General features: G+C 39.4%; 387 protein-coding genes, 11 tRNA genes, 6 pseudogenes and 3 riboswitches. Of the genes and pseudogenes, 107 read left to right on the top strand and 297 right to left on the bottom strand.

Annotated features, from left to right (window positions below):
• Positions 1-332: 332 nt before the first annotated feature.
• The 9 genes from JNO66_RS15085 to JNO66_RS15045 all read right to left on the bottom strand — a co-directional run bounded on the left by JNO66_RS15085 (position 333) and on the right by JNO66_RS15045 (position 6,422).
• Positions 333-409 (bottom strand) — tRNA-Ile (locus JNO66_RS15085).
• A gap of 43 nt (positions 410-452) precedes the next feature.
• Positions 453-526, bottom strand: a tRNA-Gly gene (locus tag JNO66_RS15080).
• 19 nt (positions 527-545) lie between these two features.
• Positions 546-619: transfer RNA gene (locus JNO66_RS15075), tRNA-Pro, on the bottom strand.
• Positions 620-645: 26 nt separating this feature from the next.
• Positions 646-719 (bottom strand) — tRNA-Arg (locus JNO66_RS15070).
• A 208-nt stretch (positions 720-927) separates the two neighbouring features.
• Positions 928-2,649 (bottom strand): assimilatory sulfite reductase (NADPH) hemoprotein subunit, encoded by a 1,722-nt coding sequence (cysI, locus tag JNO66_RS15065; protein WP_203089326.1) that lies wholly within the window; start codon positions 2,647-2,649, stop codon positions 928-930.
• A 20-nt stretch (positions 2,650-2,669) separates the two neighbouring features.
• On the bottom strand, positions 2,670-4,496 hold the full coding sequence (locus JNO66_RS15060; protein ID WP_203089322.1) for an assimilatory sulfite reductase (NADPH) flavoprotein subunit: 1,827 nt from the start codon (positions 4,494-4,496) through the stop codon (positions 2,670-2,672).
• Between the two features lie 175 nt (positions 4,497-4,671).
• A complete protein-coding gene (gene clpP / locus JNO66_RS15055) occupies positions 4,672-5,256 on the bottom strand; it encodes an ATP-dependent Clp endopeptidase proteolytic subunit ClpP (RefSeq protein ID WP_203089321.1) in 585 nt (194 codons plus the stop codon).
• Between the two features lie 17 nt (positions 5,257-5,273).
• Complete coding sequence (locus JNO66_RS15050; protein WP_203089320.1) at positions 5,274-5,930, bottom strand: RNA polymerase sigma factor; 657 nt, start codon at positions 5,928-5,930, stop codon at positions 5,274-5,276.
• Positions 5,931-6,017: 87 nt separating this feature from the next.
• A complete protein-coding gene (locus JNO66_RS15045; protein ID WP_203089319.1) occupies positions 6,018-6,422 on the bottom strand; it encodes an Rrf2 family transcriptional regulator in 405 nt (134 codons plus the stop codon).
• A gap of 152 nt (positions 6,423-6,574) precedes the next feature.
• On the opposite strand from JNO66_RS15045, the gene JNO66_RS15040 reads away from it, so the two are divergent.
• The gene (locus tag JNO66_RS15040) at positions 6,575-7,495 is read left to right on the top strand and encodes an NAD(P)/FAD-dependent oxidoreductase (RefSeq protein WP_203089318.1); all 921 of its coding nucleotides are present in this window, start codon (positions 6,575-6,577) and stop codon (positions 7,493-7,495) included.
• A gap of 51 nt (positions 7,496-7,546) precedes the next feature.
• Here the strand turns inward: JNO66_RS15040 and JNO66_RS15035 are convergent, their stop codons facing one another.
• From JNO66_RS15035 to JNO66_RS15025, 3 genes are all read right to left on the bottom strand, one after another.
• A complete protein-coding gene (locus tag JNO66_RS15035; RefSeq protein ID WP_246483297.1) occupies positions 7,547-8,863 on the bottom strand; it encodes a TrkH family potassium uptake protein in 1,317 nt (438 codons plus the stop codon).
• A gap of 64 nt (positions 8,864-8,927) precedes the next feature.
• Positions 8,928-9,584 (bottom strand): potassium channel family protein, encoded by a 657-nt coding sequence (locus tag JNO66_RS15030; RefSeq protein WP_203089316.1) that lies wholly within the window; start codon positions 9,582-9,584, stop codon positions 8,928-8,930.
• 33 nt (positions 9,585-9,617) lie between these two features.
• Positions 9,618-10,028, bottom strand: a complete 411-nt coding sequence (locus JNO66_RS15025; RefSeq protein WP_203089314.1) for an adenine nucleotide alpha hydrolase family protein — start codon at positions 10,026-10,028, stop codon at positions 9,618-9,620.
• A gap of 91 nt (positions 10,029-10,119) precedes the next feature.
• Positions 10,120-10,276, bottom strand: a riboswitch (cyclic di-AMP (ydaO/yuaA leader).
• A gap of 136 nt (positions 10,277-10,412) precedes the next feature.
• Here JNO66_RS15025 and JNO66_RS15020 point away from each other — a divergent pair.
• On the top strand, positions 10,413-10,868 hold the full coding sequence (locus tag JNO66_RS15020; protein ID WP_203089312.1) for an SAM-dependent methyltransferase: 456 nt from the start codon (positions 10,413-10,415) through the stop codon (positions 10,866-10,868).
• On the opposite strand, the gene JNO66_RS15015 is transcribed toward JNO66_RS15020, so the two are convergent.
• From JNO66_RS15015 to JNO66_RS14990, 6 genes are all read right to left on the bottom strand, one after another.
• Complete coding sequence (locus JNO66_RS15015) at positions 10,859-11,059, bottom strand: hypothetical protein (protein WP_203089310.1); 201 nt, start codon at positions 11,057-11,059, stop codon at positions 10,859-10,861. The two genes, JNO66_RS15020 and JNO66_RS15015, sit on opposite strands and share 10 nt — an antisense overlap.
• 119 nt (positions 11,060-11,178) lie before the next feature.
• Positions 11,179-12,207, bottom strand: a complete 1,029-nt coding sequence (locus tag JNO66_RS15010; protein WP_203089308.1) for a LacI family DNA-binding transcriptional regulator — start codon at positions 12,205-12,207, stop codon at positions 11,179-11,181.
• 74 nt (positions 12,208-12,281) lie between these two features.
• A complete protein-coding gene (locus JNO66_RS15005) occupies positions 12,282-13,937 on the bottom strand; it encodes a glycoside hydrolase family 13 protein (RefSeq protein ID WP_203089306.1) in 1,656 nt (551 codons plus the stop codon).
• A gap of 27 nt (positions 13,938-13,964) precedes the next feature.
• Positions 13,965-14,807, bottom strand: a complete 843-nt coding sequence (locus tag JNO66_RS15000) for a sugar ABC transporter permease (RefSeq protein WP_273753760.1) — start codon at positions 14,805-14,807, stop codon at positions 13,965-13,967.
• Positions 14,808-14,812: 5 nt separating this feature from the next.
• The gene (locus JNO66_RS14995) at positions 14,813-16,060 is read right to left on the bottom strand and encodes a carbohydrate ABC transporter permease (RefSeq protein ID WP_203089392.1); all 1,248 of its coding nucleotides are present in this window, start codon (positions 16,058-16,060) and stop codon (positions 14,813-14,815) included.
• Between the two features lie 41 nt (positions 16,061-16,101).
• Complete coding sequence (locus tag JNO66_RS14990) at positions 16,102-17,364, bottom strand: sugar ABC transporter substrate-binding protein (RefSeq protein ID WP_203089302.1); 1,263 nt, start codon at positions 17,362-17,364, stop codon at positions 16,102-16,104.
• 215 nt (positions 17,365-17,579) lie between these two features.
• Between JNO66_RS14990 and JNO66_RS14985 the strand changes: the two genes are divergently transcribed.
• Entirely contained in the window at positions 17,580-19,340 is a 1,761-nt protein-coding gene (locus JNO66_RS14985) for a glycoside hydrolase family 13 protein (RefSeq protein WP_203089301.1), read from the top strand.
• Between the two features lie 18 nt (positions 19,341-19,358).
• Here the strand turns inward: JNO66_RS14985 and JNO66_RS14980 are convergent, their stop codons facing one another.
• The 12 genes from JNO66_RS14980 to nagE form a co-directional block, all read right to left on the bottom strand.
• Complete coding sequence (locus tag JNO66_RS14980; protein ID WP_203089300.1) at positions 19,359-20,090, bottom strand: MerR family transcriptional regulator; 732 nt, start codon at positions 20,088-20,090, stop codon at positions 19,359-19,361.
• 61 nt (positions 20,091-20,151) lie between these two features.
• On the bottom strand, positions 20,152-20,601 hold the full coding sequence (locus JNO66_RS14975; protein WP_203089299.1) for a hypothetical protein: 450 nt from the start codon (positions 20,599-20,601) through the stop codon (positions 20,152-20,154).
• Positions 20,598-20,795: a helix-turn-helix transcriptional regulator gene (locus JNO66_RS14970; RefSeq protein ID WP_203089390.1), complete on the bottom strand. Its 198-nt coding sequence runs from the start codon at positions 20,793-20,795 to the stop codon at positions 20,598-20,600. Before JNO66_RS14970 ends, JNO66_RS14975 begins: the two co-directional genes overlap by 4 nt.
• A 78-nt stretch (positions 20,796-20,873) precedes the next feature.
• Complete coding sequence (locus JNO66_RS14965; RefSeq protein WP_210340888.1) at positions 20,874-21,290, bottom strand: GNAT family N-acetyltransferase; 417 nt, start codon at positions 21,288-21,290, stop codon at positions 20,874-20,876.
• 224 nt (positions 21,291-21,514) lie between these two features.
• Positions 21,515-22,180, bottom strand: a complete 666-nt coding sequence (locus JNO66_RS14960; protein WP_203089295.1) for an HAD family hydrolase — start codon at positions 22,178-22,180, stop codon at positions 21,515-21,517.
• Positions 22,181-22,192: 12 nt separating this feature from the next.
• The gene (locus JNO66_RS14955; RefSeq protein ID WP_203089293.1) at positions 22,193-23,230 is read right to left on the bottom strand and encodes a hypothetical protein; all 1,038 of its coding nucleotides are present in this window, start codon (positions 23,228-23,230) and stop codon (positions 22,193-22,195) included.
• A 23-nt stretch (positions 23,231-23,253) separates the two neighbouring features.
• The gene (locus JNO66_RS14950; RefSeq protein WP_203089291.1) at positions 23,254-24,396 is read right to left on the bottom strand and encodes a hypothetical protein; all 1,143 of its coding nucleotides are present in this window, start codon (positions 24,394-24,396) and stop codon (positions 23,254-23,256) included.
• The gene (locus JNO66_RS14945) at positions 24,386-25,462 is read right to left on the bottom strand and encodes an NAD(P)H-dependent flavin oxidoreductase (protein WP_203089289.1); all 1,077 of its coding nucleotides are present in this window, start codon (positions 25,460-25,462) and stop codon (positions 24,386-24,388) included. The genes JNO66_RS14950 and JNO66_RS14945 overlap by 11 nt, the downstream gene beginning before the upstream one ends.
• A 27-nt stretch (positions 25,463-25,489) precedes the next feature.
• On the bottom strand, positions 25,490-26,029 hold the full coding sequence (locus JNO66_RS14940; RefSeq protein ID WP_203089286.1) for a GrpB family protein: 540 nt from the start codon (positions 26,027-26,029) through the stop codon (positions 25,490-25,492).
• Positions 26,029-26,607 (bottom strand): LOG family protein, encoded by a 579-nt coding sequence (locus tag JNO66_RS14935; RefSeq protein ID WP_203089285.1) that lies wholly within the window; start codon positions 26,605-26,607, stop codon positions 26,029-26,031. Before JNO66_RS14935 ends, JNO66_RS14940 begins: the two co-directional genes overlap by 1 nt.
• Before the next feature lie 181 nt (positions 26,608-26,788).
• Entirely contained in the window at positions 26,789-27,853 is a 1,065-nt protein-coding gene (locus JNO66_RS14930) for a tartrate dehydrogenase (RefSeq protein ID WP_203089283.1), read from the bottom strand.
• Between the two features lie 96 nt (positions 27,854-27,949).
• Positions 27,950-29,419, bottom strand: a complete 1,470-nt coding sequence (gene nagE / locus JNO66_RS14925; protein WP_203089281.1) for an N-acetylglucosamine-specific PTS transporter subunit IIBC — start codon at positions 29,417-29,419, stop codon at positions 27,950-27,952.
• Positions 29,420-29,602: 183 nt separating this feature from the next.
• On the opposite strand from nagE, the gene nagA reads away from it, so the two are divergent.
• Both nagA and nagB read left to right on the top strand, forming a co-directional pair.
• Positions 29,603-30,817: an N-acetylglucosamine-6-phosphate deacetylase gene (gene nagA, locus JNO66_RS14920; protein WP_203089279.1), complete on the top strand. Its 1,215-nt coding sequence runs from the start codon at positions 29,603-29,605 to the stop codon at positions 30,815-30,817.
• A complete protein-coding gene (nagB, locus tag JNO66_RS14915; protein WP_203089277.1) occupies positions 30,804-31,529 on the top strand; it encodes a glucosamine-6-phosphate deaminase in 726 nt (241 codons plus the stop codon). The genes nagA and nagB overlap by 14 nt, the downstream gene beginning before the upstream one ends.
• Positions 31,530-31,537: 8 nt before the next feature.
• On the opposite strand, the gene JNO66_RS14910 is transcribed toward nagB, so the two are convergent.
• The 8 genes from JNO66_RS14910 to JNO66_RS14875 all read right to left on the bottom strand — a co-directional run bounded on the left by JNO66_RS14910 (position 31,538) and on the right by JNO66_RS14875 (position 37,540).
• Entirely contained in the window at positions 31,538-32,143 is a 606-nt protein-coding gene (locus JNO66_RS14910) for a response regulator transcription factor (protein WP_203089275.1), read from the bottom strand.
• Positions 32,140-33,276 carry a histidine kinase gene (locus tag JNO66_RS14905; RefSeq protein ID WP_246483296.1) on the bottom strand — a complete coding sequence of 379 codons (1,137 nt, stop codon included), beginning with the start codon at positions 33,274-33,276 and terminating at the stop codon, positions 32,140-32,142. Before JNO66_RS14905 ends, JNO66_RS14910 begins: the two co-directional genes overlap by 4 nt.
• 25 nt (positions 33,277-33,301) lie before the next feature.
• Positions 33,302-34,336: a Delta(5) desaturase DesA gene (desA, locus tag JNO66_RS14900; protein ID WP_203089272.1), complete on the bottom strand. Its 1,035-nt coding sequence runs from the start codon at positions 34,334-34,336 to the stop codon at positions 33,302-33,304.
• Positions 34,337-34,455: 119 nt separating this feature from the next.
• Positions 34,456-34,632, bottom strand: a complete 177-nt coding sequence (locus JNO66_RS14895) for a DUF1272 domain-containing protein (protein WP_307730747.1) — start codon at positions 34,630-34,632, stop codon at positions 34,456-34,458.
• A 70-nt stretch (positions 34,633-34,702) separates the two neighbouring features.
• The gene (locus JNO66_RS14890) at positions 34,703-35,236 is read right to left on the bottom strand and encodes a GNAT family N-acetyltransferase (protein ID WP_373367178.1); all 534 of its coding nucleotides are present in this window, start codon (positions 35,234-35,236) and stop codon (positions 34,703-34,705) included.
• Positions 35,237-35,304: 68 nt separating this feature from the next.
• Positions 35,305-36,069 (bottom strand): hypothetical protein, encoded by a 765-nt coding sequence (locus JNO66_RS14885; protein WP_203089269.1) that lies wholly within the window; start codon positions 36,067-36,069, stop codon positions 35,305-35,307.
• A 279-nt stretch (positions 36,070-36,348) separates the two neighbouring features.
• Complete coding sequence (locus JNO66_RS14880) at positions 36,349-37,065, bottom strand: Na-translocating system protein MpsC family protein (protein ID WP_203089268.1); 717 nt, start codon at positions 37,063-37,065, stop codon at positions 36,349-36,351.
• A gap of 226 nt (positions 37,066-37,291) precedes the next feature.
• Positions 37,292-37,540, bottom strand: coding sequence for a hypothetical protein (locus JNO66_RS14875; protein ID WP_203089267.1), 249 nt, complete (start codon positions 37,538-37,540; stop codon positions 37,292-37,294).
• 304 nt (positions 37,541-37,844) lie between these two features.
• Here JNO66_RS14875 and JNO66_RS14870 point away from each other — a divergent pair, with 304 nt between their 5' ends.
• On the top strand, positions 37,845-38,096 hold the full coding sequence (locus JNO66_RS14870) for a hypothetical protein (RefSeq protein ID WP_203089266.1): 252 nt from the start codon (positions 37,845-37,847) through the stop codon (positions 38,094-38,096).
• Positions 38,097-38,137: 41 nt separating this feature from the next.
• Here JNO66_RS14870 and JNO66_RS14865 read toward each other — a convergent pair whose 3' ends face one another.
• The 31 genes from JNO66_RS14865 to JNO66_RS14715 all read right to left on the bottom strand — a co-directional run bounded on the left by JNO66_RS14865 (position 38,138) and on the right by JNO66_RS14715 (position 77,232).
• The gene (locus JNO66_RS14865) at positions 38,138-39,163 is read right to left on the bottom strand and encodes a serine hydrolase domain-containing protein (RefSeq protein WP_203089265.1); all 1,026 of its coding nucleotides are present in this window, start codon (positions 39,161-39,163) and stop codon (positions 38,138-38,140) included.
• A gap of 160 nt (positions 39,164-39,323) precedes the next feature.
• Positions 39,324-40,565 carry an alpha-L-fucosidase gene (locus JNO66_RS14860; protein WP_203089263.1) on the bottom strand — a complete coding sequence of 414 codons (1,242 nt, stop codon included), beginning with the start codon at positions 40,563-40,565 and terminating at the stop codon, positions 39,324-39,326.
• Positions 40,566-40,606: 41 nt separating this feature from the next.
• Positions 40,607-41,668 (bottom strand): Gfo/Idh/MocA family protein, encoded by a 1,062-nt coding sequence (locus tag JNO66_RS14855; RefSeq protein ID WP_203089261.1) that lies wholly within the window; start codon positions 41,666-41,668, stop codon positions 40,607-40,609.
• The gene (locus JNO66_RS14850) at positions 41,665-42,561 is read right to left on the bottom strand and encodes a sugar phosphate isomerase/epimerase family protein (protein WP_203089259.1); all 897 of its coding nucleotides are present in this window, start codon (positions 42,559-42,561) and stop codon (positions 41,665-41,667) included. The genes JNO66_RS14855 and JNO66_RS14850 overlap by 4 nt, the downstream gene beginning before the upstream one ends.
• A gap of 24 nt (positions 42,562-42,585) precedes the next feature.
• Positions 42,586-43,575 carry a Gfo/Idh/MocA family protein gene (locus JNO66_RS14845; RefSeq protein ID WP_203089257.1) on the bottom strand — a complete coding sequence of 330 codons (990 nt, stop codon included), beginning with the start codon at positions 43,573-43,575 and terminating at the stop codon, positions 42,586-42,588.
• A gap of 1 nt (position 43,576) precedes the next feature.
• On the bottom strand, positions 43,577-44,476 hold the full coding sequence (locus JNO66_RS14840) for a Gfo/Idh/MocA family oxidoreductase (RefSeq protein ID WP_203089255.1): 900 nt from the start codon (positions 44,474-44,476) through the stop codon (positions 43,577-43,579).
• Between the two features lie 34 nt (positions 44,477-44,510).
• Positions 44,511-45,383 carry a sugar phosphate isomerase/epimerase family protein gene (locus tag JNO66_RS14835; protein ID WP_203089253.1) on the bottom strand — a complete coding sequence of 291 codons (873 nt, stop codon included), beginning with the start codon at positions 45,381-45,383 and terminating at the stop codon, positions 44,511-44,513.
• Complete coding sequence (locus JNO66_RS14830; RefSeq protein ID WP_203089251.1) at positions 45,367-46,716, bottom strand: glycoside hydrolase family 125 protein; 1,350 nt, start codon at positions 46,714-46,716, stop codon at positions 45,367-45,369. The genes JNO66_RS14835 and JNO66_RS14830 overlap by 17 nt, the downstream gene beginning before the upstream one ends.
• A 223-nt stretch (positions 46,717-46,939) precedes the next feature.
• A complete protein-coding gene (locus JNO66_RS20925; RefSeq protein ID WP_203089249.1) occupies positions 46,940-49,213 on the bottom strand; it encodes a helix-turn-helix domain-containing protein in 2,274 nt (757 codons plus the stop codon).
• 109 nt (positions 49,214-49,322) lie between these two features.
• Positions 49,323-51,614: a glycoside hydrolase family 3 N-terminal domain-containing protein gene (locus JNO66_RS14820; RefSeq protein ID WP_203089247.1), complete on the bottom strand. Its 2,292-nt coding sequence runs from the start codon at positions 51,612-51,614 to the stop codon at positions 49,323-49,325.
• 27 nt (positions 51,615-51,641) lie between these two features.
• Positions 51,642-54,737, bottom strand: coding sequence for an alpha-mannosidase (locus JNO66_RS14815; RefSeq protein WP_203089245.1), 3,096 nt, complete (start codon positions 54,735-54,737; stop codon positions 51,642-51,644).
• A gap of 31 nt (positions 54,738-54,768) precedes the next feature.
• On the bottom strand, positions 54,769-56,139 hold the full coding sequence (locus JNO66_RS14810) for an alpha-L-fucosidase (protein ID WP_203089243.1): 1,371 nt from the start codon (positions 56,137-56,139) through the stop codon (positions 54,769-54,771).
• A 78-nt stretch (positions 56,140-56,217) separates the two neighbouring features.
• Positions 56,218-57,816: an extracellular solute-binding protein gene (locus JNO66_RS14805; protein WP_203089241.1), complete on the bottom strand. Its 1,599-nt coding sequence runs from the start codon at positions 57,814-57,816 to the stop codon at positions 56,218-56,220.
• Positions 57,817-57,904: 88 nt separating this feature from the next.
• A complete protein-coding gene (locus JNO66_RS14800) occupies positions 57,905-58,813 on the bottom strand; it encodes a carbohydrate ABC transporter permease (RefSeq protein ID WP_203089236.1) in 909 nt (302 codons plus the stop codon).
• A gap of 12 nt (positions 58,814-58,825) precedes the next feature.
• The gene (locus JNO66_RS14795; protein ID WP_203089235.1) at positions 58,826-59,797 is read right to left on the bottom strand and encodes an ABC transporter permease; all 972 of its coding nucleotides are present in this window, start codon (positions 59,795-59,797) and stop codon (positions 58,826-58,828) included.
• A 259-nt stretch (positions 59,798-60,056) separates the two neighbouring features.
• Positions 60,057-60,695: a YesL family protein gene (locus tag JNO66_RS14790; RefSeq protein ID WP_203089234.1), complete on the bottom strand. Its 639-nt coding sequence runs from the start codon at positions 60,693-60,695 to the stop codon at positions 60,057-60,059.
• A 32-nt stretch (positions 60,696-60,727) separates the two neighbouring features.
• Positions 60,728-61,114 carry a VOC family protein gene (locus JNO66_RS14785; protein ID WP_203089233.1) on the bottom strand — a complete coding sequence of 129 codons (387 nt, stop codon included), beginning with the start codon at positions 61,112-61,114 and terminating at the stop codon, positions 60,728-60,730.
• Positions 61,115-61,131: 17 nt separating this feature from the next.
• A complete protein-coding gene (locus tag JNO66_RS14780; protein WP_203089231.1) occupies positions 61,132-61,656 on the bottom strand; it encodes a 5' nucleotidase, NT5C type in 525 nt (174 codons plus the stop codon).
• A gap of 41 nt (positions 61,657-61,697) precedes the next feature.
• A complete protein-coding gene (locus JNO66_RS14775) occupies positions 61,698-62,105 on the bottom strand; it encodes an NUDIX hydrolase (protein ID WP_203089230.1) in 408 nt (135 codons plus the stop codon).
• A 126-nt stretch (positions 62,106-62,231) separates the two neighbouring features.
• Entirely contained in the window at positions 62,232-63,074 is an 843-nt protein-coding gene (locus JNO66_RS14770; RefSeq protein ID WP_203089229.1) for a carbohydrate ABC transporter permease, read from the bottom strand.
• A gap of 4 nt (positions 63,075-63,078) precedes the next feature.
• On the bottom strand, positions 63,079-63,984 hold the full coding sequence (locus JNO66_RS14765; protein ID WP_246483315.1) for a carbohydrate ABC transporter permease: 906 nt from the start codon (positions 63,982-63,984) through the stop codon (positions 63,079-63,081).
• Between the two features lie 108 nt (positions 63,985-64,092).
• Positions 64,093-65,430, bottom strand: a complete 1,338-nt coding sequence (locus tag JNO66_RS14760) for an ABC transporter substrate-binding protein (RefSeq protein ID WP_203089227.1) — start codon at positions 65,428-65,430, stop codon at positions 64,093-64,095.
• 145 nt (positions 65,431-65,575) lie between these two features.
• Positions 65,576-67,186, bottom strand: a complete 1,611-nt coding sequence (locus JNO66_RS14755) for a response regulator (protein ID WP_203089226.1) — start codon at positions 67,184-67,186, stop codon at positions 65,576-65,578.
• Positions 67,164-68,888 (bottom strand): cache domain-containing sensor histidine kinase, encoded by a 1,725-nt coding sequence (locus JNO66_RS20920; RefSeq protein WP_203089225.1) that lies wholly within the window; start codon positions 68,886-68,888, stop codon positions 67,164-67,166. The genes JNO66_RS14755 and JNO66_RS20920 overlap by 23 nt, the downstream gene beginning before the upstream one ends.
• Before the next feature lie 285 nt (positions 68,889-69,173).
• A complete protein-coding gene (locus tag JNO66_RS14745) occupies positions 69,174-72,662 on the bottom strand; it encodes a hypothetical protein (RefSeq protein WP_203089224.1) in 3,489 nt (1,162 codons plus the stop codon).
• Positions 72,663-72,779: 117 nt separating this feature from the next.
• Positions 72,780-72,956: a hypothetical protein gene (locus tag JNO66_RS14740; RefSeq protein ID WP_203089223.1), complete on the bottom strand. Its 177-nt coding sequence runs from the start codon at positions 72,954-72,956 to the stop codon at positions 72,780-72,782.
• Positions 72,957-73,089: 133 nt separating this feature from the next.
• On the bottom strand, positions 73,090-73,593 hold the full coding sequence (locus JNO66_RS14735) for a GNAT family N-acetyltransferase (protein ID WP_203089222.1): 504 nt from the start codon (positions 73,591-73,593) through the stop codon (positions 73,090-73,092).
• A gap of 18 nt (positions 73,594-73,611) precedes the next feature.
• The gene (locus JNO66_RS14730; RefSeq protein WP_203089221.1) at positions 73,612-74,313 is read right to left on the bottom strand and encodes a class I SAM-dependent methyltransferase; all 702 of its coding nucleotides are present in this window, start codon (positions 74,311-74,313) and stop codon (positions 73,612-73,614) included.
• A 23-nt stretch (positions 74,314-74,336) separates the two neighbouring features.
• Positions 74,337-76,220: a serine hydrolase domain-containing protein gene (locus JNO66_RS14725; RefSeq protein WP_203089220.1), complete on the bottom strand. Its 1,884-nt coding sequence runs from the start codon at positions 76,218-76,220 to the stop codon at positions 74,337-74,339.
• Between the two features lie 164 nt (positions 76,221-76,384).
• Positions 76,385-77,053, bottom strand: coding sequence for a Type 1 glutamine amidotransferase-like domain-containing protein (locus JNO66_RS14720; RefSeq protein WP_203089219.1), 669 nt, complete (start codon positions 77,051-77,053; stop codon positions 76,385-76,387).
• Positions 77,050-77,232 (bottom strand): hypothetical protein, encoded by a 183-nt coding sequence (locus JNO66_RS14715; protein WP_203089217.1) that lies wholly within the window; start codon positions 77,230-77,232, stop codon positions 77,050-77,052. The genes JNO66_RS14720 and JNO66_RS14715 overlap by 4 nt, the downstream gene beginning before the upstream one ends.
• Positions 77,233-77,383: 151 nt before the next feature.
• Here JNO66_RS14715 and JNO66_RS14710 point away from each other — a divergent pair, with 151 nt between their 5' ends.
• Positions 77,384-78,055 (top strand): NAD(P)H-dependent oxidoreductase, encoded by a 672-nt coding sequence (locus JNO66_RS14710; protein WP_203089215.1) that lies wholly within the window; start codon positions 77,384-77,386, stop codon positions 78,053-78,055.
• 44 nt (positions 78,056-78,099) lie between these two features.
• Here JNO66_RS14710 and JNO66_RS14705 read toward each other — a convergent pair whose 3' ends face one another.
• Both JNO66_RS14705 and JNO66_RS14700 read right to left on the bottom strand, forming a co-directional pair.
• A complete protein-coding gene (locus JNO66_RS14705; RefSeq protein WP_203089214.1) occupies positions 78,100-79,221 on the bottom strand; it encodes an NADH:flavin oxidoreductase in 1,122 nt (373 codons plus the stop codon).
• Between the two features lie 140 nt (positions 79,222-79,361).
• On the bottom strand, positions 79,362-79,553 hold the full coding sequence (locus JNO66_RS14700) for a hypothetical protein (protein WP_203089212.1): 192 nt from the start codon (positions 79,551-79,553) through the stop codon (positions 79,362-79,364).
• A gap of 207 nt (positions 79,554-79,760) precedes the next feature.
• Between JNO66_RS14700 and JNO66_RS14695 the strand changes: the two genes are divergently transcribed.
• Positions 79,761-81,974, top strand: coding sequence for an MMPL family transporter (locus tag JNO66_RS14695; RefSeq protein WP_203089211.1), 2,214 nt, complete (start codon positions 79,761-79,763; stop codon positions 81,972-81,974).
• A gap of 32 nt (positions 81,975-82,006) precedes the next feature.
• On the opposite strand, the gene JNO66_RS20650 is transcribed toward JNO66_RS14695, so the two are convergent.
• From JNO66_RS20650 to JNO66_RS14635, 11 genes are all read right to left on the bottom strand, one after another.
• A complete protein-coding gene (locus JNO66_RS20650; protein ID WP_246483295.1) occupies positions 82,007-82,852 on the bottom strand; it encodes a GNAT family N-acetyltransferase in 846 nt (281 codons plus the stop codon).
• 11 nt (positions 82,853-82,863) lie between these two features.
• On the bottom strand, positions 82,864-83,835 hold the full coding sequence (locus JNO66_RS20645; RefSeq protein ID WP_246483294.1) for a GNAT family N-acetyltransferase: 972 nt from the start codon (positions 83,833-83,835) through the stop codon (positions 82,864-82,866).
• 3 nt (positions 83,836-83,838) lie between these two features.
• Positions 83,839-84,258, bottom strand: a complete 420-nt coding sequence (locus JNO66_RS14675; RefSeq protein ID WP_203089210.1) for a GNAT family N-acetyltransferase — start codon at positions 84,256-84,258, stop codon at positions 83,839-83,841.
• The gene (locus tag JNO66_RS14670) at positions 84,255-84,653 is read right to left on the bottom strand and encodes an HIT family protein (RefSeq protein WP_273753738.1); all 399 of its coding nucleotides are present in this window, start codon (positions 84,651-84,653) and stop codon (positions 84,255-84,257) included. Before JNO66_RS14670 ends, JNO66_RS14675 begins: the two co-directional genes overlap by 4 nt.
• Before the next feature lie 106 nt (positions 84,654-84,759).
• The gene (locus JNO66_RS14665) at positions 84,760-85,263 is read right to left on the bottom strand and encodes a GNAT family N-acetyltransferase (RefSeq protein ID WP_203089209.1); all 504 of its coding nucleotides are present in this window, start codon (positions 85,261-85,263) and stop codon (positions 84,760-84,762) included.
• Positions 85,264-85,359: 96 nt separating this feature from the next.
• On the bottom strand, positions 85,360-85,632 hold the full coding sequence (locus JNO66_RS14660) for a hypothetical protein (protein WP_203089208.1): 273 nt from the start codon (positions 85,630-85,632) through the stop codon (positions 85,360-85,362).
• A gap of 153 nt (positions 85,633-85,785) precedes the next feature.
• Entirely contained in the window at positions 85,786-86,658 is an 873-nt protein-coding gene (locus JNO66_RS14655) for a cation diffusion facilitator family transporter (RefSeq protein ID WP_203089383.1), read from the bottom strand.
• A 279-nt stretch (positions 86,659-86,937) separates the two neighbouring features.
• The gene (locus JNO66_RS14650; protein WP_246483292.1) at positions 86,938-87,765 is read right to left on the bottom strand and encodes a carbohydrate ABC transporter permease; all 828 of its coding nucleotides are present in this window, start codon (positions 87,763-87,765) and stop codon (positions 86,938-86,940) included.
• Entirely contained in the window at positions 87,765-88,700 is a 936-nt protein-coding gene (locus JNO66_RS14645) for a carbohydrate ABC transporter permease (RefSeq protein ID WP_203089206.1), read from the bottom strand. The genes JNO66_RS14650 and JNO66_RS14645 overlap by 1 nt, the downstream gene beginning before the upstream one ends.
• Positions 88,701-88,720: 20 nt before the next feature.
• Positions 88,721-90,070 carry an ABC transporter substrate-binding protein gene (locus JNO66_RS14640; RefSeq protein ID WP_203089204.1) on the bottom strand — a complete coding sequence of 450 codons (1,350 nt, stop codon included), beginning with the start codon at positions 90,068-90,070 and terminating at the stop codon, positions 88,721-88,723.
• Between the two features lie 17 nt (positions 90,071-90,087).
• Entirely contained in the window at positions 90,088-92,019 is a 1,932-nt protein-coding gene (locus JNO66_RS14635; protein ID WP_203089202.1) for a glycoside hydrolase family 127 protein, read from the bottom strand.
• Positions 92,020-92,161: 142 nt separating this feature from the next.
• Between JNO66_RS14635 and JNO66_RS14630 the strand changes: the two genes are divergently transcribed.
• Both JNO66_RS14630 and JNO66_RS14625 read left to right on the top strand, forming a co-directional pair.
• On the top strand, positions 92,162-93,088 hold the full coding sequence (locus JNO66_RS14630) for an AraC family transcriptional regulator (protein ID WP_203089201.1): 927 nt from the start codon (positions 92,162-92,164) through the stop codon (positions 93,086-93,088).
• On the top strand, positions 93,081-94,025 hold the full coding sequence (locus JNO66_RS14625; RefSeq protein ID WP_203089200.1) for an arsenic resistance protein: 945 nt from the start codon (positions 93,081-93,083) through the stop codon (positions 94,023-94,025). Before JNO66_RS14630 ends, JNO66_RS14625 begins: the two co-directional genes overlap by 8 nt.
• Before the next feature lie 30 nt (positions 94,026-94,055).
• On the opposite strand, the gene JNO66_RS14620 is transcribed toward JNO66_RS14625, so the two are convergent.
• From JNO66_RS14620 to JNO66_RS14595, 6 genes are read right to left on the bottom strand one after another with little or no spacing between them, the layout of a single operon-like run.
• A complete protein-coding gene (locus tag JNO66_RS14620) occupies positions 94,056-94,463 on the bottom strand; it encodes a PaaI family thioesterase (protein ID WP_203089199.1) in 408 nt (135 codons plus the stop codon).
• A gap of 20 nt (positions 94,464-94,483) precedes the next feature.
• A complete protein-coding gene (locus JNO66_RS14615) occupies positions 94,484-96,163 on the bottom strand; it encodes an AMP-binding protein (RefSeq protein WP_203089198.1) in 1,680 nt (559 codons plus the stop codon).
• A gap of 34 nt (positions 96,164-96,197) precedes the next feature.
• A complete protein-coding gene (locus tag JNO66_RS14610) occupies positions 96,198-97,970 on the bottom strand; it encodes an acyl-CoA dehydrogenase family protein (RefSeq protein ID WP_203089197.1) in 1,773 nt (590 codons plus the stop codon).
• Between the two features lie 30 nt (positions 97,971-98,000).
• Positions 98,001-99,185, bottom strand: a complete 1,185-nt coding sequence (locus JNO66_RS14605; RefSeq protein ID WP_203089196.1) for an acetyl-CoA C-acyltransferase — start codon at positions 99,183-99,185, stop codon at positions 98,001-98,003.
• A gap of 16 nt (positions 99,186-99,201) precedes the next feature.
• The gene (locus JNO66_RS14600; protein WP_203089194.1) at positions 99,202-101,559 is read right to left on the bottom strand and encodes a 3-hydroxyacyl-CoA dehydrogenase/enoyl-CoA hydratase family protein; all 2,358 of its coding nucleotides are present in this window, start codon (positions 101,557-101,559) and stop codon (positions 99,202-99,204) included.
• Between the two features lie 12 nt (positions 101,560-101,571).
• Complete coding sequence (locus tag JNO66_RS14595; RefSeq protein WP_203089192.1) at positions 101,572-103,713, bottom strand: (Fe-S)-binding protein; 2,142 nt, start codon at positions 103,711-103,713, stop codon at positions 101,572-101,574.
• 193 nt (positions 103,714-103,906) lie between these two features.
• On the opposite strand from JNO66_RS14595, the gene JNO66_RS14590 reads away from it, so the two are divergent.
• The 3 genes from JNO66_RS14590 to JNO66_RS14580 are packed head-to-tail and all read left to right on the top strand — an operon-like array spanning position 103,907 to position 106,295.
• Positions 103,907-104,497 (top strand): TetR/AcrR family transcriptional regulator, encoded by a 591-nt coding sequence (locus JNO66_RS14590; protein WP_203089190.1) that lies wholly within the window; start codon positions 103,907-103,909, stop codon positions 104,495-104,497.
• Positions 104,498-104,525: 28 nt separating this feature from the next.
• On the top strand, positions 104,526-105,293 hold the full coding sequence (locus JNO66_RS14585) for an electron transfer flavoprotein subunit beta/FixA family protein (protein WP_203089189.1): 768 nt from the start codon (positions 104,526-104,528) through the stop codon (positions 105,291-105,293).
• 12 nt (positions 105,294-105,305) lie between these two features.
• Complete coding sequence (locus JNO66_RS14580; RefSeq protein WP_203089188.1) at positions 105,306-106,295, top strand: electron transfer flavoprotein subunit alpha/FixB family protein; 990 nt, start codon at positions 105,306-105,308, stop codon at positions 106,293-106,295.
• A gap of 240 nt (positions 106,296-106,535) precedes the next feature.
• On the opposite strand, the gene JNO66_RS14575 is transcribed toward JNO66_RS14580, so the two are convergent.
• The 3 genes and pseudogenes from JNO66_RS14575 to JNO66_RS14565 all read right to left on the bottom strand — a co-directional run.
• Positions 106,536-107,087: a cysteine hydrolase family protein gene (locus JNO66_RS14575; protein ID WP_203089187.1), complete on the bottom strand. Its 552-nt coding sequence runs from the start codon at positions 107,085-107,087 to the stop codon at positions 106,536-106,538.
• A pseudogene (locus JNO66_RS14570) lies at positions 107,084-107,572 on the bottom strand (GNAT family N-acetyltransferase); the annotation flags it as partial. The pseudogene JNO66_RS14570 and the gene JNO66_RS14575, both read right to left, overlap by 4 nt.
• Positions 107,573-107,596: 24 nt before the next feature.
• Positions 107,597-108,067: pseudogene (locus tag JNO66_RS14565) on the bottom strand (GNAT family N-acetyltransferase); the annotation flags it as partial.
• An 87-nt stretch (positions 108,068-108,154) separates the two neighbouring features.
• Here JNO66_RS14565 and JNO66_RS14560 point away from each other — a divergent pair.
• Together JNO66_RS14560 and JNO66_RS14555 are read left to right on the top strand one after the other, a co-directional pair.
• Positions 108,155-108,460 carry a DNA-binding protein gene (locus JNO66_RS14560; RefSeq protein WP_203089186.1) on the top strand — a complete coding sequence of 102 codons (306 nt, stop codon included), beginning with the start codon at positions 108,155-108,157 and terminating at the stop codon, positions 108,458-108,460.
• Positions 108,461-108,534: 74 nt separating this feature from the next.
• Positions 108,535-108,768, top strand: coding sequence for a hypothetical protein (locus JNO66_RS14555; RefSeq protein ID WP_203089185.1), 234 nt, complete (start codon positions 108,535-108,537; stop codon positions 108,766-108,768).
• A gap of 37 nt (positions 108,769-108,805) precedes the next feature.
• On the opposite strand, the gene JNO66_RS14550 is transcribed toward JNO66_RS14555, so the two are convergent.
• Positions 108,806-109,441: a TetR/AcrR family transcriptional regulator gene (locus JNO66_RS14550; RefSeq protein WP_203089184.1), complete on the bottom strand. Its 636-nt coding sequence runs from the start codon at positions 109,439-109,441 to the stop codon at positions 108,806-108,808.
• A 165-nt stretch (positions 109,442-109,606) separates the two neighbouring features.
• Here JNO66_RS14550 and JNO66_RS14545 point away from each other — a divergent pair, with 165 nt between their 5' ends.
• Positions 109,607-111,064, top strand: a complete 1,458-nt coding sequence (locus JNO66_RS14545) for an MDR family MFS transporter (RefSeq protein ID WP_273753732.1) — start codon at positions 109,607-109,609, stop codon at positions 111,062-111,064.
• A gap of 53 nt (positions 111,065-111,117) precedes the next feature.
• A riboswitch (M-box (ykoK) riboswitch) is annotated at positions 111,118-111,284 on the top strand.
• A 122-nt stretch (positions 111,285-111,406) separates the two neighbouring features.
• Positions 111,407-112,336 carry a magnesium transporter gene (locus JNO66_RS14540; protein ID WP_203089182.1) on the top strand — a complete coding sequence of 310 codons (930 nt, stop codon included), beginning with the start codon at positions 111,407-111,409 and terminating at the stop codon, positions 112,334-112,336.
• Positions 112,337-112,377: 41 nt separating this feature from the next.
• On the opposite strand, the gene JNO66_RS14535 is transcribed toward JNO66_RS14540, so the two are convergent.
• From JNO66_RS14535 to modA, 3 genes are all read right to left on the bottom strand, one after another.
• Positions 112,378-113,196, bottom strand: coding sequence for an STAS domain-containing protein (locus tag JNO66_RS14535; protein WP_203089180.1), 819 nt, complete (start codon positions 113,194-113,196; stop codon positions 112,378-112,380).
• An 80-nt stretch (positions 113,197-113,276) separates the two neighbouring features.
• On the bottom strand, positions 113,277-113,951 hold the full coding sequence (gene modB, locus JNO66_RS14530) for a molybdate ABC transporter permease subunit (protein WP_203089178.1): 675 nt from the start codon (positions 113,949-113,951) through the stop codon (positions 113,277-113,279).
• Between the two features lie 2 nt (positions 113,952-113,953).
• Positions 113,954-114,715: a molybdate ABC transporter substrate-binding protein gene (modA, locus tag JNO66_RS14525; protein WP_203089176.1), complete on the bottom strand. Its 762-nt coding sequence runs from the start codon at positions 114,713-114,715 to the stop codon at positions 113,954-113,956.
• A 167-nt stretch (positions 114,716-114,882) separates the two neighbouring features.
• On the opposite strand from modA, the gene JNO66_RS14520 reads away from it, so the two are divergent.
• The 3 genes from JNO66_RS14520 to JNO66_RS14510 are packed head-to-tail and all read left to right on the top strand — an operon-like array spanning position 114,883 to position 116,267.
• On the top strand, positions 114,883-115,326 hold the full coding sequence (locus JNO66_RS14520; protein WP_246483291.1) for a MarR family winged helix-turn-helix transcriptional regulator: 444 nt from the start codon (positions 114,883-114,885) through the stop codon (positions 115,324-115,326).
• Positions 115,327-115,329: 3 nt separating this feature from the next.
• Positions 115,330-115,965 (top strand): nitroreductase family protein, encoded by a 636-nt coding sequence (locus JNO66_RS14515; RefSeq protein ID WP_203089174.1) that lies wholly within the window; start codon positions 115,330-115,332, stop codon positions 115,963-115,965.
• A gap of 5 nt (positions 115,966-115,970) precedes the next feature.
• A complete protein-coding gene (locus tag JNO66_RS14510) occupies positions 115,971-116,267 on the top strand; it encodes a putative quinol monooxygenase (protein ID WP_203089172.1) in 297 nt (98 codons plus the stop codon).
• 408 nt (positions 116,268-116,675) lie between these two features.
• On the opposite strand, the gene JNO66_RS14505 is transcribed toward JNO66_RS14510, so the two are convergent.
• Entirely contained in the window at positions 116,676-117,302 is a 627-nt protein-coding gene (locus JNO66_RS14505) for a pentapeptide repeat-containing protein (protein ID WP_246483311.1), read from the bottom strand.
• A gap of 139 nt (positions 117,303-117,441) precedes the next feature.
• Here JNO66_RS14505 and JNO66_RS14500 point away from each other — a divergent pair, with 139 nt between their 5' ends.
• Together JNO66_RS14500 and chrA are read left to right on the top strand one after the other, a co-directional pair.
• Complete coding sequence (locus JNO66_RS14500; RefSeq protein ID WP_203089168.1) at positions 117,442-117,750, top strand: PadR family transcriptional regulator; 309 nt, start codon at positions 117,442-117,444, stop codon at positions 117,748-117,750.
• A gap of 14 nt (positions 117,751-117,764) precedes the next feature.
• Positions 117,765-118,940 (top strand): chromate efflux transporter, encoded by a 1,176-nt coding sequence (gene chrA, locus JNO66_RS14495; RefSeq protein WP_203089167.1) that lies wholly within the window; start codon positions 117,765-117,767, stop codon positions 118,938-118,940.
• 37 nt (positions 118,941-118,977) lie between these two features.
• Here the strand turns inward: chrA and JNO66_RS14490 are convergent, their stop codons facing one another.
• From JNO66_RS14490 to JNO66_RS14460, 7 genes are all read right to left on the bottom strand, one after another.
• Positions 118,978-119,856, bottom strand: coding sequence for a cation diffusion facilitator family transporter (locus JNO66_RS14490; RefSeq protein WP_203089166.1), 879 nt, complete (start codon positions 119,854-119,856; stop codon positions 118,978-118,980).
• 143 nt (positions 119,857-119,999) lie between these two features.
• The gene (locus JNO66_RS14485) at positions 120,000-120,488 is read right to left on the bottom strand and encodes a GNAT family N-acetyltransferase (RefSeq protein WP_203089165.1); all 489 of its coding nucleotides are present in this window, start codon (positions 120,486-120,488) and stop codon (positions 120,000-120,002) included.
• Positions 120,489-120,512: 24 nt separating this feature from the next.
• Complete coding sequence (locus tag JNO66_RS14480; RefSeq protein WP_203089164.1) at positions 120,513-120,779, bottom strand: hypothetical protein; 267 nt, start codon at positions 120,777-120,779, stop codon at positions 120,513-120,515.
• Positions 120,780-120,870: 91 nt separating this feature from the next.
• The gene (locus tag JNO66_RS21000; protein WP_203089163.1) at positions 120,871-121,179 is read right to left on the bottom strand and encodes a TIGR04104 family putative zinc finger protein; all 309 of its coding nucleotides are present in this window, start codon (positions 121,177-121,179) and stop codon (positions 120,871-120,873) included.
• A gap of 3 nt (positions 121,180-121,182) precedes the next feature.
• A complete protein-coding gene (locus tag JNO66_RS14470; RefSeq protein ID WP_203089162.1) occupies positions 121,183-122,439 on the bottom strand; it encodes a phosphotransferase in 1,257 nt (418 codons plus the stop codon).
• A gap of 10 nt (positions 122,440-122,449) precedes the next feature.
• A complete protein-coding gene (locus JNO66_RS14465) occupies positions 122,450-122,707 on the bottom strand; it encodes a hypothetical protein (RefSeq protein ID WP_203089161.1) in 258 nt (85 codons plus the stop codon).
• Between the two features lie 129 nt (positions 122,708-122,836).
• Positions 122,837-123,421 carry a YdeI/OmpD-associated family protein gene (locus tag JNO66_RS14460; protein ID WP_203089159.1) on the bottom strand — a complete coding sequence of 195 codons (585 nt, stop codon included), beginning with the start codon at positions 123,419-123,421 and terminating at the stop codon, positions 122,837-122,839.
• Between the two features lie 179 nt (positions 123,422-123,600).
• Here JNO66_RS14460 and JNO66_RS14455 point away from each other — a divergent pair, with 179 nt between their 5' ends.
• Positions 123,601-123,804 carry a hypothetical protein gene (locus JNO66_RS14455; RefSeq protein ID WP_203089158.1) on the top strand — a complete coding sequence of 68 codons (204 nt, stop codon included), beginning with the start codon at positions 123,601-123,603 and terminating at the stop codon, positions 123,802-123,804.
• 10 nt (positions 123,805-123,814) lie between these two features.
• On the opposite strand, the gene JNO66_RS14450 is transcribed toward JNO66_RS14455, so the two are convergent.
• The gene (locus JNO66_RS14450; protein ID WP_203089156.1) at positions 123,815-124,654 is read right to left on the bottom strand and encodes a LysR family transcriptional regulator; all 840 of its coding nucleotides are present in this window, start codon (positions 124,652-124,654) and stop codon (positions 123,815-123,817) included.
• A gap of 118 nt (positions 124,655-124,772) precedes the next feature.
• On the opposite strand from JNO66_RS14450, the gene JNO66_RS14445 reads away from it, so the two are divergent.
• Together JNO66_RS14445 and JNO66_RS14440 are read left to right on the top strand one after the other, a co-directional pair.
• Positions 124,773-125,543, top strand: coding sequence for an amidohydrolase family protein (locus tag JNO66_RS14445; protein ID WP_203089154.1), 771 nt, complete (start codon positions 124,773-124,775; stop codon positions 125,541-125,543).
• Positions 125,533-125,982 carry a GNAT family N-acetyltransferase gene (locus JNO66_RS14440; RefSeq protein ID WP_203089152.1) on the top strand — a complete coding sequence of 150 codons (450 nt, stop codon included), beginning with the start codon at positions 125,533-125,535 and terminating at the stop codon, positions 125,980-125,982. The genes JNO66_RS14445 and JNO66_RS14440 overlap by 11 nt, the downstream gene beginning before the upstream one ends.
• Positions 125,983-125,994: 12 nt before the next feature.
• Here JNO66_RS14440 and JNO66_RS14435 read toward each other — a convergent pair whose 3' ends face one another.
• Positions 125,995-126,366, bottom strand: coding sequence for a hypothetical protein (locus JNO66_RS14435; protein WP_203089151.1), 372 nt, complete (start codon positions 126,364-126,366; stop codon positions 125,995-125,997).
• An 87-nt stretch (positions 126,367-126,453) separates the two neighbouring features.
• Here JNO66_RS14435 and JNO66_RS14430 point away from each other — a divergent pair, with 87 nt between their 5' ends.
• Positions 126,454-126,741 (top strand): hypothetical protein, encoded by a 288-nt coding sequence (locus JNO66_RS14430; protein WP_203089150.1) that lies wholly within the window; start codon positions 126,454-126,456, stop codon positions 126,739-126,741.
• Between the two features lie 4 nt (positions 126,742-126,745).
• Here the strand turns inward: JNO66_RS14430 and JNO66_RS14425 are convergent, their stop codons facing one another.
• Positions 126,746-127,051: a hypothetical protein gene (locus tag JNO66_RS14425; protein WP_203089149.1), complete on the bottom strand. Its 306-nt coding sequence runs from the start codon at positions 127,049-127,051 to the stop codon at positions 126,746-126,748.
• A 107-nt stretch (positions 127,052-127,158) separates the two neighbouring features.
• Here JNO66_RS14425 and JNO66_RS14420 point away from each other — a divergent pair, with 107 nt between their 5' ends.
• The 3 genes from JNO66_RS14420 to JNO66_RS14410 all read left to right on the top strand — a co-directional run bounded on the left by JNO66_RS14420 (position 127,159) and on the right by JNO66_RS14410 (position 129,194).
• Positions 127,159-127,878 carry a sulfite exporter TauE/SafE family protein gene (locus JNO66_RS14420; RefSeq protein WP_210340885.1) on the top strand — a complete coding sequence of 240 codons (720 nt, stop codon included), beginning with the start codon at positions 127,159-127,161 and terminating at the stop codon, positions 127,876-127,878.
• Between the two features lie 128 nt (positions 127,879-128,006).
• Positions 128,007-128,879: a glycine betaine ABC transporter substrate-binding protein gene (locus tag JNO66_RS14415; protein WP_203089147.1), complete on the top strand. Its 873-nt coding sequence runs from the start codon at positions 128,007-128,009 to the stop codon at positions 128,877-128,879.
• A 129-nt stretch (positions 128,880-129,008) separates the two neighbouring features.
• The gene (locus JNO66_RS14410; RefSeq protein ID WP_203089145.1) at positions 129,009-129,194 is read left to right on the top strand and encodes a hypothetical protein; all 186 of its coding nucleotides are present in this window, start codon (positions 129,009-129,011) and stop codon (positions 129,192-129,194) included.
• Between the two features lie 81 nt (positions 129,195-129,275).
• Here JNO66_RS14410 and JNO66_RS14405 read toward each other — a convergent pair whose 3' ends face one another.
• The 4 genes from JNO66_RS14405 to JNO66_RS14390 all read right to left on the bottom strand — a co-directional run bounded on the left by JNO66_RS14405 (position 129,276) and on the right by JNO66_RS14390 (position 132,479).
• A complete protein-coding gene (locus JNO66_RS14405; RefSeq protein ID WP_203089143.1) occupies positions 129,276-130,124 on the bottom strand; it encodes a phosphotransferase in 849 nt (282 codons plus the stop codon).
• A 64-nt stretch (positions 130,125-130,188) separates the two neighbouring features.
• Positions 130,189-131,175, bottom strand: coding sequence for an Ltp family lipoprotein (locus JNO66_RS14400; RefSeq protein WP_203089141.1), 987 nt, complete (start codon positions 131,173-131,175; stop codon positions 130,189-130,191).
• On the bottom strand, positions 131,176-131,976 hold the full coding sequence (locus JNO66_RS14395) for a glycoside hydrolase family 43 protein (RefSeq protein WP_246483290.1): 801 nt from the start codon (positions 131,974-131,976) through the stop codon (positions 131,176-131,178).
• A 59-nt stretch (positions 131,977-132,035) separates the two neighbouring features.
• Complete coding sequence (locus tag JNO66_RS14390; RefSeq protein ID WP_203089137.1) at positions 132,036-132,479, bottom strand: ASCH domain-containing protein; 444 nt, start codon at positions 132,477-132,479, stop codon at positions 132,036-132,038.
• A 128-nt stretch (positions 132,480-132,607) separates the two neighbouring features.
• Here JNO66_RS14390 and JNO66_RS14385 point away from each other — a divergent pair, with 128 nt between their 5' ends.
• Complete coding sequence (locus tag JNO66_RS14385; RefSeq protein ID WP_246483289.1) at positions 132,608-133,219, top strand: Type 1 glutamine amidotransferase-like domain-containing protein; 612 nt, start codon at positions 132,608-132,610, stop codon at positions 133,217-133,219.
• Positions 133,220-133,298: 79 nt separating this feature from the next.
• Here the strand turns inward: JNO66_RS14385 and JNO66_RS14380 are convergent, their stop codons facing one another.
• Entirely contained in the window at positions 133,299-134,105 is an 807-nt protein-coding gene (locus tag JNO66_RS14380; RefSeq protein WP_203089135.1) for a methyltransferase domain-containing protein, read from the bottom strand.
• 38 nt (positions 134,106-134,143) lie between these two features.
• Here JNO66_RS14380 and JNO66_RS20470 point away from each other — a divergent pair, with 38 nt between their 5' ends.
• The 3 genes and pseudogenes from JNO66_RS20470 (at position 134,144) to JNO66_RS14370 (ending at position 135,573) form a co-directional block, all read left to right on the top strand.
• A complete protein-coding gene (locus JNO66_RS20470; RefSeq protein ID WP_210340884.1) occupies positions 134,144-134,329 on the top strand; it encodes a hypothetical protein in 186 nt (61 codons plus the stop codon).
• Positions 134,330-134,449: 120 nt separating this feature from the next.
• Positions 134,450-134,618, top strand: a pseudogene (locus JNO66_RS20995) (recombinase family protein); the annotation flags it as partial.
• 187 nt (positions 134,619-134,805) lie between these two features.
• Positions 134,806-135,573 carry a GNAT family N-acetyltransferase gene (locus tag JNO66_RS14370; protein ID WP_203089133.1) on the top strand — a complete coding sequence of 256 codons (768 nt, stop codon included), beginning with the start codon at positions 134,806-134,808 and terminating at the stop codon, positions 135,571-135,573.
• Positions 135,574-135,740: 167 nt separating this feature from the next.
• On the opposite strand, the gene JNO66_RS14365 is transcribed toward JNO66_RS14370, so the two are convergent.
• Positions 135,741-136,160: a GNAT family N-acetyltransferase gene (locus JNO66_RS14365; RefSeq protein ID WP_203089132.1), complete on the bottom strand. Its 420-nt coding sequence runs from the start codon at positions 136,158-136,160 to the stop codon at positions 135,741-135,743.
• Between the two features lie 131 nt (positions 136,161-136,291).
• A complete protein-coding gene (locus JNO66_RS14360) occupies positions 136,292-136,738 on the bottom strand; it encodes a GNAT family N-acetyltransferase (RefSeq protein WP_203089131.1) in 447 nt (148 codons plus the stop codon).
• A gap of 117 nt (positions 136,739-136,855) precedes the next feature.
• Here JNO66_RS14360 and JNO66_RS14355 point away from each other — a divergent pair, with 117 nt between their 5' ends.
• Entirely contained in the window at positions 136,856-137,821 is a 966-nt protein-coding gene (locus JNO66_RS14355) for an ornithine cyclodeaminase family protein (protein ID WP_203089130.1), read from the top strand.
• 18 nt (positions 137,822-137,839) lie between these two features.
• Here the strand turns inward: JNO66_RS14355 and JNO66_RS14350 are convergent, their stop codons facing one another.
• The 12 genes from JNO66_RS14350 to JNO66_RS14295 form a co-directional block, all read right to left on the bottom strand.
• Positions 137,840-139,096, bottom strand: a complete 1,257-nt coding sequence (locus tag JNO66_RS14350) for an MFS transporter (RefSeq protein ID WP_203089129.1) — start codon at positions 139,094-139,096, stop codon at positions 137,840-137,842.
• 21 nt (positions 139,097-139,117) lie between these two features.
• Positions 139,118-139,669 carry a hypothetical protein gene (locus JNO66_RS14345; RefSeq protein ID WP_203089128.1) on the bottom strand — a complete coding sequence of 184 codons (552 nt, stop codon included), beginning with the start codon at positions 139,667-139,669 and terminating at the stop codon, positions 139,118-139,120.
• Complete coding sequence (locus JNO66_RS14340; protein WP_203089127.1) at positions 139,670-140,068, bottom strand: hypothetical protein; 399 nt, start codon at positions 140,066-140,068, stop codon at positions 139,670-139,672. It abuts the gene before it with no gap.
• A gap of 141 nt (positions 140,069-140,209) precedes the next feature.
• A complete protein-coding gene (locus tag JNO66_RS14335; RefSeq protein ID WP_203089126.1) occupies positions 140,210-140,950 on the bottom strand; it encodes a sulfite exporter TauE/SafE family protein in 741 nt (246 codons plus the stop codon).
• 124 nt (positions 140,951-141,074) lie between these two features.
• The gene (locus tag JNO66_RS14330; protein WP_203089125.1) at positions 141,075-141,971 is read right to left on the bottom strand and encodes a LysR family transcriptional regulator; all 897 of its coding nucleotides are present in this window, start codon (positions 141,969-141,971) and stop codon (positions 141,075-141,077) included.
• A 105-nt stretch (positions 141,972-142,076) separates the two neighbouring features.
• Positions 142,077-142,565, bottom strand: a complete 489-nt coding sequence (locus JNO66_RS14325) for an SRPBCC family protein (protein WP_203089123.1) — start codon at positions 142,563-142,565, stop codon at positions 142,077-142,079.
• Between the two features lie 269 nt (positions 142,566-142,834).
• On the bottom strand, positions 142,835-143,254 hold the full coding sequence (gene arsC, locus JNO66_RS14320) for an arsenate reductase (thioredoxin) (RefSeq protein WP_203089121.1): 420 nt from the start codon (positions 143,252-143,254) through the stop codon (positions 142,835-142,837).
• Between the two features lie 17 nt (positions 143,255-143,271).
• Positions 143,272-144,570: an arsenic transporter gene (locus tag JNO66_RS14315; protein WP_210340883.1), complete on the bottom strand. Its 1,299-nt coding sequence runs from the start codon at positions 144,568-144,570 to the stop codon at positions 143,272-143,274.
• A gap of 19 nt (positions 144,571-144,589) precedes the next feature.
• The gene (locus tag JNO66_RS14310; protein ID WP_203089120.1) at positions 144,590-144,961 is read right to left on the bottom strand and encodes an ArsI/CadI family heavy metal resistance metalloenzyme; all 372 of its coding nucleotides are present in this window, start codon (positions 144,959-144,961) and stop codon (positions 144,590-144,592) included.
• Positions 144,962-145,019: 58 nt separating this feature from the next.
• Positions 145,020-145,334, bottom strand: coding sequence for an ArsR/SmtB family transcription factor (locus JNO66_RS14305; RefSeq protein WP_203089119.1), 315 nt, complete (start codon positions 145,332-145,334; stop codon positions 145,020-145,022).
• Positions 145,335-145,853: 519 nt separating this feature from the next.
• Positions 145,854-146,300, bottom strand: coding sequence for an ASCH domain-containing protein (locus tag JNO66_RS14300; protein WP_203089118.1), 447 nt, complete (start codon positions 146,298-146,300; stop codon positions 145,854-145,856).
• A 415-nt stretch (positions 146,301-146,715) separates the two neighbouring features.
• Positions 146,716-147,639 carry a helix-turn-helix transcriptional regulator gene (locus tag JNO66_RS14295; protein WP_203089117.1) on the bottom strand — a complete coding sequence of 308 codons (924 nt, stop codon included), beginning with the start codon at positions 147,637-147,639 and terminating at the stop codon, positions 146,716-146,718.
• Positions 147,640-147,719: 80 nt separating this feature from the next.
• Here JNO66_RS14295 and JNO66_RS14290 point away from each other — a divergent pair, with 80 nt between their 5' ends.
• Positions 147,720-148,169 carry a VOC family protein gene (locus JNO66_RS14290; RefSeq protein WP_203089116.1) on the top strand — a complete coding sequence of 150 codons (450 nt, stop codon included), beginning with the start codon at positions 147,720-147,722 and terminating at the stop codon, positions 148,167-148,169.
• Positions 148,170-148,474: 305 nt separating this feature from the next.
• Positions 148,475-148,600 carry a hypothetical protein gene (locus JNO66_RS20835; RefSeq protein ID WP_273753715.1) on the top strand — a complete coding sequence of 42 codons (126 nt, stop codon included), beginning with the start codon at positions 148,475-148,477 and terminating at the stop codon, positions 148,598-148,600.
• Positions 148,601-148,608: 8 nt separating this feature from the next.
• On the opposite strand, the gene JNO66_RS14280 is transcribed toward JNO66_RS20835, so the two are convergent.
• Complete coding sequence (locus tag JNO66_RS14280; protein ID WP_203089115.1) at positions 148,609-149,091, bottom strand: GNAT family N-acetyltransferase; 483 nt, start codon at positions 149,089-149,091, stop codon at positions 148,609-148,611.
• Positions 149,091-149,525 (bottom strand): HIT family protein, encoded by a 435-nt coding sequence (locus JNO66_RS14275; protein WP_203089114.1) that lies wholly within the window; start codon positions 149,523-149,525, stop codon positions 149,091-149,093. The genes JNO66_RS14280 and JNO66_RS14275 overlap by 1 nt, the downstream gene beginning before the upstream one ends.
• 211 nt (positions 149,526-149,736) lie before the next feature.
• Here JNO66_RS14275 and JNO66_RS14270 point away from each other — a divergent pair, with 211 nt between their 5' ends.
• Entirely contained in the window at positions 149,737-150,399 is a 663-nt protein-coding gene (locus JNO66_RS14270) for a carbon-nitrogen hydrolase family protein (protein ID WP_203089107.1), read from the top strand.
• Positions 150,400-150,427: 28 nt separating this feature from the next.
• Here the strand turns inward: JNO66_RS14270 and JNO66_RS14265 are convergent, their stop codons facing one another.
• From JNO66_RS14265 to JNO66_RS14245, 5 genes and pseudogenes are all read right to left on the bottom strand, one after another.
• Positions 150,428-150,994, bottom strand: a complete 567-nt coding sequence (locus JNO66_RS14265) for a hypothetical protein (RefSeq protein WP_203089105.1) — start codon at positions 150,992-150,994, stop codon at positions 150,428-150,430.
• 126 nt (positions 150,995-151,120) lie between these two features.
• Positions 151,121-151,887 (bottom strand): annotated as a pseudogene (locus JNO66_RS14260) (SDR family NAD(P)-dependent oxidoreductase).
• Positions 151,888-152,031: 144 nt separating this feature from the next.
• Entirely contained in the window at positions 152,032-152,553 is a 522-nt protein-coding gene (locus tag JNO66_RS14255) for a GNAT family N-acetyltransferase (protein ID WP_246483288.1), read from the bottom strand.
• Between the two features lie 461 nt (positions 152,554-153,014).
• On the bottom strand, positions 153,015-153,497 hold the full coding sequence (locus JNO66_RS14250) for a hypothetical protein (RefSeq protein WP_203089104.1): 483 nt from the start codon (positions 153,495-153,497) through the stop codon (positions 153,015-153,017).
• Between the two features lie 209 nt (positions 153,498-153,706).
• Positions 153,707-154,990: a Na+/H+ antiporter NhaC family protein gene (locus JNO66_RS14245; RefSeq protein ID WP_203089103.1), complete on the bottom strand. Its 1,284-nt coding sequence runs from the start codon at positions 154,988-154,990 to the stop codon at positions 153,707-153,709.
• Positions 154,991-155,076: 86 nt separating this feature from the next.
• Positions 155,077-155,183: riboswitch (SAM riboswitch) on the bottom strand.
• Positions 155,184-155,449: 266 nt separating this feature from the next.
• On the opposite strand from JNO66_RS14245, the gene JNO66_RS14240 reads away from it, so the two are divergent.
• Positions 155,450-155,791, top strand: a complete 342-nt coding sequence (locus tag JNO66_RS14240) for a winged helix-turn-helix transcriptional regulator (RefSeq protein ID WP_246483287.1) — start codon at positions 155,450-155,452, stop codon at positions 155,789-155,791.
• A gap of 26 nt (positions 155,792-155,817) precedes the next feature.
• Here JNO66_RS14240 and JNO66_RS14235 read toward each other — a convergent pair whose 3' ends face one another.
• The 3 genes from JNO66_RS14235 to JNO66_RS14225 all read right to left on the bottom strand — a co-directional run bounded on the left by JNO66_RS14235 (position 155,818) and on the right by JNO66_RS14225 (position 157,386).
• On the bottom strand, positions 155,818-156,342 hold the full coding sequence (locus JNO66_RS14235) for an NAD(P)H-dependent oxidoreductase (RefSeq protein WP_203089102.1): 525 nt from the start codon (positions 156,340-156,342) through the stop codon (positions 155,818-155,820).
• Positions 156,343-156,557: 215 nt separating this feature from the next.
• A complete protein-coding gene (locus tag JNO66_RS14230; RefSeq protein WP_203089101.1) occupies positions 156,558-156,980 on the bottom strand; it encodes a hypothetical protein in 423 nt (140 codons plus the stop codon).
• A 13-nt stretch (positions 156,981-156,993) separates the two neighbouring features.
• Positions 156,994-157,386 (bottom strand): hypothetical protein, encoded by a 393-nt coding sequence (locus tag JNO66_RS14225; protein WP_203089100.1) that lies wholly within the window; start codon positions 157,384-157,386, stop codon positions 156,994-156,996.
• Between the two features lie 431 nt (positions 157,387-157,817).
• Here JNO66_RS14225 and catA point away from each other — a divergent pair, with 431 nt between their 5' ends.
• Positions 157,818-158,465, top strand: coding sequence for a type A chloramphenicol O-acetyltransferase (gene catA / locus JNO66_RS14220; protein ID WP_203089099.1), 648 nt, complete (start codon positions 157,818-157,820; stop codon positions 158,463-158,465).
• Between the two features lie 124 nt (positions 158,466-158,589).
• Positions 158,590-159,054: a DinB family protein gene (locus tag JNO66_RS14215; RefSeq protein ID WP_203089098.1), complete on the top strand. Its 465-nt coding sequence runs from the start codon at positions 158,590-158,592 to the stop codon at positions 159,052-159,054.
• A gap of 102 nt (positions 159,055-159,156) precedes the next feature.
• Here JNO66_RS14215 and JNO66_RS14210 read toward each other — a convergent pair whose 3' ends face one another.
• The 6 genes from JNO66_RS14210 to JNO66_RS14190 all read right to left on the bottom strand — a co-directional run bounded on the left by JNO66_RS14210 (position 159,157) and on the right by JNO66_RS14190 (position 162,843).
• Entirely contained in the window at positions 159,157-159,786 is a 630-nt protein-coding gene (locus JNO66_RS14210; protein WP_246483286.1) for a nitroreductase family protein, read from the bottom strand.
• A gap of 186 nt (positions 159,787-159,972) precedes the next feature.
• Positions 159,973-160,515 carry a TetR/AcrR family transcriptional regulator gene (locus JNO66_RS14205; RefSeq protein ID WP_203089096.1) on the bottom strand — a complete coding sequence of 181 codons (543 nt, stop codon included), beginning with the start codon at positions 160,513-160,515 and terminating at the stop codon, positions 159,973-159,975.
• 156 nt (positions 160,516-160,671) lie between these two features.
• The gene (locus tag JNO66_RS14200) at positions 160,672-161,463 is read right to left on the bottom strand and encodes a transglutaminase domain-containing protein (RefSeq protein WP_203089095.1); all 792 of its coding nucleotides are present in this window, start codon (positions 161,461-161,463) and stop codon (positions 160,672-160,674) included.
• 25 nt (positions 161,464-161,488) lie between these two features.
• Positions 161,489-162,232, bottom strand: a complete 744-nt coding sequence (locus JNO66_RS14195) for a DUF5694 domain-containing protein (protein ID WP_203089094.1) — start codon at positions 162,230-162,232, stop codon at positions 161,489-161,491.
• A 129-nt stretch (positions 162,233-162,361) separates the two neighbouring features.
• Positions 162,362-162,487 (bottom strand): hypothetical protein, encoded by a 126-nt coding sequence (locus JNO66_RS20830; RefSeq protein WP_273753707.1) that lies wholly within the window; start codon positions 162,485-162,487, stop codon positions 162,362-162,364.
• Between the two features lie 5 nt (positions 162,488-162,492).
• Complete coding sequence (locus JNO66_RS14190) at positions 162,493-162,843, bottom strand: VOC family protein (RefSeq protein WP_203089093.1); 351 nt, start codon at positions 162,841-162,843, stop codon at positions 162,493-162,495.
• Between the two features lie 88 nt (positions 162,844-162,931).
• On the opposite strand from JNO66_RS14190, the gene JNO66_RS14185 reads away from it, so the two are divergent.
• Positions 162,932-163,444, top strand: a complete 513-nt coding sequence (locus tag JNO66_RS14185; protein ID WP_203089092.1) for a TetR/AcrR family transcriptional regulator — start codon at positions 162,932-162,934, stop codon at positions 163,442-163,444.
• Between the two features lie 24 nt (positions 163,445-163,468).
• Here the strand turns inward: JNO66_RS14185 and JNO66_RS14180 are convergent, their stop codons facing one another.
• Entirely contained in the window at positions 163,469-164,062 is a 594-nt protein-coding gene (locus JNO66_RS14180) for a ribonuclease FAU-1 family protein (RefSeq protein ID WP_203089090.1), read from the bottom strand.
• A gap of 319 nt (positions 164,063-164,381) precedes the next feature.
• Here JNO66_RS14180 and JNO66_RS14175 point away from each other — a divergent pair, with 319 nt between their 5' ends.
• The gene (locus tag JNO66_RS14175) at positions 164,382-164,810 is read left to right on the top strand and encodes a GNAT family N-acetyltransferase (protein ID WP_203089088.1); all 429 of its coding nucleotides are present in this window, start codon (positions 164,382-164,384) and stop codon (positions 164,808-164,810) included.
• 114 nt (positions 164,811-164,924) lie between these two features.
• Here the strand turns inward: JNO66_RS14175 and JNO66_RS14170 are convergent, their stop codons facing one another.
• Together JNO66_RS14170 and JNO66_RS14165 are read right to left on the bottom strand one after the other, a co-directional pair.
• A complete protein-coding gene (locus JNO66_RS14170) occupies positions 164,925-165,692 on the bottom strand; it encodes a helix-turn-helix domain-containing protein (RefSeq protein ID WP_203089087.1) in 768 nt (255 codons plus the stop codon).
• 20 nt (positions 165,693-165,712) lie between these two features.
• Positions 165,713-166,291 (bottom strand): LysE family translocator, encoded by a 579-nt coding sequence (locus JNO66_RS14165; RefSeq protein ID WP_203089086.1) that lies wholly within the window; start codon positions 166,289-166,291, stop codon positions 165,713-165,715.
• 115 nt (positions 166,292-166,406) lie between these two features.
• On the opposite strand from JNO66_RS14165, the gene JNO66_RS14160 reads away from it, so the two are divergent.
• A complete protein-coding gene (locus JNO66_RS14160; RefSeq protein WP_203089085.1) occupies positions 166,407-166,880 on the top strand; it encodes a hypothetical protein in 474 nt (157 codons plus the stop codon).
• A 40-nt stretch (positions 166,881-166,920) separates the two neighbouring features.
• Here the strand turns inward: JNO66_RS14160 and JNO66_RS14155 are convergent, their stop codons facing one another.
• From JNO66_RS14155 to JNO66_RS14140, 4 genes are all read right to left on the bottom strand, one after another.
• Complete coding sequence (locus JNO66_RS14155; RefSeq protein WP_203089084.1) at positions 166,921-167,721, bottom strand: phosphotransferase; 801 nt, start codon at positions 167,719-167,721, stop codon at positions 166,921-166,923.
• 188 nt (positions 167,722-167,909) lie between these two features.
• Positions 167,910-168,647, bottom strand: a complete 738-nt coding sequence (locus JNO66_RS14150) for a class I SAM-dependent methyltransferase (RefSeq protein ID WP_203089083.1) — start codon at positions 168,645-168,647, stop codon at positions 167,910-167,912.
• 48 nt (positions 168,648-168,695) lie between these two features.
• Positions 168,696-169,175 (bottom strand): DinB family protein, encoded by a 480-nt coding sequence (locus JNO66_RS14145; RefSeq protein WP_203089082.1) that lies wholly within the window; start codon positions 169,173-169,175, stop codon positions 168,696-168,698.
• A gap of 199 nt (positions 169,176-169,374) precedes the next feature.
• Complete coding sequence (locus JNO66_RS14140; RefSeq protein WP_203089081.1) at positions 169,375-170,007, bottom strand: DUF1349 domain-containing protein; 633 nt, start codon at positions 170,005-170,007, stop codon at positions 169,375-169,377.
• 134 nt (positions 170,008-170,141) lie between these two features.
• Between JNO66_RS14140 and JNO66_RS14135 the strand changes: the two genes are divergently transcribed.
• A complete protein-coding gene (locus tag JNO66_RS14135) occupies positions 170,142-170,705 on the top strand; it encodes a sugar O-acetyltransferase (protein WP_307730746.1) in 564 nt (187 codons plus the stop codon).
• Between the two features lie 120 nt (positions 170,706-170,825).
• On the opposite strand, the gene JNO66_RS14130 is transcribed toward JNO66_RS14135, so the two are convergent.
• Positions 170,826-171,326, bottom strand: coding sequence for a hypothetical protein (locus tag JNO66_RS14130; protein ID WP_203089078.1), 501 nt, complete (start codon positions 171,324-171,326; stop codon positions 170,826-170,828).
• A 179-nt stretch (positions 171,327-171,505) separates the two neighbouring features.
• On the opposite strand from JNO66_RS14130, the gene JNO66_RS14125 reads away from it, so the two are divergent.
• Positions 171,506-172,315 (top strand): class I SAM-dependent methyltransferase, encoded by an 810-nt coding sequence (locus JNO66_RS14125; protein ID WP_203089077.1) that lies wholly within the window; start codon positions 171,506-171,508, stop codon positions 172,313-172,315.
• An 11-nt stretch (positions 172,316-172,326) separates the two neighbouring features.
• Here the strand turns inward: JNO66_RS14125 and JNO66_RS14120 are convergent, their stop codons facing one another.
• A complete protein-coding gene (locus JNO66_RS14120) occupies positions 172,327-172,860 on the bottom strand; it encodes a hypothetical protein (RefSeq protein ID WP_210340882.1) in 534 nt (177 codons plus the stop codon).
• 134 nt (positions 172,861-172,994) lie between these two features.
• On the opposite strand from JNO66_RS14120, the gene JNO66_RS14115 reads away from it, so the two are divergent.
• The 4 genes from JNO66_RS14115 (at position 172,995) to JNO66_RS14100 (ending at position 176,162) form a co-directional block, all read left to right on the top strand.
• A complete protein-coding gene (locus JNO66_RS14115; RefSeq protein ID WP_210340881.1) occupies positions 172,995-173,405 on the top strand; it encodes an RDD family protein in 411 nt (136 codons plus the stop codon).
• Between the two features lie 165 nt (positions 173,406-173,570).
• Positions 173,571-174,659 (top strand): serine hydrolase domain-containing protein, encoded by a 1,089-nt coding sequence (locus JNO66_RS14110; protein ID WP_203089075.1) that lies wholly within the window; start codon positions 173,571-173,573, stop codon positions 174,657-174,659.
• Between the two features lie 184 nt (positions 174,660-174,843).
• Complete coding sequence (locus JNO66_RS14105; RefSeq protein WP_203089074.1) at positions 174,844-175,017, top strand: hypothetical protein; 174 nt, start codon at positions 174,844-174,846, stop codon at positions 175,015-175,017.
• A gap of 359 nt (positions 175,018-175,376) precedes the next feature.
• Positions 175,377-176,162, top strand: a complete 786-nt coding sequence (locus tag JNO66_RS14100; RefSeq protein ID WP_210340880.1) for an STAS domain-containing protein — start codon at positions 175,377-175,379, stop codon at positions 176,160-176,162.
• A gap of 53 nt (positions 176,163-176,215) precedes the next feature.
• On the opposite strand, the gene JNO66_RS14095 is transcribed toward JNO66_RS14100, so the two are convergent.
• From JNO66_RS14095 to JNO66_RS14075, 5 genes are all read right to left on the bottom strand, one after another.
• Entirely contained in the window at positions 176,216-176,740 is a 525-nt protein-coding gene (locus JNO66_RS14095; RefSeq protein ID WP_210340879.1) for a GNAT family N-acetyltransferase, read from the bottom strand.
• 117 nt (positions 176,741-176,857) lie between these two features.
• Positions 176,858-177,772, bottom strand: a complete 915-nt coding sequence (locus JNO66_RS14090; protein ID WP_203089072.1) for a phosphotransferase — start codon at positions 177,770-177,772, stop codon at positions 176,858-176,860.
• Positions 177,773-178,420: 648 nt separating this feature from the next.
• Complete coding sequence (locus tag JNO66_RS14085) at positions 178,421-178,861, bottom strand: nucleotidyltransferase domain-containing protein (RefSeq protein ID WP_246483285.1); 441 nt, start codon at positions 178,859-178,861, stop codon at positions 178,421-178,423.
• Between the two features lie 355 nt (positions 178,862-179,216).
• Positions 179,217-180,344, bottom strand: coding sequence for a Ger(x)C family spore germination protein (locus tag JNO66_RS14080; RefSeq protein WP_203089070.1), 1,128 nt, complete (start codon positions 180,342-180,344; stop codon positions 179,217-179,219).
• Between the two features lie 146 nt (positions 180,345-180,490).
• Positions 180,491-181,078 (bottom strand): TetR/AcrR family transcriptional regulator, encoded by a 588-nt coding sequence (locus JNO66_RS14075; RefSeq protein ID WP_203089373.1) that lies wholly within the window; start codon positions 181,076-181,078, stop codon positions 180,491-180,493.
• A gap of 123 nt (positions 181,079-181,201) precedes the next feature.
• Between JNO66_RS14075 and JNO66_RS14070 the strand changes: the two genes are divergently transcribed.
• Together JNO66_RS14070 and JNO66_RS14065 are read left to right on the top strand one after the other, a co-directional pair.
• Positions 181,202-182,212 carry an NADPH:quinone oxidoreductase family protein gene (locus tag JNO66_RS14070; protein ID WP_203089068.1) on the top strand — a complete coding sequence of 337 codons (1,011 nt, stop codon included), beginning with the start codon at positions 181,202-181,204 and terminating at the stop codon, positions 182,210-182,212.
• A 222-nt stretch (positions 182,213-182,434) separates the two neighbouring features.
• Positions 182,435-182,953 carry a cupin domain-containing protein gene (locus JNO66_RS14065; protein ID WP_203089066.1) on the top strand — a complete coding sequence of 173 codons (519 nt, stop codon included), beginning with the start codon at positions 182,435-182,437 and terminating at the stop codon, positions 182,951-182,953.
• A 64-nt stretch (positions 182,954-183,017) separates the two neighbouring features.
• Here JNO66_RS14065 and JNO66_RS14060 read toward each other — a convergent pair whose 3' ends face one another.
• On the bottom strand, positions 183,018-183,350 hold the full coding sequence (locus JNO66_RS14060) for a DUF4363 family protein (RefSeq protein WP_203089065.1): 333 nt from the start codon (positions 183,348-183,350) through the stop codon (positions 183,018-183,020).
• Positions 183,351-183,453: 103 nt separating this feature from the next.
• Here JNO66_RS14060 and JNO66_RS14055 point away from each other — a divergent pair, with 103 nt between their 5' ends.
• On the top strand, positions 183,454-184,143 hold the full coding sequence (locus tag JNO66_RS14055; protein ID WP_203089064.1) for a YetF domain-containing protein: 690 nt from the start codon (positions 183,454-183,456) through the stop codon (positions 184,141-184,143).
• A gap of 91 nt (positions 184,144-184,234) precedes the next feature.
• Here JNO66_RS14055 and JNO66_RS14050 read toward each other — a convergent pair whose 3' ends face one another.
• The 36 genes and pseudogenes from JNO66_RS14050 to JNO66_RS13885 form a co-directional block, all read right to left on the bottom strand.
• On the bottom strand, positions 184,235-184,750 hold the full coding sequence (locus tag JNO66_RS14050) for a hypothetical protein (protein WP_203089063.1): 516 nt from the start codon (positions 184,748-184,750) through the stop codon (positions 184,235-184,237).
• 153 nt (positions 184,751-184,903) lie between these two features.
• A complete protein-coding gene (locus tag JNO66_RS14045; RefSeq protein WP_203089062.1) occupies positions 184,904-185,437 on the bottom strand; it encodes a hypothetical protein in 534 nt (177 codons plus the stop codon).
• 480 nt (positions 185,438-185,917) lie between these two features.
• On the bottom strand, positions 185,918-186,247 hold the full coding sequence (locus JNO66_RS14040; protein WP_203089061.1) for an HIT family protein: 330 nt from the start codon (positions 186,245-186,247) through the stop codon (positions 185,918-185,920).
• A 33-nt stretch (positions 186,248-186,280) separates the two neighbouring features.
• Positions 186,281-186,988, bottom strand: coding sequence for a nucleotidyltransferase family protein (locus JNO66_RS14035; RefSeq protein ID WP_203089060.1), 708 nt, complete (start codon positions 186,986-186,988; stop codon positions 186,281-186,283).
• Positions 186,989-187,052: 64 nt separating this feature from the next.
• Positions 187,053-187,325, bottom strand: a pseudogene (locus tag JNO66_RS20640) (DNA mismatch repair protein MutT); the annotation flags it as partial.
• Positions 187,289-187,546, bottom strand: a complete 258-nt coding sequence (locus JNO66_RS20635) for a hypothetical protein (protein WP_246483283.1) — start codon at positions 187,544-187,546, stop codon at positions 187,289-187,291. The pseudogene JNO66_RS20640 and the gene JNO66_RS20635, both read right to left, overlap by 37 nt.
• Before the next feature lie 358 nt (positions 187,547-187,904).
• Complete coding sequence (locus tag JNO66_RS14025; RefSeq protein WP_203089058.1) at positions 187,905-188,921, bottom strand: serine hydrolase domain-containing protein; 1,017 nt, start codon at positions 188,919-188,921, stop codon at positions 187,905-187,907.
• A 581-nt stretch (positions 188,922-189,502) separates the two neighbouring features.
• The gene (locus JNO66_RS20825) at positions 189,503-189,634 is read right to left on the bottom strand and encodes a hypothetical protein (protein WP_273753696.1); all 132 of its coding nucleotides are present in this window, start codon (positions 189,632-189,634) and stop codon (positions 189,503-189,505) included.
• A gap of 2 nt (positions 189,635-189,636) precedes the next feature.
• Complete coding sequence (locus JNO66_RS14020) at positions 189,637-190,353, bottom strand: tetratricopeptide repeat protein (protein WP_203089056.1); 717 nt, start codon at positions 190,351-190,353, stop codon at positions 189,637-189,639.
• 42 nt (positions 190,354-190,395) lie between these two features.
• On the bottom strand, positions 190,396-190,719 hold the full coding sequence (locus JNO66_RS14015) for a response regulator aspartate phosphatase (RefSeq protein ID WP_203089054.1): 324 nt from the start codon (positions 190,717-190,719) through the stop codon (positions 190,396-190,398).
• Positions 190,720-191,018: 299 nt separating this feature from the next.
• Positions 191,019-193,511, bottom strand: coding sequence for an ABC transporter permease (locus JNO66_RS14010; RefSeq protein WP_203089052.1), 2,493 nt, complete (start codon positions 193,509-193,511; stop codon positions 191,019-191,021).
• Entirely contained in the window at positions 193,508-194,179 is a 672-nt protein-coding gene (locus JNO66_RS14005) for an ABC transporter ATP-binding protein (RefSeq protein ID WP_203089050.1), read from the bottom strand. The genes JNO66_RS14010 and JNO66_RS14005 overlap by 4 nt, the downstream gene beginning before the upstream one ends.
• A gap of 301 nt (positions 194,180-194,480) precedes the next feature.
• Positions 194,481-194,699, bottom strand: coding sequence for a hypothetical protein (locus tag JNO66_RS14000; RefSeq protein ID WP_203089048.1), 219 nt, complete (start codon positions 194,697-194,699; stop codon positions 194,481-194,483).
• Positions 194,700-195,637: 938 nt separating this feature from the next.
• A complete protein-coding gene (locus tag JNO66_RS13995) occupies positions 195,638-196,078 on the bottom strand; it encodes a hypothetical protein (protein ID WP_203089046.1) in 441 nt (146 codons plus the stop codon).
• Positions 196,079-196,220: 142 nt separating this feature from the next.
• Positions 196,221-196,721, bottom strand: coding sequence for a GNAT family N-acetyltransferase (locus tag JNO66_RS13990; RefSeq protein WP_203089044.1), 501 nt, complete (start codon positions 196,719-196,721; stop codon positions 196,221-196,223).
• A 428-nt stretch (positions 196,722-197,149) separates the two neighbouring features.
• Positions 197,150-197,392 carry a hypothetical protein gene (locus JNO66_RS13985; RefSeq protein WP_203089042.1) on the bottom strand — a complete coding sequence of 81 codons (243 nt, stop codon included), beginning with the start codon at positions 197,390-197,392 and terminating at the stop codon, positions 197,150-197,152.
• Positions 197,393-198,352: 960 nt separating this feature from the next.
• A complete protein-coding gene (locus tag JNO66_RS13980; protein ID WP_203089040.1) occupies positions 198,353-198,622 on the bottom strand; it encodes a hypothetical protein in 270 nt (89 codons plus the stop codon).
• A gap of 111 nt (positions 198,623-198,733) precedes the next feature.
• Positions 198,734-199,621 (bottom strand): hypothetical protein, encoded by an 888-nt coding sequence (locus tag JNO66_RS13975; protein ID WP_203089039.1) that lies wholly within the window; start codon positions 199,619-199,621, stop codon positions 198,734-198,736.
• Positions 199,622-200,184: 563 nt separating this feature from the next.
• Positions 200,185-202,932: a TrlF family AAA-like ATPase gene (locus JNO66_RS13970; RefSeq protein WP_210340878.1), complete on the bottom strand. Its 2,748-nt coding sequence runs from the start codon at positions 202,930-202,932 to the stop codon at positions 200,185-200,187.
• A gap of 92 nt (positions 202,933-203,024) precedes the next feature.
• Positions 203,025-204,356 carry an LlaJI family restriction endonuclease gene (locus tag JNO66_RS13965; protein ID WP_203089037.1) on the bottom strand — a complete coding sequence of 444 codons (1,332 nt, stop codon included), beginning with the start codon at positions 204,354-204,356 and terminating at the stop codon, positions 203,025-203,027.
• A 5-nt stretch (positions 204,357-204,361) separates the two neighbouring features.
• Positions 204,362-206,293 carry an AAA family ATPase gene (locus tag JNO66_RS13960; protein ID WP_203089036.1) on the bottom strand — a complete coding sequence of 644 codons (1,932 nt, stop codon included), beginning with the start codon at positions 206,291-206,293 and terminating at the stop codon, positions 204,362-204,364.
• 73 nt (positions 206,294-206,366) lie between these two features.
• Positions 206,367-207,434 carry a DNA cytosine methyltransferase gene (locus JNO66_RS13955; RefSeq protein ID WP_203089035.1) on the bottom strand — a complete coding sequence of 356 codons (1,068 nt, stop codon included), beginning with the start codon at positions 207,432-207,434 and terminating at the stop codon, positions 206,367-206,369.
• 33 nt (positions 207,435-207,467) lie between these two features.
• Entirely contained in the window at positions 207,468-208,220 is a 753-nt protein-coding gene (locus JNO66_RS13950) for a DNA-methyltransferase (RefSeq protein WP_273753690.1), read from the bottom strand.
• Positions 208,221-208,539: 319 nt separating this feature from the next.
• Positions 208,540-208,905, bottom strand: a complete 366-nt coding sequence (locus JNO66_RS13945) for a cystatin-like fold lipoprotein (protein WP_203089034.1) — start codon at positions 208,903-208,905, stop codon at positions 208,540-208,542.
• 72 nt (positions 208,906-208,977) lie between these two features.
• Entirely contained in the window at positions 208,978-209,481 is a 504-nt protein-coding gene (locus JNO66_RS13940) for a hypothetical protein (protein ID WP_203089033.1), read from the bottom strand.
• Between the two features lie 11 nt (positions 209,482-209,492).
• A complete protein-coding gene (locus tag JNO66_RS13935; RefSeq protein WP_203089031.1) occupies positions 209,493-210,521 on the bottom strand; it encodes a lysozyme family protein in 1,029 nt (342 codons plus the stop codon).
• 43 nt (positions 210,522-210,564) lie between these two features.
• Positions 210,565-212,958 (bottom strand): CD3337/EF1877 family mobilome membrane protein, encoded by a 2,394-nt coding sequence (locus JNO66_RS13930; RefSeq protein ID WP_203089029.1) that lies wholly within the window; start codon positions 212,956-212,958, stop codon positions 210,565-210,567.
• Positions 212,959-212,972: 14 nt separating this feature from the next.
• A complete protein-coding gene (locus JNO66_RS13925; RefSeq protein WP_203089027.1) occupies positions 212,973-213,299 on the bottom strand; it encodes an STIV orfB116 family protein in 327 nt (108 codons plus the stop codon).
• 20 nt (positions 213,300-213,319) lie between these two features.
• Positions 213,320-215,713 carry an ATP-binding protein gene (locus JNO66_RS13920; protein ID WP_273753687.1) on the bottom strand — a complete coding sequence of 798 codons (2,394 nt, stop codon included), beginning with the start codon at positions 215,711-215,713 and terminating at the stop codon, positions 213,320-213,322.
• Entirely contained in the window at positions 215,703-216,224 is a 522-nt protein-coding gene (locus tag JNO66_RS13915; RefSeq protein WP_203089025.1) for a conjugal transfer protein, read from the bottom strand. The genes JNO66_RS13920 and JNO66_RS13915 overlap by 11 nt, the downstream gene beginning before the upstream one ends.
• Positions 216,225-216,238: 14 nt before the next feature.
• Complete coding sequence (locus tag JNO66_RS13910; protein ID WP_203089023.1) at positions 216,239-216,502, bottom strand: hypothetical protein; 264 nt, start codon at positions 216,500-216,502, stop codon at positions 216,239-216,241.
• Between the two features lie 19 nt (positions 216,503-216,521).
• Positions 216,522-217,565, bottom strand: coding sequence for a conjugal transfer protein (locus tag JNO66_RS13905; protein ID WP_203089021.1), 1,044 nt, complete (start codon positions 217,563-217,565; stop codon positions 216,522-216,524).
• Between the two features lie 4 nt (positions 217,566-217,569).
• The gene (locus JNO66_RS13900; RefSeq protein ID WP_203089370.1) at positions 217,570-217,851 is read right to left on the bottom strand and encodes a hypothetical protein; all 282 of its coding nucleotides are present in this window, start codon (positions 217,849-217,851) and stop codon (positions 217,570-217,572) included.
• A gap of 31 nt (positions 217,852-217,882) precedes the next feature.
• A complete protein-coding gene (locus JNO66_RS13895; protein WP_203089019.1) occupies positions 217,883-218,176 on the bottom strand; it encodes a hypothetical protein in 294 nt (97 codons plus the stop codon).
• A gap of 22 nt (positions 218,177-218,198) precedes the next feature.
• On the bottom strand, positions 218,199-218,471 hold the full coding sequence (locus JNO66_RS13890) for a hypothetical protein (RefSeq protein WP_203089017.1): 273 nt from the start codon (positions 218,469-218,471) through the stop codon (positions 218,199-218,201).
• Complete coding sequence (locus tag JNO66_RS13885; protein ID WP_203089015.1) at positions 218,468-218,662, bottom strand: hypothetical protein; 195 nt, start codon at positions 218,660-218,662, stop codon at positions 218,468-218,470. The genes JNO66_RS13890 and JNO66_RS13885 overlap by 4 nt, the downstream gene beginning before the upstream one ends.
• Positions 218,663-218,767: 105 nt before the next feature.
• Between JNO66_RS13885 and JNO66_RS13880 the strand changes: the two genes are divergently transcribed.
• Both JNO66_RS13880 and JNO66_RS13875 read left to right on the top strand, forming a co-directional pair.
• A complete protein-coding gene (locus JNO66_RS13880) occupies positions 218,768-218,947 on the top strand; it encodes a hypothetical protein (protein WP_203089013.1) in 180 nt (59 codons plus the stop codon).
• A gap of 113 nt (positions 218,948-219,060) precedes the next feature.
• On the top strand, positions 219,061-219,417 hold the full coding sequence (locus tag JNO66_RS13875; RefSeq protein WP_203089012.1) for a VOC family protein: 357 nt from the start codon (positions 219,061-219,063) through the stop codon (positions 219,415-219,417).
• Between the two features lie 244 nt (positions 219,418-219,661).
• On the opposite strand, the pseudogene JNO66_RS13870 reads toward JNO66_RS13875, so the two are convergent.
• The 6 genes and pseudogenes from JNO66_RS13870 to xis all read right to left on the bottom strand — a co-directional run bounded on the left by JNO66_RS13870 (position 219,662) and on the right by xis (position 223,719).
• A pseudogene (locus tag JNO66_RS13870) lies at positions 219,662-220,683 on the bottom strand (replication initiation factor domain-containing protein).
• 40 nt (positions 220,684-220,723) lie between these two features.
• Positions 220,724-222,178, bottom strand: a complete 1,455-nt coding sequence (locus JNO66_RS13865; protein ID WP_246483282.1) for an FtsK/SpoIIIE domain-containing protein — start codon at positions 222,176-222,178, stop codon at positions 220,724-220,726.
• Positions 222,179-222,207: 29 nt separating this feature from the next.
• Positions 222,208-222,393 carry a hypothetical protein gene (locus JNO66_RS13860; protein WP_203089011.1) on the bottom strand — a complete coding sequence of 62 codons (186 nt, stop codon included), beginning with the start codon at positions 222,391-222,393 and terminating at the stop codon, positions 222,208-222,210.
• A gap of 112 nt (positions 222,394-222,505) precedes the next feature.
• On the bottom strand, positions 222,506-222,901 hold the full coding sequence (locus JNO66_RS13855) for a DUF961 family protein (protein WP_203089010.1): 396 nt from the start codon (positions 222,899-222,901) through the stop codon (positions 222,506-222,508).
• Positions 222,902-223,290: 389 nt separating this feature from the next.
• Positions 223,291-223,536, bottom strand: a complete 246-nt coding sequence (locus JNO66_RS13850) for a hypothetical protein (RefSeq protein ID WP_203089009.1) — start codon at positions 223,534-223,536, stop codon at positions 223,291-223,293.
• Positions 223,537-223,719, bottom strand: coding sequence for an ICEBs1 excisionase (gene xis, locus JNO66_RS13845; protein WP_203089008.1), 183 nt, complete (start codon positions 223,717-223,719; stop codon positions 223,537-223,539).
• A gap of 204 nt (positions 223,720-223,923) precedes the next feature.
• Between xis and JNO66_RS13840 the strand changes: the two genes are divergently transcribed.
• The 3 genes from JNO66_RS13840 to JNO66_RS13830 all read left to right on the top strand — a co-directional run bounded on the left by JNO66_RS13840 (position 223,924) and on the right by JNO66_RS13830 (position 225,931).
• Complete coding sequence (locus JNO66_RS13840) at positions 223,924-224,325, top strand: helix-turn-helix domain-containing protein (protein WP_203089007.1); 402 nt, start codon at positions 223,924-223,926, stop codon at positions 224,323-224,325.
• 134 nt (positions 224,326-224,459) lie between these two features.
• Positions 224,460-224,801, top strand: a complete 342-nt coding sequence (locus tag JNO66_RS13835) for an ImmA/IrrE family metallo-endopeptidase (protein WP_203089006.1) — start codon at positions 224,460-224,462, stop codon at positions 224,799-224,801.
• Positions 224,802-224,824: 23 nt separating this feature from the next.
• Complete coding sequence (locus JNO66_RS13830; RefSeq protein WP_203089005.1) at positions 224,825-225,931, top strand: tyrosine-type recombinase/integrase; 1,107 nt, start codon at positions 224,825-224,827, stop codon at positions 225,929-225,931.
• Positions 225,932-226,372: 441 nt separating this feature from the next.
• Here JNO66_RS13830 and JNO66_RS13825 read toward each other — a convergent pair.
• The 8 genes from JNO66_RS13825 to JNO66_RS13790 all read right to left on the bottom strand — a co-directional run bounded on the left by JNO66_RS13825 (position 226,373) and on the right by JNO66_RS13790 (position 227,836).
• Positions 226,373-226,455: transfer RNA gene (locus JNO66_RS13825), tRNA-Leu, on the bottom strand.
• Positions 226,456-226,490: 35 nt separating this feature from the next.
• Positions 226,491-226,572 (bottom strand) — tRNA-Leu (locus JNO66_RS13820).
• A 20-nt stretch (positions 226,573-226,592) separates the two neighbouring features.
• Positions 226,593-226,669: transfer RNA gene (locus tag JNO66_RS13815), tRNA-Asp, on the bottom strand.
• Positions 226,670-226,690: 21 nt separating this feature from the next.
• Positions 226,691-226,766, bottom strand: a tRNA-Val gene (locus JNO66_RS13810).
• A gap of 300 nt (positions 226,767-227,066) precedes the next feature.
• Positions 227,067-227,141, bottom strand: a tRNA-Glu gene (locus JNO66_RS13805).
• Positions 227,142-227,147: 6 nt separating this feature from the next.
• A tRNA-Ser gene (locus JNO66_RS13800) sits at positions 227,148-227,238 on the bottom strand.
• 1 nt (position 227,239) lies between these two features.
• Positions 227,240-227,314 (bottom strand) — tRNA-Asn (locus tag JNO66_RS13795).
• A 72-nt stretch (positions 227,315-227,386) separates the two neighbouring features.
• On the bottom strand, positions 227,387-227,836 hold the full coding sequence (locus JNO66_RS13790; protein ID WP_203089004.1) for a SprT family protein: 450 nt from the start codon (positions 227,834-227,836) through the stop codon (positions 227,387-227,389).
• A gap of 104 nt (positions 227,837-227,940) precedes the next feature.
• On the opposite strand from JNO66_RS13790, the gene cmpA reads away from it, so the two are divergent.
• Positions 227,941-228,075 carry a cortex morphogenetic protein CmpA gene (gene cmpA / locus JNO66_RS13785; protein WP_203089003.1) on the top strand — a complete coding sequence of 45 codons (135 nt, stop codon included), beginning with the start codon at positions 227,941-227,943 and terminating at the stop codon, positions 228,073-228,075.
• Positions 228,076-228,102: 27 nt separating this feature from the next.
• Here the strand turns inward: cmpA and JNO66_RS13780 are convergent, their stop codons facing one another.
• The 15 genes from JNO66_RS13780 to acpS form a co-directional block, all read right to left on the bottom strand.
• Complete coding sequence (locus tag JNO66_RS13780; RefSeq protein ID WP_203089002.1) at positions 228,103-230,283, bottom strand: Tex family protein; 2,181 nt, start codon at positions 230,281-230,283, stop codon at positions 228,103-228,105.
• Positions 230,284-230,376: 93 nt separating this feature from the next.
• A complete protein-coding gene (locus JNO66_RS13775) occupies positions 230,377-230,979 on the bottom strand; it encodes a SpoIIE family protein phosphatase (protein ID WP_203089001.1) in 603 nt (200 codons plus the stop codon).
• Positions 230,979-231,764 carry an RNA polymerase sigma factor SigB gene (sigB, locus tag JNO66_RS13770; protein WP_203089000.1) on the bottom strand — a complete coding sequence of 262 codons (786 nt, stop codon included), beginning with the start codon at positions 231,762-231,764 and terminating at the stop codon, positions 230,979-230,981. Before sigB ends, JNO66_RS13775 begins: the two co-directional genes overlap by 1 nt.
• Positions 231,724-232,212 (bottom strand): anti-sigma B factor RsbW, encoded by a 489-nt coding sequence (rsbW, locus tag JNO66_RS13765; RefSeq protein ID WP_203088999.1) that lies wholly within the window; start codon positions 232,210-232,212, stop codon positions 231,724-231,726. Before rsbW ends, sigB begins: the two co-directional genes overlap by 41 nt.
• On the bottom strand, positions 232,209-232,538 hold the full coding sequence (locus tag JNO66_RS13760; protein ID WP_203088998.1) for an STAS domain-containing protein: 330 nt from the start codon (positions 232,536-232,538) through the stop codon (positions 232,209-232,211). The genes rsbW and JNO66_RS13760 overlap by 4 nt, the downstream gene beginning before the upstream one ends.
• An 82-nt stretch (positions 232,539-232,620) precedes the next feature.
• Positions 232,621-233,634: a PP2C family protein-serine/threonine phosphatase gene (locus JNO66_RS13755; protein ID WP_203088997.1), complete on the bottom strand. Its 1,014-nt coding sequence runs from the start codon at positions 233,632-233,634 to the stop codon at positions 232,621-232,623.
• A gap of 18 nt (positions 233,635-233,652) precedes the next feature.
• On the bottom strand, positions 233,653-234,066 hold the full coding sequence (locus JNO66_RS13750; RefSeq protein ID WP_203089366.1) for an anti-sigma regulatory factor: 414 nt from the start codon (positions 234,064-234,066) through the stop codon (positions 233,653-233,655).
• Positions 234,067-234,069: 3 nt separating this feature from the next.
• Positions 234,070-234,426: an STAS domain-containing protein gene (locus tag JNO66_RS13745; RefSeq protein ID WP_203088996.1), complete on the bottom strand. Its 357-nt coding sequence runs from the start codon at positions 234,424-234,426 to the stop codon at positions 234,070-234,072.
• Positions 234,427-234,444: 18 nt separating this feature from the next.
• Complete coding sequence (locus JNO66_RS13740; protein WP_203088995.1) at positions 234,445-235,263, bottom strand: STAS domain-containing protein; 819 nt, start codon at positions 235,261-235,263, stop codon at positions 234,445-234,447.
• 146 nt (positions 235,264-235,409) lie between these two features.
• A complete protein-coding gene (locus tag JNO66_RS13735) occupies positions 235,410-235,760 on the bottom strand; it encodes a type II toxin-antitoxin system PemK/MazF family toxin (RefSeq protein ID WP_203088994.1) in 351 nt (116 codons plus the stop codon).
• A gap of 3 nt (positions 235,761-235,763) precedes the next feature.
• On the bottom strand, positions 235,764-236,042 hold the full coding sequence (locus JNO66_RS13730) for a CopG family ribbon-helix-helix protein (protein WP_203088992.1): 279 nt from the start codon (positions 236,040-236,042) through the stop codon (positions 235,764-235,766).
• 203 nt (positions 236,043-236,245) lie between these two features.
• Positions 236,246-237,409: an alanine racemase gene (gene alr / locus JNO66_RS13725; protein ID WP_203089365.1), complete on the bottom strand. Its 1,164-nt coding sequence runs from the start codon at positions 237,407-237,409 to the stop codon at positions 236,246-236,248.
• 84 nt (positions 237,410-237,493) lie between these two features.
• Complete coding sequence (locus tag JNO66_RS13720; protein WP_203088990.1) at positions 237,494-238,327, bottom strand: NAD(P)H-hydrate dehydratase; 834 nt, start codon at positions 238,325-238,327, stop codon at positions 237,494-237,496.
• A 128-nt stretch (positions 238,328-238,455) separates the two neighbouring features.
• On the bottom strand, positions 238,456-239,469 hold the full coding sequence (locus JNO66_RS13715) for a LolA family protein (RefSeq protein ID WP_203088988.1): 1,014 nt from the start codon (positions 239,467-239,469) through the stop codon (positions 238,456-238,458).
• A gap of 129 nt (positions 239,470-239,598) precedes the next feature.
• On the bottom strand, positions 239,599-239,949 hold the full coding sequence (gene acpS, locus JNO66_RS13710; protein WP_203088986.1) for a holo-ACP synthase: 351 nt from the start codon (positions 239,947-239,949) through the stop codon (positions 239,599-239,601).
• A gap of 52 nt (positions 239,950-240,001) precedes the next feature.
• On the opposite strand from acpS, the gene JNO66_RS13705 reads away from it, so the two are divergent.
• Both JNO66_RS13705 and JNO66_RS13700 read left to right on the top strand, forming a co-directional pair.
• The gene (locus tag JNO66_RS13705; protein ID WP_203088985.1) at positions 240,002-240,754 is read left to right on the top strand and encodes a rhomboid family intramembrane serine protease; all 753 of its coding nucleotides are present in this window, start codon (positions 240,002-240,004) and stop codon (positions 240,752-240,754) included.
• Positions 240,755-241,057: 303 nt separating this feature from the next.
• Entirely contained in the window at positions 241,058-241,552 is a 495-nt protein-coding gene (locus JNO66_RS13700) for a hypothetical protein (protein WP_203088984.1), read from the top strand.
• 26 nt (positions 241,553-241,578) lie between these two features.
• Here the strand turns inward: JNO66_RS13700 and JNO66_RS13695 are convergent, their stop codons facing one another.
• From JNO66_RS13695 to JNO66_RS13685, 3 genes are all read right to left on the bottom strand, one after another.
• The gene (locus JNO66_RS13695) at positions 241,579-242,430 is read right to left on the bottom strand and encodes a family 1 encapsulin nanocompartment shell protein (RefSeq protein WP_203088983.1); all 852 of its coding nucleotides are present in this window, start codon (positions 242,428-242,430) and stop codon (positions 241,579-241,581) included.
• A gap of 25 nt (positions 242,431-242,455) precedes the next feature.
• Positions 242,456-242,965, bottom strand: a complete 510-nt coding sequence (locus JNO66_RS13690) for a hypothetical protein (RefSeq protein WP_203088982.1) — start codon at positions 242,963-242,965, stop codon at positions 242,456-242,458.
• 102 nt (positions 242,966-243,067) lie between these two features.
• On the bottom strand, positions 243,068-243,373 hold the full coding sequence (locus JNO66_RS13685; protein ID WP_203088981.1) for a DUF2325 domain-containing protein: 306 nt from the start codon (positions 243,371-243,373) through the stop codon (positions 243,068-243,070).
• A 204-nt stretch (positions 243,374-243,577) separates the two neighbouring features.
• Here JNO66_RS13685 and mgtE point away from each other — a divergent pair, with 204 nt between their 5' ends.
• The gene (gene mgtE, locus JNO66_RS13680) at positions 243,578-244,933 is read left to right on the top strand and encodes a magnesium transporter (RefSeq protein WP_203088980.1); all 1,356 of its coding nucleotides are present in this window, start codon (positions 243,578-243,580) and stop codon (positions 244,931-244,933) included.
• A 356-nt stretch (positions 244,934-245,289) separates the two neighbouring features.
• On the top strand, positions 245,290-245,898 hold the full coding sequence (locus JNO66_RS13675) for a YitT family protein (protein WP_203088979.1): 609 nt from the start codon (positions 245,290-245,292) through the stop codon (positions 245,896-245,898).
• A gap of 239 nt (positions 245,899-246,137) precedes the next feature.
• Here the strand turns inward: JNO66_RS13675 and wrbA are convergent, their stop codons facing one another.
• Positions 246,138-246,761, bottom strand: coding sequence for an NAD(P)H:quinone oxidoreductase (wrbA, locus tag JNO66_RS13670; protein WP_203088977.1), 624 nt, complete (start codon positions 246,759-246,761; stop codon positions 246,138-246,140).
• A 257-nt stretch (positions 246,762-247,018) separates the two neighbouring features.
• On the opposite strand from wrbA, the gene JNO66_RS13665 reads away from it, so the two are divergent.
• From JNO66_RS13665 to JNO66_RS13655, 3 genes are all read left to right on the top strand, one after another.
• On the top strand, positions 247,019-247,582 hold the full coding sequence (locus tag JNO66_RS13665; protein ID WP_203088975.1) for an RNA polymerase sigma factor: 564 nt from the start codon (positions 247,019-247,021) through the stop codon (positions 247,580-247,582).
• A complete protein-coding gene (locus JNO66_RS13660) occupies positions 247,575-248,405 on the top strand; it encodes an anti-sigma factor (protein ID WP_203088973.1) in 831 nt (276 codons plus the stop codon). The genes JNO66_RS13665 and JNO66_RS13660 overlap by 8 nt, the downstream gene beginning before the upstream one ends.
• Positions 248,406-248,523: 118 nt before the next feature.
• Positions 248,524-249,411 (top strand): SDR family oxidoreductase, encoded by an 888-nt coding sequence (locus tag JNO66_RS13655; protein ID WP_203088972.1) that lies wholly within the window; start codon positions 248,524-248,526, stop codon positions 249,409-249,411.
• 148 nt (positions 249,412-249,559) lie between these two features.
• On the opposite strand, the gene tnpA is transcribed toward JNO66_RS13655, so the two are convergent.
• From tnpA to JNO66_RS13640, 3 genes are all read right to left on the bottom strand, one after another.
• Positions 249,560-250,030 carry an IS200/IS605 family transposase gene (tnpA, locus tag JNO66_RS13650; RefSeq protein WP_203088971.1) on the bottom strand — a complete coding sequence of 157 codons (471 nt, stop codon included), beginning with the start codon at positions 250,028-250,030 and terminating at the stop codon, positions 249,560-249,562.
• A gap of 175 nt (positions 250,031-250,205) precedes the next feature.
• Positions 250,206-252,098: an LTA synthase family protein gene (locus JNO66_RS13645; protein WP_203088970.1), complete on the bottom strand. Its 1,893-nt coding sequence runs from the start codon at positions 252,096-252,098 to the stop codon at positions 250,206-250,208.
• Positions 252,099-252,423: 325 nt separating this feature from the next.
• A complete protein-coding gene (locus tag JNO66_RS13640; protein WP_203088969.1) occupies positions 252,424-253,299 on the bottom strand; it encodes an STAS domain-containing protein in 876 nt (291 codons plus the stop codon).
• 188 nt (positions 253,300-253,487) lie between these two features.
• Between JNO66_RS13640 and JNO66_RS13635 the strand changes: the two genes are divergently transcribed.
• From JNO66_RS13635 to JNO66_RS13615, 5 genes are all read left to right on the top strand, one after another.
• Complete coding sequence (locus JNO66_RS13635; RefSeq protein ID WP_203088968.1) at positions 253,488-254,477, top strand: Gfo/Idh/MocA family protein; 990 nt, start codon at positions 253,488-253,490, stop codon at positions 254,475-254,477.
• Between the two features lie 65 nt (positions 254,478-254,542).
• Positions 254,543-254,863, top strand: a complete 321-nt coding sequence (locus JNO66_RS13630) for a hypothetical protein (protein WP_203088967.1) — start codon at positions 254,543-254,545, stop codon at positions 254,861-254,863.
• A gap of 220 nt (positions 254,864-255,083) precedes the next feature.
• Complete coding sequence (locus tag JNO66_RS13625) at positions 255,084-255,761, top strand: YesL family protein (protein WP_203088966.1); 678 nt, start codon at positions 255,084-255,086, stop codon at positions 255,759-255,761.
• Positions 255,762-255,914: 153 nt separating this feature from the next.
• Positions 255,915-256,235 (top strand): hypothetical protein, encoded by a 321-nt coding sequence (locus tag JNO66_RS13620; RefSeq protein ID WP_203088964.1) that lies wholly within the window; start codon positions 255,915-255,917, stop codon positions 256,233-256,235.
• Between the two features lie 436 nt (positions 256,236-256,671).
• A complete protein-coding gene (locus JNO66_RS13615) occupies positions 256,672-257,931 on the top strand; it encodes a YeeE/YedE family protein (protein ID WP_203088962.1) in 1,260 nt (419 codons plus the stop codon).
• A gap of 45 nt (positions 257,932-257,976) precedes the next feature.
• Here JNO66_RS13615 and JNO66_RS13610 read toward each other — a convergent pair whose 3' ends face one another.
• Positions 257,977-258,900 (bottom strand): DUF6612 family protein, encoded by a 924-nt coding sequence (locus tag JNO66_RS13610; protein ID WP_203088960.1) that lies wholly within the window; start codon positions 258,898-258,900, stop codon positions 257,977-257,979.
• Positions 258,901-259,080: 180 nt separating this feature from the next.
• Here JNO66_RS13610 and JNO66_RS20820 point away from each other — a divergent pair, with 180 nt between their 5' ends.
• Positions 259,081-259,956, top strand: a complete 876-nt coding sequence (locus JNO66_RS20820; RefSeq protein WP_203088958.1) for a GNAT family N-acetyltransferase — start codon at positions 259,081-259,083, stop codon at positions 259,954-259,956.
• Positions 259,957-260,002: 46 nt separating this feature from the next.
• Here JNO66_RS20820 and JNO66_RS13600 read toward each other — a convergent pair whose 3' ends face one another.
• Together JNO66_RS13600 and JNO66_RS13595 are read right to left on the bottom strand one after the other, a co-directional pair.
• Entirely contained in the window at positions 260,003-261,769 is a 1,767-nt protein-coding gene (locus tag JNO66_RS13600; protein WP_203088956.1) for an ABC transporter ATP-binding protein, read from the bottom strand.
• Positions 261,732-262,484, bottom strand: coding sequence for a MerR family transcriptional regulator (locus JNO66_RS13595; protein WP_203088954.1), 753 nt, complete (start codon positions 262,482-262,484; stop codon positions 261,732-261,734). The genes JNO66_RS13600 and JNO66_RS13595 overlap by 38 nt, the downstream gene beginning before the upstream one ends.
• A gap of 174 nt (positions 262,485-262,658) precedes the next feature.
• Between JNO66_RS13595 and JNO66_RS13590 the strand changes: the two genes are divergently transcribed.
• Both JNO66_RS13590 and JNO66_RS13585 read left to right on the top strand, forming a co-directional pair.
• Entirely contained in the window at positions 262,659-263,723 is a 1,065-nt protein-coding gene (locus JNO66_RS13590; protein ID WP_203088953.1) for an ArsR/SmtB family transcription factor, read from the top strand.
• Positions 263,716-264,927 carry an MFS transporter gene (locus JNO66_RS13585; RefSeq protein WP_203088952.1) on the top strand — a complete coding sequence of 404 codons (1,212 nt, stop codon included), beginning with the start codon at positions 263,716-263,718 and terminating at the stop codon, positions 264,925-264,927. Before JNO66_RS13590 ends, JNO66_RS13585 begins: the two co-directional genes overlap by 8 nt.
• Positions 264,928-265,032: 105 nt before the next feature.
• On the opposite strand, the gene JNO66_RS13580 is transcribed toward JNO66_RS13585, so the two are convergent.
• From JNO66_RS13580 to JNO66_RS13540, 9 genes are all read right to left on the bottom strand, one after another.
• Positions 265,033-265,788 (bottom strand): sugar phosphate isomerase/epimerase family protein, encoded by a 756-nt coding sequence (locus JNO66_RS13580; RefSeq protein ID WP_203088951.1) that lies wholly within the window; start codon positions 265,786-265,788, stop codon positions 265,033-265,035.
• 19 nt (positions 265,789-265,807) lie between these two features.
• Positions 265,808-266,833, bottom strand: coding sequence for a Gfo/Idh/MocA family protein (locus JNO66_RS13575; protein ID WP_203088950.1), 1,026 nt, complete (start codon positions 266,831-266,833; stop codon positions 265,808-265,810).
• 31 nt (positions 266,834-266,864) lie between these two features.
• Positions 266,865-267,833 carry a sugar phosphate isomerase/epimerase family protein gene (locus tag JNO66_RS13570; RefSeq protein ID WP_203088949.1) on the bottom strand — a complete coding sequence of 323 codons (969 nt, stop codon included), beginning with the start codon at positions 267,831-267,833 and terminating at the stop codon, positions 266,865-266,867.
• A gap of 12 nt (positions 267,834-267,845) precedes the next feature.
• Positions 267,846-268,925, bottom strand: a complete 1,080-nt coding sequence (locus JNO66_RS13565; RefSeq protein ID WP_203088948.1) for a Gfo/Idh/MocA family protein — start codon at positions 268,923-268,925, stop codon at positions 267,846-267,848.
• A 131-nt stretch (positions 268,926-269,056) separates the two neighbouring features.
• A complete protein-coding gene (locus JNO66_RS13560; protein WP_203088947.1) occupies positions 269,057-269,899 on the bottom strand; it encodes a carbohydrate ABC transporter permease in 843 nt (280 codons plus the stop codon).
• 13 nt (positions 269,900-269,912) lie between these two features.
• Positions 269,913-270,833, bottom strand: a complete 921-nt coding sequence (locus JNO66_RS13555; protein ID WP_203088945.1) for a carbohydrate ABC transporter permease — start codon at positions 270,831-270,833, stop codon at positions 269,913-269,915.
• A 62-nt stretch (positions 270,834-270,895) separates the two neighbouring features.
• Positions 270,896-272,167, bottom strand: coding sequence for an ABC transporter substrate-binding protein (locus JNO66_RS13550; protein ID WP_203088943.1), 1,272 nt, complete (start codon positions 272,165-272,167; stop codon positions 270,896-270,898).
• A gap of 205 nt (positions 272,168-272,372) precedes the next feature.
• A complete protein-coding gene (locus tag JNO66_RS13545; protein WP_203088941.1) occupies positions 272,373-273,122 on the bottom strand; it encodes a class I SAM-dependent methyltransferase in 750 nt (249 codons plus the stop codon).
• The gene (locus tag JNO66_RS13540) at positions 273,103-273,648 is read right to left on the bottom strand and encodes a P-loop NTPase family protein (protein WP_203088939.1); all 546 of its coding nucleotides are present in this window, start codon (positions 273,646-273,648) and stop codon (positions 273,103-273,105) included. Before JNO66_RS13540 ends, JNO66_RS13545 begins: the two co-directional genes overlap by 20 nt.
• Positions 273,649-273,911: 263 nt before the next feature.
• Between JNO66_RS13540 and JNO66_RS13535 the strand changes: the two genes are divergently transcribed.
• From JNO66_RS13535 to JNO66_RS20465, 5 genes are all read left to right on the top strand, one after another.
• The gene (locus JNO66_RS13535; protein WP_203088937.1) at positions 273,912-275,177 is read left to right on the top strand and encodes an extracellular solute-binding protein; all 1,266 of its coding nucleotides are present in this window, start codon (positions 273,912-273,914) and stop codon (positions 275,175-275,177) included.
• A gap of 28 nt (positions 275,178-275,205) precedes the next feature.
• Positions 275,206-276,087 carry a carbohydrate ABC transporter permease gene (locus JNO66_RS13530; protein WP_203088936.1) on the top strand — a complete coding sequence of 294 codons (882 nt, stop codon included), beginning with the start codon at positions 275,206-275,208 and terminating at the stop codon, positions 276,085-276,087.
• Positions 276,084-276,935: a carbohydrate ABC transporter permease gene (locus tag JNO66_RS13525; RefSeq protein ID WP_203088934.1), complete on the top strand. Its 852-nt coding sequence runs from the start codon at positions 276,084-276,086 to the stop codon at positions 276,933-276,935. The genes JNO66_RS13530 and JNO66_RS13525 overlap by 4 nt, the downstream gene beginning before the upstream one ends.
• Before the next feature lie 29 nt (positions 276,936-276,964).
• Positions 276,965-278,701, top strand: coding sequence for a glycoside hydrolase family 2 protein (locus tag JNO66_RS13520; RefSeq protein WP_203089364.1), 1,737 nt, complete (start codon positions 276,965-276,967; stop codon positions 278,699-278,701).
• Positions 278,702-278,895: 194 nt separating this feature from the next.
• Positions 278,896-279,126, top strand: coding sequence for a hypothetical protein (locus tag JNO66_RS20465; protein ID WP_210340877.1), 231 nt, complete (start codon positions 278,896-278,898; stop codon positions 279,124-279,126).
• Between the two features lie 75 nt (positions 279,127-279,201).
• Here the strand turns inward: JNO66_RS20465 and JNO66_RS13515 are convergent, their stop codons facing one another.
• Complete coding sequence (locus JNO66_RS13515) at positions 279,202-282,003, bottom strand: rhamnogalacturonan lyase family protein (RefSeq protein WP_246483281.1); 2,802 nt, start codon at positions 282,001-282,003, stop codon at positions 279,202-279,204.
• A gap of 188 nt (positions 282,004-282,191) precedes the next feature.
• On the opposite strand from JNO66_RS13515, the gene JNO66_RS13510 reads away from it, so the two are divergent.
• On the top strand, positions 282,192-283,001 hold the full coding sequence (locus JNO66_RS13510) for a PRC-barrel domain-containing protein (protein ID WP_203088933.1): 810 nt from the start codon (positions 282,192-282,194) through the stop codon (positions 282,999-283,001).
• Positions 283,002-283,038: 37 nt separating this feature from the next.
• Here JNO66_RS13510 and JNO66_RS13505 read toward each other — a convergent pair whose 3' ends face one another.
• Genes JNO66_RS13505 through JNO66_RS13475 form a run of 7 tightly spaced genes read right to left on the bottom strand, consistent with a single transcriptional unit; the run spans position 283,039 to position 288,827 of the window.
• Positions 283,039-283,422: a Na+/H+ antiporter subunit G gene (locus JNO66_RS13505; protein WP_203088932.1), complete on the bottom strand. Its 384-nt coding sequence runs from the start codon at positions 283,420-283,422 to the stop codon at positions 283,039-283,041.
• Positions 283,400-283,684: a Na(+)/H(+) antiporter subunit F1 gene (locus JNO66_RS13500; protein ID WP_203088931.1), complete on the bottom strand. Its 285-nt coding sequence runs from the start codon at positions 283,682-283,684 to the stop codon at positions 283,400-283,402. Before JNO66_RS13500 ends, JNO66_RS13505 begins: the two co-directional genes overlap by 23 nt.
• The gene (locus tag JNO66_RS13495; RefSeq protein ID WP_203088930.1) at positions 283,684-284,160 is read right to left on the bottom strand and encodes a Na+/H+ antiporter subunit E; all 477 of its coding nucleotides are present in this window, start codon (positions 284,158-284,160) and stop codon (positions 283,684-283,686) included. Before JNO66_RS13495 ends, JNO66_RS13500 begins: the two co-directional genes overlap by 1 nt.
• Before the next feature lie 31 nt (positions 284,161-284,191).
• On the bottom strand, positions 284,192-285,673 hold the full coding sequence (locus JNO66_RS13490) for a Na+/H+ antiporter subunit D (protein ID WP_203088929.1): 1,482 nt from the start codon (positions 285,671-285,673) through the stop codon (positions 284,192-284,194).
• Entirely contained in the window at positions 285,666-286,004 is a 339-nt protein-coding gene (locus tag JNO66_RS13485) for a Na(+)/H(+) antiporter subunit C (RefSeq protein WP_203088928.1), read from the bottom strand. Before JNO66_RS13485 ends, JNO66_RS13490 begins: the two co-directional genes overlap by 8 nt.
• A complete protein-coding gene (locus tag JNO66_RS13480; RefSeq protein ID WP_203088927.1) occupies positions 286,004-286,429 on the bottom strand; it encodes a Na(+)/H(+) antiporter subunit B in 426 nt (141 codons plus the stop codon). Before JNO66_RS13480 ends, JNO66_RS13485 begins: the two co-directional genes overlap by 1 nt.
• Entirely contained in the window at positions 286,416-288,827 is a 2,412-nt protein-coding gene (locus JNO66_RS13475) for a Na+/H+ antiporter subunit A (protein WP_203088925.1), read from the bottom strand. Before JNO66_RS13475 ends, JNO66_RS13480 begins: the two co-directional genes overlap by 14 nt.
• Positions 288,828-289,453: 626 nt before the next feature.
• Here JNO66_RS13475 and JNO66_RS13470 point away from each other — a divergent pair.
• Complete coding sequence (locus tag JNO66_RS13470; RefSeq protein WP_203088923.1) at positions 289,454-290,155, top strand: universal stress protein; 702 nt, start codon at positions 289,454-289,456, stop codon at positions 290,153-290,155.
• 56 nt (positions 290,156-290,211) lie between these two features.
• On the opposite strand, the gene JNO66_RS13465 is transcribed toward JNO66_RS13470, so the two are convergent.
• Positions 290,212-290,811 (bottom strand): nitroreductase family protein, encoded by a 600-nt coding sequence (locus JNO66_RS13465; protein ID WP_203088921.1) that lies wholly within the window; start codon positions 290,809-290,811, stop codon positions 290,212-290,214.
• A gap of 62 nt (positions 290,812-290,873) precedes the next feature.
• The gene (locus tag JNO66_RS13460) at positions 290,874-291,722 is read right to left on the bottom strand and encodes a VOC family protein (protein WP_203088919.1); all 849 of its coding nucleotides are present in this window, start codon (positions 291,720-291,722) and stop codon (positions 290,874-290,876) included.
• Between the two features lie 121 nt (positions 291,723-291,843).
• On the opposite strand from JNO66_RS13460, the gene JNO66_RS13455 reads away from it, so the two are divergent.
• Entirely contained in the window at positions 291,844-292,194 is a 351-nt protein-coding gene (locus JNO66_RS13455; protein ID WP_203088917.1) for a winged helix-turn-helix transcriptional regulator, read from the top strand.
• A gap of 150 nt (positions 292,195-292,344) precedes the next feature.
• A complete protein-coding gene (locus JNO66_RS13450) occupies positions 292,345-293,352 on the top strand; it encodes a Gfo/Idh/MocA family protein (protein WP_203088915.1) in 1,008 nt (335 codons plus the stop codon).
• Between the two features lie 295 nt (positions 293,353-293,647).
• Here JNO66_RS13450 and JNO66_RS13445 read toward each other — a convergent pair whose 3' ends face one another.
• A complete protein-coding gene (locus JNO66_RS13445; protein ID WP_203088913.1) occupies positions 293,648-294,016 on the bottom strand; it encodes a DoxX family protein in 369 nt (122 codons plus the stop codon).
• An 88-nt stretch (positions 294,017-294,104) separates the two neighbouring features.
• Positions 294,105-295,154: a ribosome small subunit-dependent GTPase A gene (gene rsgA, locus JNO66_RS13440; protein ID WP_203088911.1), complete on the bottom strand. Its 1,050-nt coding sequence runs from the start codon at positions 295,152-295,154 to the stop codon at positions 294,105-294,107.
• 291 nt (positions 295,155-295,445) lie between these two features.
• Between rsgA and JNO66_RS13435 the strand changes: the two genes are divergently transcribed.
• Positions 295,446-296,075: an NUDIX hydrolase gene (locus tag JNO66_RS13435; protein ID WP_203088909.1), complete on the top strand. Its 630-nt coding sequence runs from the start codon at positions 295,446-295,448 to the stop codon at positions 296,073-296,075.
• On the opposite strand, the gene JNO66_RS13430 is transcribed toward JNO66_RS13435, so the two are convergent.
• From JNO66_RS13430 to JNO66_RS13395, 8 genes are read right to left on the bottom strand one after another with little or no spacing between them, the layout of a single operon-like run.
• The gene (locus tag JNO66_RS13430) at positions 296,072-297,082 is read right to left on the bottom strand and encodes an ABC transporter ATP-binding protein (RefSeq protein WP_203088907.1); all 1,011 of its coding nucleotides are present in this window, start codon (positions 297,080-297,082) and stop codon (positions 296,072-296,074) included. The two genes, JNO66_RS13435 and JNO66_RS13430, sit on opposite strands and share 4 nt — an antisense overlap.
• Entirely contained in the window at positions 297,075-298,007 is a 933-nt protein-coding gene (locus JNO66_RS13425; protein WP_203088905.1) for a C40 family peptidase, read from the bottom strand. Before JNO66_RS13425 ends, JNO66_RS13430 begins: the two co-directional genes overlap by 8 nt.
• 5 nt (positions 298,008-298,012) lie before the next feature.
• Positions 298,013-298,942 (bottom strand): S66 peptidase family protein, encoded by a 930-nt coding sequence (locus JNO66_RS13420; RefSeq protein ID WP_203088903.1) that lies wholly within the window; start codon positions 298,940-298,942, stop codon positions 298,013-298,015.
• 58 nt (positions 298,943-299,000) lie between these two features.
• Positions 299,001-300,650 (bottom strand): peptide ABC transporter substrate-binding protein, encoded by a 1,650-nt coding sequence (locus JNO66_RS13415; protein WP_203088901.1) that lies wholly within the window; start codon positions 300,648-300,650, stop codon positions 299,001-299,003.
• A 28-nt stretch (positions 300,651-300,678) separates the two neighbouring features.
• Positions 300,679-301,704: an ABC transporter ATP-binding protein gene (locus JNO66_RS13410; RefSeq protein ID WP_203088899.1), complete on the bottom strand. Its 1,026-nt coding sequence runs from the start codon at positions 301,702-301,704 to the stop codon at positions 300,679-300,681.
• 6 nt (positions 301,705-301,710) lie between these two features.
• Positions 301,711-302,643 (bottom strand): ABC transporter permease, encoded by a 933-nt coding sequence (locus JNO66_RS13405; protein ID WP_203088897.1) that lies wholly within the window; start codon positions 302,641-302,643, stop codon positions 301,711-301,713.
• Positions 302,644-302,647: 4 nt separating this feature from the next.
• Positions 302,648-303,577: an ABC transporter permease gene (locus JNO66_RS13400; RefSeq protein WP_203088895.1), complete on the bottom strand. Its 930-nt coding sequence runs from the start codon at positions 303,575-303,577 to the stop codon at positions 302,648-302,650.
• A gap of 15 nt (positions 303,578-303,592) precedes the next feature.
• Positions 303,593-304,417, bottom strand: a complete 825-nt coding sequence (locus JNO66_RS13395; RefSeq protein WP_203088893.1) for a M55 family metallopeptidase — start codon at positions 304,415-304,417, stop codon at positions 303,593-303,595.
• Between the two features lie 295 nt (positions 304,418-304,712).
• Here JNO66_RS13395 and JNO66_RS13390 point away from each other — a divergent pair, with 295 nt between their 5' ends.
• Positions 304,713-304,943, top strand: a complete 231-nt coding sequence (locus JNO66_RS13390; RefSeq protein ID WP_203088891.1) for a hypothetical protein — start codon at positions 304,713-304,715, stop codon at positions 304,941-304,943.
• Positions 304,944-305,232: 289 nt separating this feature from the next.
• Here JNO66_RS13390 and solA read toward each other — a convergent pair whose 3' ends face one another.
• On the bottom strand, positions 305,233-306,366 hold the full coding sequence (gene solA, locus JNO66_RS13385; RefSeq protein WP_203088889.1) for an N-methyl-L-tryptophan oxidase: 1,134 nt from the start codon (positions 306,364-306,366) through the stop codon (positions 305,233-305,235).
• A gap of 143 nt (positions 306,367-306,509) precedes the next feature.
• Here solA and rarD point away from each other — a divergent pair, with 143 nt between their 5' ends.
• The 3 genes from rarD to JNO66_RS13370 all read left to right on the top strand — a co-directional run bounded on the left by rarD (position 306,510) and on the right by JNO66_RS13370 (position 309,785).
• The gene (gene rarD, locus JNO66_RS13380) at positions 306,510-307,433 is read left to right on the top strand and encodes an EamA family transporter RarD (protein ID WP_203088887.1); all 924 of its coding nucleotides are present in this window, start codon (positions 306,510-306,512) and stop codon (positions 307,431-307,433) included.
• A 30-nt stretch (positions 307,434-307,463) separates the two neighbouring features.
• Positions 307,464-308,501 carry a lactonase family protein gene (locus JNO66_RS13375; protein ID WP_203088885.1) on the top strand — a complete coding sequence of 346 codons (1,038 nt, stop codon included), beginning with the start codon at positions 307,464-307,466 and terminating at the stop codon, positions 308,499-308,501.
• 81 nt (positions 308,502-308,582) lie between these two features.
• Positions 308,583-309,785, top strand: coding sequence for a CynX/NimT family MFS transporter (locus tag JNO66_RS13370; protein WP_203088884.1), 1,203 nt, complete (start codon positions 308,583-308,585; stop codon positions 309,783-309,785).
• A 241-nt stretch (positions 309,786-310,026) separates the two neighbouring features.
• Here JNO66_RS13370 and JNO66_RS13365 read toward each other — a convergent pair whose 3' ends face one another.
• From JNO66_RS13365 to JNO66_RS13245, 25 genes are all read right to left on the bottom strand, one after another.
• Positions 310,027-310,461: an NUDIX hydrolase gene (locus JNO66_RS13365; protein ID WP_203088882.1), complete on the bottom strand. Its 435-nt coding sequence runs from the start codon at positions 310,459-310,461 to the stop codon at positions 310,027-310,029.
• A gap of 116 nt (positions 310,462-310,577) precedes the next feature.
• Positions 310,578-311,696, bottom strand: a complete 1,119-nt coding sequence (gene ald, locus JNO66_RS13360; RefSeq protein ID WP_203088880.1) for an alanine dehydrogenase — start codon at positions 311,694-311,696, stop codon at positions 310,578-310,580.
• Positions 311,697-311,823: 127 nt separating this feature from the next.
• The gene (locus JNO66_RS13355; RefSeq protein ID WP_203088878.1) at positions 311,824-313,020 is read right to left on the bottom strand and encodes a PucR family transcriptional regulator; all 1,197 of its coding nucleotides are present in this window, start codon (positions 313,018-313,020) and stop codon (positions 311,824-311,826) included.
• A gap of 76 nt (positions 313,021-313,096) precedes the next feature.
• Positions 313,097-314,524 (bottom strand): cryptochrome/photolyase family protein, encoded by a 1,428-nt coding sequence (locus tag JNO66_RS13350; protein ID WP_203088876.1) that lies wholly within the window; start codon positions 314,522-314,524, stop codon positions 313,097-313,099.
• Positions 314,525-315,045: 521 nt separating this feature from the next.
• A complete protein-coding gene (locus JNO66_RS13345; protein WP_203088874.1) occupies positions 315,046-316,260 on the bottom strand; it encodes a threonine synthase in 1,215 nt (404 codons plus the stop codon).
• A gap of 81 nt (positions 316,261-316,341) precedes the next feature.
• A complete protein-coding gene (locus JNO66_RS13340; RefSeq protein WP_203088872.1) occupies positions 316,342-317,832 on the bottom strand; it encodes a type VII secretion protein EssB/YukC in 1,491 nt (496 codons plus the stop codon).
• 26 nt (positions 317,833-317,858) lie between these two features.
• Positions 317,859-318,776, bottom strand: a complete 918-nt coding sequence (locus tag JNO66_RS13335) for a serine/threonine protein kinase (protein WP_203088870.1) — start codon at positions 318,774-318,776, stop codon at positions 317,859-317,861.
• 4 nt (positions 318,777-318,780) lie between these two features.
• Entirely contained in the window at positions 318,781-319,716 is a 936-nt protein-coding gene (locus JNO66_RS13330; protein WP_203088868.1) for a PP2C family protein-serine/threonine phosphatase, read from the bottom strand.
• Between the two features lie 6 nt (positions 319,717-319,722).
• Positions 319,723-321,393: a DUF6382 domain-containing protein gene (locus JNO66_RS13325; protein WP_203088866.1), complete on the bottom strand. Its 1,671-nt coding sequence runs from the start codon at positions 321,391-321,393 to the stop codon at positions 319,723-319,725.
• Between the two features lie 31 nt (positions 321,394-321,424).
• Positions 321,425-321,946 (bottom strand): A24 family peptidase, encoded by a 522-nt coding sequence (locus tag JNO66_RS13320; RefSeq protein ID WP_246483279.1) that lies wholly within the window; start codon positions 321,944-321,946, stop codon positions 321,425-321,427.
• A gap of 193 nt (positions 321,947-322,139) precedes the next feature.
• Entirely contained in the window at positions 322,140-322,757 is a 618-nt protein-coding gene (locus JNO66_RS13315; RefSeq protein ID WP_203088862.1) for a DUF4352 domain-containing protein, read from the bottom strand.
• A 31-nt stretch (positions 322,758-322,788) separates the two neighbouring features.
• Positions 322,789-323,499 carry a hypothetical protein gene (locus JNO66_RS13310; RefSeq protein WP_203088860.1) on the bottom strand — a complete coding sequence of 237 codons (711 nt, stop codon included), beginning with the start codon at positions 323,497-323,499 and terminating at the stop codon, positions 322,789-322,791.
• Between the two features lie 14 nt (positions 323,500-323,513).
• Complete coding sequence (locus JNO66_RS13305; RefSeq protein ID WP_203088859.1) at positions 323,514-324,143, bottom strand: DUF4352 domain-containing protein; 630 nt, start codon at positions 324,141-324,143, stop codon at positions 323,514-323,516.
• 18 nt (positions 324,144-324,161) lie between these two features.
• A complete protein-coding gene (locus tag JNO66_RS13300) occupies positions 324,162-324,809 on the bottom strand; it encodes a hypothetical protein (protein ID WP_203088858.1) in 648 nt (215 codons plus the stop codon).
• Between the two features lie 39 nt (positions 324,810-324,848).
• The gene (locus tag JNO66_RS13295; protein WP_203088857.1) at positions 324,849-325,571 is read right to left on the bottom strand and encodes a DUF4352 domain-containing protein; all 723 of its coding nucleotides are present in this window, start codon (positions 325,569-325,571) and stop codon (positions 324,849-324,851) included.
• Between the two features lie 76 nt (positions 325,572-325,647).
• The gene (locus JNO66_RS13290; RefSeq protein ID WP_203088856.1) at positions 325,648-326,295 is read right to left on the bottom strand and encodes a hypothetical protein; all 648 of its coding nucleotides are present in this window, start codon (positions 326,293-326,295) and stop codon (positions 325,648-325,650) included.
• Between the two features lie 139 nt (positions 326,296-326,434).
• Entirely contained in the window at positions 326,435-327,007 is a 573-nt protein-coding gene (locus JNO66_RS13285; RefSeq protein WP_203088855.1) for a TadE/TadG family type IV pilus assembly protein, read from the bottom strand.
• 233 nt (positions 327,008-327,240) lie between these two features.
• On the bottom strand, positions 327,241-327,957 hold the full coding sequence (locus JNO66_RS13280) for a DUF4352 domain-containing protein (RefSeq protein ID WP_203088854.1): 717 nt from the start codon (positions 327,955-327,957) through the stop codon (positions 327,241-327,243).
• A 20-nt stretch (positions 327,958-327,977) separates the two neighbouring features.
• Positions 327,978-330,224, bottom strand: a complete 2,247-nt coding sequence (locus JNO66_RS13275; protein WP_203088852.1) for a TadE/TadG family type IV pilus assembly protein — start codon at positions 330,222-330,224, stop codon at positions 327,978-327,980.
• 31 nt (positions 330,225-330,255) lie between these two features.
• Complete coding sequence (locus tag JNO66_RS13270; RefSeq protein WP_203088850.1) at positions 330,256-330,870, bottom strand: TadE/TadG family type IV pilus assembly protein; 615 nt, start codon at positions 330,868-330,870, stop codon at positions 330,256-330,258.
• Positions 330,871-330,872: 2 nt separating this feature from the next.
• On the bottom strand, positions 330,873-331,061 hold the full coding sequence (locus tag JNO66_RS13265) for a Flp1 family type IVb pilin (protein ID WP_203088848.1): 189 nt from the start codon (positions 331,059-331,061) through the stop codon (positions 330,873-330,875).
• Between the two features lie 29 nt (positions 331,062-331,090).
• Positions 331,091-331,951: a type II secretion system F family protein gene (locus JNO66_RS13260; RefSeq protein ID WP_203088846.1), complete on the bottom strand. Its 861-nt coding sequence runs from the start codon at positions 331,949-331,951 to the stop codon at positions 331,091-331,093.
• A 7-nt stretch (positions 331,952-331,958) separates the two neighbouring features.
• Positions 331,959-332,906 carry a type II secretion system F family protein gene (locus JNO66_RS13255; RefSeq protein ID WP_203088837.1) on the bottom strand — a complete coding sequence of 316 codons (948 nt, stop codon included), beginning with the start codon at positions 332,904-332,906 and terminating at the stop codon, positions 331,959-331,961.
• Positions 332,903-334,153: a CpaF family protein gene (locus JNO66_RS13250; protein WP_203088833.1), complete on the bottom strand. Its 1,251-nt coding sequence runs from the start codon at positions 334,151-334,153 to the stop codon at positions 332,903-332,905. The genes JNO66_RS13255 and JNO66_RS13250 overlap by 4 nt, the downstream gene beginning before the upstream one ends.
• Positions 334,146-335,264, bottom strand: a complete 1,119-nt coding sequence (locus JNO66_RS13245) for an AAA family ATPase (protein ID WP_203088832.1) — start codon at positions 335,262-335,264, stop codon at positions 334,146-334,148. Before JNO66_RS13245 ends, JNO66_RS13250 begins: the two co-directional genes overlap by 8 nt.
• Before the next feature lie 798 nt (positions 335,265-336,062).
• Here JNO66_RS13245 and JNO66_RS20815 point away from each other — a divergent pair.
• Positions 336,063-336,188 (top strand): hypothetical protein, encoded by a 126-nt coding sequence (locus JNO66_RS20815; protein ID WP_273753283.1) that lies wholly within the window; start codon positions 336,063-336,065, stop codon positions 336,186-336,188.
• Positions 336,189-336,193: 5 nt separating this feature from the next.
• A complete protein-coding gene (locus JNO66_RS13240) occupies positions 336,194-336,826 on the top strand; it encodes a protein kinase family protein (protein ID WP_203088831.1) in 633 nt (210 codons plus the stop codon).
• A 35-nt stretch (positions 336,827-336,861) separates the two neighbouring features.
• On the opposite strand, the gene JNO66_RS13235 is transcribed toward JNO66_RS13240, so the two are convergent.
• Positions 336,862-337,065, bottom strand: coding sequence for a hypothetical protein (locus JNO66_RS13235; RefSeq protein ID WP_203088830.1), 204 nt, complete (start codon positions 337,063-337,065; stop codon positions 336,862-336,864).
• A 184-nt stretch (positions 337,066-337,249) separates the two neighbouring features.
• Here JNO66_RS13235 and JNO66_RS13230 point away from each other — a divergent pair, with 184 nt between their 5' ends.
• On the top strand, positions 337,250-338,671 hold the full coding sequence (locus JNO66_RS13230; protein ID WP_203088829.1) for a TcaA 3rd/4th domain-containing protein: 1,422 nt from the start codon (positions 337,250-337,252) through the stop codon (positions 338,669-338,671).
• 164 nt (positions 338,672-338,835) lie between these two features.
• On the opposite strand, the gene JNO66_RS13225 is transcribed toward JNO66_RS13230, so the two are convergent.
• Positions 338,836-339,672, bottom strand: a complete 837-nt coding sequence (locus tag JNO66_RS13225; RefSeq protein WP_203088828.1) for a sulfurtransferase — start codon at positions 339,670-339,672, stop codon at positions 338,836-338,838.
• A 233-nt stretch (positions 339,673-339,905) separates the two neighbouring features.
• On the bottom strand, positions 339,906-342,131 hold the full coding sequence (locus JNO66_RS13220; RefSeq protein WP_203088826.1) for a glycosyltransferase: 2,226 nt from the start codon (positions 342,129-342,131) through the stop codon (positions 339,906-339,908).
• A 224-nt stretch (positions 342,132-342,355) separates the two neighbouring features.
• Here JNO66_RS13220 and JNO66_RS13215 point away from each other — a divergent pair, with 224 nt between their 5' ends.
• The gene (locus JNO66_RS13215; RefSeq protein WP_203088825.1) at positions 342,356-343,687 is read left to right on the top strand and encodes an APC family permease; all 1,332 of its coding nucleotides are present in this window, start codon (positions 342,356-342,358) and stop codon (positions 343,685-343,687) included.
• Between the two features lie 371 nt (positions 343,688-344,058).
• Positions 344,059-344,634, top strand: coding sequence for a M15 family metallopeptidase (locus JNO66_RS13210; RefSeq protein ID WP_203088824.1), 576 nt, complete (start codon positions 344,059-344,061; stop codon positions 344,632-344,634).
• A 10-nt stretch (positions 344,635-344,644) separates the two neighbouring features.
• On the opposite strand, the gene JNO66_RS13205 is transcribed toward JNO66_RS13210, so the two are convergent.
• On the bottom strand, positions 344,645-345,385 hold the full coding sequence (locus JNO66_RS13205; RefSeq protein ID WP_203088823.1) for an NAD-dependent protein deacylase: 741 nt from the start codon (positions 345,383-345,385) through the stop codon (positions 344,645-344,647).
• 414 nt (positions 345,386-345,799) lie between these two features.
• Here JNO66_RS13205 and JNO66_RS13200 point away from each other — a divergent pair, with 414 nt between their 5' ends.
• Positions 345,800-347,038 (top strand): helix-turn-helix domain-containing protein, encoded by a 1,239-nt coding sequence (locus tag JNO66_RS13200; RefSeq protein WP_203088822.1) that lies wholly within the window; start codon positions 345,800-345,802, stop codon positions 347,036-347,038.
• An 18-nt stretch (positions 347,039-347,056) separates the two neighbouring features.
• Positions 347,057-347,197, top strand: coding sequence for a hypothetical protein (locus JNO66_RS13195; protein ID WP_203088821.1), 141 nt, complete (start codon positions 347,057-347,059; stop codon positions 347,195-347,197).
• A 42-nt stretch (positions 347,198-347,239) separates the two neighbouring features.
• Here JNO66_RS13195 and JNO66_RS13190 read toward each other — a convergent pair whose 3' ends face one another.
• A complete protein-coding gene (locus JNO66_RS13190; RefSeq protein ID WP_203088820.1) occupies positions 347,240-348,355 on the bottom strand; it encodes a S8 family peptidase in 1,116 nt (371 codons plus the stop codon).
• A gap of 250 nt (positions 348,356-348,605) precedes the next feature.
• Here JNO66_RS13190 and JNO66_RS13185 point away from each other — a divergent pair, with 250 nt between their 5' ends.
• The 4 genes from JNO66_RS13185 (at position 348,606) to JNO66_RS13175 (ending at position 352,453) form a co-directional block, all read left to right on the top strand.
• Positions 348,606-350,117: an MDR family MFS transporter gene (locus JNO66_RS13185; protein ID WP_203088819.1), complete on the top strand. Its 1,512-nt coding sequence runs from the start codon at positions 348,606-348,608 to the stop codon at positions 350,115-350,117.
• A complete protein-coding gene (locus JNO66_RS20460; protein ID WP_210340876.1) occupies positions 350,104-350,256 on the top strand; it encodes a hypothetical protein in 153 nt (50 codons plus the stop codon). The genes JNO66_RS13185 and JNO66_RS20460 overlap by 14 nt, the downstream gene beginning before the upstream one ends.
• A gap of 18 nt (positions 350,257-350,274) precedes the next feature.
• Positions 350,275-351,609, top strand: a complete 1,335-nt coding sequence (aroA, locus tag JNO66_RS13180; RefSeq protein ID WP_203088817.1) for a 3-phosphoshikimate 1-carboxyvinyltransferase — start codon at positions 350,275-350,277, stop codon at positions 351,607-351,609.
• 88 nt (positions 351,610-351,697) lie between these two features.
• Positions 351,698-352,453 carry a DUF3891 family protein gene (locus JNO66_RS13175; protein ID WP_203088816.1) on the top strand — a complete coding sequence of 252 codons (756 nt, stop codon included), beginning with the start codon at positions 351,698-351,700 and terminating at the stop codon, positions 352,451-352,453.
• 235 nt (positions 352,454-352,688) lie between these two features.
• Here the strand turns inward: JNO66_RS13175 and JNO66_RS13170 are convergent, their stop codons facing one another.
• The 3 genes from JNO66_RS13170 to JNO66_RS13160 form a co-directional block, all read right to left on the bottom strand.
• Entirely contained in the window at positions 352,689-353,576 is an 888-nt protein-coding gene (locus JNO66_RS13170) for an alpha/beta fold hydrolase (RefSeq protein WP_246483278.1), read from the bottom strand.
• 72 nt (positions 353,577-353,648) lie between these two features.
• On the bottom strand, positions 353,649-354,491 hold the full coding sequence (locus JNO66_RS13165; RefSeq protein WP_203088815.1) for a 1,4-dihydroxy-6-naphthoate synthase: 843 nt from the start codon (positions 354,489-354,491) through the stop codon (positions 353,649-353,651).
• On the bottom strand, positions 354,488-355,156 hold the full coding sequence (locus JNO66_RS13160; RefSeq protein WP_246483277.1) for a futalosine hydrolase: 669 nt from the start codon (positions 355,154-355,156) through the stop codon (positions 354,488-354,490). Before JNO66_RS13160 ends, JNO66_RS13165 begins: the two co-directional genes overlap by 4 nt.
• A gap of 352 nt (positions 355,157-355,508) precedes the next feature.
• Between JNO66_RS13160 and JNO66_RS13155 the strand changes: the two genes are divergently transcribed.
• From JNO66_RS13155 to JNO66_RS13140, 4 genes are all read left to right on the top strand, one after another.
• Positions 355,509-356,312 carry a TerC family protein gene (locus JNO66_RS13155; protein WP_203088814.1) on the top strand — a complete coding sequence of 268 codons (804 nt, stop codon included), beginning with the start codon at positions 355,509-355,511 and terminating at the stop codon, positions 356,310-356,312.
• Positions 356,313-356,439: 127 nt separating this feature from the next.
• A complete protein-coding gene (locus tag JNO66_RS13150; RefSeq protein WP_203088813.1) occupies positions 356,440-357,966 on the top strand; it encodes a spore germination protein in 1,527 nt (508 codons plus the stop codon).
• Positions 357,950-359,041, top strand: coding sequence for a GerAB/ArcD/ProY family transporter (locus JNO66_RS13145; RefSeq protein ID WP_203088812.1), 1,092 nt, complete (start codon positions 357,950-357,952; stop codon positions 359,039-359,041). Before JNO66_RS13150 ends, JNO66_RS13145 begins: the two co-directional genes overlap by 17 nt.
• Complete coding sequence (locus JNO66_RS13140; protein ID WP_203088811.1) at positions 359,038-360,159, top strand: Ger(x)C family spore germination protein; 1,122 nt, start codon at positions 359,038-359,040, stop codon at positions 360,157-360,159. Before JNO66_RS13145 ends, JNO66_RS13140 begins: the two co-directional genes overlap by 4 nt.
• A gap of 288 nt (positions 360,160-360,447) precedes the next feature.
• Here the strand turns inward: JNO66_RS13140 and JNO66_RS13135 are convergent, their stop codons facing one another.
• Both JNO66_RS13135 and JNO66_RS13130 read right to left on the bottom strand, forming a co-directional pair.
• Entirely contained in the window at positions 360,448-361,437 is a 990-nt protein-coding gene (locus JNO66_RS13135; RefSeq protein ID WP_203089359.1) for a PTS transporter subunit IIC, read from the bottom strand.
• Between the two features lie 285 nt (positions 361,438-361,722).
• Positions 361,723-362,961, bottom strand: a complete 1,239-nt coding sequence (locus tag JNO66_RS13130) for a helix-turn-helix domain-containing protein (RefSeq protein ID WP_203088810.1) — start codon at positions 362,959-362,961, stop codon at positions 361,723-361,725.
• 385 nt (positions 362,962-363,346) lie between these two features.
• On the opposite strand from JNO66_RS13130, the gene JNO66_RS13125 reads away from it, so the two are divergent.
• From JNO66_RS13125 to JNO66_RS13115, 3 genes are all read left to right on the top strand, one after another.
• Entirely contained in the window at positions 363,347-365,656 is a 2,310-nt protein-coding gene (locus tag JNO66_RS13125; RefSeq protein ID WP_203088809.1) for a S8 family serine peptidase, read from the top strand.
• Between the two features lie 90 nt (positions 365,657-365,746).
• Positions 365,747-366,286: a signal peptidase I gene (locus tag JNO66_RS13120; RefSeq protein ID WP_203088807.1), complete on the top strand. Its 540-nt coding sequence runs from the start codon at positions 365,747-365,749 to the stop codon at positions 366,284-366,286.
• A 1-nt stretch (position 366,287) separates the two neighbouring features.
• Positions 366,288-367,001 carry a hypothetical protein gene (locus JNO66_RS13115; RefSeq protein ID WP_203088805.1) on the top strand — a complete coding sequence of 238 codons (714 nt, stop codon included), beginning with the start codon at positions 366,288-366,290 and terminating at the stop codon, positions 366,999-367,001.
• A gap of 52 nt (positions 367,002-367,053) precedes the next feature.
• Here the strand turns inward: JNO66_RS13115 and ltaE are convergent, their stop codons facing one another.
• On the bottom strand, positions 367,054-368,091 hold the full coding sequence (gene ltaE, locus JNO66_RS13110) for a low-specificity L-threonine aldolase (RefSeq protein WP_203088803.1): 1,038 nt from the start codon (positions 368,089-368,091) through the stop codon (positions 367,054-367,056).
• 194 nt (positions 368,092-368,285) lie between these two features.
• Here ltaE and JNO66_RS13105 point away from each other — a divergent pair, with 194 nt between their 5' ends.
• Together JNO66_RS13105 and aguB are read left to right on the top strand one after the other, a co-directional pair.
• Positions 368,286-369,317 carry an agmatine deiminase family protein gene (locus JNO66_RS13105; protein ID WP_203088801.1) on the top strand — a complete coding sequence of 344 codons (1,032 nt, stop codon included), beginning with the start codon at positions 368,286-368,288 and terminating at the stop codon, positions 369,315-369,317.
• Positions 369,314-370,186 carry an N-carbamoylputrescine amidase gene (aguB, locus tag JNO66_RS13100; protein WP_203088799.1) on the top strand — a complete coding sequence of 291 codons (873 nt, stop codon included), beginning with the start codon at positions 369,314-369,316 and terminating at the stop codon, positions 370,184-370,186. The genes JNO66_RS13105 and aguB overlap by 4 nt, the downstream gene beginning before the upstream one ends.
• Positions 370,187-370,203: the final 17 nt, after the last annotated feature.

The following is a 370,203-nucleotide window of genomic DNA, read 5'->3' as shown; positions in this document are numbered from 1 at the left end:
CATGTATTAGGCACGCCGCCAGCGTTCGTCCTGAGCCAGGATCAAACTCTCCATAAAAGTGGTGAGTTGATTGCTCACTAGCACACGAAGTGCTGGCTTTGATGTTAGACACAGGATGTGTCTGAACTTAATCAAAGATCATTAATTGGCGTTGATGTCTCCATCAACTTTCCAATTGCGTAGCATAAGCTACGACTTTTTTATACTTATGAGATATCGTGTATCTCTTCGTACGCTTGGCTTTTGTTCAGTTTTCAAAGAACTTATGATCGCTTTACCTTAGCGACTTTTCTATTTTATCAAACAATGTTTTGTTTGTCAACAACTTTTTTTGGTGGGCCTGAGTGGACTCGAACCACCGACCTCACGCTTATCAGGCGTGCGCTCTAACCAGCTGAGCTACAGGCCCAAAAAAAGACATAAAAAAAGCACGTTCTGCCAAATATATAATTTGGAGCGGGTGATGAGAATCGAACTCACATCATCAGCTTGGAAGGCTGAGGTTTTACCACTAAACTACACCCGCGTGTTATAAAAGATGATGATCGGGAAGACAGGATTTGAACCTGCGACCCCTTGGTCCCAAACCAAGTGCTCTACCAAGCTGAGCTACTTCCCGAAGTCTATGTAATAGAAAATGATAAGCGCGCCCGAGAGGATTCGAACCTCTAACCGCTTGATTCGTAGTCAAGTACTCTATCCAGTTGAGCTACGGGCGCATGCAATGAAGTGAATCATCGTGCAACCTGTTTAAGATCAGTTGTTATCGTGTCGCTCTTAACGACAAGTAATAATATATCATGTTCATTTAAAAGCAGCAATAGTTTTCTCGAAAAAACTTTCAACTTTTTAAAAGTTTATTAATTCAAACACTTTAAGAATACAGCGCCTTTCGAGAAAGGCGCTGTATAGAAGGCTTTCTACCTACTATTCATGAAAATCCGTTCCTGAATTCACCTTAGCTACATATCCTGCTCGAATCACAAAGTCACCAAAGTGTTCCCCATCCTCGCGATGCTTCGCATAATCAGCAAGGATTGGCTTGAGTTCACTCAGAATCTCAGCTTCTCCAATATTCTCCCTATACAGCTTGCTTAATCTCTCTCCAGCAAACCCTGCCCCTAAATAAACATTGTATTTACCTGGAGCCTTACCAATAAAGCCGATTTCACCGAGCGCTGCCCGTGAGCACCCATTTGGACAGCCAGCCATCCGGATAACGATTTCTTCATCCTTTAAACCGGATTCTTCTAATAAGACATCGATCTTGGTAATAAGCTCTGGCAGATATCTCTCTGATTCTGCCATTGCCATCCCACAGGTTGGTAGGGCAACACAGGACATTGAATTTCTCCGAAGAGCAGAGTATTCTTTGCCATCTGTTAAACCATACTTTTCAACCAACTCGTTTATTTTACGTTTTTTGTGACTTGTCACATTACTAATGACTAGGTTTTGATTTGCACTTATACGGAAATCACCCGTATGAATGGATGCAATCTCTCGTAGACCTGTCATTAGTGGATAATCGTCAGTATCTACAATCCGCCCGTTCTGAATAAAAAGTGTAAGATGCCACTTATTGTTCGTTCCCTTAACCCAGCCATAGCGGTCACCATTATGCTCGAAGTGATATGCACGCTCTGTTTCAAGCTCCCAGCCTAAACGATCATTCAGCTCTTGCTTCACCCATTCAAGGCCTCTTGAATCAATTGTATACTTAAATCTAGCATATTTACGAATCGAACGATTTCCATAGTCCCTTTGAATCGTAATAATCTTTTCTGCTACATCAAGCAGCTGGTCTGGTGTACAGAAACCAATGACGCGTGAAAGTTGGGGATATGTATTCGTATCTCCATGAGTCATACCCATTCCGCCACCAACTGCAACATTAAATCCTTTTAGCTTGCGGTCTTCTACGATTGCAATAAAACCAAGATCTTGTGAGTAGACATCTACATCGTTTGAAGGAGGAATCGCAATACCAATTTTAAATTTTCTCGGCAAATAGTACTTCCCATACATAGGCTCTTGTTCTTCATCAGCTGAGCTATCCACTACCTTCTCTTCGTCTAACCAGATTTCATGGTACGCTCTTGTACGAGGAGACAAATAATCACTTAATTTACGTGCCCATTCATATACTTCCCCGTGTATCTCAGATTGATATGGATTTGGGTTACTCATCACATTACGGTTTACGTCCCCACATGCAGCTAGCGTATCCATTAATGAATCATTAATCTCTTTAATGCTCTTTTTCATGTTCCATTTAAGGATGCCATGCATTTGAAACGCCTGTCGTGTTGTTAATTTTAACGTTCCGTTCCCATACTCTCTAGCTAAACGATCCATCGTTAGCCACTGATCAGGAGTTGCCACACCACCTGGAGCTCTTACTCGAACCATAAATTGATACGCTGGCTCCAATTTTTGCTTACGGCGTTCATTACGTAAATCCCGATCATCCTGTAGGTAACTGCCGTGAAACTTCATTAAACGATTATCCCAATCAGGAATTCCCGCTGAAAGAGGACTCTCCAACGTTTCAGCTAGTGAACCACGCAAATAATGGCTTTCTTCTTTTATTTGTTCTACATCACTTGGAGGACCTTCCTGTGCATGAATCTTATCTACCTTAACCATGATATTCTCCTTCCACCGTCTTAATAGACATCTCTCTGATAACGTTTCTGCTGCTGCATGTCTGCAAGATACGATTCTGCTTGGTCAGAGGTTAATCCACCCTCAGTCTGTAAAATGGATAAAAGTGTGGCATGCACATCGTGAGCCATGTGTGCCTCATCACCACACACATAAACCACAGCACCTGCTTCCAACCATCTAAAAAGCTCTTCCTTGTGTTCAAGCATTTTGTGTTGAACATATATCTTCTGTTCTTGATCTCTTGAAAAGGCGACATCTAGTTTTGTTAATACGCCGTCTTCTAGCCATTTAAGCCATTCGGTTTGATATAGAAAATCAGTCATAAAATGCTGTTCTCCAAAAAATAACCATGATTCCCCTGACACATCACGTTCTTCACGATCCTGTATAAATGAACGGAATGGCGCGACTCCTGTACCAGGACCCACCATAATAACTGGTGTTTGTTCACCTTCTGGCAGCTTGAAGTTTTGATTTCGCTGAATGAAAACTGGAACTGTATCACCAGGCTCTAAGCGTTCAGCGCATTGTACTGAGCAAACGCCAGCTCGATCTCTGCCGTGCGATTCATATCGAAGGGCACCGATGGTTAGGTGAACTTCGTCAGGACTGGCCTCATAACTGCTCGCAATAGAATAGAGGCGAGGTGGTATCTTCCGTAAAATGGACGTAAACTCAATTTCATCTGCTTGGATCGGACCATAATCATTTACTAGATCAATAAGATCTCGTCCAGATAAATACGTTCTTAACTCATCCGCATGCTCCGGATCAAGTAAGCTCTTTAATTCCTCATTCGTTACAAACGGAACGAACTTTTCTAATAAAGGCTTTGAAAGAACTGTAATTTCGTAATGACTGATCAGGGCCTCTCTTAATGAAAGAAGATCACCTTGTTTGTTGATTTGAATTGATAATTCCGGGTTATACCCAGTTACTCGTAATAGTTCATCAACTATGGATACGTTGTTTAACGGGAATATTCCAAGACTATCGCCCGGCTCATAAATTAAACCAGATCCCTCTAATGAGAGTTCAATATGTCTTGTTTCTTTATTGGATCCGCGACCATTAAGGTTGATATTTTCTAATACCTCCGCCTGGAAAGGATTCTTTCTTGAGTAGGATGTTTGATCAGCACTTTGTGTTTGAGTATCAGCTACAGCAACATCCCCTGAAGAACCCACTTCTGTAACATCACTTATTCCTCTAAATACACCTTCAAACCATTCTTCGGCATCATCTGTAAAATCAACGTCACAGTCCACTCGAGGATAGAGCCTTTTACCTCCAAGCTCCTCTAAGCGTTGATCAATATCCTTACCCGTTTTACAGAAGAATTCGTAAGAGGTATCACCCAACGCAAGAACAGAATAATGCAAATTATCTAGCTTTGGCGCTTTTCTTCCATTAAGGAATTCAATAAAGGATAAAGCATTATCCGGTGGGTCTCCCTCACCGTGCGTGCTTGCAACAATTAATAAGTTTGATAGATTCTTTAACTCTTTTGGCTTATACTCACTCATCGAAGAAACAGTTACTTTAAAACCTTTGCTTTCGAGCTTTAATCCAAACTCTTCCGATAAGCTCTGGCCGTTCCCTGTTTGTGAGCCGTATAGAATCGTGATCTCTTTTGATACCGGAGCCACATCTGTTTGCTGTGTAGGCTGCTGGGTCAAAGGCTCAATTGTACTGGCAGTAGCTTGACTAGCTGCTAAAAAGCCACTAATCCAAATCTTTTGTTCAGTTGTTAATGTGGGTATTAATTGATTCAATAAGTCAACTTGCTCTTGAGAAAAAGGACTATTCTGAATATGAAGTTGCAACGATTTCCACCTCACAAAAAAGATAATCTACAATCATCTTATTATTAGTTGAAATTACTATGTACTTTCCCATATTAATCTACTACTTTATCCTAACTTCATCATTCCTATGTGTCAAATAGGTTTTAGTTTTTTAACGTAAAAAAGAGCGCACGTTTAAAGGTGCGCCAATCGCTTATTCGGACGTAATAATTTTATCAATGAGGCCGTACTCGAGTGCTTCTTCTGAAGTCATAAAATAATCGCGATCCATATCTTTGGATACCTTTTCTTTCGCTTGGCCTGTTTGACTTGCTAAAAACTCCTCTAGCTGCTCTCGAAGCTTTATTATACGGCGAGCACTGATTTCAATATCGGCCGCTTGACCCTGCGCACCTCCTAAAGGTTGATGGATCATAATTTCACTATTTGGAAGCGCCATCCGTTTTCCTTTTGTTCCAGCAGTTAAGAGAATTGCACCCATTGAAGCAGCCATACCTAAACAGATTGTTTGCACCTTAGGTTTAATTAAGTTCATCGTATCAAGAATAGCCATTCCAGCTGAGGTTGAACCTCCAGGACTATTAATGTAGAGAGAAATATCTTTTTCAGGATCTTCTGCTGCAAGAAATAATAACTGTGCAACGATACTATTTGCAATTGGGTCATTCACTTCTGAACCAAGAAAGACAACTCGGTCTTTAAGCAATCGTGAATAAATATCATACGTTCTTTCCCCTTGGCTTGTTTTTTCAACAACGTATGGAACCACATTCGTCATGAATAATCCCCCTTCATTTAAGCGGCCATCTGAAGACAACTTGAAAATGATGTAACGGCCATTCTTGGTTGTTTTCTTTGTTTATTCTCTGCAAAATAAAGGCGAAGTAATGTACTCACATCTCCATTTGCTAAGATCGTCCGATACTGCGAAACGACCTCTTCCTCTATCGTTCGCTCATTAAATAAATTAGCATGAACACTCTTCCTTGCTCTGTGTAAGCTCGATTTAATGGACCCTTCAGACATTCCGAGAACACGAGCCGTTTCTTTTAAGGAAAGGCCTAATGCTTCAACAAATAAAAACACGGTTCGTTGCTTTGGTGTACAGGATTTTAGCAATTGTTCAATCGCTTCATCAGCGATGCCAGTTGTCGGACTAGCATCACCTGAAATCACATCCTTATGCTCAGTCAGCACTTCTTCAATCTTCTTTTTGCGTAAGCGATCCGTCCAAGTATTAGAAGCGATCTTGTGTAAGTAAGCTTTGGAAACCGGCACTTGTTTATGGAGTGAATAACGATACAGTTTTTCTAACGTTTCTTGCATCAGATCCTCAGCGTCCCATTTTGTATTGGCAATGTAGTGACAGTATCTCTCTAATGACTTTAGATGCGGAGAAACCAGTTCTTCAAAGTTCCCGATATCCTGAGTACATTGGACTGTTGATCGCATGTCTACCTCCATCTCTTTGACTTCACTTATATAAACGAAAAAACCGTTCATTAAGATACGGTTTTTCAAAAAAAGAATAAAATAAGTTTACTTCTGTGCCAATTTGCCTTTATCTGCAATATCCCCAATCATCTGTGACTGTAAGTATTCATCCATCTTTTTCTCGGAATTCATCATGACGTCTTCGATTAAGCAACCTGGCTTATTACTTTCACAGCCTTTAAATAAGGGAGCGTTCCCTTCAATCGCTTGAATAATCTCCAGAAACGAAATTGTATATTTATCCCTGCTTAGACGATAACCGCCCTGTGCACCTGAGTGAGATTCGATCAGTCCTTGTTTTGTAAGCTTCGTCAATATCTTCGAAAGATAAGATGACGATACTCCTTGATGATCCGCTAGTTCTTGAACTCCAATGATTGGGTTATCGTCCTGCGAAGCTAAATACAACATCGTGTGTAACGCATAGTTTGTTCCCTTTGAATAATTCATTTCATCACCCGGCATTTTAATGTAGTTAATGGTATTATCTCAATTCACAATCGCAAGCGTCAATAAACAGTAGTGTTGCATTTGCTTTTTTAGACGATTTCACCTATTATAGATATACAGTATCTATAATATACGTGAAGGAAGGCGATAAAATGCAACCAGATAAAATTATGGATTGTGCGATCATTGGAGGAGGTCCAGCCGGGCTAGGTTCAGCCCTCGTTCTCGGAAGATCCCGTAGAAACGTTCTGCTATTTGATGATGCAACGAACCGTAATCAAGTGACACATGAATCTCATGGCTTCCTCACCAGGGACGGTACAACACCCTCTGAGCTTAGAAGACTAGGTCGCGAGGATGTAGCGGCATACCCATCTGTTACAATCGTTGATCAGAAGGTTTTAAGCATCACACCTGCTAAAGACGATTCTTTCTTTACCCTTACAACAACTGATGATCAAACCTATTATGCAAAAAAATTAATTCTTGCCGTCGGTTTTAAAGAGTCTCTCCCTTCCATAGAAGGAATACACCACTTTTACGGAAAAAGTGTTTTTAATTGTCCTTATTGTGATGGCTGGGAATTAAAAGATCAGCCTCTCATTATCATTAATGATACAGAGCATGCCAGTCATATGGCGAAAGTCCTCTACAATTGGTCAAAGGATCTAGTGTTAGCGACAAATGGATCCGAATTTAAAATAGAGCCTGACGTAAGACAAAAGCTCGAAGCGAAGGGCATTAGAATCAATACTAAAAAAATTGTGCAGCTTTCAGGAGAAAATGGACAGCTTTCAAGCGTTACGTTTGAGGATGGCACAAAGCTTCATCGTTCTGGAGGTTTTGTGGCGCCTACTTTTATTTTCAACCCACTTAGAGAAAAGATGAACTTTGAGTTAACGGAGCATGGCGCATTGATTATTGATGACTTTGGTCGTACATCAATAAAAAACATCTATGCAGCTGGAGATGCGATTAGCCCCGCCTATTCTCAGCTTATTGTCTCAGCAGCATCTGGACATAAGGCAGGAATTGGCGTGAATTCAGATTTAACAGAAGAATTATTTGCATAGCGACAAAAAAAAGATGACGAATTCCTAAAAAGGATTCCGCCATCTTTTTTCTTATCCAATTAACACATGGTCTTCTGGATATCCAAGCTTAGACTTGCGCTTCTTCTCGGCTAACGCATAAGCAAGCGTCAGTGGTCCTAAGCGGCCTACAAACATCGTGACTGTCACAATTGCTTTTCCTGCATCCGTCAGTTCACTTGTAAGTCCCATGGAAAGTCCAGCCGTACTGAATGCTGATGTCGCTTCAAAAAGAACCTCCATAAAATGCTCTTCGTAGATCCCCTCTGTTACGGTCAAGAGCAATGCGACAATAAGCACACACAAAATGGAACTCATCACGACTGCAAGTGCTCGCATGATTACATCCGTTGAGATCTTGCGTTCAAATGCATGGATTTGGCCTCCACCACGGAATGTGTTAATGGTAGCTAGGATTAACACAAAAAACGTAGTTGTTTTAATGCCACCCCCAGTTCCCCCAGAAGAAGCACCAATAAACATCAGTATGATTAACACAAGCTGAGAAGCTGACAGCATAGAACTGATATCTATCGTGTTAAACCCGGCACTTCTCGCTGTTGCACTTTGAAAGAATCCAGACCAGATTCGTTCAGATACACTTAATTGACCAAATGTTTGCGGGTTTAAGGTTTCTAAAGCAAAGAGAAGAACAAACCCTATCATAAGTAAGCTGCCTGAACTCACTAACACAATTTTAGTGTGTAAGGATAAAGGCTTCCACTTTCGCTTTCGAATTAATTCCACAATAACGATATAACCTAAGCCCCCACTCACAAGTAACCAGATGATTGTAAGGTTCACAATTGGATCGTTTACGTACTCAGAGAGACTATCCGACCAAAGCGCGAATCCAGCATTGTTAAACGCCGAGATCGAATGAAAGATCGCATTGTATAATGCATCAGAAAAACCCATATCTCCCATCCAACGTAAGGTTAAAATCGCTACTGCCACCATCTCAAAAGCAAACGCAATACACACAATGTATAGACATAGCTTTACCAACCCTGAAGAAGACTTAGATTGCGTTGTCTGTTGAATGATCAATCGTTGCCTTAATCCGATTCGTTTTCCGAGCAGAATGGCTATGATCACACCCATGGTCATAAATCCAAGTCCACCAATTTGAATAAGGACAGCTATAACCACCTGACCAAAGGTAGAAAATACAGTGCCAGTGTCAACGACCGCCAGCCCATTTACACAGACGGCAGAAGTTGCTGTAAACAATGCATCGACCAGGCCAATTGATAGTCCACTTGCGGATGAGATAGGTAACGCTAATAACAACGCTCCAATTAAAATAAGAAAAAGAAAGACGAGCATCACAAATTGTGGTGGGCTCATCTTGTTCGTCAACTTTGAAAGTTTAACCTTTAGTACATTCTTTTGATGAATATGGGGCTCCATGTTATTCATACTTACGTTCCAACGCACTAATATCTTCATTCGCTCCGATAATAAGAAGGGTGTCTCCTGTTCGAATCTTATCTTCGGCTAATGGTGAAATATTAATACCGTCTGCTGATTTGATAGCCATAATATTCACGCCATATTTGGCACGAACATCAAGCTGTTGAATCGTATATCCGTTCATTGCAGCCGGTGCATTCAGTTCCACTAAGTTATAGTCAGGAGACAACTCAATGTAATCAATTAAATTATCTGAGCTTAACTGTCTCCCTAAACGAATACCCATATCTCTTTCTGGATAGACCACTTGATCCGCACCAATTTTCGTTAAAACCTTCCCATACATAATGTTCTTTGCCTTGACCGTCACCTTAGGAATGTTCATTTCCTTCAGGAGCAGTGTTGTTAGAATACTCGATTGTAAGTTCTCGCCAATTGCAACAATGGCATGGCTAAAGTTCCCTACTCCAAGTTCCTTCAATACCTCTTCATCTGTCGAGTCGGCCTGAATGGCATGTGTAGCAATGGATGACATACTTTGAACCAAATCAATATCTTTATCTACAGCCAGAACCTCATGCCCAGCCTCAACTAATGTCTTAGTCAGACTGCTACCAAAACGTCCTAGACCGATTACGATAAATTGCTTTTTCAAGAATCTCTCCTCCTACACATCCCTTGTTCCTTATTATCTGCTTGAAGGAACGATATGCAAATCAATGTCACCCATCTTACTTACTAGACGGTTAATGAAATCTCCTTTTTTCAGAAGCTCCCATCTTGATTTACTGCATTCGCTGATCACAAGCTGCGTGATTTTGTTCTCACGTGCTTGATCTAGAATAATTTGCGGAAGCTTATCCTGTCCGTTATACGTTTGAAAGATCGAGTTCATACGTTCATCATCGACCAAATCCTGACAGCCTAATCGTGACAATTGATCCTTGCAGCGATTCTCATCTTCAGACTGTCCACTTAAATACAAAATATATAAAGGAGAATCAAACATTTGTGAAAGCTGTACCCCTCTTTGAACAAGAGGATCTCCGTTTTGATTCTCTGAAATATGGCATACCATAATTTTTTCTTCCATGTTCATTTCTACATACCCTCCTAAGGTCGTTTAACAGCACAAAAAAACTCCAAGAAAAGAGAGCATCATCTAGGAGCTTTTGGCTTCAGCATAGATCGTTCTCTCTCAAATACGCATACGAGGTTAGCTGACGGATTCGGACTTGAGAGTGCCCGTTATTCCTTACACAAAGGCAAGTGAACAATTAACCCCAGAGTTTACAAACTCAATGGTTCCCCCGTTATTTCAATCGAAATATTCTGCGCTCATCTTTTATTTCTAAAGCTGATCATACGCCTCTTAATCAAAGAAATAAAGCATTTTTTTTATTTTTTTCAAAGAAACTTTTAGGAGTATTATGTACAATGATAAGTATACTTATATCTGTATATTTTTAGGAGGAGTGATAAAATGATCAAAATGGAGCCAATCGGCTTTGTAGCAAGCGAAAGAAGCGAAGTAAAAGACGATCATTGGGGAATGGTTCAATCAAAGATTTTGGTTAATCATTCATTTTCAGAAGAATCTTTATTTGAGATCGAATCATTCTCTCATGTAGAAGTAATCTTTTATTTCCATGAAGTGGAAGAGGATAAGATTATTATAGGTGCAAGACATCCACGAAATAATGAAGCTTATCCCTTAACAGGAATTTTTGCTCAGCGAGGCAAAAATAGACCAAATCGATTAGGACTGACGACTGCTCGTATCATTAAACGAGAGGGGCTCACACTCTTTGTCGAAAATCTGGATTGTATTGATGGCACACCTGTCCTCGATATTAAGCCTGTGATGAAGGAGTTTCTTCCAAAGGGTTCCATCACACAACCGACATGGTCTCACGAACTAATGAAACATTATTGGTAGCCTGACACAAACAATCCACCAAGAAGAGGCATGGCAATCAAGATCAGTAATGTGATCAGACCAGAAGATAGCGCCCATTTTTTTATACTTGGCTCTAGTCCAAACAATGTATCTAGGATACCGTTTAAAATGAATACGATAAGATACGTTCCACCAAGGATAATGAGCATATAAGGAAGATAATCAATCATTGTGGTCACTCCTTTTATGACAGTTTTACCCATTGTATCATATGGCATAGAGTACGGACGACCTCATTTACAGAAAAAAAGCCTGAGAATTTGTTTCCCATTCACAGGCTTTTTCGTCTTTATTCTACATATGTTTTACTTGTGGCTCTTCGAATTAAGTGGTGATCTACAATTAGACCTTTGGGCGGTGTCTCGGGATCAAGAATTCGTTGACGAACCATTTGAGCCGCTTTATACCCCAACTCAAAAATACGAATATCTAACGTTGTTAGTGGGGGAGTAGAGAGCTTTGACATCAACACATTATTAAAGCTAACGACCGACATGTCATCTGGTACAGAAATATTCATACTAAATAACATGCGAAGGACACCCAACGCCATTAAGTCGTCTGTAACAATCATGGCTGATGGCGGCGTTTTTCTCGACATCAATTCAATAACGGCTTTCTCCCCACCCTCAAATATTTCATCATGGTACACCATTAATGATTCATCAAGTTCAATTCCTGCTGCTTCTAACGCTTCACAGTAGCCGCTTTTTCGGTCAATCGTTACAAATGCATCACTTCTACCACCAATAAAGGCAATCCGTTTATGCTTTAGGAGCAGCAAGTACTCTGTCATCATTTTTGCTGCTTGAACATTATCATTGTTTACGAAGGAAACCGATTCTCTCAGCTGCGCTGCAGGTTGTCCTACAATTACAAACGGAAAAGACTTTTCTAGAAGAAAGTCGATGACCGGATCATCAATGGTTGAATACAGCAGAATGAGTCCGTCCACGCGACGACTGTGTACCATATCCTTCACTTCATCAAGAATGGCTTCCTCCGTTTGACTTGTAGACAAATATAGTCCATATCTTTTTTCGTTGGCTTCTGCCGTGATACCACGTAAGACTTCAGGAAAAAAAGGATTTTGGAACGGAGCATAGCTTGCACTCGGCATAATTACTCCGATTACATTTGTTCGGTTATTTACGAGGTTTCTCGCATTTACATTAGGATAATAACCGAGCTCCTCCATCACACTTCTTACTTTTTCCTTTGTCCTCATACTAATGTTTGGATTGTTTGCAATGACTCTTGAAACGGTAGAAGGAGCTACATTCGCCCGTTTGGCAACGTCTTTTATAGTGATTGTCATCGTGTGTCCATCCTTTACAAGCAGGCATATATTTACATACACTCTTTCATAATGACAATGAGTACTCTATTTGTCTAGAGTGATTGATAAACTCTTGCTTCGTATGGCTGGAGTTGATTACTTGTATTTGTTTTATAGTTACTCAACACGCATCTCCCTAATGAGATCTTTTCAAATGCTTTGCTTTCTTCTGAAAGGTTCACAACCACTGTAAAAGTGGCTTTCTCGTCTAATCGTTTGTACATATAGATGCGTTCATCGTTCGCATCGCATAATTCATAGGCTCCATTAATGAACGTTTTGTTCTTTTGTCTAAGTTCAATCATCCGACGATAATGGTTCAGAATAGACGAGTCATCCTTCTCTTGCTCTTTTACATTAATCTGTTTGTAATTAGGGTTCACCTTCATCCATGTTTGTTCGCATGTGCTGAACCCCCCATTTGATACGTCTGACCACTGCATAGGAGTGCGCGAATTGTCCCTTCCTTGACTCCAGACAACCTGCATCACTTCTTCATGAGATTTGCCCTTCGCTCGCTCTTGTTTGTAATAATTACGCATTGACACATCATCGTAATCATCAATTGAAGGGAATTGGACGTTCGTCATGCCTATCTCCTGTCCTTGATAAATAAAAGGCGTACCTTTCATAAAGAAATAAAGTGTACCCAATGCTTTTGCACATACATTCCAGTAGTCCGTATCATCTCCCCAAGATGATACGGAACGCGGCTGATCATGATTTTCAATGAAGAGAGCATTCCAGCCAACTCCTTCAAGTCCATATTGCCATTTAGAAAGAGCTTCCTTAAGCGCCTGAACATCAAGTGTTTGTTTAGAATCTTTACTCCATAAACCGAGATGTTCGAATTGGAAAACCATATTAAACACTCCGTCTTCTTCTCCAACCCATGCGCGCACGTCATCAGGATCTTCCATACTTACACCATTTGCTTCTCCTACTGTCATCACATCATATTGATCCAGTGTTTGTTGCTTCATTTCTTGCAGGAATGGTTGAATCCCAGGACGATTCATGTGACCGTCAAAGGATTGAACATAAGGTTCATCTTCGCTTGTTTTCGGGATGTCTGGCAGTCCTTCTACTTTTTTAATATGACTTATCGCATCCACTCGAAATCCATCAATCCCTTTATCAAGCCACCAATTCATCGTTTCGTACAACTGATGGCGTACGTCTGGGTTCTCCCAATTTAGATCTGGCTGTTTCTTCGAGAAGATATGAAGATAATATTGCTCTGTCTCTTCGTCCCATTCCCAAGCTGAGCCATTAAAGATCGATGCCCAATTGTTTGGTTCAGACCCATCTTCTTTTGCGTCTTTCCAGATATACCAATCTCGTTTTTCACTTGTGGTAGAAGATCTAGATTCAACAAACCATTCGTGCTCATCTGAGGTATGATTAATAACCAAGTCAATGATCATCTTCATCTCTCGCTTGTGTACTTCCTCTAATAACTGATCAAAATCAGCCATCGTTCCAAACTCTGTCATAATCGCTTTGTAATCTCGAATATCATAACCATTGTCATCATTCGGTGAGTCATACATCGGACTCATCCAAATGACGTCAATCCCTATCCATTTTAAATAATCTAGTTTCTTAATGACTCCCTGCAAATCCCCAATGCCGTCACCATTTGAGTCATAAAAGCTTCTTGGGTAAATTTGATAGCATACAGCTTCTTTCCACCATTGGTTTTTCATCTCTTTTAACCCCATTTTCTAAGCGTATTAACCCTTCGTTGCACCAGATGAAAGGCCTGAAATTAAATATCTCTGTAAGAATAAGAAAACAATTGAAATCGGAATTGCAATTAAAACGGTCCCTGCAGCAAATCTTGTAAAGTTATTAGCAAACTGGTCACTCACAAAATTAAATAAACCAAGCGCCAGTGTATAATTTTCTGGACTCCTTAAGACAATTCGTGGCAGGATAAAATCCATTAATGGCGACATAAAGTTAAACAGGGCCACCACGGCAAGGATTGGTTTAGCTAATGGCAACATGATGGTGAAGAAAATTCGAAAGTGACCTGCACCGTCCAGCTTGGCGGATTCGTCTAGCTCTTTAGGGATCGTGTCAAAGTATCCTTTTACCAGAAATGCATTCATCGGAATCGCTCCACCTACATAAATCAACACCAACCCAAACAATGAATCAAGCAATCCAATTGTATTTAAGAGAACATAGATTGCAACCATCGCCATAATAACCGGGAAGATTTGTAGAACTAAAAAGAAGTACAAGCCATTTTTTCTTCCTACAAACTTATATCTTGAAAAAGCATATGATGTTAAACAAACGATGATCGTTGCTGAGATCGATGTAGCAAATGCGACAATGAGTGAATTCTTATACCATTGAACGTAGTTGCTTTGTTCATCGAAGAAAAGCCATTTGTAATGCTCAAGAGACCAGTTCTCAGGAATAATGCTTGAGCTATAAAGGTTGGTTCCTTCATTTAAAGAAAGTCCGATTGTCCATAGTAATGGATAACCAATGACAACAAACATACATGCGATGAAGAGATAGATGAACCCAACTTCTATCCGCGATCTTGTCTTTTGTTTCATACTCATTACTCCCCTTCCTTAAATGATCTACTTTTACGAAATTGAAAAACAGCGAATACAGCAACGATCAAACCGATAATAATTGAGATTGCGGCTGCCATACTGTACTGAGAGTTTTCAAAGGCTAGGCTGTATACCCAGGATATGAGGATGTCTGTTCCACCTGCATTTTGCCCTCTTACTGGTGGTCCCCCCTCGTTAAATAGATAAATAATGTTGAAGTTATTAAAGTTACCCGCATATTGCATGATTAGTAGCGGTGCTGTTGCAAACAACACATGTGGCAAGGTAATAAAACGAAACTTTTGGATACGGCTGGCTCCATCCATGTCCGCAGCTTCGTACCAGTCATCAGATACACTTTGTAAAACTCCCGTAAATAAAGCAAATACAAATGGGAACCCGAGCCACGTTTGAATAAGAATCAACGCAATTTTCGCCCAGAATGGATCTGTCATCCATGGAATTGTCGTATTAAATAACGGTTCTAGGAGGTCACGATTGATTGCTCCAAAACCATCGTTAAATAGCGCTGCAAAGATTAGAATCGTCACAAAACTTGGAACAGCCCAAGGCAGAATTAATACCGTACGAATGAGACGTTTAAATTTAACCCGCTTGTCATTCACCATGACTGCAAGAAGCATGGCAAGTACGATTTGTGAAGTTGTCGCTATAGCTGTCCACACAATGGTCCAGGAAAGTACAGAGAAAAATGTATTTCGCCAAATAGGGATCGTCGCTAAATCAATAAAGTTCTGAACCCCTACCCAATCTAGTACATTCCTTGGTGGCGCATTAAACAAGTTATAATTTGTAAATGCAAGAACGATCATAAATAATAATGGAAAAATGACCGCAATAAACAACAGGATTAGACCTGGTGTTATAAGGACATAAGGGAAGCTTTTATCCCACGAGTGTCTAAACCCATCTCTTAGACTTAATGGCTCATGACCTTGCTGTCTGCTTCTGGCAATCCTTCGCGCATCTCTGATGTTTAATATATAAAAAAGAGCTGCAAATAAAGTTAAGAACACGGCCACAATCCCTTGACCAATTAACGTTCTAGAATCATCCACTCCAGGTAAGGTTCCAAGAGTTGCAAGTCCCCAGAATCCAATGTTTAGAATGTCATAGAAGACAATACCAAAGGCGCAAGCAAGCACAAAGAAACAGATTCCTTTTACTTTTTGCTTATTATAAAGTTGCCCTAAGCCTGGTATGATTGACAGTAATCCAGCTGTTCGAATAGAGTTTGCATTCTCTACATGAGGTGAATTGTGAACTGGCTTCACTCCTCACCACCTCCCATAATCTCAATTTCGTCCTCAATCATATCTTGTGTTTCAACAAGTACTTCCTCGGCATCGTCCCCATTACTAATGAAGATTAACGCATCTCCTAACGGCTCCCATACAGCAGAAACTGCCGGTACGTTTGGCATAAATGTCGCATACTCTAACTGTTCAATAAATGCATCATAGACTTCATCTTCAAGGTCAATATCGCTACGCGCAGGAATTTCTTTTGCATAATCAAAGAAAATTTCCGAGCTTTCCTTACTTGTCATATATAACGCAAGCTCTTTTGCCCAGTTAATATGTTCACTGTATTCGTTTACCATCCACCCTTTTACCCCGGCGAATGATTCAAGTCGGTCTCTATTAATCTTTGGAAGAGGTGCCGTACGTAAGTTATCTCCAAGCGCATTGCGATATTCATTTATACTCCAAGGACCAGAAACCACTGCACCAACATTCCCTTGTAAGAACAATCCATTCATAATGTCCCCGTTCAGATTAGAAGGAAGATAGCCTTTTTCATACCAAGAGCGAATTAACTCTGTACCTTGTACCGTTCCTTGGTTCGATATGCCAAGATCGTCTACATCGTATACACCTTGATCTTCACCGAAGAAGTATCCTCCGTAAGCCGCCAAAAATGGATAGGCAAAAAAGGCATTCTGCGCTTCAAGAAGAAATCCATATTGATCACTTGATGAATCTGTTAGGTCTTCACCAATTTGCTCAAGCTCTTCAATGGTTTCTGGTGCTTCGGGTATGAGGTCGGTATTGTACATCAGAGCGTACGTTTCAACCGATGCCGGAATCCCTACCTGAACACCGTTGTAACTTAACGCGTCTAGCGAACCATCAATATAGCCTTCCTTTTGCTCATCTGTTAGCTCTATTTCTGCAGCCACTCCTTGAAGATACGCGTTACCAGTCATATCATGTGGTTGAAAAAACAAGTCAGGTCCTCTACCTGAAGGGGCGTCGAGTGACATCGCTTCCAATTGATCAAACAATCCAAACGGAACAAGCTGTACCTCAATTCCTGTTTCTTCTGTAAATTGCTCAGCGATCACTTTGTAAGCTTGCAGGTACGTTTCCGTGTCATGTACCCAAACTCTCAATGAATCAGGTTTATTCTCTTCCGTCGCTGGTTCTGGCTGCAACTGTTCTAGAACCCCACTTCGATCTGGTCCACAAGCCATTAAAGTAAAAGAAAGACCAATCACAGCAGGCCACATAAATCTCTTTCTTTTTGTCATGTCCCTTCCCCCTCTAGTGTATAGTCAAATCATAAAACCATTTACGCAAACGTTTGCACAAAAAGACACAGGTAAAACTTTTCACTTCAAAATTAGTATAATTAGTACCTTACTATTTAGCAATAGTTTTTAGGAAAACGCTTGCATTTTTTCATTGACAGCTTTAAAGTCATCCTCTACACTTTAGCTATCTTAAGATTTCGGAGGTACCATTTATGATCCTGTCTGCCATTAATCACGATCAAGCGTATTCGGAAGTCTACTCCTCATCTGACAAATCTGTCACGATTCGTATCAGAACAGCTCAGGTTGATGTCCAGCAGATTACATTGTTACATGGTGATCCATATATCTGGAAAGAAGGTAAATGGCAGTTTACACAAAGCTCTATGACTAAGATAGGTAGCGATGGTATACACGATTATTGGACAGTCACTATAGACTTACCTCATTCACGGTTGCGCTACGGATTCTATCTTCAATCCGCCGATGCGTTCATTGTTTATACAGAACGAGGTTTCTTCCAAGAGATTCCTGAACATGTAGCGCCATTCTTTTGTCTTCCCTACCTACATGTAGAAGAGCAGTTCTCTCCTCCAGACTGGGTGAGTAACACTGTTTGGTATCAAATCTTTCCGGAGCGTTTTGCGAACGGCGATCCTTCCATTAATCCCGATAATACACTAGCATGGGGAAGTGAAAAACCAAAAGTAAACTCTTTCTTTGGTGGCGATCTAAAAGGCGTTCTTGATCATTTAGATCACTTAGTTTCTCTTGGCATCACAGGCATATATTTTACCCCTATCTTTAAAGCATTCTCTAATCACAAGTACGATACCATTGATTATATGGAGATTGACCCGCAATTTGGTGATCATCACATGCTAAAAACATTGATTCAAGCTTGCCATGAACGGGGAATTCGCGTCATGCTTGATGCTGTGTTTAACCACAGTGGATATCATTTTGAGCCCTTTCAAGATGTCTTGAAGAACGGGGCGCAATCTCCATACAAAGACTGGTTTCACCCACATAGCTTTCCATTACGCCCTTCTGATAAAATACCAAACTACGAAACCTTTGCCTTTGAAGGGACGATGCCGAAGCTTAACACTTCAAATCCAGAAGTAAAAGACTATCTCCTTCAAGTAGCACGCTATTGGACCCAGCACTTTGACATTGACGGCTGGCGATTAGATGTGGCAAATGAAGTAGATCACTCATTCTGGCGAGAATTCAGACAAACGGTAAAAGCGATTAACCCAGATGTCTATATTTTAGGTGAAATCTGGCATCGCGCTTCTCCCTGGTTACAAGGAGATCAATTTGATGCTGTCATGAACTATCCGTTAACAGATGCGATTCAAGGATTTGTTTTAAACAATCACTCAACCAAATCCTTCAAAGAATCAGTTACAAAACATTTGTTCAGCTATCCACATACCGTCAATCATGTTCAGTTTAATTTGCTTGGGTCCCATGATACGGCGCGTATTTTAACAGAAAGCAAAGGCAACAAACAACATGTAATGCTTCAATACCTGATGCTCTTCTCCATGCCAGGTTCACCTTGCATCTACTACGGGGACGAGATTGGAATGACAGGCGGAAATGATCCAGGCTGCCGAGACTGTATGATCTGGGATGAAGACAAACAGGATCTAGACTTATTGTCCTTTATGAAAACGTTGATACTTTGGCGCAAACAACTACAACCAATGGGTTCAGTTGATTCAGTACAGTTTCATGAATCAGGCGACGATGATGTATTGATCTATTCCACTCATCAAGAGAACGATTTTCTAATTTACCTTTTCAATCGTGGATTGACTTCTGCACAGATCACTGTTCCAGAACACTTTAAAAATGAAAACCTCATAGATATTGTAGACAACAGTCATTTAGACACCCAAAAACCTTTAATCGTAAGTAAAGAGAGCTTTCGAATACTAAAAAAAGCTGCAGATCCAGAATGATCAGCAGCTTTTCTTCTGTTATTTGTTCTGACTTGCATATTCCTTCATTGCATCACGCATAAATGCGGCAAGTCCCTCGCCAAACTGGTCAATATTTTCGGTAAAGCGATCATCAGCGACGTACATCTCTCCGAGTCCTGCAAACGCATCAAGTGAATAGGTTCCAATCTTATTTAGGAACGTGAACCATGTTCCAATAGCCTCTTGCGCTTCCTTACTTGAAGGATCTAGATGACGGATAGACGCGAGGTGGCGATAAATCTGGTTCATTTCTTCACCCATCTCTTTTTCATTTCCAGCTACGTTTGCTGCCGCTTTATCAACTACCTCGTCACCCCAACGATCTCTTGCTTCTTGCTCGTGTTTATTCCATCCTGAAAAATCAAATCCTGCAAATTTTTCTTGATTCGACATCTGAATCTCACCCTTCTTAAATCTGAGCGTCTTATCAATCGTACGAATCATTTGGTCAAGCTGCTTTCTCTTCTCGCTCAACAAAGAGCGGTGAGATTGCAAGGCTTCAACCTGATCAAACGAAGGACGACTCATGATTTCTTTGATTTTTTTAAGAGGGACATCTAGTTCCCTGTAAAAGAGAATCTGCTGTAAGTCATCAAGATTGCGTTCAGAGTATAAACGATAGCCAGAATCGGTCACTTCGTCCGGACAAAGCAAACCGATCTCATCATAGTGATGTAGTGTGCGCACACTAATTCCCACAAGATTTGCTACCTCTTTAATCTTCAGCAACGACTTCACCTCCCTCAAAATCAACCTTAAGCTATTACGTAACGTGAGAGTCAAACGTTTTTTAATCGATAAGTTCTTTATTTTTGGTGTAGGATTTTTTAAGTGATGTGTAGTTTAAGAAAAATAGTATAAGTGCGCCTACTAAAGCAAAAATGATTGTCGTAAACCAGTCATTACTACTTAGGAGTATTGACATCATTGCAAAGATTATAAAATATATAATTGATTGATATACGAGTTTCTTCTGCTGTTTCTTGAAGTCTTTTGATCGTGCAACATCCGTAAATTCAATACCTGATAAACTGTATCGGAGTGTGGTGTATGTAGCATACAAGCCGAGTCCAATTAGCACCACAAGCTGTGTTGTCCAATTCTGTGAGAGAAGTTCATTTATCATTAGAGCAACTACGAAATAAATTAGTAACAGGACTCCACCCTCCGCTAAAAAAAAGATCACTCTCTCTCGTTTGTACTCATCATCTGGTAAAAATACAGAAATCCACGACTTCATTTGTTTACCTCCCAAAATAATTGATCCAATGTCTTATCAAGTTTTATAGCAATCGCTATACACAGCTGTAAACTTGGATTATATTTTCCTTTTTCAATTAGTCCAATCGTCTGCCTTGTTACCTTTACCGCTTTAGCAAGCTGTTCCTGCGTTAACGATTGTTCCACTCGAGCGACTTTAACATTGTTTTGCATCATTATTCACTCCAAAAAGCAATATATACCTTACATAATGTAAAGTATATATTGCAATGCTAGTGAGGTCAAATGCAGTTATTGTTGCTTGATAAATGTAACGATTTCAATACTTTCTGGTGTTACGTGTTCTTCCATTAATACAAAGCCGTTCCTTACATAAGCTTGAACGGCTGGTCTGTTTAATTTAGCAGTGGAGACTTTTAATTGAGTATGGTATTTCAAAAGAGTTCTCACGTGGTTGATTAAAGACGTAGCGATTCCTTTTCTAAAGTGCTCAGGATCAACCATAAGCCTTGTGATGAGTAGAGTGGAACTATCCATTTGAATAGAGATCACAGCTACCAGCTCTTCCTCTTCGAAGAATCCGTAGAAATGACCTAAATCCTTTTTATAATCTTCGACTGTTTCCTGAAGTGGAGGAAATGAATGTACTCCAATTAGGTTCGCCTCCACTTCGTAAGATTTCATTTGGATGTTCCAAACCTCCGTCATAATAGTAGCATCGTTTGTGTTAAGCTGTTTAATCATTCGCATCCTTATGTCGCCGTATACACTAGCGAACCCCGATCTTTAGAATTTGTACTGAAGGTATTGTTCGCATTGATCTTAATGTTTCACTTTACTCTTTAACGCCTCACTTTTACCTCTTACCGTTTCACTTCACTCATTATCGTTTCACTTTTGCCTCTTATCGTTTCACTTTGCGACCTATCATTTCACTTCTTATCTTTACTTCCCCCCACCTCTGAGCACCTTTTCAAATACTCTAGCAACTCAGAGGTACTCAGAAAGACCTCGTCTCCCTTCACTGTAAGGGTTGGTTGATACCCTGGCAGCCAGTGCACTTCACCTGTTTGCACATGCGCTCGCTGTCCAGCTAAGAGATCGGCATCGCTATCGCCGAGATAGATCGCGTCTTCTCTGCGTGCACCTAACGTTTGAAGAGCAAGCTCAATGCCTTCTGGGTCTGGTTTGGGCTTGTTCACATCATCTCCTGAGATTAACACATCGAAATAGGAATGCAGTTCTAATGCTTCTAGGGAGATATCCAAGCTTCGTTGCGCTTTCCCTGTTATAATACCAAGTCGATACCCGGAGGACTTTAGCTTCTTCAACAACACCCGAATCTCTTCATCTTTTTCAACAAGCTTGGTATGGTGCTTAGAGTAACTTGCGTAGTAACGTTCAATCGCTGCTTCTATGTCAGTGTGGTTCAACTGATTTCGGATAATTCCTGTTTCAGATGGACCAAACATCTTAACAATGTCTTCATCTGTTAGCTCTACTTCATCAAACGAATGGAATACGTCTTGAAATGCTTTAAAGCAAACGGGCAATGTGTTGGCTAGTGTTCCATCAAAGTCAAATAGAATCGTTTTCATTCGATCACTCCCTCATCGATTATCTTGTATTGCTGGATTCAATGACATAATGTGCTCAGCGTGTTTCCTTAACTTAGGTAAATACTCTCTCACTGCATTGACTCGTTGATCTAAATCCGTTCGGCCTGTTATCCCTAGATCATGTAATAGCTCGTTAAATCCCTTCATGGATAAAAGGTGGGGTGCATCGAGAGCAAAGACCTGATGGCATCTTGCATAGGTTGCTACCATCCAAAAAATTGCCTCATGATGGTGTCCTTTTTGAATGAGTTCTCGACTTCCCTGTATGGAAATAGCCTTTGCTTCTTGTGTGAGATCTGTGCTGAAAAAGAGGGGTGTTTTGGCTACTGAGGCAGCTGCATCAAATGTTTCTTCAAGTCGTTCCAAATGTAAGGTTATCCTCGTGGGGCCGAGGTGCTGACAGCCTAAAACGGTTAGAAGGTCCATATAGACATGATCTAACTCATAGTATTGCAGCATGTCTTTTACTTTAAGATAGCGCAGACGCACAGTTGGATTTCGCAGATCTGCTACTAACAACACATGAGTCATCACTCCAGTTGCAAATAACCAACCCGTCACTTGTTCAGCCCATGTTTGATGAGAGGGGATTGTGTTTAAATTGTTTGTCATTCTAGAAAATGCATCTTCACACCTTGCTTCTACCCCATTTCGTTTAAAAAACTGGCTCTCCACAAAAGACTGCACCTGCTGTAACTCTCCAGTCGGATCTAGTAAGATCGTATTCTTTTTTAAGCTGTTAGCTAGATGATAGGAGCGTAGTGCACTGTCTGCGTGACTAACGACAGACCAAGGTAGATACGTTACATCCAGACAAACTCCACTAGTACGTATTTTTCCTGGTTTTGGTGGGACAGGATCACTATCTACTACAATGAATACATCCACATCAGAGCTTACGGATAACTCATCCAATTCATTTAACTCCGTAATAGAACCCGCCAGGTAGGCACTGTGGAACGACGGGTGAGTAATAGAAAACTGAGAAATCCATTCGAATGTAATTTGCCTTGCTTCTTTGACATTCATGATTGCACTCACCTCACTAAGCTTTATCGCATAGATAAGACATACTCTTCCCAGTACCCTTCAAATCTCAGCTTTTCCTCCAACGACCATCCCGTACACTCCAGGATGTGAGCTTTCATCTCCTCTACTTTTGAATATTCACCTTGTTTAGCAAATTCGCGAGCGAGTTCAATATAAATTCTCGCTTTAATTGATACGTTTCCAAATGGATCATAATATGAATCAATTCGCTCACTCATCCGACTAAATGATTGAAATAGAAATTGCTCCTTCCATCCAATTTCCTCGGCCAATTCTTTATATTCTCTTATTACATCTGTTTGCTTATTATCCTCTAACAATTGTTGGAACCTTATTTGATAGAGACGTTTTTCAAAGAGGTACTCCGAAGGGACTTTCTTTAATACGTTTTTCAGCCAAGATCTTTCAACAATATATTGAGATTGAATCCCTAACAGATTAAACGCCATGATAAAGGAAGCATCCTTTAATTCGAAATGGTTTTCGATCTCAGCTGCTGATGGATATCCATAGGTTGAAGGTGGGACAAGCTCAATCATCTCAGTTGTCGTTAAAATCTGTTCGATATCTGGCTTGTGAAGATGCCCGACAACAATTAATACAGTTTTTCCCTGAGCAGATTGTGCAATATGTTTGATACGCATGGCTTGCATATACGTTCGATACAGAAAAAAACGCCTCGGAAAATCTGCTTCTCCTACCTCGTTTTTAAACATTCCGTTGATCAAATCAACCGCCTCTTGCTTCTCAGAAAAGAAAAAATCATTTTCATAAGTAAAAGGTTCAGGGAAGGAAAGAAAAGGTTTGAACGCTGAATGCGTACGACTAAAAGGGAGATGCTCACTATCGGCTACTCCCCATGCTAGTTGTTGTTCTTCCATTGAAGCATTCCAATCAAACGGTTGAACAGATATATTATTCTTTTTTGCATACGGCAAAATGATATGCTGCTGTTCATGAGTAAATTCATAAAAGTCAGCCCTTAAAAAGGCTGAAGGCTCTCTTTCAATTCCTATCACATCAGGTTGAACCCGGTCAAAAAAGGCTCGATAGGCAGCCGGTTGACAAACCTCTGAGACCAGTTGATTGGCATGCCCGACTCCTAGGATCACCACTTTGGTCTGATTCCCAGAACTAGACTCCATTCCAAACCTCTTCTGCTTCCTCCATCACACGCTCAATGAGTTCTCCAGCTGATTGAACACTTGCAAGCATTGGACTTTGTCCAGACCAAAGCGACATGTATTCACGATTTTTCCGCTTCACGGATTCCTGACGAATTGACTTGGTGAGAGTATGTTGAATAGGGAACGAGGGTAGGTCCTCTTCATGTTTTTGCATCATCCGAATAAATGTATTGTTAATTCCTCTTGCTTTTTTCCCTGAGAAAACGCTTGTTAAGATTGTTTGACTATCGGTTGCCTTCGTTATCGCTTTTTTATGAATATCTGAGGCTCCACTTTCTGTGCAGGTTAAAAAGGCTGTCCCCATCTGTACGGCATCCGCACCCAAGCAACGGGCTGCCATCAGCGCACGTCCATCCATAATGCCACCCGCCGCAATAATCGGAATGTGAATGAGTCGAATGGCTTGCGGAATAAGCGCCATCAGGCCAATTAACCCTTCTTCCTCTGCATGTAAAAACGTACCTCTATGCCCTCCTGCTTCACTTCCTTGCAGGATTACCATATCAAGCCCCGCTCGTTCAATTTCAATGGCCTCTTTAACCGTAGTGGCTGTGCCGATAACTACAATTCCGTGTCTCTTTAAGCGCTCTATAACGGAATGTGAAGGTATGCCAAACGTAAATGAACACACTGGCACCTCTTCTTCAATGATGACATCAATTAAAGCTTGATATGTACGATGATCTTCTTCTGATTGAGGTAGAGGTACATCATTTTCTTCAATTTCTAGACTTTGATGAATCGATTGAAGCAACGTCTTGGACGTGTGTAACGCACAAGCTTCTACTTGATAGTCTTCTGGAACAAACAAATTGATACCAAACCAATGCTTTGTCTTCTTTTTTACTTCTTTAATTTGTTTTCGGAGTCCTTCAGGTTGGAGGTATCCCGCGGCAATCATACCAAGACCACCATGATTGGAGACAGCTGCCGTTAATTCAGGCGTTGAGATCCCACCTGCCATAGGGGCTTGTATAATAGGATGCGTGAGTTGGAGTCGTTCATAGATGCTTGCTTTCTTCATATTAGGCTCCCCCTTTGTTTAATTCGTTCAGCTTCTGCTGCCCTGTTTAATGACAGATTGAATAAAGGCTGATTTGTTCTTGGTATACAGTTCTCGATCGTGAGAGTACTGCTCAGCTAGCTTCTTCTTTAATGCAGCATACTCCGATACAAGTGTTGGGGAACTGCGCAAGGTATCACGAAAAAAAAGATGCTCATCCCACTTTCTCGAATCCTCTTCAACGATATGAAGATGAGCCATTCGTTTGTTCTTATGTATGTTTATAAAATACTTTCGCCACTCGTGTTCCCCTTCACGAGTTGGGACGTGAATCCAGTTATGCTTTTGCAAAAGATTAATAATCGGTTCTATTTGATTAAAATCCTTCACTTTCGCCATTAAATCAATGATTGGTTTTGCAGCTAATCCAGGTACCGCGGTACTTCCGATATGTTCAATGTCTATTAAGTGATAGGAAGCTAGAAGCTCAACCAAACGCTCCTTTTCTGCTTGAGCTCTAACCTGCCAACATTCATTTGCATCCTCAATAAAGATCGGCTCATTTTCCCAATTAAATGCTTGGCCCATTAGTTCCCCCATTTAGAAATTTCAAGTGGCTTAAATGTTTCCAACCTTTGTAACAAGACGGTTGCATTTGATTCAGATATAATTAAGTCTTGGTAAGCAGGTCTCATAAAGCCTTGATCAACCGTGTGCTTCATCATTTGAAGTAGTGGTTGATAGAAGTTATTTACGTTTAAAAAGCTGCATGGCTTGTAATGGTAGCCCAGCTGCGACCACGTAAATACTTCAAACCATTCCTCCAACGTTCCGGCTCCACCTGGTAAGGCAATAAAAGCATCTGATAGATCAGCCATCATGGCTTTTCGTTCATGCATGGTTTTCACAACATGCTGCTCGGTTAAGCCACTATGTGCAAGCTCAACATTCATCAGTTTCTCAGGAATGACTCCAATGACTTCACCACCAGCTGCCAAACATGCATTAGCAACTGCGCCCATACATCCTACTTGAGCTCCTCCATAAACAAGACCAATTCCACGTTCAGCTAATAACGTTCCTAGTTTGCTTGCCTCTTCCATATAAATGGGATCCGTTCCGGTACTTGATCCACAAAATACAGCAATTCGTTTTAATTGTTTCATAGAATGCTCCCCTTTTCTCACACAAATCTGTCTATTTTATAAGTATTCAATAGTTAGAATTAACTTTCAACCGATAACTCTATTTCTTTTCTCAAAGATTATGAAAAGAAGCACCTAAAAAAAGAAGCCCCCTGTAGGCATATACAACCGTACATAGGGGTCTCATATTGACCTGAGAACCTTACATCTTTATCTTTTGTAATGTGTTAATAATCTCATTCGTCACTTCAGTTGTTGAATGCTTACCACCAATGTCTGGTGTAACAATTCCTTGACTTGTTACGTGTTCTATTGAGTGAAGTAAGTGTTCACCAAGCTCCGTTTCCCCATGATGATCGAGTAACATTTTCGCAGTCCAAATTTGACCAATTGGATTAGCAATTCCCTTACCTATGATGTCAGGAGCCGAACCATGAACAGGTTCAAACATCGATGGGTATTTGCCATTTAGATTAATGTTTGCTGCTGGAGCAACTCCAATACTGCCCATAATGGCTGCACCAACATCTGTTAAAATGTCTCCAAATAAGTTAGAGGCTACGATTACATCAAACGTTTCTGGTCGAGTGACAAAGAAAGCAGCTAAGGCATCAATATGCTGTGAATCAGTTTGTATAGATGGATATTCCTTACTAACCTCATCAAACACCTCGTCCCAAAAAGGCATGGAATAAACAATCCCGTTTGATTTTGTTGCGCTAGTCACATGTCCTCGTCTTGACTTAGCTAGCTCAAAGGCATACCGCATAGCTCTTTCAATGCCCCGTCTCGAAAAGACCGCATTTTGAATGGCAATCTCGTCTTCTCCTTGATGGATTCTTCCTCCAATTGAACTATATTCACCTTCACTATTTTCTCTAACAACTAGCAGATCAAACTCTTTAGGATTAACAAGTGGAGACGCCACTCCCTGTAAAACCTTAGCTGGTCTGACATTAATAACTTGTTCAAACTCACGGCGTATGTTGATAAGAAGTCCCCATAATGACACATGATCGGGAACAAGATTTTGGTTTCCTACCGCTCCTAAGAAAATAGAATCAAAGTCCTTTAGCTGCTCTAAGCCATCCTCCGGCATCATTGTTCCGTGCTTTAAGTAATATTCACAACTCCAAGGAAAAGATGAAAATTGAAACTCAATCCCACCATGTAATTCAGATACCGCTTTCAAAACTCTTTCGGCTTCAGGCACAACTTCTTTGCCAACTCCGTCTCCAGGAATGCTTGCGATCATAAGTTTCTTCATTATTCTCCACTCCTTTTTCATTTCTATCTTTCTATTGTACTATTAGATCTTCTCTTACCTCAAACGTTGACATTGAAAAAACTCTCTGAAATATGTTCAGAGAGTTTTCTCAACGTTGCTTATCCCTTTCATTTCATCAGCGACAAATTGAACCTGCGTTCCTACAACAACTTGGACACTGGTCTTACCTGTAACAATGAATCCTGCAACTCCATGAATCGCTTTTATCTTTGAGGAGTCAATGATAGAGGGATCCTCCACTTCTATTCTTAGTCGTGTGACACAATTATCAATCGAGGTTACATTCTCATGCCCTCCTAATTCCTCGTAGATTTTAGTAGCCATTTCTTTAAATGACTGGTTTTGGTCCGTTGACGATTTTTTTGTCTCAGCAACATCCTCTACTTCTTCGTCTTCTCTACCAGGTGTTTTAAAATCAAACTTTAGAATTAAGAATTTAAAAATAAAGTAGTAAAGGGTGAAGAAGAAAAGACCTTGAATAAGTAGCATAAACGGTTGATTAGCCATTGGTAAACGTGAGCTTAAAATAAAATCAATTAACCCAGCGCTAAAACCAAATCCAGCGGTCCATTCAAAGGAGGCTGCAATGAAAAAGGAAATTCCTGTTAAGAGTGCATGAACGATATACAATAATGGCGCAACAAACATAAACGCAAATTCAACTGGCTCTGTTACTCCGGTTAGGAAGGCTGCAAATCCACCAGCTAGCATAAGTGACGCGACGACCTTTTTCTTGTTTGTCTTAGCAGTATGATACATTGCAAGACCTGCCGCTGGTATCCCAAACATCATGATCGGGAAGAAACCTGCTTGGTACATACCTGTAACACCCTTAACCCCTGTACCTGACCAAAAGTTTCCAATATCATTGATTCCTGCAAGATCAAACCAGAAGACGCCATTCAATGCATGATGTAACCCAATGGGAATGAGTAATCTGTTTACAAATCCATATATGCCTGCGCCTACTGCTCCTAATGTACTAATGGATTCTCCAAAAGCAACAAGTCCGTTGTAAACAGTTGGCCATGCAAGATAAAAGAATACAGATGCAAGAATCATAACCGCCGATGTAAGTATCGGAACCAGTCGCTTCCCACTAAAAAATGCGAGAGCACTTGGTAATTGAACATGACTAAAACGATTAAACATAACAGAAGCAATTAATCCTGATATAATACCGATAAATACGTTTTCAATATTACCGAACGCCATGTTTACATTTGACTCTTCAACACCTTGAATTAACGCAACAGATTCAGTTGACAGCAATGTTGTAATAACTAAAAAGGCGACCAGACCACTAAGTGCAGCGGCTCCGTCTTTTTGCTTCGACATACCTAGTGCAACACCTACTGCAAATAGGATGGGAATATGCTCAATAATGGATTCTCCGGCTGTAATTAAAAAGGCTGCGATCACATTCTCAGAGCCCCAACCGTTCGGATCAATCCAATACCCAATTCCCATTAAAATAGCGGCTGCTGGAAGGACGGCTACCGGTAACATTAAAGAACGCCCTATTCTTTGAAGATAATTCATCATACTTATGTACCTCCTTTTTTAATTTGTACCTCACTCACAAAATATAACTATGTTATGTTTAGTAGGTATATCTCTAAACAATACTAAAAGCTTCTAGTAAATAAAATGGTTTCCTCTAATTCATTCTTTTTTATTTTCAGACAGACTGTGTAAATGCTAAATGGAAGGAAGGAGACAAGCAAAATGCATCACACTCAAAAACCAATCATCCTTAAAGGGGTGGAAGTCTATACTGAAAATCAAATGATTCAGTCTGGCTACATACTCATTAAAAATCAGCACATCGCCGCATTCGGTCCAATTGAAGAATTAGATTCCATTTCTTCAGAGTATGAAGTGATCGATCTTCCAACCGGTCACAAAGCGATACCTGGGTTAATCGACATCCACATTCACGGTGCACATGGTGCTGATACGATGGATGCAACATATGAATCGCTTCAGACACTTGCAACAAATTTACCAAAGGAAGGAACAACTAGCTTCCTTGCTACAACGATGACTCAACGTTCACCAGCTATTGAAAAAGCCTTAATTCGCATAGGAGAGTTTATTCATACACAGCAAGATTCAGGACAAGCTGAAGTTCTTGGCATCCATTTAGAAGGTCCTTTTATTAACTCTGTAAAAGCCGGAGCCCAGCCCATTGAACATATTGTTCCACCATGTATAGAGGTCTTTAAAAAGTGGCATTCTTTATCACGTGAGTCTATTAGAATCGTTACACTAGCTCCAGAAATTGAAGGTGGGTTCGATTTAGTAGAATATTTAGTAGCGCAGAATATTGTTGCTTCCATTGGCCATTCAAATGCCACCTACCTTGAAGTAATAGAAGCAATAAAAAAAGGATCTAGTCAGGTGACGCATCTTTTTAACCAGATGAGTGGTGTTCACCACCGAGAGCCTGGTGTAGTTGGCGCAGCATTCTTACATGATTCACTTCAGGCTGAATTAATTGTAGATGGTGTTCATGTACGACCTGAGATCGTTACGCTGGCTTTTAAACAAAAAGGACCAGAAGGGCTAATACTGATTACCGATGCGATTAGGGCAAAAGGGTTATCCAATGGTTTATATGATTTAGGAGGACAATCTGTTAACGTGAAAAATGGAGAAGCTACCTTGAGTGATGGGACGTTAGCAGGTAGTGTTGTCACACTTAATCAAGCAATCAAAAATATGATGAGCTTTACTGGGTGTTCCTTACAGGAGGCTGTTCAAATGGCTTCTACAAATCCAGCTAAGCAGGCAAACGTAGCTGATCGAAAGGGTAGCATTTCCATTGGGAAAGACGCAGATCTTGTTATTTTAGATCAAGCATGTGAAGTGGTTATGACCTTTTGTAGAGGGAAATGTGCGTTTGTAAGAGAAGGAGGAGTCACAGATGCAAATCATTAAAGCACGGGATTATGAGGATATGAGTATAAAAGCTGCAGAGGTTATGATCAGCCGTTTAAAACAGAACCCTGCTTTAAACATTGGCTTCGCAACGGGTGGAACGCCTATTGGATTATATGAGCATTTAATTGAAGACCACAAGAAACACCAAACGTCTTATCAAGAGGTAACATCATTCAACTTAGATGAATATATTGGTCTCTCATATGACCATCCGCAAAGCTATCACTCCTATATGAAAGAACATCTTTTTAATCATATCGATATACGGCAGGATCAGATTTTCATACCAAAGAGTAACAGCCTAGATCCTGAAACCGCATGCGCAGCTTATGAAGATGCACTCTTTACACATGGGGGAATAGATATCCAAATCCTTGGAATTGGAAGTAACGGACACATTGGCTTCAACGAGCCAGGAACTTCTTTTCAATCCAACACTCATATCGTTCAACTTGAAGAAAGTACTCGTGCCGCAAATGCTCGATACTTTAACACGATTTCTGAGGTTCCGACCCATGCGATTACGATGGGCATCGCAAGTATCATGAGAAGCAAGGAAATTCTGTTGTTAGTCTCTGGTCAAAGTAAGAAGGATGCTCTCTACCACCTTTTACACGGTGAGGAAACAGAAGATTTTCCCGCGTCGATATTAAAGCGCCACCTACGTGTCACAGTCATTGCTGACCATGATGCACGCGGTGAATCGTAAATCGGTAACTAGTTAAACCAGCCCTTTTCTTTTGAATGAGTCACAGCCTCTATGCGATTCTTCACATCTAATTTTTCTAAGATCACAGAGACGTAATTTCTGACTGTACCGATCTTAATGTCAAGCTCCATAGATATTTCTTTTGTGCTCTTGCCTTCAGCAATTAAAGAGAGCACTTCTTTTTCTCGTTCTGTCAATGGGTTCGTTTCACGGAACACATCATCCATTAATTCTGGTGCGAAGACGCGTTTTCCCTCGACAACGTGGCGAATGGCTTGTGCGAGTTCATCGCTTGAACTATCTTTTAACAAATAGGCGCTTACCCCGGCTTGAAGAGCCCGTTGAAAATATCCAGAACGCGCAAACGTCGTTAGAATGACCATCTTCGTATCAAACTCCAGTAGCTTTAATTCATCCGCTGCTTCGAGCCCTGTTTTTGTAGGCATTTCGATATCCATAATACACACATCGGGCTGGTACTGTTTCACAAAGTCAACAGCTTCCTGCCCCGTCTTTCCTTTCCCGACAATCTTCATATCATCTTCAAGGTTAAGCAATGCTTCGAGTGCCCCAAGCAAGAGCTGTTGGTCTTCAGCTATATAGATTGTTATCATGAATTCCCATCCTTGTAGATTATTTTAATATCGTATGGTACCTGGATCCGAAGCTCCGTTCCATTTTCGGAGTTAATCTCAAGGCTACCATCTACAAATTCCAAGCGTTCTCTCATCCCTGCAAGTCCATTCCCCTTTTCAAGATTATTCTCCGTTCCTTTAAATGTTCCGTTATCTTTCACGATCAGAAGAAGTTGACCTTGATTAACCTGGATAGATGCCTCGCAGCTTGTTGCGTCACTATGCTTAACCACATTTGTAACAGCTTCCTTTAAACACATGGCCAATATATTTTCTGTAATTAAGTGTATATTGGATACTAGATCCGTATCTTCCTCATGCCAATTCCACTCTATGTGCGCAGCTTTTAGCATTTGAGCCGATAGCGTTCGCTCATCTCTTAACCTTAATCCCTTCATTGATGAGACTAATTTTCTGACCTCACTTAAAGACGCTCTCGCCGTTTGTTGAACCTCTTTAATCTCTTTCGCTGCTTGCTCAGGATCCTTATAAATTAACTTTCTTGCCAGCTCACTTTTAAGTCCGATCATGGAGAGACTTTGTCCGAGGGTATCGTGGAGGTCTCTTGCAATTCTTTGTCGTTCTTTGACCTTAATTAATTCGGATAATTGCTCATTCGCATTCTCTAGCTTATGCTCCAGAACGTCTCGCTCGTTCTTATTATGTGTGCTGAACGGCAGAAGAATCACACTAATCCAAGCTATAATCACAAATGCTAGCTGTGGTAAAAATAAGCTCGGTTCATTAATAATTCCATAGTTAATCGCGAAAGAGGTTGTCACTAAATGAAAGAAATATAAAAAGTAAAATGACCGCTTGTCCCTTATATTACCAATAAAGTAAGCAACAAAAAAGGCAAAAAATGTGTAACCGAACATAAGAATTGTCGAAGTAGAGATTCCCATTAAAAGAAAGATCCACAGATAGACAAGCCACCCCTTAGAAAGAAAGGCAATTCGATAGAAAATAAAGAAACTAACGACTAGGATGACGCTTGAGATCATATCAACGTCAAATGAAAATTGAAAAATATAATAGAACGGAAGAACAAAGAATACCGCCCATATATAAGGCGATATTCCACTATAGGTATGAAGGTTCAATCTTTGCATTTTTTCTAGCATATCAATCATCCTATCATGTTAGAGAACGGTTCACCGTGTTTTGTGAAACCTGTTTTAATACATTATACCCAACAAATTGTTTTGCTTCAGTATCCCAAAGTCTAAATTTTAAAGAAGTGAGACTTGTTCGTAACGTAATGGTTGGAATATTCTTCAACTGTTCCGTTTGATTATGGGCTTCCGCTAGCTTGTAATTAGGAATTCGTGGGCTAAGGTGATGCACATGGTGATAACCAATATTCCCAGTCAACCACTGCAATAATGGAGGTAGCTTGTAGTACGAGCTTCCTTCCACTGCCGCTTTTACGTAATCCCAATTTTCATCTTCCTCAAAGTACGTATCTTCAAATGTATGCTGCACATAGAACAGCCATATGCCTAACATTCCAGAGATAAAGAAGATTGGAGCTTGTATTAAGAGAAACGCCTGCCAGCCGACGAGTAGACATGTACCGGTTGCTAAAAGTACAATACTTAAATTTGTTACATACGTGTTCATCCGCTCTTTACGTGGTGCTTCTTTTCGATTAAAACGATTCTTAATTAGGAATAAATAGATAGGTCCAAGACCAAACATAACTATCGGGTTTCGATACAGTCGATACATCAACTTTTCCCTTTTAGAAGCTTCCTGATACTCACTAATCGTCATCACCCAGATGTCACCAGTGCCGCGTTTGTCTAAGTTACTGCTTGTTGCATGATGAATTGAATGGTCCCGCTTCCATTGTAAATAAGGAAATAGCGTTAAAACACCTGTTATTGTTCCAAGGATGTTATTCACTTGTTTATTTTTAAAGAAAGATCCATGACAACAATCATGAAAAATAATAAAGATGCGGATGAGAAATCCTGCCGCTACAACGATAAGAGGAAGCGATAGAAAATATGAAACATCCATTAGAAAATATGCGCCTACCCAAAGAGCAATAAATGGGATAAATGTATTCATTAATTGTATAATACTGCTTTTATTTTCACCTTTAGCATATTGAAGAACTTGTTGAGTTAACTTTTTGGTTTTTTGAATGTGGTCAGTGTGAGTCATATATCAGTCTCCTTCGTCACTTATCTATAACGTAACTATAAGCGCGAAAGGGAAAAAGCGTAAGTAGTACTTATCATAGGAGCAGTATGACAAATGTCATACTGCTCCACTCGCCTCCATTAAATTTGTTGATTCATTGGTGGTCTTGGCCTGCGTACAAGTTCTCCATTACAGTTAGGACAAATGTTTTTAACCTCGGTAGTACACCCCTCGCAGTATGTACATTCATGAACACAGATATATGCATATAAGTGATCTTTAAGTGCTTTGTTGCAGCGTTCACAGCTTTTTCTCATCTCTAAACCCATACTCATATACCTCCTCGAGATAGACGAAAAAGAATCGCACAAAGGGTTGGCATTTCTTTTAGTGACTCCATTCTTCTCTTAAGACTCCGTAGCGAATGGAGTCATAATACTCCCCTTGATAAAGCCGACATTTTCGAAGTCTTGCTTCGAGTGTCATACCAAGCTTTTCTCCTAGTCTCATCATCCGCTTGTTTCCAGACCACGTTGTAAAACCAACTCTTACCAAAGACATATTATCAAATAAGTGAGTGATCCATGCTTTCAAACATGGTGTTCCATACTGCTTATCCCATAAAGTAGAATCATAGATGATAATTCCTACCTCTAGCCAATTAGATGGCTTATGCTCCCAATAGTAAGAAACTGTCCCAATTAAACGTTCATTCGCAAAAATCCCATACACGTCATCTTGCTCAAGATACTGAGCACTTACCTTTGTTATAAAATCATCGTACGTAAGAGCTTGATGCTGAAAGTAAGGGGCATCCCATTTCTTCCATTCTGGGTGCGCATCTTTATAAGCAAGCGCCCAAAATAATTGCAAATCTTCTTCCTTTAAAGGTCTCATTGTTAAGTGGTCATTAACGATGATCAAGCTCTCACCTCCACGCTCCATCTGGTTAAATATACCAATAGTCTACCATATAAAAAGAGAGTTACCTAGTCTTTTTTCTCTGGTTTCGTATGGTCGGAGCGTTCTTCTTGATCACGGTCACGATTTTCAATCGTTTCTTCTTGCTGTTCAGTATAACCTTTGTTTATCTCCGAAGAAGGGTGTTCGTGAGTGGGATCCGTATGGTCTTCTCTCGTCTCTTGATCTCGGTCACGGTTTTCAATGGTTTCCTCTTGCGCTTCTGTATAACCTTCTCTATCCTCTTTGTCATTCGATTCATCTGATTTTGATTCGTTCTTCTGCTTTTCTTCTTTCTCTTTTTCAAGTCTTGCCTTTTTGAAATCAGAACGTTCACCATGCCAGATCAAGTCAAAAATGGCCCTTCCATTTGTTGGCTGTCCATCCGGCAAGTAAACAGGTATCACATCGAAGAAAATATAATAGAAGATGTAAAAGAGGAACGTATTCCAGAACACGTTAGATTCAATGACACCATTTGCTAACATCATATTAATGGTCAGCCCCAATAGAAGTGGACCAAATATTGGTGATGCATAAATAAATCCGTGCCAAAACCGATTTTTTGGATTGAGCTCCTCGTATTCTATCCAGCTATACATAAAGAAGTATCTTCTTACCTCAATCGTAGGTAATGAAAATAGAATGGGACCACTTCCAACAATTAATTTCTTTTCCTTTGCCCCAAGTATTGTTACAGCCAAATAGTAACCAGATTCCCTGATTACCGAGGTCAGAGGCAGAATAACGACTGCTGCGATAATTAAACGAAATAAATCATATAAGCCAAACATACGTATCCCTTTCTATAAATCTCTTTTATAAATGGTCGAATAACACCGTTCACATTTTTTGTATTGTTGTTCGTTAATTAGTTTTTGAACATAGATTTCACTATGAGTACTTTCTCTACTTTCAAGTGAAGTTGTATGAAATGCACATGAATCTCTTACAAAGGAGGATCTGTGGATAAGTTTCTGTGTAGTGTCGATTAAATATTTCATGATAATATTCCCCTTTCATTCATAAAAAAACCGAAAAGGAGTGTTCTCCCTTTCGGCTTACGTTCAGCTCTAATTGTCTGAATCGTTACTACCTTGATTTTGAGTTGGTTTTAAAATAAATATGATATAACTTATATCTTCAACGAAATCCCAGTCAACAAAGATGTCCATGATTTCAGCATTTAACATATCATTAAAATCTCCTGTTTCAAGAAGACTCTTCTCTAAATGACGTTTTGTTAACTTTAGTGGCTCTATAAAGCCTCCACGTATAAGCTCTTTTTCAATACGGACCAAAATGCCCTCACGCTTTACAATCAACGTTCGATCATTCAGGTAACATGAATCCACTGCGTCAGGTAATCTTTCAGCCTGCTTACTCACCTGTTCGATTTCACGGTGAATGGATGCTTTATTTGGATACTCCTCCATTACCTTAGTTGACTGATCCTTGCTCTCAATCACACCAAGAATAATCCCAGAACGATTGTGTAGAGACCAGTCATAATACAATTCTGACACTTTAAGATTATGAGTAGCCATGAGTGTAGCCTTTATTTCGGGAAGAAGCTCGTTCATTAATAAATCTCTAATTTCTTCCACCTTCACGTCTTTGTTTTGAGCCATCAAAACCCGTTCCATAGGTGAAAGGAATTCTCTTAAATGCATCGTAATAAAAGGTTCTTTAATCGACACATACACTGAGGATGGACCTTTACCAAAGTTGTCTCTTAATAATTTCCCTACAAAACTAGACATTTCAGCTTGAATGGACCGTTTATTCATTTTTAGACCTTCCTTTTGGAGACAAGAACATTATTTTTCTCGTCCACGTTTAGTATACTAGTCATCGTTTCATATTGAAAGGGATTCACTGGTTTGTATGAGGACGCGACTTCGTTACCATGTGTAATACCCCCATACCGCCAACTTATTCCTCTTCTAGATTGAATTATGTAAAAAACCTCAGGACATGTTAAGGGTACCCCGAGGAAGTTCGTTTTATTCGATGTTATTTCCTTGGGAAACCATTAAAGATTTCGCCAAATTTCATATGATAAATGTCGTTAACCACTGAATTTACTTTTCCTTTATCAGATAAATGTCCTTCAAGTACAATTTCAACTCGTTGATTGTTATCAACTAAAACCGCTTGAACAACAAGAGCATCTAATAAAATTCCAGTAATGACAGCGATTTGTTGTGGAGACAAACTATAATTCGAAAACATGCCATCATATTGATTATTGTCCTTCCCCATTCGCTACTCCCTCCACTTATGATGATATGATTTCATCACTTCCTAAAGTTGAATCAGATCGACCCGCCCCAATGCTAAACAAAATAAAGATTATGACGACAATAAAAAACAACGCCCCTGATTTGAAGGAATGTCCCATTCATGTTCCCCCCACTTTATATAGCCTTATGTACCATATGAAGTTGCCATTGATTGGTGACACTTGAATAAGAAAAACAAACTTCTATTTAATTAATAAAAATCAGTTTGATATAAAAACTCACGGGGAATGGAAATTGTAAGACCATATAGGAGGAGATCACATTTGGAGGCCATTAAAGAAAGAAAGAAGCTTCGAGACACATTATTAGAAGGTTTGTATCAGCATCATTTTAATCATACGGGACAGCCGATGACGATTACTGTCACGGATACAAAGGTTGAAGAAGAGCTAGCATATAAGTATCTTGAGGACAAAGGCCTTATCCATACAGAGAGACAAGGTCGTGATAACTTATGTCTAGAAATTACAACGGCTGGTATTGATCATGTGGAAGACAGCATAGAAACAAAATAAGAAAAGGCCTGCTCACTTCATCGAGTGAGCAGGCCTTTTTCTTATTTCGTACCATTTAGTGTCTCTTGTATTTCTGATAAGATCTCATAAGCTCCGTCTGAAAGATTGGAACAAACAATAATGTTCACACCAGATTGAGGGAAGAATACTGCCCTAAAGTTAACACCTGGGTCGTACCCCATCATAATATGACGACGAATGATGGATTGATCGACCTCCATATAGTGACCATAACCATAAAAGAATCCCTCGTCTTCCTCCACGTGAGGAGTCAGAAAGCGCTTGGTTGCTTCTTCACTTAAAAGCTTATTCCCTACAAGTGCATCCCAAAAGATCTGCATATCCCTAGCTGTGACGAACACGCCACCATCAGACGCACTTTTTGCTGGTAAGCTATAGAGATTGGTACGATAGCCCCCATCCGGCTTTTCGATATATCCTAATGCCGTTCGTTCTGGTAACGAATCAAGCTCAAAATAGCCCGAATCGTTCATACCGAGTTGATCAAAGATCTGTTTTTGAACAAATTGATCAAACGGAACCCCGCTTACTTTCTCCACAACAAGTCCAAGCAAGATATACCCTGCATTATTGTAGTGAAATTGTTTGCCGGGCTCTGACTTCATCTTCTCATCTTGAAATAATGGGAGAAAGTCGCTTAACTCTCGAATCAGATACATTGGGTGTTTCACCCATAGCTCTTCAAAATCATCCATCACATCTTCATCAAAATAATCAGGTACACCGGATGTGTGAGTAAGCAATTGGTGGATTGTGATGGCCTGATCAAAATGTGGAAACGAATGGTCTAAAAGATCTAACAATCGATCGTCTGGCGTTAGTTTCCCCTGATCCATCAACAAGCTAATGGCTGCAGCGGTGATTGGTTTTGATCCAGAAGCAATGCCATACCGTGTCTGGTCCGTGTTATGAATGTTCTCCGCACGATTAGACCAGCCATAGCTTTTTGTCCACGTATCCGTTTTTGTCTTAACTAACACAGTACCTGAAAATTCAATCTCTTTTTGTTTTGCGTCTACCTTTGTTTCTAGCATTTTTTTATCCATAATCACATTCTCCTCATTTATCTTTTTTGATTGATTTCTTATCACTTCAGAGTCAAAAAAGATAAATCAGTAAAGCGTTCACATTTGATGGATTCCAAACATGTGTCACCCCTCCTTTTTTGCTAGTATAGCACATAGGCATTTGATTTCATTAAACGTTTTATAGATTGACAGAATTAAAAGCAGAGAATTCGGTTATTTCAGGTTTTCCTACGGTTTCATCCATTGTCAAACGAAGCTTAGCAGTCTGTATCGCTTGAAAGCTGTGTATTCGCTTATGTCCAATAGCAGTCCCTTCCGTTATGGTATGCCAAGTGTCATGACGTAAGGCTTCGATTTTGTATGACCGGACTCTTTCTCCCATTCGGATCTGTTCTTTAAGAATCACTGCACCTATTTTACTTTCTTTGTCAAGCTCAAGTATTAGCTCATACCCGCTTCCAGATGCTGAGGCTACTGGCTTTGAAAAAGCTTGGTTGATTTTAGTTCTCCATTCATTTAGACGGTCAATATCTATTTCAGGAATAAGCCCATGATGATTTGGAGCCACGTTTAACAGTAGATTTGCCCCTCGACCAACAGACTTCTCATAAATCTCTACCAAGTTAGAAACGGATCTCAACCGCTCCTCATCATGCTCATGCCAGAACCAATGATCTCCCCGTATTGGCACATCACACTCTGCTGGCAGCCATTCAGGAGTTCCGGGTAACCAGGTTGATTCTTCTTTTGAAAACATACTTACTTTAGAAGTCTGTCTTGAGTTCCAGCAAGGATCTGGAGCAATACCCTCTTCATTTCCAGCCCATCTGATTGTTGGCTGACCCATATTAAAAATCATTGCATCAGGCTGATATTTCTTTACGGTACCAATGATTCGTTCCCAGTTGTATTCTCGCCCTTCAGAACCGGCACCATCAAACCATACTTCAACAATAGGTCCATACTTTGTGAGTAACTCTGTTAGTTGTTTACAATAAAACGAATCATAGGCTTCTTTATCTTTATAGCAAGGCTCGTGTCGATCCCAAGGAGAGATATAAAGTCCAAAGGGCATTCCGAGTTGCTCACACGCATCTGCGCATTCTCTTACTACGTCCCCTTCTCCATTCTTCCAAGGGCTGCTTTTTACTGAGTAATTGGTTGTTTCTGTTTGCCATAAACAAAACCCATCATGATGCTTTGCTGTAAGCATAAAGTACTTAAAACCCATATCCTTGGCTACTTTGACCCATTGTTTAGCATCTAAGGAGGTTGGATTGAAGACCTTCGGGGAATCGGTTCCGTCTCCCCACTCCTGGTTTAAGAATGTATTTAAGCCAAAGTGAACAAATAGTCCAAGCTCTAAGTTTTGCCAAGCGACCTGTTGTGGTGTCGGAATAGCTAAATCAAGATTACTCATCAGGCTACCTCCTTATCCAATTAAACGTCTGTAGAAATGCTTTAAAATTGAATTTCTGCACCTGTCTTACTAGAGTCATAGATAGCGGTCAAAATCTTCATGATTTCAACACCATCTTCAACTGGGCTGATCGTTTCTTGCTTCCCTTGTACACACTCTACAAAGTGATTAATTTCATCTTGAAATCCTTTTACAAAATCAAATGTACGACTATCCATTTGAGGGACCAGGTTCAACATCGTATTATGCTTTTCCGTAGCAATTTCGAGAGCTGGTTCAATCTGAGCGCCGCCTCGCTCACCAAATAAATGAATCTCCATCTTCTCTTCTTTAGCGTGGAGAGTAAAACTAACGTCAACCATTAACGAAGCTCCATTTTCAAATCGAATCAGAGTATTAGCTAAGTCTTCTACATCATTCTTATTTGAATCAAAGTCTGCTGCTTTATAGTACGATTTGTTTTGGATATTAGCCCTGTTTCCTAACTTGTTGTAAGTATTACCAGTCACTGACTTCACCTTTGGTTTCCCCATTAAGTACCAACAAAGGTCAATGACGTGAACACCTAAATCAATTAATGGACCGCCTCCGGATCGTTCCTGGTCTGCAAACCACCCACCAGGATTGCCTAAGACTCGTAAGCACGAAGCCTTTGCATAATAAATATCTCCTAAGTCACCAGCGTCAATAAACGTTTTTAATACTTGAGTATTTGATGCAAAACGTCGTACAAAACCAACTTGAAGTGTCTTCCCATTACTTTCATTTACAGCTTTTTGTATGGCCTCTGCTTCTTCTACGGTTTTGCATAATGGCTTTTCAACCAACACATGTTTATCCGCTTTTAACGCACTAATAGCAATCTCTGCATGAGAGTTGTTCCATGTACAAATGCTGACCGCATCCAGCTCCTCTAGAGCTAACAGCTCGTGATAATCAGTCATAACATGTTGTGCCCCAAATTTAATTGCCTTTTCCTCTGCTCTTGACTGATTAAGGTCACATACCGCATAGATTTCTACCTGCGGATTTTTTGCGTATGAATCAAAGTGCATATCAGAAATTGAGCCTGCTCCAATAATTCCAATCTTAATGACACTCATCTTATGTACACCCCTTCTTTTTCATTCGGTAACTCATTCCACATACTCTTCACGTTATTAAGAGATATCGCCGCAGCCTTCTTACATTCCTCTAATCCTTCAAACTCTATTGAAATGAATTCATTGTAACCTGAACGCTTGATTACGTTTAACACATCTCTCAAGCAAATATCTCCGTGTCCTGTAATCGCACCTCTTAGGTAGTTTTGATTCGTGGTCTTGAACCATCCTTCTCCTGGATTAAACTCCGATGCCTTACGTACATAAAAGTCTTTTACATGAATCATCGAGGCTAAATGAACGGTATTTGATACGGCTGCATAAGGACTCTCATCAACACAAAGAAAGTTACCCGTATCCAGTGTTAATTTAAAATTTTCACGATTCACTTCAGAAATTAATCGTTTAACCCGATCGCTTGATTGAATATAAAATCCATGGTTTTCAATACTTGTTGTTATTCCATAGTTAGAGGCATAGTCAGCAATAACCTGGCAGCCTTCAATTAAGGTCGGCAAATCTTTTTCAAATTGCTCAATCGTAGCCTCTATAGGTGGTTTAAAGGACACGTCATGCCTCATCTTCTTCACGCCAAGTCGATTAGCAATGTCTACCTGTTCCTTCACTCGTTTTATTTCTTCCTCAAACGCATGCCTTGATTTTTTTAAGAAATCTGCTCCTATCGCATAATTTGAAAGATCAATTTGACATGCTTTTGCCTTCGCAACGATCTCATCAATTAAATGTTCAGACTCCGTTAGATTAAAACCAATCGGAACAATTTCAACATGCTCCCCTCCTTGTTCAGCTGTCCACTCGATCACATCAACAATCGACAGTTCATTAGACTGAATAGCACCTACTAAACTATAAGAGCTCATTCCAAACTTCATGTTTTAACCACCCATCATATAAAGTTAATACGAAATCCGATTCAGCTTTATTGATTGTTTTTCTTGATCAGACTGGTATGCGGCTTTCACAACCTCTAACGTTCTTAATCCATCCTCTCCACTGGTAAAAGGAGCCCTGCCCGTTTTCACACAATCAATAAAATCATCCACTAGTAATTCATCCATATCAGCTGCCCAAGACTTTCGCTCTATTCGATTGATTTCATCATTATATAAAACAGAATGCTGCTTTAAGGCATCAACGGAGAGGACCCCTTTTGTTCCTACAATTTCTAACGTAACGTCTCCCCATGTAGGAAATGACTTAGGTCTTGACCAGCTTGGGTCTATGGTAACTATAGTTCCTGACTCCATCTCTAGCTGCACCAAACCACAATCCTCAACCTCAATATCATAAAACCGTTGATCAAACTCAGCGTAAACAGATGCCACCTCGTCCTTTAGGGTCCACCTAAGAAGATCCATCAAATGAACAATATGGTCCGTTGCCGCCCCGCCACCTGATTGATCCTTTTCAACAAACCATCCACCTGGCATTTGGCCATGATTGGTCGCATTTACTGCGAGGATATCTCCGATTTCCCCGCTACCTATCATCGCGTTCATTTCTTGGATAGGCTCGGAGAAACGAACTGGATAAGCAACTTGTAAGGTTACTTGATGCTGTTCGCATGCTTGAATCATATCGATCGCATCAGATAGTTCCGTTGCAATTGGCTTTTCACAAAGAATATGTTTTTGGTACTCTGCTGCTTTGATCACATGTTCACGGTGATTTACGTTTTCCGAACAGATAATAACAGCATCAATATTTGATGTAAGCAACTCATCTAGTGAGGCGTAGAATGTGGATTGAAATTCATTCGCTCTCGCTTGGCCTCGTTCACTATTCGCATCCCAAATCCCAGCTAATTCTGCTTCTTTATGTTTATTTAAAGCTGCAGCATAACTATTTGCATGCATATGTGCGAAGCTGATTATACCGATCTTCAACTTATTCACCCCTCACTTCAATTGGTTGACTTAAACGTACGGATTTTTTTGCCGCCTCCAAAATCCTGAGCGCATTCAACATGGACTCACTCTGATAAGACATGATTTGTTCCTTACTTATGGCTAAAGCAAGGTATGACAACTCGCGGTTTACATTTTCACGAGAATCATTTACTTCTCCCATATGGAACACTCTAATAGGTGAGGTGTTCTCACTATGAAAACTCAACATGCCTTTGTTTCCGGTTAATTCAAATGATTGCATCTCTTTGGAATCTATTAAGCACAGATCTAAATGAACAAAAGAATCATTTTCCAACCTTAATGAAATAGAATGGTATTCAATTGATTGTTCTTCAGTAAGATCTTTACGAACTTGCTTAGCCATTACTCGTTTTACAGCCCCAAATGTTTCTAAGATCCATTCAAATTGTCCAATTGCTAATCTATCAAAGGCATGAGTAGATTTTTTGCGAACTGAAAATCGTTGTACACCTGGGTTCCCAAGAGCTCCTCTTTGCACCTCAACTTGAGCTTGCCTACGTTCAGGCAGAAAATGAACCGTATCCCGATTTATCACTTTCACGCCATTCTTAATCGCTTTTTGTAAAATAGATTGAGTTGCTGCCTCTGTCTCAGCAATTGGATAACTTGTTAATACACTGACTTCTTCAACAATAAGTGCATGTAGCAGCTTTTCTTTGTCCTTATCTAAGGTACAGAGATCAACAAGTTGAACATGTTTTGAACGGAGCGTTGAAATGAATTCCTTTAGAGCCTGAGTGCTACTTTCCTCCCCTTGGAAAGAGAACGTCTCAGCAACTTGAATCTCTTTATAATGAGACCAATAGTCTCGTAAAGACTCGAGGTTCCAAGCTTCGGTCATAATTGCGATTTGCATTAGGCATTTCACCTCTTCTTATGTGATAGTAGAGTTATAGCTCTTCCCATAATCTTTTTAAGTTATCAAGACCAATACGGGTTCCTAATCGACATTCTTCCATCCCTTCAAATTCTAGCGTCAGAAAGCCGTCATATCCTGATTGTTTAATTCTCTTTAATAGCTCTCTAACAGGGAGATCTCCCTGGCCAAATATGGATCCTCTTAGATTGTTATCATTTGCCGTCTTAAACCACTTTCCAGCACCAGGGTCCTCATAACTAGGTCGTATATAAAAATCCTTCACATGCACAAGAGAAGCGTATGGTAGATTTTTGGTCACCCCAACTAGAGGATCTTCATCGACACACATAAAGTTTCCAATGTCTAGCGTGGTTTTAAAGTTTGGTTTGTTAACTGCTTGTAAGACCCTCTGCACTCTATCACTATGTTGAACAGCCATCCCATGATTCTCGATTGTTGTTGTAATAGAGAATGCTGCTGCATAATCAGCAATCCGCTGACTTCCTTCTACCATACGTGGAAGGTTATTCTCAAAATACTCAATCGTGCGTTTTTCAGGCGGCAACGTAAAGGCTGTGACATCATGTCTTAAATGCCTAATATCCATAAAGTGCAAGAGATCAACATGCTTTTTCACTCGATCTACCTCTTGCTCAAACTCTTCCTCTGTATCCTTAACAAAATCAGCAGGCATTGAGTAGCTTGATAGCAAAAGACCTAGCTCTTCCGCTTTCTCCCGTACTTTAGCTGCAAGAGATTCGTTATCTACAAGAGTGAAACCGTACGGGACGATTTCAACGTGTTCGCCACCATGATCAGCCGTCCAATGCAAGACATCAAGTATATCCATCTCACCAGATTCAATTGCTTCTAATAAGCTGTACGTGCTAATTCCTGCTTTCATTTAATGATCCCCCATTCATTTCTGATTCAAGTGATCGCTGAAGCGGACTTCCTTTTACTGCATATCCACAATAGGACAATAGAAATTCACTATACATGGAGTTTGCCCACGCAAACCAAGGCCGTGTAAACCTTTCAGGATTATTTACATCAAAACCTTCGTGCATTAATCCTTCATTTGCATCTGTTGCTTTAAATAACGAGAGAATATAGTCTTTCTCCCCTTGATCAGTTGTTGTCATACCTTGTATAGCGAGCGAAATGTGCCAGATATATTGATCAGGGGTATGCGGGCTTCCTATCCCTTTTGCAGCAGTTCCTTCAAAGTAATAAGGATTTTCCTTACTTAAAATAAATGCTCTTGTATTTAGATAAATCGGATCATCAAACGCACAATAACCTAGATAAGGGATAGACAGTAAGCTTGGAACATTGGCATCATCCATTAGGTTTACGTGACCAAGACCATCTACTTCATAGGCGTACATAGTTCCGTACGTAGGATGCTCTACTGTCCCATGCGTTTGAATTCCTTGATCGATTTCATTTGCTAGTTCCATAGCCTCATTCGCTAACCTTTCATCTTTTAAGACCTCTGTTGCAAGTTCATGCAATTGTTTTAAAACGACAACTGCAAACATATTAGAAGGGATTAAATAGCCATATGTACACGCATCATCACTTGGTCTGAACCCACTCCAGGTCATGCCTGTGTAAGCTACCGGAGTTCCTTTTCCTTGATGAGACAATGTATCTTGAGCAGGACAGTTATCACGTTCAAAATAATACGGGGATTTTTCTTGATGGTGTTGTTCTGTTTTCCATACAGATAAGATCTTTTGAATAGCTTCTTGGAACTCTTTATTCATATGCGTCGTTCTTCCAGTTGATCTCCAGAGCAAATATGCTAATTGAATGGGATAGCACAGTGAATCAACTTCATATTTTCTTTCCCATATTAATGGAGTCATTTCTGTACGATCCTCATGGTATCTGTTACCATTATGCTCTTCGTTAAATGCATTTGCATAAGGATCATGATTAATATACATACACTGCTTTAAAATTAATCCTTCAATTAAATCGGCAATGTGAGGATCTTGTTCAGCTAAGAGAAGATAAGGGCGTACCTGAGCACTTGAATCTCTTAACCACATAGCCGGAATATCACCCGTAATAACAAAAGTGGATCCGTCCTTTTGTTTTCGAATGGTTGTATCATACGTGTTAACAAAGCAACGACTAAATAGTTCTTGCGTTTTCTCGTCTAAAGCAAAATGCTTGTTGATTTCTTCAATCCAATTTGTCATTGACTTAGGCACATGTTCCTTCATAATCAAACCCGCCTCTCTTTTAGCAAAACGTAATTTTGTAACTGCTTACAATTTTAAAGTGGAGAAGAGGGTTCTTCAATATGTCGGTTTGCTTATTCTCTGGCCAATCATTCTTTAAACACTCTGTCAAAGCCTACTACAACGTACGGTTCTTTCAAAAAATATGTTAAATCATTAGCTATATGTTTCTTATCTCCATATTCTTTTTTTCCTTTAGGGTGGTCTACTTATGAAGTTTTCGATATTGGCCAGGTGTGACTCCTTCAATTTTCTTGAATTTGCGGATGAAGTTAGCGACATCCTTATATCCAACTTGATCCACAATTTCTTTAATTGGTTGATCCGTTTGTGTTAATTGATTTTTCACATGCTGAATGCGTAGGTCTTGAATAAATTGCGTAAATGTAACACCCGTTTGTTCTTTAATAAACCGGCTAAGATAGGATACAGATAGATAAAAATGATTAGCTACAAATTCCAGCGAAATTTCATACGAGGTATAGTTTTCTCTAATAAAAGTAAGAAGTTCATCTCTGAGCTTGGAATTGTGACTATCCTTCTTTTGCTCAACTTCTTCACAGATCACTTCAACCATATTCATGAGTTGGCTCTTAAGATCACCTATTGATTTAAATTCAACAAGTTGGTTTAAATCAATAAACTGATCTTGGCAGCCGATCTCAGAGATTGTTTTTAATGTTGTATTAATCAGATCAAAGCAAATGCATTTGATTTCATGAATCGATTGATTCTTTTGTTCTAATACATCAAACATATCTCTAAGCATTTCTTGTGCAACCGTAACATCACCTTGTTTTAAGCTTTGTACAAATTTAATTTGTTCTTCTTTAAAATAGCCAATAAGTGGCTTAGATTGTTCTCCAATATCCTTAAAGAATAAAACACTGCCAAGCGGCTTCGTGAATTTGTATTCAGCCGTAGCAAGCGCTTCGATATAAGAACGATTTACTTTTTCTAATGAGCTATACGATTGTCCTACACAAATCGTAGGAAGCTTTTCAAGATACTCCTTAACGAGCGTCTGAATGATTGTTACTTGTTGTTCAATGTCAGAACTACTGCTGTTACTAGAGCGAGCCGACGTACTTACTAAGATGGCAATTGAATCCGAGTTAAGCAGGTCTACTGCGTATACACTTGAATTAGCCAATTGAACCGCATGAAGCATCTTAATAAGTTGATCTTTTTCGCTAATGTTTTCTTCGCAAAACGAGCCTGTCTCAAAATGCAGGGTAGCCACAAAGTGATGTCCTTCTTCAATCGAGATATCTAACGATTCCATCACTGCAGCTAACTCATGGTGATGTTCAAAGGAGCCTCTTAGTAATCTATGTAGAAACTGTTCCTTAGCAAAAGGCTGATGCAAGTAAACGGTCTCATTTAATATTTCATGGTGTTCATACAACGTAGTGAACGATCTTCCGATTGTTTCTAATTCGTTCTCATGAATAATTAAACCCGATGCGGACGTTGTGCTTTCCCCTCTTTTGGCAATATCAGATAAAGCTCTAATTGGCTTATATTGATTTTTCCCTAATAATACAGCTAAAACAAAACCAACAATAAATAAGCCCACCAGAAAAAATGCAACGATGTATTTCATATTAGATAACTTACTAAACAATTGATTGGGATCCATAACTGTTACAAACGTCCATCCGCTCATATCTGATTGAACAGAAACCGTCGAATATTCCTTACCGTTTACTCCAATCGTATCAATTCCATTTGCATTGTTTAACAAGGAAATCACATTAGAGGCATTAATGGAATCATCAAGAATTGTAGAAGCAATCACTTGCCCACTTTCATCAAAGACGTATACATTGCCTTCCATTTCACCAAGAATGTTTTGAATCATACTTATAAGTGTAGACTCTTCTATAAAATACATCGCCGTACCATAAGGTGTAACCGAATTCAGTTTAACGGGTAAATAATACACGATTAAATTCTCATGGGTTTCTGAGTTAATCTCTAGCTCATCAATTGTCCGGATTAGAGGTAAGTCTGTATTCAAATCTGAAAGGATGTTTTCCTTACCTATCCTCTCTAATTGCTTGCTGTTCTGGACTAATGCGTCAATGGAATATAAACCATTTGTCGAATATAACGTTTCATCGTTATAAAAATAGATAAATAACTCTTCAATAATCGCGCTGTTTGCTTTGTACTTCTTTAATTCATTAATTGCTTCTCTACCATAATATCCATGGTTCATCATATATGGAGTTAATCTTGGATCGAATGATATTCGAGTTGTAATCGTCTCAAGTTCAGACAATCTGTCATCTGTTAAGTTTCTTACTTGCTCCAAGTTATAGATATTCGAGCTCTCTATTTCTTCTCTCAAGCTTGAGACGGCGCTGAAATAAATGACAACGCTCATGACAACAAATGGTACAAGAAAAATGAGAAGGTAGGAGATGATGTACTTATAAAGTAGCTTGGATCTATAGTTCGTTTTCCAAAGCACTCTTGTTCCCCTCCTACCAATGATTAGTCTGATTAGCTACAAATTTTATGAAAACCCTTTCACAATGTGTTAAGTATACCTCTTTTTAGATCATTTTTGAACTTTTTTGTTACTCTACCACTGTTAGTTCAAGTTGAATGATTGATTCTACACTCCCACCAAGCATTAGATGGAACACACCAGGCTCAACGACTTCCTTCATCTGTTGATTCCATAAAGACAAATCTTCTTTTCCTATATCTAAAGAGACCGTCTTCTTTTCTCCTGGTGAGAGCTTACATTTCTGAAACCCTCTTAAGGTTTTTATTCTTTGAGTCACACTCGCTTCTACATCTTTGATATACAGTTGAACCACTTCAGACCCTTCTACCGTTCCACTGTTTATTATATCAACATGAATGAATACGCGTTTTCCGTTGTTAAGTTCTTTAACAGTTATTTTTTCTTCGGGTAAGTATGCCTGTTGATAATCAAACGTCGTATAGCTTAGTCCATACCCAAATGAAAACAGTGGTTCTCGCTCCATATCAAGGTACCTAAGTTGGCTACTCTGTTCCTTAGAGTTATAGTAAACAGGCAGCTGTGCGCTTGACCTCGGTATAGAAACAGGTAATTTCCCACTTGGATTGACATCACCAAATATCACTTCACCGATTGCCGTTCCACCTTCTTGACCTGGATACCACCCACAAATAATTGCCTGACAATGCTCTAGAATCGAAGAAATCGCATGAGGCCTTCCTTGTATCAATACAGCTATAACAGGTGTACCAGTTTGTGAGAGTTCATATATAAATTTTTCCTGCACTCCACCAAGTGATAGATCTGCAACATCAACTCCTTCTCCACAATCCATATCTGAAGGATTTCCCGATACAATTGCTGCACCATTGATATCAAAATTGATGTCGAAGTTTCTAGCACTACTGCCCCCAATGACTGCTACCACCACGTCAGCTTCTCTTGCAAGTTGTATCGCTTCTTCAAAGTCTTCTTCAGACGTTCCCCTCACACTACAGCCTTTTGCGAATGAAACATTGCCTTCGCTTTGATCAATAATTCCTTCTAAGATTGTTTTTCCTTTGTTTGGAGCTTGGATGGCCGTATAGTCTCCTAGCTGGTGATAAATTTGATCTGCGTTTGGACCAACGACAGCAATCTTTTTCGTTTTTTTATTTAACGGTAAGATAAGGTCTTGATTCTTTAGAAGAACAATGGATTCGCGGGCTACTTGCAGGTTCACTTTCTTAAATTCATCACTTCCTACCACTACCTTTTTGTTGTTCGTCTCAGAAAATGTTTGATCCATCAACCCTAGAGAAAACTTTAAGGTTAATACTCTGCGTACCGCTTCATCAACGTATTGTTCCTCGACAAAGCCTTTCTTCACAGCACCTGCTAATTGAGTAAAGGAAACATCCCAAAGACTTAAATCGACTCCAGACTGGAGAGCTAACGCACCCGATTTCTCATAGCTCCCAGTCATCATATTTAATCGGTCTACAGCTGTTCCATCAGCCATGACAATCCCTTTAAAACCCCATTCTGCGCGAAGGATCTCTGTAAGTAATCTAGCATTGGCATGACAAGGAACTCCATCAATTTCATTATAGGCAGCCATACATCCTAAAGCTCCCGCCTCTACTCCCGCCTTCATACCAGGCAAATGGATTTCTCGCAGTTCTCGTTCACCAATCGCAACTGTCCCTGCGTTTAATCCTCCTTCGCCAGCCCCTTGAGCAGCGAAATGCTTTAAAACGGCTGCAACTCTAGGATAATCTTCTTCATCAGGTCTGCCTTGAAGTCCTGTCACAGCTGCGCTTGTCATTTTAGAAGCTAAATACGGATCTTCACTATAGCATTCCTCAGATCTACCCCAACGTGGATCTCTTAGCAAATCTAAGGTTGAGATTAACCCTACGTGCGCTCCTCTTGATTGAATTTCTAAAGCCACATGTTTGTAAGCCTTTTCCATCAATTCGGGATTCCAAGTAGCTCCAACTCCTATATTTGTAGGGATCACCGTTCCATCTAACGCTTGATGTCCATGTGGGCACTCTTCTGAAAGTAGGACCGGTATACCAAGTCTAGTATGTTCTTTAACGTATTGCTGTATCATATTAGAAACCTTCACATTATCTTCTGTAGGGATGCCATTTTCATAGGTTACAGCTGACCATGGATCTGATCGAAACAGACCATATAATGCACCCATTCCTTTTCCTTGTGCTACATGCTCTTTAAATGCTTCTGTTAATTCAATGCCGTTTTCTGTTTTCCTATAAGCATCCCATCCATACATCTTTTGGTTCAGCTGACCTACCTTTTCCTCCAACGTCATTTGCTCTAACAAATTTTCTACACGTTCACTGATTGGCAAACGGCCATCTTTATACTTCATTCTCTATTCACCTCTGCTTTAAACGTTTTACTCGAATACAATGGTTTTCACTTCAAAAGGTACTAAGGAATAGTGATCTGACATTACTTCCTGAGGCTGCTCTTCCAACAAATTCGTCTCAAATGCTTTTCCTGCTATGAAATCCGAATGAATTGTGAACGATTCTCTACTCCCACTGGACTCATAAAGTCTTATTGCAATTCCATTTCCGTTTTCAGACTGCTTCACTATATCAATAATTCCATGTGTAGTATCCGTTTGAATAAAGCTTTTTTGTGATGGTAAGGAGCCCTTATGACGATCTGTTTGATAGATTGAAATGGGGTGATTGAGCTCATATCCCTTTCTTGTCACATTTGCATCAATCCAATTTCCCTGATGAGGACAAAGCGAATACGTAAAGTGGTGTTCCCCCTGGTCTGCTGTTGGATCTGGCCATTTAGGTGCTCTAAGAAGTGAAAGACGGATTGTTTTCCCTTTGATATCGTAGCCATACTTACAATCATTTAAGAGGCTTACACCATAGGCTCCTTCGGATAGATCTGCAAACCTGTGACCGCACACCTCAAATTGTGCATGCTCCCAGCTAGTATTTGTATGTGTAGCTCGTTCAATGGCTCCAAACGGGATCTCATATGTCGCTTTAGTCGTTTGAATATCAACAGGGAATGCAACCTTCAAGAGCTTATGTGTTTCTTTCCAATCAACCTTTGTTTGAAAGTCAATTCTTGATGAATGGTGATAAAAGATGACGTCCTGCCAAATAACAGATTCTGATAAGGTCCATTGAAACCGTAGCACATCCTTTGTTTCCCCTTTTAGTGCTACCTCTACGGAAACTAGTTTTGGTTTGTTAGCCTCTTGACTGTTAAATTTAGGATCAATATCCCACGCATCCCAATACGTTGGTTGGTCATGAAACAGCTGGAATTGGTTTGCTAGTTTTCCTTCTAGAAGAACCTCTCTACTCGCTGATTTATCATACAGCCTAGATAATTCTCCATTGTCATTCCACTCTATCAGATAAAATGATGTTTCCCAGCTTCCATCAAAGACAGAGGAATGATCATCTGTTGGTTTGCTTTGAGTAGGACGTAACCACACTGTTTTATAGCCCATTTGTGGGATCTTTGAAGCCATAAATGATAATTGAATATCATCTTCGCTTTTAAAAGTCAGATCACTTTTTAACTCTTGATTATTTTCATCGTAGACTGAAAGATTTAAAAGCTCTCGTCCCCCACTTAGTTCAATGATTTCGTCTCGTTCCCACGACAAGCTATTAAACAATACGTACGGCTGTCCATCTCCCTCCGTATTCATTTCCTTGGCAATATTGGACATAGCTTTATCTTTTAACTTGCTGCCAATAGCGAAAACTTCTTTATAGTCTTCCTCTGATTTCACATAGACTTCCGGAATCGATGTACCAGGGATAATATCATGAAATTGGTTAAATAAAAGAAGTTTCCATCCTTCTTTTAATGTATTTGCTTCCTCTTGTACATCTGTTGGTGAGAACGCCGACCACATTTCAGCCTCTCGATACAACACCTCCGCTTTTCGATTCCAGCGTTTATTCTTCGCATGAGTCGTGTACGTTCCACGATGTAATTCAAGATATAAGTCTCCTACCCATTTTGGTAGACTAGAACTAGCCTTCTCCGCTCTATTAAAAAATTCATGAGCCGTACTATTTATTTGTGACGGTAATCCAGGTAGATTTTCTGAACGCTTAACGTACTCGAGCATTTCCTTCGTTACGCCACCTCCACCATCACCGTGCCCGTACAAAAGCATTTGTTCAGGAAGTTCGTTCTTCTGCTTAAAGCTATCCCAGTGTTCTTTTATTTCTTTTGGGTGAGTATATTCATTAATCCCATGATTAAGGTAAGATAATATGGATGTTCCATCGATGCCTTCCCAGTGAAACAAATCATATGGGAATGGATTCGTATCATTCCAGTTCATTTTAGTTGTCATAAAATAATTCATACCTGATTTCTTTAGCAATTGAGGAAGTGACGCGCAATAGCCAAATGTATCTGGCAACCATTCGATTGTTGGTCTTACGTTAAATTCATCCTTAAAAAACTTCATACCATAGATGAGCTGACGTACCAATGATTCACCGGAAGGAATATTTAAGTCAGGCTCTACCCACATTCCACCTACAATTTCCCACCGACCATCTTGCACGTGCTTTTTCACTCGCTTATAAAGCTCTGGGAAGTATGTTTTAACGTACTCATAGGCCTGTGGCTGACTTTGTGCATATGTAAAGTTGCTGTATTGATCAAGCAGCGTACTCATAGTCGAAAAGGTACGACTCGTTTTTCGCACTGCTTCCTTCATTGGCCATAACCAAGCTAAATCTATATGGGACTGACCGACCATATGCATCGTCCCACGTTCATTTAAATCTAATGTTTCAATAGACTGAAGAAAGTTCTTTTTCTTCTCTTCAATTACACTTGGTTGATGTAGCAAGGTTTCCTTCGGGGTATTTTGAATCCACTCATTTAATTTTAGTAACTCACCTAGCAATGTTTGCTTTGTTAGTCCTTCCTCGGGAAGTAATATGGCAGACTCATAATAGACTTTCATGGTGTAATATAAATCCTCAAGTGCAATATTTGGTTGTACCCATTTACTTTCAAGCAAATAAAGTGGAGCAGGGTCGAATTCTGCAGGCGCATTTTGAAAATTAAGCTGATCCACCACTTGAGCTGTAGGATTAAAAAGTTCGATTTTCAAATGATAAGATTTTTGCTTTGGTAAAGGAATATAGCTACGATTTCGATCAATGCCGTGGTAAGGAACCCCGTCTAGATAAACTAAACCTTCATGATTGGTCGGAATTCCATGTTGTCCCACTTTAAATTCAATGCCATACTCTCCCTCAAATGATGGTGGAGCAATGAGCTCATTCTCTATAAAGAGGGTTTCCCCTGATTCAATTAGCTTATCACCCACTTTTATTGTAAATGGGTTTGGATCCTTAAATTCATATTCTCCAGGTTGTTTGTAATAAGCACGCGTTGCTTGCCAGTTTTCTGTCGTCTCAGTGTGTGTATTTACTAGCGCACCGACATACTGAATACATCTTCTTATATGTTGCATGCGTAACAGCTCCTCTTCTCACGTTGTATCGTTACATTAATTTGAAGGCATATGCATAAGATTTATGCAATTCTTTAATGTCTAAAGGTAGGTTCAGATGAATTCCTTCACTCGTTTGCTTAAATGAAAGGGACAGATTCGGATATACGAGTTCTACATGCTGGACTTCATTAAAATATGGAAGAATAAACTCTTCTTTAGCTGATTCTTTCTCATCCTGTAAGTAAAAGGCATAGATGACGCCCTCCTTCTGAGTAAAGGCAAAGCCATCTTGGAAATAAGGCGCTACTGGTCTAGTCCCATAGATTCCTTCCCCGTAAGTAGATAACCAGGATCCAAGCTTATTCATACTGGATAAGGCTCCTCGTGGCAGTCTTCCATCTGGCTGTGGTGCTACATTGAGGGCCAGATTTCCTCCTTTCGCAACCACCTCTAACAATAAGTGAACAAGCTCTCTCCCTGATTTATAGGTATCCTCATATCTAAAAGAAAAAGCACTTCCCATTGTGATACATGCTTCCCACGGTACATGCATCACTTCTGATGGAACGGTTTGCTCAGGTGTAATAATGTTTTCATACGTACCACCAACTGTCCGATCAGCAGCAAGTAACCAAGGCTGTGTTTCTCTCGCACGCTCAACCACTTCTCCTAATCGGATATCCTGATTATTTTCAGGAGAGACCCACCCTGCATCGAGCCATAAAACCTCAATTCTTCCATATGCTGTTAACAATTCGTTCATTTGTTCATGAGTAAATTGAACAAAGTCTTCCCACAGCTCTTGATGCTCTAATGGGTTATAACTAGGTCCACGCCACATATGTGTCCCTCTTTGCATGTCCTTTGCCCAATAGGTTGGTACATGCCAGTCCGCTTTTGAAAAATAAGCAGAGATTGGAAGTCCCTTCGCTCTAAATGCATTAAAGAGTTCCTTACAAATATCTGCTTTAGGGTGTGTATGAAATGGACACTCGCTTCCTGTAATCTTGTACTCTGTTGTTTGGGTATCCCACATTGCAAATCCATCGTGATGCTTTGTTGTGAACACTAAATACTTAAAGCCATTTTCACTAGCGACATCGGCCCATTTCTCAGGTTCAAACCGTACTGGATTAAATGTTTTGTTTAAGCTCACATATTGCTGCTTAAACACTTCGCTATCTGAAACCCAATCAATCTCATCTCTTGACCACTCTGCATCTTCGTCACTTAATGCCCACGATTCAACGACACCTAACTGAGAGTAGGGTCCCCAATGCATCATAATCCCTAGTTTCTGATCCTTGAACCATTCAATTTGTTCTAAGAGAGCCTCTTCCTTAGGCTTCACCCATCCCTTTTCATTTGTATAAGAATGAATCCCTTCTTCTACTTCTAGTGGTGCTTGTTCTCTATCCATTTGGTCCTCCTTACTGAATTGGAAAAAGCTCGTATTCTACTTAGCATCAAGTATGATACGAGCTTCTTTTTCATCTAATTAACTACTTGCCCAACGATCATATGCTTCTTGATAAATCTCCACATATTTTTCGATATTCATGCCTTCAATCGTCTCTACATAATTATCCCAATTCGAAAGCGGTTCAACGCCAGTGATGAATCGAGCTTCTAATTGTTCAACGTAAGACTTTAGATCCACTTCAATTGTGTTCACGATCTCCTGCTCTTCATTGGTTAGATACAATAATGGAATCGGCACTTCACCGTATGCATCAACTTTTTCGGCTGTTTCTTTATCCAAGAACTGATCGAATTCAGATAATTCATCATCCTCGTATCGCATAACAAGTGTTGGAGTCGGAATGCCGTATGCTGGAGTTAATGTTCCACGGTATTCCTCTGTACTCTCGTAGCCTGCCGGCAGCTCAAGATCAACTTTGTCCCCATTATCATCTAGCTCATATAAATAACCTTCTGGGCCTCTGTTTAGATACTCAGATCCTTCTTCTGAATAGAAGTAGTCTACCCAGCGAATGGACGCCTCTGGATGTTCATTTGAACTTGTAATAGAGAAGGTTCCTCTTGAGATTCCAGGATTAATTGGGATCAATGGCTCATCTGTAATCGGACTAGATAAAGGATGGAACATTGGATTATTCATTGATTCTTCCTCTGTTTCACCTGTTGTAAAGAATGAGAACCAGTCAGGAAATAGACCCAATTTGTTCTCTTGGCCTTTGGCTTTTTTCTGCTCATCAGATTGAGAGAAAGTCTCAGGATCAAGTAGACCTTCCTCATATAGCTTGTTCATATAGGCTAGATACTCTTTGTAATTTTCGGTACTTGGAGCATAACGAATCTTACCGTCAACCTCTTCTACGCCCCAATCCTTCATACCAAAGGCAGCTAAAAACGCCTTACGCGTGCTATTCATTTGAACATCAAGTAAAGGGATTTCATCCGCTTCACCATTTCCATTTGGATCTTCTTCTTTAAAACGAACAAGTAAATCATACAGTTCATCTGTTGTTTTCGGTAATTCTTCAACATCTAATGCATCAAGCCAAGCGCCGTTATACCACATCGGGACTGCCCATCCAGCGTTTGGATGCTGATTTATGGCAGGAAGCGAATAGATATGTCCATCCACTGTAGTAATGGATTTAGCTACTTCCGGATTTTCATCTAAAAGTTTTTGGATATTAGGAGCATACTCGGCAATAAGATCTTCTAACGGAATTAGAATTCCTTGTCTACCGTAATCAACCTCCATACCAGGCGTTAAATTACCACTTCCTGCCCCATAAATAATATCGGCTACATCGCCACTAGCGAATGCCAAATTAAGTCTAGTTCCAAAATCACTCATCGGAGGCGTTGTATAATCAAATTTAATATTCGTTAGCTCACTGTATTCCGTAAGTGTAGGCATATCCTTCCACTCGGCCATTCCTGTACCTGGAGCCATTAGCGAAAGCGTTATCTCTTCATCGACAATCGGAAACCCTTCCTTGTTGATCTCGACATCAGATTTAGTTGTTGAAGAGTTATCCGTGTTAGCATCATCTGAACTACATGCCGCCATAAACCCTAGACAACCAACTGCGGTTAAACAAAGTGTTAACGATTTTTTCATTCTACTAACCCCTCTCAATTTTGTTCATACATTAATTAGTGATACAGGCCCGTTCCCTACTCACCCCCAATTTAACTTAAAGCAAGGTTTAGCCTTTTAAAGACCCTATCATTACACCTTTAACGAAAAATCGTTGTAGGAAAGGATAGACAATGATAATTGGTAATGTACTAACAATCATGACTCCGTACTTCACAATTGCCGCAAGCTGTTGCTTACTATGAAGCGCTTCTGCCATTTCCCCAGTTATCTGAGTATTATTTGATGAAAGTTCATTAAGGACAAGGATTTCCCTTAGTACCATCTGAAGCGGGTACAAGTTACGATCAGACAAGTAAATCAATGCGTTAAAGTAACCATTCCAATGACCAACACCGTAGAATAAAGCCATAACTGCGATAATTGGCGCGGAGAGAGGTAAAATAATCTTCATGAACATCTTGAAGTTAGAGGCTCCATCAATTGTAGCAGCCTCTTCCAATCCTTTTGGAATAGTTGATTGGAAGAAGACTCGTGCAATAATGATATTCCACACCGCGGCTGCATTCGGTAAGACCATCGCCCAAATCGTATCAATCATGCCAAGGTCCCTAACCACAAGATACGTTGGAATTAATCCACCGCTAAAGAACATGGTCAAAACAAACATACCAGTAAAGAAACCTCTACCAAAGAAGTCCCTGCGTGATAAAGCGTACGCGGCAGGAATGGTCACGAGCAGGTTAATAAGTGTTCCAAGACCTGTATAGAAGATGGTGTTTAAATACCCTCTCCAAATTTGACTGTTTTGAAAAATCATTTCGTATCCAGCAAACGTAATATCAACGGGATATAGCCACATTTGTCCACTATTCACTGATGCAGGACTGCTGACTGAAGCACTAATGATATAAATGAGGGGATACAAAACGGCTATCAAAGCAAGAGTCAAACAAAGATAAACAAATCCTTTAAACAGCTTATCTACCTTTGTTTCTTGTATTGACGTTGTATTCATAAGGCTCCCCCTTTACCATAAGCTTGTTTCGCTTGTTTTTCTTGCAATTTGGTTAACAACAATGAGTAAGATTGCGTTAATAACAGCATTGAACAAACCAACTGCTGCTGCAAAGCTATACTGTGCATCTAGAAGTCCAGCTTTGTATACAAATGTCGCTATCACATTTGAGGACTCTAAATTCAAAGGATTCTGGAATAATAAGATCTTCTCGAAACCTAACGCCATAATGTTTCCAACGTTCATAATGAGAAGAATAACCATCGTCGGGAAGATAAATGGAATATTGATATGCCAAATTCGTTGTAAACGGTTCGCACCTTCAACGACGGCCGACTCATGGTGCTGTGGATCTACACCTGATAAGGCTGCCAAATAGATGATGGTACCCCAACCAGTACTCTGCCAGACACCAGAAAATACATAAACCGTTTTAAACCATGCGGGATCTGTCATAAACGCAATCGGCTCGAACCCCAGTAACTGAATTCCGTGATTGATAATTCCTGTAACAGGAGACAAAAATGCGATAACCATCCCCGCAATTACAACAACAGAAATAAAGTGAGGAGCATAGGTTACCGTTTGAACGGTACGTTTGAAAAAGCTGTCTTTCACTTCATTTAATAGAAGTGCCAATATAATAGGTAAAGGAAATCCAACAATTAATTCATACACGCTCAGTCCAAGGGTATTTTTAATTAGATCCCAGAAATAATAGGATTCAAAAAATCGGATAAAATGCTTGAACCCAACCCACTCACTTCCTGTTATTCCCGCAACAGGTGTGAAATCTTTAAACGCAATTTGTAATCCGTATAAAGGCATGTAATGAAAAATAAAGAAGTAAAGAAAAGCCGGTAAAATAAATATGTAAAGCTGCCAGTTCTGTAAGATCTTTTTAGTCTTTTTATTGTTCACTTTTTTTGGTGGAATTGTAGAATGTGTCTTTTCTACAGGTAGCGTTTTTGGTTGTAGTTTCATTGAATACCTCCTTCTCTTAAATTGCTCCAATCGTAGCACTGCCAGAGAAATAGTATCAATATGTTATTTTCAAAAAATTAACACAACATCGAAGACAAACATTGAAATCGCTTACATATTTAAGGCTTATACTACCATTAATATGTGCATCATGATGGAATATGTATCTTATGACATACAGTAAAGAGTCGCTATGTATCAGCATTTCCGACGCTAAATATAAAAAGAAGCTATCTATATAGCCTCTTTTAAATATGGTCTATTTTGTCTGTGTGACGGTGTTATTTAGAACATGTAATTTCTTCTCTTCGACTAATAAACAAGCACGGTATGAGAACCAAACCAACGGTGTAAAAATAATCGAAGAACCCGCAAAGATGAAAAGAACTGGCACAAAGCTAAATAAATAATACAGAATGAATAAGCTTAAAAGAATCGCAATTGTCTCCATTGGTCTGGCTAATGCAATAAACAATGACTGCTTAAAATAAGAGAACAATGGTAACTCATACCTAACGAATATCGTGAACATGTAAATGACTGTCATTAGATACACAAAACAAATAAAAAGAATCACTGCATGTAAATAAAAGGACTGAATAATTTCTTCTGAGATCTTTAGATCAATGTATAGAAACAATCCAAAACCCATTAAGAGTAAACCCAATACGTTGGATTTCTTAAATTGAGCCTTATAGGTTGAATAAAATTGCTTAAATATCGGTAGGTCAAAGTCTTTGTCATACCATTTATGAACAACTGAGCAGAGCGCCATCGTTGCTGGTGTGATGCCAAAAACAACTAAACCAGCAAGCGTGAATACAACCCATAATGTATGAAGATACATAACCTTAGCTAACCAATTGCTACATTCATAAAGCACTTTCATGATGTTCATTGGTATTCACCTCTCATAATTAAACTCTATTTCTAGTTGAGATCGCTAAATAAACTAATCAAGTTTCCATCTGGATCCTTTAAAATGGCATAGTGCTGTCCCCAAAACGTATCCCATGGTTCCTTATGACTAGTGTATCCTTGATCCATTACTCTTTGGTATAACTCATCTAACGCTGTTGCGTTCTCACAAGTAAAAGCTAATTCAATTCGGTGACCTGTTGGTTCTTTCCACGATCCATAGACAGAAGTCGCAACCTCGACCGTATCAAAGGCAAGCCTCACTCCACCCTGGTCAACTTCTACATGGGCCTGACTGTCCCATTCTGAAGAAATCTCAAATCCTAATGTTCGATAAAAATCCAAAGCCCGCTTCATATCCTTAACCACGATACCTACCATATCTAATTTTATCGACATAACGATCCCCCTATTTTTTATAGAAAATAGCTTCGGACTTCCTTCCAGTTGTTCACTCGAACCACACCCGACTCATGTATATTGTGTGGAGCTGTGTAGAGGATTCCTTGTCCTTCAAAGGTCTTAAAATGTCTTGAGTTATCATCAATTAGATAATCAGCTCGAATGATGCTCTTATTTCCGCAAAAGACAATGTTCAAATCGCTTAGAAAAGGGAAGTGCTCTTTCAGCCACTCGTATTTAGCTGTAAATGAAGTTGGATATTCCATAGCAGCGGTTGTGATATATACTTCATAAGAGTGTGTTAATTCTTCAATTACTTGCTGACTATCCTTCATCACTTCAAGATCCCGAAAGAACGTAGGATCTTTTATATATCCTTTGATTTTATCTTCAAGTTCTGGCCTGAGGGATTCTAACGTACACCCATGTAAGTCAGCAATCTTTATATCATCATTATACTCTGTGTTATATAAAGATAAATGCTTTGGGATAAAGTCAGCCATTACTTCATCCATATCAATGGCAATGCGTTTTTTCATTTCATTCACTTCCCGTATCTTTAGTTGCTACCTCTAGTTTATCAAAATGTCACAAAGAAAGGTTGCTCTTCTGAATTTAAACTTTTTTCAATTCGTTCTCTAAAGTTCTTCCACTTAACCATATCCAATGCCTGCTCGAGAGGAAAAAATGCCACTTCATCACTTTCATTCGATGGTCGGCACTCTCCTCCTATAGGCTTTCCTAAAAATAATGTATTACAAATACAACCTTCTACATTTTGAAAAATTCCACAGAAACCAGTAATTTCAATGATGATTCCACTTTCTTCTTCCGTTTCTCGAATGGCAGCATACTCAATCGATTCCCCTTCCTCCACTTGACCACCTGGCATCTCCCAGCCCCTATTCGGGTTCTTTACCAAAAGTAATTCGTTTTGATCATTTAATACAATCGCTGCCGCTGAAACAATGTGTTTAGGTACAGTCATTTGATCACTCCTTTTATTACGCATTCGATACACGTCGAGATATTCCTCTAAAAAAAAGAGCAATGACGCGTGTGCGTGCATTGCTCTCCTTTATTCTCTATTTTATTAAAAGGCAAAGATCTACATTTATTTAAGACCAGTTGTGGCAATACCTTGAACCAGATACTTTTGGAAGAACAAAAAGATAATAAATTGTGGTAATAATGATAGGGTTGACATGGCGAGTAAAGGTCCCCAGGAGCTAGCTCCTTGTGAATCTAGGAAACTTGCAAGACCCAACGCTACAGTATATAATCCTGGATCATTTAAGTAGATTAACGCTCCAAAGAAGTCGTCCCAGCTCCACATAAAAGCAAAGATTGTAACCGTAACGAGTACTGGCTTACAAAGTGGTAGAATGATTCGCCAGAAGATGCCAAAGGTTGAGCAGCCATCAATGAGCGCAGCTTCATCTAACTCCTTTGGTACGCCGCGAATGAACTGCACCATTAAAAAAATAAAGAAGGGCACTCCACCTACAAATGCCGGAACAATTAGAGGCAAATAAGTATTAACCCAGCCAAGTTCATTAAAAAGAATGTATTGTGGAATGAGCGTCACTTGCATAGGCAGCATCAGCGTTCCAATTAAGCACGCAAATAAAGTTTTCTTAAAACGAAATTCTAATCGAGCAAATCCAAAGGCAACAAGAGAGGATGAAAACAAAGCCCCCACAATATTTAAAGTGGATACAAAAAGAGAATTTGCAAAAATTTGATCAAATCCTACACGGCCGAATCCAGCCCATCCTACAGAATAGTTATCCCAATTAAACGAAGAAGGAATAAGAGATGCAGCCTGTTGAAAAATCTCTGTGTGTGGTTTAAATGAGCTAGCAAACATCCATAAGACTGGGTAGAGCATGACTGCGCCAAAAAGTATAACGATAGAATGATATAAGATCGTTCTCATCTTTTTTTGCTTGTCCATGAGATTACCCCTTCTCCGATTCGTAATATACCCACTTCTTTGAGCTATAGAAGATTAAGGCAGTAATAATTGCAACTACCACTAATAGCATCCAAGCCATGGCCGAGGCATATCCCATTTGATAGTTTTGAAAGGCTTTCTCATACAGATACAATGCATAAAATAACGTACGATCAAGCGGCCCACCTTCCGTAGTGATAAATGCCTGAGTAAAGATAAGAAATCCACCAATCATTTGCATAATCAGGTTAAAGAAGATGACAGGTGTTAATAAAGGAAGTGTGATCGATTTAAATTTACGAATAGCTCCTGCTCCGTCTACCATTGCAGCTTCATACAAATCTCTTGGAATCTGCTTAAGTCCTGCTAGAAAGATAATCATAGGTGAGCCAAACTGCCAAACAACTAGCAAAACTAATACCCAAATGGCATGATCGGGACTGGCAATCCAATTTCGGCCCTCTACTCCTAAAAATAACAGTATGTCGTTAACCGCTCCTTGCCCACCAAATAACTGGCGCCACATAACTGCGACGGCAACACTTCCACCAATTATTGAAGGAATATAGAAAACCGTCGTGTAAAAACCTTTTCCTTTGCGTTCATTGTTAAAAAGCATAGCGACAGCTAAGGCAAAAATGAGTTTTAAAGGAGTAGATACCAATACAAAGATTAATGTGACACTGACTGATGTTCGAAAGCGCGCATCATTCGTGAGGAGTTCCGTGTAGTTAGATAATCCTACCCAGTTAGGGCTAGAAAGTAGATCATAATCTGTAAATGAAAAGTAAAGGGAAGCAATCATTGGACCGATAACAAATCCTAAAAAACCAATTAACCATGGTGAAATAAAAGCGTATGCAATGAGCTCCTGCTTTCTTCGTTTCTTCTTTTCTTGCTCCGTCTTCATTGGTTTTTTGGACGAGTTTACTTTAACACTCTCAGTGGTTGCCATTTCATTTGCCTCCTTTCAAAAGAGAAAGAAGCAATCAATCTGCTTCTTTCTAGTGAGTTAGAACTAGTTTTGTAGAATACTCTCTGCCTCTTCTCTGAAACGCTCAGCAAACTCTTCTGGCGTAATCATGTCATAAGAGAGCTCTTCCAATAGACGGGTATAGGCGTCACTAATCTGTCTTGTACCTGGTGGCTCTGGTGGATGGATTGGCGCAGAGTAATCAACAACTAAATCCATATAGTCGAACTGCATTTGCTCTACTTCATCCAAGTCCTCGTAAAGATGGTCGCGAACTACCTGAGAGATTGGCACACCACGCTCTGCATTCAAAATTTCATTTGCTTCCAGATCGTTTGTAATAAAATCAATGAACCTTGCTGCCTCCTCAGATTTATCAGATTGAGAAGAGACAGATAAAAATTGACCAGGCTTTAAAATATGTCCATTGGATCCGCCTTCTACGACAGGGAAGGTTGTCATCTTCAGTGGACGATCTGCTGCTAGAACGTAAGCAATAATAAGATTACTGTTCTCTGGAATAGTTGCTGCATCGCCATGTACAATTAACGAATCCTCTAACCCTTGAATATCAGCCGTTACATCCGGACCTGGTACTAAACCGTCATCCAACATATCCTTGTACATAGTTAGAAAATCAATTAAATACTGATCGTCATAGCCCATCTCAGTGTAATCCTCATTATAAAGCCATAAATCATGTTGTCGTAGATAATGACTGAAGAATGGCATGATTGATATTTCTCCAGAGTAGATTCCTAATTCCTCATTAAGCGCTGCAGCTGTTTCAGCATATTCCTCCCATGTGTATCCTGGTTCAAGCTCCGGAACACCCGCTTCCTCAAAGGCAGCTGGGTCATAAAGCATAAAAAGTGAGTTAGTTCCTAGGTTAACTGCATATAATTCGTCATCAACATATCCACCTTCAATGAGCACTTCATCAACGTCGTCAAAGTTAATAACACCTGAATCTACAAATTGATTAAGTCCTGTTAATAGATCACGCGAGACATATTCATTTAAATATTGTAGATCCATCTGGACTACATCTGGCATATTTCGTCCTGCTGCTTGAGTAGATAACCGTTCCCAATGACTGTCCCAACCACTGAACTCCGTACTAACAGCAATATCAGGGTTCTTCTCTTCAAAAAGCTCAATTGCTTCAATGGTTCGGTTATGCCTTTCCTGACCGCCCCACCATGAAACTCTTAATTCCGTTTGACCTTCTTGAACATCTGCTACTTCCCCGCCTTCATCCGTAGCTCCAGTGCCATCTGCGCTTTCTTCACCTCCAGTATCTGATGAAGAACATGCTGCGAAAACAAGGACAGATGACGCTGTTAAACAACATAGCTTACCCAAATGTTTAATCCTCTTCAATAATGTCTCCTCCTTATTAATAAAGCGCTTTCATTTAGTGTAAACGGTTTCTATATCTGTGAATAGAACACAAATGTTAAAAAAGTTGCACAAATAAAGCATTCTGCGTAAATTCAATAAATGCTTGCATATGATTAGATTTCCTCTATTTTGTCTTAGACTCCTTAAGAAGCATCGTTGGGCTACAGCCAAAGTATTGTTTAAACTGCCTTGTAAAATATGGAACATGAGTATAACCCACAGATTCTGCAACCTCGTATACTAAAAGTTCGTCTCCTTCTACTAAAAGTTGTCTTGCTTTTTCAAGGCGCACCCTTGTAGCGTATGATTTAAAAGATTCTCCAACAATTTTAATAAAAAGCTGACCTAAATAGTTTCTCGAAAGGTTCAAATCATCCGCAATGCTCTGTATAGATAGATCGTTTTGATAGTGATTATGAATATATTCAATGGTTCGCTTAATGGCACGTCTATGCTTAATATTATCGTCGAGCTTATAATAATCAAAAATGCGAATGATTCTTCTTATTAGCCAATCCCTAAGTTCCTCTTGAAATAGGATTCTATTTAAATCCTCGGCTAAATCTATAGTAGAGAAAATATCATCTATTGGCATCCCCTTATGATGCATTGAATACGAAATAGCAGTCCAAATCTCTGTACCACACATACGTAATTGATCTGGGGAGTTAAGCCTTCCTTCCAATTCCAGTTGGTCAAAGCATTGATGCAGCAAACTTTCCACTTCATCCGATCGGCCAAATCGAATTGCTTCAGCCATGCTTAAATAATACCAAGAGGGCTCCTTCTTTTTATGATCAGTTACGGCAGTTGTTTCTTCTCCAGAAATCGCCACGTGTTTTGCTGGTTCCTTTAATGCTTGCATCGCAACATCTGTTGAGGTGGAAAGCTGCCGCCATGTATCGCATGGCTCCCCAATGCCAATTAGGACTTTCAGCTTAAGATATCTTGAAACAGATTCAACGATCTCTGCTGCTATATCCTGTAGTTGAATATATAATTTATCCCAATCACTCTCTTGATCATCATGAATCACAACAGCTGAAAATTCGTTATAAAGGTCCACCCAATCCAACTCAATCTGATGGTTTTTAGCGATCTCTCCAACAATATTTTTTGATGCCACACGTAGGAGAAACCAATCTGTGACGTTTGAAGTCATACTTGGCCTCTGATGAATGGCTAGCACACAGACTACATGTCGCTTATTCTTCCAAGTATGTTGCAATGGGAGAAAGGCTCCTCTCTGACTCGACTCCCCTATTACTGCGTCTCGCAGCCAATTCCGTTCAATAAGGTATTCGTACGATTTTAACTGATCCTCTAGCTCCTCCTGCTTCTGCTGCTCAACATGGTGCTGAGCTAGCTGTTCTGTTACTCGCGCAAGAACTTCTTTAATGGTATCAGATGAAGTTGGTTTTGAAAGATATTCATCGATTCGTAAGCGCAAGGCCTTTCTTGCGTATTCAAAATCAGAATGCCCACTCAGAATCACACACTTCCCTGTAAACGCATGGCAGCTATAAAGTGATTGCATCATCTCTAACCCATCCATCACAGGCATATAGATATCTGTAATCACTAAATCCGGTTCCTTCTCACAAATTACTTTCATTCCTTCCGATCCGTCCCTGGCCTCTCCTACCAGACACATGTTTAAGCTCTTCCAAGGAATAATTGCTTTTAACCCAGCTAATACTTGTGCATCATCATCAACGATCACGGTCCTCCACATTGGTTAACCCACCTTTTATTTGATCATTCAATTGTTTAGCTACATTAATGCTGACAGTTGTTCCTAGATTTCTTTTACTACGGATGATGACACCATATCCCTCGCCAAAATAGGCTTTGATACGTTTATCCACATTCTCAATGCCATATCCTCTTTTTTTCATCATTTTTGTTTCAAATCCACATCCATTATCTGTGACTCGAATGTTCACTCTTTTTTCCTCGACTGTGATCGTCACTCTAATCTTGCCTTGTTCACGTCTATGAAAACCGTGAATGATCGCATTCTCAATCAGTGGCTGAAGTGTAAACTTAGGAATGAAATAGGGCTCTGCATCCTTACTTAGCTTAAATTCATAGGTTAAAGAATTGTGTAGCCGATACTGCTGAATCTTCAGATAATATTGAACGTGGGCTAGCTCATCTTTTATAGGGATTAAACTTTTACCTTCTGATAGTCCAATACGTAACATTTTCCCAATTAATTCAATGACCTTGCTCATCTCATCTTGATTTCGTTCAATCGCCATCCAATTGAGCTGATCTAATGTGTTGTACAAAAAATGAGGATTAATGTTAGCTTGTAATGCACCGATTTCGGCTTTTCGTTTTAAATAGCTTTGGTGTTCAATTTTTTGATGGAGTCTTTTAATCCGATTAGTCATACGTTGAAAGCCATTAAACAGCTGCCCGAACTCGTTATGATAATTCTCCGGCAGAGAAATGGTTTGCCCTAGTCCATATTTCTGCATTGCATGAACTAAAAGTAAAATGGGTTTAGTAAATGTTGAAGAAAGAAAGTACGTCACAAACAGAGCACATATGACAGCAATAAAGCCAATTCCAAATAGGATGATAGCCATACGAGCTCCGCTTCCTGTCAGCTCTCCTCTTGGTGTTAGCTCAACTAATTTCCACCCTGACTCGCTAAGACCAGACCAAACGATTAAGCCTTTATCATTTTCCTGCATACCTTCATTGTTTTCATTATTTGTGAGGTTAGCCATATGTAGTTGTAATTCCAAATTAATTGGAAGGTCTGGGTCTCCAATTGTAGCAATTTGATTAAGAGAAGAATCCAATAGGACACGAGATTTTGATTGTTGATTATCCTTAATCAATGGGACGAACTGTTGAAGAGAAATATTCATAACCAATACACCACGTATTGTTCCTGAAGAAGAATAGATGCTTCTCGTATAGGAGACGATTTCAGCTGACTCCTCTTTTAAGTGCATTTGATGAGGTCCAAGCCATCCCTCATCCAATTGATTCAGTGTTTGGTTCTTGGGATGATCATGTAAATCAAGTATAGATAAATAACGAATAGGCGTTTGTGGATCGTAGGCTGGTGGCTGTTGCATGTAGATATCAATGGATTCTACTAAGGACATACTAAGAATCACTTGATATAAATAAGAATGAACATTGGAGCGTTGATAATTGTAGTAATAAAGTCCAGAATCAGTTGACCCTTGAAGAATTGTTTGGAGCGCACTGTATCTTGATAACACTAAAGACATTTCTTCAACAGCACGAAGCTGATTGTTAATCTCTTTGCTGTACAGAGCCAATGTTTCTTGCTGATGAACTATGGTCTGGTCTGTCATTTCGTTAACCATAGTTCTATAACTTACTAGAATCAGAATAGAGAAAAGGATAATAATAAACAAAGCAAAGCTGCTAAATAGCACAGTTCTCACTTTAAACCTCTTAAACATAAGCCAGCCACCATTGTATAATTGAAATCGCCCTCCTATTTTAAGCGCTTACAAATAATGTACGTTTCATTGTAAATGATAACCTATTATCTTTTCAAATTTTAAATTATGCGTGAAAAAAGCTACCTTTCTACCTCATTTTACTCTAATTGCTAGAATAAAAAAGATGATCCTGTTCATACAGTGATCATCTTTAGAAGTTGCTTAGGCTTTTTTAAATTTTTTTTAAGAAGGAGACATCTTGATTTTGTTCATTGCTCTCATCCCTTATTTCCAATTCGTAAAATAATTCTTCAGCTTCCTCATGAACTGACCCCACTGATCCTTAATTGAAGTGTCTTCTTCGCGTTTCTTAAGCTCCTGGTACGTGGCAAATCCGATGAGAATGGCTCCTCCAGCCATGAGATATACCCACCAAGGGATACTTGACCAAAACGTTCTTGTGGCATAAAGCGTATTGACAAGTAGAGCCACTACACCTGTTATAAAGTAAGCTGCGTATTTCAAATAAAAACCAGCGAGTATGGCAAGAACAGCAAGAATGCTTAAAGTTAAGCTTCCATAAAGCGTTTGATTGGCAAGTGTGGATAAGCTCATCACAATAAACCCAAGGACTACGGTAACCATTTCAACCGGTGGTCTCCATGAATAATCTTTGGCAACGATTCGCAGGAGAATACTCACAAGTAGCATGCATGGAACCGTATAGATAAAGACCATATACTCATCTGCAACTGGGAGGAGCGTTAGGAACAGCGAGTACGGATAATAGAAACCAATTAACAGCGTAGCCGCTTTTACGAATCGAACGCCTTTGTTTTGCTCTTTGATAAAAAGCAGAACAAGATAAGCAAAAAGAATGGTTGCAAGCGTAAGCTCCACAACTGTTCCAATTGTTTGATCCCCACGAAGCTGCAAACTCGCAAATAAAATTAATAGTGTACTAATGATCTGATAGCTGTTCACTCGTTTGCTTGATATGAAGGACCAGCCAACGTAATAAACACCTGTTGCCTTGCCTGCAAACGCTAAGGCGACGAGTAAAATAACTGTTTGAAGCGTACTTTCATTTCCAAAGAGAACGATAAGTGAAGCGAACGCATATGGGATTGCTGTATAGTTGCCTTTTTTAAGCTTCTCTTCAAGGTAATAGATACTCAAAATGCTTACCGCAAAAACAATAGCTATTTTCACGATTCCATAAAGTGTTGCTTCCCAAATAAGTAACGAAAGAGGATAAATATTCAGTAAGACCAACCCAGCGAGGATCCCTTTTCTTTGATAAGACAGTGGTTTCCAAAGCATACAAAGAAGGATGATTCCTCCTGTAAGAAGTAAGCTGTCTGACTCTGTCACAACCGGCAGCTTACTGAACCATATCATGTTGTGTATTAATAGGAAGATTCCTGCGCATAAGCTTTGAGCGAGACGCCACACTCGTTTCTTTGAAAGAATGACTTCTGCAATAAAGAAAACAAATGGTACGAGTAAGCCATGTACACTTAAGTCACTAATAAAGATAAAAAGTGAATAGAAAAGGCCCACGATTAAAAGAAGACTGTGACCTGTAACATAGAACAAGCTTGCTCCCAGTGAGGTGCTTCGTTTGATCCCTTTTCCAATCCATATGAAGATACCACCAGAAAGGAGTAGAATGGTCCAGAAGCCTACTGTCGTCTCAGCAAGTACTGTGTTCAGTAAGCTCATATACGCAAGTAACGCAAAAGCAAGAACACCTACATAATATCCCGATTCCTTAAATATTACGACAGCAGCCACTAGGAAGTAGAGAACTCCAGCGAGCAGATAGCCAGTTAGAACAACAGGGAACTCACTAGCGAACGTGAGATAGTGATACAGGATTGTCATCAGGACGATTAGATAGAGCAAGCCACCAGAAGCATAAGAGACAACGGCTGTCTGCATACCCTGCCATCTTTTGTAGGCGAAATGTAAGCCTGAAAGTAAACCTGCACCTACTATAAAGTGAACGGTTGTATCAAGTGGTGCAAGATAGATGCTTTCATTTGCTCTGGCAAAATAAGATGTAATCACTGCAAAGAATAAGACAATGACTCCACTTACACTCATCACACTCTGATACGCTTTTACTTCATACCTAAACAAAACAGAGGCAACAATCGTTAGACTCAGGAATACAGCAGTTAATAGCCACCATTCTGTATAAGCAGCGAGCTCCAACGAAATCATTCCTAACGATAAAGCAGAAATGAGTTTAATTGGATGGCGTATCAACCTTGTATCAAGCTTCTGAATGAAAATCGTTGCTAGATAAAGAACAACAAAAAGCGTAACAAGTAAAATCGCCCGAGTACTAATGGATTTAAGGTAATGACTGAGTAAATACCAGATTGAATAACTGGCTAACAGATACCCAAAGAACAAAGTCACTCGTTGTTTAGCTAACCATCCGGCCGTAATCAGAAGAACCACAGTTCCACACATGGTTACGCCGTACAAGTTAGGAGCAAAATAATCGTCAAGGAGCATTAGTTGACTAAAGGTATGTGTGAAAAAGATCGTAACAAAAAAGATAACCTGAATCGGCATATACAATAAAACGTCCCCGGTTTTTTTCTTCTCAATCTGATAAACCGCCAGTAAGATCGTAGGTAACACTAACGTAAGTAAGGCATTATACCAATCATATTCATTTGCGTTCCAGAAGATAAAGCCTGTTACACCTATGCTAAAGGTTAAAACGGCAGGGATAGAGAGAATTCTATACACAGGTTGCTTTAAAGCAAACCAATAATAGAGAATACCGAGTAACGCATAGTTTCCAAAGCCAGCGCGACTCCATTCAAATAAAATAAATTGGATAAACGTTGCGAGAATGATCTGCGCGAGTATAAACCATGGCAGATACGCACGATACGACTGCAACGCAGATAAACCCATTGCCTTTTTCCAAACAAGCAGTTGAGCAAACACAAAGATTGCTAGTATGAGTACATACGTCTCAATCGTGGATGAAATAAATCCAGCCGTATACAACATACTTGAAGCTGTTGCGAGAAGTGCAACAATCTGAAATGTCCGGTTCGCTTCAATGCTATATAAAAATGCGTAAAGTACAGCACAAGTAAGAGATGCAAGAGCCGCAAATAACAAACTGCCCTCTCCACCCATAGATAAGTAATCACCAAAAATTCCATAATAACTAATAGAGAAAAAGACAATCGGTACAAAAAACGCAAAAAGCATCAGAAAAGCAAGCATCGTTTGTTTAATCTTAAGACGATGAGCTACATAACTCATTCCTGCAAACAACACCGCAATTCCACTAATTAAGAAAACCTTTGTGATTGGAGCAAGCACTAGCCAATTGGTTAATGCAAGTAGCACTCCACCCAATAGCAACAATGCGACCCCAGACGTCAGAATATACGTTAATCGACGTTTGCGATTTTCCTCAGGAGTACGCTGTTTTTTGACAATTGTTGGACGGACAGGTTGCGTTTGAACTGGCTTATTTATTGCGGGAGGCGCTTGCTCTTGCGATTGAGCAGGAGCAGTTTGAGATAGCTGAAGCTCTTTTTCCGCAACCTCTGCTGCTTTTTGTTTAGCAAGCTCTTCTTTTTCTTGCTCCTCTAAAGCCAGAAGCTTTGCATCAAACCCCTTCTTCACCGCCTCATACGTAGACACATCAATATAATCCTCTTCCGCGAGTAAGAGCACCTCATCGATGGCCTGATCAATCTTTTGATGGGCTTTCTGATTCTTTTCTTTCAAATGAACACCCCCTAATGTCTAATTCTTACTAATTATCTTATACCTAATGTTAGTACCAGGTCATGATTATTTGATATTTTACACAAAGTTCCTTGATATGAGCGATGCGGTTAGGGCTTACTTACTCCCTTTTGCTACACAATCCAGACATTCTAGGCGCTGTAATTTTGCAAACGCCTTTAAATTTGTTACTCCATTTAGCTCTCCTGCCCTAACGAATAGAGCCAGCTTTTCATCTGATTGAAATTCTTTTTTGCACGATGAGCATTGTAACTTTTTTCGCTTAAAGAACATGATTCACTGACCTCCATTTTATACAGATATCCTCTAGAAATGATCTTTCTTCACACTGATTTTAGAAAAAGTTAAGAAATAAAATGGATTCTGTACACAGGCGTATACAGAATCCATCTTTCTACCATGAGGTTCAAGTTTCCTTTTTCCATTCGTAAATAAGCACATCCACATTCTCGCCTCTAAGAGTAATCTGCTCCTCCTGATGAAGAGTTGCCCCCATCTTCTCATAAAAGATTCTTGATTGATTATTCGCTAAGACCTCGACATAGATGGTTGTGCAGCCTAATGTATAGAGTTCCTCTAAAATTTGATTGGTTAGTCGAGCGCCAATTCCTTTTCCTTGTTCCTCTTTAAAAAGGTAAACAGTCGTTAAGTCCCCTACATTCGCATCCTTGCTTTTTTCACGCTTTTCTCCTGAAGCGATACCAATGATTTGGCCATCATCTTTTTCTGCTACATAGATAAATCCTCGCTCATTTTGTATGTTGTTCTCCCATAGCTTCGTTCGTTCATCGTATGAAAGTTTCTCCAACATTTCATCGGGCAATAGTCCCTTGTATGTAGTACGCCAGCTATCAACATGGACTCTTGCCATAGCAGGCGCATCTTCTATAACGGCCTTTCGAATTGACATCGTGCATCCTCTTTTCTCTTATCGTTTAATGACTAACATCGTGTGTGCGTTGCTATGAAATTCATACGTTGTTCGCACTTCTGAAACTGAGAAGCCTCTTTCAGTTAAGGTTGACTTCACTTGATCTAAATGTGCGTATCTTTCGCCTTCAAGGTCTACCAAAGGAAATATTCTTAATTCCTTTTTGGTGACACGTAACAATTCCTTGATTGTCTTTAGGTGAAAATCCTGATCCAGTCGATCACTATACATAAATAAAAAGTGCGCTGAAAGTGTTAGATCAAACTGTTGATCTGCAAAAGGTAGGGCCGGAAGCATCGCCGGTACGTATCGTTCAGGAAATGCTTCCATATGATTTGTACATTCTGTTAATGCCGTGAGACGGTGCACCCTCAAATCCTCAACATCTTTAAAGTAATCCCACTGATACTTGTCCCTAGCTTTTGCTACCCCCTTCATCGCATACTCAACGTCGTCAGATCCTTTCTCGTATAAGGACTGCATCGAATACGTATAGGCCATATCACAGGCTGTAACATCCATACCTAAGGAATGGGCATGAGCAGTAAAAGAACATGCCCCCGCTGGACAATCAAGCACTTTCTCCCGTTGTAGATCTTGCTCATTCAAACCAAACATTTTCATATATTCATCAAACGTTCTTCCAATAAAAATCACTCGATCTAACTCTAAATAATGACTCTTCTCCGCTCTGCTCATCCCAGCTCACCTCTTCTATTTAATTACCTATAAAATTGAAACACACTCATAAGAATGATTAATACCACAATGAAGATTATTGATAACATATACATGATCTTCTCTTTAGTCGTTGATCTTGTTTTACGCCAATTCACAATCATGAACAGCATGGCGATTCCTGCAATACCTGTGACTATGCCATTTAAAACGAGCTGCGGCATGACCTCTGAATACGCCCGCGCGGCATTGATTAACATACGCGCCACAAGGATCAGAAGATTAACTATTAAAATAGTGCCGCTTAAAGCAAGAATTCCATGTCCAATTGATACTTTTGACATACGATGTTTGCTTTGTCTTCTGATACGTTTTATTAATAACATGATGGGGATCACTAGAAAATAGAGTGCAACTACGCTTGCTAGAATCCCGTATATCAAAATATATGGCATACTCTTCCCAGGTGGATACGGTTCATAATCGGATATTGACGTTGAGATCTTGCTGACTTTTGCGTTCTCCATCTGCACAAATAGCTGCTTCATCGAATGAAAGACAAGATCTCCCTCAACCAGCTTATAAGTATTAGGACTTGTTTGCAGATAGGTTCCTGTGAAGCCAGCATATTGCACCTCAATTTTGTCTTCCTCTGAAGGCTTTATTTTAAAAGGCATCAAATCAAAATATAGTTTAATAAAACTATGTTGCGGTCTACGTGTAGCCAGAAAGGACCCTTCGATTGCAGGTGGTAAATCTTGTACCGTTACTTCCTGTTCCACTTGTTCCGCTCCAACAAGAAGCTCTGTTAAACCATAATTTATCTCCATTTCACCCGCTTGATTCGTCAGCACCACTACCGCAAACTCTTCGTCTGGCACTAGATGAACATGACTGGAGAAGGAGTTTGTGTTCCCTCCGTGGTACAAGCCTCGCGCGGCCCCCGCATATTCCCATAAGCCATGAGCGATCCCGTTGATGGTTTCATCAGCTGCATAGCTTTGTGATAAAAACTGATTAAGAGTCTCATGTTCCTTAAATAATGGAGAGAATTCCCCATCCATTGGCAGCAAAGCCTGAACAAATGCGGTCAAATCACTGGCTGTGCCATTCACTCCACCACTCGGATACATTGACATATAGAACCAGTCTGACTCAATGAATACTGAGGGTTCAGTTAGTACATACCCCTTTGCCTTTTTTTCCATCAGATCTTCTTTGCCACTGAATGTAGGATGAATAACTGTATGATTCATGTTCAATGGTTCAAAGATTTCGTTTTCTACATACTCATAAAAAGGCTCCCCTGTTACTTGTTCAACAATAAAAGCGGCAAGTGCAGTTGAGTAGTTTGAATACGCCACCACTTCTCCTGGAGGATACACTTGATTTGGCTCAGCGACCTTTAATCCTTCCTCAAGCGTTGTCACATGCTCAGGTGTAGGAAAGCCTAGATCAAAAACATTGTCTTCAAATCCAGCCGTATGATGCATTAAATCTAGAAACGTAATGGGTTCTTCTCTACTCACTTTTGTAAGGAATCCATCAGGTAAATAGGGTTGGATATCATCTGATAAATCCAATTTTCCTTGCTCAGCAAGCTGCATCAATGAAACCCAAACAAGAAGCTTACTTACAGATCCCCATTCCATGATCGTCTCATCTGGATTCATCTCCACATTCTGATCAATATCCGCAAGGCCGTATCCTTTTGAAAAGACGACTTCGTGATTCTTGATGACCTCGACACTTGCTCCAGCAGCTGTGTTTCCTACCCATTCATCTACATATTCATCAATTGTTGCTTCAATGTCCGAGATCGGAATCCCAGATGGTGTCTCTTGTCCAGTTGCATTGGTGTTCAAAGGAAATAGAAAAATGGATAACCATAAAATGATGAATGCAATTGTTCCTTTGTTTGGCTTCACTTAGCTCTCTCACTTTCTATGATGTCATCATTCATGGGCGGTCCCCCTTATCTATGTATATATTTGACTAATAATTGGTTAATACCTGCTTTTTAACAGAGATTTCGACAAGCAAAAAAAGACAGATCGCTCTGTCTTTTTTTGTCTTACTTACTTTATAGTTCTTATGCGCTGTCAGTTCCTCGCCTTACCCTTTCATATCCTGCACCACTTCTATCTGTTGATTGAATTGATTGGTGTAGTTCCTCATCAATAAAATGGAGTGCGGTGCCGTCATTTATTCCATATCCTTCAAGCATTTCACCCTCATGTACAAACCGCTCATAAGCGGGACGTCTTTTTCTCTCTCCATCATAGTGAGGACAAACACTTCCTTTTAGCAAGCCTAGTCCGTTGATCGGGTAAAGTGACCCGTTTAAGGGATCGGTTAAGCCTTGTTCAAACCAGCAAATGGCACCAGCACTTAAACCTGCGCAAATCAAACCCTTTTGATAAGCTTTTATAAGGATGACATCTAACCCCCACTCCTTCCACAGCACCATCATGTTTCGAGTACTTCCCCCACCTACATAGACAATATCCTGCTCCAGTACAAAGGCTTCAAGGTCTGTAAAGTTTGCGTCAAATAGAGATAAGTGAGTTGGTGTACACGACTTCTCTTTAAAAGCACGGTAAAAGCGCTCGATGTAGCCGTCCTGATCTCCACCGGCTGTAGGAATAAAACAGATCTTAGGCTTGGGCTTAGTTGCTTGAGCCAAGATATAGTTATCAAGTGTTGGATTATTGGGTTCCATAGAGAACCCTCCACCTCCAAGCGCAATGACCTGCCTCACGATTTTGATACTCTTTTGTTTGTTTCTATTCCAAATCCAAAAACAGATGTGACCATGATAAAAAAGAACAAAATTTTAATAATAGGATCCGCTCTCCATGAACCTATGAAATACATAAACACAAGAATGACAAACAAAACCGAAGCGATTCCCTGCGCAATAAACGACCAATTCTTCACCTAAATTCCTCCCGCATACAAAGTCTCTCTACATTCACTTCTACACTACTTGGAAGATCCCTTCCAAAAAGTATAAAACAAATTCCTTGTCTCAAATGATAAACTTCGCTACTCTTAGGCAATGAAACCTATTGCGAGGGGATGATTGGATATGACAACATCAAGAGAGAAGAAACAAGAAATTATCGATGCATTTCACTTCAGACATGCGACGAAATCATTTGATTCAAGCAAAAAAATAGCTGATTCAGACTTTGACTTCATTTTAGAGACGGGAAGACTTTCGCCAAGTTCAGTTGGATATGAACCTTGGAAGTTCTTAGTTGTTCAAAGTCCAGAGCTTCGAGCGAAACTGAAAGAAGTTTCCTCTGGTGCACGTGGTCAGTTAGATACTGCCAGCCACTTTGTTGTCATTCTTGCTCATAAGAATGCACGATATGATTCAGATTACGTCTATAACATTCATAAGAACGTGAAACAAATTCCTGAAGAAATGATCCAAGACATTCTTCCACGTTACAAAGCATTCCAAGATGATAGCCAGAATCTATTTGAATCTGAACGCTCTCTTTTTGACTGGGCAAGCAAACAAACATATATCGCTCTTGCAAATATGATGACTTCCGCTGCACAGATTGGAATTGATTCATGTCCAATTGAAGGATATCTTCCAGAGGCTGTAAACAACATTCTAGCAGACGAAGGCATTGTTGATACGGACACATGGAACGTTTCTGTTATGGCAGCCTTCGGATATAGAGAAACGGAACCAGCTAGAGAGAAAACAAGACAACCACTTAATGACATTGTGAAGTGGGTATAGAAAAAAGCCGTACACATCATGGTAGTGTGTACGGCTTTTACTAATTAGTATAGTGTTTGAACAGACTCTCTCGTATACGGGACCGCTTGTTCTAGGTCATCATCCTTTAACTTTTTCGCCCACTCAGGATCAGCTAAAAGTGCCCGCCCTACAGCTACTAGATCAAACTCATCGTCCGCTATCTTTTCAACTAGCTTCTCCATATTCTCTCTTACGCTTGTTTCATGCGAGGTACCTTGTTCATCTCTAAAAGCATGATCGAGTCCTAACGAGCCTACGGTTATTGTTGGTTTACCTGTTAGCTTTTTCGTCCAAGCAGCTAAGTTTAGCGAATCTGATTCATCATTGAACTCGGCTTCCCAGAAACGTCTTGTTGATGCATGGAATACATCCACACCCGCCTCAGATAATGGTTCAAGTATTTGTTTAAGCTCCCCGGAGGAATGAGCTAGCTTTGCGTCGTAGTCTCCCAGCTTCCATTGTGAAAAACGGAAGACGATAAGAAATTCTGGACCCACTGCTTCTCGGCATGCTTCCACGACTTCTTTTGCAAAGGTTGTCCGTCCCCTTAAGTCTCCACCATAACGGTCGGTTCTCTTATTCGTTTTCTCCCATAAGAACTGATCAATTAAATATCCATGTGCACCGTGAATTTCAATTCCATCAAATCCAACCGCTTTCGCATTTGCAGCCGCTTGTGCGTAAGCCCCAACGAGATCTTGAATCTCATCATTCGTTAACGGTTCAGTGACCTCATTTCCCTCTAGATCTAAACCAGATGGGCTCACTGGTAACGCCTCTTCATTTGGAAGGTCACCTTTCTTACGCGCGCCGCCAACATGCCATATTTGAGGAATGATCATACCACCAGCTTCATGCACCTCTTCAACAACCTTCCTCCAGCCTGCAAGAGCATCTTCTCCGTAAAAGCGTGGGATGTCCTGATGACTGACAGCTGACGGGTGAGGAATGGCTGTACCTTCAGTAATAAGTAGGCCTACTCCATTTTCCGCTCGTCTTCGATAATACGCAGCAACCTCACCATTTGGTATTCCATTTGGTGAAAAAGCTCTTGTCATCGGTGCCATCGCAATGCGATTAGGGATAATGACATTTTTTAATGATACGGGATGGAACAATGTTTCTATACCTTTTATTTGACTCATAACTTATACCTCCAGAAAATAATTCGTTGCCCTACTATAAGGGTGAACGTAACTCTTGTCTAATAGGTTGCTCATTAGTCTATACCCCATATGAAAAACCGTACCCATAATGTCCACGGTTAGTTTGTAAAAACGTTTATCTAAACATACTTTAAACTGACTGCTGTCCAAAAGATGGTGAATAGAAGCGTGATTCCGACGAATAAAGTAAGCTTAGCTGGCTTTGACCAGGACTTTAACCAACCCCATCTTTTCTGATCCTCATCAAAAATCCACACATCAGCAAAAATAACAATTGCAATGAATAACCCTGCAAGAATTGGATGAACCACCACTCTCACTCCTACCCATGGATAATTGTACCTTAAGTGTACATAACCTCCATAATTATTGCAATTGTGTGGAGGGGTTGTTAGTAAAAATAAAATTTCTTCGCATCACACACCTTATCAATTGATAAGTTTTTTCGATCGTGATATAACCCTATTAGACCTTAACCTTATCAATTGATAAGGATTATAAACTAAAAGGAGAAAACCATGAGAAGTGCACTGACAAATATCGTACATGCAATCGTTAGTAAGAAAGGCCGATGGATTACAATCGGGGTTTGGATTTTAGCTATTATTGCATTTCAGCTTTTACTTCCTCCATCAGGAGACTACACAGACGATACAATTGAACCGTTATCTGAAGATCAGCCTTCCATGCAAGCTGCAAGCATAATGGAAGAGTACTTTCCAAATAACGATGGCTTACCGGGATTAATTACATGGTACCGGGAATCTGGTTTAGAAGAAGAGGATTTGGCTGCTATTCAAGAGCTTTCTCAAAGTATGACTGATAATGAAGTGGAAGCCCAAGAAATGGCTATTCCATATCAGGATATTCCGCTTCCTGCTTTACAGGAAAAGATTTCAGAGGATGGAACAACGTTTATTCAAACCATTCTATTTAAAAGTAATGCCACAGCAGAAGACACGAAGGCAGGACTAACTGAAATCGAAGAAAGAGCCACTGAGATATTATCAGATAATCCGTTTAGTGCTGCATTGGATTCAGACGAATTGGTCACGCGCGCCACTGGCCCAGCTGGAATTAGCGTAGATGCAACCGAGTTATTCGCAGACGCAGACGTAACGTTATTAATCGGGACCGTTTTACTTGTCCTTGTGATTCTTTTACTTATCTATCGTTCGCCTATTCTTCCGTTTATCCCGTTGCTTGCTGTAGGTGCGGCTTATGCAGTAGCTACACCCATACTCGGTTGGTTAGCGAAAGAAGGAATCATTTCCTATGATTCACAAGGTATCGCTATTATGACGGTATTATTATTTGGAGCAGGAACAGATTATTGCTTGTTCTTAATCGCTAGGTTCCGTTTGTTCTTATATGAAGAGAAGAGCAAGCTGAAGGCCATTCGCTTAGCATTATCTGATATGGCTGGTGTGATCGGTATTAGTGGATTAACAGTTGTAGCTGCATTAATGTCACTGTTAATTTCGCAATACGCGACGATTACAAACTTTGCTGTACCATTTGGCGTATCGATCTTTATCATGATGATTTCTTCATTAACACTCGTACCAGCACTACTTAGTGTGATTGGCCGCACAGCCTTCTTCCCATTTGTTCCAAGAACAGAAGACATGGAAGAAAAACGTGCGAAACAGAAGAACAAGAAAGTGAAAAAACACAAGCAATCAACCTTCTGGCACCGCATCGGAGAGTTTGCAGCATTTAAACCGATTCGAACAGTGATCATCACGATGGTGCTTTTAATCGGAAGCTCACTATTCATCACTCAAATCGACTTCTCTTATGACACATTGTCTTCCTTCCCAGAAGATACTCCGTCTCGAGAAGGCTTTTCCATCATCAGTGAAGGCTTTGGATCAGGAGACTTAGCACCTGTTCAAGTTGTTTTTGATACGGCAGGTGAAGACGTGGACTTAACAGAGGATTTGGCAAACCTAAGCGGTGTAGCCAAAGTTGAAGAACCTGAAGTAAGTGAAGTGGATGAAAATATTGTGATGTATCAATTGGAATTAGATCAAAATCCATACAGCAATGAGGCAATGGATGATCTTGAATCCATTCAAGCAGGTGTAGCAAATATCAAAGATGACTATGAACTAAGTGATGTCTGGGTTGCTGGTCAAACAGCTGAGCAAATTGATCAACGTTCGGTGATTGAAAAAGATCAAACAAACATCATTATTCTTGTCGTTGTTGTTGTATCCATTTTACTTCTCATCTATTTACGTTCCATTACTGCGATGATTTATCTAGTTGGAACAGTCTTAATCTCTTTCACAAGTGCACTAGGGCTCGGTTGGGCCATTCTACATTATGGCTTTGATGTACCAGCGATCTCAGCCTTAATACCAATCTACGCCTTCGTATTCATCGCAGCTCTTGGTGAAGACTATAACATTTTAATGATCTCAAATATTTGGGAGAAAAAACGTGGACGTCCAATTAAAGCGGCCATCACAGAAGGTGTTGGTCAAAGTGGTGGCGTCATTACCTCAGCGGGGATCATACTCGCAGGAACCTTTGCTGTACTCGTTACTCTTCCTATTCAAGTACTTGTACAATTTGGTTTAATTACAGCCATTGGTGTCTTACTTGATACCTTTATTGTTAGACCATTACTTGTACCAGCTATCACAAGCTTGCTTGGCAAATGGGCATTCTGGCCATCTAAGCAAATGGAAGAAAAATCAGAGTCATTGGACACAGAGAAATAAAACGTACGAACAAGTGAGGCGAGAGATCCGTCTCACTTGTTTTTTGTTTCATCACGAAACGTGCCTTGGTGAAAATACAGCTGCCACCTTCCCTCTATTTGCTTCCAAACAGAGCTACGTAATGTCCACTGGTCTTTGGTACGGTTATGAATATGATAGGTCGTTAACACCACATCATCAGTTACTAGGTTGCATTTGAATTGATGCATGACCATGATATCTTGGCTTATACCTTCTTCAAGACATTTTTTCTTCCCAAAGGCTTTTCCTGAGCTACCAAATTCAAGAAACGCATCAGCTAAGATCAAGTTAAGTTTTTCTGGAGATTTTCGGACGTCCGGTTGTAAATGGCTCTCTTCCAATTCACGAAACTGCTGAATCCTTTCTCCTTCTTCTAGCTGAACAACCATGGTTAAAGACGTTCCTTCCATCCCCACTTGAGCAAATCCCAAGCTCATATAAAGCTCGACTGCAGCTTCGTTCTCGGGATCCACGCTCAATGACAGTGCCTTAAACTGATCGTCTCTAGCCTGCTTCATGATCTGGACCATTAGCGCTCTACCAACGCCTTTTCCACGTGCTTCTTTCGTTAAGACAATGCCAAGCTCCGGTGTCAGATCATCGACATAGTCGTAGCCAGCTTTTTCTCCTTGCAACAAACGATACCAGACCGCTCCAAGTTTTTCGTCCTCTTCGCTAACAGCAACCAGAGCACGGTCCCCTTGCATCCCCCAGTTTACATGGTACTTAAGCAGCTCCTTTGAATTTAAAAGCTCCTCGACCGATGGTTTCTTTGATTCCTCAATAAAGATTGATTCATACAGCATCTCTTTTAAAAAGTCATGTTCGGATGGATGAAGTGTGCGAATCGTATACATATGTTGCCTCCTCATGAGTTGTAATCGCGTGCAAGTATACTGTAAATAAGCGAGTCTCTCCAGCCCTCTGATAGGAGCAGATCTTCTCGTAATCTCCCTTCCCATACCATACCAATTTTCTGCATCACTCGCTCTGATCCTTTGTTACGAGGATCACATTTTGCATAAATTCGATGAAGGTTCATTTCAGAAAACCCGAATGAAAGCATCAGACCTGCTGCTTCCGTTGCATATCCCTTCCCCCAGTAGTCTGGATGAAGAATGTATGATAGCTCTGCGGTTTGATGTTTGACATCTCTTATTGTTAATTCAACAGAGCCAATCAGTGTATTGGCCTCTTTTTCAATGATGGCAAAAGCGAACTGAGATCTAGGTTTTTGTATCGATGCCTTTATTCGTTCTGCTAAAAAATGTTGCGAATCGGTCTCACTTTGAGGTTCCCACACCTGATACCTGCTCACTTCTGGACGTTTCGCATAGTCATGAATGGACTTCCAATCAGAATAAGAGAACTCACGTAGAGAAAGGCGTGTGGACCGGAGACTTTTCATCATTCTTTTATCAAATAAATCTTCACTCGTAAACTGAGAAGTATAAGCATCAAGTTCTGGAGAAGCAAACCAGTCATTATCTAGCTTGTCTTTTACCGCTTTAACGGTATGGATCACACTGTTCTCTGACATAAAAATGTTATGTGGAACCATTGGCCGGACAGTGATCCCTTCCCCTTCTTCTAAAATGGTCAAGTGACATTCTTTTGAAGACGTTTGTTCAGCATAAGCAATCCAGCCGCTTTGCACAACGTACCATTCTGTAACTCCTTTATGGTAATGACTGTTTTGCCACCCAGCGTCAGTTGCTTCTGTCCGACAATAAGAACTTCCATCAACATGGTTCAGCCTAAATCGATGCTCGCCATTTATCATCCTCTCATGATTGGTCGCCACACCGAATGACTTTGCTTCGTCATCTGTTAGCTTCATATGTTACACCATCTTTATAAACACTTTTTGATTCCGAACATGCTCATACCCAAGGTTCAAGTAAAACGTGTGAGCCTCTGCTCGTTGTTCACCAGAACGGAGCCTTACCTCACCTATCTTATTTGCTTTAGCCCACTCTTCACAGGCTTGCATGAGCTTCAACCCAACACCTGATCTCCTGTTATTTTTCTGAACGACGATTCCACCGATTTCGGCATATTCGAGTTCAATTAAACGCTTTATGTAAATATGTGCCCAACCTGAGAGTGAGTTTTTATTTTCAAACACATATAGCGCATGATCAGTTGCACTAAGAAGATGAGTGAGTCTTTTCCGTGCAGTCTCCTGACGTATGTTGTATCCAAGCTGCAATGTTAATTGAGCAATATCTTGGGCATCATCTAATGTAGCAAGTCGAATCATAGACTCCCTCCCTGATTTTTAAACAAATAGCGTATCCCTTTTCCAGCCATTGGTTCATCCTTGTAACGAGGCAATACATGGAGATGCGCATGGAAGAGATGCTGCCCTGCCACTTCTCCACAGTTCCATCCAATATTATAGCCGTCCGGTTTAACTGTTTCATCTAGCTGTTCTTTAACCAATTTGAGAAGAGAAAAGGTATCGTTCCATTCCTCTTTTGTTAAATCAAACGTGTTGTCTCGATGCTGTTTCGGTACAATAACACCCGAACCATTAAGAGGTGCACCTTGCTTTTGAGCGGAATGCAATTGTAAAAATAGACATGTTTCATTACTCATCACGATCCGCTGATCCCTATCAAGCTCTGGATTACAAAACACACAATGATCTCCCACGGCTATTCCCCCTTCCGTTTCACTCCTAATCCCTTCTACATTCCACCTGGTTTCTCCTATATAAAAAACAAAAACAACCCACCAATGGTGAGTTGAAAGAATATATCTATATGTTTTTATAATATAAGTTGGTCGCTTCAAGCTCTCCTTTTTCATTACTTGCAAAGCCAGGTATCGTTCCTGCTAACTGATAGCCTAAGCTGATATAGAGTTTATTTGAAGGATCTCCTTCTCTCGTATCTAACACAAGTAAGCTTCTATTATGATGCTTTGCTATTTCTTCTAGTTCGGTCATTAATTTTCTTGCCACACCTAATCTTCTACCACCCGGGTGGACCATCAGCTTGCAAACTTCAGCGCGATGACTTCCATTCGATTTCTTAATCAATTCAAGACTGACTGTGCCAACAAGGCGCTGCTCTTGAAAGGCGCCTAATGTGACCCGGTACTCGTCCGGTTGATAACTGTCCCAAAACGCCTCTGCCTCTGCCTCCTTCATCGGCAAATGAAAGCCAATAGAAGCTCCTTGATTAACCGTTTCAATTAGTATGGATGAAAGCTCATTTTTATAAGGTTGAATGGATTCAAGTTCTTTAATCTGTAAACTCATCTTGCACCTCCATACCTAGTTTACTAATTAACATTTAGTTCAGAAATAGCTATGTAAGTTTTTCTCACAAAAAAAGACCTTTTAAAAAGGCCTTTTTTAAAACTTTTGTTCGTTTTTAGGGATATGATCATCCAAGTGCTTGGTTTCGTTTTTTTGTTTCTTTATATAGAAAAATGACCAATAGAAGGAAGCAACAATACCAGGTAGTACGGTAACTAAGAAGGTTGTTCCTACTGAGAGATCGGCTATTAAACCGTCCGGCCAAATGGATTCAATTAAGAATAATACACCCGAGCCAACTAGTCCTGTGATGGCCCCTCCACCAATTGCAAAGAGAATGGTTATCCATATTTTTTTTCCTGTGTTCATCTTTATCATCCTTCATTTCTGACTTGTCTGAAGTTGCATCAGCTTGGTCTCTCATTTGTATGAATATAATGTACTGTTCCCACCTAGACGAAAAGAGAAACCCTTCTAGATAAAATTACACAATGCAAAAAGACCAGATGCATGATCTGGTCTCTACTTATTCTCTCGTTCATGTTCTGGCTCTGGGTGAATGAATACCTCAGAGTGAGGAAATTCCTTCTCAATCTTTCCTTCCATTCGGTCACAAAGTTCATGAACATCGCCCATACTTGCATCGGATGGAACTACTAAATGAAAATCAATATACTCCTGAGGTCCGGATCGTCTTGTTCTAAAGTTGTGAACTTCTAAGTATTCTTCCTTAAAGCTCTCAATAATTTTAAGTACAGCAGACTCTTCACTTTCGGTTAAGCGAGAATCAATCAAAGGTGGAAATGTTTCTTTCATTAATTTAAAAGCTTCAATCATAATATAAACAGCAAGGACCATCCCGATAATAGAGTCAAGAATGTACCATCCTGTTAACGTAACTAAGAGTAAACTGACGGCAACGCCTAGAGATGTGTACACATCCGTGAGCAAATGAAGCGCATTTGATTTCATCGCAACCGAATGAACACGATCCGCTTCCTTCCGAACGACCTTTGACACAATAAAGTTAATTGTCGCACCAACCACCATCACAAGCACCCCAAGCAAAGGTAGCTGCAGCGGCTCTGGATGAATAATCTTATGCACACACTCATAAATAATCCAAATGCCTGCAACAAAAATCAAAATCGTCTCAATCGTACCAGACAGATTCTCAACCTTTCCGTGTCCATAAGGATGCACAGAATCTGCAGGCTTCTTAGATATACGAACGGAGAAAAAAGCAATCAATGATGCCATTAAATCAAGCGATGAATGAATAGCTTCCGATAGCACGGCCACTGATCCAGTGATCAATCCCACAACAATCTTCAAAGCCACGACAAATGTATTACTCATCACCGACAAAAACGCAATCCTACTGGTCCTCAAGATCTCACCCTCTTTTATATCTTGCTGTCATACTCCTCCTTATAGTCTATCCGACAGGATCTCATCTGATTCCTTAAGAAATGATTCAGGCTGGAGGGGTGAGGTGATTTGTTCGTTGATTTCCGCTCCTCTTTGTTAATTATTTCCTCTCTTCGTCGATTCCCGCTCCTCTTTGTTGATTCTTTCCTCTCTTCGTTGATTTCCGCCCCTCATCGTTAATTCCGGCTCCTGCAAAATCTAAAAAGGCCACCTTATCATTAAAGGAGGCCTTATCTATATGTGTTACCCTTTGATTCCGGTTAACGTAATTCCTTCAACAAAGTATTTCTGCCCAATAAAGAATAAAACAATCGCTGGAAGCGTCATTACAGCTGCAGCTGCCATGATTAGATTCCAATCTGAGGTGTAGGATCCCTGTAATTGCAGGAGTCCAAGGGCAAGCGTGAATTTTGATTCGTCATTTAAATAGATAAGCGGGCCAAAGAAGTCATTCCAGACGTTTGTAAATGTGAAGAAACCTACGACCAGTAAGGCTGGCTTAACCAATGGCAACAATACTAAGAAGAATATTTGAAAGTAATTAGCACCGTCAATGAGAGCTGCTTCATCTAATTCTTTTGGTATGCTCATGAAAAATTGCCTCATCAAAAAGATGAAGAACCCCCCTCCACCAAAAAAGCTAGGAAAAACGAGCGGCCAAAAGGTGTTGATCCCTCCCAATTCCGTCCATACCATAAAGGTAGGGATAAGCGTAACAGCGGGAGGAAGCATCATGGTTGCTAGGATCATGGCGAACCATATATCTCGTCCAGGAAACCGAAGTCTAGCAAATCCATACCCACATAAGCAGCTCGTTGCGACTGTACCAATTAATACTGGAATCAGGATGAACAATGTGTTTTTAAAATAGAGTCCGAACTGCACTACATCAAAAATCTCAACAAAGTTTCCCCATAACCACTGTTCAGGTAGGAGTTTTGGAGGAAATGCAAAGATTTCGGTTGTTGTCATCAGAGAGCTTCTTATCAACCAAAAGAACGGAATAAGAGAAATTACCGCACCAAGTAAAAGCAAAATCCAAGCTGTTGCCCGAAATAAACTCTTTTGCATTATCTTCCACCTCCATAGTACACCCAGCTTCTTCCCCATTTAAAGATAAAGAGTGTAAAGATGGAAATAACCAGAAAAAGAATCCATGCTAAAGCACTAGCGTACCCCATATTGCTGTTAACAAAAGCCTCGCGGTAAATAAGATAAACATAAAATAGACTTGCATTATTAGGCCCACCACCAGTCATAATATAGGCCTGATTAAATGTTTGAAATGCACCGATCAATCCCATGATTAAGTTAAAGAAAATAATAGGTGATAACGTTGGAATCGTGACATATCTAAATTTATGCCAAACGTTTCCCCCATCTAAATCAACAGCTTCCATTTGATCTTTTGGTACGTCCTGGAGTCCAGCTAGAAAGATTAAAGCAGCACCCCCACATCCCCAGATACTTAGTAAGACGAGGGATGGAATGACAGTTACTTCATCAAAAATCCACATGGAGGTTGGAAGGCCAAAGAGACGTAGAATACTGTTTAATAAGCCAAACTCTGGATTAAACAACCACATCCACAAAATATTTGACGCGACTGCTGGCACTAGAACAGGCAAATAATAAATCGTACGCCAGACAGACTGCCCTTTCACCTTCAAATTCATTAATAACGCAACAAAAAGCGCGGCCCCTAATGTAGCAAACGTACTAACAAAGGCGAAGTAAAAGGTTACGACCACTGATTGTTTAAAGTAAAGATCTTCTGTGAAAATTCGGATATAGTTCTCGAACCCAATCCAACTTATGGATGAGGCAATTACTTTATAATCAGTGAAGCTCAAAATCAGACTGGCAATGATAGGTCCTATCGTCCAAAGGATTAACCCTAGAATGGCTGGAAGTGTAAATAGATATCCAGCAATGCTTTCTTTTCTTCTTAGTGGACTCTTTTTCTTATTGATGACTTTTGAATTGACAGCTGGTTCAAGCTTCATACATACTTTCCCCTTTCTGATCAATACTCATATTTATCACCAAACTGTCTTTCCATTCTAGGCAAAATATCTTCTTCCACTACCTCTTCAGCCGTCTTATTATTCAACCATAATTGGTCCAATGCAGGGCCAATGATATCCCCAGCTTGTTGTCGATCTTCCCAGAAGTAGTTAGCGTTTTGTACAACATGTTCTCTAGCCCAATCGATAACAGCTTCTTCATACTCAGCAGGGTGAATGGGGGTATCAATCCATCGATTAATTTTATCCGTATCTTCATACCAAGCTTTTTCATTTGGCATCCAGAGTCCTTCATTGATAAGCAACATAACATTTTCAGGGTTCATGATAAAAGCTAAAAACGTATCAACAGCCTCTTGATGCTTTTCATCTTTTCCCGTCTCAAAAGCTACAATAGGTGTTCCATAATTTGTTGTTGCATTTTTTTGAAAGTAAGGTAGTACTCCGATTCCTAGGTTCAAACCATCTTCAAGCGTCGCACGTCCTAGCTCCTGCATGGCCCATTGTCCATCAACAACCATCGCTACACGCTTGGTTAAAATAGCAGTGTCTGTAGCAGGAACCGTTGAGGCGTCTGATGGCGTTGGCATTACATGATGAACATACATCAAGTCGGCAACTTCCTGTAGAACCTCAATTGATTCTGGAGATTGAATTAATAGCTCCTTACCGTCTTGGCTTACAAAACCACCATTATTACTATATAGAAACGAATCAATCCAACCAGTGAAGTTACTCACTCCGTATGTTTCGATCCTTGAAGAATCGAAATCAGCATCGTTTGCATTCCGTCCATCTCGATCAACGGTTAGCTCCTTTGCAACTTCTACAAATTCATCCCAGGTCCAGGCATCTTCTGCTTTAGTCGGGGGAAGCTCCACACCAGCCTCTTCAAATAAATCCTTATTGTAATAAAGATTCATCACTTCGTTTGCGACACTGCCTCCTGCAATTGGTCCATCATTAAACTGATATAAAGTGTAATCTAGCTTTTCCTCGGTTTGATCCGACTTTAAGAGGGGAGTTAAGTCCTGAAGCATTTCGTTTTCTACCCATGGATATAAGCTCCCTTCTGGAAAATAGCCCGCGTCAGGTAATGTTTTTGATGCAGCCATCACATTCATTTTTTCCACATAGTTGTTTATTGGAACGAGTTGACCGTGCACTTCGATAGTAGGATGCTTTTGGTTGAAATCATCTATCAGCGTCTCAATCGCTTTTCGCTCGAGCGGTCCGCCCCAATACGTAAACCGAAGAGATGTCTCAGTTGATGAACTGGTGCTAGATGAAAAGCAACCCGTTAACAGAATTAAGATTGAAAAAAGACTTGTCATGTAGACAGTTTTCATACAATCCCCCCTCGATTTTACTTCCCACTCCGAACCCAAACAGTCATCTCACCCTCACCGCGATTCGCCCACGCATAGTAAGGAATGGCGGTAAATGTCGTTTCGCTTGTATTCACATCCTCGGTTCTCATATAGAGCGCTTGACCCACATCACTTGTAACCTCAGTTCTCTTCGCTTTTCCGCTTAGAACCATGACGCCATTTAAAAGCTCTTCCTCAAAACGCTCTTCGATTAAGCTATCTCCATTAATCTCTATACATGCTAGGTTTTCACCGTTATCCACTTGCTCTAAACAGTACACAACCGGACCGCGTTGCAATGCAATCTTACCTGCATTCGCTTTTACATTAGGATGAGCTACCATTCGTTCAATCTCCATGGGAATCTCGAGATGAATCTCATCCCCTTGATTCCACGTACGTGTCACATAAGCGTATCCTTTACTCACTTGAGTATGTGCTTCTTCCCCGTTTACCTTCAGTGAAAATGACCTTGCCCATCCAGGGATTCTAAAAGCAAGTGTGCCTTCAACACTTCGCTCAGGGTTCACAGTAAATTGAATGTCTCCACTCCACGGAAAGTTTGATGTTTGAGCTACCTCCACTCTCGTGTCACCTAGTGTAAATGCCGTTGCACTTGCAATGTACAGGTGGACAAATCCGATGTGATTGCGAACAGAATACACATATGAACCGATGGACGTAATTAAGCGAGCAATGTTTGGTGGACAGCAGGCACATCCAAACCAAGGCTGTCGCTCTGCTTTCACATGCTTATAGTCATGACGATGATTTGCCTGCTTCGGCCATACTTCAAGAGGATTAACATAAAAGAATTTAGTCCCATCAAGTTGAATCCCACTAATGGTGCCGTTATAGATGGCTCGCTCAATCACATCGCCGTATACACCATTCGCTTCAAGTGCAAGCATTTTCTGCGCCCAAAAAACGAGGCCGATTGATGCGCATGTTTCTGTATAGGAGAGGTCATTTGGCAGGTCATAATCAAAACTAAATGCTTCTCCAAACTCAGCTGAACCAATTCCTGCCGTGAGATACATTTGTTTTTGAGTGACATTATTCCATAACGTTTGGCATGTTTTTTTAAGGCTTTCATCATCTAGCTCATTGGCTAAGTCGGCCATGGCTGTATACATGTAAACTGCACGAACAGCATGACCACTGGCAACTTCCTGCTCTCTCACTGGTAGATGGGATTGTGAATAACTGTAGCTGTCATGAAACCAGCGGTGCGGTTTATCTCCACGCTTTTCAGCTTCAAGATTAAAGAAATGCGGTTGTTCACCTCGGATATTAATGAAAAATTGTGCAAGCTTTAAATATCTTATTTCTTCAGTCACACGATATAATTTGATCAATGCGAGCTCTATTTCCTGGTGTCCATCGTACCCACGAATCTGATCTTCTCCGTCTCCAAAAATCGTATCGACATAATCGACAAATTGACACATGATATCCAGTAGCTTCTTCTTACCCGTTGCTTCGTAATAGGCAACGGCCGCTTCAATGAAATGCCCGCCTACATACAATTCGTGGTTATCTCGCAAATTTGTCCAGCGTTTCCCTGGTTCTTTTACGGTGTAATACGTATTAAGATAGCCATCAGGCTGTTGCGCTCTCCCAATTAAATCAATCACTTCATCACATGTTCTCTCAAGCTCTAGATCGCGCTCCGTCTCTAGAGAATAAGCTACCGCTTCAATCCACTTTGCAACATCACTATCTTGAAAGACAAAACCATGGAACTCTCCTTCTTCTTCGCCTGCAGCAATTCTGAAATTCTTAATGGCATGACTTGGCGCCGCACCTTCAATTTGATCGTTTAGTGCCTGCCACTGATAAGGAATAACCTTCTCTCTTACAAGGGATTGATACCTGCACCAAAATGAATCGGTAAGCTTAACCTGCTGTTTTGAATGAACTGTCATATTTATCCTCCTCTAATTGAAATCGCTTACAAAGAATCGTACCAAATCTTTCCTGGCTTGTCGGTAGCACATCGTATAGAATAGGTGGACTTTTTCACATTTCTTTAATACGCTCTAAGAAACCATTGGATGGAGTGATTCGATGACAGCGCATTATCTAACCATTCGAGCAACGAAACCTGTTCAATTTGCGTCATGTGGGCGAGTAGAAACCTCCCGTCCCTTTCGTCATCCAACACGAACACTTGACAGCTACGTCCTTTTAATTGGTATTCAAGGGACACTTGAGATCCAACAAGAAAAACAAGTATACGCATTAACAAAAGGAAAAACGCTTCTATTAAAAAAAGGCGTCCAACATATCGGATATTCTCATAGTCTTTCGCCTCTTTCCTACTATTGGTTTCACTTTTATTTAGAAGATGAACGTGCCAGCTACATTTCAATTGACCATGAGAAGGAACAGCTAGCAAGTATGATTCAAGAGCCTTCAAGTCAGACATTCAGTCCAACCATCTATATTCCTACTTACTCAAAACCACCTAGTATTGAACGACTCAACATTCTTTTTAATCAACTGCTCGATCTGTCACAAGCAGGTGCGCATGCATATCTTGCTGCAAGCTATCTCATGACATCATTATTAATTGAATTGTCCAATCAAACAATTGATTCTTATAGGCAGAAGAAGCGTCCACTTGATCATGAACTTGTACATATCATTGAATGGATTCGCGTAAATGCTGATAGAGAGCAATCTGTCCAAGGGATTGCTGAGCACTTTCATTACAATCCCAATTATTTATCAAGACAGTTTAAATCAAAGATTGGTATGTCCTTGCAGCGATATATTAATCTCGTTAAAATAACAAAAGCTAAAGACCTTCTCTCAAGCACTCGAAAAAGTATACGAGAGATCTCCTTATCCATAGGAATTGAAGATGAAAAATACTTTATGCGATTATTTAAAAAAACCGAAGGCATGACGCCATCGGAATTCAGAAAAGCCTTTTACCGCATTCGGTTAACCGAACTAGGGTCTGTGTTGGAGGACAAGCATCTTGAGTAAACTTGAAAAGTTTCAAACTCTTCTTATTGTATTATCCATCGTACTTGGACTAAGCATAGGAGAGGTTTCGATCATTGCTGAGCATTCCGGGGCTTTTATTCTCCCATTTTTGCTTGTGATGCTTTATGGATTGTTTTTAACGATCCCATTCCATAAATTAAAAAAGTCTTTTGGACATCTTCCGTTCTTGGGGACAAGCCTGGGGCTTAACTTCATTTGGACACCGATTCTTGCCTGGGGATTGGGATATCTTTTTCTTTCAGAACATCCTGCTCTGTGGATTGGATTTATGATGCTCATGGTTACACCCTGCACAGATTGGTACTTAATCTTCACATCAATTGCCAGAGGGAATGTGACACTGGCTACCTCAGTTCTACCTGTAAATCTAATTCTTCAAATCTTGTTATTGCCTTTGTATTTGTGGATATTCGCAGGAACGGAAGGGGCGCTCTCACTTTCGACTATTTTTGAAAGTGTACTTCTTGTTTTTATCCTGCCGTTCGCATTGGCTCAACTCACGCGTTTTCTTTTTAAACATCGTCAAGAAGCATTTGAAAAGCGACTTGTTCCTTTTTTCTCTTCTTCTCAGTTAGTGTGGTTATGCTTAGCTGTTGTCGCAATGTTTGCATCTCAAGGAACGTATTTGTGGACAAACTTGGACGTCTTGTTCCTTTTATTCATACCCATCCTACTCTATTTTTTAATTAACGCGATTCTTGGATATTATGTTGCGAGTTGGATGAAGATGACTCAAAAAGATACCGTAAGTCTGCTCTTTACAACGCTTGCTCGCAACTCTCCCGTTGCGCTTGCTGTTGCGATTACAGCCTTCCCAGATCAACCAGTGATTGCCCTTGCCCTTGTCATTGGCCCACTCATTGAACTGCCTGTTTTAGCTCTGGTTGCGCAGCTTTTACTTCGAATCAAGAAATAGGAGCACCCATGTCTCAGTGCTCCTACCCCTTTAACTTTTTCTGAAGGTTGCCGTTGCCAATGCACATAGATCGCCTGATTCATTCAGTAGTTTTCCTTCCGTTGTCATCATCGACCTTGACTCATGAACAATTTCAGCTTCTACACGCACTCTCTCTTCTTTTGCTTGAGCTAAATAGTGGATATTTAAATTAGTGGTCACCATCTTAGCATCGGAGTGAGCTGCCATTACGAGGATCCCCATCGCACTATCAAGCATCGTCGCATGAACACCTCCGTGAAGAATTCCAATTAAATTTAAATGGTGCGGTTCGACATCGAGCTCAACAACGACTCGTTGCTCCTCGAGCTCTATCATCTCACACCCCACATATCCCCAAAACGTTTTCTCAGCAAGCGATGTGGCTTTTTCTAAAAAGGCTTCTGATGCGCGAGCCATGGCATTCCACTCCTTTCCCTTTACGCGTTTTGCTGCTTGTTTTGCTCTTCTTCTACTACTTTACGACGCAACGTTTTTCCGATTAATGTTTTTGGTAAAGACTCACGCACTTCGTAGCTTCGAGGAACTTTAAAAGCTGCCAGCCGTTCTCGGCAAAACCGGTCAAGCTCTTCTTCATCCATCTGAGCACCATCCTTTAAGACAATAAATGCCTTTACCGTCTCTCCACGGTATTCATCAGGAATACCTGCTACCACTGCATCCATGACAGCAGGGTGTTCAAACAGGACCTCTTCTACCTCTCGAGGATAAATGTTAAATCCGCCTGCGATAATGATGTCTTTCTTACGATCCATAATATAGAAAAAACCATCCTCATCATATTGAGCCATATCACCTGTATAGAGCCAGCCATCCTTGAGCGTTCGTGCCGTTTCTTCCTCTGCATTCCAGTAGCCTTTCATAACCTGAGGACCTTTTACGATGAGTTCTCCAATTTCGCCAACATCGAGTTCTTCACCTGTATCTGATTGAACAACTTTTGCCTCAGTGTCAGGAAAAGGAATTCCAATCGAGCCAAGTTTGCGCTTATCCCATATATTATTTGCATGTGTCACAGGGGAGGTCTCTGTTAATCCGTAGCCTTCTGTCAGCTTCCCACCTGTTATCGCTTCAAACTGTTCCTGAACCTCACCAGGTAATGGCGCTGCTCCACTTATGCAAATGTTAATCGAGGACAAGTCATACTGGCGAAGAGACGGATGATGAAGCAGAGCAATATACATCGTTGGTGCACCTGGAAAGACCGTTGGTTTCTTTTTCTGGATCACCTTTAAGGTAGCTTCTGCATCGAACTTTGGTAAGAGCACAATCATGCCTGCTTGAAGCATGGCGAGATTCATGAGCACAGTCATACCAAATACGTGAAAGAACGGTAGAGCCGCTAGATACCGTTCCTCGCCCTCCTTTGTTTGATACGACCAGGCTTTTGTTTGATGTGTGTTTGCAATCAAATTATGGTGCGTTAACATAACTCCTTTTGACACTCCTGTTGTGCCACCGGTGTATTGTAGTAAGGCTAAGTCATGCTCTGGATCCACTTCGACAAGGACTGGTGAGCTTGTGGACTGAGACAGTAGCTCCTTGAAGGAGTGCTTGGTGTCTGAATAATCCACTTTCATGGTTAAGCCATCCTTTTTAAGCGTAAGCGGATACAATAGATTCTTCGGAAAAGGCAAATAATCTTTGATAGAAGTAAAAATGGTGTGTTTAATACCTGTTTTACCTAGTACATTCCCTGCGCGCCTTCCTAAAATATCTAAGGTGATCAGGAAGGTAGAACCAGAATCATTTAACTGATGCTCCATTTCCCGTTCTGTGTACAGAGGGTTCGTTTGGACAACGATGGCTCCTGTGAGCAGGGCACCGTAATAGGCGATCACGGCTTGGGGACAATTGGGTAGCATAATCGCTACCCGGTCCCCTTTTTTTACGCCGAGCGACTGTAATCCGTTGGCTAACCGATACGTGGCATCAAGCAATTCCTTATACTTCACCGTTTTTCCAAGAAAAAATAACGCTTCCTTCTCAGGATATTTCCTGGCGCTATCTAGCAAAAACTGAGCCAAATGCTGCTTCGGATACTCATACGTTGGTTGAACTTGTTTTGGATAATGGGTTAACCAAATCCTGTCCTGCATGATCAACACCCCTTTTTGGTGTTTTGCTCAAACATTACACAACATACTTCTTTGCATACGCGACTTTTTCGGCGATTTGGCGTTTTCTTGCTGTGACATTGATAGGTGTTCTGCGTCCTAATTTCTTAAGAATGGATGCTTGCGTGCGTAGCATATCACCAGATTCCATCGAGGCAAGTGATTCTTTGGCAAGCGACTCAATTTGATCAAATGCTTCGTGAACAGCAAGCTCTGTCATTGCAATGGCTGTGGCTGCTTTTTCCTCACCTCTTTGATCAATCAATTGTTTGGTGCGCGCATAGGCACTCTCAACCACATAGATCTGGATCATCATATCCGCTAGGTTACTAAGAAGCTCCTGTTCACGCTCAAGCTCAAGCTGGTATTTCTGAACCGCCTGACCTCCTATTAGAAGAAACATTTTCTTAGCCATTTCAATTAAATGAGCTTCCTGCTCTAGCGTTTCATCAAATGTTTGGCCTGGAACCATTGATAATAGCTCGGATTGAAGAGCTTCAGCTTTTTCCATAAGCGGAAGCTGCCCCTTCATCGCTCGTTTAATTAACGTTCCTGGAATCAAAAGGCGGTTAATTTCATTTGTCCCTTCAAAAATACGATTGATACGAGAGTCACGATAAATACGCTCTACTTTGTATTCTTGAATGTAACCGTAGCCTCCATGTAGTTGAACCCCTTCATCAGCGATTAAGTCCAAAGCCTCTGAGCTAAATACTTTATTAATGGAACACTCCAAGGCATATTCAGCGATGGCTTTTGCAGAAACCACACCTGCATCGGGCTTACTGAAATCAATATCCTTCATTGCCTCATCCATTAATCCTGCAGTCCGATACACCATACTCTCAAGCAAATAGGTCTTCACATTCATTTCAGCAAGCTTTTGAGCAACTAATGGGAACGAGGCGATTGGGCGACCGAATTGGGTACGCTCGTTTGCATAATCAGCAGATAGCTCAATCGTTTCCTTCGCTGCGCCCACACTTCCCGCAGCTAATTTAAACCGGCCAATATTTAAAATGTTAAACGCAATTAAATGTCCTTTTCCCACCTCCCATAATAAATTTTCGACTGGCACTTTCACATCCTCTAGAATTAACGGGCACGTAGAAGAGCCCTTAATCCCCATTTTCTTTTCCTCAGGTCCAATGCTAACACCGTCCATCGTGCGTTCAACAATGAAGGTGCTGAATTGTTCACCATCCACCTTGGCATACACGATAAAAACGTCTGCGAAGGCTGCGTTCGTAATAAACTGCTTGGTGCCGTTTAAAATATAATGTGTTCCATCATCCGATAGCACTGCATTGGCCTTTGCTCCTTGTGCATCCGAGCCTGAGGAAGGCTCTGTTAAACAATAAGCCGCAATCTTTCGTCCAGCCGCTAAATCTGGCAGATAGCGTTTCTTTTGTTCTTCTGTTCCAAAGTACACGATTGGGAGCGTTCCAATTCCAACATGTGCCCCTACAGATAAGGCAAAGGAAGAAGCCTTCGACAATCGCTCATTTATTAGCGTAGAACTGACTTTATCAAGTTCCATGCCGTCATACATCTCAGGAACATCTGCACCAAGTAATCCTAAGTCGCCAGCCTTTCGAATCAAATCCACAGTTAATTCGTAATCAAGACCCTCCAGCTGTTCATCGTGTGGAAGAACCTCACGCTCAACAAAATCCTTTGTGGTATCAGCAATCATTCGTTGCTCATCTGTTAATTGATCCGGAGTAACAACTGCTTGATAATCCACTTCTTCAATAATAAATCCTCCGCCAGTCACTGATTTTAACATCACAGACAACCTCCCTAGAATTTGATTACATTATGTTGCGTGAATTTCAAATACACCCGCTGCTCCCATTCCTCCACCGATACACATTGAGACAACACCGTATCCGCCGCCACGGCGACCTAACTCATGAATGAGGGTAGATGTTAATTTTGCTCCTGTACAACCCAGTGGATGCCCAAGGGCAATCGCTCCACCATTCACGTTCACTTTATCTTCATCAATTTTAAGCTCACGAATGATGTGTAAGCATTGAGAAGCAAACGCCTCATTAATCTCAAACAAATCAACGTCTGCTTGAGTGATGCCCGCCATCTGAAGGGCTTTTGGAATAGCCTCCACTGGACCTACACCCATAATTTCAGGCTCGACACCGGCTACCGCAAATGACTTAAATGTGGCAAGGGGGGTTAATCCCAAAGACTCTGCCTTTTCCTTACTCATGACGACACAAGCTGCAGCACCATCACTCATTTGCGATGAGTTTCCTGCCGTGACAGATCCCCCTCTTTTAAATGCAGGCTTAAGTGTAGCCAGAATATCACTTGTTGTGTTTCCTCGAATGCCTTCATCTTCATCAAAGGTATAGGATTCTTCCCACCGTTTCCCATCCTCTGTTACACCACTTTTAGATGTGTGAACAGCGATAATTTCATCCTTAAAGAAGCCATTTACATGAGCTTCATGCGCTTTTTGATGACTCTTGGCTGCAAATGCATCCTGATCTTCTCTTGATACATCAAACTGACTCGCCACTTCTTCAGCTGTGAAGCCCATTCCCATGTAAGCTTCAGACAACTCTTCGGCAATCGTTGGATGAGGCGAAAAGTGAAAGCCTGTCATCGGTACATGACTCATGCTTTCTACTCCCCCAGCAATAACAACCTCTGCGTGCCCTAGCATGACTCGCTCTGCAGCAAACGCAATCGATTGAAGACCAGATGAACAAAACCGATTAATCGTGAGTGCAGGAGTGGTAACCGGAAAGCCCGCATACAAAGAAATAATCCGTGCCACGTTTAGACCTTGTTCTCCCTCAGGCATCGCGCAGCCTAAAATGACATCCTCAACATCCTCTTTTTTAAGCCCAGGTGCCCGCTCAATCACCGCATTAAGCACCGCCCTGCCCAAGTCTTCCACTCGTGTTTCGGCCAAACTTCCTTTTTTCGCTCGTCCAGAAGCCGTTCTAGCCGTGGAAACAATCACCGCTTCTCTCATACCATTCACCTCTCCTCTAATTACGTAGTGGTTTTCCTTTGCTTAACATGTGCTGCATTCTCTGCTGTGTTTTAGGTTCTCCACACAAACTGAGAAAGGCTTCTCGTTCTAAATCTAGCATGTACTGTTCACTCACTAGCGTCCCTTTAGGCACATCGCCACCTGCTAATACATGGGCGAGCTTTCCTGCAATCAACACATCATGGTCGCTCGCATAGCCTGCCATCTGCATTTGTCTCGCTCCGAGCTTCATGATCGCTTTCCCTTCGCGACCCGTTACACGAATGTTCTCGCGGCCCTTTGGCTTATATCCATTTGCAAGCTTGAGTGCTGCTTGTTTGGCTTCATAGATGAGATGTCCTTCATTCATGATAAAATCGTCTGTTTCACGCATGTATCCAAGTTTTTTTGCGTGTGCCGCACTTGTTGAAACCTTTGCCGTCGCAATCGTTTCAAACACACGATTCACATCTGCTTGAATGTCTCGGTCGCGCGGAGCCGATTCTGGACTTAGGCGAAGCATATACTCCTTACATCCGCCTCCAGCTGGAATGAGACCCACACCCACTTCTACAAGTCCATAGTACGTTTCCGCTGAAGCCACCACTTGGTCTGCCGGCAAACACACCTCTACACCGCCACCAAGTGCCATCCGATGAGGTGCTGCGATCACTGGTTTTTCAAAGTGCTTTAAGTTATACATCGTGTTCTGGAACATGCGGATGATCTGATCAACTTCATCCCACTCCTCGTCCTGTGCCTCCATGAGTAGTATCATGAGATTGGCGCCAACACAGAAGTTTCGACCTTGATTCGCAATGACAAGCCCATCAAACTGGTTTTTTACCTCTTCTGTTGATTGCTGAATCATCGTTAAAATATCTGCACCAATCGCATTGTTTGGCGAATGAAACTCCAAGCAGGCAATTCCATCTCCAATATCGATTAAACTCGCTCCACTGTTTGAGCGCACAACTTTGTTTTTGGCTTTAAGCTGCGCAAGGCTAATTTCTTCAGGTGCCGTTTCTAACTTCTGATACTCACCATTTGAAACATAGAAACGCTCTCCCTCTTTTTGCTCATAAAACGACGTATGACCATCTGCAATCCAATCAGTTACCCATGCAGGAACGGTTAACCCTTCAGCTTCCATTCGTTTAACCGATTTCTCAAGCCCAATGGCATCCCATGTTTCAAACGGGCCAAGCTCCCAGTTAAAGCCCCACTTCATTGCTTCATCAATCTCCACTATCGAGTCAGCAATCTCGCCTACTTTTTCTGCAGAGTAGATTAGCATCTGTTTCGTTACATTCCAGGCAAGCTCTGCATACCGGTCACCACCCGCAAGCAATGCTTTTAGTTTTTTGGGTGTACCTTTTGCAAGCTTTGCGGCTTCTAAGGAAGCACCCTTTGGCTTAGACATTGGCTCATAGTCGTACGTTTGGAGGTTAAGGGAGAGAATCTGTTTTCCCTTCTCCGTTTTCATTTTTTTGTAGAAGCCCTGACCTGCTTTTTCTCCAATCCAGCCTTTCTCCACCAGGTCATGTAGGAGCTGTGGCACGTTAAAAATTTCTTTTTCATTAGGAACTTCAAGCTTTTCATAGACATTATTCGAAACAAAATAGAAGGTATCAATACCCACTAAATCAAGCGTACGGAATGTTGCACTCTTCGGTCTGCCCATTGCCGGGCCAGTCACCGCATCAACTTCTTCAATGGAGTAGCCGTTCTTAATCATCTCCTGTAGGGTGACAAGCATTCCGTGTGTCCCTATTCGGTTTGCAATAAAGTTAGGCGTATCCTTACAACGTACAACCTTTTTTCCTAATGTTTTTTCAGAGAAGCGGGTCATCTGCTCCAATATTTCTGGCTTCGTATACTTGCCCGGTATTACCTCAAGTAGCTTCATATACCGTGGCGGATTAAAAAAATGCGTTCCGAGGAAATGCTCTTGAAATTCCTGACTGCAAGCTGTTGCCATCTCGTTAATAGAGATACCCGATGTATTCGAGCTAATAATGGTTCCCTTCTCCCAAAACCCACTAATCTTTTGATAAAGCTGCTGCTTAATTTCCAGGTTTTCCACAACAACCTCAATCACCCAATCTACTTCTTTAATGCGGTGTAAATCGTCCTCCAGATTTAAGGGCGTAATGAGCCTGGCAGCGTGTTGATCATAAAAAGGAGCAGGATTTTGCTTATGAAGCTTTTTAATCGCAGAGATCGCTAATTGATTTCGATTCTTCGTGTCTGAATCTTTTGGAACAATATCCATTAAAAGGGTTGGAATACCGGCATTTGCAAGGTGTGCAGCAATGCTTGCACCCATTACACCCGAACCAATGACAGCTGCTTTTTTTATTTGATCATGCATAAATGTCGCCTCCTATTCATTCTGAACTGATGGTTCACCAAACACCGCAAGATCGAGAATCTCGGCAATATCCTTGGTTTTTACTGTTTCGACTTCTGTTGATTTTGTTCCATCTGCTAGCATAGTAAGACAGAAAGGACACGCGCTGCTGATAACACTCGGATTCACTTCCAGCGCCTGCTCTGTGCGAGCTATGTTGACTCTCTTGCCTGTGTCCTCTTCCATCCACATCATTCCACCTCCAGCGCCGCAGCACATCCCATTTTCTCGACTTCGCGTCATTTCAATTAACTCAACACCAGGTATAGCCCTGAGAATATCCCTCGGCTGATCGTATACGTTGTTATAACGTCCAAGATAACAGGAATCATGGTACGTAATTCGTTCATTCATTTCATGTGTGGGTACGAGTCTTTTTTCTTTAATAAGTTGATCCAAAAGTTCGGTATGGTGCAATATTTCAACACCTTCAAGTCCAAAGTCCGGATATTCATTTTTAAAGGTATTAAATGTATGCGGACAGGCGGTTACAATTTTCTTGACGTTGTATTTTTCAAAGATTGAGATGTTTTCCATACAGAGCTCCTGAAAAAGCAGTTCATTCCCCATTCGTCTTGGCGTGTCTCCTGAATTCTTTTCCTCGTTACCGAGAATGGCAAAGTTTACGCCTGCTTTGTTTAACAACCTGGTAAAGGACTTGGAGATTTTCATGCTTCGGTTATCATAGGATCCCATCGACCCAACAAAATACAGAATCTCAAAGTCAGGATTTTCCTTCACCGTAGGCACATGACCAACATCCTCTTCTTCTTTCCAATCCGCACGACTGTTTCGATTGATCCCCCACGGATTGCTCTGTCTCTCGATGTTTTGCATGGCACGCTGGCCGTCTGTTGGCACGCTACCTTCCATTAAGACAAGATGCCGTCTAAGATCTATAATTTTATCGACATGCTCGTTTCCAACCGGACATTGATCCTCGCAATTGCGACACGTTGTACACGCCCAAATTTCTTCTTCAGTCATCACATCTCCAATTAAGTTCAGCTCATCAACAGGCTTTTCCGTGGCAGTCCACATTTGCTTTTGCCTTTGTAAAGTCGGCTCAATCGTTGTCATTGGCCCACTACTCCAGTCGAAGCCCGACGCACTAACTGCTTGAACACCATGTGTTGCAGGCTGTGGAAAAGCAAAAGCCGGAGTCCAAGGCGTTTTTGAAGTCACTGCCCCTTTTTCAGTCAGATGATCACGAAGCTTTACAATGAGATGCATTGGGGATAAGAGCTTCCCTGTATTTGATGCTGGACAGACATTCGTACAGCGCCCACATTCAACACAGGCATAATAATCAAGCATCTGCTTTTGAGTAAAATCCTCGATCTTTCCAACCCCAAACGATTCAGCATTCTCATCTTCTAGGTCCAGCTTTTCAAGCCTGCCTACCGAATCCGTTCGGCCTAAGAAGATATTGATCGGAGCAACAATTAGGTGAAAATGCTTTGATTGCGGAACATAGATCAAAAAGCTTAAGAGAATAAGCAAGTGAATCCACCAAAATGTGTAGAAGCCAATCGCCCCCACTGTGGTGCCAAAACCTTGGAATGGTGCGGCGATAAATGATGTAATTGGTGCAAACCAGGAAGCTTCTAAGCTATGAAACACTCGTTCAAACGCTAACGTTCCAAGAACGGAAATCATTAACGAAATGATTAAGAAAATGACGATACTCGGCTTCCACCCTTTTTTTAACCTTGGTAGCTTTTCACCATATCGACGATACGCTGCATACCCGATTGCAAGCAGAATGAGAAATACCGTTACCTCTTGAGTCAAAACAAAGACGTCGTATCCTGGGATCGGCAACCCTTCAAACCCAAAGCCTTTGACAATGATGTCCAGGGCACCAAACTGAAGGATAATAAACCCGTAAAAGACGACAAGATGCATAATCCCGCTTTTAGGGTCTTTCATTAGCTTTGTCTGCACAAACACTTGCACAAAAAAGATTTTTAATCGTGTGCCTAACTCTTGATCTAGCTTTTTAGGTTGACCCATTTTTACATTGAGATATCGGTTGTACATAATCACTAAAAAGATATACAAACTGAAACCGCTTACAATAAGAAATGATAAAAATTGAATCCACGCAAGCATTCTGAATCAGTCCCCTCATGGATATTCCATGCAACTCGCTACCCTTACCACCAAGATATTACCTCCCCTCTTCAAAAAGACTACAAAAATCGCGTGTTCACTCGTTGACAGAAGGTTGAAATTCGACTAAGATGATTAAAAATGAATGAGTATTCATTCACTATTACATGAAGCTTAACACCGAGGTGGAACGATGACAAGTAGAAAAAAAGAAAAATATCACCAAATTCTTGAAGCAGCAATTACTGTTTTTGCGGAGAATGGCTATCATAAGTCACAAGTTTCAAAGATTGCAAAAGAAGCAGGTGTTGCTGATGGAACCATTTATCTCTATTTTAAAAACAAAGAAGACATCCTGATTTCATTATTTCGCGAAAAGCTTGGCGAGCTTGTTGAGAAATTTCAAACGAGCCTCGAGCATATAACAAATGCAGAGGACGCCATTCGCACGATTTGTCGCATTCATTACACAGAACTTGAATCCGATGTTGATCTGGCTTATGTCACACAAATCGAGCTGAGACAAAGCAATATGGAAATGCGGGTTGCGATCGGGCAAGTGGTGAAGCCTTATATTCAGCTTTTAGAAAGTGTCATTAATCAAGGTATTGAGTCAGGGTTATTTCGAGCGGACCTTGATACAAAGTTAACTCGCCTCCTGCTATTTGGAGCAATGGATGAAGTTGTGACAACCTGGCTCATCTCAGGACAAAAGTACTCGCTAAGTGAGCAAGTAGACAAAACGGTTGAGTTTTTTCTTAAAGGATTACAGGCACACTCATAAATCTTTTATCTTGAAAGGAGAATGATTGATGAATATGTATGTTCTGTTAAAACAAACCTTTGATACTGAAGAAACCATTACAATTGAAAATGGCACCATCTCAGAGGATGGTGTCCAGTTTGTCATCAATCCCTACGATGAATATGCAGTGGAGGAAGCGATTCAACTTCGTGATCAAACAAATGGAAGCGTTTTCGTTGTTTCGGTAGGTCCAGAGCGCAGTGCTGAGGCCTTAAGAACAGCACTTGCAATGGGGGCAGATGAAGCCATCCTCATCCATGATGACCGAATAGGTACAGACGAAGCGTCAGTTTCAAAGGTACTTGCTTCCTACTTAAGTGATCAATCCTATGATCTCATTTTAGGAGGATATTTTTCAGTTGATAACGGTGCTGGCCAAGTAGGTATCCGTTTAGCTAAGCTCCTGAACATTCCACATGTTGGCTCAATTACAGAGTTAAACGTTGATGCTGGGGTTGCGACTGTGAAACGTGACGCTGAGGGGGATACGGAAGAAATTGAGGTAACTCTACCTGCCTTGTTTACTGCTCAACAAGGCTTAAACGAACCTCGCTACCCTAGCTTGCCAGGCATCATGAAAGCAAAGAAAAAGCCATTCACCACACTTAGTCTAGATGATCTATCTATCTCAGAAGATGCGCTTGTCTCGAAAACAACACGACTTGATCTCGCCCTACCTGAAAAGCGCCAAGCTGGAAAAAAGCTCACAGGTGAGCCAAGCGAACAAGTGAAAGAACTAGTCTCTCAGTTAAAAAGCAAAACCAATCTTTTTTAAGGAGGAGATCATATGACAAAACATGTGTTGGTACTCGCAGAACATCAGAACGGTAACCTTAAACAAGTGACGTATGAAGAGATTGAAGCAGCCCGCTTATCTACTCAGGCTGAAGGAGATGTTTCCATTCATCTTGCAGTAGTGGGTCACGAGCTACAGGAAGTGACAGAGCAACTGAAGAATAGTGGCGCGGCTACTATATATTCCGTAGATCATGAGGATTGTAAGCATTATAATCCTGAGGTTTATGCAGCGGTTCTGATGGAACTCATTGAGAAAGCAGGTGCAGACGGAGTCGTGTTCGGTCATACAACGATTGGAAGGGATTTAGCTCCCCTGATCGCTGCAAAATTAGATGCCGGGCATATTTCCGATGTCATCGCCATTGAACAGTCAGGAGATCAAGTGAGGTTTACTAGACCCATCTATGCTGGTAAAGCCTTTGAACAAAAAACCTTCCGCAGCACCCCGTGGGTATTAACGATTCGCCCCAATAACATCACGGCTGCTGTTGGATCCGATATCGAAAGCACGATTGTAGAGGTAGAATATAATCAGCCAAGTACCCTTCGCACGGTTATTAAAGATGTTGTGCAGAAATCAACTGGCACGATTGACCTTGCTGAAGCAAAAGTAGTGATCGCCGGAGGTCGTGGTGTAAAAAGTAGCGATGGCTTTAAGCCACTAGAAGAGCTTGCAGAAGTACTCGGAGGCGCGGTCGGTGCCTCGCGCGGAGCCTGCGATGCGGATTATTGTGACTACGCGCTTCAAATCGGTCAAACCGGTAAAGTGGTGACACCTGAAGTCTATATCGCCTGCGGAATCAGCGGAGCCATCCAGCACGTAGCCGGCATGAGCCAATCACGCCTGATCATAGCGATCAACAAGGATCCAGAAGCACCTATCTTTAAGATCGCGGACTACGGGATTGTTGGGGATCTCTTTGAAGTGGTGCCATTGCTGACGGAGGAGTTTCGGACGGTGTTATCGATGAAGGCATGAATGGATTGGTGACCTCCACCATGGTAAGGTGGGGGTCATTTTCTTGTGGTGATGTTGGGATGTATTTTTCGCTGAGCCGATGTATTCGCCTTTTTCTCGATGTATTTTTCGCTGAACCGATGTATTTGCCTTTTTCCCGATGTATTTTTCGCTGGGCAGATATATTCGCCTTTTTCTCGATGTATTTTCCGCTGAACCGATGTATTTGCTTCAACCTTCTTACTAACTCTACTCTCTTCCTTACTCCCCCTGCTCGCCCAACCAATCCTCCGTACTAATCACCCTAGCAAACTCCTCATGCAAGGTTGCTAGAGTCAGATTATGCATCCTTTCGGCATCATAGGTTATTCCTCTGTGATCAGTTAACTCAAATGCTGCCGTTGCATCTGCTATTAATGTTGTGTGAAATCCTAGGTTTCCACTCATTCTCGTTGTTGTTGAGACGCAGTGTGGGGTGGTTAAGCCAACGATAACTACGTGCTCAATGTTCATTTCTTTTAAACGATTTTCTAAGTTCGTACCGATAAATGCACTGTTCACTGTTTTTTGTATAACTGATTCGTGAGCCAAAGGTGTGACGATCTCCTTAAACTCAACTCCCTCTTTTTCTATGTAAAAACGAGAATCTGGGTGTGATGATACATGTTGAATATGAATCACTGTGTCTCCTTCACTTCGAAAATACTCTAGAATCCGAGCGATATTCTCCTCAGCATCAGGGTTGTTGCGCGTTCCCCATTTCTTGTCTTCAAATGCCTTCTGTACATCAATGACAAGTAATGCCTTTCTCATACTTCCAACTCCCTCCTAAACAAAACAAACGGCCATTCCTCACCTGCCGCATTCACATACGTCTCTTCACTTACACCCATTTGAATAAATCCATTACTCACTAACACTTTTTGTGAGGCAATATGGTTCGTGGTCGTTTTGGCTTCAAGTGCTCGTACGTCCGGTAGTGTCTTCGCTTCATCAATTAATAGCTTCATTGCTAACGTAGCAAGACCTCGGCCTGCAACGCTACTTGCCATACGGTAACCAATTCCTCCTACTCCATCATCGTCAACGTCAACAAGATTCACCCTACCTATAATGTCACCAGCCCCGTCTTTCACTAGATAAAAATAGGAACGCTGCTCAGCCTGCTCTTGCAATAATGCGCGGTGACTCTTGCAAAATGTCTTATAATCATAATAATCATCACCACGGCCTGGAACCATCTTTTCAAAATAATCACGGTTCTCCACTTCAAATTGATAGAGCGCAGCCTTATCTTCTTCTTTTAACATAGAAATGAAGACTAACCCCTTCTCAAGTTCAAGCTCATCCAACAAAGGAACGCCGTACTCTCCCTTAAGCGGGATCTCAGGCTTATGTTTTCTCGCTTCTGTCACTGCATCCTTGATTATTCGAGTTAGGCGATAACCTCTTCTTTGATAGAATCCGAGCGCCTGCATATTATCGTTTGTTGTAATGATCTTTATCTCGTTGCAGGTTCGCTTCACTTCATACTCAACGGCTTTAAGCAAAGCTGAGCCAATCCCTTGCCCTTCATCTACGCTATCTAAAGAGATTATTTCACAAACTCTATCCTTCACTATATATGTAATAAGACCTCTAATTTCATCTTGATCATTAAATACGATGAATCCATCTAACTCGCTGCAGTTAAATACTCCACTTGATGTGACCATTTCATCTGTACCCCAGTGTTTGATAAAAAAGTATTCTACGTTTTGACGCTGTTTTTCTTTAATTTTATGGACAATCATCTTGATGCCTCCCTTCCATTTATTCTACTTCTTATTGGGTAATTATGGTATAGTATACGCGAACAAATTTAGGAAAGGAGTGGTAGCATGGATTCTGTCTGGTTCGCTATCGCGCTAATTGGATTTGCTTATTTTATCGGAGATGGACTTAAACACTTTAAAAAAGGTAAACCTAAAAGTGGAAACTACAGTGAACTTTTAGATGATGAACTCTGGGGTACTCCTAAACTCGTTAAAGAAAGCAAAATCCACGATTACACAGGCCTTTCAAAAGAGGACGCAAAGACACTCGTAAAGGATTATCCCTCTGTTCCTCACTTAAAAGTGAACGGTCAAATCTATTTTCCTTTGAAAAAGCTAAAGGCTTGGATTGATAATCTACCAAACGCATAATGATGTTTTAAAACCTCCTACACCGGTAATGGCATATACATAGGACATGAATGACTGATTAGGAGGTTTTACACATGAACAAAGTAAAAGAGTTAGAGGTAGGCAATCATTATAAGGCCGCAGACATCGATCAGTTTCTTTCAACATCGGATGTAGTCATATTATCTTCAAACGAAAGTGATGTGTTTTCACATCCGGAACGTGAGTACAAGGTTGTTCAGATGTTTGAGGGTTTGTTTGAGCATTCCTCAAATGATGGTGAAAAGTACTATCGTACAAAGCCAGCGTATGTGCTAGACAAAGTGTAAGCTGAATCGCAAGAAGCCCTCAACCATAAGTTGAGGGTTATTTTTCTGTTATTATATTTGGTTCAATCATCGGCATCATTAGATGGTCAGCAATGTTTTCGATGTATGCTCGGTCGAACGACTTTCGCACTAGAAACAATCGATAGACAATAAGAGCTGGACCAACATCAGCCAGCAAATCTAGTTTTTCCGTGTGCAAGGTATGATTTTCTTTTAAATAAGGTTCAATGATGGTCCAAAGGGCCGTTCTAAGCTTACGGTAAAAATCTTTGTGTAACCCTTGCTCAAGTTCTTTATTATGAGGCATCGCCGAACCGATGGCTGTCATGGCTTGTTGATAGACTTCATGTTCTTCACGAAAGCAAAAACAAAGCAAATCAACTAACTGTTCGCGAAGCTCTTTTGTCTGGTCTATTTCATCTATAATTGATTCAAATGGACTGATCGAGGAAACTGCATGGATCACCAGCTCTTCCTTTGAAGCCCATCTACGATAAATAGTTGCTTTCCCTACCTTTGCTTGGTGTGCAATCGCTTCAATTGTTAATGCATCAAACCCAACCTCTGCAAGAAGCTCTAAGGTAGTCTGAACGATGACTTCGTTACGAGATAAATCCATAGGTCTACCACGTTTCGTTTCCTCTTCAGCACGTTGCTTTACGGAATCACTCATGTTTGATCTCCCCCTTATGAGCTTACCTGTTATTCCATCATACCAGTAATTATCTTTTTTTAAAATAAAAAAACGAAACGATTGCGTTTCATTAATTCTGGTGGTACGATACGTTAGGAAACGATGCCGTTTCGTAAATGAATTGATGTATGGGGAGGAATGTATGTGGACGTAGGACATACAGAGGAAATAAGTGCAAAAAAAGATATGCCGGAGATAAAAGTCGTACCGCTTCTAGCCGTATTGCTTTCTGGTGCATTTGTTGCCATTTTAAATGAAACAATTTTAAACGTCGCATTAAATGCCATTACTGTGGACTTTAATGTTGCGTATAGTACGGTTCAGTGGTTAGTCACTGGATATATGTTGATTATCGGAACGTTAATTCCTATCTCGGCCTATTTCATGCAGCGCTTTACAACACGTCAGCTATTTATTACAGCGATGTCGTTATTTACACTTGGAACGATTATCGCAGGGTTTAGCCCAGTGTTCTCCGTCTTACTAGTGGGACGACTCGTTCAAGCGGTCGCAACAGCGATTATGATTCCGCTACTCACAAACGTCATTCTTTCCGTCATTCCAATTGAACGTCGTGGTGCGGCAATGGGTATGGTGGGTCTTGTGATTATGTTTGCACCGGCCATTGGTCCGACTGTATCGGGGTTAATTGTACAAAGCTTATCTTGGCGCTGGTTATTCTTCATTGTTACACCGATTTCCATTCTCTCACTTCTTTTTGGCATAAAGATCTTAAAGAATGTGACAGAGGTTTCAAAACCAAATCTAGATATTCTTTCTTTTATTCTATCAACACTAGGTTTTGGTGGGATTGTATATGGTTTTAGTGCAGCTGGAAAAGGTGATGCAAGCTTCACCGACCCTGTTGTGTTCGCTTGTTTAATTGTTGGGTTTATTTCGCTTGGTCTATTTAGCTGGAGACAGCTACGTTTAGAGAAACCAATGCTTGATATTCGTGTGTTCCGCTATCCAATGTTTTTAGTGGGATTATTACTTGTTATGCTTGTGATGATGACGTTGTTTGCGATGATGCTTGTCTTGCCTTTATACATGCAAGGAGCTCTAGCATTATCCGCTGTAACGGCCGGACTGGTTATGCTTCCGGGTGGGTTAATTAACGGAGCCATGTCTCCAATTATGGGACGTTTATTTGATAAATTTGGACCTCGCCCGATCTTAATTCCAGGTACGATCCTTTTGGCGATCTCAGTATTCACTTTCCGTTATACAACCCCAGGTGTTCCTGTTTGGGTAATTGTGCTTCAGCATACATTCCTAATGATCTCTGTAGCGATGATTATGATGCCTGCACAAACAAATGGGTTGAATCAGTTACCGACAAAGCTTTATCCACACGGTACAGCTATTGCTAATACGTTAATGCAGGTATCTGGCGCAATTGGTGCAGCATTGTTCATCGCTGTTATGGAAAATGGACAGCAAAATTTCTTAGCGGATATTGCAAATCCAACCGCTACAGACACGATTGATGCGATGACATACGGTTCTCAATTAAGCTTCTCTACTGGACTTTATTTTGCGTGTGCCGCTGTCATCTTAGCTCTACTTGTTCGTCGTAGTAAGCAAAGCGAATTAAAATAAAAAATCAGCATTGACAAATGATGTCATTCGTTTTACGATGGACACCGAACAGAATAAAGGATCGTTAGGTGAGGCTCCTGTGTTGGAGATACGCTGCTGCCCGGAAACATCGAAAGACGCCAACGGGTCAACAGGAACCATCGAGATAAGGTGGTTTTTAACGTAGCTGGTATTATCCTATGCCACACAGTGCTAAAGCTCTACGAATGAGGTCTGCAATCAAGTTGGATTAGATGTACCCGTATGCGTATTAAGCATGCTCTAACCGCTATTTTACAAAGGTATCTTCATTCGTTGAAGGTACCTTTTTCTGTTTCCTAATGTAGAGAGGAGGAAACAGTGATGCACGCAATGACACTTAAATCAATCATGAGCACCGACTTTTTATCCTATGTAGATACGCTCACGGTAAAGGAGGCTCTATACCAATTAAAAACAACAGATCATTCATCTACATCGCCAAATGTGTACGTGGTTAATGCTGACAATAAACTAGTAGGGAGTCTTTCATTTAGAGAACTTGCAACTTCAGATCAACATGCACCAATATCAGATATTATGAGTTCTACTTATTTATCTCTAAGACTGCATGAAGACTTGGATAAGATTTCAGAACGGATCAAAGAAACCAATGATGTTGCGATTCCCATCATAAATGAAAGCAATCAAATAATAGGAGTTGTCACCACAAATGATCTACGGCGGACACTCGAGGTAGACGCAGACTTCGCTCTCTCTCCTTTAGCCGGAGCAGGCAAACGAGCTCCTTGGTTAATCTTATTAATGATTGTTGGCTTGTTAACAGGTGGTGTGATTAAACACTTTGAACAGGCACTGGAATCTGTGGTTCTGCTAGCGATCTTTATTCCTTTAGTAATGGGGTCTGCGGGCAACATTGGTACCCAATCTTTAGCCATTGTTGTAAGAGGACTCTCTTTAGAAACGTTTAGTCGTAAAGCCATCACACGTATGTTAAAAAAGCAGCTTGGAACGGGAATCCTTACAGGTCTGGCATGTGGATTCGTCATCACACTACTCATCCCACTTCTTCCATACTTCGGTGGGAGTTGGCTTATTGGTGGTATTGTTGGAGTCGCAATTTGCCTGTCTTTATCGATTACTTGTTTAATAGGTGCTATAGTCCCTCTCGTTCTCTATCAATTTAAAATGGATCCAGCTTTCGCATCAGGACCTTGTGTCACAGCGATTAGCGATATTCTTAGCTTATTTATCTATTTTTATATAGCAAGTGCCCTACTTGATTATCTATAAGAAAAGGGCGGGCACCCTTTATAGGGCGCCCACCCTCCTTATTAATCAACAAGTTTTTTATGTTCAATTGCTTTTCGTAAACTTGAGTATACCTTTCCTTCAACCTTAATTCCAAGGTTCACCATTGTTTGCGCCACCTCAGGTCGCACCCCACTCAGAACCGAATCAATTCCAATTAACTTTAGCGAAGACATCACTTTAAAGATTTGGCCGGCTACCATGGTGTCCACTACGCTGACACCTGAAAGATCAATAATAATTCGACTCAGCTTTAACTCAGCACCTTGATCTAGAGCATTCAGTAATAAATACTGTGCGCGATTTGTATCAATTTCTCCGATAAGTGGAATGACCCCGGTATCCTTCGTCAGTTGCACGACAGGAACGGAGAGCTCATCGATTGCATATTTTGCCGTCTCAATAGTTCGATGAAACTCTTCCATATATGACCTGCTAACGATTTGCACGGCTTCATCAACGACAGCATCGAACTCCGAAATAATTGAGTAAAACTCTGTTATACTAAGCTCTTGTCGAATCGCTTCATCTCTTACAATCTCACCTATGCTATTTCGATAATAAGAAATTTCATGCAGGCCAACATCCAAAGGAAACTGTAATTGGACAAGTAAGCCTGATACTTCTTTTCCCCACTTTTCAATATTCTGCTTTGATGAATCAGGAGTGGTTAGGATAGAGTTTGCATAAACTTCAATCAACTTTTTTCTCCATGGAGATAAATGCATTATTAATGTATTATCACTGACTATCGAATGACCTTGTGGCATGGAAATCAGTTCATCCTTATGCTTTAAAATCTCGTCTTTTATCGCCCGGAAGCTCTCATTAGAACCATACATATATAATACTCCTAAATAATTCGACTTTTAGTTCTTCCTTAACTGTACCATTCTTTGAATGAATATCAATGAATAACCATCTAAATCGAATGACGATCGATTTTCTTGAGTCTTTGAACAACAGCAAGTAAAACAAAGGCAAATAAAATTATCGAGAACACCCAATAGTAGGCAAGCAGTACATTTCCAGACTCCACTGCGATATAAATGCTTGTCGGGATCGTTCGCGTTAATCCAGCAATACTTCCGGCAAACATTAATGTTGCCCCAAACTCTCCCAGCGCACGGGCAAAGCCAAGCATGTAAGCCGAGACAACCTGGCGCCAAGTCATTGGAAGCGTCACATGATAGAATACCTTCCATTCACTAGCACCCATCTGTCTTGCTGCTTGCTCAAGCTCATCTTCAACGGCTTCAAATCCATTAATCAGCATCTGATAGATTAATGGAAAGGCCACCACTGTTGCGGCAATGACTGCAGCTACATACGAGAATACAATACTCTGGTTAAACACCGCCTCAAACCACTGACCAACTGGGCTTCGCCTCCCAAAAATTACAAGCAATCCAAAACCAATGACTGTTGGGGGCAGAACTAACGGAAGCATAAGTATGGTTTCAACAACAATTTTCCCTTTAAAGGTCCGTTTCTTTAACCACCAAGCGAAAAGGACGGCTAAAAGAAATGCGAGAACGCTGGCAACAACGACAACACGTAGTGAAACAAAGATGGGGGTCCAAAACTCCTCTACCATTTCTATTCGCCTCTACTAAATCCATACGATTCAAAAACATTTAGCGCTTCCTCTGTTTGTAAATACTCATAAAACTCTACTGCCGTGTCCTGACTAGCCGCCTCTTTTAGTAGACCAATCGGGTATTGTATAGGGTCGTGTGTATCTTCAGGTATTGTTTCAATGAGCTCTATACTTGAAGAGGTTTTTGCATCCGTTTCATAAACAAGTCCTGCATCCGCATTCCCGGTCTCAACGTACGTAAGAACCTGACGTACATCTGATCCGTAAATCAAACGATCCTCTAACTCATCCCACAGTCTGAGAGACTCCAAAGCTTGTTTCGAGTATCTCCCAGCGGGCACACTTTCAGGTTGTCCAATGGAAATCTTTTGGAGTTGATCATTTGTCAGATCATTCACTTCTTGTAATCCATCCGCAACCTCAGGTGTGGCAATTAAGACTAATCGATTCATTAATAGGTTTGATGATTTTTCAACCTCACTCTTTTCAATGAGTTGATCCATATCTGATGATGAAGCAGATAGAAACAGATCTGCCGGAGCACCTTGTGTAATCTGTTCTCTGAGCTTACCAGATGACCCGTAGTTAATAACAAGCTTCACATTGTGTTCCTCTTCATACGCTGGCTTCATCTCTTCAAGTGCATCCGTTAAACTTGCCGCTGCCATGACATGAATGTCTTCTGGTTGTGATGAATTTGCATTTGATCCGCAACCAGCTAGCATCATTGTGAGCACTAAAGCTCCCATTCTCTTCTTCAATCGTACCACTTCCAACCTTTTAATTTATTCTATCAATTATAAGGTAAACATTAGAAGAAAGGTATTCCTCTTAAACGAAAATCAATTCAGTTGACAGTTTTCGTTTTTTCGATTATTATTTGATACGTCAATGATTGACCCATCAAATAGTTTGGAGGTGAACGCTTTTGCGGGATCATGAATCTACTCAAGCCACGGCCCTGTTTCGCTTTAACGAAATTAACAAGCGACTGATGCCTAAGTTTGAGCGTTGTACAGGTATTAGTCAGTCTCGACTTGAAGTCATTCATGCCATCTATGAAGCAAACGAATTAAGTCAAAAAGAACTGCAGCAGCGTGTGAATATTGATCATGCAGCGATCACCAGGCATCTTAAGCAGCTTGAAGAAAAGGGTATGGTCACTAGGCGTAAATCAGAAGAAGATAACCGTGTCACCTTTGTCAAAATGACAGAAGAAGGCCTACGCCGTGTTCTCTCATATTGTGATGAACGTACGCATTTTACAGAGCAGCTGTTCAAGGGACTTTCAGAAAAAGACTGCGATACACTGGATCAGCTATTAAGTCAGATCCAACAAAATATTGATTCAATCGAAAAAAAGGAGAAATAACCCATGCAACCAACAAAAACAAATGACTTTTACGAAATCGTACTAGGTCGCCGTTCCATCCGTTCGTACGACCAAAGTGTAAAAATTAGCAGAGACGAATTAAGCGAAATCATTGCTGAAGCATCAAAAGCACCATCTTCAGTCAACCTTCAGCCTTGGCGTTTTGTTGTGATCGACACACCTGAAGGAAAGGAAACACTTACGCCACTCGCAAAATTCAATAAGATGCAGGTTGAAACGTCTTCTGCAGTCATCGCTGTATTTGCTGATATGCAAAGCCAGGAATACCTTGAAGGCATCTTAACAACAGCTGTGGAACAAGGGTTTATGCCTCAAGAAGTCAAAGACCGTCAGTTGAAAACTGTTACTGGATTACTTGCTGGAATGAGCCATGAGCAGCTAAAAGAAATGAATGTCATTGATGCAAGCTTAATCTCTATGCAGCTAATGCTTGTTGCTCGTGCGCACGGGTATGACACAAACCCAATGGGTGGATATGAAAAAGATAAAATTGCAGAAGCATTTAATATGGATAAAGAACGCTACTATCCGGTTATGCTACTGTCTATCGGGAAAGCAAATGAAGAAGGATACTCCTCTTCACGTCTAGACGTCAATCAAATTGTAGAATGGAGATAACACACATGATTATTACACATGTACGTTTTCAAATTAAAGCAGAAAAAGAAGAAGGCTTCTTAGCGCTAATGCACAACCTCGTAGCAGAAACTCGTAAAGAAGAAGGCAACATTTCATATGAGCTAATGAAAAGCACAGAAGAAGACTACACTTACTCCATGATCGAAACATGGAAAGACGAAGAGGCAACGAAAATTCATAACGCGAGCGAGCATTTCACTGCGTTTTTGAAAGAAATCCCCGAATTCTTAGCTGGACCTGCTGAAGCAAAAGCATTCGCTGGAGAACAGCTTGAAATGTAAGTAATGTGATGAGCCCGGTTGAATCTGTTAAAGATTTAACCGGTTTTTTTGGTCGTTTGCCTCTTTTCGTCGATTCAGCCTATTCTTCGTTGATTTCGTCCCTCTCTTCGTCGATTCAGCCTCCTCTTCGTCGATTCCGCCCTCTCTTCGTCGATTCCGTCCTCTCTTCGTCGATTCCGTCCTCTCTTCGTCGATTCCATCCTCTCTTCGTCGATTCCATCCTCTCTTCGTCGATTCAGCCTCCTCTTCGTCGATTCCGTCCTCTCTTCGTTGATTCAGCCTCCTCTTCGTCGATTCCGTCCTCTCTTCGTCGATTCAGCCTTCTCGATGAATTTCAACCTATCCTCTTAGTAATTTCCCGCCACCTACATAAAAAAGAGAGGATCATCACCTGATCCTCTCCACGTCCTACTTCACGACCAGCCCAAGCATCCTTGCAAAGGCAAGGGCTTGCCACTCTGATACGATACAGCCTTTTAAGTCTTCTAGTGAAACAACCAAGGAATCGAATTGCGATGTACTAAGGTCAATTCCTTTTAGCTTCGTGCGGTCAAAGCTGACTCCATCAAGCTTGCTATCTGTATATTCTACTTCTTTTAATTTGCATTGATAAAAATCAGCACTTGTCAGGTTGCACGCATGAAAAACCACTTTCTCCATTTTTGAATCACCAAATTGGCTAAGGTTTAATAAGCATTCATTAAATGTGACATGTCCGAACCGTCCATCCGATAAATCCGCACCCATGAACTTACAATTTTTAAATGTGACGCGGTGGATACTCGCTTCGCTTAAGTCTGCATTCGAAAAATCACAGTGTTCAAACTGTACATCTGTAAGATCAATTCGTTGAAAGCTATTGTTCTGAAACGAACATTTTGAAATGATCATATTTGATAAATGAACTCGGTCTATCGTTTCATTTTCAAAAATGGACCCCGAAATATTCATTTGACTTAGATATGGATCTTCGTCATCAAAGATCTGGCGAAAATCTCCCGTTATCAATCGCTCTGATATGTTTGGTTTTTTCATTTTCAAGATGTAACACCTACTCTAGTTTTTTGCATTCATCTTAAGTATACCATCCCCTTGTCAACCCCCTGACCTGTTGACAAGATTCGAAAACCGATATAGACTTTCGATATCGAAATTAGAATAAGGAGACGAAATCATGGAAGGACGAGTCATTCGAAAGTTATTTCTAGGATTCATTCAGATTCATATCCTCCACCACGCAAAAGAACACCCGGTATATGGCGTGTGGATGGTTGAAGAATTGAAGGAACATGGATATGAGATCAGTAGTGGAACTCTCTATCCCATTTTGCACGGCATGGAATCAGATGGACTCCTAAAAAGAGAAGACCGCAATGTAGAGGGGAAAATCAGAAAATACTACTCCATTACTAAACAAGGGGAAGACGTTCTGGTTGAGGCACGAAACAAAGCATACGAATTATTTAAGGAAATTAAAGAATAATGTAGGAGGCGAACATGACGTATTTTCAGAAGCTACTTGAGATTCTAGTGGTGTCAACGAAACTCGGACTTACTTCGTTTGGGGGACCTATTGCGCATTTGGGTTATTTTCGTGAAGAATATGTAGACAAGCGTAAGTGGCTCACGGATAAGGCTTATGCAGACTTAGTTGCTCTCTGTCAATTCCTCCCTGGTCCGGCAAGCAGCCAGGTCGGGATCGGAATTGGTGTGTCTCGCGCGGGTACACTCGGTGGATTCATTTCATTCATTGGCTTCACCATGCCATCTGTTCTTGCACTCATTTTATTTGTGTTTCTCGCTAATCAATTTAACGTCATGGATGCTGGCTTTATCCAAGGATTAAAGCTGACTGCAGTAGCAGTTGTTGCCCATGCGATTATTGGTATGGCTGCCAACTTGGCTCCTGATCTAAAACGAAAGACCATTGTTTTATTCTCACTGCTCGCCACATTACTCATCCCACATGTTCTTACTCAGGTGAGTGTGATCGTGATCGCAGGTATCATTGGATGGATTCTGTTTAAAGGCATACAAACCAATCACACGGAATCCTTTTCCATCCCTCTTTCTAAAACAGTTGGCGCCGTTTGTTTAGCTCTCTTTTTCATTTTACTAGCTGGACTTCCTTTTCTCGCTACATGGATGTCCTCTACATGGATTAGCATGATTGATAGCTTTTACCGTTCAGGCTCTCTCGTATTCGGAGGGGGACACGTTGTTCTTCCGTTACTTGAAAGAGAGTTTGTGCCAACCGGTCTTATAAGTGAAGAATCCTTTCTTGCAGGCTACGGTGCGGCACAGGCTGTTCCGGGTCCACTCTTTACATTTGCCGCGTACATAGGTGCTGATATGGCCGGTTGGACAGGCGGATTCATCGCAACTGCAGCCATTTTCCTACCTGCTTTCCTCTTAATCTTTGGTACGCTACCATTCTGGTCGTCTCTAAGCCAGAATAAACAAATGAAAGCTGCGCTACTTGGGGTAAATGCTGCAGTGGTTGGGATTTTAATATCTGCTTTTTACCAACCAATTTGGCTAAGTGCCATTGGCTCAACCATTGACTTTGCGCTCGCAGCTCTCCTGTTCTTTATGCTTGCTTACTGGAAACTGCCTCCATGGACCGTTGTTGTTGCTGGAGCCATTGGTGGTCAGCTGTTGTCCCTTCTTTAAACAAAAATCCCGTCCAGGAATGGATGGGATTTTTACATTATTCTATATGACTCTTGCGCTCACTTTCCGGCTCTAGATGAATCAGAATCTCCGCTTGATTAAACTCATTATTGATTCGTTCTTCCATTCTGTCACACAAATGATGCAAGGTTTCAATGCTTTCATGTGATGAAACAACGAGATGAAAGTCAATATATTCTTGTGCTCCGGCACGTCTTGTCCGAAAATCATGCACTTCAATATATTCCTCATCAAATGTCTCAATAATATCTAAAATCTGTTCTTCTTCCTCTTTTGACAACCGCGCATCGAGCAATGGAGGAAAGGCTTCCTTCATTAGCTTCACCGCTTCTACCATGATGTAAATCGCTAGAACAATTCCAATAATCGGATCTAGAAAATACCAGCCTGTAATGGCAACAATCAGAAGTCCAATAGCTACCCCAAGTGACGTATATACATCAGTTAAAAGATGAAACGCATTGGATTTCATGGCTACCGATTGAACACGATCCGCTTCTTTTTTGACTACCTTTGAAACAATGAAATTCACAGTCGCACCAACAAGCATAACAAGAATGGCGAGCATTGGCATCTGAATATCCTCTGGGTGCAAAAGCTTATGAATACATTCATAGATCACCCAAATACCTGCGACAAAAATGAGCAAGGTCTCGATTGTACCTGAAATGTTCTCTACTTTTCCATGACCAAATGGATGCTCCGGATCAGCTGGCTTCCCTGAAATTCTCACAGAGATGAACGCTATAATCGAGGCTAGCATGTCCAATGAAGAATGAATCGCCTCTGATATAACGGCGACAGAGCCAGTCATGATACCAACAATAAATTTTAACGTAAGAACGGACCCATTACTAATAACAGATAAAAGCGCGATGGAAGATGTTCGATTCATTTGATTCCCTCTTTGTATTAAAGTCGAATCACATCTTAACACAGCCGCTTTGAGTGGGTCTATAGCAATATTCTAGCCCATGTAAACATCTTTAAGCTATGCAAAAAAGAATTGCCTCAGGGAAATTCTTTTAGTGCATAGCCTTATTTATGTTCCGGTTCAGAAATCAAGTTGAGTTTCCATTTCTCTTCAACTAACTCTTTGCTTGATTTGACATCAACCCAGCTCTTAACACACTCAAATCCATTTTTTTGATACAGCGTTCGTGCACTAACAAGCTCTTCATTAGTGAAAAGAATGATTGATTGATAGTTTTGATCTATACAAAATTGAATCACTGTTTGAATGAGTTTTTGACCGAAACCCTTCCCCCTCAAAGTTGGATCCATTAAAAATAACCCTAGTTGGGCCATCTCGCCATCTACTTCATTAACAGCAATCGAGCCTTTGTTTTCTCCATCTATTTCTACGATCCATATGGATTCACGCTGATTTCCGCGTGTAAGAAAACCCTCTACCTTACTTTGTATAAAGGCCTTAAACGTTTCATCGTACTGAAATTCTTGGTGATACAACTCATAATGTGAATTCACAATAAAAGGGACATCACGCTTGGTATATGTGCGAATCATAATGTGCTCCTACTGATTATGTTTTTACTGCTTTCTCCTTAAGTCTTGAATTTCCTTCTGTAGTGCAGCAAGCTGGTTCTGAATAGCAGCCATATCCTGCTGTTGCGTTTCGTTCGAAAGTGCCTGGTTCGCCTCTTCAACCTGAATTTGTTCCAAATCAATCGCTACACCTAATGTCGCAATCGCATCACCCAGCGTTACTAAAATACCTCCAAAGTACGCCAGCTGAGTACCAAAATTAGGAGGATAACGACTGACTAATTCTTGTTTTTGCCCGTTGTTTCTCTTCATAAATAGCGCCCCTTAACGTTAATTCATTATTCTATGCGGGACATAGCTTAAAAGAGATGCACGACTTCTGAATTAGGCAGGTAACCGTAGCCTAGAACATGAATTCTTCTTCATTGGAGAGCTCCATGAGGAATGGACAAATGCTAACGAGTAATATGAATAAGCTTGTGTAAAAAAGTAGAATACCTATAAAAGTGGGTTGCAGCATTACCACTATTGGAATTGATAAAGGAGTTACAAAACCCAGTAAGCCGCTTCTCTTTTTCGACCTCTTCGTCACAAATTGTTCTTTCTCACAATGAGGGCAAGGCAAATCCGGACTAATTGTAAATGAACGCTTCACAGTCTGCCACCAAGCCCACTGTGTTCCACAATGATTGCAAGTAGGGATATAGATCACTCCTTAATGAATATGTGTTGTCCACTGGGCACAGTACTCGTTTACGATACGCTTTTTCTCCACGTTTTCAGTAAATGCAGGAAAAATATAGAGTATATGAACAACCAAATAAAAAACAGGTTCTAATTTTTGAATGGCATCAAATTCTTGTTTTAACTGAGAAATAGATCCATACTCTTTCCAAAAGTCTAGATAATGACAAAGTAAATTTTCTGCTTCTGCCTCAGAAAAAAAACTCCTCACTTCCTTAAATAACTGAACCATACTTAAAAAGGGATGCGTAATGGAACTGTCTGACCAGTCAATGATATAAGGGGTATCCTGCTCAATGATGACATTTCCACCAAATAAGTCACCGTGATCAAGCGAAAGTGGTAGCTCACGTAAAAGTGTACGTACCAAAGCTTGAACCTTAGGTATGGACGAGTGAATGAGCTGATATTCGTTTTGAGGAATTTCTTTTTTCAGCAAGCCCATGGCTCTGTTTAAAGATTGTTCACCAAACATATCAGCAAATCGGCGCACTGGAACTTCCACTTGGATTAACAGATCTCCGGTGACATATCTCTTCTGAACAGAAGCCATCTGACTAACTGTCTCGAGCCAATGGTTAAATTGTCTTGAGAATCCTAGTAACTTGCCTTTTAGACCTTTCATTATGTACATAGAAGGGCCATCCTGGATAGAAAAGACTCGAGGGGTGCAACTGTCTAGTTGACGATGAACAAACGGTTCATGTTTAAATAGTTCAGGGACCGCTTTGATGTAATAACAGTCCCTTGCCGTCTCTACCTGATAAAGTGAACACTTTTCCCAATTCCGAATTTGAGTAATCTCGAGCTTTGTTTTCATTAAGATCTGACTAATCCAATTCTCTACACTCTCTCGCCATCCATATTGCATCCATTGTATGTTGGAAGGTTGACTAGTTAACCAGAGATCAAGAATCCATTGTTGATCTTGTGCCAATAAAGTTCTATTCTCTTGGCATGTTGGTGGTGCCCACACTAGGTGTCGATCTTCTCTAAAAATGGGCGTAAGCAGTTCCACTTCGTACACTCTTTGATCAGGACGTTGATCAAGACATCTCACCACATTTGTTTGTAATTGATACTCATTTAAGAGATAGTCGTTGATAATTTTCGCCTCAGCGATATGAAACTCTGAAGTTTTAAAGGATGGAATAGATACCTGTGTTTTTTCTTTAATAAAAAGCATAAAGTCTTTTGTCGGTTGATAAAGTAAAAGCTGGATATCCATATAACTCTCCTCAGACCACAATCACAAGCAAACCAAACAACACAACCGTTAACCCCACCTGCGTGATCGCTAACTTTGCATATTCCAATTGACGGTCCTTTTCCTGATTTTCCTTCAGTTTTCTAAGCAATGCGCGCTCTCTAATCAAACAAAGAGCATTAACGAATAATAAAAAAAGAAATGGAACCCAGAATCCATGATCAAAGAATAATCGAAAACATAGAAGAATGGTTAGACCGAGAAACACATACGAATACCAAATTCTCATAGTTCTCTCCTCTCCATTTGTTTCATCTCTTTACATCCTACCATCTTTATCCAATTAGCTTCAACATTAAATTGACAGCGTCTGCCAATCAAAAAAGGACACCTAATAGTATCCTTAAGATATTCCTTATCAATCCTTTAAACCTTTTCCATCTAAAATAGGTTGAACGTATTTTTCAATTCTTGCCTCTCTTGTCTTTGCCTGCTTTGCCTGTGAAAAGTACAACAGATAGGCTCGCTGTCGTCCTGGGGTCAACTTTTCAAAGGCTTCTTCTAGCTCAGGATTCTCTTGAAATTTCTGTTGAAGTTCCAAAGGAGTTATCTTCTCTGTCTCAAGATTTACTTCCACTTTTAGTCCGGCTTTCTCCACTTCGATCGCTTGATTTATATATGATAATATCTTTTCACTATTGCTTTCGATTTCTTGAAGATTTTTAAATCGAATCTGCCTAGCCGCTTGTACATTTTTCGTTTGTTGAACAAGTAGTCCATCTGAATCTCTAAGTAGGGCTCCTTTCATAAATAGGAGTGCACAATACTCTTTAAATCCGTGAATCAATACGACATTCTTCCCGTTCACTGTATAACAAGGGTTGCCCCATTTAAATTCCTCGACAACTTGAGCTGCGCAAACGATGTGACGAAGCGCGATAAACTCCTCTTTCCATTTGTTATCCTTTTCTAAAAAAGCATCCACCTTCGCATTCTGATTCATGGAATATCCTCCTTATTGACTTATTCTTATTATACGTAAGGTTAACCATCTACACACAAATGACATAAATGAAAATAAAGAATTTATAAAGAATGTTGTACATTTCTATTTGAATCTATAAATGTGATATAATGAGCATTAACATAATCACATAAAGTGAAAGATAGGAGATAACCGTTATGAAAGATGAAACAAAATTTATCCTTCATTTGGTTCTTGTCGCTTTTTCCATTCTTATTATATCAATGGTTCAGCTTAGTATTATTCCTCTAGAAAAAGCACAGAATGTAGTGTTTACAGGAATCTTGATAGGGGCATTATCTACTCGACAATTATACAAATTATTTAAAAAAGACCAAAACCGCACTAGCTCTACGGACTAGTACGGTTTTTTTACTTTTTGTACGAACGAATAAATGTAAGAAATGCTTTTACTTGAGGAAATGACTCGGCATATTTTGCATGACTTATCCATGTTTTTCGAACGATCTGCTCGTCTTCATTCGCTAACATGGTCACATGATAATCTGAAAGATCTAAGTCACCTACAGCAAGCTCAGGTAAAACGGTTGCTCCAATCCCATGTTTAAGCAATTGTTTGGAGGTTTCCATCTGATCAACCTTTACTTTCGTTAACACTTGATGGTCTGGATGCTGGATTAACCATTGGTTCACAATCGTTTGAAAGCTCGAATCCGCTTGAAATTCAATCAGGACGTTTGATTCCGCTCCTTTCTTCCTTAACAAATACAATTGCTCTTCTAAAAGAAGAATAGATTGAGCTGTTGGTTTGTTACCTCGAGTAATGAATACGTGAAATCCCTCATGCTGTCCAATAATGTCACTTGATAGCCCTGTAAAAAGCTCAACGTTCACCCTTGGATAACTCGTCATAAAATCACTGAGCACAGCAGGCAAATAGTATTGGCCGATCGTTGAAGCTACACCAAGTGATAACGTACCTTCAATCGTATCTGAATCTGTCAATAATGCATTCATCACCTGGTTTGTCTCAGTCATCATCTTTTTAGAAAATGTGATGACTTTTTCTCCACTAGGTGTAGGAACTAGCTTTTTAGGTGTTCGAACAAACAACGACTTTCCCCAATAGGCTTCAATGCTTTTTAATCGTTGACTCACTGCGGGCTGTGATATTAAAAGAGATTTAGATGCCTCTTTAATTGTACCTGCTTCTGATAACGCAACAACTAATTGATGATCCTCAACCTTCATATGTACTCGCCCCTATTATAAGTTTTTCTTATTCAAACGAAGAAGTTTTCTGTCTTTTTCTTATTTTATCCCTTTTGATAAGATAAAACTACATTTACATAGAAAGAAGGAAATCAACGTGAAGATATTTGATGCCCATCTACATATCATTGATAAGCGTTTCCCCATTTACGAAAATCAAGGATTTACACCAGACTCTTATACGGTTGCCGACTATGTAGTTGATGCGAAAGGATTGTCCATCACAAATGGTGCCATCGTGTCTGGCTCCTTCCAAAAATTTGATCAGACGTATCTAAAAGAATCACTCAAACAATTAGGTAGTGGATTCGTTGGTGTGACTCAATTACCTCACACAACAAGCGATGAAGAAATACTGGACTTAAACGAAGCGGGTGTAAGAGGATTGCGTTTTAATGTGAACAGAGGTGGCTCAGAGGATTTATCAAAGTTAGAAGCCTTCTCAAACCGTGTATATGACTTAGTTGGCTGGCATACGGAGCTATACATTAACTCAGCGAAATTAGCTGACATCTATGATGTGCTTACAACCCTACCAGCAGTCTCCATTGATCACTTGGGATTATCCAAGTCAGGTTCAGACGACTTATTAAAACTTGTTTCCCACGGTGTAAAAGTAAAAGCAACAGGATTTGGTCGATTAGATTTTGACGCTGGTGACATGATTAAAGACATTTACCAGATAAACAGTGATGCACTAATGTTTGGAACAGATCTACCATCAACTAGGGCACCAAGACCTTTTAAAGACTCAGACATTGATATCGTGAAAAAGTCTTTAATGGATGATCAAGCGATCCATAAGGTACTGTATCAAAACGCCATGGATTGGTATTTCCGCGGAAAGGGTGAAGAACATGCACTTTAGAATTGCAACCAAAAATGATGTACCAGAGATGGTGCGAATGTTAGCTGATGACGTCCTAGGCTCCAAACGAGAATCATACCAGGACCCTCTACCGAATGAATACTATGAAGCATTTAAAGAGATTGAAGAACAAAAAGGAAATTGCATTTTAGTAGCGGTAGAAGAAGATGAACTTCTTGGATTTCTGCAGCTAACTATCATTCCTAGTCTGTCGCAAATGGGTATGAAGCGTGCACATATTGAAGGAGTTCGTGTGGATAAAAAGTTTAGAGGTCAGCGCATTGGCGAAAAGCTTTTTGAATATGCATTTAAATGCGCTAAAGAAGCAAAGTGTGGCATGGTGCAACTAACCACAGATAAAACTCGAAAAGACGCACATCGTTTTTATGAGCGCCTTGGATTTGTTTCAAGTCATGATGGGATGAAACGACGGCTTTAACGCTTCACCCAATCACTCAAATGTCCAACCCAGCTCATGTAACGTATCCAGTTCATCTTGAGGAAGGTCTTCTTCTGTGCCTTCCTCTACAAATTCGAGTTCATAGATGGATGTTTTAGCAGGGTAACTTTCCAAGATCACTTCAACTGTAATATGGATAAGGTCACCACTTGAAAGTCCATCAAATATACCATCTTCTCCCGAATGATTACTCATTATGATCGCACCATCTTCTTCACTCATGATAAAGTGGTCACCAGACAGATCTTTTGCATACCTACCTTCTATTGTTCCCCTTTTAATGTCAGGTTCTGGCTGTTCTGAACATCCAACGGCTATCAGTAAGAATAAAAGGTTTAACAAAACCATCCTAATCTTGTTCATCTAAACATCCCCTTTCAATACCTTTTTAAAATACTTTCCTAAGAAACGGACATCTTATGGGTAAGACGATCTCTAGGAGGGTAATTGATGGATCTGCCTACAATTCAAACAAATATTTGGGATGCGGTTCTTGCTGTACCTGTTGTCTTAATTGTTACCGAGCTTATTAAATGGATTACGCGCATTCCTCATAAATATATTCCTACCGTTGCCACGATACTCGGAGTTTTAATCTCCGTTTTCTACAGTCACCGGCATGATTTACCGGCTGGACTATTTATGGGATTCTTTTACGGGAATGCAGCCGTTGGAACATACGCTGGAATGAAGACGGCTTTGACCGCTTATCGAAAAAGCAATGTCTCATACGACTGATGATCTAGTTAGTATGTAATTGGGTACGTTTGCTGCAATAAGCGTACACAGAATATCCAATGAGCATACCAATAGCCCCACCTAAGCTGATGGCATTTATGAACTCACTAACTATGATTCCAACAACCGTTCCTACTCCTGCGCCTGCAATCATCCCTAATGGAATTACGCTATCTATGAGAGCTTGTTTTTGTTTTGATTGAGATTTGGCCAGTTCCCCTTTTTTATGCATAGACTTGAGACGGTTAATGACAAAAAGTACTATCATTCCAATTAGTAAAAGCGGTCCTACCGCGTGTAAGATATCCATCTTAATCATCTCCTTTTTGACGATATGTTTCATGCTATACTCAGAGTATTGGATATGAAAATCTTAAATTAGGACTGATACGTATCTTATTTATACTCGTTTTTGCCTTGGTCTTTTTGGGTGCTTTTTTGCAAAGTATTAGTGGAATCGGTACAGGGTTAGTTGTGGTTTCAGTATTACCTCTGTTTATGACAGTAAAAGACACAACCTTACTTATTTTAACGATCTTAATATTTGGTGGATTGACGGCTGCCATTAAATATTACCGGTACATTGAGTGGAAGAAAATCGCTGAGTTTTTGATCTATGTATTAATTGGTCGACTCGTTGCCTTTTTTATTTTGACTACCTATGGTGAATTAGATGTGATCAAAGTATGGCTTGGTGGCTTTTTGTTCTCAGTTGCGCTTTATCAGCTACTTCTTCCAAGGTTTTCAAAAAAAGCGAAAGTAGCAAGACAATCCCCAAACCGATTGGTTAGTTTTACTCTTGGTATTCTCGCTGGAATTGTTGGAGGATTGTTTGGCATTGGAGGCATGTTTGTTGCAACGTTTTTCATCATGCTTTATCCAAACCAACGCTTTTCCTATATTGTTAGTATACAAGTTTCAGCTATTATCTCCAGTATTTTTTCAATTAGTCTTCATGCTGCAAATGGAGATATAGAAGCCTCTTTGCTTCCATATCTTATCGTGGGGATTATTGCAGTGATTTTAGGTACTGTAGTTGGCTTTAAGTCACTTGATAAAGCGAAACCCCAAACCATTAAAAGAAATCTGCTTATTCTTATTTTAATTGCTTCGTTAAACCTTATGTTATTTTCTTAGATTGCTTTTTGGAAGCTTGGTATGGAATGCCTCCTTTATTCTAAAAAAGTACTTTCAGGTTAAGCGTTTATTAAAAGGCTAAGACGGGTACAAAGAGACTGGACTTTATAAAGGAGTGGTACATTCTTATGGCAGGTAAAAAGAAACTATTATCCGGTGTCTTAATCACTGCAGCTGTGATGTTGGCAGCGTGTGGAGGTGACGAAACGGGTGAAGGTGGAACGATTACGTTAGGTCATACTACATATTCTGATGGAACAGCTTTTGCTTACGTATGGAAACAGCTACTTGAAGAAGAAGGATACGATGTTAATATTACAACGTTTGAAAAGGCATTCTTATTTGAAGGAACCGTTAACGGAGATTTAGATGTAGCTTTTCCGGCATGGTTACCTTTCACTGATGAGGCCTATGTCGCTTTAGATTCTGATGAGATGGAATTAACTCAGGACCATCTTTTATACGAAGGAGCTCATAGTGGGTTAGTAGTCCCAGCCTACATGGATGATATTAACTCGATAGAAGATCTACCTGATGCAATCGATCAATTTGATGGAGAAATAGCTGGTATCGATCCCGGCTCCTCACTGATGCAAATTATGAATAACGACATCATTCCTCACTATCAATTAGACGCATACGAACTCACTAATTCATCTGAACAAGCGATGATGCAACAGCTTGATACAGCCTATCAAAATCAAGAACCCGTAGTTGTGACTCTTTGGAGTCCCCATTATGCATTTCAGGATTATGATTTAAAATATTTAGATGATCCAGATAACGTGTTTGGAGAACCCGATAGCATCTATTATATGGGACGTAACGGATTTGCAGAGGATTTTCCGAAGGCTGACAGTTGGCTGAAGAACAGTTTCTTTGAAGAAGATCAGCTAGCAGAGTTACTTTCTCTTAGACAGGAGTTAGGTGATGAAGAGGAAGCAGCTGCCAAATGGATTGAAAACAATCGTGAGCTAACGAATGGTTGGTTGGATAGTTAATTGGAAGCCAAAGGGTATTCAACCTTTGGCTTTTTCATATATCAAGATGAAAATTAATTTTTAATAAAAGGTTTAAAAGAAAATGAAAAAGGGTAAGGACTTTTTAGATCTTACGAAGAGGTGCGATGAATGTTGAATCAAAATGACGACCTTTTGTTTACCCAAGAAATTGAGAAGCTCAAAGAAGAAATGCTTTATGCCATTGATGAGTCGCTTAAGTTAACGATCCAAAGTGATATTAGTTACTTGGAAAGAATTCTAAATACAGAAACGAGAAATTGTATTACATTACCTAATGCTTACCTAAACTGTTGATCAGCCACTGTAAAGTTCTGTCTACTTATAAAAAAGAAAGCCGGCACCTCATTCATTCACCTACGAATCCCTTCCCTTTACTTAATCAAAGTAAGCATCTATGATACTGCGCCAATAAGTCCAAGCCTTCAAATAAGTTTCTATATCTTTTGGATGATGTTTAAGACAAGTCGCTAATCTAAGATATAAACCGATTAACACACTTCCATATAAGTGATATGGATCTTTTTTGTGTCCAACACGGAGGAAAGATACTACATCGTCAAAAGTTTCCTTAGTTAAATCCTCAGGAGTTGAGCAAAAAGCGTAAATTAAATCGTATAAAGGTTCTCCAATAATAGGAGTCGGATCAATGACCCCACTTAACTGTTTATTTAAGAAGATAAAATTGTGAAAGCCCAAGTCTCCATGAATGAAGTACGAGTTCGCACCGGAAGATATTCTCCGTACAAGATCCCTTAGAAACTTGTGCTCGTTTGACTTCAATCGTGATCCAATGAAAATCCCTGCTTCTGTTATTTCATTTAGAAGAAATGCTTGCCAGGTATTTGTCGGAGCATCTGCCCATCCCCACCCTCTCAGATCATTATTCGGAGTATAGTGATTGATTAAGTCAACGACTACTGTCTTAAGCACATCTCTTTTTGCGGGAGACTCGTTTGCTATAGATCCCTCAATATGTAGATAAACCAAATAGTCATATGTAGGAGAAACGTAAAGCATCCTAGGCAATAATGTTACTGTCTGATAAGTCTGGAGAAACTCATATTCAGCTTTTGTCACTTGATTACAATTTGCTTTTACTACGTACGTATCATCCAAAATATAGACCTTACTCACTGTCCCTCCAGTCGGCTGTTCAACTTGAGTTGGAATCGATTTAATAATCTTCATTTTCATTAACTCACCAACGATCTGTTGTAGGTCCAACGTTTACACCTCCTTATACAAAAAGCACCAAAGCCTTGTTTCGCTTTGATGCAAAAAGACTTGATTAAAATCCCACCTGAGAGACAGCGTAATTTGCATGCTCAGAGCTAAATCCTTCAAAAATCAATTGATCAATTAGTTCTTGTTTAGAGAATGAGGAGTAATCAAGATAGTTTTGTGCCATGGTCACTGCCTGCTCCTGCCAATCAACCGAGACGCTATCAACAGCAAGAGACGCGTGCTCCTGACTGAATCCTTCAAATTCAAGCTGCTCCACGAGCCCTGACTTTGAAAAGGCCGTATAGTCCAAATAGTTTTCAGCAATACTTATCGCTTGTTGCTGCCAATCTACACTTATCGCCTCTACTGCTTCAGTTGCTTCTTCCTGACTAAAGCCTTCGAATTTGAGCTGTTCTATTAATCCTTGTTTAGAAAAAGCTGTGTAGTTAAGATAATTCTCAGCTGTCTCTATTGCTTGATTTTGAGAGAATGTTGTAGTGCTTTTTTCTTCTTCGGCCTTGCGTTCTTCTTCCTCTTTTCTTGCTTGTTCCTCTGCTTCTTTTTCTTCGGCTTCTTTCTGAGCTAGTTTTTCTGCTTCCTTCTCTTCCTGTTCTTTTTTAGCAAGCTCTTCTGCTTCCTTCTCTTTTGCCTCTTGTTCTTCTTCCTTTTGCTTTTCTTTAACGATATTTGTCTCTTCTTCTTTTTCTACTTGCTCATCTGCTTCTTTTTCATCTTCTTTTTTCGTATCCTTCTCTTCAACTTGCTTCTCTTCTTTATCTTTTTCTAGCTTCGGTTCTTTACCATCTTCCTTTGGTTCAACTTCTTCCTCTTCCTCAACAATTTCAGACTCAGCTGCCACTTCCCCTGTGAAAGAAGAGCTTAAAGCAGCTAATCCAGCGCCGAACCCAAAGAATAGAACTGCAGCTAAGCTAATTCCTGATCGAATCAGGTACTTACGTCGGTCCTCCTCGCCCTTAGAAAAACTTAATACAAAAAAGACAATTGTCCCAACCAGCACTAAAAGCATGACGAATAACAGAAAGGCTGCCAACTACATCTCTCCCTCTAAATTTCTTGCATAGATAACCGAGCCGTGTCTAGGTCCGGCCGGTAACTTCACACTTGAGCTAATATCGGTCCAATGCTTTAAATCAATTGATTCTACTATTTCATAGCCTGGTTTTCGGAACGGGTCAACAAACATCATCCATCTTTCATGATTATCTTCATTCTGAACAGAGAACACCGTAGGTCCTTCTGTAAGCTCAGATGTTAACAAATCAGAGGTTTCATGAAATATTCGATTCCCGTTAATTGTTGAAAACTGACATGAACGAATGGCTTTAAATTCTGTTCCTGGATCATTTAACCCTCGTTCATCTTTAAAAAACATATAGTGTTTCTGCTCATCTGTCGTAATAACGGTTGAATCAATCACGTTGTAACCAGGATCAAAAAAGAGCTCAGGCTCTGAATAATGTATGAAGTCGGACGTGGCTACAGACCAAATTCGGTGATCTCGATCCTTTTCGCCAACCGTAGATGACCAAATCAAGCGATACTGCTGTTCATCCACATCAAAGTATGCCTCTGGTGCCCAGCAATTTTTTGTTAGAGGAACACCCTCCATTACAGGAAGTAGTCGTTCATCGCGCCAATCCACCAAATTTTCCGAACGTGCATAACCAATGCTTTGACTATTCCATCCATTTGTCCAAAGCAAATGGAACATACCTTGACGATCTTGGATGATAAAAGGATCACGTATCGTTTTAGTACCTACAGAAGAAGAAAAAACCGGCTCCCCCTTATTGAAGTCCTCCCAATTTAATCCGTCATTGCTCGTTGCCAAAAATAATTCCTCTGCCCCTGTTTTGAAATAACTAAATATGTACATATGCTCCTCACTTTTCACTCTTTAGAGTAGATTTTTCTGAACTGCTCACAGACAACAAGCATGTCTGGAGAAAAGGTTTGGTTATATTCATGGAGTTCCTTAGTAAAAAAAGCCTTGTGGGAATCCCACCAATATACGTAATCCCCTTCTCCTTCCAATTGTACAAACTCAGATGTGACTCGATTCATCGGGATTATCTCAACCACTTGCACTTGAATGACCGCAATAGGCTCATCCTTACTATTCAAGACAATTGAATAATCCCCAATTTGTGGGAGAGGTTCATTCTCCTCCTCATAAAAAAACAATCCAGATGTGGTCGCTTTCTTCTTACCAGTTAGTACGAGTTCAGCCAACCAATCTGGCGAGGCACCAAATTGAAATGCTTCCTTAAAAGTAGTCTTTTCAATGGAATTTGCGAAACAACAATCCGCCCAAAATCTATGAATATCTTTCAACCCTATCACCTTCCAACCACATTAGACATTACACTTTGTATATATTGTTAAAGTTGAATAATCATATTTAGTTACACTATAATAAGATCATACGTTCCCAAATTAGACATCAAGGAGTTTGATTTACTATGAATATGTTTTTATCGTCGTCTTTTGCTGATGTACTAGATTTATTTAAAGAATTTGTTGCCGAAGATCTAGTTGGTAAAAGTGTAACCTTCATTCCCACTGCGAGCCATGTCGAAGAGATTACTAATTACGTAGAAGCAGCAAGATCAGCATTCAGCTCTCTTGGAATTGTTGTAGACATGTTAGATGTGTCGAACACTCCATTTTCAGCAATTAGAGACAAATTAAACAAAAATGATTATATTTATGTATCTGGTGGGAATACCTTTTTCCTTTTGCAAGAACTCCGAAAATCCGGCGCTGACCAATTAATCATTGAACAGATCCAGAAAGAAAAGCTTTATATCGGTGAATCGGCTGGAACCATTATTATGGCACCGAGCATTACATACATCGAACATATGGATGACAAAGCTAAAGGTACTAGCCTCAGCGACAATAAAGGACTCCATTTAATCGAAGGCTACCCCGTTCCACATGTTGGACATGTTTATTTTAATGAGTCAGTAGAACAGATTATAGACAAATACCAATCTTCCTTACATCTCCTGCTCCTCTCAAACAAACAAGCCATTCTTGTAAGTGGAACGGATGTCACTCTTAAAGGGTAAGAACTACCTTACCCTTTTTACCTTCAAGTGTTACCTTTTCTGTCATTTAATGATAACCTTCCTTCTAAGGATTCGACTCTCATTGCTTAATACCTTCTACTGCTAACAAGTACATGGTTTGAGATTCAGCTTTTTTATCCAGCCACTCTCTATATTCTCTTTCAGCTACTACTCGTTCTTCTTCCTTTATATAATCCTCCAAGACCATTTGTATGCCTCTACCTGCCATAACATCTGCCCAAATCCCGGCTCGGTCTTCAAAATTTGTATCTTCACGAATCGTCTCTTCATGCTGAGCCGTTCCATGTACGTGAGTAAGACCTGCATCAGAAAATAAGCGCTGCAGGTTATCAGCGATGGCATTATCCATCCCTGCATCAGCTCGCCATTTAAGAAAGGCCGAGTAGAAATCAATCGTGCTTTTTGGAGGCAAAGGGTCCCATTTTATCTTCTCATGATTGTAATCCAATACGATTACTCTTCCTCCAACTTTTGTAGCTAGAGCCATTTGCTTTAAGGCTTCTAACGGATCAGCTAACCATTGTATGACTCTTGCACACGTCACAAGATCAAATGATTCCTTCTTTTCTAAATCATATATATTTCCCACTTCAAATTGTACATTCGGTATATCTGCGTGCATTGCACGCGCCTTTTCAATAAATGCTGAATTGTTGTCCAGCCCCACAACCTTACCTTGGTCACCAACAGCTATCGCAATATCCCTTGTAATCGCACCCGTGCCACAGCCAATATCAAGAACAGTCATCCCAGGTTCCAGTCTCTCGGCCAATTGTTTATGAGATGTGTGCAATGTTCGTTTGTCTAATATACTTGACTGATTTCCATAAATGACTGCTCTGCGGTCTGCCGTGTGATTTTTCATGAACTCCTCCTCAAATAATCTGATCCATATATACTTACATGAATAGTATTTTAATCCCTGCAAGTAATCGCCAAATATTTTATGAAATTGGAACAATTGAAATCTCATTTGCTTATGAACTTTTAAAACGATTAGAGAATCAAGCTATAATGTATCAGGATAAACAAGAAGAAACGATAAAAGCTATTGAGGAACGTTACAAGAAATATAAAAGAAGAAGCTAAAGAAAAAAGAGCTTTTATTGTAAGCTCTTTAGCAAATTAAGTATGTAGTGGAACAGACGATCCCCACAAATGATACCATCATCAACAATGGATAAGGAAAGAGATGGTCATTGAACGAAATCTCAAAATCCTTCAAGACAATTTCAGCAGCTCAACGAAATAAGAATGGATATGATTTATTGAGGAAAAGGCTTCCGTAGCAACACAGGACCGTGAGTAACTTCAAAAAATGTTAAAGGGTTTACAGGAAGCAGACATTATTTATGTTACAGACTTAACTCGAATCACTTGAAGTACGCAGAATTTATATGAATTAATTGATATAATACAAAGTAAAAAAGCAAGACTGTAAATCAAATTTGCGAAATTAAAAGTGTGTCTACGACTTCATTATATAGAAAGCTGTCAGAAAGGAATAACAATCGTTTTTTATTCCATTAAAGAGCTAGATTATTAAAAAAGAAAGGTGAAAAAACATGAATACAAATCAACAATTAGTGATAAGTAATTTTGAAGAGAAATTAAAAGCATATACTTATGCAGTTAGTGGTGAACTAACAAGTGAAGTAGATTTCGTCTTAGCAAATACAGAAATACCTACTGATACATTTAATGTACTATTGGCAAAGTCTTCAACCTTACAAGGAACATTCAAAGTTAGGCAGGGACTCGATTATTTTTATAAAAAGGAATATCCATTTAGTGTTTGGATGGATGTTGAGCATATGAATGATGATTGGAAAAGCCTTATGCAAGAATATGACTTAAAAGAGGCTGAACGTAATGTGATGATGAAACGTAATAATACGCTCGATGTTAATCAAAGGTCTTCCAAGCAATTAAAAATCACCCAAGTGAAAAATAATGAAGATCTTTTAAGATATGTAGAGGTGTTTATAAGCTTATTTGAAGGCACTCCAGAACAAGATGCACTGAAAAGCTATTTTATTAAGTTTTCACAAGTAAAGTTAGGTCCTGATGTTCAGATGTTTATTGGATGCATAGACGAAATAGCTGTAACTACTGGTTTACTAATAAAAAGCAAAGATAGCTATGGGATTTATGATGTGATGACAAAGGAAACAGTAAGAGGAAGAGGGTATGGTAGTGAAATGTTTCAATTTCTTTTAAGTCAAACAAAGGATAAACAAAAGCCAGTCATATTACAGGCTTCAGATGACGGGAAAAATATCTACAAGCGATTTGGATTTATAGATGTAGGGGAAATAGTTGTACTTGAATAAAAGGTCTTCTTATTCAGCTAACAAGCGTCTTAAAGGGGCAACGAAAAAAGCCCAATTTCTCAACACTTTATTGATAAATTGAGCTTTTTTTATATAGGAATTTAAATCCGCATTTTCCTGACGATCCCCCTAATAAGGAATCACATCATTAATCATACAGAATAGGTTTATTCATATTCCATAACCCAATATTTCTCTCCTGGGTTACCTTCCTCAACAACTTTTTTCCACCCATTATTCTCATAGAAATCTAATGCTTTTTGATTTTCAGTTACACATTTTAATCTTAATGGTTTATTCATTTTTTCTATGGATGCATTAATCAATTGAGCACCTACGCCTTTACCAGAGAAATTTGGGTGAACGAATAAAAGATGTATAAAATTATCTGGTAGGTATAAAGAAACAAATCCAAGGATACGAGAATTCTCCTCCGCTAAAATTATATACTCTCCTACAGTATGCTTATCGAAATCTTCTAGAGTCATTTCTTCTTTATCCACCCAATGAAAACTATTGCGCCGAGATTCTAAATATATCAATCTTAACGCAGGGTAATCTAATTTACTTGCTACTCTAACATTCATAATTTCAATCTCTCTCTTCTATATAATAATTAACTTTGTCTATATAAGATGAATATGCAAACATATCCTCTGCATTAGTCATCGTTACCAGTCTTAATATAAGTATGGTTTGTGCAATTTAATCTTCCAATCTACCTATAACTACTAAATCTAAGCTTCTTTCCTTTCCATGTGTCAATTTGAATTCGTTCTAAGTTGAGGGAATAAAAGAGATAACGCAGTAACACGTCCAACGAATCTTCACCATGACCTTTGCCCCAATACTCCGATTCTCCAATCATAATACCGATTGTTGCTGAGCGTGAGATCCAATTCACATCTCGGTAATCGCATTTTCCGATGTGAGTCTCCTTTTCTTTTGAATAGATTGAAAAGAACTGCCCATCCTCGAGTAGATTGTTTTCAAGGGTGTTTTTCTCTAAGTAATAACTTAAGCCCATATGAGAATTGTTAATCTGATAAGCCTTGTCACTTCCAGACGCGAATGTGACTAACGCTTCATCATTGTTCCATTTAGATACGTTTTGTAGGTCCTCTTCAACGACTGGTCGGAGTTCTGTTAACTTTCCTGCAAGCATTGTACATTCTCCCCTTTATGTTTTACTTTTTTATCGTTCAATGGTATTAATCGTTTTATATAGTATTTGATTTTGAAGCTTGCCTGCACAAACAGTATGAAAGGATGGACACATCATTTGGAAACGTTATTACTTAATCGAAGTGAAATTGAATCGATCATAGACCCCTTAGAGCTTTATACCAGATTAGTTGAAGCCTTTAAATTGGATTCTTCCAATCGGACCGTCGCACCCCAACGAGCACACTCAAGATTACTAAAGGAAGAAAACAGCGCAATGATTTTATTCCCGGGGATAAGCTCTAATGTACCTGCTTATACAGTAAAGGTTCATTCTAAGTTCCCTTCAACTACACCTGCTATTACTGGAGTAATCAATCTCCATGATATCGAAACTGGGAATCTATTAGCTATTATGGATTCTACCTATATCACCGCTGTTCGCACGGGGCTCTCTTGTGCTATTGGCACGCATGTTTTAGCAAATAAGCATGCGAAGAATGTTGCGATTATTGGTGCAGGTGTACAAGGTCAACTCCAGCTACGATCTCTTAGTTATCTGCGAACGATTTCTCAGGTAACTGTTTTTGACACAAACATAGAAAACGCTAAGCAATTTGCTGAGACAATGCATGAAGAGCTACAGATTCCCATACGACCATGTAACTCACTACAAGAAGCAGTAACTGAGAGTGACATCATTATCTCAGCCACCTGGTCCAAAGAGCCTTTTCTTTTTTCACATATGATTAAGGTAGGCACCCATATTACAACGCTTGGTCCAGATCAACCAGGAAAATGTGAAGTGAGTGCAGAATTGATCAAGAAGTCCACCTTTGTTTGTGACAACATCGATTTATCTTTAAAGATGGGTGCAATTGGAGGCGCCGGCTTATTTGAATCCGATATTCACGCAGAACTCGGCGAGATTCTTACTGAGCAGAAATATGGAAGAGTAAACGATCAGCAAATAACTATCTATGGTGCGGTTGGTCTTGCGTTTCAAGACTTAGTAAGTGCTTGGTATGTGTACCAGAAAGCGAAATCATTACATAAAGGATGTTACATGAATTTTTTAGAGTGAACTTAAAGGTGATAGTGTTTAAGTAGCTCGCTCACCCACAACCTCATTCTCTACGTGAAATGCTCGGTAGGATGGTAACAATACGTATATTGCTACTACTGCAAGAATGGACGTTACTCCGCCGAGCATTGTAGCACTTCTTGGGGACAGAGCTGTTCCTACTGCTCCAGCACGGAAGTCTCCTAATTGTGGCCCGCCAAATCCGAGAAGATATTCTACTGAATTCACTCTTGAACGTAAGTGATCTGGGGTGGAGTGGACAACGATGGTTTGATTTAAAACAACCATAAGTGAATCTGCTGCACCTGAAAGCATAAGAAAGAATAATGGTAGGATGATGATTGTATTTACGCTTAGTCCAAAACACATGATCGATACGGCATAAGAAAAAGCTAACACAATGACCGCTTTTCCTTCTCTTTTTACGTTTGAAAGATGACCTGAGCAAATTGATCCAAGGAACCCTCCTAAGGCTGGTGCAGCCATAAAGTACCCTAAGATGGTTGGATCATCACTAAAGTACAGAGCTGTGATAGCTGGGAAAAGCGCAGTAGAAGTCCCCAAAAGCGTGACGCTCATATCTGTTAAGAATGCGCCTTTAATTCGTTCACTCTTAACAATAAATTTCATTCCTTCAACAATCATTCCAACAGATGGTTTCACTGCTCCGCCCTCCGGAAGCATGGCTGGTAATCGGAACACACCATATAAGGCAGCTATGTATGACAAGGCATTAATCAAGTAGTTGATATTCATCGACCAAAGTGATGTAATGAATCCAGCTGTAATTGGCCCAAGCACTCCGCAGAATGTCATAAACACCATGTTTAGTACAGCTGCTGACCTAAACTGATCCTTTGGAAGAAGTCTCGGCATAAAGGTTGCTCTTGCGGGTGCATTAATTGATGTTAATAAGGATTGCATCGCAAGTAAGCCATATAAAATCCATACCTGTTCATTCTGAAAAGCGGATTGGATAAAATAAATAGATGCCACCACGATCTGCCCCATGGTTGTAAACAGAACTAGTTTTCTTCGATCATACGAATCCCCCAAGCTCCCTGCAAATAGCACAAACAAAAGAGAAGGGATCGCGATAAATAATCCAGAAGCCCCTACAGCTAAAGAACTTTGTGTAATGTTATAGATTTGATACATCACTGCATATGCAGCCATGTACCCTCCGAATGTAGAGATTCCGTTCCCTAACCATAATCTCCTGAAATCAGGAGAATGCTTTAAAGGTGTGACATCCACAAATAGTTTTGACGCCATAGCTTCCCTCCCAATGCGAAATTAGATACACCCATTCTCCGCCAATGCTTCTAAATACAATTGAAACTCCTGATTATGTATATCGTCTGCCACCATTCCATGGACACCAACTTGTGCGTGTAGATAAGAAACAAGTTTGTTTGCAAATCCATATACTTTAAAGTTAGACACGCTATTCTCAGATTCCTTCTCAAGCAAGATGGATACCCTTGTGCCCTGATTATGCTGATGGATTAGTCTGTTATATGTACGCGTCTTAGAACTCTCCGCTTTTAACTGTAAGCCATGATACTCGAGTGTATTTCTCAGTTTCGCTAATAATGGATCCTTGTATGCTTCTCTGTCGTCTTCTGTTTGGATCGTTGAAAGGATGTACTTATTGGTAATCGTAAACAGCTTATAGATTGATGTCTCATCTACTTCTTCATCATTAAGGTAATCCTGACTGCTAATAGAATGGAGAGGAATTTCAAACGCTTTAAATGTTGAGGTAAGAGTCTCTTCTACTTCATTAATCTTCATAATCGATGGGTTCATCTGGCTGTACCTAGTCGCTAATTCGAAATTGTACATTTATATGTCCTCTACTTTATTTTCCACCTGAATCGTAATATACTTCTCAGTCCACATTTGCGTACTGACAATAAGTTCTTCTTCTACGTTTTGAAAGATAAATGCGGATCCAACCTTCTCTTTATAATCCCAGCCTTTGGATTCAATAAACTGTACAACTTTTTTATCTGCATTTGCGTACCCCTCGTTCTTATCGCTCTCTGTGAGGTACCACGTGTAGTCTTCTAATTCTGCTATTCTCACAACGTCTTCGCCCGAACGATCAAACAGTGCAACAACCGTACGCGCAGATAAATTTGATACTGGAAACATCGGGTAAAAATAATAGGTTCTTGTTACAAACAAATATACGGCTAACCCTAATACAGCTAAACTAAAAAGAACTCCAACCTTTTTCATCATAACACCCCTTTTAAAATATAACCCTATTTTTCTATATTACACCATTTATGAACTGTCATTTCTTAATTCTTTCTTAAGCCTTTCTAAACAAAAAGAACCAAAGCCCCAGAGAGCTTTGATTCTTTCTGTATCATTCGATTACCAAATTAAGATAACACCCATCAGAATCACAACCGTAGCAAGCATCCTCGTCACGACACCCGCATTCAACCTTTTAGAAATAAAGGCTCCTAGCTGAGATCCTAGTAAAACACCAATTCCAGACCATGCAAGTACAGCCCAGTCAACACTTCCTTTTATTAAAGGAGGGATTGAACCAATCGATGAATAAATGATTAACGCGAAAATAGAAGTTGCTGTCGCTAAATGAACTCTTAATCCAAAAACATACATCAGGATTGGAACAACGATAAAGCCTCCACCAATCCCAAAGAAGGAGGAAATCGTTCCGACTCCGACCCCAACTAAAGGGAGGAACCTTCTTAATTTTTCTTCGCTTATAATAGGAGTTGTCTGTTCAGAAGGTGCCCTGAAGATTAGAAAGAAACCCAGACCTAATAGCATTAAAGCAAAGACCTTATAAAACGTCGCTTCGGGCACAAAAGAAATCAGTGTATGTCCGATAAACGTTCCAGGTATCGCTCCTACAGCTAGAAGCAAACCCACTTTATATTGAATCCTTTTTTGTTTGATATAAGTTATGAGTCCTGACAAGCTACTAATCAATACGATCAACAAACCAGTTCCAGCAGCTTCTTCTGGCGATATATTATAAAATAGTAAAAGCAAAGGAACAAAAATGAACCCTCCACCTGCACCAATGATGACTCCAAACGTACTAGCTATGAATCCTAAGAGAATTAACAAAAAAATGAGCATGCCTTTCGACCTCCAACATCTCCTATATTACAGGGAATGAACGCTCAAAAGAGAGAGGTGCAAGAGGATATATAGCCTATATCGTTTTAGCATAGGTAGGTAAACTCATCGGATTAACCTTCGTTTAGAACGTTTGTAAGGTTTCAGAAACGATTGACTCAAACGTTTCAAGAGCTGGTTTTTCAAATCTTAATGGCTTTTTCACACGCCAAAACGGTCGTTCTATTTTGCAGTTAACTAAAGGAATACTCACAAGAAGTCTGTGATGTATCTCATGTCTGACTGCATAATAGGAAGCAAAACCATAGCCTAAGCCCGTTTGGATGGCATTTTTTACGGCTTGATTTGTATTTAACTCCAAATGAGGAGTCACTTCATACTCATTCAATCGTTCTTTTAATTTTCGCTCTACAATTCGCCGTGTAGAAGATTTGGACTCTCTAGCGATATAGGGTTCGCTCATTAATTCTTTAATATAAATACTTGAACGCTTAGCCCACGGGTGAGTTGGACCCACAACCAATTGAACGTGATCATACGATATGACTTGCTTCTTTAACCGTTGATCTGTTAATTCTCCTTCTATAAATGCCACGTCTACCTGCTGATTATCAAGCTGCCTAAGAATCGTACGAGTGTTATTAATTTCAAGATGTATTGCCGAATCTGGATAAAGCTGTTGGTACCTCGCAAGCACCGAAGGCATGATATATTCACCAATCGTGTACGATGCCCCTACAATAATTTGTTTCTGAATTCCCGTTTCAAGGTGTTCAATGGCTTCTAGTGAATTGTAGTATTCACTTAAGATCGTTTTTGCATGTTCATATAATTCATATCCTGTAGAAGTTGGAGAGACACTCCCGTTTGTTCGATGCAATAGAAGCGAACCATAATGATCTTCTAACGAGTTCATGTACTTGGTAACCGATGGTTGTGTAATGTAAGCCCGCCTACCCGCTGCACTCAAACTTCCTTCTTCAACGATATAGCAGAAAAGCTCTAACCATTTTAAATTCATCTGGACTCACCTTCTTGTTGCTTTCATGTGTTTTCTTTATTGTACATGAAATGCCTGACAATAGAAAAAAGCACCGAAAACCAAGGTGGTTTTGGTGCTTACTTGCTACGGAGTGAGTTCTACGGGTATATCTTTGCTCATCTTATATTGCATACGTGTATACTCAACAAATTTCTCAAACTGTTCAGTATACATAAGTTTAAAGCTCCACTTGAATGTCTTAGTAAGAATCGAATAATACATATTTCTTGGTATCATTGCTACTTCAACCTTAAAGTGAGTCTGACCACCCTTATCAATTAATTGATATCGAGTAAAGCCTATACCTTCTTTTGTATTCGTTTTCACTTCAGCAGCATGAGGCGGATTGTATTTACTATACTCTCCTTCAAGCTCAATGATTTTCTTTCCTACCTTTTGTTTTGTGATAAAGATTGACCCTTCCTTTAAATCTTGTTCATCACCATCATACACATTCTCAACGATAAAATCGTTCCATTGTAAAACATGTTTGTCTTCATTTAAACAAGCGAAAACAACATCCACAGGAACATCAATCATTGCTTCAAACGTAAAACAAATCATTTCTTTCATCTCTTGTCTCCCTATTACTCTCTAATATCTCGATACACGACTCTCGTATGACAAATCAGATTTTATAATAACTTTACACCTTAACCTAATTCATTCAGATACAATAGATACAATTAGTAATAAAACAAGGAGGCCCTATGAAAAAGAAGAAGAAAAAACGTGAATACATTGATTGGCTGGGACTACTTTTTGAGATCCTACTTTATGTCCCTCGCTTAATCTTTAGTTTGGTAAAAGGGATTTTTCATCTATAACACATGAAAATGTAATTACTCACCAGTCTCTCTGAACTTCTTAATCCGCTCAGCAATCTCGTCTCTAACACGCTGGAAGAACGCCCACTTTTCTTCCTCTGTTCCTACTGCTTTTGCCGGATCCTCGAATCCCCAATGAGCTCTCTTAACATGCGCGGGCGTTGTAGGACATTTGTCTGCTGCATCACCACATAAGGTCACTACAAACTCTGCGTTGTTTAGTAGATCACGATCAATCGTATCCGAGGTTTGATTCGAGATATCGATTCCTACTTCGTTCATTGCTTTCACTGCATTCGGATTCAGACCGTGTGCCTCAATTCCCGCACTATATACGTTCCATTCATCAGCTAGATATTCCTTAGCCCATCCTTCAGCCATTTGGCTTCTACATGAGTTACCTGTACAGAGAAAATAAATACTTTTTTTCGTCATCTTTATATGCTCCTTTTTTAAGATAGTATAAGTAACCATAGGTATAAACCAATTAATGTGATAAATAAAACAGGCAGGGTGATGACTACACCTGTTTTAAAATACGTTCCCCACGAAATCTTTACTCCCTTTTGAGTTAACACATGGAGCCACAACAACGTAGCAAGTGAACCAATCGGTGTAATTTTGGGTCCAAGGTCTGCACCAATCACATTTGCATAAATTAAACCTTCTCTTATGATGCCTGTCGTTTCGGTATTCTCTATTGCAATCGCATCAATTAATACAGTAGGCATGTTGTTCATGACAGAGGAAAGAATGGCAGCTAAGAATCCCATGCCCATCGTTGCTAGGAAAAGTCCCTGATCTGAGACCACTTGAATCACATCGGACAGCAGGTCTGTAAGTCCTACATTACGAAGCCCGTAAACAACCACATACATACCAATCGAGAAAAACACGATGTTCCAAGGCGCGCCGGTTATAACTTTTTTTGTTTCGACCGCTTTGCTTTTCCTTGCAAATCCTAAGAAGATAAGTGCGATCACTCCCGCAATAACAGATACAGGTATATGCAAGAATTCACTAACCAAGTAACCAATCAGTAAGAAGGCTAAAACAACCCACGAAAGACGAAACATCTTGTAATCTTTAATGACCTCTGCAGGCTCCTGTAGCTCCGAATAATCATATCGTTTCGGAATATCTTTTCTAAAATAAAGATACAGAACAAGAATACTTGCTAGAAGAGAAAAGAGGTTAGGAACCATCATGCGTGTTGCGTATTCAACAAACCCAATCCCAAAATAATCGGCAGATACGATATTTACGAGATTACTCACGACGAGCGGTAAAGACGTCGTATCCGCAATAAAACCACTCGCTATAATAAACGGGAAAACCATCTTTTCATTAAACTTTAGCGAACGTACCATTGATAAGACGATGGGAGTTAAGATGAGTGCCGCCCCGTCATTAGCAAAAAAAGCTGCAACCACAGAACCTAATAAGCAAACATATGTAAACATAAGAACAGCATTTCCCTTTGCCATTCTGGCCATATGTAAGGCCGACCACTCAAACAATCCAATTTCATCAAGTATTAAGGAAATAAGAATAATGGCGATAAACGTTAAGGTCGCATTCCATACAATACTCGTCACATCTATGACATCAGTGAATGATACAACACCAACCAAAAGAGCCAGAATCGCTCCCCCACATGCCGACCAGCCGATATTCAATTGCCTCGGTTGCCATATAACAAAAACCAACGTTAAAACAAAGATAGCCGAAGCTAAAACCACTGAACTCAAAATAAACGTTCCCCTCTCACTACTCTACATCCTCTTTCGTATAAAAATATTCCCACTCAATTCCATTTGGATCGGTCACCCAAAACTTATCCTGAATGGCATGACAGCAATTCACATCCATTTCCTCTCTTGCAAAAAAACCCACCTTCTCTAGCCTTGTTTTATGAAAGAGTACATCTGCTGCAGAATCAACTTGAACACCCAAATGGTTAATTTGCTTTCCTTCAAACGTCTCTACTTCTTTTAATGTCAGATTTAAAGCAGGAGAATCCGTTAGAAACTTTACGTAGTTCCCCTTTTCTTTTACTGGAGTCACACCGAAGAAACGCTCGTAAAATGCCCTACTCTCTTTTAAACATTTAACATGTAAACCAATGTGAACATATGTCATCTTATTTGCTCCTTCTTGAATCAAATTTTTTTGATTAATGGGCTAAAAAAGAAAGCCGCTAGCTTGATGGCTTTAATACACAGCACAATTGTTCTGACAATAGCTGATCCATGACATGCTTATTCACAGCATAATAACTCCATGTACCCTTTGTTTCTTTAGTCAGTAAATCCGCATTCATTAGGATCTTTAAATGATAAGACAATTTCGACTGAGGCATATTCATATCCTCAACCAAATCGCACACGCAGGTTTGCCCTTTTGTACTTAACAAATGAAGCAGTTGAATTCGTTTCTTATCCGCTAAGGCTTTAAATTGTGTTTCAAGTACATCAAAATCATATTCTTTTGGTTTACAATCTTGTATCTGCATGCTTTCACCTCCTTAATCAACTTTTTTTGATTAAATAAAGTTTATAGGATTAAAGAAGATTAATCAAGAAAATTTGATGTATTAGTTACATTAGTCTTTTTTCAATGATCCCATTCATTTTAGATAATTAATTCGTTGAACCCTTCCACCGGATTAAATAACAAAAATAAAAGATTAAGTGCCCCACACAGCTTATTATTATAAGGGTAATTGCTGCAGGCCAATCCGTATAGAAGCGACCTCCACTAATATACATCAAACAAATGAATCCACTTATAAACCCTGCTAATAAATAGGCTAAAAACCCTATCACGTTATATTTTTCTCGTATCCATCTAATACTGAAATGAGATAAAGGAATAAATATAAAATATGCTGGCGATGCATAAAACAGAAACAATATTAAGAAGTTATAATTAGAGTCTCCTGTTGCTAATAGTATAAACCAAACTAGTAGAATTAGTATGATATAAGAACCGATAAAAGATATTAGAAACCTCAAACTAGTACCTCCCTAGGTTAATATTGCTTCAAATCTACCAATTGGAACGTTTGACAAACCAAAGTCATCATTTCATCAAACTCAATATCTGCTTCCCGACACTTTTCATAGAAAAACCTTCTATGAATCTCGTACCAATTCTCATAAGTTCCATCACCTTCAGACACTGCAAACTCTTCGGTAACTTCGTTCATGGGAACCATATCAACCTTAGTTAGTTGTATAATGGCCCGTGGTTCATTTTTACTATCAAGAATGATGCTGTAGTCTCCAGGTTGAGGCATTCTTTTATTTTCAATGGTATAAAAAATTGCACCGTAACAGGTCGCTGTTTTTCTACCATTTATAATCAACTCAAGTAAGTGATCTGGTTGATCACCAAACTGACCAGCATCCACTACTTTTCCAATACTATCTTTACTCTCCCAATAGTCTTGCCAATATTGAGTAGCTAGTTCGTTCATTAAAATTCTCCTCTGCTATGGAATGTCTTAATGAATCATTCGATGCTATTTCAAAACTTCCTTTAAATTGTTACAATCCTTAATCCAATCACAGCAATAATGATTAGACTCAAGTAGAATTCGCTTGGCATCATTTAATTTATTATAAAAACCAATATATAAAAAAGCTTGGGAGATAACACAACTAGGTTGTCTCTCTCGGTCTGTTATCCCTCCGTGTCCAAAGACAAATCTTTGCGTTCCCTTTTGTTCCAGCCCTTTACAATAAAACGGTATCCTAGGAAGTCTTAACTACACAATTATACTTAGAGATTTTGTTTAATTAGAATGAATATTCACTATTGTATTTGAAATTATCTTACCTTAGAGGGTTAGAATTTAATTCATTGAATGATGTTTATTCATACCCACCCTTTCACTCCCTATAACACCTCAACGCTTCCTCTAAATACTCAACATATTGCTCAATATATTCCTTTGGCTCAATGATTTTAATCTTTTTACCGAACCCTGAGAGAAATTGATACGCATACTGATTTTGAGGTAATTCGATGCTCGCCAGGAATCTCCTTTTATCTATCTTTTGAATGGCTTGTCGCCCGTACCTTTCAATAAATTGGTCTCTGACACTAATGTCTAGCTCTATTTTCACTTCCGGTGTTTTACGTTCAACGACTTTTTCTTTTTTGGTTCCTTTTTCGTTGAGCATTTGACTTTGTGGTCTTGGGGTGAACAAACCTTCTTTCTTTAAGTCTGTCATTCTCGATAGCTTAAACATTCGATCATCTTGACGTTCTAAGCAGTATCCAATCAAGTACCAATGAACCTCAATCATTTTTATCCTGTACGGTTCGACCACCCGATGTGTGATCTCCCCTTTATGATCCACATAATCAAATGAAATAGAGTGATTCGTTCGTATCGCTTCAATTAGATAGATGACTTCTTCATTCAGTTGATTTCGACCTACCCAATGATAAAAGCTTAGATCCAGACTAGGTGTTAACTCCAGATGACTCATTCCTTTTATCTTTTGAATAGTCAGATCGATGTCTTCATTCATAATTAGCTGTTCAAATCCATCTAATGCCACAACGATGTTTTCAATGTCCTTATGAGTCAATAATCGCTTATCGAACTTATATTCATCCATGAGTGCATACCCACCTGCATGGCCTTGATGCGCATAAATTGGAATATTAGCATACGTTAATGTTTCAATATCCCGTTGTATCGTACGCTTGGATACTTGAAAGAGACGACTAAATTCAGACGCAGGTACTACTTCTTTCTGTAACAAAATCATGATCATTGATATGAGTCGTTCAATTTTCTGCATAGTTCCCTCCCATATACGACATACATATGTCACCTATGGTCTATTATACTTCGGTTATACCAAGAAGGAGGATATAACATATGAAAACAATCGCATATTTACAATGTAACGGAAACGCAAATGAGGTTTTGGCATTTTATGAAACAGCTTTACAAGCAACAGTCAAAAAGGTAAGCTTTGGAGTACTTCCGCAAGACCCATCTGTTCCTCTCTCCACAGATGAACAAGATATGATCATGGAGTCTCGCTTAACGTTCTCAGATAACGTATTGATGGTTTCAGACGTATTACCATCAATGCAAGCTGTCACGGGTGAAGTACGTGTAGGAACAAATGTCTTGATCAGCATCATTGACGGTGACCCTGATACAAATAAAACCATTTTCGCTAACCTTTCTAAAGGCGGAACGATCATTATGCCAATCTCATCGGTGCCTTGGTCTTCTAGCTTCGGTATGCTCATTGATCAATTTGGTGTGATGTGGAAATTCAATAGTGATGCTAGTTCATTTTTGGATAACCTCGTTTAATCTAGTAATCCAATTCAGCCCTTTCGCTCATAAAAAAGCGCATTAGCCTTAGTCTAATGCGCTTTGTATTGATATAATTTAGAAAGAAGGTATTAAGATGAGTTGTGAATGTACTACTCTCAAAGCATTAAAAGTCGAAGCGGATCGGAGCAAATCCAATATGGTGTAAAACCTGTGGATGTAATCTCGAGTTATCCGACTTCCAACTATCTCTCCCCCTAGCTAGAGAGCTTCGGGAATGGGCCGAGCTCTACGGACAATGGATTGATTGGGACACAGATACGCTGATCCCAAATGGAATTCAGATGGAGGACGATCATAACGAAGCTGGTATTCTATTAGCCAAGAAGCTAAAAAGAGAATGGTTTGGATCTTACACGGTCACATTTATCCCTTCAAGTATGGCTAGAATGTATGCGAATAAAAAATAACGATCATGTTATGTGGTTAAGTTTAGTGACATTCGTACTGTTTTTAAGATATGACCATCAAAATTATCGTCAAAGGTATCCACTACGTTAAAACCCTTTTTTTCGTAAAAGCTTTTCCCTTTTATGTTATCAGACTCAACTTCAACAAATACATGATCTGGATTCAACTGCTTACATCCAAATTCAAGTAAGGCTGACCCAAGCCCTTGCTTTTGATGCGCTGGATGTAGATAAATGGCCGCTAGTTCCACATCCCCGTTTTCTTTTTTATTTGAGAAATTTGCAAAACCTAACACTTGATCATTTACTTTTGCTACATAAAAGGGGGATCGTTCTAGTCTCATTAATAAAACGTCCTCATTGTATGCTTGACTCAGAAATTTCGTTCTAACTTCTTCTGAGATAATGCCCTCATATGTATCGTGCCAGCTAAGCTCGGCAATATTCTTCACTTCTTTAATTTCACTAGGTTTCATCAAAGATATTTTCATTAAAGCCCTCCATTAGTGATTTTTAATTTGTTATAAATATTTCTCATCATTTCTTCCTGTTGAGCATTAGAGTTCGTCTGAAGGTTAAACTGAACATGATCATTAGCGTGTCTTGGAATAATGTGAAAATGAACATGTTTAATGTCTTGTTCCGCATGTTCCCCATTATCTTGGAGTATAGAGTAATCCGGGCAAACTCCTGCTTTTACTAACAAATGAGCGGCACCTATGATGGATTGCATCAGTTCATTTGCAGCTTTTCTGTCATTCAATTGATCCATAGTTATAACATGCTTATTTGGTACGACAAGCATATGACCTTCTGCGATTGGACTACTATCTAAAAAAGTCGTCGTGTCCTCATTTTGAATGATCAAATACGAATCTGCCCTCTTATGAACAATGTCACAAAACACACAACCGCTGTCTTCCATTAGTCCCTCCTTGTTTTGCTCTCCTTTGTTTGTTTTTTTCTTATAGATATATATCACCAAACATACTTCCTATATTTTATGATTAACCCTCTTACTCCTAATTTATGTGTCTATTTCTATGAGTATAACATTAAGCACTCATAAATGTGGTAAATTTACCAATAAATAAGATATAATATTAATAACATGTCTACAATTATTGGAGGGATATATGGATATCATCATTTCTCAACCTAAGCAGGAGGACGACCTTCAAAGTTTAGAACATCATATCATTTCTGCATCTAAAAACGATCTTGTTTTCTTCCCTGAAGGTTACATAAAACGTTATGAAGATGTGAGAAAAGTCGCAAAGCTAGCCCATAGCCAGGGCATTTTTGTAGTTACCGGTTATTTAGACAGGGATTCAAAAGACCGCGCTCTAATCATTGATAATAAGGGGAGAATTCTTTTAGATAGAAGAAAAGCTAGAACGAATGAGCAATTGGTTGAGCCTTTCCATATTTCCTTAGGTGAAATGAAAATTGGCTATATCTTATGTATGGAGATCTTAAAAGGGTATGAGCAATTAGATCAGTACATTGATACGAAGTTAGATATGATTTTTCACCCAATCGGTACAGGCATGTTCAGTGAAGCGCAATTTGCAGAGTGGATCCGCGAAGCAACGAGAATATCTGAGAAATACAGTACAACTGTTATAGGAACGAGTCACGCCGATGGTTCATTTCAGAACTGTGGGATATCCATACCTATATCTTATGTCGTGAAGAAAGGTGAGACTATCTTCATATCAAAAGATGATACGAGAAGTAGAATGTATAATCATGGGACGGAAAGAACGTATATTTTTAATACGAAAAATGAACATTAAAAATGAAGTACTGACATGATAGGAATGTTTACTTTTCATATGTTTCCTCTACTAAGCTATTATAAGCTTCCCTATCAACTACCTGCCGAACATCCGGTTCTAACAGTTCGTCATGGTCCACTGGTTCAATCGATGCTAATTCATCATCTGCTATTTTTCTTTTAAGAACGTCTCCATCAATATGATACGTTCCAAGTTCTTCCCCGTAAATCCAATAATCAGCCATACTTCCGCTCGTGGTCTGACGAAGAAAAAGAAGATAGGTGTCACCAGCCTGGAAAATCTGATTTTGATTAAAGAGCACTTTATCAGATCCTGATTGCAGAAACGTTATCTCCTCTTCTGACTCTCCAACTAGCGTGTGCACCACTTTTGCACTGTGTTTGGTCTTACACATATTTTCAAAAACCGTCTCACTATCCAGAATCTCAACTTCCGCAATGAGATCTGCTTGCTTCACAGAGTCTGAAAAAGGAATCCATTCAAGCGATGCCTCAATGGCTCCGTATTGTTTACACTCCGCAATTTCAGTCGTACCTAAGTTACAACCTACAGTGATTAGTATGATTAACAATAGGACTATAGATTTCTTCATCGTATCTTCTACCCTCCTCATTATGTTCTATTTTTCATTATAGTTTAAGATGGTTAAATCTATCCTTTTTTCTTTTCTACAAAAAAAGCGTACTAGTCGCTAAACTAGTACGCTCATTTAATGCGATTATACGTTGAATAATCCACCATCAATTGTGTACGAAGATGACGTAATGTAAGCAGCTTCGTCTGATAATAGGAATGCAATCAGATTCGCTACTTCATCCGGCTCTCCATAACGTTTCATTGGGACAGCATCATTGTATGCATGTTTAGCAGCCTCAGCATCTTCAGAAACATTTGATTCAATATTACGCATCATCTGTGTGTTAATCACTCCTGGGTTTACTGTGTTCACACGGACATTATGAGCAGCTGATTCAACAGCAGCTACTTTATTAATTCCCATAACGGCGTGTTTAGAAGAATTATATAGAACCATACTTGGAGAACCAATTAATCCAGCTACAGAAGATGTGTTAACAATGGAACCAGCATTTTGATTTTTCATAACTGGCAATACATGTTTCAAACCAAACAATACACCTTTCACATTGATACCATACACGAAATCAAACTCTTTTTCTGTAATTTCCTCAATTGGTTTAGCGGGTCCTTCAACACCTGCGTTATTCACAAAACCATCAATACGGCCAAATGTAGCTACAGTTTGTTCAACATAGTTTTTAACATTCTCTTCACTTGATACGTCAGCTTGTACAACAAGACTATTCTCTTTTGTTAGAGAAAGCTCAGATTGGACTGCCTCAATTGCTTCTTTATTTAAATCAACCAATACAACCTTGGCTCCACCAGAAGAGACTTTTTTACAACTTCTTTCCCGATACCGCCTGCTGCCCCTGTTACAATGATTACTTTATCTTTAAAATTCATAACTGAATCCCCCTAGTATATATCTAATTAATCGAGATCACTCTCGAATTAATACATATAGTATAGATCTATTTATACCTATTTATAAGTACGCACTTAAATGTGGTATAGTATCTTGAAAGATACTAAGACGACTACTGTCTCTTAAAAGTTTAGATAATAATAAATATCTGAATTACCTCGTTCAGATGTAAACTCGTAATCTCTAGTGTTTAACCCACCTATCTCAAAACCATACTTTAAATAGAATCGATTTGCAGCTAGATTGTAGGCTTGGGCGATGGTGCTAAGACCCTTACAATTTCTTTCTTTTGCAATGTTGCTTGCAACATCCAGTAATTTTTTAGATATACCTTTTCCTCGAAAGTCCTTTTTCACCTTGAGATCACTTAGATAACAGTATTTATTCCAACCATCCTCAAATATTGCTAGACCAACACATTGATCTTGTTCGTATGCAGCAACCGCAAATCCTTTTTGACTTACAATGTCAAAAGAATAGTTCTCTTCTGGAAAGATCTTCTCCTTTGGATGATCAAAGATTCGTTCTTGATATGCCCATGTATCATTCGGCCTCGTAACAATTAATTCACCAAAAATCTGAAATGCTTCGTTCGGTAAGCTCAAACTCTCTTTCATCTCTTCTGTGACTTGTTCAATTTTCAATGGAAGGCCCCCATTCGTATAAGTAAGGTCAATTCTAGTATACTCTATCTCTAAAAAAAGAAAGTCATCCACTTATATGTGAATGACTTTTCATATGTGTATTATTATGTTTGCCATGTTGTACTATCTACCTATAGTACGATGTTTCAAATAACCTTTGCCACACCTTTAATCTGATCTGATCGTACCCTCCTTGCAGCAAGCACACTTAATAGATCCTGCTTGTACATAAACCCCTTCTTGATGGCATAGGAAGTTATATCGTTAGGATTTTCTAAGTAGGATGATGACCCGAAGTAATGATTTTGTCCGCTAGTAAACTTAATAGAATAGAAGAAAATAGTAGCTGCTCCTTACTGTATTGAATTTAAGTTCCACTAATGATGTGCATCAAAATCTTTATACCCACTTTTCTGAGTTTCAAACCAAAAAACTTAACAAAAAGAAATTAATTCTTATTTTCATATCTTAACCGCTTTAGATAAATATGAAATAAGACCCTTCTCCAATTGCAAAAAGTGATACGAGTTCAAGTTCACTCTGACTTTGCTTTCTCTGTTATATCCACTAATGATGAGATGAGTATGAGGCAAACGGTCATCAGCTGAAAAATGATTAATTCCTAGCCAATCAAGACTTTGTCCCATCAGCTCTTCTAAGTCATTCATGCTCATTCTAATGACTTCTTTGAGTACATCTTCATCGTGACCCAAAACCTCTTTGTTAAAATGAATAATCATACGATATCCACAATCATTCCCCTTTGATGGAAGATTGTTCAGTAATTTAACAAAATGATCTTTTGTTGTTTGATTGTGATTATGATCAAAAAAAGCTTCTTTACGTAAGACTTTTTTACCTATATACGTTATGTGACCTTTTAATTGTGTTAAGGGAATGACATGGCTTCTCTTAAATAGTAAATGTTCAATCTTTATATGCATTATCATCGTCTCCTCTATGAAACGCAAAAAAGCCCATCACCAAATGGACATACTAATCCTCTGGTGACAGGCTCCTCCTAAAAAAGAAAAATATATTAAATAGTAGATTTAGTATACACGAAATTTAAAGATAGTACATTCCATACATCATTTATTTTTGAATGTGCCTTATAAAAAAACCAAAGCTCAGAATGTTGAGCCTTGGTCCATCAATACTTTGCTTTTGGTTTTGGATAACCAATTAGTATAGCAATGATCCCACATATCGCTATTAAAATGGGGTAAATCGTGTATGGCATAATGAGGATTGGTGATATTCCTGCTACAGTGGCAGCAGCTAAAAATTGTGCACCATAGGGTAGCAGACCTTGGACAGAGCATGAAAAAAGGTCTAATATGCTAGCTGATTTTCTCGGCTCAATTCCATATTCATCTGCAATATTTTTAGCAAGTGGTCCAGTTATCAGTATAGCAATTGTATTGTTAGCTGTAGACAGGTCTGTAAGACTGATCAAACCAGCTATGCTAAATTCTGCTCCTTTTTTAGACTTTATTTTTCGAGTTGCAAGTTGAAGAAGAAAGTCTATGCCACCATTATATTTAATAACCTCCACCATTCCAGCTATTAAGATGGCAAGGAACGCGATTTCATACATACTGGCCATTCCCTCACCGACTTGTTGAATCAAACTCAAAAATTGATAACTCCCATTAAATAAACCAACCAAACCCGCAAGTACAACCCCTAAAACCAAAACGAGGAATACATTAACACCAATTAATGCAAAAACAATGACTACTATATAGGGAATGATGTTAACCAAACTATAGCTTAATTCTTCAAACTGTCCAGATTCTCCTAATGCTAAGAAGCTTAAGATTACGCAAGTAACAATGGCTGCTGGTAAAACAATCAAGAAGTTAACTTTAAATTTATCCTTCATTTCTGCACCCTGTGTACGAACAGAAGTGATGGTCGTATCGGATATAAATGATAAATTATCCCCAAACATCGAACCACCGATAATCGTACCCATTAATAGCGCCATTGAAAGATCCGTTTGACTACTTATTCCAACACCAATAGGAGCGAGAGCAACGATCGTACCGACCGACGTACCCATTGAAAAGGAAATAAAGCAAGCTATGACGAATAATCCGATCACGAGAAGGTTCTGCGGGACGAGTGATAAAGTAAGGTTCACCGTAGACTCTACGGCTCCCATCCCTTTTGCAACCTCAGAAAATGCTCCTGCTAATATAAATATAATAACCATTAACATGACATTTGGATTGCCTGCACCTTTGCAGAAGATATCAACCTTCTTAGTAAGCGATTCTTTTTGGTTCATGGCTAGAGCTACACATGCTGATATGGTAATAGCTACTATGACTGGGAACATATAAAAATCTCCCGTCACAATTCCAGAGCCAATAAATAAAACTAAAAAAACCGCAAATGGGATAAGAGCCCATGGATTTGCTTTCATCATTTGTTCCACCTCATTAATAAAATTACCCGCAAAAAAAGCCTCTTTTTAATCCATAAGAAGAGGCTTTTTCACTATATAAGACACTCATCTTATCTATCAAGCCTTAGCTTTCTGGATTTGGCACAGCAACCTATATATAAGTTCCGCTGCCGAGATTTCAAAGGGCCAGTCCCTCCATCTCTCTTGATAAGAAGATATTATATTTTTGCAATAGATAGGATTATACACACTCCCCCTGCCTTTATCAAGTAAAAATCGATCTGAAAAGATGCCATGTGAAATCTACACCACATTGTGTGTCAGATCATTAGGCAAAACGATAAACTATGAAGTATGCTTTATATAGAATGAAAAAGGTATCAAAAACGGTTGAATTTCAAAAAATATTTAATCGTTTTAGTCCAACGATTAAACGTGGATGTTAGTACATTTATACACTTACGAGGAGGAGGAATAACCTTGGAGAACAGTCCCTCTAAATATGATGTAAAAAGCACTGGATTCGGATTAACCTTATCTCTAATTAATGGAAAGTACAAAATGGTCATATTGTATTTGTTGTTTGAACACCAGATTATTAGACATAACGAATTAAAACGGCAAATAGGGACAATCTCATTTAAAACACTTAGTATGATGCTGAAAGAGCTTGAAAAGGACGGATTGATAAACAGAGTTGAATATCCTCAAATTCCTCCTAAAGTTGAATATTCATTGACTGAACGTGGACTTTCACTGATTCCAGTGTTGGATTCAATGTGTGAATGGGGAGAAAGTCAAACGAATACAGAAGCAACCTAATGCGATTGCTTCTGTATATCGGATGGCTAGAGTGTTTGTAGAAATTGGACATAGTCCTTTGCGCTTGTTTCAATCTCCTCTTTTGTACTAAAATCCGCATTATAAAAGGCAAAAAATTGCTGGTAATTAGCGTTGCAGTATGTTGCCGTGATTTCAAAAGGAACGAGCACTTCTTCTAATCGATATTTGTATCGTCCGTCCTGATCATACTCCTCTTGATGTCCCCCTGCAGTAACGCCTAATGCGATTTTCCGATCTTCTAAATGATTCCCTGCCTTCCCAAAGGCCCAGCCTTCTGTTAATACCTCATCTAACCACTTTTTAAGCAATGGTGGACAATTAAACCAATAAATTGGAAATTGTAAAACAAGATTTCCATGTGCCATAATAAGCGATTGTTCCCTCTCCACATCAATGACCCCATCAGGATAAACTCTCGCCAATTCATGTACAGTGAACAAGTCAGGGTACTTCTTAAGCTCTTCTATCCACTTTTTATTTACAGCAGATGATTCAATATCCGGGTGTCCCACAATAACTAACGTTTTCATTTCCCATCCTCCTTTTGATTTGTCCTCATTATAGAGGTGGTTTTAAGCTCATGTAAGTACGCACTTATTTTTGGGGTACTTACTTGAAGGTTAGTGTGGAACGTAAAATCATTTAAACTAATTTTTTTGAAATAAGATAAGAAACATAAATAAGCGCCAAAGCCTAAGAGCCTTGGTGCTAGCTTTTATGGATTGCCTGATAAACATTCCATGTCTTATTCTAGTTCTAATAAAACTAATTCAATTAATATACCTGTCATCTCTTTTGGTACAGTATAAAGAGTATGAGTATCACTGTTATTCATCAAAGAACTCTTTTCATTCGGATCATCATTAATCCATAATAATACTTCTTCGCTCGTATCATTCGTATAAGTTATGATCAAGCTATGGATTGGCTCTATCATACTAACAATCCCATTCATCTTATTGGTGCGATCAAATACGTTTTGAAATTCATTTAACGTGTCCTGATCGGTTATCACAAAGCTCTTTTTTTCATCGACTAATTGTTTAACCTCAATACTCTTTATCTCATCTGGTATATTTATTTTATTTGTCGTCAAGCCAGTATTACAACACATAACAAATAGACTACTACCAATAATAACAATAAGAAGCCTTAATATAGTCTTCAATCGCATCACCTTTCTACCCTTCAACTAACGCATAATAATAATGAACTTCTCCATCTTCTTCCACAATCAAAATATCATCTCTTTCATTTGCTTCAAAAATTGGCGAGCCTACGGATAATTTATTCGCTGTTCCATTACTGTACTCAAAGTGATCCTTTTCTACTTGTTCTTTAACCTCTCCTACTTGATCTCCTTTAGTTAATGTTAATTCATCCACCCAATCCACATTTGTATTGTAGATAATCCCGTTAAACATAAAAATATCTGCTTCTTCGTCTAATGTTAGAATTTCCTCGGCAGTCGGATTTTCTTCACTGTTTGACGTAGCAATTGGATCATCTTCATTTGAACAGCCTATAATTAGTGCAATCATCCCAAGAAAAACTATACTCAACGTTTTATGCATAGGTCACCTCTTTTTTTGTTGTTCTTCATCTTCATCACATGTCTTGCTTTTCTACTTCATACATTAAAGCTGAACTCCTACGACTTTGCCAACTTAATCCGAAAAACAAAGGCCTTTAACCGGTAATTCATCATCCAATCATATTTGTTTCTATAATCTGTTGCCCATTTGATTAACCCTCCATATTATATTCGAACAAAGTACTATAATTCCTTGGTGTAAATAAGGTTAGTGAGTCATATCTCTTTTCCAAGATACTCCTGTATGTTTATTTTGATCTAGAATTAAGAGCGCTTTGTTAGTCTGACAACTAGACTCTTATAACAGTGATTTGTTAACATGACTAATAAAGGACTGATGAGATGAAAAAAGCGAAAGAGAAAGCCTCCTAAACGAATAAATTAAATATATTTAGGAGGCTGAACATCACTATGTTTACACTTATTAATCGGGATAATTGTGATCGAAAAGAAATCTTTGATCACTATTTAAATCAAGCGACAAGCTTTAGTTTAACGAAGGAATTAGACGTGAGTCATTTACTCCCATTTATAAGGGAAAATCGGTTCAAGTTATACCCAACGTTTATTTATTTAGTCACTAAGATAGTGAACTTAAATCATGCTTTTAAAACTTCTTTTAACTCAGAAGGTGAATTAGGTTATTGGGATTATCTAGATCCTATGTACACTATTTTTAATGAAAAAGATAAGCTGTTTAAGGGAATTTGGACGCACATGACTCCTAACTTTGATGATTTTCATCACGCATACCTTGCTGATGTAAAGAAGTACAAAGAATACGGAGGACTTTTTCCTAAAAAACCCATTCCACAAAATACAGTATCTATCTCCATGATTCCATGGACATCATTTAGTGGATTTAACTTAAACATTGGTAACAACCCAAACCATCTTTTACCTATAATTACAGCTGGTAAATTTGTTGTGAAGGGTAACAGAATTGTCCTGCCAGTTTCATTACAAGTACATCATGCTGTTTGTGATGGGTATCATGCAAGCATCTTTATGGAACAATTCAATGAGTTCGTAAAAGCACCTGACATTTCTCTTAAGTAAAAAATATACACACTCGTCTATCATTCAATGTCGAGTGTGTTTCCCTATTTAGGCTAATATTACATGGTATTCATTTGAAATGTTTTAATATTCTTTCTGCGAGAGAGGTGAATGAATAATAGAAATGAAAGAAGAAATACTCGAACATCAGCGTCATTCAATTGAGTTTGTAGAGTCATTAAGGGGATTAAATAACAAGCTTTGGAGAACACCCATTTCCGAGGGGAAATGGACAATTGCAGAAATTATTGGTCATTTTGAATCGTGGGATACCTTCATCTTAAAGAATCGATTACCCTATATTATAATGGAACATGAGCTCCCTAAAAGTCCTAAAAGTGAAAAGATCAATGCCAACTCTGCCTATATGAGTAGATCTGAAAAACAAGATGTAACGATTAATACATTTGTTTTAACAAGAAGAGAACTGTATAAAGCGATTCATAACATACCAGATGAAATGTGGACAAAAACATTTTCTATAGGAAATACGACGGTATCAATGTATGAGTACTTTACTGGATTAGCTAAACATGATCATCATCATTTTAATCAAATTAAAGATTTTTTGAGCAGATACAAATTATAAACACTCTCTGGCTAAATTTAGAGACCAAAGCTTGTATCCGCTTTGGTCTCTTTCATATATACCATCTACGTATTAAGTAAAATTATTATGTTCTTATAAATGTTAGTGCCATTCTACCACAGAGTCTACAGGCAAACGATAAGATGAATACCCTTCTTCTGCTGCTTTTCCGACTGCAATAATCATTACAGGAACGTATCTCTCTTTATCTAAACCAAATGTTTCTGCAATATGAATTTTATCGTATCCGCCAATTGGATTTGTATCATAACCATACGCTTTGGCAGTTAGCATAAATAACATTGAGACAAGCCCATTATCAACTAAAGCAACATCCAATTTTTGTTTTCTTGAAATCGTTTGATACCCTGCTGAGATTTGTTTCACTTGACGTTCTTTTACTTCCTGAGGCATAATTCCTAATTCTACTGACTTAGAATAAATCTCTTCTAAGTTCTCTACGCTTTCAGTATCTGCAAACACTGCTACTATTGCAGAGGAAGTTGTTACTTGTGTACTGTTATAACCAGCTAAGGGAAGTAGTTTATCTTTTCCTTCAGCACTATCAATAATAACGAATTTCCAAGGCTGCAAGTTAGTTGAAGAGGGAGCTCGCGTTGCTAAGGTTACCATTTCTTCTAATTCTTCATGTGGAATCTTTACATTTGGATCATATTTTCGAATGGATCTTCGTTCTTCAACGATTTGTCTAAAAAAATCTTTTCTATTCATAGTCTGACTCATACTCAACCACTCCATTTTTTGTTATTCAACAACTGTTGTAAGAGTAGTTTATTGTGTAATTGCAATCAATTACACCAACAAATCAAACAGTTTGTTGGAAATCCAACAAAGAACAGATAATAACGGAAAAGTACACGTTCAGATTACTTAATAAGGAGTGAGTGACATGTCGATTCAAACAGTAACGTTCATGATCTTCATTACTTTAGGTAATGCAGAATCAATCGTCTCTTCTCCTCGTATACAGGTCATGGCCAATCCGTAAATGCCCCAACTCCAAAAAGTGGCTTTAATTAAATGGTCTGAATGATCTCCGTAAATTTTATTTAGCAACGCATTAAGAGAAGTTGTTAGGTACGTTTTCATATCTTCTTCGATTTGAGGTTTTAATGTATCATAGGATTTTTGACAATGAAATGAGAGTCCCGTTTGAGAGTCAATAATAGCCTTCATGATATAATTGATGGTTGTTTGATTAATCTCAACTTCACTTTCAAGACCTTTAAATACATCATTTGAAATCGCCTCATTTTTGATGGTATCAATTAGATCAAATTTGTCTATAAAATGGTAGTAAAAGGTAGAGCGGTTGATTTCTGCTTCTTTCGTGATATCTGCTATTGATATCTCTTCAAAGCTCTTCCTCTTTGAAAGCTCATAAAATGTGTTGATGATTAATGCTCTTGTGCGTTTAATACGAGGGTCTTGTTTTTTCATATCTTTCATCCTCACATATAGTTTCGCTGGTTTAATAAGATCATCTCATATGATTGATTTCTCTTATCCATGATCGCTCCGTTCAGACCTCACCTAATTATACGACCCATGTTCTAAGGTATTTCTTATACTACAAATTAGAACAAATCTTTTAAATCACTTCCAAAATTCTTCTGGATTATACAATGGAACCATTACTTTACGATTGGGTTGTAATTTGCTCAGTGGATTATAGTAATTTGGATATAATGCGTAATAGGTTTGAATGGATGTTCCTTCATCTGAGTTAAACTCACTGACAGCTGGACATAAAAACCAAAAAAGGTTTTTAGACATGTAGTTAAGATAAAATGTGCTTTCATCTGAAACTGTATCCTGACCGTTCACTAAAACTGTTTTGTTTTTTGCAAGCCGTTCCCTAAATGTCTTAAGGTCCAAGATATGGCCACTTTCATCCGTAACGAACCTGTTCCATGATGCATCCACAAAAATCCATCTTTCTTGTTCTGCAAGATAGACAAGATTAACGACATGACTATCTAAATCAAGCGAATCATAAGGCATACATTGAACTCTTTTTGTTTTAAATCCCATACTTAATAATACTTCATTTAAAACCGTTGCGATTACATAACAATTTGCGCTCAGACTCTCTTGCTTTGCCATTTCTAAGATGTGTAATGAATGGTTGATCTCATGATGAGACATGCTTCCATGTGTTAATCTTTTATTCACCCAAGTGGTGAGGTTTAACACCTGTTCCGTCTCACTTCCGTATCCCGCTATTTCTTCTAACTCGTATCTATCTTTTAGCTCTTTTAACTGTGTATGATCTGAATTTTGATAGTGAAAATGTGCGCTAGCTCCACCTGGGTGAGGTTGATAATCTTGTGTTAACGCTAATAGCTTTAAATAATACTCCCTGAATTCAGAAATATAGCCAAACATCACAACTCCTCCCATTCTTCATCAATTAATCTGTTAAATACTCATACGCATCTTCAACTTGAAAAAGCCCAGATTCCTTTAAAAACTGGTTCACCGTATGCAAATGACTACTGCCTATAACTAAAAAGATTCGATCATCATTTGAATCAATGAGTCTTGTGAGGTTAGCGTATAGGATTAAGTTTCTTTGGTACCACCAGCGGAGCCAATCCATTCCCACATAATTGTTCCACTCTCCAATACGAGCAACGTGCATATAGATCTCATGGCTTTTTTTGATGGATGCAGGGTGGTTTATGTGACAATAGTTTTCTACTAAACTCCTGTCATCAAAAAACGTAAATTGCTTGTTAATCGATTCAATTTGTTCTTTCATCATCCGGCTTAGTTCAGGCTGATGAGCTTCTGCCCAATCTAAGATGTCTCCAAGTGATTTCTGTTCTGGCACTGAACCCATCCAATCAACTGCAAATACGTGCTGGTGATTCATCGACTTAGCTAAACGAAACCCCACTTGATGAATTTCATTAAGTGGCAGCTTCCAGTTACCGCTTAGGTATGTTTGATACTCTCTATCGATCTCCTCTTGCCGCTTCACTTCAACCTCAACTGCCACTTTAGTTGGTTGAAAGGCTTCCATTTTTTGCAGCAGTTCCATTAGTTCCTTCTCACGATCAGGCACTAGAATCTTCCCATCCTCAGCATCCATTCCTATGCTGTTTACCTCATTCAGATGATAGGAACCTAGAACAAGTACTTTAGGCTTCATATGATCTCTCCTCTTTTCTATGTAGAGTATTGCATTCACTACAGGTACACATTCGCCAAATTATTACAATACCCTTCACAAAAAAGGACCAAGACAGATTCAGCCTTGGTACTGAGGTTATGATTTAACCTACACCATTTCAAATTCAGCATTCATTACTCTAGTAACGTCTACTAATTTTGAGAATTGATCAAATAAGATATTAATTCTACTATCTTCCTGCTGAACTGGATACGAATGAAGGACGATATACATTAATTTTATTCCCCATACGTTTCGTTAGTCATATCAATAATTCTTAGAGAATTCCCATCAATATCATTAAAAATTGCGTATCTTCCAGGAGGAATATCACATGGCTCTTTAATGAAATTCAGAGTTAATCGGTTATCTTCATAAAACTTGTTAACATCATCTACAATAAAGACGCCTCCTGCTGGTACACCCTCATCTATCTCAATCATCAGTTGAACCTCACTATTTCCCTTAAGATGTAATGCGACTGTATGCTCTCCTTCTCTCCAAGCTTCCTCCAATCCAAGCTGTTCACGATAGAAAGAAAGCGATTTTTTTAAGTCCTTTGTTGGGTGGCATAAAAATGAAAGTTTCATTAACAAATTCCTCCTTGTATGTACATAATTAGATTACGTAAATCATAATCATTTTACGCTAACGTGTCAATATGATACAATATTTACTATGAAAGAATATATACCACTACCAGGAAGCACTAAGGAAAAGATCTTAACAAGTGCATTAGATACCTTTACAAAGCAAAGGTTTGAAGAAACAAATATTAATGATATTGCCAAAAAAGCGAATGTAACAACGGGAGCCATTTATCATCACTTTGGGTCAAAGTCGAAGCTGCTAGACATTATTAAAAGAGAGGTAGAGCAAAGGATCGTTGACAGAATGGAAGGGGTTATTGATTTATTTGAAACGCCCCTTGAAAAAATCGAAGCCGCTTTAAAAACAGGATTAGACTTTGTCATTAAAAAGAAGATGAGCTATTTATTTATTGACTCTTATGGACTCGAGGCGAACAAAGTCTATATGCTCATTGAGGAATTGTGTGGAGAAACTGGTATAAAAGGATTAGAATCCGTGATCTACTCAGCTTGGATCTCAATTATTGATTCAATAACGAATAATGCACTAACGATTGAAGATGGCAAGAATTTAATAACTTGGTTAGTAAAAAAGAACTGAAATTCAGTTCTTTTTTTGCGTTTGTTAATAAAATGATGCTCTTCTCTTCTTCTCCAATATTAAGTGGTTCTTTAGTCTAGACTTTTTAAACAAAGGTTGAATTCCAGCTTGATTCAGGTCTCGGAATGGATATACTTCTTCTAAAAAAGACCTAAGTCTGTTTTCACGTATAATTGATACTAACTTGTCGCAGCTCTCCACTGCCCAATATCTCTCATACTCAGAAATCCAATTCAACCCATACCCTTCGACAAATTCATCTTCATCTTTGATTAGATATCCACTCTCATCACTTGTTACTAAAACATCTAACATTAAATCCACATTATATACTTGTCCGTTAACTACAAAAAAAGGCGTACATATATCGCAGTTGTAGCTCCATACAAACTTTGTTATTTTATCCTCTTCTTGAACAAATCCTCCATCTAAATCAAAACTGATATTTATCTCAAACCAATGTTTTTTAAATGAGTAATGTCTTAGAATCGTTTGTTTATCTACTAGAACATCATAAACAAGATATTGATCATCAAATCTTTTAATTCCTACTTTAGGAATGTGAAACGTTCTTACTTCATCTGGCGGATGAAAATTATGAAATATCAGGTTGTCCATTTGCATTCCTCCTATTACATATCGTTGCCTATCTAACCATTCACCAATCACTTTCAAAAACCTGCATCTATAATAAAATAAGAAGCGCCAAAGCTCTTAAAGCCTTGGTTTCTTTCTTCAGATTTTGAATATTAAAAGGCTCAATCCCACTTGATTCCGAATACATCTTCTACAAATTTAGTTAAACCATGACCTTCTACGTAATCTCTCTCTTTTATAATCTTCATTAGAAATTATCTCAACCTATCTAAATGCTCTTAAAAGGAATATATACGTTAGTCGCGAATGTAGTGTTATACAATATCAGGAGGAATAAAAAATGATACGTGAAGCTATTAGTAGTGATAAAGAGCAGATCAATGAACTATATAGAATGTTAGTACCCAATAGTAAAAAAAGAGAAGTTCTTGGTGAACAAATCGATAAAATCAAGGAAGATCCTAATAATTTCATACTTGTTTACGAAGAGAATGGAGCAATTATTGGAACATTAACTCTCAATATTTGTTTACAAGCCTTACATGGTGAAAGTCCTTACGGAGTGGTAGAAAACGTAGTTATCCACGAGAATCATCGGAACAAGCGAATTGGAACAAAATTACTTGAGTTTGTCGACCACTATTGTCTTACAATAGATTGTCATAGAGTTATGCTATTGAGCAATTCAAAGAGGACTCAAGCACATAACTTCTTTGAGAACGCAGGTTATAACGGTACAGTGAGTAAAGGATTTAAAAAATATTATTAGTTGATTTAGACATCCCATGCTTAGTACATTGTAATGAATGTAGCTTTCATCTCACTAGTATCATAAATACATTATAGAGAAAGTCACAGATTCTTAAGTATCCATGTTTGATTATCATTGTATCTGTTTCAAATAGTCGTTGACCGTTAGTCCATACACTCTTTTAAACTGACGATTTAGATGAGTTAAGTCGACAAAGTCACATTCATTCACAGCTAAATAAATATCTTTTTCTTTTTCTAAGAGCGCTCTTGCTCTTTCTACTTTCGTATTAAGAAAGAACTGATAGGGAGTAATTCCAGTTTGTGTATTAAAGTAACGTATAAACTGAAATTTTGACATCCCAAACGTACTAGCAACTGAGTCGATTTTTAATTTGTTGTCAGAGCTCATCTCTTCCTTCATCTTTAGGATTAACGCATCTTGATTATCTTTAGTAGTGGTATTATAGCCAATCAAGCTTTCCGTTAGGTTAAAAAATAACTCGTCACAGCTATTTTCGTCTTCTTCATTAAAGATCGCATCTACAAGATTTAAGATATGGTGTTGAATGATTTGATTATAAATAATCGGTGAAGAAAAGCGAATGAGGTCCTTTTTCTCTGTCGCTTCTAATAAAAGACTTGGTTCAATATATAACATGACATACTCTAACCCCGAATCATCATGCGCCATACCATCATGAATTTGTTCTGGATTAAAAAACATAATTCCATTTTGATGAGAAAGTTGAAGGTGTCCATCTAAATGATAATGTTGAATCCCACGTTTTGTCACACCAATCGCATATTCACCATGAGAGTGCTTCTTATATGAGAAATCACTCATCGTTGCTGATAATGCCTTGATTCGTTTGTGTTTTTTATAGGTAAATTCATTCATCTGTACACACCTCCATTCTGTCAGATCCAAATCATTACAGCTGCATAAACGATAAAAACGGCCATGGTTGTATTGGCTGCTTTATGATATTTTTTCAGAAACTCCTTGAATATTGCTCCAAAGGTCACCCATAAGATAAACGAAAGAAATCCGATAAGTGTCACACCAGCAACAGTGATCGTTAGAGATAAGGTACTATTATAATACGGTAACACAAAGCTTGGAAATAAGGTTAAGGCAAACATAATTGGTTTTGGATTCAATAACTGAACGAATAACCCGCGGTTAAATGACGTTCTACCCTCTGTCTTTGTATCATTAGAAGCGTCCATTTTATAAATTTGGTACGCTAAATAGAGCATATAAAAGGTCCCCCCTATTTGAACAAAAATGATGATACTCGGGAGAACGTTAGCGAAAAACGAACTAAGAAATGCTGCACTAGCCAAAATGATTCCAAATCCTAATACTGATCCATAAGCAAATACCATGGCACTTTTCACGCCATCATTCTGTACTGTATTTAGAATGAGGATATTAGTGGTTCCAGGCGTAACTGTAATGACGAAACAATATATAATGAAAGAAACGATACTCATTTTGTTCTCACTCCTTGATGTCAATGTTTTTACACTATACATCTAGGAGTTTGATTCTGATAGTACACTATTGCATAACAAGGCCCAAGCTTAAATCCTATATTGGGAGGTACTTATGAGTAAGCTAATACTAGCAATCTTATATTCTTTAACTGCTGGAATCTTTCTTCTGTGTAATCTAACAGCTAGTTCAAAACCACCATTTAGCGCTGGAAATGGAAATATCGCCATTGTATTTGTGTTCATTTTAATACCAATTACAGTTAGTATTGTCTGGATACTATCGATGCTTTTAAGGCATATAGAGATTAAAAAGGCACAAATGAACATACTCCTACTCTTCTTAATCTCACATATATGTTTTGGGATTATGTATCAATTTAGTAAGTTAGACGATTACAGAGATATGCTAACAAACGAATACTTCGATTTTATGGGAGTCCATGACATAGAGTATATCCACATGATTACAGTTGGTTTTAGCAAGCAATTAAATAATCAATATTTTAATATAAATACGTGGTTTGTCTTTTTATCATTCACAATTTTAAGCTCTATGCTAGTTAACGGTGTGAGGAGGATGGTATAGGATAGTTATTTATAAGTCTAATGATTTTTATGAAGTAAGATTAGTCTTCTAGAAGAAATTCTTTTCCGTGATTACGTAAGAATTCAACATCTTTCCTATAGTGCTCAAGATGCCCTTCTTTTATCATGTTCTGAAAAGCCATTTCTCCTTGATTGGCTTTTTCAACAATATAGCGACATAACCCTTCGATTCTAAGGATGACCATTTCAAATAAACCTTTTTCAAGTCCTTGAAGCCCATACGCTTCAAAAAAGATCCCCACTTTTTCTTTTCTTTTAGGAGCATCTATTGAGTGATTATAATAGGTGGGGTCACCTTTTTCGTTATAAGTGACTCTACTTAGTGGGACGCATGTATATAGAGTATAAGCGATATCCCAAAGCCTTGGACCAGGCGCAGCTACATCGAAATCTATCATGCCTACAGGTCTTTCTTTTTGGAATACAATATTGTACAACGCAAAATCATTATGGCAAATGACCTCTTTCAATCCCGGTGTATTGATCATAGGCTCCCATTCATTTAATAAATCAAAATCACAAACGGAATCATGATAAAACCGGAGCATGCTTGCAATGTCTTTTAAAACTAGGTTAGACCGCATATACTCTTTTACTGGATCATTCCCCGCTTCACCCTCGATATAACTTAATACCTCTCTCCCCTGCTCATCAATTCCTATAAATTTTGGGGCATAATTAAAATTCTTTTTATCTAAATGGAGTAATAGTTTATGAATTTTACTGCTATCCTGATTTTGATTTCGTCGTACGGTACTACCAGAACGATAAACATTTGATACATTTCCACCCGCTAATATTTCATCCTTTTCACTAGTCATCTGAATATCCTCCATACGTAAGGTTCTTCATCGCATGCATCGAATAATTCTGAATAATTCCTGTATCTACAAATCCCATTGATGCGTATAACGTTTTTGCTATGACATTACTCTTATGATAAAAGAGGCCTACATGTTTCCTGTTAAAGAGCCAAGAGCCCCATCCCTATAAATCAGTTGATATGAATTCATGAACATTCAAACACTTGAAAGGAACTCCCACCCCCGTACCCATTCTCCACTTCATGAATAAAAATATCTTTAAAACCATTTGCTTTTAATGTCTTCTCAAACTCTTTAAAGTCATAAAGCTTAATCGGAAAATTCATGATTTCTGACCTCTGAACCGTATTGTTTTGAATGGATTGATACTTTAATTCAGTCTCTACCATATCCGTATGTTCATTAAAAGTAACTTTTTTGTATTCAACGATTGTTTCATCCGTAAAGGTGATTCTATTCGTTTCTTTCCAATCTAAGACTTCTTCGATCTCTTTTCCTTTCTCCATAATAGTTAATAGCAGCTTCCCCTTACTGCTTAAAACTCTTTTTAAATTCTGAAGACTCTTATTGACTATAGGATCAGGGAGAAGCGAAAAAGATCCAAAAGGGATGAGAATCAGATCATATCGTTTTTCAGTTTCAAATTCTTCAATTCCTTTTTTATAGACATTTGGATTTAACTTTAAGGTTTCACCTTTTTCTTTACATACCTTAAGCATCTCTTCCGATATATCAAACCCCTCAATATTAATTCCCTTTTGCAAAAAAGGAATTAACATTCTACCATTTCCACACATAGGTTCTAGTACTTTCATTTCTTGATTTTTAACAAATGAAAGATAAAACTCAAGTTCTTTCTCATCCGCTAAAGACTTCTCCTTTTCGTACATCTTCGTGCAAAGTTCTCCATAAAAATCACTCATTGTATCGACCCTTTCAAACTTTACGTATAGAAAGCCACTCTTCTTTCATTAATCCCAAAGCCTTGGCCGATCAACATTCATTGTTCGCATATAATCTAATAATTGACCTGTGTGTACAGACTCATGATATGCAATTCGCAAAAGCATATCACCTAACGTTCGAATGTATCCTGCATCACTTCGATCTATTTTTATCTCATCCAAATCTTTTGGACTTAGTTCTTTTATGTACTGTATAAAGTTCTCCCGATATGGCTTTGCAAATTCTAATTCTTCTTCAATAGACTTAAATGGCTTACTAGTAAATGGAGTGCTGAATTCTCCAGAAAAGTTAGCAGTTCCTTTAGCTAAAAGAATTTGATGATAGATGTGTTCACTTTCTAACACATGTACGACCATTTCTGCACAAGTCATTGCTCCTTCATCCGGTTTCCAATCAACATATTCTAATGGAATGGCATTCCACAATTTGATGCTTCGTCTTCTAACTTCTTCAAAATTCAAAATTATTAAGTCAATCGTATTCATCGATTCTTCCTCCGTTACCATGTTATTTCAAAATAAAATTAAACAATATTTGGTTATTTCCTCCCATTATATCATCAGCCAGATAGATTCAATGATGTTTCTACTAAATGGTGTTGAACACAACAAAAAGCACCTAAGCTCTTAAAGCCTCAGTGCTCAAGTCACGCGGTGAACAAATAGTGTTGAATATCCATTTTTTTTATCCATACACTTCTGTATCTTTGTTTATTCTTTCAATTTTCATAAAATCAAAATCGACTTCATATCCGCTTTCTTGTGGACTGCAAGCATAAATACCTACATTCATGGAATCCGTTTTTGTAAATAAGTGAGACATACGTATCTGACTCCAATTCGTACCGTCTAATGAAAAATCGACGTAATACGTAGTCTTTTTTCTAGATATTCGGAAATGTAGTGAATCTGGAACCTCGTCAATCTCCTGGCTAGACCAATCTGAATATCCAGCATTGGTAACCACTGCTCCTAGTTTACTCTTTCCATCAGGTATGAATTCTAAAGATGTTTTTATCCAAGAATCAGATGAAAATCTAACCATTAAACCAGCTTGATCATATCTGTGCATTGGTTTAGAATTCACCTTCGTTGTTAACCTAAAATCACCTTCAACTTGATCATATAAGAAATGCCCGTTATCCACTTGAAAACCGTAATGGGTTTGCTGCCAAAAATCTGTTTGTTTATCAGGCTTAATCGTTAACTGCGATTCTTTTGAATTAATCTTCCAGTCTTTAGGTTCGGAAAACCATCTTAGATTCTTATCCATTTCCTCATTGTGAAACTTCTCCATCAAAATAATAGTATCGCTCATAACCAGGAACCTCCCATTATTGTTTTAATACAGGAACAATAATTACTCTAATTTCAACTTGTATATACAAGTATGATATCATACACATATGTACCTTAAAAGTTTCAACTCTATTCAATATTCAATAAGGAGATATGGACATGTTAACTGAAAAGGAAAAAATGTTACAAGGAAAAATGTATGATGCAAACGGAGATAGCGATCTAATCCAAGAGCGTAAATATGCTAAAAGCCAATGCTTTGCATTTAACCAACTACCACCCGATGAAGCAGACAAATCTCATGACATTCTCAAGAGCTTATTTGGCAAAACGGGATCCACTTTTGAAATCCTACCTACTTTTAATTGTGACTATGGATACAATATTGAACTGGGGGAGAACTTTTTTTCAAACCACAATCTAATTATTCTTGATTGTGCAAAAGTGACTTTTGGGGATAATGTCTTTGTAGCTCCGAACTGTGCTTTTTATACAGCCGGCCATCCGATTGATGCGACTGAAAGAAATAAAGGCTTAGAATACGCATATCCAATAACGGTCGGTAATAACGTGTGGATCGGAGGAAATGTTTGTGTCATGCCTGGAGTAACTATAGGAGATAATACGGTGATAGGTGGAGGTAGTGTCGTAACTAAAGATATTCCTTCTAATGTTATAGCAGCTGGGAATCCTTGTAGAGTTATTAAAAGTGTTTGAATTCACCTACTAGGTGTAAAGGATTGACCAAAGAGATATGTATGGTCTCTTATTGAGTTAGCCTTACAACTATGTCTATTATCAAAACTCATACTGATCTTATATTCTATATCTGATTCTCTACTGGTCTTCATATATCTCTAGTATGAGGTGAGTAACATTGTCTTCAGCATTTAAATAAAATTCTAAGTTATAATTATTTTCTTTATCAAAATAGCCTAGAATGTTTGATCCTGTATCTTCTCTTAAATAGTAGTTTGATCCATATCTGCTGACAATTTCATCTTTTGATTGATTTATTATAGTATCATTATTAAATTCGTATTCATTTGTAAAAAGGAGGAAGCAGCTAATTTTCTCATTTGACACTCCTATTTCTAAATCACTCTTATCCTCCTTAGGACCATATATATAATACTTTTCCGGTGAGGACTCTACCTCTTCAATATAATCAGGATCACCTAAACTTTTAATAATGTCATTTGAACTAGAATTCAAATAAGTATTCTCAATATCAAATGAGGAGATCTTCGTGCTTTTGGTTTCATCAAGATAATCCATTTTTTCTTTAGAACATCCAAAGAGTAAAACTACAAATATTACCAATAATACTTTTTTCAATTATTTATACCCCTTTAAAGTCTAATAAATTGATTAAAGATAACAATGGAACTTAAGGTAATTAATAGATTATCGAGTGTATACAAAAAAGTGAAAATCATTTCTTCAAATGTTATTATTAGCATTTACCTGTGTAAATAGATTCTAAAATATAATTTCTTCAAAGGAGTACTATGCTAATGGCTAATTACGGAGAAGATTTGTTCAAAGGTACTGCTAGATATTATTCTAAATACAGACCTATTTATCCTTCTTTCTTGATCCGGTTCTTAATTGATCAGTTCAAAATGAACGGCAAGGGAAGAATGCTTGATCTAGGATGTGGGACTGGACAATTAACGTTTAGATTTACTGACTGGTTTGAAGAAATTATTGCTATAGACACGGATCCTGAGATGCTCCTTGAAGCAAAACGTCTTTCTAATGAGTATAGGGTGGAGAATGTTAAGTTTATAAATAAAACACTTGAAGACTATCAGGTTCGCGCTAATGATCGTTTTACGTTTGTCACTATTGCAAAAGCATTTCATTGGCTGAACAGAGAGGCGACGCTCGAAACCCTATACGATATGTTACCAGATCAAGGAGGAGTCGCTATCATCGATCATTACTCCCCAAATGAAGAACAATTGCCCTGGCAAACGAAGCTAAGCGAAGTGGTGAGAGAGTGGTATGGGAATGAGAGAAGAGCAGGAAATTCAACCTACGTACATCCAACTTTAAGTCATCAAGATATTGTTATTAATTCAAGGTTTGAATTAGAAGTACACCAACTGCCTGTTTATGAGCATATATGGTCAATTGAAACAATTATAGGCCATTTGTATTCGACTTCATATGGCGCACAGAGATTTCTAGGTGAGAACAAAACGATGTTTGAAAAGCATTTAACAGAAGAATTACTTGCTATTGACGAGACAGGTGTATTTAAAGAGAACATGAACTTAACCGTTATCTTAGCTATGAAGAATATGAGAAATAGAGAATAATATAAATTTAGCTATTCTCTAGTTTCTTTTACCTTTTCAATAAGTTTTTCTCTATCAACTATCTGCATATTTTCATCCTCTATTAAATCAGTCATATGATCTATTTCAATTGATTGCAATTCTTCATATCTATACTTCCTTATAAGTGAATGCCCATCTACTTTATAAGTACTAAGCTCATCTCCAAGTATCCAAAATTGGGCAGCTGACTCACCCACTGTTTCCTTTAACATTAATATATATCTATCACCGGGCTGAAAGATTTCATTACCATTTACTAGTGCACCGTTACCACCTTCCTGTAAAAAGGTAATCTCTTGCTCTGACTCTCCTCCAAAGTTCTCAAGAACCGTTGCAGTGTGCTTCGTTTTACACATATACCCATTAATAATGGAGTTTTCTACTATTTCTACTTCAACAATTAGATCAGCTTGTTCCACAGAATCCTTAAAGGAATACCATTCTCTTTCAGTTTCTATTCCCGTTGATGATGGTGAGCATTTCGTATTTCCAACAAACCCGCAACCTGACATTACAAATAACACGATTAAAACAGATATACATCGCCGCACTTAACTCCCCCCTGACTTTTGTATTGTTATTTATTATTCTTAATAAGTGTATATTATGGTAAAATATACAATGAAATCTATTACATAAATCGAGGAGAGAACACATCATGAATTACAAACCTGCAGGCTTTTGGATTAGAGCTATGGCTGCAATTATTGATGGATTAATAATGGGAGGAATTGGGCTACTAGTGATGATCGTATTCGAAGCTCCATCAATTGATTTTGAGGATTCCACAGCTTTAGATATTTTTATGTTTATTTATTCTATAATATTTATCGTCATCTTTACTGCAAGCAAACTTAAGGCATCTCCAGGAAAACTAATATTAGGTATTCAAGTACTTACTCTTGATAACAAACAAATTGGGATTGGCAGATCCATTGGTCGCTACTTCGCTTACATAATCTCTACATTTACCTTTATGGTCGGCTATATCATGGCTGGTTTTACTAAGGATAAGAAAGCTTTACACGACCTCATTTGTGGTACTCGTGTAGTATATAGAATTAAATAAACATGAAAAGCTCTCATTATAATTGAGGGCTTTATTATTTTAGACTTTTGATTCTGTCAAAACCTTGGATTAATCTTTAGAAAGTATTAACATTCTAATTAAACTGAATTCTTTTAATGTGTTAAGACTTTTCATTATAGGCAGGAAAATTAGGAGGTTCATTCTATGAATGAGTTATCACATAAAATAGAAGAAATAATTAATAACTTTATACTTGATAACAAGTTACCTGGGCTTAGCTTACAAATAGTATCTGACTGCAAAAGTAATTTCACTTATGAGTATGGTGTCTCAAACATTGATTTAAAAAAACCTATGAAACAAGATACAATAAGTTCGATCATGAGCCTATCAAAAAGTTTTACCGCACTTGCCATGTTGCATTTAGAAGAAAATAACGATTTCAACTTAGATACACCTGTTATTGAGTACTTGCCTTATTTTAAAGCAAAAAGTGGTGAGTATGTCAAAATTACCTCCAAACAAATACTAAGCCATACAGCAGGATTCCCAGATAATATATGGCTTGTGTCATTATTAGATAATAACTTGTTACAATATGCAAAGAAGCATGTTGAATATCACTTTATCTTTGAACAGTTCCCTACCTTTGAAGTAACGATAAGTAAAATAAAGACTAGAGAGGATATTACAAGGTATTTCTCCAATATAACATTAGATTATAAACCTGGTGAAGGGTGGCAATATTGTACTGATGCATATGCCATTTTAGCTGATATAGTAGAAAAAGTAAGCGGTTTAAGTTGGGAAGATTATGTACTAGATAAGATCATAATACCCTTAGGCTTAACTAATACACATATAAACCCTTCAACAGCTTCTCTACAAAATATGAGTGAATACTATTCATTATATAATAATCGTTTTATCAACGTAACAGCTCCAACTAATCGCTTAGGGGCACCGGTTGGCTTTATTTATTCTACTACAAATGACATGGCAAAATATCTTATTGCATTAATGGGAAGTGAGCAAAAGATCATTAGTCTTTCAACTAGAGATAAAATGTTTTCTATGATTGCACAAAGAGCGCCTGGATTAAGCTACGGACTAGGTTGGAAAATTAAAAATGTGCGCGATCTAAACATCGTCGAACATGCTGGAGGATACCCTGGAGTCAGCAGTTTTGCAGCTATGATACCAACGATAAATGTTGGACTTGTTATGTTATGTAATACTGACGGGATACCTCTTCAAAATCTATCAGATCAAATACTCGATATTCTCATCTAAATTAAATAAAGATACTTTTTCGATTATAAACGACCATTTGGCTAATAAAAGGATATCAATTCTACTGTCTTTTGGTTGATTTTTTTACTATTTAAATTCACTTCTAGCTACTTTGAGATTAGTTTGAGACGGATTCTTCTTGGGTAATAAACCCTTAGACAATTCTATTTAAGAGGTGTGAAAATTGGTTAATCAGAATGATGATCTCTTTTTTACAGAAGAGATTAAGAGGCTGGAAGTAGACCTTTTATACGCCATTGACAAAAATTTAAAAGTGGAAATACAAAAAGATATTCAGTTTTTAGAGACAGTCTTAATAAACCATAGTAAATTACTTACGTACGTTAGTGTTCATTAATGTCCCTTTTTGTAACGATAGGCAAGTAAGATATGTCTCACAAGGTATGCCGATACATGGTATACCTTTTTTCGTTCTCTCTAATGCTAACAAGAGAACACTGTAAATGTTTCAAGTATCCCTAAAAAGGGAATTAAGGTTTGTGTTCAAAAATATAAGAATAATGAAATGAAAGGAGGATAGCATTACGTTTTCAGGAGAACTAGAATATTACATATGAAATTGATCGTTCAATTTGACAGTCCCCAGATTTCGAACAGCATACGTTGCTACCACTCATAGTTTTTAACACACAGTCCGTATACAAATTTATTGAAATAAGGGTGTTGCATATGAAATCAGTCATAATTTCAAATATGATGTTTGAAGATTTAACTTCTTTAACATCCAAAATATATACTAAGACTCACCTTGCAGATAATGACCTATTAGAGAATCTATCAGAAAAAGAAGAAACATTACATTGGACACTTTTAAATGAAATCTTACTACAACTTAAATTAACCCTTACAGATGAAACACAACAAGGAGAATCGTTTACACTAGATTTTGATATCTTAGACGAAGCCACAGAACTTGGAATGGGTATTTTTGACCTGATTGAACTTTTAAGTAATTATCGATATGAGTTACTACTCGCTTATCAAGAACTCTGTGAAAAAAATAACTTCCATTCTAAAGATTGTAATAGACTCTCAAATAAAACCGTACGTATTTTTGATGAAGCCATTCTACAAACAAGCATTAAGTATACAAAGCGTCATGAAAATCATTTATCGCTTGCTGAAAAAGAGATCCTATCTCTTTCTGCCCCGATCGTTCCTATAAAAGAAGATGTTTCAGTTATACCACTAGTTGGTTCTTTAAACAGTCAGAGATTAGATACGATTTTTAATGTTACCCTACCTAATGTGGCTGAAGCTAAGGTTGAAACCCTTATCCTAGATTTCTCGGGGATTTATTCGTTTGATACTTTCGTCGCAGGCAAGATCTTCGATATCAGTAAAACCCTGAAAATCTTAGGTGTAGATTCTGTCATCACAGGATTAAGACCCGAATTAGCTCAAACCATAGTTCAACTAGGGCTTAATCTCAACACCTTTACTATATACAAGGATGTAAAAACTGCATTGCGAAAAGTTTGACTACTACCCCATACATAAATGTGTGGGGTATTTTTAGTAATAAAGCTCCTTTCTTACATTGCTGCATCCCTTACTGTAATAAATGGTTCAACCTTCACTAAGATTTTTAATAAATAAAGGGTGAGGTCGTCATCATTCATACAATTTGAATATTGCTCCAATTGTTTCCCTCTATACCAAGCACCTGAGCCATCTGGTACATATCCACGCTTGATATACATTCTTTGTGCCGCCCCATAACCGTAATGTAACCCAACAGCCAAAGATACAAGATCACTTTTTTGTTTTGCTAACGTTTCAGCAACATCCATTAGTTTATTACCTATCCCTTTTTTCTGATACTTAATCAGCACGTTTAAATCAACAATTTCAGGAATGCTCTCTGTAGAAAATGGACCTGTATACGTTTTATCTAACAAGGTCACGTAACCACAAACTTGATCATTGAGTGCAGCAACGATTACTTTTCGCTCATTATGGGTTTGTTGTTTATAATACTCTTCAAACAGTTCAAATGGCTTGTGCCACCCCTGTTTCTCAAAAGCAACGACAAACTTATCTGTATCGTCTTTCATCATTGAACGTATGATTAAACGATCCTCTTGTACGTAAATGATAGTAGTCTCCTCTCCTGAAACATTAACTATTGAACTATTTTTCTAACCATTATTTTTTTATTGTTCACTGTATACTAACTACAATTTATCTAATAATACACGAATATCTGATATCATCTCAGGAATCCATTCGTGCGCAATAGGAATGGCTTCGACTCCATATTCTAAAAGTTGGCGAAGCATATGAATCGTCCAGCAAATACCGCCCATGGTCACTTGCCACTCAATATCATGTGCCCCATAACCATCAGTTTCTTCACAGTATGCCAAAATCAAATCGTCCGGATCTATTTTATAATCTTTAGCTGAGTGAATTAAGCAGTATAAATCCCCAAGATGTGGGCTAACGTATGCTGATGCCCAGTCAATGACAGCTATACCATCATCATTTTTTATTAGATTTTTGGGATGGTAATCATTGTGTGTGAGTGTAACGGGAAACTCCTTATACAATCGACTAAGATGGTAAGGCAACACATCTAATGCCTTTTTGAAGATGAGATCTTGATTAGCTTCTATAAATTCACTCTGACGGCTTATATAAAGTAGATCGTTCATTATGCTGTCTTCTGAAACATAAAATGTTGAGTGATCCGCATCTGTAAGTTTCCCCTCAAGAATTCCTACTCTCGACTTGTTGCGAATGGTTGATAGAATTTTTGCAGCAGCAATAAAATCAAAGACTTGAGGATCTTCTTCTAATGTTTTCCCTTTAAGATCATCCATGATTAATATTCCAATACCACGATTTTCATAAGCCTTATACATCCTGGGGAGATCGAGTTCAAGAGGAATTAATAATTGTGTGTAAACCGAAACCTCACGTGAATTCTCTCCCTTTCCTTGTTTGATTATGAGTGAACCTTCGTCTTTCATTTCTATTCTCCATACCTCTGACAGTGACCATTGTCGCAAAAGTTCCCAAGAAATCGCTTCTTTAAAAGTTGGAAAAAGTTCTGTATATTCAATAAATGATGTAGGTATTTTGCCCAATTTCCTCCACCTTCCTAAGCTCTATATTCATGGAGTATAAATGAAAACCCTATTTCCATTTAAAAAAGGACCAATAATGCAATTAATTTACATGGTATATTTCTAATTTTTTGGTTTTATATTATAATATATACCATTAACTAATAGGAGGTTTCTGATGACTGAAATTAGTGAAACGTTAATGTATCTAACTCAAAATTTACCTAATTCAATTGATAACCTTGGATACAATATTGATAGTCTAATATCAACTTTATCCTCTAGCTTATCATACTTAAATATAATCCTAACTGTAATTGCTATTACACTAATCCTACAAACAATCTTATTTGCAATAAAGATTTTTAAGAAAAATTAAATCATAAATACAATAAACATATGTGTAACAAATCAATTATTTTTAGCACCAAGCTCCTCTAATTCTCTAGTGCTAGTTTCAATTTTATAGCGGTTAAATGAAGTCTATAGACTCAATGACGCGAAAGGTTAATGTGCGTTACAAGCCCTTTGTATATTAATACTTCTTTCTTTTATGAAGTAAATCTATATACTATACGTAGTTCCCTTGTTACAGTTGGTTTTTAGAGTTTAATTATTTTTTATATTTGTTGTTCAACAATCGTATTACAATGGATAAGTTTAACAATATTAGCTAAATTTAGATATAATCTCTTTCAATACTTTTTTACTTTCTGCATCTTTTTTTCGATATGGTCGACCAATTCGTTGATAAGTTTTCTTTTCTTCCAATAGCTGTTTCGGGTGTATAACCTTTGCGTATACTCCATCTAAAAGATAATCATTTAGTAGAAGGGAGTCCGCTCGCCATACCCATTGAGGTAAGCCGTTCAAAATGAGACTTCCACCACCGTTATAAGTTAAGTAGGAAAGAGTAATCTCTATATTATTCTTACAAAAATCCGATTGCCTCCTACGAAACTGTTCTTTAACGGGTAATTGTTCATACCCAGCATTTACAAGTTCCCATTCCACATTTTCCCTATTTTCTATCCATGTTACTATATCTATATCACTATGTCGACGTGTTATTCTACCAAGTAAGAAATCGATTGCCCAACCCCCACGCAACCAAAACTCAGTATTTAATTCCTCAAAATTGTACTGACTTCACTCAATACGTTTAATTGTGAGGTAGTTTGTACACCATCGTTTTCATTTATCACATAGCAACATCCTTTAAGACTTTTTATTTATCTACCAATTGACAAAGTGAAAACCGATCTCAAGCATTAAAGAGCCTTGCTTGCGAAAAACGGTAGAATGGTTACTATCAGCTTTCCTACTTTTACGTCCTTGGCATATATAATAACTTCCTCCATTTATAGTTCTCGTTGAGTTCACGTTTTTAGAGATATCCTAAAAGACGTTGTTCCCGTAATTAGAAAGTTCTTCTTTACTCAATAGAATAGGTTGAAGGATTAAATTAATTAACAATACCATGAGTTTCAATTTCGGCTGTGACATTTGCCTTCATGTTGATCGTAGGGTAAACCTCTTTCCAGTTGATTGTATGCCAAGATGAGTTATATCGAGCCTGTACTTGTCTCCCTATACCTAAATAATCGCAATTTGCTTTTTGAAGACTCAATAAGATTTCATTCGCTTCTCTTGTGAGCTGTTTTGACAATATCTCATTTAGTGAAGCGATGGTGTTCTTTTTATACATATGATCCGCTGGATATTCAATTGCATCTAATTTAAGAGTTAAATTGATTTCAACATCATACATATTCTGATCCACTCTTCTTACGTTTAATTTTCTTTTTGATTTCAAAACATCAACAGTTATGTAGTCATACAAGGTGGACTCCATGTTAGAACGTACTTTTCTTGTCATGCGATGTTCGCCTTTTTGACTATTTCCAAGTAGAAGTAGAAGAGTGGTTTCATCTGTGTTCAGGGTCCCAGTCATACGATTGTTACTAAACAATGCAGAACCAGTGATTTTAGCACCAGCCATTTCCTCCAGATTAGTTAAACGAGGTAATATCAAATCTTGCCCATCATCATAAAGTAAAGTAAACGTTTTTTGTAAATTCGAGATTGGAATAATGCCCATTTTCTCTTCGCTCACTATAAGGTCGTACAAATAATTACTAATTAAAGGATTGTTTTCAGGTTGTGCATGAAGGATCTTGCCTGATTCATCATCTGTTATCGCCAATTTTGCGGATAATGCACTTAAGGGAGAACGAAAGTGTACATCTAATAGGGCATAAATATCTCCTTGTTTGACCAGTTCGCTACTAATTAGAGTAACCCGATTCTTACTTGCAAACAGTTCACTAGCAATTTCCTTATCTAGTTCGACTCGACTGTTTCTTGAGGATACCCCTTCTGCACTAACAATAATATTCTCAGTAGGGATTTTTATATTAGAATCTGTTTTTACAATTGCAATGGTTGTTTTAACTTGATCTTCATCGTTGCCAATGTCAAAAGCCTGGGCTTTGATGAGGGAGACCTCTTTAAGTAATGTTTGATCCCAACAGCCAGTTAAAAAGATTGGAAAACAACATATTAAAATGTAGGTTAATAACTTATATTTCAATTGTCTGTTCTCCTCACTGATACATCAATTAATATCATAAGTCTTCTCTTATACGTCTTTTTTATACGGATCCTTTGATGTACTTAGATTAAAATGAGGCGAAGGATTAACCGGGTTACCTGACTTGAATAATCTGCAGCTATGGCCTAGTCAACTGAAGCGTTTAATAGCATCCTACGTATATGAGTCAGGCACATATGTTTATAAAAAGCATGGTCATCTTCGTTGCTCATAAGCCACTGAATTAAGCATCCATCAATCATCGCACGAATTCCCTTTGCCGTCTCTGAAGGATTGATTGTTTGGCAAAATACGTTCTCCTTTTGCCCTTTCATGATTATTTTTTCTGCAAGTTCCCAACAATTTAGATAAAAGCTTTGGTTAATCTGTTTATAAACAGGATGATGAGACGCTTCAGCTAAAAAATCTAAATACACTTTATAGAACGTACGATTTTTATTTGGTGAAACAAATACGGCTTCTACATAGGACTTCAACATATCTTCTGCTTTAGATTTATCTTTTATTGCGTTCATCTCATTTAAATAGATTTTATCAGTGAGCCATGTTAATAGTTCAGATAGGATCATCTCTTTATTGTCAAAATAATAAGAGATCACGCCTTTACTAAATCCAGCTTTGTCCGCAATATCCTGCAAAGTAACTGAATGAAATCCTTTTTCCGAAACAACTTCATACGTTGCCTTTAAAATTTGTTGCTTTCTTATTTCCATTTTTTTCACCGATGATTGCCCTCCTACTTAAACATACTAATAGTATAACACGCAAATAAAAAAATTGACCGGTCGGAATAATTTCGTTATGATGGCATTATTCAAAACAAAGGTGGTATTTATATGTCCGAACTGTTTAAAGCTTTTGTGATAGATAAAAGTGATAGTAACGTTCAATTAGAAGTACAGGAAATCACTAAAGATTTTTTACCTGATGCTGATGTTCTAATTAAGGTTCACTATTCAGGAATAAATTATAAAGATGGGCTCGCTTCCCAATCAAATGGTAAGATTGTTTCAACTTATCCTTTTATTCCAGGCGTTGATTTAGCAGGACAAGTTGTTCAATCCAAAGACCGCCGTTTTGAAAAAGGAGATTACGTCATAGCTACAAGTTACGATATTGGTGTTTCTCACTATGGTGGGTATAGTGAATATGCTAGCATACCTGCTGATTGGATTCTTCCCCTTCCAAAAAGCTTATCAAGTGGACTTACTCTGAAAGAATCAATGATTTTAGGAACAGCGGGATTCACCTCTGCTTTATCAATCCAACGCTTAGAAGAACATGGTCTTTCTATCGATGACGGTCCAGTAGTAGTGACAGGAGCTACAGGCGGAGTAGGTAGTTTAGCAGTAGCCATGCTTGCTAAAAGAGGATACGAAGTGATTGCAAGTACAGGAAAAGAAAGCGAACATGATTTTCTTAAAAGTCTCGGCGCAAGTAAAGTGATATCCAGAGAGGAATTATATGACGGTACCTTAAAAAGCCTAGCTTCACAACGATGGGCAGCTGCAATAGATCCTGTAGGTGGTAAACCATTAGCTTCGTTACTAAGTCAAATAAAATCTGGTGGATCTGTAGCAGTTAGTGGGTTAACGGCAGGTGGAAGCGTCCCAACAACGGTCTATCCTTTTATTCTTCGAGGTGTTAACTTATTGGGTATTGATTCTGTATTCACTCCAATGTCTGTGCGAAAACAAATTTGGCATCGTTTATCGACAGACTTAAAACCTAATAACATCGATTCATTTATCGCTAAAGAAATAAGACTTGATGATCTTCCAACAACACTTCCAAATATACTAGATGGTAATATTAGAGGTAGAGTTTTGATTAACGTTAACTCATAACATTTTAACTTTAAAAGAGAACTGGTTTTAACAGTTCTCTTTTTTGATGTTGAAGTTTTCTTTCCGTGGAAACGTACGTGTTATTTTCTTCAAAGCCGCATACCACTTTCACTCTTTTGCGGCCATTTCATAGAAAAAAGTCCATTTTCAAAGTGAGTTAATTCTTTTTTGAACTCTTTTTAGGTGAATGCATAGGATAAAAATAAAAAAAGGAGCGACGCTATGTACTATTTCCACAACTCATTTCAACCTTACCCTATTTATCAAAGAGAGTTTAACCAACCACACTATTATTCACATTATACAAACAGGACAGTACCTTACCAACAACCCAAGACTGACTATGGTAAAGAACCTTTTACAATCAACATCGCACAAGCATCAAAAAACAACAATACGTACCGAACAGCGATTTGGACAGGTGAACATTTACAGGTAACCTTAATGAACATTAATGTAGGTGATGACATTGGGTTAGAAATTCATTCTGATACAGATCAGTTTTTACGTATAGAACAGGGGCAGGGTTTAGTTCAAATGGGAGACAACCCAAATAATCCAAATAACCTTACCTTTCAATCACATGTTTTTGAGGATAGTGCCATTATGGTTCCTGCTGGAACGTGGCATAACATCATTAATACCGGACCAATACCTTTAAAACTTTATTCCATATATGCTCCTCCACATCATCCATATGGTACGATTCAAGAAACAAAAGCAGATGCAATGGAATCTTAAGTTTTTGTTAATACAGTTGCTTACTTCCACATCCCTTGATGTTCTGCATCAAGGTTTTTTGTTTTTACAGTGAATAAATATCTGAGATAAGTGATCTTGCGGTTGCTAATTCTATTCTGACGTTTGTCATGTCCTTTTGTTTTACTCCCGCAATCATTCTTTGAATACTTTCATTTAATCCCTCATATTCTCCTTCATCCCCAATAAGTTGTAATTTCCATTTATTTTTTTGATAAATGTCTTCAAAGGCATTAGCATATTTTTCAGCTTGTTCCCAGTCAGATTGATCCAAAGTCTCTTCAATCTGATTTAATGGATTATAGAAAAGATCACCACCAACTACATTACATCCAGAAAGTAAAAGTATGATTACCGTAAATAAGATTATTTTATTCACCAAAAACTCCCCCTATATATGTCAACATGAATATCACCTTTATTAATGCCCAATAATAGATAAAGGTTACATATAAATTGACTTGAATAGGGAAGGAACTGTTATGCCTGAACTTTTATTAATTTTAATTAGATCAATTATATCCTTCATTCTTTTAATGGTAATGGCTAGGATTATGGGTAAAAAGCAAATTTCTCAACTCACTTTTTTTGATTACTGTGTAGGAATTACTATCGGATCAATAGCTGCAACTATGTCTGTTGACCAAAATGTCAAAATCGCAAATGGGTTGATGGCTTTGCTTATTTGGGGTCTGTTTCCGTTTATATTAGCTTACTTAAGTATCAAATCAATGTGGTTTACAAAGATAGTCGATGGAAGTCCTACAATATTGATACAATCGGGTGAAGTTTTAGATAAGAACATGAAAAAAACCTTCTTATCAATAGAAGAATTAATGTTATTGCTTAGGGAAAAAGGAACTTTTAAAGTATCTGATGTAGAAATGGCTATTCTAGAGACAAATGGTCAGCTTAGTATCCTTTTAAAATCTGATCAACAACCCATGACCCCTCATGTATCAAATGTATCCGTTCCCCCAGAACAAGGACCTACGATCTTAATTATGGATGGAAAATTACTAAAAAAAGGCATAAAAGAACGTGGATATTCAGAAGAATGGTTACTAAAAGAAATACAAAATAAAGGAGCTATGGACTTCAATCAAGTTTTTTTAGCCCAAATCGACTCAAATGGGAAGGTATATGTAGACTTATATGATGATATTGATTAAAGATCCATTATGCTATTGCCACAAAAAAAAGAAACCTTGTTTAACAAAGTTTCTTTTTCTTATAATGTTTTTATGAAATTAATATCCTATACTACTTATGCTTTTCTCCTTTTCCATAAAAAGATGACAAAGAGGCTAACACTAAAGCACCTCCACCAACTGACGAGTAGACCATTATAGATTGCTGTTGTTTTTGATTTTCTCCTCCAAAACCACTGATTGTTTTCTCGAATTTATATTCTTTCCCATCGAAAACAAGTCCATTATTAGTTATAGTAATTGTTACTTGGGGAAAACCCTCTTCCGTTTTCGTATGGATAATTATAGGATATAAAATTTCGGTGTCTGATTCATTTGAAGAATTGATCTCCAAACTTGATACCTCTTCTACAAATGTTGGGATATCATCACCTACAATGCCATATCGCTCTCTTTTACGATTCTCATCATAATTATCTTTAACAATTAAAAAGCTAACGATTTTTCCGTAATCATTTTCAACGTTTTCTAATATGTCTCCAACAGTCTCATATTTATTTAAATTAACGGTTATTAACAAAATTATAATGGCAAGGGATAAAGCTACACTTATAATTAAATTTTTCATTTCTTACACCTTCTATAGCTATAATTTATTAATTAATATACTTTAATTTCTCATCTTTAGAAGGTAGTCGAATCCTAATATAAAAACTCACAACACTCATCTTTATAAAAGAGCGCCTAATATAATTAATTGTTTTTCTTTTTCTTATAATTGTTATAGCCTTCTATCACAAAACGATAAATTATCTCGATCCCATTCTTCTAATAATGTATTCCAGTCGGCTCTTGGCTTCTCAATAAATTTAATTATATCTTTATACATATTCAATTCTTGTTCAATATCCTCATTGTCTTCTATAGATACATCCGAACAAAAATTTAATGTAAACGGTTTTTCTTCGTCATAATATTTCTCTATTTGAAAAAGTACTTCATTTAGATTTTCCATAGTGCCTAAGACTGAACCATTGATTAAATATTCGTCTCTAGTCAACCTTTCGGAACTACGGAGTGTTTTTGCAGACTCCTCTATTCTAGTAATCGAATTCATAGTGTTATGCTTGTAAACATTATAATCAGGATCTTTGAACGATTCTAAATTAATATTTTCAAAGTTTCTTATAATATTAAGTTTATGTCCATCTATAACTTTGTCATTTTTAACTTTTGTTTGCCATGCTGTGTAGCTAAATAATAGATTTGTGGTCAATAAAATGATAACGATTATAACTAATTTTTTCTTTGTCATGTTTTATTAAGCCCCTCAAACTGTTTTCTATCCTATAGTAACTGCATAAATACAGTTTAGCTTTAAAAAACCAGAAGAAAGCTCAATAAAATTATCTTGAGAAGTCATAATTGGAAAGTTAAATAGTGAGTCTAAACTAGACCGCTTATATTGATAAATAGAGATATACAAAATCTCACCCCATTAAAAATAGCATTTACCTTTTTGAACTTTATAGTCCTTAGGAATAGTTGAACAAAGTAAGTAATGTTGACTCATATCTGGTGCTGTATGAAAATGCACCTATTTCATATTATATCTTCCATTTTTAAATATCATGGTAAATAAATGGTGAATTTAAAATACCTTATTATTTATTATTCAGAAGATCATTTTAATTATTTCTCACAATAAATTACCGAACATTAAAGTGATTTAAGACATAAATATTCGTTTTTTAGTTGTCATTTAAAATATTGTTATAAGTTCTATATGAAGCCATTAATCTCTAATTCGTTTTCCAAAATGTATATGCCAGTGCATATGTTTATTACTTTGATAGTCACCTACATTTGTAGACACGGTACATGCTCCAAATCTATCGTTCATATTTATTGCGATATCTTTTATAACATTTAATACTTCTATCATAATTTGCATCTCGTCTTTTTGAATTGAAACGAGAGAATCTATATGCTTTTTTGGTATGACAACAATATGCTCTTCATAAAATGGGCGAGTATGATTAAAAGCAAGAACATTCTCAGTTTCTAAAACTTTCTCAACTAGAGTTTTTCCGCTTAGAACTTCTTCACAATAAAAATCTGTCATCTTGAACCTCCACGAATTAATATCGCTAAACATTTAATAGCGAGAATAGATATTACTTTGAATCCATTTTATTAACTCCTTAGTGCTATCTATTCGTTCATTAACATCGCCTAGTAACATCTGATTTGTTAGTGAATTAATATTATTTGGTAGCTGATCTAGTTCTTTAAAATAAAAACATATAGCTCCTACCGGTGGTATAGGTTTATCATTGACAGCCCATAGCCCTTCATAAATTGTCCAAGTTGTTGTGTTAACTATAAACATCGCTTTCTTTAAATCCTTTGTATTGATTGCGTTGTTTATTTTAATAAATGAACTAGTTAACCAATGAGATATACTATCTTTTTTCTTCCGAGAAGCTCTGTATGAAGCATATTTTTCTTGAGCAATATCAATTAAATTCTCGAGTGTTCCTTGTCTGTCTAGCATTATCTTTCCATCTAGAAAAGAGTACAATTCCATATGATTTCTTTCTAAGTTTAACTTAATCTGATTTAACGTTGCGTATTTAAACTCTACTACAGTGTCTAATCTTTCCTCACATATAAATTTCTTTTTCATTTCTCCTTCAATTAAAATACACAAGTCTAAATCGGAGTTTTCATACGCATCTCCTCTTGCGACAGAGCCAATTAACAGTATTCCAATAACTTCAGCTTTGTTTGAGAACTCATCAATAATCTCCTCAATCAACTTAGTGTGGTGTTGATATTGTATAAAAGAAAGATCGTGATCCATACTGATTGCCCCTTTTTGATGTGAATTCTTTTAGATAAATCAACCATCTATCTCTATTAATAATTCACTTAACATCAAAATCAATCGCGTCATTTAATATTAATTTAGTAAGGACATGATCATTAATAACATACTCTACTTCTGAAGGCTCTACCCATATTCTTGTAAGTGCTTCATAAGATCTAGAAAAAGGAAGGCATTCTTCAATTTCCATTTTATAAAAACCTTGGTATCCAATTAAAGGATACTTACCATGATTAACGAATTTTTTGTTTTCAGTATGGTTGACTTCAATTACACCTAAATAATCAATTCTACCTTTAACACATCCTTCTTCAAAAACTTCTCGATGAAAAGCATTATCAGGAGTCTCCCACTTTTTAACATGTCCACCAGGATATTAAAACCTCTTCCATTAATCAGTGAAAGCAGTACTTTATTTTCATGAAAGCAGAACCCATGAACACTTGTAATCAGTTTTTTATCTGCAATTTTTTTTCGGGGTAGCCAAGTTAACTTAACTGGTTGTTCATCCCAAGTCTCATAGATAGTAGACATATTATAAATAACCCCCTTCTAACTGTACTTTAATTAAGTTCTGGAATTATCATTAATATCCTTCCATAAAATTACCACAAATACAAAAAGGCCTAAGGCTTTCATAAGCCTTAGTACCATGGATATGCGGTTGAAAGGAGTCGAACCTTCAAGAGTTTAACATGACTAAGCACTCAATTTTGGCGAAATGGTAGATATGACTATCCTAACCTCGAATACCTATATATAACACTCATTTTTCTCCTATTTCAGTTTAAATCATATTCTGTAAAAACAACTTGGAAATATAACAACTATAAAAAGATGTTCATCTTTAAAAATTTTTTAATTCGTTTATATAAAGAATAACAAATACACACTATGTTCTGTAAGTAGATAATAAATCATTTGCTACATTACCAAATTCTCGAATATCCTTTAAATAGTCGTAGCCTTTAGATTCATTTAATTGGTTATACATCCTTACCACAACTGCATTATATTTTGGTATGACTAAACAAATACAGCCTGTGATACCTAATATCTGAAATGAACAGCTTGGTAGATCCTCCCCAAGTTGATTTAATGGAGTGTCATTTTGCAACCACCAAATAAATCCATTAAGAGGAAAATGAGCAGGAACAGTAATAGGAGTTTGAGGAGTCATAATTCTCTCAAATACTCTTTGAGGTAATATTTGCTTATCATGCAAACAACCTTTTTCTAAATGAATATACCCCCACATTGCTAAGTCCCGTGCGCTAATAAATAAATTACTTTGATCTCCTTTATCACTATTATTAGGTCCAACCCATGTATCTTTATAGTGATAGTAATTGTAGATCATATCTTCATTATATTCTGTTTTCCAACCTGTTTCATTCAGTTGAAACGGATTAAATACATGACTCTTCATAAAAGCACTAAGATCTTGACCTGACAATTTCTTAACTAGCTTAATTAACATAGTAATGCCTGGACTCCTATAAGCCCAGCTTTCACCAACTGGAAACTCTCTTTCAAAGTGGTTGTCTGTTTCAATTAAGCCGTGTGAGTTGGTAAGTAAATGACGGATACTAGTACCTTCTACTGCCTTTTCATACTCCTCTAAATAAGTCACTATATGATCATCGATAGTTCTAATTTTACCTTGTTCAATTAATAAGCTAATAGCTAATGCAAGATACGTTTTACGAATTGAACCCACATTAAACTGTGTTTTTTCGTCTACGTGTCTTGATCCTACATAAGAATCATGTGTACCAGAATACCATTCATCTACAACTACTTTATCTTTTATAATATATGTTGCTGCAGCTGTTGCTTCATTCTTCATCTTCGAATTGTAAACGTATTCATTCAGAGGTTTAAAATGATCATTTCTATTTTTGTTCATAGTACTACCCCCAATTATTTGGTGTCTATATATGATAGTATTAGAGAAAGAAATAACATTCAAAGTATTTTTTATAATATTTACTCTATAAATACTAAAATTCACAATAAAAAAAGCACCAATGTATCTGTAAGCCTTGGTATTCCTAAGATGCGGTTGAGAGGAGTCGAACCTCCACGAGTTTAACCTCACAAAGCCCTCAATGCCGTGGAAACGTGTTATCAGCTGCAAACACGCACAATACTTGCACTCATTTGCGCCCATTTCTTATAAAATCGTCCATTTTTAATTAACGTGGTGAAGAATTGGTGAAGTAATATCTTTATTAGTTTTCAGCATTTACAACCTTATTATGATGCGGTTGAGAGGAGTCTAACCTCCACGAGCTTAACCTCACTAAGCCATCAATTCTGCGGATCGGTGTTAGGAATTGCATAACATTAATCTATCAGCATGTGAACACAGTGTTTCCGTATATTTTCATCACTTTTCAAATCTATTGGAGAGTTTTAGGCGACTTCTAACAAAAAATTAAATACGGATATTTAATCAATTACTACTATTAAATGTTCGTATTTATTTTAGGTCGCTACATCGCCTTTACTTGAAGTTGTTTGAACATTAAGTGCTCTATTATCTTGAAATTGATAATCCGTTAAACCCACTGCCAATAGAGAGCTAAGAATAAATAATGCTAGTAGTGTTTTCTTCATAACTAATCCCCCATTTCAGATTGTTTTATATGCATTCTAAGTGCCAGTTTTAAATACTTCATTGACTGCTCGAAGTTCTCTTTATGTTCGAAGTATTTCGAAATTTCTTCTGACACTTCAAATACCTCAAAATAGTAGTCCTTTTCTATTAATTCTTGAATTGCTGATTCAACTCCACTTATGTCGAAATCTATGTACAAGCTTCTGGTTATCAAATTCCTAGCCATATACTCTACATTTTTATTACTGAATATCTCAGTTTCAGCTTCTTCTAACAACTCTTTTCCCTGCTGGGTTTTTCCTAACCTTAATAATATATTGGCTAAATCTGATTTAGTCTTTGCACCAACATAAGATGTCTCATGTTCTTTAATACTAAGAGCCTCAAACATAGTTCGTTCTGCTTCTTCTAATTGCTCTTGACGAATTAGATTCCACCCATAAGCACGTAGCAATAATGCTCTAGTTATAAGAAAATCTTTAGATTGTTCAATTGCGTTCAGAAAAACTCCATCGGCACTTTTAAAATTATGTAACTCCGAATACATGCAACCAATGACTAAATCACAATTTAAAACTTTTTCCGTCTGGTCTAACCCCAGTTTAAATATTTCTTTAGACTGCTCTATATAAGAAGTAGCAACAGCATACTGATTCAGTCTATAATACACTACGCCCATGCGATGGAAAAATTCAGCACGTTCAAAATTAGAATCCACATGATCTATTAACTTAGCAGCTATGTTAAATAACTTAACTGCCTATTTGTAATTCCCGTTATAGAATTCATCTTGACCAGAAAAAAAGTAGTACATATATTTTAATAATAGATCACTTTGAGTCAATTCAAGGACTTCATCCTCAGGAATACTTAATCTCTTTTGAACATCTTCCATCAATAATCCATGACGATAATTTACTAATTCATAATACGTTAAAACACTATCATCTTTTTTGTGATTCTTTATAAGTTTATCAATTTCTATTTTCAATTCAACAGCATGTTCAATATCTCTTGATACGATACAACTATACCACTGCACACATTTCGACCCTATAGTGTGTGAAGCAATTGCATTCACCATGTTGAATCCTCTCCTGACTGTCTACCATCTTTTTTACAATTATAAATCATGAGCTCTTATCAATTCCATACCTAACTGTATTTCCCAAGTAAAATGATAATCATATACTAGGGCATAAATAACACTATTCTTTGCAATCAAAAAAAGTAAACACCATTTCGGTATTTACTCCCCCTAATAATATTCAATTACCTTGCAGACATTCTACTAAACTTATAAATGTTTGTATTTTATATTGCTTAAGGGTGAACTCTAATTGAGGTTATGAGTAATATTTAACGCTAGATAAGTCTCAAAATCTAAACTTGTAATGTCTTTAAAGTTCTTCTAACAACAGTCAGTGCTATTATAAAGCTAGCACAGGAAAGAGCTATTGTGATAACCAATGAAATAAAAATAACTCCTAATGATACAGTAAACAAAAACTGAAAAATCAATAAGTTAATTATCATTCCTAGTGTTAGAGATGGAATAATCCAAGCAAGAAATTCCTTCATAAATACATTTCTAACGTCCTTTAGCCTCCACCCAACATCTCTTAATGTGACGATCTCTTTTTTTCTAATATTAAGAAAAGAATAGATACTTTCCATAATAGTCGTAGTTACTAAATAGAGGGTAGCGCCAAGAACTATAATAACTAAAAAGAAAATAATATCATTAATATGGACTCCTAAACTAGTCTCTCCCGTCTCTTGATTAGTTAAGTATATTATAACTGGAATAAAATTAACTAATAGAGAGGCACAAATTAATTGTAGGACTGAAATGGACAAGAGTTTTTTATAAAAAAAGATATTCCTAAGCCAAGTTCTCTTAAATTTAATTCCTTCAAACTTTTCAAAAGATTTTCGCTTCGTAAACGTTAGATTCAACCAAGTGATTAACGAAGTTATCAAACCCACCACTATAAATACTATTAATGTAAGCACTTCAATAAATTCAATAATATAGAAACTTATTAAAAAGATAGCAGAAATCACAATAGAAAATAATATCAATAAATAACTTTCCATTAAATGAAATCGTTTGATGTTATTACTTGCCCACCCAAGAGCATGCAGTGTAGCAGTTTCATCTGTTTTGGCATACTTTTTAAATAACCCCTGATTTAACACATACAAAAAACTAATGGTTATAAATAACCCTGATATTAATTGATTAGTCGTGTTCCATCCATCTGAAATTGTTGCTGCTGCCCCTAGACTCGTCCATGCCTGTTCGACTAACCCTATATCTTCCACATTCAATACAATATTAGAAGGTGATGCTCCAGCTACTATTGAAATATCATAATCACCAATTTTAGAAATAGCTACAACCACTTCATTTATTTTTTTCTCTGCTTCTTCATTGTAACCAGCAACCCCACCTACTTTAAGTCGAATTGCATCAATAGGATTATCTCCCTTAATATAAGCAGCATCCTCCAGTGACATAATTCCATGAGCCGGTGAACTAACAAAGCTCCCTGGAGTAATCGTTTCGTGTAGAGTAACACCTTCTTCGGCTGTAACAGAAGGAGCTTGCTGATAAATACCCAATGGACTTGAAGCTAATGAATCTTGGTAATTTTGAGTTGTAAAAGTCCCGACTGGATAGAGTAAAAAAGGTATTTCAGTTTCGTTTTCTGAGGCGAAGTATTCATAAGTAGATGCTCCATGTTCTACAACCTCTCGATAAGTTGGTACCCCTGAATCTGACCCTACTTTTTGCGCTACTAAAATCCCATCCTCACCAATATCATAATCAATTGGTCGAGTAGAATAAAATTTTGATGTTTCAGTAATTCCAAATGAAAAATTAAGCTCTTCACTAAAAGTTCCGTCATATTCAAATGAAAGAGGATCATAAAAGAATGGTTTCATAAAATTGAATAGGGGGATCTCAAAATTTTGTTCCGATATACGTTTGATGTTAGATAATATATCCGGCATTGTACTATATTGTTCAGAAAGGAAAAAGGGAGTATCTTCTTCAATATCCATTTGTTCTTTTAATTCTAAAGTTTCTTCAATATTCCATTCAAGTTCAAACACATTAGCTTGCCCCATGAGTGGTATAAAAGAGTCTGCTAAAGAAATTATAGGTATATCTCTTTTAACCTCTAAATAATCATAATTATCTTTAAGGTGTACCGGTATCTGATTATCTAGAGCAGATAGGTTAATACCTGTCAATTTTTCTTCTTCTTCCTTATCTACTCCGACTGTTAAGTGGTATGTGGTAGGTATAAGGAATATGGGTTTTGTCCCCATTACATAAGTAGAAAGCCCACTTTCACCATAAAAATCAAATTTGTCATAGACGTTATCCTGCTCTAACATGTAAAAATATCCGCTCTTATCAGGAAATGTGTATTCATTTACTCCGTCAAAAGTTGAGAATGTTAGGTCAATATAACTACTAGTAGATGGATATGCCAAGGATAATGTTTTATCTTCACCAGTAAAATAACCGAGTGATGCTACAGGAGCTGCAATTTCAACATCCTTTAAGTTCTTAATCTTTTCCCACTCATTTAAGGAAATACCGCCTTCACCATAACTCAAATAATTTTCTTCGACTTTACCCAGCAACTTCTCTACCTTTGTTTGGGACTCTGTTGGTCGGATAAGTATATCATAGCTTCCTCTCGCGTATTCTTGAATATTGTCATCAACATTTGATTGAATCTCAAACAAAGCGGAAATAGTTATGGGTGCAGTAATAAAGATAGCTATTAGAGAAAAGATAATTAAAAAGGATGATTTCTTATTATTCTTTATTGATTTCCAACTGTAATGAATCATGGAGACATTACTCCTTTATATACAGCTCCGTCTTCAAAAGTAATAACAGAATCCCCTCTTTTTGCCACTACATTGTCATGCGTAGCTAAGAGAATTGTTTTACCGGTTTTATGTATTTGACTTAATAGATCTAAGATACTATCTCTATTTTTCGTATCTAAATTTCCTGTAGGTTCATCGCATAACAAAATGGATGGGTCTGACACAAGCGCTCTTGCAATAGCAACTCTTTGTTGCTCTCCTCCTGATAGTTGATAAGGAAAATGATGAATACGATGACTTAATCCTACTTTTTCAATTAGCTCTAGTGCTCTATTTTCAAGCTCTTTCTTTTGTTTTATATAAGGTATTAAAGGCAGTACTACATTTTCAACAACTGTAAATTGAGGAAGAAGTCGAAATTGTTGATATACAGTTGATATGTAGTTACGTATAAATTCATGTCTTTTATTAATTGATAGTTCTTTTATATTCATTCCATTAATATGTACAACACCTTCTGTACATTCAACTAAACCAGATACTATTTTTAAGAAAGATGTCTTACCTGACCCTGAAGGACCAATAAGAGATACCCATTCTCCTTCAGCTATATGAATATTCACATCATTTAAAATGGTAAGAGACGTTGAAGGATAGGTTAATCTAACATTTTTTAAAAGAATCATTATTATTTCTCCTAATAAACTGAATGTAATAATTATTTAAGAAGCAACTATAATTAGTTGCTTCTTAGATTATTAGTTATATTTTATCGACGGTGAGTAACTGATTTTCTTGAAGTTGCATGAGAATAACCAGTGGCAGATCCTTGTACACTATAAACTGCGTGGTCTCTATTAATTAAAGAATAAGTATGGGAGATAGAACGACTAGTCGCTCCAGTAGCTCCTGTTTGTGTTCTACCACCATCACCTGGGACAAACGTCCATCTATATTGATTGCTTCCATTTCTATCACCTGAAAAACTTAGTGTATTGCTGGATTAGTATTTATTCCTCTTATAGTAGATGGAATATGAAGATTTACACCCGTTTCAAAAGCCATGAGTTTCATTTCAGAATCATCTGAAATCGGATGGGAATTTACCTCTGCCCCCTCTGCTGTCACTGCAGACCATTTATATTTATTTTGTATTTTTCTTAAAAGTTCATCATCAAATTTAAAGACAGAAGATTGAAAACCCATATTCTCAAATAAAGCTTTGATTTGACCTTTAGTTACCTCTTCACTAGCACTATCGAACTGAATAATTAAATCACTGTCTGCTGTTATGATAGCTCGAGATTTGCTAAAATAATGATGCTTCTGTTTATGTGTGACTAAATCATCATGATAGTATTTAGCTTCGTAAAAATATCCAAGACTTCCACTAGATGAACAGTAAGTAGTAATTGACTCATTGTTAATATATTCTGGTTTAACAAAACCTTCACCGTCGAGTGTTCCATCATCATTTATAGGTGCTTTTTTTTTCGTTCATACTTTCAAGAACTTTTCCCAAATTTAATAATCCATCTTTAGAATAAATTAAATCCAACTGTTCCGCTGTACTTAAAGTGTATATAGCATAAAATGAAGAAGTAGTCAGAGAACTCATTAAAAGAATCCCTTCTTTAAAATAGTATTTAATTCCATTATACATTATTTATAATTAAATTTAAGCAATAACCTTTAGTATTTTGGTGAAAAACCAAAACACGAACTATAAATAATCTATGAACATTAATCAATTTAATTGAAGAACTCGCTCTCATACCTGAACTCACTACTATTTAGCAGGGTGTGGTGAATATGTGGTGAATATCAAACCTTTTAAGATTGAGATAAAAAAAAGCACCAAAGCTCTAAAAGCCTTGATACTTTAACGTTTTTCTTATATGCGGTTGAGAGGACTCGAACCTCCACGGGTTTAACCCCACTAGGCCCTCAATGACGAGAGAGCGTGATGTGGGGTACAAACCCTTGGTATAAGTACACTATTTATTATGTATTCCACACTTTTGTATGTTATCTAATTATTATGGAGTAAAACTGGAGATCCTTTTAATTAAATAACAACAAAACCATCTATCTTCAGAATATTACACGTATTATTACATGATAGTACTATCCTATTTTTGGTCTTACTCATAAGGATATTCATCTATAACTCGATCTATTATTTCTTGGAAATCATCGGGATCTTCAAAATTATATTCTTTACCATCGAATTTAAGTCCTCCATTAAAGATAGATAATCTTAATTGAGCAAAACCTTCTTCTGTTTTTGTATGGATAATTACGGGGTACAGGATTTCCATATTCGATCCATTAAAAGCTTCAATCTCTAATTTCGAAACATCTTCTCTAAAATTGTTAGTATCATCACCTACAACACCATATCGTTCTCTTTTACGAGTTTCATCATAATTATCTTTAACAATTAAAAAGCTAACTATCTTTCCATAGTCTTTTTCAATGTCTTCTAATATATCTCCAACAGTTTCATATCTGTTCGAATTCACTGTTATAAATAAAATTATTATAGAGAGAATTATAATGATACAAATAATTAGCTTTTTCATTTCTCACATCCCCAGTTAATTGCTCTACCTATCTCTTAAGTCTTTAGGAAAATGGGCTAAGTTATATTTATAAAGCTCATTCTCAATATGAGCTTTTTTCTCATTGTTTACTTTTATCATTATACTAAGTTTCATTACTTTCTCACCCCATGTCGAATGTCTTCACCGCATGCATAGAATTATCCTGAATGATACCTGTATCCACAAAACCAAATGAAGTATATAATTTTCTTGCTATGACATTACTCGTTCGATAAAAGAGGCCTACATATTCTGCTTCTCCGAATGGCATAGTTTCAATATCCGCCAACATTTTTTCAAAGGCAAGCTTGCCATATCCTTTCCCTTGAAAACTCTTCCCAATCATAAAATGCCAAATGAAATAGGTTTTTTTTCCGTAAAAAACTTCATTTTGAAATGATTCATGATCCGTCATATCATAAATATACATCAAAAAACCCACCACAACTCCATCGGCATAAATGGCATACGGAATCGCTGGTATTCTATCTGCGTTCAATACGTATGCGTCTGCAATGCTTCTCAGGTTATTAGTTTCTATTAAATTTTCCTGGTCTTCTCCAACTTCAAGTGATGTAACTTCATCTATGTTATCCTCAGTTATTTTTTGCAGTTCAATCAATTTTTTAACTCCTCTCTTTAAACAATATATTAATAAGCACGTTAAAATAACAATATTCGGTCAATTTCCTTTATTATAACATTCAAATTAATTCCACAGGACTTATTTTAAGAATATTAATAGCATAATAAAAAGTACCAAAGCTCTAAGAGCCTTAGTACTATTAGTATGCGGTTGAGAGGAGTCGAACCTCCACGAGTTTAACCTCACTAAGCCCTTAATGACGAGAATGGGTGCTGTGAGGTACAAACTCTTGGTAGAAGTACGCTCTCTTATTATGTATTCCATGCTTTTGTATGACCTTTAGTTATTGTGGAGTAAAATGGCAATCTCTTTTACCTTAATTACGAACAAAATCATATCCTTCTGCAACTCTTACACCTTCTATATCTATAGCTAAAATTTGTTACTGAATAAATCTTACTTGTTTATTTCGTTGAAGATTTAATACTATCTGCAATATGCCATCCCCATAGAAGAATTCCAATGATAATTAATGCTAGTGCTGCTATGTAATGTTTAGGGTAATATAACCAAGTTTCTCTTAATACATCTTCAGGATTAAGTCCATTTACTAAATTAGCGAGTACTGTTGCAGTAACTATGAATATCCCAAGGTACATTAAAACCCCAACAACTATAAAAGTAGAACCCATTATTAGTTTACTCAAACCATTCTCTCCTCTGTCTAAAATAGAATAAGTCGTCAGTGCTGAATCATTTTCGCCATACTGATTTCCTACTGTTTTAAAAAACTCTTTTTATAGATGAGTAATGATAAGTCTAGATTAGTTCCTTTTGTGTAGACGGGTTGTTGTACCTTTATGTCTAACGAAAAAAACAGTAATACCTACGACTACAACGAGTATAAGTAAAAACCTAAGAGTATTGGAGATGTGAATAATATCAAAAAATGAAAGGATCACAATGATTATAGAAGCAGGCACTGTGCTGTATATTGTACCTAGGTTACTGAAATTTTTTCTTTCTTTCCATGTATAATTCATATAAATCTCTCCTTCCATGTTTATATAAATTTATAACCAACTATCCCCTTAAATTGAAATTTAAAACTAATGCACTTCACTCTAAAATAAAAAAGCACCAAAGCTCAAAAGGCTTGGTACTCGTTTATGTCCATTATTCGGTTGAAAGGAGTTAAAACTTAAATAGTTTACCCTCACTAATCCCTCAATGACGAGAATGAGTATTGTGGGGAACAAATCCTTGGTATGTGTACATTCATCGCTTGATATTACGTACTATTGTATATATTCTCATCATTTTGGAGTAAAACTGGTTGGTTCTACAATAGCTAAATTTAAATATATTCATGATATTTTTCAGATGTAATCATACTACTATTCTATCTTTTTCATACTAATAGAGCTAAACCTGCATTAGCAATAATAACGACAGACATCTACAAATATACAACAGAAGCTATAATTAGTTAGAATTTGTTGATAACTTCTTTCAATACCGCCACATTATGCGTATTCAAGAAAGGTAATTTTCATAATAATACGGAGAATAACAAAAAAATATATATTACCCGAATAGTAATCAGTAATATCAACCATATTTTTCACTTTGGTAAATGAGACTCTCCGTTCGTAAATTCCCTACATTTATTTAGGTTCAATAGTCTCTAGAATACCAACTCTATCTTTATCAATCTTATATGTAATATAATATTCTGCCTTTACTTCAATAAGGTTAAACACGTTCTCATCTACTTCAAGTGTATAGATCTCGTTACCTTGATTTTTAACTTTAATGTGATAATCATCTTCATCCTCAAACCTTTCTGTGATTTGTACCATTGCAGCTCCATTTATGTCATAATTACATGCAACTAGCACTGCGATAGGTAATAATAAGCTTATCTTTTTCAACACGTTCTAATTCCTCCAAACATTATTAGAAAATTCTATTATATATTGATTCCAGCTTTAATTAAATATAAAAGACCTTCTTTGTAAGAAAGGTCTTTTATTTATAGTGGAATATTAGTTTGGAGATCCCCCAATAGTAAAGTTCGTTCTCCATTGTTCTTCATCACCTGTAAAATTGTCAAAATTAATAGATCCTGGACCAATGTTTACTCCTACTGAACCATTAAAATAAGGGTGAGCCCATCCTGTTATTACACTTTCTGTATCTCCATCATATCTATCTGGTACTCTTACTTCGTATCCAAATTCTGCTCCTTGTTCAGTTGAAGTATTTGTACTTATTTCAGCATAAGCACCATACATCTCAGGAGTTACACTAATATTATGAGATGCATCTCTATATTCATAACCATCAGCATATAAATTTTTAGTCCACGCATAAGAAGTTTCAGAACCCGCAATTCCAGTTAATTTGTTCCCCCAAGTTAAAGCTAGCGTGTCGTAACCTAGATATGAACCTACTGGACTATCGTACATCCACTGTCCAAAAATTTTATATTCGTGTTCATTACCTACCTTACCAAAATAAGCAATATTAGTTCCACCAAGGAAACTCCCAAAATTCACCTGAGTATTCCAATCATTCATTATTGACATTCCTTGGTCAACTTGAATCTGTTCTTCTGGATTTTCTTCATTATGTAATTTAATATCTCTTTCTCGAATCTCATCAATTTCTTCTTTATTATCTTCAGTTTGCTCATAACTCTTACCATCTAAACTATGATAGATAGATACTCTTTCAATATCAAGTTCAACTGGAACAGAATCATTTTCGATTAATTCCTCAATAACTTCATCATGGGCACCCTCAATAAATTCTGAATCAAACCCCTTTTCTTCTACAAGGTAGTCTCGATCATTACTTTCTGCTTGAGCAACATTAAAACTCCCAAAAGCAATTAGACCACTTGCAACTAAACCAGATGTAATCTTTTTCATACTTAATCAAATCCTTCCGTTTTGTGATACATACTTATTGTTACATTTTGTCTCATATTTGTTCAACCTTAAATTACCTTTTTGAGAAAATGGTTTAGTTTAGATCCTTTTTATTACAAAATAAAAATGTCTATAAAACTTTAAGACTAGACAATGATTTAATGAAGGGTTGATTTGATATTAGATTATTTCCAATTATTCACAACAAATTCAACTGCATAATATATCTATTCTTCGTACTTTATCCTTCCAAAAAAATATATTGAATTTACTACAAATAAAAAAGCACCAAAGCTAAATAGCCTTAGTACCAATACGGTGCAGTTGAGAGGGTCTTTAGCCTCCACGAGTTTAAACTCACTAAGCCCTCAAATTTGTGTATAGGTGATAATGGGTATTTATACGCTTACATACTCTATTAAAGTATCAACATCGTATATATTTAGATTAAATTCAATGAATTTTGGAAAGAGATAGGAAAAAAAATCTCCAAAAAATACGAACATTAAAATTAATAATCGATTGAAAATTCGGTTTTATTCCTGATCAAATGTTTAAATTGATCATGATTTAAAACCATATCTGCTTGCTCTCATTTTAAAAGCATCAATACCTCCCTCCATGACGTCACAGATTTTTTCTCTAACCTCTTCATTGTCAACTGAACCATTAACTAATTTCTCAATATTTTTCGACTCAGAATTTAAGCAAATTACCCATTCTGAATCACCATTCACTGGTATGTTCGCATTATGAGTGATAACAATTACTTGCCTTTTCTCTTTAGAACTTAATAACCTCTCAACTATTAAATGATTAATCAGCTGATTATCCAGATCATCTTCTGGCTGATCTAAAATTAATGGAGAGTTCCCATAAGATAAAAGGAATGTTAAAATAGCCGAAGTTTTTTGCCCCGCTGAAGCAGAGGATAGTGCCGTATAATTACTATTTTTATTCTTTCTATATTGAACCCTGATTTCATCTTCAATATTGAGTAATAATATATCTTCAATTTGTTCATTATTCAAACCTTTTATCACACTTCTAAAACGACCGCTAAAACTCGTTTCATCAGTTCCTTTATTTACATTCAACACAGTTTTCTTAAATTTTTCTAATGAACCTGGATTTTTAGATAGATTCTCAACGATGCTTTCAAGATCGCCTACGAAGCCATCCTTCCTTTGTATAATTCTTCTAATTTCATTAGTTAAATATTTAAAATCTCTGTTTGGAATAACATCAATTCTAACATTATCATTATTATTCATCACAGTTTTCAAGAAACTTCTTCTTTTTAATGTTACATTCTCACAAGCACTCATATATTTTTTGAGGAGTTCTAGGATCTTCGATTTAATTTCTTTAGATTTTTTTTCTTTTAAATCTAATTCATTTATACGATCATTTAATTTACTTAGTTCTATGTTTAACTCTGGTAGTAGATTAACTTGTTCAATTTCATCAGGTTTTAGTTCTGATTTTAAATCCTTATATTCTTTTTCAATTTCCAGGCTTATTTTTTTCCACTCAGAGTTTTCCAAGTCGATTATGAATTCATTTACAATACCTGTTAATACATGGTTCAAATCTCTAGAGAATAAGTTGGTTGATTCATTAAAATCTCCCTTTGTCTCATCTAAAATTCTAGTGAGGTCGGAATTTTTAATAATACTATTATCAAATTGTTTTTTTATTTTTATCTCTTCAAAATTACTCTTTATTTCCTTTATTTTTTTATTCAATGTATCTGCGAATTCAGAACTTATTTTTCTTTGCTCTTCTAATAAGCTGTACTTATCAATAACATCCTTATAGTCACTACTTGTTAATTTATGTAGCCTTGCTTCTAGCTCTTTTTTTTCTATCATGAGACCATTTTTTTCTTTGATTTCTTTATCTAATTTTCTCTTTTCAGCCAGCAAGTTTCTAAATTCAATTTCTAGCTTTCCTACATGCAATTTTAATTCTTTAATGTTAGGCTCTTCGTCAATTTTATCCCTTAAAGCATTTGGTGTAACAGCAATCTCATAAATCTGTTTTTGTGAATAAATTTCAGTCTTATTAAAGTACTTATTTATATATTCTTCGTCCGTTAACTCCCACTTAGATTGATCATTATTAAATTTGTATACAAACCTTTTTTGGGGAGTATTTTCAGATACAATCTTAAATCTATTTCCATTAAACTGTATTATCAACTCAATTCTTGTCTTCTCGTTAAATACACCACCTGTTTTGCTGTAAAAACTTTGTTGATCAGTTAGTATACTATCAAAGTCTTTCAATTCTGCATTTTTATTAAGTATTCCCCTAATGAACCTGACTATACTTGATTTACCCGTACCCCTCCCACCTACTATTGAATTCATTTGAGAACTAAAATTCACTTCGAACTTATCATTATTTAAATTAGAATTTTCTACAATTAATCTTTCTAACAATAAATTCGGGGTATTAAACGATGTCTTATTCGATTCAAAATCAGATCTAATTCTTAGATCAGCTAGAAGCAAGGCTTGTTTGAGGGATTCTAAAGATGGATCTCCATCCATCTTTATCCAAGTATATCTAGTACCAATACCTTGAATTCCATGTTGAGTATCTCCTTCTCCATGTGGATTATCTGAAAATGTTAATATTGCTTTTTTACTCTTTATAGCTTCCTTAACAGGATGGGACCAACTTTTAAGAACATCTTCTGTAAAATTGTCGTTCTTATATTTTCTATTCAACTCCATTATCGCTTCTTTTTTGTCTTGTTTAGAAGCTTGTTCTCCTAAGTCATAGATAACCTTGTTGGCAACTTGTACACCATTTATAGCTTGGTTATCATATATATCTTTTATATAAGCTAAAGAAAACTCTTGTAATCCTTTATATTCATCTACATGAGCAGGAATTATAATTCCATTTTTCTCCGTTACGATTCTAAGAATCTCAGCGAATTCTCTAGGAGAACAAGCATCTTGACTAGCAAAATTAGATCTATTTATTCCAACAGATATAAGAAAATCTTCTACATCTTGAGTAGTAAATTCTAGCGGAAATAAAATCAAAAGATGTACACCATTAGGTCCATACGTAAGCTCGACCCCAGGAAAGACAATTATTCCATTATCTTTACCTACTTTTTTATAAGCATCTATACTTTCACCGGTATTATGGTCAGTAATAGCAACACATTTTAATTCTTGTTCAACACAGCGAGTAATCCATTCTTCTGCCGTTACATTTTTATCTCTAAAGCAAAGACTAGCGGGAGTATGTAAATGTAAATCACACTTAAACCATTTATTACCTACCATTACCATCTAATCAGTCCTTTTCCTTAAATTAATGAATGATATAAATAGATTAAATTCCTTTATGTTATTTTTGCTCTAGTAAATAGAATAAATTATCTCTGAACTAATATATCGTACATGTCCGCAGTAGATATTTTTTTATTTGATATATATAAATTGTAAATATATTCAGCAGGTATGCTATGAATATCAATATCATTAATTCCTAGCTCTCTCATAAATCCCAAAGAAACTTTTCCAGATAATACAAATTCTTGTCCTTCTTTAGGAACTAGAAAAGCATTAATCTTATTTGATAAATCTTTTGATATAGAATAATTCTTCAAAGCCATTTCATATAGATATTGTTTTGTGACATCTTCCAATTTAGGATTTTTGTCTTCAAACTTACTTTTTTCAAATGATAAATTATAATATTTAGCATCCAAAATTGCTAAATATCTTTCATCCCCCATTGCAAAATCAGTTACTATATCGGGAGTTAAAGTTCGTTTTGAAGTTAATTTGTTTCCGTATTTATCCTCCCAGATAGGTTTATCTATTTCTTTTTGTATTAGAGAAACATTATTTGAGAATACATAACTACATATTTTCTCCCATACGATATGAAAATATCTTGTTCCGAAAACCCTTATAGAACTTTTACTACTATTAGAGTTATTTCTGTTTATAAAATTTATCATATTTAAAATAAGAATAATATTTCTATCGTTATATTGAACTTTCAATTCTTGGTTAAGAAGAAATATAATGTTTGAATTTAAATCTATCTCTTCATCAATAAAAGATATTGGCTCATACTCTAAAAAATAACTTAACCCACTTTTCTGCAGGTAGTTTGAACACAATCGTAAGATCTGTTTGTGTACTAGTGTTATAATGTTAAGTTCGTTTGAAGCGAATTCTTTAGTAAAATAATTTAAATATACAAGATTTTCATTAAACTTATAAGCATATGTTTCATCTATTGTTTTGTCCCAATCTATTTCATTATGCCCGTTTAATTTATATATCTGTTTTTGACTACTAAAAAGACCATTCTCAAAATAATCTTTATGAAAGAAATCAACTAATGGAATTAAATTCATATCGTTATTTGAAGTGCTTATACCTAGAGTGTCTAGCTCAGTATAATCTAAATTCTCTCTTTTAGAGTACACACTTAACACTCTAATCAGTTGTAAGCTCTTATTCAAATCAATTCTCTGTATATATTTAGGATACACAAACAAGATGCTACTTGAAAATTCAAGAAGTCCAACATATCTAAAAACGATTAGATCTTTACCTATTTTTTTAATGATTTTTCTTTCCAGTAAATCATCAAGAAGCTCACTCAATTTAAATTTACTTAATTTAAAAGTCGTCTCCAAGTATTCTTTAGAGTATGGTACAAGTTCCTTAAGGAAAAAAGGTCCTAGCATAGTGGTTACTCCTCAATAGATTCATTGCCTTCATTCTTTTCTTTTTCTTCTTCTATTAGCTTTAATTTATCATCAAACAAGGAATCAAAAATAGGCTCATTATTATTGTAAATATCTAGTAAGTCAGAGAACTTAACTACATCTTGAACAAACAATTTTGTTGTAGTAAATTTGTTAACGTCATCATATAAATACATAAATAATTTATTTTTAAGTTGCTCCTGAAATTTTATAGGGTTATCTAATATATTTGGATTTATAAAGAATGGCCCTATCAGCTTATCTTCTCTTACTCCTACATTAGATAAAAAATCATTTAAAGCTTTCCTAAAATTATTCCAATTCTTTTTAGATAAATACCCTATCTCTACTTCTTTTTCAATAAGTCTTTCCCCATCATTCAAATGTAAATATTGAAAATCCCATCTTCTTTTAAATGCTGTGTCTAATGGGAACACACCTTGATCAGCACTATTCATTGTTGCCCATATATAAAAATTACCTGGTAGATAGATTTCATCTAATTCTAATTCTTCTCGACGTAAATAATTCTTCATATCATTTGAAATTGTAAGCGCGTACTCACTTTTTCCATTTTCATCTCTATCCAATAACTGAAAAATATCACCAAATACTGTAGAAACTTGAGCGCGGTTTATTTCCTCAATTATTAATAAATAGTTTTTTGTTGGATCTTTTATAGCTTCAACTAATATCTTTAAAAATGGTCCTGGTACATATTCATATGTAATAGAAGTTTCATTAACGATAGGATAGAAATCTTTATACTCTTCATTTATCTCGTTCAACCTATTTATATCTTCACTTTTAATAATATCTTTTGTAAATCTATGAGATTCTAGGTGCTCTTTATAAATTGGAATGGGCTTATATGTCCCAATAAATTGAGAGTAAGTATAATTCGGATAAAAAGTTACCCTTTTGAAATTTTCTTGAAAGTCTTTTCTATCTTGATTAAGAAGGAAGCTTTTACCTGTTCCAGGAGCGCCATATATTATTCTGTTATAAGGCTTATCTATTTTCTCAGCTGGTAACGGCTCATTTTGATCCTGTGGTTCAATTATTTCAAGTTTTACATTTGTAAGAGGTAGATAATTGTTAATCCTCTCAGAGTACTCGTTTAGGCTCGCTACATTAACTGCACTTTTTAGGTGTGTTTGTTTACTATCTTTTTGGAGGAAGTAGTTCAAATTATCTTTAAGTATATTCTGAAGAATCCGTAAAGAACCTTTAGGCTCTATTCCAGTTGCTATATCTATTCTAGAGTTATGGTCAGTGATTTGTTGATAAATTCCATTTAACATGAACTTTATATCTGTTTCTTTATCTATTTGCAGTCTGAAGATCGCTTCTTCAGAAAAATGTGTAAAAGCTTTTATTAATTTCTCTTGAAAAATATCCTCAAAATCACTTTCTTTATCTGTTAACCAATAAAAGAGTACCTTTTTAAATTCTTCTTCTTTTATACTTATTAATAAATCTAATTGATCCATCACTTTTGTAAATTTGAGTATTTTCTTATGTCTAATTCCCCCTTGTCTCTCAGAGGAGAAGTTTAATTTTTCATCTTCAAAAACTACATTACTTACTCTCCAAATTAACCCCAAGCTTACTTGTAGAGCTTCTATTTGACTTTTCACTAGATTATTCTCATCTAGTATTTCACTAAATTCATTTTCATCTAATGATGTTTTCTCTAATTCGTTTTGGAAATAGTTTTTTATTTCATCCTTTATTTCTTTTTTTATAACTATTTTGTTATCTTGACTTTCTGAGAAACTTAGATTACCTAATTCACCAGTCACTTTCCACAATGTAAAAACTATACTTAATAACGGTTTTAAGTTTGGTATTGAAGATTTTATAGCTAATTTTAACTCTACTTTCTTAAAATCTGTTACTTCTTTCGGAAACAAATAATCAACCCCTTATGTATAACTATATAAAAATAGAATTACTTAAGCGTGTACCCTAAGTAATTCTATTTACTTATACAGATATTATTTCTTTTTTCATAATGTCGCTTCGGATCGCTTTTGCTATCTCATAAGCTAGAATTGGTGGAACAGCATTCCCGACTTGTTTCATTTGAGATGTTTTAGGTCCATAAAAAATAAAGGAATCGGGAAAAGATTGCAGTCGAGCTGCTTCTCTTACTGTAATTGCCCTATTAAGATAAGGATGAGTAAATCTTCCGGAAGAAGGAGTATCAAATCTTGTTGTAATTGTTACTGAAGGTTTATCTTCTAAGATTCTGCCCCACGTACCACTATAAATTGATTTAGTTAGATGTTCTTTAGGTAATACTTCTCTTCCTTTTCCTTTAGGTATAAGTTTCATTCTCTCGATCGCTAAACTTGAATGGTTTGTAGCTACGTGATTACGCAATTCACTCATATCATCTCTTAATAAACGCTGATACTCGTTTACTGGTTTAAGTCTATATTCTTGAATTTCTTGACCTTCTCCAGAATTAAGAAAAGCTAAATCGCTAATAGCTTCTAAAGCTGTTACACTACTATTATTAGATTCTGGAAGCCCTAAAAACCCCTCAAATTTCCCTATAATAAAAGCTCTTCTTCTAGATTGCGGAACTCCATAGTCACTAGCATTAAGTGTTTTAGAGTCCATTTGATACCCAAGATCATAAAACAATTCATAAATAAGATTAAAGAAATGCTTATTATTTGCTGTTAAAATGTTTGGTACATTTTCCATCAAAAAATATTTTGGTCTAATATACTCTACCATTTTATAGAAGTGTTTGAAAAGATAATTCCTATCATCTTCTAATAATGCTCTTCTCCCCTTTTGAGAAAACCCCTGACAAGGTGGTCCTCCCACAATTACATCGGTCATCCCAATAAAATGTTTAAAGCTTGTTAACTCAATTTTCGTTATATCTTCATTTATCATCTGAACATTCTCATGATTCCTCTTATAAGCCGCCGCTATAACTGGATCAATCTCATTAGATAATAATATATTGTAACCTGCTTTTTTGAATCCATAGGATAAACCACCTACACCAGAAAATAAATCAATAACATTTAACATTCTTTACACCCTTATAAGAAATTTAAAACAAAACTATATGAATAAACTGTTTTCAACTAACTGCTCCGAGATTCTCTTGCTAGCACCTTCAAAATATTGATCTTCTATTTCACATCCTACATAGCTGCGCATATTAATCTTTGCAGCAACTCCAGTCGATCCGCTTCCCATAAACGGGTCTAATATTACATCTCCCTCATTAGAGAGAATCTTAACAAAATGATCCATTAAAGCAATTGGTTTTTGAGTTGGATGAGAAATAAACTTTTTTTCACTTTTAGGAGTAATTGAAGTTTCAATATAATCATGAATTGCTTTACCATTATTATTGAAGGTTCCTGTTCTTCCGTCATTAATAAAATGAATCCATGCTTCAGTAGAATTTATAAAATGAAGGTTCATATTTCTTGGCATCGGATTTTTTTTATGCCAAATTCCTGTGGTTTTATAATAGAATTTATTAGTCTCGGCAATCTTTACAAGAGATTCTGTTCTTAATAAAGACATGAATACGACCATATTACCTTTTTTCTTCAATACTCTATTAGATTGTTTGAAGAACTCATTCATAAAAACTAGCCAATCATCATCTTCACTCTCGTCCCATCCTGCTGCTCCAAAAAAGTTTTCTCTCATTAATTTTAAGTTAGTTTGCCTTTTTTTCATAAAGTTAGCCAAATTATAGGGAGGGTCCGTTAATATTAAATCAACACTGTTATCATCTAAATTTGAAAGGGTTTCTAAACAATCACCCTTGAACAATGAAATGTTTGGTACGTTAATCACTGAATCTCCTCTTTCTATAAAAAGCTCTTTTAAAATCCTGAATCGAACATTTGCTCTATTTTAGTCCATACTAAATTATAACACAAGGACGAAAGCATGGATTCAGTAAATACTAGTAGATATATTTAAGGAGTCGAAATTGTTTTTGGGGGGATTAAATGTTTAGAGCATCAATTATGAATAATCAATGCTCATCTGCGGTGCTTTGGTGTGTAATTATGAGGAGGCAATTCCGTGGATAGTATTATTGTTTAAAAGTTATCATGTAAGAACCCAAAATTAAATTTAAGTTCTTAAGCATGAAAAAAAAAAGAGTTTTTTAGTCAATTAACTCTTCTCCTAATTGTTCTTGATATTCAGGCGTCTTTCCTATCATTGCTTGACCTTCAAATTGTTCTAATCTATTCCAAGTTTCACCCGCTCGTTCATAATAGTATTTATCTCCTTCTCTCATGTCGTTCTCAGGATCATAAAAAGATAGAAAAATATACTTACCATTATCATGTACGACGATGTTACCGTTCTCTCTTATCTCATGCTCATAGGCACTGGCAAACATACCATTTCTATCGTCATGATGAAATTCGATAACATCATCAATAGATTGGTCATACTCCCCATTACCGCACGCAATCAATAGTATGGTGAATGGAATCAACCATAAAGTAAAGATTACTTTTTTCATGTGTATTCCTCCTTTTTACCATATATTTTCCTGTTATTTTTCATCTTACCGATCATTGACTGTTTTTTCAAGTTAGTATTGAGTAAATGAAAATTCATACACTTTCCAATTCTCTTCTTGTTGAATCATATTTAATTTCATAATCGTTTGCGCTCGACTATCTACATCGTTAAACGAAATCCGATTCGTAAATAAGACTAGTAATTCCTGACGATCATCTAATGATTGACCGAAATAAATGGATAAATCTTCGACGTTAGAAGAAACATGTAAATCTTCGTTTCCTTCGATCCCTTCATGATTATTAAACTGTAATTGGCTTAACACTTCTTGAGTCACATAAGATTCGACACTCTCTTTCACAGGCTGATCCTCATAATCAAAAAAACCTTTGATAAATGCCTGGGCAGACGTTTTTGCTTCTTCATGAAAAGATGGCACGACTATATCTTGGTCTTCAGCACGACTTTCTTCTATTAAAATCTGATTTTCATGTTTCAAGTGGCTGTTTTGAATCAATAAGTAGACCACCAATGTGCCTGCAAGTACACACCCTGCAATCAGTTGCTTTTTCATTTTTGTACCTCCTATAATCCAAGTGTTTTTCGTGGATCTTTTTTTGCGTTATGCGGTTGTCCTAATTCAGTCATATGTTCTAAATGAAGATGATTCCCTGTACTTGATCCTGTTGTCCCACATGTCCCAACGGAATCGCCTTGATTTACAGATTGACCATTTCGTACGCCAATCGATGTTAAGTGAGCGTACCGACTAAACTCATTGTCACCATGCTTCACCGTGACATAATTTCCGTATCCGATGTTACTATGAATCGCTTCAACGACCTTGCCATCTTTCACACTCAAAATATCGTCAGATGGTGTACACCCAAAATCTAACCCACCATGAAACGAATTGACTTCCCCTGTGATAGGGTGTGTACGTGGACCGAACTCACTCGTTATGCGTATCTCTTTTAATGGCAGCGTCCATTCAGAATTTCCTTCCCCTACATAATCAGGTTCATTCGTATCTAAATATCTGTATACATTATCAATGTAATTGGGATCGCCATAGACATTCCACCCTAGGCGTTGTTTCATATGATCGGAAAATTGCTGTGCTAAAGCTTGACTATACTCTCCGTTATTATATTTGTTCGCATAATCAATAAAGCCGTGCCCCATGTTGTAACTTTGTAACGCTAGTTTTGTATCACCGCCCGCTGATTCTAAAACAGTTGAAAAATAGTAAACCCCTTGCTGAATCGATTCTTCGGGATCAGTGATCGTATTCACAGGCAACCCTAGACTTTCTGAACTCTGCATAACGTCCGCCAGTCTTCCTCCACTTTCCTGCATGGTCATTGCCATTAAGATTTCGGTGTGATCTTCGATCCCATTTTCCTTGGCGTATTTTTCAAAGAAAGGTCGATACCGTTCAATCTCAGGACTAACACCATTAAACCGGTAGTCACCTTCATACATGAATTCTTCATCTCTTATATCTTCGTTTACACTTGAATCATTCTCACCAGTAACGGTCATCATAATTCCTAAAAACAATAGACCCATACCGACAACGGGTATCAGGAACAGGCAACCTAGTTTTTTCATGTCACTTCTCCTTTCCTATAAAAAAAGGACATCCTAAGATGTCCTATCCTCTCCTACTATGGCGGTCTTCGTCTTTTTCAATGGCGTGTAATTCTTGATGTGTACGTTCTTGATTTTGTTTCCTTTCATTTTTTGATATGGCATTGGTTCGCTTCTCATGTTGAGAAACTCCCTTAGAGCCTGTTTCTTTTTTAACAGATTGAGAAGGTTGTTTCGTTTGACCCTGCTTCGGTTGAAGTCCTTTATTTTGCTTAGTTATTTGTGATTGATTAATAGAATGATTAGTGGTTGTTCTCGCTTGTGAAGGATTAGAAAACGTTTGAACCGAAGGTTTAGATTCTCTTTCTTTCGATTGTAACGATTCTTCTATATGCTTTGTACGTATTCCCTTCGATTTTACCTCTTTTTGAGTAGGTGATTTGGTCTCACGTTCCTTCGGCTTCAATACGCTTTGATGATTTTGACTTGTTCTGTCTTGTTTCGTTTCTTTTGATGGTTGTTTATGAGACGAATCTCCTTTTTGTACAGTACGCAACGCCTTATGATCCTCTAAGTTTGTAACGGTATTTGCTTTTCGTCCTTGTTGTTCCTGTGCTTGTAAGCCTTTTCGATCATCCTTCGACTGTTGTTTACTTCGTGCTGTATGTGGTGTTTGTGTATTCTTCTTTGTGGCTCGGCGGTCAATCTTTTCTTTATCTGACATAGGGGCTAAAGCGTGTTGTTGTTGATCTTGCTCTTGTTTCGCTTTACGTTTTTCCTCCTTCTGTTCTTTCTTCCGCTCGGCTCTTGTTTGCCTCGCCTGTTGTGGTGTACGTTCGTTGTTTGTTTTTACAAATGCTGTACTTCCTGATGTTGGTGTTTCCTGATGATCTTTTGTCTGTGCGGTGCGATCCTCTTTTGCCACGCCTTTCATACCTGTTGCGGTTGCCTGTTCCCTTGTTGCGCTTGGCGCATTCACACTGGAAGAAGGCGACGACGCTTCTTGTCCCGTGTGCCTAGAGGAAGCTAAACGTAATCCTGCCATCTTTGACTGCAATGGCTGTAATGCAGGATTCACCACATCACGTTGAACATTCTTTACCATGTTATTATCAACCGATTGAACCTTACCAGCCGTGATAAAATTAACAAGCGAATCACGTTTTCGAATCATAAAGAAAAAGAGAATAATCATAGAAAATAGATTCACTAAATACATCGCAAAACCATTCGGTGGTAAAAGGGTATCCACGATGAAACATAGAAGATAGACAAAAAGTACGAGTATACCAAGCAACGCTTTGATTAAAAATACACTCGCAAGTTTCCCGATGGCTTTAAATCCCGAATTAGCGAAGGACGGGATATACGCCATGATAAAGGCAAATGGTAGGGCAAAGGTTAACGCTAAGGCAAGTATCTCTAAAATAAGATTTAAGAAAGGTAATAGAAAGAATGGAATTCCTATACCTAACGCACCGACTAAAACGAGTAGCGATATCCCTAATTGAGAGAACACATTTCCTGATCCTAAGTTATCATTGTTTAACTTATTAATTTCACCCTTTACATAAGCATCTCGATCCTTCATTCCATCACTGGTTAACTCAAAAGCTAACATACGATCCACTCGATTATATTGTTCATCACCCGGAAGTTCGGAGGGATCAGCATCATGATTATTAACCGCATTTTCGCTTGTCGTACCATAATTCGCAATGAGATAAGGTTTCTTCACCGCTAAATCAAAATAGATATTTCGCATGACGGATACTGTCCCATTCAAACGATCTTCTTCGTCAATGTTTTCTGTATCGGCATATACGCCATCACCGTTGGCAATGGTAATCATGCCGTTCCCTGCTTCCAATAGATAGCCTTGTGCTTCAACGGATACGGCATTCATGCTCTTAAGAAGATATCCTGCATTCATCATCCAGTACCCACCGACAACTAAGACGAGAAGCAGCAAAATAAATCGTCTGATTGCTTCCTTTACGCTCCCTCTCACAATGCACAAGTAAATCATATAGCCAATGGCAATAATGAAAAACAGTTCTCCGAAGTAGGTCTGTAACGTGTCATAAACCGTAGAGGTTACGCCCGTTAATAGATCAGCAAATCGTTCAATCGGTTCAAGTGAATACATGATTTCCATTGATTTATCGACCGTTTCAACAACGAATGTACCAATGGTGAAACTTAGGTTCGCAAAGCCAACGAATGCGCCCCGTAAAGTATGGCTACGATCTTCATTATTCGCAAAGTATCGATTTAACGGGAAACGCTTGATGTCTAACTCCACGCCCCCTTTTTCTTCGATAGTCACATCGGACATGTTTTCTGATCCTTGCGGTGGTTCTTCTTCATCTTCGGCATACGTTACACCTAACGTTGCGAACACAAGAAAAAGGGGGAGCAATATCGCCACCCCTAACAATAGTAGTTTTCGTTTCACATTACCCCTCCTTTCTAATCGATCCGTGTCAGGAGATAAAAGTCATATTTCACATGGTGTAATTCCTCTTTACTCAATCTCTGATATTCTTGATAACGGTCATATAGCTTAAAACAAATGGCACGTTGAAACCGATTTTGCTTGAATCGAATCCGATTCACAGGTACAGGGAAGCCGAGTAATTCCTCTAACACTCGCGAAGATGCTTCATGCCCTACATAACTCTCATAATCCGTTTCATGTTCAAACATGATTTTCCTCGCTTCAAGCAGCGTGATCTTTTCCGCTTTATAGTATCCTTGATTGGTCACAACCATTGAATTTAAAATTGCCAACTTCATCTGCTTGATCCACCTCATTTCTATAGATATTTTTCCTCGGCCACGGCTACTTTCGATTCTTCGACCGTCTCTAATGCGCCCTGCCATTCTTCAAACAAACATTCAATGCTGATTTTCGCTGTGCGTCCGTAGTAATCTTTAAATAGGCATTGTCCTTGAAACATGTTATCCATCATTTCCACGTTTTCCTCACTCGGCTCCATGTTCATCCATTTCAATACGTCTTCTCGCTCATTTGGTTCATCAAAAGCGAACGCTACACCGAAGTTCCCTGATTCTTCTTCACTCAATGCGTCCTTTGTTGTTTGAGTAATCAATACAAGCGCATTTTCATAACTTCTTCCTACTCGTCTCATTTGTTTCTCGACTTTCTTCCCTTGCTTACTTGATGTAAAGACCCATGCTTCATCAATAAATTCAATCGTTCGTTCACTTTTATCCATACCGAATAACTCACAAAACTTACCAAGCGCAAACATGACCGCACTCGATTTTAATTGTGAGTTGGTATAGCTTTCTATCGGATCGGTTGCGTCAGGTAAATCCAAGTGTTCAACCTCGATGATATTAATGCGATCTGTCAGCGACAACGCTTCATTCGATCCATCATGAACACATAATTTTAGAATACTATCAGCCACGACCTCATGAAGAAAGTCACCTGCTTTCTGAACAATCGGTTCTTCATGCTCTCTCATGAGTTCGATGATCTGCATTGATCCAACCTGTTCTTCTTGTTGTCTTCGTTCTATTACTTTGGCTATCGCTTGTAGAAACGCTGTATGAATATCGTCTTTCCCTTTAAAATCATAGACTTGGGAGAAGATGACCTGTACCATTTCTTTGGCTTGCATAGGTGGAAGGAAGACAATCGGATCAAGCGATCCCCAATTCTCTTCATTCTCTGAATCCAACGTCGTGAAGTGAAACCTTTCAAGATGTTCCGCAAATAAAGGATAGTCTTTTTGTACTTGCCGATTTTTCATCACCTTATTAATCCACTTTCTTAACTCCTTCTTTGGATCAATGTAAAGTGAGCGCACATTTAGCATACTCACATATAAGAATAGTAGTTTCGCAAGAAACGACTTCCCTGTTCCTGTATCACCAGTAATGAGTACATGTGGCGACCGTGTTTTTGATCCTCTTAATTGTTGATTCGCTAGAAACATGTGGTAGAGGACAGGAAAACGGCTTGAATGAATGGCACTCGATAAATCCGTATGTTTGGCGAATGGATCGATCCATCCGATGAAGAAGCCAACTTTTGAACCGATGTCTGCTGTGACCCCGAATAACCCTTCGGCTAATCCATCTTGTGTCGTCTTCTGTATCCAATTTCGGCTCGTTGCGTCCAGTCGCTCCCCTGGTAGAAATTTATAGAATAAGGGGAGTTGATCGGCTACAGGTAATCGGCACGTAATTCCTGCTGACTTCATGTGACGGATCACTAATTTTGCTCGGTTCTTACATTCTTTTTTACTCTCCCCTGTAACGACAATCACAGATAACCAGTTCATCATGTTCACATCATCATTCTTAATTTCATCCCTTAAATGCTTGACTAGATATGCACTGGTACTAACGGATGAATCGGTTTCTTCTCCCACCTGATTCTGTTCATTACTCGTTTCTTTTAGTTGTTGATTCTTCATGTTTAAATCCATCTTCGTTTTTGATTTACCTTCGGCTTGAATTTTCATTTGCACTTCTACTGGAAAGGGAAGCGTTTGTGCTTCATAAAACAATTCACTCTCTGCCATGTTATGTCGAAATTCGTCGACAACTACAAAGGACGCATAGGCTTCATCAAATTCACCATTCAGTTTTAAAACACCCGTAGAGGTTGGATCAATCAATGCATCCGTAATGGCATTCACACTTGTTTTGTCCATTTCTTCATCGACCTGATGGTCGATTCCTCGGATAAAATTATATCGATTCACATAGATCAATTCTTCTTCGGACAGTCTCACGCCCCCTACTATCATCATTACGTTTGCCATCGCTTCTTCGGCTTCTTTAAATTGATTAAAAAAGGATTCGGATACGTCCTGTTCCCACCCTAATAAATTGATAATCGTGTCTGTCGCCGTTGAAAACATGGACATCATATTCTCTTTTAAATCAGCGTCCACATTCACCAAATCAGACCGTAAGCGCACGCCTATAATAAAATCATTTTTCGTAACATTGCCTAATCGCTGATTCAACATGCGCTGGGTTTCTTCGGTGTAGTACATTGCCATTTCTTTGGAATCGTCTGCTAGATCATCATTCAGATCATCAAATTTTTCTTCTAATTGATAATCTTGTGGATACATCATCAAGTGAACATCTTTATACTCTGTTACTTCTTCAAAGTAGGCTTTCCAGTTCTTCTTATAGCGATTGACGACTTTCTTATTTTGCATGGGAATGGATTGACTCTTGACTCGATAATACCCCCACACGTCGCCCGTTTTCGTCAACAGTAAGTTCTTCCGTAGCGTCTTCATCGGTGTTTTTAACATACTCATAATGTGATTGCACCACCTTTACACAGGGTTTAAATGTTTGCGGTTCGTCCATCCATTGCACTTCATGATCTTGACAGAACCGCTTCTTTGGTAACTTAATTTGCAGATAGTATCGTGCAACATCTAAAAAGTAGAGATAAAGGTTTTTCCCTTCGGGTTTAATTTTGGTCACTAAAACGGTTAACCCGATAGGGATACCAATTAAGAAAACGAGAAAGCTTTTCCCAAACGCATGGGGGAATCCCATGCGAATGAGTAAGCCTAATCCTAGGACGATAAAGAAGAATAAAAAAAAGTTGATTACATGAATCAACTGAAAGGCAACAGGTAAGCTATATTCTTTTGTTAGCTGTTGAACCTGTTTCGGTTCTCTCATGGCTTTTCGGTAATTAAATACGTATCTCATGTCGTTCACACTCCTTAGAATGTATCAATAAAGGCTTGCACCCATGCACTCACTCTTGACCAGTTTTGAACCACAAAAGTAACAACCCCACCAAGAATCATGGTCATGACAATTCCACCAAATTTAAAGCGGGCAAAGTGTTTCGCCACCATGAAGAAGACGAGTAAACTAATCAGTTGAAGAATAACCGTCAATCCCCAATTCTCAACTACGTTTAATGTTGGTAATTCGTCTGGTACATTTGAGTTCGCTAATACAACTAGTTCCGTTAATTTCATTTCAATCACTCCTGTTTTTTTATTGGTATTGCAAGGTTTCAATAAAGAAATTGCCTTCATGACGTTGGAGGTCTAATTCCATATTCACCACGTGTGGAATGTTCGTTTCTACACCTCTAAACAAGACTGTCACGAATACCTGATAACCTTCTTCTTGTTCAACGATATGGGTATCTGTTAGTTCATCTAATTCAAACGCTCCATTCAAACTCATCGGCTCTTTCATCATGTACGCTAATTCCTCTTTCGGCTCGGACGCATACCGAGTAAAGAAGGTGTTTAAAAACGTATGAATTGGTTCAGTGTCTTCCCCTGTATAGGCTTCGGCTCTTTCTACTTCTTCCTGTTCAATCACTCCTTTCACGGTTGGTACTTCGGAGAAGTACGGCACACCTGATACGGCAAACTGATTTTCTTGCGATTGAACAGGAATGCTTAATAGTAAGGTTTGATCCGTTTCCTCTGTTTCTGTCACTATTTCGGTTTCAGGTTCTCTATCTTCCTCGTCTTCATCGTCCTTTTCCTCTTGTTCAATTTCCACTTCTTTTTCATGGTGAATGCGATTTGTGAACGTCACCTTGTATTGAAACAAGGCTTCATTTTCTTGTTCATCTTGTACATCAAAAAGAGAATAACTTTTTAACACTCGATCTCCTTGAATACCCGACAATTGATAAAATTCATTTCGTTCATTCTGGAAGGATTCAGACTGAACCATGTATTCTCTTAAGTTCTGTTTGCGTTCCTCGATCGCTTCATTCGTATTCGTCACGTTAATATAGGTTGGAACGAACCCTGATAGAAATTGTTCGGCTAACGGCTGCGACATGATTTCCTCTACTTCTACATTCTCTTGATTTAACATCGCATTCGTTGTATTCAGTCCTGACCGAGTATTCACAGATAACATGACGGTGAGAATTGAAAAGATGACAATCGTCGAAAGCATTGACCATACAGCTAATGCTGTTCGTTTTGAATGGTCTTTTTTCATAGGACTTTTTCGCTTTTTAGGTACTTTAATTTGTTTCGTTCGATTCTTAAATCGATTAAAGAGTTTCATACAGTCACCTACTTTCTGTTTCATCAGGTATTTTGTTAATGTACATCAAAAAAGATGTTACCTTTTGTAACACCTTCTTAGGAGAAGCATCTTTAAGATAGACCTTTTCATGTTTACGGTCACCATTCGGTAAATACGACATTTTATAGAAGGTATACCGATACGTGGCATACCCTCTTTTTCGTTCTCCCTCAACGACTAACATCGTCAAATGGCTTAACTCCTTCACATAGACCACTGATCCTTTACCGACTGTGAAACCCAATGCTAAAAAGTGTTCATCCATGGTTTTGTATTTTGTGAGCATAAAAATACCACTATCCTTTATCAGTAGTGGTTACGTCTTGGAACAGTATATATTTTAGTCCGTCAGATTCTTCCTGATATTGAGCGTCTTCATCTTCATGAACGATAAAGTGTGCAGTAATGTTTTTCACCACGTTATCCACAACCATCTTCACATCAACCACAAATTGTTCATAGACACCTTTAGCGATATATTGAACGTGTTCTTTCATTCGCTCAATCAACTGTTCTGCCACTTCTAACATTCCTTGATTGTCCAATTGATCCTCTAAATTTGAACGGTTTAATAAAATAACATTATTCATACAGTAATCATCCCTTTACGATTTAGTTTCTTGGAAAATGCTCGACTAAATAGTTCTGAAAGTACAATTCAATCACGCCACCCTCTTTCAATTCCAGTACAATGAAGTAGAAATCATAACTCCCTTCTGTCTCTCGACTGAATTCACTCAAATGTACGTGTACTAATTCTCCTATTTCAGTGTGGCGTGTAAATTCAGCCAACTGATCAAAGATCGGTTCCCATTGACGTTGAATGTTTTTCCTGATTAGCAATTCGTTCAATACGGATTCATTTACAACGTCTATAAAACTCATATCACACTCCTTTTAATCCGTACAATACTTGAGGTACAAATACTGGACACAATAAAGATCATAATTAGACTGATAATCCCGCCGATAAGAACTTGTTGTTCAATCGAAATCATCATGACTGTAAAAGCAATAAACGAAGTGCCAATGAGGAAACTAACCAATAAAATACTCGTTATTAAAGTCCTTAACATGCTTTCAACCTCCCAAATTTATTTTTCTAAGTGAGTATCTATTTGCTCATTTACATGAGACAATCAAAGAAAAGCTAATTCAGAGTTAGAAGAGGAGTTGACTGTATGTTCACTTTGATAAGAAATATCCACGGTTTAACAGAGACGTTAAAGGACTCAAGCAGTCAATTGGATAAAAACTTCATCCATATCTCTGACGCTACAAATTTAGCTAAAAAGCTAAACAGAAACACCGTAGAAGACTTACAGTGGACGGTTCATGAAATTATTGAACCTACAGTTTAAAACAGGTGACCGCCTGTTTTTTTTATTTTTCTTTCTTTTCATTTAGATATTTTATCCTAGAAAAAATCGTAATAAAATTCTAAGACAATGATCAATTAAAAGAGGTGTAAACCATGAAAATGATTCACGCAATACCTAGGCTTCCAGTAAGTAATATTAATCAAAGCTGCGACTTTTACAAAAGAACTTTAAACTTTACATTGATACACGCTGATACTGATTATGCGATTGTTTCTTCTGGAAAAGTTGAGCTTCACCTTTTTAGATGGACACCTGTCGATGGAGTTGAACAGTTAATTGCAAATAGTTGTCGTATAGAAGTCAAAGGAATCGATAAACTCTATAAGCAATTAGAAATTCATAATGTTATCCATCCAAACGGTAAACTTTCTAATAAAGATTGGGGAGAGAAGAGTTTTACGATGATTGACTTAGATAACAATGCCATAGACTTTTATGAGACAATTTAAATTTAAGAATCTAAGACCTCGGACGCTGTCCAAACCTGCAAGCTAATTTAGCTTGACCAAGGGTTAAGTCATCCCCCATCCCCCAATCTTGGGGGCTACCCTAGCCGGTAGGCGAACAAAAAAAAGTGTTTTTTTGTTAGGCCAAGAGGGTGTACTTCCGATACTCTATCAACTCCTTAAATTCCTTTCACTCTGTTTCAGTCAGACATTTACCGTTGACAGATACGATATACAGAGCCTTGGCTTAGGCGTGTACCATATCTTTAACTTCACCCAACCACACATCAAGCATTTTTTCTTGTTTCTTGGTCATTTCGGCATTGGTCACCATATCTGATAGCTGATTTGTACCTAACACTTGATCCGCTTCAAGTACCATTTTCATAGATGGCGCACATGAATTGCCTAACCAACGCTTGGTCTTTTCATAAAATTCTTCCTCGGGACTCATTAACAAGCTTAAACGCCCAAAGTCACCAATAAAGTCTTGCCAAAATTGGCTCGTTTCCCATTTGGAACGTGGTTTCTCTTCATCCTTATCCGCAAACCGAATATAGTTATTCACGACTTGCATTGCGATATCCAAAAACTGATTGGTTTTCATCAAAGAGAGAATGGCTTTTTGCGCCCGTTCGTTTTTCATCCGTAGTTCATAGCGATTCCAGTCGTCCATATCCTCAATGGGTAGATCGTATTTTTCAGCTTGTTCATAGTTTTTCTCGTAGAAACAAAGGTACGTTTCTGACTTTTTCGAGCCAAAATATAGAGTTGTTCCTCCGTTTGAACCATCCTTTATACTAACAGAACCATTAAAATCTGATTTCCTAAACCTTGATATGGCTTCGCCACGTTGAACCTTCTCAAGCAAATGAGGGACCGTGAAATAAGTCTTCCGATCATCGATCGCAATATCAACTCGACTGAATTTACCATTCAAATTCAAGCAGTCTTGAAAGAAATCGAACCATGTTTTGTTCCGAGCCTTTAAGAATGTTTCAAATTGCCTGCACCCTTTACCTGACATTTCGACTAATATTCCTCGGCTATCTCCTGGCTTCGAGTAGAAGACTTTAATTTGATCGAGTTGAAACGTCCCAATGTAGCCATAAAAGCCTGATTCTAATTCCTGCATATACGCTTTCTTTAGATGAACAACCTTTTCAAGAATCAAATCAACATTATGTGTTTTGAAAGATACTCTTACGTAATCCATCATAGCGGTTAATTCATGTTCCACACCGTTCACCTCTGTTTCTTGTTTTTAATTACTACCCCCCTGTTAGCTAGGGGGGGTTAGTTTAGTAGGTCACTCGCTGCGCTCATTCCCTACGCTTGTTTCCGAGGCTGTCGCTACGTTGCCACTGGCGACTGCCGCCGCCGACGCGCCAACCTCTCCAACAGACGCTTGCTCGATCTCCTTCATGAAATCATACCCCTTCGGTACAAATGGACTGTAAAACTCCATAATGGTGGATGTACCACTATCCGCATAGCCACGCCCTTTAACACTCTTATTAATAAAGGTTTTATCCGAATCACCAAACATCATCCCGTAACCTGTCTCCGACATTCTGCCTAACGTCACTCGGAAATTAAACTGGTCACGTATCCCATCGGCTAGATACTTAGCATCAGGTCGTTGCGCTCCAAGCACTAAAAAATAACCCATCTGCCGACCAAGCATGACGAGTTGTTTCATGTATCCCATGGCTTGTTGTCTTTCAGTGTGTTCTAACAAATCCATGAATGCGACATATTCATCAAAGAAAATAAATACAGGTGGTAAGCCTAAATAAGCATAGTTTTCACCCGTTCGATACTCAGGCATGTTTTTCATGTCCTCGGATCGTTTCATCATTCCTTCGACTGACTTTCTAAGCGTCATAAGAATCCCTGTAGACTTTGAAAAGACTGTACCTTTTGGCAATACCGCTTCTAAGTCAGCTAAATCAGCATTTTTCGGATCAAGTATTTTAATCTCTGCATCTGATTTAAGCACCGCTTGTATAATCGTTAAGATAAAGTAAGTCTTCCCTCCACCTGTTCCACCTGCAATCAGCATGTGTGGAAGTTTATCAAACGACCAATAAACGCCATCCATCAACTTCATAGACCCGTTCTGAACAATCACTTCTTGTATTGGAATCCGCTTCTTACTAGCGTCATACAACAGCTTGAATACCACGAAGTTTTCTTCCACTTCTCGGTCTACGAGATCACAAAAAAGACCACTCTCTAAATCCTTCCCTAGGTTTAGATAACGGTCTTGAAATCGGCTCATATCCATCGCAATTCTGATATAGATATGACCTTTCTTTTTCTTATAATAGGCTCTTGGAAAGTAAGTGATTTTATTTTTACTCACCTGCTTCTCTGACCATTGCGATTCTGTTTGAACCCGCTGTTCCTCTACAAAGCGATTAGAAAAGAACATACGTGTAATCTTCTGTCTATGCCATATGCTTTTATATTTCTCATGAAACAGCAGATAAGCAATGACCACAGCTACTAATCCAATTAAAATTGATACTCCTGTCCCTCTAGCAATCAATAGCCAATTCCATTCACTTAGTTGAGTAAACACTTGGTACTGGTGAATTTCTAACCAATCAATGATAGGAAAAGTATTACGAAAATTAACATACATGCCTAAAAGGAAAATAGGAATGAACACCATTAATATGGCATTTCGTACACCATTTTTCATATGAGGTAAGATTCTATGCCCTCGGTACTTCCAAAGCCGATCTCGAAAACCCATTACTACCTCCTATCAGAATTTGATAGATTCTACATTGCTTTATCCTTCTTACGCTCAAAGTATGGATATATGAAGTAACCACTGATGAAACCTCCTAGTGTAGAACCGATAACGCCCTGCCAATAAAATTCACCACCTAAAACAAATCCAACTATTGTCATCATTACAGCAAACATTAGTGAGTATTGTAATGCTCTTTTTAGACGTCTACTCATATTGACCTCCTATTAGGCTTTTATAATTCCCTTCCCTAACATGAACGAGGTCAATCGTTTTCCAATTAAAAGAAAGCGTACTAAATTAATAATCTAGTACGCTTTGCTTTAATTATTTCTTATCTGCCCCTGCTCCAACTGGTTCTTTGTTGTCCTGTGTTTTCTTATCGAAGCCTTTTTGTCCCAATGGTTTAATATCCTCCGCAACAATAGTATAGATGATGTTTGCAAAGGTTCCGTTCACTTGGGCTCTTGCTGTGATTCTAGGGTGAACCAGTTCAACTTCACTCATGAAATCATATTCTTTTAGATCAATATAATCAGGTAGCGTGACTTCAATCTGCCCCTGTTGAATACTTGAACCCAAATTATAGATTCTCGATTCCAACTTATCTGTGCGTTCACCTTTTTCACGGTCATAATACATTCTTTCTCTTGCTAACCCCATAAACACTAGCGTTCCAAATGTCTCTGTCTGATCCGGTTTAATTCCTGCTTTTAAATTCATATACAATTCCTCTTTTCGTTAAATTAGTTTTGTGTTTTCTCTTCGTCCATTTTCAACAGTTCAACTCAATCTATAAAAAGAAAAATCGCTCCGGTTCTGTATCCATCATGGCGCTTATCAGTCGCCTTCTTTGCGACCTAGTAGGTCAAAGCTATGACCATCAGCACGAATATTCGTTCCTGCTACAGCATTTTAACAAGTGTTAGCTGTGTCCACTTAATACTCACGAACGTGACATTTTAAGTAGAGTACGCTATAATAAACTTTCCACAGTTTTATTAGGGCGTATCTGACTTTGTCAGGTGCGCTTTCTTTCTATATGTAATTATCAAGGTACTCTCAACCCTTCCTGGTATTTAAGCTCTCCTATAAGTGGTTTATCTTCACACTCAATGTTCACCCTCAAATACTGATATTTCTTTTCTTCCTAGCTTATAGTTCTTTGAAATTCTTCTGTATGAGACACCATGTTCAAGCAATTTATGAATGACTTTCTTTGAAATAGGCTGTTTCATATAGTGGTTTATCTTCACACTATGTAAGGCCAGTTTCATTCTTGCTTGCCAGTCACCTTCCATCTTTTTCGCAAGCGGGATAGCTTCTTGCATCAATGTCTGCATCTCAACAAACTGCATTTAACCCACCTTACCTTTATAAACATATCTTTCTTCAAACTTAGACTTACTCACTTTTCCTCTGATAACCATATACCCTTCTTGTTTTAATTCTCTATTTAATTGCCTAATCACTTCGTAAGCTTTTGCTTCCTTTACATGTAGAATCTCTTGAACATCTTTAGGTGTTAAAAACTCACTCATTTAAATCACCTCTTTATAAAGTTTAATTGCTTATACTCATATTAAATTAACTTAAAGTACATGTCAATAAAAATATACAAATAGTATATTAAAAATCTTTTTAGTGTACTTATATTTTATTTTCTTTATGGATATTATAAAGATATTTCCTGTATCAGTTGATAAAATAATAATAATGAACTAAAAGTAGAATGAGGGATATTAATGACTTTAGGACAACGCCTTAGAATTGCGAGAATACAAAGTAACCTTAAACAAAAGGAAGCTGCTAAGAAATTAAATATATCTAATAACGTTTTATCAACCTATGAACGTGATTTTAGAGATCCTGACACGCAGACATTAAAAAAGCTTGCTGAACTTTACAATGTATCTGCTGACTTTCTGTTAGACATTAATTCTGAAAACACAAAGGAAATTGACCTTAGTAATCCTTTGGATAAAACCTTCAATGAAGTACTGTTAGAATTAAGCACCGAAGATATACAATTTCTTTCTAAAGGTGAAATTGATGAGGAAACGGCACAGTTAGTTAAAGTAGCACTTAAAAATGGGGTAAATTTTGTGGACGAGTATCTATCCGCTAAAAATAACAAGAAAAAGTAAATTTCCAGTTATTTTGTAGGACTACCTTACTGTTTATCGATTTTTGTGAAACAATATGGATAATCACCCCGTATTTTAGAAAAACAATGCTTTTATTGTAATTTCTATAAATACAGAAGAGGGTGGTTTTCTTGTTGTCAGAAGATGAAATTTTTCTAGAATGTGAATCAGTTACAACAACATTAGGTACTAGTAACCCTTGGGAAATTTGCGATAAGCTTAATATCTTCATCCTCTATAGTGAGCTAGGAAAAGTTGAATGCATGTCACAAGTACATAATGGACTTTTTGTGATACATGTTTCTAAGTTTTTTTCTGACATTCAATTCTTCCTAGCTCATGAGCTAGGTCATTATTTTTTACATAGGGATAATGACTTTTTTAAACTAATAAATTGTACATTGTTTTTAGGGAGTGATGAAAATGTAGAAGCAGACTTGTTTGCAGAAAAACTTCTGACATGCTTTCATACTTAAAAATCTGTTTAGGAGGTATTAATATGCCAATCAAACCGACTGACAATGGCAAGTTTAAAGTTGATGTTAGTTTAGGAGAAGATCCAGTTACTGGTCGCAGAAGAAGAAAAATTAAAGTGTTTAACACTAGAAAGGAAGCGGAAAAATACGAAGATGAATTGCATCATATTTATAATACAAAGCAAATTTTCGGAGAACGTAATTTAAGTTTTTCTTTAGTCAGAGATTTGTACCTTGAAGATTGCAAAATACATTCGAAACAAAGCACCTTTTCAATGATCCGTTATGTTGTGGGAAAACATATTACTCCTTACTGGGAGAATAGTTTCTTACGAGGTATCACAACAAGAGACGTGAGGAAATTTCAGGAGAAACTTATTGCTTCTCAGATGGCTAACAAGTCCATTAATAACATTATGATTATACTTAAATGTATTTTCAGAAAAGCTGTTGAAGAGAATGCTATGTCATTTAATCCGTCTGATAACGTTAAGAACCTCAGAAAGACCACTAAACAAATGAAGTTTTGGACACCTGATGAGTTTAAACAATTCTTGTCGTTGATCGAAGAAGAAGACTTCCTTTTTAGAGCTTTCTATTCCACAGCTTATTTAACTGGTATGAGATGTGGTGAAATGCTTGCCTTGAATTGGACTGACATTGATCCATATAGACGTGAGATAAATGTCTATAAGTCTTTATCTTATAATAGAAGCGAACTGGTGATAGCTGAACCTAAAACAAGGAGCTCTATTAGACGTATAAGTGTAAACAATAAGCTTCTTTTATTACTTGATGAATGGAAAGAAAAGCAAAAGTACCTTTTTGATAGGCTAAGAATGACTCACACTGATCAAACACATATCTTCCAGTACAAAGACGTCCCTCCTACTAAAGATCGTTTCAGTAGGAAAATAAAGTTGATATGTAAAGATAGTGACTTAGATCCAATTAGGCTGCATGATTTACGTCATTCTCATGTCGCTTTGCTAATACATCAAAAAGAGGATTATGCTACGATAAAAGAAAGGTTAGGTCATGCTTCAATCAAGACTACAATCGATGTTTATGGTCACCTTTATCCAAATAAGCAACAAGAAACAGCAGATAGGTTAGATGAGCTGTTTTAACTGGTTAAAATACATTGTAAAATAAAGATAACCAAATTTGAAATCGTCTTGAAAGGATTGAACTCATGGAAGCAACTTTAGCAACTATATTTTCAACAGTAATTTTAGCTATGACAATTTTCACTATTGTAAAAGCACTGAACATAGCTTATAAGAGAAATGAAATTACAATTCGTAAGTTCATAGTGATAGCATCTTCATCTATAATGGTTGGAATTGCGTTGTCATTTTTACTGTTTTACACGTATCAAAATTTGTTTGACTATTTTCTTTAAATTATCGTTAAATGGCTAAAACCGAACATTACAGATTTTCGTTATCATGCACCAAAACATGTGTGGAAAGAATGTGGAAAGAATTTTTAATACTCTCCAGTTTTAGAACGCAAAAAAAATAGCACCAAAGCTCCGAAAGCCTTGCTACTACTCGATTTCACCTATATGCGGTTGAGAGGACTCGAACCTCCACGAGTTTAACCTCACTAGGCCCTCAACCTAGCGCGTCTGCCATTCCGCCACAACCGCTCGTTGTTGCATAAAAAAAAGCACTTTGTGAAAAGTGCGGGTGAAGGGACTTGAACCCCCACGTCATAAGACACTAGATCCTAAATCTAGCGCGTCTGCCAATTCCGCCACACCCGCGTATTTAGATAATAAGATAATGGCGGTCCGGACGGGACTCGAACCCGCGACCTCCTGCGTGACAGGCAGGCATTCTAACCAACTGAACTACCGGACCAATATTTATTTCAAGAAAAAATGGTGGAGGATGACGGGCTCGAACCGCCGACCCTCTGCTTGTAAGGCAGATGCTCTCCCAGCTGAGCTAATCCTCCATTATAACTTCAGATAAGCGTCGGATTTCTTCGTCCACTGCGTTATTCTCAATCAGTCACGTACTAAGGTACGCTCCTTCTTTCGAAAACTTGTGTCCTTGAACTCCTTGCTTCTCTTCGTTATTTGGCTGCGAATAACCTTCGAATCTCTTCGTCCATTTCGTTATTTTCAGTCAGTCACGTACGCTTGTACGCTCCCTCCTTCAAAAACTCATGTCCTCGACCTTCTCGCTTCTTCTTGCCAAACCAGGAAATATTGTTGTGACAACCTTCGAATCTCTTCGGTTGGTTTCACAGAAATGGTGACCCGTACGGGATTCGAACCCGTGATACCGCCGTGAAAGGGCGGTGTCTTAACCACTTGACCAACGGGCCTTAAAATGGCGGAGAAGGAGGGATTTGAACCCTCGCGCCGCTTACACGACCTACACCCTTAGCAGGGGCGCCCCTTCAGCCACTTGGGTACTTCTCCATGGCTCCACAGGTAGGACTCGAACCTACGACCGATCGGTTAACAGCCGATTGCTCTACCACTGAGCTACTGTGGAATATGTAAAATGCTTGTCGTTTTGGCGACTTCTATAATATATCACAGACAAGGTGTCCAAGCAATATCTTTTTTAAACTTTTTTTAATTTCCCTCTACATTTTCCGCAGGCATAGCGCGCAGTGTTGACTCTGCGTTTGCGCGTATAGGTTTGTTTGCAGTTTGTGCAAACGTAATTATGCAGCTGTTTTGGTGTATTTTGTGCGCCTTCGATGACCTGGCAGTGTCTAAGTCCCCCTACTTTAGCAAGAAGCTGCTTAAAGTCTTGATCCTTATGCTGGTACCCTCTTTTTAAAATATGCAGATGGTAATGGCATAGCTCGTGTTTGATAATGCCAATGAGTTCTTCTTCTCCAAAGGCTTCAAGCATCTTGGGGTTAATCTCGATGTCGTGTGAGCGCAAGAAGTACCGGCCTCCTGTGGTTCGGAGTCTCGGGTTAAAGCGGGCTTTGTGCAGAAAGGGTCGATTGAAGTGTGTATTAGACAGGTCTTCGACGAGCTGCTGCAGGTCTTGCTCGTGCATTTAGTTTCACCCTTTCGTTCTTTGTTTGTCTTTTAGGAAACACTGACAAACTGCATTGCATATAGTAGATAATATTATCATATGAACGAAGGAGTTGGCGAATCATGCCTAACTGGTTAAAGAAGCAATTGAAACGTGCATTCGTCGAGAAGAACAAGTATCAGCTCCGCGTGTTGAACCAGTGCTGGTTTTATTATCAACAGAAGGACGGGGAGAAACAAGTGAAAAACCGACCTTAAGCAAGAAAGGTCGGTTTTTCGTCTTCTTTATGAGGAAAGGGTTTGGTTTTCTGGTGGAAGCATCGTCAGTGCAATTCTTCCTTTTTGTACGTCTACGGACGATACCCAGACCGTGACGATATCTCCGACTGCAACCACATCCATTGGATTTTTGACAAAACGCTTTGTAAGCTTCGAGATGTGGACGAGCCCATCCTGTTTCACTCCGATGTCTACAAAGGCACCAAAGTCTACGACGTTACGAACGGTTCCTTCCAGCTCCATTCCTGGTTCTAAGTCTTCCATCTTTAAGACGTCCTGTTTTAAAAGTGGCTTGGCTACTTCATCCCGTGGATCACGAGTTGGGCGGATAAAGGCGTCGATAATGTCTTGTAAGGTTGGAAGGCCAATGTTCAGCTCTTCTGCCAATGATTGAATATTCATCGCCTGCAATCGCTCCTTCGCTACATCTGAGCCAATGTCTGTCGCAGGGATGGCTGCCTTCTCCAGTATGGACGCTGCTACCTTGTAGCTCTCTGGGTGAATGCCCGTCGCATCAAGTGGCTGTTTGCCATTTTGGATACGTAGGAATCCAATACATTGTTCATATGTTTTTGCACCGAGGCGCGGTATTTTCTTAAGTTCTGCGCGACTATTAAAACGACCTTCTTCATCACGTTTTTTGATAATGTTGTTGGCTACCGTTTTTGATAAACCTGCGACATATTGCAAGAGCGCAGCGGACGCGGTGTTCACGTTCACTCCTACTCGGTTTACAACGGTTTCCACAACAAAGGATAAGGATTCTGTTAGTTTCTTTTGCGAAACATCATGTTGATACTGGCCGACCCCTACTGATTTCGGATCAATTTTGACAAGCTCTGCAAGCGGGTCCTGAAGTCTACGGGCAATTGAGATGGCACTGCGCTCTTCTACCTGCAGATCCGGGAATTCTTCACGCCCATTGTCTGAAGCTGAGTACACACTTGCTCCAGCTTCGTTAACGATCACGTAAAAGACTTCATCTTCTACCTCACGAATCGTGTCTGCGATGAATTGTTCCGTTTCTCTTGATGCAGTTCCATTTCCAATGGCTATGACGTTTACACCAAACTGCTTAATAAGCTGCTTCACCACTTTGGATGATTGCTCCACTTCTGACTTAGGTGGGGTCGGATAGATCACTCGGATATCAAGTACCTTTCCTGTATGGTCCACTACAGCCAGCTTACAGCCTGTACGATATGCCGGGTCAACACCAAGAACAATTTGCTGCTTCATTGGTGGCTGAAGCAATAGATTGCGGAGGTTCTCAGCAAAAATGTGGATGGCCTGCTCTTCTCCTGCTTCATTCAGCTCGTTACGCACTTCTCGTTCGATCGATGGCTGGATCAGACGCTTATAGCTGTCCTGGACCGCAACTTCTACAAACGGGATTGCCTTTGAGTCAAATGAACGAATGGTCTTGCGAACAAGCTCACTTGTTAAGCGGTCGTCTGGAGCGCTCACACGAACTTTTAGAATGCCTTCCTTCTCTCCACGGTTTACAGCTAATACGCGGTGCGGAGCAATGGATTTTAGGGGTTCGGAATAATCGTAGTACATCTCGAACACGCCTTTTTCATCTGCTTCCTGATTCTTTACTTCGGCCACTAAGCTACCTTCTTTAATCGTTTTGATCCGAATGAGACTTCTGAGGTCTGCATCATCTGCGACCCACTCGGCGATAATGTCCTGCGCCCCTTCGATTGCAGCTTCAACTGTTTCGATTTCATGTTCTTCAGATATGTATTTCTCAGCCTCTTGTGTTGGTTCTCCGGTTCTAGGTAAGGCAAATAACCATTCCGCTAAAGGCTCAAGTCCCTTGTCCTTCGCAACAGTTGCTCTGGTGCGACGCTTTTGCTTGTATGGACGGTATAAGTCCTCGATCGTTTGCAATTTATCTGCTGCTTCAATGGCTTGGCGTAATTCATCTGTTAGCTTCTCTTGTGCATCAATGAGACGAATGACCTCTGCTTTACGGTCGCTTAATTGGTTCACATAGGCCCACCGCTCAGCCAGCTCCTTCAACTGGACCTCATCCATTCCACCCGTCATTTCTTTACGGTATCTCGCGATAAATGGGACGGTGTTCCCTTCGTCCATCATGGCTATTACTTGTTTGACGTGTGTTGCTTTTACAGTTAGCTCTGTGGCAATCTGCTGAATCATCGAATCCTTCTCTTCCATGTTCTCGCCCTCCTTTGTTTCCATAAAGCTATTCTATCATAGACTTCCATCGCAAATAAAATAAGCCTTCCACCTCATCAAACGGTGAAAAGCTTATTTTAATTTCCCTATTAACAAAGTGACATCATCATTGTCTACATATTTGGCTGCGTCAAAAATTCGGTTTTTGTTTTCACTTAAGCTATTGATCTCAAGGAGGGTCAATTTAGGAGGAGGGCTTGCCACACCATCCGAATAAAGGATAAAAATCGTTCCTTCATCGTAGTAATAGTGACTTTCTTGTATCTTTTCATGGCGACCGCACAAGTAGCCTCTTCTTGAAATGGGTTGAACGGCTGTTCCGTTAGGATTATACATCGTAAACCCAATGTTACCTACGTTGCTGTAACTGATCTTGCGTTCTTTCAGATCCAGTTTAACGACCGTTAAAACTGCGCCACGCTTGTTTAATAATGCTTGGTTACACTTCTCAACAATCTCTTTCACAGGTAAGTGATGGTGTTGCTTCACGACTTCAGCCGCAGCTTGTGCTGATTCGCTTGCCCCTTCTCCACTTCCTAATCCGTCAATGACGGCACATACTATATAATCATCTGTGTTAATAATTGTATGAGCATCTCCACAATACTCTCCGTTATTCTTTGATCGTTCTAAGACAGCGACTTCAATGTGATGATCTTGCGTATACATAACCATTACAAAATCTCAGACGGTTCCACGCGAATCGATTCTCTTAGTTTTTCCAATGCACGGCGTTGTAGCCTTGACACATGCATCTGTGAGATTCCTAAGCGTTCTCCCGCTTCCTTTTGACTATAGTTATCGTAATAAGTGTATTGAAGGATTAATTTTTCCCGTTCGTTTAACACTTGAAATGCTTTTTCTAAAAGCATTTGCTGATCCGTCTGCTCATACCCACTATCTTCTTTACCAACTAAATCTAGAAGAGTGACTTCTCCACCCTCTTGGTCCGCTTCAAGTGCACGGTTAACTGATAGAGCCTGATAGCTTTTGCTCATCTCCATGGTTTCAAGAATTTCTTCTTCGGATACATCTAGGAAATCTGAGATCTCATGTAATTGGGGAGAACGCTGCAATTCAGATGTGAGCGTGTCTACTGCTTTTTTAATTTTAGGTCCAAGCTCTTTGATTCGACGAGGCACGTGCACACTCCACGTCTTATCACGAATGAATCTCTTAATTTCACCAACTATGGTCGGCACAGCAAAAGACTCAAAGCTGCGACCGAATTCTCCGTCAAAGCGTTGCAATGCAGCTAGTAAGCCGACCATGCCAACTTGGAATAAATCCTCATCATGCTCTCTGCCCTTTGAGAATTTCCTTGATAGTGAACGGACTAAAGCTTCATAGTGCTTGACCAGCTTCAGTTGGACATCATCGTTACGAGTTTCTTGAAATTCTTTGATCCACCCGTAAACCTTATCCTTGTTCTGACTGTAGTGATGAGATTCCGTCGACATGTTCTTCCACCTCATTTTTCCGTAGAAACTTTGTCATCATCAGTACCACTCCCGCTTCATCGTGAATCTGTACTTTATCCATGAGAGTACTAATGAGGAATAAACCAAGTCCACCTTCTTTCATATCACCGATTGGCTGCTTGGAATCAACAGGTCCGAGCTTGCCTTGAAGCTCTTTGCTATCAAAGCTTTGACCTTCATCCGCAATAATAATTTCAATTCGGTCTTCAAATAAGTCACAGGCAATTTTAACATTGCCGCCATCTTCATATGCATGACTGACAGCATTTGTACAAGCTTCAGCTACTGCAATCTTCATATCCTCTATATCGTCATAAGAAAAACCTAACCGATTGGCAATTCCCGAAATGGTCAGGCGTACTACACCGACGTATTCCGCTTTCGCTGGAATACTCATTTCTATATGGTCTACTTGATGTTCATTCATTTGGCTTCTTCCCCCCGATCAACAATGTTCATCACTTCATCTAGACCAGTAATGACAAAAAGACGTTTGATACGCTCTGACATACCAACTAATGTTAACGTGCTGTCATTTGAGTCAGTTGCCTTAAGAACTCCAACAAATACTCCTAAACCCGTACTATCTATATATTGAACCTCAGATAAGTCCACCACAACTTCTACTCCTGATCCTTCAGTAAGTGGAACAAGGGTTTCCTTCAACTTAGGTGCTGTATACGTATCAATTTCTCCAGCGAGAAAGACATTCTTTTGACTTTCTAATTCCTCAACTCGTATATCCAAATTCAATGTAGCAACCTCCTTGAGTTAGAACCGTCTCGACTTTATGTTTAGTATTCAATGTACCTTGTTTACCACAAAACGTTGGTATTTAAACCTGTCTTCTTAAAATGATTAATGTTAAATCATCTCGTAATGTAAAGTCCTGCAATTTACTTAGTTCACGATAGACATTTTCAGCTAACTCCTGTGCCTTAAGATGCATTGATTTACGTATGAGATCCACAATTTCTTCACGTTCAAGAAACTCTTCTCCCATACGGCATTCCGTTACACCGTCGGTTAAGAGAATCACCATATCTCCAATGTCGAGCTGTTTCACATATTCCTGATACGTCGCCTTTTTTGAGACACCGAGAACTAAACCCTTTGCGCTCAAATCCTCAAATGAATCGTTTTTGGCATGATAAAAGAAACCTGGCTCGTGTCCAGCACCTGAATAGGTAAATTCATGAGCTTGAATATTGTAGTATCCGTACATCATCGTCACAAACATGCTGTCGTCTACATTTTGCTCAACTACGCGATTTAAATTCTCTAAAAGAGCACTTGGATTCAATTGCTGCTCAGGCAAACTATCCATGGCATACTTAATCATGGACATACATAGAGCTGCTGGCACACCTTTTCCGATAATATCCGCGATGGCTAGCCCGATACTTCCAAATTGGTCTTGAACATAGTGGTAATAATCACCGCTCATTTTCTTAGCAGGTACACTTACAATTCCAATATCTAACCCTTGTACAGAGACGTCTTCTCGAGGCAGGAGTGTTTGTTGCATTTTTGCTGCAACATCAATCTCTGCCTCAAGCTCTTGCTGACGATCTCTTAAAATTTGATGCTCCCGATAGGCCATTCCGTATCCCATCATTGCTTCTAAAAGAAAATCAAACGATGCTTGAATGTCATCAGGCAGCTCAGGATACAGCTGATCCATAATAGAGCGATGGAGACTCACAAGTTCTTCTGGTGAAGTCTTATGCTCAAGCAATGTTCTCGTGAATTGTTGCGCTTCGTAGAGAACATGCTCGCTCCCTGTATTTAAATAGGACTCTAAAATCTTTTTATAGGACGTTTCGATATTGTTGTCTGTGTAATTCATAGTGCATTGTCGTCCTCCTTAGCGGAGCCATTTAGTTGCCGTAATGGTTGTCCCTTTATCTACTTCAGATTCAATATTAAAATCGTCCATTAATCGTCTTACACCAGGTAGACCTGCTCCAAGCCCACTTGAAGTCGTGAACCCATCGACCATCACCTGTCTTAAATCAGGTATACCAGGCCCTAAGTCTGATGCAATAATTTTAATTCCCTTTTTTGTTCCGAACTTTCCTTTGTCTTCAACGATCTCAATCTTAATTTCTCCACGTTGTGCGTAAAGATAAATATTACGAGCAAGCTCTGAGATGGCTGTCGTAATCCTGGCTTGATCTACATTTCCAAAGCCAAGCTCCTTTGAAAGGGTTCTTCCTGCCTGTCTTGCAGCAACAATTCCCCATTCATTTTTTACTTCAACACAGGATTGGGTTTCCATCATCTAACCCTCCAGTTCCTGTTGCAATTTCTCTAAGCCTTGTTCCAAATCTAGTGCTGTTGATACATCCTCTAACTTTATTCCCATATCAATTAATGTAATAGCTACAGCGGGTCTAATGCCTGTAAGAACAACCTTTGCTCCCATCAAGCTTGACATATCGACCACATCACCTAAAACTTTTGCAATAAATGAGTCGATCATATCAACTGACGTTAAGTCAATGACTACGCCTGATGATCCTTCTTGATGAATCTTATTAAGAAGGTCCTCTTGAAATTGAAGCGCCGTTTGGTCATCTAATTCAGTTTGTATACTAATTAGTAAATATTCTCCAAGTTTTAAAATTGGGATCCTCATTAATCCTATACCTCCAGCTTACAACTCAATCTTATTTTGATTACACATTTCAAGCGCTTTTTGCATTCCCTTTTGGAGCGTACTCTTTGTTGGGAATTTCGTTAAATCAATGCCTAAATTAACAATGGTTTGTGCAATTTCAGGACGAATACCCACAAGAATTGATGTTGCCCCGACGAGTCTTACTGCTTCAGAAGCCTCAATGATGTGGTGAGCTACCATTGTATCTACAATAGGTACACCCGTAATATCAATTAAGACAACCTTTGAACGATTTTTAATGACTCCATTTAATAGATTTTCCATGATTAACTTCGCTCGAGTCGTATCAATACTGCCGATTAGAGGCATGACTGTTATTCCTTCAAACACAGGAATAAGAGGTGCCGATAATTCTAGTAAAGAAAGCTTTTGCATTTCTAATGTATCTTCCCACGATTCAATGTACTTAGATACAAGAAAATTATTCATGTTGTCAATCCATTCGTTCAAATCACTATAAATATCTAAGACGTCCGCCCCGACTGGTGGAACATCTTTAAGCTGTTGATGAAACGCTTTTCTTAGGCCTTGAAGTGCTTTAGTAAAGTAAGTCAGTGACCGGCCCGATTGAATATACTGCTCGGTGAATTGTCTTAATCCTTCTAAAGAATCCTCTTCATTTAGCCTAGCTGTTTGAAGAATTAAGTTCATGTATTCTTGATTTGTGTGCTCTACAGCTTTTTCGAGTGAAGCTTTAATTTCGCCCTCACTCCGCAAAGCTGATAACTGCTGATCCCATTGGTTGATAATTCGCTCTTGATGTTGGTGTAAATAGGAAAGTGCGGTCGATTGCATAGAATATCCTCCAAATATAGTCTCTATCCTCATTATTCCATGAGTTCGCTTTTGTTGCAAAGAGAAACTACCCTAAATTCTATCAATTTGGCCTAAACAATAAAAAATCCCCACTATCTTAAAAGGGGGGATTCCGAATGGTTGAATCAAAAATCAACTAAACCTAAACTTATAAATAATGCCTCATTGACTGAATTCATCATGTTTTCATCAAGATGCGTAATCTTATCCGTTAAACGTTGTTTATCTATTGTACGTAGTTGTTCTAGTAATATAACCGAATCACGGTCAAATCCATACCTTTTCGCATTAATTTCAACATGAGTCGGTAATTTAGCTTTTTGAATTTGCGCTGTAATTGCCGCAACAATTACAGTAGGACTGAAACGGTTTCCAATATCATTTTGAATGATTAAAACAGGCCTGACACCGCCCCGTTCGGAACCTACCACCGGTGAGAGGTCCGCAAAATATACGTCTCCTCTTTTCACAATCAAATGCTACACCCCACTTACTAAACGAACAAGGGGTAGATCCGCTTCCTCCTCCGCAAGAAAAGCCTCTGATGCAATTGTCAGATTAATTTTTGCCATCTCCATGTAACCTTGCTGCATCGATTCGCGAATTTGGGATTGTTGTTTTTCCATGATATACGTTTTAGTTGCTCTAGAGATAAACTCACTTCTATTAAGGTTTTCCTGTTCTAACAATGCATCCACCTCGTTTAACAATTGTTGGGGTAATGTAACGGTAATATCCTTAAATTGTTGATCCTTCATAAAACGTATCAACCTCCACCATAAAACGCCTTGTACAAAAATCACTCTGCCGTTCGACGGTAACAAGCTTGTGGCTTTTACCTTTTCTATTCAAGATTTATCATAGCATTGGAATGTAAGGATTGCAAAGAGGTTTTTGAGAAGGTTTATAAGATATTCTTGTTAGAAATCATTCCCTACCGAGTTTTGGATATACATTTTCTTTAGATTTGGTTCTTAACAGAAATTAAATTGCCATTTTTAAAATAAAGTCTGGGTACCCGCTTACTAATGATACAAGGAATTTCGTAGTTAATGGTATCAAGCCTTCGTGCGACTGCATCCATTGAAATCTCCTTGCCATGACCATGACCGATTAAGGTGACGATCGTACCTTCTTCTTTTGAGGAATTTAAACGGACCATACATTGATCCATGCAAATTCTTCCAACAAAAGGGAGCTCTTCTCCATCAACTAAAACAGTGCCTCCGTTCGTTGAATGTGCTCTAATCCATCCATCGGCATAGCCAATAGGCAGCGTTCCAATCCATTCATCCGTTTGGGTTACATATGTGGCCCCGTAGCTTATTGCCTTTCCTGCTTCGAGCTTCTTCACTTGAGCAAGCCTTGTTTTGAGTTGAAAAGCAGGCATAAGGGGAAAAGGGAGCTGGTCTTTGATCTCAGGAGACGGACTTAAACCATACATAGAAATTCCAAATCGCACCATATTAAAGGCACGCTCCGGAAATCGCAATGCCGCCGCACTGTTTGCACAATGGATCAAAGGGATTGAAATGCTTTCTTCCTCTAGCTGTTGAATAAATTGCCGAAACTGTTGGAATTGCTCTTGATAATAAGTAATATCCAGCTCATCTGCCGTTGCAAAATGAGTGAACATTCCTTCAAGATAAAATGTATCTGATCCATGAATAATCTGAATCATTTCTTTTATTTCTTTAGGGTCTGTTATTCCAAGACGCCCCATCCCGGTATCACATTTAACATGAATCGTTAAAGGGTTAGATGAGTCTAAATATTCTTTAGCACTAACTAGCCATTCTTTTGAGAACACAGTCACAGCGATGTGGTGCTTTGCTGCAACACACGCATCGATTGGTCGGACCCGCCCAAGTACTAGGATTGGTGCAGTTATTCCAGCCTCACGTAATTCAACCGCCTCATCTAAAATGGCTACTCCTAAAAAGGTTGCGCCGCCATCAATTGCCGATTTTGCAACAGGGATTGCGCCATGTCCATAGCCATCTGCTTTTACTACAGCCATAATGGCTGTGTTTTGGTCTTTATAAACATGCGATAACGAGCGCACATTTTGTTCAATGGCGGATAGATTCACTTCCACCCATGTGTCACGATAATACGGATCCATTTGCTTAGCTTGCATCTTGGTCACTCTCCATTTATCATTCATCCTCTTGGATAATCTGATTATGAATGGCTTAATTGCAACCTGTCAATTCGTTGATATGCTTTTTATATAGGTCGGGAGCAGCTCCGCGATCTGTATGGGACGAACCATATGCTGATGTTTAGCCAATTCTTCTCCAATAAGCGAATGGATGTAGACTGCTGAGACGAGCCCTTCTAACTCATTACGCGATTGCGCACATAACCCAGCGATGATTCCCGTTAAACAATCACCCATCCCTCCAGTAGCCATGGCTGGTGAACCCTTGATGTTAAGGAAAGATTCTTGTTCTGTATAGATTCGAGTCCGATCTCCCTTAAGTACAACAGTTGCATGGAGCTGTTCTGCCCAATCCTGATTTTGTTCGTTCGTTTGATCTTTAGGATTTAACCCAGTGATTCGCTGCCATTCACCAGCATGAGGAGTAAGAATGACCTTCTGTGTACGCAGCTTACTTTTTTCACGTGCAAGTAAGGTTAGTGCATCTGCGTCGAGAATAAGGGTTTGATCTTCTCTTATGCTCGCTACTACAATTCGAAAGATGTTTACCGCTCGCTCATGTAAGCCGAGTCCAGGTCCCATTGCGACAACAGTGCTCTTTTTCACTTGGTCACTAATGCCCATTAAGTCATTCAGTGGTAAGGCCATCGCTTCAGGTACTCTCGTATGAAGAGCTACATGATGTGTGGCATCTGTGGCTACGGTCGTTAAGCCCGCACCTGATTGAACGGCGGCTTCAGCTGCCATTATGATCGAGCCTCCCATCCCTGCACTTCCACCTATTAATAAAACCTGACCATAATCTCTTTTTGTTGTATCGTGGTCATCCTCTCGGCTTGGGATCCACCCTTTAATTAATTCTTTATCGACTGTTCTCATCGTGTCATCCCTCTCAAAACAAATAATAATCATTCATACCCTGCAACCTATTGGGAATAACATAAAAACATAAAAAAGACGCACATTCTCAGTAGAGTGGAATGTACGTCACCGTTGCCTTTCATTCATTATTTTTCAGTTGTTCCGTATACAGAGCGGGCAACACTTGCCATTTCTTCTAACTCAAGATCAGAGGAAGCAAGGTAGAACTCAGACCCACCATGGGACCAGATTAATGCGTCTCCCGTTTGTACACCAATCGTAAACCCTAGGTCAACCGGCTGCCCTTCCGCCATGTTGGTAGATGTTGTAGAAGCTGGCACGGCATCCGCCTGAGATTGAATTAGTGTGAACGATTTGTCTCCAGTGTATTCCTGAACATAACTCGTTCCATCTTCAGTTTCCACTTCTTTTGAAGCAGAGGCACTTGTTCCATCAGGTACATACATTGGGTAAAGAATTTCCATCTCTTCTTCTTGACCGCTAGCAAGTGTCGGTTCAGATAATTGAGCACCCGTCATATTACGTTCCATTTCAAAATCATCATCATTAAATGTCGCGTTTTTATCAAACTCCGTAAAATCAAGTGTAACGAGCGGAGATTGCTCGGCGTCCAGAATCTCAACTTTTACTGGGCTTAGATCTTTTTTGTTCAATTGGATTTCTTGTTTGTTTAAATTCTTATTTTGGTAATTTGTTGCTGTCTCAAATGTGTAATGATCCTCATCCTGAGAGAAGACTCGTTCCTGATCTGTTAAGATATCAGCCACTAATGACTCATACAGATAACTCTGACTTGTTGTTTTAGGCCAGTCACTTTGGAAACGGAAGCTCTTATTTAAAGCAGGTGTTAATACAAAGACTCCATCATCATTGCGCAAGATGATTTGACTCTGATCTTTATCTTTGTTATTCAGCATCACTCTGTAGAACCCTTCCTTCTGATACCATACTTCTACATCATAGGTTTGAGGTTCATTGCCTGTTTCAAGCTGCATTGTTGCTTTTGCTTTATACCCTGTCAACTCTTCAAGTGTTGTTCCTAGATCCTCCAACACATCCTCTTGTGTTTTCTCACCACAACCAGCAAGCACAACCATCATTAGCACGCTTACCAGGAAGAACCAGCTAACTCGTTTCATCCTTCACCCCTCCATCTCATTTTGCCGCTAATTAGAGAAATCACCGTCTGATTGACGAGCTGTTTCCCTTCGCACTACAACTATATGAGACAACCTAAGTGAATATGCAGACGAGTCCTAAAGCTTGATTCAGAAAGATTTCGCTTCTATAATTACCTGTGCAACCGCATACGCTTGACTATGTGAGATGGATACATGAATCGTCTCATCAATTGGCCCCGTCATTATCGGTTTGCCAGTGGAATCATTTAAAATTTCAATGTCCATCCATGAAGCCTCTTTTATTCCAGAAGCTTTCACAAACGCTTCTTTTGCAGCAAACCTGCCAGCCACATATTCTATTTTTCTTGAATCAGACATGGTTTGAAGTGCAGCTCGTTCCTGTGTTGTTAAGATACGCTCGACAAATCGAGCATTTCGTTTCATCGCCCGTTCGATACGCGAAAGCTCAATAATATCAACACCAATTCCGTGAATCATTAAAAAACCTCAATTCTATTTATCATCTACTTGTTTTAAAAGGAGGGTACCGATGTTTATACGCAACGAAAGTTTTTATTCATTTAGAAAAAATTATCCGGTTATTACGATTTTAGTCGCAATCCATTTAATCCTGTTCTTGTGGGTTAACTTCTTCCCCTTTGGAAATCAAGTTCTATTCTGGATGATCGGAAGTAACCTCCAAGTAATGTTCGGAGAAGTTTGGCGTCTTGTAACACCAATCTTCTTGCATCGTGATTTGATGCATGTGGTGTTTAACTCATTTTCCCTTGTGATCTTCGGTCCGGCAATTGAACGCATTCTCGGAACCGTAAAGTTCACAGCTGTCTATTTACTCTCTGGAATCCTTGCCAATATCGCTACGTACTTCTTAGGCGACATTACGTACCTTCATCTAGGCGCCTCTGGTGCCATCTTTGGTTTATTTGGGGTACTTGTCTATATGATCTGGGCGCGCAGAGATCTCATTGATCGCGCAAATTCACAACTCGTTATAACCATCATCATTATTGCGTTAGTTATGACGTTTGTAAACCCAGGTATCAACATCCTTGCCCACCTATTTGGATTTATTGCAGGTATGGCTCTCGCTCCCCTTTTTACAATTGGGGCCAAGCCTTATCAAGCGAGACATTACAATCGACACGTACATGACAGCGAGGAGCCTAGCTTTAACCCAAACCGCTGGGCCAATCAAGAAAAGAAAAAGCAAAAGAAGAAAATCATCTGGATTGTCGTCGCAGTCATTGTTGTGGGGTTAATGATTCTACGATTTATGGAGTAAGGATTAATGGAACATAACTAAAAATAAATTAAAGGATGGGGAATGATTCGACTGCTGAATCATTCCCCATTTATATTTTCCTAAAAAAAGCGAGGGATTCTCCTGTAGCGGATATATTGCTATGTTCGTGTTTTTATATTCTTACAACTCTTCTATGTCACTCTTTCTAATCACGTATATTATCCTCATAACCGTACCATACTATTATTAGAATATTAACATTTCAAACCAATAGCGAATTGACAATGATTATCATCCTCTAGTATACTTACGCTAGAATGATACGGCGAAGGAGGAGCTTTCGTGAAAAAAGTAACCGTTCACGCTCTGAAGGATATTCATACTGTACTCACAAACAAACGAAAAGTCGGTGGTGCGATTGAGGCTAAATCGATTCGTTTGCGTTCTGGAGAAGAATTTCAAAACCCAGTATTTACAAGTATTGAACAAACACGTGGTGTCTACCAATCAGTCGGTTTTATGACAAACGATGGTGAGCGACTCATCGTTAACATTGACGAAATTTCCATGATGAAGAATCTAGAGCATAAGTTAATTTGCCAATTAGAAAATTCTCATGCTAAAACATACTTACTAACAGATACGCTACAATACTTAGAACGACTATGCGAAGTAAACGAAGGATGTCTCACATCTCCGTTTAAACGTGAGGTTGAAGGCCTTGCTTGTGATATTGGCGCAAAGCATCTTGAAGAGAATGGCTACTCAGACTTCGTGATCTACGCTGAACCGGACCATAACATTATTTCCATTAATCAAAAAAGCATGCTGGCTTAGGCCGCATGCTTTTTCTTTTTGGTTCGTTATTCTTTATCTTGGCTTTCTAACGTACAAATAGCAGACGGTCTCTTAATGCGAAGAGCTAGTGTTTCATAGACACGGAATGGATGATTCATTCCTTCTTCACCTAGATACGCTGTTTCAAAATCCTCAGACACAGCAAGATCAAAGTTATGAGGGCCTGTATTAACAAGAACACCTGTCTTACCTTTTAACACTGGTGACTGGAATACACCGTCCGTTGCAATTTCACGAACATGCTCAATCTCAAGAACATTTGTTTCTTTATGAACGCGGTGCAGGATCGCATAAAGCTCTGGTGAAAGAACAAGTGCATAAGGTCCGTGATGTCCAAGCTCCATTAGCTTACTTCTAGCTTCAACGATGTCTTGGAAGGCATGTCCAGATTCGTACCAGCTTTCTGTCACATGTGATAGACGACCTTTTACATTCATTAGACCAGGAATGTCAAATTCCTTTGAACCATGAAAGATCATCTGGTCTTCAAGGTATGCAACTTGACGTGCTGCGTTGGCTGCCCCTGAGAAATCAATTGGGATGTTTAACGTTTTTGCTTGCTCAACATCTCTCCAATACAAAACAAAATCTTTATAGATAAGAGGGATCGTGTGACTTACACGTTTTGTTGATTCAGCAATTTCTTCATTTAACCCTTGGTGATCCATAATCGCTTCATGATCATCTAAGTATACATCTGTATGAATGGTCTGTACACCTCGTCCAAGCGGTCCGTGTAAGCTAATAAATTTCCGACCAACTAATTGGCTTTTAGCCATATCTGCAACCACTTGATCTAAATGATTAAATTCACTCTCATTTAACGGTGCATCTGGATATCTTGACGCTTTACTCATTGCACTTCACTCTCCTTTTCTCCTCTTACAACAGACTTCCTACTGAGAAAGCCGGTCTATCTAGATGAATTGTTTGCTTTAATTCTACTTCGTTACTCGTAGACGGTTCCACCCATTTGCTTTGAATGTCATCTAAAATCGTTTGAAACTCATTCACTTGCGCTTGTACACTTTCTTGCATCTTGTCTAATTCATTCTCATCTGTTTCGTAATCCAACACGCGTGCATCCTCCACATGTTGACTAAATGCCTGAAGGGCAAAACATTCAAGCCTAAGATTCGCATACAGCTCAATGAGCTCATATTGCGTCAGGTCCTTTTCGTTCTCTTCATCAAGCCATTCGTTTAGCTTTTGTATCATCTGTTTGATTCGCTTTTTTCTCGCGTATTCTATGCCTAATGCTTTACGCACCAGCATTCGTTCATAGTCGTTACTAGGGTTAGTAGTTTTCGGTTCAACTATGTGTAAATACCTTTTAACCTCTTTTTTCATTGCGGCAAAAAGATCATGAAGCACATTCAGTGTCTTCTCCATGGGTCTTCACCTCGTTTCTTGAACTATCCTCATAGTATCACAATTCTCAATTAAAAAGAAACCCTTTTTATAATCATTATAAAGAAGGTTTCTCAATTACGATTATTTCTTAATCATAGGACAGCCTGCCTCACATTGGCCTATCGCTTTATAAATTGAACACCACGAACGTTTTGCATAACAAACAGGTACATCCTGCTCCATGGCTTTTTTCTTTAGGACGGTTGTTAGATTATGATTGATAAAGTCTGTTAATACTAGAATCATATCAATGTCTGCAGGGATCTCACGTTTCACCATTTTTGTCTTTCTTCCGCTTATATGTAGAATGTTTGCAAACCCCATGTCCTCAAGCTTCTTTGGAATGGAACCTAAATGATCAGCTCCTACAATCATTAGAGACGTCATGTTATACCCTCACCTTCATTTGATAATAATTCTCAATATTATCTTAATTGAAATCGATTCTCATTGTCAACTAATTTTATGAGAATATTCTGTTTCAGGTTACATCTATTCATGAAAAGGGAAAGATGAAAGGAGATAATATCCGGTTTACTTGCTGCATGTTTTTCTGTAAAGTAATTAGGATGAGTATGGAGGTGCATAGAAATGATCGCTAACATGACAGAAGATCAACTTCTCGTTTTGGTTATTAAGTATATTCGAGAGGCCAAACGACACTCATTACAGGAACTATTGGATGAACTACACCCTTATGATGTAGCGATAATCTATCGTTCTCTCCCGGTAAAACATCATCACAAATTTCTAACATTTCTTAATCCAGATCAAATTGCCGATTTAATTGAGGAACTTGAAACGGAGTACCAAGTAGAGATTCTTCAAAAGCTTGGTGTAGAAGAATCATCAAAAGTTATGGATTTAATGGAGAATGATGAATTAGCCGATTTATTGAACGAGCTCTCAGTGGAACGTATTCAAGAATTCCTAGATGTAATGAAAAAAGAAGATTCCATTAAAATTCGGTCACTCATGAGTTATCCAGCCGAAACAGCTGGGGGATTAATGACCAATGAATTTATCTGGATTCACGCCAATCAAACCGTTAGACAAGCGGTTGATAAACTAAAAGAATACGCAAGCTTCTCCGAAAACATCTATTATTTATACGTCATTAATGAGGCGAAGAAATTAGTAGGCGTTGTCTCTTATCGCGACCTGTTAATCGCTGATCTAAATGAGGTCATTGAAGACATTATGTTTACACGAACGGTCGCAGTGAAGGTAACCGATGATCAGGAGCAGGTTGCCAACATTATTGAACGGTATGACTTTATTGCTGTCCCGGTTGTAGACGATGAAGACACATTACTTGGAATTATCACCGTTGATGATGCTCTAGATGTTGTCATTCGTGAAGCAAACGAAGATATTGAAAAGCTTTCCGCGTCAGGAAATATCGATTTTTCGACCAAAGCATGGACAGCCTCCATCCGACGACTCCCTTGGCTTATTCTGCTCTTATTAATTGGACTTGTGTCAGGGAGCATCATGAATTACTTTGAAGCCACGCTTGCCCAGGTAGTAGCGCTTGTATTCTTCATGCCAATGATTGCTGGAATGACCGGTAACACAGGCACACAATCTCTTGCGGTTGTCGTACGAGGTATTTCCCAAAACACCATAGATAAAAAAGTGGTGACGAATCTTATTCTCAGGGAATTTCGTGTGAGTTTAATTATCGGTGTAACCTGTGGAAGCTTAATTACGCTCATTGCGTTTTTATGGATTGGAGATCCTTCCTTAGGTATGGTAGTTGGGGTTTCCTTGTTCTGTACGTTAATCATTGGAACACTGGCAGGGACAATCATCCCTCTTATCCTACACAGATTTGGAGTGGATCCGGCTGTTGCTTCAGGCCCATTAATTACTACTTTAAATGATATCTTTTCATTACTGATTTATTTTGGTATTGCAACAGCGTTTTTGACGAATTTAACATAAAAAGTGAGGCTGGAACATCACATTAAAGAAACACGAACATAGCACAATATTCGCTACAAGAGAATCCCTCCCACCCGCGCGTTACGGCCTCAGCCACTTTCGCGAAAAAGCGCCGCTAAAGTGTCTTCACCACGTACTTTTCCGTAGGAGTGTCGGGTTCTCCTTCCGCTCAGTTTTGTAAAAAAACAAATGGCGAATGATTTGATCGTTGAATCATTCGCCATTTTCTCGTTCATTTTGAGTTATGTCCCAGTCTTATTTCATTTTTTATGATCCGACTCATACTGCTTGGACCATCCGCATATAAGTGAAAGAGCTTGTCAATCGGATATCTCAAGTTGGGTGTGATGCGAAAAATGATTCGTTATGTACTGACACTTTTGATTGGATGTTTACTCATTAGTATCGGAATTAATTTCTTTTTTACAATGTATCATCTACTAGATGGTGGGATTATAGGAATTGGTTTAATCGCCCATTATCTTTGGAATACACCTGTTGGATTAACCATCCTGGTTGTAAGTATTCCAATCTATATCTTTGCCTGGTTTTACTTTCGTACGTTTTTTTACAATAGCCTTGCCGGTGTGATTGTCTCTTCTTTCTTAATTGACTGGGTCTCACTTTATTCTCCTGACCTTGCCATCTTAGGTCCCCTAGCTAGTGCTATTACCGGCGGCCTCCTGCTTGGTATTGGGGCGGGAATTATGTTCCGGATGGACATCAGTACAGGTGGCTTTGATTTATTAGCACAAATGATTGCGACAAAGGTTCCTTACAACGTAGGAGTCCTTATCATTTTCTTTGATATGCTCGCTGTTGTAGCAGGTCTATCCATTGTTACCATTGAAGAGATTGTCTTATCAACCATTGCTGTTATATCAACCGGTGTTGCAACAATTGTTGTCACAAGTTGTCCGATGCCTCATTTTCTCTATCCAGCCGACAAATTCCCCGGGAAATGAGCTTGCGAAACTAAGGAATCTGTCATTAGATCGTGGCTTTTCCTGTCACAAACCAGTACGAGATTCCATATACAAACGCTACTGCAGCTATAATAATAAAAAGGGTTTTATTAGATAGTCGTTTTTTCACGTGTTGAAGCCTCCTTTGTTTTTCTTTCTTTTATTATACGACCGTTTTTGGAAATAAACTAGAATAGAAAAGAGAACCTAGGAGTGGATCATTCCTAGGTTCTCTTTATTCATTCGTTTGAAAGCTTCGCTGCGACGTTTGCTACTCTTTCTCCGAGTCTCTTCGCCATGGTTAATTCTCTTTCATCAAGTCCATTACTTCCATCTGGACCAGCCACGGTTGATACACCGTATGGACTACCTCCGATTCCATCGGTAGTCAGCTGTTCTTGATTTTCCCCATATGGTAGACCTACATAGATCAATCCAAAATGTAATAATGGGACAAGTGATGTTAGGATGGTTGTTTCTTGTCCTCCATGGATCGAGCCCGTGCTTGTGAAAACGGATGTAACACGTCCTTCAAGTGATCCATTTGCCCATAAGCCACCTGCAGAATCCAGAAACTGTTTCGCCTGTGCCGGCATATTTCCGTATCGTGTCGGGAAGCCCCAAATGATACCATCAGCCCACACTAGATCATCGTGTGTTGCTTCCTGTATAGAATTTTGTGCTTTTTGCGCCTCAACGTATGCTTCTTGAGCAGACATCGCTTCTTTTACTTCCTTAAATTCAGGGATCTTTACTAAACGTACCTCTGCCCCTTCTACTCTGCTTGCACCTTCTTCAACTGCCTTTGCAAGCTGAAAGACATGTCCATAAGACGAATAATAAGGTATTAAAATCTTTGTCATTTAAAGTCCCTCCCATTTTATGTAGCTTGTTATCTATTCCTTCAAGAAGAATTTTCAAACCTTAAATGATAGATTTATAGAGAGTAAACGGATACAATAAAAAGTTAACGGGGTTTTTATCTTGCTTAATGATCCAAAAACCATTATTTTACGTATGCTTAATGAGTAAAGTCTAACAAATAAGGTGTTGTATAAGATGCAGGTTACCTATGGAAAGACTTTCTAATACGATGAAGCAGCGTACAAAGGAGTTTTACATGCCACATCTTACCGACGAACAATTATATCAGCAAATTGTTCAGCAAGATAAGAAGGCTCTTGAGGAGCTATATGATCGGTATGAACGAATTCTTTTTTCGTTCATTTATCGATTCACAAAAGACGAGGGATTAACTGAAGAAGTAATGCAGGATCTTTTTATGAAGCTTTGGCAAAATAAAGCCATATACCAATCCGGAAAAGGAAAATTCTCTTCTTGGCTTTTAACCATCGCTCGAAACGCAGCCATTGATCAGATTAGAAAGAAAAAAGTAACAGAGGTTGAGTTTCAGGACCATGATGCAGAGCCTGACCTAGAAATACCAGAGGAAGTTGTTGTTCTAAAGGAAGAAAGCTTAATCATCCAAAAAGCACTAGCCCATCTGCCAAAAGAACAACAGCATGTGGTTAAATTGTTTTATTTTGATGGAGAACCACAAAGGAACATAGCAAAGATTTGCAAGATTCCCCTTGGAACTGTTAAAGGCAGGCTACGTCTAGCACTGAATCAACTACGGAAGACGCTTAGCAGAAAGGGTGAAAGAGGCGATATCTATGAATGATAACAAATGCATACATTTACTTGATTATTTTAATGATCACCTTGATCCAAAACAAAAAGAGGAATTTGAACTCCATTTATTAGAATGTGAAGAATGCCAGGAGCAGCTACAGGAGCTCTATGAATTTAATAGTGAAGTGGCTACCCATTCTTCGCAAGTCACGCCACCTAATGGCATGAAGCAACGTATACTTGGTTCCATTCTAGAAGAAGAGAATGCGCCTAAAGAAGCACAAAAAGTAGATAATCAAGTTGTTACGCCAATAAACACATCGATAAAGAAGAAAAACAAATGGAAGCCTTGGGCTCAAGTTATTGCAGCCGGGTTAATCGCTTCAATCGGAATAAACCTATATACGATAAATCAATTAAATGATTCGCAATCAGAACTTGCTAATACAGAACTAGAACGTGACCTTTTAGCCAGCCAGCTTAATGAAGCCGAACAACCGCCATCTGAAACAGCACAGATCGAACAGGTAATCACATCAACCTCTTTGCTTTCTGAGAGTGAAGAAAGTGAACATGTTGGTCAGGCATCCATTGTTCAACAAGAAGATGGCTACAAATTAATTGTACAGGTAGAACAAATGCCGGAGCCTGTGGATTCAGAGGTCTATCAAATTTGGTTATTCCAAGATGAAACACCATTACCTGCTGGTTCCTTTACGACAAATGAACAAGGAAATGGTGCCATCGTATATGATCTTGATTCTGACACAAATATTGAAGACTTATTTGAGGCCATTGCCATTACACTCGAACCTGAGCCAGATAACCTATTACCTGAAGGACCTATTGTGACTCTTTCAGAGCTATACTGAAGCATTAGACTGTGCAACATAGCACCTCACATCTGAGGTGCTATTTGCTTACTCTACGTTTATATTTTTGATCGGAAAGGTAAAGACTAGTACTAACTAGTTTAGAGGAGTGTATTCCATGTCCAGTCAAAAAGATATTCAACAAAAACAGGAACAAATGAAAAACAAGCCTGCGCAAACGCAGTCTGTTCAACCCGGATTTGAAAGCGAAATGAAACCGGAACCGCTTTACGATGATCCATCGTATACGGGAAGTTCTAAGCTAAAAGGAAAAACTGCATTAATTACTGGCGGCGACAGTGGAATTGGTCGAGCTGTAGCCATCCTTTTTGCAAAAGAAGGCGCAAACGTCAGTATCGTCTATTTGAATGAACATGAAGATGCTAATAAAACGAAGCAATTAGTTGAGGAGCATGGTGCCACTTGCCTTCTAGTGAGTGGAGATGTAGGAGAAGAATCATTTTGCCACGATGCGGTCAAGCAAACGGTAGATGAATTTGGCCAGCTTGATATTCTTGTAAATAACGCAGCAGAACAGCATTATCAAGAAAAGATTGAGAACATATCAGCCTCTCAGCTTCACCGCACATTCCAGACAAATATCTACTCATACTTTTATTTTATTCAGGCTGCGATGCCACATTTAAAAGAGGGTAGTTCCATTATTAATTCTGCATCCATTGTTGCCTATAAAGGAAACCCTGTTCTAATGGACTATGCAGCAACTAAAGGTGCCATTGTTGCTCTCACTCGCTCGCTTGCAACAAACTTAGTAGAAAAAGGCATTCGTGTAAACGGAGTAGCTCCTGGTCCAATCTGGACACCTCTCATTCCTGCTTCCTTCCCAGGAGAGGATGTTGCCCAGTTCGGCGATCAATCTCCAATGAAGCGAGCTGGACAACCAGCAGAGCTTGCACCCGCTTATGTGTATCTTGCTTCTAGTGACTCATCCTACGTATCAGGACAGATGATTCATGTAAATGGAGGAAGTGTCATTAACGGATAAAGCAGTAGGACTATACAATCAAAACCACCAGTGTGAACTGGTGGTTTGCTCTGCGGCTGGAAGCCTCTCTTACCGGCCTTGGCCTCAAAGGCCCACTGAAACGGTTTCCCTCTTGCACCACATCTACTCACTGATTCTAAAGAATCTCTTATCTCTTTTTATTTTTTTGTCCTGTAAATGGGTCATGCTCTTCAAATAAGGATAGCTGATCTCCCATATAGTCTTCCTTCAGCTGATTTCGAATGTATTCTTGGATATGCTTTTTATTTCGACCCACTGTATCAACATAGAAACCTCGACACCAAAATTTGCGGTTTCCATATTTATATTTCAAATTGGCATGTCGATCAAAAATCATTAAACTACTTTTCCCTTTTAAGTAGCCCATAAATTGAGACACACTTAACTTCGGTGGGATACTTACTAACATGTGTATATGATCAGGACACGCATTGGCTTCGTGGATCATCACTTCTTTTCGTTCGCATAAATCTCTTATAATTTTGCCGATGCTTTCTTTGTATTTTCCATAAATAATCTGTCTTCTGTACTTCGGTGCGAACACGATGTGATACTTACAATTCCAAGTTGTGTGTGCTAAACTGTTCATGTCCTTCATAGGGCACGCCTCCTTCTATGACGAGATGTAGTGGTCGGGAAACCAACTATATCTTATCATGTCGTGAGGCTTTTTTTATGACCACGCTAGAAGCTCTCTGGAACCCCCGGCAGAGCCAGGGGTTTTCAAAACCATTAAAAAAACCCCCACGATACGCGTATCGTGGGGGTTCATTTTATGCAGCATCTTCTTCATCTGATTCCGTTTCGTCATCTTCTTGTGAATCAAAGAATCGGAATAAATCTCCATAAATAATCCGGTCTGAGTGTTCAAGATCTTGTAACCCTTTTTCCACATACGGTTCGCATGCTTCAGCTTCGATCTCTTCACCATCTTTGTTGTAGCACGTATTGTTCGTGTAGACGATATCGTCAGTAATGACACTTCCATTACGTAATACAGCTATGGATTCATTTTCAGGAGAGAAAAGGTCCGTTCCAAATTGAATGTCGTTTCTCGTGCTGTGACCTAACAAATGCATCAGTGTAGGTTTCACATCAATCTGACCACCAACTGTATCGATGGTTTCATGCTTGTCATGTCCAGGAATATGAACAATCATTGGTACGCGTTGAAGCTGAACAGTATCAAAAGGAGTGATTTCATCCTTATCAAGATACATACTCATTGCTTTATTATGGTTCTCAGAAATACCATAGTGGTCACCATATAAAATGAAGATTGTATCATCATATAGGTCAGCTTCCTTCATTTCTTCAAAGAAGCGTTCTACCGCATGGTCCATGTAACGAACCGTTGGGAAGAAACGGTTAAGTGTTCCGCTGTTGGAATCATACTCATCAACCATTTTATCTTCCTCATCTAGCTCAAAAGGAAAATGATTGGTTAAGGTAATGAATTTTGTATAGAAAGGCTGAGGCTGTGATTGCAGAAGATCAATTGATTGTTCGAAGAAATCAACGTCCTTCAGACCCCATCCTACGGAGTTCTCTTCTGTCACTTCATAACTGTTTATATCAAAGAATTGATCGTATCCTAGTGATTGATACATGATATCTCTGTTCCAGAAGCTTTTGTTGTTAGCGTGCATAACAGAACTGTACATGCCTTTATCACTTAAAATTTCTGGAAGTGCATTGTACTCATTGCCACCATGTGTGAAAAAGACTGAACCACTATCTCGGCCAAACATAGAGTTCTCTACAATAAACTCAGAGTCTGATGTTTTCCCTTGTGCCGTTTGATGATAGAAGTTTTCAAAATAATAACTATCTTCAATTAAATCGTTTAAGAATGGCGTGACTTCTTCCCCATTCACTGTGTTGTTAATGACAAATGTTTGTAAGGACTCAAGTGAGATCATGACAACGTTTTTGCCTTCAGCAATTCCAAAGAGCTCTGGGTCTGGTTCCTTATGATTTGCTTGCGCATAATTTTTCACTTCTACAATATCCGAACTGTCAGCGAACACTCGTTGTGCACGAGATTGTGATTGGATATACCCATCATAGACATGGTAGTTTAATAGTCCAATATTTTTTACGAGTAGCTCACGGTCAAATGATCTTGACAACAGCTGTGGGCGTTCCGCTTGGGCAATCGATAAATTAGCCAAGAAAAGAACAACTGCTAGTGACATTAAAATGACTGGTTCGCGCTTTAAACGACGCACGGCTGGAACACGTTTTGTCACAATAAGCAATGTTAGGATAAGAACATCTACTAAAATTAATACGTCACCAAGATGCATTAATCCTACAATACTTGTACCCAGATCATTTAAGTTACTTGTTTGAAACAGAACCGGTAATGTTAAGAAATCCGTGAAAAACCGGTAGTATAACAAGTTAAAGTATAAAACTAGGGTAGCGATGATACTGAAAGCAACAATCATAATGTTGCGAAGTCGGTGCTTAAACATTAGAGCGATTGCAAAAAACAGTACAGCTGAGCTTAAAGGATTAATAATCAAAATAAACTCCTGAAGCATGTTATCTGCTGAGATGTTAAACCCAACTTTATAAAGAATATATGATTTAATTGTTAACATGAATACAGCTAACCAATACAACTTCAATCGGCTTAGCGCAGACTTTACTTTTTCCATAATACTTGGTGCTCCTCTCTTTCATTTCAAGAAATTAGCGCGTTAATCGTTTGCACTTCATTAGGCATACTTGATTCTCTATTCCACCAAAAAAAGAGTTCAAACCACTTCGTGTGCATCAAAAGATGATTATATCAAATTCAGCGTTTAAACTAAACTACTTTTTTCGTAGAATAAAAATAGAAAACGAATCACCAGTGTAAATACACTGTTAAGAAGTATACGGTATAAGGAGCCTAAAAGTTACGAATATGTAAAAATAAATAAGAATACGTTAAAATAAAAAAACCATCTGGTTTTTTCGACAGATGGTTCAGCAAGATTCTTATGATTTAGACAGAACTGGCGGGATAAATCCTATACTTTCTAAGCCTTGAGCTAAGGTTCCAAATGTTTGTACTTTCATGAAGTTTGTTCGGAGTCGGTTAATCTTCATAGCGAGATCCGGTCTGATTCCGGTGAACATGGTTTTAACTCCTATAAGCTTAAGCATATGAGCCAGCCTTAACAGTTGTTCACTCGTGCTTTCATCTAAACTTACGATTCCAGAGACATCGATGAGTAGATAATGTAAATCTAATTTACTACTAAGTGTCATCACCTTATCAACAATGGACTCCATTCTCACTGTAGTAACATTGCCTATTACAGGTAACACACCAATTCCTTTAGCGACAGGTACCAGAGGAGCAGATAGGTCAGAGAGCTGCTGATGTGCAGATTCTAAATCCAACACGTACGACAATAACGAAGCCATCGTTCGGAACAGCTCTATATCGTTATCGGTCAAAGTAACCGTTTGATCATCCAAACCACAAATCGTGCCATACACTCCGCCACATCCATCATAGATTGGAATTCCAATAAAGCTTCCTGTTCCCAACTGTTTAACTGGATCTAGATCACACGCTTCTTCGTGATCACTTAAGCTTGGAATGACTAAAACCCTCTCCCCATAATCTACACTTAGCTTACAAAGAGTTTGAGTATAATCCAGTTCCTCTCCTACGCGTAAGAGTACTTTATCTTTATTAATCGCATGCATGATGCGGTTTGTTTTCAAATCATTTTTAGCGATAAATAGCGTATTAATTTGGATTTGATGACTTAATAAAAGCAATACCTGAGTTGCTACTTCCTCAAAATCTTGAAAGTTCTTTATATTTAACGCTTTATTTTGTTTAGAAAGTTGCAGAACCATGTGACTAACCCCCTTTTAAGTCTTTCTTTGTAAAGATAATATATTGAATTTATCTAGTAATCAAGTCCTACTATATTCTATATTTATAAGGAAGGAAAGCGAGAGCCCAGATTTAAAAGGTTATCTGGTGCGAAGAATGGAAAAGAGTGATACGATGATGGCATTTCAAATAGTAGGAGGAGAAACGGATGACGATTAAACTTGGTGTAATCGGAACGAACTTCATTACAGAACGTTTATTTGATGCGATATCAACACTGGAAGACTATGAAGTTGTAGCTGTTTACTCAAGAACCGAAGAACGAGCAACCGACTTTGCCGAAAAGCATGGTGCAACGTATACATATACTTCACTTGAGGATTTGGCAGGAAGTACGCATATTAACGCTGTATACATCGCGAGCCCGACCTCTTTTCACGCTGATCAAGCCATTCTTATGCTTTCTCACGGAAAACATGTGTTGGTTGAAAAGCCGGCTGCTTCAAACTACGAGGAATGGGCTAAGATGACCGAAGCTGCGCGCGAAAACGAAGTGGTTTTAATGGAAGCGATGAAAACAACACAGCTTCCTAACTTTTTAACGGTAAAAGAACAGCTACAAGAACTTGGCACCATTCGCTCAGGTTTCGCGAATTTCTGTCAATATTCTTCACGTTATGATGCTTATAAAAATGGAGACATTCAAAATGCATTTAAACCAGAGTTCTCAAATGGCTCATTAATGGATATTGGTGTGTACGGAGTATACCCAATCATTGCGCTGTTTGGCCGACCGAATGAAGTGCGAGCTCAAGGTCATATGCTTGAATCTGGTGTGGATGGCGCCGGCAGCCTTTTATTAAAATATGATGAGTCACAGATTATTATTAATCATTCAAAAATTACTCAATCTGTTATTCCATCAGAAATTCAGGGTGAGAACGGAAGTCTCGTCATACAGAATTGGAGTGATTTCCATTCTGTTGTACATCACAATCGAATGAACAAAACGGAGACAGTGATCTCAGAAGAGCAGCATCAGAATCCGATGTACTACGAAGCGATTGAGTTTGCTAAGCTGGTATCCAGTCAAACACTTGAGTCGATTGAAAATAGTCATAAGAATTCAGCGATTACGCTTCAGGTGCTCGATGAAGCCCGTAGACAGATTGGCCTTGTGTTCCCTAGTGACCAATAAACGTGTAGATGTCTGAAATGTGGGTATAGAATGAAAAACACACATTTCAGAAAGGATGCGTGCTCATGTCCACCTTTAAGCGAGAATCTTATTACGTCACATTAGATATGGCGATCATGTCCATTAATAAAGTAAAAACACCTGACAACACGATTCAATATCAAATCTATGCGACTGATAAAGAAAAGGAACAGCTTGCCGATTTGCTTGAGCGAGTGAAGTCAGAGGATTTCGATCAAAACCAAGTGTTTAAGAATCCGTTCGACGAAAAAGCTGCTGATCAAGAGAAGGATCAAACTCAAAATGATTTAAGAGAGGTTTACCAAATGGTCTACGATCTTGGCACTCTCGAAACAAAGGAAGTTGTAGCAGATATTATGCCGTAAGACTTTAAGCTGGCGAATCTCGATTAAGGGAGATTCGCCAGCTTTTATTTTGCTTTTATTAATGTAATCATGTGATGAACGGTAAGCAAACTCTCCATGTAAGCGTTCACTTAAAGGAATAAACGTGTTATAGTGGACGTAATATCATCGTAACTATCTCATTTACTCATCTAATACAAATTTTCGTAATCGCTTTCTAAATTAATAGGGGGTTTGATAAATGGATATGCGTGGACCTATGGGTGGCTTGCAAAAGATTGCTGAATGGATTACACGAATGGCTTATCTCAACTTACTCTGGCTTGGATTCACAATAGCAGGCTTAATTCTATTCACTATCTTTCCTGCAACGTTTGCCATGTTTGCTGTTCTCAGAAAGTGGATTATGGGTGAATCAGATCTTCCTGTATTTAAAACATTCTTTTCTTATCTTAAACAAGACTTTATACGGGCCAATCTGATTGGATTGGTATTAGTCGTTATTGGGTTTGTCTTGTATGTTGATCTTCAGTTCCTCCTAACCTTCTCAGGTGAAGGGGTCGTCGCATACTTCTATTATCCAGTACTTTTCGTAACGTTACTTGTTGCGCTTGGTACGCTGTTTGTCTTCCCTGTTTACGTCCATTATGAACTAAATATTCGCCAAGTGTTTAAGACAGCCTTTTTCTTAATGGCTGTGAACCCATTGCTATCGATCCTAATGATTGTAGCGTTGGGTACCACTTTCTATGCGATGTTATCATTCCCAGCTACTGTCATCTTTTTTGGAGTGAGTATTCCGGCTTATCTTATTATGAGAATTTCTTATGGAATTATTGAACTAGCACGTATGAAACAGCAAGCACGTGATGAAAAGGCTACAGCAAAGAAGGAAACCTCTCATGCTTCTGGCATGTAAGGTTTCTTTTTTTTGTGACAAACTAACTAACAATTGGTAAATAAAGAATATTCATACGACTTTCTCCTTATTCTTTCCTATTTCTGAAACTTTTTCATCCCTTATGGGGTATATACATACTAGATTGACACATATTCTAAGGAGGAATTGATAATGAAAGAGACGAATAAGGACATTCAAGACAATAAACTGGTTTCCATCGTTGCCTACTTGCCGATCTTATTTTTGATTCCATTGTTTGTAGCAAAAGAATCCCCATTCGCCAGATTCCATACGAATCAAGGTGTACTTGTTACAATTGTGTGGGCGGCAGGTTACTTACTCTTAGCTATTCTTCCAGGTCTAATCAGTGGACTCCTCACACCACTGTTCGGAATCCTTATGCTTGTTCTGTTTATTCTTGGTGTAGTAAATGTATCCAATGGACAAATGAAACCTCTCCCTGTTATTGGCGAGACACAGATTATTAAGTAATGTGAAAAAAGTAGATAGTAAGAGCGAGCCTGGGACATAACTAAAAATAAACGCAAAAATAGCGAATGATTCAACCATCGAATCATTCGCTATTTGATTTTTGCAAAACGAGCGGAAGGAGAACCCGACACTCCTACGGAAAAGTACGCGGTGAAGACACTGTAGTGGTGGTTTTCCGCTACAGGGGCTGAGGCCATTCCCGTGGAAAGCGAGGGATTCTCCTGCAGCGGATTTGTTGCTATGTTCGTGTTTTTGTGAGTGATTTATGTTATGTCCCAACCTGGTTCTATATTAATTAAGACGCTACTCTTGTAATCTATTTCTATCTGTTATAATATCCGATTAGACTTATTGGTTTTAAATACAATTCTTTTGGGTATACACCATATCGTCTTGTTTTTACATTTTTATTACTTTGAACGGAGGTTTTCAGATTATGGCTCAGTCATCATCATCATCAGATATTCCAAGCAATTGGGATCAGCGATCTACAACCGTTAAGGGCCCTCTTCAATCGATTCAAACGCCATACGTTATTCTTGGGTTACTTGCAATCATTGCTTTATTCATAACAACGGTCCTTGTTGTTGATTGGGTGCAAGGGTTCTTATTTTTAATTGGCCTTGCTTTGGGGATGGCCTTATTATATGCACGCTTCGGATTCACATCTGCCTTCCGTCGATTGGTTTCTGTTGGAAACGTGCAGGGTCTTCAAGCTCATATGCTAATGCTTGCCGTCGCAACAACGTTGTTTGCTCTTATCTTTTCGTCTGGTTTTAGCTTTACAGGCGTTGAACCAACTGGCTATGTATCACCCGTTGGCATCAGCTTATTAGTCGGTGCATTTATGTTTGGTATCGGTATGCAGCTTGGTAGTGGCTGTGCGTCAGGAACGCTTTATTCCGTTGGGGGAGGCTCTTCCTCAATGGTTGTAACGCTCTTCTTTTTTATTGTCGGTTCTGTGATTGGTGCCTATCATTTAGCTTATTGGCAAACAACACCTTCGCTTGGACCAATTTCGCTTGCTGAGACTACTGGGTTTGGTTTCTTTGGTGGCTGGGCTCTTCAAATGGCCCTCTTTGCAATCATTTATTTCGGAACGGTGCTATTTGCAAAATGGAAGAACCCTCCTAAAATGAAGCCTCTAACCACTACAACGGGCTTTAAAAAGATCCTTCGTGGAGCATGGCCTTTGTTTTCTGCAGCGATTGTCCTTGCTGTGCTAAATGCACTAGTGTTAGCTGTACGTGGTACCCCTTGGGGCATCACATCAGCCTTTGCACTCTGGGGAGGAAAGGTTTTAGATTTCGTTGGTGTAGATGTCGCTTCGTGGGATTATTTCACAGGCGCAAATGCCGAGGCATTATCAAGCACGGTTTTAGCGGACTCAACAAGTGTCCTAAACTTTGGAATTATGCTTGGTGCGTTTGTTTCGGCGGCTTTACAGGGAACGTTCCGACCAAAACGCGTGAAGCCTGGGGTTGTCGGTGCATCGGTTATCGGTGGATTACTAATGGGCTACGGTGCGAGACTTGCGTATGGATGTAATATTGGCGCTTATTTCGGAGGCATTGCTTCGTTTAGTTTACATGGCTGGATTTGGGCTGTGATGGCTATTCTTGGAACAGTCCTTGCATTATATATTCGCCCTCTATTCGGGTTATCCAATCCAAAACCAAAGGATTCATTGTGTTAAGAGATATTAAAGAAGGACTAGCTGAGAGCTAGTCCTTTTCTTATGTTACTTGGAAGGTTGCAATGTTCTTCTACGAACAAAAAGCAATAAACCAAGTCCTGTTATTAATCCACCAGCTAACATAAGCATAGGATTGTTTGTGGCTGTATCTGGTAATGCTCCACCTTCCATATCTTCAAGCATTTGAGCGTTGTCACGCACGTCTGCTGGTACCTCAATTGAATCTACACCATTAAAGTTATGGACATCCATCTCAATCATTTGTGTCATGTTGGTTGTCTCACCTTCAACCTCCATGTCCATATCCAGGTGCATCATTAGATTAGTCATATAATGTGTATCTTTTGCGATGGTCATTTCATACTTTACGTCGTTATACGTAATATCCGCCATTAGTTCATCCATCATCATGTCTTCGTCCTGCCCCATAGACATGTCCATCCATTCCTTCATTGCTTCTTCTAAATCTTGACCGTCACCCTCATAGGTCAATATGTACGAATCTCCATTATCCTCTACACTCATGTCTTCTCCAAACAGTTCCGCTTGTTCTACTTGATCACTTGCCATAGCCCATTCCATTAATTCATCTAAACCATCTGATAATTCAGCAGGGAGCTTAACCCATTCACCATCAGCTGTCTCTTGATAAAAGCCTTCTTCTGTCCAATACGATTCTAATGTTTCTTCTTCACCTGCCATTGAAGTCGTAACAACTTGATGCATCGCAAAAGGATCCAGAATCACATCTTCTTTAGAGCTTGTCTTAATGGTCACTTCTTCTCCCATGCCCATCATAGTCATTTCAATCTTCGTTTCACTTGAATAGCTTTCAAGCTCAAGCATAGCTTTGTTTGATTTTTCCAGAATCGAGGTAGCACTTTCTTCTTCATTAGCAAAGGCTTGATACGGAAGTGCAAGCGTGAATAGGGCAACAAGACAAACTGGTGTAGCGAACTTTTTTTGCATAAAAAAACTCCTTCTCATTTTGGGTTTGAGAGATTCGTATGCTGTATGTAAGTGGGGCCACTAATTTCTATTTATTTGAATTGTTTACTTGTCCCTCCTGCACTGTCTACCCTTGTCACATTCTCGTTAAACCGCTTTCTTTTATATGTTAAGATATAGTGAGTAAAGGAGAGGATATCAGTGATACGACTAGATTCTATTAAAAATGTTAAGAGTCTTTCCATGTTCATTTCACAGTGTCAGCAGCATTCATCTAAGCATATTGGATACATCGGAACAGTAGAAAAAGAAATTCAACATTCCCTTGAAGAAGATTTTTCAGATCTCCCATTTGAGGATTCAGCTCTAGGAATCTTCATGAATGGAGAATTAATTGGGTTCCTTGGCTTTGATATTGATAAAGACGAGCGCTCGGTAGACGTGTGGGGTCCTTTTTTTAAAAATGATTGGAACGAGGATCAGGCGATTGAGCTCTGGAATGCATTGATTGACCGTGCCTCTATATCGCTAGAAGAATACTCTTTCTTTTTAAACATATCAAATAAAGACGCAATCCAATTTGCTGAAACACTTGGCGCCACATTTCAGGGAAATCACTTTGTCCTTACACTTGAACGTTCACTTTATCATCCACAGGAAATTACCTCTTATATTGGGCCATTCGAACATATTCATAAAGAAGCCTTCACAGCTCTTCATCAGACTCACTTCCCAGAAGCTTACTTTACAGCAGATGAGATGATCGATTCCATCGATACAACGCATCAATTATTTCTTTACAAAGAAAACGAGAAAACGAAAGGCTATATCTATGCTGAGGTTGATCCACAATTTGGTGAATCAGATATCCATTTCTTTGCGGTGGATGCCAATACCCGAGGAAAAGGAATTGGGACACAGCTACTCCATGCCGCAACGTCCTGGATCTTCTCTTTCACTGCTATTCAAACCATCACCCTTTGCGTTTCTGCGGAGTCAGATGCAGCTATTCATTTATATAAAAAAGCTCAATTTAGAGAAACCTATACTCTGTCTGCATACGGATTAAAGTCCTAAAGAAGAAGCGAGCACCCCATAAAAATGGATTGCTCGCTTCTTTTTATTACTCTCCGACAGAGACCGCTTCAAACTGTTGCTCAACCATTTCTCTATACACCTCATGAGTTTGAATTAACTCATCGTGTGTGCCAATTCCTGTGGCACGTCCTTTTTCAAGTACAATTAACCGGTCCGCATGTCTTACAGTGGATAACCTGTGAGCAATAACTAGTGTAGTTCTTCCCTTCATTAATCCTTGGAGAGCTTCTTGAACCAGGCTTTCTGAGGTACTATCTAAGTGAGCGGTTGCCTCATCGAGAAGTAAGAGTTCCGGATCACGTATGATGGCGCGTGCAATGGCAAGACGCTGGCGCTGACCACCAGACACCATAATGCCTCTCTCCCCAACCTGCGTATCATATCCGTCCGGTAGTCCCTCAATAAATTCTCCCAGATTCGCTTGCTTAATCGCCACGTCAATTTCTTCATCTGTAACACCATCAAGTCCATACGACAAATTATCACGAATGGTTCCAGCCATCATTGGGCTTTCTTGAGAGACGTACGCAATTTTGCTGCGCCACTCTCTTAACTGAAAATCCTCCAGCTTGCTGCCTTCATACGTAATTACTCCATGTTGTGGTTGATAAAAGCGTTCAATTAAAGAAAATACAGTCGTTTTACCAGCGCCACTTGGACCTACAAAAGCTGTAACCTTCCCTTTTTCTACCGTAAAGGATAAGTGATCAAGAATCTGTTTATCTTCCGTATATCCAAAGGATACATTTTCAAAAATCAGCCCTTCTCGTGATCTTAATGGCTCAGAGTTTTCCTCGGTGTGATCTGTTTCTACTGCCTCATTCATGATGTCCCGAATACGCTCTGTTGCCCCCATCGCTTTTTGCGATTGTGTAAAGAAAGTAGCCATTTGACTAAATGGGACAATGATTTGAAACATATAGAGAATGATGGCGACAAGCGATCCGGCACTTAACGTCCCTTCGGACACTCGAAACCCACCGTAACCAATTAAGAAAACAAGCATCACCAAATTAACGGTCATCATAAGCGGAGATACAATTGCGTTTATTTTGGCTTCTCTTAGCCCATACGTAAACAGCTTTGTAATTCTAGAGATCCCTTTTTCTTCTTCTTTTGGTTCAGCAAGTGACGACTTCACTAAACGAATATCAGATAATACTCGACCAAGATCTCCTTGAAATTCAGCCGTTTCATCTTGCGTTGCCTTAGATACACGATACATTTTTCGACCAAGAGGCATTAGGATTGCAAACGCAATTGGAATAATCACCAGCATCATTAATGTAATCTTCCAGTCGATGATTAATAGAAAAATCACGGAGCCAATAATGGAAATGAGTCCAGAGAAAAACGGAATGATTTGCATGACAACAAATTCTTTCACCACATTTGTGTCATTTGTAATACGGCTCATGGTCTCACCAGAATTACGTTTATCAAAAAATGGAATCGGTAGCTTCACGACATGTTTCCACAAATCCTCGCGAAGCTTTGCGATCATATGCTGACCCACACGCGTCATCATATAGATGGAGAAGCCCGACATCACTGCTTGTGCTAAAAACACTCCCACAAGTCCTGCTACGAGTCCCATTGATATCGTGGTGACTGACAAGATATCGACAAGCTGCATCGTTAATAGCGGGACAAGTAAAGATAGAATCGTTTCCCCTAGTCCAAGGATGATCGCGCCACCCATTAGCCAGTAGGAAGGTCGGTAGTTCATTAATAGTCGCCAAAATTCTTTCCATTTAGGTGGCTGGTTTGTCGCTTGCTCTGTTTGCTTCATCTTTTTGCATCTCCTTTTGCATATCCATTAAATAATGTTCAATCTCTTCACTTACCTGATCCATAAGAAAAGGTGGGGCTGCTTTTATCTTTTCAGCATTCTCTTCAAGCTCATCTAGCATTTCCTTCGTAAACAAGGTAGAAATGGAAGATGAGAGCTCAAGTACCTTACTTTGTGCTTGAACGCTTGTTGGGCTATCCGTTTTCACTATGTTCACTAACTCGCTCAATAGCATCCAGTATTGTTTTTGTGTTTCAAGTGAAAAGAGTACTTCCACCAAATCTTGTGATAAGAAGGTCGATAACCACTGCTTCCGCTCTTCTCCTTGTTGAAACGTGTGTATAAATGAAAGAATAACGTCTCCATTAACCTCAACCTCACTATTAACAACCTCTTCAACTGTTTCTAATGATTCGATGACCTTTTGTAAGCTTTTTTGCTTCTCTACAAGTAGACGTTTCTGAAACGAAATGGTTTCAATTAAATTCAATTCCTCATCATGAATAAAGTCGGCGATTTGATCTAATGAGTAATTTAAATACTTAAATGTAATGATCTTTTGGAAAAGAAATAAGTCTTCCTTCCCATACAAACGGTGCCCCTGTTCATTAAATGAAGAAGGAACTAACAGCTTTTTCTTATGATAAAACCGTAACGTTCTTATATTTGTTCCTGTTAACCTAGCAAACTCTCCTATTGTATAACGTTTCTCCATTGTTAGCTCCTCTCATCTAACTAGAGTATAGCCCGTGACGTTACGTCATGCGCAAGAAAAATCTTGATAATAAATGATTCTAATTTTATAGAATTTAAAATTCTAAAAATATTGAATTATTCGATCTGCACCTATATACTTAACATTAATATGGAAGATAAAGGAGATGAAGGTATGAATATTCTTGATTACTCAAATCCATTTAGAGAAGGTTACTCAATTGAATTTAAGTATTCTCTCTTATGGGAAGCCGCTTTAGGGATTGCTGCCATTACACATAAGAAGATCAATCATTCTCTAACAGAACAAGATTTCTTTGCTCCCATTAATCAGGACATCATTTCTAGCCAACTTAAAACGGAATTGGATACTGTACATACTCGGAATACATGGAAAGCCTTGTTACAGCTACTGCACCATCTAGATAACCATTCGTTAGATTCCTTTCAATCATTTGTCCATTCCCTGGAAGAAGCCGAATTACGAAAAAAATGTCTTCCTTATTTGAATCAAGAACTAGAAGAGACTGTGAATAAGGCAGCTAAAGGTGATTCTGGTGCTATTAAATCGATTGCTTCCGCCAACAAACATATCTCATTTATGCCCGACTACATTATGTACCTGTGTACAACTGAGATCGATCCGCTAAAGAAACATCTTATTTCTGTAATGACAGGATGGTTTCAAGAAATCATCAAACCAAAGCAGCATTCATTAGAGGACATGCTGAACCGAGACATCAAATCAAAAAGAGCTAAGCAAAGAACCTATTCTCAGATGGACGAATTCGTTGCATATGTAACTGATGGAATTGACTATTCTCCCGAACCCTACGTTACAAAGGTTGTTCTCATTCCACACTTTTCATACCGGCCTTGGACGATCGTTGCTGATCTTAAGGGGGTAAAAGTATTTTACTATCCAATTGCAAATGCAAGCATGACTCCCGGCGATCCGCTCATTCCAGATAAAAAGCTTGCCCTATTGTATAAAGCATTAGGAGATGAAGCTCGCTTAAAAATGGTTAAACTCCTGTTTTCTGGGGATAAAAGCTTACAGGAATTAGCCTCTCTTTTGGACATGCCAAAATCGACGCTACATCACCACCTCACCCAATTGCGTTCAGCAAGACTTGTCTTAACGACCAAAAGTAAGTACAGCTTAAACAAAACAAAGCTTATAGATATACATCGTGGCCTTACTGATTATTTAAAGGAAGGGTGGAATGAGAATGAGTGAGGCTGTACATTCGCTGCATAAAAACCGCTCGTTTTACTGGCTGATGGGAGGCAATCTCGCCTCCTTTGCCGGTGCACAAATTTATCTAATAGCCCTTCCACTTGTTGTTCTATCACTAACAGGTTCAGCTGTTGCTATGGGGACGATTGCTGCAGTCGGACAAGCAACAGTCTGGTTCATGCCTGTTATCGGGCCTTTTATTGATCGGTATCACAGACGAACCTTACTGCTTTTAAGCGACTTCATAAGGGCCTTAATCCTTTTGCTACTAAGCATGCTTTATATGATAGACATGCTTCATTTCATCACGTTGATTATGGCTTCAATCGTCATCGGCTTATGCACGCAGATTTATAATACGGCGCAGTTTGCCGTGATTCCCTCTATCGTTAAAAAAGAAGATCTTCCTCTTGCAAATACAGTAGAGTCAAGTCTCTACCATACAACCATTTTAATTGGTCCAACTCTTGGAGGACTGCTTATTGCTTTTGTTCATCCGGGGATTGGGTTAATTGCAAACAGTATTGGGTTCTTTCTGGCCTTTCTGACACTATTTTTCATTCGTGTTCCACCACCAACTAAACAACCTTCGACTCGAGGATTCTTTCAGGATGTGAGGGAAGGATTTCATTTTATTTATACGGAGAAGCTTCTATTGTTAACAAACATCGGCAGCGCCTTCATTAGTTTTGGAGTGACGTTTTCACTTACGCTATTAGTCTTTCATCTTCAATCAACAGTCGGTTTGACTCCACTTGAGATTGGGTGGATTCTATCATTCGGAGGAGCTGCTGCCATCGCCGGTTCATTTCTATCCATTAGTTTGAGAAGGATTGCCAGTCAACGGACCATCCTCTTTTTAGGGTACTTTGGCGGGGGTGCTTCTCTCATTTGGCTTGGCTTTGCGGATTCATTTGTCCCCTTACTGATTGCAAATGCCATTGGCACCTTTTGTGCGGCTTCCTTTAATCCTGTTGTAAAGACGATACGGCAGAAGTTAACACCATCCCATATGCTTGGAAGGGTTCAAGCGAGTAGCCGATTTATTACGATGGCCCTACTTCCTCTAGCTGCTTTTATTGCTGGTGTATTGGGAGACGCTTTGGACACACATCGCACCATTGCCATAGGAGGGTTGATTGCAACGTGTTCAATACTTATTTTCTTCCACCGCGATATGGTTACATTACGAGCGGATTTATAGACAAAACCTTGCTTCGATAGATTCAGAAACCCATAAAAAAAAAGGCAAATGATTCGCATTGAATCATTTGCCTCTTATTCATTCAATTGTCATGTTGATTTTTTATTAACCTAGAATCTCTTTCAGGTTACGAATACTGATCTCCACGCTCTCAAGCGGTGGGCGTTGGCAGACGTCTTGTTCTACGATAAGACGCTTGGCACCTGCCTCTTGAACTGCTACAACAATGCCTTTGATATCAAGTGTTCCCTCGCCCACTTCCGCAAACGTTCGGTCTGAGGTATCTGCCATATCTTTAATATGTGCAAGAGGTAATCTACCTTTGTACTTTGCTGCATAATCTACTGCTGAAACACCTGCGTATTCTGCCCAGTAGGTATCTAGCTCTACTTGAACCAGTTCAGCGTCTGTTTGAGAGAAGATTAAGTCCAATGCGTATTCGCCATCATATTTTTCATATTCAAAGTCATGATTGTGGTAACAAAGAGTCATGCCAGCTTCTTTCACTTTTTTACCATAGTGATTCAAGCTTTCAGCTAGCTTCACGTAGTCATCCTTACTCGTTCTTCGTTCTGGAACTAAGTAAGGAATGACCATTGTTTCAACACCTAGCTCTTTATGGTAGGCAATAATCTCATCGGCATTATCCTCAAGTAGCTCGATTCCAACGTGGCTTGAGAAAGGCTTCAGATCAAGCTCCTCTAAGAAGGCTTTTAATTCAGAGGCTTCATAGCCACCAAATCCGGCAAATTCTACGCCATCATATCCGAGCTCCTTAACCTTTTTAAGTGTTCCTAGAAAATCCTCTTTTGTTTCATTTCTTAGTGTAAACAACTGTAAAGCGATCGGTAGCTGTGCCATGTTAAACATCCTCTCAGAACTAGTTTACTTTCACAAATGCACTGGTTTTTGCAGACTCTAATGCGGCTAGTACCACATTCAGCGATTTCATTCCTTCTTCGCCAGTGACAACAGGCTTCGTACCATTTATAATGCCATCTAAAAATGCATCAATCACTCCACTTGAAGTCTGACCGCCTTCTTCATTGGTAGCAATCGCCCCAACTGCGTAACGTTCAACCGTCCCATCTGTTAAACGAACCACAACCTGCTCATCGGCGTTATCTTTGATTTCAAGCACACCATGCTCGCAGTAAACGCTTGTTGTATTGTCTTCGCCCTTGTAATATGTCCAGCTTGCTGCCATTGTTCCAATCGCTCCGCCTTGCATACGCAATAGACATGTTGCGTTGTCATCAACATCACCTTGCTTATCAAGGGTTTCAACAAACGCAGCAACTTCTGAGACTTCTTGATCAAACAACCAGCGGATCAAGTCAATTTTGTGTACACCTAAGTCACCCATTGCTCCTACAAATGCTTTGGATTTATCAAAGAACCAGCTTGTATCTCCTTGTACACTCCATGCATCTGGACCACCATGGCCAAATGTCGTTTTAAATGTAAGTACCTTACCTAAACGGCCTGATGCTAATACTTCTTTTGCCTTTACGTGTGGAGGCATTAGTCGCTGATTGTGCCCAATCATTAATTGCACATTGTTGTCAGCTGCAGCTTGGATCATGGCTTCCGCTTCTTCAAGGGAAGTTGCCATCGGCTTTTCACAAAGAACATGCGCTCCAGCTTTCGCTGCCGCAATCGATACTTTGGCATGGTCTGCATTCTGAGTGCAGACACTCACTACATCAACCTCTTCATTTGCTAGAAGCTCCTCGTAGCTTGTGTAGGCTTTTCCTCCGAACTGTTCTACATTGGCCTCTGCTAATTCAATGGTAAAATCACAAAAGGCTACAAATTCAACGTCTTCTCTACTTGCATACTCAGGAATGTGACGATATTTTGCAATACTTCCATTCCCAATCACAGCTACTTTTAATTTTTTCATGATATTACCCCTTTCTTATTAATTAAAAATTCTATAGCCACCACATGTCTGGTACTGGATCTTTAATTAATACTTGCTGAAGATTGCTTACAGCTCGACTGAATCCTTCATCAATGGACATTAGTCCATCTTCATGCTCGATGCTGACAGCTCCATCATATCCAACTGTACGCAGTGCGCTTATGATATCTGACCAAACCTTCAGATCGTGACCATACCCTACCGAGCGGAAGATCCATGCACGATCTTGCATATTGGCATACGATTGCATATCAAGAAGCCCATGCATGTTTACATTGTCTTGATCAATATATGTGTCTTTTGCATGGAAGAAGTGGATCGCATTACGCTTTCCAAGAATTTTAATAGCAGCTATGGGATCGATCCCCTGCCACCATAAATGACTTGGATCCACATTTGCTCCAATTACTTCACCCACTGCATCACGGAGTTTTAACAAGGTTGCTGGGGTATGTACTAAGAACCCTCCGTGCAACTCAAGAGCAATCTTCACATTGTGATCGCTTGCGAATTTCCCTGCTTCCTTCCAATATGGAATCAGTATTTCTTCCCACTGCCATTTTAAAATTTCACCATGCTCGTTTGGCCAAGGAGCAACTGGCCAGCTTGGTGATTTCGCGCCTTCATAGGCACCAGGTGTGCCAGAGAATGTTGTCACAACTTCTACACCTAACTTATTGGCTAGACGTACCGTATCAAGAAATTCCTGATGACACTGATCGGCAAACTCCTTGTCAGGTGTAATCGGGTTCCCGTGGCAGCTTAAGCTACTAATCGTCAATCCTCTACTCTCCACAGCATGTTGGAACGCCTTTAGCTTTGATTCATCTGCTAAAAGCTCAGCAGGATTACAATGGGCATTTCCCGGATAACCTCCTGTCCCAATCTCTACCGTTTCTAACCCTAAGCTCTTAATATGATCAAGCATTTCCTCAAATGGTTTATCAGCAAATAATACTGCGAATACTCCTAGTTTCATCGTATCTCCTCCTTAATTAGTTTCAACTGGTGCCGGACGTTCACACTGACTTTGCATGGCATAATGTTGATTGTTTGCCGATGCTGTATAGAAACCATGCATCGCTTCTAGTACGTGGTAGCCCATTTCACCAGATGCTCTAGTTGGACTTCCTGTCACAATTGCACGTGCCATATCCTTTAAGCCAAGACCACGTTCATTTTCCGTGTTTCCATGTGTTAGAGCGAGTTCAGTCCAATCGAGCTCTCCCGCTTTTTTAATATAGACCGGCCCACCAAACGTGTTCGGATCTGGTACTCTAAGTGTTCCTTCTGTTCCATAGATCTCAATCCATGGTAAAGTAGCGCCCCACACATCAAAACTCATAATTAATGTTCCAACTGCACCGTTTTCAAAGTCAATGACTCCTGTTACGTGTGTTGGCGTATTTACTGGAATGACTTCACCATTACGTTCTGGACTTGTAGCAATTCGTTCTTTTAGTGCAGACTGAGCTGATCCTGTTACTCTGCGGAATGGACCAATGAGGTGAATGAGTGCTGTTAAATAATACGGACCCATATCAAATAGCGGCCCCGCCCCTTCTTGATAGTAGAAGTATGGATTTGGATGCCAGCTTTCAGGACCATGTGACATCATAAATGCTGTTGCTGCTACAGGTTTTCCTATTGAGCCCTCATCAATAAGCTGGCGGCAGGTTTGCAGACCACCACCTAAAAACGTATCTGGCGCAACGCCTACTTGAAGGCCTTTTTCCTTCGCAACTTGCAAAATTTGATCAGCGTCCTGTAATGAAATGGATAGAGGCTTCTCAAGGAACACATGCTTTCCGTTCTCCAAGGCTTTTAAAGATACCTCAGCATGTGCTGCTGGAATGGTTAAATTTAATATCATATCAACATCGGGATCTGTGTAAAGCTCGTCTGGCGTTAGCACTCTTTGAATGTTGTACGTTTTTGCTTTTTCTCTTGCAGCCTGTTCATTTAAATCACTGACAGCAACAATCTCAATAAACTCATCTGAGACACAATTCTTCAAATAGATATCACTAATTGTGCCGCAGCCTACAATCCCTACTCTGGCTTTCTGCATTGAACTCACTCTCCCTTAAAAATAATTAACCGCTTACAGTACGTAAATCATTGTTTCATGTATACGCTATCATTCTACCTGTTTTCGTTCTGAATGTATAATATTTTTATTGATTCATTGAAGGTTTCTTTTTAACTTTTGACTGCACCCTCAGTAATACCAGCAATAACTTGCTTACTAAATAGTAAAAAGATAATAAGTAAAGGCAAGGTAGCTAAAAATGTTCCATTTAAAACCATGCTGTAATCTTGTGAATAGGTTCCGTTTAATGTCTTCAACGCAACCTGAATGGTATGAACACTCCGGTCCTTAAGCACAACAAGCGGCCAAAGAAAATCATTCCAAACATTCATATACGTAATTAAACCAAGTGTGGCAAGGGCTGGACGAAGAATAGGGAGAACAACTGTCCAATATAATCGGAAATTAGAGCAACCATCCATTCTTCCTGCATCAATCAACTCATCTGGAACAGCTGATGAAATGTATTGTCTCATCCAGAATACGCCAAATGCATTCACCATTGCTGGAACAATCAAAGCAGTTAACGTGTTAATCCACCCAAGTTGGCTAACAATCATATATGACGGGATAAGACCTAGCTGTGCTGGCACCATCATTGTGGCAAGCACAAAGATAAACAAACCGTTTCGTCCTTTAAACTTCAGTTTTGCGAAGGCGAACCCTGCTAACGAACAGAAAAATAAAACAGATATAGTAATTAAACTTGCTACAATAAAGGTATTAAATAGTGCCTGTAAGAAGTTAATGTTTGTAAATACCTTCCCAGCATTCACAAAAAACTCTGTCCCAGGCATGATTGCAGGAGGAAACTGACTAACTGCGGATGTATGATTTGATCCAATGACAAACATCCAATATAAAGGAAATAGCGCACACAGGCTAAAGAAAACAAGTGCGCTATATATACTGATCCTACCTAGACTAAACGGCTTGCTACCTACTTCTTTCATCCGACTCACATCCTTAATCAGCAGATTTAATTTTGCGCGTCACAAATAAATTCAGTAACGAGAACATAACGATGATCAAGAATAACAGCCATGCAATCGCAGATGCATATCCAAACGAATTTCTGAGAAATGCTTCTTCATATAAATACAGAGTTAATGTTAAACCTTGATTAACAGCTCCACCGCCCATACCTGAGAAGGTCTGTGGTTCAGCAAAGATTTGCATTCCACCAATGGTTGATAAAATAACCGTGAAGATGATCATCGGTCGAATCATTGGGATCGTAACAAACAAGAATTGCTGAATTTTATTTGCTCCATCAATCGTCGCTGCTTCATAAAGATCTTTAGGGATACTTTGCAGAGCAGCTAAATAAATAATGGAGTTATAACCGACCCATCGCCAGATGACCATGCTTGAGATCGCGACATGAGTTCCGAGAACGGACGCTTTCCAATTAATCGGCTCCACACCAACAAGGGAAAGAAGATAATTAATAATTCCATAATGCTGTCCAAAGATCGCATCAAACACAATGGCTACTGCAACCACTGAGGTGATATTTGGAAGAAAAACAGCTAGTCTGAAAAAATGTCTCCCTTTGAGTAACGCTTGATTTAACACAAATGCCAGCACAAGTGCAAGTGTCAGCTGTGGAACGGTTGACATGACCCATATACTCATGGTGTTCCCAAGAGCCTTCCAAAACAGTGGATCAGTCAGTAGCCATTGATAATTCGTAAACCCCACAAACTCTTTTGTTCCAAGAATGTCCCATTTATGAAAAGAGATATACGCCGTAAAAAGAATCGGAAATACACCAAAAACCGCAAACAATAGAAAAAAAGGTGAGATGTATAAATAAGCCGAAATATGATCTTTTTTACTTTGAGTAAACAGCTTCTTGGGTTTCTTCACAGAACTCTCCTTCATCACTTGCCTCCTTACTTAATATGAGGATGCCGCAACTGCACGGCATCCAATAAAGGTTTTGGTTATCTTCCAATCTCTCGTTCTAAACTTTTCATTGCCGCATCCCAGCTTGATTCTGGTGTATCCTGCCCATCTCTAACCCTAGTGACCGCATCTCCAAGAATTTTTTCAATTTGAATAGATTCTGGTCCTTCAAGAATTGGAGTTACTCGCTCTGCTGCTTCAGAGTAGATCTTTCCTACTGGCGCATCATTAAAATACTCACTTGTATAATTTACTAGCTCCTCTGAATCATAAACGGAAGGCGTGGAAGGGAAGTTGCCAAGTTCTCTAAATACCGTTAATTGCTGCTCTGGCGCTAAGACCCACTCGATTAAATCATATGCTTCCTGAGGGTGCTTAGATTCTTTTGGAACCGTCAGGAACGATCCACCCATATTCCCTGACCCCTCAGGGATTTGAGTGATATCCCAAAGACCTGCTGCATCCGGTGCACTTTCTTGAATTTGTGTCATTCTCCATGCAGGGGCCACAACGGTGGCAAAGTCACCATTCACAAGACCAGCTGACCATTCTGTACTTCCGTCCTCCATATTTGTTGTTAGTCCCTTTTCAATGACTTCCATGGCATAGTCGTATGCACGGTGTATGGCTGGGTTATCTTCAACGATGATGTTCCCTTCCGCATCAAAGTACTTTGAATCCCCCTGTCCTTCCATTACCGCATACATATTCCCTGGGTTTGGAAGCATGGCTTTGCCTGTTTTCTCCATTACAAGCTCTCCCGCCGCAATAAAGTCATCCCAGGTCTTTAATTGCTCTGCAACTTCCTCCCTGTCAGTTGGGAGACCAGCTTCTTCAAATAAATCCACTCGGTACGCAAGTGCTTGTGGTCCAATATCAGTAGGAAGCCCCAGCAAATATTCACCATCTATCGATAAAGCTTGCTGCCATTTCCAATCTAAATAATCCCCTTCAGCTTCTGCTCCTCCGTAATCAAATAAATTATGAAAATGATCTGGATTGGCCTTCATTTTATCGATTCCTTTTACTTCTATCGCTGATATATCCGGTGCACCGCTGCCTGCTGCTAGCGCTGTTGTTAAGTTGGTATGGACATCGTTAAAATCTGCAATTTGAATGTTAACCTTAATATCGTGTTCTTCAGCATATTGCTCAATTAAACTCTCAATCCCCATTGATTTCCAGAGCCATATTGTAAGCTCTACCTGTCCATCGTCTGCCTTTTCTTCTCCATTACCGCAAGCAGACATCATAAATACAGACGCTACACATGCTGAACTAAGAACCCATCTCTTCCACACTTTACTCATCATTTATCCCCCTTTAGTAAGGTAAGCGCTTACATATATCTAGTCTACGCTTGGATAAATAGATTATGATTACGTTCTAGGTTTTATTTTGTTTTAAAAAGAATGACTCTCTTTAAGTCAACTTTAGATAACATCATTAAAAGACTAACGCTCTCTTACATGAGAACATTAGTCTTCTACTACACCTATATTCATTGTTCATCTATTAAAGCTTTTCACAGATCAAAAGAAAACGATGCTGTGCGACATCAATATACCCTTCTTTCTTCATTCGAAGGTAGATTTGATACAGCTCATCCTGATGATCCTCTTGCTTCCAGCCTTCAAGCTGCCAAGGAATTGCCTTTAAATAGTATAGGAGAGCACCCAAATCAAAAAAGCGCTGAGTTGGAAATTCTTCTTTAGCCGTCACCACTCGAAACCCCGCTTCCTTCAATTGGTTTTCTGCTTTCTCCAAGTTCCAACCCTCATACGAAACAGGCACATTAAACCACTCGTTGATTTCTCTGCAGTCGTCGCCTCCCACTTGCTGAGTAACAAAGGTTCCACCTGATTTTAGAATACGGTTCACTTCGTTTGCATCAAACGAATCATGTTTATTGATAATGAAGTCAAACTCTTCGTTCTCCAAAGGTAGATCATGATCATCTTCGAATGGTAGGACCGTTACACCTAAAGGCTCCAACCGGTTCTTGGCTATACTAACATTCGGTTGATAGCCTTCGGTTGCTTTTATGTGCTGTGGATAAGGTCTTAAATAACTAAGGAGTTCACCTCCACCTGTTCCCATATCAAGCATACTAGTGGCTGAAGCCATTTTGCTTTTAACGATGCTGCCATATGACCACGTAAGAAGAGAGGTCGCGATACGTCCCGTTTCAGACACGTAGGAAAAGTCCCATCCTTCAAATACTTCATCTGTTGCTTTTAACTGATTAAGAAAATCCTGCTCCACTTGTATCCTCCTTTAACGCTGCTAGAAATTGTTCCATTTCTTTTTGCCCTGAAAGAACATATACCTTATGTTGATCAGAGCTCTCCTCAAATTGTTTTAACTTTTGCTTCATTTTCTTCTGTCTTGGATAATAGGTTTTCAAAATAAACCAGATAAACCCTGGATCTATTTTCTCCTTACAGCCCTCTGTCAGGTCTGGCCTTGACTTACCATGAAACATAATTCGCCTCTTTACAACTTGATACAAACACCGCCAAAGAGGGCAATGGATAAACACAATGGTATCCGCTTTACTTAAACGTTCATTAAAGGTCGCATTATAGTTTCCTTCTATAATCCACTGCTCCGTTTGAGCTAATGCTTGTTGCTTCTTAATAAAAATCTCCTTGTCCTCTTCTATCCAGCCCGGCTTCCAGAACAGTGTATCCAGATGATGAACTGGCAGATGAAGCACACTTGATAGTTTTCTAGCAAATGTTGATTTCCCCGCCCCAGCTGAAGAACCAACAACCATAATCTTATTCACGGCGTTCATTCCCCTTTTAACATACCTTTTCCTGTTACTATCTATTAAATATGAAAAAGATAGGTAAAACAAGTTAAATATGCATGATCAACTTGTTGAAATCAGTAATTTGTAAATTGACTTACAATTAAGCCGGTGATAAAGTGGTACGTATAATTTAACCTTTTTATTGCTTCTAATTATCTATTTATACGAATAGGTTAGATCAATCTATATTAGTTTGGAAGCGCTTACTTAAATTGAGTTAGAAAGGAGATGTTCAGATGATTGGACAAAGTAAAAGATGGTTACTGGTCGCATGCTGCTCTCTCATTCTATTAACTGCGTGCAACCGCACAGAACTCACTACCAGTGATGGTCGAATTCAGCTTAATTACTGGGTATTGTTTGGTGGTGGAGACTTAAGCTACATGCAAGATATCGTTACATCATTTAATGAATCTCAGGACGAGATCTATGTAAATATCATCTTGCAGGACTTTGATGATTATTATACTAAACTCGTTACGAGCGTTGCTGCCAATCGTGGACCTGATGTCGCGGTATCACATGCCGCTGTTTTGCCTGAGCTTGTCAATCAAGGATTAACCGTGCCATTGAATGATCTCTCACAGGAGGTTGGACTGGATTTTAATGATTTCTATGAGAATCTTCAAGAGGCAATGGAGGTTGATGGAAGCTACCATGCGGTGCCGTTAGATTCTCATCCTTTCATCCTTTATGTCAATACAGAGCTAGCAGAAGAAGCTGGTCTCTTAGATGATAATGGGCAACCGATTATCGAAGAAACACCAGAAGGTTTCCTGAACTTCTTTCAAGAGGCTCGGGAGGCATTACCTGACAAGACGGGAATCGCCATACCAACCGGAGGACTTGATGTCTATCGCTGGTGGTGGACCATTTACTTTCAGATGGGTGGAACACCCATCTTCTCTGATGATCTAACGAATCCTGATATTACGCTAGATGAAGAGATTGCCGTAGAAGCGGCTGACTATCTTTTGCAGTTCTTTGGCGACGTGATTCCGATGCACTTAAGCGATCCTTACGAAACCTTCCAATCTGGTAATGCATTTAGCTTAATGACTGGAGTATGGGGCACAGGGATCTGGGAGGCTGCTGAGCTGCCTTTTACAGCGGTTCCATTCCCACAGCTGTTTGATGTGGATGCAGCACAAGGTGGATCACATACGCTGATCATACCGATTCACGCTGAAACAACAGATGAAAGGCAGCGAGCAAAGATGGAGTTCATTCAATACGTAAGCGATAGTGGACTTGATTGGGCCAAGGCTGGTCACATCCCTTCCAAGCCTGAAATTGTAGAATCACAGGAATATCAAGATATGCCATATCGCACTGATTACGCATCCATTTCAGCTGACGTTGTGTATACCGATCAAACGATCTATCAAAGTGCAGCTGAAACAGATATGACACGAAGCTTAGATGAAATTATGGCTGGTAGACTGACGCCAGAAGAAGGAATCCAGAAGATGATAAATGATCTAGAAATTACGATTCGATAAAATACGTATACACAAGGAGGTGTGCCCTTTGAACAGGAAATCATGGAAAAATGAATTACGCCCGCTCCCTTTTATTCTTCCTTTCTTTATTGTGTATGTTGCGTTTACGGTTTTCCCTATCTTTAAAGGAATGCAGATGAGCTTCTTTAATTGGACGCTCATTGAAAAACAAGATTTTATTGGACTCGAACATTACCAGAACGTCTTAACGGATCCGAACTTTTGGGAGGCTTTCGGCAATACAACGCTGTTTGTTCTATTATCAACACCCACAATGGTGATCTTAGCCTTATTTCTAGCCTTACTTGCGAATTTAAATACACGATTTCGTACGTTAATACGTGGAGCCTTCTTTATCCCTAGTATTCTATCAGTCTCTGTTATTTCCTATGTGGCAATATTCATGCTTCAGCCTTATACAGGGGTAGTTAACAATCTGATTCAAGCGTTTGGAATCAACCAGGAGCCCTTTTGGCTTGCAGAGCCCTCTCTTGCCTGGGTCAGCATTATTGGGGTGACATTATGGTGGACGGTCGGATTTAATATGATCCTCTTTCTAACCTCCCTGCAAAACATCCCAGATGATCTTTATGAAGCTGCCGAGGTGGACGGTGCTACTCGGATGATGATGTTCTGGAAAATTACGTTACCACAGCTACTTCCAATTACCCGAGTGATTTTACTCCTTCAAGTACTGGCTTCCTTTAAGGTTTTTGGCCAGATTCTTTTAATTACTGGAGGCGGACCTGGTACGTCAACACGACCTATTATCCTGTATATTTACGAAATGGGCTTTGAGAGATATGACCTTGGCTATGCTGCTGCCATGTCGTACTTGCTTTTTGTCGTCCTACTCCTTCTCTCATTAGTTCAGCTACGTATGGGCGGTAAAGGAGGCCGAATGATATGAGTACTCAGCCACAGTCGGCATTATCTCAAAAACGGGATCCACTTCGGTTGCCAAAGGTCATTCTGGCCTTATTCATGACCTTTTTATTCTTGTTTCCAATCTTTTGGATGATTTTTGTCTCACTTAAGCCTGAAAGTCAGCCTGCTGCTTCTCCACTTGAGTGGTTTCTTCCTCCTTATACCTTTGTGAACTATATTGACGTGATTGGTGGAAGTGATATTTTCTTATGGGTTTGGAATAGTTTCATTGTAGGTTTAATCACTACGGTGCTAACACTAGTTCTTACTTCACTAGCTGCGTTTGCGCTATCAAAAATGAAATTCCGTTATCGCCGCGCACTCTTTGTGTTCTTTATTGCGGGGTTGATGGTTCCTGGTGAAGCCATGATTATTCCTCTCTATGAGATTATTGGCGCTATGAATTTATTGGATACGTATAGCGGTTTGATTCTTCCGATGATTGCCGCTCCACTTGGGGTCATTATTCTGAAAAGCTTCTTTGATGGCGTTCCAAATGAAGTCATTGAAAGTGCCCAAATTGATGGCTGCTCAGACATTCGTCTTTTCTGGAATATCGTGCTACCACTGGCCAAGCCGGCACTTGCTGCGATTGGGATTCTAACCTTTATTGGTTCATGGAATAACTTCCTATGGCCCTATTTAGCGATCATCTCTGAATCTCTTTATACACTTCCAGTAGGAATACCGATGTTTAACTCGAACTATTCAGAGAGCTACATTCTGCCGATGACGGTGAATGCACTCGCATCTATTCCAGTTATCATCGCTTTCTTGCTTTTTGAGAAACAAATTGTAAAAGGAATCAGTTTTACCGGAATAAAAGGGTAACACATTTAAAAGGAGTGAGTTCATTGAACATGATTCGTACGGAGTATCCAAGGCCCCATTTCAAACGTCCTAAATGGACGAATTTAAATGGAGAATGGTTATTTGAATATGATGATCACGATGTTGGAGTCACAGACAAATGGTACAAGGAGCATTCATTTTCTAAAACGATTCATGTTCCGTTTGCCTATCAGGCTGCGTTGAGCGGCATACACGATACGACGTTTCACGACCGGGTCTGGTATAAGCGCCAATTCAGCCTTCAAAAAGAACAAAGGTCTCTCTACCACCTTCATTTCGGAGCTGTAGACTACGAGGCGACGATTTGGGTAAATGGTCAATTAGCCGGGTCGCATCAAGGTGGTCACACGCCATTTAAGTTAGACGTCACCTCACTTGTTCATACTGGGGATAATGAGTTGGTTGTTCTAGCGGTGGATTCATCGACTGACCTCGATCAGCCACGTGGAAAGCAATATTGGAAAGAAAAATCAGAGAGCATCTTCTACACTAGGACAACAGGTATTTGGCAGACCGTTTGGCTTGAGACCGTGCATCAGCGCCATCTATCTCATGTATCCTTCACACCTGATATTGACGAAAAGCAAATCAAGCTAGACTATCACATTCATGGAGTAGCCTCGAACCTTGAGCTTGAGGTGTCCATTTCTTTTAACGGTGCAACGATTGTGAACGACCGCATGACTATTCTTAACGAGCAGGGCCAACGACAATACTCCATTGTTCATCCTGCAACGCAGCACGAAGAGTGGTTATGGAGTCCAGAAAATCCTTCCCTCTTCGATGTAACCTTCAAGCTCCATGACGGAACCAAAGTTGTCGATGAAGTAGAAAGTTATTTTGGGATGAGAAAGGTCTCTGTCTCAAACGGTGAGGTTTATTTAAACAACAAGCCTTATTATATGAAGCTTGTCTTAGATCAGGGCTACTTTCCAGATGGGGTTCTCACGGCTCCATCTGAAGAGAGCTTCATCCAAGACATCAAGCTGACAAAGCAGCTAGGTTTTAACGGGGCGAGGAAGCATCAAAAGGTCGAGGATCCGCTCTATTATTACTGGGCTGACAGGCTCGGACTACTTGTGTGGGCGGAAATGGCAAATAGCTATATCTATAGCGAACGCGCGGTGGAGCGACTGACCAAGGAGTGGCTTGATGTCATAAAGCGTGATTACAACCACCCCTGCATTGTTGCTTGGGTTCCAATAAATGAAAGCTGGGGTGTGCCTGATCTGTTAACAAGTGCGAAGCAACGTCATCATAGTGTGGCTATGTATCATCTGACCAAGTCGATTGATCAAACGCGATTGGTTATGTCGAATGACGGGTGGGAGCACACGCAGTCTGATTTGTGTACCATTCACGATTACGAAGCCTCCAAAGAAATTCTCAAAGAGAGATATCGGACGCATGATGGTGCGCTCAGCTTTCTTCCCTCTGGAAAGAACCTCTACGCGCTAGGGTATCAATACTTAGGTGAGCCAGTACTTGTCACAGAGTTTGGAGGTATCTCCTTTAAACAAAGTGACTGGGACGGCTGGGGTTACTCCCATGCAACAACCGAGGAGGAGTTTTTAAAAGGGTACGCTGCTGTCATTGAAGCGTTATATGAATCTCCGCTTGTCAAAGGATTTTGCTACACACAGCTCACAGATGTTGAACAAGAAATTAACGGCCTTGTCACCTATGAACGAGAACCTAAGGCAGCCATCGAAAAGATTCGTGCAATTACAATTGGAAAAGAATGATTCTGGGACATAACAGTAAAACCCTTATGAAAACACGAACATAGCAACAAATCCGCTGCAGGAGAATCCCTCGCTTTCCATGGGTCCGGCCTCAGCCTCTTACGCGGAAACCCACCGCTGCAGAGTCTTCACCACGTACTATTCCATAGGAGTCTCGGGTTCTCCTTTCGCTCGTTTTATCCTATAAAATACGAATGGCGAATGATTCGATTGTTGAATCATTCGCCATTTTCCAGTTGTATTTTATCTTTGTCTCAGCCTCTTCCTTTTGGGAAAAGAGTGCCACCACCCCGGTAGCGGCGGCCGAAGCTCCTACACAATTCATCTCTTCCTGCAAAATGAATGCATACGTCTCACAAAGCGGACGGGATGGGCGGCCGACTCCTGAGGGAGAAAAGGGCAAGGTTGAAATGACCTTGGCGTAGCCAGGTTAGTTCAACCTTGCCCTCCCTAGGAAAGCGTGCCCCCATCACGGTAGCGACCGCCGAAGCTCAAACCTTTTAGTTAGACGATTCGTCGATAACTTGCTCCACCCATTCCGTTAACACCATTCTCGCTTCATCAGTAGCGTAGGCTTTATTTTTGTCATCGTGTAGCTCAGCTTTTAACGCTTCCATTCCCTTTATAATCTGTTTCGTCGATCCACCCTCAGCATGAATCTTCGCTCGATCAATTTCTTTAAATAATGTTTTGGACAACGGTGCCGTCACTTCTCCTGCATCAACAAAAGCTGTCAAAGTAGACTCCAGCTCCAAAAGCGGATCAACCTGCTGCTCTGCTTCTGATACAGGCACGTACTCCCAGTCCATATCTGATGCATAATAAAAGCTTGGATAGGAAGGTTGGTTGTAGGTTACATTTTGCCACGCAATACCAGTCCGATACTGTGTATCATGCATGAGTGTATACAGCTTATGCTCTGTCACCTCTGTGCTTGTATACATTCGAATAGCTGAGCTATCTGTCGTACGCACGAGTAGCTCTTCCCTAAAATCACCAAAGATATCAGCTACAAGTGAAGGCGTTCCTTTTGTATAATTGTTTGTGCGTGTTCCTTCTGCAGTTAGAAGTCTACCCTTCTGCCAATCATCAATGGTTGGTGTTTGATCAATGGAGCCATTTACAATTTGAGTTGTAAGATCACCTGACCATTTAATGTTGAAATTTGTTCCTGGCATTCTGTCACTAAGCTTCTCCCCATCAGCTGTCCACAAACCAACTGCCCACGTCTCAAGTCCTCTTGTGTCGGGATTAACATCTCCTACCATCCCTCGACCTGTATCTCGACCAGTGTAGCCTCCATAAATGACGTCACCCGATTCAGCATCACGCAAGGCGTAACCGTAAGGAGCCCACGGTCCACCTTCAAACACCATAAAGCTTTCAAGTCCTGGTCGATCTGGATTCACATCGGCTACATGTAGCGCATCACCATGCCCAAGTCTCGCCTCTGATCCAGGATCTGCGCTTCCTGGAGGCAACGTATCAAACGAGCTGTAGAGAAGTGTGCCATCATGATCAATGGTTGCTCCTCCGTATATGATCTCGTGCTTTCCATCCCCGTCCACATCAGCAACACTTAAGGAATGTGCCCCTTGAGTAGTAATTGTCCCAAATTCCTCATCTGTCCCATCAGTCCCATGTGGACCATCATTAAACGGATTCGACATCGGCGTCCAGCCACTGTCTACATACCATTTCTCTTCTAAATTCTCACCGTTCCAATCGTATGAAACAAGCGTTGTTCGAGTATAGTAGCCTCTTGCAAACACGGCTGATGGTCTCTCTCCATCTAAGTATGCAACTCCCGCAAGGAACCGGTCGACACGATTTCCTGGCTCAATACGATTCATCGCATAGTCTCCCCACATTAAGCCATCATCGCTTCTTCCTGGTTTATAGTGTATGGTTTCTAGTTCTTTACCTGACTCTCCTTCAAACACCGTTAAATACTCCGGTCCCTCAACGATAAAGCCTTCAAAATCTCGTAGGTGATTTCGTTCACTACGCGATGGTGCGTAGTCGTCTATAAAATGATCAACGAGTGCTTCTGCATCTTCTTTTGAGAGAGGATACTCATATTGTGGGTCCAATCCAAAGCTTTCTTCAAGCGTCTCTGGCCAATTCCCCGCGACAACCTCCTCATGATCATGCCATCCCATAAACATCTCAACCAAATGCTCGTAGTAATCATCTGAGCTCATTCGGTAATCATCTTCATGACTAAACCCTTTTGTCAGATCTTCTTCCGGCATTGTGATATATTCTTCTGACTCTACAGCCCCATCATCAGCGTACGTAATGATTTTTGTACCTGGCGCTGTTTTAAACATCATTTCAGCCTTGCCATCACCGTCAAAGTCGTACACTAAAAACTGTGTATAATGTGCACCAGAACGAACATTTATACCTAAATCAATGCGATAAAGCAATTCTCCCTGAAAGGTATACGTATCAATGTATGTGTTTCCTGTATACCCTTTTTGAGAAACATCCTTAGAATTAGACGGGTCCCATTTCACAATAAATTCGTATTGACCATCGCCATCAACATCGCCGACACTCATATCATTCGCATGATACGTATATTGCTCCCCAGCTGGCGTCACACCATCTTCAGGCTTTTGAAGAGGCAGGTCATAATATCCATCAGCCCATGGATTGACCGGATCACTTTCATCCAGCTCAACTCCGTCTTTAACAGCTCTCACGGTGTATTCAGATCCTTCTGTCCCTTTTGCATCTAGATAATTTGTGCTGTCCGTTATTTCAGCAATCTTGCTCCCATCACGGTGCACATGAAAGTTTACGCCTGTTAGACCCGTATCTGAATAACCCGTGGCTTCTTCCTTTAATAAGCGCCAGCTCACAAAAACGCCTTCTGACGTAGCGACGGCCACAACACCACGATCTAGTTCTTCAAGCTGTGGATTAAATTCTTTTTTAATACTTGAACGCACGGTATTTGAAGTCTCTTGTTCCGTTCCATCAATCACTGGAGCTATTTTAAAATAGTGAGGAATATGTGTGGATCGTTCGTAGGTGTAGGTTGTATCGGTTACATTATCAAGTAATCGGTATTCCATATTTTCTGTGTCTTTATCTGCCCAGTATACATTATATGATTCTGCACCCTCTTCTTTTTCCCAAGACAATGTGACACCGTTATCTGTGACTTCTGTTACGGATAAATCATGCATCTCCTCTTCCCCTAACGCTTCTTGTACGGATATGTTACTACATGCCAATACCCCAACCATAAGTCCGACTAAAACCTTCTTACTACGCCTTTTTTTTGACATAGAACTCCTCCTTATGTAATTAATTGAAGCGCTTTCATTATACATGATTTTTCTTATCAAAAGAGGATTTACTCATACATCTTAACATTTTCCCAACCTTTCAATCTTACTTAAGCACGTGTTTCAAATCAGCTGAAAGCGGTTATATAGAGTACAAATAAATGATTCATGTGGAAAGGGAGAGTAGAATGTTTATTCAAGCAAAAACCTTGGAAAGCTTTTCGATGAATGCCACAGACGGCGAGCTTGGTTCCATCGCTGATCTCTACTTTGAATCCAATACATTTACCCTTCGTTACTTTGTTGGTGACACGCGTACTTGGTTTTTTGGTGGGAAAGTTCTACTAAGTCCTGAATCCGTTACTTCAATTGAACAGGAAAAGGAACGAATTGACGTCAATTTAACAAAAGACCAAATTAAAGACAGTCCTAAGCCTTCTTCACACGAACCGGTATCACGTCAATACGAGGCTGAGCTTCGTGATCACTATGGATGGCGACATTACTGGGGTGCTCCTATAGGCGGCGCGAGCGCTGGTATGGGGTCTCCAGGATCATACCCTGCTGCACCAGGTATGATGATCCCTTATCCGATTGCCAATCCTAACGTTAATCGTACGGAAGACGAGCAAGATGCGATGACCCAGCAAACAGAACAAAATTCACTGCAAAGTATCAACGATTTGCGTGGGTATAAGATTCATGTTAAAAACGGTGAGGTCGGAAAAGCATTAGACTTTATGTTAAATGAACACGACTGGACGATTAACTACATTATTGTAGATGTTGGTGGAGCTTTCACAAGAGAACCAGTGCCACTCGCTGCTGAATGGATTACAGATATATCTTGGCAGGATAAGACCATTACAGTGAATGTAGATAAAGAACTAGTTGAAAGTGCACCTGATTATGAGATTCATGAGCCATTTACAAGGGAACATGAGAGCAGGCTATATGCTCACTATGACCGTTCTCCTTATTGGGAAGAAGCCAACTAAACAAGAAGCCGACTGGATGTTGATCCAGTCGGCTTTTTCATTCGTCTTCTTTAGACGATTGTGTTTTTTTCTTTTTTTCCATGTCTTCTTTTAATTGATCCTGCACGCTATCTTCCGTCATTGGAACACCTGAATGATAAGCAGCCCGGCTGATTAAATGACCCGCTACTGGAGCTGTTAGGAATACAAACACAATTCCTAGAATCAAACGTACACTTATAAAATCATTTACGAACCAGAAAAATATAAAGGTTCCTGTTAGTGTACACAAGACACCGAGAGTCGCACTTTTTGTTCCGGCATGGGAACGGGTGTACACATCAGGTAATCGAATGAGACCAAACGCACTGATCACACTCATTAATGTTCCAATTAAAATCAAAACGGCTGCAATAATCTCACCTGTCCCGCTTACGCTCAATGACTACACCCCTTTCCAAGAATTTTGAAAAGGCTACAGTCGTGATAAAAGATAAAATACCTAGTAACAAGATGACCTCTAGAAAAGCCCCCGTATCCAGGGTAATTGAAATAACTGCTACGGCAGATATCAAGTTAATTCCTATTGTATCGAGAGCAATAACCCGATCAGGCATGGATGGTCCTTTAATGACTCTAAACAATCCAATACAAATGGAAATGGAGAGAAAGATTAAAGCAATATATCCTACGATTTCAAGCATTATCTTGTCACCTCCATAATCGCTTTCTCAAACGTCTTCTTAGCTTTTAGAACGGCGTCTCTAGATTCAGGAATATCCATAGCATGAATATAGAACACCTTGTTGTCTTCAGTTATCTCAAGTACTACTGATCCTGGAGTTAATGTCAATAACAACGCCAGAACCGTTACTTCCATATCACTTTCAAGCTCTGTTTCAAAGCTGAAGATACCAGGGGTGATATTTAACTTAGGTCGAAGAATTTGCTTGATGATTAACGCACTTGATATAACAAGTTCTAAGTTAAATAAATAGAGCAGATGAATAATCGAGAAAACTTTTTTAAGATAAAAGGGTGTTGGAAAAAACCTTCTCATAATAAAGATTAAACTCAACCCGACTAAAAACCCTGTAATAAAGTTTGTGATCTCAAATGAATCTTGTAAGAATACCCATAGGAGGGCAATAAAGATATTTAAAAGTAACTGGATAGACAACTCTTCACCTTCTTTCTTTTAAGCTGGTAGCTTATTGGTTATAGAGAACAGCATCAATATACTTGGATGGATCCATTAAAGTCTTTGCGGCTTCCGTGACGTATCCTGAGATTCCTTCGATTCCTAGACCAAACGCAAGGCTAAGTGCAGCCAGGAATACACATGGAATCAGCATACCCATCTTAAGTGGTTCCATCTCCTCTTTACCCATGATCGCCTCTCCCCAGAAAGAATTCTTGAAGATCTTAAGGAGTGAATAGAGAACAAGAATACTTGAGCCAAGCGCAATCGCAGCGAGCACATAAGATCCTTCCATGATAGCTCCTTGTGTAACAAGGACCTTCCCAATAAATCCACTTAACGGTGGAATACCAGCTAATGCAAGAACAACGATAAAGAATGTCCACCCGAGTACCGGGAAGTGACGGATAAGACCGCCAACCTCTTTTAACCACTTTTGACCTGTAAGGTAGATGACGGTACCAGCCAATAAAAACAACAAGGCTTTCGCAATCATATCGTGAATCAAGTAATAGATCGCTCCTTCAATTGATGGCGTTGTGAAAATGGCCAGTCCAGCAATGATAAATCCAACTGCAACAATGACATTATAAGAAACAATTCGCTTAATATCCTGATACGCAATCGCTCCTATGGCTCCAAGTAGCATGGTTGCACCTGCCATAATCCCAAGCAAGGTATGAGTAATACCCGGTTCATGCGGGAAGATCAACGTAAAGGTTCTAAATAAGGCATAAATCCCTACTTTTGTTAAGAGGGCACCGAATAATGCTGCCACAGCAGTTGGTGGAGCACCGTATGCCCCAGGTAACCAGAAGAATAAGAACAACGCAGATTTTAAGCCAAAGACAATAAGAAATAAGATGGCAATCGTTGTTAAGATTCCTCCTTGACCCGCTTCAGCTACACGCTCAGCTAGCTGAGCCATGTTTAAAGTTCCTACAGCTCCGTATAGAAACCCTGCTGAAATAAGAAATAGCATGGAAGAAAGAACATTAATCAATACGTATTTTAAAGACTCTCTTAATTGAATCTTCTCTCCGCCAAGCGCAATTAACACATAAGAAGCCAGTAACATAACTTCAAAGCAAACAAATAAGTTAAACAAATCTCCAGTTAAGAATGACCCAATGACACCTGCAAGCAAAAATTGTACAAATGCATAGAAGTAAAAGGTCTCACGCTTTTTTCCGATTGATGAGAAAGCGTAAAATAAGCAAGCAATTGCAACAATTGCAGAAGTTAGTACAAGAATGAGTGCAAACATATCTCCTACAAACACAATACCAAATGGCGGCTTCCAGCCCCCAAGATAAATCGTCTGTATTCCTTCAACGTTAACCTGATGGATCAGGACACCCGTTACTCCTGCAATTGCAAGTACAGAAACGATACTCAATACCCTTTGGAATTTAATTTGATGTCTAAAGACGATCATGATAAGTCCCGCAATGACTGGAATGAGCATTGGGAAGATAACAAGATTATTCATCTTTATTCCCCCTTAGCTGATTCATATCATCTGTCCCGAGCTCCGTATAACCTCTGTAAGCCAACACTAGGAAAAAGGCCGTTACACCGAAGTTGATTACAATAGCTGTCAGAATTAAAGCTTGAGGCAACGAATCAACAAATGCGTCATTACCTTGATCGAGTAAAGGAGCTGCGCCTCCCTTTAATCCTCCCATTGTTATAAGCAGTAAGTGTGCACCATGCGAAAAGATCGCTGTGCCCAGAATGATACGAACAATATTTTTTGAGAGAACCATATAGGTTCCCACCGTGAATAATAAACCAACTAATAACGCCATAAGTGTCTCCATTAATCAACATCCTCACTTATGCTTAGAATGATTGTTAACGCTGTACCGATAACAGCTAGTGATACGCCAATTTCAAAGATTGTAACTGTTGTTAGCTCTGTCTCTCCGAAGATTGGAAGATTAAAGTAATCAAATTCCATGTTCAAGAAATTGGTTCCGTAAAACAAAGAACTAATACCTGTACAAATAGAAACCAGAACCCCGATCCCTGCCATTAGCCTATAGTTAATCGGAATTCCTTTCTCTACGGTCTGTATATCAAAGGCAAGATACAGCAGAACTAAGGCAGATGCGAGCACCAAGCCACCGATAAATCCACCACCGGGCTCATGGTGTCCAGCTAAGAACAGATAGACACCAAAAGTCAGAATGATAAACGTAGCTATTTTACTGACAGTTTGTAAAATCACATCATTTACTTTCACGTCTATCCTCCCCTTCCGACGATTTTAATTTAATCAGTGTGTACACGCCGAGTCCTGCAATCGCTAAAACAAGAATCTCAAGCATCGTATCAAATGCACGGAAATCAGCCAAAATGGCGTTTACGATGTTTTTACCACCAGCTAACTTATAGGCATCCTCAAAGTAGCTTGAAATACTATCAAAGAGACGATTGCCTTGAATTGATAACATAACAAGCGTCACAATCGTACCAACCCCTAATGAAATAACTAGGTTAAGTCCTTTCACCTTTCGAGTCACGTTCTCTTTCTTCCATTCAGGAAGGAAGAAGAAGCATAAGAGGAACAAGGCAGCAGACACCGTTTCAATAACGAGCTGTGTAAGGGCCAAATCCGGTGCACGGAAGATAACAAAGAAAATGGCGACCATATAACCAAGAACACCATTTAAGATGATCGCTGTTAATCTGGATTTAGCAAAAATAATACCAACAGCTGCGATGGCAATGATACTAATAAGAATCAGTTCATAGATATTCACAGGTGCATCGTTGGACGTATCAATTACAAACCCATTTGTAGCAAAGATTACAGTGCCTACTGCTAAGATCAAAAAACTGAAAATATAAAGCAGGTAATGTCTTAGTGATCCCGTCATATATTTCCCTGTTAATTTCTCTGAACTCTTTTCTGAGCCAACAAGAATGGCATTGTATACCGTGTTAAATGACCATTCTCTTGGGAACAGACTATATACACCCTGCCAGCTACGCAGGAAGACAAAAAGTAGGCTTCCTAAAATCACTACAGCAATTGTCATCCAGAGTTCAGGTTCCCAACCATGCCATGCCTTAATTTCAGTGTAGTAATTAGCATTTTCTAATGGTAAAACAGCCTGCACACCTGGATTTAAAATATAATCAGCCATTGTTTGAGGGAAGAAGAAAATGACAACAACAAATGAAACCAGGATCCCCGGTGGAATCAGCATCCCAATTGGTGCCTCATGTGCGCTTTTCTCAAGTTTCTCCGGATTGTAGTTTCCGGTAAACGTTCGGAAGACAAGAATCATACAATAAACAAATGTGAGTACACTTGCGACCCAAGCAATGATTGGAAACATCAGTCCGACGGTTTGCATATGGAAGATACCAAGATCTGATGCCGTTAAGACAGCAGAGAAAAACATTTCTTTACTTAGGAATCCATTAAACGGTGGTAAACCTGCCATAGCAAAGCTACCAATCGCAGCAAACGTAAATGTAATCGGCATAATCGTCATCAGACCGCCTAGCCTGCGAATATCACGTGTACCTGTTTCATGGTCGACAATCCCTACTACCATGAAAAGCGCCCCTTTAAAGGTCGAGTGATTGATTAAATGAAACAATGCTGCAAGAACGGCCAAAGACGAATATTTGAAAGCATCCGAACCAGCATCAAAGTAAAGTGCTGCAGAGCCAATACCAAGCATGCTCATAATCATCCCTAGCTGACTAATCGTAGAATAAGCTAGCAAGGCTTTTAAGTCTGTCTGTCTGACGGCTGTATATGAACCCCAGAATAGTGTGATGAGTCCAACCATACTCACGATCCAGAACCAGGTTGCTTCTCCACCGAATACAGGCGTGAATCTAGCAACAAGATAGATCCCTGCTTTAACCATTGTTGCCGAGTGAAGATACGCACTAACCGGTGTCGGAGCTTCCATTGCATCAGGTAACCAGATATGGAATGGAAATTGTGCTGATTTTGTAAAGGCACCGAGTAAAATCAATAACATAGCTGGAATAAACAAGCTAGAGTCAGAAAGTGTCCCTGCTTGTCCGATAATCTCACGTACACTCCAAGATCCAGTCATCGATTGAAGCATAATAAAACCAGCGAGCATCGAAATTCCACCTGTTACGGTGATAAGCATAGATTTTTGAGCACCGTAGCGTGATTTATCACGTTGATACCAAAAAGCAATTAATAAGAAGGAAGATACACTTGTTAACTCCCAGAAAAGATAAAGAACCATTAAATTATCAGATAATACAACACCTAACATTGCACCCATAAACAACAACAAGTAAATGTAGAAATTATGAAGGGCTTCTCTTTTCATGGAAAGATAAAAGATTGAATAGGCAATAACAAGTGTTCCCACTCCTGTTATTAACAACGCTAGAATTAAGCTTAATCCATCAAGATGTGTGGTGAAGTTTATGCCGAGTGACGGTATCCACGAAACCGTATGCATAAATCTCTCGCCATTTGCAATATCCGCGATTGAGGTTGTGAGATAAATAAATAATACTAAAGGAATCGGTAAGACAAACCAACCTGTGTGTACCGAGGAAACCTTCTTATAAAAGAATGGAATAAAAACAGCGTACAGAATCGGTAGAAATATGGCGAAATTTAACCAGCTCAAAGCATGACCTCCTAGATTTTCGACCAGGACACCTGAATGTTCAGATACTGACGTTTTTTATATTAATTCCCTCACATCATGATTTCATTTCAGATGTGAAGTAGTCCTTGAATTGGATGTAATATAGGTGTATGATGTAAGCAAATAATGGAATTCGCGTGGAAATGCTAATTTTGACCATTCCAATAGGACTGTGCAAAATTAAGCGCAGTCTACATGAGCATGGAATAGATTACGAGCAGGGATTGCTTTATAAAAGTAGGAGTAACCTAATGACAAGTGGACGTACTTATTACTCATTTGTAGATGGGAACATAAACAATACAAAGAACCATTACTCTTCATTAAAAAGTATATAATAAATTTCACTTGATTGCACTCCATAGAGACTGGATTTGAATCATGTCTCAAAATCGTAACAATTTCCCCTAATTATTGTTTTTTCGACACACGATTCTCAACTCTTTTAATTAAACATTCACCCAGCCCAAGTTTCCACAAAAAAATTGTTAATTTAAATTGAAATGTTGAATGTTTCAGTATATACTGTGCTAACGCCAAAACATAATGCATACGACAATTGATAAAAATAGATTAATTCATGAAAAGAACAAGGAGAGTATACAATGAAGAAAATAAAAGGAAGAATGGATGAAAGCATTTTAGTATGTGTGTACTACGGACCTAACGGTGAGCGTCTGATTAAGCGCGGCTGTAAAATCGCTAGCATGCTGGACTGTCCACTCTACATCCTAACAATTGATGCACTTCCTTACGATGAGTTAGATGCGGAGAAATCCGATTACATTGATCGCTGGAAACAGCTTGCCCAAGAACACAACGTTGAGGAATTTATGATTCGTGATAATGAAAAGCGTCCAGCTGTAAAAGTCATTGCAGAAGTTGCTCGCGAAAAACATATTACGCAAATCATTATTGGTCAAACGGCGAAAAGTCGCTGGGAAGAAATTACTAAAGGTTCATTTATGAACGTTTTGCTTCGTGAAGTTCCTTTTGTAGACTTTCATGTTGTCTCAGTCGACCGGGCACTTAAGGGCGAAGAAGGCCATTATGAAAAAGGCTGCCGTGCGTACCTGACTAAGGATAATGAAGGGGCTTATCGTTTAAGCTTCTCTCACCCAAAAGATGCATTGTTTGAAGGAATCTTCTTTAAAGAACAAGGTACAGACTTTAACAATGGTGTGTTTAAGTTCATGAACAACAATCAAATGATGCAAGTTCATGTGACAGATGATAGTGTGACAGAGCCAGAAGTTGTCGATTCCTGTACACAGAAGTTTAAAGAAGAACTTCTTAACAAAAATTAACTAGCAAAAAGCACTCCTTTTATGAGGAGTGCTTTTTTAGTCTTTAGTAACCTATCTTACTTATATACCTTTACACGTTCCTCAAGTGGTTTGAAATCCTTATCTCCAGGAGATGCTATTGGTTTCCCGAATGGCATTTGCGCTCTAAGCTTCCAAGTAGATGGAACGTGCCACTCTTTTCTCACTTCTTCATCCACAATTGGGTTGTAGTGTTGAAGTGATGCACCAAATCCTTCTATCTCTAATCCCGTCCAAACAGCAAATTGATGCATTCCACTTGTTTGTTCTGACCAGATCGGGAAATTATCTGCATACAGCGCGAATTGTTCCTGAAGACCCTTAACCACTTCCTCGTCTTCAAAAAAGAGAACCGTACCATACGCATTCCCGAATAAGTCCATTTTCTCTTGCGTTCCAGCAAAGTTCTCAGCTGGCACAATCTTTTTCAGTTCACCTGTCGTTAACTCCCAAAACTTATCATGATTCTCCCCCAATAGGACAATCACACGTGTGGTTTGTGAGTTAAATGCAGATGGCACATATTTCACAGCGTGCTCTACGATTTCAATAATCCGCTCGTCTTCTACTACGTGCTCTTTACTTACAGCGTAATAAGAACGTCGATCAGCGATTGCTTGGAAAAAATCTTTACTCATGATTATTGCCTCCTATAAATATGATCCGTCCTAGTATAGACAGTCAAGAGAACTATTATTGTTTACTCAAATCTTACGTTCATACCCGCTGGATCTACTACCCAAATAATTGAGCTTTCTTCTTTAAAAGGGTAATTTGCCTTCTGTAGTCGCTCTAGAAGCTTCTCTCTCTCCTCATTGTCTACAAGCTTCACCGTAAAGTAAGACATTCCTACAGCAGTTTCCGGTGTTGGTGGTACGCCCTTCCCTGCCCAAATATTAAAGCCGAAGTGATGATGGTACCGACCAGCTGCCATGAACTTAGCACGCATGGCGCGGTAATCTCCCACTGTTTCAAAGCCTATGATGTCTCTGTAAAATGCTTCTGTTTCATCAAGATCAGACACATGCATGTGCACATGTCCAATGACCGTTCCTTGAGGAAGCCCTTTCCATGAGTGTTCCTCTGCCTCTTGAATTAAGCTTTCAATGTTAATTGGGTCTGACGCCATCTTATAGTCCCCATTTTGTTCGAGTTCCCATTCAGACCGATCCCTGTCCCGATAGATCTCAAGGCCATTCCCATCAGGATCAGCTAAATACAATGCTTCACTTACTAAGTGATCCGCTTGACCAATTTGAATGTGCTTATCTGCAAAGTGATAAAGAATGCTCGCAAGTGACGGGCGATCTGGAAGCAGAATGGCTACATGATAAAGCCCTGCAGCTGATCTTTCTGGTAAGCGGGCTGCATTTGGAATTTCTTCTAATACAAGTAGAGTTTTCTCTTCCTCTACTTTTAAGTAAGCAACCTTGCCTTCAATCTGCGCGATAGGAAATCCAATTACTTCCTTATAAAACTGAATAGACTGTTCAAGGTTTGATACTCGAAGCCTTACGTGCCCAAGTGATGTATCTGAATGAATACTCATTAATGAGTCAACCTCCTACTTAATTTTCCGATAAGTTTAGTATGCTTCATAAAACATTATTATAGAAGTAGGCACTTAAAAGTAGTATAGTGTCATTATGGAAACTAAAGGAGGCTACACAATGGAAACGTGTAAAGTAGATACAGCCCTTGAGATTCTAATGGGTAAATGGAAACATAGAATTTTGTTTGAACTAACGAAAAATGATGTCATGCGCTTTAATGAATTAAAACGTGCCATTCCTGGAATTACTCAAAAGATGCTTACCGCCCAGCTTCGTGAGCTTGAGCACCATGATATCGTGATCCGTAAGGTATATGCTCAAATTCCGCCAAAAGTGGAGTACTCTATGACGGAATACGGTAAAAGTCTTCATCCTCTTTTAGATGCCATGCACGAATGGGGAAGCAAACATGCGATTCACTTAAAAGAACTGGAAGCTAATGATTCACTTAAGGAACATAATGCATAATGTATAGATTTGAGACTGCCTTTTAAAGGGCAGTCTTTTTTATTTTTACGATTAAGAGTAATTTCACCAATTCTATTAAAAGATCTGATACACTGATAGCGAATGAAGCGTTTACAAAATTATGTTCGGAACCTTAAGGAGGTCATTGGAATGGCGACGTCATCACGTAAGATTAAATGGGGAATTCTTGGTACTGGAGGTATTGCAGAGAAGTTTGCTACAGACTTAGTTCATGCGGAAAATGGTGAACTTTATGCAGCTGGCTCACGTACAAAGGAAAAGGCTTCATCATTTGCTGAGAAGCATTCGATTCCACACGCATATGGGAGCTATGATGAATTGGTTCAAGATCCAGAGGTGGAAGCAATCTATGTAGCCACACCTCATCCCTTCCACAAAGAAAATGTGTTAAGTGCACTGAATGCAGGGAAGGCGGTTCTATGTGAAAAGCCTATGACTGTGAACGCTAAAGAGCTTGAGGAATTAGTTGCTACTGCTCGGGAAAAGAATCTGTTTCTGATGGAAGCGATGTGGTCCCGCTTTTTACCAGCATTGATTAAAGTGCGTGAATGGGTAAATGATGGGAAGATTGGTGAAGTCAAAGTAGTTAAAGCCGAATTCGGCTTTCACATCGGATGGGATCCGGAAGGTCGTTTGTTAAACCCAGCACTTGGCGGCGGAGCGCTCCTTGATGCAGGAATTTATCCTGTTTCGTTTGCCTCTATGATCTTTGGTCCGAACCCTGAACGCCTTTGGACAACGGCTCATATCGGTGAAACAGGTGTAGATGAACATTTCTCTATCCTACTTGATTATGGTGAAGGTAAGACAGCGTCCCTTCATGGTGGGGTTCGCCTTCATTTACCAAACGATGCGTTTATTCATGGGACAAAGGGCTATATCCATGTTCCACAATTCTTGTTTGCTGATCAGGCCACGCTTCATGTGAATGGAGAAGAACCTGAGCAATTTAAGGACAACAGAGCAGACCAAGGCATTTCTGGGTATAAGTTTGAAGCAGAAGAAGTTGGACGCGCTCTTCTTGAAGGCAAAAAGGAAAGCTCCATTATCACACTGGATGAATCACTCAATATTATGCGCCTGCTTGATCAGGTACGCGCAGAATGGGGTCTTACATACCCTTTTGAAGAGAAATAAATAACATGAAGAAGAGCCTGAGACAAAACTAAAAATCAATTTAAAATGGCGAATGATTCTACGATCGAATCATTCGCCATTCGTGTTTTTTGGATTATTTAGTAAGACGAGCGGAAGGAGAACCCGAGAGTCCTGTGGATACAGTACGCGGTGAAGACTCTGTAGCGGTGGGGTTCCGCGTAAGAGGCTGAGGCCGTACCACGCGGGTGGGAGGGATTCTCCTACAGCGGATATCTTGCTCTGTTCGTGTTTTACCATCTACGTTAATGTTTTGTCCCAAACTCTTTCTTTTGTTCTATTTCTTCGAGACCACTAGCACCCACCAGATAAGTAAAGGCTGAAAAAGTAACCGAATCCACAGGACTACAGGATTCGTATAGTCATCCCATGGTGCAGGAATTTCTTCAATGGCCATATAAATATTTGCTGGAAAGATTAAGACGAGATAGATGGCCGTTATGATTCCTGCTAGTCGCCGTGTTTTTGGTACGAGAAGCATCAAGGCAAGAATCCACTCAATGATTCCTGTTAGATAGACAATTGGATATTTAAATGGTACCCATTCTGGGAACATCCGCGCAAAGCCATCATCCATAGTAAAGTGGCCTATTCCTGCAACAACAAATAAGAGTGCAAATACATATAAAGCGATTCGTTTTCCCATCTACTTGCTCCTTCCTCTCTCTAATTGGAAGGATTCCTCTTTTTCCTGGCTTCAAACTTATTTTATTTAAAAGGACAGCAGATTTAGGCTATTTTCTCCTGCTTTTCGTGATTTGTTTCCATCGTTTCTTTTCTTTCATCATCTCTCGTTTATCTGCCTGTCTTTTAGCAAATGCCTGCTCTTTTAATAATTTTACGTATCCCAGGTATCGTTGCTCGCTTAGCTCTCCCGTTTGAATTGCTTCTTGCACACGGCATCCAGGCTCGTGTTGATGCTTGCAATCATTAAACTTGCAAGAGTCTGCAAGAGCATAGATATCCTCATAGCTTTGTTCCATTCCATTTTCTGCTCCAAGTAGTTGTATCTCGCGCATACCAGGTGTATCAATAATGGCTGCACCACTCGGTAACAAGAAGAGTTCACGATGTGTTGTGGTATGCTTTCCTCGATCATCAGATAATCTTGTTTCATTAACCTTCTGAACTTGGTGATCCATAAAAGCATTCGTTAGACTGGACTTCCCTGCTCCAGAAGATCCGAGTAGCGCAATGGTTTTCCCCTCAGTAAGATACTCCGAAAGCTGCTCCAACCCCTCACCTGTTAAAGAGCTGACTGCATGAATAGGTACGCCAGGGCAATCCCTTTCAAGCTGATCCATTGGTGATTCAAGATCAGCGCACAGATCTCGTTTACTTAGTACAATCACTGGGTTTGCTCCACTTTCATAAGCAAGTAATACATAGCGTTCCATTCTTCTAGGATTAAAATCGTTTGTTAAGGCCATGACAAGCATAACAGTATCGACGTTTACAGCTACTAGTTGTTCTTCAAATGTATAGCCAGCTGCTTTGCGACTAAATTGGCTAGATCTCTCCAACACCTTGTGTATGATTGCTTTGCCTTCGCCCTCTCGCACAGAAACAGCCACCCAATCGCCAACCGCAGGAAAGTCCTGTCGATCAAGAGCATCAAATGCGAACTTACCTGAAACCTCACTTAGAAGCTCACCCGTGGCTGTCATCACTCGGTACAACCGTTTATGCTCCAGAACTACTCGCCCAGGAATCAACTCATCTGTTTGAAGCTGCTCCCACTCTTCTTGTCGTTTCGCGTTCCACCCATATTTCGTTTCAATCAATGTTGGTCATCTCCTTTATTTTTGAGCATCAAAAAAAGACTACGGTTTTCCGCAGTCTTCTCATACGTGTGCCTACGGATATAATCGCAGCCCACCAATGTATACACGCTCAATAGATAAAGAAATGAAATCGTTAGATGGGCTGCTTTATGAAATTCTGCGTATTTACATGTGCATTTGTCATAAAGCATCCCTCCTCAAGTTATTTGTTTAATCATACAGTACATGGATTCTTGAAACAAGCAAAAAAAACAGATTTGTGCTAGTTTTATGAAAAAAGGAAGTGAATTCATGCAAACCGAACAAGTACGTATCTTTGATGAGCAAGGAACACCAATCGGAATCAAGTCTAGAGCAGACGTTCATCTGAACGGAGATTGGCATGAAACCTTTCATTGCTGGATGATCGGAAAATACGAACAAACCTACTATGTAGACATTCAATTAAGAAGTGCAGATAAGAAGGATTTCCCTTCCATGTACGATATCTCAGCTGCAGGTCACCTACTAAGTAACGAGTCAAAAGAAGACGGCGTACGGGAACTTGAAGAAGAATTAGGAATGAAGGTTGCTTATGAAGACCTAACCTTACTTGGAACGATCGCTGATGCAATATCCACCCCTTCGATTGTTGATAACGAATTCTGTCATGTTTACCTTTGTGATGCGATTCCTCATTCTGTACAGCAATATCATGTTCAAATAGAAGAAATAGCTGGTATGTTCCGTATGCGTTGGTCAGATTTTAAACGGGTCTTTTCTTCTTTTAACGAAGAGGCTCATGCAACTGGTTTCTTAATAGAAGATGACCAAAAGAGCGACACAACTGTAACGATTACTAAAAAAGATTTCGTTCCTCATAGCGATTTATATGTTCAAGCTTTCATTAAAGCGGTTGATCAAATGATTGCCAACGCTTAAACCGGCTTACTTGCAGCAGCTTCTTTTTGCGCTTTTGTTTCATCAAGCAAATGGCAAGCTGCCAGGTGACCCGTTCTCCACTCTTTTAATTCTGGCTTACTCGTTGCACAGACATCCGTGGCATGAACACAGCGCGTGCGAAACACACAGCCACTTGGTGGATCAATGGGACTTGGAAGTTCTCCTCGTAAGATAATTCGCTCGCGTTTATCTTCAAGATCCGGATCTGGGATCGGGATAGCAGAAAGAAGTGCTTGTGTGTAAGGGTGAAGCGGGTTTGCATAAAGAGAATCACTGCTCGTGAGCTCAACAATCTCGCCTAAGTACATCACGGCAATTCGATCACTGATGTGCTTTACCATCGACAGATCGTGCGCGATGAATAAGTAGGTGAGTCCTCTTTCATTCTGTAGCTTCTTCAGCAAATTTACGACCTGGGCTTGTATCGATACATCTAATGCAGAGATTGGTTCGTCCGCAATAATGAGTTCTGGCTCAAGGGCCAATGCGCGTGCTATTCCAATACGCTGCCTTTGCCCTCCGCTAAACTCGTGTGGATACCGCTGTGCATGCTCTGCATTTAAACCAACGGTCTCAAGGAGTTCATGCACTCTCTCCTTCCTTTTCTTTCCTTTATTCAGCCCTTGAATATCCATTCCTTCTGCAATACTGTCCATAACAGTCGCACGAGGATTTAGTGAAGCATATGGATCCTGGAAGATCATTTGTATTTGCCGAGTAAGCTTATTCTTCTCTGATTCAGTTGCCCCAAACACATCAATCCCGTTAAAAGTCACCTCCCCCGCTGTTTTCTGGTACAAGCGAATTAATGTCCTTCCGAGTGTTGATTTCCCGCACCCAGATTCGCCAACCAATCCAAAGGTTTCTCCTCTTTTCAAAGAGAAGGAGACATCATTCACTGCTTTTAACGTTTGATTTTTACCAACGGAAAAATGTTTTTTAAGATGAGATACGGTTAAAATGTCATCATTACGCTTATCAGACATGTCTCGATCCCCCTTCAGTCAATGGGGACCAATACCTTCTTGAGATGCAGTGTTCTTTCGCATAGATCCCACTGATTGGAATCTCTTCTATCTGTTTTCCTGTGTTTGGCGCATGAATCATTCGCCCGTCTCCTGTATACATTGCCACATGATGTACACGTCCCTTGCCTTCTTCATAGGCAAAATACAGAAGGTCCCCAGGCTGCAACTCATCTGACCCGACCTTAATGCCTTGCTTTGCTTGTTCGGAAGCGTCTCTAGGTATGGTTAGATCAAAGGCTCGATGAAGCTGATAGACAAACCCAGAGCAATCAAACCCAAAACCACTCATTCCAGCCCATAGATAAGGCAGCCCTCTGAATGTTCTTGCGAGCTCTACAAGCTGCTCACCTGAATCGGGCCATAGACGGTCATTAGGGTACACGACTCGAATATCTTCTTTACGCAGTTTGCCTTTTCCGATTGGCGTTTGAACGACTACCCAGGCTGCATCAGATTCAATAATCGGCAAGCGTGTTTGAAAGCTAATCTCCATTCCAACTTCATGGTTCATATGATACAGCGTAGCCGTTTTTGCTTGAACAAACGCATAAGGATACGTTTCAATCAGGTTTGGTACGGCTTCAAGCTGATTTATAGGAATCCAACCAGGATATCCAAGCTCTGATTTGGCCGTTGGTTGGTCAACTACATGTACCTCAGCCCATCCATTTTCCTCTCTTACCTTTAGAACCTCCTGACCAAATAACGCTTGCGTTTGTGTTCGATTTGAAGTGCAAAGGTCAAGCCGTTGTTCATGTGTGAGTTGGCTAAGCCAATCTTGAATGTGCACAGGGTACTGCAACGCCGGTTCATCAATCTCTCGGCTGGAGTGGGGATCTGTCCAGATGGTTGCGACTGCGGTCCGAACTGCACATCGTTTCATGTGAATCACTCTCCTTCTACACCAGGTTCAATTGAGATTCTACGTTCTGTTAAATCAATCGTTGCCATTACTCCAAGAGGAAATGATAGAGTCGGTGTACAATGACCAGCCTGCACTCCAATAATAGCTGGTGTACCGGCCATTGATAGATGGTGGGTTACAACCTCATCTACATCTTGTGACTCTTTTCGTTTGAACGGCTCGCATTCGTGAAAGTCTCCAACAATGATTCCTTGTGCATCCTGTAGCTTGTTTGCTAGCCTTAACTGATTAAACATGCGATCCAGTCTATACGGTTCCTCTCCTACATCTTCAAGAAACAGGAGTTTACCCTTGGTATCTATCTCGTAAGGCGTTCCCAGCGAACTAACGAGTAACGAAAGATTTCCTCCAACAATCGGACCGCTCACTTTCTTTTTTTCATTAGAGTTCAAGACAGTGAGATCCGAGATGGTTGGATCATAGGTAATCGTTGTGGGTGTAAACACTTGCTTTAGATAGGTTTCAGTAAAAGGATGAACCTCTCCTCCAAGATCACTACTCATCATCGGTCCATGAAACGTGACCAGTCCTGTTCTTTGGCATATGACTTGGTGCAAAAACGTGACATCACTATACCCCCAGAAAACCTTTGGGTTCGCTTTAATCACGTTAAAGTCAATAAACTCCACCATTCTTGCTGATCCATACCCCCCATAGGCACAAAACACACCTTTAATCTCTGGATCTTGAAACATTTCCATTAAATCGTCTGCCCGATCTATATCTGATCCAGCTAAATAGCCATCTGTTAAGTGGATGGAGCGCCCTATCTTTACGTTTAATCCATACCCTTCATAAAGCTTGATCCCATTCTCTAGCTGATTCAGACTCGGAGGACTTGAAGGGGCAATTAGTCCAATTGTGTCTCCTGGTTTTAGTGGTCGTGGCTTCACTCGTTGTCTCTCCTTTTATGTAGAAAAGGGCCCAGTTGCCCAGACCCTCCTCTAAGAACTATTGCAAATCTGCCCACTTCAGTTCAATGTATCCTACAGGATGACGAACGATACCAGTCACCTCATCTGCCTGAAGCAAAGGCTGATTGTAGAAGTAAATCGGGAAAATCGGAGCTTCTTCAAGTAAAATCTCTTCTGCCTGATGCATCAGGTCAAATCGAGCTTCTTCATCTGCCTCAGATTTTGCATCAGCGATAAGCTGATCGTATTCATCATTACTCCAGCCGGTTCGGTTCATGGAGCTTCCCGTCACAAAGCTTTCTAAGTAATTGATCGGGTCTGCAAAGTCTGCAATAAAGGAAGAGCGCGAGAACTGCATTTCTAGGTTTTGTTGCGCTTCTAAAAACACATTCCACTCTGTATTTGCTAGAGTTACCTCTACATCAAGATGCTCCTTGTACATATCCTGAAGCACCTCTGCAATCAGCTTGTGCTCATCGCTTGTGTTATACGATAACGTAATCTCAGGTAGCTCAGCGTATCCCTCTTCTTCCATTCCTTGCTCAAGTAACGCTTTTGCTTCTTCAGGATCAAAGCTAAGCAGATCGCCACCTACATCACGGAAGTCCTGTCCTGATGGTTCTGGAAATCCATATGCAACAAACCCATGCGCTGCATTTTCTTCACGTTTTGTTACGTAGTCAACAATCTCTTGCTGATCTACAGCCATGGAAAAGGCTTTGCGGATGTTCTGATTTTGGAAAGGCTCCATCTCCGTGTTAAAGCGGTAAAAATACGTACCCGATTGATCTTCAAACTCTACCTCACCATCGGCTATAAGCTGATCAGCCAGTTCGGTTGGAATTGATGATGTGTGAAGCTCCCCTGTTTGAAACAGTTGATACTCAGTATTTCGATCACTAACCATTTCCCAAACAACCCCGTCAAGCTTCACATTTCCTGAATCCCAATACTCAGCACTTTTGTCCATTACTAGGTTAGAATTGTGGCTCCAGCTAGTTAATGCAAAGGGCCCATTCCCTACAAACGTATCCGCTTCAGCCGCCCAGTTATCGTCAGCCTCTACTGTTTCTTGATGAACTGGGAAAAAGGCTGGATTTGAAATGATACTTAGAAAATAAGCCTGTGGACTATTCAAAGTCACTTCAAGCGTTTTATCATCTAGAGCGGTAACCGCCATATCATCAGCTGAACCCTCTCCACTATTGAACTCACTTGCTCCTTCAATTAAGTCCGTTAAAAATGCAGCATCAGCGGCCGTTTCAGGATTAGCAAGACGTTTCCAAGCAAACTCAAAGTCCCCTGCCGTCACAGGTTCGCCGTTTGACCAATTGGCATCCTCACGAATCGTGAATGTGTAAGTCAAACCATCATCAGATACCTCCCAGCTCTCAGCTGTCGCCTCTTCCGGTTCATGTGTATCTCCGAGTCTCGTTAAGCCTTCCATTAAGTTATTTAAGATATTATACGAAACATTATCAAAGGCTTTAGTAGAATCAAGAGAAGTCGGTTCATTCTCGTTGTTCAGACGTAGAATCTTATCTCCGCCACCTTCATTGTCTGTTGTTTCGTTTTCATCATCTCCACTATCCCCACCATCTGTACCTGTTCCTCCAGTTGTGGTACATGCAGCCAAAACGACCATTAAACCAAGCGCAACCAACATCATTACTACCCATTTTTTCATACCATGACCTCCTAATAAGATTAAATGATTATACGGATTTCTTATGGAGCGGAAATTCCTTACCAAACGCCTGTTGTGCTCTTTCATCCTGCAACCAACAAGCTACATGATGCCCTTGCTCAACATTCACTCGCACTGGTTCTACTTGCGTACATACATCCATGGCATAGTCACATCGATCAGCAAATGCACATCCTGCTGGTGGTGAGAATAAATCTGGCGGCGTACCAGGAATCGGTACAAGAGGTACACTTCGATCTGCATCCATTCTTGGAACGGAGTGGAGTAATCCACGTGTATATGGATGCTGCGCTTTGTAAAACAAATCCCTGCGATTGCCTTCCTCTACAACCTTACCTGCGTACATCACATGAATTCGATCGGCTAGCTGCGCCACAACTCCTAGATCATGCGTAATCATGATGATAGCGACACCCATTTTTCTTTGTATCTCTTTAAAGAGATCTAGGATCTGAGCTTGGATTGTTACATCCAACGCTGTGGTTGGTTCATCAGCAATCAAAATTTCCGGATCACACATAAGAGCCATAGCAATCATGATTCGTTGTCTCATTCCGCCACTAAACTGGTGCGGGTATTGAGTCAAGCGCTCCTTAGCATTAGAAATTCCAACTAGTTCTAGCATTTCAAGTGCTCTTTCCTTTGCTTTCGCTTTTGAATGTCCTTGGTGATTAATTAATCCTTCCGTAAGCTGATCACCTATTGTTAGTGTCGGATTCAATGACGTCATAGGGTCTTGAAAGATCATCGCCAACTCACGCCCACGGATCGATCTCATTTTCTTATTTGAATAGGAGAGTACATTCTCTCCTTTAAACCGGATCGTTCCATCAGTAATTTTTCCTGGAGGCTCAGAAATGAGACGCATAATGCTTTGAGCAGTCACACTTTTCCCGCAACCACTTTCTCCAACGATAGCGAGTGTTTCTCCTTTTTTCAGTGTAAGATTTACCCCACGAACCGCATGAACGCGCCCACCATAGGTCTGGAATGAAACATGCAAATTTTTAACGTCTAACAATGGCTCGCTCACTACTTTCTACCTCCTTAGCTTAGGATCGAGCGCATCCTGCAAACCGTCTCCTAACACATTAAATGCAAACATCGTAATTGATATGAAAAATGCAGGGAAAAACAACCTCCACCACGCTCCTGACGTTAATGTCCCAAGCGCATCTTCTGCCATTACGCCCCAGCTCGCATAAGGGGCCTGCACGCCTAGTCCAAGAAAACTGAGAAAGGCCTCTGCGAATATAGCTGACGGCACAGTTAATGTCATTTGTACAATGATGGCTCCCACAGCATTTGGAAGTAGCGCTCTTCGAATGATGTGGCTCGCTTTTCCACCGAGGGTTCTAGATGCTAACACATATTCATTTGTTTTTAGTTGCAGGACCTGCCCTCGAACAATTCGAGCCATTCCTACCCATCCTGTAACGGTTAATGCAACAATGATGGTAAATAAACCTGGTCCCATCACAACCATGAGAAGAATGACAACTAATAGGTAGGGTAGTCCATATAACACTTCAACGACACGCATCATGGCGTTATCTGTGCGTCCCCCTTTGTAACCGGAGATCCCACCATAGATAATGCCAATTACGCAATCGATCAATGCAGCCATAAACCCAACAAACAAACTAATACGTGCGCCGTACCAAGTGCGTGCAAACATATCTCTACCTAAACTATCTGTACCAAACCAATGATCCATCGAAGGCGGCTGATTTGCATTGGTTCGTAATTGATCCGTTACACTATGCGGACTAATGATGGGTCCTATGATTGCCATCACAACAAGGAGAATCATCATGATCAGTCCTGCCATTGCCAGTTTATTTTTACGTAGACTTAACCAGGCAGCCTGCCAGTAGCTTAAGGAGGGACGAACGACTCGCTCTGCTTTTTTATGATCCGGCTTCCTTCGTTTAAAAAGTTCATCTGAAACAGGTGAGTTTGTTTGAGGCATAGTCTCACTCCTCCTTCTTATGGAGCTTAATCCGCGGATCGAGAATGCCGTACATAATATCTACGATCAATAGCATAATCATCAAGATCCCACTATAAAAAATCGTTGTCCCCATAATGACTGGATAATCTCGACTGTTAATACTTTCAACAAAGTAGCGGCCCATTCCGGGAATCGCAAAAATTTTCTCAATGACGAAGCTACCCGTTAATATGGAAGCTACTAATGTTCCAAGGATTGTTACCACTGGTAGTAGTGCGTTTCTAAGCGCATGTTTAACGACAATCTTGAAGGGAGAAATCCCCTTTGCCTTCGCTGTTCGAATATAATCCTGTGTGAGGACTTCAACCATGCTTGAGCGAGTAAGTCTTGCGATGATCGCCATTGGGGTTGTTCCCAGTGCTAAAGCTGGTAGAATCATATGCTTCCAGCTCGCCCATGTCCCTACAGGTAACAGTCGCCATTGACCGGCTACCTGATAGATTAATAGGGTAGCCAGAATAAAGTTCGGGACGGAAATCCCAATGACTGCAAATGTCATCATGCCGTAGTCAATCACACCGTTTCGTCTAAGAGCAGCGAGGATTCCAAGAGTAATACCTGAGACGATCGCGACAACTAGTGCAACAATGCCAAGCTCAAGAGAGACAGGAAAGCCACGTGAAATCAACTCATTCACAGTGGTTGGAGATTGTTTAATCGAAGGGCCGAAGTCAAATTGTGCGAGTGAGACAAGATAGTCAAAGTAGCGCACATATAACGGGTCATTCAGGCCAAAATGCTCCTCCATGTTTGCTTGCACTGCTGCATTTGTCGTTTGTTCTGTATTGAGGGGAGAGCCGGGAACAGCGTGCATCAAAATAAACGTTAAGGTGATGATGACCCACATGGTCACAACCATCCCGAGCACTCGTTTTCCAATATATTTGAGCATGATTCACCTACCTTCTCAGCAGAATGCTGTTCTCATGGCAAGCTCTGTCATAACTAGCATCGCTCTATAGGCTTCCAAAATATCATTCGCTTCAAAACGCACTGTTGTTGTGCCTTCTTCAATGGTTGCCCCCGGCATCAACGCGGCCCATTCTGCTTGACCGTAGTTTGCAAATTCAATTCGTAGAACTGGATGATCTGGTGGGATGAGTGGTTTGACGTTTTGCTGATTATGTAAGGCTATCTTTGTTTTTTCCCTGAGCAATTCTCCCGCTTTTTGAGGAGTTAGGCACAGGGCTGAGGATCTTGATTGTTGTTCTTTTACAATAGCTGTGGTGACATTCGGAATCAGAGCCTCAGCTTCTTTGGCTGTCTCGTCATCTCCACTAACCATAAGCACAGGCACGCCGTAATACCCTGCGACATATGCATTAAAGCCCATTTCTCCAATTTCATGATCATTGATGTACATCGTACGAACACCAAAGATCATCGTATGGCTCATCACCCCTCTTTGGGAGGCTCGAGCATGGTATCCAAGAAAAAAAGCGCCAGTAAACGAATCGTTTAACCCTTGTACCATTGAAAATGGTTTTACATCTCCCGTAATCAGTTTTGCTTCTGTATGTAACTCTTCAATTAAAAGGTTGTTCATCTTTGAATGACTATCATTAACGATGATTTCTTTACCTCCTTGCTCGAATGCTTCCCCAATGACGTGATTAGCTTCAGCGGTCATTAATGATTGTCCACGCCTATAATGCCTTTTAGATGAATCAACAAATTGATCATCGGCGAACCCCGTAATCCCTTCCATATCGACTGATAGATAGAGCTTCATAGCATCCTCCTCATTGATGAAATTCCATTTAGTTACCTAATTATCAAAGAAATCAGACAAATTGAAAAGTATTTCGTGAGGTTATATGACAAAAACTAGGTTATATCACTTATAATGAAAGCGTTTTCTTTAATTAGTATACCTGTTCCTTTATTTGGATTTCAATAAAAAAGATATAGATTTGAAAAACATAATTGATTCTGATGTTTCTTCTCTTTTGCGTTTGGCTTCTTTGTAGGTTTGTTCGTTGAAGGAATTGGGAAGTGATAACCATAAAATGAGGGAGGAGAATACAATGAGTTCTGTGTTAAACATCATGAGCACATTTTATTTTGCCTTATTTTTTGGTGCGTTTACTACAGCAGGTAGAATGGGGCTAGGCTTAGCCTTGCTAAACGCAGGTTCAAATTGGTATTTAATTATAATCGAATTTGTAATTACAGGTCTTATTTCTGCACTACTCTTTTTCTTCGTTTTCAATCTAATTAGAAAGCTTTTAGAAAGACCGTCAAGTTCAAAAGGTTAAAAAGAAAATTGAACGAGGGGCGGGACAGTACTAAATATCGATGAGAAAATGGCGAATGATTCGATTTTAAAATCATTTGCCATTCATATTTTTAACTTAGACGAGCGGAGGGAGAACCCGACACTCCTGTGGAATAGTACGCGGTGAAGACTCTGTAGCGGTGGGTTTCCGCGGAAGAGGCTGAGGCCGTACCCCGCGGGTGGGAGGGATTCTCCTGCAGCGGAATTTGTGCTACATTTGTGTTTTGCTATCCGCATTAATGTTATGTCCCGGCCTCTCTTCATTATTCTTACGTAAAACGACTCAGCTTAAAGGAATCAATTGAATGAATCAATGGTTGATCTAAAGCCATTTCGCTTAAAATCTTCCCGATCACACTCGCAAATTTGAATCCGTGACCGGAGAAGCCTCCTGTAAGAATGATACGCTGATCCGATGGATGCCAATCGATGATAAAGTCTTCATCGGGCGATTGATCATAGATACATACGGCACCACGCTTAAGCTCGCCCGCAGCTCCTGGCACATGTACATCAAGGAGTTGTCTCAGTTCTGGCTCGTCTTCTTCGTATGCGCCAAATATCCGGTTTAATTGAGCAGGCTCAACAAGCTGTCCCCCGTCGTGTCTGCCAATCTTAAAGCCCGCCCCTTCGTAGTCTGGAAAGGCGTAATATAATCCGAATGACGTGTTGAACACTACGCACGGAAAGGAAGACGAATCGAATGCATTCTCTTCTTTCGGTTCAAACCAAGCAATTGTCTTACGAATAGGCTGTATGGGCAGCTCTACTTCTGGCAAGAGCTTATGTGTCCAAGCACCTGCAGTCATAATGACTTTACTCGCATGGAATGAATGCTGCTCTGTCACAACCTCCACACCCTCCGCTACAGAATTCACGTGCAATACTGCATCCTGTTCAAAAATGTCTACTCCAAGCTCCAGAGCAAGTTCCTTATAGGCTTGTACACATTCCTCGCTTAACAAAAAACCAGCTAATGTATCTAGGACGCCGTTAAAGGTTACTGGCAGTTTAATCTGTGGCCATCTTTCTTCAATGTCACTCGCTGATAAGACCTCGTGAGGAAGCGAATGAGTTGTTGAACTATGTAATACCTCATTTAAAAAGTCAGATCCTAAGCTCCCCATGAGCAAAGCACCTGTTTGCACATATAGAGATCGATTGGATTCTTGCTCAAGCTCTCTCCAAAGCGCATATGCATGTTTAACAAGAGGTACATAGCTTTCACCTTCACTGTATCCAAAGCGCATCATTCTTGTTTGCCCATGGTGGCTCCCTGTTTCATTTGGAATTGTATCCCGATCTAGGACGGCTACACTATGACCAGATCTTGCTACATAATAGGCCGCTGCGATTCCCATTGATCCTCCACCGACAATGACAACATCATATGACTTTTTCATCTCATCACTTCCTTTTTTGTAGTCTAGCGAATTTTCACTCAAATGGGTAGAGGTGATAAATTTAAATCTTTCCATTCCCTAAATAAGTGATGTATGATTAGACATCATAGCGTATGAAATTTAGATGTAAATCAGGTGAAAGTATGAATAAGCAAAACGAGTCCGCCGTAGCTGTTTTTCTCGGGGCAGGTGCGTATGTTCTTTGGGGAATCATGCCCTTGTATTGGAAAATGGCTGGAGATGTTTCGTCCGCAGAGATCCTCGCCTACCGCGTTATTTGGGCATTTCTCTTTATGCTGATTGCCCTTGCGATAATGGGTAAGCTAACAGAAGTGCTTCAAGAGATGAAAAAGATCTGGAATCATAAGAAGAGTCTTCTTGCTATATCGGCTGCATCGGTTTTAATCACAGCCAATTGGTTTATTTTTATTTTCGCGGTGAATAGTGACCGCATTATTGATGCAAGTCTTGGTTATTATATTAATCCTCTTATGAACGTTGTGCTTGCCACAGTCATTCTAAAGGAACAGCTAACCAAACTTGAGAAAGTGTCTGTGGCACTAGCCTTTGTCGGTGTCATTGTGTTAACCCTGTATTATGGTCATGTGCCATGGGCATCCATTCTACTTGCGATCTCATTTTGCTCATATGGTTTCATTAAACGCTCCGTATCCATCAGGCCCTGGACTGGTCTAACGGTTGAGACCTTGTTAATGACACCCTTTGCCGCACTCTTCTTGTTTTTGTTACCGGAAGCCTCATATTTTTCTGAATCGGTTTCCACGATGCTTGTCTTAGCTGGTACAGGAGTTATCACGGCCGTCCCACTTCTTTTATTTGCAGCAGCTGCTCAAAAGCTTAGCTTTACGGTGATTGGATTCTTGCAGTATATCGCTCCGACGTTTATGCTTATTATTGGAGTCTTCCTTTATAAAGAACCATTCTCAGGCGTTCAACTTACTGCATTTATCTGTATTTGGATTGCTTTAGGCTTGTTTACGTATTCAAAGCTACAAACAAGAAGACGACTTAAAAAATTAGCACGTACAACGCAACAACCAGCTTAGTGTTTCCATTTGAAAGGAGATTGTTCACACATGAGTACATTTAGAGGGTATATTGGTACCTACACAAAAGCAGATAGTAAGGGAATTTATACATTCACATTGGATACCGAAGCGAAGCGCCTCCAGGAGATTGAAGTAGCTGCAGAGTTAGGTAACCCAACATACGTAAACCTTGATGCTGATCAAACACATCTTTATGCCGTTGTAAAAGAAGGTTCAGAAGGTGGAGTGTCATCCTATAAAATCGATAAAGAAACAGGGAAGCTCACTCATCTAACCACAGAATTAACAGATGATGGTTCTCCTTGCCACGTGAGTGTAAATGACTCTCTTGCAGTGACTGCTAATTATCATAGTGGAAGAATTACAGCCTTCCCATTGCAAGCGGATGGCAGTGTGGCTCCAGCTTCTTCTTATGCACAGCACGAAGGAACGGGTCCTCATGAGCGTCAAGAGAAACCACATGCTCACTTTGCCGGGTTCACTCCTGACAATCAATACGTAATTGCTGTTGACCTTGGAACGGACAAGGTTGTGACGTATTCGTATGAGGACGGTAAGCTTACAGAAGCAGGAAGCTACTCATGTAACCCTGGTTCTGGTCCAAGACACTTAGCCTTCCATCCAAAAGAAAAGTATGTGTATGTCTTTACTGAACTAAGTAACGAAATCATTACTCTTTCGTATGAAGATGGAATCAATGCTTTTAAAGAGGTTCAAGTCGTTTCTACATTACCGGATGATTTCTTAGAAAATAGCCAAGGAAGTGCAATCCACATTTCATCTGATGGCCGTTTCGTTTACGCAGCAAACAGAGGTCATGATAGTATCGTAGTCTACGAAGTGAACCCGTATTCTGGAGAGCTTTCTCTTATCCAACGCGTTCCATCTGCTGGAAACTGGCCGAGAGACTTCGTACTTGATCCAACTGAAGCATTTGTCGTTGTATCAAACGAAGAAACAGGAAATGTTGTCCTGTTTGAACGCGATCCGGAAAAAGGGACGATTACACAGCTTGATTCAACACTTGAAGTGTCCAAGCCTGTATGTCTTAAATTTCTAAACTAAGCGAATGCAACTGGCTTCTATACAGACAATCTGTATAGAAGCCCATTTTTTGGTCTGATTATAAAAAGGAGCTACAACATCATGACGCACCAACAAGCTTTATCGAAAAAACACACTTTCCTACTTATCATAGGAATTGCGGTCATTGCCTTTAATTTACGACCTGCCATAACATCGGTAGGACCAGTCATTGGCGAAATACGCGCAGACTTTGGTCTATCAAATGGTGCAGCGGGATTGATAACCACTTTACCACTGCTTTCATTTGCTGCCCTTTCACCGCTCACCCCAAAGCTTGGTCAAAAGCTTGGCTTTGAAGGAGCCATTGTTGCCGGACTCGGTCTATTACTGTTAGGAATTCTTTTGCGCGCAACAGGTCTTTTATCCTTTCTTTTTATCGGAACAGCCTTAGTCGGTGTAGGGATTGCCATTTGTAATGTCCTTTTACCCGGACTTGCAAAGCTTCACTTCCCTTTAAAAGTTGGTTTGATCACCAGTATCTATTCCACCCTTATGTCAATCTTTGCTGCACTTGCATCAGGAATCACCGTTCCTATGGCAGATGGGTTAGGTCTTGGCTGGAATACAACGCTCCTGTTATGGGGTGCGCTCGTTTTACTTGGACTTGCCGTATGGGTACCGCAGCTTCGCGGTAAAAACAGTGAACCCAAACCAGTAGATGTCCAACCTGTTTCTAGCTCCATGTGGAAGTCTTCAATCGCTTGGCAGGTCACACTTTTTATGGGATTACAGTCCTTTCTCTTTTACTCCTCTGTCGCATGGTTACCTGAAATTATGCGAAGCCACGGAATGAGTATCGTGACAGCGGGTTGGATGCTATCGATCATGCAATTTGCCGGAGTTCCAGGGAATTTTCTCGCTCCTATTATCGCTGGAAAACTAAAGGATCAACGAGGATTGGTCATTGTCATTAGCATCCTTTACTTTATCGGTCTCATTGGATTGATTTATGGGGGCTCAACGCCGTTCCTCGTTGTATCCATCTTATTTATGGGACTTGCTTCTGGATCAAGCATCAGCCTCGCCCTTACATTTATCGGGTTACGGAGCGCAAATGCGAAACAAGCATCCAAGCTATCTGGAATGGCGCAATCACTCGGCTACCTACTTGCTGCATCAGGTCCGATCGTAATTGGACTTGTGTTTGACTGGTTCCATAACTGGACTGCACCACTACTTATGTTTATGGTTGTACTTATTGCAATGACAGGTGTTGGCCTCGGTGCCGGACGAAATCTGAATGTCGTACGTGAAGTTGGATAGGTTTAGGTAGGAGAATATGTCGAATACGTCGGAATTGAGAGGAAATACATTAGGTTACGACCTAAATACATCGCACTTTTCAGCAATACATCCGACTTCAGCCCAAATACATCGCACTTCTCAGCAATACATCCGACTGCGGCACAAATACATCGCACTTTTCAGCAATACATCCGACTTCAGCTTAAATACATCGCAGTTTCCACTCATATAAAAAAACGGACTGATTCATCTCAAAGAATCAGTCCGTTTTTGTGTCTAGCGCTCGATCTAGGATCGCTTGATACACCGAATGCCAATTTTTATAGTAGGAGGAAATTTCGTGTGGGTTGATCAATCTCCGTTCAGAAGACTCTTCATTTAGATGAAAAGGATGTACCTCTGTGATGTTCATCTTATAAAACACTTGATAGCCAATCTTAGGGTATGGACTTGTGTCTTTCCACAACACATTTTCTGTGTGATCCACAACGATGGATCCGAGATATTCAGCATTCCCTCGGACGGCAGCCTCCTCAAACACCTCTCTGTGAAAACATTGTTCAGGTGTCTCTCCTTCATCTACATGTCCTCCAGGAAAATCCCAGCCTCTATCTTGTAAATTTACTAGCAGCATGTCATCGCCTTGAAAACAAAACCCGTGAACACTTGTGATGAGATCCTTTTGTGGAAGCATCTCGCTTGGCTGCCACGTTAGGTTTACCTTTGCCTCTCCCCACTGTACATCGATACGTACCGTTACACTCTCCTCCTTTTAAAAGAACCATCACACTTCTGCGATGGCTCTCCTCATTATTCGCTTAACGCTTCTTCAATTGTTGCATAGCTGTAACCTAAGTCACGCGCCACAGCTTCGTAGGTGATCTGTCCATTTGCGACATTCAAGCCAAGGGCAAGAGAAGGATTGTCTGTCAAAGCTTGTTTGACCCCTTTGTCTGCAATTTGCTTCGCATATGGTATCGTTACGTTTGTTAGTGCGATGGTTGAGGTACGCGGAACGGCTCCAGGCATGTTTGCTACTGCGTAGTGTATGACGTCATGCTTTGTATAGGTTGGGTCATCATGCGTTGTAATCTTATCAGCCGTTTCAATAATTCCACCCTGGTCAACAGCTACATCTACAACTACGCTACCTGGCTTCATCGACTTAATCATCTCTTCCGTTACAAGCTTTGGTGCTTTCGCTCCTGGAATAAGCACAGCGCCAACAACAAGATCCGCCTCTTTGACCGCTTCTGCAATATTCATTGGATTAGACATAATCGTTTGCACATCTCTTCCGAACTGATCGTCGATTTGACGAAGGCGCTCTGCACTTAGATCCAGCATCGTGACATCCGCACCAAGCCCAACTGCAATCTTAGCGGCATTTGTCCCAACGACTCCCGCTCCAATGATGGCTACCTTCCCACGCTTCACCCCCGGTACACCACCTAAAAGAATGCCTTTGCCTCCTTTTGGTTTCTCCAAGAATTGTGCTCCGATCTGAGTCGCCATTCGACCAGCCACTTCGCTCATTGGAGTGAGTAATGGAAGCGTCCGATTCACTTCAACCGTTTCATAAGCAATCGCTGTCACACGACTTTCAGCTAATGCCTTTGCAAGCTTTGGCTCCGCTGCAAGATGTAAATACGTGAATAAAATGAGACCATCACGGAAGTAGCCATATTCCGATTCAAGTGGCTCCTTCACCTTTAGGATCATTTCGGCCACCTGCCACGTTTCCTCAGGTGTCGCTAGGATCGTTGCACCTGCCGTCTTGTATTCATGGTCCGTGAAGCCGCTCCCCTCACCTGCTCCTGTTTCAATAAATAGTTCGTGTCCTCCATTTACTAAAGTAGATACCCCAGCAGGTGTGATCGCTACTCGGTTTTCGTTATTCTTTACTTCCTTTGGTACCGCGATTATCATATTGACTCCTCCTTCACTCTCTACTATTCCCTTTTTTTAGTATAGTAAAGAGCCGAACAATCTGACATCGTGGGATTTGAAGAAAACAATGGTCTCCCTTTGTTGATTTTCACAAAATGGATTTATGTTACTTTCGTGTTAGGAGGAGATCTAAATATAGACCCATTCGCTGTGCTGGATCTTTTAGTAAAAAGCGCCCAATACTCTCCAGGCGTTTAATTCGATAGGTTAGTGTATTTACATGTACATGTAGTTGTTTGGCCACCTCGTTCGTATTGCCATCTTTCTTTAAAAAAAGGACCAATGTTTCATAAAGCTGGGTTCCTTGCTTCTTGTCGTATTCTACAATCCGTTCGATGCCTGGATGCACCTTTGTTCCTTGTGGGATTTGATCAATGTATTTAAACACACCTAAATCTGAGAAGGTATGAGCTGTATCGAGCTCTTCCGGATACCTCTTTTTTAACGATAAGATTTGTTTTGCTTCCTGATAGCTTTCGGAGATGTGATGAAAGCCCGCTACGTACGAACCGGAGCAGCTTTCCTTCTGTTTAATGACAAAACGCTCTTGAAGCTGACCTGTTAGCTTCTTAAGAAAATAGTGACGAGATTGTACACCGTCAGCTTTGACCAAACACACAAGCTGATGCTCATCCCAAAGAAATAAAGGAATCGTGTCCTGATAAGAAGCCTGAAGCATGTAGTCAATATGACGCCTCGCTTCCTCATCCTGCTCTTCAAATACAAATAGGCTGACAAATACGCGTTCATCAGGCTGCATTTGTGCAAGATGAAGCTCTGAATGTATTTGCTCAGACTCATCCCCTAAGATCAGCTGCCAGAGCAATTCGGTTCGGCTTTTATGCGTCTGCTTGCGTTGTCTACTCAGTTTAAGAAGCTCTTGCTTCGCGGTTGCAGCCGCTTCTTTTAACAAGAGGAGATCTGTATCAGTAAGCTTCTGCAGGTGATCAGATACCCAGATGTATCCCAGCACCTCTTGATGCTTCCAAATCGAGACCGCCACTCGGCTCCCAAGATCAAATTCCTTAATCTCAGGGACTCGAACGGGCTCTCTCGTCTGATTTAAAGTTGGAATGATGCCATCTTTCCAGAAACGATTAATGAGCTTTTCTGGTACTCTTCTTGAAATGATCGTAGAAATCCGTGCTTTGTCTGCCCCATCTCCATGTGTACTATAAGCAAGGAGCTGATGGTTGGCATCTTCAATCGTCACAGGACAATGTAAGTAATAGCTAACCATCTCGGCAAACTCTTCTAGAGAACGAAAGGGCTGGCGAAAAACGTGAGAAGTTGTCTGTGTCATAGCATTCCTCGCAATCTTACTAGCTATAGCGCTTTTCCTTATTATAACAAGCAGATAAAGATCCTGACTACAGGCATTAGCCCTTCTCTTTATAAAGCTCAAGTGCACGCTTGCGCATGGTACTGTGATCAACGATGGGATGAGGATAGTCCTTCCCAATTTCACAGCTCACTTCCTCTTGAAGCTCCTCTGGCATTTTTTCAGGTGAGTGAATGTATTTTTTAGGTACATCTTTTAATTCAGGGACATACTTCCGAATGAAGTCTCCATCTGGATCAAAGCGCTCGGATTGTCTCGTTGGATTAAAAATTCGGAAGTACGGTGCCGCATCTGTACCTGTTGAAGATGCCCACTGCCAGCCTCCAATATTTGAGGCCGGCTCGTAGTCAATCAATTGCTCCTCAAAGTAACGCTCACCCTCACGCCAATTCATCAGCAAATCCTTTGTTAGAAACGAAGCGACGGCCATACGGAGACGGTTATGCATCCATCCGATCTGATTGAGCTGTCTCATAGCCGCATCAATAATCGGAAAACCAGTTTCTCCTTTTTTCCATGCTTCAAAAAGCTCATCATCCTGGTTCCAATCCATACCTCGATACTTTTCAATTAGCTCCTGATCCTTACTTTCAGGGAATTGATAAAACACCATGTTGTAAAAGTCACGCCATGCAAGCTCTTGAATGTATGTCTCAGGTCCTTGGCCATTTGCTTGATCTCCGAGCTCATCTAAGATCGTGTAATACACCGTCCGAGCTGAGACGGCTCCCGTGCGCAAGTAAGGTGAAAGCATACTTGTACCAGCTACAGCCGGGAAGTCCCGCTTTTTCTTATAGTCATACATCTTACTATGCGTAAAGTCCTCTAATCGTTCGAGTCCATGTTCTTCCCCCGCATACTTCCATTTACCTGTTTTTGATTCCATTAGCTTTTGATAGGCATTTGCCCCACGCTTAAAAGAATCACGTTTGTCGATCGCATGCTCTTTTACTTTATCGAGATCTACTTGTTGAATTGATGGCTTGTCTAGCTGTTGCCACTGCTTATAGTATGAAGAGAAGACCTTATAAAGAGAGCCGTCCTGCTTCTTCACTTCAGTTGCTCCGTGAATCGTGTGATCTATACATGGAAAGACACTAATGGAGGTGGAATGAAAATAGTCGATGACTTCCTGATCCCTTTTAGCACCTCCACCCGTTTCGTCTGCATTGAAAAAAAGCTGATCCACATCAGGCAGTTGATTCTGCAGCTGGTGGAAGGCTTCTTCAAGACTTCCTGTCACAAAATGCACCGGGAATCCTTTTTTCTCACACTTTTCGACATGCTTCATTAATGTCTCATAGTAATAATCATGTCTAGCTGTAAATGTATCGTTTAATGTTGGCTGAATATAAAATAACGCAACCAACGAGTCCTCTTTCTCAAGTGATGACAGTGCCTTTGATAGTGCGGTATGATCGTGCAGACGTAGATCCCTTCTAAACCAAACAACCGTTGTTCCCATTGTGTCCCCTGCTTTCTAAAAACGTCGTATCTGTGTACCATCTTCTTTACCCTTAATATGAGCAAATTAGACTATCTTTAAGAATCTGCGCTGTAAATATGTTTCGAATCTGTGAATTAAGGAATGATAGGGGTAAGAACACAGAGAGGATGATAAACATGATTCGTACAATTCTTATGATCGTTGGTGCCATTGTTGTAATCAGTGCTATTGTTTCATTCGTACTATAATAAAACGTTTCATGCCCTTATATATTTTCAGAAATATTGCGGAGGAACAGCATAGATCAGCATATCCTCAGTAAGAAAAGACGATGACCCAATTGAATTGAGTCATCGTCTTTTTTAGATAAATTTTATTGTTAATGCTCCAATTTAGATTGGTGATGCTCCATTCCTCACTCTAACGCTCCAATTCGGATGGCTTATGCTCCACTCCTCACTCTAACGCTCCAATTCGGATGGCTTATGCTCCACTCCTCACTCTAACGCTCCAATTTGGATGGCTTATGCTCCACTCTCCTACACCCGCGACAAACTTTCACCTTTCCTCAGAACCTCAACGTCTACTTTCACAGTCTCAGGATACTTTATGCCTTGTCCGGTATTCAGAATCACAACTGTTTCTTCTTCACCAATCCACCCTTTTTGCTTCAGTTCTCTAGCCGCCGCAAAGGCTGCAGCACCTTCTGGACAAACAAAGGCTCCTTCTGTCCGCCCGATGGTTTCAAGCTCCTTGAGCATGGTTGCGTCATCAATTGCGACAGCACAGCCATTTGTTTCATAGATCGCATCAAGTACAAGAAAATCCCCAATCGCTTTTGGCACATTGATACCAAATGCTTGGGTATAGGCATTTTCAAAGAATTCAGAGGATCGACTTTTGTCTTGCCATGCTTGAACAATTGGAGCACACCCTGTAGATTGGACAGCTACTAATCGTGGAAGGTTTCCTTCGATCCAACCCATTTCTCTCAGTTCAAGCAACGCTTTATAGATCCCAATGAGCCCTACGCCTCCACCTGTTGGGTAAAGAATCACATTAGGCATCGACCAGTTCATCTGTTCAACAAGCTCAAGTCCCATTGTTTTCTTTCCTTCAATTCGATATGGCTCCTTAAGGGTAGAGGCATCATATATACCGTGCTCCGCGACAGCTTTTGCCACAACCTGTCCCGCATCGCTAATTAATCCGTCAATTAGATGAAGGTCTGCGCCTGCCACGATACACTCCTTGCGTGTGATCTCAGGTGCATCCACCGGCATGACAATGGTCGCTTTGATATCAGCTCGAGCTGCATAGAGAGACCACGCTGCACCAGCATTTCCATTGGTTGGCATGGCAATTTCCTTTACGCCAAGCTCCTTTGCTTTTGACACACCAACTGCAGCACCTCTGGCTTTAAATGAACCAGACGGAACCATGCCCTCATCCTTCATATATAAGTGAAAGAGACCCATTTCCTTGCCAAGCTTAGTCATGGGGACAAGCGGAGTCATCCCTTCACCCAGACTGACAACAGAGCCCGGATCTTCAACAGGTAACAACTCGTGGTACCTCCATAAAGTGAGTTCTCGCTCCATTAAATCCTTTGGATTCATCGCTTCTGATAACGCCTTCAAGTCATAACGAACAAGAAGCGGAGAACCACATGCACAAAGGTGATGGATCTCTCCTTTTGGGTACACTTCATAACATTTTGGACATTCTAGGTGCGACACATAGCTGTACTTCATCCCAAATCCTCCCTAAGCCATCTATTTAGTTGTTCAAAAAAGCTGTACCAGTCGTGTAGACCTAGGTACAGCAGCTCTTCCTTAATCGTTTTGTTCCTTTAATTCCTTAATATCATCTTTAAATTTATTGATACGATCTTCTTTTTCATCATCGTCTAAATCGTCGTTTTCTTCAACCTTTTTTATATCTTTTTCTTTAATTCGTATTTTCAGATCTGTGTTGTTTAATTCCTTTGCCTTCTTCCAAGCTTCATCAAGATTATCCTCTTGATAATAGCTTTCTGCAGAAAGCTTTTGTGCTCTCTCACTCTCATTGAGCTCTCCCTGGGCAAGCTCATGAACTCTTCCATAATTCTTTTCATTCCAAGCTTGTTCCAGCTGAACATACGGAGATTCCGATTCAATGGTCATTAGTGACGCTCGAGCTTCATCTGAATTTAGAGCCACTAATCTTGATGCAGTATCTGCCGCATATGCACGATCCAAACTCGCTGCTTTTACAACCACTTCAGGATTGTCGTGTCCTAAATAAAGCCGCTTTAATGATTCCTTGTCCTGCTCGTTTAGCTCACCCATCGCTTCAAACGCTTCAATTGCCTGGTCTCGCTCACCGGCACCTAGCAGTCGGTAGGCTTCCAGGTTCTGATTCTGAGTATCTACTGTTGATTGAAGCTCTTCGTTATCAGATTCAAGTGCAGCAAGTTCACCATTTGATTGCTCGGTTAATGCATTAACCTGAGAATCCGCTTGACCTGCGACAACACTGTATACGAGAACACCGCCGATCGCAAGACCAGCTACAACTGCACCAATCATTGTCGCATAACCCTTCTTAGGTGCTTTCTTTGTAGAAGGTTGAGTGTTTTGTTCCTGATTTGTAGTAGGTGAACTTGCTGGTTGCTGCATTTGCATAGGTGGTGCAACGGGTATGGGCTCCTCCTGTTTAACAGGAGTCTCTTCTTGTACCGGCTTTTCTGCAGGTTGCGGCTCAGAATAGGTACCATTCAGCGCGCTCTCTAACTCGTCCAGTGACTTAGCTTGATAAAGCGCTCCGGCAATGCCCTCATCAGAGTGACGTTCACCTAATCCCTTTTCGATTAACTCGTAAAAGGAATGAGCAGTAAATAAAGAAATAATTAAGCATTTTAATCGATAAACAAACACCTTACTCTCATGTTGCTCCGGAGGTAGAACGGCACGGATGCCCCGATGAGCAAATTTCACATCACCGGCTTCATTAGTATAAATATTAACCGGGTCGATATAGGTGGTGAACTGACTCCCCTCAATTCGGCGAACCTGCAGAATCTTCTTGGCAAGCTCCTGCTTTTGCTCTTGGCTTTGCCCCGTTACATGCTGTAAGCCCTGATATCCGTTCGGTAACTGGTAACGAACCGTCAGAACATCCTCTTCGATCCCATATGTTGAAACGGGCAGAAACAGTTCATCTGCACGCTTAAGCTCTTCAAGCTGCTCCTCTGCTTGTACATGTGTTTCTTTTACTGGTAATTCGACCAGTATCTCTTCAATTCCTTCTATTAACGTACCTTTTGGTAATCGATGACGAGCCACATTAATCCCTCCTGACATACTGTTTCTTAGTATTGATCGATGATGATATAGACAATGACGGCAAGGAGTAACAAGGAAGAACCGACGTATGCTGCGATTAACTTTCCTTTACTCATCTGCCGCTTTTGTTTTTTTAATAGGTCTTCTTTCGCTTTTTCCAAGCTTGCCTTTGTTTCACCAGCTGATTGGATTCTCTTATCAGGCTCATGCTCAACAAGCTGATGGACAATGGAATGAAGCGTTTTGCTGATCCCTTTGCGAAAGGTCTTAAGTGGTTTCTGTGCAATATAGACATACTTACCACCAGACAAAAGAAAGTAGAGAAGCGCGCCAAGGGAAAAGAGGTCTGTCCTTGTATCCGATTGTCGCTTCTCAAATTGTTCTGGTGCCGCGAAACCAACGGTCCCAATCTGAAGCGTATCCTTAAGCTTCTCTTCATCAAACGCTCTAGCAATCCCAAAATCAATTAACATTAAACGACCCTCATCAGTAAGCATGAGGTTTCCAGGCTTAATGTCACGATAGATAATGGAAGGCTTTTGAAAATGCAAGTACGTTAGAATGTCGGTGATTTCAATACCAAGATCGATCACAAATTGCTCTGAGAATGGCTGGTCTTGCTCTTCGAATAACTGAAGCAATGACTTTCCTTTAATATACTCCTGGACCAAATACACATAGCGTCGATCGTCGGAATAAAAGAAATCCGCAATCTGAGGTAAGTTTTTGTGATGGAGCCTGCTTAACACCTTTCCTTCAGCTGAAAGTCTTCGAGCCATTTTCTTTTCAGTATCCGCGATCTTCACAGCCCAGAGCTTGGATTCATCATGAAGCTCACAAGCTAGATACACGACTGCCATGCCACCAGAACCAATATGACGGATAATTTTGTACTGACCTCGTAAAACCTCTCCCGCAGATAAGTGAATATCATGTTCAGCCATCTGCTCACCTAGCTTTCTTTCTTTTTAAAAATGGAGGTAGCCAGGAAGCCAATGATCGACCTTCTACCCGAGGCCCGGAATCGACATGGATGTGGCGGACGAGCAGCACTGTTATATTGTCATAGGCGCCAGAATAGTTCGCTAGCTTCACTAAGTAATCGGACATCGCTTGTAAATCTGTGTATTCATTCTCTAATCCTCGTAGCGTCTGAAGGATTTCTTCTTCTGTAAATAAAGAGTAAAAACCGTCGCTACAAAGGAGAAATAAATCACTAGCCTGATACACACCAAGCTGTTCATTTAGTTTGACTCCCTTTTCAATGCCTAGACACTGTGTTAGGACGTTTCGCTTATGATGGGTTCTCGCCTGTTCTCTGGTTAGCTGACCACGCTTAATTTGTTGCTCCACCCAAGAGTGATCCTCTGTGAGTTGAATCAAATCCGATTCCGTTTCAAGCGACTCGGTGTGCTGCTGACTAAGGTCGAGCGATTGATTTTGTCTGAAATAGTTTTGTAGACCTGATTGACTACCTGTCACCTGGTAGATTCTACTGTCTCCCACATGAGCTACGGCATACTGACCGCCATACATGAATAACACAGACAGTGTGGTACCACTTTTTGTATTCCGTTCAAATAGCTTGGCATCAATGGACTCAAGCAATGGCCCCACTTCACTCATGATCGAGTGAAGTGGCTGATCGTGCCGTATGAATCGCTTGATTCGTTTATCCCACCATTCTTCAAGACTCGTCTTTGCATACTGACTTGCAGCTGCCCCGTTCTTTGAGCCACCCATTCCGTCTGCCACAGCAACCATCAACACTTGCCGCATGTGGTCATCTTCATAAAGTCGCCATACAAAAACGTCCTCATTCTCTGCTTTAACCGGACCTATGTCCGTTGACAGACCTATCTGCCAATTGGGTTGTGCGTCCATAGATGATTACTCCCACTTAAATTCATACGTCGCTTTTCCAATTTGAATGGTGTCACCCACCTCAAGTGAGTGAAGTTTATAAGGAACCAATGGCTGATCATTTACCTTCGTCCCGTTTTTCGATCCTAAGTCTTTTACGCTGTAGCTGTTTTCAATGCGAACGAATTCAACGTGCATACGAGAAACGCCTGTGCTCTCTTCTACGTATTGAGCGGTCTCTGGATTCCGTCCAATGACAAAGTTACTTTCTGAAATCGTGATTTCTTCAGGACCTTGTTCACGCTGAATTGTTAATGTTGGCCACGTTTTGACTTCTTCCAAAACCTCTTCCTCTTCTTCTTCTAAAAGAACCGTGTCGTCTGATAACAAACTCGTATCGACTCCATAAGAAGGCTCGGCCGTAACACTTGGTACAGGCTCCGCAACAGCGGTTGCAGCAGGTTGCTGTGCTTCCTGTGCGTGAGGCGCCGCAGCTGCTATTGTTGGTTCAGGTGCTGGTGCTGATGTATTCACTGCTTGTGGCTGAGGCGTTACGGGACTCGATTGAAAAGCTGGAGTTGCTGTTTGATTGTAGCTTGGTGACTGATTATAGCTTGCATATCCAGTGCTTGCAGGCTGTTGTTGATATTGTTGCTGCTCACGTCCAGCTGCCACTTCTTTTTTCGGTTGCTCGTCTTTTTCACCTGTGGCTTTTTTATAGAAAAAGCAAAGATAGAGCACTACACCTACAATAACAACGGATAATCCGATACTTGATAGAAACGCAATTCCTCCGTAGTTCAATCCAAGCAATTGCCATACAATGACAATGGCAAGTAGACCAAAGACAGCTGTATAAAGCCTATTTCTACCTGTTATAACTGGCTCTTTTTTACCTGTAGCTGATTTCGCTGGTTTCTCTTTTTTTGTCTTCTTTGCCTTTTGTTCAGAAGAAGAAGTTGAAGGATTTTGCTTGGTATTCGCATACGGTGCTTGCCCAGATTGCTGTTGGTGCGAAGACGGCTGTTGCTGTTGACCTTGCATCTGTTGCGACTGTCCGTACCCTTGATCCTGCTGTTGATTGTACCCTTGCGAAAACCCCGCCTGCGGACGAAGCTGCTGCTGACGTAATAATAAATCCTTTAACCCGGCGAAACTAAAAGAGACATCCTCTGTGTAGGAAGACAAATGATTAAACTCTGTTCCCTGAAGTCCATTTACTTTTTTACCGATACGAAGGAGCAATGATTTCAGCTCATCAGCTGCAGTCTCCTCTTTGTCGAGACCCTGCACGGGTAAATACGTGATATATAAGTGTTGGAGGTTTTTCCCTATGTAAATATAGTCCTCCTGCAATACATATTGATGCTCATTCAGCATGTACAGCTTACTTTGTTCAAGTGTATTAATAATGGATAAAAACAGGTGATAAAATTCATGTGACGATAGTGACTTTTGTTGAAGATACTCAGAAAGGGGTTGCTTTGCTGTTACGTCAAAATAAAGACGCACATTAAAATCAACCTCCTCCACAGAGAGTGGTAGCAGATTCGGAATTTGATTAGACTGCATCATCTTAAGCTGAAGCGGAACCAAATCATCCCCTTGTAGACGACGCTCCCCTTTCTCCCCAAAAATCATATGACGCCCATTCTTTTGCTGAAACTCATACTGTAATCCATAAATGGAATCACCCATTTGTTCTCCTCCTCTTTCCATAGCCATAAATTTAAGCAAATACTAAAAAATAATAAGTCGTAAATACAGCAGGTGCCACCGCGTACATAAAAGGTATTCGTGTACTTCGGTTGACCTTATACTCTTCTAAATGAGATAAATCTTTTGAAGTGATTGAACCAATGATGGCAAAAAGCCCCCCGGTCACACGACTCAGGAACGTTCTCGTAAATAGCAGAATAACGATCCCAATGACGCCGCCAAACACAATCGAGTACATCATGAGATGAAGCACAACCTCTGTACCGGCAATTGCACCAAACGCTGCAAATAACTTTACATCTCCAGCACTCAGCACACGGAATACATATAATAGAAGAAAAATACCAGTAGCTACTAAAAAGCCGATGCCAGAAAAAAGTAATCCATCGATTCCACCTGCAATTAAGTGATACACCAAACCAAAAGCCACACCACTAACGGTTAGCCAGTTAGGCAGCTTGTTATAACGGATATCTGTATAAAGAGCAACAAGCATTAATACGAGTAAGACATAATCCTGAAATTGCAACAAACGTCTCTTCCCTCCTTCCAATAAACATCCTTCATTTTCAAAAATCTTCATAGGATTTCCTGTATTTCTCATTCCCTCTTTCCAAAAACCTAATCCTATTGAATGAGGAAGTTTTCATGCCAAATGACACGTCATAGCCCAACCCACAAGATGCCTTATTTGCTCAGCTATGACGTGTCAAAGAAACATAGACTTATTCCATTTCACTTTGTTCGAACGTAAAGCGAATGTCATTTTTGGCAGCACCTGATGCAACCAATCCTCCAGCGACCCTCAAATAGTACTCATCATTTTCGTAGGCATCATGTAAGCCTTGACCCGTTGTTTCTTCTCCCGGTGCCAAAGTGCCCTCTACAGGAGATACTTCCTCATAGTACTCTGCCGAATCTGAGAAGCCTGATGCCTCTAAGTCATCAGTGAGTTCCAAGTTACTTATAGAGTTAGCAGCATCTAGTTCTTCGTCTCCTTCATTTTTCAAGGTATAATCCACTAAAACAAAGTAATCAAGCTCTGACATCTCACCATCTAATTCTTGTACAATTTCCACCTTATTCACCGTGACAGAATAGACGCCAATCGTTGTTTCAACCGTACCCGTCTCTCCAATACGAAGATCCAATTGATCCTCATACCTTCCTTCTGCCAATGCACTTTCCTCTGAGTCTGTCTCTTCATCTAAATTGGAGTCATCCGTCGAGGCTTGCTCGGTACCAGTTTCTTCATGTGAGGGTTGTGACTCTTCATCTGAACAAGCAATAAGTACTACGGATGTTGCAGCAAATAACGCAGCTACTTTGACAAGTTTCTTCATTTAAATGGACCTCCTTTTGTGATCAACACATTTATTCTGAATCTTCTTCTGTAAAGGTCCAAATTGCTTGGTTCTTAACTGATGAGGATGCAACCAAGCCGGAATTTACTCTTATATAGTGCTCAGCGTTCGTTTGATCTTCCATTACTAACTGACCTGATATCGTCTCTCCTGGTTGCAGTTCTCCAGTAACCGTTTTAACATCAACATCATATTGTTCAGATACATCGCCGTATCCCCCACCGTCTAAATCAGTGGTAACTTCAAAAATACCAGTCGCATCTTCAATCATGATTGGCTCATCATAAATATTGGTCAATGTGAAATCAACTACAATAAAAACATCTAAGTCAGGTACGACAGCATTTAATTCATCTTTGATCTCAACAGAGTCTAAAGTGAATTCGAATGAACTAATGGTTGTTTCTATTGTTGCTTGATCACCAATCTCTAAATCTAATTGATCTTCCGTATTACCGTCATCCTGATTAGTTGAACCTTCTTCATTTGACTCTTCATTGAGTTCATCTTTATCAATTAAACCTGAGGAGTTAGCATCATCGTCAATTTCATTGCTTACAGGTTCGCTGTGATCAACTGTTCCTTCTTCACCTACTTGTTCTTCTTGGTCAGTACCATGATTTCCATCCACCTCTGAGGCTTTATCTGCTCCTTCCCCACATGCCACCAGAACTGTACTTGTTATTAATACCATCGTTGAAAAAGTGATTATCTTCTTCATTTCTTACACTCCTTTTATGGCCCTTCTATTTCACTGGCTTGGAACGTATAAAGGATTTGATTTTTAGCAGCCCCTGAACCAATAAGTCCTTCTCTTACTCTAATAAAATATTCATCTGCCTCGTGAGCTACAAAAAGGATATCACCCGTAATCTCCTCTTCTGGTGCCAGCGTCCCCTCAATCGCTTCAATACTTTCAGAGTAGGGAGCTTCGTCAGAAAAGCCTGTTCCCTCTAAGAAATCAGTCGCTTCCAATATACCTACTGTCTCTCTTGCATCAATGTCGTCTTCTCCAATGTTTTTAACGGTCAAGCTTACTAATAAAAAATAATCTAAATCAGATAACTCTCCATCTACTTCATCCAGCCGTTTTACTCCGTTTACTTTAAACTCTGAAGTGCCAAGAAGTGTTTCTACCGTCCCAGTATCTCCAACTGACAAATCCAATTGATCTTCATATTGCCCTTCCTCTAGCACATTGGTATTCTCACTTGCTTCTTCATTAGCTTGTTCTGAGGATTCACCTGCTCCTTCAGTTTGTTCTGTTGTTTGCGACTCTGATTGCTCATCTGAATTGTCGTCGCTACAAGCTGCCACCAAACTTGCCAGTAGTATAAATGGCACGACCCATTTACTCTTCTGCATCCATATCGCCCCTTTACGTTATTCAGCTTCTTCCTTCGTAAATGTCCAGATCGTCTGGTTCTTGGACGCTGAAGCGGCCACCAAGCCTTCTCTCACTCGTATGTAATAGGTCTCAAACTCATCAGCCTCAAAAAGTAAATTGCCCTCTATTATTTCACTATGATCAAGAGTACCCTCCATCGTTTCGATCACATCAGAAAGATGAGAAAAATCTGGCCCTCCACTTCCTTCTAAGTCTCCTGTTAACTCTAGGACATCTAAACTATCCCTTATATCAATCTCTGAATCTGACAGGTTCTCTAACGAAACATCTACAAGCACAAAATTTTCTCGATCTGGTTCCTCATCTTCTATACTTTTTTCAATACGTGCCTCATAAATCGTCACAGCAAAGGTAGCAATCGTTGTTTCAATGATCCCAGTATCACCAATCTTTAGGTCAAGCTGATCTTCCGTTTCTCCATTACCTAGATTGGGAGAATCATTCGCTTCTGTCATATCATCATTTCTCTCAACAAGACCAGATGAGTTTGGATGATCATCTTGCTCAGATTTATCTGTTGCACTTAATTTGTCCGGACTTTCACTATTGACTTCCTCGTCATTACTACAAGCAACTAGCATGGCTGAGGCGACAATTGCAATAGATAAAATCTTTAGATTCACTTTGGTCACCTCTTCCTTGTACTATGTTTCAATTAGTACTTATTTACCATCTTCCTCTACAAACACCCAAGTCGCTTCATTCTTCACTGCATTAGAGGCGGTCAATCCTGGTGTAACTCTAAAGTAGTGATGCTCGCCATTAATTTCTTCAAACAACATCTGACCTGATGCTTTCTCATTTGGATTGAGTTCTCCACTGAATTTATCAACACCGCTAAAATGAGCAGCCACATCCGGATAACCACTACTCTCAATACTTGTTGTAATCTCGAAGATTCCCATTGAGTCTGAGATATCAATACTCTCTTCACTAAGATTTTTTATCGTTACATCTGCTAAAACGAATGTGTCGAATTGTGATTGAACTGCTTCTCCCTCTAATTCATCCATGAATTCAACAGCATCTAAAGTGACCTCATATTTACTAATAGTAGTTTCCACTATTGCTGTATCACCAATAGACAAGTCTACTTGGTCTTCCGTCTCACCATCTCCTAGATTAGGCTGATCTTTATTGCTATTATCTTCATTAGAATCTTCCCCTTCATTTAATTCATCTTTATCAATCAATCCAGACCCTTCTGAGCTTGAATCAGTGTTTGGTTCATCTTCTTCTAATTCATCATCAGCTATTTGTTCATCATTTTCTGATGCCTGAGTTTCCATTGAATCTGTACTATTACCCTCCTCACTGCTACTGCATCCAAACAATAAGATTACTAACAATGAACTAAAGAAAAACGATTTAACATAAGTTTTCATTGTTTCCTCCTAATTAATTATGATTAACAAGAATAGACTGCATTCTTTTTTATCCTTTCAAAATCTTAAATTGAAATCATTCTATATCACCTTTCTGAAAAGAAAAGCGTATCTGATTTTTAGCAGCTCCGGACCCTACTAATCCGTCCGTCACACGAAGGAAATACTCTTCACTATCGTAAGCGCTGTATAAAGCCTCGCCTGTCACTTGCTCATCTGGCGCTAACATTCCTTCAATTGCATTAAATTGATCGTAGTATTGTGCATTATCTGAGTAACCAGATCCTTCTAATCTATGAGTAGACTCCAGTGAATCAACGGCTTCCCGAGCATCCAGATCCTCATCTCCTATGTTCTGAACTGTATAAGTAACGAGTAAAAAGTGATCTAGTTCAGGCAACTCACCATCAATATCCTCTAATAATTCGACGCGGTCCACTGTTACTCCATATGCACCAGATAGTGTATCTACACGCCCAGTGTCTCCTATGGCGAGTTCGAGTTGATCGTCAAATTCTCCTTTAGCGAGAACATTATCTTCATCATCAGTCTCTGTTTCTTCACTTGATACTTCTTCAGTAGACTTGGCTTCACTAGTAGAATCGATAGTCTCAGATTGTTTAGTCTCTTCTGATTGTTCACTGGTAGGATCAGATGAATTGCAGGAGAACAAGAATAATGATGATAGGATTATTAAAGATGTAGACGTGACTGAATTTTTCATTTTCTCCGCCCCCACGATTCTAGTTTTTTAAATGAGAAAGATCACTCAACACCTAGTAAAAAAATCTATATAAGTACTTATTTACCATCGCAAAACAAAGCAAGGTACAACCCTATAACCTTGAGATGATTGATGTACCTTAAGCTCCTGTCCATAGCCTTTCGTACCCTTTGTGCTTTAGAGTGATTTCTTTATCTATAAAAGGAGCAACAATTCTTAACTTATAAGAAGCTTCAATTCCAATATAGGCATCTCCTGAGCCATTGAGTGAAGGACGATCTGTAATTTTTACATCCATGGCATCTGCTTCAAATAGTGCATCATCGTGCGAAGCATTAAAACTATCAATAATTAAGTTTCCTGTTGGACCTTCTGCAGCATTATAAATCATATCCGTAGGATTAATTCCAGTTTCTTCAAAGATAAAGTTCAGAAATTGATTGATTTCATCTAAATTTGTTGCGTCACCAGTATATTCTTTAATCAATTCATCTGTTTTCTTTTCAATTGCGCCAGTTACCATAGCAACAGGATAAGCATGCGTCGCATAAATTTCAGCGGTCTCATTTACAGCTTTCTTCAACGCCATATCCGCAATAGAAATTCTAATAATCATTGCCATGAAAACGACAAATAGTAAAAACATCGGCATGATAATTGCAGCTTCTAAGGTTAAATTTCCTCGTTCGTCGTTTATGAACCTTTTAAACATGTAAATTCATCCTCTCAGTATTTTCTGAGTTCTGAGTTGAAAATGTGAGTATTGATTGGTTTCTACTATTAAAATGAAAATGGAAGCTGACTGTTATAAAACACTTCTTTAATTACCAAATAAAAAAGAAGTTTTTCTCTTTATTTAGTAATTAAAGAAATGTGTTGATTTACCTTAAGTAAGTCAACACTTAAAAGCCACTCATAGTACACGAAAATAACTACAATAGATCATTATTCAGAATCTTCTTCGCTAAATTTCCACATAACTTGATTTTTCACAGCTGAAGCTGAAATTAATCCAGGATTTACTTTAATATAGTGTTTATCACCTAGATTATCTTCGAATAGAATTTGGCCTTGAACTTCTTCACCAGGTTCTAAATCTCCTGATAGGTCTTCAACTTCAACATTATAGAATTCGGAAACTGGACCATAACCCCCACCGTCTTCACTAGTAGTAACTTCAAAAGTACCAACGGCTTGCTCTAAGTCCAATGGTTCTTCATGAATATTCCTAAATGTAACATCTGCAAGTACAAACACTCCTAAATCTGGTTTTTCACCATCAATCTCTTTTTCAACGGTTACAGAATTTATTGTCATCTCAAATTTTTCTATCGTTGTTTCAATAACTCCAGTATCTCCAATCTCTAAATTCAATTGATCTTCTGTATCTCCCTCTCCTAAATTAGGTTCTTTCTCTTCAGATTCACTATCATTAGCATCATCATTTCGCTCTACTAATGAAGACCCTCCTTCAATGTCATTATCATCTCCATTATCTTCACTACTATCTTGATTGTTTTGTTCACCTGGATCATTCTCATCTTTTTGTTCTTGATTATCGGTGTTTGGAACTGAATTATTTGATGTGGAATCGTTATTACAACCAACCAAAATGGCTACAGATACAAATGTTAAAACAGTTAATAATTTTGTTTTCTTCATTTTTATTCACTCCTAAAAATTTAATAAGAATAAACTGCCTCTTTTTTTATTCTAAATTCTCCATCTTCCACGTAACCGTCGATTATATCTGTTTCACCAAGGAATTCTGTTAACTTTGGTAAAAACCATAGATTTAATGAGGCTTCCGCTTCTCCTACTGCATATGTTGGCATCTCAAGAAGGTTACTATCAGTTTGTTGATGTATACGAGCCATCATTCTAGGTAAATTATTTCCTTGTCCGTGTATAAACAAAAACAATCTCAAATAATCCTTATACTCAGGTCTAAAACGACTATTTTTAAAGAAACTTACTCTCTCTTCACTCATAAATTTTCTTATATCATCAATGGTATTTACTAAAGCATAACTTAGAGCCGCCACCCACATGTAAGGACCAAAACTCCTAACTCTACCATCAGTAAAGGCTTCAACAAAATTTATTATAAATCTAAAAGCAAATAGTTCTGACATTGCAGCTCCAAAATTGGCTGCTGAACTATCTAAACCATACATTATAAACTCAACCTCATTGTTGTCTATTCCAAACCCATTAGCATCTTTCTTGGAAAAATCGTGACTATTAAATCTAAGCAAGATGTATTCGTTTAGGTATAATTTGTCTCGTGCTCCCAAAAGTCCTTCCCCTATTGCATTGAATAATGTATCTATCATATTCCTTGATGATTCAGACATTTTTTTTGATGTGCTTCTATCTAGTTCCCTTGACTGGTCAGCTCCAGAAGCGAAAACTCTATAGTCATTCACTAAGTTTACTAATTCATTATATTCTTCTTGATCCTTTAAAAGTGCCTCTGCTTCACTGAGTAATTTGTCTAATTCTTCATTTGCTTCTTCCAAGCTTTCCTCAGATGTTTCTTCCTCATCTTCAACCTCTTCCTCAGATCTTTCAAACTCAACTTCAGGCTTATTTCCAAATTCAGTATAAGCCTCATTAAAGAACTGTGCCGTTATTTCAAAAGACTCTTTAACATTCTTTATTCCCTCATTAATTATATTTTTTCCTTGTTCACGCTTTATCATTGATTTTTGTTCAACAATTAAAATTAACTCCTGTACTCTTTTCACTAAATTATTTTCGCTGGTTTCAAGACTGTCTATTGCTTGATCAAGAGCTTCTTGAACGCTCTCAAAAAACTCTTCAGGTATTACTAACTTTTGTAATTCTTCTTTTGCATTTGCTATACCTTCCGAGGCATTTTCTCCGTTAACACTTGGACTACCTTCACGTAGTTCATCACCAGCTCTTTGGGCCTCACCATAATCACCGCTTTTATCACTACCTTCATTCAGCAATGTATCAGCAGCTTGATTATGCTCATGTGCTTTTTTAAGTTCATTACTTGCACTAGTTAAAAATTGTTCAAATGCTTCAATGTCTTCTAATATCCCCTCTAAAAAAGATACTATATTCCTTTCATAATCATTAGCATCATCTAATTCTTCATCTGTAGGGCTTTCATCTTCATCTTCACCACCATCACCATCCCCTTCATCTTCTTCTCTATTCTCTGCTTCTTCCTCTGCTTTTCTTATCTCTTGATATTTATCAAGATGATCATAAAGTTCGTTAAGATTATTTACCTGTGGAAATGGAGCAGCAGCTTCCCCTTTTACATTTTTTTCAATTGATTTTAGGACAGTATATGCTGATTCTAAATTCTCTTCTACTTTTTCTAATCTCTCGTCTCGTTTTTCTACTTCTTCTTGTACATCTTCAGCCACTTCTGCGTATTCAGAGGCTTCTTGTACCTCTTTTGTTATCGACAGAAACCCCTCAATTACAGATTCCCCAATTTCAAGGGGAGCCTTATATTTCATATCTTCTAAGATCTGATACTCGGCTGTATCTGGTGATGCTAGGTTCATGTTTTCTTTAAATGTGACGTTTGCTGATCCACTTACATAGGACGGGTAAGCAAAGTTGAAGATCCCATCTTCTTGTGATGGGGCTAGATTTTCTCTAAATACTTGTTCGAAAATCGCGTTGGCTTCTCCAACATCTCCATCAAAACCGAATAATCCATAATCGGACGTTAACTTTTGGTTAAAGTTTGCCATTGTGGAACGTGCCGCAGCTTTTGCTGCTTGATCGACGTTTCTTTCAGCAGTCATGATTCGAATGTAATCAATTAATACAGCGTTAAAGACAAATAGGAGGAGAGTCATAATAATAGCGTAAATCGATACTGCTCCGTTCTCATTGATTACAAATTTGTGGAAACCTTTTTTCAGCCATGTCTTCATCCTTCTCCTCCTACCTCTTTATCTGTATAGATTACTTCTTCATAAACTTCTCAATGTATCCGTAGTACTCCTTAATTTTCCCACCAAAGTAAACTACTACTTCAGTATTCCTGATGACCTCAACGGGTTCAGTAACTGATCTTGTAGCTTTTGCCTCCATTAGATTCGTACCAAACATTGTTGTTACAGACGAAGGCAAGGGCATTGGTTTTTCTAAGGATACAGTAATCGTACTATTTAAAAGGCTATTGTTATACGATACGGTTGCCTCGGTAAGTCCAGGAATTTCTTTAGCCAGATGTTCTCTTTTTTTCTTATTTGCTAAACCACTATCGTCACTTCCACTTAGTCCAAATTGCTGAAGGAAGTTATTATCAGTTAATCTCCAGTACAACCCATCACCATTTTCGGTTGTATATTCTACAAACTCACCCGTTTCTACATCCTTTGAGCTATTGTTCCAAACATACGCAACCTGATCTGCAATCCGATTCGCCTCGAATTGCAAAACAGATTTATAGAAGATGATCATACTGAAGAATATCAACATCATCGTAGCAATGAGAATGGCTGGGAATAAAAGACTCGCTTCAAGTGTGAAACTTCCAGATTCATCTTCTTTAAATTCCTTAACCCTTCTTAACATCATCAATCTCCAGTAATGTCGCCTACTTTGTCGTCACCGAAATTTACTAGAGTAGTAACCCATTCAGTAATCTTGTCTCTGAACGTTAGGGCTATGACTACAACAACAGCTACAATCAACAGAATTTCTAATGTTTGCAAACCTTCTTCATCCGTCCAAAACGTTTTGAAAAAATTTGATAATGTATTCATGTTAAATCCTCCTAAGAATTTGTTTGTATTTACAAAATGGTTATTGCTGGATAGCCAACAATAATCATGATTGCAACAAAGATTAAGATTAACGGGAAAACCAATTTAGATGATGCTTCTTCCCCTTTGGTCTTAGATACGTTTTTACGTTTTTCCCAAAGATCATGAGACAGCTCTCTTAATGACAAGATGAGATCCTGACCACCTTTTCGATAATTCAGTAAGACCGTTGTTGTAAAAATAGATACTTCCTGAATTGAGCATTTCTTACTGAATTCGTTTAATACATTTGGGAAAGGCTCATTACTGGTTAGCTTGTTTACAGCAATTTTCAGTTCTTGAAAAAGAGGAGAATCTGTTTTTTCCTTTAATTCCACACAGCGAACGATAGCTTGCTGCACGGTCTCTCCTGCATTGACTAAGAGAATGATCTTGTTTACTACTTCCGGGAGTTCAACTAAGATTTGATTTTTCCGCTCTTTTTCTTTATTACTAAGTTGATTAATCATGATGGCAGGAAGCAGAACAGAGAAGCCAAGCCCTACACCAAAGATCAAATGATCATTTTGAAGTAGCCCAATCAGCGTAGAACCTAATACTCCTAATAGAAAGATAGAAACGAGTTGAGCTAGAAACATTCTTGTATGTCGTAATGCATCTCGACTTCCATAAAGGCTAATCATTTTCTGTTGAATATGAGCAATTTGACTATGAAATTTCTCCATAATCTGAAGCTTAAAGATGACGTGTAGCGATACCGGAGCCATAAACATCAGAGAATAGGTACCATCAAATTCTTCCACCATATGTGTGTACTTGTCTCTAGACGCAACGGAAAGAATAAAGTACGTAACGACTAAAACGGCAAGTATTATTCCATAGACAATCAAAGCAGCATCACACCTTAATGTTCATGATTTTTTGGCTTAACCAGAATGAAAAGATAAAGATCGCTAAACAGAATGTCATAACAAGCGGTCCTGCACCTGGCCATTCATACATGGGAGCTAAGTAGTCTCCTGCTGAATACTTAAGTAGCGCAATCATTGCTAAAGGAGCAACGGCCAGTATTCGTGATTCAAACTTTTTCTGAGAGATCATCACTTGAACATCTTGTTGAATATCAATCTTTTCACTAATCACATCTGATGTTCTACGGATTACTTCAACCAAGTTTCCTCCTGTGCGCTTACAGGTTAAGAACACATCCGCAAAGTTAATTACGTCTTCAATGTCTGACCGAACGGCAAAGTCTTCAATTGCTCGTTCAATCGTTTCCCCATTTTCTACACGTCGGTTGATAATCTGAAATTCTTGCACGATATACGTTTTGGGGTCAGGATAGAGAAGCTGTAAGTCTACAACAACCTCTCTAAAACTATTTTCAATGGATCGCCCTGCTGCTAATGACGAAGATAGAGAGGCAATCGCTTCTTTGAATTGAAGAGAAAGCTTCTCTTTTCTTTTTTGCAGCAGTACTTTTCGTTGTATTTTAGGAAAAAAGAGTCCAACTGCCCCTACTATTGCCGCTAGAATGATGTTCTGATAGAACAAGTAGCCAATAAAGTACAACAGACCTACAGCCAACACCGCATAAAAAATATACTGCTTCAAACTTAATTGATAGTCCCCATAGTTAATCAAATGACCTTCCGTCGCCTTCTTAAATTCTTTTGGCGATAGGGATCTGAGCGCTTTGACTCGTTTGGCAAAGGCACTGGGTTCTGGGATACTTTCAATCTTTGCTGCTTCTTCTTTTTCTTTTTTCTTTCTACTAACAACTAGATAAATATAGAAACCGATCAAGACTGGTACTAAGAGTAAGGGGAGTAGGTCTGTACTCACGACGCCCCACCTACTTTAATCGTTTCCTCATAGATTCCGGCTTGTTTTAGCTTGGCAATGGAGTGAAGTTTGTTGCCGGTTGGTTTTAGGGAACCGAGCACCTCGCCTTTTGGTCCCTCCCCTTCTTCTACAAATTCAAAGAGTGGATTGACTTGAATTTCTCCGTTCTCCAGATCTAGCAATTCAGAGATTGAAACGATTTTTCGCGAGTTATCACGTAGTCTGGAAAGGTGAACCATAATATCGATCGCCGAACTAATTTGCTTTCGGATGACTTCGACCGGCAAGCTTGCTCCACTTAATACCATGGTCTCAAGTCGACTTAGCATATCTGTTGTTGAGTTGGCGTGACCTGTTGACAGTGACCCATCATGACCAGTATTCATTGCCTGAAGCATATCAAGTGCCTCGGCTCCACGAACCTCTCCAACGATGATCCGGTTTGGACGCATCCGTAGTGACGTCTTGATCAACTCCCGGATCGAGATTTCCCCTTTTCCTTCTGTGTTCGCATTACGCGTTTCAAGACTTACTAAGTTCGGAATTTTGTGAATCTGTAGCTCAGCCGAGTCCTCAATTGTGATAATCCGTTCGTTTGCTGGAATAAAGTTTGATAAAACGTTTAAGAATGTTGTTTTACCGGAACCTGTTCCGCCTCCGATGAAGATGTTGTATTTGGCCTTAACAAGGTTATTTAAGAATTCAGCTGCTTCCTCGGTGATGGCCTCATACTTGATTAAGTCCTCAATCATAAGTGGTCGCTCCGGGAATTTCCGGATGGTGATCACTGGTCCTTTTAGTGCAATAGGGGGGAGAACCACATTCACACGAGAGCCATCGTGTAATCTTGCATCCACAATTGGGGAGGATTCATTGACGACGCGGTCGACCTTCGAAACAATCGCTTGAATAATATCTTCAAGCTTTTGTTGGCTTTCAAACTCCACGTTCATTTGCGAAACCTCGCCGTTTCGCTCAATGAACACTTCCTTGTGGCTGTTCACCATAATCTCAGTAATTGATTTGTCTTCAATTAGCGGCTGAAGAACGTCATACCCTCGGAACGAGTGGTAGATTCGATCAACTAACCATTTCATCTCAGCAGACTTCAAGCGGTATTCTCTAGCGTATTCAAAAACAGCATTCTCCACGTGCTCCATTAATTCTTCATTTGGAATGGAATGCATTAAGTCGAGGGTCTCTCTCAGCCTGCCAATCAATTCGCGTATGACTTTATCATCAACCATTAGGCGCACCTTCTTTACTTGTTTCCACCAGACCTCTGATAATTGCCAGCAGCTCCTGAGTATAATGCGGATGAGACATCATTTGATCACGATCGACCAATGGGTTCCACTCTTGTACATATGGCAGGTAGCCTTTAATGGCAAAATCATACGTGATAAATGGCTCTGAGACATGTCCGGTGAAACGATTGACGATATATTCAATCTTTTCTTGAACTCCATGTCCCTTACCAAGAAGCTGATCCAAATTCTTCAGGAGCTCATTGGTTTTGTGAAAGCTCTGCATATCATTGTTTAACAGCCAGAATAATTGGTCACATGCAGCAAAGGCCGCCTGACTTAACACCTGGAAGGATGAGTCCATGTCAATTAGGATATAGTCATACTGATCAGTGGCTGAAATCGCCTGGATAAGCTTTAAAATTTCGTCCTTTGTCGCCTCAAGCATCTCTTCAGGATTAGTTGGCCAATCAAAGTAGTCTACATTCATTAACGAATCATGTTTCTTTAAGGTTTCAACCTTCGACATCAATTGATGCGGTTTTGCCTTTAAATAATAGAACACCTCAAGAGACGGTTTGTCCTCGTCAGACCTGAAGTACAGCTCTCTTGAGTTCAGCACTTCAAAGTTTAAATAAAAAATTTTTTTGCCCATGATGGCAAGCTGTCTGGACATGTTTGCCGCAAGTGTGGTTTTTCCAGCTCCACCCGTTGCCGAATAAAAGCCGATGATACTCGTACGACCGGTTGTGCCATTGTTTGCATCAAGCGATTTATTCTGTTCGTAGTAAAGCGATAACATATCGGATAAAAGCTTTGTAATTGGCTGATACTTAAATAATTGTTGATTGGTTTCAATGTTCTTCTTGGCTTCTTCTAGATAAAGAATAATGCCTCTAAACGATTGCAATTGCTCTTGTTTATAAAGCTCTGGTTTTAAGAGGATGAGGTCAAAATGCTCATCAGACTCAAGATAACGACCTAGACTCTCTTCACTCGTACAAAGCTTAAGGTCAAACTGGTGTTGTGCATCTGAAGATAGTACATACTCTCCAAAGGATTGTAAGAACGCAGCATCATGATCTGCTACGATCAGCTTAATTTTTTTCATAGTCGTCACCTGCTTTCTCTCTACGAGGTCATGTGCTAGAATGACCTAGCAGAATTCATGTAAAATTCCAAGAAACATAACTGATTGTACTAGATTTCCAATTAAAATGACGTATTTTGGTCACAAACAGGAAAATGGTCTGACAGCACTAAAAAAGTACTAGTGTTTCTTGCAAGAATGTGTATCTTATCTAATACCGTTGACTCATCAAGCCTTCCACCGATCCCAAAATTATCTACGATTTACCAAATACCCCGACAGTTAGGTCTGAAACCTGAAAATGGTGCAATTCATTGTTTTTGATACTTTAGTCACAAAGTCATAAGGAATGTGGAATAATCATGTGATTGCTTGTTTACTTGAGAATCTGCGTAGATAAACACGTCTAAATTCGTAAAATGACTGGTTCGAAAGAAAAATCATGGAATAAATAGGGTGTAGATCCCGACTTTAATCCTGATTCAGTGAATGTTTGCTTTAATACCCAAATAGAGGAAGCATAATTTTATAAAGAGATTGTAAAGATTTCGTGTGAAAGAATGGAAACGATTGACCCCCTTTTTTAAAGCGATTATACTAAGAACACTTAATTAAATACTCCAAAGGGGAGTAGCAGTTCAGCAGCTATCGTCATTACAGGGAGTAACTCCCTCGGTACTGTTGGCAACAAAACATTGTTGTTTGCGAGACCTTTGTCACAATCTTGTGGCAAAGGTCTCTTTTTTTGTTGGAGACCCAAGTCACAATGGCTTGGGTCTCTTTTTATTTGGTTAAGAAAAGACGAGAGGAGATCAGCATATGTCCAAACTTATAAAGCTCTTGGGGCATCCAATGGTAAAAAAGGGGTTAAAAGAAGCTCAGAAACATGTCTTACCCAAGGTAAAACAAGAATTAGCCAAACGTAAACAATCGAAAAAGGGGTAGTGTTCATGAATGAAAAGGCGCATCTAAGTCCATCCTCTGTTTCGCGCCTTGCTAGTAGCGTGACATTTACCAAGAGAGGGAAGCAGACTGTTCTCTCAAGTTTCGATCAAAGCTTAACGCTTGTCGGGAGCGGAAGAAGCGCTTATGTGTTTAAGCTTCCAAATGTAAATCGAGTCCTAAAGGTATTTTATCCACCTTATGAACAGATAGCGTCCGAAGAAGCAGAGATCTACCACTCGCTAGCTGGTACAACTCATTACCCTACGCTTTACCAGGCCGGTCAAGGATATCTTGTGATTGATTATATTCGTGGTCAAACCTTTTTTCAGTGCTTGCTTCAAGGGGTTCGTGTAGGACCTGAGCATATTGAGGCCGTTGATGTAGCAATTGATGAAGCTCGGTTAAGGGGATTAAATCCTTCTGATATCCATCTGCACAACTTAATCCTGACAGAAGATGGTTCAGTTAGAGTGATTGATGTTGCTCGCTTCAAGCAAAGCAAACAGTGTAAACAGTGGGATGATCTTAAACGGGCATTAAAAGCGTATCATTCAAGTCGTTTGTTTCCAAAACGATTACCAAAAGCGATGCTATATGCCATTGCGGCTTGTTATAAAACGATACAAAAAGTGATGTAGTATGCCTTAAGGGATTCCGAATGCGGGATCCCTCTTTACGTTTTAAATACTAGATAGATAATAACTGTAACAACCGCAATGGCTGTGATTACGATTGGCCCTCCTTGAACGATCCACGGTCTTACTCGTTCCTGACTATCGTTTATCGTTAGATTCATATGAGTTGATTCCTGTAGATTTTGTTTTACCTCGTTTGCTTCCTCACTATCTAGTAGCATCGTATCTTGTTCATTTGACATGGTACCCCTCCTCCGATCCTGTTTTTCTGTAGTGTAGCACGCTTCCTTCTTTTAACCTAATACTCAATTCATTTGTCGCTTCTGAAAAATTATGGTAGGCTGTTGATTGTATTTTTCAAGTAACATTTTCCAAGCATTAGATATTTTAGTATAAGGTAAACCATTACAAAGGAGAGGATTATGAGTGGAAGCAGAAACAGGGAAAAAGCGATCAGGACTCTTTATAGGAGGAATCGTGGCTGTCGTTGTTTTTCTACTCCTTGCTGGTGGAGGCGTATTCTACGTCACACAAATGAATACTAGTTCAAACGGTGAAGAGTTGCTTACTGACTTTGAAAACGCATTAAATAATGAAGATGCAGAGGCACTTACAACGGTGTTAACATCAGCCTATGAAGATTGGGACTATGAGACAGTGGATGCCGAAGCGCTCTTTCTTTATTTTCAAGAAGATCCATCTGAAAAAGATGCCCTACTTAATCGTTTAGATGAAGAGATGAGTATGTATGAAGAAGACGGTGAAGATGCTGCTAGTGTCATTCACCCAGCATACCAAGAAAATAATTATGGAAATATAACGTTAACGTACGAAGAAGGTGGTATGTTTTCAGGTGGTTCCTATGAATTACTTGTAACACCTGCTTACATTTCTATGCATGTGGAAAATGAAGAGCTTGTTTTCTATTTAAATGAAGAAGAAGTGAAGCCAGATCATTATGATGGAACGTCCGCTGTCTTTGGTCCATTCGGTCCCGGTTCTTTTACGATGCGAACAGAACTGGCGTTAGACTATGTAACGGCGACTACTGAGGATGTGACCTTGAACATTTATCACACGGAGGACGAAGTGTCACAAATTGAAGTGATCGCACCTGATGTGAAAACGATGAAAGCTCGTTCGAACTATGATGATAGTGTTGTTTATCTAAATGATGAAGAAACGGATTTAATAGTCAATCAAGCGGAGGATAACGTGACAGAGCTACCAACGGATGAAAGTATTAGTGTTTCACTAGAAAAACAATTCCCTTGGGGATCTGTGCGTTCTGAAGACTTGGTTTATGACGGTAGTATTTTGCGTTTTGATGAGTTTGAAGGGGTGCCTGAAGAAGAAGTAAATAAAGTAATTGATCTTCTAGAAGAAGCAATGGATCAACGGAATGAAGTCATCATGCATGGAGATCCATCCATTTTAACTCATGGAAATGAGGAGTTTAAGGAAAGCGCAATGGATGCTCACGAAAGCCGTACTAAGCAGAAAGATTACGTGGCTGAACGTGTAGAAACGAATTATATTCTTGAGGATCTTACTATTCCAGTATTCAATGAAGAAAAGAATCGATATGAACTCGTTGTTGACATATCTTATGTCCTATATGAATTTGATAACGGTTCATACTATTTATTGAAAGAAGGTTCCGATAAACAATTCAATCGCAATAATTATCGCGGTGTTGTTTATTATGATGATGAATGGACACTTGAAACCATTACCTCTGAATCATACTTCTTAAACCAAACTAAAGAGATGATTAACCGTGGACCTGGAATTGAAGAATACGAAGCAAATATGGAAACAGTTGACCCTGATGATGAGGATGAATAGGAATGAAGGGAACTAGATGAAATTCCCCTTGAGTTTAATCTAAAAAGCAGTATACTGGGACACAGAAAAATATATAGGAAAAGAAGGCAGACGATTTTAAAATCGCCTGCCTTCTTAAGTGACGAAGATATTAGCCTTTTTTTGCAGCACAGAAATATTCTATCTTATCTTCCCGTTTCAATCGGACTATCCTCATAGCTCACCCAGTCACTCCAGCTCCCGGAGTAGAGTTTCACGTGATGGAACCCTGCTTCTTTTAGCGCAAACACATTTGGACACGCGGTGACGCCTGAACCACAGTATACAATGATTTCCTTATCCTTTGGCAGTGCTTTGAAATGATCAGCAAGCGCAGCCCCACTCTTCCAGTTCCCTGAATCATCCAATAGGTCTTCCCAGAAATAATTAAGCGCACCAGGAATATGTCCGCTTTTTGCATCAAGCGAATCTGCTCCACCCGCATAACGTTCGGGGGCTCTTGCATCAATTAGAATAGAATCCGAAGAACCGAGCCTTTGTATGACATCTTCACGCGTAACTCTTTCCTCTTTTCGTACAGAAGGAATAAATGTCTTTTCAGGATAGGTCGGAATGTCTGTTGTTGTAGGGTATCCCGCTTTAACCCACGCCTCATATCCACCTTCTAAAATAGAAAATTGTTCATGACCAAGATAATGAAGCTGCCAGCTTAATCTGCTTGCAAACGATCCTTTTTTATCATCATAGGCAACCACCATCGTATCTTGATTAATTCCGACCTCGCCCAGTCTTTTAGAGACCTCCTCTGTATTTGGAATCGGATGACGTCCACCGTGTTCCTCTGCTTCGCCAGATAAGTCATGGCTCATGTGCAGGTAGATTGCACCTGGGATATGTGATTCTATATACAGTTGTTTTCCTTTATCCGTATCTGTCAGAGCATAGCGAACATCAACAATCACAAGATTTGATGCATCTGAATCTAGTTGTTTTTTTAACTCTTCTGGCTTCAACTTCTTCATTGCGATTCGCTCCCTTCTATTAATCTATCGTATCATATTTCTATTAAAATAAGAGGGTGGGACCTCCCATTAATGTAGCTAGCAAAACATGAACACAGCACATAATCCGCTACAGGAGAATCCCTCGCTTGTCTTACTAAAAAGCAATAAAACACAAATGACGAATGATTCGATTGTAGAATCATTCGTCATTTTTTTATTATTTTCTAGTTATGTCCCAGCCTCTTACAAAATCAAGCGACAAATTTCAACCCGACGTACCGATTTCTACCTTTTTTACGAACCCAGCAGATTTGTGCCGTTCGTCCTGCTAGTTCTCGTTCGTTTGTAGATACTTTAACCAACTGATCTACTCGAAGACTACGGTTAAGCTGTAGGCTGCAACCTGCTTCACTATAATCAAGTACCGTCATTTCTACTGTTTGACCATCTATATTCAGTTGACCCGGAAGTGAGACATTTTTTCGGATCGATTGACGGTGAAAGCTTGGATCTTCTCTTTTTGTCCGGCGAAGGAACCGGTACATTGCTGTTGTTAAAAGGGCCTTATCATAATATTTTTCTATCTCTGCATTGATTGGCTCACTAAACAACACACGAATGGTTTCAGCATATTGTTCAAGGTTTGGATCAATAAATGAAATGCCCATTAAAAGCTTCCCATTCTTTTCGTTAATCCATTCCTTGTTCACGGTTAACGCTTCGACTCCGGCAAAGTCTATTGTAAAAGTCTGTTCCTTTGATAAATACTCTTCAAGAGAAAGTGCATCTAACTCAATTCGGGCACCACTCTCACTAATATTAATAATGTTAAATGAAACGGCTGCTTCGCTTCCATGAAGAACCCCTTGAAGATCAACAGAAAAGCGCTCTGAGTTTCGGTGACGTGGACGTTCAAACGAAAGAAAGACTGCTAGAATAATAGCCGCTGCATTATAGAGTACCCAGAAAACATTAATATAGAGTACATCTGGGTTAACTGAGTACCGCTCTGGATACACATAGTAAAGTACAACTTTTACCAAGGCGAAAAGAGTCAAGGCTGCTAAAAGTAAGTAAGGAATACTCGTAACCCATAGAAAGCGTCGTTGATTGGTTTGTACACCTTTTCTCGTTACGTTAAATTTGAATTTTTTTTTAAGGAAAAGCTCCGATAATACAGAGATGGCCATATATGGTGCCATCGCCACTTCATACACATGACTCCAAAGGAACGTTCGTTTTTTATTGGCAACCGTCTTAAACATAAGCTGCGAGGAAATAAACGCTGGCACCCAGAACCAGAGTAACTGCGAGAAGGCGACGTCTAAGCTGTATATGTTAAAAACAAGGAATAACAACGGTGCAAGTAAAAACACCATCTTATAGATGCCAAAGAACCAGTAATGAATGCCGTCCATATATAGAAGCTTTTGCATAAAGCTTAATCCTTTCATCTTTAAAGGATTAAACTTACGGATAACTTGAATATTACCGCGGCACCAGCGATCACGCTGCTTTAAGAGATCAGCATAGGTTTCAGGTGATAGACCAACAGCCAATGTCTCATTAATAAAAGCGGTTTTCCGGTCATCTGATTGGAGTAGCATCCCTGTTGCCATGTCCTCTGTAATGACACCTGTGGCAAAACCGCCCACTTCATCAAGTGCAGTTCTTCGAAATAATGCATTACTCCCAACATACATTGTAGCATTAAAACGATCTTTCCCTTCTTCTAATTGACGCATAAAGAAATCTTGTTCATTTGTAATCTGATCCTCAAAAAACAAATTATACTGAAAAGGATCATCATTATAGAACACTTGGGGAGCCTGTACAAACACCATTTCTGGATCGGTAAACTGACCAAGTGTTCGTTCTAAGAAATTGGCCTGGGGTACCATGTCCGCATCCATCGTTACCACAATTTCACCGTTTGTTTTCGTTAGCGCGTGATTAAGGTTCCCCGCTTTAGCATAGCTATTGTCTTTCCGGTCAATATAGCCAATACCAAATTCCTCGCAAAGCTCCCGGACGCTTGCTCTTCTTCCGTCATCACATACATAAATCGAGACTAGATTCTTCGGATAACGGATGAGTGTACACGCTGCAATTGTGCGTTTTAATAGATCCTCAGATTCATTGTATGTCGCAATAAAGATGTCTACAGTTGGTAGATTCTCAAATTCAGACAAAGGTATATGCTTACGCTTAAAGGGTTTCCACGAGATTACACTAAATACAATTGATTGAAGAAACCCTGCAATCTCAGTAAGTAAAAGTAGAATACCCGCAATGATACTAATGGTGTTCATGGTTGGTAATGTATAAACGGCACGCCAGCCTAGATAAATGGCATTAATCGCTAAAAAAAGCGCGATGAGCACCTGCTTAGACCAATGATATTTTCTTGATAAAAGATAAAAAACAATAAGTGCCGCACTGGAAACAATTAACCATTCGTATATCGTCACTTCCATCTCTAGTAATTCCTCCTCAAAAAGACATGTGTCTATTTCACTAGAATATGGATTCATACTAGTATCAGGCGACAAAAAAATCAATATAAAATCGCCAAAAACTACCGACTTTCACCTAATTTTATCTGGTATCGCTTACATTAGGCTTTATGTAAAATTAATTGTTGAAAGGGGTCGTTCAATCGACTAAACTGATTTCAGTTCAATTAAAGGATGTGGTTAACTTGGAGAAAGAACAGAAATTAAAGCGTACGCTTACGCTGGTTCCGCTTATTGTAATCGGACTGGCCTATATGGATCCGCTTGTTGTATTTGATTCCTATGGAATCGTTGCTCAATTAACGCAAGGACACGTGGCTGCTGCCTACATTTTTACGATTGTAGCGCTTTTACTTACTGCTTATAGCTACGGAAAAATGGTACAGGCGTATCCAAAAGCGGGCTCAGCGTATACGTATGCGCAGAAAAGTATTCACCCTCATGCCGGCTTTATTGCTGGATGGACCTTATTACTCGATTATCTCTTTTTACCAATGGTGAACTTTGCGATTGGAGCGGCTTACTTAGACGCGGCTTTTCCGGCTGTTCCACCGTTTATCTGGGTGTTAATTTTAGCCTTAAGTATTACATTAATTAATGTGTTTGGAATCAAACTAACAGCCAATATCACAGCTATTTTCGTAACGTTTCAGGTGATTGTCGCCCTTGTCTTTGTTGGGTTTATCATTAAAGGACTCACATCAGGTCTCGGTACAGGTGTGTTAATCTCACCCGTTCCTTTTTACAGCTCTTCACTTGATCTATCACTTATCTTTACTGGAGCATCCATCCTTTGCTTTTCCTTTCTTGGATTTGATGCGATCTCAACGATGTCAGAGGAAACGATTAACCCAAAGAAGAATATTCCTCGTGCGATTTTTTTAGTGGTTCTCATTGGGGGCGTTCTTTTTACCATCACGTCTTATTTCCTGCATCAGGTATATCCTAACTTTCAAAACTATGTAAATGCAGAAGCAATCTCTCTTGAAATTGCTGGATATATCGGTGGTAGCTTCATGCATTCATTATTTTTAGCTGGAACAATGGTTGCCGTCATCTCTTCCTCCCTTTCCTCTCATGCAAGTGCATCGAGATTGCTTTATGCAATGGGACGAGATGATTCTTTGCCAAGACGTTTCTTTGGATACGTACATCCTAAGCTTAAAACGCCACTATTTAACGTCTTGTTTGTAGGTGTCATTTCAATGACAGCAATGTTTGGTGAGCTTGAGATTATTTACTCCTTCATTAGCTTTGGAGCATTGATCGGTTTCACAAGCGTTAATGCTTCTGTAATCGCACATTATTACATCCGCGGTCAGAATCGAAGCTTCACTCAGACCCTGCGTTACTTAGTTGTACCAGGCGCTGGTGCTGCATTCTGTATTTGGCTACTCGGAAGTATTAGTACAAATGCATTAATTATCGGGTCTGCATGGCTCTTACTTGGACTCATTTACTTCATTATAAAAATTCGACGCAACCCAGATTTCGTTTTAAATCTGCAAGAAAAATAAAAATAGAGCTTATAACATAACTCAAAATAAACGAGAAAATGGCGAATGATTCAATGAGCGAATCATTCGCCATTCACGTTTTTGTATAACGAGCGGAAGGAGAACCTGAGACTCCTACGGAACAGAACGCGGTGAAGACACTGTAGCGGCGCATTTCCGCGGAATGGGCTGAGGCCGTTCCCGTGGAAAGCGAAGGATTCTCCTGTAGCGGATATATTGCTATGTTGGTGTTTTCGTGAATAATTTACTGTTATGTTTCCAGTCCCTTTCTTATGCCATGATTTTCATAGAACGTTCAATAGGAATCTCACCTCATATGCGTTACAATAAGTGGAGTTTCGACATTAATCGTTGTAAAGGAGTTTCATAGAATGAAAGGAAAAATAGGCATACTTCTTTCGTGGAGCTTCATTCTCATCCTCCTATCTCTTTTTTTAGTCATCCTCTACCAGGAGAAGCAATTAGAAGGCCCACACGAAGCCTTTGCTAAACAAAAGAATGAAGCATCTGAACCTGCAACAGACCTTCATCCAACGGTTGCTGATAAAGTAGATCAATTGGTTGAACAAGCTGAAGAACTAAATATCCAAGTGGTCATCACTGACGACTTTCGCTCTATAGACGAACAAAATTCACTCTATGACCGTGGGAGAGATGCCGATGGTCAGGTTGTTACACACGCAAAGGGTGGAGAGTCCTATCACAATTATGGTCTTGCTGTTGACTTTGCCCTTCGTACGCATGATGGCGATGTTGTATGGGATATGAATTATGACGGTAATAACAACGGGAAAGCAGATTGGATGGAAGTCGTTGACTTGGCAAAGGCACTTGGCTTTACCTGGGGCGGTGACTGGACAAGATTTAAGGATTATCCTCATCTACAAATGGATTTTGGTTATTCCATTAACGATCTTCAGAACGGGTATTATCCCCCGCATGAGTAGAGAGCTTTCTTCATTCTGAAAGCTCTTTTTTTAATGAAAGAACAGTCTCACTTAAATCTCCACGTAGTTGTAAAGAAAACAAAGAATCCATCATCGTTGGCTCTCCATTTAGAAGAGCAGTTGGCAATCCACGTTCATACGCGGCATATTCAGGTAACATGTTAAACGGACTTACCTGAAGAGATGTACCAAGCGTCAGGACTAAATCACTAGAATCAATCACATGCTCTGCCTCACTATGCTTTGAAATGGGATCACCAAAAAGAACGATATCTGGTCGGACGATTGTCTGACAGCTTTCGTTGTGACAACGCGGGGTTTCTTCTTCAAGGATTTCTGCACTCGACATCTTTGTTCCACAAACTGGACAAGTGGCTGTGTGTAATGACCCGTGGTACTCAATGACAGAAGAGCTCCCTGCAGCTTGATGTAGCCCGTCCACATTTTGAGTCACTACATATACTCGTTTGTCTTTCTCCAGATCTTTTATAAACGTATGAACCAGATTAGGCTTGTAGTTTTGCATGAGTTTTATGTGAAAAATATCCTTATATCTTCTCCAGAAATCGATAGGATCTCTTGAAAAATATCGGGTGGACATATAGTATTCTCTTGAAAGATCCTCTGTCCACATTCCACTTGAAGACCGGAAGTCAGGAATCCCACTGGCAGTTGATACACCAGCTCCAGTCAAAACGGTGATGGCAGATGCTTGTTTGATTAGCTTAGCTAATTGCGCCACGTCTGACATACTGGTCCCTCCTTTAACAAAACGATTCGTTTCCTTATTATATCAAAACGAAATGGATCAATCATTTCGCTTGAAGAGACAGTCTTTTTGCAAGACCTTATTATATTTCCCAACCTCTTTTAAAAACATATTCCAAAACAGCATGCCTAACTTATAAGGAGGTTAGACCTATCAAATAACCACATGCCCACTAGCTTTTCTTATATTTCCAATAAGACAATTCATTAGACCGTTTTCACCTAATTATTCCAATATATTTCTTGAACATAACAGAATAGCTTGCTACAATCGCCTTACATAAGAGATTAGACCTAGTCGCTAACCTTGTTTTTCCCAACAGAAAAACAACAATCTCCTCTCCATCTGAACGGAATTTGTTTTATAATGAAAACTATAGACATGGGTTGGTGAATCATGGAATTTGGACCAATAATCAAATACTACCGGTTAAAAAGTGGAATTACCCAAGCAGAATTAGCAGACGGAATCTGCTCAATCCCTCACCTATCCAAAATTGAGAACAACGCCTACAGTGTCAACAAAGAAACCGCAGCTATGCTAATGGAGCGCTTAGGTCTTGATATAAATGATGAAGTGGAGAGGTACGGGGTACTAGAAGAAAGATTAGAAGAATTTATTGATTCATTGTTTTATTTTGAACTTGATAAGGCAGATAAGTTGAAGGTTGAACTTGAGCTTGATGAAGAATATTATAGTAAAACAAATTTGGTTCATTTGTACCATATTTATATGGGTAGATACTTTTTTTCTAAATTAGATAACGATTCAGCCCAATATCATCTCCAGATTGTTGAAAAGAATAGAACAAATCTTTCTCCAATAGAAGAACTTTTGTTTAGATACATCTCAGGTAGCACACTGTATCATAAAGGAAAGTACCGTGAAGCCTTAGATTATTACTTGGGATTAAAGACGAAGAATCTTTCTAGCAATTCTTCTATTAGTATGAAAGAGATTTCATATCAGATTGCATTGTGCTATAGTGCACTTGGCCAAAGCGAGAACTCAATACCATACGCTCAAGAAGCTCTCTATTTCTATAAAGAGAAAGATAACTTTATTAGAGTTATACACACACAGATGCTTCAAGCAATTAACTATGAGAGTATTAAATTATTTGAAGAAGCAAAAAACAATTATAGAGCTATACTTAGGAATACCAAATTACTTAGTCTAGAAGATTTATATTTTAAATCATTGTTTAACTACTCACTTTTGCTAAGTGAAACAAAAGAATACTCTAAGGCTGTTAAGAATTTCAAAACGTGTGTTGAATATTTCGAACCTGAAAGTGAAGTTCAAATCACTGCCACTATTGAATTAGTAAAAGTTCTACTAAAAGCAAATATCAGTTCTGATCTAGAGCATTACATTGATCGTTTAAGAAGTTTTTATAACAAAGAAGAAATTAGCAAAAAAACTCGACTGTTACTTAAAGAACAAATACTTAAATTTGAAAAGGATCATGACAAAATATATTCATTTTATGAGAAAGAACTTATTCCTTTTCTTGAGAAATCAAAAGATGAAATATATTTTAGATACTATACACTTGATTTAGCCAAATGGTACGATTCTAAAAATGATGTAGTAATGGCACATCGTTATTATAAACTATATAGTCTTTATTAAATTAAGGAGGAGATTTCATTGAAAAAATTGTTAAAATTAAGTTTATCTATTGTTGTTGCTGGGGTAGTCGCTACAACCGTTAACGAATTACAACTAGCCTCTGTTGCTTTTGAGTTCGTTACAATGGGAAGCCCAAGTGTAATGCTACCACCAAGCTAAAAAAACTCTCCTTCCCGGAGAGTTTTTTTCATATCATACCCCTTACCTCCCCACGGCCGCCTCTGCATTCACCAGCCCACTACCAAAGTACTCTTGGTTGCCAAGTGGTGTAGCTGTTGTTTGTAATGCGTCGCGAATGTCTGTTGCTGTAGCTGATGGGTTTGCTGCTTGTACTAGTGCAGCGACTCCTGCTACGTGTGGAGAGGCCATTGAGGTTCCGCTTAGCTCTGCATATTGACCTCCCGGATACGTGCTTAGGGTGTCAACGCCAGGTGCGGCAATGTTGTTTTCTGGTCCAAAGCTTGAGAAGTTGGCTTTGTTATTTTCTGAATCCACTGCTGCGACAGATACGACATTATCATAAGCTGCCGGGAATCCAATTCCTCTGGTGCCTGAATTTCCTGCTGCTGCAATGAGAAGTGTGCCTTGCTCTTCAGCGTAGTCAACGGCTTGTTCGAGTACCGGAGAACCGATCGGACCGCCTAAGCTAAGGTTAGCAATATCAATGTCTTGATTGGCTGCCCATTCAATTCCTGCTGCAATGTCGCTTGTATAGCCATCCCCAAATTGATCGAGAACCTTCACTGCATAAAGGTCAGCCTCTGGCGCTACACCCAAGACTCCGACTGAGTTATCAAGTGCTGCAACCGTTCCGGCTACGTGCGTTCCATGTCCATTTAAGTCTTCGTATGACGGCTCTGAGCTAACAAAGCTTTCTCCGCCTACGATATTCAAGTCCTCATGTTGTGCGATCCCTGTATCAATGACAGCTACGGAGACACCTGACCCAACGTTCCCTGCTTCATGCACGACTGGCGTGTTAACCTGCGGAATACCGTATGGGATCTCTTGCATGGTGCTCATCTTTACATCCTTTTCTACATATTCAATAGAGGCTTCTGCTTCAAGTGCTTCTGCTTCCTCTTCTGATAATTCCGCATTAACTATGGGTAAATTCTCGTATTCTCTTAGTATTTCTACGTCTACTTGGTTTTCAGATGTTTCTGCTTGGGTTGAAAATGTATTTGCATCGGCTTCTTCTTTAAATCCAATAAGATACCTTTCCTTCACATCCTCTGCCCCAGCAATTGCCGGTATTGCTGATAGTGTTACGACTAATGTTAGACCTACCGTCCATTTGCCTGCTTGAAACTGCATGAAATCCCTCCTAGATGATTTGCCAGAATGTTCTGGCTTGGTACAACCCTAGCAAACATTCCCTTCCATGAACATTGGGAAAATGCAGGGGATTTATTTAGTAGAATGATTGAATCTTTCTCTTTCCACATTAACGTATTCGTCTATGGACCTAGTTCTTCGGTATCGATCTCATAATTTATCTATGATTCATTGGCGGTGAATTATATGGTAAAATAACGAAATAAACCAGTATAGTAGGAGATAGAATATGAGCGAGTCTTCGCAAAGTAAATATGTAGTAGCTGGCCTACTGCTTGGTATTTTTATGGCTGCCATCGATAATACGATTGTAGCTACAGCGATGGGTACAATTGTATCTGACCTTGGGAGCTACGAGAAGTTTGTCTGGGTTACTGCAGGGTATATGGTGGCCGTGATGGCAGGTATGCCGATCTATGGTAAATTATCTGACATGTATGGTCGTAAACGCTTCTTTCTTTTTGGGTTGTTAGCTTTTCTAGTTGGCTCGGTTCTCTGTGGAACGGCCGCAAGTATGGAACAATTGATTGCCTATCGAGTCATTCAAGGAATAGGTGGTGGGGCTTTGATGCCAATTGCATTCACCATTATCTTTGATCTGTTTCCACCTGAAAAACGAGGAAAAATGACTGGATTGTTCGGTGCCGTATTTGGTTTATCCAGTGTTCTTGGACCCTTGTTAGGTGCTTTTATCACAGATGCCTTAAGCTGGCATTGGGTTTTCTACATCAATATTCCGATTGGTGCCGTTTCCTTCGCCTTAATTCTTAAGCACTATCACGAAGAGCGTAATACGATTAAACAAAAGATCGACTGGCTTGGTGCCTCTACACTCGTGATTGCCATTGTCTGTTTAATGTTCGCTCTAGAACTCGGTGGGAAAACATTCGCTTGGAGCTCTGCACCAATCATCAGCCTATTTATTGTTTTTGGTGTAATGTTTACTTCTTTTTTCTTTGCGGAACGAAAAGCATCCGAGCCTATTATCTCGTTTTGGATGTTTAAAAACAGATTGTTTGCTACCTCACAGATTCTTGCTTTCCTATATGGTGGCACCTTCATCATCCTTGCAGTGTTTATACCTATCTATGTCCAAGCCGTATATGGAGGATCAGCCACAAGTGCTGGGTTCATCCTTATGCCAATGATGCTTGGGTCGGTAGCCGGAAGTATGTTCGGTGGAACGCTTCAGACCAAATTTACGTTCAGACGGTTGATGGCCGTGTCTGTGGTATTTTTCTTTGTGGGCATGTTTCTCTTATCAGGGATGACTACTGAAACTTCAAGAATTGCTTTAAGCTTTTACATTGCACTTGTTGGATTTGGCGTTGGCTTTTCATTTTCCTTGCTACCTGCCGCATCCATCAATGGAATCTCATCACGTCATCGTGGGTCTGCCAATTCAACGAACTCCTTTCTTCGTTCGTTTGGGATGACCGTAGGCGTCACCATTTATGGAACGATCCAAACAAGCATTTTCACATCTAGAATTGGTGAGTCTCGTTTGGGGTCAGGAAATGTTAGTGAGCCAGGAGACATTCAACAAATCTTCCAGCCGGAAACAAGGGGGAGTATTCAACCTGAGCTATTAACACAACTTACCGAGGCGATGTCTGATTCGGTTACCTTTGTTTTTACATTAGCTCTAATTCCAATTGCAATTGCTGCCATAACGGTTGCCTTTATGGGGAACGAGCGAGTACTAACCTCTAAAGAAATGAAAGAGAATGCAAACCAATAACATAAACGTAAGAGCATTAGATGATTTAACTACGAATCATCCGATGCTCTTTTTATTGAATGAAGCGTATGAAATGAAAGGAAATGCTAGAGGACGTCATCATTCTTCCGCGTTTCATGATATAGTAGGGTTAAAATAAGTTAACCGAGGTGATTCTGTGCATACTCCAGATTCTCGGGCTCGTTCAGATTGGTCATCATTAAATGGTGTTCAAACTGTAACGATTAGTCCACTTGAGAACAAAATTGATAAGGATATCCGCATTCCAGGAAGCAAAAGCTTCACAAATCGAGCGCTCATTATCGCGGCGATGGCTGAGGGACCTTCCACACTTTCAGGCATTCTACGTAGTGATGATTCCTATTGGTGCATCGACACGTTAAATAAGCTAGGAATTCAAACAAAAGTTGATGGAGATACCATTAAAATCGAAGGATGCGCAGGCGATTGGCCAGTTAAAAAAGCTGACTTATATATAGGTGCAGCTGGAACAACCGCGAGATTCCTTCCGGGCACACTCGCTGCCGCTAAAAATGGGGAATGGTTTGTTGAAGCAAGTGAGCGCATGAGTCAACGACCAGTAGAGCTGCTACTTGAAGGTCTTCGTACATTAGGTGCATCGATTGAGTCAGAGGGCTATTACCCGCTAAAAGTAAAAGGTCAAGGCCTTAAGGGGGGGCCAGTTACGATTTCAGGTGCGCAATCAAGCCAATTCATCAGCGGTCTACTCATTGCTAGTCCTTATGCTGAGAAGGAAGTAACCGTGACAATACCAGATCATATTGTTCAACATGCCTATGTGAAAATTACCATTAATCTGATGGAACGATTTGGTGCAAAGGTTGAAGCGAATGATGAGTTAACAACGATGGTCATTCCTCCTTCCGCATATGTTGGTCAAACGCTTGATTTAGAAGCAGATGCTTCAACAGCAAGTTATTTTTTTGCTTTGGCCGCTTTAACGAATAGCCGCATCAAAGTAACAAACCTGACAATGGATACAAATCAGCCTGATATTTTTATGGTTGATTTATATGAAAAAATGGGTTGTACCGTGACGCGTGGTGAGGACTTTATTGAAGTACAAGGAACAGACCAGCTTCAAGGTGATTTGGACATTAGCATGAAGGAAATGTCTGATCAGACGTTAACCATTGCTGCTCTTGCTCCATTTGCAACAGGACCAATCACGTTAAGAGATGTTGAGCACATTCGTCATCATGAGTCAGACCGAATCTCAGCTATTTGTGCGGAGTTAACGAAGCTTGGCATAAAGGTTGAAGAATTTAATGATGGACTTACGATTTACCCGGGAACACCAAAAGCTGCTGTTCTTGATTCGTACGATGATCACAGGGTAGCCATGTCCCTATCATTAATTGGATTAAAGGTTCCAGGGATTACAATTAATGATCCAGGCTGCGTTTCGAAAACATGCCCAACGTATTTTGAGCTGTTAAAGGATCTAGGTGTGTCTGTTCAGTTTGATTAATCAAAAAGCGAAGTAGGCTTGCCTGCTTCGTTTTTTTCGTTTAAATGGTAAAATAAACAGTAACAATCGTAAGGGAGGTATACACTCGATGATTATTCGTAAGCAAGATCAGATCTTTCACTGTATTCGTCAGCATGACCACGCCTATATCTCAGGGGAAATTGCTAAGCATTGGATCGAGCCTGTTTCAGAGTCTGTACTTACAGGTATTTATGAGCATGATCGCGCCTGGATCCCGCTTGATGAGAAGGTGCGAGTAGCAACAAATCAACAGATGCCATATGACTTTATTTCCTTCCCTCTTGAATGGAAGATTGCAGCTTATACAAAAGGTGTTGATGAAGTCGAGGTTCATTCTCCTTATTCTGCCTTCCTATGCAGTAAGCACTATTGTTCCTTTTTTTCTGGATCGATTACATCAGAGCCAGGTGTAAGAGATTTTTTGACGCATGAAGAAAACAGACGGCAATCCATTCTAAATGTACTTGAAGTAAGTCCTAGTGCAAGCGAACGTTCACAGGATTTTACCCTACTTCAATTCTGTGACGACCTCTCACTTTACATCTGTATGAACCCTCCAGGCATCCGAAAGTCTGATGAGGTATCGTGGTTTAAAAACGGGTTCGCTCAATCATTTCCCTTTGCACCAAAGGGCATACAAGCTGAGTGGAAAAATGAAAGCGAAATCATGTTAGAGCCCTTTCCTTTTAAAGAATCCCTTACTCTTACGTTTTCTGTGCATGAATTACCTAGCGATACTTGGAAGCAAGCAGATCAAGACATTCCACTAGACACACTAACTCACTACACGCAAACCGTTACGTTAGTCCCTGTAACAGTTTAACAATGGAACTGAGCCCCTTCACAAGAAGGAAGAACCCTTAGCAAGGAAAAATGAATTTTAACCATGAAAGCTTGACCTCTTAGTAAGACTAAACAGCTGTTAACATGAAAAGAGCATGACGTATCAAGAACAATGTACCAATCAACAAGAACCACCCTTCCATACCAAGAACAACTCAACCTCAAGCAAGAACCTGCACTCTATTACCAAGAACCATCAAAAAACCAAGTGGTCATCAGCCGACGACCACTTGGTTGCTTAAGTACTTTGCGATTAATTGATTGACGATTTCCGGTTGCTCATGACTGACCCAGTGTGTCGCTTCCCCAACAAAGGTAAGGGTCCCATCCTCACAATGTTCAATACTCTTCTTTGCAAGCTTTCTCGATAAGAACGGATCATTTACTCCCCAGATCATCCGCGTTGGAACCGTTACTTTTTCAGGATGAGCAAATCCCTCTGGCAATCCTGCTCGAATGGCACGGTACCAGTTTAACATGGCCGTCATTGCACCAGGCTGCGCCCATGCCTCTTTATACGTTTCAAGATCCTCTCTAGTGAATGCATCACCCGTGCTCGCGGAGAACTTGATTCCTTTAGCCATGCCTTCAAAATGATCTGCAGATAGAAGCTTCTCTGGCCATTCAGGCAGCTGAAAAAAGGCCATGTACGAGCTACGTAACCATTGTAATGGTATGGTAAGCATCGCTTTCGGCATAATAGCCGGATGTGGAATATTGATCGGGATAAGAGTTTCAACATACTCTGGACGTGTCGACCCTAGATGCCAGGCAACGGCACCGCCCCAGTCATGTCCAATAACATGTGCCTTCTCACGATTATAAAGCTTGATGAGTCCGATCACATCGTCTCTTAATGTGTCGAGCGTGTAGTGTTCAATCCCTTCAGGCTTTTGGCTTTTGTTAAAGCCTCGTTGATCTGGTACCAGAACGCGATAGCCCGCTTCTGCCAATGGTTTGATTTGATTACGCCATCCGTACCAGAACTCAGGGAATCCATGTAACAATACAACAAGTGGGCCATTTCTCGGTCCAGCTGTTACCGCATGTAGTGTAACCCCATTTGTCTTAACCAGTTGAAATTCCAATTCAGTTTCACTCAATCTGAATCTCTCCTCTCACAGGCTTGTCCAATACTCATTGTCCTTCCCTTTCAATCTTTCGCTAAAACGTGCTTACTTTCCTTTTAGGGAAAACAATAAGTCCCGATCAATCTTAGGTACAAGTCCTTCACCTGCAGCTCGTGTTAACAGTGCTTCAATGGCATGGTATCCATCATCACCCAGGTCCTGTGAAAATTCATTGACGTATAGATTAATATGCTGATTTGCCACATCCTCTGACATTTCTTGTGCATGAGCCATCACATAATCCTTTGAAGCAGTAGGATTACTAAACGCATACTCTACGGATGCACGAATCCAACCCGTTAGTTGCTCCGTATCTTGCCCGCGTTTTGCAATGATGGCACCCAGTGGAATGGGAAGTCCTGTATCTTCTTCCCACCATTCGCCCATATCAGCAACAACACTTAATCCATAGTTTTGGTAGGTGAATCGTGCTTCGTGAATGACAAGCCCTGCGTCGATTGTTCCAGCTTGAACAGCTGGCATGATTTCATCAAAAGGCATAACAACAATCTCGCCAACCCCACCTGGAACCTTGTTTGCTGCCCATAGCCTGAACAATAAATAGGCTGTTGAGCGTTCGCTTGGAACAGCAACACGTTTACCAGAAAGAGCGGTTGGACTTTGATCCCCTTTTGTTAATACTAGTGGACCACAACCTCTTCCAAGTGCCCCTCCGCATGGAATTAATTCATAATCGTCCAATACCCAGGGTAGGGCTGCAAATGAAATCTTCATGACCTCAGGACCAGTGCGATCTGCAGCCAATGTATTTGTAATATCAATATCAGCAAATGTTACATTTAGTTCAGGTGCTCCAGGAATGAGCCCATGGGCTAACGCATGGAAAACAAATGTATCATTTGGACAAGGTGAAAAGGCAATATTCATGAAAAGACCTCCGTTAATGCACGTCCTACACGTTCAAGTGCTTGAAGTGCTTCTTTTATCTTCCAGGCTTCACGATTTCGTGGGCCGATTTCATTTGAAATGGCACGAACCTCTAGTACTGGAATGCCAGCTAATTCAGCTGCGGTTGCAACACCGTGTCCTTCCATCGCTTCTGCGGCAGCGATTGGAAAACGCTGTTGTAACGCGTAAGTTGTTTTGCTTGTACCAGTTACGGTCGCTAACGTTAAAATGGGCGCTAAGGTCACCGTTTCTTCGTTTTCCCTAAGCCTCTGTTCAAGATCAGACGAAAAGAGTTGTGCCGTTTGAATAGATGCTTGTCCCAAGCCTAAATCGTCTACTGGCAAAAAACCTTCTTCTGATTCCGAACCGAGATCAGCTGCCACGATCTCGCTTGCTACAACAATGGACGTAACAGGTGCTTTGTCTTTAAAGCCACCAGCAATTCCTGCATTAATGACATACCTATACGAATGTTCAGCAAGCTCAGTTGCTGTGCGTGCTGCCGCTCTTGCTGGACCGACACCAGTAAGTGCCACCTTAAATTGTGTAGAACCGTTTAACCCTCGTTCTAAGGCATCTTTCTCCGCTTCAACACTGGTCATAATGAGGATTTCAGGTAAATCCATCTTTCGTTGTTCAGCCATTTATCATTGCTCCTTTAATCGTACCAACGCTAACACCTTCTAGTGTATCGCTTCTTTTAGGCTAAATGCCACTAAATTGATCAGTCAAAAAGAAACAGTTGACAGTTTTCATGTTCAGAGATATGATTTATATAACTTCATACGGTTTCTTCCAAAGGGGAGTAGCGTCAAGTTTACTTTAAACTTGAAACAAAGTCGTCATTTCGTGGGCTAACGTCCGCCGGCTTTGTTGGCATAGATACATAATGCTCAGCAAGACCTTTGCCAATTCCATGGCAGAGGTCTTTTTTCTATTCATTAACCTCTGTTGTGTAGTGGCTCGGTAGAAGCACATCAGAGAGGAGATAAAAAAATGGATGTGGCCCTACTCTTAGAATACAGTTGGGTGTTACTTGTTTTAATTGCGTTAGAAGGTGTTCTGTCAGCCGATAATGCCCTCGTTCTTGCGATCATGGTTAAGCATTTACCAGAAGAAGATCGAAAAAAAGCATTACTTTATGGTTTAGCGGGTGCGTTTGTTTTTCGCTTTGCTTCTTTATTCCTGATCTCGTTTCTTGTGGATGTTTGGCAAATTCAAGCAATCGGTGCCCTTTACCTATTGTTCATCGCTCTGAACCACCTCTTCCGAAAGCATGTGGTGAGTAAGCATGGCGGTGCGGATAAGAAGCTAAAAAAGGAACGCAAAAAAGGTGGCTTCTGGCCAACTGTTATTAAAGTCGAGCTTGCTGATATCGCCTTTGCCGTGGATTCAATTCTCGCTGCGGTCGCACTTGCTATGGCTCTTACTCCAACTGGTCTTGGTACTGTCGGAAGCTTAGATATAGGTCAATTCGCAGTCGTCTTCATTGGTGGTCTTGTCGGACTATTGATCATGAGATTTGCAGCGACGAAGTTTGTTGTTCTTCTTGAGAAGCGTCCTGGTCTTGAAAGTGCAGCCTTTATCATTGTAGGTTGGGTAGGCGTTAAGCTAGTTGTGACCGTACTTGCTCATCCAGAGCTTGCGATCATTGACTCTCACTTCCCTCACTCTACAGGCTGGAAAGTATTCTTCTATAGCGTACTCGTGATTATTGTTCTTGCTGGCTGGTTTCTTTCAAAAGAAAAAAGCACAGAAGAAGTAGAAGAAAAGAAAAAACAAATCAAAGAGAATGTATAAAACATTCAGCTGTTTCCTTAGACAAGAGGAAGCAGCTTTTTTAATTTCAAATTCTCCTCCAATGAATGAATTCCTCTTATTGGGGCAATTTACTATAAGAAATCTTGCAGAGAGGAGTGAACAAACGATGCGAAAACATCCGAGACGAATTAAACCCACATCCAGTCAGGAGCTTAATGCTGCTCCAATTAGAGCAACAGGTAACCCGGAAACGGATTTGGCTTCGTTTAAGCGCATTTATCATAATTCAGCTGACCTTACAACTCGACCCTTTCATTTTCATGATAAAAAAGGATTGGTTATTTATTTTGAATCATTAATTGATAATAACCTATTAGAAGAGTCCTTTTTCACTCCTCTCTCGGAAGAAAGATTTGACGATCGTTACTCTTTAGCAGATATGATCACAGCTCCAAAGAAAGTTGTAAGTAATAACATCACGGAACAAACTCGATTACTAACATCAGGGTATGCTGCAATCCTTTTAGAAAAAGATACCGAGATCATCTTTGTGGATACGGGCTTATATTTCAATAGGAGCATAGAGGAGCCTAGTAACGAAAAGGTTGTTCGCGGATCTCACGAAGGATTGGTTGAGAGTCTATTTATTAATTTAAATTTAATTCGTCGTAGAGCACAAACCTCTGAATTTACAGTGAAGAAAACAACAGTGGGAAATAAATTAAAACGTGAGACCGCTATCTTATATATGAATGACATTGCCGACCCTAATACGGTAGATGAGATAACTAAACGAATTAATGCTATTTCGTCTGATCTTGTTCTCTCACCAGGATTTATAGCAGAATACATACAAGACGATGTGATCACTCCATTTCCACAGGTGTTATTTACAGAACGGACAGATCGAATCATCTCTCATTTACTTGAGGGGCGCATCGTGATTATAACGGATGGTAGTCCTTCTGCTCTAATTGCTCCTATTTCAATCTTTGCCTTCTTTCAATCACCAGATGACTACAACGTTCACTTTATCTTGGGTTCATTCTATCGCTTAATTCGCTTTCTAAGTTTGGTTATTGCTGTCACACTTCCTGCTCTTTATATTTCTGTCGTTGCCTTTAATTACGAAGTGCTGCCAAACCCTTTGATTTTACCCATTAAAAACTCCTTGGCGAATATCCCATACCCCCCTTTAATTGAGGCGTTAATTATGGAATTCACCATTGAGCTCATTCGTGAGGCTGGGGTTCGGCTTCCATCTCCAATCGGACAGACAATTGGGATTGTTGGAGGTCTAGTGATCGGTGAAGCTGTTGTGAATGCTGGTCTCGTATCGAATATGGTTATTATTGTAGTTGCACTCACAGCCATTGCATCTTTCGTTATTCCATCCCCAGAAATGAATTCGGTTGTTCGTGTTCTTAGATTTCCGTTTATGTTCCTTGCATCTATATTTGGGATTTTAGGTGTGACTCTTGCTTCAATGCTTCTTCTTATTCACCTTTGCAAGCTCACGTCATTTGGTAGCTCTTACTTATCACCTATCGCTCCTTTCCGCTTAAAGGACTTGAAGGATACATTTATTCGTATGCCAGTTTGGTTACTCAACACAAGACCACTGGCTGTCAAACCAAAGCAACTCAAACAACAAGGCTATTCATGGTGGTGGAAGCGTGAAAAAAAACAGTAGTATCACTCTCGTTCAATTCTTTTGGTTCTTTACTCAAATTCAAATTGCTGTTAGCGTGTTAACTCTCCCTTACAGCATCTACAAAGTCGCAAAAACGGATGGTTGGCTATCAATGATTTTAGCTGGAATAATTACTCAGCTCCTCATTTTTGTCATTTGGAAGCTAGGTAAACGTTATCCATCTATGACGTTTTTTGAACTACTCGAATCCTTACTTGGAAAGTATGTAGGAAAATTTGTCTCTATTTTATACATTACATACTTCTTATCACTCACCACCATCATTTTGATCTTCTTTAACTTCCTTATTTCTGTCTGGGTCTTAAGTCAAACACCGGATATCGTAAAGATTCCTTTGTTTGTATTGGGATGCTTTTATTTGCTCCATAGTGATTTACGTATCATCGCCAGATTTCTTACAATTATTGGTCCTGTAGTATTACTTGTTCCTTTTCTAGCTTGTTATGCTTTTTTTGATTCTGAACCACTATATCTTCTCCCTGTTTTTAGTTCTGACACTGTGGATATTTTAAAGGGCGTATTAACAGGATCTTTAGCAATGCAGGGCTTTTTAATATTGAGTATTCTTTACCCATATATAGAGGGCTCTGATAAAGAAAAACTATTGTCAGCCACCTATGCCAATATTATGGTTACAGCGATTTATGTATTTACCATCATAGCTGCATTTGTGTATTTCAGTCCTGGACAATTCGAAATTCTTCCAGAACCACTCTTATATATGGTCAAAACGATCTCTCTTGTGTTGATTGAGCGAATTGATTTAATATTCTTAGCGTTCTGGTCCGTCACAGTCCTAGCCACAATTGTTGGTTATTTATATATCATCTCAACGGGGATGGCTACAGTTTTCCAGCGTTCAAGTTCCAATCGCTTAGGTTTTAACATATTAGCATGTGTCATTATTACGGTTTTTGCTTTAATTCCTCAGAACCTTCTAACCCTTAGAAGGTTGCTCATCTATATTGACTACATAGGTGCAGTCTTTGTAGTTGTAATCCCAATTCTGTTACTCCTATTTGCCGTCTTATTTAAAAGGAGGGAATCTACATGATTCAACAACGCACCATAATCATCATTCTTGTTTCTCTCTTTTTCTTATCAGGATGTTGGGATGAACAATTACTAAAAGATGTTGCGCTTATTAATAGTCAAGCCATTGATTATGATTCTGACAACGGCACGGTCAAACTGACGATTGCTCTTGTTAGTGGAAACTCCAATGAAAAAGTACCCACTACCACCACAATCGTCTCAGCTGAGGGTAAATCGATACGGGACGGCCGAACGGAATTAGATAAAAAGGTTGGAAGTGAATTGTTCGCATCTAAGAACCAAGTGACCATGTTTAGTCGGAAACTTGCAGAAAAAGATATCTATGCTGCGTTGGATGGTAATTACCGCTCTCCCCTGAGTGCATTAACTGCACGTTTAGCAGTCATTGAAGGAGAAGCAGAACCCATATTGCATGCAGAAACAGAGAACAAGCCATTAATTAGTGACTATATAAGAGATCTGTTAATTAGCGCCGAGGACACAGGTGTTATCCCGGCTGTTAATCTTCAGAACACACTAACAACCCTCTATGACGATGGACAGGATATTGTAATGCCACGGTTAAAAACAGTCGAACAGAAAGCTGGTGCTAAGCTTATCGGCACTGCTCTATTTAGTGATCGAAGAATGACCGGTGAGCTTGATTCTGAGGAATCCATCATACTTCTCTTACTAGCTAATAGTAAAAAAGGAGCTCATCGGATGACACGAAAGGTTCAGACTGATGAAGTGGATCCTTTATATGATTATGTGACGGTTGATGTGGAACATATGAAGCGAAACCTGAGGCTGTCGAAAAATGAGCTCGGAAACTTTGAGGTTCAAATTGATCTCGTTTTAAAAATGAATGCTAATGAATACCCAGGAGATGACTTGTACAAAAGGCATGTCATAAAAAGATTGAATACACAGCTTTCAGAGGAATTAACGAAGGAAGCCAACATTGTCCTTACAAAAATAAAGGAAGCCAATTGCGATTATCTAGCCATTGGTCGTCAGGTAAACGCATTTTACTATTCAGATTGGCAAAATATAAAATGGAAAGATGTGTATCCGACCATTGAGATGAAAGCGAATGTGGATGTTGAGATTATTTATCATGGGATTATTAATTAACGTTGGGTGCATACAAAGAGTAAGGGACGTAACATTAATGTTGCCTCAAACACGAATATAGCAAATAATCCGCTACAGGAGAATTCCTCGCTTTCCACGGGAACGGCCTCAGCCCCTTTCGCGGGAAAAGCGCCGCTACAGTGTCTTCACCACGTTCTGTTCCGTAGGAGTCTCGGATTCTCCCTCCGCTTGTTCAAATAAAATCACGAAAGGCGAATGATTCTGCAATCGAATCATTCGCCATTTTTGCGTTTTTAGTTACGTCCTAGGCTCTTCTTTATCTTTTACTTATTGAACCTCAACGTGTAGGGCATTTGGTTTAACCCAGCCTAAACGCTTAATAAATGTGTATAGCGTAAGCGAGATACAGATTGGAACGACAACGCCCATTAACAAGAAGATGGATAATCCAGTCCAGCCTTGAGTAGATAATAGGCTTAACGGAGCAATTAGTGAATTCATTCCTAATCCGGCGAGTTCATATGAAGCTTCAAATTGAAACAAAATGGTCGCGATCGGTGCACAAATAATTGATGATACAAATGTTGGAATGACCAATCTCGGATTTTTTACTAGGTTAGGAAATTGGACTTTTGGTGTCACTAAGGATTGAGCCAAAAATCCTCCTAAGTCATTTTGTCTAAGTGACATCGCTGTAAAACCTGCAAATTGAGCAGTGCACCCAATCAGTGCTGCAGCACTAGAAACAGGATCCATCTGTAAGGCGATGGCCAGAGCTGCTGATGAAGCTGGAGTCATGAGCAGCACACTCCAAGCCAGTGCGATTACCATGGATGCGAGAACGGGCGATCCTTGTACAGAGCTAGTAATTTCAGCACTCATCGCTGTAAGTAAAGGTGTGGCAACCGCTGCAGCCGCAACACCTGTGACACCTCCTGCAAGCGTTGCAGCAAGAGGAATAGCCATAAGATCTAGCTTTGTCTTCCCTGTTACTCTTTTTCCAACGTAGGTTGCAACGAGAGCGGCGATTAATGCACTTACTGGTTGACCAGTTACCATAACCATACCAGATTCAGTTAATTGCATTGCCCCTCCACCAACTGTACTACAGATTAATGCACTATAGATAACGAGGGTATTGCCTCCAAGTTGATATGCGACTCCTGCACCAATCGCCGGTGCAAGTAAGACCTTAGCAATTCCTCCTATCGTTAGAAAAGCACCCCATCCTAAAAAGTTACCAAACGTTTCAAATAATAACCCTATTGCAAGCGTTACAAGAACTGCATTCGCAACTCCTGCAGATGCCTTATACATTCGATCAATCACATATTCCTTCACGACTACACTCCCCAACCTATCCTTCAAGCATTTATTCTCTCTTTACTAAAACGGTTTAAATCAATAAAGTGCGATGTTAAAAAATAACCATTCCAAGCGTCTCAGAACAGATTATACCGCCTCATTTGTCTGTTTATTCAGTAATCATAGCACCAGGTAACAACGTTGTAAATCATTTTCCGGCTTCCATTTTTATTAAAGCGTTACCATCTTTTAAATCTGAAAAAGCAGGGTGAAATGTTGATTTCACCCTGCTTGGCTCTAGCTCCCTTGTATATACGAAAAAGCAACTTCTGATGCTTTTTCTCCTTCATTTATAGCAAGGTAATGCTTAAAGAGCTGCTTTTCATAATAAGTAGCAAGTGTGATATTCCCACTCTTCCTTAAATAAGGAATAAAGCTTTCATGTAAGTAAGAGTAGTAGCGATGCATTTGATTTTTAAGTAAAAACGTTAAGAGCTTAAACTTCATTAGGTCCCCATCATTCCCAACCCTTGTGGCTAGTTGCATACCCTCTTTCACTAACTCATTCAGTTGTTGTTGATTCCTGCCATCGGTAATCAAATAACTTGTGTGTATGTAGCCAAAAAGTGCGGTCAAATAGGTTGGGTTGGGGCATTGTTTAAACAAGTCAATAGCAGACCTGTAATAGGTATTTGCTTCCCTGTTCTTTGATCGAAGAAAGTATTCTTGACCCAAGTTCCCCATCAGTATAGCCTTCTTTTCTATTTCTCCAAATAAATCACAGCTTCGCATAAGATTCATATATTTCTTTTTCATCTCTTCAATATCTTCTTGGACAATCTGTCCCCCTTGTGTCAGCAGGATTAACGTTTCTGCATCAATAATCTTTCGGAAATGATTGGCTTGTTTAAAGTAGTTCAGGCTGGTCCTAGCGTATTCATATGCTTTTACATAATGACCAAAGCGGTAACAAGTAATAGCAAGATGATAGTAGAATTCATTATTTCGATACAAGTCAGGTTCAATTTGTTTAAAGTATTCTAAGGCTTTTGAATAATCACCTGTAAATAAATAGTACGCCCCGCTCATATGTAAAAAGAGTTGGGCTTCTCGTTCCCCGAGTACATGTTTCTTTGTCTCGATCTGTGTAAGTAAGCGACGCGCTTTCTTTAATTCTCTATTTGTTAAAAGATAACGCACTTGCAACAACTGATAGTAAAAGGCTAGATCTGACCGTTCAAGTAACTCATTATGTTCGAGAGTTTGCTTATACGATTCTGTTTTCTCTCGATCTTGCATAATCATCGTATCATGCCATTGCTTTAGCGTTTCTTTTAATTCTTCAAACTTCAGCACCTCTTGACCGATATTAACACCAAGACGTTCACTTAGAAGCTGAGTGATTTCTGTAGAATAATGAGCTGTTCCCCGTTCAATCCTACTCATATGAGCAACAGAACAAATCCCCTTACAGAGCTGTTGCTGCGTGAAATTATGTTTTTCACGATAATATTTAATAATGAGACCTTCATGCACAGAACAAAACCTACCCTTCTCATTCCAGTTTTTCACAACCGGGACTTACCCGTTTTTACGCCTAGTTAAACATGACTTTTGTTACAAAGCGGATAAGGACTTTTTCATTATTTCTCTTTTTTCCCTTCTATTATTCTTAATTATATCAAAATTCTACGTGATTTTTCTAATATTCTCGCAAATATCTGAAAGTTCATATTAGTAAAAATCCTAGTTCCTCTACTATTTCTCTCACGAATGCCTAACCGAATCGATCTTTGGTCCTGATTCATTCACTAGATTTCATCACAATTTGTGTTAATCCTTAAAATGACCTTATACCCTCTATTATTTCGCTATACTACTCCTCATAACAAATAACTATGTTTTGAGAGGAGCTTTGTGATTGAATACAAATCTAAAGAAAAGTAAGCCGTGGAACGTCATGGTCTTATCCGCGTTGTCAACAACACTTGTATTCGGAGGACTTTATACTCCACAACTTGCTACAGCCGAGGAAAAGGCAGCTTCCTTGCAGCTATCAGACGATATTAACCTGAATAGCGACGAGAAAGTGTCTGTGATCGTTGAACTAGAAGAGCTTCCTGAGCAACTAGCAATAGCAGAAGCCGAGGAAAAAGGTGAGACTCTATCAGAAGCAAGTGCAAAGGCTAAAGTAGAAGCTTCACAGGATTCATTCGAGGAAGATCTATCAACTACTGATTCCACTTATACGATTACCCATACGTACCAAACGGTATTTAATGGTTTTACCATTGAATTACCTGCCAATCAATTAGAAGCACTTAGCGAGGTAGAAGGTGTTAAAACGATTTGGGAGAATGATGAAGTTCAATTAATAGACCCAGTACTTGATGAAACCGTATTAGAAGAAGCGATTGAGCCTTACATGGCTGATAGCGTTCCATACTTAGGTGTTGATAGGTTGCATGTTGAAGGAATCACCGGTGAGGGTGTCAAGGTCGGTGTCATTGATACTGGAATTGATTATACTCATCCGGATCTTGCCGCAGCGTATAAAGGTGGCTATGACTTCGTTGATAACGACGATGATGCTCAAGAAACAACGTATGATGATTGGTTAGCCTCCGGAATGCCTGAGTTTAATGCAAACGGAAACTCTTATTACACATCTCACGGTACACACGTAGCTGGAACAATCGCAGGTCAAGGTGACAACGAATCTGATTATGCAACAACTGGAATTGCTCCAGATGCTGATCTGTATTCGTACCGTGTTTTAGGACCTTATGGATCTGGATATACAGCAGATGTTCTTGGTGGAATTGAGCGCTCTGTTGAAGATGGAATGGATGTCATTAATCTTTCACTAGGTGCAGGCGTCAACGACCCTCTTTACCCAACAAGCGTTGCCGTAAATAACGCTGTACTAAGTGGCGTAACAGCTGTTGTTTCAGCAGGAAACAGCGGATCTGGAATGTACACACTAGGATCACCAGGTACTTCTCCTTTAGCTATTACTGTTGGAGCAAACGATGTTCCACTTGTGTTCACTGACTTTACAGGCTACTTAAATGATGATTTCTCTGCTGGTCTTGTAAATATCTCAAGTGGTTTTGAAACTGACTTTGATGCGTTAGAAGCTGGAGAGTATGAGATTGTTTTTGCAAACCTTGGTTCTGTAGGTGACTTTAATCAAGTAGACGCTGAGGGCAAAGTGGCCCTTGTTGCACGCGGAGAGCTCGCATTCGTTGATAAGATTGCTAATGCCAAAGCCGCTGGGGCTGAAGCGATTATCATTTATAACAACCTCCCAGGTGCCGGTCACATTCCTAACTATTTTGGAGAAGGCGTAAACTTTGTCGCTGGTTTCTCGTTAACGTATGAAGATGGAATTGCATTAAGAGATGCAATTACAGAAGATAGCACATTCACATTTGGAGATCGCTCTGAATCTCAAACGGCCGGTGGCGTTTTGGCTGATTTCAGCTCACGTGGTCCAGTGAATGGTTCATTTGCCATTAAACCAGAAGTGAGTGCACCAGGTGTTAGTACTCTATCACCTGTTCCTAGTTACATGAATGGTCCTGACTACATTGGTGAGTATGAATTTGCTTATGGACGTAAATCAGGTACGTCGATGTCAGCTCCACACGTTGCTGGTACGGCTGCTTTACTTCTTGAAGTAAAGCCTGAACTGACTCCAGCTGATTTAAAAACAACGCTTATGAATACGGCAAACCCAATGACCCTTGATTACAGTGTATTTGAAATTGGTGCAGGTCAAATTGATCCAGTTGCCGCTATTGAGTCTGATATGCTCATTCAAGTGAAGGGTGAAACAGAAACTTTAGATGAGAACGATCAAGTAACAAAGATTAGAGACCTAACAGGCGCTCTTAATTACGGTGCTCTTGCTCCAAAAGGCAAAAATGTACGTGAGATCCAATCCGTTACATTCAAAAATACAAGCGCGGAAAAGAAAACATTCACAGTTGACGTCGACTATCATGTTGGTATTCGCGGATCAAAGGATGCACTTGCAAACGGAGTCACTGTACAAGCACCACAGAAGGTTGTCGTTCCTGCTAATACAACTGTTTCTAAAAACTTCTTCTTTGTTAGTCCAAAAACAACAGAAACAGGAACATATGAAGGCTATATCAACGTAACAAACCAAGCGGATGCTGAGGAAAGCTACCGTATCCCATTTGCTGCAGGTATTACTAACTAACTTGCAAGATCATTAGATTGGAAAGTGCTTGTATACAAGCACTTTCTCCATCTTTTGAAACTGTTGCTCTTAATGACAGGAGGTCCTTTTATGTTCAAACGAACAATCTCGTTCGTTATTAAGTCCTTTGTTGGACTCCTTTGCTTAGGAGTACTGTTTGTTTTCATTCAAAGTCAACAGCAAAGTGAGAGCACACCTCACCTTTTTGGATTCTCAGCGCTAACGATCCTCTCCAATAGTATGCAGCCTGAGTTCAGTGAAGGTGACGTTATCTTTATTAAACAAACAGAGGCAAGCGACCTTGTTAAAGATGACATTATTACGTTTGGTACACCTGAAGGCAATCGAGTTACACATAGAATTACTGAAACAAACACTCAAGAGAACCAGCTCTCCTTCACGACTAAAGGGGATAACAACAATGTGATTGATGCCGAGCCAGTGCAAGAAGGACAAGTCATAGGGAAAGTGCTCTTTCACATTCCAAAGCTTGGCTTTTTATCAAGATTTCTTTCAGAACCAATTGGCTTTGGGCTTGTCATCGTTCTTCCACTTGTAGCCTATGTCGGTATCACTGTGTATGAACGCTTATCCAAACCGAAATCAACCAAAAACGAGGAGGCCATTTAAGATGAAAAAAACAAAAAAAGTATTACTCGGGGTATCAGTAGCAGGTGCATTAGTGCTAGGAGCGGGGCTTGGATCATACTCTTGGTTTACATCAGAAATCCAAGCAACTGGTCAACTACAAACAGGTACACTAGAAATTAATAATGGACAAGATATTGAAGAAAATATCGTGAACTACAGCGGGTTTGCTCCATCCAATCTTGTGTTTGGCGATTGGCTAACAATCGAGAACACTGGCAGCATGGATACAAATCTTGAGGTTGAGTTCTCACATGAATTAGATAAAAACGTTGATATTTCTTCATTTAAAGTGGGGTACATAGCAATCAAGTACACATCTCAACCGAGTCGTGACGTGCTTGAAGCTAGTCAAATTAAGCTTCAGGAATTGTTTGATGGCGTAACGAATGAAGTGGAAACACAAGCAGCGATTGCTGATATTGCGGAAGGTGCTGAGGTTGTAAGTGGAATCGTCGAAGCTCCTGAATTTAGAGCGTTTAGTGAAGGTGCTGTAAGTAGTGGCGGGTTCTTAATTGGTGACGGTGCACTAACAGGTTCAACAAATGAGTTCTGGCAGCTAGATGAATCACAGTACATCGATCTTAACTTCGGAGTAAAGCTTGATGAGAACGCCGGAAACGAGTATCAAGGATTAGCTTACTCAGCTAGCTTGGATGTTGTCGCTAAGCAAATTGATGAAGGCGCAGAAAAATAAGGCATAATAAAGAAAAGCAGAAGACCTTGTAGATGAGGCTTCTGCTTTTTATTTATGAACCTACGTTACTTGTAACAATGTTCTTAAGTACTTCTGCAGTTTGGTGAATATCAGCCTTTGAGACATCATAGTGCGTAACCAACCGTACAATGGTTGGTGCAAATGGATTTGCAAGAACACCATGATCCTTTAACTTTTCAACAAATTGCTTAGAAGTTAATCCTGTTTCTGACACATCCATCATGACAATGTTTGTCTCTACTTCGGAGGCTACATTCAAACCTGGAATTGAATTGATCTGATTCGCTAACCATGCAGCATGCTCATGGTCCTCTTTCAAACGGTCAATCATTTCTGTGAGAGCAACAATACCAGGAGCGGCTAATACACCCGCCTGGCGCAACCCGCCACCTAATCGTTTTCTCCACTTTCTAGCTTTCGCAGTAAATTCAGTGCTTCCCGCAATGATTGACCCGACTGGTGCCCCCAGACCTTTCGATAAACAGATCTGAACAGTCGTCACGTATTGCGTAAAATCAGTCATCGGACGCTTTAAGGCAACAGCAGCATTCATCAGTCTAGCTCCATCTAAATGGATAGGGATCCTGTGACGCTCAGCCACTTCATAGATTTCCTTCATTTTCTCAGGAGACATAACCGTTCCGCCTGCCCGGTTATGTGTATTCTCTAAACAGATTAACCCTGTTTCCGCTTCATGGATATCTGTACCACGAATCGCTGCTTCTACATCAACCGCGCTCATGATGCCTCTTTCTCCTTTTATCGGAAACGGTTGAATCCCAGCAAAAGCAGAAGTCGCCCCCCCTTCGTATCTGAAGATGTGTGACCCTTCCTCTAAAATGATTTCCTGGCCAAGGGAGCAATGTACAAGTACTGCAATCTGATTCCCCTGCGTACCGCTCGTGACAAAAAGCGCTTCTTCCTTCCCAAGCATGTCAGCAGCTAACTCTTCAAGCTTTTGTATCGTGGGGTCATCACGATACACATCATCGCCTACCTCCGCTTTAAACATTTCCTGCCTCATCCGGTCTGTTAGCTTTGTAACCGTATCACTTCGAAGATCAATCATGTACACAACACTCCTGCCTTCTTTATTCTGGTTTAAGTATAGCATCATTTCCACTGATTAATGGGTCCCTTGTCAGATGATTAACAGAACGTTTTTGAATTAGACATGATTGAGTAGATCCCCATATTTCTTTATTAATTGAATTAGAGTATGATAGAACGAGAAAAAATACCTAATGAAATTGAGTGAATAACATGATAGATAAACGCTATACAATGCCTGCCGAATGGGCACGCCATGCTAGAACGATGATTGCTTGGCCAGTTAAAGAATCGATGGTCTATCCTGACCAATATGCAGACGTCTGTAATGGGTATGAACAGTTAATTTCCGCTATAAGTGAGTTTGAGCCAGTCCTTGTTGTGGTCAACCCAGAAGACGAGGAATCCGTTGCTTCTCGCTTTTCACATGCTCCTGTTGAACTTGTTTCCCTACCACATAATGATGCGTGGTTAAGAGATAACGGACCGACATTTGTTCGCGATGGCGACAATCAATTGGTTGGCATCAATTGGGGTTTTAATGCATGGGGAGAAAAATATGAACCGTGGGATCTTGATGATGAAGTTGCACCTGCCCTTCTTACTTTTATGAAGGTTCCTGCTGTTGATGCACCGCTTATTCTAGAAGGCGGAAGTATCCACGTAGACGGCGAAGGAACATTGCTTACCACTGAGGAATGTTTGCTCAATCCTAATCGTAACCCAGAATTAAGTAAGTCTGATGTGGAAGAGCATTTGCAGCAGCTACTTGGTGTCAGCAAGATTGTTTGGCTTCCTTTAGGTTTAGAAGGTGATGAAACAGATGGGCATGTGGACAATGTTGCATGTTTTGCTGCACCGGGTAAAGTCTTATTGCAGGTTTGTACAGATCCAACTGATCCGAATTATGAGCGGAGTCAAGAGCATCTTAGGATCCTTTCAAAAGAGAAAGACGCTGCCGGGCGTTCATTTGAAGTTATTCAAATTGAGCAGCCTCCCTATCGTGAGCTTAACGGTGAGCGCCTGACATTAAGTTATATTAATTTCTATCTAGTAAACGATGGCTTGATCCTGCCTGTTTTTGGCGGAGATGCAAGTGAATATGATAAAAAGGCAGAAGCTGTTTTACAACAAGCTTTTCCTGATCGCACCATTCGTACCATTGACGGAATGGCTATTATTGCAGAGGGTGGGAATGTGCATTGCACAACTCAACAAATTCCTTCAGGAGGGAGTTCTACATGAGTACAATAAAAGTAGCTGCGACACAGATGAGCTGTGATGCAGACGTTCAAACAAATATTGCACGAGCGGACAAGCTTGTGAGAGAAGCAGCAGCAAACAGGGCAAACCTCATTCTTCTTCAAGAGCTTTTTGAAACACCTTATTTCTGTCAAAAGGAAAAGCCGGCTTACTACGCTTATGCAACAACAGTAGAAGAAAATCCAGCGATTCAGCATTTTCAAAAGCTTGCTAACGAATTAAGTGTCGTGCTCCCAATTAGCTTTTATGAAAAGAAAAACACAGCTCGCTATAATTCTGTTGCAATGATTGATGCAGATGGAACGATACTCGGGACTTATCGTAAAAGTCATATCCCTGATGGACCCGGTTACGAAGAGAAATACTACTTCACCCCAGGCGACACTGGATTTAAAGTCTGGAACACACGTGTAGGAAAAGTTGGCGTAGGCATCTGTTGGGACCAATGGTTCCCAGAAGCAGCACGCGCAATGGCCCTTCAAGGAGCCGAAATTCTTTTATATCCAACAGCGATCGGTTCTGAGCCAGAGGATTCAAGTGTTGATAGCAAACAGCATTGGCAAACATGCATGCTTGGTCATGCTGCCACAAACCTCGTTCCAGTAATCGCCTCAAACCGAATCGGAGTGGAGACAGATGAAGATTCAAGCATTACCTTCTATGGCTCGTCCTTCATCGCAGGACCAACTGGAGCTGTCATCGAAGAGGCAAGTCGCGATCAAGAGGAAATTCTATACGCAGACTTTGATCTGGCACAGCTCGAAGCACAACGTGTGGAATGGGGATTATTCCGCGATCGTCGTCCGGACCTTTATCGTATATTAACGACGCATGATGGGAACTTGAATTGATTAAATGGGAGCTTCTT

Source organism: Alkalicoccobacillus gibsonii (genome assembly GCF_016798245.1).
Classification (GTDB): Bacteria; Bacillota; Bacilli; order Bacillales; family Bacillaceae_D; genus Alkalicoccobacillus; species Alkalicoccobacillus gibsonii.
This window is presented reverse-complemented; position numbering and strand designations above follow the sequence as displayed.

Coding starts and splice junctions, on each gene's coding strand:
- JNO66_RS13610 (WP_203088960.1), bottom strand. CDS start 258,900: ATGCAAAAAAAGTTCGCTACACCAGTTTGTCTTGTTGCCCTATTCACG.
- JNO66_RS13450 (WP_203088915.1), top strand. CDS start 292,345: ATGGCGACGTCATCACGTAAGATTAAATGGGGAATTCTTGGTACTGGA.
- JNO66_RS14880 (WP_203089268.1), bottom strand. CDS start 37,065: ATGAATAAACGGTCCATTCAAGCTGAAATGTCTAGTTTTGTAGGGAAA.
- JNO66_RS13840 (WP_203089007.1), top strand. CDS start 223,924: ATGACTTTAGGACAACGCCTTAGAATTGCGAGAATACAAAGTAACCTT.
- JNO66_RS14110 (WP_203089075.1), top strand. CDS start 173,571: ATGAATGAGTTATCACATAAAATAGAAGAAATAATTAATAACTTTATA.
- aguB (WP_203088799.1), top strand. CDS start 369,314: ATGAGTACAATAAAAGTAGCTGCGACACAGATGAGCTGTGATGCAGAC.
- JNO66_RS13900 (WP_203089370.1), bottom strand. CDS start 217,851: ATGGATGAACACTTTTTAGCATTGGGTTTCACAGTCGGTAAAGGATCA.
- JNO66_RS13625 (WP_203088966.1), top strand. CDS start 255,084: ATGGATATGCGTGGACCTATGGGTGGCTTGCAAAAGATTGCTGAATGG.
- JNO66_RS14140 (WP_203089081.1), bottom strand. CDS start 170,007: ATGAGCGATACTATTATTTTGATGGAGAAGTTTCACAATGAGGAAATG.
- JNO66_RS14970 (WP_203089390.1), bottom strand. CDS start 20,795: ATGCAAAACAATGTTAAAGTCGCTCGAGTGGAACAATCGTTAACGCAG.
- JNO66_RS14840 (WP_203089255.1), bottom strand. CDS start 44,476: ATGCAAATCGCAATTATGACCGAAGCTTGGAACCTCGAGTCTTTACGA.
- JNO66_RS14190 (WP_203089093.1), bottom strand. CDS start 162,843: ATGAAACTTTCATTTTTATGCCACCCAACAAAGGACTTAAAAAAATCG.
- JNO66_RS14935 (WP_203089285.1), bottom strand. CDS start 26,607: ATGAAACAATTAAAACGAATTGCTGTATTTTGTGGATCAAGTACCGGA.
- JNO66_RS14070 (WP_203089068.1), top strand. CDS start 181,202: ATGTCCGAACTGTTTAAAGCTTTTGTGATAGATAAAAGTGATAGTAAC.
- JNO66_RS14605 (WP_203089196.1), bottom strand. CDS start 99,185: ATGAGAGAAGCGGTGATTGTTTCCACGGCTAGAACGGCTTCTGGACGA.
- JNO66_RS14490 (WP_203089166.1), bottom strand. CDS start 119,856: ATGAATCGAACATCTTCCATCGCGCTTTTATCTGTTATTAGTAATGGG.
- JNO66_RS13880 (WP_203089013.1), top strand. CDS start 218,768: ATGTTCACTTTGATAAGAAATATCCACGGTTTAACAGAGACGTTAAAG.
- JNO66_RS14660 (WP_203089208.1), bottom strand. CDS start 85,632: ATGAACACAGGAAAAAAAATATGGATAACCATTCTCTTTGCAATTGGT.
- rsbW (WP_203088999.1), bottom strand. CDS start 232,212: ATGAATGAACATCAAGTAGACCATATAGAAATGAGTATTCCAGCGAAA.
- JNO66_RS14550 (WP_203089184.1), bottom strand. CDS start 109,441: ATGAGTGATTCCGTAAAGCAACGTGCTGAAGAGGAAACGAAACGTGGT.
- JNO66_RS13140 (WP_203088811.1), top strand. CDS start 359,038: ATGATTCAACAACGCACCATAATCATCATTCTTGTTTCTCTCTTTTTC.
- JNO66_RS13185 (WP_203088819.1), top strand. CDS start 348,606: ATGAGCGAGTCTTCGCAAAGTAAATATGTAGTAGCTGGCCTACTGCTT.
- nagB (WP_203089277.1), top strand. CDS start 30,804: ATGCAAATCATTAAAGCACGGGATTATGAGGATATGAGTATAAAAGCT.
- solA (WP_203088889.1), bottom strand. CDS start 306,366: ATGAAAAAGTCATATGATGTTGTCATTGTCGGTGGAGGATCAATGGGA.
- JNO66_RS14555 (WP_203089185.1), top strand. CDS start 108,535: ATGAACAAAGTAAAAGAGTTAGAGGTAGGCAATCATTATAAGGCCGCA.
- JNO66_RS14820 (WP_203089247.1), bottom strand. CDS start 51,614: ATGAAGTATAAAGATGGCCGTTTGCCAATCAGTGAACGTGTAGAAAAT.
- JNO66_RS20830 (WP_273753707.1), bottom strand. CDS start 162,487: ATGTATATCGTCCTTCATTCGTATCCAGTTCAGCAGGAAGATAGTAGA.
- JNO66_RS13395 (WP_203088893.1), bottom strand. CDS start 304,417: ATGAAGCTCTATCTATCAGTCGATATGGAAGGGATTACGGGGTTCGCC.
- JNO66_RS14985 (WP_203089301.1), top strand. CDS start 17,580: ATGATCCTGTCTGCCATTAATCACGATCAAGCGTATTCGGAAGTCTAC.
- JNO66_RS13740 (WP_203088995.1), bottom strand. CDS start 235,263: ATGCAATCGACCGCACTTTCCTATTTACACCAACATCAAGAGCGAATT.
- JNO66_RS13890 (WP_203089017.1), bottom strand. CDS start 218,471: ATGAGTTTTATAGACGTTGTAAATGAATCCGTATTGAACGAATTGCTA.
- JNO66_RS14910 (WP_203089275.1), bottom strand. CDS start 32,143: ATGATAACAATCTATATAGCTGAAGACCAACAGCTCTTGCTTGGGGCA.
- JNO66_RS14175 (WP_203089088.1), top strand. CDS start 164,382: ATGATACGTGAAGCTATTAGTAGTGATAAAGAGCAGATCAATGAACTA.
- JNO66_RS13525 (WP_203088934.1), top strand. CDS start 276,084: ATGAGTACTCAGCCACAGTCGGCATTATCTCAAAAACGGGATCCACTT.
- JNO66_RS13590 (WP_203088953.1), top strand. CDS start 262,659: ATGAATATTCTTGATTACTCAAATCCATTTAGAGAAGGTTACTCAATT.
- JNO66_RS14765 (WP_246483315.1), bottom strand. CDS start 63,984: ATGAAGACGGAGCAAGAAAAGAAGAAACGAAGAAAGCAGGAGCTCATT.
- JNO66_RS13585 (WP_203088952.1), top strand. CDS start 263,716: ATGAGTGAGGCTGTACATTCGCTGCATAAAAACCGCTCGTTTTACTGG.
- JNO66_RS13920 (WP_273753687.1), bottom strand. CDS start 215,713: ATGCAAAATAAGAAAGTCGTCAATCGCTATAAGAAGAACTGGAAAGCC.
- JNO66_RS14800 (WP_203089236.1), bottom strand. CDS start 58,813: ATGAATACAACGTCAATACAAGAAACAAAGGTAGATAAGCTGTTTAAA.
- JNO66_RS14975 (WP_203089299.1), bottom strand. CDS start 20,601: ATGAAGTCGTGGATTTCTGTATTTTTACCAGATGATGAGTACAAACGA.
- JNO66_RS13690 (WP_203088982.1), bottom strand. CDS start 242,965: ATGGAGAAGACACTGAATGTGCTTCATGATCTTTTTGCCGCAATGAAA.
- JNO66_RS14645 (WP_203089206.1), bottom strand. CDS start 88,700: ATGAAGCTTGAACCAGCTGTCAATTCAAAAGTCATCAATAAGAAAAAG.
- JNO66_RS14415 (WP_203089147.1), top strand. CDS start 128,007: ATGGCAGGTAAAAAGAAACTATTATCCGGTGTCTTAATCACTGCAGCT.
- JNO66_RS13655 (WP_203088972.1), top strand. CDS start 248,524: ATGTCCAGTCAAAAAGATATTCAACAAAAACAGGAACAAATGAAAAAC.
- JNO66_RS13240 (WP_203088831.1), top strand. CDS start 336,194: ATGAATGAAAAGGCGCATCTAAGTCCATCCTCTGTTTCGCGCCTTGCT.
- JNO66_RS13705 (WP_203088985.1), top strand. CDS start 240,002: ATGTTTATACGCAACGAAAGTTTTTATTCATTTAGAAAAAATTATCCG.
- JNO66_RS13660 (WP_203088973.1), top strand. CDS start 247,575: ATGAATGATAACAAATGCATACATTTACTTGATTATTTTAATGATCAC.
- JNO66_RS13330 (WP_203088868.1), bottom strand. CDS start 319,716: ATGGACGCACAACCCAATTGGCAGATAGGTCTGTCAACGGACATAGGT.
- JNO66_RS13790 (WP_203089004.1), bottom strand. CDS start 227,836: ATGCACGAGCAAGACCTGCAGCAGCTCGTCGAAGACCTGTCTAATACA.
- JNO66_RS13665 (WP_203088975.1), top strand. CDS start 247,019: ATGCCACATCTTACCGACGAACAATTATATCAGCAAATTGTTCAGCAA.
- JNO66_RS13510 (WP_203088933.1), top strand. CDS start 282,192: ATGTTTATTCAAGCAAAAACCTTGGAAAGCTTTTCGATGAATGCCACA.
- JNO66_RS14305 (WP_203089119.1), bottom strand. CDS start 145,334: ATGCAGATACAAGATTGTAAACCAAAAGAATATGATTTTGATGTACTT.
- JNO66_RS20470 (WP_210340884.1), top strand. CDS start 134,144: ATGAATAGTATTTTAATCCCTGCAAGTAATCGCCAAATATTTTATGAA.
- JNO66_RS15000 (WP_273753760.1), bottom strand. CDS start 14,807: ATGAAACAAAAGACAAGATCGCGGATAGAAGTTGGGTTCATCTATCTC.
- JNO66_RS14295 (WP_203089117.1), bottom strand. CDS start 147,639: ATGCAGAAAATTGAACGACTCATATCAATGATCATGATTTTGTTACAG.
- catA (WP_203089099.1), top strand. CDS start 157,818: ATGTTTACACTTATTAATCGGGATAATTGTGATCGAAAAGAAATCTTT.
- JNO66_RS13415 (WP_203088901.1), bottom strand. CDS start 300,650: ATGAAAAAATGGGTAGTAATGATGTTGGTTGCGCTTGGTTTAATGGTC.
- JNO66_RS14675 (WP_203089210.1), bottom strand. CDS start 84,258: ATGATTCGACTTGCTACATTAGATGATGCCCAAGATATTGCTCAATTA.
- JNO66_RS14615 (WP_203089198.1), bottom strand. CDS start 96,163: ATGCAGGACAGGATTTGGTTAACCCATTATCCAAAACAAGTTCAACCA.
- JNO66_RS13975 (WP_203089039.1), bottom strand. CDS start 199,621: ATGAAAAAGATTACATCTGGTTTAGTTGCAAGTGGTCTAATTGCTTTT.
- JNO66_RS14560 (WP_203089186.1), top strand. CDS start 108,155: ATGGATTCTGTCTGGTTCGCTATCGCGCTAATTGGATTTGCTTATTTT.
- JNO66_RS14620 (WP_203089199.1), bottom strand. CDS start 94,463: ATGGCTCGCGCATCAGAAGCCTTTTTAGAAAAAGCCACATCGCTTGCT.
- sigB (WP_203089000.1), bottom strand. CDS start 231,764: ATGTCGACGGAATCTCATCACTACAGTCAGAACAAGGATAAGGTTTAC.
- JNO66_RS14205 (WP_203089096.1), bottom strand. CDS start 160,515: ATGAAAAAACAAGACCCTCGTATTAAACGCACAAGAGCATTAATCATC.
- JNO66_RS13885 (WP_203089015.1), bottom strand. CDS start 218,662: ATGTTAAGGACTTTAATAACGAGTATTTTATTGGTTAGTTTCCTCATT.
- JNO66_RS14360 (WP_203089131.1), bottom strand. CDS start 136,738: ATGCTTGCAGGAAAGTTAACAGAACTCCGACCAGTCGTTGAAGAGGAC.
- JNO66_RS13730 (WP_203088992.1), bottom strand. CDS start 236,042: ATGAAGGATCAACAATTTAAGGATATTACCGTTACATTACCCCAACAA.
- JNO66_RS14330 (WP_203089125.1), bottom strand. CDS start 141,971: ATGAATTTAAAATGGTTAGAGCTTTTCTGCTATATCGTTGAAGAAGGA.
- JNO66_RS13895 (WP_203089019.1), bottom strand. CDS start 218,176: ATGAATAATGTTATTTTATTAAACCGTTCAAATTTAGAGGATCAATTG.
- JNO66_RS13270 (WP_203088850.1), bottom strand. CDS start 330,870: ATGTTAAGAAGGGTTAAGGAATTTAAAGAAGATGAATCTGGAAGTTTC.
- JNO66_RS14940 (WP_203089286.1), bottom strand. CDS start 26,029: ATGGGCCAAGCATTTAATTGGGAAAATGAGCCGATCTTTATTGAGGAT.
- JNO66_RS13905 (WP_203089021.1), bottom strand. CDS start 217,565: ATGAAACTCTTTAATCGATTTAAGAATCGAACGAAACAAATTAAAGTA.
- JNO66_RS13315 (WP_203088862.1), bottom strand. CDS start 322,757: ATGAAGAAACTTGTCAAAGTAGCTGCGTTATTTGCTGCAACATCCGTA.
- JNO66_RS14435 (WP_203089151.1), bottom strand. CDS start 126,366: ATGAACAAGATTAGGATGGTTTTGTTAAACCTTTTATTCTTACTGATA.
- JNO66_RS14500 (WP_203089168.1), top strand. CDS start 117,442: ATGGAAGGACGAGTCATTCGAAAGTTATTTCTAGGATTCATTCAGATT.
- JNO66_RS14785 (WP_203089233.1), bottom strand. CDS start 61,114: ATGTCGATAAAATTAGATATGGTAGGTATCGTGGTTAAGGATATGAAG.
- nagE (WP_203089281.1), bottom strand. CDS start 29,419: ATGATGAATTATCTTCAAAGAATAGGGCGTTCTTTAATGTTACCGGTA.
- JNO66_RS20635 (WP_246483283.1), bottom strand. CDS start 187,546: ATGTCTACTATCTATGAGACTTGGGATGAACAACCAGTTAAGTTAACT.
- JNO66_RS14595 (WP_203089192.1), bottom strand. CDS start 103,713: ATGCTTGCGTGGATTCAATTTTTATCATTTCTTATTGTAAGCGGTTTC.
- JNO66_RS14775 (WP_203089230.1), bottom strand. CDS start 62,105: ATGACTGTACCTAAACACATTGTTTCAGCGGCAGCGATTGTATTAAAT.
- JNO66_RS14480 (WP_203089164.1), bottom strand. CDS start 120,779: ATGAAGAGAAACAACGGGCAAAAACAAGAATTAGTCAGTCGTTATCCT.
- JNO66_RS13265 (WP_203088848.1), bottom strand. CDS start 331,061: ATGAATACATTATCAAATTTTTTCAAAACGTTTTGGACGGATGAAGAA.
- JNO66_RS13370 (WP_203088884.1), top strand. CDS start 308,583: ATGACGCACCAACAAGCTTTATCGAAAAAACACACTTTCCTACTTATC.
- JNO66_RS13570 (WP_203088949.1), bottom strand. CDS start 267,833: ATGAAACTAGGAGTATTCGCAGTATTATTTGCTGATAAACCATTTGAG.
- JNO66_RS14860 (WP_203089263.1), bottom strand. CDS start 40,565: ATGAGTAATCTTGATTTAGCTATTCCGACACCACAACAGGTCGCTTGG.
- JNO66_RS14805 (WP_203089241.1), bottom strand. CDS start 57,816: ATGAAAAAATCGTTAACACTTTGTTTAACCGCAGTTGGTTGTCTAGGG.
- nagA (WP_203089279.1), top strand. CDS start 29,603: ATGCATCACACTCAAAAACCAATCATCCTTAAAGGGGTGGAAGTCTAT.
- JNO66_RS14155 (WP_203089084.1), bottom strand. CDS start 167,721: ATGACTAGTGAAAAGGATGAAATATTAGCGGGTGGAAATGTATCAAAT.
- JNO66_RS13500 (WP_203088931.1), bottom strand. CDS start 283,684: ATGCTTGAAATCGTAGGATATATTGCTTTAATCTTTCTCTCCATTTCC.
- JNO66_RS13720 (WP_203088990.1), bottom strand. CDS start 238,327: ATGAGAACAGTCGATAAAGAATTAATTAAAGGGTGGATCCCAAGCCGA.
- wrbA (WP_203088977.1), bottom strand. CDS start 246,761: ATGACAAAGATTTTAATACCTTATTATTCGTCTTATGGACATGTCTTT.
- JNO66_RS13470 (WP_203088923.1), top strand. CDS start 289,454: ATGAAGAAAATAAAAGGAAGAATGGATGAAAGCATTTTAGTATGTGTG.
- JNO66_RS14965 (WP_210340888.1), bottom strand. CDS start 21,290: ATGACGGAGGTTTGGAACATCCAAATGAAATCTTACGAAGTGGAGGCG.
- desA (WP_203089272.1), bottom strand. CDS start 34,336: ATGACTCACACTGACCACATTCAAAAAACCAAAAAGTTAACTCAACAA.
- JNO66_RS13490 (WP_203088929.1), bottom strand. CDS start 285,673: ATGAATAATCTTGTTATCTTCCCAATGCTCATTCCAGTCATTGCGGGA.
- JNO66_RS14580 (WP_203089188.1), top strand. CDS start 105,306: ATGACAAAACATGTGTTGGTACTCGCAGAACATCAGAACGGTAACCTT.
- JNO66_RS14050 (WP_203089063.1), bottom strand. CDS start 184,750: ATGAAAAATTTAATTATAAGTGTAGCTTTATCCCTTGCCATTATAATT.
- JNO66_RS14635 (WP_203089202.1), bottom strand. CDS start 92,019: ATGACAGTTCATTCAAAACAGCAGGTTAAGCTTACCGATTCATTTTGG.
- JNO66_RS13290 (WP_203088856.1), bottom strand. CDS start 326,295: ATGAAAAATTCAGTCACGTCTACATCTTTAATAATCCTATCATCATTA.
- JNO66_RS14770 (WP_203089229.1), bottom strand. CDS start 63,074: ATGGACAAGCAAAAAAAGATGAGAACGATCTTATATCATTCTATCGTT.
- alr (WP_203089365.1), bottom strand. CDS start 237,409: ATGGATCCGTATTATCGTGACACATGGGTGGAAGTGAATCTATCCGCC.
- JNO66_RS14945 (WP_203089289.1), bottom strand. CDS start 25,462: ATGAAGAAAGCAAGCATCTATGAACGACTCCAACTCACGCATCCTATT.
- JNO66_RS14225 (WP_203089100.1), bottom strand. CDS start 157,386: ATGCATAAAACGTTGAGTATAGTTTTTCTTGGGATGATTGCACTAATT.
- JNO66_RS14790 (WP_203089234.1), bottom strand. CDS start 60,695: ATGAACATCATGAAAGTGCTTTATGAATGTAGCAATTGGTTAGCTAAG.
- JNO66_RS14215 (WP_203089098.1), top strand. CDS start 158,590: ATGAAAGAAGAAATACTCGAACATCAGCGTCATTCAATTGAGTTTGTA.
- JNO66_RS14410 (WP_203089145.1), top strand. CDS start 129,009: ATGTTGAATCAAAATGACGACCTTTTGTTTACCCAAGAAATTGAGAAG.
- JNO66_RS14710 (WP_203089215.1), top strand. CDS start 77,384: ATGACAACATCAAGAGAGAAGAAACAAGAAATTATCGATGCATTTCAC.
- JNO66_RS14045 (WP_203089062.1), bottom strand. CDS start 185,437: ATGACAAAGAAAAAATTAGTTATAATCGTTATCATTTTATTGACCACA.
- JNO66_RS14865 (WP_203089265.1), bottom strand. CDS start 39,163: ATGGATAAAAAAATGCTAGAAACAAAGGTAGACGCAAAACAAAAAGAG.
- JNO66_RS14895 (WP_307730747.1), bottom strand. CDS start 34,632: ATGAGAAAAAGCTGTGAACGCTGCAACAAAGCACTTAAAGATCACTTA.
- JNO66_RS14430 (WP_203089150.1), top strand. CDS start 126,454: ATGGATCTGCCTACAATTCAAACAAATATTTGGGATGCGGTTCTTGCT.
- JNO66_RS13365 (WP_203088882.1), bottom strand. CDS start 310,461: ATGCTTCCACAAAAGGATCTCATCACAAGTGTTCACGGGTTTTGTTTT.
- JNO66_RS14310 (WP_203089120.1), bottom strand. CDS start 144,961: ATGACATATGTTCACATTGGTTTACATGTTAAATGTTTAAAAGAGAGT.
- JNO66_RS13860 (WP_203089011.1), bottom strand. CDS start 222,393: ATGAGTAGACGTCTAAAAAGAGCATTACAATACTCACTAATGTTTGCT.
- JNO66_RS14015 (WP_203089054.1), bottom strand. CDS start 190,719: ATGGTGAATGCAATTGCTTCACACACTATAGGGTCGAAATGTGTGCAG.
- ltaE (WP_203088803.1), bottom strand. CDS start 368,091: ATGATTGATCTTCGAAGTGATACGGTTACAAAGCTAACAGACCGGATG.
- JNO66_RS14535 (WP_203089180.1), bottom strand. CDS start 113,196: ATGTATGGTTCTAATGAGAGCTTCCGGGCGATAAAAGACGAGATTTTA.
- JNO66_RS13745 (WP_203088996.1), bottom strand. CDS start 234,426: ATGAGGATCCCAATTTTAAAACTTGGAGAATATTTACTAATTAGTATA.
- JNO66_RS13755 (WP_203088997.1), bottom strand. CDS start 233,634: ATGAATTACACAGACAACAATATCGAAACGTCCTATAAAAAGATTTTA.
- JNO66_RS14515 (WP_203089174.1), top strand. CDS start 115,330: ATGCAACCAACAAAAACAAATGACTTTTACGAAATCGTACTAGGTCGC.
- JNO66_RS15010 (WP_203089308.1), bottom strand. CDS start 12,207: ATGACAATCACTATAAAAGACGTTGCCAAACGGGCGAATGTAGCTCCT.
- JNO66_RS13190 (WP_203088820.1), bottom strand. CDS start 348,355: ATGCAGTTTCAAGCAGGCAAATGGACGGTAGGTCTAACATTAGTCGTA.
- JNO66_RS15050 (WP_203089320.1), bottom strand. CDS start 5,930: ATGCGATCAACAGTCCAATGTACTCAGGATATCGGGAACTTTGAAGAA.
- JNO66_RS20465 (WP_210340877.1), top strand. CDS start 278,896: ATGGCGAATGATTCGATTGTTGAATCATTCGCCATTTTCCAGTTGTAT.
- JNO66_RS14095 (WP_210340879.1), bottom strand. CDS start 176,740: ATGATGAAAGACGATACAGATAAGTTTGTCGTTGCTTTTGAGAAACAG.
- JNO66_RS14025 (WP_203089058.1), bottom strand. CDS start 188,921: ATGAACAAAAATAGAAATGATCATTTTAAACCTCTGAATGAATACGTT.
- JNO66_RS14735 (WP_203089222.1), bottom strand. CDS start 73,593: ATGTCAATTCGAAAGGCCGTTATAGAAGATGCGCCTGCTATGGCAAGA.
- JNO66_RS13645 (WP_203088970.1), bottom strand. CDS start 252,098: ATGGAAAAAGTAAAGTCTGCGCTAAGCCGATTGAAGTTGTATTGGTTA.
- JNO66_RS13995 (WP_203089046.1), bottom strand. CDS start 196,078: ATGAAAAAGCTAATTATTTGTATCATTATAATTCTCTCTATAATAATT.
- JNO66_RS14340 (WP_203089127.1), bottom strand. CDS start 140,068: ATGAAAAAGGTTGGAGTTCTTTTTAGTTTAGCTGTATTAGGGTTAGCC.
- JNO66_RS14875 (WP_203089267.1), bottom strand. CDS start 37,540: ATGGGGAAGGACAATAATCAATATGATGGCATGTTTTCGAATTATAGT.
- JNO66_RS13250 (WP_203088833.1), bottom strand. CDS start 334,153: ATGGTTGATGATAAAGTCATACGCGAATTGATTGGCAGGCTGAGAGAG.
- JNO66_RS13160 (WP_246483277.1), bottom strand. CDS start 355,156: ATGGCTGAACAACGAAAGATGGATTTACCTGAAATCCTCATTATGACC.
- JNO66_RS13460 (WP_203088919.1), bottom strand. CDS start 291,722: ATGAGTATTCATTCAGATACATCACTTGGGCACGTAAGGCTTCGAGTA.
- JNO66_RS14950 (WP_203089291.1), bottom strand. CDS start 24,396: ATGGAGTCTAGTTCTGGGAATCAGACCAAAGTGGTGATCCTAGGAGTC.
- JNO66_RS13355 (WP_203088878.1), bottom strand. CDS start 313,020: ATGACACAGACAACTTCTCACGTTTTTCGCCAGCCCTTTCGTTCTCTA.
- JNO66_RS14335 (WP_203089126.1), bottom strand. CDS start 140,950: ATGCTCATTTTTTTGTTAATTCTCTTAGGATTCATAGCTAGTACGTTT.
- JNO66_RS13830 (WP_203089005.1), top strand. CDS start 224,825: ATGCCAATCAAACCGACTGACAATGGCAAGTTTAAAGTTGATGTTAGT.
- JNO66_RS14930 (WP_203089283.1), bottom strand. CDS start 27,853: ATGAAGAAACTTATGATCGCAAGCATTCCTGGAGACGGAGTTGGCAAA.
- JNO66_RS13280 (WP_203088854.1), bottom strand. CDS start 327,957: ATGAAGAAAACAAAATTATTAACTGTTTTAACATTTGTATCTGTAGCC.
- JNO66_RS14585 (WP_203089189.1), top strand. CDS start 104,526: ATGAATATGTATGTTCTGTTAAAACAAACCTTTGATACTGAAGAAACC.
- JNO66_RS14470 (WP_203089162.1), bottom strand. CDS start 122,439: ATGGATATCCAGCTTTTACTTTATCAACCGACAAAAGACTTTATGCTT.
- JNO66_RS13150 (WP_203088813.1), top strand. CDS start 356,440: ATGCGAAAACATCCGAGACGAATTAAACCCACATCCAGTCAGGAGCTT.
- acpS (WP_203088986.1), bottom strand. CDS start 239,949: ATGATTCACGGAATTGGTGTTGATATTATTGAGCTTTCGCGTATCGAA.
- JNO66_RS13375 (WP_203088885.1), top strand. CDS start 307,464: ATGAGTACATTTAGAGGGTATATTGGTACCTACACAAAAGCAGATAGT.
- chrA (WP_203089167.1), top strand. CDS start 117,765: ATGACGTATTTTCAGAAGCTACTTGAGATTCTAGTGGTGTCAACGAAA.
- JNO66_RS13305 (WP_203088859.1), bottom strand. CDS start 324,143: ATGCAGAAGAGTAAATGGGTCGTGCCATTTATACTACTGGCAAGTTTG.
- JNO66_RS14730 (WP_203089221.1), bottom strand. CDS start 74,313: ATGAGCAGAGCGGAGAAGAGTCATTATTTAGAGTTAGATCGAGTGATT.
- JNO66_RS15040 (WP_203089318.1), top strand. CDS start 6,575: ATGCAACCAGATAAAATTATGGATTGTGCGATCATTGGAGGAGGTCCA.
- JNO66_RS14380 (WP_203089135.1), bottom strand. CDS start 134,105: ATGAAAAATCACACGGCAGACCGCAGAGCAGTCATTTATGGAAATCAG.
- JNO66_RS13485 (WP_203088928.1), bottom strand. CDS start 286,004: ATGGAGACACTTATGGCGTTATTAGTTGGTTTATTATTCACGGTGGGA.
- JNO66_RS14990 (WP_203089302.1), bottom strand. CDS start 17,364: ATGACAAAAAGAAAGAGATTTATGTGGCCTGCTGTGATTGGTCTTTCT.
- JNO66_RS14810 (WP_203089243.1), bottom strand. CDS start 56,139: ATGGATAGAGAACAAGCACCACTAGAAGTAGAAGAAGGGATTCATTCT.
- JNO66_RS13620 (WP_203088964.1), top strand. CDS start 255,915: ATGAAAGAGACGAATAAGGACATTCAAGACAATAAACTGGTTTCCATC.
- JNO66_RS13455 (WP_203088917.1), top strand. CDS start 291,844: ATGGAAACGTGTAAAGTAGATACAGCCCTTGAGATTCTAATGGGTAAA.
- JNO66_RS13915 (WP_203089025.1), bottom strand. CDS start 216,224: ATGAGATACGTATTTAATTACCGAAAAGCCATGAGAGAACCGAAACAG.
- JNO66_RS14065 (WP_203089066.1), top strand. CDS start 182,435: ATGTACTATTTCCACAACTCATTTCAACCTTACCCTATTTATCAAAGA.
- JNO66_RS14855 (WP_203089261.1), bottom strand. CDS start 41,668: ATGAGTGTCATTAAGATTGGAATTATTGGAGCAGGCTCAATTTCTGAT.
- JNO66_RS13595 (WP_203088954.1), bottom strand. CDS start 262,484: ATGGAGAAACGTTATACAATAGGAGAGTTTGCTAGGTTAACAGGAACA.
- JNO66_RS13575 (WP_203088950.1), bottom strand. CDS start 266,833: ATGAAAAAATTAAAAGTAGCTGTGATTGGGAATGGAAGTATTGCAAAA.
- JNO66_RS14265 (WP_203089105.1), bottom strand. CDS start 150,994: ATGAAGAAATCTATAGTCCTATTGTTAATCATACTAATCACTGTAGGT.
- JNO66_RS15035 (WP_246483297.1), bottom strand. CDS start 8,863: ATGAGCCCACCACAATTTGTGATGCTCGTCTTTCTTTTTCTTATTTTA.
- JNO66_RS13865 (WP_246483282.1), bottom strand. CDS start 222,178: ATGGGTTTTCGAGATCGGCTTTGGAAGTACCGAGGGCATAGAATCTTA.
- tnpA (WP_203088971.1), bottom strand. CDS start 250,030: ATGAAGGACATGAACAGTTTAGCACACACAACTTGGAATTGTAAGTAT.
- JNO66_RS14250 (WP_203089104.1), bottom strand. CDS start 153,497: ATGCATATAAAGATTGAACATTTACTATTTAAGAGAAGCCATGTCATT.
- JNO66_RS14460 (WP_203089159.1), bottom strand. CDS start 123,421: ATGAATCAGAATGCGAAGGTGGATGCTTTTTTAGAAAAGGATAACAAA.
- JNO66_RS14300 (WP_203089118.1), bottom strand. CDS start 146,300: ATGAACGAACTAGCTACTCAATATTGGCAAGACTATTGGGAGAGTAAA.
- JNO66_RS14795 (WP_203089235.1), bottom strand. CDS start 59,797: ATGAAACTACAACCAAAAACGCTACCTGTAGAAAAGACACATTCTACA.
- JNO66_RS13940 (WP_203089033.1), bottom strand. CDS start 209,481: ATGAAAAAGCAACTGATTGCAGGGTGTGTACTTGCAGGCACATTGGTG.
- JNO66_RS14385 (WP_246483289.1), top strand. CDS start 132,608: ATGAATATGTTTTTATCGTCGTCTTTTGCTGATGTACTAGATTTATTT.
- JNO66_RS13935 (WP_203089031.1), bottom strand. CDS start 210,521: ATGAAAAAACTAGGTTGCCTGTTCCTGATACCCGTTGTCGGTATGGGT.
- JNO66_RS13555 (WP_203088945.1), bottom strand. CDS start 270,833: ATGAAGGAGAGTTCTGTGAAGAAACCCAAGAAGCTGTTTACTCAAAGT.
- JNO66_RS13200 (WP_203088822.1), top strand. CDS start 345,800: ATGGAATTTGGACCAATAATCAAATACTACCGGTTAAAAAGTGGAATT.
- JNO66_RS14235 (WP_203089102.1), bottom strand. CDS start 156,342: ATGAAAACGTTAGTTATTGTGGGACACCCGGATATTGAATCATCTGCT.
- JNO66_RS14590 (WP_203089190.1), top strand. CDS start 103,907: ATGACAAGTAGAAAAAAAGAAAAATATCACCAAATTCTTGAAGCAGCA.
- JNO66_RS20460 (WP_210340876.1), top strand. CDS start 350,104: ATGCAAACCAATAACATAAACGTAAGAGCATTAGATGATTTAACTACG.
- JNO66_RS13675 (WP_203088979.1), top strand. CDS start 245,290: ATGATTCGTTATGTACTGACACTTTTGATTGGATGTTTACTCATTAGT.
- JNO66_RS14650 (WP_246483292.1), bottom strand. CDS start 87,765: ATGCAAAAGAGTTTATTTCGGGCAACAGCTTGGATTTTGCTTTTACTT.
- JNO66_RS14350 (WP_203089129.1), bottom strand. CDS start 139,096: ATGGCGTCAAAACTATTTGTGGATGTCACACCTTTAAAGCATTCTCCT.
- JNO66_RS13580 (WP_203088951.1), bottom strand. CDS start 265,788: ATGGCACAGCTACCGATCGCTTTACAGTTGTTTACACTAAGAAATGAA.
- JNO66_RS14955 (WP_203089293.1), bottom strand. CDS start 23,230: ATGAATGTCAAAGAAGCAAGGCAAATTACATTCGAATGGATTTCTCAG.
- JNO66_RS14040 (WP_203089061.1), bottom strand. CDS start 186,247: ATGACAGATTTTTATTGTGAAGAAGTTCTAAGCGGAAAAACTCTAGTT.
- JNO66_RS13615 (WP_203088962.1), top strand. CDS start 256,672: ATGGCTCAGTCATCATCATCATCAGATATTCCAAGCAATTGGGATCAG.
- JNO66_RS13965 (WP_203089037.1), bottom strand. CDS start 204,356: ATGCTAGGACCTTTTTTCCTTAAGGAACTTGTACCATACTCTAAAGAA.
- JNO66_RS14960 (WP_203089295.1), bottom strand. CDS start 22,180: ATGAAAACGATTCTATTTGACTTTGATGGAACACTAGCCAACACATTG.
- JNO66_RS14115 (WP_210340881.1), top strand. CDS start 172,995: ATGAATTACAAACCTGCAGGCTTTTGGATTAGAGCTATGGCTGCAATT.
- JNO66_RS14465 (WP_203089161.1), bottom strand. CDS start 122,707: ATGAGAATTTGGTATTCGTATGTGTTTCTCGGTCTAACCATTCTTCTA.
- JNO66_RS14150 (WP_203089083.1), bottom strand. CDS start 168,647: ATGAGTGATTTTTATGGAGAACTTTGCACGAAGATGTACGAAAAGGAG.
- JNO66_RS13635 (WP_203088968.1), top strand. CDS start 253,488: ATGACGATTAAACTTGGTGTAATCGGAACGAACTTCATTACAGAACGT.
- JNO66_RS13225 (WP_203088828.1), bottom strand. CDS start 339,672: ATGAAGAAGTTGAAGCCAGAAGAGTTAAAAAAACAACTAGATTCAGAT.
- JNO66_RS13560 (WP_203088947.1), bottom strand. CDS start 269,899: ATGAAAGAAGTAGGTAGCAAGCCGTTTAGTCTAGGTAGGATCAGTATA.
- JNO66_RS13750 (WP_203089366.1), bottom strand. CDS start 234,066: ATGGAAACCCAATCCTGTGTTGAAGTAAAAAATGAATGGGGAATTGTT.
- JNO66_RS13775 (WP_203089001.1), bottom strand. CDS start 230,979: ATGGTTATGTATACGCAAGATCATCACATTGAAGTCGCTGTCTTAGAA.
- JNO66_RS13550 (WP_203088943.1), bottom strand. CDS start 272,167: ATGAGTAAAGTGTGGAAGAGATGGGTTCTTAGTTCAGCATGTGTAGCG.
- JNO66_RS14280 (WP_203089115.1), bottom strand. CDS start 149,091: ATGAAAATATCTTTGATGAAACCTAGTGAAATTAAAGAAGTGAAGAAT.
- JNO66_RS14455 (WP_203089158.1), top strand. CDS start 123,601: ATGAAAGATGAAACAAAATTTATCCTTCATTTGGTTCTTGTCGCTTTT.
- JNO66_RS14245 (WP_203089103.1), bottom strand. CDS start 154,990: ATGATGAAAGCAAATCCATGGGCTCTTATCCCATTTGCGGTTTTTTTA.
- JNO66_RS14145 (WP_203089082.1), bottom strand. CDS start 169,175: ATGAATACGATTGACTTAATAATTTTGAATTTTGAAGAAGTTAGAAGA.
- JNO66_RS13345 (WP_203088874.1), bottom strand. CDS start 316,260: ATGAAGTACAGCTATGTGTCGCACCTAGAATGTCCAAAATGTTATGAA.
- JNO66_RS13875 (WP_203089012.1), top strand. CDS start 219,061: ATGAAAATGATTCACGCAATACCTAGGCTTCCAGTAAGTAATATTAAT.
- JNO66_RS13520 (WP_203089364.1), top strand. CDS start 276,965: ATGATTCGTACGGAGTATCCAAGGCCCCATTTCAAACGTCCTAAATGG.
- JNO66_RS13335 (WP_203088870.1), bottom strand. CDS start 318,776: ATGGCTGAACATGATATTCACTTATCTGCGGGAGAGGTTTTACGAGGT.
- JNO66_RS14200 (WP_203089095.1), bottom strand. CDS start 161,463: ATGTTTGGCTATATTTCTGAATTCAGGGAGTATTATTTAAAGCTATTA.
- JNO66_RS13445 (WP_203088913.1), bottom strand. CDS start 294,016: ATGGGAAAACGAATCGCTTTATATGTATTTGCACTCTTATTTGTTGTT.
- JNO66_RS14345 (WP_203089128.1), bottom strand. CDS start 139,669: ATGTACAATTTCGAATTAGCGACTAGGTACAGCCAGATGAACCCATCG.
- JNO66_RS13970 (WP_210340878.1), bottom strand. CDS start 202,932: ATGGTAGGTAATAAATGGTTTAAGTGTGATTTACATTTACATACTCCC.
- JNO66_RS13640 (WP_203088969.1), bottom strand. CDS start 253,299: ATGGTTCTGCAACTTTCTAAACAAAATAAAGCGTTAAATATAAAGAAC.
- JNO66_RS13235 (WP_203088830.1), bottom strand. CDS start 337,065: ATGTCAAATGAACAAGATACGATGCTACTAGATAGTGAGGAAGCAAAC.
- JNO66_RS14705 (WP_203089214.1), bottom strand. CDS start 79,221: ATGAGTCAAATAAAAGGTATAGAAACATTGTTCCATCCCGTATCATTA.
- JNO66_RS14035 (WP_203089060.1), bottom strand. CDS start 186,988: ATGGATCACGATCTTTCTTTTATACAATATCAACACCACACTAAGTTG.
- JNO66_RS20825 (WP_273753696.1), bottom strand. CDS start 189,634: ATGAAGAAAACACTACTAGCATTATTTATTCTTAGCTCTCTATTGGCA.
- JNO66_RS13465 (WP_203088921.1), bottom strand. CDS start 290,811: ATGAGTAAAGATTTTTTCCAAGCAATCGCTGATCGACGTTCTTATTAC.
- JNO66_RS13120 (WP_203088807.1), top strand. CDS start 365,747: ATGTTCAAACGAACAATCTCGTTCGTTATTAAGTCCTTTGTTGGACTC.
- JNO66_RS13135 (WP_203089359.1), bottom strand. CDS start 361,437: ATGTATAAGGCATCTGCAGGAGTTGCGAATGCAGTTCTTGTAACGCTT.
- JNO66_RS14075 (WP_203089373.1), bottom strand. CDS start 181,078: ATGGAAATAAGAAAGCAACAAATTTTAAAGGCAACGTATGAAGTTGTT.
- JNO66_RS14835 (WP_203089253.1), bottom strand. CDS start 45,383: ATGAAAGCAGGAATTAGCACGTACAGCTTATTAGAAGCAATTGAATCT.
- JNO66_RS13715 (WP_203088988.1), bottom strand. CDS start 239,469: ATGAAACGAGTTAGCTGGTTCTTCCTGGTAAGCGTGCTAATGATGGTT.
- JNO66_RS13695 (WP_203088983.1), bottom strand. CDS start 242,430: ATGAGTAAAGCGTCAAGATATCCAGATGCACCGTTAAATGAGAGTGAA.
- JNO66_RS13685 (WP_203088981.1), bottom strand. CDS start 243,373: ATGACGTCTCTAATGATTGTAGGAGCTGATCATTTAGGTTCCATTCCA.
- JNO66_RS14575 (WP_203089187.1), bottom strand. CDS start 107,087: ATGAGAAAGGCATTACTTGTCATTGATGTACAGAAGGCATTTGAAGAC.
- cmpA (WP_203089003.1), top strand. CDS start 227,941: ATGCCTAACTGGTTAAAGAAGCAATTGAAACGTGCATTCGTCGAGAAG.
- JNO66_RS20645 (WP_246483294.1), bottom strand. CDS start 83,835: ATGAAGCTAACAGATGACGAAGCAAAGTCATTCGGTGTGGCGACCAAT.
- JNO66_RS14885 (WP_203089269.1), bottom strand. CDS start 36,069: ATGTTTGGCTTATATGATTTATTTCGTTTAATTATCGCAGCAGTCGTT.
- arsC (WP_203089121.1), bottom strand. CDS start 143,254: ATGACGAAAAAAAGTATTTATTTTCTCTGTACAGGTAACTCATGTAGA.
- JNO66_RS14165 (WP_203089086.1), bottom strand. CDS start 166,291: ATGAGTATCGTTTCTTTCATTATATATTGTTTCGTCATTACAGTTACG.
- JNO66_RS13955 (WP_203089035.1), bottom strand. CDS start 207,434: ATGTTAAATGTTATTGATTTATTTTCTGGTGTAGGTGGTTTATCCTAT.
- JNO66_RS14485 (WP_203089165.1), bottom strand. CDS start 120,488: ATGATTCGCACATATACCAAGCGTGATGTCCCTTTTATTGTGAATTCA.
- JNO66_RS13535 (WP_203088937.1), top strand. CDS start 273,912: ATGATTGGACAAAGTAAAAGATGGTTACTGGTCGCATGCTGCTCTCTC.
- JNO66_RS14440 (WP_203089152.1), top strand. CDS start 125,533: ATGCACTTTAGAATTGCAACCAAAAATGATGTACCAGAGATGGTGCGA.
- JNO66_RS14325 (WP_203089123.1), bottom strand. CDS start 142,565: ATGAAAGAAATGATTTGTTTTACGTTTGAAGCAATGATTGATGTTCCT.
- cysI (WP_203089326.1), bottom strand. CDS start 2,649: ATGGTTAAGGTAGATAAGATTCATGCACAGGAAGGTCCTCCAAGTGAT.
- JNO66_RS14630 (WP_203089201.1), top strand. CDS start 92,162: ATGACAGCGCATTATCTAACCATTCGAGCAACGAAACCTGTTCAATTT.
- JNO66_RS14905 (WP_246483296.1), bottom strand. CDS start 33,276: ATGCAAAGATTGAACCTTCATACCTATAGTGGAATATCGCCTTATATA.
- JNO66_RS13780 (WP_203089002.1), bottom strand. CDS start 230,283: ATGGAAGAGAAGGATTCGATGATTCAGCAGATTGCCACAGAGCTAACT.
- JNO66_RS14610 (WP_203089197.1), bottom strand. CDS start 97,970: ATGTTAAAATCAGTGACTGGCGGAGGATTTATTATTGAAGAAGTGGAT.
- JNO66_RS14780 (WP_203089231.1), bottom strand. CDS start 61,656: ATGAAAAAACGCATTGCCATTGATATGGATGAAGTAATGGCTGACTTT.
- JNO66_RS14270 (WP_203089107.1), top strand. CDS start 149,737: ATGGATATCATCATTTCTCAACCTAAGCAGGAGGACGACCTTCAAAGT.
- JNO66_RS14185 (WP_203089092.1), top strand. CDS start 162,932: ATGAAAGAATATATACCACTACCAGGAAGCACTAAGGAAAAGATCTTA.
- JNO66_RS14160 (WP_203089085.1), top strand. CDS start 166,407: ATGAGTAAGCTAATACTAGCAATCTTATATTCTTTAACTGCTGGAATC.
- JNO66_RS13175 (WP_203088816.1), top strand. CDS start 351,698: ATGATTATTCGTAAGCAAGATCAGATCTTTCACTGTATTCGTCAGCAT.
- JNO66_RS14740 (WP_203089223.1), bottom strand. CDS start 72,956: ATGTTCTTTAAGCGAAAAAAGTTACAATGCTCATCGTGCAAAAAAGAA.
- JNO66_RS13295 (WP_203088857.1), bottom strand. CDS start 325,571: ATGAAAACTTATGTTAAATCGTTTTTCTTTAGTTCATTGTTAGTAATC.
- JNO66_RS13285 (WP_203088855.1), bottom strand. CDS start 327,007: ATGTTTAAAAGGTTCATAAACGACGAACGAGGAAATTTAACCTTAGAA.
- JNO66_RS13205 (WP_203088823.1), bottom strand. CDS start 345,385: ATGTCAGACGTGGCGCAATTAGCTAAGCTAATCAAACAAGCATCTGCC.
- JNO66_RS14695 (WP_203089211.1), top strand. CDS start 79,761: ATGAGAAGTGCACTGACAAATATCGTACATGCAATCGTTAGTAAGAAA.
- JNO66_RS13105 (WP_203088801.1), top strand. CDS start 368,286: ATGATAGATAAACGCTATACAATGCCTGCCGAATGGGCACGCCATGCT.
- JNO66_RS14170 (WP_203089087.1), bottom strand. CDS start 165,692: ATGAATGAATTTACCTATAAAAAACACAAACGAATCAAGGCATTATCA.
- JNO66_RS14210 (WP_246483286.1), bottom strand. CDS start 159,786: ATGAATAGAAAAGATTTTTTTAGACAAATCGTTGAAGAACGAAGATCC.
- JNO66_RS14850 (WP_203089259.1), bottom strand. CDS start 42,561: ATGAAGTTTGGAATGAGCTCTTATAGTTTAGTAGGTGCTATTCAGTCT.
- JNO66_RS15025 (WP_203089314.1), bottom strand. CDS start 10,028: ATGAACATGGAAGAAAAAATTATGGTATGCCATATTTCAGAGAATCAA.
- JNO66_RS13600 (WP_203088956.1), bottom strand. CDS start 261,769: ATGAAGCAAACAGAGCAAGCGACAAACCAGCCACCTAAATGGAAAGAA.
- JNO66_RS13400 (WP_203088895.1), bottom strand. CDS start 303,577: ATGCTCAAATATATTGGAAAACGAGTGCTCGGGATGGTTGTGACCATG.
- JNO66_RS14125 (WP_203089077.1), top strand. CDS start 171,506: ATGGCTAATTACGGAGAAGATTTGTTCAAAGGTACTGCTAGATATTAT.
- JNO66_RS13310 (WP_203088860.1), bottom strand. CDS start 323,499: ATGAAGAAGATAATCACTTTTTCAACGATGGTATTAATAACAAGTACA.
- JNO66_RS20650 (WP_246483295.1), bottom strand. CDS start 82,852: ATGTATACGATTCGCACACTTCATCCATCCGAACATGACTTTTTAAAA.
- JNO66_RS14505 (WP_246483311.1), bottom strand. CDS start 117,302: ATGAAAAAACCAAACATATCAGAGCGATTGATAACGGGAGATTTTCGC.
- clpP (WP_203089321.1), bottom strand. CDS start 5,256: ATGACGAATGTGGTTCCATACGTTGTTGAAAAAACAAGCCAAGGGGAA.
- JNO66_RS13515 (WP_246483281.1), bottom strand. CDS start 282,003: ATGTCAAAAAAAAGGCGTAGTAAGAAGGTTTTAGTCGGACTTATGGTT.
- JNO66_RS14055 (WP_203089064.1), top strand. CDS start 183,454: ATGCCTGAACTTTTATTAATTTTAATTAGATCAATTATATCCTTCATT.
- mgtE (WP_203088980.1), top strand. CDS start 243,578: ATGATCGCTAACATGACAGAAGATCAACTTCTCGTTTTGGTTATTAAG.
- JNO66_RS14425 (WP_203089149.1), bottom strand. CDS start 127,051: ATGGATATCTTACACGCGGTAGGACCGCTTTTACTAATTGGAATGATA.
- JNO66_RS13855 (WP_203089010.1), bottom strand. CDS start 222,901: ATGAATTTAAAAGCAGGAATTAAACCGGATCAGACAGAGACATTTGGA.
- JNO66_RS14600 (WP_203089194.1), bottom strand. CDS start 101,559: ATGCATGATCAAATAAAAAAAGCAGCTGTCATTGGTTCGGGTGTAATG.
- JNO66_RS13220 (WP_203088826.1), bottom strand. CDS start 342,131: ATGGAAGTGACGATATACGAATGGTTAATTGTTTCCAGTGCGGCACTT.
- JNO66_RS13910 (WP_203089023.1), bottom strand. CDS start 216,502: ATGAAATTAACGGAACTAGTTGTATTAGCGAACTCAAATGTACCAGAC.
- JNO66_RS14365 (WP_203089132.1), bottom strand. CDS start 136,160: ATGAATGTTAGAGTAGCAAGTAAATTAGATTACCCTGCGTTAAGATTG.
- JNO66_RS13325 (WP_203088866.1), bottom strand. CDS start 321,393: ATGGGTGATTCCATTTATGGATTACAGTATGAGTTTCAGCAAAAGAAT.
- JNO66_RS15015 (WP_203089310.1), bottom strand. CDS start 11,059: ATGATTGATTATCTTCCTTATATGCTCATTATCCTTGGTGGAACGTAT.
- JNO66_RS13435 (WP_203088909.1), top strand. CDS start 295,446: ATGCAAACCGAACAAGTACGTATCTTTGATGAGCAAGGAACACCAATC.
- JNO66_RS14005 (WP_203089050.1), bottom strand. CDS start 194,179: ATGATTCTTTTAAAAAATGTTAGATTAACCTATCCTTCAACGTCTCTT.
- JNO66_RS13275 (WP_203088852.1), bottom strand. CDS start 330,224: ATGAAGACATGGCTGAAAAAAGGTTTCCACAAATTTGTAATCAATGAG.
- JNO66_RS20835 (WP_273753715.1), top strand. CDS start 148,475: ATGGAGGACGATCATAACGAAGCTGGTATTCTATTAGCCAAGAAGCTA.
- JNO66_RS13210 (WP_203088824.1), top strand. CDS start 344,059: ATGAAAGGAAAAATAGGCATACTTCTTTCGTGGAGCTTCATTCTCATC.
- JNO66_RS13925 (WP_203089027.1), bottom strand. CDS start 213,299: ATGAAGTTGGCAATTTTAAATTCAATGGTTGTGACCAATCAAGGATAC.
- JNO66_RS13425 (WP_203088905.1), bottom strand. CDS start 298,007: ATGAAACGATGTGCAGTTCGGACCGCAGTCGCAACCATCTGGACAGAT.
- xis (WP_203089008.1), bottom strand. CDS start 223,719: ATGAGTGAGTTTTTAACACCTAAAGATGTTCAAGAGATTCTACATGTA.
- JNO66_RS13405 (WP_203088897.1), bottom strand. CDS start 302,643: ATGCCTCAAACAAACTCACCTGTTTCAGATGAACTTTTTAAACGAAGG.
- JNO66_RS14510 (WP_203089172.1), top strand. CDS start 115,971: ATGATTATTACACATGTACGTTTTCAAATTAAAGCAGAAAAAGAAGAA.
- JNO66_RS14195 (WP_203089094.1), bottom strand. CDS start 162,232: ATGAAGCCTAAAGTACTTGTTCTAGGTTCCTATCATCTGAATGAGGTA.
- JNO66_RS14815 (WP_203089245.1), bottom strand. CDS start 54,737: ATGCAACATATAAGAAGATGTATTCAGTATGTCGGTGCGCTAGTAAAT.
- JNO66_RS13565 (WP_203088948.1), bottom strand. CDS start 268,925: ATGCAGAAAGCCAGAGTAGGGATTGTAGGCTGCGGCACAATTAGTGAT.
- modB (WP_203089178.1), bottom strand. CDS start 113,951: ATGGTAGAGGAGTTTTGGACCCCCATCTTTGTTTCACTACGTGTTGTC.
- JNO66_RS15020 (WP_203089312.1), top strand. CDS start 10,413: ATGATCAAAATGGAGCCAATCGGCTTTGTAGCAAGCGAAAGAAGCGAA.
- JNO66_RS14665 (WP_203089209.1), bottom strand. CDS start 85,263: ATGAGTTTACAGATTAAAGAACTTGAATCCATTCAACCTTATAAAAAT.
- JNO66_RS13165 (WP_203088815.1), bottom strand. CDS start 354,491: ATGAATATTGCCTTTTCACCTTGTCCAAATGATACATTTGTTTTCCAT.
- JNO66_RS13350 (WP_203088876.1), bottom strand. CDS start 314,524: ATGGGAACAACGGTTGTTTGGTTTAGAAGGGATCTACGTCTGCACGAT.
- JNO66_RS15045 (WP_203089319.1), bottom strand. CDS start 6,422: ATGAATTATTCAAAGGGAACAAACTATGCGTTACACACGATGTTGTAT.
- JNO66_RS13390 (WP_203088891.1), top strand. CDS start 304,713: ATGAGTTCTGTGTTAAACATCATGAGCACATTTTATTTTGCCTTATTT.
- JNO66_RS14135 (WP_307730746.1), top strand. CDS start 170,142: ATGGACATGTTAACTGAAAAGGAAAAAATGTTACAAGGAAAAATGTAT.
- JNO66_RS13945 (WP_203089034.1), bottom strand. CDS start 208,905: ATGAAAAAAGTAATCTTTACTTTATGGTTGATTCCATTCACCATACTA.
- JNO66_RS15005 (WP_203089306.1), bottom strand. CDS start 13,937: ATGAAAAACCAATGGTGGAAAGAAGCTGTATGCTATCAAATTTACCCA.
- JNO66_RS14830 (WP_203089251.1), bottom strand. CDS start 46,716: ATGAAGGAACATGTGCCTAAGTCAATGACAAATTGGATTGAAGAAATC.
- JNO66_RS13850 (WP_203089009.1), bottom strand. CDS start 223,536: ATGCAGTTTGTTGAGATGCAGACATTGATGCAAGAAGCTATCCCGCTT.
- JNO66_RS13630 (WP_203088967.1), top strand. CDS start 254,543: ATGTCCACCTTTAAGCGAGAATCTTATTACGTCACATTAGATATGGCG.
- JNO66_RS14755 (WP_203089226.1), bottom strand. CDS start 67,186: ATGTGGAGGACCGTGATCGTTGATGATGATGCACAAGTATTAGCTGGG.
- JNO66_RS20815 (WP_273753283.1), top strand. CDS start 336,063: ATGTCCAAACTTATAAAGCTCTTGGGGCATCCAATGGTAAAAAAGGGG.
- JNO66_RS14540 (WP_203089182.1), top strand. CDS start 111,407: ATGCACGCAATGACACTTAAATCAATCATGAGCACCGACTTTTTATCC.
- ald (WP_203088880.1), bottom strand. CDS start 311,696: ATGATAATCGCGGTACCAAAGGAAGTAAAGAATAACGAAAACCGAGTA.
- JNO66_RS14100 (WP_210340880.1), top strand. CDS start 175,377: ATGTTTGAAGATTTAACTTCTTTAACATCCAAAATATATACTAAGACT.
- JNO66_RS13430 (WP_203088907.1), bottom strand. CDS start 297,082: ATGTCTGATAAGCGTAATGATGACATTTTAACCGTATCTCATCTTAAA.
- JNO66_RS14000 (WP_203089048.1), bottom strand. CDS start 194,699: ATGGGTTTTCAATCTTCTGTCTTTAAATTTGATGATGAACTTTTAAGA.
- JNO66_RS14450 (WP_203089156.1), bottom strand. CDS start 124,654: ATGAAGGTTGAGGATCATCAATTAGTTGTTGCGTTATCAGAAGCAGGT.
- JNO66_RS14640 (WP_203089204.1), bottom strand. CDS start 90,070: ATGAAAACTGTCTACATGACAAGTCTTTTTTCAATCTTAATTCTGTTA.
- JNO66_RS14010 (WP_203089052.1), bottom strand. CDS start 193,511: ATGATTCATTACAGTTGGAAATCAATAAAGAATAATAAGAAATCATCC.
- JNO66_RS13155 (WP_203088814.1), top strand. CDS start 355,509: ATGGATGTGGCCCTACTCTTAGAATACAGTTGGGTGTTACTTGTTTTA.
- JNO66_RS14370 (WP_203089133.1), top strand. CDS start 134,806: ATGAATACAAATCAACAATTAGTGATAAGTAATTTTGAAGAGAAATTA.
- JNO66_RS13245 (WP_203088832.1), bottom strand. CDS start 335,264: ATGAAAAAAATTAAGCTGATCGTAGCAGATCATGATGCTGCGTTCTTA.
- JNO66_RS13115 (WP_203088805.1), top strand. CDS start 366,288: ATGAAAAAAACAAAAAAAGTATTACTCGGGGTATCAGTAGCAGGTGCA.
- JNO66_RS14275 (WP_203089114.1), bottom strand. CDS start 149,525: ATGGAAGACAGCGGTTGTGTGTTTTGTGACATTGTTCATAAGAGGGCA.
- JNO66_RS14180 (WP_203089090.1), bottom strand. CDS start 164,062: ATGGACAACCTGATATTTCATAATTTTCATCCGCCAGATGAAGTAAGA.
- JNO66_RS14290 (WP_203089116.1), top strand. CDS start 147,720: ATGAAAACAATCGCATATTTACAATGTAACGGAAACGCAAATGAGGTT.
- rarD (WP_203088887.1), top strand. CDS start 306,510: ATGAATAAGCAAAACGAGTCCGCCGTAGCTGTTTTTCTCGGGGCAGGT.